General features: G+C 37.2%; 476 protein-coding genes, 4 tRNA genes, 13 pseudogenes, 2 riboswitches and 2 other annotated features (1 of these 497 cut by a window edge). Of the genes and pseudogenes, 261 read left to right on the top strand and 232 right to left on the bottom strand.

The genetic code is table 11. The features are described 5' to 3' along the window. Positions 1–186: 186 nt before the first annotated feature. Positions 187–1,206, top strand: a complete 1,020-nt coding sequence (pheS, locus tag ACYQ0N_RS09305) for a phenylalanine--tRNA ligase subunit alpha (protein WP_177533437.1) — start codon at positions 187–189, stop codon at positions 1,204–1,206. Positions 1,207–1,226: 20 nt separating this feature from the next. Beyond that, a complete protein-coding gene (gene pheT / locus ACYQ0N_RS09300) occupies positions 1,227–3,623 on the top strand; it encodes a phenylalanine--tRNA ligase subunit beta (protein WP_460162505.1) in 2,397 nt (798 codons plus the stop codon). Positions 3,624–3,664: 41 nt separating this feature from the next. Here the strand turns inward: pheT and ACYQ0N_RS09295 are convergent, their stop codons facing one another. Beyond that, complete coding sequence (locus tag ACYQ0N_RS09295) at positions 3,665–4,273, bottom strand: TetR/AcrR family transcriptional regulator (RefSeq protein WP_460162504.1); 609 nt, start codon at positions 4,271–4,273, stop codon at positions 3,665–3,667. Between the two features lie 232 nt (positions 4,274–4,505). Between ACYQ0N_RS09295 and ACYQ0N_RS09290 the strand changes: the two genes are divergently transcribed. Both ACYQ0N_RS09290 and ACYQ0N_RS09285 read left to right on the top strand, forming a co-directional pair. Beyond that, entirely contained in the window at positions 4,506–6,578 is a 2,073-nt protein-coding gene (locus ACYQ0N_RS09290; protein ID WP_460162503.1) for an efflux RND transporter permease subunit, read from the top strand. Positions 6,579–6,594: 16 nt separating this feature from the next. After that, positions 6,595–8,955 (top strand): methyl-accepting chemotaxis protein, encoded by a 2,361-nt coding sequence (locus ACYQ0N_RS09285; protein ID WP_460162502.1) that lies wholly within the window; start codon positions 6,595–6,597, stop codon positions 8,953–8,955. A gap of 171 nt (positions 8,956–9,126) precedes the next feature. On the opposite strand, the gene ACYQ0N_RS09280 is transcribed toward ACYQ0N_RS09285, so the two are convergent. From ACYQ0N_RS09280 to mgtE, 4 genes are all read right to left on the bottom strand, one after another. Continuing rightward, the gene (locus tag ACYQ0N_RS09280) at positions 9,127–10,860 is read right to left on the bottom strand and encodes an ABC transporter ATP-binding protein (protein WP_177533442.1); all 1,734 of its coding nucleotides are present in this window, start codon (positions 10,858–10,860) and stop codon (positions 9,127–9,129) included. A gap of 1 nt (position 10,861) precedes the next feature. Then, positions 10,862–12,634 carry an ABC transporter ATP-binding protein gene (locus ACYQ0N_RS09275; protein ID WP_177533443.1) on the bottom strand — a complete coding sequence of 591 codons (1,773 nt, stop codon included), beginning with the start codon at positions 12,632–12,634 and terminating at the stop codon, positions 10,862–10,864. A gap of 108 nt (positions 12,635–12,742) precedes the next feature. After that, positions 12,743–13,366, bottom strand: coding sequence for a TetR family transcriptional regulator (locus ACYQ0N_RS09270; protein ID WP_177533444.1), 624 nt, complete (start codon positions 13,364–13,366; stop codon positions 12,743–12,745). 291 nt (positions 13,367–13,657) lie between these two features. Beyond that, positions 13,658–14,992, bottom strand: coding sequence for a magnesium transporter (gene mgtE / locus ACYQ0N_RS09265; protein WP_177533445.1), 1,335 nt, complete (start codon positions 14,990–14,992; stop codon positions 13,658–13,660). A gap of 79 nt (positions 14,993–15,071) precedes the next feature. Beyond that, positions 15,072–15,230, bottom strand: a riboswitch (M-box (ykoK) riboswitch). A 221-nt stretch (positions 15,231–15,451) separates the two neighbouring features. Here mgtE and ACYQ0N_RS09260 point away from each other — a divergent pair. The 7 genes from ACYQ0N_RS09260 (at position 15,452) to folD (ending at position 28,058) form a co-directional block, all read left to right on the top strand. Then, on the top strand, positions 15,452–16,546 hold the full coding sequence (locus ACYQ0N_RS09260; RefSeq protein ID WP_177533446.1) for a glycoside hydrolase family 25 protein: 1,095 nt from the start codon (positions 15,452–15,454) through the stop codon (positions 16,544–16,546). 54 nt (positions 16,547–16,600) lie between these two features. Then, positions 16,601–19,921 (top strand): PD-(D/E)XK nuclease family protein, encoded by a 3,321-nt coding sequence (locus tag ACYQ0N_RS09255; RefSeq protein WP_460162501.1) that lies wholly within the window; start codon positions 16,601–16,603, stop codon positions 19,919–19,921. After that, positions 19,905–23,441, top strand: coding sequence for a helicase-exonuclease AddAB subunit AddA (gene addA, locus ACYQ0N_RS09250; protein ID WP_460162500.1), 3,537 nt, complete (start codon positions 19,905–19,907; stop codon positions 23,439–23,441). The genes ACYQ0N_RS09255 and addA overlap by 17 nt, the downstream gene beginning before the upstream one ends. Before the next feature lie 79 nt (positions 23,442–23,520). Further along, on the top strand, positions 23,521–24,792 hold the full coding sequence (yfmF, locus tag ACYQ0N_RS09245) for an EF-P 5-aminopentanol modification-associated protein YfmF (RefSeq protein ID WP_460162499.1): 1,272 nt from the start codon (positions 23,521–23,523) through the stop codon (positions 24,790–24,792). Position 24,793: 1 nt separating this feature from the next. Next, positions 24,794–26,062, top strand: a complete 1,269-nt coding sequence (gene yfmH, locus ACYQ0N_RS09240) for an EF-P 5-aminopentanol modification-associated protein YfmH (RefSeq protein WP_460162498.1) — start codon at positions 24,794–24,796, stop codon at positions 26,060–26,062. Positions 26,063–26,075: 13 nt separating this feature from the next. Continuing rightward, positions 26,076–27,203, top strand: coding sequence for a prolipoprotein diacylglyceryl transferase (gene lgt / locus ACYQ0N_RS09235; RefSeq protein WP_177533451.1), 1,128 nt, complete (start codon positions 26,076–26,078; stop codon positions 27,201–27,203). Beyond that, entirely contained in the window at positions 27,204–28,058 is an 855-nt protein-coding gene (gene folD / locus ACYQ0N_RS09230) for a bifunctional methylenetetrahydrofolate dehydrogenase/methenyltetrahydrofolate cyclohydrolase FolD (protein ID WP_460162497.1), read from the top strand. Between the two features lie 258 nt (positions 28,059–28,316). Here the strand turns inward: folD and ACYQ0N_RS09225 are convergent, their stop codons facing one another. The 31 genes and pseudogenes from ACYQ0N_RS09225 to ACYQ0N_RS09075 form a co-directional block, all read right to left on the bottom strand. Beyond that, positions 28,317–29,786, bottom strand: a complete 1,470-nt coding sequence (locus tag ACYQ0N_RS09225) for an amino acid adenylation domain-containing protein (RefSeq protein ID WP_177533453.1) — start codon at positions 29,784–29,786, stop codon at positions 28,317–28,319. Between the two features lie 85 nt (positions 29,787–29,871). Continuing rightward, entirely contained in the window at positions 29,872–30,108 is a 237-nt protein-coding gene (locus tag ACYQ0N_RS09220) for a phosphopantetheine-binding protein (protein WP_177533454.1), read from the bottom strand. Positions 30,109–30,144: 36 nt separating this feature from the next. Next, positions 30,145–31,362: a winged helix-turn-helix domain-containing protein gene (locus ACYQ0N_RS09215; RefSeq protein ID WP_460162496.1), complete on the bottom strand. Its 1,218-nt coding sequence runs from the start codon at positions 31,360–31,362 to the stop codon at positions 30,145–30,147. 60 nt (positions 31,363–31,422) lie between these two features. Then, the gene (locus tag ACYQ0N_RS09210) at positions 31,423–33,201 is read right to left on the bottom strand and encodes an ABC transporter ATP-binding protein (RefSeq protein WP_460162495.1); all 1,779 of its coding nucleotides are present in this window, start codon (positions 33,199–33,201) and stop codon (positions 31,423–31,425) included. After that, on the bottom strand, positions 33,188–34,984 hold the full coding sequence (locus ACYQ0N_RS09205) for an ABC transporter ATP-binding protein (protein ID WP_177533457.1): 1,797 nt from the start codon (positions 34,982–34,984) through the stop codon (positions 33,188–33,190). Before ACYQ0N_RS09205 ends, ACYQ0N_RS09210 begins: the two co-directional genes overlap by 14 nt. A 211-nt stretch (positions 34,985–35,195) precedes the next feature. After that, a complete protein-coding gene (locus ACYQ0N_RS09200) occupies positions 35,196–36,215 on the bottom strand; it encodes an HAD-IIIC family phosphatase (RefSeq protein WP_460162494.1) in 1,020 nt (339 codons plus the stop codon). 34 nt (positions 36,216–36,249) lie between these two features. After that, positions 36,250–37,362, bottom strand: coding sequence for an acyl-CoA dehydrogenase family protein (locus ACYQ0N_RS09195; protein ID WP_177533459.1), 1,113 nt, complete (start codon positions 37,360–37,362; stop codon positions 36,250–36,252). A 170-nt stretch (positions 37,363–37,532) separates the two neighbouring features. Then, positions 37,533–37,790, bottom strand: a complete 258-nt coding sequence (locus ACYQ0N_RS09190) for an acyl carrier protein (RefSeq protein ID WP_460162493.1) — start codon at positions 37,788–37,790, stop codon at positions 37,533–37,535. Between the two features lie 21 nt (positions 37,791–37,811). Beyond that, positions 37,812–38,651, bottom strand: coding sequence for a 3-hydroxyacyl-CoA dehydrogenase family protein (locus ACYQ0N_RS09185; protein WP_460162492.1), 840 nt, complete (start codon positions 38,649–38,651; stop codon positions 37,812–37,814). Positions 38,652–38,664: 13 nt separating this feature from the next. Then, a complete protein-coding gene (locus ACYQ0N_RS09180; RefSeq protein ID WP_177533461.1) occupies positions 38,665–39,741 on the bottom strand; it encodes a BtrH N-terminal domain-containing protein in 1,077 nt (358 codons plus the stop codon). A gap of 2 nt (positions 39,742–39,743) precedes the next feature. Continuing rightward, complete coding sequence (locus ACYQ0N_RS09175) at positions 39,744–40,001, bottom strand: hypothetical protein (protein WP_177533462.1); 258 nt, start codon at positions 39,999–40,001, stop codon at positions 39,744–39,746. Continuing rightward, the gene (gene folE2 / locus ACYQ0N_RS09170; protein ID WP_177533463.1) at positions 40,001–40,822 is read right to left on the bottom strand and encodes a GTP cyclohydrolase FolE2; all 822 of its coding nucleotides are present in this window, start codon (positions 40,820–40,822) and stop codon (positions 40,001–40,003) included. Before folE2 ends, ACYQ0N_RS09175 begins: the two co-directional genes overlap by 1 nt. Before the next feature lie 119 nt (positions 40,823–40,941). After that, positions 40,942–42,120: a class I adenylate-forming enzyme family protein gene (locus ACYQ0N_RS09165; RefSeq protein ID WP_460162491.1), complete on the bottom strand. Its 1,179-nt coding sequence runs from the start codon at positions 42,118–42,120 to the stop codon at positions 40,942–40,944. A gap of 3 nt (positions 42,121–42,123) precedes the next feature. Then, on the bottom strand, positions 42,124–43,500 hold the full coding sequence (locus tag ACYQ0N_RS09160; protein ID WP_460162490.1) for a coproporphyrinogen-III oxidase family protein: 1,377 nt from the start codon (positions 43,498–43,500) through the stop codon (positions 42,124–42,126). A gap of 26 nt (positions 43,501–43,526) precedes the next feature. Further along, positions 43,527–44,222: a 7-carboxy-7-deazaguanine synthase QueE gene (locus ACYQ0N_RS09155; protein WP_460162489.1), complete on the bottom strand. Its 696-nt coding sequence runs from the start codon at positions 44,220–44,222 to the stop codon at positions 43,527–43,529. Next, positions 44,212–44,706, bottom strand: coding sequence for a nucleoside deaminase (locus tag ACYQ0N_RS09150; protein WP_177533467.1), 495 nt, complete (start codon positions 44,704–44,706; stop codon positions 44,212–44,214). Before ACYQ0N_RS09150 ends, ACYQ0N_RS09155 begins: the two co-directional genes overlap by 11 nt. Then, positions 44,707–48,357: an SDR family NAD(P)-dependent oxidoreductase gene (locus ACYQ0N_RS09145; RefSeq protein ID WP_460162488.1), complete on the bottom strand. Its 3,651-nt coding sequence runs from the start codon at positions 48,355–48,357 to the stop codon at positions 44,707–44,709. It lies immediately after the preceding gene. Next, positions 48,358–49,632 carry an ACP S-malonyltransferase gene (gene fabD / locus ACYQ0N_RS09140; RefSeq protein WP_460162487.1) on the bottom strand — a complete coding sequence of 425 codons (1,275 nt, stop codon included), beginning with the start codon at positions 49,630–49,632 and terminating at the stop codon, positions 48,358–48,360. Between the two features lie 88 nt (positions 49,633–49,720). Next, positions 49,721–50,674 carry an electron transfer flavoprotein subunit alpha/FixB family protein gene (locus ACYQ0N_RS09135; protein WP_177533470.1) on the bottom strand — a complete coding sequence of 318 codons (954 nt, stop codon included), beginning with the start codon at positions 50,672–50,674 and terminating at the stop codon, positions 49,721–49,723. Continuing rightward, on the bottom strand, positions 50,671–51,489 hold the full coding sequence (locus ACYQ0N_RS09130) for an electron transfer flavoprotein subunit beta/FixA family protein (RefSeq protein WP_177533471.1): 819 nt from the start codon (positions 51,487–51,489) through the stop codon (positions 50,671–50,673). The genes ACYQ0N_RS09135 and ACYQ0N_RS09130 overlap by 4 nt, the downstream gene beginning before the upstream one ends. Before the next feature lie 6 nt (positions 51,490–51,495). Further along, the gene (locus tag ACYQ0N_RS09125) at positions 51,496–52,638 is read right to left on the bottom strand and encodes an acyl-CoA dehydrogenase family protein (protein WP_460162486.1); all 1,143 of its coding nucleotides are present in this window, start codon (positions 52,636–52,638) and stop codon (positions 51,496–51,498) included. A gap of 119 nt (positions 52,639–52,757) precedes the next feature. Beyond that, positions 52,758–53,459, bottom strand: coding sequence for a 4'-phosphopantetheinyl transferase family protein (locus tag ACYQ0N_RS09120; protein WP_460162485.1), 702 nt, complete (start codon positions 53,457–53,459; stop codon positions 52,758–52,760). Positions 53,460–53,813: 354 nt separating this feature from the next. Continuing rightward, positions 53,814–54,386, bottom strand: a complete 573-nt coding sequence (locus ACYQ0N_RS09115; protein WP_460162484.1) for a hypothetical protein — start codon at positions 54,384–54,386, stop codon at positions 53,814–53,816. Positions 54,387–54,545: 159 nt separating this feature from the next. Beyond that, positions 54,546–54,827 (bottom strand): hypothetical protein, encoded by a 282-nt coding sequence (locus ACYQ0N_RS09110; RefSeq protein ID WP_460162483.1) that lies wholly within the window; start codon positions 54,825–54,827, stop codon positions 54,546–54,548. A 13-nt stretch (positions 54,828–54,840) separates the two neighbouring features. Continuing rightward, positions 54,841–55,071, bottom strand: a complete 231-nt coding sequence (locus ACYQ0N_RS09105) for a hypothetical protein (RefSeq protein WP_460162482.1) — start codon at positions 55,069–55,071, stop codon at positions 54,841–54,843. A 59-nt stretch (positions 55,072–55,130) separates the two neighbouring features. Next, a complete protein-coding gene (locus tag ACYQ0N_RS09100) occupies positions 55,131–55,349 on the bottom strand; it encodes a hypothetical protein (RefSeq protein ID WP_460162481.1) in 219 nt (72 codons plus the stop codon). A 140-nt stretch (positions 55,350–55,489) separates the two neighbouring features. After that, on the bottom strand, positions 55,490–56,008 hold the full coding sequence (locus tag ACYQ0N_RS09095; RefSeq protein WP_460162480.1) for a hypothetical protein: 519 nt from the start codon (positions 56,006–56,008) through the stop codon (positions 55,490–55,492). A gap of 677 nt (positions 56,009–56,685) precedes the next feature. Further along, positions 56,686–57,714 (bottom strand): hypothetical protein, encoded by a 1,029-nt coding sequence (locus tag ACYQ0N_RS09090; RefSeq protein ID WP_460162479.1) that lies wholly within the window; start codon positions 57,712–57,714, stop codon positions 56,686–56,688. A gap of 21 nt (positions 57,715–57,735) precedes the next feature. Beyond that, a pseudogene (locus ACYQ0N_RS09085) lies at positions 57,736–58,008 on the bottom strand (RHS repeat-associated core domain-containing protein); the annotation flags it as partial. Positions 58,009–58,066: 58 nt separating this feature from the next. Continuing rightward, a complete protein-coding gene (locus ACYQ0N_RS09080) occupies positions 58,067–58,870 on the bottom strand; it encodes a hypothetical protein (RefSeq protein ID WP_460162478.1) in 804 nt (267 codons plus the stop codon). Continuing rightward, entirely contained in the window at positions 58,871–64,822 is a 5,952-nt protein-coding gene (locus tag ACYQ0N_RS09075; protein ID WP_460162477.1) for an RHS repeat-associated core domain-containing protein, read from the bottom strand. A 227-nt stretch (positions 64,823–65,049) separates the two neighbouring features. Here ACYQ0N_RS09075 and ACYQ0N_RS09070 point away from each other — a divergent pair. The 34 genes and pseudogenes from ACYQ0N_RS09070 to ACYQ0N_RS08905 all read left to right on the top strand — a co-directional run. Continuing rightward, positions 65,050–65,289 (top strand): annotated as a pseudogene (locus ACYQ0N_RS09070) (siphovirus Gp157 family protein); the annotation flags it as partial. A 9-nt stretch (positions 65,290–65,298) separates the two neighbouring features. After that, positions 65,299–65,952 carry an AAA family ATPase gene (locus ACYQ0N_RS09065; protein ID WP_460162476.1) on the top strand — a complete coding sequence of 218 codons (654 nt, stop codon included), beginning with the start codon at positions 65,299–65,301 and terminating at the stop codon, positions 65,950–65,952. Positions 65,953–65,963: 11 nt separating this feature from the next. Beyond that, the gene (locus ACYQ0N_RS09060) at positions 65,964–66,584 is read left to right on the top strand and encodes a hypothetical protein (protein WP_460162475.1); all 621 of its coding nucleotides are present in this window, start codon (positions 65,964–65,966) and stop codon (positions 66,582–66,584) included. Between the two features lie 44 nt (positions 66,585–66,628). Then, on the top strand, positions 66,629–68,821 hold the full coding sequence (locus ACYQ0N_RS09055; protein WP_460162474.1) for a DUF927 domain-containing protein: 2,193 nt from the start codon (positions 66,629–66,631) through the stop codon (positions 68,819–68,821). Between the two features lie 5 nt (positions 68,822–68,826). Continuing rightward, positions 68,827–70,335 (top strand): DEAD/DEAH box helicase, encoded by a 1,509-nt coding sequence (locus ACYQ0N_RS09050; protein WP_460162473.1) that lies wholly within the window; start codon positions 68,827–68,829, stop codon positions 70,333–70,335. Positions 70,336–70,337: 2 nt separating this feature from the next. After that, positions 70,338–70,703: a VRR-NUC domain-containing protein gene (locus tag ACYQ0N_RS09045; RefSeq protein ID WP_177533494.1), complete on the top strand. Its 366-nt coding sequence runs from the start codon at positions 70,338–70,340 to the stop codon at positions 70,701–70,703. 55 nt (positions 70,704–70,758) lie between these two features. Next, positions 70,759–71,076, top strand: a complete 318-nt coding sequence (locus ACYQ0N_RS09040) for a hypothetical protein (protein ID WP_177533495.1) — start codon at positions 70,759–70,761, stop codon at positions 71,074–71,076. A gap of 62 nt (positions 71,077–71,138) precedes the next feature. Next, the gene (locus ACYQ0N_RS09035; protein WP_177533496.1) at positions 71,139–71,366 is read left to right on the top strand and encodes a hypothetical protein; all 228 of its coding nucleotides are present in this window, start codon (positions 71,139–71,141) and stop codon (positions 71,364–71,366) included. Continuing rightward, positions 71,341–71,715, top strand: coding sequence for a YopX family protein (locus ACYQ0N_RS09030; protein ID WP_177533497.1), 375 nt, complete (start codon positions 71,341–71,343; stop codon positions 71,713–71,715). Before ACYQ0N_RS09035 ends, ACYQ0N_RS09030 begins: the two co-directional genes overlap by 26 nt. Beyond that, entirely contained in the window at positions 71,708–71,980 is a 273-nt protein-coding gene (locus ACYQ0N_RS09025) for a hypothetical protein (RefSeq protein WP_177533498.1), read from the top strand. Before ACYQ0N_RS09030 ends, ACYQ0N_RS09025 begins: the two co-directional genes overlap by 8 nt. Further along, positions 71,970–72,236, top strand: coding sequence for a hypothetical protein (locus tag ACYQ0N_RS09020; protein ID WP_460162472.1), 267 nt, complete (start codon positions 71,970–71,972; stop codon positions 72,234–72,236). Before ACYQ0N_RS09025 ends, ACYQ0N_RS09020 begins: the two co-directional genes overlap by 11 nt. Next, entirely contained in the window at positions 72,223–72,438 is a 216-nt protein-coding gene (locus ACYQ0N_RS09015) for a hypothetical protein (protein WP_460161747.1), read from the top strand. The genes ACYQ0N_RS09020 and ACYQ0N_RS09015 overlap by 14 nt, the downstream gene beginning before the upstream one ends. Further along, entirely contained in the window at positions 72,435–72,596 is a 162-nt protein-coding gene (locus ACYQ0N_RS09010) for a hypothetical protein (protein WP_419069869.1), read from the top strand. The genes ACYQ0N_RS09015 and ACYQ0N_RS09010 overlap by 4 nt, the downstream gene beginning before the upstream one ends. Continuing rightward, entirely contained in the window at positions 72,593–73,057 is a 465-nt protein-coding gene (locus ACYQ0N_RS09005; protein ID WP_419069870.1) for a hypothetical protein, read from the top strand. Before ACYQ0N_RS09010 ends, ACYQ0N_RS09005 begins: the two co-directional genes overlap by 4 nt. A 269-nt stretch (positions 73,058–73,326) precedes the next feature. Then, positions 73,327–74,424: a hypothetical protein gene (locus ACYQ0N_RS09000; protein WP_460162471.1), complete on the top strand. Its 1,098-nt coding sequence runs from the start codon at positions 73,327–73,329 to the stop codon at positions 74,422–74,424. After that, a complete protein-coding gene (locus ACYQ0N_RS08995) occupies positions 74,396–74,941 on the top strand; it encodes a hypothetical protein (protein ID WP_460162470.1) in 546 nt (181 codons plus the stop codon). The genes ACYQ0N_RS09000 and ACYQ0N_RS08995 overlap by 29 nt, the downstream gene beginning before the upstream one ends. 169 nt (positions 74,942–75,110) lie before the next feature. Next, complete coding sequence (locus ACYQ0N_RS08990; protein ID WP_460162469.1) at positions 75,111–75,494, top strand: terminase small subunit; 384 nt, start codon at positions 75,111–75,113, stop codon at positions 75,492–75,494. After that, on the top strand, positions 75,487–76,905 hold the full coding sequence (locus ACYQ0N_RS08985; RefSeq protein ID WP_460162468.1) for a DEAD/DEAH box helicase family protein: 1,419 nt from the start codon (positions 75,487–75,489) through the stop codon (positions 76,903–76,905). The genes ACYQ0N_RS08990 and ACYQ0N_RS08985 overlap by 8 nt, the downstream gene beginning before the upstream one ends. Beyond that, positions 76,902–78,398: a phage portal protein gene (locus ACYQ0N_RS08980; RefSeq protein WP_460162467.1), complete on the top strand. Its 1,497-nt coding sequence runs from the start codon at positions 76,902–76,904 to the stop codon at positions 78,396–78,398. Before ACYQ0N_RS08985 ends, ACYQ0N_RS08980 begins: the two co-directional genes overlap by 4 nt. Positions 78,399–78,415: 17 nt before the next feature. Beyond that, positions 78,416–79,765, top strand: a complete 1,350-nt coding sequence (locus ACYQ0N_RS08975; RefSeq protein ID WP_460162466.1) for a phage minor head protein — start codon at positions 78,416–78,418, stop codon at positions 79,763–79,765. Then, positions 79,762–79,920, top strand: a complete 159-nt coding sequence (locus tag ACYQ0N_RS08970; protein ID WP_177533172.1) for a hypothetical protein — start codon at positions 79,762–79,764, stop codon at positions 79,918–79,920. The genes ACYQ0N_RS08975 and ACYQ0N_RS08970 overlap by 4 nt, the downstream gene beginning before the upstream one ends. 117 nt (positions 79,921–80,037) lie before the next feature. Beyond that, positions 80,038–80,298: a Rha family transcriptional regulator gene (locus ACYQ0N_RS08965; protein ID WP_460162465.1), complete on the top strand. Its 261-nt coding sequence runs from the start codon at positions 80,038–80,040 to the stop codon at positions 80,296–80,298. A gap of 92 nt (positions 80,299–80,390) precedes the next feature. Then, positions 80,391–80,798 (top strand): beta-sandwich lipoprotein, encoded by a 408-nt coding sequence (locus tag ACYQ0N_RS08960; protein ID WP_460162443.1) that lies wholly within the window; start codon positions 80,391–80,393, stop codon positions 80,796–80,798. A 75-nt stretch (positions 80,799–80,873) separates the two neighbouring features. Further along, on the top strand, positions 80,874–82,049 hold the full coding sequence (locus ACYQ0N_RS08955; protein WP_460162464.1) for an XkdF-like putative serine protease domain-containing protein: 1,176 nt from the start codon (positions 80,874–80,876) through the stop codon (positions 82,047–82,049). A gap of 12 nt (positions 82,050–82,061) precedes the next feature. Continuing rightward, positions 82,062–83,033 carry a hypothetical protein gene (locus ACYQ0N_RS08950; protein ID WP_460162463.1) on the top strand — a complete coding sequence of 324 codons (972 nt, stop codon included), beginning with the start codon at positions 82,062–82,064 and terminating at the stop codon, positions 83,031–83,033. A 14-nt stretch (positions 83,034–83,047) separates the two neighbouring features. Further along, complete coding sequence (locus ACYQ0N_RS08945; RefSeq protein ID WP_460162462.1) at positions 83,048–83,308, top strand: hypothetical protein; 261 nt, start codon at positions 83,048–83,050, stop codon at positions 83,306–83,308. A gap of 4 nt (positions 83,309–83,312) precedes the next feature. Next, a complete protein-coding gene (locus tag ACYQ0N_RS08940; RefSeq protein WP_177531794.1) occupies positions 83,313–83,696 on the top strand; it encodes a DUF3199 family protein in 384 nt (127 codons plus the stop codon). A 1-nt stretch (position 83,697) separates the two neighbouring features. Then, complete coding sequence (locus tag ACYQ0N_RS08935) at positions 83,698–84,063, top strand: DUF3599 family protein (RefSeq protein ID WP_460162461.1); 366 nt, start codon at positions 83,698–83,700, stop codon at positions 84,061–84,063. Further along, positions 84,063–84,563, top strand: a complete 501-nt coding sequence (locus ACYQ0N_RS08930) for an HK97 gp10 family phage protein (RefSeq protein ID WP_460162460.1) — start codon at positions 84,063–84,065, stop codon at positions 84,561–84,563. Before ACYQ0N_RS08935 ends, ACYQ0N_RS08930 begins: the two co-directional genes overlap by 1 nt. A gap of 10 nt (positions 84,564–84,573) precedes the next feature. Beyond that, positions 84,574–85,020 (top strand): hypothetical protein, encoded by a 447-nt coding sequence (locus ACYQ0N_RS08925; protein ID WP_460162459.1) that lies wholly within the window; start codon positions 84,574–84,576, stop codon positions 85,018–85,020. Then, positions 85,017–85,229: a hypothetical protein gene (locus tag ACYQ0N_RS08920; protein ID WP_177531791.1), complete on the top strand. Its 213-nt coding sequence runs from the start codon at positions 85,017–85,019 to the stop codon at positions 85,227–85,229. Before ACYQ0N_RS08925 ends, ACYQ0N_RS08920 begins: the two co-directional genes overlap by 4 nt. Then, positions 85,229–85,771 carry a LytTR family transcriptional regulator DNA-binding domain-containing protein gene (locus ACYQ0N_RS08915; protein ID WP_177531790.1) on the top strand — a complete coding sequence of 181 codons (543 nt, stop codon included), beginning with the start codon at positions 85,229–85,231 and terminating at the stop codon, positions 85,769–85,771. Before ACYQ0N_RS08920 ends, ACYQ0N_RS08915 begins: the two co-directional genes overlap by 1 nt. Then, positions 85,772–87,109, top strand: coding sequence for a GHKL domain-containing protein (locus ACYQ0N_RS08910; RefSeq protein ID WP_460162458.1), 1,338 nt, complete (start codon positions 85,772–85,774; stop codon positions 87,107–87,109). Positions 87,110–87,241: 132 nt separating this feature from the next. Beyond that, positions 87,242–87,565, top strand: a complete 324-nt coding sequence (locus tag ACYQ0N_RS08905) for a DeoR family transcriptional regulator (RefSeq protein ID WP_177531788.1) — start codon at positions 87,242–87,244, stop codon at positions 87,563–87,565. 43 nt (positions 87,566–87,608) lie between these two features. Here the strand turns inward: ACYQ0N_RS08905 and ACYQ0N_RS08900 are convergent, their stop codons facing one another. The 12 genes from ACYQ0N_RS08900 to ACYQ0N_RS08845 all read right to left on the bottom strand — a co-directional run bounded on the left by ACYQ0N_RS08900 (position 87,609) and on the right by ACYQ0N_RS08845 (position 101,801). Then, positions 87,609–88,517 (bottom strand): hypothetical protein, encoded by a 909-nt coding sequence (locus ACYQ0N_RS08900; protein WP_177531787.1) that lies wholly within the window; start codon positions 88,515–88,517, stop codon positions 87,609–87,611. 914 nt (positions 88,518–89,431) lie between these two features. Further along, on the bottom strand, positions 89,432–90,121 hold the full coding sequence (locus tag ACYQ0N_RS08895) for a hypothetical protein (RefSeq protein WP_460162457.1): 690 nt from the start codon (positions 90,119–90,121) through the stop codon (positions 89,432–89,434). A gap of 8 nt (positions 90,122–90,129) precedes the next feature. Next, complete coding sequence (locus tag ACYQ0N_RS08890; RefSeq protein WP_177531785.1) at positions 90,130–90,567, bottom strand: MarR family winged helix-turn-helix transcriptional regulator; 438 nt, start codon at positions 90,565–90,567, stop codon at positions 90,130–90,132. A gap of 748 nt (positions 90,568–91,315) precedes the next feature. Next, positions 91,316–92,221 carry an XkdQ/YqbQ family protein gene (locus ACYQ0N_RS08885; RefSeq protein ID WP_460162456.1) on the bottom strand — a complete coding sequence of 302 codons (906 nt, stop codon included), beginning with the start codon at positions 92,219–92,221 and terminating at the stop codon, positions 91,316–91,318. 12 nt (positions 92,222–92,233) lie between these two features. Then, positions 92,234–92,899, bottom strand: a complete 666-nt coding sequence (locus ACYQ0N_RS08880) for a LysM peptidoglycan-binding domain-containing protein (RefSeq protein WP_177531783.1) — start codon at positions 92,897–92,899, stop codon at positions 92,234–92,236. After that, positions 92,889–96,815, bottom strand: coding sequence for a phage tail tape measure protein (locus tag ACYQ0N_RS08875; protein ID WP_460162455.1), 3,927 nt, complete (start codon positions 96,813–96,815; stop codon positions 92,889–92,891). The genes ACYQ0N_RS08880 and ACYQ0N_RS08875 overlap by 11 nt, the downstream gene beginning before the upstream one ends. Positions 96,816–97,008: 193 nt before the next feature. Next, positions 97,009–97,476 carry a phage tail assembly chaperone gene (locus ACYQ0N_RS08870; protein ID WP_177531781.1) on the bottom strand — a complete coding sequence of 156 codons (468 nt, stop codon included), beginning with the start codon at positions 97,474–97,476 and terminating at the stop codon, positions 97,009–97,011. A gap of 420 nt (positions 97,477–97,896) precedes the next feature. Continuing rightward, complete coding sequence (locus ACYQ0N_RS08865) at positions 97,897–98,331, bottom strand: phage tail tube protein (RefSeq protein ID WP_177531780.1); 435 nt, start codon at positions 98,329–98,331, stop codon at positions 97,897–97,899. Between the two features lie 13 nt (positions 98,332–98,344). Then, complete coding sequence (locus ACYQ0N_RS08860; RefSeq protein WP_460162454.1) at positions 98,345–99,562, bottom strand: phage tail sheath family protein; 1,218 nt, start codon at positions 99,560–99,562, stop codon at positions 98,345–98,347. After that, positions 99,546–99,827: a response regulator gene (locus ACYQ0N_RS08855; RefSeq protein WP_177531778.1), complete on the bottom strand. Its 282-nt coding sequence runs from the start codon at positions 99,825–99,827 to the stop codon at positions 99,546–99,548. Before ACYQ0N_RS08855 ends, ACYQ0N_RS08860 begins: the two co-directional genes overlap by 17 nt. A 331-nt stretch (positions 99,828–100,158) precedes the next feature. Then, on the bottom strand, positions 100,159–101,022 hold the full coding sequence (locus tag ACYQ0N_RS08850; protein WP_460162320.1) for a tyrosine-type recombinase/integrase: 864 nt from the start codon (positions 101,020–101,022) through the stop codon (positions 100,159–100,161). A gap of 449 nt (positions 101,023–101,471) precedes the next feature. Next, a complete protein-coding gene (locus ACYQ0N_RS08845) occupies positions 101,472–101,801 on the bottom strand; it encodes a helix-turn-helix domain-containing protein (protein WP_460162321.1) in 330 nt (109 codons plus the stop codon). A 188-nt stretch (positions 101,802–101,989) separates the two neighbouring features. Here ACYQ0N_RS08845 and ACYQ0N_RS08840 point away from each other — a divergent pair, with 188 nt between their 5' ends. Further along, positions 101,990–102,193, top strand: coding sequence for a helix-turn-helix domain-containing protein (locus tag ACYQ0N_RS08840; RefSeq protein ID WP_460162322.1), 204 nt, complete (start codon positions 101,990–101,992; stop codon positions 102,191–102,193). A 21-nt stretch (positions 102,194–102,214) separates the two neighbouring features. Then, positions 102,215–102,943 carry a BRO-N domain-containing protein gene (locus ACYQ0N_RS08835; protein WP_460162323.1) on the top strand — a complete coding sequence of 243 codons (729 nt, stop codon included), beginning with the start codon at positions 102,215–102,217 and terminating at the stop codon, positions 102,941–102,943. A 29-nt stretch (positions 102,944–102,972) separates the two neighbouring features. Here ACYQ0N_RS08835 and ACYQ0N_RS08830 read toward each other — a convergent pair whose 3' ends face one another. Together ACYQ0N_RS08830 and ACYQ0N_RS08825 are read right to left on the bottom strand one after the other, a co-directional pair. Beyond that, on the bottom strand, positions 102,973–103,869 hold the full coding sequence (locus ACYQ0N_RS08830; RefSeq protein ID WP_460162453.1) for an Ltp family lipoprotein: 897 nt from the start codon (positions 103,867–103,869) through the stop codon (positions 102,973–102,975). A gap of 315 nt (positions 103,870–104,184) precedes the next feature. Then, positions 104,185–104,526 carry a helix-turn-helix domain-containing protein gene (locus ACYQ0N_RS08825; RefSeq protein WP_460162452.1) on the bottom strand — a complete coding sequence of 114 codons (342 nt, stop codon included), beginning with the start codon at positions 104,524–104,526 and terminating at the stop codon, positions 104,185–104,187. Between the two features lie 243 nt (positions 104,527–104,769). Here ACYQ0N_RS08825 and ACYQ0N_RS08820 point away from each other — a divergent pair, with 243 nt between their 5' ends. After that, positions 104,770–104,979, top strand: coding sequence for a hypothetical protein (locus ACYQ0N_RS08820; RefSeq protein ID WP_460162451.1), 210 nt, complete (start codon positions 104,770–104,772; stop codon positions 104,977–104,979). Positions 104,980–104,990: 11 nt separating this feature from the next. After that, positions 104,991–105,161, top strand: a complete 171-nt coding sequence (locus ACYQ0N_RS08815; protein WP_460162450.1) for a hypothetical protein — start codon at positions 104,991–104,993, stop codon at positions 105,159–105,161. Here ACYQ0N_RS08815 and ACYQ0N_RS08810 read toward each other — a convergent pair. Together ACYQ0N_RS08810 and ACYQ0N_RS08805 are read right to left on the bottom strand one after the other, a co-directional pair. Next, on the bottom strand, positions 105,158–105,337 hold the full coding sequence (locus tag ACYQ0N_RS08810) for a hypothetical protein (RefSeq protein WP_460162449.1): 180 nt from the start codon (positions 105,335–105,337) through the stop codon (positions 105,158–105,160). The two genes, ACYQ0N_RS08815 and ACYQ0N_RS08810, sit on opposite strands and share 4 nt — an antisense overlap. A gap of 245 nt (positions 105,338–105,582) precedes the next feature. Next, positions 105,583–106,251, bottom strand: a complete 669-nt coding sequence (locus tag ACYQ0N_RS08805; protein WP_460162328.1) for a DUF4145 domain-containing protein — start codon at positions 106,249–106,251, stop codon at positions 105,583–105,585. Between the two features lie 108 nt (positions 106,252–106,359). On the opposite strand from ACYQ0N_RS08805, the gene ACYQ0N_RS08800 reads away from it, so the two are divergent. The 48 genes from ACYQ0N_RS08800 to ACYQ0N_RS08565 all read left to right on the top strand — a co-directional run bounded on the left by ACYQ0N_RS08800 (position 106,360) and on the right by ACYQ0N_RS08565 (position 136,696). Next, positions 106,360–106,572 (top strand): hypothetical protein, encoded by a 213-nt coding sequence (locus ACYQ0N_RS08800; RefSeq protein WP_460162329.1) that lies wholly within the window; start codon positions 106,360–106,362, stop codon positions 106,570–106,572. 17 nt (positions 106,573–106,589) lie between these two features. Beyond that, entirely contained in the window at positions 106,590–106,802 is a 213-nt protein-coding gene (locus ACYQ0N_RS08795) for a hypothetical protein (RefSeq protein ID WP_460162330.1), read from the top strand. A 4-nt stretch (positions 106,803–106,806) separates the two neighbouring features. Continuing rightward, positions 106,807–107,058 carry a helix-turn-helix domain-containing protein gene (locus ACYQ0N_RS08790; protein ID WP_460162331.1) on the top strand — a complete coding sequence of 84 codons (252 nt, stop codon included), beginning with the start codon at positions 106,807–106,809 and terminating at the stop codon, positions 107,056–107,058. Then, positions 107,055–107,300, top strand: coding sequence for a hypothetical protein (locus ACYQ0N_RS08785; protein ID WP_460162332.1), 246 nt, complete (start codon positions 107,055–107,057; stop codon positions 107,298–107,300). Before ACYQ0N_RS08790 ends, ACYQ0N_RS08785 begins: the two co-directional genes overlap by 4 nt. 109 nt (positions 107,301–107,409) lie before the next feature. Beyond that, positions 107,410–108,093, top strand: a complete 684-nt coding sequence (locus tag ACYQ0N_RS08780; RefSeq protein WP_460162333.1) for an LbetaH domain-containing protein — start codon at positions 107,410–107,412, stop codon at positions 108,091–108,093. 38 nt (positions 108,094–108,131) lie between these two features. Next, positions 108,132–108,299 carry a hypothetical protein gene (locus tag ACYQ0N_RS08775; protein WP_460162334.1) on the top strand — a complete coding sequence of 56 codons (168 nt, stop codon included), beginning with the start codon at positions 108,132–108,134 and terminating at the stop codon, positions 108,297–108,299. 15 nt (positions 108,300–108,314) lie between these two features. After that, a complete protein-coding gene (locus tag ACYQ0N_RS08770) occupies positions 108,315–108,968 on the top strand; it encodes a lambda-exonuclease family protein (RefSeq protein ID WP_460162335.1) in 654 nt (217 codons plus the stop codon). Between the two features lie 9 nt (positions 108,969–108,977). Further along, the gene (locus tag ACYQ0N_RS08765; RefSeq protein ID WP_460162336.1) at positions 108,978–109,844 is read left to right on the top strand and encodes a DUF1351 domain-containing protein; all 867 of its coding nucleotides are present in this window, start codon (positions 108,978–108,980) and stop codon (positions 109,842–109,844) included. Next, the gene (bet, locus tag ACYQ0N_RS08760; protein WP_418830969.1) at positions 109,831–110,562 is read left to right on the top strand and encodes a phage recombination protein Bet; all 732 of its coding nucleotides are present in this window, start codon (positions 109,831–109,833) and stop codon (positions 110,560–110,562) included. Before ACYQ0N_RS08765 ends, bet (ACYQ0N_RS08760) begins: the two co-directional genes overlap by 14 nt. Next, on the top strand, positions 110,555–111,028 hold the full coding sequence (locus ACYQ0N_RS08755; protein WP_460162337.1) for a single-stranded DNA-binding protein: 474 nt from the start codon (positions 110,555–110,557) through the stop codon (positions 111,026–111,028). The genes bet (ACYQ0N_RS08760) and ACYQ0N_RS08755 overlap by 8 nt, the downstream gene beginning before the upstream one ends. A gap of 39 nt (positions 111,029–111,067) precedes the next feature. Continuing rightward, the gene (locus tag ACYQ0N_RS08750; RefSeq protein ID WP_460162338.1) at positions 111,068–111,997 is read left to right on the top strand and encodes a DUF4373 domain-containing protein; all 930 of its coding nucleotides are present in this window, start codon (positions 111,068–111,070) and stop codon (positions 111,995–111,997) included. Then, positions 111,990–112,193, top strand: a complete 204-nt coding sequence (locus ACYQ0N_RS08745) for a hypothetical protein (protein ID WP_460161739.1) — start codon at positions 111,990–111,992, stop codon at positions 112,191–112,193. The genes ACYQ0N_RS08750 and ACYQ0N_RS08745 overlap by 8 nt, the downstream gene beginning before the upstream one ends. After that, the gene (locus ACYQ0N_RS08740) at positions 112,156–112,533 is read left to right on the top strand and encodes a RusA family crossover junction endodeoxyribonuclease (RefSeq protein ID WP_460161740.1); all 378 of its coding nucleotides are present in this window, start codon (positions 112,156–112,158) and stop codon (positions 112,531–112,533) included. Before ACYQ0N_RS08745 ends, ACYQ0N_RS08740 begins: the two co-directional genes overlap by 38 nt. Before the next feature lie 18 nt (positions 112,534–112,551). Further along, positions 112,552–112,779 carry a hypothetical protein gene (locus ACYQ0N_RS08735; protein WP_460161741.1) on the top strand — a complete coding sequence of 76 codons (228 nt, stop codon included), beginning with the start codon at positions 112,552–112,554 and terminating at the stop codon, positions 112,777–112,779. Continuing rightward, on the top strand, positions 112,754–113,224 hold the full coding sequence (locus ACYQ0N_RS08730) for a YopX family protein (protein WP_460161742.1): 471 nt from the start codon (positions 112,754–112,756) through the stop codon (positions 113,222–113,224). Before ACYQ0N_RS08735 ends, ACYQ0N_RS08730 begins: the two co-directional genes overlap by 26 nt. Beyond that, entirely contained in the window at positions 113,217–113,441 is a 225-nt protein-coding gene (locus ACYQ0N_RS08725; protein ID WP_460161743.1) for a hypothetical protein, read from the top strand. Before ACYQ0N_RS08730 ends, ACYQ0N_RS08725 begins: the two co-directional genes overlap by 8 nt. Further along, on the top strand, positions 113,434–113,646 hold the full coding sequence (locus ACYQ0N_RS08720) for a hypothetical protein (protein WP_460161744.1): 213 nt from the start codon (positions 113,434–113,436) through the stop codon (positions 113,644–113,646). Before ACYQ0N_RS08725 ends, ACYQ0N_RS08720 begins: the two co-directional genes overlap by 8 nt. 1 nt (position 113,647) lies before the next feature. Then, on the top strand, positions 113,648–113,824 hold the full coding sequence (locus tag ACYQ0N_RS08715; protein ID WP_460161745.1) for a hypothetical protein: 177 nt from the start codon (positions 113,648–113,650) through the stop codon (positions 113,822–113,824). Continuing rightward, positions 113,814–114,080, top strand: a complete 267-nt coding sequence (locus ACYQ0N_RS08710) for a hypothetical protein (protein WP_460161746.1) — start codon at positions 113,814–113,816, stop codon at positions 114,078–114,080. The genes ACYQ0N_RS08715 and ACYQ0N_RS08710 overlap by 11 nt, the downstream gene beginning before the upstream one ends. Next, a complete protein-coding gene (locus ACYQ0N_RS08705; RefSeq protein WP_460161747.1) occupies positions 114,067–114,282 on the top strand; it encodes a hypothetical protein in 216 nt (71 codons plus the stop codon). Before ACYQ0N_RS08710 ends, ACYQ0N_RS08705 begins: the two co-directional genes overlap by 14 nt. After that, positions 114,279–114,440 carry a hypothetical protein gene (locus tag ACYQ0N_RS08700; RefSeq protein WP_419069869.1) on the top strand — a complete coding sequence of 54 codons (162 nt, stop codon included), beginning with the start codon at positions 114,279–114,281 and terminating at the stop codon, positions 114,438–114,440. The genes ACYQ0N_RS08705 and ACYQ0N_RS08700 overlap by 4 nt, the downstream gene beginning before the upstream one ends. Beyond that, positions 114,437–114,901 (top strand): hypothetical protein, encoded by a 465-nt coding sequence (locus tag ACYQ0N_RS08695; RefSeq protein WP_460162448.1) that lies wholly within the window; start codon positions 114,437–114,439, stop codon positions 114,899–114,901. Before ACYQ0N_RS08700 ends, ACYQ0N_RS08695 begins: the two co-directional genes overlap by 4 nt. Positions 114,902–115,173: 272 nt before the next feature. Then, positions 115,174–116,001, top strand: a complete 828-nt coding sequence (locus tag ACYQ0N_RS08690) for a hypothetical protein (RefSeq protein WP_460162347.1) — start codon at positions 115,174–115,176, stop codon at positions 115,999–116,001. Further along, entirely contained in the window at positions 115,994–116,446 is a 453-nt protein-coding gene (locus ACYQ0N_RS08685; protein ID WP_460162348.1) for a hypothetical protein, read from the top strand. Before ACYQ0N_RS08690 ends, ACYQ0N_RS08685 begins: the two co-directional genes overlap by 8 nt. 122 nt (positions 116,447–116,568) lie before the next feature. Continuing rightward, entirely contained in the window at positions 116,569–116,970 is a 402-nt protein-coding gene (locus ACYQ0N_RS08680) for a terminase small subunit (protein WP_460162447.1), read from the top strand. Beyond that, the gene (locus ACYQ0N_RS08675) at positions 116,936–118,192 is read left to right on the top strand and encodes a PBSX family phage terminase large subunit (RefSeq protein WP_460162446.1); all 1,257 of its coding nucleotides are present in this window, start codon (positions 116,936–116,938) and stop codon (positions 118,190–118,192) included. Before ACYQ0N_RS08680 ends, ACYQ0N_RS08675 begins: the two co-directional genes overlap by 35 nt. Positions 118,193–118,204: 12 nt before the next feature. After that, positions 118,205–119,641 (top strand): phage portal protein, encoded by a 1,437-nt coding sequence (locus ACYQ0N_RS08670; RefSeq protein WP_177533597.1) that lies wholly within the window; start codon positions 118,205–118,207, stop codon positions 119,639–119,641. Beyond that, positions 119,634–120,908 carry a polymorphic toxin type 50 domain-containing protein gene (locus ACYQ0N_RS08665; protein ID WP_460162445.1) on the top strand — a complete coding sequence of 425 codons (1,275 nt, stop codon included), beginning with the start codon at positions 119,634–119,636 and terminating at the stop codon, positions 120,906–120,908. The genes ACYQ0N_RS08670 and ACYQ0N_RS08665 overlap by 8 nt, the downstream gene beginning before the upstream one ends. Then, a complete protein-coding gene (locus ACYQ0N_RS08660) occupies positions 120,901–121,116 on the top strand; it encodes a hypothetical protein (protein ID WP_460162444.1) in 216 nt (71 codons plus the stop codon). The genes ACYQ0N_RS08665 and ACYQ0N_RS08660 overlap by 8 nt, the downstream gene beginning before the upstream one ends. 105 nt (positions 121,117–121,221) lie before the next feature. Next, positions 121,222–121,869 carry a Rha family transcriptional regulator gene (locus ACYQ0N_RS08655; RefSeq protein ID WP_460162349.1) on the top strand — a complete coding sequence of 216 codons (648 nt, stop codon included), beginning with the start codon at positions 121,222–121,224 and terminating at the stop codon, positions 121,867–121,869. Between the two features lie 60 nt (positions 121,870–121,929). Then, entirely contained in the window at positions 121,930–122,337 is a 408-nt protein-coding gene (locus ACYQ0N_RS08650) for a beta-sandwich lipoprotein (protein ID WP_460162443.1), read from the top strand. A 74-nt stretch (positions 122,338–122,411) separates the two neighbouring features. After that, positions 122,412–123,068, top strand: coding sequence for a phage scaffolding protein (locus ACYQ0N_RS08645; protein WP_460162442.1), 657 nt, complete (start codon positions 122,412–122,414; stop codon positions 123,066–123,068). Between the two features lie 21 nt (positions 123,069–123,089). Further along, the gene (locus tag ACYQ0N_RS08640) at positions 123,090–124,106 is read left to right on the top strand and encodes a N4-gp56 family major capsid protein (protein WP_460162441.1); all 1,017 of its coding nucleotides are present in this window, start codon (positions 123,090–123,092) and stop codon (positions 124,104–124,106) included. 14 nt (positions 124,107–124,120) lie between these two features. Continuing rightward, the gene (locus ACYQ0N_RS08635) at positions 124,121–124,645 is read left to right on the top strand and encodes a head-tail connector protein (protein WP_460162440.1); all 525 of its coding nucleotides are present in this window, start codon (positions 124,121–124,123) and stop codon (positions 124,643–124,645) included. A 1-nt stretch (position 124,646) separates the two neighbouring features. Further along, positions 124,647–124,985 (top strand): hypothetical protein, encoded by a 339-nt coding sequence (locus ACYQ0N_RS08630; RefSeq protein WP_460162439.1) that lies wholly within the window; start codon positions 124,647–124,649, stop codon positions 124,983–124,985. Beyond that, the gene (locus ACYQ0N_RS08625; RefSeq protein WP_460162438.1) at positions 124,986–125,399 is read left to right on the top strand and encodes an HK97 gp10 family phage protein; all 414 of its coding nucleotides are present in this window, start codon (positions 124,986–124,988) and stop codon (positions 125,397–125,399) included. Beyond that, the gene (locus tag ACYQ0N_RS08620) at positions 125,396–125,773 is read left to right on the top strand and encodes a hypothetical protein (protein WP_177532715.1); all 378 of its coding nucleotides are present in this window, start codon (positions 125,396–125,398) and stop codon (positions 125,771–125,773) included. Before ACYQ0N_RS08625 ends, ACYQ0N_RS08620 begins: the two co-directional genes overlap by 4 nt. A gap of 1 nt (position 125,774) precedes the next feature. Beyond that, complete coding sequence (locus ACYQ0N_RS08615; RefSeq protein WP_460162437.1) at positions 125,775–126,503, top strand: hypothetical protein; 729 nt, start codon at positions 125,775–125,777, stop codon at positions 126,501–126,503. Between the two features lie 35 nt (positions 126,504–126,538). Then, positions 126,539–126,922: a hypothetical protein gene (locus tag ACYQ0N_RS08610; RefSeq protein WP_177532713.1), complete on the top strand. Its 384-nt coding sequence runs from the start codon at positions 126,539–126,541 to the stop codon at positions 126,920–126,922. A gap of 80 nt (positions 126,923–127,002) precedes the next feature. Further along, positions 127,003–127,227, top strand: a complete 225-nt coding sequence (locus tag ACYQ0N_RS08605) for a hypothetical protein (protein WP_177532712.1) — start codon at positions 127,003–127,005, stop codon at positions 127,225–127,227. After that, the gene (locus ACYQ0N_RS08600; RefSeq protein WP_460162436.1) at positions 127,227–130,439 is read left to right on the top strand and encodes a hypothetical protein; all 3,213 of its coding nucleotides are present in this window, start codon (positions 127,227–127,229) and stop codon (positions 130,437–130,439) included. Before ACYQ0N_RS08605 ends, ACYQ0N_RS08600 begins: the two co-directional genes overlap by 1 nt. Before the next feature lie 2 nt (positions 130,440–130,441). Then, positions 130,442–131,284 carry a distal tail protein Dit gene (locus ACYQ0N_RS08595; protein WP_460162435.1) on the top strand — a complete coding sequence of 281 codons (843 nt, stop codon included), beginning with the start codon at positions 130,442–130,444 and terminating at the stop codon, positions 131,282–131,284. Continuing rightward, the gene (locus ACYQ0N_RS08590) at positions 131,284–132,759 is read left to right on the top strand and encodes a phage tail spike protein (protein WP_460162434.1); all 1,476 of its coding nucleotides are present in this window, start codon (positions 131,284–131,286) and stop codon (positions 132,757–132,759) included. Before ACYQ0N_RS08595 ends, ACYQ0N_RS08590 begins: the two co-directional genes overlap by 1 nt. After that, the gene (locus ACYQ0N_RS08585) at positions 132,759–133,046 is read left to right on the top strand and encodes a hypothetical protein (protein ID WP_460162433.1); all 288 of its coding nucleotides are present in this window, start codon (positions 132,759–132,761) and stop codon (positions 133,044–133,046) included. Before ACYQ0N_RS08590 ends, ACYQ0N_RS08585 begins: the two co-directional genes overlap by 1 nt. A gap of 370 nt (positions 133,047–133,416) precedes the next feature. Beyond that, positions 133,417–134,136 carry a hypothetical protein gene (locus ACYQ0N_RS08580; protein WP_460162355.1) on the top strand — a complete coding sequence of 240 codons (720 nt, stop codon included), beginning with the start codon at positions 133,417–133,419 and terminating at the stop codon, positions 134,134–134,136. 10 nt (positions 134,137–134,146) lie between these two features. Beyond that, the gene (locus ACYQ0N_RS08575; RefSeq protein ID WP_460161764.1) at positions 134,147–135,043 is read left to right on the top strand and encodes a hypothetical protein; all 897 of its coding nucleotides are present in this window, start codon (positions 134,147–134,149) and stop codon (positions 135,041–135,043) included. A 14-nt stretch (positions 135,044–135,057) separates the two neighbouring features. Further along, entirely contained in the window at positions 135,058–135,513 is a 456-nt protein-coding gene (locus tag ACYQ0N_RS08570) for a phage holin family protein (protein WP_460161765.1), read from the top strand. Positions 135,514–135,880: 367 nt separating this feature from the next. Then, positions 135,881–136,696: an N-acetylmuramoyl-L-alanine amidase gene (locus tag ACYQ0N_RS08565; RefSeq protein ID WP_460162432.1), complete on the top strand. Its 816-nt coding sequence runs from the start codon at positions 135,881–135,883 to the stop codon at positions 136,694–136,696. 42 nt (positions 136,697–136,738) lie between these two features. Here ACYQ0N_RS08565 and ACYQ0N_RS08560 read toward each other — a convergent pair whose 3' ends face one another. The 6 genes from ACYQ0N_RS08560 to ACYQ0N_RS08535 all read right to left on the bottom strand — a co-directional run bounded on the left by ACYQ0N_RS08560 (position 136,739) and on the right by ACYQ0N_RS08535 (position 142,414). After that, a complete protein-coding gene (locus tag ACYQ0N_RS08560; protein WP_460162356.1) occupies positions 136,739–136,936 on the bottom strand; it encodes a hypothetical protein in 198 nt (65 codons plus the stop codon). 72 nt (positions 136,937–137,008) lie between these two features. Then, the gene (locus ACYQ0N_RS08555) at positions 137,009–137,797 is read right to left on the bottom strand and encodes a DUF3037 domain-containing protein (protein ID WP_460162357.1); all 789 of its coding nucleotides are present in this window, start codon (positions 137,795–137,797) and stop codon (positions 137,009–137,011) included. Next, complete coding sequence (locus ACYQ0N_RS08550; protein ID WP_460162358.1) at positions 137,794–138,582, bottom strand: HipA family kinase; 789 nt, start codon at positions 138,580–138,582, stop codon at positions 137,794–137,796. Before ACYQ0N_RS08550 ends, ACYQ0N_RS08555 begins: the two co-directional genes overlap by 4 nt. Before the next feature lie 315 nt (positions 138,583–138,897). Next, complete coding sequence (locus ACYQ0N_RS08545; protein WP_460162359.1) at positions 138,898–140,232, bottom strand: GHKL domain-containing protein; 1,335 nt, start codon at positions 140,230–140,232, stop codon at positions 138,898–138,900. Next, on the bottom strand, positions 140,232–140,936 hold the full coding sequence (locus ACYQ0N_RS08540; RefSeq protein ID WP_460162360.1) for a LytR/AlgR family response regulator transcription factor: 705 nt from the start codon (positions 140,934–140,936) through the stop codon (positions 140,232–140,234). Before ACYQ0N_RS08540 ends, ACYQ0N_RS08545 begins: the two co-directional genes overlap by 1 nt. A gap of 362 nt (positions 140,937–141,298) precedes the next feature. Beyond that, positions 141,299–142,414 (bottom strand): tyrosine-type recombinase/integrase, encoded by a 1,116-nt coding sequence (locus ACYQ0N_RS08535; RefSeq protein WP_460162431.1) that lies wholly within the window; start codon positions 142,412–142,414, stop codon positions 141,299–141,301. Positions 142,415–142,702: 288 nt separating this feature from the next. Here ACYQ0N_RS08535 and ACYQ0N_RS08530 point away from each other — a divergent pair, with 288 nt between their 5' ends. Next, positions 142,703–143,416, top strand: a complete 714-nt coding sequence (locus ACYQ0N_RS08530) for a LytR/AlgR family response regulator transcription factor (RefSeq protein ID WP_177532906.1) — start codon at positions 142,703–142,705, stop codon at positions 143,414–143,416. Continuing rightward, the gene (locus tag ACYQ0N_RS08525; RefSeq protein WP_177532907.1) at positions 143,409–144,737 is read left to right on the top strand and encodes a GHKL domain-containing protein; all 1,329 of its coding nucleotides are present in this window, start codon (positions 143,409–143,411) and stop codon (positions 144,735–144,737) included. The genes ACYQ0N_RS08530 and ACYQ0N_RS08525 overlap by 8 nt, the downstream gene beginning before the upstream one ends. Positions 144,738–145,708: 971 nt before the next feature. Here the strand turns inward: ACYQ0N_RS08525 and ACYQ0N_RS08520 are convergent. From ACYQ0N_RS08520 to ACYQ0N_RS08435, 18 genes are all read right to left on the bottom strand, one after another. Continuing rightward, entirely contained in the window at positions 145,709–146,281 is a 573-nt protein-coding gene (locus ACYQ0N_RS08520; protein ID WP_177532908.1) for a hypothetical protein, read from the bottom strand. Continuing rightward, entirely contained in the window at positions 146,259–146,603 is a 345-nt protein-coding gene (locus ACYQ0N_RS08515; protein WP_177532909.1) for a hypothetical protein, read from the bottom strand. Before ACYQ0N_RS08515 ends, ACYQ0N_RS08520 begins: the two co-directional genes overlap by 23 nt. A 15-nt stretch (positions 146,604–146,618) precedes the next feature. Further along, positions 146,619–147,020, bottom strand: a complete 402-nt coding sequence (locus ACYQ0N_RS08510; protein WP_177532910.1) for a hypothetical protein — start codon at positions 147,018–147,020, stop codon at positions 146,619–146,621. A 14-nt stretch (positions 147,021–147,034) separates the two neighbouring features. Further along, positions 147,035–147,192 (bottom strand) — a sequence feature (ribosomal protein L10 leader region). Positions 147,193–148,150: 958 nt separating this feature from the next. Continuing rightward, positions 148,151–148,546, bottom strand: coding sequence for a Panacea domain-containing protein (locus ACYQ0N_RS08505; RefSeq protein ID WP_177532911.1), 396 nt, complete (start codon positions 148,544–148,546; stop codon positions 148,151–148,153). Positions 148,547–148,828: 282 nt separating this feature from the next. Next, entirely contained in the window at positions 148,829–149,644 is an 816-nt protein-coding gene (locus tag ACYQ0N_RS08500) for an N-acetylmuramoyl-L-alanine amidase (protein ID WP_460162430.1), read from the bottom strand. A 454-nt stretch (positions 149,645–150,098) separates the two neighbouring features. Next, complete coding sequence (locus ACYQ0N_RS08495; RefSeq protein ID WP_460162429.1) at positions 150,099–150,491, bottom strand: phage holin family protein; 393 nt, start codon at positions 150,489–150,491, stop codon at positions 150,099–150,101. Next, positions 150,491–150,802 (bottom strand): hypothetical protein, encoded by a 312-nt coding sequence (locus tag ACYQ0N_RS08490; protein WP_460162428.1) that lies wholly within the window; start codon positions 150,800–150,802, stop codon positions 150,491–150,493. Before ACYQ0N_RS08490 ends, ACYQ0N_RS08495 begins: the two co-directional genes overlap by 1 nt. Positions 150,803–150,815: 13 nt before the next feature. After that, entirely contained in the window at positions 150,816–151,742 is a 927-nt protein-coding gene (locus ACYQ0N_RS08485; protein WP_460162427.1) for a hypothetical protein, read from the bottom strand. Between the two features lie 12 nt (positions 151,743–151,754). Continuing rightward, positions 151,755–152,441, bottom strand: a complete 687-nt coding sequence (locus ACYQ0N_RS08480; protein WP_460162426.1) for a hypothetical protein — start codon at positions 152,439–152,441, stop codon at positions 151,755–151,757. A gap of 14 nt (positions 152,442–152,455) precedes the next feature. Next, a complete protein-coding gene (locus tag ACYQ0N_RS08475; RefSeq protein ID WP_460162425.1) occupies positions 152,456–152,743 on the bottom strand; it encodes a hypothetical protein in 288 nt (95 codons plus the stop codon). Next, complete coding sequence (locus ACYQ0N_RS08470) at positions 152,721–153,137, bottom strand: hypothetical protein (protein ID WP_460162424.1); 417 nt, start codon at positions 153,135–153,137, stop codon at positions 152,721–152,723. The genes ACYQ0N_RS08475 and ACYQ0N_RS08470 overlap by 23 nt, the downstream gene beginning before the upstream one ends. A gap of 16 nt (positions 153,138–153,153) precedes the next feature. Next, on the bottom strand, positions 153,154–153,399 hold the full coding sequence (locus tag ACYQ0N_RS08465) for a hypothetical protein (RefSeq protein WP_177531767.1): 246 nt from the start codon (positions 153,397–153,399) through the stop codon (positions 153,154–153,156). Between the two features lie 190 nt (positions 153,400–153,589). Continuing rightward, on the bottom strand, positions 153,590–154,063 hold the full coding sequence (locus ACYQ0N_RS08460) for a hypothetical protein (RefSeq protein WP_460162423.1): 474 nt from the start codon (positions 154,061–154,063) through the stop codon (positions 153,590–153,592). 12 nt (positions 154,064–154,075) lie between these two features. Continuing rightward, positions 154,076–154,963 (bottom strand): hypothetical protein, encoded by an 888-nt coding sequence (locus ACYQ0N_RS08455; protein ID WP_177531765.1) that lies wholly within the window; start codon positions 154,961–154,963, stop codon positions 154,076–154,078. 18 nt (positions 154,964–154,981) lie between these two features. Next, positions 154,982–156,184 (bottom strand): hypothetical protein, encoded by a 1,203-nt coding sequence (locus ACYQ0N_RS08450; protein WP_460162422.1) that lies wholly within the window; start codon positions 156,182–156,184, stop codon positions 154,982–154,984. Positions 156,185–156,202: 18 nt separating this feature from the next. After that, entirely contained in the window at positions 156,203–158,137 is a 1,935-nt protein-coding gene (locus ACYQ0N_RS08445) for a hypothetical protein (protein WP_460162421.1), read from the bottom strand. Positions 158,138–158,362: 225 nt separating this feature from the next. Further along, entirely contained in the window at positions 158,363–158,749 is a 387-nt protein-coding gene (locus ACYQ0N_RS08440) for a hypothetical protein (protein WP_460162420.1), read from the bottom strand. After that, positions 158,749–160,587, bottom strand: a complete 1,839-nt coding sequence (locus tag ACYQ0N_RS08435; RefSeq protein WP_460162419.1) for an RHS repeat domain-containing protein — start codon at positions 160,585–160,587, stop codon at positions 158,749–158,751. Before ACYQ0N_RS08435 ends, ACYQ0N_RS08440 begins: the two co-directional genes overlap by 1 nt. Before the next feature lie 114 nt (positions 160,588–160,701). On the opposite strand from ACYQ0N_RS08435, the gene ACYQ0N_RS08430 reads away from it, so the two are divergent. Continuing rightward, on the top strand, positions 160,702–160,959 hold the full coding sequence (locus ACYQ0N_RS08430) for a transposase (RefSeq protein WP_460162612.1): 258 nt from the start codon (positions 160,702–160,704) through the stop codon (positions 160,957–160,959). Positions 160,960–161,521: 562 nt separating this feature from the next. On the opposite strand, the gene ACYQ0N_RS08425 is transcribed toward ACYQ0N_RS08430, so the two are convergent. From ACYQ0N_RS08425 to ACYQ0N_RS08410, 4 genes are all read right to left on the bottom strand, one after another. After that, positions 161,522–161,659 (bottom strand): hypothetical protein, encoded by a 138-nt coding sequence (locus tag ACYQ0N_RS08425; protein WP_177532435.1) that lies wholly within the window; start codon positions 161,657–161,659, stop codon positions 161,522–161,524. Positions 161,660–162,528: 869 nt separating this feature from the next. Next, complete coding sequence (locus ACYQ0N_RS08420; protein ID WP_177533164.1) at positions 162,529–162,825, bottom strand: DUF2442 domain-containing protein; 297 nt, start codon at positions 162,823–162,825, stop codon at positions 162,529–162,531. Positions 162,826–162,844: 19 nt separating this feature from the next. After that, complete coding sequence (locus ACYQ0N_RS08415; RefSeq protein ID WP_177533163.1) at positions 162,845–163,105, bottom strand: DUF4160 domain-containing protein; 261 nt, start codon at positions 163,103–163,105, stop codon at positions 162,845–162,847. Beyond that, positions 163,098–163,310 (bottom strand): Arc family DNA-binding protein, encoded by a 213-nt coding sequence (locus ACYQ0N_RS08410; RefSeq protein WP_177533162.1) that lies wholly within the window; start codon positions 163,308–163,310, stop codon positions 163,098–163,100. Before ACYQ0N_RS08410 ends, ACYQ0N_RS08415 begins: the two co-directional genes overlap by 8 nt. Positions 163,311–163,459: 149 nt before the next feature. Between ACYQ0N_RS08410 and ACYQ0N_RS08405 the strand changes: the two genes are divergently transcribed. After that, positions 163,460–163,891 carry an HIRAN domain-containing protein gene (locus ACYQ0N_RS08405; protein ID WP_177533161.1) on the top strand — a complete coding sequence of 144 codons (432 nt, stop codon included), beginning with the start codon at positions 163,460–163,462 and terminating at the stop codon, positions 163,889–163,891. Between the two features lie 176 nt (positions 163,892–164,067). On the opposite strand, the gene ACYQ0N_RS08400 is transcribed toward ACYQ0N_RS08405, so the two are convergent. The 6 genes from ACYQ0N_RS08400 to ACYQ0N_RS08375 form a co-directional block, all read right to left on the bottom strand. Further along, positions 164,068–164,631 carry a hypothetical protein gene (locus ACYQ0N_RS08400; RefSeq protein ID WP_460162418.1) on the bottom strand — a complete coding sequence of 188 codons (564 nt, stop codon included), beginning with the start codon at positions 164,629–164,631 and terminating at the stop codon, positions 164,068–164,070. After that, the gene (locus ACYQ0N_RS08395; protein ID WP_177533159.1) at positions 164,628–164,837 is read right to left on the bottom strand and encodes a helix-turn-helix domain-containing protein; all 210 of its coding nucleotides are present in this window, start codon (positions 164,835–164,837) and stop codon (positions 164,628–164,630) included. The genes ACYQ0N_RS08400 and ACYQ0N_RS08395 overlap by 4 nt, the downstream gene beginning before the upstream one ends. A gap of 399 nt (positions 164,838–165,236) precedes the next feature. Continuing rightward, complete coding sequence (locus ACYQ0N_RS08390; protein WP_460162417.1) at positions 165,237–165,578, bottom strand: ATP-binding protein; 342 nt, start codon at positions 165,576–165,578, stop codon at positions 165,237–165,239. A 1,094-nt stretch (positions 165,579–166,672) separates the two neighbouring features. Next, positions 166,673–166,813, bottom strand: coding sequence for a hypothetical protein (locus ACYQ0N_RS08385; RefSeq protein WP_460162416.1), 141 nt, complete (start codon positions 166,811–166,813; stop codon positions 166,673–166,675). A 269-nt stretch (positions 166,814–167,082) separates the two neighbouring features. Further along, on the bottom strand, positions 167,083–167,427 hold the full coding sequence (locus ACYQ0N_RS08380) for a TIGR04076 family protein (protein ID WP_460162415.1): 345 nt from the start codon (positions 167,425–167,427) through the stop codon (positions 167,083–167,085). Between the two features lie 189 nt (positions 167,428–167,616). Next, positions 167,617–168,837, bottom strand: a complete 1,221-nt coding sequence (locus ACYQ0N_RS08375; protein WP_460162414.1) for a class I SAM-dependent methyltransferase — start codon at positions 168,835–168,837, stop codon at positions 167,617–167,619. A 440-nt stretch (positions 168,838–169,277) separates the two neighbouring features. On the opposite strand from ACYQ0N_RS08375, the gene ACYQ0N_RS08370 reads away from it, so the two are divergent. Further along, positions 169,278–170,084, top strand: a complete 807-nt coding sequence (locus ACYQ0N_RS08370) for a hypothetical protein (protein WP_460162413.1) — start codon at positions 169,278–169,280, stop codon at positions 170,082–170,084. Between the two features lie 194 nt (positions 170,085–170,278). Here the strand turns inward: ACYQ0N_RS08370 and ACYQ0N_RS08365 are convergent, their stop codons facing one another. After that, positions 170,279–170,809 (bottom strand): hypothetical protein, encoded by a 531-nt coding sequence (locus ACYQ0N_RS08365; RefSeq protein WP_177533154.1) that lies wholly within the window; start codon positions 170,807–170,809, stop codon positions 170,279–170,281. 281 nt (positions 170,810–171,090) lie between these two features. Between ACYQ0N_RS08365 and ACYQ0N_RS08360 the strand changes: the two genes are divergently transcribed. Together ACYQ0N_RS08360 and ACYQ0N_RS08355 are read left to right on the top strand one after the other, a co-directional pair. Further along, positions 171,091–173,238, top strand: coding sequence for a Tex family protein (locus tag ACYQ0N_RS08360; RefSeq protein WP_460162412.1), 2,148 nt, complete (start codon positions 171,091–171,093; stop codon positions 173,236–173,238). 11 nt (positions 173,239–173,249) lie between these two features. Continuing rightward, entirely contained in the window at positions 173,250–173,456 is a 207-nt protein-coding gene (locus ACYQ0N_RS08355; RefSeq protein ID WP_460162411.1) for a class I SAM-dependent methyltransferase, read from the top strand. A 100-nt stretch (positions 173,457–173,556) separates the two neighbouring features. On the opposite strand, the gene ACYQ0N_RS08350 is transcribed toward ACYQ0N_RS08355, so the two are convergent. Further along, a complete protein-coding gene (locus ACYQ0N_RS08350; RefSeq protein WP_460162410.1) occupies positions 173,557–177,336 on the bottom strand; it encodes an endo-1,4-beta-xylanase in 3,780 nt (1,259 codons plus the stop codon). A gap of 210 nt (positions 177,337–177,546) precedes the next feature. On the opposite strand from ACYQ0N_RS08350, the gene ACYQ0N_RS08345 reads away from it, so the two are divergent. From ACYQ0N_RS08345 to ACYQ0N_RS08335, 3 genes are all read left to right on the top strand, one after another. Then, the gene (locus tag ACYQ0N_RS08345) at positions 177,547–178,350 is read left to right on the top strand and encodes an AraC family transcriptional regulator (RefSeq protein ID WP_177533151.1); all 804 of its coding nucleotides are present in this window, start codon (positions 177,547–177,549) and stop codon (positions 178,348–178,350) included. A 183-nt stretch (positions 178,351–178,533) separates the two neighbouring features. Next, positions 178,534–178,609 (top strand) — tRNA-Thr (locus tag ACYQ0N_RS08340). A 73-nt stretch (positions 178,610–178,682) separates the two neighbouring features. Continuing rightward, positions 178,683–179,177 (top strand): hypothetical protein, encoded by a 495-nt coding sequence (locus tag ACYQ0N_RS08335; protein WP_177533150.1) that lies wholly within the window; start codon positions 178,683–178,685, stop codon positions 179,175–179,177. A gap of 26 nt (positions 179,178–179,203) precedes the next feature. Here ACYQ0N_RS08335 and ACYQ0N_RS08330 read toward each other — a convergent pair whose 3' ends face one another. From ACYQ0N_RS08330 to secG, 3 genes are all read right to left on the bottom strand, one after another. Continuing rightward, positions 179,204–179,926: a hypothetical protein gene (locus ACYQ0N_RS08330; RefSeq protein WP_177533149.1), complete on the bottom strand. Its 723-nt coding sequence runs from the start codon at positions 179,924–179,926 to the stop codon at positions 179,204–179,206. 4 nt (positions 179,927–179,930) lie between these two features. Next, positions 179,931–182,081 (bottom strand): ribonuclease R, encoded by a 2,151-nt coding sequence (gene rnr, locus ACYQ0N_RS08325; RefSeq protein WP_177533148.1) that lies wholly within the window; start codon positions 182,079–182,081, stop codon positions 179,931–179,933. 76 nt (positions 182,082–182,157) lie between these two features. Next, positions 182,158–182,415 carry a preprotein translocase subunit SecG gene (gene secG / locus ACYQ0N_RS08320; protein ID WP_177533147.1) on the bottom strand — a complete coding sequence of 86 codons (258 nt, stop codon included), beginning with the start codon at positions 182,413–182,415 and terminating at the stop codon, positions 182,158–182,160. A 323-nt stretch (positions 182,416–182,738) separates the two neighbouring features. Between secG and ACYQ0N_RS08315 the strand changes: the two genes are divergently transcribed. Both ACYQ0N_RS08315 and ACYQ0N_RS08310 read left to right on the top strand, forming a co-directional pair. Then, entirely contained in the window at positions 182,739–184,007 is a 1,269-nt protein-coding gene (locus ACYQ0N_RS08315) for a cation:proton antiporter (protein WP_177533146.1), read from the top strand. 124 nt (positions 184,008–184,131) lie between these two features. Then, entirely contained in the window at positions 184,132–185,169 is a 1,038-nt protein-coding gene (locus tag ACYQ0N_RS08310; protein WP_460162409.1) for a leucine-rich repeat domain-containing protein, read from the top strand. Between the two features lie 165 nt (positions 185,170–185,334). Here ACYQ0N_RS08310 and tyrS read toward each other — a convergent pair whose 3' ends face one another. From tyrS to lnt, 5 genes are all read right to left on the bottom strand, one after another. After that, positions 185,335–186,555: a tyrosine--tRNA ligase gene (gene tyrS, locus ACYQ0N_RS08305; protein WP_177533144.1), complete on the bottom strand. Its 1,221-nt coding sequence runs from the start codon at positions 186,553–186,555 to the stop codon at positions 185,335–185,337. Positions 186,556–186,652: 97 nt separating this feature from the next. Further along, positions 186,653–187,126 carry a GNAT family N-acetyltransferase gene (locus ACYQ0N_RS08300; RefSeq protein WP_177533143.1) on the bottom strand — a complete coding sequence of 158 codons (474 nt, stop codon included), beginning with the start codon at positions 187,124–187,126 and terminating at the stop codon, positions 186,653–186,655. 130 nt (positions 187,127–187,256) lie between these two features. Then, positions 187,257–187,466: a binding site (T-box leader), on the bottom strand. A 36-nt stretch (positions 187,467–187,502) separates the two neighbouring features. Then, positions 187,503–188,153 (bottom strand): orotate phosphoribosyltransferase, encoded by a 651-nt coding sequence (gene pyrE, locus ACYQ0N_RS08295; RefSeq protein ID WP_177533142.1) that lies wholly within the window; start codon positions 188,151–188,153, stop codon positions 187,503–187,505. Positions 188,154–188,156: 3 nt separating this feature from the next. Then, positions 188,157–190,067: an NAD(+) synthase gene (locus tag ACYQ0N_RS08290; protein ID WP_177533141.1), complete on the bottom strand. Its 1,911-nt coding sequence runs from the start codon at positions 190,065–190,067 to the stop codon at positions 188,157–188,159. Positions 190,068–190,142: 75 nt separating this feature from the next. Beyond that, complete coding sequence (gene lnt, locus ACYQ0N_RS08285) at positions 190,143–191,552, bottom strand: apolipoprotein N-acyltransferase (RefSeq protein WP_460162611.1); 1,410 nt, start codon at positions 191,550–191,552, stop codon at positions 190,143–190,145. Between the two features lie 316 nt (positions 191,553–191,868). Here lnt and ACYQ0N_RS08280 point away from each other — a divergent pair, with 316 nt between their 5' ends. From ACYQ0N_RS08280 to abc-f, 19 genes are all read left to right on the top strand, one after another. Next, entirely contained in the window at positions 191,869–192,846 is a 978-nt protein-coding gene (locus tag ACYQ0N_RS08280) for a glycosyltransferase family 2 protein (RefSeq protein WP_177533139.1), read from the top strand. Next, complete coding sequence (locus ACYQ0N_RS08275; RefSeq protein WP_177533138.1) at positions 192,833–193,855, top strand: hypothetical protein; 1,023 nt, start codon at positions 192,833–192,835, stop codon at positions 193,853–193,855. Before ACYQ0N_RS08280 ends, ACYQ0N_RS08275 begins: the two co-directional genes overlap by 14 nt. A gap of 51 nt (positions 193,856–193,906) precedes the next feature. Continuing rightward, positions 193,907–194,410 carry a 5-(carboxyamino)imidazole ribonucleotide mutase gene (gene purE, locus ACYQ0N_RS08270; RefSeq protein ID WP_177533137.1) on the top strand — a complete coding sequence of 168 codons (504 nt, stop codon included), beginning with the start codon at positions 193,907–193,909 and terminating at the stop codon, positions 194,408–194,410. Between the two features lie 82 nt (positions 194,411–194,492). Next, the gene (gene purC, locus ACYQ0N_RS08265) at positions 194,493–195,209 is read left to right on the top strand and encodes a phosphoribosylaminoimidazolesuccinocarboxamide synthase (RefSeq protein WP_460162610.1); all 717 of its coding nucleotides are present in this window, start codon (positions 194,493–194,495) and stop codon (positions 195,207–195,209) included. A gap of 3 nt (positions 195,210–195,212) precedes the next feature. Beyond that, entirely contained in the window at positions 195,213–196,634 is a 1,422-nt protein-coding gene (locus tag ACYQ0N_RS08260; protein WP_177533136.1) for an amidophosphoribosyltransferase, read from the top strand. Beyond that, entirely contained in the window at positions 196,595–198,061 is a 1,467-nt protein-coding gene (gene purF / locus ACYQ0N_RS08255; protein ID WP_460162408.1) for an amidophosphoribosyltransferase, read from the top strand. The genes ACYQ0N_RS08260 and purF overlap by 40 nt, the downstream gene beginning before the upstream one ends. 16 nt (positions 198,062–198,077) lie before the next feature. After that, positions 198,078–199,112 carry a phosphoribosylformylglycinamidine cyclo-ligase gene (gene purM, locus ACYQ0N_RS08250; RefSeq protein ID WP_177533135.1) on the top strand — a complete coding sequence of 345 codons (1,035 nt, stop codon included), beginning with the start codon at positions 198,078–198,080 and terminating at the stop codon, positions 199,110–199,112. A gap of 38 nt (positions 199,113–199,150) precedes the next feature. Then, entirely contained in the window at positions 199,151–199,798 is a 648-nt protein-coding gene (gene purN, locus ACYQ0N_RS08245) for a phosphoribosylglycinamide formyltransferase (RefSeq protein WP_177533134.1), read from the top strand. Between the two features lie 22 nt (positions 199,799–199,820). Then, positions 199,821–200,369 (top strand): putative ABC transporter permease, encoded by a 549-nt coding sequence (locus ACYQ0N_RS08240; RefSeq protein WP_460162407.1) that lies wholly within the window; start codon positions 199,821–199,823, stop codon positions 200,367–200,369. A 42-nt stretch (positions 200,370–200,411) separates the two neighbouring features. After that, the gene (locus ACYQ0N_RS08235; protein ID WP_177533132.1) at positions 200,412–201,128 is read left to right on the top strand and encodes an IMP cyclohydrolase; all 717 of its coding nucleotides are present in this window, start codon (positions 200,412–200,414) and stop codon (positions 201,126–201,128) included. Positions 201,129–201,142: 14 nt separating this feature from the next. Further along, entirely contained in the window at positions 201,143–202,321 is a 1,179-nt protein-coding gene (locus ACYQ0N_RS08230) for a phosphoribosylaminoimidazolecarboxamide formyltransferase (protein ID WP_460162406.1), read from the top strand. A 51-nt stretch (positions 202,322–202,372) separates the two neighbouring features. After that, positions 202,373–203,653, top strand: coding sequence for a phosphoribosylamine--glycine ligase (gene purD, locus ACYQ0N_RS08225; RefSeq protein WP_460162405.1), 1,281 nt, complete (start codon positions 202,373–202,375; stop codon positions 203,651–203,653). A 100-nt stretch (positions 203,654–203,753) separates the two neighbouring features. Further along, on the top strand, positions 203,754–205,421 hold the full coding sequence (locus ACYQ0N_RS08220) for an AMP-binding protein (RefSeq protein WP_177533129.1): 1,668 nt from the start codon (positions 203,754–203,756) through the stop codon (positions 205,419–205,421). Between the two features lie 23 nt (positions 205,422–205,444). After that, positions 205,445–207,268 (top strand): excinuclease ABC subunit UvrC, encoded by a 1,824-nt coding sequence (uvrC, locus tag ACYQ0N_RS08215; RefSeq protein WP_460162404.1) that lies wholly within the window; start codon positions 205,445–205,447, stop codon positions 207,266–207,268. A 42-nt stretch (positions 207,269–207,310) separates the two neighbouring features. Continuing rightward, a complete protein-coding gene (gene rsmD / locus ACYQ0N_RS08210; RefSeq protein WP_460162403.1) occupies positions 207,311–207,859 on the top strand; it encodes a 16S rRNA (guanine(966)-N(2))-methyltransferase RsmD in 549 nt (182 codons plus the stop codon). A gap of 1 nt (position 207,860) precedes the next feature. Continuing rightward, positions 207,861–208,346 carry a pantetheine-phosphate adenylyltransferase gene (coaD, locus tag ACYQ0N_RS08205; protein WP_177533126.1) on the top strand — a complete coding sequence of 162 codons (486 nt, stop codon included), beginning with the start codon at positions 207,861–207,863 and terminating at the stop codon, positions 208,344–208,346. A gap of 3 nt (positions 208,347–208,349) precedes the next feature. Next, positions 208,350–208,802 carry an ATP synthase subunit B family protein gene (locus ACYQ0N_RS08200; protein WP_177533125.1) on the top strand — a complete coding sequence of 151 codons (453 nt, stop codon included), beginning with the start codon at positions 208,350–208,352 and terminating at the stop codon, positions 208,800–208,802. 280 nt (positions 208,803–209,082) lie between these two features. Then, the gene (locus tag ACYQ0N_RS08195; RefSeq protein ID WP_177533124.1) at positions 209,083–210,405 is read left to right on the top strand and encodes a hemolysin family protein; all 1,323 of its coding nucleotides are present in this window, start codon (positions 209,083–209,085) and stop codon (positions 210,403–210,405) included. A gap of 255 nt (positions 210,406–210,660) precedes the next feature. Beyond that, positions 210,661–212,139: a ribosomal protection-like ABC-F family protein gene (gene abc-f / locus ACYQ0N_RS08190; RefSeq protein WP_177533123.1), complete on the top strand. Its 1,479-nt coding sequence runs from the start codon at positions 210,661–210,663 to the stop codon at positions 212,137–212,139. Positions 212,140–212,184: 45 nt separating this feature from the next. Here the strand turns inward: abc-f and ACYQ0N_RS08185 are convergent, their stop codons facing one another. Then, complete coding sequence (locus ACYQ0N_RS08185) at positions 212,185–213,105, bottom strand: S1 RNA-binding domain-containing protein (RefSeq protein WP_177533122.1); 921 nt, start codon at positions 213,103–213,105, stop codon at positions 212,185–212,187. A 184-nt stretch (positions 213,106–213,289) separates the two neighbouring features. Beyond that, positions 213,290–213,628, bottom strand: coding sequence for a hypothetical protein (locus ACYQ0N_RS08180; RefSeq protein WP_460162402.1), 339 nt, complete (start codon positions 213,626–213,628; stop codon positions 213,290–213,292). Between the two features lie 191 nt (positions 213,629–213,819). Here ACYQ0N_RS08180 and ACYQ0N_RS08175 point away from each other — a divergent pair, with 191 nt between their 5' ends. The 5 genes from ACYQ0N_RS08175 to ACYQ0N_RS08155 are packed head-to-tail and all read left to right on the top strand — an operon-like array spanning position 213,820 to position 218,187. After that, entirely contained in the window at positions 213,820–214,008 is a 189-nt protein-coding gene (locus ACYQ0N_RS08175) for a DUF951 domain-containing protein (RefSeq protein ID WP_177533120.1), read from the top strand. A gap of 33 nt (positions 214,009–214,041) precedes the next feature. Further along, positions 214,042–215,118, top strand: a complete 1,077-nt coding sequence (gene prfA / locus ACYQ0N_RS08170) for a peptide chain release factor 1 (protein WP_460162401.1) — start codon at positions 214,042–214,044, stop codon at positions 215,116–215,118. Positions 215,119–215,121: 3 nt separating this feature from the next. Further along, a complete protein-coding gene (locus tag ACYQ0N_RS08165; RefSeq protein ID WP_460162400.1) occupies positions 215,122–216,141 on the top strand; it encodes an L-threonylcarbamoyladenylate synthase in 1,020 nt (339 codons plus the stop codon). After that, positions 216,138–216,773 carry a dephospho-CoA kinase gene (gene coaE, locus ACYQ0N_RS08160; protein WP_460162399.1) on the top strand — a complete coding sequence of 212 codons (636 nt, stop codon included), beginning with the start codon at positions 216,138–216,140 and terminating at the stop codon, positions 216,771–216,773. The genes ACYQ0N_RS08165 and coaE overlap by 4 nt, the downstream gene beginning before the upstream one ends. A 13-nt stretch (positions 216,774–216,786) precedes the next feature. After that, complete coding sequence (locus ACYQ0N_RS08155; RefSeq protein ID WP_177533116.1) at positions 216,787–218,187, top strand: aminopeptidase; 1,401 nt, start codon at positions 216,787–216,789, stop codon at positions 218,185–218,187. Between the two features lie 110 nt (positions 218,188–218,297). Here ACYQ0N_RS08155 and ACYQ0N_RS08150 read toward each other — a convergent pair whose 3' ends face one another. From ACYQ0N_RS08150 to ACYQ0N_RS08130, 5 genes are all read right to left on the bottom strand, one after another. Beyond that, positions 218,298–218,801, bottom strand: a complete 504-nt coding sequence (locus ACYQ0N_RS08150; protein WP_177533115.1) for an HD domain-containing protein — start codon at positions 218,799–218,801, stop codon at positions 218,298–218,300. Between the two features lie 107 nt (positions 218,802–218,908). Next, positions 218,909–219,487: a guanylate kinase gene (locus tag ACYQ0N_RS08145; RefSeq protein ID WP_460162398.1), complete on the bottom strand. Its 579-nt coding sequence runs from the start codon at positions 219,485–219,487 to the stop codon at positions 218,909–218,911. 294 nt (positions 219,488–219,781) lie between these two features. Further along, the gene (locus tag ACYQ0N_RS08140) at positions 219,782–220,996 is read right to left on the bottom strand and encodes an ROK family protein (RefSeq protein WP_460162397.1); all 1,215 of its coding nucleotides are present in this window, start codon (positions 220,994–220,996) and stop codon (positions 219,782–219,784) included. Positions 220,997–221,034: 38 nt separating this feature from the next. Next, positions 221,035–221,931 (bottom strand): AEC family transporter, encoded by an 897-nt coding sequence (locus ACYQ0N_RS08135; RefSeq protein WP_460162609.1) that lies wholly within the window; start codon positions 221,929–221,931, stop codon positions 221,035–221,037. 22 nt (positions 221,932–221,953) lie between these two features. Then, the gene (locus ACYQ0N_RS08130) at positions 221,954–224,617 is read right to left on the bottom strand and encodes a YfhO family protein (protein WP_460162396.1); all 2,664 of its coding nucleotides are present in this window, start codon (positions 224,615–224,617) and stop codon (positions 221,954–221,956) included. 418 nt (positions 224,618–225,035) lie between these two features. On the opposite strand from ACYQ0N_RS08130, the gene ACYQ0N_RS08125 reads away from it, so the two are divergent. From ACYQ0N_RS08125 to ACYQ0N_RS08040, 18 genes and pseudogenes are all read left to right on the top strand, one after another. Beyond that, entirely contained in the window at positions 225,036–226,946 is a 1,911-nt protein-coding gene (locus ACYQ0N_RS08125) for a GGDEF domain-containing protein (protein ID WP_460162395.1), read from the top strand. Positions 226,947–227,009: 63 nt separating this feature from the next. Continuing rightward, the gene (locus ACYQ0N_RS08120) at positions 227,010–228,149 is read left to right on the top strand and encodes a D-alanyl-D-alanine carboxypeptidase family protein (RefSeq protein WP_177533109.1); all 1,140 of its coding nucleotides are present in this window, start codon (positions 227,010–227,012) and stop codon (positions 228,147–228,149) included. A 147-nt stretch (positions 228,150–228,296) separates the two neighbouring features. Beyond that, positions 228,297–229,631, top strand: a complete 1,335-nt coding sequence (locus ACYQ0N_RS08115; RefSeq protein WP_177533108.1) for a glucose-6-phosphate isomerase — start codon at positions 228,297–228,299, stop codon at positions 229,629–229,631. A gap of 68 nt (positions 229,632–229,699) precedes the next feature. Continuing rightward, positions 229,700–230,107 carry a hypothetical protein gene (locus ACYQ0N_RS08110; protein WP_177533107.1) on the top strand — a complete coding sequence of 136 codons (408 nt, stop codon included), beginning with the start codon at positions 229,700–229,702 and terminating at the stop codon, positions 230,105–230,107. Positions 230,108–230,176: 69 nt separating this feature from the next. Further along, the gene (locus tag ACYQ0N_RS08105; RefSeq protein WP_460162394.1) at positions 230,177–230,626 is read left to right on the top strand and encodes a YceD family protein; all 450 of its coding nucleotides are present in this window, start codon (positions 230,177–230,179) and stop codon (positions 230,624–230,626) included. A gap of 27 nt (positions 230,627–230,653) precedes the next feature. Further along, positions 230,654–230,839 (top strand): 50S ribosomal protein L32, encoded by a 186-nt coding sequence (gene rpmF / locus ACYQ0N_RS08100; RefSeq protein WP_177533105.1) that lies wholly within the window; start codon positions 230,654–230,656, stop codon positions 230,837–230,839. Between the two features lie 160 nt (positions 230,840–230,999). Then, a complete protein-coding gene (gene der, locus ACYQ0N_RS08095; protein ID WP_460162393.1) occupies positions 231,000–232,328 on the top strand; it encodes a ribosome biogenesis GTPase Der in 1,329 nt (442 codons plus the stop codon). Between the two features lie 9 nt (positions 232,329–232,337). After that, on the top strand, positions 232,338–233,012 hold the full coding sequence (gene plsY, locus ACYQ0N_RS08090) for a glycerol-3-phosphate 1-O-acyltransferase PlsY (protein ID WP_177533103.1): 675 nt from the start codon (positions 232,338–232,340) through the stop codon (positions 233,010–233,012). A 4-nt stretch (positions 233,013–233,016) separates the two neighbouring features. Beyond that, positions 233,017–234,015, top strand: a complete 999-nt coding sequence (locus ACYQ0N_RS08085; RefSeq protein ID WP_177533102.1) for an NAD(P)H-dependent glycerol-3-phosphate dehydrogenase — start codon at positions 233,017–233,019, stop codon at positions 234,013–234,015. A 211-nt stretch (positions 234,016–234,226) separates the two neighbouring features. Further along, positions 234,227–235,117 carry a LysR family transcriptional regulator gene (locus ACYQ0N_RS08080; RefSeq protein WP_460162392.1) on the top strand — a complete coding sequence of 297 codons (891 nt, stop codon included), beginning with the start codon at positions 234,227–234,229 and terminating at the stop codon, positions 235,115–235,117. A gap of 81 nt (positions 235,118–235,198) precedes the next feature. Continuing rightward, positions 235,199–235,546: a MerR family transcriptional regulator gene (locus ACYQ0N_RS08075; protein WP_460162391.1), complete on the top strand. Its 348-nt coding sequence runs from the start codon at positions 235,199–235,201 to the stop codon at positions 235,544–235,546. Between the two features lie 41 nt (positions 235,547–235,587). After that, positions 235,588–235,985: pseudogene (locus tag ACYQ0N_RS08070) on the top strand (cupin domain-containing protein). 10 nt (positions 235,986–235,995) lie between these two features. After that, positions 235,996–236,472: a flavodoxin gene (locus tag ACYQ0N_RS08065; protein ID WP_177533098.1), complete on the top strand. Its 477-nt coding sequence runs from the start codon at positions 235,996–235,998 to the stop codon at positions 236,470–236,472. Positions 236,473–236,490: 18 nt separating this feature from the next. Then, positions 236,491–237,654, top strand: coding sequence for an iron-containing alcohol dehydrogenase (locus tag ACYQ0N_RS08060; protein ID WP_177533097.1), 1,164 nt, complete (start codon positions 236,491–236,493; stop codon positions 237,652–237,654). A gap of 110 nt (positions 237,655–237,764) precedes the next feature. Then, the gene (locus ACYQ0N_RS08055) at positions 237,765–238,772 is read left to right on the top strand and encodes an aldo/keto reductase (RefSeq protein ID WP_177533096.1); all 1,008 of its coding nucleotides are present in this window, start codon (positions 237,765–237,767) and stop codon (positions 238,770–238,772) included. Between the two features lie 243 nt (positions 238,773–239,015). Further along, positions 239,016–239,384, top strand: a complete 369-nt coding sequence (locus tag ACYQ0N_RS08050; RefSeq protein WP_177533095.1) for a YccF domain-containing protein — start codon at positions 239,016–239,018, stop codon at positions 239,382–239,384. A 32-nt stretch (positions 239,385–239,416) separates the two neighbouring features. Continuing rightward, the gene (locus ACYQ0N_RS08045) at positions 239,417–240,286 is read left to right on the top strand and encodes a YitT family protein (protein ID WP_460162390.1); all 870 of its coding nucleotides are present in this window, start codon (positions 239,417–239,419) and stop codon (positions 240,284–240,286) included. A 267-nt stretch (positions 240,287–240,553) separates the two neighbouring features. Continuing rightward, positions 240,554–243,217: a glycoside hydrolase family 9 protein gene (locus ACYQ0N_RS08040; RefSeq protein WP_460162389.1), complete on the top strand. Its 2,664-nt coding sequence runs from the start codon at positions 240,554–240,556 to the stop codon at positions 243,215–243,217. Positions 243,218–243,269: 52 nt separating this feature from the next. Here ACYQ0N_RS08040 and prmA read toward each other — a convergent pair whose 3' ends face one another. The 4 genes from prmA to ACYQ0N_RS08020 all read right to left on the bottom strand — a co-directional run bounded on the left by prmA (position 243,270) and on the right by ACYQ0N_RS08020 (position 247,038). Further along, on the bottom strand, positions 243,270–244,238 hold the full coding sequence (gene prmA, locus ACYQ0N_RS08035; RefSeq protein WP_460162388.1) for a 50S ribosomal protein L11 methyltransferase: 969 nt from the start codon (positions 244,236–244,238) through the stop codon (positions 243,270–243,272). Positions 244,239–244,257: 19 nt separating this feature from the next. After that, a complete protein-coding gene (locus ACYQ0N_RS08030; RefSeq protein WP_460162387.1) occupies positions 244,258–245,580 on the bottom strand; it encodes an SH3 domain-containing protein in 1,323 nt (440 codons plus the stop codon). Positions 245,581–245,838: 258 nt separating this feature from the next. Next, positions 245,839–246,309: a peptidylprolyl isomerase gene (locus ACYQ0N_RS08025; protein WP_177533091.1), complete on the bottom strand. Its 471-nt coding sequence runs from the start codon at positions 246,307–246,309 to the stop codon at positions 245,839–245,841. 54 nt (positions 246,310–246,363) lie between these two features. Continuing rightward, positions 246,364–247,038, bottom strand: coding sequence for a metallophosphoesterase family protein (locus tag ACYQ0N_RS08020; RefSeq protein WP_177533090.1), 675 nt, complete (start codon positions 247,036–247,038; stop codon positions 246,364–246,366). A gap of 148 nt (positions 247,039–247,186) precedes the next feature. Between ACYQ0N_RS08020 and ACYQ0N_RS08015 the strand changes: the two genes are divergently transcribed. Beyond that, positions 247,187–248,572, top strand: a complete 1,386-nt coding sequence (locus ACYQ0N_RS08015; RefSeq protein ID WP_460162386.1) for a D-alanyl-D-alanine carboxypeptidase family protein — start codon at positions 247,187–247,189, stop codon at positions 248,570–248,572. A gap of 35 nt (positions 248,573–248,607) precedes the next feature. Here ACYQ0N_RS08015 and ACYQ0N_RS08010 read toward each other — a convergent pair whose 3' ends face one another. Further along, a complete protein-coding gene (locus ACYQ0N_RS08010; protein WP_177533088.1) occupies positions 248,608–249,879 on the bottom strand; it encodes an aspartate aminotransferase type Ic in 1,272 nt (423 codons plus the stop codon). 413 nt (positions 249,880–250,292) lie between these two features. On the opposite strand from ACYQ0N_RS08010, the gene ACYQ0N_RS08005 reads away from it, so the two are divergent. Further along, on the top strand, positions 250,293–252,440 hold the full coding sequence (locus ACYQ0N_RS08005) for a DUF5620 domain-containing protein (RefSeq protein ID WP_177533087.1): 2,148 nt from the start codon (positions 250,293–250,295) through the stop codon (positions 252,438–252,440). Positions 252,441–252,467: 27 nt separating this feature from the next. On the opposite strand, the gene ACYQ0N_RS08000 is transcribed toward ACYQ0N_RS08005, so the two are convergent. Continuing rightward, positions 252,468–252,758: a DUF1294 domain-containing protein gene (locus tag ACYQ0N_RS08000; protein ID WP_177533086.1), complete on the bottom strand. Its 291-nt coding sequence runs from the start codon at positions 252,756–252,758 to the stop codon at positions 252,468–252,470. A 287-nt stretch (positions 252,759–253,045) separates the two neighbouring features. On the opposite strand from ACYQ0N_RS08000, the gene ACYQ0N_RS07995 reads away from it, so the two are divergent. The 22 genes from ACYQ0N_RS07995 to ACYQ0N_RS07890 all read left to right on the top strand — a co-directional run bounded on the left by ACYQ0N_RS07995 (position 253,046) and on the right by ACYQ0N_RS07890 (position 277,622). Next, positions 253,046–255,622, top strand: coding sequence for a cation-translocating P-type ATPase (locus tag ACYQ0N_RS07995; RefSeq protein ID WP_460162608.1), 2,577 nt, complete (start codon positions 253,046–253,048; stop codon positions 255,620–255,622). 89 nt (positions 255,623–255,711) lie between these two features. Further along, positions 255,712–256,419 (top strand): hypothetical protein, encoded by a 708-nt coding sequence (locus ACYQ0N_RS07990; RefSeq protein WP_460162385.1) that lies wholly within the window; start codon positions 255,712–255,714, stop codon positions 256,417–256,419. Then, complete coding sequence (locus ACYQ0N_RS07985; RefSeq protein ID WP_460162384.1) at positions 256,409–256,678, top strand: PqqD family protein; 270 nt, start codon at positions 256,409–256,411, stop codon at positions 256,676–256,678. Before ACYQ0N_RS07990 ends, ACYQ0N_RS07985 begins: the two co-directional genes overlap by 11 nt. Before the next feature lie 408 nt (positions 256,679–257,086). Further along, positions 257,087–257,590 carry a DUF4430 domain-containing protein gene (locus tag ACYQ0N_RS07980; protein ID WP_177533082.1) on the top strand — a complete coding sequence of 168 codons (504 nt, stop codon included), beginning with the start codon at positions 257,087–257,089 and terminating at the stop codon, positions 257,588–257,590. Between the two features lies 1 nt (position 257,591). Beyond that, the gene (locus tag ACYQ0N_RS07975) at positions 257,592–258,467 is read left to right on the top strand and encodes an energy-coupling factor transporter transmembrane component T family protein (RefSeq protein WP_460162383.1); all 876 of its coding nucleotides are present in this window, start codon (positions 257,592–257,594) and stop codon (positions 258,465–258,467) included. Then, the gene (locus tag ACYQ0N_RS07970) at positions 258,440–260,086 is read left to right on the top strand and encodes an ABC transporter ATP-binding protein (RefSeq protein WP_460162382.1); all 1,647 of its coding nucleotides are present in this window, start codon (positions 258,440–258,442) and stop codon (positions 260,084–260,086) included. Before ACYQ0N_RS07975 ends, ACYQ0N_RS07970 begins: the two co-directional genes overlap by 28 nt. Beyond that, on the top strand, positions 260,083–260,769 hold the full coding sequence (locus tag ACYQ0N_RS07965; protein WP_177533079.1) for an ECF transporter S component: 687 nt from the start codon (positions 260,083–260,085) through the stop codon (positions 260,767–260,769). Before ACYQ0N_RS07970 ends, ACYQ0N_RS07965 begins: the two co-directional genes overlap by 4 nt. A gap of 133 nt (positions 260,770–260,902) precedes the next feature. Then, positions 260,903–261,214, top strand: coding sequence for a 50S ribosomal protein L21 (gene rplU / locus ACYQ0N_RS07960; RefSeq protein ID WP_177533078.1), 312 nt, complete (start codon positions 260,903–260,905; stop codon positions 261,212–261,214). 2 nt (positions 261,215–261,216) lie between these two features. Next, positions 261,217–261,531 carry a ribosomal-processing cysteine protease Prp gene (locus ACYQ0N_RS07955; protein ID WP_177533077.1) on the top strand — a complete coding sequence of 105 codons (315 nt, stop codon included), beginning with the start codon at positions 261,217–261,219 and terminating at the stop codon, positions 261,529–261,531. Between the two features lie 3 nt (positions 261,532–261,534). Continuing rightward, positions 261,535–261,816: a 50S ribosomal protein L27 gene (gene rpmA / locus ACYQ0N_RS07950; protein WP_177533076.1), complete on the top strand. Its 282-nt coding sequence runs from the start codon at positions 261,535–261,537 to the stop codon at positions 261,814–261,816. 115 nt (positions 261,817–261,931) lie between these two features. Next, a complete protein-coding gene (gene obgE / locus ACYQ0N_RS07945; RefSeq protein WP_460162381.1) occupies positions 261,932–263,209 on the top strand; it encodes a GTPase ObgE in 1,278 nt (425 codons plus the stop codon). Positions 263,210–263,240: 31 nt separating this feature from the next. Next, positions 263,241–263,630, top strand: coding sequence for a Mini-ribonuclease 3 (locus ACYQ0N_RS07940; protein ID WP_177533074.1), 390 nt, complete (start codon positions 263,241–263,243; stop codon positions 263,628–263,630). Positions 263,631–263,650: 20 nt separating this feature from the next. Beyond that, positions 263,651–264,379: a YebC/PmpR family DNA-binding transcriptional regulator gene (locus ACYQ0N_RS07935; RefSeq protein WP_177533073.1), complete on the top strand. Its 729-nt coding sequence runs from the start codon at positions 263,651–263,653 to the stop codon at positions 264,377–264,379. Positions 264,380–264,451: 72 nt separating this feature from the next. Beyond that, entirely contained in the window at positions 264,452–264,757 is a 306-nt protein-coding gene (locus tag ACYQ0N_RS07930; protein WP_460162380.1) for a YlmC/YmxH family sporulation protein, read from the top strand. A gap of 150 nt (positions 264,758–264,907) precedes the next feature. Then, positions 264,908–265,654, top strand: coding sequence for a 30S ribosomal protein S2 (gene rpsB / locus ACYQ0N_RS07925; protein WP_177533071.1), 747 nt, complete (start codon positions 264,908–264,910; stop codon positions 265,652–265,654). A 71-nt stretch (positions 265,655–265,725) separates the two neighbouring features. Continuing rightward, entirely contained in the window at positions 265,726–266,652 is a 927-nt protein-coding gene (tsf, locus tag ACYQ0N_RS07920; RefSeq protein ID WP_177533070.1) for a translation elongation factor Ts, read from the top strand. Between the two features lie 117 nt (positions 266,653–266,769). After that, positions 266,770–267,660: a diacylglycerol/lipid kinase family protein gene (locus tag ACYQ0N_RS07915; protein WP_177533069.1), complete on the top strand. Its 891-nt coding sequence runs from the start codon at positions 266,770–266,772 to the stop codon at positions 267,658–267,660. A gap of 57 nt (positions 267,661–267,717) precedes the next feature. After that, positions 267,718–268,929, top strand: coding sequence for a cofactor-independent phosphoglycerate mutase (locus tag ACYQ0N_RS07910; RefSeq protein ID WP_177533068.1), 1,212 nt, complete (start codon positions 267,718–267,720; stop codon positions 268,927–268,929). A gap of 183 nt (positions 268,930–269,112) precedes the next feature. After that, positions 269,113–271,044, top strand: coding sequence for a glycoside hydrolase family 9 protein (locus ACYQ0N_RS07905; RefSeq protein ID WP_177533067.1), 1,932 nt, complete (start codon positions 269,113–269,115; stop codon positions 271,042–271,044). 64 nt (positions 271,045–271,108) lie between these two features. Next, positions 271,109–273,283, top strand: a complete 2,175-nt coding sequence (locus tag ACYQ0N_RS07900) for a glycoside hydrolase family 9 protein (RefSeq protein WP_177533066.1) — start codon at positions 271,109–271,111, stop codon at positions 273,281–273,283. A 349-nt stretch (positions 273,284–273,632) separates the two neighbouring features. Next, positions 273,633–276,785 carry a glycoside hydrolase family 9 protein gene (locus ACYQ0N_RS07895; protein ID WP_460162379.1) on the top strand — a complete coding sequence of 1,051 codons (3,153 nt, stop codon included), beginning with the start codon at positions 273,633–273,635 and terminating at the stop codon, positions 276,783–276,785. Between the two features lie 123 nt (positions 276,786–276,908). Continuing rightward, a complete protein-coding gene (locus ACYQ0N_RS07890; protein ID WP_177533064.1) occupies positions 276,909–277,622 on the top strand; it encodes a metal ABC transporter ATP-binding protein in 714 nt (237 codons plus the stop codon). A gap of 143 nt (positions 277,623–277,765) precedes the next feature. Here ACYQ0N_RS07890 and ACYQ0N_RS07885 read toward each other — a convergent pair whose 3' ends face one another. Beyond that, positions 277,766–277,960 (bottom strand): hypothetical protein, encoded by a 195-nt coding sequence (locus ACYQ0N_RS07885; RefSeq protein WP_177532998.1) that lies wholly within the window; start codon positions 277,958–277,960, stop codon positions 277,766–277,768. A gap of 102 nt (positions 277,961–278,062) precedes the next feature. Between ACYQ0N_RS07885 and ACYQ0N_RS07880 the strand changes: the two genes are divergently transcribed. The 6 genes from ACYQ0N_RS07880 to ACYQ0N_RS07855 are packed head-to-tail and all read left to right on the top strand — an operon-like array spanning position 278,063 to position 285,723. Next, positions 278,063–279,256 (top strand): type II secretion system F family protein, encoded by a 1,194-nt coding sequence (locus tag ACYQ0N_RS07880; RefSeq protein WP_460162378.1) that lies wholly within the window; start codon positions 278,063–278,065, stop codon positions 279,254–279,256. A gap of 19 nt (positions 279,257–279,275) precedes the next feature. Next, on the top strand, positions 279,276–280,826 hold the full coding sequence (gene pilM / locus ACYQ0N_RS07875; protein WP_460162377.1) for a type IV pilus biogenesis protein PilM: 1,551 nt from the start codon (positions 279,276–279,278) through the stop codon (positions 280,824–280,826). A gap of 12 nt (positions 280,827–280,838) precedes the next feature. Beyond that, a complete protein-coding gene (gene gspM, locus ACYQ0N_RS07870; protein ID WP_177533061.1) occupies positions 280,839–281,558 on the top strand; it encodes a type II secretion system protein GspM in 720 nt (239 codons plus the stop codon). Positions 281,559–281,593: 35 nt separating this feature from the next. Further along, a complete protein-coding gene (locus ACYQ0N_RS07865; protein WP_460162376.1) occupies positions 281,594–284,437 on the top strand; it encodes a hypothetical protein in 2,844 nt (947 codons plus the stop codon). 22 nt (positions 284,438–284,459) lie between these two features. Next, complete coding sequence (locus ACYQ0N_RS07860; protein ID WP_177533059.1) at positions 284,460–284,873, top strand: prepilin-type N-terminal cleavage/methylation domain-containing protein; 414 nt, start codon at positions 284,460–284,462, stop codon at positions 284,871–284,873. 1 nt (position 284,874) lies between these two features. Next, on the top strand, positions 284,875–285,723 hold the full coding sequence (locus tag ACYQ0N_RS07855) for a prepilin-type N-terminal cleavage/methylation domain-containing protein (RefSeq protein WP_177533058.1): 849 nt from the start codon (positions 284,875–284,877) through the stop codon (positions 285,721–285,723). 32 nt (positions 285,724–285,755) lie between these two features. Here ACYQ0N_RS07855 and ACYQ0N_RS07850 read toward each other — a convergent pair whose 3' ends face one another. After that, positions 285,756–286,577 carry a prepilin peptidase gene (locus tag ACYQ0N_RS07850; RefSeq protein ID WP_177533057.1) on the bottom strand — a complete coding sequence of 274 codons (822 nt, stop codon included), beginning with the start codon at positions 286,575–286,577 and terminating at the stop codon, positions 285,756–285,758. Between the two features lie 87 nt (positions 286,578–286,664). Between ACYQ0N_RS07850 and ACYQ0N_RS07845 the strand changes: the two genes are divergently transcribed. The 7 genes from ACYQ0N_RS07845 (at position 286,665) to ACYQ0N_RS07815 (ending at position 292,856) form a co-directional block, all read left to right on the top strand. Then, positions 286,665–288,335: a GspE/PulE family protein gene (locus ACYQ0N_RS07845; protein WP_460162375.1), complete on the top strand. Its 1,671-nt coding sequence runs from the start codon at positions 286,665–286,667 to the stop codon at positions 288,333–288,335. 16 nt (positions 288,336–288,351) lie between these two features. Further along, a complete protein-coding gene (locus tag ACYQ0N_RS07840) occupies positions 288,352–289,416 on the top strand; it encodes a type IV pilus twitching motility protein PilT (RefSeq protein WP_177533055.1) in 1,065 nt (354 codons plus the stop codon). A gap of 219 nt (positions 289,417–289,635) precedes the next feature. Continuing rightward, positions 289,636–290,172, top strand: coding sequence for a type IV pilin protein (locus tag ACYQ0N_RS07835; RefSeq protein WP_177533054.1), 537 nt, complete (start codon positions 289,636–289,638; stop codon positions 290,170–290,172). 93 nt (positions 290,173–290,265) lie between these two features. After that, on the top strand, positions 290,266–290,787 hold the full coding sequence (locus ACYQ0N_RS07830; RefSeq protein ID WP_177533053.1) for a type IV pilin protein: 522 nt from the start codon (positions 290,266–290,268) through the stop codon (positions 290,785–290,787). Positions 290,788–290,884: 97 nt separating this feature from the next. Next, positions 290,885–292,003 (top strand): zinc ribbon domain-containing protein, encoded by a 1,119-nt coding sequence (locus tag ACYQ0N_RS07825; RefSeq protein WP_177533052.1) that lies wholly within the window; start codon positions 290,885–290,887, stop codon positions 292,001–292,003. 11 nt (positions 292,004–292,014) lie between these two features. Beyond that, a complete protein-coding gene (locus ACYQ0N_RS07820) occupies positions 292,015–292,515 on the top strand; it encodes a GNAT family N-acetyltransferase (RefSeq protein ID WP_177533051.1) in 501 nt (166 codons plus the stop codon). A gap of 8 nt (positions 292,516–292,523) precedes the next feature. Beyond that, positions 292,524–292,856 carry a hypothetical protein gene (locus tag ACYQ0N_RS07815; protein ID WP_177533050.1) on the top strand — a complete coding sequence of 111 codons (333 nt, stop codon included), beginning with the start codon at positions 292,524–292,526 and terminating at the stop codon, positions 292,854–292,856. A 25-nt stretch (positions 292,857–292,881) separates the two neighbouring features. Here ACYQ0N_RS07815 and ACYQ0N_RS07810 read toward each other — a convergent pair whose 3' ends face one another. Beyond that, the gene (locus tag ACYQ0N_RS07810) at positions 292,882–295,500 is read right to left on the bottom strand and encodes a valine--tRNA ligase (RefSeq protein ID WP_460162374.1); all 2,619 of its coding nucleotides are present in this window, start codon (positions 295,498–295,500) and stop codon (positions 292,882–292,884) included. A gap of 378 nt (positions 295,501–295,878) precedes the next feature. Here ACYQ0N_RS07810 and ACYQ0N_RS07805 point away from each other — a divergent pair, with 378 nt between their 5' ends. The 3 genes from ACYQ0N_RS07805 (at position 295,879) to ACYQ0N_RS07795 (ending at position 302,110) form a co-directional block, all read left to right on the top strand. Further along, positions 295,879–297,861 carry a toprim domain-containing protein gene (locus tag ACYQ0N_RS07805; RefSeq protein ID WP_460162373.1) on the top strand — a complete coding sequence of 661 codons (1,983 nt, stop codon included), beginning with the start codon at positions 295,879–295,881 and terminating at the stop codon, positions 297,859–297,861. A 24-nt stretch (positions 297,862–297,885) separates the two neighbouring features. Beyond that, on the top strand, positions 297,886–300,123 hold the full coding sequence (locus tag ACYQ0N_RS07800; RefSeq protein ID WP_177533047.1) for a DNA gyrase subunit A: 2,238 nt from the start codon (positions 297,886–297,888) through the stop codon (positions 300,121–300,123). A 187-nt stretch (positions 300,124–300,310) separates the two neighbouring features. Then, the gene (locus ACYQ0N_RS07795; RefSeq protein WP_177533046.1) at positions 300,311–302,110 is read left to right on the top strand and encodes a Na/Pi cotransporter family protein; all 1,800 of its coding nucleotides are present in this window, start codon (positions 300,311–300,313) and stop codon (positions 302,108–302,110) included. A 128-nt stretch (positions 302,111–302,238) separates the two neighbouring features. On the opposite strand, the gene clpB is transcribed toward ACYQ0N_RS07795, so the two are convergent. The 4 genes from clpB to ACYQ0N_RS07775 form a co-directional block, all read right to left on the bottom strand. Continuing rightward, entirely contained in the window at positions 302,239–304,836 is a 2,598-nt protein-coding gene (gene clpB / locus ACYQ0N_RS07790) for an ATP-dependent chaperone ClpB (protein WP_177533045.1), read from the bottom strand. 12 nt (positions 304,837–304,848) lie between these two features. Beyond that, positions 304,849–305,511 (bottom strand): hypothetical protein, encoded by a 663-nt coding sequence (locus ACYQ0N_RS07785; RefSeq protein WP_177533044.1) that lies wholly within the window; start codon positions 305,509–305,511, stop codon positions 304,849–304,851. A 127-nt stretch (positions 305,512–305,638) separates the two neighbouring features. After that, a complete protein-coding gene (locus tag ACYQ0N_RS07780; RefSeq protein WP_177533043.1) occupies positions 305,639–306,781 on the bottom strand; it encodes a ribose-phosphate pyrophosphokinase in 1,143 nt (380 codons plus the stop codon). 25 nt (positions 306,782–306,806) lie between these two features. Next, complete coding sequence (locus tag ACYQ0N_RS07775; RefSeq protein WP_460162372.1) at positions 306,807–307,337, bottom strand: inorganic diphosphatase; 531 nt, start codon at positions 307,335–307,337, stop codon at positions 306,807–306,809. A gap of 268 nt (positions 307,338–307,605) precedes the next feature. Here ACYQ0N_RS07775 and ACYQ0N_RS07770 point away from each other — a divergent pair, with 268 nt between their 5' ends. From ACYQ0N_RS07770 to ACYQ0N_RS07760, 3 genes are all read left to right on the top strand, one after another. Beyond that, positions 307,606–308,571, top strand: a complete 966-nt coding sequence (locus tag ACYQ0N_RS07770; protein ID WP_177533041.1) for an AAA family ATPase — start codon at positions 307,606–307,608, stop codon at positions 308,569–308,571. 8 nt (positions 308,572–308,579) lie between these two features. Next, positions 308,580–309,746, top strand: coding sequence for a DUF58 domain-containing protein (locus ACYQ0N_RS07765; RefSeq protein ID WP_460162371.1), 1,167 nt, complete (start codon positions 308,580–308,582; stop codon positions 309,744–309,746). A gap of 168 nt (positions 309,747–309,914) precedes the next feature. Then, entirely contained in the window at positions 309,915–312,230 is a 2,316-nt protein-coding gene (locus ACYQ0N_RS07760; protein ID WP_460162370.1) for a transglutaminase-like domain-containing protein, read from the top strand. 37 nt (positions 312,231–312,267) lie between these two features. On the opposite strand, the gene ACYQ0N_RS07755 is transcribed toward ACYQ0N_RS07760, so the two are convergent. Further along, positions 312,268–313,329: a hypothetical protein gene (locus ACYQ0N_RS07755; RefSeq protein WP_177533038.1), complete on the bottom strand. Its 1,062-nt coding sequence runs from the start codon at positions 313,327–313,329 to the stop codon at positions 312,268–312,270. Positions 313,330–313,394: 65 nt separating this feature from the next. Then, positions 313,395–313,784 carry a GNAT family N-acetyltransferase gene (locus ACYQ0N_RS07750; RefSeq protein ID WP_177533037.1) on the bottom strand — a complete coding sequence of 130 codons (390 nt, stop codon included), beginning with the start codon at positions 313,782–313,784 and terminating at the stop codon, positions 313,395–313,397. Positions 313,785–313,959: 175 nt separating this feature from the next. On the opposite strand from ACYQ0N_RS07750, the gene pduL reads away from it, so the two are divergent. From pduL to ACYQ0N_RS07735, 3 genes are all read left to right on the top strand, one after another. Further along, a complete protein-coding gene (pduL, locus tag ACYQ0N_RS07745) occupies positions 313,960–314,538 on the top strand; it encodes a phosphate propanoyltransferase (protein WP_177533036.1) in 579 nt (192 codons plus the stop codon). Positions 314,539–314,637: 99 nt separating this feature from the next. Continuing rightward, entirely contained in the window at positions 314,638–314,787 is a 150-nt protein-coding gene (locus ACYQ0N_RS07740) for a hypothetical protein (RefSeq protein ID WP_460162369.1), read from the top strand. Positions 314,788–315,087: 300 nt separating this feature from the next. After that, positions 315,088–316,089 (top strand): tyrosine recombinase XerC, encoded by a 1,002-nt coding sequence (locus ACYQ0N_RS07735; protein WP_177533034.1) that lies wholly within the window; start codon positions 315,088–315,090, stop codon positions 316,087–316,089. Positions 316,090–316,094: 5 nt separating this feature from the next. Here the strand turns inward: ACYQ0N_RS07735 and ACYQ0N_RS07730 are convergent, their stop codons facing one another. The 21 genes from ACYQ0N_RS07730 to ACYQ0N_RS07630 all read right to left on the bottom strand — a co-directional run bounded on the left by ACYQ0N_RS07730 (position 316,095) and on the right by ACYQ0N_RS07630 (position 339,065). After that, positions 316,095–317,009, bottom strand: a complete 915-nt coding sequence (locus ACYQ0N_RS07730) for an FAD-dependent oxidoreductase (protein ID WP_177533033.1) — start codon at positions 317,007–317,009, stop codon at positions 316,095–316,097. Between the two features lie 110 nt (positions 317,010–317,119). Next, positions 317,120–319,234 (bottom strand): polyribonucleotide nucleotidyltransferase, encoded by a 2,115-nt coding sequence (locus ACYQ0N_RS07725; RefSeq protein ID WP_460162368.1) that lies wholly within the window; start codon positions 319,232–319,234, stop codon positions 317,120–317,122. A 164-nt stretch (positions 319,235–319,398) separates the two neighbouring features. Then, positions 319,399–319,665: a 30S ribosomal protein S15 gene (rpsO, locus tag ACYQ0N_RS07720; RefSeq protein ID WP_177533031.1), complete on the bottom strand. Its 267-nt coding sequence runs from the start codon at positions 319,663–319,665 to the stop codon at positions 319,399–319,401. A gap of 142 nt (positions 319,666–319,807) precedes the next feature. Next, complete coding sequence (locus ACYQ0N_RS07715; protein WP_177533030.1) at positions 319,808–320,725, bottom strand: DUF624 domain-containing protein; 918 nt, start codon at positions 320,723–320,725, stop codon at positions 319,808–319,810. Positions 320,726–320,745: 20 nt separating this feature from the next. Further along, positions 320,746–321,366 carry a stage II sporulation protein M gene (locus ACYQ0N_RS07710; protein ID WP_177533029.1) on the bottom strand — a complete coding sequence of 207 codons (621 nt, stop codon included), beginning with the start codon at positions 321,364–321,366 and terminating at the stop codon, positions 320,746–320,748. 74 nt (positions 321,367–321,440) lie between these two features. Then, entirely contained in the window at positions 321,441–322,247 is an 807-nt protein-coding gene (gene proC / locus ACYQ0N_RS07705) for a pyrroline-5-carboxylate reductase (RefSeq protein ID WP_177533028.1), read from the bottom strand. Positions 322,248–322,339: 92 nt separating this feature from the next. Then, the gene (locus ACYQ0N_RS07700) at positions 322,340–322,924 is read right to left on the bottom strand and encodes a folate family ECF transporter S component (RefSeq protein ID WP_177533027.1); all 585 of its coding nucleotides are present in this window, start codon (positions 322,922–322,924) and stop codon (positions 322,340–322,342) included. A gap of 66 nt (positions 322,925–322,990) precedes the next feature. Continuing rightward, positions 322,991–323,092: riboswitch (THF riboswitch) on the bottom strand. 19 nt (positions 323,093–323,111) lie between these two features. Continuing rightward, positions 323,112–324,074: a 6-phosphofructokinase gene (gene pfkA / locus ACYQ0N_RS07695; RefSeq protein WP_177533026.1), complete on the bottom strand. Its 963-nt coding sequence runs from the start codon at positions 324,072–324,074 to the stop codon at positions 323,112–323,114. 122 nt (positions 324,075–324,196) lie between these two features. Next, complete coding sequence (locus ACYQ0N_RS07690; protein WP_460162367.1) at positions 324,197–327,655, bottom strand: DNA polymerase III subunit alpha; 3,459 nt, start codon at positions 327,653–327,655, stop codon at positions 324,197–324,199. Further along, entirely contained in the window at positions 327,645–328,580 is a 936-nt protein-coding gene (whiA, locus tag ACYQ0N_RS07685) for a DNA-binding protein WhiA (RefSeq protein ID WP_177533025.1), read from the bottom strand. Before whiA ends, ACYQ0N_RS07690 begins: the two co-directional genes overlap by 11 nt. A gap of 23 nt (positions 328,581–328,603) precedes the next feature. Further along, positions 328,604–329,485, bottom strand: a complete 882-nt coding sequence (rapZ, locus tag ACYQ0N_RS07680; RefSeq protein WP_177533024.1) for an RNase adapter RapZ — start codon at positions 329,483–329,485, stop codon at positions 328,604–328,606. Between the two features lie 23 nt (positions 329,486–329,508). Beyond that, complete coding sequence (murB, locus tag ACYQ0N_RS07675; protein ID WP_177533023.1) at positions 329,509–330,420, bottom strand: UDP-N-acetylmuramate dehydrogenase; 912 nt, start codon at positions 330,418–330,420, stop codon at positions 329,509–329,511. Positions 330,421–330,434: 14 nt separating this feature from the next. Then, a complete protein-coding gene (locus tag ACYQ0N_RS07670; protein ID WP_460162366.1) occupies positions 330,435–331,157 on the bottom strand; it encodes a phosphatase in 723 nt (240 codons plus the stop codon). Positions 331,158–331,169: 12 nt separating this feature from the next. Further along, complete coding sequence (gene hprK, locus ACYQ0N_RS07665) at positions 331,170–332,129, bottom strand: HPr(Ser) kinase/phosphatase (RefSeq protein ID WP_177533021.1); 960 nt, start codon at positions 332,127–332,129, stop codon at positions 331,170–331,172. Between the two features lie 154 nt (positions 332,130–332,283). Next, complete coding sequence (gene hemW / locus ACYQ0N_RS07660; protein ID WP_177533020.1) at positions 332,284–333,375, bottom strand: radical SAM family heme chaperone HemW; 1,092 nt, start codon at positions 333,373–333,375, stop codon at positions 332,284–332,286. Continuing rightward, complete coding sequence (locus ACYQ0N_RS07655; protein ID WP_177533019.1) at positions 333,372–333,683, bottom strand: hypothetical protein; 312 nt, start codon at positions 333,681–333,683, stop codon at positions 333,372–333,374. The genes hemW and ACYQ0N_RS07655 overlap by 4 nt, the downstream gene beginning before the upstream one ends. 12 nt (positions 333,684–333,695) lie before the next feature. Next, complete coding sequence (lepA, locus tag ACYQ0N_RS07650) at positions 333,696–335,498, bottom strand: translation elongation factor 4 (protein ID WP_177533018.1); 1,803 nt, start codon at positions 335,496–335,498, stop codon at positions 333,696–333,698. A 73-nt stretch (positions 335,499–335,571) separates the two neighbouring features. Further along, entirely contained in the window at positions 335,572–335,709 is a 138-nt protein-coding gene (locus ACYQ0N_RS07645) for a hypothetical protein (RefSeq protein ID WP_177533017.1), read from the bottom strand. A gap of 60 nt (positions 335,710–335,769) precedes the next feature. Next, on the bottom strand, positions 335,770–336,147 hold the full coding sequence (fliS, locus tag ACYQ0N_RS07640; RefSeq protein WP_177533016.1) for a flagellar export chaperone FliS: 378 nt from the start codon (positions 336,145–336,147) through the stop codon (positions 335,770–335,772). A gap of 29 nt (positions 336,148–336,176) precedes the next feature. After that, entirely contained in the window at positions 336,177–338,528 is a 2,352-nt protein-coding gene (gene fliD / locus ACYQ0N_RS07635; protein WP_460162365.1) for a flagellar filament capping protein FliD, read from the bottom strand. Positions 338,529–338,594: 66 nt separating this feature from the next. Continuing rightward, positions 338,595–339,065: a hypothetical protein gene (locus ACYQ0N_RS07630; protein WP_460162364.1), complete on the bottom strand. Its 471-nt coding sequence runs from the start codon at positions 339,063–339,065 to the stop codon at positions 338,595–338,597. Between the two features lie 88 nt (positions 339,066–339,153). On the opposite strand from ACYQ0N_RS07630, the gene ACYQ0N_RS07625 reads away from it, so the two are divergent. Further along, on the top strand, positions 339,154–339,789 hold the full coding sequence (locus ACYQ0N_RS07625; RefSeq protein WP_177533013.1) for a hypothetical protein: 636 nt from the start codon (positions 339,154–339,156) through the stop codon (positions 339,787–339,789). On the opposite strand, the gene csrA is transcribed toward ACYQ0N_RS07625, so the two are convergent. The 7 genes from csrA to ACYQ0N_RS07590 all read right to left on the bottom strand — a co-directional run bounded on the left by csrA (position 339,786) and on the right by ACYQ0N_RS07590 (position 344,547). Then, on the bottom strand, positions 339,786–340,019 hold the full coding sequence (gene csrA / locus ACYQ0N_RS07620; RefSeq protein WP_177533012.1) for a carbon storage regulator CsrA: 234 nt from the start codon (positions 340,017–340,019) through the stop codon (positions 339,786–339,788). The two genes, ACYQ0N_RS07625 and csrA, sit on opposite strands and share 4 nt — an antisense overlap. After that, the gene (fliW, locus tag ACYQ0N_RS07615; protein ID WP_460162363.1) at positions 340,019–340,450 is read right to left on the bottom strand and encodes a flagellar assembly protein FliW; all 432 of its coding nucleotides are present in this window, start codon (positions 340,448–340,450) and stop codon (positions 340,019–340,021) included. The genes csrA and fliW overlap by 1 nt, the downstream gene beginning before the upstream one ends. Before the next feature lie 74 nt (positions 340,451–340,524). Continuing rightward, entirely contained in the window at positions 340,525–341,115 is a 591-nt protein-coding gene (locus ACYQ0N_RS07610; protein ID WP_460162362.1) for a DUF6470 family protein, read from the bottom strand. Positions 341,116–341,159: 44 nt separating this feature from the next. After that, positions 341,160–342,197, bottom strand: a complete 1,038-nt coding sequence (locus ACYQ0N_RS07605; RefSeq protein WP_177533009.1) for a flagellin N-terminal helical domain-containing protein — start codon at positions 342,195–342,197, stop codon at positions 341,160–341,162. Positions 342,198–342,214: 17 nt separating this feature from the next. Then, on the bottom strand, positions 342,215–343,744 hold the full coding sequence (flgK, locus tag ACYQ0N_RS07600; RefSeq protein ID WP_177533008.1) for a flagellar hook-associated protein FlgK: 1,530 nt from the start codon (positions 343,742–343,744) through the stop codon (positions 342,215–342,217). Between the two features lie 18 nt (positions 343,745–343,762). Beyond that, on the bottom strand, positions 343,763–344,230 hold the full coding sequence (gene flgN, locus ACYQ0N_RS07595) for a flagellar export chaperone FlgN (protein WP_177533007.1): 468 nt from the start codon (positions 344,228–344,230) through the stop codon (positions 343,763–343,765). Positions 344,231–344,244: 14 nt separating this feature from the next. Beyond that, positions 344,245–344,547 (bottom strand): flagellar biosynthesis anti-sigma factor FlgM, encoded by a 303-nt coding sequence (locus ACYQ0N_RS07590; RefSeq protein ID WP_177533006.1) that lies wholly within the window; start codon positions 344,545–344,547, stop codon positions 344,245–344,247. 190 nt (positions 344,548–344,737) lie between these two features. On the opposite strand from ACYQ0N_RS07590, the gene ACYQ0N_RS07585 reads away from it, so the two are divergent. Together ACYQ0N_RS07585 and ACYQ0N_RS07580 are read left to right on the top strand one after the other, a co-directional pair. Then, entirely contained in the window at positions 344,738–345,493 is a 756-nt protein-coding gene (locus ACYQ0N_RS07585) for a ParA family protein (protein ID WP_177533005.1), read from the top strand. An 11-nt stretch (positions 345,494–345,504) separates the two neighbouring features. Further along, complete coding sequence (locus ACYQ0N_RS07580) at positions 345,505–346,176, top strand: late competence development ComFB family protein (protein ID WP_177533004.1); 672 nt, start codon at positions 345,505–345,507, stop codon at positions 346,174–346,176. Position 346,177: 1 nt separating this feature from the next. On the opposite strand, the gene ACYQ0N_RS07575 is transcribed toward ACYQ0N_RS07580, so the two are convergent. Then, on the bottom strand, positions 346,178–347,707 hold the full coding sequence (locus tag ACYQ0N_RS07575) for an oligosaccharide flippase family protein (RefSeq protein ID WP_460162361.1): 1,530 nt from the start codon (positions 347,705–347,707) through the stop codon (positions 346,178–346,180). Between the two features lie 142 nt (positions 347,708–347,849). On the opposite strand from ACYQ0N_RS07575, the gene ACYQ0N_RS07570 reads away from it, so the two are divergent. From ACYQ0N_RS07570 to ACYQ0N_RS07535, 8 genes are all read left to right on the top strand, one after another. Further along, entirely contained in the window at positions 347,850–349,112 is a 1,263-nt protein-coding gene (locus tag ACYQ0N_RS07570; RefSeq protein ID WP_177533002.1) for a DUF1015 domain-containing protein, read from the top strand. 68 nt (positions 349,113–349,180) lie between these two features. Continuing rightward, a tRNA-Gln gene (locus ACYQ0N_RS07565) sits at positions 349,181–349,256 on the top strand. A gap of 118 nt (positions 349,257–349,374) precedes the next feature. After that, a tRNA-Thr gene (locus ACYQ0N_RS07560) sits at positions 349,375–349,450 on the top strand. A gap of 185 nt (positions 349,451–349,635) precedes the next feature. Beyond that, positions 349,636–350,340, top strand: coding sequence for a LytR/AlgR family response regulator transcription factor (locus ACYQ0N_RS07555; protein ID WP_460162360.1), 705 nt, complete (start codon positions 349,636–349,638; stop codon positions 350,338–350,340). After that, a complete protein-coding gene (locus ACYQ0N_RS07550) occupies positions 350,340–351,674 on the top strand; it encodes a GHKL domain-containing protein (RefSeq protein WP_460162359.1) in 1,335 nt (444 codons plus the stop codon). Before ACYQ0N_RS07555 ends, ACYQ0N_RS07550 begins: the two co-directional genes overlap by 1 nt. A 315-nt stretch (positions 351,675–351,989) precedes the next feature. Continuing rightward, positions 351,990–352,778 (top strand): HipA family kinase, encoded by a 789-nt coding sequence (locus ACYQ0N_RS07545; protein WP_460162358.1) that lies wholly within the window; start codon positions 351,990–351,992, stop codon positions 352,776–352,778. Beyond that, positions 352,775–353,563, top strand: a complete 789-nt coding sequence (locus tag ACYQ0N_RS07540; RefSeq protein WP_460162357.1) for a DUF3037 domain-containing protein — start codon at positions 352,775–352,777, stop codon at positions 353,561–353,563. The genes ACYQ0N_RS07545 and ACYQ0N_RS07540 overlap by 4 nt, the downstream gene beginning before the upstream one ends. A gap of 72 nt (positions 353,564–353,635) precedes the next feature. After that, positions 353,636–353,833, top strand: coding sequence for a hypothetical protein (locus tag ACYQ0N_RS07535; RefSeq protein WP_460162356.1), 198 nt, complete (start codon positions 353,636–353,638; stop codon positions 353,831–353,833). A 42-nt stretch (positions 353,834–353,875) separates the two neighbouring features. On the opposite strand, the pseudogene ACYQ0N_RS07530 reads toward ACYQ0N_RS07535, so the two are convergent. The 50 genes and pseudogenes from ACYQ0N_RS07530 to ACYQ0N_RS07285 all read right to left on the bottom strand — a co-directional run. Next, positions 353,876–354,628 (bottom strand): annotated as a pseudogene (locus ACYQ0N_RS07530) (N-acetylmuramoyl-L-alanine amidase); the annotation flags it as partial. Positions 354,629–355,054: 426 nt separating this feature from the next. Continuing rightward, complete coding sequence (locus tag ACYQ0N_RS07525) at positions 355,055–355,510, bottom strand: phage holin family protein (protein WP_460161765.1); 456 nt, start codon at positions 355,508–355,510, stop codon at positions 355,055–355,057. A gap of 14 nt (positions 355,511–355,524) precedes the next feature. Beyond that, complete coding sequence (locus ACYQ0N_RS07520) at positions 355,525–356,421, bottom strand: hypothetical protein (protein ID WP_460161764.1); 897 nt, start codon at positions 356,419–356,421, stop codon at positions 355,525–355,527. 10 nt (positions 356,422–356,431) lie between these two features. After that, a complete protein-coding gene (locus tag ACYQ0N_RS07515; RefSeq protein WP_460162355.1) occupies positions 356,432–357,151 on the bottom strand; it encodes a hypothetical protein in 720 nt (239 codons plus the stop codon). Between the two features lie 370 nt (positions 357,152–357,521). Beyond that, positions 357,522–359,750 carry a leucine-rich repeat protein gene (locus ACYQ0N_RS07510; protein ID WP_460162354.1) on the bottom strand — a complete coding sequence of 743 codons (2,229 nt, stop codon included), beginning with the start codon at positions 359,748–359,750 and terminating at the stop codon, positions 357,522–357,524. 9 nt (positions 359,751–359,759) lie between these two features. Further along, on the bottom strand, positions 359,760–360,122 hold the full coding sequence (locus tag ACYQ0N_RS07505) for a DUF6711 family protein (protein ID WP_460161761.1): 363 nt from the start codon (positions 360,120–360,122) through the stop codon (positions 359,760–359,762). Between the two features lie 4 nt (positions 360,123–360,126). Continuing rightward, positions 360,127–360,951: a phage tail protein gene (locus ACYQ0N_RS07500; RefSeq protein WP_460161760.1), complete on the bottom strand. Its 825-nt coding sequence runs from the start codon at positions 360,949–360,951 to the stop codon at positions 360,127–360,129. Continuing rightward, a complete protein-coding gene (locus ACYQ0N_RS07495; RefSeq protein WP_460162353.1) occupies positions 360,933–362,765 on the bottom strand; it encodes a phage tail family protein in 1,833 nt (610 codons plus the stop codon). The genes ACYQ0N_RS07500 and ACYQ0N_RS07495 overlap by 19 nt, the downstream gene beginning before the upstream one ends. A gap of 15 nt (positions 362,766–362,780) precedes the next feature. Then, on the bottom strand, positions 362,781–363,149 hold the full coding sequence (locus ACYQ0N_RS07490; RefSeq protein ID WP_460162352.1) for a Gp15 family bacteriophage protein: 369 nt from the start codon (positions 363,147–363,149) through the stop codon (positions 362,781–362,783). After that, the gene (locus tag ACYQ0N_RS07485; protein WP_177531884.1) at positions 363,121–363,456 is read right to left on the bottom strand and encodes a hypothetical protein; all 336 of its coding nucleotides are present in this window, start codon (positions 363,454–363,456) and stop codon (positions 363,121–363,123) included. The genes ACYQ0N_RS07490 and ACYQ0N_RS07485 overlap by 29 nt, the downstream gene beginning before the upstream one ends. 350 nt (positions 363,457–363,806) lie before the next feature. Further along, positions 363,807–364,289: a phage tail tube protein gene (locus ACYQ0N_RS07480; protein ID WP_460161758.1), complete on the bottom strand. Its 483-nt coding sequence runs from the start codon at positions 364,287–364,289 to the stop codon at positions 363,807–363,809. A 5-nt stretch (positions 364,290–364,294) separates the two neighbouring features. Further along, positions 364,295–364,702: a minor capsid protein gene (locus ACYQ0N_RS07475; protein ID WP_460161757.1), complete on the bottom strand. Its 408-nt coding sequence runs from the start codon at positions 364,700–364,702 to the stop codon at positions 364,295–364,297. 1 nt (position 364,703) lies between these two features. Next, positions 364,704–365,129 carry a hypothetical protein gene (locus ACYQ0N_RS07470; RefSeq protein WP_460161756.1) on the bottom strand — a complete coding sequence of 142 codons (426 nt, stop codon included), beginning with the start codon at positions 365,127–365,129 and terminating at the stop codon, positions 364,704–364,706. Next, positions 365,129–365,467: a hypothetical protein gene (locus tag ACYQ0N_RS07465; RefSeq protein ID WP_460161755.1), complete on the bottom strand. Its 339-nt coding sequence runs from the start codon at positions 365,465–365,467 to the stop codon at positions 365,129–365,131. The genes ACYQ0N_RS07470 and ACYQ0N_RS07465 overlap by 1 nt, the downstream gene beginning before the upstream one ends. Before the next feature lie 5 nt (positions 365,468–365,472). Continuing rightward, entirely contained in the window at positions 365,473–365,850 is a 378-nt protein-coding gene (locus ACYQ0N_RS07460) for a head-tail connector protein (protein ID WP_177531772.1), read from the bottom strand. Beyond that, a complete protein-coding gene (locus ACYQ0N_RS07455; RefSeq protein ID WP_177531773.1) occupies positions 365,847–366,065 on the bottom strand; it encodes a hypothetical protein in 219 nt (72 codons plus the stop codon). The genes ACYQ0N_RS07460 and ACYQ0N_RS07455 overlap by 4 nt, the downstream gene beginning before the upstream one ends. 12 nt (positions 366,066–366,077) lie before the next feature. Then, entirely contained in the window at positions 366,078–367,001 is a 924-nt protein-coding gene (locus tag ACYQ0N_RS07450) for a capsid protein (RefSeq protein WP_177531774.1), read from the bottom strand. A 21-nt stretch (positions 367,002–367,022) separates the two neighbouring features. Beyond that, a complete protein-coding gene (locus tag ACYQ0N_RS07445; RefSeq protein WP_460162351.1) occupies positions 367,023–367,604 on the bottom strand; it encodes a hypothetical protein in 582 nt (193 codons plus the stop codon). 74 nt (positions 367,605–367,678) lie between these two features. Beyond that, positions 367,679–368,086, bottom strand: coding sequence for a beta-sandwich lipoprotein (locus tag ACYQ0N_RS07440; protein WP_460162350.1), 408 nt, complete (start codon positions 368,084–368,086; stop codon positions 367,679–367,681). A 62-nt stretch (positions 368,087–368,148) separates the two neighbouring features. Next, positions 368,149–368,796, bottom strand: a complete 648-nt coding sequence (locus tag ACYQ0N_RS07435; protein WP_460162349.1) for a Rha family transcriptional regulator — start codon at positions 368,794–368,796, stop codon at positions 368,149–368,151. A gap of 306 nt (positions 368,797–369,102) precedes the next feature. Continuing rightward, positions 369,103–370,506 carry a phage minor capsid protein gene (locus ACYQ0N_RS07430; RefSeq protein ID WP_460161751.1) on the bottom strand — a complete coding sequence of 468 codons (1,404 nt, stop codon included), beginning with the start codon at positions 370,504–370,506 and terminating at the stop codon, positions 369,103–369,105. A 5-nt stretch (positions 370,507–370,511) separates the two neighbouring features. Then, complete coding sequence (locus tag ACYQ0N_RS07425; protein WP_460161750.1) at positions 370,512–372,020, bottom strand: capsid protein; 1,509 nt, start codon at positions 372,018–372,020, stop codon at positions 370,512–370,514. Between the two features lie 4 nt (positions 372,021–372,024). Then, positions 372,025–373,416: a phage terminase large subunit gene (gene terL / locus ACYQ0N_RS07420; protein ID WP_460161749.1), complete on the bottom strand. Its 1,392-nt coding sequence runs from the start codon at positions 373,414–373,416 to the stop codon at positions 372,025–372,027. Next, positions 373,409–373,828: a terminase small subunit gene (locus tag ACYQ0N_RS07415; protein ID WP_177533591.1), complete on the bottom strand. Its 420-nt coding sequence runs from the start codon at positions 373,826–373,828 to the stop codon at positions 373,409–373,411. Before ACYQ0N_RS07415 ends, terL begins: the two co-directional genes overlap by 8 nt. 124 nt (positions 373,829–373,952) lie before the next feature. After that, positions 373,953–374,405 carry a hypothetical protein gene (locus ACYQ0N_RS07410; RefSeq protein WP_460162348.1) on the bottom strand — a complete coding sequence of 151 codons (453 nt, stop codon included), beginning with the start codon at positions 374,403–374,405 and terminating at the stop codon, positions 373,953–373,955. Continuing rightward, positions 374,398–375,225, bottom strand: a complete 828-nt coding sequence (locus ACYQ0N_RS07405) for a hypothetical protein (RefSeq protein WP_460162347.1) — start codon at positions 375,223–375,225, stop codon at positions 374,398–374,400. Before ACYQ0N_RS07405 ends, ACYQ0N_RS07410 begins: the two co-directional genes overlap by 8 nt. 293 nt (positions 375,226–375,518) lie before the next feature. Further along, a complete protein-coding gene (locus ACYQ0N_RS07400) occupies positions 375,519–375,950 on the bottom strand; it encodes a hypothetical protein (protein WP_460162346.1) in 432 nt (143 codons plus the stop codon). Continuing rightward, complete coding sequence (locus ACYQ0N_RS07395; RefSeq protein WP_460162345.1) at positions 375,910–376,110, bottom strand: hypothetical protein; 201 nt, start codon at positions 376,108–376,110, stop codon at positions 375,910–375,912. The genes ACYQ0N_RS07400 and ACYQ0N_RS07395 overlap by 41 nt, the downstream gene beginning before the upstream one ends. Then, positions 376,107–376,322, bottom strand: coding sequence for a hypothetical protein (locus tag ACYQ0N_RS07390; protein WP_460162344.1), 216 nt, complete (start codon positions 376,320–376,322; stop codon positions 376,107–376,109). The genes ACYQ0N_RS07395 and ACYQ0N_RS07390 overlap by 4 nt, the downstream gene beginning before the upstream one ends. Then, on the bottom strand, positions 376,309–376,575 hold the full coding sequence (locus ACYQ0N_RS07385; protein ID WP_460161746.1) for a hypothetical protein: 267 nt from the start codon (positions 376,573–376,575) through the stop codon (positions 376,309–376,311). The genes ACYQ0N_RS07390 and ACYQ0N_RS07385 overlap by 14 nt, the downstream gene beginning before the upstream one ends. Continuing rightward, positions 376,565–376,741, bottom strand: a complete 177-nt coding sequence (locus ACYQ0N_RS07380; RefSeq protein ID WP_460161745.1) for a hypothetical protein — start codon at positions 376,739–376,741, stop codon at positions 376,565–376,567. The genes ACYQ0N_RS07385 and ACYQ0N_RS07380 overlap by 11 nt, the downstream gene beginning before the upstream one ends. 1 nt (position 376,742) lies before the next feature. Beyond that, positions 376,743–376,955, bottom strand: a complete 213-nt coding sequence (locus tag ACYQ0N_RS07375; protein WP_460161744.1) for a hypothetical protein — start codon at positions 376,953–376,955, stop codon at positions 376,743–376,745. Next, positions 376,948–377,172: a hypothetical protein gene (locus ACYQ0N_RS07370; RefSeq protein ID WP_460162343.1), complete on the bottom strand. Its 225-nt coding sequence runs from the start codon at positions 377,170–377,172 to the stop codon at positions 376,948–376,950. Before ACYQ0N_RS07370 ends, ACYQ0N_RS07375 begins: the two co-directional genes overlap by 8 nt. Further along, entirely contained in the window at positions 377,169–377,420 is a 252-nt protein-coding gene (locus ACYQ0N_RS07365) for a hypothetical protein (protein WP_460162342.1), read from the bottom strand. Before ACYQ0N_RS07365 ends, ACYQ0N_RS07370 begins: the two co-directional genes overlap by 4 nt. Then, complete coding sequence (locus tag ACYQ0N_RS07360) at positions 377,413–377,871, bottom strand: YopX family protein (RefSeq protein WP_460162341.1); 459 nt, start codon at positions 377,869–377,871, stop codon at positions 377,413–377,415. Before ACYQ0N_RS07360 ends, ACYQ0N_RS07365 begins: the two co-directional genes overlap by 8 nt. Further along, positions 377,868–378,161 carry a hypothetical protein gene (locus ACYQ0N_RS07355; protein ID WP_460162340.1) on the bottom strand — a complete coding sequence of 98 codons (294 nt, stop codon included), beginning with the start codon at positions 378,159–378,161 and terminating at the stop codon, positions 377,868–377,870. Before ACYQ0N_RS07355 ends, ACYQ0N_RS07360 begins: the two co-directional genes overlap by 4 nt. Further along, positions 378,158–378,358 (bottom strand): hypothetical protein, encoded by a 201-nt coding sequence (locus ACYQ0N_RS07350; protein ID WP_460162339.1) that lies wholly within the window; start codon positions 378,356–378,358, stop codon positions 378,158–378,160. Before ACYQ0N_RS07350 ends, ACYQ0N_RS07355 begins: the two co-directional genes overlap by 4 nt. 17 nt (positions 378,359–378,375) lie before the next feature. Next, the gene (locus ACYQ0N_RS07345; protein WP_460161740.1) at positions 378,376–378,753 is read right to left on the bottom strand and encodes a RusA family crossover junction endodeoxyribonuclease; all 378 of its coding nucleotides are present in this window, start codon (positions 378,751–378,753) and stop codon (positions 378,376–378,378) included. Further along, positions 378,716–378,919: a hypothetical protein gene (locus tag ACYQ0N_RS07340; RefSeq protein ID WP_460161739.1), complete on the bottom strand. Its 204-nt coding sequence runs from the start codon at positions 378,917–378,919 to the stop codon at positions 378,716–378,718. Before ACYQ0N_RS07340 ends, ACYQ0N_RS07345 begins: the two co-directional genes overlap by 38 nt. After that, a complete protein-coding gene (locus tag ACYQ0N_RS07335) occupies positions 378,912–379,841 on the bottom strand; it encodes a DUF4373 domain-containing protein (RefSeq protein WP_460162338.1) in 930 nt (309 codons plus the stop codon). Before ACYQ0N_RS07335 ends, ACYQ0N_RS07340 begins: the two co-directional genes overlap by 8 nt. A 39-nt stretch (positions 379,842–379,880) precedes the next feature. After that, the gene (locus tag ACYQ0N_RS07330; protein WP_460162337.1) at positions 379,881–380,354 is read right to left on the bottom strand and encodes a single-stranded DNA-binding protein; all 474 of its coding nucleotides are present in this window, start codon (positions 380,352–380,354) and stop codon (positions 379,881–379,883) included. Next, a complete protein-coding gene (gene bet, locus ACYQ0N_RS07325; protein ID WP_418830969.1) occupies positions 380,347–381,078 on the bottom strand; it encodes a phage recombination protein Bet in 732 nt (243 codons plus the stop codon). The genes ACYQ0N_RS07330 and bet (ACYQ0N_RS07325) overlap by 8 nt, the downstream gene beginning before the upstream one ends. Then, positions 381,065–381,931, bottom strand: coding sequence for a DUF1351 domain-containing protein (locus ACYQ0N_RS07320; protein WP_460162336.1), 867 nt, complete (start codon positions 381,929–381,931; stop codon positions 381,065–381,067). The genes bet (ACYQ0N_RS07325) and ACYQ0N_RS07320 overlap by 14 nt, the downstream gene beginning before the upstream one ends. A 9-nt stretch (positions 381,932–381,940) precedes the next feature. Next, entirely contained in the window at positions 381,941–382,594 is a 654-nt protein-coding gene (locus tag ACYQ0N_RS07315; RefSeq protein WP_460162335.1) for a lambda-exonuclease family protein, read from the bottom strand. Between the two features lie 15 nt (positions 382,595–382,609). After that, a complete protein-coding gene (locus ACYQ0N_RS07310; RefSeq protein ID WP_460162334.1) occupies positions 382,610–382,777 on the bottom strand; it encodes a hypothetical protein in 168 nt (55 codons plus the stop codon). A gap of 38 nt (positions 382,778–382,815) precedes the next feature. Further along, the gene (locus ACYQ0N_RS07305) at positions 382,816–383,499 is read right to left on the bottom strand and encodes an LbetaH domain-containing protein (protein ID WP_460162333.1); all 684 of its coding nucleotides are present in this window, start codon (positions 383,497–383,499) and stop codon (positions 382,816–382,818) included. 109 nt (positions 383,500–383,608) lie between these two features. Further along, complete coding sequence (locus ACYQ0N_RS07300) at positions 383,609–383,854, bottom strand: hypothetical protein (protein WP_460162332.1); 246 nt, start codon at positions 383,852–383,854, stop codon at positions 383,609–383,611. Further along, complete coding sequence (locus ACYQ0N_RS07295; protein ID WP_460162331.1) at positions 383,851–384,102, bottom strand: helix-turn-helix domain-containing protein; 252 nt, start codon at positions 384,100–384,102, stop codon at positions 383,851–383,853. The genes ACYQ0N_RS07300 and ACYQ0N_RS07295 overlap by 4 nt, the downstream gene beginning before the upstream one ends. A gap of 4 nt (positions 384,103–384,106) precedes the next feature. Beyond that, positions 384,107–384,319, bottom strand: a complete 213-nt coding sequence (locus ACYQ0N_RS07290) for a hypothetical protein (protein ID WP_460162330.1) — start codon at positions 384,317–384,319, stop codon at positions 384,107–384,109. 17 nt (positions 384,320–384,336) lie between these two features. Continuing rightward, the gene (locus tag ACYQ0N_RS07285) at positions 384,337–384,549 is read right to left on the bottom strand and encodes a hypothetical protein (RefSeq protein WP_460162329.1); all 213 of its coding nucleotides are present in this window, start codon (positions 384,547–384,549) and stop codon (positions 384,337–384,339) included. Positions 384,550–384,657: 108 nt separating this feature from the next. On the opposite strand from ACYQ0N_RS07285, the gene ACYQ0N_RS07280 reads away from it, so the two are divergent. After that, positions 384,658–385,326: a DUF4145 domain-containing protein gene (locus tag ACYQ0N_RS07280; RefSeq protein ID WP_460162328.1), complete on the top strand. Its 669-nt coding sequence runs from the start codon at positions 384,658–384,660 to the stop codon at positions 385,324–385,326. Between the two features lie 165 nt (positions 385,327–385,491). Here ACYQ0N_RS07280 and ACYQ0N_RS07275 read toward each other — a convergent pair whose 3' ends face one another. Next, positions 385,492–385,731, bottom strand: coding sequence for a helix-turn-helix domain-containing protein (locus tag ACYQ0N_RS07275; protein ID WP_460162327.1), 240 nt, complete (start codon positions 385,729–385,731; stop codon positions 385,492–385,494). 147 nt (positions 385,732–385,878) lie between these two features. On the opposite strand from ACYQ0N_RS07275, the gene ACYQ0N_RS07270 reads away from it, so the two are divergent. From ACYQ0N_RS07270 to ACYQ0N_RS07260, 3 genes are all read left to right on the top strand, one after another. After that, complete coding sequence (locus tag ACYQ0N_RS07270; RefSeq protein ID WP_460162326.1) at positions 385,879–386,523, top strand: XRE family transcriptional regulator; 645 nt, start codon at positions 385,879–385,881, stop codon at positions 386,521–386,523. Between the two features lie 140 nt (positions 386,524–386,663). Then, complete coding sequence (locus ACYQ0N_RS07265; RefSeq protein ID WP_460162325.1) at positions 386,664–387,026, top strand: hypothetical protein; 363 nt, start codon at positions 386,664–386,666, stop codon at positions 387,024–387,026. Next, entirely contained in the window at positions 387,023–387,256 is a 234-nt protein-coding gene (locus ACYQ0N_RS07260) for a hypothetical protein (protein ID WP_460162324.1), read from the top strand. Before ACYQ0N_RS07265 ends, ACYQ0N_RS07260 begins: the two co-directional genes overlap by 4 nt. Positions 387,257–387,290: 34 nt before the next feature. On the opposite strand, the gene ACYQ0N_RS07255 is transcribed toward ACYQ0N_RS07260, so the two are convergent. Next, complete coding sequence (locus ACYQ0N_RS07255; protein ID WP_460162323.1) at positions 387,291–388,019, bottom strand: BRO-N domain-containing protein; 729 nt, start codon at positions 388,017–388,019, stop codon at positions 387,291–387,293. 21 nt (positions 388,020–388,040) lie between these two features. Continuing rightward, positions 388,041–388,244 carry a helix-turn-helix domain-containing protein gene (locus ACYQ0N_RS07250; RefSeq protein WP_460162322.1) on the bottom strand — a complete coding sequence of 68 codons (204 nt, stop codon included), beginning with the start codon at positions 388,242–388,244 and terminating at the stop codon, positions 388,041–388,043. Between the two features lie 188 nt (positions 388,245–388,432). On the opposite strand from ACYQ0N_RS07250, the gene ACYQ0N_RS07245 reads away from it, so the two are divergent. After that, entirely contained in the window at positions 388,433–388,762 is a 330-nt protein-coding gene (locus tag ACYQ0N_RS07245; protein WP_460162321.1) for a helix-turn-helix domain-containing protein, read from the top strand. 449 nt (positions 388,763–389,211) lie between these two features. Further along, complete coding sequence (locus tag ACYQ0N_RS07240) at positions 389,212–390,075, top strand: tyrosine-type recombinase/integrase (RefSeq protein ID WP_460162320.1); 864 nt, start codon at positions 389,212–389,214, stop codon at positions 390,073–390,075. 293 nt (positions 390,076–390,368) lie between these two features. Here the strand turns inward: ACYQ0N_RS07240 and ACYQ0N_RS07235 are convergent, their stop codons facing one another. Then, the gene (locus ACYQ0N_RS07235; protein WP_460162319.1) at positions 390,369–390,800 is read right to left on the bottom strand and encodes a dUTP diphosphatase; all 432 of its coding nucleotides are present in this window, start codon (positions 390,798–390,800) and stop codon (positions 390,369–390,371) included. A 444-nt stretch (positions 390,801–391,244) separates the two neighbouring features. On the opposite strand from ACYQ0N_RS07235, the gene ACYQ0N_RS07230 reads away from it, so the two are divergent. From ACYQ0N_RS07230 to ACYQ0N_RS07210, 5 genes are all read left to right on the top strand, one after another. After that, positions 391,245–391,553 (top strand): hypothetical protein, encoded by a 309-nt coding sequence (locus ACYQ0N_RS07230; protein WP_177533001.1) that lies wholly within the window; start codon positions 391,245–391,247, stop codon positions 391,551–391,553. 207 nt (positions 391,554–391,760) lie between these two features. Next, the gene (locus ACYQ0N_RS07225) at positions 391,761–391,949 is read left to right on the top strand and encodes a hypothetical protein (RefSeq protein WP_177533000.1); all 189 of its coding nucleotides are present in this window, start codon (positions 391,761–391,763) and stop codon (positions 391,947–391,949) included. 588 nt (positions 391,950–392,537) lie between these two features. Further along, a complete protein-coding gene (locus ACYQ0N_RS07220) occupies positions 392,538–396,320 on the top strand; it encodes a hypothetical protein (protein ID WP_460162318.1) in 3,783 nt (1,260 codons plus the stop codon). Positions 396,321–396,795: 475 nt separating this feature from the next. Beyond that, the gene (locus ACYQ0N_RS07215) at positions 396,796–397,077 is read left to right on the top strand and encodes a hypothetical protein (protein ID WP_460162317.1); all 282 of its coding nucleotides are present in this window, start codon (positions 396,796–396,798) and stop codon (positions 397,075–397,077) included. Between the two features lie 158 nt (positions 397,078–397,235). Beyond that, positions 397,236–398,441, top strand: coding sequence for a hypothetical protein (locus ACYQ0N_RS07210; protein WP_460162316.1), 1,206 nt, complete (start codon positions 397,236–397,238; stop codon positions 398,439–398,441). A gap of 82 nt (positions 398,442–398,523) precedes the next feature. Here ACYQ0N_RS07210 and ACYQ0N_RS07205 read toward each other — a convergent pair whose 3' ends face one another. After that, positions 398,524–398,871, bottom strand: a complete 348-nt coding sequence (locus ACYQ0N_RS07205) for a hypothetical protein (RefSeq protein WP_460162315.1) — start codon at positions 398,869–398,871, stop codon at positions 398,524–398,526. On the opposite strand from ACYQ0N_RS07205, the pseudogene ACYQ0N_RS07200 reads away from it, so the two are divergent. From ACYQ0N_RS07200 to ACYQ0N_RS07150, 11 genes and pseudogenes are all read left to right on the top strand, one after another. Then, positions 398,845–399,710: pseudogene (locus ACYQ0N_RS07200) on the top strand (ParB/RepB/Spo0J family partition protein); the annotation flags it as partial. The gene ACYQ0N_RS07205 and the pseudogene ACYQ0N_RS07200 overlap by 27 nt on opposite strands. A gap of 137 nt (positions 399,711–399,847) precedes the next feature. Then, positions 399,848–400,545 (top strand): annotated as a pseudogene (locus ACYQ0N_RS07195) (antirestriction protein ArdA). Positions 400,546–400,614: 69 nt separating this feature from the next. Further along, the gene (locus ACYQ0N_RS07190) at positions 400,615–401,094 is read left to right on the top strand and encodes a PcfB family protein (RefSeq protein ID WP_460162607.1); all 480 of its coding nucleotides are present in this window, start codon (positions 400,615–400,617) and stop codon (positions 401,092–401,094) included. After that, positions 401,081–404,002: pseudogene (locus tag ACYQ0N_RS07185) on the top strand (recombinase family protein). The gene ACYQ0N_RS07190 and the pseudogene ACYQ0N_RS07185 overlap by 14 nt, the downstream one beginning before the upstream one ends. A gap of 188 nt (positions 404,003–404,190) precedes the next feature. Next, on the top strand, positions 404,191–404,802 hold the full coding sequence (locus ACYQ0N_RS07180; RefSeq protein WP_460162314.1) for a hypothetical protein: 612 nt from the start codon (positions 404,191–404,193) through the stop codon (positions 404,800–404,802). Continuing rightward, positions 404,771–405,022 carry a DUF3847 domain-containing protein gene (locus ACYQ0N_RS07175; RefSeq protein ID WP_460162313.1) on the top strand — a complete coding sequence of 84 codons (252 nt, stop codon included), beginning with the start codon at positions 404,771–404,773 and terminating at the stop codon, positions 405,020–405,022. Before ACYQ0N_RS07180 ends, ACYQ0N_RS07175 begins: the two co-directional genes overlap by 32 nt. A gap of 201 nt (positions 405,023–405,223) precedes the next feature. After that, entirely contained in the window at positions 405,224–406,798 is a 1,575-nt protein-coding gene (gene mobQ / locus ACYQ0N_RS07170) for a MobQ family relaxase (protein WP_460162312.1), read from the top strand. 5 nt (positions 406,799–406,803) lie between these two features. Further along, on the top strand, positions 406,804–407,424 hold the full coding sequence (locus ACYQ0N_RS07165) for a CHC2 zinc finger domain-containing protein (RefSeq protein ID WP_460162311.1): 621 nt from the start codon (positions 406,804–406,806) through the stop codon (positions 407,422–407,424). After that, on the top strand, positions 407,336–408,706 hold the full coding sequence (locus ACYQ0N_RS07160; RefSeq protein ID WP_460162310.1) for a virulence-associated E family protein: 1,371 nt from the start codon (positions 407,336–407,338) through the stop codon (positions 408,704–408,706). The genes ACYQ0N_RS07165 and ACYQ0N_RS07160 overlap by 89 nt, the downstream gene beginning before the upstream one ends. A 42-nt stretch (positions 408,707–408,748) precedes the next feature. Continuing rightward, positions 408,749–408,913 (top strand): transposon-encoded TnpW family protein, encoded by a 165-nt coding sequence (locus tag ACYQ0N_RS07155; protein ID WP_460162309.1) that lies wholly within the window; start codon positions 408,749–408,751, stop codon positions 408,911–408,913. A 45-nt stretch (positions 408,914–408,958) separates the two neighbouring features. Continuing rightward, positions 408,959–410,326, top strand: coding sequence for a restriction endonuclease subunit S (locus ACYQ0N_RS07150; protein WP_460162308.1), 1,368 nt, complete (start codon positions 408,959–408,961; stop codon positions 410,324–410,326). 60 nt (positions 410,327–410,386) lie between these two features. On the opposite strand, the gene ACYQ0N_RS07145 is transcribed toward ACYQ0N_RS07150, so the two are convergent. After that, a complete protein-coding gene (locus tag ACYQ0N_RS07145) occupies positions 410,387–411,199 on the bottom strand; it encodes a tyrosine-type recombinase/integrase (RefSeq protein ID WP_460162307.1) in 813 nt (270 codons plus the stop codon). Between the two features lie 144 nt (positions 411,200–411,343). Between ACYQ0N_RS07145 and ACYQ0N_RS07140 the strand changes: the two genes are divergently transcribed. Next, positions 411,344–411,883 (top strand): restriction endonuclease subunit S, encoded by a 540-nt coding sequence (locus ACYQ0N_RS07140; protein ID WP_460162306.1) that lies wholly within the window; start codon positions 411,344–411,346, stop codon positions 411,881–411,883. On the opposite strand, the gene ACYQ0N_RS07135 is transcribed toward ACYQ0N_RS07140, so the two are convergent. The 3 genes from ACYQ0N_RS07135 to hsdR are packed head-to-tail and all read right to left on the bottom strand — an operon-like array spanning position 411,872 to position 418,175. Further along, a complete protein-coding gene (locus ACYQ0N_RS07135) occupies positions 411,872–413,467 on the bottom strand; it encodes a restriction endonuclease subunit S (RefSeq protein ID WP_460162305.1) in 1,596 nt (531 codons plus the stop codon). The two genes, ACYQ0N_RS07140 and ACYQ0N_RS07135, sit on opposite strands and share 12 nt — an antisense overlap. Next, complete coding sequence (locus ACYQ0N_RS07130; RefSeq protein WP_460162304.1) at positions 413,467–414,897, bottom strand: class I SAM-dependent DNA methyltransferase; 1,431 nt, start codon at positions 414,895–414,897, stop codon at positions 413,467–413,469. The genes ACYQ0N_RS07135 and ACYQ0N_RS07130 overlap by 1 nt, the downstream gene beginning before the upstream one ends. After that, the gene (gene hsdR, locus ACYQ0N_RS07125) at positions 414,894–418,175 is read right to left on the bottom strand and encodes a type I restriction-modification system endonuclease (protein ID WP_460162303.1); all 3,282 of its coding nucleotides are present in this window, start codon (positions 418,173–418,175) and stop codon (positions 414,894–414,896) included. Before hsdR ends, ACYQ0N_RS07130 begins: the two co-directional genes overlap by 4 nt. A 229-nt stretch (positions 418,176–418,404) precedes the next feature. On the opposite strand from hsdR, the gene ACYQ0N_RS07120 reads away from it, so the two are divergent. The 14 genes and pseudogenes from ACYQ0N_RS07120 to ACYQ0N_RS07055 all read left to right on the top strand — a co-directional run bounded on the left by ACYQ0N_RS07120 (position 418,405) and on the right by ACYQ0N_RS07055 (position 428,835). Further along, positions 418,405–419,517 (top strand): ISAs1 family transposase, encoded by a 1,113-nt coding sequence (locus tag ACYQ0N_RS07120; protein ID WP_460162302.1) that lies wholly within the window; start codon positions 418,405–418,407, stop codon positions 419,515–419,517. Between the two features lie 57 nt (positions 419,518–419,574). Then, complete coding sequence (locus ACYQ0N_RS07115) at positions 419,575–419,661, top strand: hypothetical protein (RefSeq protein ID WP_460162606.1); 87 nt, start codon at positions 419,575–419,577, stop codon at positions 419,659–419,661. A 61-nt stretch (positions 419,662–419,722) separates the two neighbouring features. Beyond that, a pseudogene (locus ACYQ0N_RS07110) lies at positions 419,723–420,606 on the top strand (VirD4-like conjugal transfer protein, CD1115 family); the annotation flags it as partial. A gap of 97 nt (positions 420,607–420,703) precedes the next feature. Beyond that, positions 420,704–420,916, top strand: a complete 213-nt coding sequence (locus ACYQ0N_RS07105) for a Maff2 family mobile element protein (RefSeq protein WP_016316823.1) — start codon at positions 420,704–420,706, stop codon at positions 420,914–420,916. 11 nt (positions 420,917–420,927) lie between these two features. Then, positions 420,928–421,721 (top strand): annotated as a pseudogene (locus tag ACYQ0N_RS07100) (VirB6/TrbL-like conjugal transfer protein, CD1112 family); the annotation flags it as partial. 364 nt (positions 421,722–422,085) lie between these two features. Further along, positions 422,086–423,045, top strand: a pseudogene (locus ACYQ0N_RS07095) (C40 family peptidase); the annotation flags it as partial. Beyond that, entirely contained in the window at positions 423,017–423,424 is a 408-nt protein-coding gene (locus ACYQ0N_RS07090) for a defense against restriction DarA-related protein (RefSeq protein ID WP_460162301.1), read from the top strand. The pseudogene ACYQ0N_RS07095 and the gene ACYQ0N_RS07090, both read left to right, overlap by 29 nt. Before the next feature lie 12 nt (positions 423,425–423,436). Further along, positions 423,437–423,601 (top strand): hypothetical protein, encoded by a 165-nt coding sequence (locus tag ACYQ0N_RS07085; protein ID WP_460162300.1) that lies wholly within the window; start codon positions 423,437–423,439, stop codon positions 423,599–423,601. Beyond that, positions 423,598–423,944, top strand: a pseudogene (locus ACYQ0N_RS07080) (plasmid mobilization protein). Before ACYQ0N_RS07085 ends, ACYQ0N_RS07080 begins: the two are co-directional and overlap by 4 nt. 363 nt (positions 423,945–424,307) lie before the next feature. Continuing rightward, positions 424,308–424,883: a hypothetical protein gene (locus tag ACYQ0N_RS07075; protein ID WP_460162299.1), complete on the top strand. Its 576-nt coding sequence runs from the start codon at positions 424,308–424,310 to the stop codon at positions 424,881–424,883. A gap of 310 nt (positions 424,884–425,193) precedes the next feature. Continuing rightward, positions 425,194–426,384, top strand: a complete 1,191-nt coding sequence (locus ACYQ0N_RS07070) for an IS256 family transposase (protein ID WP_460162298.1) — start codon at positions 425,194–425,196, stop codon at positions 426,382–426,384. A 43-nt stretch (positions 426,385–426,427) separates the two neighbouring features. After that, the gene (tnpA, locus tag ACYQ0N_RS07065; protein ID WP_460162605.1) at positions 426,428–426,892 is read left to right on the top strand and encodes an IS200/IS605 family transposase; all 465 of its coding nucleotides are present in this window, start codon (positions 426,428–426,430) and stop codon (positions 426,890–426,892) included. Positions 426,893–427,123: 231 nt separating this feature from the next. Further along, positions 427,124–427,417: a CD1845 family protein gene (locus tag ACYQ0N_RS07060; RefSeq protein WP_460162297.1), complete on the top strand. Its 294-nt coding sequence runs from the start codon at positions 427,124–427,126 to the stop codon at positions 427,415–427,417. A gap of 140 nt (positions 427,418–427,557) precedes the next feature. After that, positions 427,558–428,835, top strand: a complete 1,278-nt coding sequence (locus ACYQ0N_RS07055) for a relaxase/mobilization nuclease domain-containing protein (protein ID WP_460162296.1) — start codon at positions 427,558–427,560, stop codon at positions 428,833–428,835. 200 nt (positions 428,836–429,035) lie between these two features. On the opposite strand, the pseudogene ACYQ0N_RS07050 reads toward ACYQ0N_RS07055, so the two are convergent. Then, positions 429,036–429,398, bottom strand: a pseudogene (locus ACYQ0N_RS07050) (helix-turn-helix domain-containing protein). Positions 429,399–429,591: 193 nt separating this feature from the next. On the opposite strand from ACYQ0N_RS07050, the gene ACYQ0N_RS07045 reads away from it, so the two are divergent. The 6 genes from ACYQ0N_RS07045 (at position 429,592) to ACYQ0N_RS07020 (ending at position 434,678) form a co-directional block, all read left to right on the top strand. Next, positions 429,592–430,221 carry a TetR/AcrR family transcriptional regulator gene (locus ACYQ0N_RS07045; protein WP_177531799.1) on the top strand — a complete coding sequence of 210 codons (630 nt, stop codon included), beginning with the start codon at positions 429,592–429,594 and terminating at the stop codon, positions 430,219–430,221. Then, the gene (locus tag ACYQ0N_RS07040) at positions 430,208–431,035 is read left to right on the top strand and encodes a M23 family metallopeptidase (RefSeq protein WP_460162295.1); all 828 of its coding nucleotides are present in this window, start codon (positions 430,208–430,210) and stop codon (positions 431,033–431,035) included. Before ACYQ0N_RS07045 ends, ACYQ0N_RS07040 begins: the two co-directional genes overlap by 14 nt. Positions 431,036–431,533: 498 nt before the next feature. Further along, positions 431,534–431,944 carry a sigma-70 family RNA polymerase sigma factor gene (locus tag ACYQ0N_RS07035; RefSeq protein WP_177531800.1) on the top strand — a complete coding sequence of 137 codons (411 nt, stop codon included), beginning with the start codon at positions 431,534–431,536 and terminating at the stop codon, positions 431,942–431,944. Between the two features lie 97 nt (positions 431,945–432,041). After that, the gene (locus tag ACYQ0N_RS07030; RefSeq protein ID WP_460162294.1) at positions 432,042–432,491 is read left to right on the top strand and encodes a hypothetical protein; all 450 of its coding nucleotides are present in this window, start codon (positions 432,042–432,044) and stop codon (positions 432,489–432,491) included. Positions 432,492–432,595: 104 nt separating this feature from the next. Next, complete coding sequence (locus tag ACYQ0N_RS07025; RefSeq protein ID WP_460162293.1) at positions 432,596–432,883, top strand: DUF6870 family protein; 288 nt, start codon at positions 432,596–432,598, stop codon at positions 432,881–432,883. A 115-nt stretch (positions 432,884–432,998) separates the two neighbouring features. Next, positions 432,999–434,678: a recombinase family protein gene (locus tag ACYQ0N_RS07020; protein ID WP_460162292.1), complete on the top strand. Its 1,680-nt coding sequence runs from the start codon at positions 432,999–433,001 to the stop codon at positions 434,676–434,678. Positions 434,679–434,745: 67 nt separating this feature from the next. Here the strand turns inward: ACYQ0N_RS07020 and ACYQ0N_RS07015 are convergent, their stop codons facing one another. From ACYQ0N_RS07015 to ACYQ0N_RS07005, 3 genes are all read right to left on the bottom strand, one after another. Continuing rightward, positions 434,746–435,108 carry a hypothetical protein gene (locus ACYQ0N_RS07015; protein ID WP_460162291.1) on the bottom strand — a complete coding sequence of 121 codons (363 nt, stop codon included), beginning with the start codon at positions 435,106–435,108 and terminating at the stop codon, positions 434,746–434,748. A 69-nt stretch (positions 435,109–435,177) separates the two neighbouring features. Further along, the gene (locus tag ACYQ0N_RS07010) at positions 435,178–435,675 is read right to left on the bottom strand and encodes a DNA topoisomerase (protein ID WP_460162290.1); all 498 of its coding nucleotides are present in this window, start codon (positions 435,673–435,675) and stop codon (positions 435,178–435,180) included. Then, positions 435,668–435,889, bottom strand: coding sequence for a hypothetical protein (locus tag ACYQ0N_RS07005; RefSeq protein WP_460162289.1), 222 nt, complete (start codon positions 435,887–435,889; stop codon positions 435,668–435,670). The genes ACYQ0N_RS07010 and ACYQ0N_RS07005 overlap by 8 nt, the downstream gene beginning before the upstream one ends. Positions 435,890–435,973: 84 nt before the next feature. Between ACYQ0N_RS07005 and ACYQ0N_RS07000 the strand changes: the two genes are divergently transcribed. Further along, complete coding sequence (locus ACYQ0N_RS07000) at positions 435,974–436,189, top strand: integrase core domain-containing protein (RefSeq protein ID WP_177531802.1); 216 nt, start codon at positions 435,974–435,976, stop codon at positions 436,187–436,189. A gap of 156 nt (positions 436,190–436,345) precedes the next feature. Here the strand turns inward: ACYQ0N_RS07000 and rpsI are convergent, their stop codons facing one another. The 6 genes from rpsI to ACYQ0N_RS06970 form a co-directional block, all read right to left on the bottom strand. Beyond that, positions 436,346–436,747, bottom strand: a complete 402-nt coding sequence (gene rpsI, locus ACYQ0N_RS06995) for a 30S ribosomal protein S9 (RefSeq protein ID WP_177531803.1) — start codon at positions 436,745–436,747, stop codon at positions 436,346–436,348. Between the two features lie 19 nt (positions 436,748–436,766). After that, on the bottom strand, positions 436,767–437,195 hold the full coding sequence (gene rplM, locus ACYQ0N_RS06990; protein ID WP_460162288.1) for a 50S ribosomal protein L13: 429 nt from the start codon (positions 437,193–437,195) through the stop codon (positions 436,767–436,769). A 283-nt stretch (positions 437,196–437,478) separates the two neighbouring features. Further along, on the bottom strand, positions 437,479–438,051 hold the full coding sequence (locus ACYQ0N_RS06985; RefSeq protein ID WP_460162287.1) for a flavin reductase family protein: 573 nt from the start codon (positions 438,049–438,051) through the stop codon (positions 437,479–437,481). A 232-nt stretch (positions 438,052–438,283) separates the two neighbouring features. After that, on the bottom strand, positions 438,284–438,451 hold the full coding sequence (locus ACYQ0N_RS06980) for a P-loop NTPase family protein (RefSeq protein ID WP_177531805.1): 168 nt from the start codon (positions 438,449–438,451) through the stop codon (positions 438,284–438,286). A gap of 193 nt (positions 438,452–438,644) precedes the next feature. Continuing rightward, positions 438,645–439,505, bottom strand: coding sequence for a YitT family protein (locus ACYQ0N_RS06975; RefSeq protein WP_460162286.1), 861 nt, complete (start codon positions 439,503–439,505; stop codon positions 438,645–438,647). 145 nt (positions 439,506–439,650) lie between these two features. Beyond that, positions 439,651–440,520 (bottom strand): polysaccharide deacetylase family protein, encoded by an 870-nt coding sequence (locus ACYQ0N_RS06970; RefSeq protein WP_460162285.1) that lies wholly within the window; start codon positions 440,518–440,520, stop codon positions 439,651–439,653. Positions 440,521–440,646: 126 nt separating this feature from the next. On the opposite strand from ACYQ0N_RS06970, the gene spoIIP reads away from it, so the two are divergent. Beyond that, complete coding sequence (gene spoIIP / locus ACYQ0N_RS06965; RefSeq protein WP_460162284.1) at positions 440,647–441,783, top strand: stage II sporulation protein P; 1,137 nt, start codon at positions 440,647–440,649, stop codon at positions 441,781–441,783. A 17-nt stretch (positions 441,784–441,800) separates the two neighbouring features. Further along, positions 441,801–442,130, top strand: a complete 330-nt coding sequence (locus tag ACYQ0N_RS06960) for a hypothetical protein (RefSeq protein ID WP_460162283.1) — start codon at positions 441,801–441,803, stop codon at positions 442,128–442,130. On the opposite strand, the gene ACYQ0N_RS06955 is transcribed toward ACYQ0N_RS06960, so the two are convergent. Next, a complete protein-coding gene (locus ACYQ0N_RS06955) occupies positions 442,087–442,674 on the bottom strand; it encodes a hypothetical protein (protein ID WP_460162282.1) in 588 nt (195 codons plus the stop codon). The two genes, ACYQ0N_RS06960 and ACYQ0N_RS06955, sit on opposite strands and share 44 nt — an antisense overlap. Before the next feature lie 212 nt (positions 442,675–442,886). Here ACYQ0N_RS06955 and ACYQ0N_RS06950 point away from each other — a divergent pair. Together ACYQ0N_RS06950 and ACYQ0N_RS06945 are read left to right on the top strand one after the other, a co-directional pair. Continuing rightward, positions 442,887–442,961 (top strand) — tRNA-Arg (locus ACYQ0N_RS06950). A 159-nt stretch (positions 442,962–443,120) separates the two neighbouring features. Further along, positions 443,121–443,612, top strand: coding sequence for a recombinase family protein (locus ACYQ0N_RS06945; RefSeq protein ID WP_460162281.1), 492 nt, complete (start codon positions 443,121–443,123; stop codon positions 443,610–443,612). Positions 443,613–443,621: 9 nt separating this feature from the next. Here ACYQ0N_RS06945 and ACYQ0N_RS06940 read toward each other — a convergent pair whose 3' ends face one another. Beyond that, a complete protein-coding gene (locus tag ACYQ0N_RS06940; protein WP_460162604.1) occupies positions 443,622–443,849 on the bottom strand; it encodes a transposase in 228 nt (75 codons plus the stop codon). Positions 443,850–443,973: 124 nt separating this feature from the next. On the opposite strand from ACYQ0N_RS06940, the pseudogene ACYQ0N_RS06935 reads away from it, so the two are divergent. The 5 genes and pseudogenes from ACYQ0N_RS06935 to ACYQ0N_RS06915 form a co-directional block, all read left to right on the top strand. Further along, positions 443,974–444,048, top strand: a pseudogene (locus tag ACYQ0N_RS06935) (IS200/IS605 family transposase); the annotation flags it as partial. 129 nt (positions 444,049–444,177) lie between these two features. Next, complete coding sequence (locus ACYQ0N_RS06930) at positions 444,178–444,561, top strand: RHS repeat-associated core domain-containing protein (RefSeq protein ID WP_460162603.1); 384 nt, start codon at positions 444,178–444,180, stop codon at positions 444,559–444,561. A 496-nt stretch (positions 444,562–445,057) separates the two neighbouring features. After that, positions 445,058–445,546 (top strand): hypothetical protein, encoded by a 489-nt coding sequence (locus ACYQ0N_RS06925; protein WP_460162280.1) that lies wholly within the window; start codon positions 445,058–445,060, stop codon positions 445,544–445,546. Between the two features lie 527 nt (positions 445,547–446,073). Beyond that, the gene (locus tag ACYQ0N_RS06920; RefSeq protein WP_460162279.1) at positions 446,074–446,355 is read left to right on the top strand and encodes a hypothetical protein; all 282 of its coding nucleotides are present in this window, start codon (positions 446,074–446,076) and stop codon (positions 446,353–446,355) included. Positions 446,356–446,514: 159 nt separating this feature from the next. Continuing rightward, positions 446,515–446,673 carry a hypothetical protein gene (locus tag ACYQ0N_RS06915; RefSeq protein ID WP_460162278.1) on the top strand — a complete coding sequence of 53 codons (159 nt, stop codon included), beginning with the start codon at positions 446,515–446,517 and terminating at the stop codon, positions 446,671–446,673. On the opposite strand, the gene ACYQ0N_RS06910 is transcribed toward ACYQ0N_RS06915, so the two are convergent. The 14 genes from ACYQ0N_RS06910 to ACYQ0N_RS06845 form a co-directional block, all read right to left on the bottom strand. Beyond that, positions 446,649–447,830, bottom strand: a complete 1,182-nt coding sequence (locus tag ACYQ0N_RS06910) for a CapA family protein (RefSeq protein WP_460162277.1) — start codon at positions 447,828–447,830, stop codon at positions 446,649–446,651. The two genes, ACYQ0N_RS06915 and ACYQ0N_RS06910, sit on opposite strands and share 25 nt — an antisense overlap. A gap of 11 nt (positions 447,831–447,841) precedes the next feature. Continuing rightward, a complete protein-coding gene (locus tag ACYQ0N_RS06905) occupies positions 447,842–449,386 on the bottom strand; it encodes a lipopolysaccharide biosynthesis protein (protein WP_460162276.1) in 1,545 nt (514 codons plus the stop codon). Positions 449,387–449,393: 7 nt separating this feature from the next. Beyond that, positions 449,394–450,632 carry a hypothetical protein gene (locus tag ACYQ0N_RS06900; protein WP_460162275.1) on the bottom strand — a complete coding sequence of 413 codons (1,239 nt, stop codon included), beginning with the start codon at positions 450,630–450,632 and terminating at the stop codon, positions 449,394–449,396. A gap of 28 nt (positions 450,633–450,660) precedes the next feature. Then, positions 450,661–452,655, bottom strand: coding sequence for a glycosyltransferase (locus ACYQ0N_RS06895; protein ID WP_460162274.1), 1,995 nt, complete (start codon positions 452,653–452,655; stop codon positions 450,661–450,663). Beyond that, a complete protein-coding gene (locus tag ACYQ0N_RS06890) occupies positions 452,656–453,681 on the bottom strand; it encodes a PfkB family carbohydrate kinase (protein WP_460162273.1) in 1,026 nt (341 codons plus the stop codon). It abuts the gene before it with no gap. A gap of 13 nt (positions 453,682–453,694) precedes the next feature. Next, positions 453,695–455,272 carry an aldolase catalytic domain-containing protein gene (locus ACYQ0N_RS06885; RefSeq protein WP_460162272.1) on the bottom strand — a complete coding sequence of 526 codons (1,578 nt, stop codon included), beginning with the start codon at positions 455,270–455,272 and terminating at the stop codon, positions 453,695–453,697. A 16-nt stretch (positions 455,273–455,288) separates the two neighbouring features. Then, complete coding sequence (locus ACYQ0N_RS06880; protein ID WP_460162271.1) at positions 455,289–455,942, bottom strand: acylneuraminate cytidylyltransferase family protein; 654 nt, start codon at positions 455,940–455,942, stop codon at positions 455,289–455,291. 24 nt (positions 455,943–455,966) lie between these two features. Next, on the bottom strand, positions 455,967–456,857 hold the full coding sequence (locus ACYQ0N_RS06875; protein WP_460162270.1) for a hypothetical protein: 891 nt from the start codon (positions 456,855–456,857) through the stop codon (positions 455,967–455,969). Positions 456,858–456,868: 11 nt separating this feature from the next. Continuing rightward, the gene (locus ACYQ0N_RS06870; RefSeq protein WP_460162269.1) at positions 456,869–457,354 is read right to left on the bottom strand and encodes a GNAT family N-acetyltransferase; all 486 of its coding nucleotides are present in this window, start codon (positions 457,352–457,354) and stop codon (positions 456,869–456,871) included. Between the two features lie 32 nt (positions 457,355–457,386). After that, entirely contained in the window at positions 457,387–458,484 is a 1,098-nt protein-coding gene (locus ACYQ0N_RS06865) for a DegT/DnrJ/EryC1/StrS family aminotransferase (protein ID WP_460162268.1), read from the bottom strand. Further along, the gene (locus ACYQ0N_RS06860) at positions 458,484–458,894 is read right to left on the bottom strand and encodes a sugar 3,4-ketoisomerase (RefSeq protein ID WP_177531317.1); all 411 of its coding nucleotides are present in this window, start codon (positions 458,892–458,894) and stop codon (positions 458,484–458,486) included. Before ACYQ0N_RS06860 ends, ACYQ0N_RS06865 begins: the two co-directional genes overlap by 1 nt. 3 nt (positions 458,895–458,897) lie before the next feature. Next, positions 458,898–460,103 (bottom strand): glycosyltransferase, encoded by a 1,206-nt coding sequence (locus ACYQ0N_RS06855; protein ID WP_177531316.1) that lies wholly within the window; start codon positions 460,101–460,103, stop codon positions 458,898–458,900. 74 nt (positions 460,104–460,177) lie between these two features. Continuing rightward, positions 460,178–461,332, bottom strand: a complete 1,155-nt coding sequence (locus tag ACYQ0N_RS06850; protein ID WP_177531315.1) for a hypothetical protein — start codon at positions 461,330–461,332, stop codon at positions 460,178–460,180. Beyond that, positions 461,307–461,373 carry the 3' portion of a glycosyltransferase family 2 protein gene (locus ACYQ0N_RS06845; RefSeq protein WP_177531314.1) on the bottom strand. Its footprint extends 878 nt past the window's final position, so the window shows 67 of its 945 coding nt (coding positions 879–945); its start codon lies beyond the right edge, outside the window; it ends in the stop codon at positions 461,307–461,309. Before ACYQ0N_RS06845 ends, ACYQ0N_RS06850 begins: the two co-directional genes overlap by 26 nt.

Below are 461,373 nucleotides of genomic sequence, written 5' to 3'. Positions count from 1 at the left end.
GGTTCTGAAGTAATGATTATTGTAAGTTCCGACGTAATGTCTGCGTTAAGGACAGGGGAGTGTCGGCTCTTTGTTAATGGGTGGTTTATAAGCAAGCTATGTCTTGTCCTATTATAGGGCAGGGCTTTTTTATACCCTTAAATATCCATACATCCGGCAGAAATAAAAATTATATGAGGTGATTCAATGAAACAGCAGCTTGAGAATATCGAATCAGCAGCTTTTAAAGAGGTTTTGGAATGCGGTTCGATAAAAGGTCTTGAAGATCTTAGAGTAAAATTTCTTGGAAAAAAAGGAGAGCTTACTGCTATTTTAAAGCTGATGGGTAAGCTGTCAGCCGAGGAAAGGCCGATTATTGGTCAGCTTGCAAATAAAATCCGTCAGGATATTGAAAACGCTGTTACAGCTAAAATGTCAGAGCTTAAAGCTAAAGAACAGGCGGAAAAAATCGCGGAAGAAACGATAGATATAACGCTTCCCGGAAAACCGCAGGCTTTCGGTAAGCTCCATCCGCTTTCTATTGTTGAAAATGAAATAAAAGATATTTTTATGGGCATGGGTTTCAGCGTTGCCGACGGGCCGGAAGTAGAATATGATTATTATAATTTTGAAGCGCTTAATCTTCCGCCGGATCATCCTGCAAGGGATACTCAGGATACGTTTTACATTACGGATAACATACTCCTCAGAACTCAGACGTCCTCAGTACAGGTTCATGTCATGGAAAATCAGAAGCCTCCGATCAGAATTATTTCACCCGGACGTGTTTACCGTTCCGATGCCGTTGACGCTACTCATTCTCCTATATTTCATCAGATAGAAGGACTTGTTGTAGATAAGGGCATTACTATGGCGGATCTCAAGGGAACGCTGGAAACGCTTATGAAAAAGCTTTACGGAAACGACTGTAAAATAAGACTCAGACCGCATCATTTTCCTTTTACCGAGCCAAGCTGCGAGGTCGATATAAGCTGTTACATGTGCGGAGGAAAAGGATGTTCCGTTTGTAAGGGGGAGGGCTTTATAGAGCTTCTCGGCGCAGGAATGGTTCACCCTAAGGTTCTTGAAGGCTGCGGTATAGATTCGGATATTTATTCCGGCTTTGCTTTCGGAATGGGCCTTGAAAGAATGGTTACGGCAAGATATGATATAAGCGATATGCGGCTTCTTTATGAAAATGACCTGAGATTTTTAGAGCAGTTTTAATATAATATGGAGGAAAACAAATGGATTTATCGATGAAATGGCTTTCAGATTATGTTGATCTGAATGGAATAGATATAAAGAAATTCTGTCATGAAATGACAATGAGCGGTTCAAAGGTAGAAGGTTATACTGAAGAAGGCTGTGAAATATCAAATGTTGTTGTGGGAAAACTGCTTTCAGTAGTACCTCATGAAAATTCAGATCATTTAGTAGTATGTCAGGTTGATGTCGGAAAGGATCAGCCTGTTCAGATTGTAACAGGAGCTTCAAATGTAAAAGAGGGAGATATTGTTCCGGTTGCCCTTGACGGATCTTTGCTCCCAGGTGGAATTAAAATCAAAAAAGGTAAGCTCAGGGGTGTCGAGAGCTGCGGCATGCTTTGCTCTCTCGGAGAATTAGGTCTTAATCTTCATGATTTTCCATATGCAATTGAGGATGGAATTTTCATAATTAAAGAGGATTGTGAAATCGGTCAGGACATACGCTCTGCATTGGGGCTTAACGATATATCAGTAGAATTTGAAATTACATCAAACCGTCCTGATTGCCTTTCTGTTACCGGACTGGCGAGAGAAGCTTCGGCAACGTTTAATGTTCCTTTTAATGTTCCTGTTCCTTCTTTTAGGGGAATTGACGGAAATATTGAAGAGCTGCTTAACGTCAATATAGTCAATACGGAAAAATGCAGACGCTACTGTGCAGGCGTCGTTAAAAATGTCAAAATCGAACCCTCCCCGAGATGGATGAGAGAAAGACTCAGAGCAAGCGGAGTAAGACCTATAAATAATTTTGTGGATATTACTAATTACGTTATGCTTGAATACGGTCAGCCGATGCATGCATTTGATCTCAGATATGTTGACGGCGGCGAAATCAATGTCAGAAATGCGAAGAACGGCGAGAAAATAACTACATTGGACGGCGTTGAACGGACGCTGACAGATGAGATGCTGGTTATAGCTGATAAGTCAAAGCCTGTTGCAGTTGCGGGAGTAATGGGTGGAGAATACATCGGTATAATGGAAGATACGTCGACTGTTGTTTTTGAATCCGCTTATTTTGAGCCGGTTCAGGTGCGTCGTACTGCTAAAAAGCTCGGTATGAGATCGGACGCTTCAGCCAGATATGAAAAAGGCGTCGATCCGCTTATTAGCATGGTATGTCTTAACAGGGCGTTTCAGTTAGTTGAAACGCTGGGCGCCGGAGAGGTTGTGAAAACCGTTATAGATAAGGATTATACGGATAAAACGTTGAAAACAGTTGACTTTAATCCGGAATGGATAAACAGTTTTCTTGGAACGGAAATTCCGGAATCTGAAATGATAAAATATCTTAATATGCTTGGCTTTTCAGTTGAAAACGGAAAGGTCGTTTCTCCCAGCTATAGAATTGATATAGAGTTTAAAGCGGATATAGCCGAAGAGGTTGCAAGAATTTACGGTTATAATAATATACCTTCTACAGCCTTCAGAGGAGTTGCGGAAGCTGAATATACGGCCGAGCAGAAATTTATCAAGGCGGTTAAATCCGGTATGGCGGCTCTTGGCTGCTATGAAATAGCAACATTCTCATTTGTTTCACCAAAACATTTTGATAGAATTAAACTTCCGAATGACAGCATTCTCAGAAATGTTGAAAAAATAACCAATCCTCTCGGTGAAGATACAAGCGTTATGAGAACAACAACTATTCCATCTATGCTTGAAATTCTCTCTAGGAATTACAATAACAGAAATGAAAAGGCAAGGCTTTTTGAAATAAGCAAGGAATATATTCCGACAAGTCCTGATAAGCTTCCTCTTGAACCCGACAGGCTGACCGTCGGCATGTACGGCGGCGGTGCAGATTATTATGAATTGAAGGGAATTGTTGATACCTTGCTTGATTCTCTCGGCATAAAGGATTTTGAATATATAAGAGCCTGCGATTCTGACGCATTCGGAGAAGCATGCGCATTCCATCCGGGTAGAAGCGCAGTAATAATGAAAAATGGAAGAGCAATCGGAATACTTGGAGAAATTCATCCGGAAGTTTCCTCTAATTATGAAATAGGCGGAAGAACGTATATAGCCAAGCTGAATATATCTGATATGCTGGAGCTGGCTGAAACTAAGATATCTTATAAGCCTTTGCCTAAATATCCGGCTACTACAAGGGATCTAAGCCTTCTCTGCGATGATTCACTGCCTTCGGGAGATATAGAAAAGGCTATAAAGAACGCTGCCGGAAAGCTACTTGAAAAGGTTACGCTTTTTGACGTATACAAAGGAAAGCAGATTGCCGAAGGAAAGAAAAGTATTTCTTATTCTATAAGCATGCGTTCTCATGAAGGTACTCTTACCGATGAACAAGCCGATTCAGTTATGAAAAAAATATTAAAAGCTTTAAATGATATAGGCGCTGAGCTCAGAATGTAAAAAATGTTCCCCTGCGTATTAAATGCGCAGGGGAACATTTTTTAATCTGAGCTTTCAGTTTCATGGTTAGTAATAATCATTTTTACTGTGCTGTATAAATATGGCTTTAAAGAATTAAGCTCTACAGGTTCGTTATAGAGTATTGAAGAATAAATAGTTGAGCTCACAAGTTCAACTATCATAAACAGCATTATTTCAGGATCGTGCAGCTTTTTGGGAGCGTCTTCAAGCATTTTGTCATAAATATTAATGAAACTGATGTCCTCCGAATTACCGGAAATAAGAGCGTTTTTAAATATGCCCCAGCTAAGGTTTTTGGATATGAATTTTAAAAGAGATTTATCCTCGTTTAGCTGGTTGACTATATTATTAATAATAAAAATTATTCTGTCCTGAAAATCAAGCTCAGGGTATTTTTCAAGTTCTTCAAGAGCCGTTTTAAAAATCTGAGTAGATTTATGCGTTATTAGTTTATTTTTTATATCGTATTTATCTTTGAAGTAAAGATAAAAAGTACCTTTCGCTACTCCGGCTTTTTCAACTATTTCAGATATTGATGTTTTGCTGAATCCTTTAGTGGTAAACATGTTAAAAGCGGTATTTAAAAGAGATTCTCGTTTTCTTTTTTTGTTTATATCGAGCTTACCCATTTTATCAGCTCCTTTCTTAATTTTTATAAGTTACATTTATTATAGTATGTTTTTCAGAACATGTCAATACAAAAAAGTGACTAGTAGTCAATAATCTGGACTTGTTAATTTTATGCATGTATACGAAATTATGACTATCAGTCATTTATATGCCGTTTTTCTATTGACATTGTACTGTTATGGAAGTATAATATAGCCATTAAATGACTACCGGTCAGAAAGGAGAGGCAATGTGGTTAAATTCGGAAAGTGGATTGCTAAGCACAGAATTATAATACTTGTCATATCGGTACTTTTATTAATACCATCAGGGATTTTCATGGCAACGACCAGAATAAACTATGATATTCTGTCTTACCTTCCGAAAGATATTGAAACAATGAAAGGTCAGGATATTTTAATGGAGGACTTTGGAAAAGGCGGCTTTTCCATGGTCATGGTTGAAGGAATGACCGATAAAGAGGTAGTTGAAACAAAAAAGAAAATAGAAGCTATTGATCATGTCGCAGATGTTGTGTGGTATGATACGATTGCCGATATATCTCTTCCCAAGGAGGTTCTTCCTGAAAATTTATATGATTTTTTTAATTCGGAGAATTCTACTTTAATGGTAGTATTTTTTGACGACGCCACTTCCGGCGACGGAACTATGGCGGCCATCGAGGAAATGAGGGCTGTAACAGGAAAACAATGCTTTATCAGCGGCATGTCGGCAGTTCTTACGGATATGAAAAATCTTTCTGATAAAGAGTCGGTTATGTATATTGTAATAGCGGTCATTTTAGTCAGTCTTGTTTTAGCCGTAACTATGGATTCGTTTCTTATACCGCTTTTCTTTATGCTCAGTATAGGAATGGCGATTATTTATAATCTTGGAACGAATATGTTTTTCGGGGAAATATCGTTTATTACCAAAGCCCTGACAGCAGTTTTGCAGTTAGGAGTCACAATGGATTTTTCCATTTTCCTGTGGCATAGCTATCAGGAGAATCAGCTCAGATTCCCGGGTGATAAGGAAAGGGCTATGGGCCATGCTATTTCCAATACCATTTCGTCTGTTGTAGGAAGCTCTGTAACAACAATAGCGGGATTTCTTGCAATGTGCTTTATGAGCTTTACTCTCGGAATAGACCTTGGAGTCGTAATGGCAAAGGGAGTTGTATTGGGTGTTATAAGCTGTGTTACCATTCTTCCGTCTTTCATACTGACCTTTGACAGAGCGATTGAAAAAACGCGTCATAAGGAAATAATTCCGTCAATGAAGAAGCTTTCTTCGTTTATTGTCAGAAAGTCATGGATATTTATTACCGCATTTGTTGTATTGCTTATACCTGCAATTTACGGATATACTCATTATGATGTATACTACAATTTAGATTCTACACTTCCTAAAGATTTAGACAGCATTGTCGCTAATTCAAAGCTTACGGACGAATTTAATATGAGCTCGACGCACATGCTGTTAGCGGATTCGAAGATGAAATCCAAGGACGTAAATATGATGCTGAAAGATATGGAGAACGTTGAGGGCGTAAGCTTTGCGCTTGGTCTTGATACATTAATAGGTCCCGCAATACCGGAAGAAATAATACCCGAATCTGTAAAGTCAATACTAAAAAGCGATAAATGGCAGCTTATAATGATAGGCTCTGAATATATGACGGCTTCCGATGAAGTAAACGCACAGGTGGAGGTTTTGAATGATATAGCAAAAAGCTATGATAAAAATGCAATGCTTATCGGAGAAGCGCCGGCTACCAAGGATCTGATAGAAGTAACAGATAACGATTTTAAAACCGTAAGCGCTGTTTCTATAGTTCTTATATTTTTGATAATCACTGTCGTTTTAAGGTCAGTTTCGCTTCCTGTTATACTTGTTACAGTTATTGAGTCAGCTATTTTTATAAATATGGGAATACCGGCCTATACAGGGACGAAGCTTCCGTTTATAGCTTCAATTGTTATCGGTACTATTCAGCTTGGAGCGACTGTAGACTATGCAATTCTTATGACGACCAGGTATAAAAAGGAACGTTTTAGGGGCAGAGAAAAAAGAGAAGCGGTTGAAATTGCACTTTCAACATCAATAAAATCTATTATAGTAAGCGCGCTTGGATTTTTTGCGGCGACTTTCGGCGTGGGAATTTATTCAAGTATTGATATGATTTCGTCGCTATGCACTCTTATGTCAAGAGGCGCGATAATAAGTATGTTTACTGTAATCTTCGTTCTGCCTTCAATGTTTATGATTCTTGATAAATTTATTTGCAGAACTACGCTCGGCTTTAAAAAGAAAAAGGTTTAATGGAGGAACATCAATTATGAAAAAGCTTACAAGAATTCTTGCGGTTTTAATGTCTGTTCTCATATCGGCATATAGTACCGGCGCTTTTGTATTGGGAGCAGAAAAAAAGACAGCCGGATCATCGTCCTTATCTGATGAAAAAAAAGATACAAACATAAATTCTGATATTGTAAAGGAAGAAACTGTTTATATAGTAGCAGGCTCTGACGGATCTGAGAAAAATATTATTGTCAGCGATTGGCTTAATAACAACGGAGGTCTGGATATTATAAACGATAAATCGGATTTGTCGGACATAGAGAATGTCAAAGGCGATGAAACCTTTAGTGAAAGCAATGGTAATGTAAAATGGTCTGCAAACGGATCTGATATTTATTATAAGGGTACTACCGAAAAAAAACCTCCGGTAACTGTTAAGGTATCTTATAAGCTTGACGGTAAAGATATTTCACCAGAAGAGCTGGAGGGCAAAAGCGGTAAGGTTACAATCAGATACGATTATACGAACACACAAAAGGTAAGTATAAAAAACGGAAAAGATGAAAGGGAGATATTTGTTCCTTTTATGATGCTTTCTGCCGCCGTACTTGACAGTGAAAAATTTGATAATGTGGAGGTAACTAACGGCAAGCTGATTTCAGACGGTGAAAGGCTAATAGTAACAGGCGCGGCTCTTCCCGGACTGAAGGAAAGTCTGGGACTGGATAAAAAGGAAAACGATATAAATATACCGGAGTATTTTGAATTTACTGCGGACGTAAAAAGCTTTTCAATAGGAACATCAATAACAATTGCTACAAACGAGCTTTTTTCCGAGATTAATATGAATGATGTGGATAATTTAGATAAGCTCGACGATAAGATTGATGAAATTACCAAAGCGGCCGATAAGCTTGCAGACGGTACTTCTGAGCTTTACGATGGAATAAAAAAATTATCTGACGGCTCATCATCGCTGATAGATGGTATTGATCAGCTTGCAGACGGTTCGTCAGAATTAAACGGCGGAGCCGCAGAGCTTGCCGACGGAAGTAGCCGTCTTGCCGACGGAGCTTCAGAATTAATTGGCGGAGCCGGAACTTTGACGGAAGGTATACATTCCGCCTCAAGCGGTTCGAAGGATTTAGCAGAAGGAGCTTCTGCGTTGTCAGACGGTTTTTCACCTATAATGGAAGGAGCGTCGGCGCTGACAGACGGCGTATCCTCTGTACTTGACGGATCAAAGCAGGTTGAATCGGGCGCAAAGGCTCTTACAGACGGAGCGTCTGAGCTGGAATCGGGGTCAGAATCTCTATATAAATCGTCTCAGCAGCTATATGATGGAATTTCTGCTGCTAAAGACGGATCGTCACAGTTAAAAGAAGGGGTTGAAAATACGATAGCCGGCGCTGAACAGCTTAACGACGGAGCAGTTTCTCTTGCGGAGGGTGCGGAAGGTCTTTCGGCCGGAATAAGCGAGGCAGGTCAAAGCCTTGATGAAACAATCGAGTATAACAGACAGGTGCTTGCAGGTTTGGAGGCAATATACCAGCAGAATCCTGATGAGAGTATAGCTCAGATGATTGCAACATTGCAGCAGACTATAGTCGGTCAGGAACAGATTTCGGCTTCTATGAAGGCTGGCGGAGCAATAAAGGACGGTGCGTCCGCATTGAGCGGGGGAGCGGAGGAGCTTAGGGACGGAGCGTCGGCGATCTCCGACGGAGCAGCCGCCTTGTATGATGGAGCTGAAAGCCTTGACAGCGGATTAAAGGAACTAAAGGACGGCGGGCAAAGACTTGCGGCCGGATCTAAAACGTTGCATGAATCTATCTCCTCTCTTTCTGATGGAGCGGAGGAGCTGTTTGACGGAACAAGCGCGCTGTCAGCCGCTAATCAGTCGCTTAAGGACGGTGCAAAGCGGCTTAAGGACGGAGTCGGCTCTGCCGCCGGAGGCGCCGATTCATTGGCTTCCGGAGCAAATTCTTTATACGGAGGACTGTCAAAGCTGGAAGACGGCAGCGGTTCTTTATCAGAAGGCGCTTCCACAATTTATACGTCTATTACCGCATTGAGGGATGGGCTGTATTCTTTGTTATCGGGAAGCTCTTCGCTCGAAGACGGAGTTTCAGCTTTGAAAAGCGGAAGTTCGGAGCTTGTCGACGGTATTTCGAAGTTTGAAGACGGTTCAAAGGAATTAGACGAAGGTATGAAAAAGTTTAAAAAGGAAGGTACGGATAAAATAAAGGAATTCTATAAAGACGACTTTAAAGAATTCATAGACAGACTTAAAGATTTATCTGACGTATCGAAATCATATTCAAGTTTTTCCGATATCGGTAATAATATGGAAGGTAATGTTAAATTTATATATACAATAGAGGGAATCGGCGAATAATTTGCATAAGAAAAAGCGTCCGTATCATTAGCTGAGGAGGATAAGAAGGGAAGTGTATGTAAGGTGGCGCTGCAGCCGAAAGGTTGCAGCGCCATTCGCTATTACAACTCATACCTATTCCATTTGCTAATCTGCGCATAGTAGGATGAATAGTTTTTGTCATAAGCCGTTTTATGCCAACTTCCAGTTTTGGCTATCTGTCTGTAACTTCACCATGCGGGCATAGAGGCCGTTTTGCTCCAGCAATGTTTCCGGCGCGCCTGCTTCTGTCACTGTCCCATCCGAAAGCGCCACGATCTTGTCTGCTCCGGCCACGGTGCGCATCCGATGAGCAATCACCAGCACGGTCTTATCTGCAATCAGGCGGGAAAGAGCCGTTTGAATCAGGGTTTCATTCTCTACATCAAGAGAAGCCGTGGCTTCGTCCAAAAGAATAATAGGGGAATTTTTCAAAAAAGCACGAGCGATGGAAATCCGCTGCCGCTCACCGCCGGAAAGCTCGCAGCCGTTTTCGCCGATATGGGTGTTCCAGCAATCCGGCAGCTTTACGGCAAATTCGTCCACATTGGCAAGCCTTGCCGCAGCCAACACCTGTTCGTCGGTAGCGTCCTTATTTCCGATTCGTATATTTTCCATAATGGTGTTGTCGAACAGAGTGACATCCTGAAACACAATGGAGAACAGGGAAAGCAACGTCTCAGGTTCGATTTTGGAAATGTCCATGCCTCCCACAGAAATCCTGCCTCGGCTCACATCCCAGAACCTCGCCGCCAGTCGTGATACCGTAGTTTTGCCGCCGCCTGACGGTCCCACCAAAGCTGTGACTTCGCCCTGTTTTGCAGTAAAGGAAACATCCTTCAATACGGTTTCCCCTGTGTTGTAGGCAAATCCTACATGGTCGAATGTAATATCATAGCCTTTGTTGGAAAGCCTGTTCTCTCCCTGTTGAATGGGATGATCGAGGATTTCATTCATTCGGGCGATATTGGTGCGGGTGCTGATAACCGCCGCCAGATTTTGCAGCGCCCCTTGCAGCGGATCGTAAAGCCGTGAGACAACCAGCAGAAACATAAAGAAAGTCAGCACGTCGAGACTGCCCCCTATCAGTAGGATAGAGCCTGCCAGCGCAACCGTGGCAATCCCCAGCTTCAACACCAAGGATGCGGACACCACAAAGGCAGCCAGCCCAAACTCATTGAGAATGGAGCGGTGTTCCACAGCGCGAATTTTCTTTTCCAATCCCCTTAAGTATTCCTGTTCGGCATTGTTGACCTTCAGGTCGCGTACCGTCTCAATGCATTCCTGAATCCCGTCTGCGCAGGCCATCTTCACATTCATGGACTTTTGATTGAGCCGTTCCTGCACTTTTGAGGAGAAACCTACAATAGCAAAGGCAATCGGCAGTACCCACAGCGCCGCCAGCGCCATACGCCAGTCAAACACCAAAAGGCTGATAGAAATTAACACCGTGGAGATGATGGAGCCGGCCAGTTCGGGAATAAAGTGGGAAAAGCTCTGCTCCAAAAAGGTGCAGTCGGCCATGATGGTACTGGTGAGGTCAGCCAAATCTTTTTTTCCGAAGAAAGACAGCGGGATTTTTCGCAGCCGTTCAGCCAGCGTAATCCGCCGCACGCCGCTTTCTGTATAAGTGGCAAAGTAGGTGGCGTTGTACTGAATGTAAGTAGTAAGCAAGATCAAACTAATGCACACTGCGCAGCCCACGATGTAAAAGATAAGTTTTTCACCTGGAACACCGCCGTTCATCAAATCGCCTACTAAAAAATACAGCAGGCTCACCGGGAACATAAATGAAAGGTTTTGCAGCACGCAGGCCAGACAGCCTTTCACCAAATCTTTGGCTCCTTGCTCGGAAAGAGCGTATCGTTTTTGCAGCTTCTTAATCACTTTATTGTACCTCCTTTGAAACTTTCCACTGAACGGAAGTTTGATAATCCTGCCACATGCGGCTGAAAATACCGTCTTTTTCCAGCAGTTTCCGGCTTTTACCGCTCTCTGCGATCTGTCCGTCCTTGATAACATAGATTTTGTCTGCGCCGGTCACAGTGGAGAGACGATGTGCGATCATAATAACCGTTTTTCCCTCAGACAGTTTAGAGAAGGCGGCTTGTACGCGGGTTTCATTGTCCGGATCGGCAAAAGCTGTAGCTTCGTCCAGAATAATAATGGGTGCGTTTTTCAGCATAACACGGGCGATGGCGATTCGCTGCTGTTCGCCCCCGGAAAGATAAATGCCCTTTGAGCCGATCACGGTGTCCGCGCCCTGGGGCAGCTTTTCTAAGATATCATCGCACTGGGCGTTGTGGAGCGCGGCCATGATTTCTTTCCGGGTGGCTGTCGGCTTACCCATGCGCACATTTTCCAAAATTGAGGCTTTGATCAGTCGGCTGTTTTGGAACACAAAGGAAACGGTATTCATAAGCTCTTCTTTAGAGATGTTCCTCACATCGACGCCGCCTATTTTTACAATACCGCTCTGAGCGTCAAAGAACCGGCAGATCAAATTGGCAAGAGTGGTCTTGCCACCGCCGGACGGCCCCACAAACGCTACGGTCTGTCCCTTAGTAATAGTGAGGGAAATATCCTTTATGACTTCGTTTTCTCCATCATAGCTGAAATGAACATGACTGAGCTGAACCGAAGCGTCTTTAGGGTGTTCCGGCTGTTCCGGATCTATCATCGGCTGCAGACTTAATACACTGTCGATTCTCTGCAAAGCGTCGTCTACAATCATAGCGTTTTCGCTTTGGAACATAATGCGGGTAAGGGTGACAGAGATAATGGGGGTAATGATGATGTAAAAAATCATATCCAGCAGAAATTCTGTGTTTACAACGCTTTGTGTAAACATCAGTCCACCGGCTATCAGCGCGGCAAAGACTCCGTTGATGGCCGCTGTGTAAAACATCATAGGCGTTCGAAGCTGTTTTGTATAGGCAATCACCCATATTTTATACCTGTCAATAGAATCCTTGAATTTTTTGAAAGAGAATATTGTCTGTCCGAATGTCTTAATAACCGGAATCCCCCGGACATACTCCACCGCTTCGTTGGACATATCGTCCAAAGCGTTTTGATATTCTTTCATCTTTTCCTGCATCCGCTGTCCGGTCATCGTCATCATAATCAGAAATCCCAGCGCTACCGGAACGAGGCTCAAAAGCCCGAGCCGCCAATCAAAAATCAGTAGTAGCGCCAAAAGACCGCAGGGTGTTGCAATGGCATTGGCGCGGTCGGGAAGCTGATGAGCCAGATAGGTTTCGGTGGCGGCGCTGGATTCGTTGACAATTTTGCGAAGCTTGCCGCTGCCGAACTTTTCTACAAAACCCAACGGCAGTTTGACGATATGTTCCATAGTTTGCAGGCGCAGATTAGTAGCGATACGAAACGCTCCTTTGTGGGAACACATAAGCCCTCCTATGTAGATCAGCGCCGAAAAAACAGCAAACAGTACCGCCATCCAGCCGTTATGCGTCAGATTTTGCGCCTGGCTAAAGTCCGGCGCAACTTCCAATACTTCCTGAATGACTTTCCAGATATAGTAGAAAGGCGCTAATGCGATGAGGGCGCTGATTGCCGAAAGCGCCCATGAAGTATAGATTAGATATTTGTGGCTGCCTGCAATCTGTAGCAGTCGTGACAGATTGGATTGTTTTTTCAAAGAAGATTCCTCCTTTTATTTTATATATGATAAAGAGAACGTAAGCGCGTTCTTCTTATATCCGTATGAGTTAGCCACAGCTAACTGGCAGGTAAAAATTACAGGGCGCTACTGCCCCATAATTTTCATCCACCCGGCTGTATAAAAGGCTCGCATTTCATTTACATAATTTTCTGCATCTTGGAGCGGCATTTCGTGGATTACCAGTTCAAAAAAGGTGTGGAACATGCCTGTAATCAAAATATGCTCCAGCGTGGGATCAATCTGCGGGGAAGGTCGCCCCAGTTCCTTTAGAACTTTTAGATAAGCGTGGGTACCCTCAACCTCTATCTCCACCATTTCATCAATAAGCCCTGAAAACTTTGTCCCCTCTGAACAGCAAAGGATGAGTTTACATTCATCCAGATGTTCATAGGCATAGTGGAGCATCTCGAACATACAAGCGCCGGAAATATCGCTCATTACTTCAGGCTGCCGCTCATATGGAAGCTGGGCAAATTCTTTTTGCGCTTTGTGAAAGTAATTCAGCAGATAAGCATAATGCTCTCCAATCAATGCTTCAAACAGCTCTTCCTTGCTTTTGTAGTAGCCATAAAAGGCTCCGGTAGTCATGCCTACAGATTTAACGATATTCCGCAGGGAAGCGTCTTTAAAGCCTTTTTCTAAAAACTCCGCTTTTGCGGCCTGATGGATAAGCTCCAAGGTTGTCAGATTTCCATCTATTTTGCACACCCCCACCAACTATAACGCTGTTATATATCACTGTTATTATTATATCCTGCAAAGACGATTTTGTCAAGAGAAAATTTGATACTATTTACCCAACCGTTTTTTTACCGGACTTTTCTTACTGGGCGTCTAAAATACTAAACGAGCGGAGCTCTTGCGCTCCGCTCGTTTAGTATTTTAGATAAATAATTTCGCGATTCACAACTTCTCCTGCTCGATCCTACCTGCGCCATTTGGTTTTCAGTTGTTCAGGTTCCTCTTGTCAACATATTGGCAAAAAACATCCGCTTTTTTCTATAGCTGAGGAAAGATTAAAGTAGCGATCTGGAAATATATAAGCATCGAGCACGTATCGACAATAGTGCTGATTAATGGCGTTGCCATTAAAGCCGGATCAAGCTTTACGCGTTTAGCAAGAAGCGGAAGCACACATCCGATAAATTTAGAAATTATAACTGTTCCAATAATAGAAAACGATACCGTTAGTGAAAGTCTTATATCCTGATTATAGAATATAAATATTCTAAGACCGTTTGCAAAAGCAAGTATTACGCTTACGATTAACGATATTCTAAATTCCTTATAAACAACCTTGAAAAAATCCTTGAATTTGATCTCTTCAGTAGCAAGACCTCTTATGACTGTGGTAGAGCTTTGAGAGCCGCAGTTTCCGCCTGTCGACATTAGCATTGGTATAAATGAAACGAGGAGGGGCAGAGCCTTGAAAGCGTTTTCATAATGCGTCAAAAGCGAGCCAGTTATAGTTGCGGAAAACATTAATATAAGCAGCCAGCCTATTCTGTTCTTTGCATGTGTAAATACCGAAGTTTTAAAATATGCGTCAACCGTCGGCTGTATTGCAGCCATTTTTGAGAAGTCCTCTTCGTTTTCTTCCAGTATAACGTCGAGAACGTCGTCGAAGGTAATGATTCCTACCATTCTGCGGTCATTATCGACAACGGGCATTGCAAGGAAGTCATATTTTGAAAACTTTTTTGCAACGTCCTCTCTGTCCTCATGGGTTTTAACATAAATGACGTGGGTATCCATTATGCTTTCGATAGTAAGGTTCTCATCTGCTGTGACCAGATCGAGAATCGTCACGAAACCGATTAATTTTCTTGATTCTGTAACATAGCAGGTATATATAGTTTCCTTTACAACTCCGACTTTTCTTATCCAATCCAGAGCCTCATGGCAGGTCATTTCCTTATGAAGATAAACGTATTCTGTGGTCATAACGCTTCCCGCGCTGTCAGCCGGATAGTTCAATATATCGTTTATTTGCTTCCGGGTTTCACTGTCGGTGTTCTGAAGTATTCTGGAGACGACGTTTGCCGGCATTTCTTCTATAATGTCTACTGTATCGTCAACGAATATTTCGTCCAGCATTTCCCTCAGCTCTTTATCGCTGAATCCGCTGATAAGGTGCATTTGGGTATCGCTGTCCATATAGGTAAATGTTTCCGCGGCAAGCTCTTTAGGAAGCAATCTGAATATCAGCGTGATGTCGCGGGGTTCGAGAGTTTCAAGAAGCGCCGCAAGATCCGCAGGATATAAATCCCTGACTGCCGATTTAATTTTTACATAGTTTTTTTCTTTTAATAGTTCAAGAAGCTTTTCAGTCATGATTATTACCTCCGGGAAACATTTTTTAGGAAATAAAAAATCCGCGCAGAAACCTGACACGGATAAATAATCGTAAAAATTATAAATACCGTTCAAGCTTTAGCTTCGCAGGGCATGAAATTACATTAAAATATGCCTTAATTCTTTCGACATATCCTGTTAACCATCTCATAGTGTCTCCACTATTTTGCGGCAGCAACCCGTATCCCTGTGGTAGCCTTACCTACCGGACTATTTTCTTTGAATATATTTTACTATATTTCGCTCTTTTTGTCAATATTTCATTTATGTTTATAGTCCGAATTAACACAAAAATATTGTAGAATTTACATAAATATTATATATCATTTTGTTATAAATCATAGAAATTTATTTGAATTATTAAAAAGCGGTTACAATTTATGAAGAGATGTGTTATAATGATATTGTTTTGTAAACAATTTATAAGGAGTGGAATTGATGAAGTCTAAAAATCCAAAGATAGCGACAGTCCTGACTGCTTTGGTTATGACGTTTTCAATAGGTTTTAGTGCAAATGCTGAATCCTTGCTTGATTTGACTAATACTTATTCAAAGGAGGGAAGCAGCGCAATCCTTAATTATGATCCCGAGAATAATACATATGAGCTTGTTGACGGGGACGGAAACGTTATTGAAACAGAGACGATACAGAATGATAATTTACCGGAATCAGAAGAAACCGTTACTACCGTAAAGACTGATACGGCGCCTGTTACTGAACCGCCTGCTGAACATTCCGTTACTGTCGCAACTACCACTACAATACCACGAAATTGGTACATAGCGAGATACAGGGAAGAGGTTTTATCGGAGATTGCCGCCAGTACAACCGCTAAGCCTGTTACCACCACTATTAAAACCACCACAACTGTAAAGACTACTACGACAAAAACAACTACAACTACGAAATCTGTTAGGGACGGTATCGACGTTTCAAGACATCAGGGAACGATTGACTGGACAAAGGTTAAAAAAGCGGGCATAGAATTTGTTATGATTAGGGCAGGCTATGGAATGTATTCCGATCAGGTAGACGCCAATTTTAAAACGAATATAGCCGGAGCGCAAAAGGCCGGGATTGAATGCGGAGTATATTGGTACAGCTATGCGGTAAATACGTCCGAGGCTTTAAAAGAAGCTAAGGTTTGCTATGACGCCATAAAGGGATATAAGCTGAGCTACCCTGTTGCATTTGATATTGAGGATGATAGTCAGACTCATTTAACAATGACTCAAATATCCAATATTACCAAGGTATTCTGCGATTATTTGGAAAATAAACAATATTATGTTTCTGTTTACAGTTATGCAAGTCTGCTTAATACGAAGATGAACAGCAGCGTTTTATCAAGCTATGACGTTTGGGTTGCTCATACCGGGGTTTCTAAGCCCAATTTCAGCGGTAATTATGGAATGTGGCAATACAGCCATACAGGAAAGGTAAACGGAATCAGCGGAAATGTGGATCTCAATTACGGATATAAGGATTATCCCGGAATAATGAAAAAGAATAAGCTCAACGGATATACATAGTTTTTAGGGGTACTGTTTTATCAGTACCCTTTATTTAGTAAAGGGGGAAACGTATTGCTTAAATTTATACTTGGAGGCGCCGGATTCGGCAAATCAACGGTAATTATAAATGAAATATATAAATTGGCTGATAGCGGAAAAAAAATAATAGTTATTGTACCGGAACAGTTTTCATTTGATTCCGATAAAAAGCTATATAAAAAATTAGGCTGCCGGCTATTCAATAGAATTCTTTCATTAAGCTTTACAACCATGGCAAGAGAGATTTTTGAAAAATACGGAAGCAGGTCGGGAGAGTATGCCGATGATATGCATAAATATATAATTATGCATAAAACAGTTAAAAAACTGTTATCAGACAAACAGCTTAAATATTTTGCAAGGCAGGCGGGAAGACCTGATTTTATAAACGACGCCTTAAAAATTGTTGTTGAATTCAGACAAAGCGGCATTTCTGCCGATGATTTCATAGCTAAAATGTGCGGTGATAATGCTTCATTATCCGAGAAAATATCGGATTTGTCTATGATATATTATACATATGACAGTATGCTTGCAGAGAATGAGTTAAAGGATAGCCTAACAGATATTTCAGAAGCGGCGGCTATAGCAGAAATAAACGATTATTTTAAAAATACAGTTGTTTTTTTTGATGAATTCGAGAGCTTTACGGGTGATGAATACAAGCTTATTGAAACGATTATAGGACAATCAAACGACGTATATGTTTCTCTAAGGCTTGAACAGCTTGAAAATAACGGAGTTAATTTATTTGATTCGGTTAAAAACACATGGAAGCGATTTTATCAGATTGCGCAGAAATATGGCAAACCTATTGATACTGTTAATTTAATTAAGCCAGTAAAATACAAAAACGAAGACCTTGCACATTTGAATTTAAATATACTTCGTCCTGTAAGAAAACGCTTATCTAAGTCTGAAAATATAAAAATATGCGAATGCCGCGACCTATATGAGGAGGCGGACTGGATTTGCTCGGAAATAAAACGGCTTGTGCGGAACGACGGGTATAAATACAGCGAAATTGCGGTTATGTCAAGGCAGCTTTCGGAATATACATATATTTTTGAGGCCGCGTGTGAAAAATATGAAATACCGTTTAGTTTAGATATTAAAAAAAGCGTAATGCATACCTCTATTATGCAGTATATTTCAAGTATTATTGAAATAATTTCAGAAAAAAAATTTTCCTCTGAAATGATATTTAAATACGCTAAGACCAGTCTGAGCGGAGTTGCGTCTGAAAGAATATCAGAGCTTGAAAATTATTGCTATGAATGGGATATTGACGGCGAAAAATGGATGAAACCATTTTCAGCGGGATTGGATGAATATCCATTTGCAGAAAAGACAAGAAAAGAGCTTGTCGAGTCTCTTTATAAGCTTCGTTTAAAGTGTGTTGATACTGACAGCAGGGGAATTTGCCGCGCTTTGTTTGAATTTATAACAGAAATGAACGTTCAGGAAAAGGTAAACGGAATAATAAGCAGCTTCAAAGAAAAAGGTTTTATTTATCTTGCTAAGGAATTCAAGAGAATTTGGGGACTGCTTATGGATATTCTTGAGGCTGTTTCCGAAACCGGAGGAGATATTTCAATCACAGGCTTTCGCGACATTTTTATTATGATGCTAAGACAGATAAGCTATTCGGTCCCTCCTCAGACTCTTGACGGCGTGAGGATAGTTTGTGCAGAAACAGCAAGACTTGACAGCCCAAGAGCCGTATTTATCGCAGGCGTAAACGACGGATTTTTTCCGGCAAATATTAGTCAGAATGGAATTTTAAATGAAACGGATAGGCTTCTGTTCGAGCAGTCTGGAATCAGTCTTTCAAGATCAAATGAGGAATTAATAGCCGATGAGAAACTGATTGTATATAAAACGATTACCTATGCGTCTGATAAGCTTTACATAACATATCCTTTGTCCGACAGTATGAATCGGAATAGGTACGCGGCTCCGGTTTTAAAGCAAATAAGAGAAATGTACGACAATGAGATTCTGGAATATGCTTCGGATAAAAATATTATTGATTACAGTTTAACTCCTAAGGCAGCTTATATTAATCTTGTACAGCATTTTGGAGAAACCGGTCAGGAAATTGAGAGTATCAGAAAGGCTCTTGAAAATAACGAAATTTATAGAGGAAGAATACGTTATCTTGAAAATGTAAGCAGCGACAGAAATTTTATTATAAATGACAAGTCCCTCATGAAACGGATTTATTCTGACAGACTGACTATTTCCGCAACGGCGGTTGAGGAATATAATACCTGTCACTTTAAATATTTTTGCCATACAGGTCTTAAGCTGAGAATAAAGAAAAAAAAAGCTTTTGATTATATTAGCCAGGGCAATTTAACTCATAGGTGCCTTGAAAAGATACTTGGATCATGCAAAAACAAAGAAGAATTTGATAATTTAAACCATGAACAAATATCTGAAATAATACATAAATGCATAAATGAATTTATTGAAGAGGGTTTGGGCGGAGAGGCTATGCTTACGTCTTCTGCTAAAGCCTCGCTTGAAAATATTTCCGGCAATATAGAGGTATTAATACGACAGCTTCAATGCGAGCTTCGTCAGTCTGAATTTCGTCCTGTGGCGTTTGAGCTTGACGTTAGCGAGGGCGGCAACAGCCCTGTAATAAAGACCGCGGACGGCATAGAAATTTATCTGCGGGGAGTAGTTGACAGAATTGATATTTATGAAAAGGATAATGAAAAATATCTGAGGGTTATAGATTATAAAACGGGAACAAAGACGTTTTCAATTTCGTCGTTGCTTTACGGCATAAATATGCAGATGCTTATTTACATGTTTTCGGTTACAGGAAAAAACGGAAGATTTTCTGATTATACGCCCGCCGGAGTTCTTTATATGCCGTCCGGAGGAGCGGCTTGCGGCCGCGATAGAAATGATGAGCTGTCGGTTGACGATTATCTTTCAAAGCATTTTAAAATGAACGGAATCGTACTGAGCGACAGAACGGTTCTAAACGCCATGGAAAAGGATATTAAGGGAGTATATATTCCTGCAAAGCTTTTGAAGGCGGATGGAGGAACAGGGACTCTCATGCTTAATAAAAAGGCTTCCTCTTGCCTTAACGCTAAAAACTTTAAACGTCTCAGAAGCTATACGGACAGCGTGCTTTTAAAAATGTGCAGCGAGCTTTACGGAGGTCAGATACAAGCCGATCCCATAATTTTTGGAAAAGCGCCTTGCGATTACTGCGATTATTGGTCCGTGTGCGGCAATGTTCCTGTTGAGAATTATCGTGAGCCTGAAAAAAATGCAGAAGAAATTATGATGGAAAAACTCGGAGGTGAAAACGATGAGCAGATGGACTAAAGAGCAGCGTCAGGCTATAAACGCTTCAGGACGCTCAGTAATTGTATCGGCAGCGGCAGGCAGCGGCAAAACCTCCGTACTTGTTGAGAGACTTATAAGAATAATTTCCGACCGCGAAAATCCGGTTCCCGTTGAAAGAATGATCGTTGTAACGTTTACAAACGACGCGGCGGCGGAAATGAAACAGCGTTTAGCGTCGGCGCTTTCTTCTATGATAGAAATAAATCCGGACGATAGCTGGCTTTCCAGGCAGAATTCTATGCTTTGCTGCGCTTCTATTTCAACAATACACTCGTTTTGTTTTGATTTGCTAAGAAATAACATAAATCAGCTTTCATTATCTTCAGGATTTAGAATAATAGATGAAACCGAGGAAAACGTTTTAAGGATTCAGGCGTATAAGAATATTTCAGAAAGATTTTATAACGAAAGATACGAGGATATGATTACGCTCAGAAATAACTTTTGCGTAAACGACGATAAGCCGCTTGAAGAGCTTGTTTATTCCCTATATAACTGCGTATCCTCCGTGCCCTTTTTTGAAAAATGGCTTGACGAAGCTTATGAAAAATATAATGGGGATCAGTATAAAGACTATTATATAAAATATGTTGAATCTAAAATTGATTTATGCAGCAGTTTGTTAAACAACGCTTCATGTCAATCTATTACCCTAAACAATGAAAAAATAATGTCGTTGATAAACGAAGATAAGCTTTATCTTGATAATATTTTTACTTTCTTTAAAAACGGAGTATTTGATGAATTTCATCGTAGCTTGTCTGCTGTAAAATTCAGGAACTTTCCTTCAGGAGTGAAAAATTCTGAAAATCCTGAGCTAAGGCAAAAAATAAAGTCATGTCGTGATAATTATAAAGAAATAATTACCGAATTGAAAAAAAGTTCAGAAATATTAGTAAATGCAGAGTCTGATCTTGAAAGGCACAAAATAATACAAAAAATCCTTTCAGACTTTTTAAAGGAATTTGCATCCGAGCTTTATTCCCTTAAAGAAAAAAAGAATGCAGTGGGATTTGACGATGCTGAAAGACTTGCTTTAGAGCTGCTTGCCGATATTAATAATTCCGGCATTATAGAGAAAACTCCTCTTGCAAGGGAGCTTTCCGAATATTATAAGCTTATTATGATTGATGAATTTCAGGATTCAAATAACCGTCAGGATATGATTTTTAAACTTCTGTCTAAAAATGGCCGCGCCGATAAATACGGAGATAATCTTTTTTTTGTGGGAGATGTAAAGCAATCAATCTATCGTTTCAGACTTGCGAATCCTGATAATTTTATAAATGCCGTCGGCAGCGCGGAGCCATATACTGAAAATGGAAATCAGAATGCCTATATCAGACTAAACCGTAATTTCCGAAGCTCAGGTGAAGTAGTGAATTTTGTCAATTATATATTCAAGCATATTATGTCGGAAAAGTGTGGAGATATAAATTATAACGATGATGAATATCTGATTCAGGGAGCGTCGTTCTGCGAGGCTGAAAGGAATCCTCTGATTATGCTTTTTGACGAGACGGAAGACGCGGAAAATACGGAAGCCGAGTGCATTGCCGATAAAATAGAGGAAATGCTCGGAAATCAAACGCCTGTGAGCATTGATATGGGAAAAGGTTCAAGACCGTGTCAGATGAAGGATTTCTGCATACTTCTCAGAAACAGGAAAAATATAGCCGTTTATACAAGGGAGCTTGAAAAAAAAGGAATATCAGTAGATTCTGAGGACGAGTCCGGATATCTGAAAGCAAGGGAAATATCTATTTTAATGAATCTTCTCAGAGTTATAGATAATCCGCTGACTGATACTGCATTGGTTTCTGTAATGCTTTCCCCTATGTTTATGTTTACGGTTCAGGATACTGCTGAAATAAGACTGATAAATAAAAATGCGCATATATACAGTAATTTGTGCGAAGGTCTCGGATTAAACGGAAAAAAAATAATATTCCAGAACGAGCTGTATACAAAGGCGTTATTTCTTTATGAGGTTATCATGGAATTAAGGCTGTATATAAGTGCGTGCACGCTGCAGGAGCTTATCAGAAAAATATATGACAGTACTGATTTTCTTTCAGTTATGCAGATTTACGGAGACGCTAAAAGGAAAAAAGCAAATCTGCGTATGATGCTTGAATATGCGGAAGATTATGAAAAGAATTCTGACGGAGGACTTTCGGGTTTTTTAAGGTATATTGACAGAATAATGGAATCTAAAGGAGACTTTAAAGCTGTAAGCGGATCTTCAGGATCGCAAAACGCCGTTTCTGTTAAAACCATGCATAAATCCAAGGGACTTGAATATCCGTTTGTATTTATAGCGGAAACGTCGACGAAATTCAGCCGTTTGGATAAAATGAAACCGTTTCAGTTTTCGTATGAATCAGGGCTTGGATTCAAGCTGCAGAATAAAGAAAAATATGAACGTTTTAACACATTGCCTTATGAAGCGATAAGTTTGGAAAATCGGCGCAATGCAGTTAGCGAGGAAATGCGCCTGCTTTATGTGGCGCTGACAAGAGCTAAAGAACGTTTATTTATTACGTTAAACGCCGGTGAAGCCAATTTAAAAAAGGCTCAGGCAATGGCGACCGACATATTACTAAACGGAGGTATATCCGATCGTATATCCGCTTCGGCAAATTCAATGGAAGATTGGCTGTTGATGACCTTGATTTCTCATGGAGGTTCAGGTACGATCAGAGAGCGGTTTCAGATATTTGAAAGTTTTAGGTATAATGAGGATTTTAAAATAGACTATGAATTTTATAATCCAAATAAAACGGATGAAATAATTCAGCTTCCGAAAGAAAGGAGCTTGCCATGTGAGGAAATGGTAAGGCAAATTGAGGACATGTTCAGCTTTAACTATGACCTTTCGCTGTCTGCTCTTACGTCAAAGCTTTCAGTGTCTGATATTTCAAAAAATGAAGGAAGCTTTGAAGCTCCTCTTAAGCGTCCGGAGTTTGCAAGGGAAGCGGGGGGACTTACTCCTGCTGAAAAGGGTACTGCGTTACATAGATTTTTGCAGTTTACTGATTTTAGCGCTCTGAAAAAGGACTACCAAATGGAGCTTGAAAGGCTTTATAATACCGGTTATTTAACTGAAAAGCAGAAAAGTGCAATTAAAGAGGACGATATTAACGCATTTTTGGATTCTAAGCTTTTTGAAAGAATAAATTGCTGCAAGAATATACTAAGAGAAAAGAAATTTCTAATAGCAATCGACGATCTTGAGCTTGAAGACGAGTTTGGTATGGAATACAAAAATACGTCGGGTATGCTTAACGGAATAATAGATATGGTTTTGGAATTTGAAGATTATCTTGTATTAGTAGATTATAAGACGGACAGGGTTTCCGATATAAATGAGCTTGCGGAAAAATATAAGCGTCAGATTGAGCTGTATAAACTTACTCTTGAAAAAACTGAGATCAAACCTGTTAAAGAAGCCCTCATATATTCTTTTTCTAAAAAATCTGAAATACGAGTTTTATAATTTTTAAAAATATATGGAATTTATCGGATAAATGTGCTATAATAAAAAGGTCGGAAAAAATTAAAAGGAGAAAATAAATATGGCGGTGTATCAAAGAAAAGATATTGCTGAGGGTATCGGCTATACATCAATTATCGATCCTAAATTTAAAACTCAGAGAGTGCAGATAATGTTTATTACCGAGCTTAAAAAGGAAACTGCTTCGGAAAATGCCATTGCTGTCGGCGTTTTAGGCTCATCTAACTGCAAATATAAAAATATCAGTGAAATTACAGCTAAGCTTAATTCGCTTTATGGTGCAAACATTAATATAGATATTCTTAAAATTGCCGATTATCAGAGACTTTGTATAGGCGTAAGCTCTATAAACAGTAAATACGCTCTTGAAGGCGAGGATATAAACGCGGAAGTGCTTTCTATATTACTTGATTGCATTTTCTCTCCTAACGTTATAAAAAATGGCGAAGGAAAGCTTGAATTTGCTCATGAACCGTTTGATTTCAGAAAAAGAGATATTCTGGATTCAATTGAAGCTGAAATAAATAATAAAAGAGCCTATGCAGTTATGCAGGCTCAAAAATCAATATATAACGGCGAAAACAGCGCCAATTCTTCATACGGCGCCAAGGAAACCGCTGAATCAGTTACCGCTGAATCTGCATATAAGGCATATAAAAAACTCCTGAAAACTGCCAAAATTGAGATTTATTATGTCGGTTCGGAGGAAAATACCAATGCTGAGAATGCTATTTTTGAAGCTTTTTCCAGGATTGAAAGAATTCCGTCCGCTGTTAAGTATTACAGCCACAGTCCTCTTAAGCAGAGCATTTGCAGGACGGAAGAAAGGCTTGATGTAAACCAGTGTAAAATGGTTCTTGCATTTAAAGGAAAAAGCGATGATTATGATGCTGTAAGACTTATGAATACAATTTTCGGAGCTACCCCTTTTTCAAAGCTTTTTATAAATGTCAGAGAAAAGCAGAGTCTTTGCTATTATTGTACGTCGCAGTATAACAGATTTAAAAAAACACTTATGGTAGACTGCGGAATAGAAGAAGAAAATATTGAAAAAACAGAAAAGGAAATCATAAAACAGCTTGAGGATATTAAAAACGGGGAATTTTCAGATGAGGATATAAGCAATTCAGTTTTAAGCATTATCAATTCGCTTAAAGGTGTCGGAGATACTTCCACGTCATATATTAATTGGTATTTCGGATGTCTCGCTAACGGAGAATTACTTGAACCTTCCGAATCTGTTGAGAAAATAAAGGCCGTTACAAGAGAGCGAATTATTGAAGCCGCTAAATCTTTTGAGCTTGATACGGTTTATGTGATGAGAGGTGAATAAAATGGATATCAACAGAATTATATGCGAACAGACAGGCGATAGTTGTAATTATATAAAGCATTCGTCGGGGCTTGAGATATTTGTATGTGAAATGGAGGGCTTCAGTACAACTGAAGCGTTATTCGGAACTAAATATGGTTCTATTAATACATGCTTTAAAACGAATGCTGACAAGGAATTTACGACAGTACCGGAGGGTATCGCCCATTTTTTAGAGCATAAGCTTTTCGAAAACGAGGACTGTGACGCCTTTGAGCTTTATGCTAAGACCGGCGCTAATGCCAATGCGTATACTTCTTTTGACAGAACCTGTTATCTTTTCAGTTGTTCAGATAATTACAAGGAATCTCTTGAGATATTACTCAGCTTTGTTCAAAACCCTTATTTTACACAGGAAACCGTAGATAAGGAACAGGGAATTATTAGTCAGGAAATTAAAATGTGCGACGATAACCCTACCTGGAAGGTATTGTTCAATATGCTTCAGGGAATGTATCATAAGCATCCCGTCAGAATAGATATAGCCGGTACAATTGAAAGCATAGCTGAAATTGACGCCGATCTTCTCTATAAATGCTATAATACCTTTTATAATCTTCATAATATGGTTTTAGTAGTAGCCGGAAATGTTAAAACGGAAGAGGTAATAAATATTGCCGATAAGCTTCTAAAACCATGCGAAAATCAGGCGCTGGAAACTGTGTTTCCGGAAGAACCGTATGAAATAGTCCAAAAGGAGGTTTATGGAAATCTTCCGGTAGGCACGCCGATTTTTAATGTTGGTATAAAATGCAGACCGGAAAGCGGATTTAACAGGCTTAAATCAGATATGGAGTGCTCCATAGCCGGTAATATAATTTCAGATCCTTCAGCTCCGCTTTACAAAAAGCTTCTTGACGAGGAACTTATAAATTCTACATTTGGGTTTGAAGTCTTTTGCGGAGACGGCTTTTTCTGTCTTATTTTCAGCGGAGAATCCGCCTATCCTAAAAAGGTGATGCAGTATATCGTCGATGAGATAGAACGCGTTAAGGTTGAGGGACTGGATAAATCTCTTTATGACAGTATAAAAAAATCCACCTACGGTATGATTGTAAGAGAAAGCAATAATGCTGAAGCTGTTGCCGGAAATCTTATATCGGCCTATATGTCTGGAGTAGGACCTTATGATTCTATAAGGATATTGTCTGAAATGACTTATAACGATGTGCAGAAGGCTTTATTAAATCGTTTTGACACCGGAAACATGACAATTTCGGTTATTGAATAAGGAGAATGTTACAATGACTGCTATCAGCGAACTTAAACAAAATCAGGTGATATTCCCTAAGCTTGGAATTGATATAACTATTAATGATACCGCGTTTACTCTTTTTGGACTTGAAATCAAATGGTACGGTCTTTTAATTACGCTTGGAATGCTTCTTGCGATGATTTACTGCTTTTCTCAGATGAAAAAGTACGGTATAGATCCGGACAGAGCAATAGACGCTGTTATCGGTGGAATAATAGGCGGACTTATAGGTGCGAGAGCCTATTATGTGATTATGCAATGGGAGGATTATGCAGGAAACTGGAAATCAATATTTAATATAAGAAACGGCGGCTTGGCTATATACGGCGGTATTATAGGCGCGGTTATTGTAGGCGGTCTTGTTGCAAAGCTGCGCAAGGTAAAGCTTTTGCCTCTTCTGGACGTTGCTTCAATGGGATTTCTGCTGGGGCAGGGAATAGGTAGATGGGGGAATTTTACTAATCAGGAGGCTTTTGGTTATAATACTGACAATATTTTTGGAATGTCCAGCGGCAAAATAAGAGACTGGATTATATCTGTAAACAGCGATATGAGCTCTCCGGCCGATTTGATCGCTATGAATGCGGATAAGCCGGTACACCCATGTTTCTTATATGAATCCGTATGGTGTCTGCTTGGCTTTGTATTACTTGCAATTTTTGCTAAAAAAATACGAAAATTCGACGGACAAATCTTTTTAATGTATTTAGGCTGGTACGGCTTGGAACGCTTCTTTATCGAAGGCCTGCGGACAGACAGTCTTATGATCGGCACAATGAGGGTTTCACAGGTATTAGCGGCAATATGCTTTATTTCTTCAGTTATACTGCTTGTTGTTATTCTGAATAAGGTAAAGCGTATGGGAGACGAATACGTTTTGTATGTAGATACTGATGAATCAAAGGAGCTTATCAGGCAGTCGGAATTACGCGGAATAAAAAAACAAAATGATATTGAAAATAACGCCGACGACGAGGAACCTGACGGAGAAGAACAGGGAATAATAAGCAGCGACGGCAATAATGAAGATAATACAGATAATTCAGATTATGAAAATTATGAATCTGAAAATATAGATGAAATAGACGAGATAAAAATTGAATCGGAGGAAGAATAAATGGCTAAATTAATTAACGGTAAAGAAGTTTCATCAAAAGTTAAGGAAGAAGTACGCATTGAAACCGAAAAGCTCTTAGAAAAGGGGATTAAGCCTGGTCTTGCAGTTGTGATTGTAGGAAATGATCCTGCTTCAAGAGTGTATGTAAATTCAAAAAAAAGAGCGTGTGAAGAGGTTGGATTCAATTCCTTTGAATATGCTCTTCCGGAGGAAACCTCTCAGGAAGAACTTCTGCAGCTTGTGGAAAAATTAAATAATGACGAAAAGGTGGACGGTATTCTTTGTCAGCTTCCACTTCCAAAGCATATCAATGAAAATGCTGTTATAAATTTAATTATACCTGATAAAGATGTGGACGCTTTCCATCCTTATAATGTTGGTAAGATTATGATCGGAGACTTTGCCTTTCTTCCTTGTACCCCGGCAGGCGTTATGGAATTGATAGACAGCACAGGAATAGATATTTCCGGAAAGTCGTGCGTTGTAGTAGGACGAAGTAATATTGTAGGCAAACCGATGTCTATGCTTCTTCTTCACAGAAGTGGTACTGTTACTATATGTCATTCTAAGACGCAAAACCTCAAAGAAATATGCGCAGGTGCAGATATACTGGTTGCCGCAGTAGGTAAGGCTAATTTCATTACTCCGGATATGGTAAAGGATGGCGCCGTTATAATTGACGTAGGCATGAACAGGCTTGAAAACGGCAAGCTTTGCGGTGACGTTGATTTTAACGGCGCAGAAAAAAAAGCTTCCTACATAACTCCTGTACCTGGAGGAGTCGGACCTATGACAATTGCTATGCTTATGAAAAATACGCTGACCGCCGCTAAAATGCATAACGGATTGTTATAAAACTCCATACTGATGCATTTCAGAACTGTCTAAATAGTAAAAATATTCTTAGTCCGACCGAATATTGTGGCTAATAATATATGCCCTCGGAATTTATGTACAAAATCCGAGGGCATTTCTTTCTTATAATTCTAATGTAACGGCAAAAATATGAACATTACTCTTGGCCGAAAGCTTTATTGACGACACGTTTCCCTAAATAAACTCTCTTTATGGCTGTATTCAAAGGTTTGAATTTCAAGCCGAAAAATCATCGTCTTATATATTCATCAAAGAATTCCGGTCTATTTTTCCGTTTAACTTCAACGGGAACTTATCTAACCTTACATATTTTTGTGGAATCATGTACTGCGGAATCATTTTACTCAGGAACAAATTTATATCCTTGATGTCTATCTCTGTATTTGACATATAAAAACATATCAATGTTTTCAAATTTGTTTTTTTATCCGTTTTCATTATAACAACAGCATCTTCAACAAGTCTGTAATTCTTTACCGCGGTTTCTATTTCACCAAGTTCTATTCTGTATCCTCTGAATTTTACCTGCGTATCCTTTCTTCCGATATAGGATATTTCTCCGTTATCATGCTGTATGCCAAGGTCTCCGGTTCTGTACATTTTCGGCGAGTAACCTGAAATATCTTTGCAAAAATGGGATTCTGTCATTTCCTTATCATTTAGATAACCTATCGCCACTGATTTTCCGGATATGCATATTTCACCTATTTCATTCTTTACTATAACATTTTCATCGTTTACAACAAAAACATTATATCCGGGCAAAGCTTTTCCGATATTTATCTCTCCGTCGTCAAGCTTCTTGAACGTTGCCCATACAGTTGCTTCTGTTGGTCCGTACATGTTATAAATTGATAAATCGCTGATTTTTTTTAGATTTTCATACATATTCTCAGGAAATTTTTCACCGCCGACGAGAAGCCGTTTTACTTTATTAAAGATAGCGCAGTTTCCTCTGAAATATATATATATATTTGTAAGCAGGGAAGGTGTCATCTGAACAATATCAATAGAATATTCGTCAATGAACGAGGCTATTTTCTTCGGATTATTCTGTAAGTGCATATCCATGAACACTACTGTCAGACCATAATAAAACGACGCTATGGATTCAAGAAATGATATATCAAAATTAAAAGCCGTATTAAGCATTATTTTTCCGTTATCCTCAGATATCATTATCTCTTTAATTGAAAAAATAAAATTATATGCCGCCTCTTTTCCGATAACAACACCCTTTGGAACTCCGGTTGTTCCCGATGTGTATAAAACATATGAAACATCTTCGTCAAATAAAGGTGATTCTTCTTTGCAGCAATAGATATTAAGAGCGTCGTATCTGCCGCATACGAAATAATTTTCAAGGTCAAATTCTTTTGCTTTTTCAGCAGTCGTAATTATATACTGAGGTCTTGAATTACTGATGATATGACCTATTCTCGTTTTTTTCTCATTAAAATCTATATTGCAGTATGCAATGTTCAAAGAAAAAAATGTAAGCATCAATTCAATCTGTTCAACGCACCGTGGAGTAACAAGCAATACAAGTGATCTTTCCTTTATGCCTGTTTCTTCTTTCATATATAAACAGGCTCTGTCAATTTTGTCTTTAAGTTCTTTATATGATATAATATTTCCGTTGTTTATCATAGCTGTTTTTCCATTTTTCGCACTTTCTGCAATTGAGTTTATCAAATTGTATTCCATATTAAAAACCTCAAAAATCTTTTTAATGCAGTATCTATAAAATCATCAGTTGAGACTTGTATAATACCGCGTCGGTTATATCTCATTAATTTTTATGACTCAAAATATAATTTATTATTTTAGAAACTGTATTTACAGACTCAACCGATAAATCACTGTAACCGAATTCTATATTATATTTATCCTCTAACAAAACTATAAGCTGAATACAATTTAAGGAATTAAGCCCGATTTCAATCAAATCATCGTCAGCCTGTATTGCCTTTCCGTTACTGTCTACAAAAGAATTATCAACGATCAGATCTATTATTTCTTTTTCCATAATTATATATCGCATACCCTCCTGACTATTTAAAAATCATCGGTTTAATACCATATTATTCCAATCATCTTTATTAACTTGCTGAGCGCCCAGATAATTACAGAATCTATTCATTCCTTCTTCTAATTTTTCAATTAATCTGTCATTTATTTTTATTCCGTCTTCCCACCACCAGTTTTCAAGTCTCAGTTCTTCTTCTCCGCGATACTGTTTAGGCTCAAATCTTCCGATAAACTGATTGCCGTATAACACAGGCAGAACATAATATCCGAATTTTCGCTTAGCTACGGGAGTATATACTTCCCAGCTATAATCAAAATCAAAGATATCTCTTATCATTTTTCTGTCCCACAAAAGATTGTCCAATGGCGCTAAAAATTTGACTTCTTTTTTTGTCGACTTCTTATTCAGATATTCTGTATCTTCGCTTCTGATATAAAACGGATTTTTAACGGATTCCACATAGAACTCTTCTATTTCACCTTTTTCTAAAAGTCTCTTTATTTTAGAATTTCTAATATCGGAATCGGATATAAAATGTCCTAGCCATCCGCCTCCGTTGCAAGCCCAAAGCATTCCGACAGAACCTATCCTTCTTTTTACATACCATTCGTAAAATTCATCATCGGATTGAAAAGGATCGCTTTCCTCAAGAATTTCTTTTTTGAGCAGTTTTTCTGTAAATTCGTATGTTCTTTGAACATTATTTTTTGAATATATTCCCAGTTCTCCGATATTGAATAAATAATCCATTGCTGCACTGGCTAATTTTTTACTTCCCCATTTGCCAGGATTACATACTCCGATATCAATTGAACTCGACTGTGAAGGACCGTGTTTCTTGATATGTTCTCTCACTTCATCCAGATGTTCCAACGCCTGAAGAGAATTTCTTCTTGCTAAAACCGCCTCTATTTCTTTTCCTTTAGAAGCCCTTAAACGCTTGAAGTAAGGCCAGTCTTTTTGCAAATACAAAGCCATCATTTTATCCCATGCGTCAATAACAGTTCTTTTTTGGTAAAGCAGTTTATAAAGCATATCGGCATGATAACCTTTTACTCTTGACTGTAATGTAAGATCAGCGTTTCTTCCTACCACATTCAATGGATCATACTGTATGCATCCTACCTTTTCAAAATAGGATATTACGCCTTTTTCTTGGGTGTACCTACAGGCAGTATTCAGTCCCTGATAATTTATCAGAAAATTACGGGCTTCCTTTACAGATAAAACCTGATTCCTTTGAGTACTCATATTTTTTTACCTCTTCTCTTATGAAGTCTGACTTAACTGCTTCAGCACGATATGCGCTGATTATCTCTGATACCATTTTGCCTGTTCAAAGTACATCTTAGCATAAAATCCGTTCTTTTCTATAAGTTCATTGTGTGAACCGTCCTCAATTATCTTTCCTTCATTAAGTACGATAATTCTGTCAGCAGATTTGACTGAACCCAATCTGTGAGTTACTACAAGGACTGTCTTACCTTCTGAGATACGGGCAAATTGCTTATACACGAATGCTTCTTCGATAGGATCGATTGCCGCCGTCGGTTCGTCCAGCACAATAAGGTCATGTTCACGGTAAATACCTCTTGCTATAGCCAGTCTCTGCCATTCGCCTCCCGATATATCGATTCCATGAAATTCTTTGCTCAGAACTGTATCCAGATGATTATCTATTCCGTTCTTTTTATAATCGAATCCGGCATCGTCAAGTTTTCCTCTGAGATAATTTTCATCTTCTTTACGGTCGAAATCACTCAGCATAACATTTTCGTCCAATCGAAGCTTATACTTTCCGAAATTCTGGAAAACAGATGATATTCTTTTTGCAAAACTCTTTGTACTCCAATTGGTCGTATCTCTTCCGTTGATATAAACTTTTCCGTCAGTGGGCTTGAATAATCCCATAATTATTTTTACAAGAGTAGTTTTTCCTGAACCGTTAACGCCTACAATTGCTACATGGCTTCCCTTTGAGATTGTTAGTGAAACATTGTCTATTGCTTTTCGGTCTGTATACGGATAACCGAATGAAACATTCTCAAGTTTCAGATCGCCAATTGATTCGATAGAAGCGTCTTCTCCCTTAAATTCAGGAAGCTCAAGAAAATCATATAGTTTTCCTGCAAGGTTGGCGTGTTCATAAATAGTTCCGAACAGTTCAATCATTTCTTTCATTATGTCCATAAGTTTGTTCAGCGAATAATAAATTGCAGCAAAGAAGCCAAGGGTAATACTCCCTTCTATAAGATAATAAGTCAGGAGGGCAAACGAACCGATATGTCCTACATATGTAAGCAAAGTAAGAAAGCATTCGATTTTTGAGGTCTTTACCTGAACTTTCCACTGTTTGCCGTTAAACTCTTCTACTTTATTTCGATAACATTTAATAAAGTAAGGAATTGCTCCAAGTGTTTTCGTCTCTTTATAATACATTTTATCTATTAGACATTGCTGATAATATCCGCTCTGTCTGCTGCATTCTACGGTACTCTCCTGTAAACGGTACAACTGAGTTCCTTTTATGTATTGTGATATTACTTTAGGAATAAAGATAAGTATACAAAGCACAAACAGCATCGGTTTGACTGAGACAAGATATATTCCGACGCTTATAAAAAAGATCGCATAATAGATAACGCCATTCAAAAGATTTATCGTGGATTCCACTGCATGTCGTACACCGCCTATTGCCAGATTTATCTTATCATAAAGCTTGACAGATTCAAAATCAATCAAACTGAGTCTGCCGGCCTTTGCGTTCATGTCTTTCAGGATTTTGCTCATAAATGTGTAAAAATAAGATTTATTAATGTAATTCTGGAGTCCTTTGAAAACACTGAGCAAAAAGAAAAGCAATCCTGTAATAAGGATAATATTATCTATATCGGACCAGTTTCCGTTCTTGCTTATATCTGAAACAGAATCGAACAATAACTGTAATATATTAATTGATAAAAAATTGAAAACTGCCAGTAATATACAGACAATAAGATAAACGATAAAAAATCCCGGCAGCCTCTTAAAACCGTATTTCATCGTTCTGTGTATTACTTTATAAAAAGGTAATGTTTTATTTTTCATCATACCACTCCCTCTGAGTATTAAACATTGTTCTGTATAATAAGCAATCGTTCATTAATTCGTCGTGTTTTCCAAGTCCGACAACTTTTCCGCCGTCCAATACCAATATTTTGTCTGATAATTTGGTTGATCCCAATCTGTGCGAGATAAATAATGTAGTGCTGTTCTTTGATATTTCAGAGTATTTTTTATAAAGTCTGCTCTCCTCGAGCGGATCCAATGCAGACGTAGGTTCATCGAGAATTCTGACAGCCTGTTCTTTCATTAATGAACGTGCAAGCGCAATACGCTGCCACTGTCCGCCTGAAAAATCTATTCCGCCCTCTAATACTTTTCCTAAAGGAGTTTCATAACCTTCTTCGAGATCGTCAATAATTTCTTTTATTCCGGCATATTCAGCAGCGCTTTCAATTTTTTCCATATTATCCGCATTTTCTTTATCGCCTAACCCGATATTGTCTTTTATTGAAATGGAATAACGTGCAAAATCCTGATATACAATAGAAAAAAAAGAATAAAGCTGTTCTTTTGAATATAATTTGATATTCTTTCCGTTTATAAGTATTTCACCGTCGTCTATGTCATATAATCCAAGCATAAGTTTTGTAAGCGTACTTTTACCTGAGCCGTTTTTTCCGACAATAGCATAGTGAAGTCCTTTCTCTATATTAAAACTTACTCCATTCAAAATCATATTGTCAGTACCCGGATATTTAAAATATACATTTCTGAACTCTATTGTCTGAATATCCTCATTTTCTGCCTGAATACCGCCGTTTGTCTCGCTGTCCTCGTCAAGCTCCATGAACGATGTCATATCTTTCAGATATTCGTTATCTTCTGTTAAAGAACATATAAGATCAGGTATCTGAGAGGTAAATGCGTCTTCAAGCTGAAACAGAACTGTTATAAGTGATATGAAAAGACCTATTGTTATCTGTCCTGTTTTAAGATAATTCAATGATACAAATGCAATAACAATACAAACGGCAACAACAATGCTTGTAAGCAGTTTATTTACAACGAACCATTTTTTACGCACACCAAGCTCCATATTCGCTGATTTCATAAATAATCCTTCAAATTGTTCGTTATAATGCTCACTGTAATCAAACAGATTTCTTTCAGCCGCCATGTCACGGCCTCTCAGCATATTAAACTCAATATAATCCGACTTTCTCGAAACTTCACTGTTCCAGCGTACTTTTTCATAAACTTCCTTACTCAGGAAAAAGGAACATATGAAAATAGGCAATGCACTTACAAATGATACAGGAATAAACCACCATGAAATACTCCATATTGTTCCCGTCAGACCTGCTGTGAAAATTATTTTCGAAATAACATCAGTCAGATGATCGAAAGCCGTTTCGATAGTCGATAATCCCGGCCAGTTAATAATTCGATTTATCAGATCACATGTGTCCTCTTTTTCAATATATTCATACTTTAAATGTACGGTTCTCTCTATAATTTCCGGATAGAATTTAGAACGAAGTCCGATATTTATCTTTTCTTTAAACAACCTGACGCCGATAGTATAAAAATGCATGACCAGAAGTACAATCGTCAGGCCTGCTATATTCAAAAGTACTTTATTAAAATCAGTTTTTTCAGAGACATAAGTCATCAAACTGTCTATAAAATTAGCATTGAGAATAACGAGCGCAGAAGGAAGCAATGCTGCAATTGTTACTAAGATCAGTATTCCACAGCAAGCTGTAGGATTACATTGAAAACAAATCTTTAATGTGTCAATTAAAGTATATTTCTTTTTTTTAAGCATGATCCACCTCATTAACATTTTCTTTTGTAAATATTTATTTAGGGCGACGTCGCACAAAGAACGTATGGTGATTTTGTACGGTATAAATCTGCATATTTCTTTAATATATGGCAATTTACTTCTTGTACTTTACCGAGCGATATTTAACTCAAAATTTTTCAGCGCCGAAAATAAAACTGCTTGAAATACGTCTTATAAATGCGGTCGGCATTTATAAATTATTATTTATTGTTATATGATCCATGTCTTCTTTCACACTTAAATTTTTGCAAACCAAAAGATTTTCTTGCTCCGATTCCTCAAAGCCGTTGAACATGAGCATAATTTTCATCATTCGATTCTTTTCATTTGAAATAAACTCTGCAAAAAGCTTCTTGTTATGTTTTTGTACCTCTTTTTTTATCACATTCATAAGGATACTTCCGATTCCTCTTGACATAACTCTGCATGACAATAAAAACAGCTTTATTATTACATTATCTTCTTTCATTTCCAATAATATAATACCGATTTTTCCGTATGAACCAAAACGGTCTTTCAAACTCACAATAAGTAATTTATAATTATCCGAATCGATAAGTTTGCACAGTTCCTCATATGTATATGTATATCCTGTCGAATTCAACTGATGTGTACGTACTGTAAGTTCCTCAACTCGTTTTATATCTTCAACAGTTGCATAAGATACATCAACATACATGTTCAGACTATTCAAAAATTCAACCGAAGAACCTTTATATGATTCCTCTTCTTCTTTTCGCTTGATGTCGTTCATATACATAATTCTGCGGTTTCTGGAATCAGATGTTATAAAACGAGGTTGAAATTCGTCTCTGTTTAATATTCCCGAAACTTCATTTGCATTTATACAAAGCGCCTCAGGATTACTGAATGAAACTTCTTCAAGTTCAAACTGCTGATCGTCAATAAATGTTATCGAATCCATTCCGATATTTATCTGTTCCCTGATTTTCCGAACAGATTCTGATTTTGCATCCCATGTTATCTGAGGATATAGAAAATACTCATCCAAACCGAATTCACGGAGTTTAGCCATAGCATCGTCATAATTATTTTTACTGGCGACAGATTGCAGGATTCCTCTTTTATCCAATTCCTCTATAATTTCTTTTATATTGTCGTTGAGTTTTACTTCCTTATCTTCCGACAATACTCCATCCCATATCGTATTGTCCAAGTCCCATATAACACATTTTATTTTTTGTACCATATCGTATAACGCCACCTTTTTTCAGACTTCGGGATCAATAGTTTCCGCCTATTATTATTTCATGCATCTGTGAAGAGCCTTCAATAATTTCATTGATTCGAGCATCCCTGAAATATCTCTCTATCGGATATTTATCGCAGCATCCATTTGCTCCGAATAACTGAACCGCTAAATTTGTAACTTTGCTGGCAACTTTAGTTGAAAAATACTTTAAAGACATTGTTTCCAATATTGAATTCGGCTCACATTTTTCACGTATCTCAGCAACTTCCTTACAATATGTCTCAGATGCTCTAGTCAGTACTATCATTTTAGTAAGCATCTCCTGTACCAGCTGATATTCTTTAATGCTTTTGCCAAACTGTTTTCTTTCGGAAGCATATTCTCTGCATAATGAAACACAAGCCTCCGAAATTCCAAGACTTGTCCATGCGATTGTATATCTTCCGTAATCAAGACATGACGGGATAATAAATTTAAGACCGGCTTCTGCTGAACCGATCATATTTTCCAGTGGTACTTTAGTATTGTTAAATGTGACATTTCCAACCATTGAGGCTCTTACGCCAAGCAATCCCTCTATAGGCTGTCTTTTTATTGTTTTATCATTTTCAACAAGTACTCCGACAATATTTCCCTCATATTTTGCAAATACCAAGTAAACATCCGCTGTCATACCTAACGTTACCCATGTTTTTCTTCCGTTTAATACAAAGCAGTCATTTTCTTTTTTGATTTCTGCCTCTAAATTTCCGGCATCGCACCCTGCTTGTTCCTCTGCAAGCGCAAATGCGCCTATAAGTCTGCCGCCTGAAAATTCAGGAAGCCATTTTTTTTTCTGTTTTTCACTGCCCCATCTCAATACCGCAAGCTGTACCATTCCCTGAACAGTAAAAATACTGCGGATTGAAGAACTTGCTTTTGCAAACTCTTCACTAAGTATTCCTATTTGCAGCATTGAAAGCTCTGAGCCTCCGTATTTTTTGGGAACATTAGCGCCCAAAAAGCCTTCTCCTGCAATTTTTTCAAACAGGCTTCGATCAACGAATTTCTGTTTTTCACATTTTTCAGCATAGGGAAGTATATATGAAGCTAAAAATTCTGATATCTGCTCTTTATATTCCTCATATTCCGGCACAAATCCCATATTAATATCTATGGTAATTTAAAAATTCAAATTACCGGTACGCTCCTTTCTTTAAAACTGAAAATTAAGAAAACACTGCGCAAAGAGCATTGTGCTGTACTGACATTGCTTATTAAATGAAACATAGTAAAATTACAAAAAATTCTGCTATTCCGTGTAGCCATCGGACATCATATTCTTAATGCTTTTTGTTTATTTTCAATATATGAAACAATAGATCTGATATTTTTAAAGTTGTCAGCCTTTAAATCTTTGCCGTCTATATGTATGTCGAATTGTTTTTCAAGGAAAATAACAAGCTGCATTGCAAATAATGAATTGACGATTCCTCCCTCGAATATATCATCATCATCGCCTATTGTTTTCCTTCTTGATACTTTCAATATAAATTCTTTTAATTTCTGATAGATCTCATTTTCCGTATTCATTTTATTTACTCCTTTTTACACTTAATAACGGTAAAATCCCTTACCGCTTTTACGGCCTAACTCATTGACTCTTACCATATCTTTCAACAGTGGACAGCAACGGAATTTTTTATCTTTATAGTTATCATATAATACCTGCAATGAATTTGTAACCGTGTCCAATCCGATCAGGTCGGCAGTTTCCAGCGGTCCCATTTTATGTCCGTAACAGCTTCTGAATATATCATCTATCTGTTCAGGCGTCGCTACTCCTTCATATACAAGATATGCAGCTTCATTCATCATAAGATGTGATATTCTGTTTGACACAAAGCCTACCGAATCATTTATAACAATGCTTCGTTTTCCTATTTTCCGAATCAGATCATTGGTCTTTTCAATAGTTTCATCAGTTGTTTTCTTTCCTCTGATTGCTTCAACTGTAGGTATCAGCGGAACAGGATTCATAAAATGTACGCCTATAACCTGTTCCATACGATCAGAAAACGAAGCTACTTCCGTGATAGAAATACATGATGTGTTAACGCAGAATATACATTCCTTTTTGCAGATCAAAGATATTTTTTCATATACCTTTTTCTTTTCTTCCAGTATCTCTGGAATGTTTTCTACAACAAAGTCCACGTCTTTTAATAGGCTGTAGTCTGTTGTAAATGTAATATTGTCCATAAAATTTTCATTATCGAAATTTTCATTTATAAAACTGTATCCGTAGAATTGTTCGTTCATATTCTGCTTTGCTTTATCAAGTATCGATTCGTTCAGGTCGATAAGAATAACGCGAAAACCATACTGTCCAAGCGTAAGCGCCACGCCTTGCCCCATTACGCCCGCACCAATAACGCCAACCGATTCTGTCATATATATGCTCCTTTTAAGTGATTAGATTTACTCTCCGGTTCAAATCATATAAAGAGTAATAAAACCGTTTTTCTTCTGCCATAATCTGTTCCATTATTATGAGTATCTTTTCATAATCATCATTTGTATTTTTTATAGTACATTTTATTATCAATGACAGAATAATTTTCCATGATTTCATGGTTTTTTCAAGCGCATCCTGAGTATTTCTGACTGATATTATCGGATATTCATCCTCTACACGTTCAAGGAACCAATAAAACAATTCCTTTCTTGAATAAATGAAATATAGCTTTTCATACATATACTCCAGAAATTTAACTCGTTTCTGACCTTTTAATGACATATTATCTTCAAGGAATACCGAGATTTCATTTATTGCACGATAGCCGTTCAATTCGCCTTTTACAGTGTTTTTATCAGAGTTAACCTGATAAAACTTGTTCAGAGTTTTTTCAAGCTGATTTTTTATCAGTTTAATTTCATCTTCGCTGAAATCACTGCGGCAGATAACTGAACTCTGATAATTAATAGGTATTCCGCTTAAAATGCCGTCATGGTCATTCAGAGAATTTCTTGCCATATCCAGCTCATTTTTAGTTATCTCACCCTTGAAATACCATGAAGGATACCAGTCTATCACATAAATTTTATCGTTTTCTTCTTCATATCCTGCTATTATTATCGAGTGAATAGAATGTTTTTTATAATAATAGGGTGTATATTTCAGATAATAAACATCTACGGCTACCACAACCGGTATATCCTGCTTCAAATATTCTATGTCGGACTTCCATATTTCATCGCACGATTTAATTGTTTTATCGACTTTGAGTATTTTTTTATCAAACGGAGACAGCAAATTATCATTTATGTTTCCGATTTTAAAATCAAATCCCCATTTCAGATCATCATTTTTTAAAAATATCCAGTCCAATGAATAATTTATATAAAATTCAGGATTTTTCACCTTATAATAACGCAATATATTTAAATAACAATTTTTGTAACAAAAATATTGAAATGAATCATGAAAAACCTGTTCCTCTTTATAAATATCAAATATTAAATTTTCACTTTTATCAGACATTTTTATCCCTTCATTACTTTTTCAACATGCTTCAGTATATTGTTTACAGTAGAAAAATCTTCGATCTCGACGTCATCGGTAATAAGCGGTTTTTCAATTATATCCTCAATTCCTGTAATTATCTGGATAAGCACAAGAGAAGTAACGACTCTATTTTCAACTAATTCGACATCGTCATCAATACTGATTCCGGGAACATTCTCTCCCTGTATTTTATTATAAATAAATTTCCTTATAACGTCCATATTTTTATTTTCCATTATACGTTCACCTCAGCTAAATCTCTGGAAACCATAACTGCATATGCATTATGATTATGAATTGATTCGTAATTTTCAACATTTACTGTGAAATCCGAATATCTATTGTTTTTCTGTAAGTTGATAGTTACATCTCTTACGATATCCTCGACAAATTTTGCGTTTTCATATGCATGCTCTGTCACATATTTTTCGTCTACTCGCTTTAAAAGCGAGTACAACTGGAAAGATGCGGATTCTTCTACACGTCTGATAACGTCAGGTATTGCTTCTACATCGGTATTTTTTAATGCAACGCTTACAAGACCGCGCTGATTGTGCGCGCCGTATTTACTGATGGATTTTGAGCACGGACATACAGATGTGATCGGAACTTTTACATCTATCTCAAACTGTGCGGGTCTTGATTTTGTTAGGCTTGCTTTTATCCTGCACTGATAATTCATTCTTCCCATATTCTTACTGACAGGAGCTTTTTTCATGATAAAATATGTAAAATCCATTTCTGTATATGCGTTGAATCCTTCTAATCTATCCAATATCTCATCCAAAAGGGCATAGATGGATTTATCATCAATAACTCTGTTCCATTCATTCATACTTTCAACAAGACGGCTCATATGAATTGCTCTTTTATCAGCTGACAAGTCAACAGCAAGCATCATATTTGCCACGCTTGAATTGACTTCACCGTTAAAAATATATGTTACCGGAACAACCACGTCTTTAATTCCGACGTGTCGTAAATATATTTTTCTTGTTTCCTGAGTTTTCTGAACGTCCGGCAGTTTATTATTTTCATTTACAAACTGAGCGCTCAATATATCTCCTCCTTTAAACTTTTATCTTGCAATTTCTGCATAGCGCTTGCTTGTTTCGTAAAGTCGTACTCTGCAAATTTTGCAACTCTTGACTTCTAATGCATTCTTTCATTCCCATTTTATTTTTCTTTTCGTCCGACCAGATACAGGTTTTCATCCTTGATAAAGCCGATATCTTTTGTGTAATACCAGCCTTCATTGTCAACTGCCGGAACTTTCTCGCCATTTATGACATAATACTGTGATACGGTCTCTCCTCGTATCAATATCTCATAATAGCCGCTTCGTTCTGTAGGTTTATATCTGATCTCAATATCAGAAATTTGTTTTCCAACGCTTGTTAATGTTTCCTGATCCGGTTTCTTATTTACGCATATGGTACTGACTTCCATCATTCCATAAAGCTGACACGGGAATATATCAGATACAGCGTAAAAATTTTCTCCCGTTTCCCTGCTTAAAGGTGAACCCGAGCAAAGAAAATACTTATTGTATATGAACGAAAACTTTTTTCCTTTAAGTTCAGAATACATACAGTCATAAATCTCAGGTACTCCAAGAAATACATTGGGTTTTAAGTCGTAATAGTTCTTTATAAATTCACTGAATTCAAACCACCTCTGTATATATATCGTTGCACCGCATCTGATAGGAGCGATCACTCCCATAGTAAGACCATATCCATGACATAACGGTATAGGAGCAAATATTACATCTGACGATTCATAGTTCATTGTCTCAATGATATTAACAGAATCTCTGTCGAGATTTCTGTGAGTACGATATGCCATTTTAGATAAATTAGTAGTTCCGGACGAGCTTTGCATCAATGCGGGAAGTGATTCATCACTGCAAAGCTTTTCTTCCCCATCACTTATTAAAGCGGCATTCTTTTCCTTTACCACACAGTCTGTTTTCAGAAGTATCCTATATTTATCCGATAGTCTCGGATATTCCTTTTCTATATGTTTAAATACATAGCTTTCAACAATAATAGTATCCAGCGCGCCGTCAATAAATTTTCTCTCTAGCTCCAAAACTGTCCACTGAGGATTTAATAAACAGGTAATATTCTGATTTTCAGATAATGCATAGAGACATATTACATATTCTATAGAATTGTGAAGTACAAGACCGACTCTTTCACCGGGTTTCACATCCAGCTGTTTCAGATTATTCTGTGTATTCCTTACGAAATTAAACAGTTCACGGTAGGAAATGGATTCATTTTTACATATAAGAGCAATTTTCTGAGGATTTTTATCTGCGCTTTGCTTCAGCATTTCATATAAGTTCATAGCTTAATCCTCTAATTTTACTCTTACTTTTCCCATAAAGTCTTCATTATACGGATTGGATTTTTCCTTTGCTGAGTTAATGAAGGATTTGATATATGTTCTCCATTCCTCATCGCTGATGAATATTTCTGATATATTGCCTGACCAGAAAATACCTTCTTTAGTAAGTTTTAAAACGTCACCTTCCCATTTTGCCAGTCCGAGTTCAATAATATAATCGATTCTTTCACGGTATCTTTCATAATTAAGAATATTCTCTCGCTTTATCTCCATAAGTATCGGGAAGAATACCATTGTTCTGTCCTGATTCTGCTCTTCGCTGCAAACACAGCATAATTCCTTAGGATATTTCTCCTGTCTGATACGCTCTAAATATTCACGTATATCGCAGACATTCTTATATGCATAACCGTCAATATATCCTCTGGCAGATACTCCGACGCCTATAACGTTCCCGTTGCTGAGATATATCTTATCACCGATATGTATCTTTTCCTGGAATCTCGAATATGTATTGGTGATTATCTGCCTGTAACCGTGATCAAGCAGCCACTTGTCTCCGAGTTTGAACATCTTCATATTGTTTTCATTTGAAGGCTTGATTGTATATCTGCCTTCTTTATGAACAAGATTGTCAAGGTATGTATTCGGGAATAAAGCCATATTATAAATGTCGATATGATACGGATCAAGTTCTGTTACAAGCTCTAAATCACGGATAAAGTCCTCTTCTGACTGCTCAGGTAAATTATACATCATATCAATGCAATACTCAGTAAGACCAGCCTTTTTCAGTATCTTTACTCCGTTATAAATATCGTCAAGAGTTGCGCGGATATTCATATCTTTTCTGATAGATTCCTTAAATGTCTGTACACCAAAACTGATTCTGTTAATGCCTAATTCAAGCAGACCCTTAACATATTCTTCTGTCTTTATACAGTTGATAGAACCTTCCATTGTCCAGTTATCATTTACTTCAACTTCAAAACATTCCTTGATAACATTTACAATTTTTCTTAGATCTTCAATAGGAATCAGGAACGGATTGCCGCCGCCGAAATGAACGGATTCTATCTTTATCTTATTTAAATACGGTGCGCTTGCATATTTCTTTATTTCATAGATAATACCATCTACATAATCCTTTAAATAGCTATTGTAGCTGCTTACTCCGTGTAATTTATAATACGGGCAAAAAACGCATCCCGAATCACAGAACGGAATGTGGACGTATAAATTTGTCGGAGTATTGGAATCTCTGTTCTCATTTAAAAAGTCGAAAAATCTGTTGTCAGGATCGCCTGAATGTTTAACTTTTGTAAGTTTAGGAAACACCCAGAAATCGTCAAGTCTCTCTTTAAAATTAATCTTTCTCATATTAGAAAATACCTTTTTAAACCTTTCTATGCTTCTTCTGAATTGTCCCAGATCTGCAATTGTAATCTATTGGCATATCTGAATCCGTATTTCACGCATTTTCTTACCATATTGCGCTGTATTCTTTCAAGTTCTTCTTTACAATCAGCCAGCGGCATTATCATTACATTTTCAAGCTGATATGTGCCTATTTTCTCCAGTATATCTTTTACCTCTTCAAAATCACTATCCAAATCACGACACACAAATTTGAGCTGATAATCATAATTTTTTATAAATTTTTTTATTACTTGTATATTGATACGTTTTTTATTATGTTGTTCTATTATATGATAATTACCGGACTTAAACGGTATCGAATTAGATAATTTTGGACTCATACTTACCAAGTCGCATTTAATATCAGAATATTTCGTACCATTTGTTTCCACAGTAATATGATAACCATTACTTTTAAGTAATTCTGTAAACTTCACAAGTTCAGGACAAATAAACGGTTCACCGCCCGTGATTATTATATGCGAACAATGATAAGATTTCAATTTTGAAAGAAGCGTAATTTCATTATATACAACTGTTTCATTTTTCTTCAAAACTTCTTCCGTATCACACCACTCACAGTTCAGATTGCATCCGATCAATCGGAGCATAACGGATGGTACGCCTTGCAGTTTTCCTTCTCCTTGTATTGTTTTAAACATTTCGCATACTTTAATTTTCATTTCTTATTTTAAACAACCTTTTTATCATTTCATTTCGTTTATGCCATTCAGCTAGTAAATTCATACACTCCTCATGTAAAACGCCGCCTTTCACTTCCAAAGAATAATGCATTTTCGGCAGTACATCATCAATGGAGATATCTATCTCATCAAATCCCAGCCTTGAAGATTCCGCTATTGATGTGCCATAAACCACTCTTGGGACATGCGCCCAGTTTATTGCACCCAGACACATGAGACACGGTTCTGTAGTTGCATAAAGTACTGATTTTTTCAGCGCGGCTTCCCCGTATAAATTTATAAGTTGATTCATTGCATTCATTTCAGCATGATTTAACGGATTTCTGCTTGTGAAACATGAATTTGATTCCAGTATCACCGTATCCTGATAAACTATACAGCAGCCAAACGGATATTCATTACCGCGTATTTTTCCCTTAGCAATTTCAATTGCTTTCATCATATAGAATTCATCTTGTTCCAATCATTCAACCTCTTCCTTCTTCTTTTCAATATAAGACGCTATTGATTCAATAGTCTGATATTTTAATAGTTCTACAGGAGTAAGTTCGATGTTGAACTTTTCAAGTTCAACACATATTTTTACAGCTGAAATGGAATCACCGCCTATTTCAAAGAAATTCGATGAGATATCTACTTCATCATAACCCATTATACTGAAATAAGACTGTGCTAATTTTTTTTCGATATCCGAATATATAGACGTTTTTCTTCCCTTTATCTTAACATTTTCTGTAATGTGATTGTTTTCAACAGCTTTCTGTTTATTGTTTACAAACAGTTCATTTCTGATATCTTCTGAAAAATTAAACGGAAGGTAATCAAGAAGATTATATATCTTACTTTCTGTGTTTATTTCTCCGACGATAACTCTGTTGATATCTGTACTGAGTATCTGCTGAATTGCCTGATAACCGACTTCAAACGGCATTTTTCTGAATATGGAAGTTTCTTCACTGTACATAAGGCTTTCTTCAAGAACAATTCCCATCCATTCAGGCCAACTTATTACTGTTGCGGGACGATTCTGTTTTCGCATGTATTCAGCGTAAGATTCAAGATATGTATTTGATGTTACATAACTGCTTACGCCGTTTCCCGATACTAAAGTCATCACTGAAGAAAACATTACGAAAAAGTCCATATCATCTTTCTGTGTAAGCTGATTCAGGAAATTTGTGCCATATATCTTTGGTCTCATGGATTTCTTAAATTCGTCCTCGCTTAAATCCACAATTTTTTCACTTAAATCATCTACGGCGAATTGAATAATTCCGTTTATCGGTCCGACCTGTGTCCTTATATTTTCCAGTAAAGATACTGTGCTTTCATAATCTGAAACATCGCAGCTATAGTAATGCACCTTGCAGCCAAGCTTTTCAAGCTTCAGGCACGCGTCTACCTTAGCGCTTAATTCGGTCGATTTCTCATTTGCACAAAATTCTTTCCATTTATCATGAGACGGCAGTTCTGTTCTTCCCACAAATACAACATTTGCTCCGGATTCAGAAAAAATGTTACTGAGCCTGCTTCCTATTCTTCCAAGACCGCCGACAAGAACATATACGCCATTCGGTCTGATTGATTTTTCAGGCTTTTCTCTGCTTATAAGGTCTGCCTTTCTGATACGCTCAACAAAACGTTCATGGTTACGATAACAAACCAGATATTCTTTGCTTTTTGTAAACATTTCATTTAATACCGATTCGACAGAAGTATTTTCATCAATATCTACACATCTTGTATTCATTAACGGTACTTCCCATTGAAGAGTCTTTGCCAAGCCGATAATACCTGCATTATCAGGTCTTATCTGACTTTCATTTCCGGAAACAGCATATGCATAATTGGTCAGCAATGTAATTCTTGTGCTTCTGTTTACTATATTAGCCAGTGATTTTATAAGCCTTAAAAATCTGTAAATTCCGCATTGAAGCCTTGTATCGATTTCCTTGTCTGGCTCCAGATTATCATCTGAATAAAGAGAACTGAATATGATATGTACATTTTTCATTTTCTCAAATTCATGGAATAATGAATCAAAACACTCTTCGGTATCTCTGATAACGTAATTGTATCTATCGGTCTGTTTTGTAGTCTCACCAAACGTTATACGAAATACATTTATATTTTTTTCCATTAAAAGTGCAATAAGGTTTTCGGTAAAAATATCGCCGCATGAGAAACATATAACGTTTTCAACTAAATTTTCCTGTGTTTCATTCTTAGATAGAATATTTTTCACCCATGACGGTTCGTAATATCCGATCGGATTCTTAGCTGAAACAGGTGCGTGATCTGGAATGTCAAACCAGCATCTGTTCTTCTTGAAGGAGTATACGGGAATACTTATTTTATGTCCTTCTCCGCCGTGATAGATATTATCCCAATCTATTTTTTCACCGTTTACATATTTTACTGCAAGTAATTTTAAGCTTTCAGTATCAATTCCGATTTCTTTTTCATTTATCTTTTCTTCTCCATTTTCCAACATATTGACCGACATCCATACGCCTATGTCCGCCAAAGTTTCACTATTTAACACTGTGTTTTCCAACTTCTCAAGTTTTCTGCGAAGTGTTTCTTTACTATCAGCGGTGACTGCCAGACGATAATTGAAATCTGTTCTTCCTGTATTTGCCGTATAACAAATATCATTAATATCCGCATTTCTATTCCGCTTAATAAACCGGATATAATTCTTAATAAGCTGTCTCATCGAGTCTTTAGACTTTGCAGATAAAGTAAATAGCTGTTCGGAACGGCTGTCCGATTTCTTTTTTTCATCAGTTACATATGAATTTTTCGGAGCTTCTTCCAACAAAATATGGCAGTTGGTTCCGCTGATTCCAAACGAACTTACTCCGCAGCATCTGGGATAAGGACTTTCCCATTTCTTTAATTTGCCGTTTACATATACAGCAGAATTAATGAAATTGATTTTTCGGTTCGGCTGTTCAAAATGGATACTCGGAGGAAGTTCTTTGTTTTCGAGTGCAAGAGCAACTTTAATTACACTTGCAACTCCTGCCGCACCGATTGTATGGCCGATATTGGATTTTATCGAACCTACTCCGCAAAAGCCCTTCTTTGTTGTAAAATTCTTGAATGCACGATTTATTCCTGATATTTCAGTCGGATCACCTAACTTTGTTGCAGTTCCGTGCGCTTCAATATAACCGATAGTCTCAGGATCAATTTCTGCTTTTTTCCATACATCGACCAATACTTTTTCCTGTGCGGCCGCGCTTGGAGCCGTTATTCCGATTGATTTTCCGTCCTGATTGCTGGCGCTCGACTTGATAACCGCATATATATGGTCGTTATCTTTTAACGCCTGTTTTAAAGGTTTCAGTAAAACAGCGCCCGCGCCTTCACCCTGACCTACACCGTCACAGGAATCGTCAAACGTCCTTGCTTTACCGTCAGACGCAACGATTCCGATTGCATTGACAATAGTATTTGAAACAGGAAACGTAAAAAGGTTGATACCGCTTGCAAGCGCCATCTCACATTCACCTGACTGTATACTTTTACATGCAAGATGAATTGCGACCAGTGAAGAAGAACAGGCAGTATCAATAAGAATAGCGGGTCCGTGAAGATTTAAAAAATAAGATAAACGCGCGGGCAGCATTGCTGCCAAATTTCCTGCAAATGAATTATCTGCCAGTTCAGGACTTATATCTATAAGCAGATTCTGATATGATTTACTTGTATACTCTGCCGGACATCCCGTATAACATCCGACTTTCTTATTATTAAAATATTCTGTGGAATATCCAGAATCTTCAATTGCATTATAGGAAGTTTCCAATAATATTCTCTGGTTAGGATCCATTATTTTGGCTTCATTTGGAGGAATTCTGAAAAATTCAAAATCAAATTTATCAATTTCCTTTAAGTATGCCGCTTTTCTGTAAACAATATCTTTCTTATCCAGATTAAGATATTTCAGGTAATCTTCTATATCCTTTTTTCTTCCTTCAGGACAGTCTGTTACGCAGTCTTTTCCGACTCGTAAATTATCCCATAGTTCGTCAATATTGTCTGCATGTGAAAATCGTGCAGCCATACCAATGATTGCAATCTCTTCATAATTCATTTTTTCCATTTATTTAACCTTCCAGCCCAGATAATCAGGAAATAATTCATATAATCCGGTATCATATAAAATATCTTCCATAATTTGACTTTTTTCATTCGTACTAATTTTTTTACCGTTCAAAATTTGTATCAGACTGTCTAAAGAAAATTTCATATCTTCATAGGTCGGTTCAGCGTCACCTGATACAATACTGTTCTGTAATTCAATCAGCTGTTCATACGGCTTTTCTACATCTGTTCTGTAAGATTCATCGTTAAAGTTTTTGTTTTCTGAACTTACAGCGTTTACGGCACATCGTCTTATCAGTTTATGCTTTTCTTCAGCAGGTAAACGAAGCGGGTTAGACAGCCTCATGGTGATTTCTTTTATGTATTCCTGATCTTTACGGTCATCATCGGAATAAACTTCTATTCCCATATTATTGGTCATCATTAAATTACGAAGAATCGTCTGAGGTTTCATTTCAATGATATTATTTATTCCATTATCGGCAATATATTGAATTGATTTCAGCCACTGTACAGGTTTTACAAGCTGTTCGGATAACATTATGGGTATATCCTTTGAATCAGAATAACATTCACCAGTCAGATTCGATATAACAGGGTATTTGAATTCATGATACTGATAACTTTCAAGATTTTTTTCAAGGTCATTTCTTACTATATTCATCAAAGAACTATGAAATGGATTGCCTGTATTTACCTTCATAATTCTTCCGCCAAGTGTTTCTGCCTTTTTTGTAAAGTCATCCACTGCTTTACGATGCCCTGATATAACAATCTGTTCTTCAGAATTTATATTTGATATTTCGACAATATGATTTTCATACGAAAGTTCACGGCATATTTCGCTGACACGTTCAAGGTCGAGTCCCATGACCGCAGCCATATAACCATCTTCAATTAATGAGGAACCCGTCAATTTTCCGCGGAAATCTACAATTTTTATTCCATCCGAAAAATCAATTGCTCCCGAACATACCAGAGCGGAAATTTCTCCTAAGCTATGCCCGAGCAAATAGGAAGGCTGCTGATCCGTATTTTTCATAAAAACATGAAATCCTGATACACTTGTCGCAAGTATCGCAGGTTGAACCAGATCTGTTTTTGAAAGTTCTTCAATATCTCCCTCAAAACATAATTTTGCCAGATCATATCCTAAAATCGTACTTGCTTCATCAAACAGATCTCTGACTATTTTGTTATGCATATACATATTTTTTCCCATAGAAATGTACTGCGAACCTTGTCCCGGGAATGCAACTGCATATTTTTTCATAAGACGCTCCTTTTTTAAAAAAGCTAATTTTCCACTTATCCCTAATCGTATGTAAAATCTGAAAGATATTGAAATATTTCAGTATCTTTTAATAATGTTCAATTTTTTCCAAAAGACAATTTAAAAATTCCTTACAATCCTCAATTATAACATAATCAGAATAATCAAAAATCGGAGCGTTTGCGTCATTATTTACTGCGATAATAACTTTTGAGTTCTTGATTCCGATTACATGCTGACTTGCGCCCGATACGCCAAATCCGACATACAATTTAGGCGATACGCAAATTCCCGACTGCCCTATCTGATATTCCTTTTCAATCAATTCATTTTCAACAACTGCTCTTGTTCCTGAAATTTCAGCATTGCACAGTTTAGCCAGTGTTCTGAGTTTATCGGATTCCTCTTTTGAACCGATACCTCTGCCAAAACAGAATAATCTTTCTGCATTGACTAACGATACATTTTTTTTCTCGATTTTCTTACTGCTAATTACTTGTGCCAAAGCTTCCTTTACTTCTTTTTCAGGTTTCAAATATTCAATATTTCCTGTTTCATATGATAATTCCTTCTTTATCTGGAAGGAATTCTGCTTTATTGTACACAATTGATAATCGGTATTGATACATTTTATTTTTGCAACAATAGAGTCGCTGAGTGCAGCTCTGAAAAATTGAAAACCATCTTTCTTATCATATTCAATATTGATACAATCAGCAGTAAGTCCGCCGTCCAGCATCATTGCAAGAACAGATGCCATTTTTCTGCCTTCTTCGGTATCCTGAAAAGCCATCATATGTATATCATTTCTGATTATCCATAAACGGCACATTTCGATAAATGAATTAAGACCTGTATCGCATACAAAAACTTTGTGCGCTCCGTTTTTTGCGATTTCTCTGTATTTGTCATTTCCTTCGCTGCCTCTTATAAATACAAATACTTCACTTTCATTATCGTCAGCAAGAAGCCTTAGTTTTCTTGTTATTATTAGTGAATCGCTTCTTCCATAACCGCTTCCACAGATAAATGCAAGTTTCATTTCTTTATCTCCTCAATTTTCAAAATTCTTAAAAACTGCTCGGCTTTTTCATCAATTGTTCCTTCTAATACAACATTTTCTTTCTTATCCATCATACTTTTAACATTAAGGACTTTAGTCTTTGAACCTTTTAAACCGCATAACGATACTTCAGAATTCAATGTATCATGATCCCAGACAGTAACCGGTTTTTTTATGGATCTTTTAAGGCATAGCAGACTGATATTTTTCTGTGTCATAAAGGGGCCGAAAATAAGCATTACCGGCGTCGGAGTTTTTATTGTCTCTTCATTTTCTTCGTTTATGTGCGAAAAAGTTATCGTACCGCTGTATTTGTTATCCGGTATTTCATTGCCGAATGTACTTATATCATTTTTACCGTTGACTTCAAGTATTTCATTTACCTGTGTAAAACAATCAACTCCCAGACGATATGCAAGACCATATCCGACTTGTCCGGTTTCACCGTCTACTGCTTTCTTACCGCATACGATAATATCAAAACATCCGATTTTCTTTATAGCCTGTTCCAATATATAGATGGTAGCATATGTATCTGAACCCGCAAACGCCTCGTCGGATAATAAGATAACGTCGTCAGCTCCGATAGCTCTGCATCTTATCAGTACGTTCTTTGCTTTTAATGAACCCATGCTTATACAGGTGATATGTATATCTTTATTTTTGTTTTTTAATTCAACAATATTTGAAAGAGCATATAAGTCATATGGATTTATCACTAAGTTTTCTTCATTGGCAGAATTATTATTTACATATTTTTCAGAGACAGGTTTTATCAATACTATTATATTCATTATTATTTACCTCAAACTGCATTCCAGATTCATCATACGATAAATGGTATTTCGCTGTATTTCATTTGTTCCCGAATAAATAGAGCAAGCGAGCGCGTCTCTCAATTCTCTTTCAATATCATATTCTTTAGTATATCCGTATGCTCCGAATATCTGCAAAGCATCTCTGCATGCCTGTATATAGCTTTCGCTGACAAATACCTTAAATATTGACGCATCTGTAAAAGCATTTTTTCCCTGATCTTTCATCCATGCGATTTTGTAAAGCATATTACGGGATAATTCAAAATGAATCTTCATATTCGCTATCTTGTGTGATACAGCCTGAAATTCACCTATATTCTGTCCGAACTGTTTTCTTTCGTTTACATATTTCATGCATGAATCTATAACTCGGTGCATGGCTCCTATATGCGGCGCAAATTCATATATTCTTTCCCATTCAAGTGCCGATATAAAAATCATTTTTCCGCTGTCAGGTGTTCCGAGAACATTTTCTTCCGGTATAAAACAGTCAGTCAGCGTTACTTCACTTAACGGACATGAATTCAATCCCAAAGTTTCAATCTTTTTACCTATTTTCAATCCGGCAAATTCTTTCTCAACAACAAACGAAATAACTTTCTCGGGATTTGCTTCATCCAAAGCAAATAAAACAAAAATATCAGCTATAGTTCCATTGGATATGAACATCTTGCTTCCGTTCAATACATATCCGCCCTGAACTTTTTTGGCGGTCATTTTCATGCTGCATGCATCAGAACCTGAATCGCACTCAGTCAATGCAAATGCACCGATTTTTTCACCTGTAACCAATTCAGGCAGATATTTCTCTTTCAAAAAATCAGAACCGTATAGATATATCAGATTCTGCGAAACCCATATATGATTATTTATTACAAACACAAAGCCGTTATTATTGCAGGAATAACCTAATTCCTCTATCATAAGCGCAGCCGTCAGATAAGATTCATCCATACCGCCGTACTCTTCGCCTATAGTTATTCCAAGGATACCGAAATCAGACGTAAGTTTCCACATTGATTCTGAAAAAAAATCCTTTTCATCGTTTCCGTTCAGGTTTTCTACGGCAAATTTTCTTACCTCGCTGATATATTCCTTTTGCTCTTTGGTCAAGCTGAAATCCATTAATACTATCTCCTTTTCAATAGTTTGTACATATCTTTAATTTGATATATTTTAATACTAATTCAACTAAAACAATATCGCACAAAAACAAACGCGGTCCCTTATACTTTGTTTTACTGTTAGCGAAACATATTTTCTTTCCATAGAAGTAAATTTTCAACGGAAACCATCGTAATATCTAAATTTTCAATATCAGGTTTATCGGCATTTACACAAACCGATAAATAATGATCGTTGTCGATTTTTTTATTCATAAAAAAGAAATCACTTATTCTGACATTGTCTTTATACAGCAATATCTCATCCTTATGAAATTCAAAACTAAATGAGTTTAAAGGTATCGTCAGACCTTTTCCGATACATTTGAGGTAACTTTCTTTTAACGTCCATATTTTGCAAAACATTTCATCCTGATTGTTTAATCCTCCGCTTCTGATGTATTCATTTTCATATTCAGAAAAAAATTTTTGGGCAATCGGGATAACATCCGAAGTTTCGCCCTCAACATCAATACCAACAGGCGATTCACTAACCGTACATACGATCCAGTTACCGGAATGAGAAATATTAAAAAAAATGTCTTTACAATCTTTCAGGAACGGTTTTCCAAATTCATTGTATTCAAAAATAATAAAATGCGGAGAAAATCGATATTCTTTGTAAAGCGTATACTTTACCAGTATTTCGCTTAATATACTTATCTTTCGAGCATTTTCATAAATATATTTATTTATCTTTTTGATTCTCTCTTCTGATAATAAAGGAATAAACGAATTTATATCGTTCAACGAAGTATCTATTTTTATTGCATAAACATTCATAAATATTAGTGATCCTAAAACAATATTACAAAATCGAATCTATATTAAGGGCGGCGCCTGACAACTTAACTTCAGCGCCTTTTCCGTATTATATTCAGAAATTACGGCTTGCAATGATTGAATCATTTTTATTATACTATGTCAAGCTAAAATTTCCAGCTCAATTTATTAATTACTTCACCTTACGCATTCCGATAATTGCTAACCTCAGGTTTTTTCTTCAACATACTGATTTATCATCTTTAATATTTCTCCTGTTTATTTTATAATCATGATTATTATTAATAATATACTAAAATTATACAAATTTCAATCCTTAACAATAAAAGTTCACAAATTATTTACAATTATTATCTAATATTGATTTTTATGAATTAGGATAAAAAAATAAAGCCGGATAATATTATCCGGATCGTAAAAACCGTCGTCTGTACCGTATTTCAAAGTCGGATCATAATTAGTAATCATTTTTCGTTCTTTTACAGTCCCGTTATCAATTTCCATGCAGCAAGCCCCGTAAAGAGTGCGAATGCCGTTTACTTCATAATAAATGGGATTCTGAATTTCAGTTATGCCGTATGTAATAGGAATCTGAACAGAAGGGTGAGAAACATTAATAGATCTGACTGTTCCCTGCACAGCGAATATATCATATTTTTCCTGATATATATTCATTTTATATTTATAGCTTTTACCGTTTTCAAAAGTACCTGAAGACATTCTTGTTCTGGATTCATAATCATTGTATACAGCCGAAGCAGACAGAGGAACGTACATCTTTTTAATAAGTCCGTTATTGCCTGCGTCATAGAACACAAAATCATAACCCTTTAAATGATCCCCGTTAAATATAAATGAGAAGCTGTTATCTTCAGAGGCGTCTATAGCCGTATTATGAGGGTAGACATTTTGAGGTTTATATATCATATTATCACTTCCTTTAAAATATTTTTTTGTAATAAAGAAAAAGAGCAAAACAAACTTAATTGTTTGTTTTGCTCTTTTGAATTTTTGCAGCAGATTTGTAATCTCTGCTGATTGAAATTAATCATGGATATAGCATTATACTATACCCATGATTTTTATTCAATAAGATGCAAACTCTTTAATAAGCTCAATAATATTAGGTAAATTGCCATTTAACCTATTGTAAATAAATATTATTCCAGCGGTAATTATAAGATAACATAAAGAATATGAAAGACTATCAGACCTAAATCTTGCATATGAAATCTTATATCTGCCATTCTTTAACATTTGTTGATTGCGCTTTTTTTTATATTTTTCAAACTTAATCCATTTAAAAATCCCAAAGCCTATAGCGATTAAACCTAAAGAAACATCCCAATAAGACAGAATCTCTTTCAATTATTTCTCCTTATTATGTGTACTTTTCTAATATATCATTGAGTTTATTTATATTGCCTTGAGCGTGCTCTTGATTATCTTTATCCAGCCACTCAGAATACCAAGGAAACGCTTTGCTATATGCTATGTATTGTTCTTCGGCATTGATTCGTAATACAATTAAATCAACATATTTCCTTGCAGCAGCTTTGTAATCCCTGCTGATTGAAATACCATTTTGAAGCTGTTCTCCAGATTTAGCCATTTGCCATAATCATCACTTTTACGTCCCATAAACAATGCATTTCATATAGTTTTAGCGCATTACTTGTTTTTCTTTTTAAAATCATTATAACAATTATATTTTCCTAAAATGCAAATTAAATAGTCTTTAATTAAAAAATCTTCAAAATGCTTCCAGACCATTGAAAAATATCTATAATAATCTTCAATATCTCCACCATCATCTTTAGGTATATTTAATTCGTAATTTCCTAAATATGTTATCTTTTTGGGTATTGACCTGCTTGACGTTGTTGTCATTCCATAAGCATAATTAAAAGTTCCATTTTTATTAATTCTATTTGAGCTTCTTATAAAATTGGTTTTCCCTTTCAACTCGTTACTATATTTAGGCTCGTCAGAAATCCAGCATCTGATAATGGGACAAATATGTCCTTCTTCTAAATAATCACTAACTCTTCTAAAACTTCACTGGCTTTTTGAAATATTATATATTTCCCATATAAATCGTGTTCTTTAGAGAGATCGCTTTCTATTTTATATGCAAAAACATCGCCGATTTTCCATGGACATCTGTAATACCTGCGTTTATATATTTTCTTTTCAGGCGGCTGTGGGGAATTAAGCTTTAAGCTTAATTCCTCCAACACCTTTTTTCTTTGATTTCCAAGCTTTTCCGATTCATCGTACCATACCTGTAAATCAGCGCCTTTTTCTATCCATTTCAACGCTTGTTTTTTTACATTAGGAAGTAATCTTCCTAATCTCCACTGCTGGTCTGCCAATGCCATCCAAAACAACGGAGCATCGTCAACATCTTCTAACATATATTCATAATCTGAGATTATTTCATTGGTAACCTCTTCATTGGATTTGCCCTCCTGCAATTTTTCTTTATATGTGTTCTTTATGTCTTCCGCTACATCATTGTCATATAGCTTTACTCCCCATGCGCCCATTTAATCGCTCCTCCTTTTTAATCCATATTTTTCCATTACCTCCGGCAATTTTGAAGCATATGGGACAGCGTCCGCAAAGAAAATTGCTCTTAATGGATTAATGGGATTTATACCAGTTTTGATATTATAGCAGAGGTGTCAATTACATTATACCATTATTTCAAAAATGTGTAAAGAAAAAGAGCAAAACAAGGTTTTAAGCTTGTTTTGCTCTGTAAAAACTAATTATATAACAATTGTTAATATAAGAATAGTATGTATAACACAAGATAAAATAAATAAAACAGAAAAATAGATAAAATAGCCTTTATTTTTGCTTTTTATTTTTTTACATATAAAAGCACCCAAAATAGATACTAAACTTAATACTGTATAAATAATTAAAATTATTATACATTCTTTTACATTTTTTAGAATAAAGGATGTTATTATAGCTATCAATAAAATTCCGAATGAAAACATGAATGACAAATAATAAAATATAAATCTCCATGCAGAATTTTTGTCCTTATATATTTTAGAATTAACAATACATCCTATACTCAAGGGTATAAGTAATATTATAAATGAAATACCAGACCATAATGTATTATTTGTGTCTAAATCAAATACATCTGATATATACCCACTTAATATATAAATTATTATAGAAATAATAAAAAATATTTTATTCATTATTATCTTCCCATTCTATCTAAAAATTCATCTAAGTCAAATGAAAGTGTTATATCTCCTCCTATTAAAAAATATGCACTTCCTCCTATATTAACTGTTAGATGTGGATCCTTCTCTTGATTTCCAGCATAATTGCCATTCCTTGAAATTAACCCCCATTGATAATCCCATTCATGACCTGGCATCATCCAAGAATATCCGTCACCATCACCATTATAAGCAGAACATTTTGCTTCTGCGCCTAAACCAAGTACTTCTCCGAAATCAACACTAGTGGCAAATTTAGTAGTTGAATTTGTTTTGCAATCATCAGCGAAAATAAGTTCATTCCTTACAGGAACTGCCATTAATGAACCATTGATAAATGCCGCTTTTCCTTCCAAACCAAATCCAAAGCCATATCCAATTTCAAGACTTGTTGAATGATAAACAGCTTTTCCAAACTTTTTAACTGGTTTTATAACATTATTTCCAAACCAGTTTCCGATAGTTGGGAAAAATCCTTGATCTTTTTTTTGCAACGCTGCTAACTCTTCCTGAGTGTAAGCGGAAGTATACGTAGTTTTGATAGTAGTCTGCGTTGTAAGACCACCGGTAATAGGAGAAGCTGACGAGACAGGAGCAGTAGTGGTTTTTACCTGAGATGAATCAGCTTTTCCGGAAGAACATAATTGATTAAACATCTTAGCGTCTGAAGCGCTGTTGATGGACATCCTATCTCCATTAGGTAATGTTCCGTAACTATGTCCGCTCGGATCAACAGTTGTACTGAATTCTGACATCAAACCTGTTGGAGCTGACAACACAGGCGCTGACGATATTCCTGTTAACTCTGCTATTCCGCATCCTATCGTTGTAAGAGCAGATGCAAGTAAAGAAGTAGTATTCTCAACAGCATCTTCTACAAAATAAGATGCTTTATTTATCGTTGTAGACAAACCTTCTTGAACTGCTGGTTGACTCAATGTTGTTGCTGCCAAACTTACAATACTAGCTGCTATAAATGCACCTGCTATAATTGCGTCATCCACACCTGCTATATGCCCCGTCGGATCGCTATAGTAAATCGGATTATTAGCACAATAAGTATAAAGGTTAAGACTCAGCGGATCATTCAGCTTACCTGCATATGAATCCCTGCTGATAAATCTACCTGTTGCCGGGTTATAATACCTCGCCCTGAGATAAACCGTACCCGTTTCAGCGTCGTAATACTCACCGCAGTAACGGAAAGCATTAGTATCAGAATCATCAATATTCTTTTCAACGCCAAAAGCGTCATATGTATACTTCTTTGTAACCTCGCCGTCAGCATTTGTGAGATTTACAACGTCCCCATGCGCCCATTACTTTATATTCCTCTTTATAAATTGCTATACTTTTTCAACAATTTAATTTGATATACTTTCTTATTACAGTTTCCTTTATATTATTAAATTGCAATAAAGAACAATGATCAGTATCATAACCACCATCATCTTCTGGGACAAAAATCTGATAATTGCCTACATATATTAAATCATTTGGAATTATTCTTTTAGAGGTAATATTTAGCTCATAAATATATAAATTATATCCTCCAGGCATTTTTTTTCTCCATCTGATACATTTAGTACAACCTTTTCTATCTAATGTATATTCAGAATTATCGGAAATCCAACATCTTACTAAAGGAATAGTATTTTTACAAAATTTTATTTGAGAAATTTGTTGAAACATTATATATTTATTATTTAACCCATATTCTTGTCCACAATCGTTTAGTGGTAATGCAAAAACATCGCCATTTTTCCATGGACATCTGTAATACCTGCGTTTATATATTTTCTTTTCAGGCGGCTGTGGGGAATTAAGCTTAAAGCTTAATTCCTCCAACACCTTTTTTCTTTGATTTCCAAGCTTTTCCGATTCATCGTACCATACTTGTAAGTCAGCGCCTTTTTCTATCCATTTCAACGCTTGTTCTTTTACGTTGGGAAGTAATCTTCCTACTTTCCACTGTTGGTCTGCCAATGCCATCCAAAACAACGGAGCGTCGTCAACATCTTCTAACATATATTCATAATCTGAGATTATTTCATCTGTAGCTTCCTCGTTAGACTTGCCCTCCTGCAATTTTTCTTTATATGTGTTCTTTATGTCTTCCGCTACATCATTGTCATATAGCTTTACTCCCCATGCGCCCATTTAATCGCTCCTCCTTTTTAATCCATTTTTTTTCATTACCTCCGGCAATTTTGAAGCATATGGGACAGCGTCCGCAAAGAAAATTGCTCTTAATGGATTAATGGGACTTATACCGTTTATTTGGTTGTTATATGCATTCCCGCCAAACCTGACCGGATTATATGTATTATAATATTCAATTGCCCACTGCTCCAGTCCTCGCGCTGCTCCGTAAGAAATGTTTTTGGCTATCGGTATCATTTCCAAGTCTTTTCTTGATGAATACTTAGATTTATGTGCATCTTTTCTTGCTGCTAAATTATTGGTTCTTCCAACATACTCTATTTGATCAGTTTCTTCATCATAAAGAAGATAAACATTTTGATTATTTGCTTTTTTCTGAGAAATTGTTTTTGATACTATCTGAGAAATAGAGGATGTGATGGCTTTAGTAATTAATTTAGTATAATTCCTTAATTTAAATGAAGTTGGGTTATATCCCCATCGTGACCATGTTTGTTCAGCTGCACTTGTAGTATAGAAATTAGACGCTAAACCATCTGGAAGGGTATTCTCAGGGGCTTTTGCACCATATGTCAAAATAGGTTTAATTGGCGATATAATTGTAATTGCCGCTATTGAAAATGCATTTACTATTTTGTTTGATGTGGAACTTTGTGTTTTTGACCTTGAGGATTCGATAGCTGATGCCGCCAACCATGTCATAGCCGCTGCCGCTGTTGTAGCTAAAGCTGCTTCGACTACGAAATGACCGCTTGGATCGCAGAAAAAAACAGGATTATTAGCACAATACGTATATAGGTTAAGGCTTAACGGATCAGTAATATTTCCGGCTAAACTATCCCTCTGCGTAAACCTACCAGTACTCGGATCATAATACCTCGCCCTAAGATAAACAGTTGCAGTTTCCTTGTCAAAGTACTCACCACAATATCTGAACGCATTAGTATCAGAATCATCAATATTCTTCTCAACACCGAATGCATCGTACTTATAAGTCTTAGTTACCGCACCAGTCGAATCCGTAAGATTTACAACGTCGCCATGCGCATTCTGCGTATAGTAGGTATACTCAGACTTATTGCCGTTTCTGTAGTTGTACTTGGCAACAAGATTTGTACCTCTGATGTAACAATCTGCCTCGTAAAACTGTCCGTCGATAATGTCTGCAACTATCTGCTTGCTTCCGTCCCAGACATGATTTATCGTCTGACCGTTAACTGTCTTTTCATATCTCAGACCATCGACATTGTAAGCATAGCTTGCAGTTGTTTCGCCGTCGGTAAATCCAATCAGCTGATTCAGACCGTCATAAGTGTTGGTTTCGGTTGTTCCGTCGGTAGTTTTTGTTATCTGATTACCGTTAGCGTCGTAAGCGTAAACCGTCTGCTTTACATTTGAATTCGGATTTAAGTTAATCAGATTTTCATCAGCTTCATTTTCAACAGTCTTTACTTCCTTCTGAAGCAGCGCAGTGTATTTGCCGTTGGAATCAACATAGCTGTACTCGGTTACATAATCCTCGGTACCTTCTGCCGTCATCTTGGAACGGTTGCCATAATCGTCATATTCGTATGAATAGGTATCTGTCAAGTTGTTTCCAACCTTAACAGCTTCCTCCGTCAGTCTTTTCAGACCGTCATACTCATATGATGTCGTTTCTATTATACCACTTTCGCTGCGTACTTTGCAAGCGTCAGATCCGTCTAAATAATAGGAATATTCGTAGCTTGATATGTCAGTATTGCCGGATTTGTTTTCAATCTTTGTAATTCTGTTCGCATTGTTGTAGGTATAAGTGGAAACTACGCCGTTTGCAAGGGTTTCCGACTTCTTGTTGCCGTTTGCGTCATAGGTATATGAAACAGTTTCATTTCCAGATTCCTTGACCTTGACTACACGCATTTCTCCATCATATTCGTATGTCTTTTCAGAATAGTTGAGAAGATTAGGCTTGCCTGTAAGCTCTCTGCTTACATACTGCGAAACGCCCTCATAGAAAAATCCTCTGAATACTGCATAACCATTACCGTCATACTCTGTTTCGGTATATTTCCTGCCCAGATCATCGTAAACGGTATTTGTTGTAAGTCCATTGCTTACGGTTTTCGTAATTCTTCCCATGCTGTCATAGGTATACGATTTGCTGATATTCTTTGAAAAATCGCCTGAATTTACCGTATTTGAAGTAAGCACACGATTGAGAGCGTCATAGGTGTTAGTTGTCACATTTCCGTTAGCGTCCGTGTTTGTGAGTACGTTTCCGTTCAGATCATATGTGATCGTACCGGAATTGTAGCCTGTGCTGTCGGTTGTTCTTACCGCTCTAAGCCAGCTGTCATACTCATAATTTGTTGTGAGATATGATGTATCTGATTCAGACGACATGCCTGTGTACATCTTAACTTGAACGCCTGCGTTGTTGTAGAAATATTTTGAAATATTCTTTTCGCCGTTTGCAGTACCGTCGCTGAGAGTTACTTTTTCAAGCAGTCCCATTGCGTTGTACTGATTCTGCGTTACGCTGTACTTCGGAGTATTCGAATTTTCCTTCTGAACAGTCTGAATTGTTTTGATAACATTTCCGTTTTTGTCATACTGATTTTCTGTTATGGAATTTTTATCAGTATTAAAAGGAGTATATGTCTTTGTCAGCTTGTTAAGCTTGTTATACTCATATTTTGTGGTATTGTTAAGAGCGTCAGTCTGACGGGCAAGCTGTCCGTTGGCGTAATACGCGCTTGTACGCTTGGTTTCGCCGTTGGTCTTTTCCGTTACCGCATTGCCTCTGAAATCTGCAAGAGTTTCCGTTACAACCTGCTTATTGGCTGTGATATATGCGGTCTTGATTGTCTTAAGTCCGCTGCATGATTTCGATGACGAACTATCAAGAGCAGCGTAAACGTCAAAGCTGTGATTCTTTGCAAATTCATAATCCGTTGAAGTAAGAATCTGTTTTTCGGCGGCTGCTTTCCACTTGAAATACGTTGCTTTTTCACGCTGTAAACCGTCGTATTCAACAATATTTATCGTGCCGTCGGGATTAGTTTTCTCTGTAATATTTCCGTATGCGTCATATTTAAATGAAGTTACATTACCCAGTGCGTCGGTCTGTGTTTTAACACTGCCGCTTGGATAGTATGAGGTAAGAGTTCCATGACTCTTATCGGCAGAATAATTAGGGGTGTACTCGGCAGTCTTTCTGCTGAGTTTATCATATTCCGAAATCGTAATTGCAGCCGTATTTCCCGTACCGAAATCGCTTACCTTTGTTACATTGTTAAATTTATCGTATTCATATTCCTTTACAGCGTAAATATTCTTGGAAATATCAACGCTTGTTTTTTCTTTTGATACCTGAAGCTGATTGTTGTATTCATACTCAACCGAGTTTACAACAGTATTTCCATCCTTAATAACTTTCTTTATCGGCAGTCCCTTTGCATTGCCGGAAGTTCCGTAAGTGTACTCGGTCACGTTCCCTTCGGGATCGGTAATTGTGCGTACCAGACCTGCAATCGAAGCCGTTTCGCTTGCAGGATAGTAAGTGTAAACTGTCATTGCATAATCAGCATAGCTTACCTGCGACAGATCATAACCGCTTGCTGCAATTGCAGCCGCATTTGAAACAGGGGAGAGACTCTGATATGATTTCAGCACGTTCACGCCTGAATTATCGTACTCGTTAATTACAACATTGTTGCTCTCGTCAACCTGAACCAGCGGCATGTTTTTATCGTTGTAACGAGCTAAAGTGAATGTGCCGTCGGGATTTGTGGTCTTGATTACATTTCCGTTATCATCACGCTCATACTTGGTAGTATTGCCCATGATGTCGACGCTTTCCTTAATTTCATCATACTTGTTTTCGTCGTCGACCATGTTGTAGGTGATTTTATCAACCTCGTATGTCTGACCGTCGGTTTCCACCTTATTTGTTTTTACAGAAAGCTTTTCATCATAATCATAAGTGAAAGTTTTTACAAGCTTATCGCCATCATACTCTTTCAGACCTGTCTGCTTGAAAGCCTTGTCATAGGTATATTCCTGCTTGAGTCCTGCGGAATTTATGAGATAATTTACTGATCCGTTATCGTTGTAAACAATTGTATCAGTAACCTCGTCATAGCAATTAGTGATCTTGCAGAGTCTGCCGTTTCCGTCGTATTCATACTTTTCCGTACCGCCCGAAACGCTTGCAGCGGATACAAGTTGGAAATCGCTGTTGTAGGCATACATCACAATTCTATTGGCAGCTGTATCTTCAATTTTGGTAATACGTGAATGTTCGCTGTTTCCGTTGTAAGTAATTTTGTAGTTTCTGCCCGTAGAATCGGTCACGATTCTCTGATTGTTATTCATTGCGGAAATTGTAAGCTTATTGCCGTTAGCGTCCTTGACCCAGTCAAGCTCTCCGTCTGAATTGAAGTGATACTTGGACTGAGCCGCGTTTGTAATTGTGTATTCATCGCCGGATTTTGTCATTGTGCTGTGTGCGTTAAGGCACTCGAATCCGCCGTTGCCGTCATCCTTGAACGTTGTATTGGAGCCGTCGGGGAGTACCACCTGATAGTAACCGGGGGCAGGAATTACGATTTTGCTCACATCGATATTGAAATCCCAACCGATACCGAAACTGCCTTCCTCATCGCTCATGGAGTTGTATGTTCTGACAAAATCAGATTTGACTCCGGGAGAGGCAATGCTTAAATCGGTAAAGGATTTTGTGTAGTTGCCTGTTGCAATATGTACGCCGTCGCCGATTTCCCAACCCTTGCGGTAGAGGGTATAGTCTGGCAGGTCATAAGGACGCCACCACGGTCTGAACCAGAAGTTTTCTTCCGTAAATTCCTTTGTTACAAGGATTCCGAATTCGTAGTCAAAATTTAAACTGCGTTCCGTATTGTAACTGCCGTCCTCGTTGTTTATATATGTTTCGGGGTTGTCCCAGAGAATTGTCTGCTTACCGCCTTCATATCCGAAGATTATGGACTGTGTACCTGAAGAGTAGATCGCCTTATCTCCCGAAAGCTCGTTGACTTCCCAGACTGGTCCTGCAAACCAAATCTGTCCTGCCGTCCACTTTCCTTCCATATCCTGAAGCGTGATATATGTCCAGTTTCCGCCTACATATAGATTATCAGCAGAATTTGTCATAAGGATAGTATCATAGCAGTTAGCCTGACCGAAATCAAAATGCTGTCCGATTACAACCTGACCGCCGTTGAGATTCATTAGCTGTCCTGTATTTCCTCCCCAGCCGTCTGGAGACGCCGTTCTGAACACAAGGTTGTTTTCTATTAAAAGCTTACCGCCGTTGATATCGAGAGTTGCTCCGTTACCAGACCAGAACTGCGGCATATCCGTTGTAAAGGACATACAGTCCGCCACGTAAACAGTCTGACCGTTTAAATCAAGATTGGTATCGTGAAGATTAAAGCTGTAGGGGAATTCACCGCCCGCAAGTACCTTCAGATTTCTTTTGAAAGCGTGATCCCAGTCCAAATCTCCTGAAGCCGAATAAGCTGCGGAAAACCATGAAACGTCGGAGTTTTCAATTGTTCCGTTGTTATCCTTGTCCATGTATTCAAAGTAATTGTCAGAACGTCCGCGTTTCTGAGCGTATGTATTTATTTTTGCAAGACCTTGTTCGTAATCTTCCTTATTAACTATTACATCGCCCGTCATTTCATGGTTGTAAATATATACCCATGAATTTACGGTTCTTGCCGTATCCAGTTCGCTTTTAAAATCCGCCAGTTCCGATTCGGACGCGCCCGATTCCTCTAAAAGCTTGTAGTCGGTATCGTTGATTACTCCGTCAAGATTTATGTCAAGACTCTGAACATACTGAGAAAGCGTGTAATATTCATCGTCGGCAAGGTTTTCATAGAAAGCGCAGAAAGCGTCCAGATCAGCCTGACTGATTACGTTATCGCAGTCTGCGTCCATACTGGGATTGAAATTGCTGTCGCCCCTCGTTGCTCCAAGACAGCTTTGGACGTATGCGGAATCAGATGAATTTATAACGTCGTCGCTCCACTGATTATCGTTGTCCGCGTTGTATGTAGTATCGCCGGGAACGAGGGTTACGGTATCCCATGAATCGCCTGAACCTACGGTATATGAGCCTGTTCCGAAATCCTTAAGGTAAAACGGCCCTTTTAAAGAGCTTACAGAATTATCTGTCTGACGCTCTTCATGGAGAAAAATTTAATACGGCCAAAGCTGCGGTATCATTCAGAAAATCAAAATCAGTTGAGGTTTTTGACGTATATAAAGTAGCTGAATTCAATGACGGACTTGTTAAATACGGAGAACCCAAACCGGATAAAGTCGCTATTAAGAAGCTTATTGACAGCGGGCTTTCCGTTCCGGGGTGCGCACTGGCAGAAAAGCTTAATATACAAATAAAATAGGAGGATATAATGGCAAACGTTATATGTATAGCCGGAGAAAGCGGATCCGGCAAGACAACCTCGCTAAGAAATCTTAATCCAGCCGAAACATACATTATTGACGCCGATAAAAAAGGCTTGTCATGGCGAGGCTGGAAGAAGTATTACAGTATAGAAAATAAAAATTACTATGCCGCAGATCTACCGCCTAAAGTACGTGTAATAATGAATGCTGTGAATGAGCGCCGACCGGAAATAAAAGTGCTTGTGATCGACACCATAGGCTCGATTATGGTCGCTGACGAAATGAGAAGAATGAAAGAAAAAGGTTACGACAAATGGCAGGATTTAGCGCAGTGCATTTGGGATATAGTTGATTCCGCTTTGATGTACAGACCTGATCTCACCGTCATATTTATAGCTCATACTCAGACAGAACGTGATGACAGCGGGTTTCTTTTTACTCGCATTAAAACAAGCGGTAAAAAATTAGATAAAATTTGCCTTGAAAGCAAATTTACAACAGTTTTAATTGCAAAATGCGTGGGAGGCAAATACATTTTTGAAACTCATGCTAAAAACAGTACTGCTAAATCGCCTATGGGATTGTTTGAATCAGATGAAATTCCCAACGACATAACAGAAGTTATAAAAGCCTTAAACAATTACGAAAATGAAGAATAACGGAGGATAAAATGATACAAAAATTCAGTGGTTATGATGATTTACAAGTTTATGAAGGCGGCCTCTCGCTTGAGGTCGGCGGATATGAGCTAACTATTAAGGGAGCAAGAGCAGAAGACTATAACGATTTTTCGATATTGAAAATAGCTTTTGATATCATAAATCATGATAAATATGCAAACTTTTTTGAAAACAAGTTTAAACAGTTACGCTTAAAAAATCCTGAAGCCAAATGGCCGAACGCAGGAGTATTCGACGTTTTTATTCCTAAGGATGACGGCTCGGAAAATGACAATATAACAAAACAGTATTTTAAAAGATTTACTACAAGTGTTGAAAAGTCGAATCCGGGATATATATGGAATTGGGATGAAAAATCACTTATTGGTAAAATATTTGGCGGCGTGTTTGGACGTGAAGAATTTAAGGCGGATAACGGCGAATATCACTTTGTCACAAAATGCAGATTTGCAAATTCTATCGACAGGATTAAAAGCGGCGACTTTACTATTCCTAATGATAAACTTACAAAAGAACACAGAAATAATACTCAAAACAATTCCGTCCCTTCTGCGCTTGGCAATCTTTCGGATTATGAAGAAATCTTCGGCGACGACGCTGTACCGTTTTAAAAGGGGGAGTTAATATAACACAGGAACAAATAGACGCCGTTGATTTGAAAAGCGCGGAAGCCGAAGGAATAACCGGGGTAATAGAACATATAGCTCTTTTCAGCGAAAGCAGCGAAGAAAGACTGAGGTCCTTAACAGCGCTTAGAAAAAAAGCGGCAGAATGTAACAGACTTAAAGAATTCGACGGCTTATTATTTGATTATAAGGTAGATAATTACGAATATCTTACACAGAATCAGATAGATTTGTCATACGATTACTGTCTTGAGGATTATTCAACTACGGCGCCTTATGAGGAAATAAGCAAATATACAGACCCTTTTGAAAAGACGGTGCAGCTTGAATGTGCGGCGGTGAAAGCTAAAAAAGCCGGATTTACTAATTTTAAGAAAGCGTTTAACAATTATGAAAAATCATTGCGTCTTATAAAGGCTAAATCCGCTGAAAACATAAACATAACTCACCCTACCGATTTTCCCGAGCAGCCTTTAGAGCTTGAGGCGGGGCAATGGAACTGCGACGCCTACGGAGTTTCCCGAACCAGACTGGACGCTCAGGAGATTGCCTGTCTGCATCCGATTATACCGGTAGAACGGCTTGTAAACATTGATACAAACGAAGAAAAGCTTAAAATAGCGTACTTCAAAGGAAAACAGTGGAAAAAAATAATAGTGGGAAAAAACGACCTTTTCGACGCGTCGAAGGTTATCAAGCTTGCGGCGGTGGGAATATCGGTTACAACTAAAAGCGCAAAGCTGCTGTCCGAGTATTTGTGCGATATAGAAGCCTTGAATTATGATTCCCTGCCTGAGCACAAAAGCGTTTCAAGACTGGGCTACATAGGGGACGGGCAGGACTTCTCCCCTTATGTGGAAGGATTGATTTTTGACGGCGACGCGAATTACAGTACAATTTACAAGGCGATATCACAGAAGGGGAGCTTTGAAAAATGGTTAAATACCGCGGTTAAATGCCGGAGCGACAGTATAACGGCGCAGATAATGCTTGCAGCTTCATTTGCAAGCGTGCTTATCAGTAAGATCGGGGGATTGTGCTTTTTTGTTCATCTCTGGGGAGTGGAATCGGGAACGGGCAAGACGGTCGCTCTTATGCTGGCGGCGTCAGTATGGGGGAATCCGGCCATAGGACAGTATGTGCAGACATTTAACGCTACTCAGGTAGGTCATGAAAAAACCGCGGCTTTTCTTAATAATATCCCTATGTGTATTGACGAGCTTCAGCTTTCAAAGGACAGCCACGGAAGAAGTAAATTTGATGTGTATCAGCTTTCGCAGGGAGTAGGAAGGACCAGAGGAACAAAGACCGGAGGTATCGACAAGCCGCCTACATGGCTGCTCTGTATACTTACGACCGGAGAATCGCCTCTGACAGCCGATAATTCCGGCGCGGGAGCCATTAACCGAGTAATCGACATAGAGTGCAAAGCAAAGGACGCGGTCGTAAAGGACGGAATAGGAGTTACGCAGGTTATAAAGCTAAATTACGGTCATGCCGGTAAAATATTTATTGAAAGCCTGACGGACGAACGTATAAAAAAGGCGAAGGCGGAATATGAAAAGCTTTTTAAGGAATTATCCTCAGGAAGTACGACAGAGAAGCAGGCTATGGCGGCGGCGGCAATTCTGCTTGCCGACAGGCTTGCGGATGAAATCATATTCAAGACGGGGAATCGTCTAACGGTAAGCCAGATATCAGATTTTCTGAAATCCAAAACCTCTGTATCGGCAGGAGAACGCGGTTACAGCTATATGTGCGACTGGGTAGCAATGAATTCTAACAGATTTAAAGCCGACAACGAAAATTCAGACGTATACGGCGTTATTCAGGACGATTGGGCATACATAAACGGAGCGGTATTCCGAAAGGCTGCAAAGGACGCGGGATTTGACGACAGAGCGCTGCTTTCATGGCTCAAAACCAACGGTCTTATTCTGACGAGAGGGCGAAGATTTACCCGCGGAAAGCGAATTAACGGCGTTAATGTGGAGTGCGTGGTAATGAGACTGCCTATGGGCGAAGAGGAAATAAATGAAGAAAAAGGGTATAAATTCATACCTCCCTACAAGCTGAATGAAATGATGAAGCTTTCGGGAAAAATAGTAAAGATTTTGACAGATTATAATATCCCCGTTACTCTTTGCTATGACGATATGAAGATCGTATTGAAAATGGCAAACTGCGCTCTTGAACAGGGAATACAGCAAAAGGAGCGATAAAAACATTGAATATTAAATTAAGAGATTATCAGCAGGAATGTATTGATATTCTGTCAGATAAAGGTCCCGGACGCTATCTTGTACAGATGGCTACCGGATTAGGAAAAACGGTTACGTTTGCAAACATAAGACGTTCGGGGAGAATGCTTATTCTTTCCCACAGAGAAGAGCTTGTAAGACAGCCGCTTAAATACTTTGATTGCTCAAAGGGAATAGAAATGGCGTCGGAAAGGTCGTTGGGCGAAGAAATAGTATCGGCAAGCATACAGAGTATAGCCCGAAGGCTTGACAGATTTTCTCCCTGTGATTTCAGTACCGTTATAGTCGACGAGGCTCATCATTCAGCCGCCGAAACCTACAGAAAGGTACTTGATTATTTTAAGCCGAAGCAAGTGATCGGATTCACGGCAACCCCTAACAGAGCGGACGGCGCAAGACTTGACGATTTATATGAGGAAATAGTATTTAAGCGGGATTTGAAATGGGGTATAAAAAACGGTTATCTTTGTGATATTGACTGTAAACGTGTAGATATAGGCTATGATCTTTCTCAAGTACATACAAGCCGAGGCGACTATGCCCCCGGAGAGCTTTCCGAAGCAATGAGCGGTACCGAGGACGCAATTGCAGAAACATACCGCAAGCTTGGAAAAGGAGCCGTTTTGATATTCGCCGCCAGCGTAAGCCACGCCGAAGCTATTTCGGAAAGAATACCGGGCTCGGCCGTTATTACAGGTAAAACGAAAAACCGCGGGGAGATTATCAAAAGGTTTACCGAACGAAAAATACCATGTTTAATAAACTGTATGGTATTTACGGAGGGGACCGATATACCGTTGGTAGAAACGGTTATAATTGCAAGACCTACCCAATCGGAAAGTTTGTATGCTCAGATGGTCGGCAGAGGACTGAGGCTTCACCCCGAAAAGGATAAACTGACGCTTATAGACTGCGTAGGAATAACCGGCAGGCGTTCGCTGTGTACGGCGCCGTCGCTGCTTGGAATAGATATAAGCGGAGTTCCGAAATCACAGCAGGATAAACTTGAAGGCGATCTGTTTGAACTGCCTGAAAAAATAGAAAGGGCTTCCGACGTTCCTTCAAGCTGGATCAGGAATATTGAAACGGTAAATCTTTGGGCGCAACGACAGCAATACGAGCTTCATAATATCAATTTTTTTCAGATGCCCGACGGAAGACTTGTGTGTAACCTCCCTGAGGGAAATAAGTCGATACCTTGTCCGGACGAGCTTGGAAACGTAAATATCAACGGTATTGAAATGGATATGCAGTCGGCAATAGATATGATTTTTACCGACTTAAAGGAAAATCATCCGGCGAGCGAATATATCTGGAATCTTGAAAGAGCAAAACGCTGGGGACGCAAGCCAGCCTCAGAGAAACAGAAAAGTCTGATAAAGCGTAAATGCAAGAGGTACGACGGCGATATAGATTTTGACTGTCTCACTAAATTACAGGCTTCACAGATATTAAACAGAGTTATGGGAGGTTAGCAATGAATGAATCACAGCATCAGCGGATGTTAATTAAATGGACCCAGCAAGCGCACATAAGGAGAAAATATCCCGTTTTAAAGCTTCTGTATCATATTCCCAATGAAAGACAGTGCTCTCCGGTACAAGGCAGACTTCTTAAGCTTCTGGGCGTTAAATCGGGAGTTCCCGATCTTCATCTTCCGGCGTCAAGAGGCGGGTATCACGGACTGTATATCGAAATGAAAGCGGATAAAGGGAAAGTATCAGAAAATCAAAGCTGGTGGATAGAAGAGCTTGAAGCCCAAGGATATAAATGCGCAGTCTGCCGCGGATATGAGGAGGCAATTAAGGTTTTGGAGGATTACTTATGCGGACGGGTGAAATAGAAGCGTCCGCCGCTAAAAACAAACCTATTCCTAAATACATGACAATTCCTGAAATGTGTCTGTATACGTCGCTAAGAGCATTATACTACAGTTTCAGGAAAGGGCAGATAGAACGGGAAGACGCAAAATCGAAAAGAGCATTCTGATTTCAAAATGCGGCGAGTTCGAAAAGGAGTATTTAAACTGGTGTTCAGTTTATAAGGCGTATCAGGATAATATACGTAAAGCCGGATCGTTACTTAACGAAATTGAAAAGTCTGATAATTTATACGACATCGCCGTAAACGCATGCGAAACTATATCCATAATGACCGGAGACGAAAGTTTTGCTGAAAGACAGAAAAGAAAAATCCAAGAACGGAGATTGAAATAACGAACGACAGTTATTCGGCTGTTAATGAAAGTCAGGGAGGATAAAAAATTAGGAGGTAATCTATGTATAAGGCAAAAAATATTGATACTGATAAAGCGTTAGAAGCGATTGAAGCTTATCGTCGTCGAAAGGAGTATGATTACGATCGTGATTCATATGGGCGCCAAAAATATTACGAAGGTTTTCAAGCGGGTTTGGATTTTGCTGAAAGCTTGTTTAAATGCGCTAATTATGAAAAGGAAAAGGTTAGAACGGAGGCAACCGATGAGGGAGATATTATTCAGAGGTAAGCGAGTGTATAACGGCGAGTGGATTTATGACAGCGAAACATACATACGTGACGGAGACGGCATTTGGCTGTCGGACGATGACTTGAATGTAGTTCAGGTGCAGGAAGATACAGTTGGACAGTATACGGGCATGAAGGATAAAAACGGCGAGAAGATTTTTGAGGGGGATATAGTAAGTCATTTTTCAAATTACAGCGGTCATAGAGTCTACGCAGTTGTGACATATACAGACGGTCAATTTTTGGCTATGACTAATGACAATGCAGGTCTTTATTTGTCTGATAAGTTAGAAGTAATCGGTAACATATTTGACAACCCTGAACTGTTGAAAGGAGAAGAAAATGAGTAAAAGTAAAGAAGAAGAAATTTTAGAGTATGTTATCAAGTTAATCGACAAGCGGATACCGAAAAAGCCGAATGTTTCAGCTTATAACGAGGATGGTAGTTTGCTTATATATGAGTGCCCCAGCTGCGCTTCATCCTATGACATAGATTATGATGGACAATTTGATTATTGTCCGAAATGCGGTCAGGCAATAGCGTTGGTTGAAAGCGCGGATATCACGAATTTAAGCATTGAGGAAATTTCAGGAGGAAAGAGTAATGAATTTTAACGTCGAAAAGGAAAGATGCGTATTTGCAAAAACTGGTTTTGGCGACAGCGAATATAAATGCGATCTACTTAGTGAGGAATGTAATGGTTTAAAACAAACAAAAATTTGTAAGTTTTATAAAACTAAAGAAGAGTTTGACGCCGCTAATGACAGAGCGATTGAACTATGCCGCGATAAGCATTTATGCGGCGATTGTAAATACCGCAAAAAGGCTTGTTTAAAAAGTACAGAGGGTAAAAGCAGTGCCGTATTGTAAACCGAAATGCAATCCGCCTTACGATTGCTTAAACGGCAGATGCCCTTATGAGGACGATTGTCATTTTAACGGATCAGCGACAAAGGAAGAGACAAAAGCTTTGCATGCGGCGAAGCTGCCGCAGGGCAGACCGGGACAGTCCAGTAACTTTGACAGAATAGACGATATAAAATATAACTTTAGGTCAAGGAGACTGATATGATTAAAAAATACCGTGTATTTAATAAGCTGACCAGCCGTTACCTCGGAACGCTCGATAACGGGTACTTGGAGTTCGATTCTGCAAGAGCCGCCAGAAGGTACATAATCAGAGCGGGTAAAAGGCTTGATATTTTCAGGATCGAGGAGGTAAGGGCGTGAATCTTGATGAAACTAAAGAGTATTTATTGCAGATACGAGACATCGATAAAAAAATAGCATCATTAAAGCGGTCTATAGAACAATGTGAAGAGAGGGCTACAAGTATAACGACTGCATACAACGAATTGCCGCCTCAGCATAATGGAGCTATTTCCCAAAAGGTAGCAAGCAATGCTGAGCGGGCTGTGGATTATGAAACTGATGTTAAAACATTGAAGGAAAAGGCGGAGCAACTGAAAATCAAAATAAGCCGCGAAATTTATAGTATGCCGAATAACACATATTCCGCGCTATTACGTGATTACTATATCAACGGGTTGCCTTGGGAGGATGTTGCTGAAAATATTGGTAAGGATTCTGATTATACAAGAAAAGTATTGCATCCAAATGCACTTAAAGAATTTGAAATTATATTTTTAAATAAACCCGAAAACACCCGGAAATACCCTTTTATTCCGTAATAAAAAATGTTATTATTATGATGGCAAAAACCAAAATAAAAGCCAACGGAAAAAACAGTAGGCTTTCCGGGCGTGAAAGCGTCCGGTTCGCTTTTCCGTGTTTGACATTAATTCCTTTTAATAGCCGTTCACATAGAACGGATTTACCTTTTATTGTTAATTTGCACAAATTATATCTTAATTTATTTATATCAAATTATTTTTTATATATTGTAAAAGGTGATAATTTGTGGTAAAATTTAGAAAAAGGTAAATTAGAGGAGTTAAATGTGAAAAAAACAAAAATTGGATTATCTTTTTATATGCTTAAAGTAGCAGTGCCGGATGAAAGAAAGAAAAAATTAAATTATTTTAAAATGAATAATATTAATTCTTTAGATATATCAAATATAATATATGATTTTTTACATAATAAATCAGTTGATTTTGAAAATGATATATCAAATCATAAATTATATAGAACTAAAAATATAGAAATAATAAAACACTATATTAAAGATAAATATCTGTTTTCTTCAATTAATTCTATTGTTGAATCAGGTGATTATGGCATGGAACATACTATAGTTGATTCAAAAACAAACACAGTTGTATATAATCAAAAAAGGTATCAAGCAGCTATACTTCCTTTTGGATTTTCTGTTTATTATAGTGAAGGAATAGAAACCGCATTGCTTGTTACTCAAACATTCGGAGGGAAAAGTTTATCTAATAGGATAAAAGATATCTTAACAGAAGCTATAAAAAAAGTTGATTCTAATTATTGTGTTGATATAAAAAGTGTAGCGCCTAAAGAGTATTTTATTCGTTTAATGAATAATGAACAAATAAAAAATATGTATATTGAAACATATAAACAGCCAAAATCAACAGATATTTCTGATTTAATGAATAATAATACTTTTATAGATTATTCTGTAAGGGAAATAAAATATAAAGCCCCGATATTAAAAAATAAGAACATATTCAATAAAATTTTTTTAGATCGGTCATTAAAAGAAACAAAAGAAATAAAAGGATTAACCAGTGATGAAGAAGAAATAACAAATTTAAGATTAGAATTTAATATTAACGGCAGACCAAAAGTGGTTAACTATAATACGTTTATTAATCTTAAGACTACTGAAGATGTAACGAAATACATTGATATTAATAAAGAAACAGGTCATCCGAATAGAGGATCGTTATTTAAAGGAATGCGTAATTATTCTTTGCAATATCTTCAAATTTTAGGAATTATTATTAATCTAGAAGGTGACGAAGAAATTCAAGATATATGGATTAAATCATATTATATTAAGAATAAAAATGGCAAAGAAGAGGTGATTGAAAGAATAAATGATAAGTATTTTTCATACAGTTGCTAGTATTATTAAATCTCCTTTGACTTATTTTATAATAGCGATTATAATCTTGTTTTTTGGTAGTGGGAGAAAATATATAAATATTAGTGGTATATTTTCTAATTATCTAAATAAGTTTATCAAAGACCAGATTTTTTTAGCTGTTAATATATTTATATCCCCTTTAATGTTTGCTATTTCAATAAACTTAAGCCATCAAATTGATAAAGACATGATCGAATTAATTCTTGTTATAATATCAATTTTAATGTCTTTATTTTTCACTTTTCTATCTCATTTTGATGATAAGAAAGATAAGGAATCTAGTATAAATTGTAACTATAATAATATGATGCAAAAAAAGCATTATTTTGAAGAAACTAAGGCTGTTGCTTCATATGAAATATTGATAAGTGTTTTTATTATGATGTGTTGTTTTATTAATTCATTTATAGAGATTGGGGTATTAATCTATTATTTGCTTTTTCACTTACTTATAAATCTATTAGTTCTATTGAAACGCTATAACAGCAGCATATAAAAAAGATATTTTTCGCATTATTTTATAACGAAAGTCAAAAAAGTTAAAAAGAAAATTATCAATGTAATTAAAACCATTTCGGTGAAGCTGCCGATATGGTTTTTATATTTCAAGCCTTAATCTATTGATTAGGGCTTTTCTTATGCCCAACGAAAGGAAGGTGGGGTAAATGCCAAAATTAACAGAAAAACAAAAAAGGTTTGGTGAGGAGTACCTCATTGACCTGAACGCAACGCAGGCGGCTGCCAGAGCGGGGTATAAGAATCCTGAAATAGGCCGTCAACTTATTACGAAAAATAACGTTTTGAATTATATAAACGAACTAAGAAAAGAACAGTCTCAGCGGACCGGAATCAATGCCGACACAGTTTTAAAAGAACTGGAAAAGATTGCTCTTGCGAATACCGATATTTCAGGCAAAGAAAAAATCAAGGCTCTTGAGCTTTTAGGAAAGCATTTGGGGATGTTCAGCGAGCGTAAGGAAGATTCCGTAGGCGAAAGCATGGCGGAAGCGTGGATTGGCGCAATTCTCGGAGATGAAAAAAATGGATAGTAGGCTTTTAAAGATTTTCAGGGAAAAAATCCCGCAATATCGAAAAGATCCCGAATTGTTTGCATACGAGGTCTGCAAATTCGAATGCGACAAGTGGCAGAAAGATGTGTTTGCGGATATAGCTGAAAGTCCGAGGGTAACGGTGCGCTCAGGTCAGGGCGTTGGTAAAACCGGTTGCGAGGCTGTTCTGTGCTTGTGGTTTCTTTCCTGCTTTCCGTATTCGAGAGTAGTTGCAACCGCTCCAACGAAACAGCAGCTTAACGATGTCCTTTGGGCGGAGGTGTCTAAGTGGCAGTCCAACAGCCCGCTTTTGAAGGCTGTTTTAAAATGGACGAAAACTAAGGTATCAATGGTCGGTTATGAAGAAAGATGGTTTGCAACTGCAAGAACGGCGACAAAGCCTGAAAATATGCAGGGGTTTCATGAAGACAATATGCTGTTTATAGTTGATGAGGCGTCAGGCGTTGCCGATTTAATAATGGAAGCGATTTTAGGAACGCTTTCCGGCTCCAACAATAAGCTTCTTATGTGTGGGAATCCTACGAGGACATCCGGTACGTTTTACGACTCTCATACTTGTGATAGAGCTCTTTATAAATGTCACAGAGTAAGTTCTCGGGACAGCTTGCGGACGAATAAAGATAACATAAAATCTCTTGAGAATAAATACGGTAAGGATTCAAATTTTGTTCGAGTACGTGTGGACGGAGAATTTCCAAAGCAAGAAGACGATGTGTTTATTCCAATGGAGCTTATATTAGCTTCTGTTATGACGGAATGGGAAAATCCGGAGGTAGTCGATCTTATCCATATCGGCGTTGATGTAGCAAGATTCGGAGATGATAAAACGGTTATAGGAACTAAGGTAAATGAAAAAGCTGAAATTTATTGCAAACGTCACGGGCAAGATACCATGAAAACCGCTGACGATATCGTAGAATGCTATGAAGGACTGCTGAAAAAATATCCTAAATACAGCCGCCCGATTGCCGTTAAGATTGACGACGGCGGAGTAGGCGGCGGGGTAGTAGACAGATTAAGGCAGCTTAAGCGAAACTATCCTCAAAGATTTGAACGGCTTGAAATATTTCCGATTAAATTCGGAGAGAGAATAAGGCATGCGTATTATTATGATTCTACTACATATATGATGGGCGTGGTCAGAAGCCTTCTTTCTCCCCACGATGAGAACGGAAAGCCTAAGCCGGTGGAATTGATTTTACCGGACGACGACGATCTAATCGCACAGCTTTCAGGAAGAAAATATTCGATGACTGATGATTCCAGGCAGAGAGTGGAGAGCAAGGACGCTATCAAAAAAAGAGGAGGCCATTCACCGGATGAAGCGGATTGTATTTTATTATGCTGCCTTCCTGTTAGATTTAAGAAAGAAAGGAGACGCAAGACTTGAGCAAGAAAAATAGTAAGGTATCTGCTAAAATCATTAAAGCGGCTCGGGGAAATATATATAAATCCGACCGTCCTTGTAATCTTGGCAACGAGGAAAAATCATACACCGATTGGCTTGCGCCTTCCATACCTCTTATAGGCTTGGAAAGTATGGTTGAACATTCTTCGATTTTACCGCAGTGTATAAGCGCATATAAGTCCAATATAGCGGGATTCGGTATTTCTGTCAGATATAAAGAAGATAAAACCGATACTAAAAAACTTGAGGGAGAGCTGAAAAAGCTTTCCGACGTTGTGGAGCTGCTGAATCTTGATTGCGATACAAAGGAGATTTTTGAAAACATCATCGTCGCGCGTGAAACTTACGGTATAGCATATCTTGAAGTTTTGAGAAACGCGGCGGGAGAGGTCAATCAGATAGAATTCATAGAGGACGTTGCAAGTGTTGAAAAAACAAAGCCTTTAGGCGATTACGTAGAAACTGAATATAAATTTCAAGGAAAAACGATAAGCCGAAGAAAACAATTTCGCAAATATAAGCAATCTAAAAACGGTAAGCTTGTATATTTCAAGGAGTTCGGCGATAAGCGCATAATGGATAAGAATACCGGAGAATATGTAAAAAATATTCCTGTGGAAAAGCAGGCAAATGAAATACTTGAATTCAAGCTTGGTTCGAAACCTTACGGTCAAGTTCGTTGGATGGGGCTGAGCTTCGGCATAGACGGAAGCCGCAAGGCGGAGAATCTTAACAATAATTATTTTGAAAACGGTAGGCATACGCCTATGGCGGTAATTATCAAGGGCGGTACTCTTACTGACGAAAGTTTCGACAAGCTTCAGACATATATGAATGACATAAAAGGGGAATCAGGGCAGCATAGTTTTCTGTTGCTTGAATCTGAAAGCAATGAAAACAGTTCGGCCATAAGCGACGCAAAGCAGCCGGAGATCGAACTGAAAAGTCTTGCGGATATTCTCCAGCACGATGAATTATTTCAAGACTATCTCGATAATAATCGTAGAAAAGTGCAATCGTCATTTCGGCTCCCTGATCTGTATGTAGGATACACAACGAACTTTAATCGTGCAACTGCACAGACAGCCATGGAAGTTACTGAAAAACAGGTGTTTCAAACGGAACGGCAGTCGCTGGCGTGGATAATAAATAATAAACTGCTTAACGACTACGGCTTTGAAAACGTTGAAGTATATTTTAAGGAGCCGGATATAACCAATCCCGACGATTTGTATAAAATTCTTAATGTTTGCAGTAATGCAGGCGGTCTACCGCCAAATAAGGCTAAGGAAATAGCGTTTAAATCGTTAGGCGAAGTAAGCGATGATTATGAAGGCGAATGGGGAAATATTCCGCTTGCTTATCAGAAACATATTTCAGGCTTAAACGCTCAGATTGCAAAAGCCGAGAATAATAAAGAAGATGAGATAATCGCAATTATGAAATCGGTGCGATCTCTGCTCCTAAAATTATAGTAAAGGAGGCTGATTTTATGTTTTGCGAGTGTCAGGCGCTCATAAAATCAATTGACGCCTACATAAAGAAAGAAGATGATACGTTAGCCGATTCTTTAAAAAAAGCGGGTTTTGCACTACCCGAAAAAACCGTGAAGAACATAGAGGAACTGGAAGAAAAGCTCGCTGAGATATTTCAGGAGCAGTCTTTTAACGTTGAAGAACTGTTAAAGGAAGCGGAGAGAAACGGAGTAGGTCTTGAAGATTTAATTGAGGGCAAGTGGCAAGGCTTTAAAAGTACGGATAATATCGGCAAAAAACTTCATCCGTTATTTTTCGGAAAATTGTCGGAGTGTATACCGGAGCTGGCCAATGTCTATATGTCTGCTATGGATTCAGAACTTGTAGTTGAGCAGATATCCGATAAAACTGCCGGTTGGATAGCGCAGTGGAGCGGCGAGCTTTCTGACATTATGAAGCTTTCTTCCCACGAAGAAATAGAAAGGGTATTATCAAACGCTTTAAAAAACGGTAAAAGCGTCGCCGATTTGACCGAGGATATAATGACAAACGGCGTCAGGGACGAATATTATAAGGCAAGGCGCGCGGCTATTACAGAAATGCTGCGCGCTCATAGTGTGGCAAAGGAAGAATCTATCCAGCAGTGTCCTGCGGCAGAATTTAAAGAATGGGTGCATACCGGAAGTTACAGAAACGAACCGAGGGCAAATCATGAAGCAATAAGCGGTCAGATAGTACGTAAAGATAAAAATTTTATACTTAAAGGTTATAACGGGGTAACGTATCTCGCAGATTTTCCGCGCGATCCCGTTCTTCCGCCTGAGGAATCAATAAGCTGCCACTGCATTCACAGAGGCGTTGTTTCACAAGAAATTCTGGGGCTTTCTCTTGACGAGAGAAAAAGATTACAACAGCAGGCTATAGACGAAATGAATGATAATTGGAAAACGGAGCTGGACGAAAAAAATAAAGAAAAGGTGGGTATCACAGTTGACAATTCAAGCGGAAATGGTATAATAAATTATGGAATAACATATCGTACAACTTCAAGCGGCAAAGTTATTGCAATGCGTTCAATAGAGGGTACATATGAAATTATGTTACCGGACGGTTCAAAATCAATTATTAAGAATCCTACTTTTGATAAATATGAAGTATTTGCAGGAAAGGGCTCTGATAAGGAATTAAGGGTTAAAGAACACCTTGTAAATAATTATGGCGGTAAAGCGGAAAATTGGTTTCATGCAAAAGGGTATACTAATGTTGCTAATGAAAGCGGAGAAACAAGAAAAGCAAATGTACATTGGTTTGAAGAAGAAACGATTGGCATAAAGGAAATATATATTAAGGGGTGGTCTAAAAAATGAAAGTAAAATATATCGGAGATAAATATAAAGTAGTCTTACTCAAAGATAAAGTTTATGATGTAATATCTGTAGAAGGCGATGCCTATCGAATTATGACAGAAGCAGAAAACGACGGTATTTTTTATAAAGGTGAATTTGAAATCGTCGAAGAATAACCGTCTCAATGAATCGAGGCGGTTTAGTTATATCACAATTTAATACAAATCAGCGTATGCCTAAAGGTATGCGCTATTTTTATACCCAAAAATAAAATAACTGAAAGGATTATTACTATGTTAGTAGAAGTATCGAAAATCAACAAGCAGGAAGTAACTGTTGTAAGCAGTCTTGATGTGGCGGAGACGTTTGAGAAACGTCATGATGATGTGCTGAAATCTATTCGTAATCTTGGCTGTTCAGACAAATTCCGACTCCGCAATTTTGCGGAGTCGACATACATTAATGAGCAAGGCCGTAAACAGCCATGCTATTACATGACAAAAAATGGATTCTCATTTTTGGTAATGGGCTACACAGGCAAAAAAGCTTCATAGAAGTAACGAATGTTAAGAAAATAGCTTGTTAAGCGTTTCGGCAATAGTCGGAGCGTTATTTTTATATCACTAAAAAAGAAAGAGGTAGAATTATGAAAAGAAAATCAAAGAAAATACTTGCAGCCGTAATGGGGCTGACGTTGATGTCGGCATTGTCTGTCGGATGTCAAAGACAGTCTGAAAGAGTATCGTACAATATTTCAAAGCAAGCTGATAACTTTAACACAATTAGGCAAATAACCGTTATTAACTGCATTCAGGGCGATGTACTTTTTCAAATGACCGGAAAAATGTCCTTAAATGCGGATACCGCCGAAAATCAGCTAGAAATAATAGTTGAAGATGAAAACGGCACGTATAAAAAGCATTTTATAGGTCTTTCTGACAATGTAACTTATACGGTCGAAGATGTTACGGATAATTACGTTGATAATTACCACTATACGCTTAACTTCAATCCGAATATGTGGATTCCGGTAAACTTTGAAACTATTGATTAAGCGCTTTTATGAGCGCTCTTTTCATTCCCTGAGCACGGCATAAAACTGCTTAAATATTTTTTTGGAGGTGTTAAAATGCATGTAATCAAGAAGGCAAGGAGCATAACAGACGCGGAAATACAGTTTATTTCGCTTGTTGATAAAGCGGCTAATAAAAAGTCGTTCCTTATAACAAAGGAAAACGACGGACGCGCGTCCTTTTCAGCGTATGGAAAAATCATCAAAACGGATGAGGAAAACCATTATGTAACGGGAATCGTATACGAGCCTATGGTAGAGGATTCCCAGGGGGATTTTATGACCGAGGAGGAAATTCAGAAAGCGGCTGTGTGGTTTGCAAAAAACGGAAACGGTATTGATCTGCAACATAATTTTGAAAAATTTGAAAACGCCGTTGTAGTCGAAAGCATGGTCGCTAAATCCGATTCAGCTATCGGTAATGAAAAGATAAAAAAAGGAACATGGCTTATGACAGTCGAAATATCCGATTCTGATGTTTGGTCATCCATAGAAAAGGGAGAAATCACAGGCTTTTCAATGGGCGGAAAGGGAGTGTATAGAGAGGAGGAAACGGAGCCGGAGCGCATAAGTAAATCAGAAGGTAGCAGTCTTATAAAAAAGCTAGCGAAGATGTTCGGCTTTGAGGTAGTAGAGAAGGGCGAAGTTGCAGAAAAATTCAAGCAAAGAGACGTATCAGAAGCATTCTGGGCTGCTTTTTATAGTTTGCAGGAAACGTTGTTTAAGCGCGATGTAGCGACTGGAGAAATCAGAATTGAAACGGATTCTGATAAAATCAAGGAAAGCCTTGCAGATTTTGCCGAGATTGTAAAAGATATTCTTGAAAGCAATTCTGAAATAACAAAATCTGATATATTAAACGGCAATAATATTGAAAAACTCAAAAATATATACAAGAACACTTGCGGCCTGCTTATAAAAGCGGGGGAAATGGAGGAAAGTATGACAAAAGCAGAGGTAGAGGCTCTTATAAAGGAAGCTGTTAATAAGGCTAACAGCGGAAATAACAGCGATGGCGTTGACGATGAGACAAAGAAGTTTATTATTGAAACGGTAAAAAAATTGATTTCAGAACAAAAGAAAGAGGAACCCGTAACAAAAGAAGAAGTAACGGAAATGCTGGCAAAGGCTGTGGAGCCTATATATAAAGCGAGGGGCATTGCTACAAATCTAAATAACGAGCCGGCTCCAGTTGAAAAGGAAGACGATGTATTTTCAGGAATGTTTGTATAAGGAGGATTTTTTATGAATAACAGAAGTATCATAGCTAAAGCGGCAGCCGATACGACCTCATTGGGAACCGGCGGTAAGATGAACGCGGAGCAGTCAAAACAATTTATTACATTTATGAGGGACTATTCGTCTTTTCTTAAAAAGGTTGATTTCATAACCATGGCAAAAACCACAAGAGATCTTGATAGTTTAGAGGTAAATAAGCGAGCCCTCAGACGTCAGGCGGAAAATTCAGACAATCCGGCTACGGGTGCGGTTACACACAAAAGGCGGACTCTTAAAGCGGTCGGAGTTATAATGCCTTATGATGTTTCATTTCAGTATATGAAAGAAAACATCGAGGGAAAGGGCGTAAACACAACGCTTGCAAGAATGTTTGCACAGCAGTTTGCAAACGATACGGTAGAGCTTGCGTTCTTAGGAGACGAATCGGAATCGGATGACGACTTTATAAGCATTAACGACGGCTGGATAAAAATTGCTAAGAATGACGCGAACGTACATAAATTTGATACGGAAGACAGCGTTGATTATCTTAATACGGTTTTCCCGGGACTTTTAGCCGCTATGCCGAATAAGTATTATTCTCTTTATACCGAAGAGGATAAATCCAAGATAAAGATATTCTGTTCACCGACCGTAAACAGAAAATACAAGCAGCAGCTTCAGGCGAGAAATACCGCGCTTGGCGACGCACTTATTACGGGCGGTAAGAACGTAAGCTACGATGGCTTTGAGATTGTACCCGTCGCGTTTATCCCCGATAATATTCAGATAGTTACGCCTTATGAAAATTTTGTTTACGGTATCTACGGTCAAAGCCTTGAGGTTTATCATAATGTTGTACCGCGTAAGACAAGACATGAATATACGCTTCTTGCTGACTTCGATATGGAAATTAACAATCCGGACGCGCTTGTAATCGGAGATAATTTTACAAATTCAAGCGAGCCGGGTTCAGGAGAATCTGAAAAAACCGAGTAAAGAGGGGGATAAAAATGGCTAAAAAAACAGTTGAAAAAAACCATAGTACTACTGATCAGGACGTTGATGATCCGATTAAAAACGGCGGGGATTCTTATACGGCGGAAGATGTTGAAAGGGAAAACAGTTCGAAGCGAGAAAATTTAAGAATAAAGCTTGTCAAGGGGGCGTCCTTTACGCGCGGAGGAAAGATATATACAAAAGGTAATCCGGTATATGCGGCGGCAGAAGAGGCTGAAAGGCTTTTAAATACCGGATTTTTTGATAGGGCGTGACGTAATGGCGGTAAGACCGTGGGCAACGCCGGAGGAGGTCAGGGAGTATTCTGATATAAAAGCGGTTCAGGAAAGAACAGACGAACGTATTGCCGTTGATATTTCAAGAGCCGAGCAATACGTTATTTCTTATACAAACAACGATTTTTCAGGATATGAGAGAATACCTCAGAATGTTAAAACAGCCGTAATTCTTTTAGCAGAGGCTTACGGCTATAATACGGTTGTTTCATCTAAGGAATTTAAATCGGAAACCTTTGACGATTATAGTTATACTGCCGAAAGCAAAGAAATACGAGCTGAAAATCTTGACGTAGAACCGCTTCTAAAGGAATACATAAGGGTTAAGCCTAAAAATGGAGTAATCATGCGGTTAAGGAGGCTTTGACATGGCTTTAGCTGATTTCTTAGACCATAAATGCGATATATATCATTTGATACAGTCTAAAGACTCTCCCGGTTATGGTCTGCCGGATTCTCCGGTTTTTAATTATAATAATAAGCCGGATGAAAAAGAAATACCCTGTCATTTCGGAATCGAATCGCTTGACGCCGAAACCGAGCAGAAACAGCCGCAGAACATTCTAAGGGAAAAAATAAAACTGACGTTGCCGGCCGGGACAAACATTCGTATAAATGACAGGATTGTCGATTGTAATTCAGGACTTGAATATACCGCAGAAAGGCCCAGAAATATTCGTGGGCATCACATTTTCGTATATATAAAGCGAATAAAGGAGCAGGAGGCGCTTTAATGCTTGAAGCGGATGAAATGAAAGAGTTCTTTGAAAAGTGCAGAAGAGCTGGAAACGGTGTGTTTAAACGGGAACTTTCACTGTTTCTTGAAGGTATCGGTCTTGAGTTTCTCCGTATTATCGAGGACGAGATAATACGGCTCAAGGTTATGGATACAAGGCTTTTACTCAATAGTTTTCATAAAGGGGAAGATGAGAATGTCTGGAGATTGTCTGACAGCGGTCTAACTCTTGAGGTTGGAACTAATGTCGAATATGCTTCTTATGTAAACGACGGTCACTGGACCTGTAAAAAGGGCGAGAAAATGAGGTTTGTTCCAGGGTATTGGAGCGGAAACCGTTTTATTTATGACTCTTCCGCTAAGTCAGGCATGATGTTGAAACAAAACTGGGTCAAGGGGGCGCATTACTGGGAAAGCGGGCTTAGAATTTTGGATAAAATGCTGCCCGGATTGACTGAAGCTAAGCTTCAGCAATGGATTAACAGCTATTTTGGTTAAGGGGGGACATATGCTTGAAAAAGAATTTGCAGCGGTGATAAGGGTTATACTTGATTCTGCGGGTAGCCCTGCTCCGTATTATCATAATATTCCGGAAAGCTTTATTGTTCCGTCAGTATTTTTTCCGTCGCCGGAAATAGAGTTTAAACCGGATACACTGAGCTCTTACGGTTCTGAATATATATTGTATGTAAATTTCTTTCACAGTACAACAGAGCTTGCTTATGAGCTTGCAATGCTTGCTTATCATGATATTGTCCGTAGACGTCGACTTATCCCTTTAATTGATTCAAACGGGAAAAAGACCGGCGAATTAATGCGGATAAATAATATAAATATAAAAAAAGTTGACGAATGCGCATATCAGCTTCAGCTTGACTGGATAAGTCGAACACCGTATACGTGTGAAGAGGCGGAGCTGGTGGAGTTGTTCTATATTAACGGAGGTAAATTATGACAAAAAAAGAAGAAGTAAAATCCCAATCTGCGACGGCAGACCCGCCGCAGACTAAGTATTCTATTGAAAAGCTGAGGGAAAATTGCTTGAAGCTTTTCGGAATATCCCAAAGTACTTTTGACGGGGCGTCGTACGGTCTGACTGGAAAATATACCGTCGCAGAAATGAAATCTGTTATAACAAAATGGCAGAACAAGGAGGTAAAATAATGGCGGGAGGAACATTTGATAAATCGGTCGGAAAAATAAGACCGGGAACATACATAAATTTTGAATCTGCAAATCAGCAGTTATTAGGAACATCCGATAGAGGAACAATAACACCCACGGTGATCTTGCTTGTGACTTCAAAATATAAATCAGCGGGAAAAGAGAAAATATATAGCGCATTTGACGCATTGATTAAAATTAAAGAAAGCGAAAAGTTATTTTATACGGCCCAAACCTTCAACGGCTCTAAAAGGCTACAATTAAAAGATATAATGTACGTTCAAGTACACGATCATTATGCGGACTTTTATTTATGCAATGACAAAATTATTTGCGAACGAAAAAAAATTAAAGCTTTAATTGAAGACTCTTTATTTGACACTTTTATTTTGATAAATCGAAATACTATGATAAACTACAAGTTTATTGACGAATTGAGCGAAAATATAAAACTATCAAACGGTGAAGAATTCGTTTACAGTAAGCGAAGACGCAATGAGATATATAATAAATTTCTTTACCTTAGGAGGAATCAATTTTAAATGTGGAGCTTGATAGAACACTCAGCCAGTCTGGCTGAAGCAGTTGTCATCACAGGCTTTACAACAATGGTATTGGGCTATAAAAGCCCCGGACATAAATGTTTAAAATATATAGTTTATACGCTTGTTTCTTTCATAAATATTGCTTTTTTAGCAAATTATTTGCCGGCAAAAGTTTCGGAAACGCTTCCGGGAATATCACAACTTATCATAAGTATGATATTTGCAGTACTTTTTTTGAAAGGAAATCTATTTTTCAAATTTTATATAATATTTATAAATAATTATATGATATTTCTTATAAACATTCCCGTTATGATGGCGTTTAATAGTTTTCTTGACGGTAACGGATTGCACGCTGCCGTTTACATACAAGGCGCGGTAAGTATAGCTATTTTAGTTATAACAAAGCTGCTGTTTGCGCTTGCCTCATACGGCTTTTACAGATGGTATCGTAAAAATCTCCGTAACGCCGACTTTAGTTTCGGCTCTGCGGAGTGGATAGCTCTGCTTTTTATTTGCGCCGCCTCGTTTGCAATGGGGTTATATGTTTTTCAGCAAAACGTAAGCCGTTATAAGCCTTTAATCATGACGTTTGCTTCTCTTATCGCGTTAGTGATTAATGCACTTTCTCTGTACGGGATATTTCGTTCTGCCCAAAATAAGCAAAAAGAAGAAGTGTTGAGGTTTTACCAAAACGAAAACAAGGTAATGAAGTCAAATTTGGAAAGTTATAGTAAAGCCGATTCCGAAGTCAGAAGAATGCGCCATGATTACGAAAATACGGTTTTAGCTACTATAAATTTGCTTGAGCACAATAAAAGCAGTACAGTTATAGAGCATTACTCTAAACTTATAAACGACATAAAAAAGACTGACATTTTAGAAATTGGAGTAAAAAATATTTTTATTAAGGCAATTATACAACAAAAATATAGTCTCTGTAGCAATAAGGAAATAGAATTCGAGTGTAATTCTTCCGGTATCTTTAAAAACAGTGAGGATATAAAGGGTGTCGATATAATTGACATTTGTACCATAATTGCTAATCTTCTTGACAATGCTGTAGAAGCATATAACGATAAACTGGACAATTATGATATCGAAATAAATCTAGACAGCATAAATAACTCTTACAGAATTGAAATATCAAACCCCATAGAAAAATCAGTATTAGCATATAATAGTCGCCTTAAAACAAGCAAGACCGACGTCAAAAATCATGGGCTTGGTATCAAAAGCGTTAAAAGACGAGCTGAAAAGTATAACGGCAACGCTGAATTTACAGAGGAAAATAACCGTTTCGTAGCGCGAGTATGGCTTAGACCGGAAGAGTGATATCTGTCAAAAAGCCGACTCGAAAAGCTGAGGTATAAGATGCAAACTTCGCTCAGTTTTGGGTGGTATTTTTTGGCATAATATAAAATGGCGCGGCATATAATGTGTCATTATTAAAAAGGAGGAGATTATATGCCAAGTTTTAAATATGAAGGCTTTACTGAAGTGGTAATGAAATCTCAAAAATCCCCTTTGAATGGTCAAAAGAATCGCTCAAGCGGTAATTATCTTTTTACAAATGAAGCGTTTGCACCTTGTAATAAGGTAAAATGGAGTTGTCCAGAGGGAATATCTTTCAACATAATGAAAGATCACACGGCAGCCAAAGACGATGTTATTTTAAAAGGGGTATGCAATGGCGCAATTACAAAAGCACCGTCAGGAGAGGGGTTATACATATCAAATCCTACCGGAGCTACGGAGGAATTTGAAATAAAAGTTTCTAAATACGAATAACAAAAAGCGGCAAGGATCACTCCCTGCCGCTTGTTTTATTAAACTATACTTCTATATATTTCTCGTAACCAAGATAATACATTCCGTTTGTAGCACCATCAAGAACTCTTCTTAAACTTTCTGCATCATTTTGATCAATGACACCGTCACAATTAATATCTGCGGAAGCACATCTGAACAATCCGTTCATTCCAGTTTTATAATAAGGTTCAGTGCCGTCAATAAGAGCTTGGAGAATAGTATAATCATTCTCATCAATTATAGAATTATTATTAAGATCGCCACACATCATGGGCCTGTAAACATACATTGTTGAACTTTCCTGCAGAGAATCAACGGTTTTTCTTTGATCCCATTTGATGATACAGGTTTTACCGTCAGAATTACAATCGGCATATGTAACATATCCGTTTTTCAAATCTACAGAAGTTATAAATATACTGTGTGTTTGGTTATTAATTCGAACAACATCACCAACTCTTGGCTCGTACGTTCCGCTTTCTGATATAGCAGAAAGACTGCTATAATACATAATATTGAAAGAAGCAGTTTTAAATAAATCAGATGCCATTTGTAAAGCAAAACCATAGCACTGATAATATTCATTACCAGGTGTATTTACATACTGATTAGGAGGATCAGCCAAAATATGATAATTAGCTTTTAATATATTTTGTACAGTAAACTTATTACATGTTTCACTCAAATAACCTGTATGATTACAAGGGGTATCAGTAACTCCGCCGTTGTTCCAGTAACTGCCATCAGGATAAAAATGCTTTTGATCATTTATAAAGTTCCTTATATAATAATCTCTGCTTGTCTGAAACTGAGTAACAGAAGAAGGTTGAACATAACTCTTCCAACCAGCATTAACAGATACCGCCGATACACCTGCTGTTATGATTGAGCAGGCCATTAAAGCTGATAAAAATTTTTTAATAAATTTCATATTTTTATACCTTTCTTATTAATTATACAGTTTAGCTAAACTATAATTATTATAACGAATTTTATTTATATTGTCAATATATCTGCAAATATTTTTTATTGATTTTATAGACGGAAACCGTCTTATAGCTTCTTGCAAGTGTTTATGAAAGTATGGAAAAACCCTGTATTTTCAATGGTTTTCCCGTTCTTGCTTGTATCTTCTCATATCTCAGCATAAGTTGGTTTTGTAAAGTTGGGCACCATTTTAGCACCACAAACAAGGCAATAAATACAAGCACAAGGCGGCGCACCATGCGCATAAAGACTATTTAGAACTGCTCTGGTTTTACACCGCTATGTTACGCAATAGAGGGTAAATAAGCCTTGCAATCAAAGGCTTTTCAGATACCAAAATCAATAGGGCAAGGTATTTATACCTTTTCCCACGAAAACACCCTTTAACTGCGTAACATTTCAAAGGCTATCATCATAATCCGTTGTTGAGTTATCCGATGTTGGATTTTCCGACATCGGAAAATCCAATGCAATTAAATAAAGATATATATAATACTGATTTAATCAAGTAAAGATATATCAATTATCCATTCCTTTCCGTTCCTTTCCCTAAATCCCTTTCAATAGAAAATATGGGCGTTTGAGAAAACAAAGGAAATACAACCCCGAGTGAAAAACACATTTCAACAAGGTAACGAGCAAAAAAGAGCATTAAAAGTTCCGTAGCAAACATAGGAAAGGGGTACCATTTCCGTAAAATGCAAGCATTTTTTGTCGTTGATAAGTCAACCTCCTTTGCCTTATTTTCTACCTTTATAACAAATCAGTATGAGGTCTTTGACAATTTTAAGGGGAAAACCGCACCAACTTTTCTCTGTTTCATATCACGGATAGGACATTGAAAACACCAAAAATTAATTAAAACAGGTATCTGCCGTCAAATAAATAAAATCCTGTATCAATCAGCAATACGATAGCAATGATTACTAATACGGCATAGATGGTATAGGTGATAGGCTTTATATTTTTCGCTTTCAGTTTATCAACCAATGCAACCAACTTGTCCAATAGATTTAGGCTGTTGGCGACATAGACAATTAGTGCCATAAACTGACTGACTACAAACCAAATCGTCAGGAGCAGAGTTGCGGTTAGAAAGTTTTCTACTTCGCAACCCATAAGAATAACGGCATAATAAGTGGGGTCAGTAAAACAAGAGAGTGCAAACACAAAGCCGGTACTTAGGTACTTAATCCAAGCCCCATTAACAGTTTTCTTCTCCTTTTTCTCTTTTTTCTTGCTAATATCCAAAAATCTTCGTAGCACCCATATCAGAATAAAAACGGATACCGTAAACTCCAAAATTGCCCAAAATGGGCTATTGTCCCCAGGCACTATACTTTTAAGAATATCTACTGCCGTAGCACCGAAAATAGCGGAAAGTATAGCGCCGATAAAAACGCTAAATCCCGCATAGGAGAGGAAGAACAGCGTAATATTTGACTTCTTTTCCTGCCGCAGTCCCATAGACAAAAGGTAAACTGCTGTAAATGGGTCAACACCTAAAATGCCCAACCCGATTGTACTGATTATTTTGTGTATCATCATTATTCCTCTTATAGATTTTCAATTTTACTGCGGAAAGATGTTAGATATTTTTCCACCAAACGCAATATCTCTTGATGTTCCTTTTCTGTCATTTCCTCAAAGACTTTGTTTTCTGCTTGTTCAATAGGCAATATTTTTTCCCTTACAAGTGCCTCGCCTTTTGCTGTCAAATAGATTTTTAATTCTCGCCCAACACCTGCATGAAATTCAATCACTCCGTCTTGATTTAGTTTTTTTGCCGATGAATTTACGGTTTGCTTATTCAAGAGTGTGTACTTGTAAATTTCTGTCTGAGTACAGCCGTTTCCTAACACAAGAATTGCCTGCAAAATCGCATAAGCACTATCGGAAAGTCCTTGCATTAAGCAAATTTCATGATAAAGCTCATCAATCGCATTATTCAAACGGTCAAATTCTTGTAGAACGGGATGTTTTTCAAACTTCATATTTGCTCTCCTTTAAGCATGAAATCATACTTAATATTATAGTATGATTTCATACTCCTGTCAATGCCTTTCAGAAAATAAATAGCAGAGCCCAGCCGTCCTCGTCAACGGTCAAGATGAACGTCGCATAAATGCGCCTCCGTTGACAAGTGCGCCTGCCCCTGCTTGCGTGGCAACCAAGAGAGCAAAAGCAACGAGTGCTTTCGCTCTCAAACAGTATGGTTTTTCTTATATCTGCCCGTATCGCTTTATATTGCCATAGGAAATTCGGGCACCATTTGGGCACCAAGGCGGTAAAAATTCTTATTATTTCGAGTGCCACAATCTTTGGAAAAGCCTGTATTTGCAAGGCTTTTCACAGTTTAAGCCATTTTTAGAGAACAAAATCAAATACTATTTTTTATTATTTTTTTCTTAAATCAATATTCTAATATGACGAAAATAACTGTGAGGATGCTAACAATCCATTTTGCCCTAGTATTTCAATGGGATAGTTCAGCAGGGAACACCGATGTCCGCCGATAACTTCAATCATTTAGAGCAGGGCGTTTATGACGCCGATAAAAACGCCGCAGACGCGCTTAGCAAAATAGGCTCTGGAAATGACGCTTGAAGCGGAGGCGGAGGAATTAAGAGAGGAATTAAGGGGCTAATCTAATGAACGATACTTTTTTACTCATAATAAATTCCCTTACAGCAGATACTGCGGTAAAATGCGCGCCAATCCCTGCCGAGCCCGTCGCCGACATTATACGTCGTCCCGCCCTTTGATTCCCAGCTCGTTTATGATTACATATACTCCTGTTCCCGATATGACGTCCGGAATGCCGAAAGCCTCAACGTCAAGGCTTATTTCCGGAGCGCTGATTTCTTTGAGAGTTTCGTCTATGTGCTGATTCAGCTTTGCCTCCGACATATCGTCGTCTTTTTTTTCAATCTCCTGAAAAATACCTATAAGATTTTCCATATCCTTATTTTTTCTTACAGCAAAAACCGTATCCTCATCCGAGTATATTTTCAGCCTTGTTTTGATGTCCTCGATACTTTTCTTATAGCTGTATGAAGTCATATTAGAGCCTGTTTCAAGTACCCATTGAAGCATATTTTCACGTCTCTTTACAAGACTCAGTATGCCTTTGGATGAATGCACATAGTATTTTGTTCCGGTTGCTTTATAATCCTGACTTATTGCGTCCATAACAGCGTCCCATGCTGTTGTTTTTGACTTGGTAAGCTCCGGTATCTTATATTTCGTTTCAGCAACCTCGGAATATTTTATACCGAAGCGTTTGCATACGTCTATAAAAATATCGTGCACGGTTTTATTTTCGTACACGAAGGTATCCTTATTATTAGAAAGATATATACCGTTGTCATAAGCGGTTATCGGCATTTTTCGGCTGTCGGACTGCTGCTGCGACATTATTATACCGCGAAACAATTCCTTGCCCTTATAGCTGAAAATAAGGTGGTTTCCTCTTGTCACGTCGATTTCGCTTACCGCTTTATTCATTCCGCTGTTATCGTCTAAAAGAGATATACTTACAGAACGCGCCGCCGAGCCTTTCCGCCCTTTCCACTTTATACTTTCCGCAAGTCCAGAAATGTCATAGGCTCGACCGTCTTTATATAAAATCAGTGAAATATCCGGCATACCGTCCTCCTTCTAAGGTATTGTAAGCACCTGACCGGCTTTTATCAAATTCGGATTAGAGCCTATAAGCTTTTTATTCGCATTATAAATCTTTGTATACAGAGAACCGTCTCCGTAAAACTTTTTAGCGATATTATATAAGCAATCTCCGGATTTAACCGTATAGGTCTTAGGTATATTTTTATTATTAACTCTCGTACTTTTGCTTTTTTCAACGGACGCTTTTTTCTTATTTTTATCCAAGTTAATCTGTCTGACTCGTGCGCTGCGGTACTCCTTAAGCGTTAAAGAATACTCATAGGTCCCGACGTCTCCGCCGCTTTCGGAATACTGAAAGCTTTCGACAGTTACATACATAACTATTCCGCATTTCGCCACGGTAAATCTAACCGGCTTTTTATTAGACATCCAACTTGAAAAAAACATCGCGTATGCGGCCGGAAACAAGGGCTTTTTAACGCTGCACCCGGGAAAGTAATGCGCGGGAAAGACGCTTGAAAAAGAAATCTGTATAGCTGAACGCTCGTTTAAAACAATAACCTCTCCAAGCCCCGCAACCGTAACGCTGCTGTTATTAGCAGTTCGTTTAACGGTCAATGTTTCGGGATTTACCGGAAGCTGCAGCTTAGTCTTGCCGCCGTCGGCTTCAAACCAAAACTGATATCCGTTAGATTTCATAGAAGGATTCCCCCTCTTCAAATATTTCCTGCTCAACAATACCCATTAGCACCGGCTTTATGTAATCGCTGAGAATTGAAACCACCTGCTCCTTGCTCATGTTACTTTGTATATTTACAGATCCTTTTCCCGTTATATCAAGGGATATTTCCTTTTTTGATACCGTTTCAGAGTTAGCGTCAAATTTCTCGGCTGAAAATGATTTTGCAGGCGGAACATATAGCGGTTTCTCAGTGATAGCAGAAATTATCCTGTTTGTTTCATCTGCTGGGAAAACTTTACTGCCTTTTTGTCCTATTATAAGCTCAGGACCTTCGTCTCCGGCTATAAAAACATCGTCTGAATAGGTTGTGCCGGTCGCATTTGCCTGTATTTTATAAGTGTTTCCGGTGTTCGAAGCTGACTCAGGCACTGAAACATTCGGAACTGTCAGAGGGCAAGAACTAAACGCACTTGATACTTGTTTTGCAATAATATTAGCTTGTTCAACGGCTTTAGCTCCTCCAATTTTAAGCTGATGAATATACCCATCCATGGTAACTTTAGCAGCATTTGCAGCAGAGCCCTCAAGTCCCATTCCATCAACAGCCTCTCTAACATCTTTTTGCATATCTTCAAGCTTTTTTGAAAACTCTGTTTCGACATCAGCCATATTTCTGGCAACTTTATCTTTCATTTCGGATAATTTGTCAAACGAGCCATTAAGTTCGCCAACTTTTGCCGAAGCTGTCTCAGAATCCATTTTGCCGAGCTCTTCTGCAAAAGCTACGGCTTGTTCCGGATTCAACTGTTCAATAATATTATTGTCGATTCCTATTTCAGAAAGGCTCTTTAACGCCTCCTCGTACTGACTGAAATATTCGAACTGACTTTCAAAACTTTGGACCGCCCCGTCAAAAGAAACAGTATTTTCAAGATTCATCTCAGCTTCTTCGAATAATCCGAACATTCCGTCTAAATCTGTTCTTACAGATAAAAAAGCTTCGTCATAGGCTTTCGCAAGGTTTAATATCTCCTCCTCACGAGCACTCCATATATTTGATATGGCTTCTTCACGGGTTAGAGCGGTTTCGGTTTCTTCGGCTGATTTTGTGACTTCCTCTCCCGCCATCGCAACTTCTTGTAACGAATCACGTAGTGAGTAGTATGTTTCTCCTGTTCCGTCAACAGTATCGGCATGCGTTTTTAATAGCGCATCATATTTTTCATATTGGGTTTGCAAATCTTCAAGATTTTCAAATACCTCATCAACCTCATTGGGTTTTACCTTCATCTGTTCTGCGAGATCATCTAAATCCGCTTTTGTACCAACAACCCCATCTGGATCAGGATTCATGATACGATCATATTCAGTTTTGAAAGGGGCAAGTTCTATAGATTTATCGCGAAAGCTTTTATACGCGTCCACGTATTCAGATTGCATGTCGGGGTCAGAAAGATAGTCCATGGAGACTTTTAACTTTCTGTTATCGCTTGTTTCCATTAAATTATCAACAAGTCGTTCTGGATCAAAGCCTGTTAATTCACCCGTATCATAATTAACCTCGATATTACAATTAAAAGTATCATTAAGATAATCAGCGTAATTAGCCATCAAATCAAGATCAGTATTCGTAATCTGTGCTTTATCTGATAACGCAGTCAATTGGGCAATTGCAACCAAACCGCTTTGTTCTGATTGATCAATTGATTTATATGAATTGTCAATTTCGCTTGTTAAAGAATTATAAGAATCAGAAAGTTCTGTTATCTTCTGTTCCATCTCTTCAGCAACTCCGCCGCCTTTTTCATACTGGGCGTTCAGCGTATCAAGTTCTTTGGAAAGACTTTTCGCGGCTTCTGAATTTTCTCCGTATAACTTGCAGACGTTTGCGTAAGCAGTCTCGGTACTGTCAATTTCTATCCTGCATTGCTCAAGCGTGCCGTTATAATCTTCAACAGCGTCCTCTGCCGAATTAAAATGATGTATAAGCCCGCCGATAGCCGCTCCGGCTGTTGCAACTCCTCCGATTATTAATCCTACCTTGGTTTTAGACAAAGTTAAATTAAAAGTATTAGTTACAACGTTCAAAGCTTTCACCGCAGCGGCGGCGACTGTAACCGTTCCGATAAACCCTGCTCCCGCGACAGTTATGCCGGTTATTCCCTCTACGACGACGGGGTGTTTTTCAGCAAAATCCGTCATCCATGTAAGCGCGCTTGTTCCCATATCGGCAAACGCTCCTATTGTGGGAGTCAGCGTATCGCCGATGGCTATTTTAAGATTATTGGCCGCGTTCTGCGTCATTGTAAGACGCGATTCAAGCGTGCCGTAACGCGTATTCGCTTCATTTGCAAGAGCTGTATTTTCTTCCCAGGCTTCCCCCGCAAGACTTACCGCGCCCGCAAGCCCGCTGCTGTTATTCGCAAGGGATTTTACCGCATTAGAAAGCCTGACCTCGCTTATGCCCATATTTTCAAGAATTACGGTAGCGGTTTCCCCGTTTCTTTCAACGTCGTTTAAGCCGTCTATAAAGGAATAAAGAGCGTCGACAGCACGGTGTTCAAACATGTCGGAGAACTGCTCACAGCTCACACCGGCTACGGAAGCAAAATCTTCTAAGCTGCTGTTTCCTGTTTCAACGGCAACCTGAATATCCGTCATTAGCTTAGACATAGCGGAGCCGCCCGCTTCAGCCTCGATTCCCACAGAAGACATTGCCGCGGAAAGTCCGAGAATATCAGATTCCGACATGCCCGCAAGAGTTCCGGCGGACGCCATTCTTGTTGACATTTCAACTATATCCGCTTCTGTTGTGGCGAAATTGTTGCCGAGCGCAACTATGGCGGAGCCGAGATTTTCATAATTGTCAGCCGACATATTAGTTATATTGGAAAATTTCGCAAGGGACGAAGCCGCCTGCTCCGATGACAGATTAGTAGACTCTCCGAGATTTATCATTACTTCAGTAAAGTCCGTTATATTTTCGGTGGCGATTCCAAGCTGCCCCGCTGATTCGGCAACGCCTGCAATCTCGGTAGTAGAGGACGGAATCACAAGAGACATTTCCTTTATATCGCTGCTTATTTCAGCGAGCTGTTCTTCGGTCCCGTCAACCGTCTTGTACACTCCGGTTACGGCGCTTTCAAACTCTATCGCCGCGCTTGCGGCGGAAACAAAACCGTCCTTTATTTTGTTCAGCGCGGCCACTACCCCGATAGTTGCAAAAGCGTCCTGGATAAGCTCTCCCGCATTAGCGGCTTTGTTTCCTAAAGTTTCACTCTCGCCGGAGGCCTTTTGCAACGCTTCGCCGTATTCTTTAGCCTCGCGCTCAGACTTGTTAAGCGCGTCCGCAACCTTTTGCTCCGCATTAGCGGCTTTGTTGGAAGCTGCATACATTTTTTCTTCCGCTTGCGCGGACGCTTCTGTGGCAGAAGCATTTTTCCTCGCCGCCGCCGCGGCTTCCTCCGCTTTTTTCGCCTTTTTTTCCGACTTCTGGGCAACTTTTTCAAGACTTTCAGAAGTCTTTTGCGCCTGAACTACCTCGTCGTTCATGGAATCGGTCACTTTGTCAACCGTCATTAGCTGACTTTTTAAGCTTTCATGAAATCTTTTAGCCTCTGCCGCTGCCTGTGCGTCTATATTTGCCTTATTTCTGGCTTTTTCCGCGGCCTGTTCAAGTTTGCGCGCCTGATCGGACATTGCGTCTGCTAATAATCTTGACGGCGTAACGGCCCCCGTTGAATTGCCGGAAAGCTTAGAAAGAGAAGCCGCCGCTTCGGCGGAGCTTTTGGATGTGTTTAGCAACGCAGAATCGAGCCTAACGCTTGACTTTTCCACATCAACTATCGCGTTAACTCCGGTATCGCCTAACCTGACCATAGCTGCGCTCATTTCATCTACCATTCTAAATTTAGCGGTATACTCACTCTTCAAAATCTCACTCCTCTCTTAAGCATAGCAAGAAAAATTTCAATATCAGTCCTGCAAGGGTTTTCTGATTCGCATACCTCAGACGCGATATAGAAGAGCCTGGTCCTCTTAGACATTTTTTCAAACTCCTCCATACGTAGTCCGTGACGCTGCCATAAAACATGCGCCCAATAAGAATCGCTTCCCTTGCAGGATATTAGTTTTTTGCTTCTTCAACCAGATTATTTTCGGTTTCCTTTTTAGACTGCATTAGCCCGAGAGCCGTCATAACAGTGTTGAATACCTGGTCGTACTCGCCGCGCTTTGAAAAAACCTTAAGCGGCATTTCTGTCTTATCATAGCAGCGATAAAAATCCATAAGCTCCTTATCGCAAAGATTCGGAAATACAAGAGCTTCAGCAATTATATGACGGAATGCCCTCGGCGTATCGTTTTCAGTCTGGAAAACAACCTCTCCGTTTTCTATATACGGTTTACCGTTGTTATCGAATGCGACGCTTCTCTTTCGGTAACTGTCGGTAATTTTTCTTATTCTTTCGCCTGATAATACTTTAATTTCCATTTGAATCGGCTTACCGCTTTCATCCTTAAAGCTTTCCGGAGCAGGCGCCGTAATAATCTCTTCCTTTTCCTCTCTCATAAAATAGCTTAAATTCTTTGTCATAATAAAAACCTCCATAATATTATTTTTTCGGGACAGTTTTAAGCCTTAACCGTTTCGGGCAGGAATAAAATGCGCCCCGTTAGGAGCGCTTGACATTTTATAAAATTGTGATATAATAATAGATGAAAAGGGTGTCTGCGATAAGCGGTTCATCCCAAAATGTTAGTATTAAAGAAATACCGTTACTTTGGAAGAGTGGGCGGTATTTCTTTTTTATGTAAAGAAATTATTTCTTGTTAAAAATGTCTTTTGTGACCTTATAAACAAGAGTGATAACACAAGTTAGCATTGTTACGAACTGGATAAGTTCCGATAATGTCATTGTTATCACCTCCCTTGTCAGGGAGAAACCGCCTACCGTTTTATGCAGACACCCATACGGTTATTATACCACGGGTGTCTTTTTTTGTCAATTTATGTTTAAACTATAATGTCCTTAGCATTGAATGAAATCGAATCGTCAACAACGTCCCCGCTACTGTCAAGGGATGTAAGTATAATGTCCCCCGTAAATATGCAGCCTACCGCCGTTATTGTATCCGAGCCATAATCTCTGTAATAGTCCGAGCCTTTATCGTCCATTACGCCTTGAATAGTAAACTCCGGCTCCACTCCGTCCTTTTGGTATCTCTGTACTATTTCCTTTAAAAATGGAGTAGACCGTCTCCGCGTTATCGTTCCGGTTATAGTAAAGCCTTTCCATCTTGTACTAGGGGAACGCTCCCCTAATACCTTTCCTGTATATGTCTCCGGTGTAAATTTAATCTCGCACTTTACACAGTCAAAAATTTCCTCGCCGTCTATAAATACTTTTCCTTCTGTAAGAACAATAGGTTTTTTGTTATAATCAGACACGATTTATACCTCCTTATCTTGTTTTAATAGTAAAATAAAGCTTTTCCGCGCTGTCAACAGGCTCTATAGCAACGTTAAAATAAGTACTGTCTCCCTTGCTTATTCCTCTGTCAACCGCAAAGTCAGAGCTGTAGTCAACGTTCTGTATTGCGCCGGCTTCATAAAATTGCTTCAGAATGGCTCTACCCATACCATCCATAATATCCCAGCCTGTTTCATTATTGTTATACTTATTCGGAGGGAAATTCGCTCTAATATTTTCTGCGAATGTATCTAATACCCTCAGCACTCGGTTTTTACTGTAAGATTTATCTTTCTTTTCTGTAAAAGTAATGAGACTGTTAATATCATATTCCACAACAACATCTCCGCTTTCAGAATACGAAAAGAAAAACTCGCCGTTTTGAATAGCTGCAACAGCCTGCTCATGGGTTTTCGGAGCGGCAACCTTTTCAGCTCCGACATAAATTTTCTGGGTATTACTTTGAGTATTGCCGGCAGAAGCGTCCGCTCCGGCAACCCATGCGGTAGCCTGAGCATTAGTAAGCGTTACCCCGTTAATGACAACTGAATTTGTTACGTTAATAATACCCTCATAATCGGCTTTATAATCTGCTACAACAGCTTTTACTCCACGCCCTACATTTTCACGCAGGTACCGTATTTTAGTTTTACAAGCCGCAAGCAGCGATTCTTCTGTTACAGGAAACGCCAGAGTATTGAAATTAACGCTTTCCATATCATCAAGAAAGTCAGATATGTCGGAATTTGCCGCAACAGAATCTGTTCCTCCGGTTAAGGTTACTCCTGCAACCGATTCGAGTTCCGCCGATTCGGTTGCTGAAAAAACAATATAATTGCTTTCTGAAAGAGCCGTCGCCTCAGAAATCCCCTCAAACTGTTCTTTAGGCGAGCCGCTGAGGTAAACCGTGACGTCAAATCCCGATACGGGATTAGCTGCTACCGAATAACTGATGTCATTTCCTCTTGAGCCCCCGTATTTTGCCTCCGCAGTAAGTCCTCCTCCCGAACCGGACGCTTTGGCTCCGCCCTTTACGATATACACAATAACTGTCTGCGCGCACTTAAACGCTTCCCTAATCAAGAGCATAGACGGGTTATCATCGTAAACGCTGTAGCCGAGTTTTTCATAAGCAGAATCAGCTGAATCATCGGATATTGTGATAAACTCCTTTTCGGGACCGTACGAATGATTAACAAGAGGTATCAATACTGCTTGACAGAAACATTATAGGTATTTCCTTATTAACATTTCTGATTTGTTCAGCGGCATATAATCCGTCATATTCCGGCATTTCAATATCTAAAACTATAACGTCGATATTATTTGATTCAAAATATTCTTTTAACAGGTCCTGTACAAAGTAAAATTTTTTTATGCTGCAATGCATGCCATGGTCTTTAAAATAACAATTTATGATTTCTGAAAAGTAGTCTACAAAAACCTGTTCGTCGTCACAGACTGCGATATTCATTAATTACCTCCTTTTATACAAATTATATCAAGAGATTAATTAATTGTCTATATGTAATATTTAGTATTTAGTAAATCGCAGTATTTTCTTGTTATTTTGATTATCCTTAGTGCCCTAATAGTGCCCTGAAACCTATTTAGGCATAAAAATACACCGCCTGCAATTGCTTGCAAACGGCGTAAAATGGGGGATTATCCTGGAGCTGCTAACCAGATTCGAACTGGTGACCTCGTCCTTACCAAATAAAATATTAATGGCTCAACAGCGTAAATACACTGTTTTGTTTGTGATTATATGCCCGTATTTAAAAACGGTTGCTATCAAACTGCTATCATTTTTCCACTTTTAATAATTCTATCATTTCCGATAGCTTATCTATGTTTTGATGTATATAATTTTCTGTAGTGGTTTCATAATCTGCATGTCCTATGACTTTTATCAAATCTTCCGGTTTAGCTCCTTTAGCTTGCAGTAGGGTGGCAAAAGTGTGGCGGGTGCTGTGGGGCGATTTACGAGTTATTCCCAACCTTTCAAGCAAAGGGTAGTATTCCCTTTCTCTAAAATTCTTTTCATTTAATCGGTTTCCAACTTTATTTGATATTAAATAATTTCCGGATTCATTGTAAAAGTATTTTATATAATTAATTATTGCCGAGTGAATAGGTATTATTCTGTTAGTTCCGGCTTCGCTTTTTTTGCCGCCAATTAAACGAGGAGGGGAATCGTCTAAATATGCGTTTTCTTTCTTCATGTCAAAAAGTTCTCCTATCCTCAATCCGCTAAAAATGAGTATCAGAACAATTTTAGCGGTCCTATCTGTATCATTGGACAGTAAAATTTTTATATCCGATTCGCTAAAAGTTTCTTTTTCTTTTTTATCTGCTTTAGGTAATTTTAAAAATTGCGCATAGTTTTGAGATATTATGTCCTGTGACATTGCATATTTGCATAACTGGCTATATAGAGAGCGTATTTTTTCACATGTAGCTCTTGATCTTCCAGAAGCCACCGCGTCATCAAGACACTTTTGTATGTCGGGAGCTCTTAAATCCTTAATTTTTTTGAATCCATAAACTTCAATATATTTCCATGCAGAATTATAATTACTGATTGCGTCTTTAGACAGATCTCTATAGTGAATTTTTTTCCAGCTTTCAAAAACATCTCCTAAGGACATTCTTATTTTATCGGACATGTTCGCAGCTACCGCTTCGTTTAAAGCGTTTAAAGCTTCCGTTTTTGTTTCAAAATATCCGAGAACAGTACGCTTAGAATTTCCCTCTTTATCATACTTACACGGCAAAATAGCGGCGTATGGTTTTCTACGATTTCCGGAAACTTTGTATACAGAGCCTTGTGAATTTGCTCTACGGCGTGATTTCCTTTTTTCGACTGTTTGTTTTTTTCCGCACCAATTGCAAAAAAGGGAATCATCCGGTATTTCTTTCTTACACTTTATACAAAGCATGTTTAACGCTCCTTTACATGTTAATATTGCACAAAAAAGCACTGTTGAAACCCACTTCCAAATTTTACTGCGACAGTATACGCGTATTTCACGACAACGCTATTGCAATCCTGAAATTCATGAGTATAATAAAAAATGTAATCATGATTCGACAATAAATCGAAAGGAGGCAACGATTAATCTTCAGTATCTATCCCCAGCAGTTTATCTACTGCCGATTGCATTTCCGGGTGGCTTCGGTAAGAATCAACGAGTTTCTTTTCTTTTATATTAAAATTGGATTCTAATTCATTGCTAAGTAAATTGTTTTTTCTTGAATCACTTCTACCGATAAGATAATCAATAGAGACCTCAAAATAGTTTGCTAGTGATATAAGCATTTCAGAATTAGGCTCCCTCAATTCCTTTTCATAGTTAACATAAGTTGTATAAGGGATTTTTAAAGCGTCAGCAACTTCCCTCATATTCATTTGCTTTTCTTCCCTGAGCATTTTAATCCTATTCATATATTCGTACCACCCTTCTTAATTTGATTATACACAAATTGAGTAAGTGTGTCAATAGGATGTTTTCTAATTGGGTAAATAATACAAATTAATAGTATTCATTTTGGGTATTATGCATATTGACAACTGCCCGAAATGAGTATAAACTATAAATATACCCGAAACGAGTAGACCAAGGAGGTGATTTTATGTATCCTAACATTGAGGCTGAAAGAGCAAGAAATGGCTTGACAATAACTCAGCTTGCAAGTCTTCTGGGGGTAAGCAGAAAATCATATTACAACTGGAGGATAAAAGGCAAAATCCCCCAGAATAAGCTTTTAAAAATGGCGGATATTTTTGGAGTGCCCGTTGACTATTTGTTAGTTCAAAAAGAATCAAAGTCCGCATAGCGGCAGAAAGGAAAAATTGAAATGAATGAAATTAAAATTTTTGAGAACACCGAGTTCGGCTCTGTTCGCGCAATTGCTATTGAAGGTGAGCCATACTTTGTAGGCAAGGATGTTGCTGAAATTCTTGCCTATGCAAATCCACGTAAAGCTATCATCGACCATGTGGATGAAGAGGACAAGACGGATGGGGTAACGATTCGTGACTCCATAGGAAGAGAACAAAATCCTGTGTGTATCAACGAGTCCGGTCTTTACAGTCTTATTCTTTCGAGCAAAATGCCAAATGCGAAAAAGTTCAAACATTGGGTAACAAGTGAAGTATTACCGTCAATTCGCAAAACAGGAAGCTATCAAGTCCCGCAGTCCAATACTGATAAATCCAAGAGTTTGGAAGTCAAAGAAATGAATGCTCGCGTTAGGATGTCCAATCAATATTTAAAGCTTGCTTCGGTCAATACTCTTTCGGAGCAGTATAAAAATATTCTGGTGGCTAAGTCGGCGGAAGTTCTTGCCGGAAAACCGTTGTTACCTTTACCGAAGTCGGAACAGAAAATGTATTCGGCCACTGAAATCGGTGAAATGTTTAATGTATCGGCTCAAAAGGTTGGGCGGATTGCAAATGCTTACGAATTAAAAACCGACGAATACGGAGAGTTCTATCGCGATAAGTCTCCGTACTCCAGTAAGGAAGTTGACGCGTTTAGATATAACGATAAAGCTGTGGAGCGATTCAGAAAGCTTTTGTTATAAAAACTCCCCGATGTTAGTCGGGGAGGGGATTATTCTAAATGATCAATGGCGTATTGTGCTTCTTCTTCGGTAAACTGCTCGCCATATTCTGAAATTAACTGGTCATAAATAGCGTTTTTAGACATAGCCATGCTATCTTGATATGTTTTTGCTTTTTCTAATGCGTTATTTTTGTAGTCTGCTTTCAAATTTTCAACTGCATAATTTGCGGCATCTTCTGAAAAGCCCTCGCCATATTCAGATGTTAGCTGTTCATATATAGCAGCTTTTGACATATGTAAACTATCACTATATGTTTTTGCTTTGACCAGAGCGTTAGAATATTCTTTAGGAACAGAATTTTCGGTTTCTTTTTCTAAATCAATTTCCTTAATTTCAATTGATTCTATTATCTGGTCTTTTAATTGAGTTTCTATATCACTTGAGATCATAATGGTGTAAATGCTTCCGTTGGTAATAAAAGTGTATTCAATTGTATCCTTGCCATTTGATACAAAAGCATTAACATCGTCTATCTTGAGGAGACTATAATCATTGATATTACCCTCGGACTTTAGACTTTCCGCGAATGTGACTAAATCTGAGGCTGTATATGTGAAATTCGTATCTGATATGTTTGAGATTACCATTACCCATGAATTAGGCAAGTAAAAACGATTTATTGAGCCATCGTCATCCCTTACCCAATTGCTGTTAACTTTATATGATACATTATCGTCCAAGTTTATTGTTAAATCAAGAGCATATTGATTTTCAGTTGTTTCTTCTGTGAGAAATTCCGTAGTTAATTCTTCTGTTACGGCTTCCGTTGTTTCTGCGATAGTTTCTTCTATAGAGCTATCCTTATCATCAGAATTACACCCCAAAAGACAAAAGCTCAGCGACAGCGACGTTAAAATGCAAGCAAATTGTTTTATTTTTTTCATCGTGTAATATCCCCCTTATCATATTATTTAAATGCAATTTAATGATAACATAAATTGACAAATAAATCAATTTGCAATTAGCAATAAATAACAATTAGATTTTTGTCAAAATTATACAAAAATCTACAATTTAAGAAAATTCGTTCGATTTTCTATTGACATATTAGAACGGCTGTTCTATAATATAGATATTAAAACATATGTTCCGTTAAGGAGGATTTATAATGACAGAACAAGAGTATAAAAAAATGCTTATAGAAAATATTTTGAATAAATTTGATAAGCTAAATAAAATAAAAAAAGAGAAAGAGCGTCTTACTCCTGTTTCTCTTTCCAAATAAGATAATCCATAAACTTATCAATTTCTTCAAGGTCTTTTATGCTTAAGCTTTCTAATTTTAATCTTAAAGCGTCTCGTTCATCTATGATGGGCGAGGCGTTTTTTTCTTTGGTTGATTTAAATTCCGAATAGAATTCTTCTGGATCACATTCTAAATATTCACATATTTTTAGAAATTTTTCAATTTCTACCTTGCTGTTATCTCTAAGTATAATACTACTTAAAGTTGTTTTCGGTATATCTATGGCTTTCGCCAATTCTGATTGCTTCACATTTTTTTCTTTCATTTTTTGTTCAAGTAATTTACCGAATCCCATTTACTCACCTCCAAAGTATTGTCTTAATTATACTATTGACTTGAAAAAAATGCAATACTATTGTACGAATATTCGGATAAAATTGTAAATATTCGTACAATATGTGCAAAATTGCATACAAAATTTGTGCATAAAGTAGAAGTACGCAAATTCGGATAATTGTGCTTGACAACGTACTCATATTCGTATATAATATAGATACAGAACGAAAATGCGTTCAAAAAAATACGGAGGTGAATAAATATGTACTCAAATTTACTTGATGAATTAAACAAAAAGGGAATATCAATTAATGCGGCCGCAAAAATAATCGATATGCCGGAAGCTACTTTAAGAACTAAGATTCAAAGTCGCAGTTTTGACGTTGACGAAGCTTTTGCACTGAGGGATAATCTTTTCCCCGAATTTGATATGAGGTATTTGTTTAAAAAAGACAACACAAAATCAGCGTAGGAGAAAGAATTATGAAAGAGTTAAAAAAATGCGAGCCTACAGTTGAACAAACTCTTATTGCTCAAATCAAGCACCTTAGAGAATGTCAACTTAAGTTAGGCTCACATCGTTCAAGAAAATATGCAAAGCTAACTAAGCAGATTCTTGAAATTGCGAAAGTATTGTCCTCGTGCGAGTATTAAAGTATAGTTTTTGACTTGGGCTTATTTTCCTTTAAAACTTTGTTTATTTCTTCTGAAATGTCTATGTATTTCTTTGTAAATTCTTCAACGGAAAGAGAAGAAATATCACAAGTCTTTTCCATGTATGCAAGTGTCAGCTTGTCTACACGGTCACGGAGCTGATTAAATTCAGACATAGTCGCACCCCCTCTCAAATTAATGTATTAATTATACCATAATTTGACATTGGGGACAAGAAATCAAGTCAACGTAATAAGAAAGGAAAATGTTATGGTAACGCCAAGAGGATGTGATAGCGCAAAAGTTATTTCTGTTATTGTGACAAGGGCTTTAAAAGGCTCAGGAACAGAAAATGACCCCGTGCGAGAGGTCATTCAGTATTGGGATTTTGACGGCAATCTTTTAGCCGAACACGATAGTGTTAATGAGAAGTCTTGATGATTTTTTTATCTTCGTCAATTTTAATGATATCTTCATACAGTTGTTCGGTTTCATAACGTCTGATATACCAATCATTAATCAGAAGCTCAATAAGTTTTACGAGTTTATGCGCTTCATCGGTGTCGATATCAACAATTAAGTTTATATCTTTCTCCATATGAGCGCCGATATTTCCAATTCTTCTGACACCGTCAATTACTTTCCATTGAGAGGGATGTATCTTATCTTTTAACGCATCGATTTCATCAACAAGTCTTGATTTAGATATTCCCCAGAAATCTCTTATTATTCCTTGCAAACAACGCCTTGACAGAGTGGCGGAAGCCTTAGGGCTTAAATTCAAGATGGCATACGCCTCTTCATAGTCTTGACGAATTGCTAAAGGAACATAATCGGGGAATTTAATTGCAGTTGTTTGTGGAAGTATATCAACGTGCAAATCTGATAAATCAGAAGACAATCCGTCACATTTAATTGATATTTTTTCACAAGACGGACATTTGTAAAAAGTGATTTTAATGCTATTAGGCAAAACGGGGGTATCTTTAACTTGCGTTGGATGAGTAATAAAATTTAAATTAAACCAATTGGACGTATCATTACTGACAGACATATTTTCCATGCAATACGGGCATTTAAAGCAAGCCAAAATAATTCACCAAACTTTCAAAATATTAGATCTTAATTATAATATGTACGGTGAAAAATGTCAATTAACACAATTCGCACTAGCGGTGTATACGAAAGGAGTAAAATTATGACACTTAAAGAATTTATTGAAACATACGAGGGATTTGATTGGGAGAACGGCGAAGTTGTTCTTATCGATCAGAGAAGAGGAAAAAATTATATTTGTACTTGCGAAAACCGCCGGCTAAAACATCCGTCCCATCCGGACTTTGAAAGAGAATATAACTTAAATGTGTATTCGCAAACACACACTTGTAAAACAATGATGATTGTTATTTAATCGGAAAGGAGAAAATCATGGAAACACGCCCAACAATGACATTAAATGAATTGACTTGTGATTTAAGGAAGTGCGGCGTAAAAACATCGCCCACAAAAGTAAAGGCCATGATTCAGCAAGGCAAATATTCCGAATTTGCAAATTCTTGCGAAATGGCTGACACAGAATTTGAGATTTACCGTAAGCCGTTTGAAGAATGGAAAAAACGAATGGGATTAAGAAAGGAGTAAAATCATGCTTTATAGCGAAGTGCCGGATATGGCAACGATAAAAGAAACGGCAAAAATATTTAAATTACCGGAGTATTTTGTAAGACAGCTCGCAAAGAGCGGAAAGGTGGTAGCCGTACAATCCGGTAGAAAAATTTTAATTAGCACGGGCAAATTTGCAGAATATTTAAACAGCTGCCATGTTGATCCGGAGGAATCTTATGAAGAGCGGGTAATCGGCATTCGTCCGATACCGGAAAGGATAATAATGAAATGAACACATACCAAAAAATCGGGACGATATGCTTAATAGGAGCGACGGCGGGCTTAGCGTTGGGACTGCTGGTGAATCCGTGGTTTTTAGCGTTGGGAGCCGCGCTTGCGGGAGCTTCCGCCGCACTGGAAATGGTCAGCGACAGTGTGAGCAGTCACAAAGTAAAAGTGATAGTGGTAGACGCGGGAGAAGCCCAGGAAGAACAATGGTATAAGGATCAGCAGTATGACTTTATGCTTAGGTAAAGGAGGTTTAATTTATGAGTACGCAAAAGAATACCGCCCGCACTGATGGCACAGTAGCGGACGGAAATAAAAAATATTAACAATGCTATTATAACATAGCGGAGAGGAAATGTCAAGTATGAAAAAGTATGAATTAACGAAAGAGACAAAAGTAATAGGCGGTAAAACGCTTTTCAGAATAAGAGCGTTAAGATCATTCGGGGATATTAAAGCCGGAGATTTAGGAGGATTTATTGAAAACGAACGTAATTTAAGCCATGAAGGAAACGCTTGGGTTGGCGGTGATGCTCAGGTTGGCGGTAACGCTCGGGTTGGCGGTAACGCTCGGGTTGGCGGTGATGCTCAGGTTGGCGGTAACGCTCAGGTTGGCGGTAACGCTCAGGTTGGCGGTAACGCTCAGGTTGGCGGTAACGCTCAGGTTGGCGGTAACGCTCGGGTTAACGGTAACGCTTGGGTCGACGGTGACGCTTGGGTTGGCGGTTACGCTTGGGTTGGCGGTTACGCTCGGGTTAACGGTTACGCTCGGGTTGGAGGATACGCTCGGGTTAGCGGTGATGGGCTGATTAACAGTAATAATGATTATCTTTGTGAAAAGGGACTCGGATCTCATAATAGATCCGCCAGTTTCTTTAAATGCAAAGACGGACATATACACGTTTTATGCGGGTGTTTTAGTGGGAATCTCGACGAGTTCGAAAATAAGGTAAAGGAAGAACACGGTAACAGTAAATACGCCAAAGAATATTTAGGCTTTATTGAAGTTGTAAAGACGCATTTTGAAGTGCGGCAATGACTGAACGACCGTGAGTAACTAAGGAGGAAATGTCAAGCATGAAAGAAAAAAATATATATAAAAGTATAATCAAAGACGTTATCATAGCGTCAGGCGGGGAAATAACAGACGAATGCTTTAATAAACTTAAACTTCTTTTTTCTAAATACAATCTGGCTCTTTCTATGGAGGAAATGACGGAGGAAGATTACAATGAATCTGTATAAAATAAAGGAGTTATCATGATTATTGCTGATCCAAAAAACCGAGAGGAGTGGCTGAACGCAAGAAAAAAAGGTATCGGCGGGAGCGACGCCGCATGTATCATAGGCTTAAACAAATACAAAAGTAATGTGCGCCTGTGGGACGAAAAAGCCGGTTTGCAGAAACCGGAGGACGTATCAGAAAAGCCGGCCGTCATATACGGCAAGGAAGCGGAAGCCGCGGTAAGACGCCTTTTCATTCTTGACCACCCTGAATATGACGTAAAATATCATGAATATCGGATGTATGCCGATAAGGACCATCCGTATATATTTGCTACTCTGGACGGAGAACTTACCGATACGCGAACTGGCAGACAAGGCGTTCTTGAAATCAAAACCGCTACTATTCAAAATCCGATACAGTGGAAGGATTGGAGCGATGAATCAATGCCTGAAAGCTACTACATACAGGCGCTTCACCAACTTATAGCAACCGGCTGGAGCTTTTCCATTCTTCGCGCATATATAAGATATTTCAAAAATGATTCGCTGCGCGCAGTCGTAAAGGAATACAGCGTCGACCGGAAGGACGTTATGGACGATATCGAATATCTGATTGAAAAAGAATCACAGTTTTGGGAATCTCTTCAGTCGGGAAAAAGGCCGGCGCAAATTCTGCCGGATATTTAAGGAGGATATATGGATTTTTTAGTTAAAACTGATCTTGGCGCATTTCCTCAGAGCATAGATTTCAATTTTGAGGAAATAAAATCAGAGCTTGAAGAAAAACTTATAAAATACAAAAATCTCGTTGTGACTGAAGACGGAATAAAAGCCGCAAAGGCCGATAAGGCAAAGCTTAATAAGCTGGCGGCGGCAATTGAGGACAAACGCAAGGAAATCAAGTCGGTATGCCTTGCTCCATACAATAACTTTGAAGCGCAATGCAAGGAATTAGTATCTCTTATCAAGGCTCCCGTTATTGCAATTGACACTCAGATCAAGGAGTTCGAGGAGATAAAAAAGCAGGAAAAATACAACGAACTGAAAACGTATTTTAATGAGAATGTAAAAGAACTTGCAGAGATCGTTTTATTTGATAAAATATTAAACCCCAAATGGGCAAACGTTACAATAAAAACGGATACGTTGAAAAATGAGATCGGAGATACCATCGACCGGATCCGCGAGGAATTGGCAACTATAAACGACCAATATTCAGACGTGTCTTATAAATCGGCTATTTTGTCAGAGTATTGCAAAAATTACGATTTAAGTAAAACGCTTGTATATGCTGCACAATTAAAAAAAGAAACGGAAATCCAAGCGAAGGCGTTAAATACAGAAAAATCTAAACCGGTACAGCCGACAGTGATATCAGATACGCAGCAAGTTATTCCGGGAATGGAAAAAGATATAGCGGCCGATTCGGTCGGAACAGCTTCGTTTCGGGTTGTTTGTACTCGCAGTCAGATAATAAGTTTAATGAACTTTATGAGAAATAACGGTATAAAATTTGAAACAATCAAGAAAGAGAAAGAGGTTAAAGAAAATGGCAGTAAATAATTCATTGGTTAAATCTAAATCAGATTCAAATCCGCTTGAAATTACTTTTAAAGCAGGAAACGCTGATGTCAAGCTAAGTCCGAACACCGTAAAAAAATATCTTGTTTCAGGCGACGCGGATAAAGTTACAACACAAGAGATTGTAATGTTTATCAACCTTTGCAAATATCAGGGCTTGAATCCATTTTTACGAGAAGCTTACCTGATTAAGTACGGCAATCAACCGGCTACAATAGTAACCGGAAAAGCAGCCTTTGAAAAGCGCGCGGCAAGATGCGATAAGTACAAAGGCTTTGACGCGGGAGTTGTGGTATATAGCCCTGATATCGGTATTGAAAACAGAACTGGAACAATTGTGCTGCCTGATGAACAATTATTAGGAGGTTGGGCTGAGGTTTATGTTGACGGATATGATAAGCCTGTAAAAGCTTCCGTATCACTTGACGAATACATAGGCAAAAAAAAGGACGGTACTATCAACGCGCAGTGGGCGTCAAAACCGGCTACTATGATACGCAAGGTTGCAAAAATGCAGGCGTTAAGAGAGGCTTTCCCGGACAATTTTGAAGGAATGTACGGAGCGGAAGAAATGAATATTGAAGAACCGATCGGCAACGCGCCAATTGATGCGGAATTATATGAATCGCCTGTTCAGGAGCCTGCTTTGGAAAATGAAATAGACGACTTTACAAGCTTAATGGAGGATCAAAATGCTTAACAAAGTAATAATAATGGGTCGGCTTACAGCCGATCCTGAATTAAAGCAAACCCCGTCGGGAATAGCGACGTGCAGGTTTTCGGTGGCGGTAAACAGGAATTATACTTCTAAGGAAACCGGTGAAAGGCAGACTGATTTTATAAATGTCGTGGCATGGCGCAATACGGCTGAATTTATCAACAGATATTTTTCTAAGGGTAAAATGATAATTGTTGAAGGAAGTTTGAGAAACAACAATTATACCGATAAGAACGGCGTTAAGCATTACTCTATGGACGTTCAGGCGGATAATGTTAACTTTGGCGAAAGTAAATCCTCCGGTGACGGCGGGAATGCTTCCGCAGCGGGTTATGCCTTCGCCGATCCGCCTAAATCGGCAGTAAGTACGGCTAATCAGGAATCGGCGGCAATAGGCGGTTTAGAGGACTTCGAGGAAATTTTAAGCGACGGAGAAGTTCCGTTTTAACGGGGTGTTTATATATGCTCCTTGAAATGAGGTGATAAGTTGGCAAGACCGCGAAAAAAAGGGCTTGACTACTTTCCTTTAGATGTAGATTTCTTTTCGGACAAAAAAATAAAACGCCTGCGAGCCAGGTACGGTACAGACGGCGTAACGGTATATATGTATCTGCTGTGCGAAATTTACCGCAGCGGATACTATATAAATTATGATGAGGACTTGATTCTCGACATTTCAGACGAACTGAATATATCGGAAAATTCTATTCAGCAGATTATAAACTACTTGCTTAGTCGGTCACTGTTTGACGATACACTTGCTAAGTCGGTGAAGGTTTTAACTGCCGCATCAATCCAGCGAAGATATCAGGAAGCAAAAAACACACGTAAAAGTACTCAGCCTGATATTGATGTTGAAGCAAAGTTCTGGGTTTTAAAAAAAGATGAAACCCATAGCTTTATTAAAGTGCGCCCTTGTGAAAATAATTCGCAGATTAATATAGGTTTATCTGCGAATAACTCCAGTTTATCCGAGATTAACGGCACAAAGGAAAGTAAAGTAAAGAAGAGTAAAGTAAAGGAAAGTAAAGAAGACGGCGTACCGCCTACACCTGACGCTCCCCAGGATAACTGTATGTTAATATTTGAATTATATAATCGGATATGCAGGTCGTATCCCAGAATAACCCAATATTCAGAAGCCAGAAAGAAAGCTGTTAAAGCAAGCCTGAAAAAATATAATCTAAAAGATTTTGAAAGACTGTTTAAAAAAGCAGAATCCAGTGATTTCTTAAAAGGAAAAATTAAATGCGATTGGCGGGCTACATTCGACTGGCTTATAAATGATACCAATATGGCAAAGGTTCTGGACGGCAATTATGATAATCGCTCTAAAAATCTGCCTGAACAAGAGCACAGCTATAATCTGGAGGATTTAAAAGCCTTTGTAAATGATTTCGGCGGCGAATATGAATAGTTATATTTACGGAAGATTTCAATGGGTGGCATGTCATGAATGCGAGCTTGGCGGAAATTCACTGGCCTTATGTGAAATAGGCCAAAAAGTGACTACTGAAAAAAGCAATTATTTCAAGCGCGGCTGTTGGAACGGCGTGCTTATGGAGAAATACAGGAATGAAATACACGATAAACGAGATACCTCCGAGCAATAACAAATTTATCGGGAGGACAAATAAATGGGAGTATCAGGAAAAGAAAAAGTACTGGGCGAAGCTTATATCGCTTAAATGCAGGCCTAAACCGGAAAAACCGCTTGAAAAGGCCGTTGTTACCCTTACATATTTTTTTGGAAATAAAATACGGCGGGATCCCGACAACTACAGCGGGAAGTTTATACTGGACGGACTTGTAAAGGCGGGTATTATTGCCGACGACAGCTTCAGCAACATTGACCTGAGACTGTGCGGCAAGGTGGATAAGAAAAATCCAAGAACGGAGATTGAAATAACGAACGACAGCTATTCGGCTGTTAATGAAAGTCAGGGAGGATAAAAAATTAGGAGGTAATCTATGTATAAGGCAAAAAATATTGATACTGACAAAGCGTTAGAAGCGATTGAAGCTTATCGTCGTCGAAAGGAGTATGATTACGACCGTGATTTATATGGACTCAAAAAATATTACGACGGTATTCAAGCGGGTTTGAATTTTGCTGAAAGCTTGTTTAAATGCGCTAATTATGAAAAGGAAAAGGTTAGAACGGAGGCAGCCGATGAGGGCGATATTATTCAGAGGTAAGCGGTATAACGGCGCGTGGCTTGCTGGAGATTTGCTTGCAAACAAATACGAAAGACCAAATATTTGCCCTATAGGCGATGTTAACTGTTATCCGGTCATTCCCGAAACAGTCGGACAGTATACGGGCATGAAGGATGAATACGGCAGGAAGATTTTTGAGGGGGATATTGTTGAGTTTTATTTTTATAATAAAACAAAACATAATCATAATGGCGCATTGATTAAAACAATGCTCATAGAGTGGTTTGCTGGTTCATTTTACATGACAGAATTGTTTCGAAATTATAGATTAGAAGAAGGTCCCGAGATAATTACTGAAAAAATATATACTTATAGAAGCAGTCAAACACACGGTGTGTACAAATCCCACTGTTGTTATTACGCTAAATTAGTAGGCAATAAATTTGACAACCCCGAACTGTTGGAAGGAGAAGAAAATGATTAACGAAGATAAGGCATTGAGGATGTTTTACGAAAAGTACGTGGAAAAACACAAAGGGCAGAGTATGGAAGTGGGAGATACAGAAGTTGCAGTTTTAAATAACTGCACAATGATTATTTCTATACCTGAGAAAAATCATTTAAGTATTAAATTTACGTCCAAGCCATTTTACATAAATGAAAACCTTGATATGTATGAGGAGGACGAAGAAAATGAGTAAAGAAGAAATCTTAAAGTATGCTGCCGAGGCGATCGAAAAGCAGATACCGAAAAAGCCGAATATTTACGGTGACGGTTATGACGATGACGACAATCTGATATACGACATGTACGATTGCCCTAACTGCGACAGCAGCTATGAAATAGATTATGAAAAATATGATTATTGTCCGAAATGCGGTCAGGCAATAGATTGGAGCGAATGAAATGAAAACCTACATAGTCAGAGCAACGGCGCAGATTCAGCTTACGGCTGAAACGGACAAACCGGAGGATATGAAGTCGTTGGTTAAAAGCGTTTTAATGGATGTTTGTGATGTAAGCGCGGATATCACGGATTTAAGCATTGAGGAAATTTCAGGAGGAAAGAGTAATGAATTTTAACGTCGAAAAGGAAAGATGCGTATTTGCAAAAACGGGTTTTGGCGACAGCGAATATAAATGCGATCTACTTAGTGAGGAATGTGACGGTTTAAAACAAACAAAAATTTGTAAGTTTTATAAAACTAAAGAAGAGTTTGACGCCGCTAATGACAGAGCGATTGAACTATGCCGCGATAAGCATTTATGCGGCGATTGTAAATACCGCAAAAAGGCTTGTTTAAAAAGTACAGAGGGTAAAAGCAGTGCCGTATTGTAAACCGAAATGCAATCCGCCTTACGATTGCTTAAACGGCAGATGCCCTTATGAGGACGATTGTCATTTTAACGGATCAGCGACAAAGGAAGAGACAAAAGCTTTGCATGCGGCGAAGCTGCCGCAGGGCAGACCGGGACAGTCCAGTAACTTTGACAGAATAGACGATATAAAATATAACTTTAGGTCAAGGAGACTGATATGATTAAAAAATACCGTGTATTTAATAAGCTGACCAGCCGTTACCTCGGAACGCTCGATAACGGGTACTTGGAGTTCGATTCTGCAAGAGCCGCCAGAAGGTACATAATCAGAGCGGGTAAAAGGCTTGATATTTTTAGGATCGAGGAGGTAAGGGCGTGAATCTTGATGAAACTAAAGAGTATTTATTGCAGATACGAGACATCGATAAAAAAATAGCATCATTAAAGCGGTCTATAGAACAATGTGAAGAGAGGGCTACAAGTATAACGACTGCATACAACGAATTGCCGCCTCAGCATAATGGAGCTATTTCCCAAAAGGTAGCAAGCAATGCTGAGCGGGCTGTGGATTATGAAACTGATGTTAAAACATTGAAGGAAAAGGCGGAGCAACTGAAAATCAAGATAAGCCGCGAAATTTATAATATGCCGAATAACACATATTCCGCGCTATTACGTGATTACTACATCAACGGGTTGCCTTGGGAGGATGTTGCTGAAAATATTGGTAAGGATTCTGATTATACAAAAAAAGAATTACATAATAAAGCTCTTTTGATGTTCGAAAAAAGTTTTTTAAAAAACCCACGAATACCCACGAATACCCCTTTTATTCCGTAATAAAAAATGTTATTATTATGATGGCAAAAACCAAAATAAAAGCCAACGGGAAAAACAGTAGGCTTTCCGGGCGTGAAAGCGTCCGGTTCGCTTTTCCGTGTTTGACATTAATTCCTTTTAATAGCCGTTTACATAGAACAGCTTTACCTTTTATTGTTAATTTGCACAAATTATATCTTAATTTATTTATATCAAATTATTTTTTATATATTGTAAAAGGTGATAATTTGTGGTAAAATTTAGAAAAAGGTAAATTAGAGGAGTTACTGTTTATGAGATTATCTTTCAAAAATATGCAGCTTATTATAAATGGCAAAATACCGGATAGAGATATGCTATTAAAAATAGAAAATAACCAAAGGGAGAAATTTATTGATGAAAAAAATGATAAGATATATAAATTTAGAATAGAATATAACAAAATACAAGATTACTTATGGATTTATGCTAATTATGATAATTTTCATAAGAGAAGCAAAACTGTATATAACGAACCTAAAAACGAAGAAGAACCCAATCCAAGAAAACCATTTCAAATTGAATTAAAAAATCAATTATTTGGTTTGTATTATATTAATACCGGAACTTTTTATATATCTAATTCAAATAAGAAAGGCGTTTTTATTGATTATTTAAAAAATATTCTTAATTTGGATGTCTATATTAAAAATCAATATAAAAGTGTGGAAGAATTTAGTAAATCAATAAGTTCATTAAAAAATATTAAATTTACTGTAATGCCAAGTATTTTTCAGAGTGATAATGGTGTATATGAATATACTAAGAATATTTTTGGGTTTGATTATGCTCAATATATTACTATAGATGTTAATTATGATCGCTTAAGCTTTAAGCATAATAAAGATAGTTTTATAAAAAGAATATTTAACAGTCAAAAAAATAATGAGATAGAGAATGTTTTAGTGTGCGGTTATAACGATAATGATATAGAAAGTACATTAAATATACAAAATTATATGGTTTCATTAGATATAAATGTAGGGCTTGATCCAGAAACTGGCTTGTACGACAATAATACGGTTAAAAGTGAATTGATTAATAAAATAATACATTTTTCGAAGGAGGAAACATTTGTATAAAAGGGATAAAAAACAAATTATTATACTAATAATTTTAAGTTTCTCATTTAATCTTTTTTTCGATCTTAAATCTATAAAAATTTCTAATGATATTCTTACAATTATGTCGATTCTATTGGGATTTTATATCACAGCCATATCTACACTTTTTGGGTCAAAAATAATAAAAGAATATGGCCAGCTAAGAGATTCTAACATTTCATATCAAACTAAACTTGGAACCTTGCTAAAGTATTTCAAAAGTAGTGTATATACAGCTTTTTTTACTATTTTTTTTTCATTGATTTGTTCGCTATTTAAAGGGAAAAACTACTTAAAAGAATTTCATTTAAATGAATTGGCATCAGCTATTTTAACTTCATCAACAATTGTTTCACTATTTTTATTTTATTTATTAATAAAGATATTTTTCGCATTATTTTATAACGAAAGTCAAAAAAGTTAAAAAGAAAGTTATCAATATAATTAAAACCATTTCGGTGAAGCCACCGATATGGTTTTTATATTTCAAGCCTTAATCTATTGATTAGGGCTTTTCTTATACCCAATGAAAGGAAGGTGAGGTAAATGCCAAAATTAACAGAAAAACAAAAAAGGTTTGGTGAGGAGTACCTCATTGACCTGAACGCAACGCGGGCAGCTGCCAGAGCGGGGTATAAAAATCCTGAAATAGGCCGTCAACTTATTACGAAAAATAACGTTTTGAATTATATAAACGAACTAAGAAAAGAACAGTCTCAGCGGACTGGAATCAATGCCGACACAGTTTTAAAAGAACTGGAAAAGATTGCTCTTGCAGATACCGATATTTCAGGTAAAGAAAAAATCAAGGCTCTTGAGCTTTTAGGAAAGCATTTGGGGATGTTCAAGGATAAACTTGAATTAGAAACAGACACAGATTTAAAAATATCAATTGATTACGAGGGCGATGAGAATGAATCTGATGATACAAGCAAATCCGGTATTTAAAGAGGTTGATTCATCAAGAAAACGTTATATAGTTATGAAAGGTAGCGCGGGATCGGGAAAATCTGTTGATACAGCACAAAATTACATACTTCGATTAATGAGGGACAAGGGGCGTAATCTCGTGTGTATACGTAAATCGGATATTACAAACAGAGACAGTACTTACGCAGAGCTTACCGGAGCGATATATCGTATGTTCGGCGACAGGACGGATAAATACTGGTCTATTAAACAAAGTCCGTTACAGCTTACGTTTCGTAACGGAAATCAGATAATATTCCGAGGGGTTAATGATGAAAAGCAGCGTGAAAAGCTGAAATCTATTACATTTCAAAAGGGCAAACTTACCGATGTGTGGATTGAAGAGGCTACAGAAATAACTCAGGCGGATTTTGAGATTATTGACGATCGTTTGAGAGGTGAGCTGCCGCAGGGGCAATTTTATCAGATAAGAATGACCTTTAATCCTGTAAATAAAAATCATTGGATAAAGAAAGTTTTTTTTGATATTCCGGATCAGAATGTCTTAACCCACCACAGTACATATTTAGATAATAGATTTATTGATAACGCGTATCGTCAACGAATGGAGCGGCGTAAGCTTGTTGATCCTGAAGGGTATCAAATTTACGGTTTAGGAGAATGGGGCGAAATCGGAGGTCTTATACTGCGTAATTGGGAAGTAAAAGAAATCAGTTTGAATTTGAATGATTACGACGACGTCGCAATCGGCCAGGACTTCGGATTCAATCATGCAAACGCGATCCTGCTCCTCGGTATCAAGGACGATAACATTTACATTCTTAAAGAAGTTTATTGCTTTGAAAAAGAAACGTCGGAAATTATTCCTCTCGCAAAGAAAGCTCAAATACCTGCAAATAAAGAAATGTGGTGTGACAGTGCGGAACCTGACAGGATAAAAATGTGGAAGAATGCGGGATATAGGGCGAAGGGCGTTGATAAGGGCGGGTCGAACGGTTCGGTTAAGGCGCAAATCGACTGGCTTAAGGGCATTGTCAAGAAAGATAAGGCGGTTAAGCGTATGATTTATGTCCACCCATCTTGCGTTAATACGATTAAGGAATTACAGCAGTGGAAATGGAAAAGGGACGAAAAGACCGGAGAATACACAGACGAGCCGGTTGCTTATCAGGACGACGCAATGGCGGCGCTGAGATACGGCGTTGAGAGATGGAGAAAAAGAAAAAAGATACTCGTATAAGGCGGTGAATAAATGCTTAATCTTGAAGAAATACAACAGCTTATGGAAGAGGACAGAATTTCTGATAAGAAAAAATTTGCCCGTAAAGGGCAGGACTATTATGAAGGCGATCATGATATCAAGGGCTACAGATTATTTTATTATAATGCCGACGGTAACTTAGTTGAAGACAAGACAAGAAGCAATGTTAAAATACCCCATGCCTTTTTTGCCGAATTGGTTGATCAAGCTGTTCAATATATGCTGTCCGGCTCGGACGGATTTATAAAGTCGGATTTCCCGGAACTGCAAAGCGAATTGGATTTATATTTTAACTGCAATGAAGATTTTACTTCGGAGCTGTCGGAAACATTGACAGGCTGCATGTCAAAGGGCTTTGAATATATGTACGCTTATAAGAATCAGGACGATAGAATTTCTTTTCAATGCGCCGATTCTTTAGGCGTTGTAGAGGTAAGGACAAAGGAATCGGACAGCGAAACGGAGTATATAATATATTCTTATTTGGATCGAGTAGAAAGAAACCGTAAGAAAATAACGCGTATTCAGGTATGGGACCGCGAGCGGGTATATTTCTTTTTAATGACCGACAAGGGAAAAATAATAAAAGACGAATCCGAGAAGCTTAATCCAAAGCCCCATGCAGTGTATGAGCACGGTAAGAAAATTTATTACAAAGGCTTCGGATTTATACCTTTTTTTCGTTTGGATAACAATAAAAAGCAATTTTCTTGTTTAAGGCCCATCAAAGATCTTATTGACGACTATGATCTTATGGCGTCAAGCCTGTCAAATAATCTCATCGATTTTGATACTCCGATTCACGTCGTTAAAGGTTTGGAAGGCGACAGTATGGATGAGCTTATACAGAACCTGAAAACTAAAAAGGTTTTAGGGCTGGAGGCCGAAGCAAATTCGGGGGTGGATATAAAAACCGTTGATATTCCTTATCAGGCAAGACTTACAAAGCTTGAGCTTGACGAAAAAAATATTTATCGATTTGGAATGGGGCTTAATACTTCCGGTCTCAAGGACACTAACGCAACTACAAATATAGCCATTAAGGCGGCGTACTCGCTCCTTGACTTAAAATGCTCGAAGCTGGAAATACGATTAATGCAATTTTTAAGAAAGCTTATTAAACCCGTTTTAAGTGAAATAAACGAACGAAATAAGACTGATTATCAGATGAAGGATATTTATTTTGATTTCAAGCACGAGGTCATGAGCAACGCGCAGGAAAACGCTCAAATTGCCTTGACAGAAGCGCAGGCTAAGCAAACGGAAATTAATACTCTGCTGAATCTGGCCTCTAATCTTGATAACGAAACGCTAATGCAGAACATCTGCGGTGTTCTCGATATTGATTATGAGGAAATAAAAAATAGATTGCCTGAACAGGAGGACTTTACTATAAAGACCGCTTTAGAGGACTTAAATAATGAATAAGTATGAAAAAGAAGTTATGAAATACTCTCTCGAACGGGAGAAAGAGGTTATATCGGAGCTTAAGGAAATCTATCGCAGGGCTCTTGATGAAATCGGCGATAAAATAAGAGCTATGATGTCAGATGAGCTTACCCAATCAAAAATTTACCGTATCGAATATCAAAGAGCTCTTAAGGGGCAGATTTCAGCAATTCTTGACGTACTTAATTCCAACCAATATGACAGCATACAAGAATACCTTAAGTCATGCTATGAGGACGGCTTTATAGGTACGCTGTACAGCTTAAATGGGTATGGATTACCGCTTATATTTCCGATAGAACAGGAACAGGTTGTTAATGCTTTAACGACGGACAGTAAAATTTCAGAGGGCATGTATAAAAAGTTAGGTCATAATGTATCGGAATTAAAAAAATCCATATCCCAGGAAATTTCAAGAGGTTTATCGACTTCTATGTCTTATTTTGATATTGCCCGTAATCTTCAAAGCAGGTCAAATGCCACAATAAATCAGTCTATGAACATTGTACAGACTGAGGGGCACAGGATTCAAAGCGTTGCCGCTCTTGCCTCAGGAAAAAAGGCCGCGGCAAAGGGAGCGAGCCTCATAAAAACGTGGGACAGTACTCTTGATAAAAAGACAAGACCGAGCCACAGAAAGCTTGACGGCCAGGTCAGAGAGCTTGACGAGGATTTTGAAGTAGACGGTATGAAAGCGGATTCTCCCGGACATTTCGGTAAGCCGTCAGAGGATTGCAGGTGCAGATGCATTGTGCTGATAAAGCCGAGGCGGAATGTTGACGGCGGATTCACTAAACGGGATAACGAAACGAAAGAACTGCTTGAATTTAAGAATGTCAAAAATTACGATGAGTTTAAGAAAAAGTATTGGGACTTGGTTGACAAATCCGGCGGAAGTGGTATAATAAAATCAGAAATAGAAAAAGGAAACATTAAGCTTGAAATAAATCATGAAAAGCAGGCGAAGCATATTAAGGGCGAGCCCGAATATAAGGAAGGTAAAAGCTATTTAACCATTTCTGAAAAAGAAGCGCAGGAAATTATAAATCAGAAAAGTGGTACAGGCATTGTAGTACTTGATAAAAATGGCAAATGGAAGAATAAAGAGCTAATTAATTGCGATTCACAAATAGGCATTGATGTAGACAGTAACACTGGCGAAGAAACGTCAACAGATAAAGGAACAATTCATTATTCAAAAACTGGAACACATTTAGTTCCAAGAAAGGAAGAGAAACATGATTAATCTACGTGATTTTTTATTTTGCGATGTAATATTAATTGATACAGACGATAAAAAATGGAAAGGGCGCATTTTTTCATTCCACGACGCGGATGATAATAGCGAAAACGAAAATTCCATAACGTTGAAACGCCCGGAAAGCGATACGAATGTAATTGAATTTTTAGAATCGGAAATAAAATCTATTGAAATCGCTAAACCGTCTCAATGAATCGAGGCGGTTTAGTTATATCACAATTTAATACAAATCAGCGTATGCCTAAAGGTATGCGCTATTTTTATACCCAAAAATAAAATAACTGAAAGGATTATTACTATGTTAGTAGAAGTATCGAAAATCAACAAGCAGGAAGTAACTGTTGTAAGCAGTCTTGATGTAGCGGAGACGTTTGAGAAACGTCATGATGATGTGCTGAAATCTATTCGTAATCTTGGCTGTTCAGACAAATTCCGACTCCGCAATTTTGCGGAGTCGACATACATTAATGAGCAAGGCCGTAAACAGCCGTGCTATTACATGACAAAAAATGGATTCTCATTTTTGGTAATGGGCTACACAGGCAAAAAAGCTGACGCTTTTAAAGAGGCTTATATAAATCAGTTTGAAGTCATGGAAAATATTCTTAAGGGCAAGCTTATAGAACGAGAAAAGGGGATCGCAGTCAGGCAGTCGCTCACGAAAGCCTTGCAGCAGTCTACTGAAAACGAAAGAATGCACGGTCATGCGTATTCGACATATACAAACTGCATTTACAAGGTTTTGTTCGGCATGAACGCCAATAAGCTGAGAGAGCATTACGGTATACCCAAAAAAGATAATCTCCGCGATTGTTTTACAGCGGAACAGCTCAGAGATATAGAAAGCATGGAAATGCTCGTGTCGTCTTTGATTAATTGCGGCTGGGGTTACGACCGGATAAAAAGCTTCATAGAAGTAACGAATGTTAAGAAAATAGCTTGTTAAGCGTTTCGGCAATAGTCGGAGCGTTATTTTTATATCACTAAAAAAGAAAGAGGTAGAATTATGAAAAGAAAATCAAAGAAAATACTTGCAGCCGTAATGGGGCTGACGTTGATGTCGGCATTGTCTGTCGGATGTCAAAGACAGTCTGAAAGAGTATCGTACAATATTTCAAAGCAAGCTGATAACTTTAACACAATTAGGCAAATAACCGTTATTAACTGCATTCAGGGCGATGTACTTTTTCAAATGACCGGAAAAATGTCCTTAAATGCGGATACCGCCGAAAATCAGCTTGAAATAATAGTTGAAGATGAAAACGGCACGTATAAAAAGCATTTTATAGGGCTATCAGATAACGTTACTTATACGGTCGAAGATGTTACGGATAATTACGTTGATAATTACCACTATACGCTTAACTTCAATCCGAATATGTGGATTCCGGTAAACTTTGAAACTATTGATTAAGCGCTTTTATGAGCGCTCTTTTCATGCCCTGAGCACGGCATAAAACTGCTTAAATATTTTTTGGAGGTAATGTTATGGAATTTTTAAAAAAGCTTTTAGGCGACGATCTGTATTCGCAGCTTGAAACTAAAATTAACGAGTATAACAGTACTAAAACAGATAAGGAAAAGCAAATAAAACTGGCGGATATAGGCAGCGGTAATTACGTGGAAAAAAATGAATATGAAGCCCTTAACGGTCAGCTTAACGGTAAACAGACTGAACTTGAAACCGCAAACGCTCTTATAGAAGACCTTAAAAAAGGTAATAAGAGTAACGATGACTTACAGAGTAAAATCAGCGAATACGAGGAGCAGGTAGCGGACCTGCGGACGCAGCTTGAAGAAACCAAGCTTAAATCAGCCGTCAAGGTCGCTCTTATGTCTGAAAACGCGGTTGACATTGATTATCTTACGTTTAAGCTGAACGAAAGCGGCGAAGCTATTGAGCTTGACGAAAACGGGAATATAAAGGGTTGGCAGGATAAAATTTCAAATCTGAAAACTAAGTTTCCGAAAATGTTTGAATCCGGCGATAGCGGAGGGTACAAGATTCTGGGGGATAACAGACTTCCGAACGGAGGCGGAGAAACAGTACTTACCAGAAACGACATACTGAAGAAGCCGTATGCAGAAAGAGCGGCTCTATATTCTGAAAATCCGGACGCATACAACGAAGCTATGAGTAAATAAGAAAGGTAAAGGTGAATCATAATGGCAGCAACAAAATTAGGAGATATTATTAATCCTCAGGTAATGGGGGATATGATTGAGGCGAAAATAACCGCGCTTTGTAAGCTTACTCCTTATGCGAGGGTTGATACTACGCTGCAAGGAACTGCGGGAGATACTAAAACCGTTCCGTCGTGGAATTATGTGGGAGACGCGGAAAACTTCGATCCGGAATTAGGCGAGGAAATGCAGACCTCTAAACTAACCGCTTCAAGCACAACGTTTACAATTAAATGCGCCGGAAAGTCTATTTCAATATATCAGACTGCGATTAACAGCGGTCTTGGAAATCCAATAGGCCAGGCTGAAACTCAGTTGTCTAAATCAATAGTCGGTAAGGTCGATAACGACGTTCTTGACGCGGCGTATACCGGCACTAATATATACGCGGCGTCAACGCTTGCGGCGGTATCCTATGACGGTATAGTGGACGCCAATGCAAAATTCGAGGACGAAGAGGATGGAATAGAAAAGGTAATGTTTATAAATCCCGCGCAGGAAGCTACTCTTCTTAAAGATGACGATTTCCTTTCTGCCGATAAATTTACCGGAGGCGTTGCCGTTAACGGAGCGATAGGCAAGATTGCGGGCTGCTGGATTAAGAAGTCTAAAAAGGTTAAACTTATACAGTTTGAAAAAGCTTCCGACGGAACGATAACCATTATAGCAGAAGACGGTACGGAATCTTCGACGGCTAAAAAGCTTTCGTCTGTTCAGCCGTATTGCTCTTCCGTACTTTCAGTAGGAGATAAGGTAAATACGGTTGCGGCGGCTTCACAGTATTATCTTTGCCCTATTATTAAGCTTCAGCCTGATGACGCTGAAACAGAATATACAGAAGAGGAACTTCCGGCGCTTACTATTTTCTTGAAAAAGGATACTCAGGTAGATCATGAATGGTTCCCGAAAAAGCAGTGTCACGATATTACCGCCGCTAAATATTATGGAGTTGCGCTCACAAACGATTCGAAGATAGTCCTTGCTAAGTTTAAAAAATAAAGGAGAGTAGTCTGATGATCATTTCTGCTGAAGAAGTCCGCAATTATGTCGATTCAGACGAAACCGATTCCATGCTCGAGGCTAAGCTTCGAGCTTTGGAATCGTTAATAAGAAGATTTACAAACAACAATTTTCAGGTAAGAGCAATTAGATCGCGGTCGGCAATAATGGACGGGAAAATACTAAAACCTCCGCCGTATTTAAAACAGGGCGATACTGTGCAGATTTCTGAAAGCCTGCTTAATAACGGGGTATATGCGGTTACGGGACTGGACGAGGACGGAATGACAGTTGACGGAGAACTTAAGAGCTGCGTTAAAAATCTTATAACAAAAGTGGAATATCCCGAAGATATAGTTATGGGCGTAATCAATATGCTTAAATGGGATTTAAATAATCGGGATAAGGTAGGAGTGCAGTCTGAAACTCTCAGCCGTCACTCTGTTACGTATTTCAATATGGATCGTGACAATTCATTAATCGGATATCCGAAAAGCCTTACAGATTTTTTGATTCCTTACATGAAAGCGAGGTTTTAGGGTGAAAAGTATTGGAGGAAACATTACAGCCGAACTACAGCTATATACGTCCGCAAGTAATGCAATCGGTGAGGCTGTAAAAACGTGGAGAACAGTTCGGTCACTAAATGGGTGGCTGGACCTTTCCGACGGTAATGCAAAATACAATGTTTACAATACGAAGATACAAGAGTCAACCCACGTTTTTATATCCGATTACACTGCTATCGGCAGTCATATCAGCGCGGAGAACTGCCGTTTATTGATAAATAGCAAGGTGTATGACGTTGTGTTTATTGATAACCCTATGGAATTAAACCGGCAGTTAGAATTTTATCTGAAATATACGGGAGGTCAGTAAATGAGCGTGGAATTTACCGATAACGCCGTTAAGGTTAAAGCGGCGATGAACGACGCGCTCAACAGGTGGTTATATGAATCGGCGGCTGAGCTTGAATCGCAGGTTAAACAAAATACCGCGGTTGACACGGGGCAGTTAAAGGGGTCGTGGGATTTTTCAGTCGATGAATCAAGAGGGGAGGCTGTTATAGGAAGTCCTCTTGAGAATTCTATTTGGGAAGAATTCGGTACCGGCGAATACGCAATGAACGGAGACGGCAGAAAAGGCGGGTGGTATTATGTTGATTCGAAAGGAAAGGGACATTTTACAAAAGGTAAGAAACCAAGACGCGCGCTTCATAAGGCGTTTCACGCAAAAAAAGCGTTAATAATCCGAAAAGCCGAAGAGATATTAAAATCAGAGGTGGGAAAATGACAATAAACGGATTGAAATATATAGCCGCACAGCTTGACTCAGCTAAAATACCTTATTGCTTTGAGGAATGGTCTAAGGAACTGCAATACCCTTATTTTGTAGGCGAATATACTGAAACCGAGCCGCTTAATGAAGACGGCGAGTGCGAAAGCGTATTTATTCTGACCGGCACAACAAGAGACGCCTGGTTAAGTCTTGAGGTCGAGAAAGAAAAAATAAGAAATCTTTTCCCGGAGGTCGGCGTAACGGCAATACTCGAAAATAAAGCGGGTATTGCCGTTTGCTATTGTTCTTCCATGCCGATTCCCACCGGGGTTGACGAACTTAAACGAATACAGATAAATCTTAAAGTAAAAGAATGGAGAGTAAAGTAATATGGCAAAAGAATTTTTATCGTCAGGTATAACAGAAAAAACACCCGGCAATACATTATTCGGGGCTGGAACAATTCACAAAGGGCTTGCTTACGGCACATATTATGTGCGTACGCAAGATACGGAAAAGCAGTCGGGCAAAACGTATTATGAACAAAAGGGCGGAAGTCAGGGGAGCGTTTCATATGAAGAAACTACAGATGAATCGCTTATTCCCGGTAAGCCTTATTATGAAAAGTATACCGGCTGGAACGGGATTCAAACAATTATAGGCGCGACCAGCGGAGGAACTAAGCTTACAATAAAACCGGAATTCAGCGACATTGAGGTTGACGGGGCGACAGTAAAGGTTAAGGGGCTGGCCGTAAAGACGGGAGAAACGGCGACTATTGAAACAAATATAATAGAGGCAACCCCTGATATTTTAAAGTCAATGGTTGTCGGAAAAATAAATACGTCTAATGAAATTCTCTCGTACACAGAAATCATATCTAACTCTAAAATAAGCGAGGGAGATTATATCAAAAATTTGGGTTATGTGGGACGGACGCTTGATGGAAGGGCGGTAATAGTTATTTTTGAAAACGCTCTTTGCACAAGCGGACTGGAAACAGAGGGCAAAAACAAAGAAAGCAGCGTTCTAAAGGCTACGTTTGAATGCTATGCAAATCTTTCGGAAGATCCGACGGCTCTTCCTTACCATATATATTATCCCGGCGGATCTATATAATAAATCGTAAGTTAAAATAAGAAAGAGGTAATAAAATGTCAGAAAAAAATTTTGAATTAAGAAAACTACGAACAAAAGACCTTTTTCCGATGATGAAGATTCTATCTAAAATCGGTATCGGAGAATTTAAAAAATGCTTTGAACTCGACGACATTAAAAACGTGGTAGGCAGAGAAGCGGATTTAGGGGCGATCGGTATCGGCGTTCTACTCGACGCGGCCGATGTACTTCTGAAAAATATAGGCTCATGCGAAAAAGAAATATATAGCTTTCTTGCAGACTTAAGCGGCTTGAGCGTTAAAGATATTCAGGAGCTTGATATGGCCGTATTTGCAGAAATGATTGTCGAGCTAATTATGAGAGACGAATTCAAAGATTTTTTTTCGGTTGTATCGAAATTGATAACCAAGGCGAAATAAAATTAATTGATTCGATGTTTTCAAGGTACGGAAATGCGGAAACGCTTCTTGACGGTTACATATCGACAGGGCGTTTCTGTATGTTCCTTAAAGAATTTGAAAATTTATGCACAGAAGAGCGTGCTTGGGATGTGTGGAAGCATAAAATAAACGGTAAATCGTTCGCTGAGTTTTACAGTCAGATTAAAAAGGATGAAAAGCCGGAAGCGAACGCCGAAGAAATCAACAGGGAAGATGTGAAAAGTACTGTTTGTCAGAGCTTAGACATCTTATCGGGGTTTAATCCGTATGAGGAGGTGAGTTAATGGAGCTTTTTAGACTGTTTGGAAAAATAGCGGTGGATAATTCAGAAGCTAATAGAGCGATTGAGGATACAACTAAAAAGTCAAAAGGAATCGGTGACGGCTTCAAAGAAAGCAAAATTTCGATTGGGAAAAGTCTTAATGAAATTGCTGCTGAAAGCGGGAAAAATATAAACGAACTAAAATCTGATATCATGAAACTTGCGAGTGAATACAAAAAGCAAGGAATGGATGCCAGTACGGCAACAAAAAAAGCGTATGCCGATTTTGGCTATACGGCAAAGCAAACACATAAAAATGTTGAAGCCGAGGTTAAAGATACTGTTGAGAAAATAGACGAAGCATTAGGCGAATCATCAAAAACCTTTAACGACACTTCACAAAAAGTAGCGGATACTCTTAGTGATACAGCAGGAAAAGCTGAACATTCCGAAAGCCGCATGACTTCCGCATTTAAAAAAATCGGCGCGGCGGTTGCCACTTATCTTGCCGCTGACAAAATAAAAGAGTTCGGTCAAGCGTGCGTGGATATGTCTGCGGAGGTATCGGCAGAACAGTCGGCATTCGAGCAAATAATGGGTGATTATTCCGATACGGCGCAGGAAAAGGTAAACGAAATCGCCGACGCTACAGGGATGGTGAATACCCGTCTCACGCCGTACATGACTTCAATGACGGCTAAATTTAAAGGTTTGGGCTATGACATAGGGGACGCTACGGACTATGCGAAGCAGGGGCTTAATATTGCAGCCGACGCGGCCGCATTTTGGGATAAATCCTTAGACGATTCCATGTCCGCGCTTAACAGCTTTGTTAACGGCTCATATGAAGGCGGCGAGGCTATAGGGCTGTTTGCCAATGATACGCAGATGGCCGCGTATGCTGTTAAAGAAGGGCTGGTAAGCGAAGCGAAGGAATGGTCTAAGCTTGAAGAGAAAATAAAGCAGGCCACAAGGCTTGAATATGCCGAGAAAATGCAGAAGGCTTCCGGAGCGGTAGGACAGGCAGCTAAGGAATCAAAGCAATACGCAAACGTACAGGCCAATTTAAATGAAAAATGGAGGCAGTTCAAAGCGCAGATAGGGGAGCCCATTCTACAGAATATTGTACTGCCTGCTATGGATAAGCTAAGCGGTTTCATTACAAATAAGCTTTCACCCGGATTTGATAATCTGAAAAAGAAAGTCGCTGAAAATAAAGACCGGCTTATAGCTTTGAAAGATAGGTTTGTTGATTGCGGAAAGTACCTTATAAATACCTTTTCGCCCGCATTTTCCAGTTTGAAAAAGTTATTTATTACGGTTAAGGACGCGATAAAGCCACTTATCGACAGGGTTATAGGGTACTCCGAGTCAGGAGAAGAGGCAACGTCCTCTACAAGTTTGTTGAAAGAGGCTATACAGCTTGCGGCGGATGTGATAGAAAAAACAGCCGATATTGTGTCAGGATTTGTTGAGTGGATTACAAGCGGAAGCACCAGCGCAGAAGTATTTAAGAGTATAATTTTAACGCTTGCGGCGGGATTTACTACTTATAAGGGTATTCTACTCGTCGTTAATGCGGCGGAAAAGGCACAGATAGCCGTTACAAAAGGTCTCGCGGCGGCTCATGCTTTGCTTAACTCAATGACGCCGTTCGGGTGGGCTGCGGTAGCTGCTACTACATTAGGCGCGCTTGTCGCGGCAGCTGTTAAAATGTCCGAACCTAATGACAAACTCGCCGAGGAATTTGCGAAGCTTTCGGAAGAAGAGCAAGCCTTACACGATAGAACTATCGAGCTGATAAAAAGTTATGATTCCTGGAGTGACGCCAGAGATGAAGCGATGTCAAGCATAGAAACTGAATTCGGCGCTTATGAAACACTCGCCGAAGAATTAGATAACATAGTTGACAAAAACGGGAAAATCAAGAAAGGGTATGAAGACAGAGCGACCATAATTACAGGTGAACTTTCCGAGGCTTTGGGGATAGAAATTGAAATTGTTGACGGCGTTATTCAAAAATACGGGGAATTGCAAACTTCGATTTCTGATACTATAGAATTGCAAAAAGCGCAGGCTATTCAGGAAAGTCTGAAAGACGATTATGTAGAAGCTTTGGAAAAGGTTAAAGAAGCCGAGGAGAATTATTATAGTTCACTTGTGGAGTACAATTCAGCATTCGCAGAAGTTGAAGATACACAGAGCAAGCTTAACTACATAACTGGGCTGACAACCGAGCAATTTGAAGCGCAGGCGCTTATGCTGCTCGGAAGCGAAAACGCATATATGACACAATCCGAAGCTATTGATTATCTTCAAAGTAAATATGATGGTCTAAGCGAAAAGTTTGTAGGCATTAGAGATGACTATATAAAAACCGAAGGAGCATTCGTAGATTATAATACTACGATAAAAAATTATGAAGGGCATTCGTCTGCTATAATAAGCGGCGATTCAGAAAAGATAAAATCAGCCAATGATAATCTTTTAGGAAGCTTTCAAACTGCTGAAACAGGTACTGAACGCAGCTTAAAAAATCAGGTTAAAACAATAGAAACAGAACTTGAAGAAATGCAAAAGGCATTTAAAAAAGGAAACGCAAATATTACAAAAGAGGATTTGGAAGCCAAAGAAGAACTTTATAATCAAGCAAAAGCCGAGTTAACCAAATATGAGAATTTGCACGGCGAAAAAGGGAGCAAGTCCGGTTGGAAATTTGCGACCAGTTTAAAGAAAATGGCGGCCGAAACAGAAAAAAGCGGTAAGGAATTAGCTCAATCCGGGTTAAACGGAGTAAAATCAGTTGACTTTGGTCCGGCGGGAACAGAAGCGGGCAATCAATTCGGACTTAGTCTGAAAAATGTTTTTAATGATACCGTAGGCTCAATAATGGAAAAAATAAACAGTATTAACATTTCGAATATACCGGGGGCTGTAAAATTAAATGTTAATATACCTAAATTTACTACGCTTGCTACGGGCGGAATAGTAGACCGAGCGACTATTGCACAAATAGGAGAGGACGGTCCCGAAGCGGTTGTTCCACTGAAAAACAACACAGAATGGATTGATCGTGTTGCGCATAAAGTAGCTGAAGCTATGGGTAACGGCGGTACGACAGTAAATTATATCTTTGAAAACGTAATCATAAACAGCGATGCAGATATAGAAGAGCATGCATATAAGCTTGAGGCAATGCGGCAGAAAGCCGCTTTAGCTATAGGAGGCGTTTAATATTGAGTTATTTTATATTTAATGGCGTTGACAGCCGTACTTTAGGCGTAACTTCAAAATCTGCAATCCCTCCGATTGCAGAGCGCGCTTTTAAAACCACGGAAATACCGGGCAGAGCGGAGCCTCTGAACAGGCTTGACGTTATGCGTAAAAACATAAAGCTGCCTATTACGTTGAGCATTGTTGATATGAGTAAGCTTTCAGAAATAAACGCGTGGCTTCAAGGCAAAGGCGATTTAATTTTAAGCGACGATTTATCCAAAAAATATCGCGCGTATATTAATCAGGCAATATCGCCCGCCCGTTTATTAAAGCTTTATGGCAGCATACCGATTATATTTACAGTTGAGCCTTTCCGATATTCCGTCACAAACCCGTTTGTATCAACGCCTATGGGAATGGACGACGATACGCTCACAGGCTCGATGACGATAATAAACAACGGTACCGCTGAAAGCGAGCCTAAATGGTATTTCAGCTTTGCGGGAAAGCTCAGGGTTACGGTCAACGGCAGTGAAAACCCTCTTGTTATTACAACGCCCGGAGAATATACCGGTGAATATGAGGCCGACGTTTCAGGCGGTACGGCTAAGTATTACTACGATTACAAGCAGCAGAATATCTATGTTGACGTTTCGTCAAGGCTTGCGTATATGTTTTCAGGCAGTAAAAAGCTTGTGGTAGTAAACCAGACTGCGGGAATATTCCCCGCGCTGAAACCCGGAGAGAACAGCATAGTCGTTGAGCTGGTCCAGGAGGAGTGGGAGCACGACGGGAGAATATACAAGTCTCATAACCAAAAGCTCCAGTATTTGGGTTACAACAAAAATGAGAGGTGGTATTGATGTATGACTACATAAGCGTGTTTGCGCCCGATGAAACCGACTTCTCTCACAACGGCTTGCGTATACTGTGTCCCGTTTCCTGTGAGATAACAGAGGTTTTAAACGGCGAATATTCATTGACTTTAAATCACCCCCGCGACGAATGGGGTAACTGGAAATATATCCGAGAAAACTACATCATAAAGGCGCAGGGACAGCTTTTCAGAATATACCGGAAATCGCTTTCAATGTCGACGGACGGAAATTACGAGGTCAAAGCGGACGCTATGCACATCTTCTACGACCTTAATTATTACTTTATCCGTGACACCCGCCCTATGATGCAGACAGGCAGCGACGCACTCAACTGGATTGTTACTCACACATACACCGACAGAGGAAGCAGTACGGCGGAACAGCCTGCCGAACGCTTTCTGTTTTCAACGGACATAAAGCCCTCCGGAGAGTTTCCGTCCGCCGACGATTTAAAAACGGCTTATTATGAAAAAATGTCGGTTACCAAAGCGTTGATCGGAGCGGATAACTGCTTTATAACCGTTTGGGGCGGAGAGCTTTTAAGGGATAACTTCAATGTTGTAATTAACAGGCGGAGGGGCGAGGATAACGCCTTTTCCATACGATACGGCTTTGACATGACGGAAATTCAACAGGAGGTAGATTATTCGAATTACTGTTCCACAATCTACTACGAAGCGACTATTTATAACGAAAGCATTGTGAACAATGAAAAACAGAGAAATGAAACGGTACTGACTGGTACGGCTTCGCTTAATACTCTTGATATGGCGGTCCTTCCAGTTCCGCCTATGCAGTTTTACAGCTTTGAAATCAATATTAAAGATATAAAGCGCATTGTTAAAGGTACTGTAAAAAAAATAACCGATCTTCCGGTTGAAGGCAACAGCATGGGCGATATTTATTATGTTGAAAAACTCGCGGACGGCACAAGCGCATATTATGTGTGGGCAAACACATCGCTTTCAGAATCGCCCCAGTGGACATTAAGCGAAATTCCCACGATAGCGGAAATGAAAACCGCCTGTGAGGAACGCGCAAAGGAATATATGCTCATCAATTGCCAGCCGAGTATAAATTACCGAGTAAGCTTTGCCGACCTTAAAAACTATGATTTATATAAAAGCTTTATAGGCTTGCAGGAATGTAATTTAGGAGATATAGGGACGGTTTATCATGAGCTGTTAGGAATAAACACAACGCAGCAGATCGTCAAGAAAACAATCGACGGCATAACGGGCGAAGCTATCGGTATAGAGCTTGGCTCTCTGCGTAAGTCTTTTACCAGCGACGGCAGAATAAACGGCGGTATAAATTCAGTACAGTCCGAGCTGATAAAAAATGAAATAGCCGCTGAGAACACATGGGAGAATCTCGGTAATTTAGGCTATGAAATGCAGGACTTAAACCTTTCATGGACTGAGCTGACGGGAAATCCAATTGTAGGAGGCGTTGACTAATGCCGCTTGTTAATATACCGGCTAATCGAAACGTAGGAGCGTGTGTCGGAGACATAAACGCCAACTTTAAATACCTTGACCGAGAAAGCAAGGATAAAAGCGGAGAATATACGCAAGATACTCAAGCAAAGGTCTGGGTGATACTTCACAGCTTAAACAAAAAGCCGTCGGTTACAGTCATAGACGATACCGGGGCGGTTGTTCTCTGCGATATAGAGTATACGAATGAAAACACCGTCACCCTTAGGTTTTCCGAGCCTACGGCGGGAACGGTTTATTTAAATTAACGCTTGACATATTTTATGAAAAATTGTATAATAATAAAAAAGGGCATACCGATAGACGGTCGCTCCCATAATGCTGAGTTATAAAAATAACCGCCTATGTGAGAGTATGGCGGTTATTTCCTTTTATTATGAAACACAGTATAAATTAACGCTGTATATGTAGTCAGAAAGGCCGCAAACTGAAGCAGTTCGCTCCATGACACATAATTCATAATTATCACTCCCTTCCGGGAGCAGGATTGACCGCCTACCGTTTTAGGTATGCCTTGATACAAATTATACAATATTATGCCATAAAAGTCAATATTTTACAAAGCGTTCCGTAAGGGGCGCATTTTTTATGCCCAAATTTAAGAAAAGAGGTTTTATTATGAGTGTAAAAGCGAAAACTGGAATTGATTTATGTAACAATCAGCTGCTGAACGCGGTACTGGAAAACAAAGCAATGTCGTCCGCTCCGGATTCTCCCGTTGCGGGAAGCTTTTTCTGGGACACAACGAACAACTGCCTTAAAATTTACAACGGCTCCGACTGGATAAATTACAACCCGCTTGACGCATTTGAATTTTCAAGTACTTCAAGCGGAGTTTTAACCGTATTGAAAAAGAAAAACAGCAGCCTTTCGCCATCTGTTCAGAGTATTAAAGTAATTGACCCGAATGCGTTTGAAGAGGCGGGAGCGGCCGCCCAGGCTTACGCAAGCGCAAGATCGTATACGGACGAAAAGGTTTCCGCACTGCTTGGCGGCGCGCCATCGGAGGCTCTCGACACCATATTCGAGCTTGCGCAGGCGGTGGAGGATAACAAGGACCTTATAGAAAGCCTGCAGTCTCTTGTTACAAACGGAGTACACAAGGCTAAAATACTATGCCCTGCTCTTACGCCTGCAAGCGGCGTATGTACTTGGGCGTGCAATCACGGTTTATCGCTTGCTGGAAACGATACCGCCGTACTATGCGACGTGTATACGTCAAGCGGTGAAAAGGTGATGTGCGATATCACGATAAACAGCAGATCAAACGTAATAATCAAAATATCAAGCGACACTACGATAACGGCAGGCTCTTATTACGCTGTCGTCGTAGGATAAGGAGGAGCTTATGAAAAATCTTTCCCCGATAAATGAAAGCAAAGACGCTGTAACCAAGGAGTATGTTGATAACAAGAACTTTGCCGGCAGTACAACGCCGGGCGGGGCGGCTGCAAGCGCAGAAAAACTTACAAAAAGCGTAGGCTCACCGACAGTTCCGATTTATCTTGATAATGGCGTGCCTATGGTAAGCAAGTATACTTTAGGCAGTATGGCGGCTAAGAATGCAGATGATTATTCCAAGGCAAATCATACCCATGATTATCTGCCTCTAAGCGGCGGAACTATGAATCCTGATTCGGAGATAGTCATACCCTACGGAGCGACGGGAAGAGCCGCGGGACTCGGAAGAAACGGAATGAGGGTATATACCACAAGCAACGGGTCTCCTTGGGCTTCGGGAGTGAGCTTTTATAAGACCGATAAGGAAACCTCGCTTGGAGCAATAGGAGCATACGGACGCACCGACACCCTGGAGTATTACTATATAGGCAGTTATCAGAATCCGGTAGTAAAGATAACGCCCGATGGAAAAATAACTACGGCGGCAGGCGGAAATCTTTTGTATGACGGCTCTATTCTGAGTACGAGCGGAGAAGCTTCAATCTCAGGATTAGCCGACTACTCTGTAGTCTTGATAAATTTAAACGGATCCGCAAGTACCGGCTTTAAATATGGAGTATCGTCGATGATACCGATATCGTATTTATCGAAATCCGCCGATAACATATATCGCATATACGGCGGAATCCCGTCCTCTTCGTATATCACATCAAGCGGTCCGCAGGCCGCTAAGGATATGGGAGGCTATATAACGGCTTCTATGCCGGACAAGAACACGCTGGAGCTTGCTATGGATTCAAGCGGTTCCGCAATAGGAAGCGTACAGATATATTCAATAATTTAAAGGGGGCTAATGTAATGAACGATAAGATAAAATACATACTTTCCGTTATCGGAGGGTTTATAGCGACGGCCACAAAGCAATACGGGCTTATACTTCTTTTTGTGGTGATAGGAATAGTATTCGATTTCGTTACGGGACTGGTCAAAAGCAAAATAACGGGCGTTCCCTGGTCAAGTAAAAGAGGCTTTATCGGCTTCTGGAAAAAGATATCGCTTCTCGCGGCGTTGTTTTTCGGGGTATTTCTGGACTACTTCATACCCATGTCTCTTGAAAAAATAGTATCTGTCGAAGTACCCTTTGCTTTGCCCTTCGGTTTAATCATCGGAAGCTACATAGTGCTTAACGAATGCATATCTATATGCGAGAATCTCTACGAATGCAACCCGGATATTATTCCGAAATGGATAGCTAATTTATTAAAGAACGCTAAAGGGAAAATAAATGAGGATAAAAACGGCCAAGACGGTTGACACATACGGTTAATTGTTGTATAATAATAAAAAAGGGGCATACCGATAGACGGTCGCTCCCAATAAGTAAGTTAAGTAAATAACCGTCTTAGTTTGGTAGCTGAGGGCGGTTATTTCCTTTTATTATGAAACACAGTATAAATTAACGCTGTGTATGTAGTCAGAAAGGCCGCAAACTGAAGCAGTTCGCTCCATGACACATAATTCATAATTATCACTCCCTTCCGGGAGCAGGATTGACCGCCTACCGTTTCAGGTATGCCTTGATACAAATTATACAATATTATATAATAAAAGTCAATATTTTACAAAGCGTTCCGTAAGGAGCGCATTTTTTATATCCAAATTTAAGAAAAGAGGTTTTATTATGAGTAAAAAAGTATTTATAGGAGTAGGACATGGTGGTAAGGATCCAGGAGCAAACTCCGATTATATGACAGAAAAAGAATATAACTTAAAGACCGCTAAGCTTGTAGCGCAGTATCTCAAAGAGGCGGGAGTGGAATACAAGCTGTCGAGAACTGCGGATGTAGATACCGATATGGACAGCAAGGTCGCAATGTGCAACGCGTACAATCCCGATCTTGTAATAGACGTTCATTACAACGCGGGAGGCGGAACGGGCTTTGAGGTATATTACAGCCATGTAGGCGGTACTTCAAAAACGCTTGCCGAAAACATCAATACTGAAATGAAAAAGCTTATGAAAAGCAGAGGAGTAAAGACAAAGCTTAATTCTATCGGAAGAGACTACTTCGCAATAATCAGGCTGACCGACGCTCCGGCCGTTTTGCTGGAGGGCGGATTTGTAGACACCAAATCGGACGCAGACTATATCAAGGCAAATTACAGTAAGATAGCAAGAGCTTATGCGGACGGTATTCTGAAAACTCTGGGAATAACGGTTAAGACTGACAGTGTTTCGGCTGATAAGCCTGTACTGGACAAAACGGGCTATAAGAAGGGCGACAGCACTATCGGCGTGCTTTCCCTTAAAGAGCTGCTGCTCCTTGCGAAAAAGGCCGGAATAAATAAGTATGGAATGGATAAAAACATATGGTTTGGAGACGGAACTCTGAACGCAGTGAATTATCTATTAGGGCAATGGGGTTATAAACAAAACGGGATTGCCGGACAGAATTTTATAAAAAGACTGCATACGGAGCTTGAAAAGAAGATGTAATAAGTTAAATCCCCTCGGACTTAATTGTCTGAGGGGATTTTTTTATACTTTGGAAATATCTATATTTTTCTTTGAAGAACTAGGGGTTTTATACTTTGTAATACTAGTTTTTCTTTGCGAAAAATATAGTATTCTTTCTTGAAAATACGTGTCATCTTCCCATCCGCATTCATCACAAATATAAGCTCCGAAATAAGAATTAAATCCTATTACTTTTCCACATTTAGGACATACTTTCATTGTAATACCTCCATTAACCTAAAACATCCATTATAAGTAACGCCGTCAAAAGGTATTTGAGTTACCTTATGTTTAGCTAAAATATTCTTTGCTAAATTCCTGCGTACTTACAAATTTTTCAATTAATGATAATCCTGCTTCAAAATCGAATATATTATCGGAAGACTTTTTTAATATATCTATACAAGTTTTTACATTTGCATTATATTCCTCATTGCCATTAAAATCCTGAGAATATATAATTATAGTTTTTAAGTTTTTAGGTGTATTTTCGCAATTCCATGCCCAGGCTTTTATATCATTCATCATATGATTGATGGATTTATTTTTAAAGTTAAAAAACTTGATTCCATAATTATTAAAAATTATATCATACGTAATTTGATCTCCAAAGTTTCCCTTTATTTTTTTATTTTGTTTATATGATTTGTGACTAGATTCTAAGATTTTCTTTATCAACTGTTTTTGTTCCAGTTCAGATAATCTATTATTTTTTTCATAGTCATATTTTAAATATAATTTAGTAATATCATCTATGGTTTTAGCTAAATCAGTAAAAGCTATTTTAATGGGTTTACTAAAATGAAACTCATTCATATAATATTTTGTAAAATCATTAATGTTGAATTTTTTATCCTCGTTATATAGTGAAAGCTGTATATCATTTTTAATGGATGATATAAGAAATTTTAATGCGTTTATATCTAATTCATCATCAAAACTTTTAATTCTACTAAATTTTTTTATACTGTGAAATTCTTGAAAATTATCAGATGAGAATAAGACTCCTATGTTTACATGTTCTCCAGCCACTAAAATAGGGGTATATCTTAGTACGGAGTATTCCAGACATTTACTCATCTCAATCTCTTCCTTTCTTCTATAATCATGCTCACAGTTTCATCTATATGTTCAACTCTATATATTAAATATTTAATATCCAACTCATCCACATATTTAATCCAAGATGATGGCAATGAACTTATTATATCATTTATTATTGATTCAGTCAACTTTAATTTGATTAAACGAGTAAATCTATGTGTATTTTCATTGTTAAAGTTTATAATTTCAAAAAGAGATTTATACGTATAATCGTTATATTCTAATATATCTGTATCTAAGTAATCAGAATTTTTCATTCCTTGTATAAATGTATTCTTATCCCAAATAGATTGATTTTTGAAAACATGGCTATGATCAATTGCTAACATTTTTATATCTTTTGATATAGTGATTAGAATATTACCTTCATGTCTATCTTTATTATATATTAAATGATCAAAAATTATTAATTTATTAAATTGTTCTTTATTTACCACTGATGATATTTTTGAAGGAGAAAAAGGCACAGCCTTATTTATAAATTTAGAATAAAAACATAAGCCATAATTACTGTCAGATACATTAATATTACTTGGTATTGAACATTCAGGTGTAAACTCACAAATTCCATAGCCAGGTGTATCAAGCCCTAATATTTCAGCTAATTTATACGAAATAAATTCATTTATTAATATTAAATTACCTTCTGGGTTATTTGGATATTTGAGAATAGCATAATCACCGTTACTAAGTACACAAAAAAATGGGGATGTTGCAGTGTTTTCAGAATAACATTTTATAACTTGTTTTACGATTAACATATTTGAAAATCCTCATATGGTAAAATGTGACATAATCTATTATAATATTACTATAAATTTATAAAAAAATCAATAGTTAATGAAAAAATAATAACACTCGTACTGATAAAATTTAGATAAATACGGAATTCAAGCTGCATCAATAGCATATAAAAAAAGCCGAGTCCAATAACGAACTCAGCAATCACCACTTTGTACAATCAAAAAAATTGTATCAGCAGTATATAAAACTAACAATTTAATTATACCACATTTTTTTTGATTTTACAAGAGGTTTTATAAGGTGGTATTATATGTGGATTTATTCACCGTATATCACTCTTCCGGTCTAAGCCATACTCGCGCTACGAAACGGTTATTTTCCTCTGTAAATTCAGCGTTGCCGTTATACTTTTCAGCTCGTCTTTTAACGCTTTTGATACCAAGCCCATGATTTTTGACGTCGGTCTTGCTTGTTTTAAGGCGACTATTATGTGCTAATACTGATTTTTCTATGGGGTTTGATATTTCAACCGAGTATGCTCCGCCAAACACATCAAGTTTTATTATAATCTCGTAGTCTTTAAAGCTGTCGGTATACGCTTCTGTGGCATTGTCGAGGAGATTACCGATAATAGTACAAATATCTATGATGTCAACATTTTGAAAGCCTTCTGTTTTGCTAAAATCGCTGCTTGCGTGGCATTTTATATTTATCTTATCATAACATTCAGCATATTTTTGCTGAATGATTGCGTTAATATAAGCATTTTTCACACCTGTATATACCACACGGCCGCTATGTATTCTATTAACCAACTGTGAATAATGCTCACGTATCTTATCATACTCTTTATGGTCTAAAAGACTGGTTGTTGTTACAGCAACATTTTCAATGTCATGCTTAATACTCCGTATCTCTTCTTCTCTTTTTATATACTCGTCAAGATTCTTTTTCATCGCCTTATTTTCAAACTGGTAAAATTTTATTTCCTCAGATTTCTGCTTATTTTGGGCAGAACGAAATATCCCGTACAGAGAAAGCCCATTAATCACTAACGCGATAAGAGAAGCAAACGTCATGATTAAAGGCTTATAATGGCTTACGTTTTGCTGAAAAACATATAACCCCATTGCAAACGAGGCTGTGCATATAAAAAGCAGAGCTATCCACTCCGCAGAGCCGAAACTAAAGTCGGCGTTACGTAGATTTTTACGATACCATCTGTAAAAGCCGTATGAGGCAAGCGCAAACAGCAGCTTTGTTATAACTAAAATAGCTATACGTACCGCGCCTTGTATGTAAACGGCAGCGTGCAATCCGTTACCGTCAAGAAAACTATTAAACGCCATCATAACGGGGATGTTTATAAGAAATATCATATAATTATTTATAAATATTATATAAAATTTGAAAAATAGATTTCCTTTCAAAAAAAGTACTGCAAATATCATACTTATAATAAGTTGTGATATACCCGGAAGCGTTTCCGAAACTTTTGCCGGCAAATAATTTGCTAAAAAAGCAATATTTATGAAAGAAACAAGCGTATAAACTATATATTTTAAGTACTTATGTCCGGGGCTTTTATAGCCCAATACCATTGTTGTAAAGCCTGTGATGATAACTGCTTCAGCCAGACTGGCTGAGTGTTCTATCAAGCTCCACATTATCTAAACCTTTGCCCCCTTAAGTAAATACATTTTTTTAATATGTTTTCCTTTTTTGATTGGCTGTACTTAAGCGTTTCTCCTGTTGTCAGGTACACAACATCTTTTAAATCCGCAATAAACCTATAATTTACCATTAAGCTACGGCTTAAAGTAACAAACTTATCAAAACGCGAATCTATCTGTAGATTACTTAAAGTATTTCGGTCGTTGTAAATCCCAGATTCTGTGTGAAATAAAGCCTCGTGGTTTTTCATTTCGATGTATACGATGTCAGAAATTCGTACACTTATATTTTTCGTGTCATAGGTCTGTTTTGCTATTTTTTCTTCCTCTAATAAAAAATCAAAGGCGTTGTATAGTTTTGTTTCTCCGGCGCTTTTATATATGTAGGCGCACAGGTCATACTCGACGGCTACATCGCCGCAAGTCTCATTACTGCTTAAAAACATCACGGGTAAATCCGGACAAATTTTTCGGATGTCCTTAACTAATTCTATCCCCGAATATCCGGGCATCTCAATGTCTAATACGGCTACGTCTATTTTATATTTTTGTGTTTCTATGTCTGCCATTAGATCGTGTCCGTTAAGATACTTTATTATTTGACAGGTCATCCCACGGTCATAATAGTAATAATCCTTGATCGTCTTTTCAAAATAGTCGAGAAAAAATTGCTCATCGTCGCAGATTGCTATTAACATATATCCTCCTTTCTTGTTTTAAAATTATAGCAAAAAAGTCGAATCATGTCCAGAGGTAAGTTGTGCTAAGAATTTTTGCGCTATACGTATAAATAGGTTTTGCATACTGCAATCAAATTGCAATCAAGGCATAAAAATACACCGCCTGCAATTGCTTGCAAACGGCGTAAAATGGGGGATTATCCTGGAGCTGCTAACCAGATTCGAACTGGTGACCTCGTCCTTACCAAGGAAAGAGAAAAGCAACTTATGAGTAGGAAAAACCTTAGTAAATTGCGTAGATTCGGCATTTACGCGTAAGACCATATTTAAATAATATGATAAAAACGATATAAAATGTCGTAGTAGTGTCGTAGTAAACATTATAAATCAAGAAGATTTCGTAAAGATTCCGTGTCTTTATGGGCGTACCTTTGTTGTAACATTTTTAAATCGGAATGACCTAAAACGGAAGCGATTGCAAATAAATTTTTACCGCTATTTACCCACAGTGTCGCCCTTGTGTGACGCAATTCATGAGGACTTAATATTGGAATATCAATATTGTATTTAAGATAGTGCTTGTGCATATCATTCATAAATTTTTTATAATTTCTCATAGACCAATTGTGTGGGGAATATACACTACCTTTTGTGTTGGAAATAATAAATTCGGTGGACAACTGACTAAGCCTGTTTATAGACGTATTTTTTAATGGAATTTCTCTGTTACTTTGTTTATTCTTCGGCGGTTTAATTTTAACTTCAACTTTCCCTGTATTTTTATTCTTAACGTCAACGACAGATCTTTGAATATGCAGTGTTTTGTTTTTAAAATTTATATCGCTGAGCTTTAAACCCAACAGTTCACCTTTTCGTAATCCGTAATCAAGCATAAGAATTATCCCTAGTCCATCTTTATGTTCTCTTGCAAATCTCGATACTAAATAAGCTTGTCTTTTAGTATAAGTTCTTTTTATTTTATCTTCTATTTCCGATACTAACTTTATATTTAAACATGGATTTTTAGTACAATAGTCGTTGTCGACTGCCATTTTAAATATGCCGTTAAGACAATTTTTATATTTTTTCATTGATTCCAATGAAGATTTTTTTGAGATAGAATTAAAAAAATTCTGAATATCAATAGCTTTTATATTTGATAATATAGCATTTTTGAAATACGGATTTAAATGTAATCTTATAGCCACTTCGTAATTGCTGTATGCATTATCGGATAACGTAGGTTTAATTGAAGCAAGCCATTTTTTAGCACAGATATCAAAGCTTATTTCTTTTGAAATAATTGCTTCTCCCGTTTGCTTAGAAACAGCTTGATTAATTTTATAGTCTTCCGCCTTGGCTTTCGCGGCGGCCTTACTGGTCGAACTGTAAAAGCTTTTTCTTATTGGCTTACCATCAAAAGTATGCCCTATTGTTACTTTTACCTCATACATTCCAGTGGCGTGATTCGGTTTTTCTTTTTTAGGACGTCCCATAATATTACCCTCCTTTTAGTTCAACGAAATGTAAATCTAATATTTTAAATGAATTATATCATTCTTTATTTATATTGTCAATTTCATCTGATTAATAAAAAGCATTAAATGATGAGTTACAGTGTATTGTATAAGTGAAATGTGATTAGAAATGCTAGTGAAGTCGTAAAAAATAGGGACTAACTTATATAGTTAGTCCCTATAATTTTTTAATTAAAATACTGTAAACATTTACATATAGACATAAATCGACACTCTTGTTATAATTTTATGCAGGAGGTTGATATTATGAGAATCGCTGTTTGTGACGATCAAGAATTATTTGTTAATGAAATTTCTGAAAAAATCAAAGAACATTTAGATTCCCAAAATTATAATTATCAGATTGATGTATTCGATTCCGGGCTTAAACTAATATCAAGTAACAAATATATAAATCAATATGATTTGATTTTTCTTGACGTAGAAATGCCTTGCGCCTCAGGTGAGTATGTGGCGGGGGAATTATTAAAAGATAATAAGAAAAATACTTTAATTGTTTTCACAACCAGTCATACTGAATTTGCAAAGTATGGATATATGTATCGTGCTTTCAGGTTTATAGACAAAGCGGAATTAGATGAAGAACTAAAGGGAGTGTTAGATGATTCTGTAAAAGAATTAATGGGCATGCCTGAAAATGAGATTATTAATATAGATAGCAACGATATTTGTATTAAGGATATTGTTAGTATAATTGCGGACGGAAAAAGTACAAATATTATTTTAAATAACGACAAAAGAATAACAGCAAAACAAAGTTTAAAGAGTTTTGTATCTTCAGTAAAATTCACAGATTTTATAAGAGTCAGGAGAGGGCTTTATATAAATTTCGATTATATTGCAAGCATAGAAGATAACTTTGTCAAATTGGATGATGGAAGTATTATTGAATTCTCCAGATCTGAAAGAGAAAAATTCAAACAACGTGCCTACGAGATAATAAGGAGAAAAGATGATTAATTTTATTGAATTACCGGCTTCCGTAATTGAAAGCATTATCATAACAGAATTTACTACCAGAATTATGGGGTTTAAGAGTACAAGACATAAAATAATTAAATACATATCATACTTGCTTTTTTCACTGTTAGACATAATTATCCTTCCGCTGTTTGTAGAATCAGATATTGTTCCGGGTATATCCCATTTAGTTCTTACATTCGGGTTTGCCTTCTTGTTTTTGAAAGGCTCTATTTTATTTAAGTTGTTTATTTCAGTATTGAGCAATGTATCTATACTTGTAATTAATATCGCGGTTATGAGTATATTCAGTTTGTTTACCCAAATGGATTTTAATTCGCTTATCGCTAATCAAACATCTACAAGGATTTTGTTACTCTTCATAACAAAATTTATTTATTTTCTGTTTACAAGGTTAATGCTGAAAATATTTAAAAAGGAAAAGTACCCTTTAACTCCTCATAATTGGTATATTATAATAAGTCTTTTACTGTTAAGTCTTGCAATCGGTCTTATTGTATTCGGAATAAATTTGTATACAACATTCAACGCAGTATACATAGTAATCACTACCGTTTTAATTATTGTTGTGAATACCACAGCTTATATAATAATGATAGTACTATCTAAATACAATGAAACAAAAAATAGAATTGCAGTATTAGAACAATATCAAAACGAGATAGATAAGAAGGTTAGCGAAATAAACAGTAAGAATAAGGAAGTCTATAATATAAAGCATGAATTTAATAAAAATAGCTTGTTAATGCAAAAATTAATAGATCAAAATAAATTATCTGAAGCCAAAAACATACTTTCCGACTGGTCCGACGTGGACTTTGGCGAGGACAAACAATATGTTAGTTTAAAACATAGCATGCTCGAAACAATTATTAATAATGAATTAACAATGTGTTCTAAAGAAAGTATATTGATAGACAAAATTGACCTTTTAGATATAGAACAAAATTTATATGGTATCAGCGAGTACGATATGTGTACTATCATTAGCAATCTTCTTAACAACGCTATAGAAGCGTGTAAGAAATGTAAAGGGGAAAAAAGTATCAGCTTAATTATAACCAAAGAAATTGACTACATAAAGATTAAGACGATAAACAGTGCGGAGACAACAAATTTGGCGTACAATGGCAAAGCGTTGAAAACATCTAAAAAAGATAAAGTAAGACATGGCATCGGAACTCAAATTATTAACGATCTGGCAATCATGTATGATGGTGAAACGGATTATAAATTAAAAGATAATAAGTTTACCGCTACAGTTTTTTTAAGCTGCGCTAATGATGTTTGCAAGAGATAATTGTAAACTTTTGTAGACAATTAAATAAACTGTTGAAATCAGTCGAAACAAGTGCTAAAATAAAAATGTAAATTAAATTTATGACAGCAAAGGAGAACGACATCATGATTAATAGTATAACTTTAGCGGTCTGCGAAATTTAGGTAGGCTCACCTTACTTTTTCATAACCCCGCTCAGTTTTAGACGTGGTTGTTACAGAAATGTTTAACGTCCAAGTGGATAAGGTATATAATTTCCCGTTAAAGAAACGTTGAACATACATTTTAAGAATGCAACCGAAAAGTATACAAAGAATAGATTTTAATAGTAAATGCGGAAGTGTTAGTAATAGGTTAAAAGGCATTAGGGTTTACTCTTATGTTCGTAATAGGGTTAAAGAAAGTCGTTATTTATAACGACTTTCATTTTTTATATCTTAATACAAACAAAAATCGGCAAGGAGTGATCCTTGCCGATTGACGCTAAGACAAAATAAAAAAAATAAGTCAACCCCCAGGGGCAAAGGAATTCTAAACGTAGTCGTCTACTCCCATTCGGGAACCCAGCCTTAATCCTTCACGAGTTAACTTATTTATAATGCATCAATAGTATATCATATGTAAGTTTTTTGTCAATGCATTATTTATTAAAAAATTATCAGAAATGTCCTGACGAGTTTTGCTTTGTATTAAAAATTGTTTCATCAGTAAATATAACTCATAATTTAATTATACCATACTTTTAATTTTTCTTGGTAAAGAAGATAGCACCAACAGTAAACTGAACTGTTGGTGCTTTTCTTAATCTGATTTTCAGTCGTCATCAAGACAACATTTATGAATTGCAGACTACAAATAGGATAAGAATTATTTAGCCGAATAAGAAGCTTTAGATTGAACCACAACGATCCGCTTCCTATCGAACTTTAAATTAAAAGAGAACATAGAAAATCATAATAGAAAAAGTCCAGATTACGGACTCTATTCATTAATTACGGTCCAAATGCCAATATAACTTTTTGCCTAATTTCAATAAGATTGTCTAAAATTGAAATATACTCTTTTACTTCTTGGATAGTTTGAGATTGTCCATCGGCTCTTTCTATCTTGGCAACATCTTTCGATTCTCTCAATGATGCAACCAAAATAGGAATTTCGTTAAGCATTATTTTTATATCCTGATAGTCAGGAAGCTTTTGATTACATAAAGCGTCTCCAGCATTTTGTAATTTTTCACGAATCCACTTGCGTAACATATACGTCAACCAATCGGCTGTATCAAAGAATGCTCTGTATATATGACCACAAGCTTTATCTAAGTTTATTAATACATACTTCTCCAGATTTTCTCCGCCAACAGTCTCTTGGTGACTAAAATATACACCATAGCATCGCATTAAATGATCAAAAGCATCACGCTGTTCCTTTAACGGTTGAATAAAAATTTCACCCTTTTCTGCAATTTCCTCTGCAATCAACAAATATTTCTTTGTATATATATGCAAAGAAACCATTAGCTGGAAGCACTGCTCTTCATAAGAATTAAAGCTTTTTATTAAACTCATCGTCAATATCCTCTTTTAGCATTGAGATCGAATAAAAAAGACCTATTGTTGCTCTCCACGATCCACGCCTTTTAATAAATTCTCGACCAGTTACAATTGATAGTGTCATTACTTCATCCATCGGAGTTTCAACATTCAAATCTAAATCTCCGTTTTCCTGAGTTAGATAATCTTTAACATCACTTTCACTTATATTAAGCAAAAGCTGGCGATTTCGTTTCACTTGCTTCGCTCTTTGCAAATTTCTCCAATAATATGATAAAAAAACAACCAAAGAATCAATCACAACGGCAATTAACAATACTAAAATAATATCTTTCATAATTCACCTCAAAAATCATTTCATATAATAAGCGATTTCCACACACCAATGAACGCATGGAGTTGAAATTAAAATGAACAAAAAAATTCGCAAGCTAAACGTTGAACTCCAATCCTTACTTATACATACGAAACTTATGATAAGTGCCGCTACCTGCAAGAGTGTGATAACGGCAAGTGAATTGCGAAGAAATTTTGTTAGTCTTCCGTCATATTCATGCAAAGCCGACAAATACTCAGCTATTGTGTCAATCGATTGCAAAATAATTGCTATGTGGAATGCTTTTGCAGAAGACTCACCTTGATCTAATCCACACAATACACCAATTACCACTGCTATTGACGCAACTGCTAATTTTATAATACAGCCAACAAGACTGTTAGATATTGTTTTTACGGTTCCACTTGTTGTACTCATATGATTTCCTGCTTTTAACAAATAATAAAGGTGCACAAGAATTTGTGAAGAACCGTCAAACGAATCCAACTGCAAATTCATATGCACCATTTTGTAGATGAATAATCTGACTTCCCTCGACAGGATATTATGATTCCCCACCTGTTGTCTTCGGTACTGTAATATCAGTAAAATTATAACACAAAACTTCTGATTTGTCAATGTGATTTTTATTCTGTATAGTGTTTCGCAGAAAAATTTTGTATGAACAATAAGTTAAGCAAAATTTCGGTTTTAATCAGAAATACAGGATGAGAAATCATGATTTCTATATTTCAATTATCATCAAGGTACTATTTTTGTATCATTAAAAGCACGGATTGTTCGTAATTTGTTCACTTGATGGAATATCATCGCTCATTCTATAATATATGTTTCTCCAATAGAAATATGTAGAAAAAACAACAAGCAACATTAATTTCGAGGTTTCATATATCCGTTTCTATCATTGACTGAAGCATTTAGTGAAATTTAGAAACCCAATATATAACTACACAGTTTATTAACAACAAAAGCCGTATCTATCAATTAAAAGCATTTAGAATATTCTATAATAAAAGAAACATAACGAATTTAAATTATATGCTGAATTATTTGTAGATATGTGGTAAAATATAGTAAAGGAAGTGCAAAAATATGAAAATTTTTTATCGAAGCATTTTAGGAATTTAATATCTTTTCTGTTTATTATATCGACTCTTTTAATCGCATTATACATTAAGTTTCTAAATCAAGAAACAGAAACTTTAAGCAATATAGAGAGATTTGAAATAAGCACACAAATAGTTTCATTCATCTTCGTAATTACTGCTACTGTAATAGCGGTTTGGCAATTTTGTTTATCATGTAAAAGTGAAATATCAAAAAATGAGATTGAAAAAGTGCAAAAGGCAATTGATCTTGCGGAATATTATAAGGATAATATTTTATCTAATTATCTAATTATAAAAACTGTTTATGAAAATTCTGATATTACCAAATGATTTCTATCATAAAATCACGTCGAATTTGTTTCAAAATTATACCTCCATATATTTCAATTAAATTTAGTTTTTTAAATAAAGCCTATTTATATTTCTTTTTATTATCTCTTAGTCAGTTACTTGATTTGCCGAATACAATATTCTCGTTAATTTTGAAAGTTCTATTCCATTGAGTCGTTTATATTTGTTCCAATTTTTTAAGATACTTTCATTAATTTGACTATCGTAATTCAAATCGATTACGATAACGTTACCATTTGCGTCACGAGCAAACTTATCAATTGGTTTCGACTTAAATCCACCAAATTCATAATATATAGATAGCAAAACAGGACCGTATTTCCATGTTTCAAATTTTTCATTGAAAAGTTTTGTCTCCGTTGTTTTCAGAAAATCTTTATAAATAAAGTAAATTAATCTCTGTAATTTCATAGGGGTAACACTGATTTTTTCTTCAAAAGCTAACATTAAAATAGTATTAGCAATAATTTGTGTGCTTAACATATATATTACCTTCTCTCAATTGCATCTCTATATTATATAAATTTGTATTGTTTTTTATCTTAGCATTATGTACAAAACCCACCGACAAAATTAAACGGCAAGGATCACTCCAAATTTTCCATAATATTTTATTAATTGACAAAATCTAAAATAAGTATATAATATAGTTGTGGATAGCAGCGTATGTTTGCGGACTGCGCTTGGAGGAGTTTGACAAGTCGGGCTCCTCTTTTCTATTTTTTTAATCCCCTCAGACAATTAAGTCCGAGGGGATTTAACTTATTACATCTTCTTTTCAATCTCTGTTATTAGACGTTTGCGAAAATTAACTCCGGCAATCCCATTCTGTTTATAACCCCATTGCCCCAGTAGATAATTTACAGCGTTCAGAGTTCCGTCTCCAAACCATATGTTTTTATCCATTCCGTATTTATTGATTCCCAGTTTCTTAGCGATAATGAGCTGCATTTTCATACAAAATATATCGTCCGATTTATCGCCCTTCTTGTAGCCCGTTTTGTCCAGTACAGGCTTAGCAGACGAAACACTGTCAGTCTTAACCGTTATTCCCAGAGTTTTCAGAATACCGTCCGCATAAGCTCTCGCTATCTTACTGTAATTTGCCTTGATATAGTCTGCGTCCGATATCGTATCTACAAATCCGCCCTCCAGCAAAATTGCCGGCGCGTCGGTCAGCCTGATTATTGCAAAGTAATCCCTTCCGATAGAATTAAGCTTTGTCTTTACTCCTCTGCTTTTCATAAGCTTTTTCATTTCCGTATTGATGTTTTCGGCAAGCGTTTTTGAAGTACCGCCTACATGGCTGTAATATACCTCAAAGCCCGTTCCGCCTCCCGCGTTGTAATGAACGTCTATTACAAGATCGGGATTGTACGCGTTGCACATTGCAACCTTGCTGTCCATATCGGTATCTACATCCGCAGTTCTCGACAGCTTATATTCCACTCCCGCCTCTTTGAGATACTGGGCTACAAGCTTAGCAGTCTTTAAGTTATATTCTTTTTCTGTCATATAATCGGAGTTTGCTCCTGGATCCTTACCACCGTGTCCTACTCCTATAAATACTTTTTTACTCATAATAAAACCTCTTTTCTTAAATTTGGACATAAAAAATGTGCCCCTTTCGGAACGCTTGGTAAAATATTGACTTTTATTACATAATATTGTATAATTTGTATCAAGGCATACCTGAAACGGTAGGCGGTTGCTACCTCCTTACGCCATAAGATACTTTAATCGTCCCCTTTAAGGGCAGGCGAAATAAGCAGGCAAGGAGGTGATAGACATGGAATTATGTTACATAGTTCTGGCTATCGTGCTTCTTGTTGCATTAGATAATGTAATTAAGAACATAAAGAAATAAACCGCCCAGTCTACCAAACTTGCGGTTTATTCATTAAACTTATAGTGAGGGAGCGACCGTCTATCGGTATGCCCCTTTTTTATTATTATACAACAATTAACCGTATGTGTCAACCGTCTTGGCCGTTTTTATCCTCAATTTTCCCTTTAGCGTTCTTTAATAAATTAGCTACCCAATCGGAATAATATCCGGGTTGCATTCGTAGAGATTCTCGCATATAGATATGCATTCGTTAAGCACTATGTAGCTTCCGATGATTAAACCGAAGGGCAAAGCAAAGGGTACTTCGACAGATACTATTTTTTCAAGAGACATGGGTATGAAGTAGTCCAGAAATACCCCGAAAAACAACGCCGCGAGAAGCGATATCTTTTTCCAGAAGCCGATAAAGCCTCTTTTACTTGACCAGGGAACGCCCGTTATTTTGCTTTTGACCAGTCCCGTAACAAAATCGAATACTATTCCTATCACCACAAAAAGAAGTATAAGCCCGTATTGCTTTGTGGCCGTCGCTATAAACCCTCCGATAACGGAAAGTATGTATTTTATCTTATCGTTCATTAGATTAGCCCCCTTAATTCCTCCGCCTCCGCTTCAAGCTCTTTAAGCTTTTTAACATCGTAATCGTCGGCTGTTCCGGTAACGGCGGCTCTCAGCGGTCTGACTGATTCGCCGTCAATCTCTTCAAGCCTTATCTTAATTTCCTCTGCTCTCGCGGCGTTCTGCTTTGCCTGAATCTTTTCGGTATCAAGTAAAAGATTGCCGTTTTCGTCCATCCGGTAATCAGATAAATCAAGCTCCGTACCGTCCGGTATGCCTCCCATGCTTGCTACCTGTATTATGTTTCCGTTTTCATCTTTTCTGATCTGCATAAAAAATCCTCCTTTAAATAATTGAATATATCTGTATATTTCCTATAATTCCAACCGACTGCTCAAGCGTAAGGATTGATGGGGAATCGGAAGTCATAGAAGCCGTTATATAGCCTCCCATATCCTTAGCGGCCTGCGGACCGCTTGATGTAATATACGAAGAGGAAGGGATTCCGCCGTAAAGCCGAATACTGTTCCCTTTACTTATGTAGGCTATCGGGATAAGAGTTGTTATACCGCAGCTCAGTCCATTGGCTCCGACGCCGTATGTCTGTAGAAGCACTATCGAATAGTCGGCAAGCCCCTGTATTGTTACGGACTCTCCCGCCGTAGATATAGAGCCGGAATACAGAAGATTGCCGCCTGCCGCCGTAGTTATTTTTCCGTCGGGCGTTATCTTTACCACCGGATTCTGATAACTGCCTATATAGTAATACTCCAGGGTGTCGGTGCGTCCGTATGCTCCTATTGCTCCGAGCGAGGTTTCCTTATCGGTTTTATAAAAGCTCACTCCCGAAGCCCATGCCGAACCGTTGCTTGTGGTATAGACCCTCACTCCGTTTTTTCCGAGTCCCGCGGCTCTTCCCGTCGTTCCGTAGGGTATGACTATCTCTGAATCAGGATTCATAGTTCCGCCGCTTAGAGACAGATAATCATGGGTATGATCCGTATTTGATTTGTCGTCCAAAGCTGCTTTAACCGCTTTATTTTGCACAGGATTTGTACTTGTACTGCTTAGCGAACTGTCAACAGAAGGAATAGACGGCTTATCAATTAAGTCCTTATAGCTTCCGCTGAATGCTACGGCTTTCAAATCAGATAACCATTTTTTCAGCTTTCCAAACAGAGATTTGATTTCATCGCCGCTGTTAAGACTTTGACGGCTTGGAGCTTCTGAAAACTCAATATTGATTTCCGTTTTTATATTTCTGTCTGCCATTATTATCACATCTCAAGACAAACAACAGTTAAGTATAAGCTTATCAGTTGCTTTTATACTATTTGTTTCTAATTCGGAAATTCTTGCTTTTAGTTCGCTGTCATCATAGTTTTCTAAGGAATTTAATTTATTTTTTTCAACGGTTGAAAAATCATTGGTTGATAATCCTTTACCTTCTATAGCGTCTACTTTATTATTAAGAAGATTATTTACTTCTGTCTTATTATAATAATTACTTAAATCTATCTCAGATGTAATACCCATATAGTCCCATGTGTCAGACGTCCAATAATATTCATAAAACTCATCGGAATTTTCTTTTCCCACTAAATATACATCGCCTGATTTATTGTTCGTTGAAGGCAGATCGCTTACCGAATCTACGCGTCCCCTTAAATTAAATACCGTTCCAAGCGATGAAATTGCTTCGCTGATAGCCAAATCTGTTTGTTCAGACGTATAGTAATCAGATAGATATTTCTCTATTACCGTATCGATTTGAGTTGAATCTATAAAACCAATTATAGGAAGCGATTCAAAAGTACTTGTACCGTCTCCGATTTTTAAAAATGTCTTATTAGACGAAAGAACTACACAAGGGAAACCCTTTGGAATTACTTTGTCTGACATACTGTTCCATTGCGACTCCGTCCTTGCGTCAAGATATATTTCTACATTATTTAAAATAACATTCGGCATATTTTGCTCCTTTATTAAAATTCTTTAAGTTTGCATTGTATTCCTTCAATTTGATTATAGTCTCTGCTTATACAAATATAAGTGTTTGTATCCTTATTGAAAATAAATATTGCATTTTCATTTTCAGCTATATATAGAATTTGCTCATTTCCGATTGCAGGAAATTCAAATCTGTCAGCAAATACTAATTCTTTTTTATATACAGTTTCAGCTTTATCTATTGTTCCGTCAACAATTTTTTTATTTGTTGTCTTGCCGCAAAATAAGATATTTGATTTTTTAATCTCTCCGCTGATTATCATAAATATCCTCTCTTTCATGCAAATCCTCAACAGTTGCAATAGAAGGAAGTAATTCAAATATGCCGGTACTATATGTATAAACATCGGAACCGTTCTCCGGCATGTACTGTAAAGAAAATATATATTTGAACGGTTGTAAATTTACTGTATCATTAGGACGAAATTTTATAGTCAGTATATTATCCTGATTATAATCATTTTTGGTTATGATTTTTTTATAATAAATTTTACCGGACGGACCGGCAATACAAAACAGTATATAATCGTTTTCATTCAGAATTAAGGGCGTTTTATTGCCGTCCGAACAGATATACGGTTCCGTTTGAAGCTCTGCGCTATCTCCGCGATTTAATTGGATAATAGGCTGATTATTTTTTTCTGATATATTAAACATACTTCACTTCCTTGAATTAATAAAAAATAAATTGTCTGTTTATATTACCATTGTATTTTATCCATTTATTATTTCCTGTTAAAATGTAATTTTCTCCATTAGAGCCTATTGCTAAGCTTCCCTGTGAAATATTTTTAATTACCGACATTTCCGACTTACCCGTATTCTTTAAATCAGGCAGATTATTTAAATCTGAATTATCGTCTATTGAAAACACGGCATGTCCGGTATTATAATTTAATTTCATTAATTTGCAAGCCATATTAACCTCCTATTTAGAAATTGCTGTAACCAATCCCTTGAATTTATATATTTCTTCAGAAGATTGCCCGCTGAAACTCGGTAACGCGGGAGGAGATATAAATTCTATTCCTATATATGATTCTGACGGAGAAAGCGTTTCTTTGTTATAATAAATTGAGGATATTGTAATATTATTAAAAGGGAATACATTACTGTTGTTTCTTATCCATATAATTGTTCCGGTTGTGTTTGTAATTAAATTGCTTTGTAATTATTTCACTTATCGGGGCGACGTTTTGAACAGACAGAATATCTGCAATTTTCCAAATATAATCATAGGCTGATATACCTTTAAATTTAGCGGTTCCAAATGAATAATATTCATTTACAGGATTTAATTGTATATCGCCGATGTCAAATGTATGTTCAAACATTCCTATTGTCTTATTATTTGATGAAGAATTATTCTGCATATACAATATCCATTGGTTGCTGCCGCTGAGAACGTAATCCTTTCCGTCAGTGCCGACAGCTAAGCTTCCTTGGGAAACACAATTTATTGTATTTAAATTGTATTTTCCGTTTCTGTTTAATGTCGGCAATGACGATAAGTCGTCCGAGCTATCTATCGAAAATATAGTTATTCCTGTCTGATAGTTTCGGCTTATTAAACTGCATGCCATTCTTATACCTCCTCAAGCTTTGCCTTCAAGTATTTCCAAACGACTAATTAAATCAATCAGATTAATTGAAACATCGCTGTTTCCAATATATAAGTTTCCATTCCAATCTATAGCAAAAGCGTTTGAACGATTATTTTCATTTGTGCCGTTTCCTAAGATAAAGGCAAATTTATTACTATAGTCTTCAACATTATATTTACCCATAGCAAACTGATTTTCCCTCACGGCTTTTGTATAATATCCTCCCGCATGACTGCCGGTTCCGTGGGCATATGTGTGATCTCCCTCCGCATGACCGCCGTATTCCGCTACAGTATATTGTCCCTCCGAATGACTTCCTTTGCCTTCCGCATGGGTATAATACCCCTCTGCATGAGACCCTCCGCCATCTCCGGCAAAAGTTCCGATTCCCTCTGCATGAGAGCCGCCGCCTATTGCCATACTCTCGGTCCCTTCAGTATGAGCGGCTACGCCAATTGCAGTTGTACGATCTCCTTCAGCATGCGCATATCCTCCGGCGGCTGTATTATTAATATAATCGTTAAATATTTCCGAGGTCTTATCGCCTTCATATATGCTTTCGTTATACTCAAACGTTTTCCCTTCGGTATTTTCTCCTACGCCCTTGACGTTTGATCCCGTAACAACCGGCTCGCCGTTTCTAACTTCAATATAAGCTGTTTTACTTGTTAACAATTTCCTGTACAATACCTGAACTGTGTCGCCCACAGAAAGTAATTCGCCTGTTTTATTAAGCAGCTTAACTGATAATCCATCTGTAGTTCTGACAACAGCTCTTGAATTATCGGGCTGTACATATTCAACAACAGCGGTAATTTTTTTAATATTTTCGTTGGAGTTATCGCTATTAATCCATTTACTGAAATCTATTTTGCTCAATTTGCGTCGTCCTTTCTTTTAAAAATATGAGTGCAGCGGAAGTTCTTGAATATTGCATATATTAAGGCTGTAATTAGCAGGAGATAAAGGTATGCTTATTTCCTCAATGAGATAATCGGTATGATAATTCGCAGTTGATTTCTCAGGAAGCCTTATAATTTTATTGACGTCGATATGTGGCAGGGGAGAGCATAGTAATGTGCCGGATATAGACGGAAGCAGTTTTTTCTTTAACAAATACTCGGCATAATCCTTACATCTTTTCTCGTTATAGCCCATAGCGGTTTCTTCTATTTCTGCCGCTTTGATACCTATATTTGTTACTCTTAAAGAAGACATAGGATAATCGTTAACAGCCGTATAGGAATAGGTTATTTCATCGGAATTGTTGCCGGTAACGGTTATTTGATTAATCACGTTTCCATAATTGTAATTAAAATTTGCTTCGACATACTCAGGGGCATTTCTTTTAAATTCATATACCGGAGATTGTCTTAAATAATCGTCGGTAATATTAGGTTCAAAAACCAGACGGCCGTTTACGTCGTAGTAAATATCTGAATTAAAAGCGGTCGCTATTTCAATAAGAATGTCGCCTATAGTTTCATTTGCCGTTTTTTCTATATCATGGGGAATCTCTTCGCCGAAAAGCTGCGAATTAATAATAGGAATCATCGAATCGGCAGGATATCCGTTTCCCATATCAATGGTTATAATATCCCCAATAAGTTTACCAAGTTTTGATCCGGCGGGAACATGATATGTAGTTTGCAAAGTATGCTGATTTAAATCCTTTGTAAAGAATCCGAATTTATCAACTCCCGAAATATGAAGAATGTTGTTTTTTAAATCATAATTTGAATCCGTAGTAACAAATACCCCTTGAGAAAACCAAAATATAACGTCGTCCTGATAATAAGAATGATTCTTTTTATATAAACCAATATATATTTTAAATTTTCTGTTAATAAAAAAGGAGCTGTATTCGTTATCGGGAATACAGCTCTCATTATAGTCATTTATAGTTAAATCGCAGGTTCTTCTTACTCCTTGATTATATTTTATATTAATACTGCCATTAACAGACGATATGCTTGAAGTTATTTCACCGATCGTATTTTCATAATGATCCAGCAATTCCGCTTTAACTCTGAGATTTATTTCCGTGTCTGCACACATGCTTAAATAATAAGAATTGATTACATTGTAAAACTCCTTCATTTCAATCACCCTTCCGGATTAGTTTATTATAGCTATTTCATTAATATCTCTGCATTCAGTGTAGGAAAAGCTTAGGGTTGTAGGTATGCCTGAATAAGAATAATCATAGGATATTGTCGGGTTATCTGAAATACTGACGATCCATGTTTCTCCTTTGGGATTTTTAAGCAAAAATATACTGTTGTCAGATATAAATTCTCGCCATGCTTCGACCATATAAATCGTATCCTGAAATTTCATTTCGGGACATTCAATCTGCGACAGCTTACAGGTAAGCGAACCGGATATATAATTATTGTCATTGATTGTTATTTTAGGCTTGGCGCAGCAGCCCTCATGAAGATAATGATTTAAATTCTGCGTTATTTCACTTTCCTCCGGATCAATATATAAGTTCCAGTATTCGTTCATCTGAAATCTTTCCCTGTTTGGTTCAAAGGAATTAAGATCAGTTCTGCGTATAAGAGAATAAATAGTCCAGCAACGCCAATTCGGAGATAGGATTTCAGACAGATATTCGCTTCCGTATACCCATCTATCAGACTGCTTGACGATTGGAATTATTCTGTATCTGTATAGTTTTTTAGACGCGGCAAGATAATCATGGCAGGGTAGATAGTTAAAAACGATTCTTCTTTTCTCTCCAGTTACCGTATCCTCTCTTTCTATTAAAGCCTTGTTGTTACCCATATTATAGTCTATAACAATATCGTTTCTTTCATTTTCAACGCCGCAATTAAAACTGTAATTTTTATCTGCGGTACTGACTGATGTAAAGCGACCTGAAACAGAATTTTCAGTTTTCATATTGTTTTGCGCGGTAACTTCTAATTTTACCGTATAGGATGAATCGCTTAATATATCGTTAAATTCATATTTTAAGGTTTGATTGTAAATTAATTCCGATTCCCTCACAAGGGTAAGCTTTCCTCTGAATACGGAAACCTGTGAAGCAATGGGAGGAATAATACTAAAGCCTTCTTTAACAGTTATTATATTGTTAATATAGTCATAGCTTTTTACTATTCTCGTTTCAGATACAGTATATGAATTCTCTGTAGAATAAGTAACGGTAACATAATCGTCTTCAAATATGGAGAAAATCAATCCTTCCGGTACAGATACAGGTATGGTATCTTCGGAAACAGAATCGGAATCCCTTACAACAGCGTCGATTATACCGTCCGACTTTTCATCTTTAAACAAGGAATATTTATAATTTTTAATACCTATATCTTGTTCCTGGGAATAAGACGAGGCACATTCAATATTCCCGAATTCGTTTAAAGAAACATCAGGTATAATTACAGGCCGTTTTGCACATTCAAAAAAATATTCGGGGGAAGTAATATAATTTTTATATATTTTATATGTTGTTCCGGCAGGGGGAATCGCGGAAAAGGGGGCTTCCAAGGTAACGAGAGTTCTGTAATCGTAATTGCCGTAACCGTCGTCTGTACCGTATTTCAAAGTCGGATCATAATTAGTAATCATTCTTCGTTCTTTTACAGTTCCGTTATCAATTTCCATGCAGCAAGCCCCGTAAAGAGTGCGAATGCCGTTTACTTCATAATAAATGGGATTCTGAATTTCAGTTATGCCGTATGTAATAGGAATCTGAACAGAAGGGTGAGAAACATTAATAGATCTGACTGTTCCCTGCACAGCGAATATATCATATTTTTCCTGATATATATTCATTTTATATTTATAGCTTTTACCGTTTTCAAAAGTACCTGAAGACATTCTTGTTCTGGATTCATAATCATTGTATATAGCCGAAGCATACAGAGGAACGTACATCTTTTTAATAAGTCCGTTATTGCCTGCGTCATAGAACACAAAATCATAACCCTTTAAATGATCCCCGTTAAATATAAATGAGAAGCTGTTATCTTCAGAGGCGTCTATAGCCGTATTATGAGGGTATACATTTTGAGGTTTATATATCATATTATCACTTCCTTTAAAATATTTTTTGTAATAAAGAAAAAGAGCAAAACAAACAATTAAGTTTGTTTTACTCTCTGGTTGTAGATATGGCTGTAATAATCTGCTTGCTTTTATACCAGACATGATTAATAGTCTGATTGTCAACAGTTTTCTCGTATCTCAAACCGCTTGCATTTTACTTGTAGTTTGCAGTCGTTTAGCCGTTAGTAAGTCCTATAAGCTGATTTATATTCTATTAAATTCAATTTCAGTTGCTACAACATATAATTTAGCCTGACAAAAAAACTCAAACATAACCGCAAATGGTTTCTGCTTATTAAAAATATTCATTTTATAAAATTCTTTAATATCTTCAAGCTCAATTAATTCCCAACCATTTATACCATGTTCACAACCATTTATATCAATACCTTGATTATCTTGCATAAAATATTGTATATTGTTAAATATTATCTCTGCATTTGAACTATTAGTTTCTTTATCAAATAAAGTTTCTAATTTTATCTTTAATTTTCTATTTAAAGGTTTATATTCTAAGGAAATTACAGAACTGTCATGTAAATAGCAAACCTCAGTATCAATTATTTCCTTATTTTCAAATAGTATTTTCATTAATTATATCCTTTCCAAAAATATACTGAAGCATATGGCTCTGGAACAGTTTCATAAGCATAAAAGTGTTTATGAAATTTTGATGGGATTCCCTTATCAATATCATTAATATGATAATGTGCTCCATTTTCATGATTTGAATTTTCGTGCCATGTAAAAACAGGTCTATTTGTTAAAGGAGAAATCCATTGTATCATTGAACCATTCTTTGTACCTTCTCTATAAACTGGCACCAATCCAATCGGCTGAAAATCATTTGGATCTTCAGGAAAATACACTGGTTTTTTAATGGGCCAATATGGTATATCTATATCCTTTTCAGCGGCATCCGCATCATCTTTAGCAATCGACTGCGAACCCATAGAAGCGTACAACCACGGGGCAAGATAAGGATTGGCCTCCGAATCAATAGTTGTACTGAATTCTGACATCAAACCTGTTGGAGCTGACAACACAGGCGCTGACGATATTCCTGTTAACTCTGCTATTCCACATCCTATCGTTGTAAGAGCAGATGCAAGTAAAGAAGTAGTATTCTCAACAGCATCTTCTACAAAATAAGATGCTTTATTTATCGTTGTAGACAAACCTTCTTGAACTGCTGGTTGACTCAATGTTGTTGCTGCCAAACTTACAATACTAGCTGCTATAAATGCACCTGCTATAATTGCGTCATCCACACCTGCTATATGTCCCGTCGGATCGCTATAGTAAATCGGATTATTAGCACAATAAGTATAAAGGTTAAGGCTAAGCGGATCTTCTAATTTACCTGCATATGAATCCCTGCTGATAAACCTACCTGTTGCCGGGTTATAATACCTCGCCCTGAGATAAACCGTACCCGTTTCAGCGTCGTAATACTCACCGCAGTAACGGAAAGCATTAGTATCAGAATCATCAATATTCTTTTCAACGCCGAAAGCGTCATATGTATACTTCTTTGTAACCTCGCCGTCAGCATTTGTAAGATTTACAACGTCCCCATGCGCATTCTGCGTATAGTAGGTATACTCGGACTTATTACCGTTTCTGTAGTTGTACTTGGCAACAAGATTTGTACCTCTGATGTAACAATCAGCCTCATAGAACTGGTTATCAACCACATCAGCAACGATCTGCTTATTACCGTCCCAAACGTGATTTATCGTCTGACCGTCAACAGTCTTTTCATAACGTAAACCGCTTGCATTGTACTTGTAGCTTGCAGTCGTTTCACCGTCGGTAAATCCAATCAGCTGATTCAGACCGTCATAAGTGTTGGTTTCGCTTGTTCCATCGGCGGTCTTTGTAATCTGATTTCCGTTAGCGTCATATGTATAAACCGTCTGCTTTACATTTGAATTCGGATTTAAGTTAATCAGATTTTCGTTAGCTTCTGCGGTCTTTACTTCCTTCTGAAGCAGCGCAGTGTACTTGCCGTTGGAATCAACATAGCTGTACTCGGTTACATAATCCTCAGTACCTTCTGCCGTCATCTTGGATCGGTTGCCGTAATCATCATACTCGTATGAATAAGTATCCGTATTATTGCCCTTAGCAACGGATTCCTCAGTAAGTCTCTTTAGACCGTCATACTCATATGATGTCGTTTCTATTATACCACTTTCACTGCGTATTTTGCAAGCGTCAGAACCGTCTAAATAATAAGAATATTCGTAGCTTGATATGTCAGTATTACCGGATTTGTTTTCAATCTTTGTAATTCTGTTCGCTTTGTTGTAGGTATAAGTGGAAACTACGCCGTTTGCAAGGGTTTCCGACTTCTTGTTGCCGTTTGCGTCATAGGTATAGGAAACAGTTTCATTTCCAGATTCCTTAACCTTGACTATGCGCATTTCTCCATCATATTCGTATGTCTTTTCAGAATAGTTGAGAAGATTAGGCTTGCCTGTAAGCTCTCTGCTTACATACTGCGAAACGCCCTCATAGAAAAATCCTCTGAAAATTGAATAAGCACACCAAAATATACAGGGAAATTCAAGAAAACAATCGTAAATCTATATCAATCAGTGAAAACGTATTCACAGATAAGTCAGGAATACGGAATATCACATAGCGCCTTAGACAACTGGATAAAGAAATATTCAGAAGTTAAAATGGACGATAATACCATTTTTACCTCCAAGCAGATAAAGGAACTTCAAAACCGTAATGCACAGCTTGAAGAGGAGAATGTGATATTAAAAAAGCTACATTGGTTCACATAATCGATAAAAAGCTATGTAGTATGTCCTCGTTTTCCGATTTGGAAAACATCGTCTTGAATATTATATCCAGCTTTGCTTTCACTGTGTTTCTGCCCATTGGTATCAGCCTCCGTTACGTCTGTCATCCGTCCTTTTTTTAACTTTATTATGCCAATCATTGCAAGCTTTATAAAAGTAAATTTTAATTCAGTCCCAGTGGAGCCGAATAGTTGACATCTATTACGAAAAATAATGCATCGTATGATTTTGAGTACTATCGACATAAAATACATGAAGAGGAATAACTAATAATATAGTTTTGGCAGATTTATGCATGATTTTGTCCTGGTATTTTAGATGACAAATACGAAGCATACGTCTTGACTTTATCACAATTTACCGCCTTTTTCAAGCCATTCAACCTTTCTGAAACCCTGCGAAAAAGCCCGAATAAGCCATGCTTGTCCTTAAGGGTTTCCTATGCCATGAAACCTTATTCAACGGCACACGGTACGAACAGGGGAGGGTTACCGTTCCGCAGGCTTTTCGGGAAGATTTCCTAACCGCCGTCAGTTCAATAAATTCACGGACATTTGACGGTACATAACTGATCGGCGTACTTATCAAGCTTCGCCGTAAGCGTAGTAATCTTCTGCTCCAAGTACATTTCTATTGCTGACAATTTTTCCTCATTGACCGAAATTGAAATTGTTTTTTTCATAAACTCATGCCTTCCATTTTAAAGTTATCGTCAAACTTTTCTGATTTTTGTTCAGGGTGTTAGATTAGAACAGAATACAAATCCATTAACTTCATATTATTTTAAATGTATTATTATTTATTTTTTCATATCAGACAAAACGGTCCTTGAAATTTTGTATACTATTCTTTATATTTACAAAGAGCATATCTGAGATTATTTTTCTCAAATATGCCTGCATTTTCTGAAATATTTAAATGTCGGGAGTTCTAATCCTTTCAGACGGTGTTTTTCGGCTTTTTTCATCTATGGTTTTTAACTTCTTTTTTTCGCCGTTTGGGTATCAAAAAAGCCCGTAGCTACGGGCTTTTTGCACTTTCATCTATTTTGTCAGTGCTATATGGTGCGCCAGGAGGATTCGAACCCCCGACCTACTGGTTCGTAGCTATATGAAATGTTTAATAAAAGCCGTATCTATGCGGTTTAATTATAAATCGCTTTTAATTACTTTCAAAAGTTTATAGCGCACTTTTAGAGTAATGGCGCACTAATGGCGCACTGAAAGGACGTCGATATTTTGATAACGCAAAACTGCGTTTTCTGAATTGGCTTTCTTAAAATTTAGATATCTCCAAAATTCGTATGCACAAAATTGAAATTTCAAAACGTAATAAAACGTAATATTAGTAGTAGAAATTCGGACATACCAAAAATGAGACTTTCAGAACAAAGCTAAAAAACGCCCTTTTAAGCCCTGATAATTTTTACTATAGAAGTATTACAAAAGCATTATCGTTGATTCTGATAGCACTATAGAGCGTTTAAACATTAATACCAAATCTTTATATACAAAAATAGGAGCAGGATAATAGTCCCGCTCCTTAATTTTGTTATGCTACTTGAAGAGGGTCTGAAACGGTTTCACATTCAGCAATTGTAAAAGGGTCAATATCAATACAATTAGATGGATCGAAGCAACCGGATAAATCCCATGCAACTGTATCATTCATAACAGTCAAAGCTTTTTTAAAGAAATCAGGGTCTTTCAGTTTTTCCCAGACACCGCCTTTATTAACAAGATGTTTTACTGAAACTTTTCTGACAGTTCCGTCCAGCATATAAGCGAATACTGTAAAATCTTCTCCGGCTACTGCCTGAACAACAACTGGAAACATATCTTCTTGCATTAATGATTGCTCCTTTCTGTTATATTAACGGATTGATTCTGTTTAATGGCTGATTCTGTTTAGACAATTCCCAATCCTGCATAAGTTCGTCTCTGTGAATTTCACACCATGCAAGTATTAATTTTATCTGCTTGTTTGGTAAACTTCCACGTATAACAGAACCATTTAAAATATCAATCATAGCTTTTTTTCTAGCATATTCAACGTGAAAATACGGCGGGTTATGGTCTGCATAGTACATTGTAACTCTTATTCCATAAAATAAACTTATTTCAGGCATTATTTATATCCTCCTGTTTTTCGTTTCTATTAATCTTCTCGTCAATAGCTTCATTGATAAAGCCATTAATCGATTTGCCCTGATTTTCGGCAGCAGTCTTTATTATATCTTTTTTGCCTTTAGGCATTCTGACTTTCAATTCATCATAATTATTTTTCATATATTTAGCTACTGCTTTTTGCTGTGCCTTACTTGCGGGAGCCATGCATACACCCTCTTTCTATACCTATATTATATCATATTTTTGTATCGGGTACAATATACAAATTACACAATATATCGGGTACGATATGATATAATATAATATAATCACAGTCAAGGGAACGGCTGAATTAAAAAAGGAGGTAAACCGTTATGTTAAAGGACATCAGGAGCAAGGTTATGAGAATAGCTAACAGATTGGTCGTCCAAGGTTATGTAAGAGCCAATGCAATGATAACCGCCTGGAAGCTGATTCGTTACAGAGCATTGAAAACTAAGGTAAACGGCACATCATTCGATAACCGTCAGAATGTTCTCCAGCTCCTTTGCAAATACAATCCTACTGATATTGCTGTTAAGCTTATCCGTGACCGTCTGAATGCCTTTGACAGAAACGCTATAGCGGTTACAGCCGCCGTTAAAGGCAAGGTCAGTGCAGTAATAGGGTATCTCCCGAAAGCCGTAGCAAGCGTTATAGCCGCCTTAATGGACAAGGGTATAAATGTTAATGCCGATACTCTTTCAATCGTTGGAGGACATGGGGAGCTGGAAAACTACGGGGCAAGAATAAATATAAAATTGTGATTAAATAAAGTGATTTTTGTCACGTTTCAAGTGAATTTTGTCACGCATTGTCACATTTTTATATCAAGCTGTAAAACACGTAAATAAGCCGCTTATGACAGTTTTGTCCTTTCTGTCCTTTTTGTCACGTACCCTTTAAAATAAAAATCGGAGCAGGTTATTCCTGCTCCTTAATTTTATTTATTATCTAAATATTGCTTTAAACATTTTATCCATTCTGGAACATCTTTATTTTTGGTTAATAATTCACCATTTCTATACTCAGCTTTTTCAACAAATCCGTTTTCATTATCATAAAGCTTAACTTCATTACAGTAAGGCAGAATATTTGCTAAATCTTCAAAGCGTTTGTTATATCTTCGTTTAACGTCTTGTTCCGGAATATCATGCCCTCCCTTTTCGACACGATTCTTTATACGTTTAATGCTTTCATCAGCAGAATTAACCCCGATATAATAAAGACGTATAAAATAATCAAGTTCTCTTGCTTTTTTTATAGTTTTCAACGTGCGAGAGCCGGAAAGTGTTGTTTCTTGTGTAAGATTAATTCCCATTTTAAGACTGTTATTAATACGTTTAATTGCTTCTTTACCGCCCCTTATTCTATCTCCGCCTAATGCAGCGGTTATTTTATCAGTATCAATAATAACGCCTAAATCATTACTTTCCGCAGCTAAAACCCCAGTAAGGCTGCTTTTGCCTACGCCGTTAACTCCGCCGATTATTGTATATATCTTCATTCTTTGTCCTCCACATACTCCATAATGTCACCAGGCTGGCAGTCTAACGCTTTACAGAGTTTGGATATTGTTTCAGTAGTAACGCTCTTACCATTTTTTATAGCCGTTAATGCACTTTGAGAAATAATATTTTCTTGTCTGATTTTATATGTGGTCAATCCTTTTTCTTTCATTAAAGCTAATAATTTATTATATTTTATCGGCATTATAATTCTCCTTTTATGTTGCGATATTATTTTAACCTTATTTTATCCCATTATCATTATATCACAATTATTCACGGATTTCAATGTACAACATATACATTATTTTCCGTGAATGTTTGTGTACATTGGCAATTGACTAATCACGGGAAATAGTGTATAATATAGATACAGTCAATGGAGAAACCCAAATAATATAAAAAGGAGTTACCAAATATAGATATTACTTCCAGCCGTTTTCAATAGCTTTTTATATAAACGGCGCACTATTTTGATTTTTAAATAAAAAATAACGCCCTCTGAATTACTTCAAAGGGCGTATTTACGTTGTCAAGCGCTGACAAAATAGATGAATGATAAAAGTGGACTAAAGGGTTCAAACTGCGTTAAGGTTATCAACCCCTATTTTCCTTGTTTTCTCATTGCTTCAACAGCGTTATCAATGCTATCCGAAACATTAGATTTAGACCATTCAGACCAAAACTTAATTGTCGCACTATTGGGTTCGATTTTAGGTTTATCAATAAGAATTCTGCTTGGCAATAAACTTGCGTCTCCTACAGCAATTGCTTCACCGATATCAAGAATAGGTAATAAGTCTGCAAAGTTTCCTATACTGTCAGGAAGTAATTTTTTTATTACATTCTGATCATCTGAGTTTGTCAATCTCATAGCAATAAAATTACTGCTTTGACTCAAATCAGTATGATTTACTTCGGAAGGTCGTTGACTGATAACTACCAATCCTACACCGTATTTTCTTCCCTCTTTTGCTATCCTTTCGAAACTAAAATACAGAACGCGTAAAAGGTGATGGCGGCCGTGAAAAAAATGGTGACTTTAACGGAAAACTGTCGAGATTTATTCAACGTCTTAGTTCCAAAGTTTCTGATAAACGGCTGAACTTTATGTTTTCAAGTGATAAATCATTGTTAGAATATGATTATATGAATAAGCTTTGCAAACAATTAATGTCACCTGTCAGCCAATTTTTTCTGTGCAACAATGGATGGATAAAGATAAACTTAATCCCATTGCAATTTCCTGTGACGAGGCTCATTTGTATATTCCGGCAAATGCACAGAAGAGCGTTGAAGTTTCAAGCTTACATAAATTTTCCAAATAAGAAAGTTTATCCTTGTTGATTTCCATTTCATAGCCCCCTATAAAATCTATACTTAACCATAATTGGATAGGTGATCAATTATTTTTGATTTAATATCGATAACTGTCACTTCTGTTTCTCCGATATTAATATCATTAAAAAAAGTATAATTAAATAAATACAACTTTTTGTTTTTTAAATATATTTCAGCTGAAATAATATCTCCAATATTATTAATATCTATTTTGAAATCATACATCCTTATTACCTGATTATTTTCATTTGTGAGGTATTTTATCTCTAAAAAATATATAGTTTTTTGAGATGATGAAACCGAAACAGAGAAATATGTGTCATTATCATTTATTTTGATGTTTGGAATAGATATTGCATCCTGATATTAATGTAGTTAATTTCTTTGACTACAGTTAAGCTAATACTTTTAAATGTAAACACTTATTTGTGATAACCTTAGAACTTTTACAAATCTGAATTATCGTCAAGTGAAATATTAAGTTTGTTTTACTCTTTTGAATTTTTGCAGCAGTTTTGTAATCTCTATTGATTGAAATTAATCATGGATATAGCATTCTACTATACCAATAATTTTTTTATTCAATAAGATGCAAACTCTTTATAAGCGCAATAATTAGGTAAATTACCATTTAACCTGTTGTAGATAAATACTACACCAACAAATATAAGGAATGAACACCAAAAAAATGCGTGGCGATCATCCATATACCATTTGTTTTTTTAACATATCTTTATCACGCTTTTTTTGGTACTTTTTAAACTTAATAAAACGATAAATACCAAAGCCTATAGCAATTAAACCTAAAGAAACATCCCAGTAAGAAAATATTGTTTTCATTCTTATCAACTCACCTTAACCGTATATTTTTCGAGTATGTTACTCAGATTTCTAATATTATTTTGAGCATGCTCTTGATTGTCTTTATCCAGCCATTCCGAATACCAAGGAAACGATAGCATAGAAGATAAAGACAGTAAAACAATATACATCAGGGTATATGCTGCTGTTTGATGAAAAAATTTTATTTAGTCCACTTTTATAATTCATCTATTTTGTCAGCGATTGACAGGGCATTTTGATCATTATATGTATTACTTAATTGAAACTTAATCTACAGGTTCATAATCAATAACTGATGTTTCATCTGTTGCTTCAAGTTTAAATATAACAGGGCGAAGTCCGTCATTGCAGCTGCAAATTGCCACACCTTTTGTTTTTATCCAATCTCCATAGTAGAATAATTCATTTTCCGCACCATGAGCTAATGCAAAAACATACTGATAGATAGCTTTCCATGCTTCATCACAAAGTCCTGCCGGTTTAGCATAATCCGCATAGAATACTTGTCCCTCTTTAAGCATAGGACAAGCGGTTAATCCATCTGCACCGTATTCTTTTGCCAATTCTTCATTGAACATTTTTCGAATGACTGTTATCTTAACTTTTTTCATTTCAATACCTCCATTGAATATCTGAAAATTCATTATATCATAAATCGTAACATATTTCAAACACTATCTCGTCAATATCAATCTCGTCAGCGTCTCAATACCTCTTGCAATGAGCATTTTATTGTGTTTGGGCGTTTGGAAACCGTAATGAAATTCTCATCGAGCGCATATAAAGAAATATCCCCATTATTAATTATTTTTCTTAAGCCATATGCTGGCGCCATATGGCAAACTGCTGTATACAGGAATATTTGTAGGCCAATTTTTCATAAATATATCTGAATATTTATATAATAACATATCCTGAAAGAATTGTATTGAGTAATTTGGGTTATTTTGTAAAAATGCCCTTAGAATATACAATTCATTCCAAATAAAGCCTTTATTAATTATCCAGTCTTTAGGATATTCAAACGGATAAAAAATATCATGAAAGTGAATATATACGCCTTTATTTAATTGCGGTAATATCTCAAATAAAAGATAATTAACATCAGATCCGACCTTTGAAACATGAGAAGAATCTATAAACAGTATATCTCCTTCAGATAATTGCTTAAAGAAATCTAATGAAATATCCTGAAGTTCTTTTACATGTAATTCTATATTGTCTTCGGATTTCAATAGCATTTTTAGGCGTTCTGGATGAGGCTCTATAAAAGAAATATGTAATTTATTTTCTAAATAATACTCATTAGTATCAAGAGTGACTGCACTGCTATAACCGGAACCGATTTCGATAAGTCTTTTAGGATTTAAAATACGTAACATACAGTGTAAAGCAATTGCATCAGCCGCACCGAACCATTGGTTTTCATAATAATATCTGAGACCTTTTTTAGAATCGGATAATGTTAATTGCCAGTCCGGCAGCGTAGGATACAGTTCTATCATTTTATATAAAATTTCAAGCTGTTTTTTCTCATTAAAATCAATATCTTTAACAGTTGTATTTTTATTAAATATACGATCGGATTTCTTTAATATTTTTTCATTATCAGGATATAAAGAAAAATAGTGTCCAATAGGATATAAATTACTTTCTGATTCCGGTAATAATCTAATTATTTTCATTAATTCATTTGGACATATATATTTCATACCGTTTGTTTTTAATTTTTTATATACTTTTTGAAATATTTCCGGATCTCTATCCGAAATTAATACTAATGTATTGTCGGAAATTTTCTTTAAATCTTCTAAAGAAATAAAATTTAGTTCCTGTAAATTTTGATTATTTATATAGTTATAATCGTCAAAAATATAATCAATTTTAATATTTGCATTGCATAAATTTTTATACAATAATATACCAAATTCTTCTATTCCTGCAATAACCTTGTATTTAATATTTACATCTAAGGATTTAATATATAAATCAATAATGCTGTACTTATTAAATGTCTTCATATTTTCCTCCTTATGCTTTCAATCTGATATTCTATATACCTGACTATGACAACAATAATTATTTTTAATTTATCATAATGAATAAAATAATTCAAGCTATAAAGGAAAAATTATTGAAGATTCTGTATAATTATACAAACTATTGTATTAATATTTAGAGAATATAACCAAAAATATCCATTCCTTTTTTACTGATTCAATCTATTATTTCTAAAAAAGTTTTTGAAATTGACTCATATTATTTTATGTTGACAATAAATGCCATTATTTAATAATATAGTTTAATTCATAATTGATTACTATCTTATAAACGGTGATTTCTTGACTTTTTAAATACTGTATGATATAATAACAAAAGATATGTTAATATACGTATAATTATTATATCTATTTTGCTACATTATGAATAACATTTATTAATTATGGAGGTCAATATTTTAATGAAAAGATTGGCAATGATTTTATCAATGGCTGTGGCGCTGTTAATGACGACAGCCTGCACAAGCGACGATAAAAGCGACGAGAAGGAAACTGAACAGTCAATTACAGCAGAGTCTTCGGCAGCCGAAATAGAAGTTACCGAAGAGGCGCCGGAAGAGACAACTTTTTTTGAAGAAGAAACAACTGCGGCTGTGGAAGAAACAACTGTAAAGGCAGAGGCGGATGATTTTGTACCTGTTGAAGGATTGAGCGAAAAATACGGCGATCTTGAAAACAGAAGCTTTTCCTATAAGGGTAAGATTTTCAAGCTTGGAGAAAGCACTTTGCAGGATCTGATTGACGGCGGAATTCCGTTTAAGGAAAGCGAATTGAATAATATCGGCAATAACGTAAATAAAAACTACGAAACCGGTACGTACAATGTGAAAATTAATGATAATGTATCTATGCAGTTCCAGTTTATAAATATTACAGATTCCAATATAACTGAGTCAGAGGCTCTTCTTTCATATGTAAGATGGTATGTTCTTCATGTTCCTCAGTCTGATTATGATGAAAGCAGGAATGCGGAATTCTCTGAAAATATCAGCAGCGCTGCAAAAGACGTGTGTTTCTCTTTTCCTCTTACGCTTACTAAGGAGCAGCTCTTAGAAAACAATAATAACGCTACTGAATTTAATGATAATTTCAATAGTGTCGAATACAAGATTGACTCCGAAGTATACATGGGTGACAGCGGCTACTCTTTTGAATTTAATAAAGATACTGATCAGTTGAAAGAAATAAGTATTTCGTGGCTACCTTAATCGCGGATTAATAAAATAACATTGTTCAATGTAAATGTATAATTTTAAAAGGATACTTATTAAAAACAATACCGCATGTCATGTGCGGTATTGTTTTAGCTTGCGGTTATTCTAAATATTATGTGCTATATGCTTTTAAATAATAAAAATGATTGCGGAAAAAGATTTCTGCAATCATTTAATTTTTTATAGCTTTATATAGCTTTTTTATTTCTGCCGACATCATAACGGTAATTTTTATTTTCTGCATAACGCCAAGCATCTGCAGAGTTCACAAGGAGAAATTCATTTGAATCAGCAGATATAAATTTTAAATAATCCTCTTTTATACGAAGAATACTAATATATTTGTAGGGGAGGGTAATTACAGTTGAATAGCTGTTTATCATAAATAAATAAGAATTAGTTAAAATTCCTCTTAGCCGGCTTAATTCATCGCATTCCTGCTCTGACATATATTGCTTAAGATTTTTTTGCTTTACTGATTTTTCATGATCGCTGTTATTTCTTTTTTCTGAAAGCTTATAAAACTTTTCTTCAAGCTCTTTGAATCTATACATTGGTATACAAATCAGCTCCCGATTTGTCATACCGGGATAAATAACATACGGACCTGGATTCAAACCAAATTGTTTAGCTGACAGTCTGAAGCTGAAAAATTCTTTTTTATTTTTTAATCCGTCCTTAGAAGCAATAGTGTCAAAATCTATATTAAAATAGTTCATATTAATCCTCCAGTCTGATAGTATGCATCTTACTAATTATATAATAGCAGTTAATTCGATGTTTTTCAAGTAGAAATCACAAAAAATATAAAATTTTGTGATTTTTCCTTCACAGTATGTGCGGACAATATAAAATCTTTTCTTAATATAATATTATAGCATTAAATTACTGTAATGTCAAATTTTCGACAATCGGCAGATAAAATATTTTTATTTTATTGAAATTTCAGAAAAAAAGTGGTAAAATGAATATAATTAATAAATAGGATAGGGAATTAATAATGGAAATCAATAAAATTTTAGCTGAAGAATTTAAACTTAGACAGGAACAGGTGGTTAATACAGTTGCTTTGATTGAAGACGGAAAGACAATTCCGTTTATCGCCAGATACCGTAAAGAGCTAACCGGTTCGCTTGACGATCAGATTTTAAGAGAGCTGTCGGACAGACTGACATATCTGCGGAATCTTGAAATCAGAAAAAGTGAAGTCAGCTCTTCAATTGCCGAACAGGGAAAATTGACTGAGGAAATCAGTTCGGCTCTTGATAAAGCTGAAACCCTTGTCGAGGTAGAAGATATATACCGTCCGTTTAAGCCGAAAAGAAAAACAAGAGCAAGTATTGCGAGAGAAAAGGGACTGGAAGTTCTTGCAGATTTAATCGGTAGACAAGATGATAAATTAGATTTACATAATGAATCTCAGAAATTTATAAATGTTGAAAACGGTTTGGAAACAGAAGAAGAAGTAATTCAAGGAGCTTCTGATATAATAGCAGAAAACGTATCGGACGACGCAGAGCTGCGAAAGAGTATAAGAAAGCTTTATGAAAAGGCTGCTAAGATCGAGTCAAGGGCTTCGGATGAAAATGCCGAAACTGTATATCAGAATTATTATGAATTCTGTGAGCCGGTTTCAAAAATAGCAGATCATAGAATACTTGCCTTGGACCGCGGTGAAAAGGAAGGAGCTCTCAAGGTTTCTGTATCTATAGATGAGGAGTTTTGCTTTTCGATTGCTGAAAGGAAGTATGTAATAAACAATACTGATAGCGGAAATATCGTTAAGGCAGCGGTACAGGATAGCTGTAAGCGTCTTATAATGCCGTCGGTAGAGCGCGAAATAAGAGCTGAGCTTACAGCAAGAGCCGCTGAAGGAGCTATCAAAGTATTTTCATCAAATCTAAGACAGCTTCTTTTACAGCCGCCGATAAAAAACAGCGTAACATTAGGACTTGATCCGGCCTACAGAACAGGGTGTAAAATTGCGGTGGTAGATAGTATTGGAAAGGTTCTTGACACGACTGTGATTTATCCTACGCCTCCTCAGAAAAAAATTGAAGAGGCTAAAACTAAGCTAAAGAAACTTATAACAAAGTACGGAGTAACCACAATTGCTATAGGTAACGGAACAGCTTCAAGAGAAAGCGAAGAATTTGTTGCCGAGCTTATAAAGGAAATACCTCAGAATGTAAGCTATATGGTAGTAAGCGAGGCGGGAGCGTCGGTTTATTCCGCTTCAAAGCTTGCGGCCGAGGAATTTCCCGAGTATGACGTTTCACTAAGAAGCGCGGTTTCAATTGCAAGACGTCTGCAGGATCCATTGGCGGAGCTTGTTAAAATTGATCCTAAAGCGATTGGAGTCGGTCAATATCAGCATGATATGCCGAAAGCAAGAATGAACGAAGCGTTGTCCGGGGTTGTTGAGGATTGCGTAAATTCTGTCGGCGTTGATCTTAATACGGCGTCGTATTCTTTGCTAGCATATATTTCCGGAATAAATTCTTCCGTTGCAAAAAATATAGTAAAATACCGTGAAGAAAACGGTGCGTTCACAGACAGAAAGCAGCTGTTAAAGGTACCTAAACTTGGGAAAAAGGCTTTTGAGCAGTGCGCGGGATTTCTTCGTGTAAGGGACGGTAAAAATCCTCTTGATAATACGGCTGTACATCCTGAAAGCTATGAAGCGGCAAAAGAGCTTATGAATGAATGCGGATTCAAGCTGTCGGATATTGGAACGCCTGAAATTCGTATGATTAATGAAAATGTAAAGGCTTTAGATAAAAAATTAATCTGCGAGAAGCTGGGGATAGGTATGCCTACGCTTGCAGATATTGTAGAGGAATTGCAAAAGCCGGGCAGAGATCCCCGCGACGAACTGCCTCCGCCGTTAATGAGAAGCGGAGATATTATGGAAATCAAGGATTTGAAGCCCGGAATGGAACTGTCGGGAACTGTTCGTAATGTTATAGACTTCGGAGTCTTTGTTGATATAGGCGTTCATGAGGACGGACTTGTACATATTTCGCAGATTTGCGATAGATTTATAAAGCATCCTCTTGAAGCGGTAAAAGTCGGCCAGGTTGTTAAGGTAAAGGTAATTGACGTTGACGTTAAGCGAAAAAGAATTTCATTAACTATGAAAATATAGGTAATAATGCCATGATAACAAATAAAAAAATAGATAATGGAAGCTCCTTTGATTTTGGAATGATTTCTCAAGATTATGCCAGATACCGTGATATTTACCACAAGTCGTTTTATAATAGAATTTATGAATTGGGTTTTTATCATAAATCTCAGAAGCTATTGGATATTGGAACAGGCTCCGGCGTTTTTCCCAGAAAAATGTATAAATACGGCTACTGATTTTAATAGTAAAAAATATTCCGTATAAATAAGAAATAACCTCTGCTAACAATGCAGAGGTTACTTTATTAATATTTGAATTTCATGTATTTAAAATTAGTTATGTAAACTGCCACCAGTCTAATTCAATAGTGTCGCTGAAAATAAAATAAATATCCTGATTACCGCTTATATTGTTTACAGGAACGGTTATTTCAGTAAATTTACCGTCTGAATTAGGAATTACAGCATAGCCGATAGCTTTTCCGGTTTCGTTTCCGACGCAGATTTTAACGATTGCCTCTTTTTGAGATGAAGCGCAGATAGTCAGACTTTTTGAGCCCTTTGAAAAGTCTGCGCCGAAAACGCTGATCCAGTCGCCGGATTGTATATCCGTTATAATTGTATCTCCTGTTCCTCTGACGTTTACCCCCGCTTGCCTGCTTATGGTTTCAGCCTGAACCTTTTCATAAGGATTAAGCGACTTTAATTGCGGTATTCCTTTCATGTCGCCGATTACGGAATTGAAAGAAATTCCGTTCATGGTTATTTTATTAACCTGAGGGCTTCTGTAATTTCCTGTGATACCCATTGCGGCTTCAACCGCTCTTGCATGATAAAATAAGTAAAGCTCACTGTTGAGTTCAACAATAGAATGATGGTTGTTGCCGTAGAGACCAAAAAAGTTTCCCTGATTTTTAAACAGTTCTCCTCCGTAAGTAAACGGTCCCATAGGGCTGCCGCTTATCATATACTGAATAGCTCCGCTTGACATTCCATAGGAATTTCCAGTTGTATTCCAATTTGAACAGTAAGTATAATAATACTTGTTTCCTATTTTGTTTATTCCTGAATCTTCAAATAAATATGGAACATCGATAGTCTGCGGATCGCCTGCGAGGCTTATCATATCGTTTCCCAGCTTTACTACCCGCGCCGTGCCGGGATTTTCTGTTTTTCCGTCAGGTACTCCTCCTCCGAAATAAAGATATCCGGTTCCATCGTCATCTACAAGTACGGCCGGATCAAACAACCATGTAACGTTGGAGCAGTTAGGCGTAGAACGCGTAATCAATCCTTTGCCTAAAGGGTCTGTCCAGGGGCCTGTAGGACTGTCCGCTGTCAGTACGCTTACTCCGTTTCCTCCGTTACAGAAATATAGAAAGAATTTTTCTTTACCGTTAATTGTCTTGTGCGCGGCACACGGCGCCCAAGAATTTATCGCCCAGGAAGCCGCGCCGCTTGAGCCTGCAACCTGTATAGCTCCGTGGTCTGTCCAATTTACCATGTCGTCGGAGGAAATGCAGTTTATCTGATTTATCTGACCGTATGTATTTTCTATAACTGAACCTCCGTTGTCATACTCAATAATGTCGTTTGTTGAGTAAACATAAACCCGTCCGTTATACTCCATGACGCCGGGATCTGCACCGAAACGCTGAGTATACAGAGGATTATTTTCACCGCTTTTTTTATAGGAAGATGTCAAATTAATATTTGAAAAAAGCTGTTCCATTGCCGCGGTATCAGTAACTTTTTCTTCAACGGGGAATTCAGTAATTTTGCACAGCAGAAAATCCTCAATCAAAGATATATCGTTTTCATCGAATATGCCGTTCTGATTTACATCTGCACATATCTGCGACGATTTACTTGAAAAACCGTTAGTATATCCCCGCTTTGCAATTATAAGATCAAACGCATTGATAATCCCGTCTGAATTTATATCTCCGAGTATGATTTCCTTAGAACCTGCCCCCATAATAGACGTGCCTTCTACAGCTCCTATCGCTTCATCTATATAGAAATTATTAGCGCTGTCGGCGGTTTCAACATAAATATACATATTTGAAGCGTCTGCCGGAATTTGATAATTCTTATTGGCAAGCTGTACCCATTCGCTCTGTATCGCAGTAGCTTCTGAAATAGTGGAATAGCATGTATTGCCGCTGCTGTCAGTATATTGCAGCTTCATATAAAACTTTTCCGTGGAATCTCCGTCAAAATATATTGCGTTTACGCTGAAGCTGTATATGCTGCCGGGAACAAAGGCGGCGGTATTAAGTTTTTTCTGGGCGCCGTTCCAGGCTTCTGTACGATTTTGTATAAGCAGAGCTTCGCTGCCAACGTAGGCTGTGCGGCCGCTTGTCATAATATCGGCGCTGCCTCTGCCGCTCCAATTAAATGTATTACCTTCAAATGTGTCATAAAAATACCAGCCATATTCATTTGGCTCAATTTTTTTATTAAAATTGCTGCCATCACCCCATTCGGATTCCGGAATCATATTGGTTAGAGTTGTATATGCGAGCTTCGGCTGGTTATTTACATCGTAAAGAAGAGGAGCATTTTCTGATTTTATCCATGTGTTCGCGTCATTCGGTCCCCAAATGCAGACAGCGGTTACTCTGCCTGATGAAGCGGGATTTTTGTTCCAGTCCATAGCTGCCTGAAAAATGGACTTGTACTTATCTGCTTGTTCCTGCAAGGTATATTTGCCGTTTTCCGTGCTTATATCAAGCTCGGTAATCTGCACATCGCATCCAATGGAGAGATACTTCTTCATAGCTGTGATGTAGGAATCTGTTCCTGCAAAGCCTGTTGCGTTTGCCGGAACATGAGACTGCATTCCCACGCCGTCGAGGAGTCCTTTTTCATAGAGATCCTTGCACATATTGTAAATACAGTCGCGCTTGTGATCCCAATATTCATTGTAATCATTATAATAAAGATCGCAACCCTCCGGAGCATATTTTCTTGCGTAAGTAAACGCTTTTTCCACAAAGCTGTTGTCTCCGTAAACTGAAACCCAGGCGGATGTGCCGCCTGTAACATTATTGTCGCCGGCTTCTCTCGCGCCTCCGTAATTAGCGGTTCTGTTGCTGTCGTCGCTGACGGCTTCGTTTACAACGTCATATGCATAGAGATTCAGAGAAGGATACTGCGTTTCAATGGCATTGAACATATTTTTGATGTAGCTTTCCAGTCTTTGATCCATTACAGAGGATGAAACCCATGCACCGTTTGCATTATAATTTTCCTTAAAGAACCAGGAAGGCGTCTGACTGTGCCATACAAAGGCGTGACCACGCATTGCAATATTATTATTAACGCAGAAATCAATGATGGCGGCAGCGTTATTTAATGATACGCCGACGTTTGTTCCGTTGCATTGACTTTGTACGAGCGTTGCGTCCGGTTTCATTTCATTTTCACACTCAATGCTGTTATAATCCTTTAAAATATTTGCTGTAATTGCAGAATTGGCAACAGTTGATCCGTTTAAAATATTTCCTACTCTGAAATAGTCGGCAAACTCGTCCTTGAGACCTTTTTCTGCCGACGCCGCATAAACTGTATTCAAGTTTTCCTTTGAGGTAACGTATACTTCGTCAAAAGTAAAATCATTTGTTGAATCGGTTGATATTGTAAGCCTGAATTCATAGCTGTTTTCAGGAGCCATATAGTCGGCGGAAAGCTCTGACCATTTTCCGGAATCACATTCCTCAGATGAAAGTAAAACAGTTTCTTCTTTATCAATTTTCGAATCAATATATGTAAGAGTAAATCTAAATGTTTCACTGGTCTCGCTGATAACCTGTATACTGTAGTGATAATTAACTCCGCCCTCCAGGTAAAACCCCTTTGAAGAGCTTGCGCCGTCAGTCGGGTTAGTTCTGTCCGATACCGTCATACCTCTTGAGCCGTTATATCCGGCAAAACTGTCTGCCGAAAGCTTTACCGTATCCGTACTGCCGTGCCATCCGTCATAATTTGTTTCAAAATCGTCGCTTACAAGCGTTACCGCGGTTACGTATTCTTGATATGCAGGAAAATATGATATAATTCCTGAACAGCACAAGGCAGCGGTTATCGCAGAAAATAGCTTTTTAATTTTCATAATTCTCCTCCTCTGTTTTGGATAATTTTCATAAAATTATAGTAAAATTGTAAATTATTTACATGATAATGTCAATACATAAACATGCTGTTTTAATTGTACTTTTGTGCTGATATAAAATGAAATTTACAAAATATATATAAAATGTGATTGACAGGTAATTACATTTTATGCTATATTTAAAATAAATGAATTGAGGGGCGCGTTATTATGAGAATGGACGAAATAGGCTATCATCACAGACACGACAGATCATTTTATATTGATCGGCCCAATGGAGCCGGCGATTGGCTTTTGCTGATCGTAAAATCTCCCGCTTATTTTCGAATAAACGGCGTAGATATCCGTACTCCTGCAAAGTCCTTTATCATATATACTCCTGAATATCCGGAGTATTATTATCCGGATTGCGACGAATACTATGACGACTGGATTCATTTCGGTCCCGACGACGATGAACTGTCTCTGATAGAGAGCCTTGACATTCCGCTGAACAAGCCGGTCGCTGTTTCTGATATAACAGATATTTCAGCAATTGTAAGAAATATGTGCTATGAACAGTATTCAGCTAATATAAACCGCAAATTTTCAGTAGATTTATATTTTAAACTGCTTCTTTACAAGCTGAATGAAAAGATAATTTATAAAACAGACAGCGTAAAAGTTAATGACAGTGTACATTTTGAAAAACTACTGTGGATTCGCGAGTCAATTTATCGCTGGCCGGGCAGGGAATGGACTTTAGATGAAATGGCAAAGGAACTCTCTCTTAGCCGTTCACGTTTTCAGCATCTGTATTCAGATACCTTTGGAAAAAGCGTTAGTCAGGATTTGATCCAAAGCCGTATTGAAAAGGCTTCGGATATGCTCAGAAAATCCGATCTTACATTAAAGGATATATCGTCTATTTGCGGATATAACAGTGTATCTTACTTTATTAGACAATTTAAAAATGAAACTGGTAAAACTCCGTCAGAATATCGTGGGTTGCCGGAAAATTGCGACTGCGACTGAAAAATATAAGATAAAATATTGATGTGGGGGAGGAAAATATTGGAATGATTATTGATCGATCTAAACGTTTGAGGTTTATAAATTAAAATTTATGATTATATTGATGACCTATTGACTTATTATAATTTTTGTGGTAAAATTATAATGTTATTTGAGAAGATTAATGCTTGAATAATTTTATTTGCTAGTATGGCTCAGATGGTAGAGCAGCGCATTCGTAATGCGCAGGTCGTCGGTTCGAGTCCGACTACTAGCTCCATGCGTTATGCGTAACGTTTGTGTGTATTTTATACATACGGCGTTACTTTTCTTTAATCGGAGGATTTAAAAATATGATCTCATTATTTAAAAAGTCTTTTGCTTGTATTCTTAGCTGTGTTATGCTGACGGCAGTAGCTTGCGGTAATAAGGAAGCGGAAGAAAAAGGGGATTATTTAACTGGGAATAAATGGGAAACAACAAGCGGTATGCTTTTGGAGCTTAGCGATGACAGTAGCTTTAAATGGTTTAAAAGTAAGTCTGAACGTGATGATAATTATTATTCCGGAGAGTATACATTAAAAAGCGGTCAGGACGCTATTGATTTCCTTGAGGAAAGTCATGGACTTCCAGAGGAAAGTCAGCGTTCAGCGCTTGTCCAGTTTGCTATTGAAGAGGACGGCTATTATGCGCTTGTGATGAATAATAAAGAGTGCATTGAAGGCGGAAGCAATACTTTGGAAGAAGAAAACGAAGTGGTTTATTACGGCTATTATTTGCCGGATTATGAAACCTTAAAGCTTTATAATTTGGAAAACCTTAATACTTATGAATTTACAAAAATGTAAAAAACCGGTCTTGTGACCGGCTTTTTTTATTTTGGAAATGTGAATTCTGTGATTTTATAGCTTCCGTCTATAAGTTTTATAGTAAAAACGGAAATTTTATCGTCCATTTCTTTTCCGGTTTCGGGGTCGCTATAATGTGAAACCGCATTATAGCTAAGCTCTGTTTCGTCACCGGAAATAAACTCTAAATCAGTATCTGAATAATATATATTAGTACCTCTTGAAGCGTCGCTGCAATATACGGAACCATTATCCTCGCTGTAACGCTCGTAAATGTATAAATCAGGTTCAGCAAAAACAGTGCAGTATAAGGAGACTATATCGTCGATACTGTTTATTGATGAATCGCTTATCTTGGCAAAGCCGCTTTCGTTTGTTGTGTCATAATCAAGCTTGTAAGGGCAGCTAAGAAGAACCTGACTGTACATGTCCATTCCTTTTTGATAAACGGCGTTAGCAAATTCTACCCTGTCGTTAAAATCTGACGAATCGGTTTTTTCTGTATTATTGCTTTCGGAAGTAAATTCTGTTTGAACATTTTTATCGTTTTCAGACGTTGAAGTATTTTTTTCAGTTTGAATTAACGGCTTTTCTGATTCATTAAATAAATTCGTTTCGTCATTATTTACATTGCTTTCATATGTTTTTGAAGAATCGGTGTTTTCTCTCATTTTATCAGAGCTTTTTTTACATCCGGAAACATTAACGGCGATAATAGCTGATAATAAAACGATTAATGACTTTTTCATATGTTTACTCCTTGTTGTCGGTGATATTAAAGTCAATTTTTCCGCTGTTTACATCTGCTCCTGCACATAATACGCTTACCTTGGTTCCGACGGAGTAAACGGTGTTGCTGAATTCTTCAGTAAGACTGAAAAATCCGTCATAAATATAATTTCCCTCAGGAAGACTGTTTACATGAACCAGACCTTCTACAGTGTTTTCAAGCTCAACGTAAAAGCCGTATTCTGTTACGCTGGAAATAAGTCCTTTAAATATTTCACCTATATGCTGCTGCATATATTCCGCTTTATAGCAGTCCTCGCAATTGCGCTCGATATTCATAGCCCTAATTTCTGTTTCAGTTGAACGCTGAGACGCTTTTTGTACAAAGCCTGAATATCTTTTTATGAGCTTTTCTTTATCATATCCATTTATTATATCGGTGAGAATGCGGTGTATAGCCAGGTCGGGGTATCGTCTGATAGGGGAGGTAAAATGTGCATAATCATCAAGAGCTAATCCGAAATGCCCCTTGGGTTCCGGTTCATATTTTGCCTTGGCCATTGATCTTAAGGTCATCATATTAATAACTGGGTAAAACGGTTTATCCTTTGAGTTTCGTAGAATTTCCGATAAATGCACCGGTTTTGCTTCAGTAAATACAGGTACCTCAACGTTCAGGCGTCTTAATCCTTCCTTTAAATCGTTTATTTTTTCGGGAGACGGAGCTTCGTGAACACGGTAGACAAAGGGAATATCATTTTCATGGGCAGTACGCGCCGCGGCTTCATTGGCTGTCAGCATAAATTCTTCTATAATCATTTCGCTTTTTCCTCTGGTTCTTGGGACGATTTCTCTGCACATTCCGTTATCAATAATAAGCTTGCTTTCAGAAGTCTCTATTTCCGGAGCGCCTCTTTTTCGACGATTTAAAATAAGAATATCTGCAAGCTCGTCCATTAAAAATATCGTATCCTTTAATTCGAAATATTTTTCTTCAATTGCTTTTTCTGCGCTGCCATCGAGAATGCTGTTTATTTCAGAATAAATTCCTTTAACTTTAGAGCAAATAACAGATTTGACGAATTTATAATTGAGAAGTATTCCATCTTTGGAAAGCTCCATTATTGCAGAAAATGTCAATCTGCTTTCATTTGGGTTAAGCGAGCATATTCCGTTGGAGAGTTCCTTTGGAAGCATAGGTATTACCTTATCAGCATAATATATGCTGGTTCCACGTTCAAGAGCTTCTTTATCAAGCTGGCTGTTACCTTTTACATAATGTGAAACGTCTGCTATGTGAACTCCAAGTCTATAACCTGCGGGGATTTTTTCCAGTGAAACCGCGTCGTCAAGATCCTTTGATTCCGCACTGTCAACAGTAAATATTAACTTATCACGCAAATCAAGCCTGTTTTTGAAATCATCCTCCCAGACTCCTGACGCTGCTATTTTTTTTGCTTCAAAAAGAACATTTTCCGGAAATTCCGGTATTACTCCGCTTTCTGAAATAACGGCTTCCGCACAGCTTGAAGCCTTAAGAGCGCTTCCGAAGCTGAAGATTATTTTGGCTTTATGCTCCGCATGACGTTTTCCGCGGAAAATAATCTGTGCCAGTACCTTATCTCCGACTTTATAAACGGCGTCTCCAGGTACAATTCTAACGGGCGTTTTAGACATGGAATCTGCAAGAAAATATTTATTACCGGATTCCTCAATAATTATTCCGGAAAGATTTGACAAAGCTTGCTCCAATACGTCCACAACTTCACCCTCGGGACTTCCCGACCGCGATTGTATATAAGCTGCAAGAACCTTATCTCCAGGCATAGCGCCGCAGAGATATTTACCCGGAATAAATATTTCTTCTTGATTATCGCATCTTTTTATAAAACCGAAAGTACGGTTAAGACGTAAAACTTCTGCCTTAAAATAGCCTAATATGTCTGTTAATACAAAGCCTCTTTTTCTTTCATATATTTCACCCGATACAACAAGAGCGTTTAATGCGTCGTTGAAGTTTCTGCTGTTACCACGATTGCTTCTGCATTTGGCCGCCAGCTCTTTATATGAAATCGGCTTTTTTCCGGATTTAGTAAGAAAAGTAATAATTTTATTCCGGTAATTTTCCGTCGAATATTTATCTCCGTTATTTTTAATTTTTGTTGGTCTGCTCATAATATTTTTTCCTCACATAAAATAAGAAGTCCTGCAAACTCCGGTTATTAAACGGAATCACAGGACGAATTTAAAATTAATCGATAAATTTAGTAATAGCGTTTACTGCAATCGTCAGTATAAAAAACATAATAAGCAAAACCTTTGTAATTTTTCTGAGAATGGCTTCCTTTGTTCTGCCCTCATTCTTTTCATAAAAAGAATCGTTTGCTCCGCCTGTAATAGCCGCCGTCATATTCTGCTGCTGTTTGGAGTCCTGAAGCAGACATAATATAACTGCTAAAAGACATGTTACGATCAGTAAAACTCCGCCGATAATTTCAAAAACGTTCATATTAAGTAATTCCTCCATTATTATAACCTTAATTTATTTCAATTACATTAAGTATAGCATATAATTTTATAAAAATCAATAAATTTTCAAAAAAAAAACAGAATATATTATTTAACTTCAGATAAACTTTATCATGATAAGTTTGTGAATTTTTTATCTTGACTTTTTTATACAAAGTGATATAATGTGTTAGGGAAATTTTGAAAAATGTTATTTTATTCATTAAGTTAGTGAAAGAAGTAATTTTTTCGACTTTTCTTAATCACAAAAAGTGCGACCTGCAATTAATTCGGGTGAACGCTTTAAAGGGAGAGATGATCTTTATGGATTATAGTTATTTATTATCGCTTGCATTGATACTGCTTAGTACCAAGGTTTTTGGACTCGTAACAAAGCGGTTTAAGCTGCCGCAGGTTGTAGGCGCTCTGTTAGCAGGACTTATTCTTGGACCGGCATGCTTAAAAATACTTACGGCAACCGATTTTATAGATGCTGTTTCAGAGCTGGGAGTAATAGTACTAATGTTTTGCGCAGGTCTTGAGGCTGATATCAAAGAGCTTGCCAAAGCCGGAAAAACTTCCTTTGTTATTGCATTGATGGGCGTTTTGGTACCCCTTGGAGGAGGCTTTGTAATAGCTTATTTTTTCAATACTGAAAATGATCTCAGCACAAGTCTGTTTCTGCAGAATATGTTTATAGGAGTAATAATGACGGCAACTTCCGTAAGTATTACCGTTGAAACTTTAAAAGAGCTTGGAAAGCTTTCTACTAAATCGGGCAACGCTATTTTGGGCGCCGCTATAATAGACGATATTCTGGGAATTATTGCTCTTACAATTATTACGTCGTGTGCGGACTCATCAGTAAATATTTGGACAGTTCTTTTAAAAATTGTCGCATTTTTTGTGTTTGCAATTATTATAGGAGTAGGCTTCCATTATGTGTTTAACAAATGGTCCGGAAGTTCGAAAAAGGATCTTCGAAGATTTGTTATTATAGGATTCGTCTTCTGTCTGCTGATGTCTTATTCAGCCGAGAAGTTTTTCGGAGTTGCGGATATAACCGGCGCTTTTGTTGCTGGATTGGCTATGTCAAACGGTCCCAGAGCCACATACCTTACAAACCGTTTTGAAACGCTTTCGTACATGCTGCTTTCGCCTGTATTCTTTGCAAGCATAGGCTTAAAGGTCGTACTTCCCGGCATGGATACTTCAATCATAATTTTCGCAGTTTTACTGTTAATTGTTGCGGTTTTAACAAAAATTATTGGCTGCGGACTGGGAGCTAAGGTATGCGGAATGAAAAACAAGGACGCATTAAGAGTTGGAGTAGGCATGATTTCCCGTGGAGAAGTAGCATTAATCGTTGCCAGCAAAGGAGCAGCCGTAGGACTTATGAACGATAAATATTTTGCGCCTATTGTTATCATGGTTGTGTTTACAACAATAATTACTCCGATTTTATTGAAACTTGTTTATAAAAAGAAAAACTCATCGGATATAGATTCTAAGGGAGATCTTGAAGTAGACAAGTTTACTAAGGGTACTGATTTTGAAAAAGAAGAGCAGCTCAAAGCTCAGATCGCAGAATAAAAATAAAAGTAATGCTATTCATAGTAATACTATCTTATGATTGTAATATTATAATTTATTGACAAATAATAAATATAATGGTATAATATTAATGAAAAATATTATATATAAGGTTGTGTTAAAAATGAATAGGAAAAAAATAATAATAACTACAGCAATTTTAATAAATATGTTAATGTGTTCATGCGGCAGTGAATCAAACAATATTGGAGATTCAGAATTAAAAGCTGAAACGATTGCTGATAATGAGGTTGCTGAAAGCGAAATTATTACTAAGGAAATTGCAGAAGAAAGCATTAAGTCAATTATAAGTGAAGAATCAGATAAAAGTGATTTTGTAATAAGTAAAAATATTTTGATAAGTTATAAGGGCTGCGACAGTCATGTCATTATACCGGACGGTGTAAAGAAAATAGCGGACGGAGCTTTTTGGAGTGTAGATTATATTGAAGCTGTAGAAATACCGGGATCAGTTGAGGAAATTGGAAACGGCGCTTTCTGGAGCTGTGCTGGTCTAAAATACATAAATGTAGCCGAAGGACTTAAAACAATAGGTGATACTGCATTTTGGAGCTGTCCGTCTTTAAAAGATGTCAATCTTCCAAATTCTGTTTCAAAAATTTATGATGCTTCTTTCGCAAACTGCAGTGAGGTTACAATACATGCGCCGGAAGGCTCCTATGCAGAAGAATATGCTTATAACAGACGACTGTCTTCCGATAATATATTTGCAGAGTATAATGACAGCAGTAATGAAAATGTTATTAGAGCTGCACAATATCAATATGAAGAATTTACAAAGTTTGAGATTGCAGATGATATTACTGCAATTGAAGCAAATGCTTTTCAATACTGTAAATCTCTTAAATTTATAGATATACCGTCAAGCGTTAAAAGAATAGGCGGGGATGCTTTTGAATACTGCGAATCTTTAAAATTTGTAAATATTAGTGAAGGTTGCGTTGAAATAGGGGATGGCACATTTGAATACTGTCGTTCTCTTAAAGACGTAAATATTCCGGCAAGCGTTGAGAAAATCAGGGATTCGTCGTTTGATTATTGTGATGAAGATCTGGTTATACATACCCCTAAAGGAAGCTATGCAGAAAAATACGCAAAAGCTAATAATATTAAATTTGATAATAATTTAATTGAAAATTAAATTTTAGATTATAAAAAATACCCGTTCAGATTTATCTGAACGGGATTTTGATGAAAAAAAGTAGAGGGGAAATCTTTTAAAAGATTACTTATAAAGTATATACCATAAATTTACAAAAATCAATAGATTTCCGGATTGTTTACAAAATGTTTACATTTAACCGTTTTATTTTATAACTACCTTATGAAATACCTTTTTCCCCTTTTTTATAATAGCTTTATTTTCTTCAAAGCTGATTTGCTCTGAAGGATCCATAATCTTTACATCATTTATTGAAATTCCGCCCTGTTGAACAAGTCTTCGCCCTTCGCCGTTAGATGAAGCAAGTCCGGTTTTTACAAGCAATGTTAGTATTCCGATCTTCCCTTCGGAAAGATCATTACATTCAAGTTCGGTCGTCGGCATATCGTCGCTAATTCCTCGTCCTGAAAAGATAGCTTTAGCAGCCGTATCGGCTTTTATTGCTTCATCTTCTCCATGAACCAGTTTTGTCAGCTCAAAGGCAAGTATCTCTTTAGCCTTATTCAGAGCCGCACCCTGTAATGTTCTTTCCATTTCCTCTATTTCTTCAATTGAAATAAAAGTAAGCATTTTAAGGCATTTTATTACATCAGCGTCAGAAACATTCCGCCAGTATTGATAGAAGTCATACGGAGATGTTTTTTCGGGATCAAGCCATACGGCGCCCTTTTCTGTTTTTCCCATTTTCTTTCCTTCAGAGTTAAGAAGCAGGGTTATTGTCATAGCGTAAGCGTCTTTGCCGAGCTTCTTTCTGATAAGCTCTGTACCGCCCAGCATATTTGCCCATTGATCGTCTCCTCCGAACTGCATATTGCAGCCGTAGTCCTTGTATAGCTTATAAAAATCATAGCTCTGCATTATCATGTAATTAAATTCAAGGAAAGTAAGACCTCTTTCCATTCTCTGCTTGTAACATTCAAATGTCAGCATTTTATTAACGCTGAAGTGAGCTCCTACCTCTCGTAGTACGTCTATATAATTTAAATTCATCAGCCAGTCGGCATTATTTACTACAAGAGCTTTATTGTCGGAAAAGTCAATGAATCTGCTCATTTGTTTTTTAAAGCATTCAACGTTATGATTGATGGTTTCAGTTGTCATCATTTTCCTCATATCAGTTTTTCCTGATGGATCTCCTATCATGCCCGTTCCGCCTCCAAGAAGAGCTATAGGTTTATTTCCAGCCATCTGTAGTCTTTTCATAAGGCATAAAGCCATGAAATGACCAACGTGCAGTGAATCGGCAGTAGGATCAAAACCTATATAGAACGTAGCCTTTCCGTTATTTATAAGCTCTTTGATTTCTTCCTCGTCAGTAAGCTGAGCTATTAGACCTCTTCTTTTCAGTTCTTCAAATAAAGTCATTATAAATCTCCATTCTGCTGCTTAGTGTTAATAAAATCGAGCTTGAAAACCATGTAAGCAGCAAATCATGGTTTTATAAATGCGGTTAATAACATCCTTACGCTGATTCTTCTGCTTTAATCGGATTGTTTAATTTGAGCTCCAATTCATAAGCTGTCGGTATAAATCCGAATGAGGAATATAAGTTGACGGCGTCATAATTTTCATAGCAAACTCTAAGATCTATTGAATTACAATTGCATTTTTCTGCATATTTTTTTATCCATTCAAGCAACTGTGTTCTTATTTTGCATGATTCATATTCTTCATCAGCGGCTAACCGCTCAATTACGCACTTTTTATTTCGTTCCATATCGTTTCTGCCGACAAAAATGAAAAATTTACTAAATCCTTTAATTACGTTATTATCCTCATAAACGATTATCTTATATTCCTTGGCTGTATAACCCTTTGAGGTTCTTGTATAAAATCTTTTTTTCGGGAGTTTTGGATAAACGGACCGCATTTTAGCACGCTGTCCGCATAGTCTTATTATTTTGGATACATCCGATTTTTTCGCTTTTCTTATCATTTTATTTACCTCACATTCTTATTTTATCTTGAATGTAAAGCATATATGATGAAATCTGTTCCAGATTTCACGGATAACACCCCCTTTTATAGTTTGATAATCAAAAAGTCCTCTGAAAGCAACGTTGCTTCCAGAGGACGATAATTTACCGTGGTACCACCTCAATTTACCGAAATAAATCGGCCTTTGAACGCTGTAACGGGCGTTCCCGTAACTCCCTACTTTAGTTTCGGAAATTAAGCTCAGGGGCGTATTCACTTTTAATCGGTTACCTTTTTACACCGCGCAAAGGCTCTCTGAAAACCTGATTACAAGTTACTATTCCCATCATTGCTTTTTTTGTATCATATCATAAAATTATGTAAATGTCAAGTATTCAGACACCATAATTTTTTCTGTATTCAAGCATTTTATCCAAATATTCCATACCTGGAATAACGCCGTTTTTTATCGCGTCTATAATATCCTCGATAGTAACTATGGAATATACATCAATACCGAAATCATTTTTTACCTCCTGAACGGCCGAAAGCTCGCCCTTTCCTTTTTCCATACGGTCAACAGAAATAATCAGAGCAGTTATATCTACGTCTGCCTGAGATTTTAATAACGGCAGGACGGCTCTTATAGCGGTGCCGGCAGTAATAACGTCTTCAATAATTGCAATTTTTTCTCTGTCCTGGAATTTTTTTCCTACTATTACTCCGCCTTCGCCGTGATCCTTAGCTTCCTTTCTGTCAAATGCATAATTTACATCGATGCCGTATTTATTTGACAGGGCAATACTGCACGCGGCGGCCAGCGGTATCCCTTTATATGCGGGGCCGAAAAGCGTGTCTGCCTGTACGTTGTTTTCCTTTATGCACTGTGCGTAATATTCTCCCAGTCTGGCAAGCTGAGATCCGGTATTATAATTGCCGGTATTTACGAAATAAGGAGCCTTCCTTCCGCTTTTCAAGGTGAATTCGCCAAATGTAAGCACTCCGCTTTCTACCATAAATTTTATAAAGCTTTCTTTGTAATTCATATTTTACCTCCCTATATTTTCAAGCTCATTGAGCCATATATCAGCATTTGCGTCACTGGGCATTCTGAAATCTCCCCTTGGCGATAGCGTAACGCTTCCTACCTTCGGACCGTCCGGCAGACATGAACGTTTAAACTGCTGAGAGAAAAATCTTTTATAGAATATTTTTTCCCATTTTAATATAACGGCGTCCTCATAAACGTCTTTAAAAGCATGTCTCGCTATTCTGAAAATTTTCTTAGGTGAAAATCCGAATCTTACCATGTAATATAAAAAGAAATCGTGAAGCTCATAGGGTCCGATAAGATCCTCAGTTTTCTGAGATATATTTCCGTTTTCTGGCGGAAGCAGTTCAGGGCTTACCGGAGTGTCCAAAATGTCGAGCAGTACGTTTTTTAAGCTTTTATCCGACGAGCATGCCTCATAATTAATAATATATTTAATAAGAGTCTTGGGGATAGACGCGTTTACCGCATACATTGACATATGATCTCCGTTGTAAGTCGCCCAGCCAAGTGCCAGCTCGGACAAATCTCCTGTTCCGATAACAATTCCGTTGGATTGGTTTGCAATGTCCATCAATACTTGAGTACGTTCACGCGCCTGGGAGTTTTCGTAGGTAACGTCATGATTGCTTTCATCGTGACCTATATCTTTGAAATGCTGTAATACGCTTGTTCTGATGTTTACCTCACGAAGCGTAACATTATAAGCGTCGGCCAGTCGGCATGCGTTTTGATAAGTTCTGTCGGTTGTCCCGAAACACGGCATAGTTACCGCCGTTATATTCTTAGTATCTAAATTAAGCATTTTGAAAGCTTTAACGGTTACTATGAGAGCCAGCGTTGAATCGAGGCCGCCTGAAAGTCCGAGAACAGCGTTTTTAGCTTTAATGTGCTTTAAACGGCTCATTAGACCGACAGACTGTATGTTAAGTATTTCCGTACATCTGTTGTTAAGGGACGATTTTGACGAGGGTACAAAGGGAAATCTTGAAAATTTACGAGTCAGCTTTGTTTCAACAGGCTGCATAGAAAATTTATTAATTGTATATCCGTTGTTAGTATAGCTGCAGGTATTGCTTTTCCAGCGTTCTCCGGCGGTTTTCAATACGTCTGTATCCGCTGTAATCATGCCGTTTTCAAATAAAGAGGACTCAGATAAAATCTTTCCGTTTTCTGCGATTATATTATGACCGCTGAAAACCATGTCGGTAGTTGATTCGCCGATTCCTGCGTCCGTATATGCATATATACAAAGAAGACTTCCGGATTTGGCTTTTACAATAGTACGCCGATAATCAGCTTTGCCGATTATTTCATCGCTTGCTGAAAGGTTGAAAATCATTGTAGCTCCGCTTTCTGTCAGCTTTACAGAAGGTGTTGTTCCAACCCAGAGGTCTTCGCATATCTCAACGCCAAAAGTGAATTCAGGCATTTCCTCACACTGGAATATCTGATTTATACCGAATGGTACGATTTTGCCTTTTAAATTCATATTTTCAATTTTTTCTATTCCCTGTGCAAAATGGCGCGCTTCATAAAATTCGCTGTAATTTGGTATATTAGATTTAGGAACAATACCCAGAATATCGCCCTTGTAAATAACGGCAGCACAGTTATATAGGCTGTTCATGAAAGCGCATGGAAAACCTACTATTGATATAATATCCAGTGATTTAGTGTCCTCTGCTATTTTGATTACGCTGCTTTCAGCTTCGTTTAAAAGAGATGACTGTAAAAACAAATCACCGCAGGTATAGCCTGTGATTGATAATTCCGGAAAAGAGCATATTTTTACACTGCTGTTGTAAGCGTTAGTAATTGCCTCTGTTATTTTATCGCTGTTATAACGGCAGTCCGCAACTTTAAGCTTCGGCGATATGCAGGCAATTTTAATAAAACCGTCTTTCATAAAATTTCAGGCTCATTAGAGCCTCTCCTTTCAGTGAATAACTATATATTATTATACATTAACTTAAGTTTTAGTTCAAGACTTTTTGGAAAATATTTGTTTCCGCAAATATAATATAACGGTTAAAATAATTATAATGCAGGAGGGAAAAATTATAATATCCCCCAAGTGGGTATATATAGAATTTTCGCTTATCATATAAAACGTATCCTCAATAATCGCTTCGTTGTTATAATCAGTTTCTGATTTGATTTCTCCGCAGTTGCTTATAACCGAAGATATACCGGTATTGGTAGAAGTAAGAATATATCTGTTGGTTTCAACAGCTCTTATAATTGAGTGAGTATGATGCTGGTAAAGCGGTAACCGCTCTCCAAGCCATGAATCATTAGTAAGAACAGTTATTACTTCTGCTCCGGCCTTAACGCAGTCGACCGACGCTTCTGGAAACACTGACTCAAAGCAAATAGCGCAGCCTATATTTCCGTTTTCTGTATTTATGATACTGCATTCCTCTCCTGGAGAAAAATTTGTGGAGGTAAATTGAAATTTAAATAATTTAAATGGATTATATTCTCCGAACGGTACAAGTATCCGCTTGAGGTATATAGCGGAATCCTTATTGTCAGGATAAAACGCCATACATGAATTATAATACTTGCCATCGTCGTTGTATTGCGTGCCAAATAGAATAATTACTCCGTAATCATTGCATATATCCGATAATCTTGTTTTCAATTCGGGTTTTACATAAATATCAGAATGCATTGCTGTTTCAGGAAATAAAATATAATCTGTGTCCTTATCAATACTGCCGTATATCATTGAAATATATTTATTCAGTATATCCTCGGAAGAGCTGCTGAATTTGGTTTCTTTTGGATAATTGCCTTGAATTATCATAACGTTTAAAGCTTCAGCGTTATGAAATTTATTTTTATTCAGATAATTTGCCCCGTATATTAAATTTGTTATTGTTATTGCCAATACGGCCGATGTATAAATAAACTTCCTGTTAAGCTTAATTTTAATAAAAATTAAAGCCGCTGCGGAATTGATAAATAAAATGATAAGGGAAATAAATAAGCCTCCGAAAACTGACGCTGACTGTATAAATACGGTAAACGGCGAAGCTATATTTACAATTCTTACCCATGGAAAAGCTATGGGGATAAATTGTCCTTGAAGCCATTCTCCGAAAATGTATAAAAATGGTAATGTTACGCATTTATAAAAAACGGAAAATTTATAACATTTAAAAATGTATAGCGGCAGGTTGAGTAAGAAGGATAATAAAAGAGAAAGAGCTGAAATTATAATAATTGAAATAATCAGCCTTAAAATTATTATATCCGTTATAGCAGAAGTAATATTTGAAATCCAGCATAACGATGTAAAATAAAGTGATATTGAGTAAATAAATGATTTATATAATTTATAATCAATTAAAATTGAATAAATATAAGGCGATATTGATAAAAATATGAGAAATGAAAGCTTTTCTCCGCTGTATGCAAGACCTGTAGCAATACCTGAGATCAAGGGCATTATTATATTGACTGTAATTATTTTATTAGATTTCATAGTTTAAAATATAAATTTTTCAATATTTTTGCTCCTTACAGCAATTTATATATTATATAATAAACAGATTGTGCAGAATTATGCATTTTATACTAAAACGGTAAACTCGGTTTTCCCGCTTTTAACGGCTTTTTAATAAAAACAAATTAATACTTGCTTTTTTGTGGATTTTGTTGTATTATATTATTGTATCGTAGGATGGAGGAGCAGTTGTTATATGAAACTGATTTCTGTTGTAGTTCCTTGTTATAATGAACAGGAAGTATTGCCGCTGTTTTATAATGAGATTAATAAAGTTATAGCTCAGATGCAGTCTGAATATGATGATCTGGAATTTGAACTTTTGTTTATAAATGACGGTTCTAAGGATAATACGTTAAAAATGCTGAGAGAGCTGTCTGCCAGTGATAATCGCGTCAGATATATATCGTTTTCCAGAAATTTCGGCAAAGAGGCGGGAATGTTTGCCGGAATGGAGAATTCAAAGGGCGATTACGTTGTGGTTATGGACGCCGATCTTCAGCATCCGCCTAAATTTATTCCTCAGATGTATAAATATGTAAGCGAGGAAGGATTTGACTGCGCGACGACAAGAAGAGTCAGCAGAAAAGGCGAGTCAAAAATACGTTCATGGTTTGCAATGAAATTTTACAAAATAATGAATAAGATATCGCAGACTGAAATCGTCGACGGCGCTCAGGATTTTCGCTTTATGACTCGTAAAATGGTTGACGCAGTTCTTTCAATGAAGGAATATAACCGTTTTTCAAAGGGTATTTTCAGTTGGGTAGGATTTAATGTAAAATATATTGAATATGAAAATGTGGAACGCGCTGCGGGAACAACCGCATGGTCCTTCTGGAAGTTGTTTTTATATTCCCTTGAGGGAATATTCGCATTTTCAACGGCTCCGCTTGCTCTTGCGTCGTTACTTGGTGTTTTAAGCTGTCTTATCGCATTTATCTGGATAATTGCAATAATAATAAAAACAATTGTATTCGGAGAAAGCGTGCAAGGATTTCCGACTATAATGTGCGCCATATTTTTTGTCGGAGGGTTACAGCTTTTTTGTACAGGTATTCTTGGACAGTATTTGTCTAAGACATATTTGGAAACAAAGCGCAGACCGATTTATATTATAAGTGAAACAGAGGAAAGCTTCAACGGAAGCATTAAAGAAAATGAAGAAGATTAGAAGCGTTTCAATTTCCTCAAAAAAATTTCCGTCAGGAAAATATATAAAGCTTATTATAGTGTTTTTAATGTCGGCGCTTGTTATTATGGCTCTGATTCTTATTAAGGTGTATTTTGACGTTAATAAGAAAAACATGGAGAAGGAATCGTCTAATAATAATATTACTATGCAGAATTATGGAAGCTATCAGGGCTTTGAGGTTTTTGAGGATGAAAACGGTTTGCTTGGCGTGGTTAATAACGACAGGGTTATAATAGACGCGGCATGGGAAAATGTTTTTATATTATCTGAGAATCGGTTTATCGTCGGTAAGAGAATTGCCGATACCAAAAAAATGGGAATTATTGATTTATATGGAAATATAGTTAGTCCGTTTATTTTTTCAGAATTTAGATCTCTCGGCAATGATTTTATCGGCGGCTTTACCGGAAATGGAAATGAATTCTTTTTATTTGATAGGTACGGCAATGTCCAGTATAACAAGCTTTGGGACAGCTATGAATATGACGGCAGTATAATAACTCTCGGCAGCGGCGGCGATTTATTCAGCGGAGAAATTACTGACAAGGGCTTCCGGTTTAATAATATTGATCTGGTTAGAAAAGTTAATAATGTAGGTATTACAATAAATTTTTCAGGATCTGAAAAGATAAATAAGGTAGGGGTTGAAAATATTTTACGAACGGCAGATATTATCTGTGGATATCTTCAAGCTCTTGTTAACGGAAATATGGAGAATATATCCGACCTTACGTCTGAGCAGTATTTTCAGTCCTTATCGTCAAATAATTTTTTTGAGGGCTGCAATTTAAATAGTATTTCAGATTTCAGTTTTGAGATAAAGCAGGAAAAATCTAAAATATCGTATGATGTCAGTATTCTGGCGAATTATAATTATAAAAATAAGAATATAGAAATAAACGGTATATCTTCTGAAATAATTTTTAATATGGTTTTTGATGAAAATAATAGGCTTATTTTAAAAAGTATAAATAAAACTGAATTATAAATAACGGCAGCGGCCGCTAATTATAAAAATTTTATATTATAAGGTGGAATTATGAAAAAGGTTGCTATTATTATGGGAAGCGACAGCGATTTCCCGATTGTAAAAAACGCTGCAATGAAGTTGAAGGAATTTAATATTCCATATGAGATTCATGTAATGTCAGCACACAGAACGCCGATTCAGGCGGCAGAATTTTCTTCCGATGCTCAGAAGAATGGATTTGGAGTTATAATTGCGGCTGCCGGCAAAGCGGCTCATTTGGCGGGAGTGATTGCGGCTCATACTGTTTTGCCCGTAATTGGATTGCCTATAAAATCTTCTACATTAGACGGACTTGACGCGCTTCTTTCAACCGTTCAGATGCCAAGCGGAATTCCCGTCGCTACCGTAGCTATTGACGGCGCGGCTAATGCGGCTATTCTTGCTGCGCAGATTCTGGCATTGTCGGATCAGGATCTTTCAAAAGCTTTGAGCGATATGAAAACAAAGATGTCTGACGAGGTAGTGCAAAAGGATAAAAAGCTTACTGAGGAAATTGAAAATTTGCTTAGTTAAAGCGTCTATATTGATTGACGTTCGCCGTTTAAAGGCGACAGCTTATAAATCAGCCGTGTATATCGGCGGAATGGAGAAAGAAATGGAAAACATAGTAAAAACTGAACAGCTTTATGAGGGTAAGGCAAAAAAGGTTTATGCAACAAATGATCCTGACTGCGTTATTGTAGATTACAAGGACGACGCAACCGCTTTCAACGGCGAAAAAAAGGGTACTATCGTCGGCAAGGGCGTTATTAATAATAAAATGACTAATTATATGTTTGGTCTTTTGGAAAAGCAGGGCATTCCTACCCACTTGGTTAAAGAAATAAGCGACCGCGAAACAATTGTAAAAAAGGTTGAAATTGTTCCTCTTGAGGTTATTGTCAGGAACGTTGCTGCGGGAAGCTTTTCCAAGAAACTTGGTATACCGGAGGGTACTGCTCTGAAACGGCCTACTCTTGAATTCAGCTATAAAAATGACGATCTGGGAGATCCGTTTATTAATAAATATTATGCGTTAGGTCTTGATTTAGCAACCGAAGAAGAAATAAACGTTATTACTGAATATGCTTTTAAAATAAATGACTTTATGATAAAGTTTTTTAAGGATGTTAATATTGATCTTATAGATTTTAAGATTGAATTCGGAAGATTCCACGGAAAAATAATTCTTGCTGATGAAATATCTCCGGATACATGCCGTTTCTGGGACAGCACAACTCATGAGAAGCTTGATAAGGACAGATTCAGACGAGACATGGGCGGTGTTGAGGAAGCTTATCAGGAATTAATGAAGAGAATTATGGGAGCATAATATATGGGCGGTTTTTTTGGCGTAGCGTCATCAAACGATTGTATACAGGATGTTTTTTTCGGAACCGATTATCACTCGCATCTGGGAACAAGACGCGGTGGTATGACATCATATTCTCCGGAATTGGGTTTTCAGAGAAATATTCATAGTATAGAGAATTCTCCTTTCAGAACAAAATTTGAAAAGGACGTTGAAAAAATGCGGGGTAACATATGTATCGGCTGTATAAGCGATACAGACCCGCAGCCTATTATGGTTCGCTCAAAGCTTGGTCTTTATGCGGTCTGTTCTATAGGAATAATTACGAATGCCGAAGAGCTATCAAAAGAACTACTTGAAAAGGGTTGCGCTAACTTTGAAACCATGAGCAGCGGAAATATTAATTCCGGCGGACTTATCGGCGCTCTTATTGCTCAGAAGGATTCTTTTGTTGAAGGTATAAAATATGCGCAGGAAAAAATAAAGGGTACTATGTCCTTGGTTATAATGACTGAGGATTCGATAATTTGCGCCAGGGATATGATGGGCAGGCTTCCGATAATTATCGGAAAAAGATCTGATGGATATTGTTTTTCTTTTGAATCGTTTGCGTTTCAGAAGCTCGGCTATAGTGCATGTCATGAGCTTAAGGCCGGCGAGATCGTGAAGCTTACTAAGGATAGCCTTGAAATACTCAGCGAAGGCTCGGACGAAATGAAAATGTGTACTTTCCTATGGACATATTACGGTTATCCTAACGCCTGCTACGAGGGTGTGAATGTTGAAGTTATGAGGACCAGAAACGGTGAAATCATGGCGGAAACGGATATAAAAAACGGAAAGCTGCCTGACGTCGATTATGTTTGCGGAGTACCAGATTCGGGTGTTCCTCATGCAATCGGATATGCAAATAAAAGCGGTATCTCATTTGCAAGACCTTTTATTAAATATACTCCTACATGGCCGAGGAGCTTTATGCCGGCAAGTCAGTCAATGAGAAATAAGGTGGCAAAGATGAAGCTTATTCCGGTTCATGAGCTGATAGACGGTAAAAGGCTGCTGTTTGTTGACGATAGTATTGTCAGAGGTACGCAGCTTAGAGAAACTGTTGAGTTTCTGTATGAAAACGGAGCTAAAGAGGTTCACATGCGATCTGCGTGTCCTCCTATTATGTATGGGTGTAAATATCTTAATTTTTCACGTAGTACCTCTGAGCTTGAACTCATTGCAAGACAGATTATTGATGAGAACGAAGGAGCTGAGGGAATAAAATATATTGAAGAATACAGCGATTCCACAACCTCCAGAGGCCGTTATCTTAGAGATGAAATCTGCCGCAGGCTAAAGCTTACTTCTTTGGAATACCAGTCGTTAGAGGGAACGGTCAGAGCTGTAGGAAAGCCTGAATGCAGACTTTGCACATATTGCTGGAATGGAAGGGAATGATTCATTTGTATAAAGGGCTGCATGAGGAATGCGGAGTTTTCGGAATATATGCCAACAATACAAGTAATGTAGCTTCTTTGACATATTTTGCTCTGTATGCTCTTCAGCATAGAGGCCAGGAAAGCTGCGGTATTGTAGTTAACGATAAGGGCGTTTTGTCATATCATAAGGATCTTGGACTGGTTCCAGAGGTTTTTAATGAAGAAAATTTAAATAAGCTGGGGTTAGGCAATATTGCTATAGGTCATGTTAGATATTCTACTACTGGAAAACCAAACAGATCAAATGCGCAGCCTCTTGTTGTCCGTCATATAAAGGGACCGATGTCAATCGCTCATAACGGCAACCTTATCAACGCCAGAGAATTAAGAGAAAAATATGAGCTTAAAGGCGCGATTTTTCATAATACAAACGATACCGAAGTAATCTCGTATGCAATAACTGAGCAGCGTCTGATTCAGCCTTCAATTGAAAAGGCTGTTGAACAGGCTATGTTTAAGTTCAAGGGAGCTTATTCTCTTGTTATAATGTCTCCGACAAAGCTGATTGCAGCCAGAGATCCACAAGGCTTCAGACCTCTTTGTATGGGCAGTACTCCAGACGGCAAAGTGGTTTTTGCATCGGAAACCTGTGCTCTTGATAGCGTCGGAGCTGAATTTGTTCGTAACGTTGAGCCCGGAGAAATAGTTGTTGCCGACAAGGAAGGCGTTAAATCAATAAAAACGCATTGCGGACAAAAAACCTCGATGTGCGTATTTGAATATGTATATTTTTCGAGACCGGATTCCGTTATTCAGGGCGTAAGCGTACATAGCGCACGCCTGAAGGCGGGAGAATTTCTCTGGAAAGAGCATCCGGTTGACGCCGACGTGGTTGTCGGAGTTCCTGACAGCGGTCTGGACGCAGCTTTGGGCTTTTCAAGAGCGTCCGGAATACCTTATGGAGTAGGCTTTGTAAAAAACAGATATATAGGACGCACATTTATTCAGCCCGATCAGTCTCAGCGCTCAAATTCCGTAAGAATAAAGCTCAATGTTATAAAGGACGTTGTATGCGGAAAGAGAGTAGTTTTGATAGACGACAGCATTGTAAGGGGAACAACCAGTGCAAGAATTGTCGGTCTTATAAGAGAAGCGGGCGCTAAGGAAGTGCATATGAGAATATCGAGTCCGCCGTTTACTAATCCGTGTTATTTTGGAACTGATATTGACAGCAAAAAAAATCTAATAGCCTGTAAAATGTCCGTTGATGAAATTGCAAAGGAAATAGGAGCCGATTCACTGGGATATTTGAGCGTTGAAGGGGTTAAGAAAATAGCGGAAGGAGCCGACTGCGGCTTTTGTGTTGGATGTTTTACCGGAAATTATCCTGTAAAGGTTCCGAAGGAAATGCCTAAGGACAAGTTTGAAAGTAAAATCGGAGAATAATTGGAGGAGCGGTTTAATGAAGAGTTATTCTGAGAGTTATAAAAAGGCCGGAGTTGACGTAACAGCAGGCTATAAAGCGGTTGAATTAATGAAATCGCATGTTGCAAGAACGGCTACAAGCGGAGTTATGACTGGTATCGGCGGATTCGGAGGATTGTTTGAGCCCGATCTGACCGGAATCAATAAGCCGGTATTTGTTTCCGGTACAGACGGTGTAGGAACAAAGCTTAAAATCGCGTTTTTGATGGATAAGCACAATACGATTGGTATAGATTGCGTTGCTATGTGTGTTAATGATATTATATGCTGCGGCGCTGCTCCGCAATTTTTTCTTGACTATATTGCTGTCGGAAAGAATTATCCTGAAAAAATCGCGGATATAGTTTCAGGTATTGCTGACGGTTGCGTTGAAGCCGGCTGCGCTTTAGTCGGCGGTGAAACTGCTGAAATGCCCGGATTTTATCCTGCCGACGAATATGACGTAGCAGGCTTTTCAGTGGGCGTGGTTGATAAAGATAAGATTTTAAGACCGGAGGATCAGAAAGCCGGCGATGTATTAATAGGCATTAAATCCAGCGGGGTTCATTCCAATGGCTTTTCATTGGTAAGAAAGATTTTTACTGTAAATGAACAAACTTTAGCAAGGCATTTTTCAGATTTAGGAACTACTCTCGGAGAATGTCTGCTGACTCCTACCAAGATATATGTAAAGCCTATTCTTAAGCTTATTGAACAGGTTAAGGTCAACGCCGTATCTCATATAACCGGAGGCGGTTTTTATGAGAATATTCCGCGATCTCTTCCGAATGGTCTTTCCGCTAAGATTGAAAGAAATTCTATTGATATTCTCCCTATATTTGATCTTATTGCGAGAACAGGTCATATTCCGGAAAGAGATATGTTCAATACGTTTAATATGGGCGTCGGTATGACTGTTTCTGTTGATAAGGCGGACGCCGACAAGGCACTGGATGTGTTAAATTCATCTGGCGCTGAAGCTTATATATTAGGTGAGCTTGTGCAAAGTGATGAAGGCGTTATTATCAGCTAATTAAATCGCTGTTATTTTGCGGCAGATTGGAGAAATCTATGGAAAACTATGATAAGCCTCTAAAAAATATTATTGTTTTGGTTTCCGGCGGCGGAACCAATCTTCAGGCGCTTATCGACGCACAGAACAACGGCGGTATAAAAGGTGGAAGAATTACCTGCGTCATATCTTCAAGAGCTGACGCATATGCGTTGGTTCGTGCAATGAATAACGGTATATCAACGAGGGTTATTCCCAGAAAATCGTTTGAAAGCAGCGAAAAATACAGTGAAGCAATAATGGAAGCGTTATATGAGGAGTATGCTGATTTAGTTGTGCTGGCGGGATTTATGACAATTCTTGACGAGAAAATTATCAAGGCTTATCCGTATAAAATAATCAACGTTCATCCGGCGCTTATACCATCGTTTTGCGGAAAGGGCTATTATGGATTAAGGGTGCATGAGGCCGCATTGGATTACGGCGTTAAAATCAGCGGGGCAACCGTTCATTTTGTCAACGAGGAGGCAGATGCCGGTGCAATAATTCTGCAAAAGCCCGTCGAGGTTAAGAATAATGATACTCCTGAAATTCTACAAAAAAGAATAATGGAACAGGCTGAATGGAAGATACTTCCCGAGGCTGTTTCATTGTTTTGCCAGGATAGGATTGAGATAATTAACGGCAAGGCTTATATAAAAGAATAATAGCCGGTGGATGTGATAATAAATGGACTATTTCAATAAGCTTCAGAAATATTTTATTTGCTTTGTTTTATATGCTGTTTTAGGCTGGAGCTATGAGGTTATTTTGGAAACTTTTATTTATCAATGGGGTTTCACTAATAGGGGAGTGTTATTCGGTCCGTATTGTCCGGTATATGGAGTAGGAGCAATGTCCTTTTTGCTTTGTCTTGGGAAATTGATGAGAAAAAAAGATATTAGATGGCTTAATATTATTAAACCAATAATCATTTTTATCGGATGTGCGGCTATTGCAACTTTAATAGAGTTGACGGCGAGTTATATTTTGGAATTTGCATCAGGATCATGGCCTTGGCAGACGTATGAGGATTATAAATATAATTTTCAGGGACGTATTGCATTATCGACTTCTTTAAGATTCGGTCTGGGAGGAACAATTTTTCTTTACATAGTTCAGCCTTTTTTTGACTGGATATTGTTAAAGCCGGGTAAAAATCAATTAAATATTATCTCGGCAGTTATGTTGGCAATTTTATCGGCAGACTGTATTTATACGTTTATTATTAAAAACTGATTTTACGTTCATATTATTGACATTTCGGAAAGGATTCTTATTATGAATAAATTAGACATATCAAAAGAACTCAAAAGCAATTCTTATCCGGGCAGAGGAATTATAATAGGAAAATCATCTGACGGAAAATATGCTGTTACCGCTTATTTTATTATGGGAAGAAGCGAAAACAGCAGAAACAGAATATTTGTTGAAGATGGCTGCGGTATCAGAACTCAGGCTTACGATCCGTCCAAGCTTACTGATCCGAGTCTTATTATTTATTCTCCGGTAAGAGTTCTGGGTAATAAGACTATTGTTACAAACGGTGACCAGACTGACACTATTTATGATTTGATGAATAATCAGATGACGTTCGAGCAGTCGCTGAGAACAAGAGAGTTTGAACCGGACGCTCCTAATTATACTCCCAGAATTTCCGGTATAATAAAGGTTGATCCGCAGAAAACCTTTAATTATGCTATGTCTATTTTGAAAAGCGAAAATGGAAATCCCGATTCCTGTAATCGTTTCACTTTTTCATATAATAATCCTATAAACGGAGAGGGTCGTTTTATCCATACATATATGGGCGACGGAAATCCGCTTCCAAGCTTTGAAGGAGAGCCCAAGCTTATAGCTGTAGAGGGCAGTATTAGTGAATTCGGAAGCAATATTTGGAATAGTTTGAACAGCGAAAATAAGGTATCGTTATTTGTCAGATACATTGATCTGTCAGACGGTACATATAAGACTGAAATTTACAATAAAAATTGCTGAGAGAGGTTTGATTTATGTCATCAGAAATGTTTTTAAAGTACGGCTGCAATCCTAATCAGAAGCCGTCGAGAGTATTTATAGATAACGCTGAGCTGCCGTTCGAGGTACTTAACGGTAATCCCGGATATATTAATCTGCTGGACGCATTCAACGGCTGGCAGCTTGTAAAAGAATTAAAAGCTGCAACAGGACTTTGCGCCGCTACTTCCTTTAAGCATGTTTCTCCTGCGGGAGCTGCGGTTGGTCTTCCATTATCAGATACTTTAAAGAAAATATATTTTGTAGACGACCTCGAGGAACTTTCTCCAATTGCATGTGCTTATGCAAGAGCAAGAGGAGCTGACAGAATGTCATCTTACGGTGACTTTGTCGCACTTTCGGATACCTGCGACAAGGCGACAGCTCTTATGCTCAAAAGGGAAGTTTCAGACGGAATAATAGCTCCGGATTATACTCCTGAGGCGCTGGAGATTTTAAAATCTAAGCGTAAAGGGACATACAATGTAATAAAAATGAATCCGGATTATATACCAGAAGAAATAGAGAAAAAACAGGTGTTCGGTATAACCTTTGAACAGGGCAGAAACAATCTATTGATTAATAATTTACTTCTTGATAATGTTGTAACTGAAAATAAGATTATTCCTGAGGATAAAAAGCGCGATCTTCTTATCTCACTTATAACTTTGAAGTATACTCAGTCTAATTCGGTATGCTATGTAAAGGAAGGACAGGCTATCGGTATCGGCGCAGGTCAGCAGTCCAGAATACACTGTACCAGACTTGCAGGAAATAAAGCCGATATTTGGTGGCTTCGTCAAGCGCCACAGGTTTTAAGCCTTAAATTCGTAGATGATATACGCCGTCCCGACAGGGATAATGCGATTGATATTTATATTTCTGAAGACTATATGGACGTTCTTGCAGAAGGCGCATGGCAGAATATATTTAAGGAGAAGCCTCCTGTTTTTACAAAGGAAGAACAAAGAAAATGGCTTTCTGAAAATACCGGAGTTTGCCTTGGATCCGACGCATTCTTCCCGTTTGGCGATAATATTGAAAGGGCAAGAAAAAGCGGTGTTTCCTTTATTGCTGAGCCGGGCGGTTCCATCAGAGATGATAATGTTATTGATACCTGCAATAAATATAATATTGCAATGGCGTTTACAGGTATTAGATTATTTCATCATTGATTATGTTAATAATTCAATGAAGTTAAAATACGGTTATTAAGGGGAATTTTAATGAACATACTTGTTGTAGGCGGAGGCGGCAGAGAACACGCAATAGTTATGAAGCTTGCCGAGAGTAACAGAGTTGAAAAGCTATACTGTGCTCCGGGTAACGGAGGTATCTCTAAATTTGCTGAGTGCTTTCCTGTAAAGGCTACCGATATTGACGGTATTGTTGATCTCGCTAAGAAGCTTTCCGTAGATATGGTTGTGGTAGCGCCTGACGATCCTCTGGTAATGGGAATGGTCGACGCGCTTACAGCTGAAGGAATTAGAGCGTTCGGTCCGGATAAATCGGCCGCCGTTATCGAGGGTAGTAAGGTATTTTCCAAAAATCTTATGAAAAAATATGAAATACCTACGGCCGGATATGAAGTTTTTGATAATTCTGCCGACGCCATAAGCTATATTGAAAAGAATAATAAATATCCTATAGTTATTAAGGCAGATGGACTGGCTCTTGGAAAGGGCGTTATTATTGCTGAAGATTTTGACGAGGCGAAAGCTGCTGTTAATACTATTATGGAGGATAAGATATTTGGCAGCAGCGGCTTGAATGTCGTGATTGAAGAATATCTTACCGGTCCTGAGGTATCTGTTTTATGCTTCACCGACAGCAAAACCATAAGCCCTATGGTAACTTCTATGGATCATAAAAGAGCCAATGATAATGATGAGGGTCTGAATACGGGAGGTATGGGAACTGTTGCCCCAAATCCGTATTATACTCAGGAAATTTCAGATATATGTATGGAAAAGATATTTATTCCTACTATTGAGGCGATGAATAGTGAAAACCGTAAATTTAAAGGCTGTCTGTATTTTGGACTTATGCTGACTGAGGAAGGACCTAAGGTTATTGAATATAATTGCCGTTTCGGCGATCCTGAAACTCAGGTAGTTCTTCCGCTGCTCGATACGGATCTGCTCACTGTTTTCGAAGCTGTTATTGATGAAAAATTAGAGGATATTGATATTAAATGGAAGGACGAATGCGCTGCCTGCGTTATTTTGGCCAGCGGAGGCTATCCGGTTAAATATGCGTCTGGATATTCGATAAGCGGTCTTGATGAAAACGGACAATTAAACGGTCATTTAGTGTTTCATGCAGGTACTCGGCTAAATAATGATCAATTTATAACGTCGGGCGGGCGTGTGTTAGGAATTACCTCAACTGCAAAAACGCTGGAATTAGCGATAAATAAAGCTTATAATGGCGTTGAATCAATTAATTTTAAGGATATGCATTTCAGAAAGGATATTGGTTTGAAAGCTCTTAATTGCATTAATTGATTGCGTGCTGTAAATATATAATATTATTTATGGTATAATTTCATCATAGCGAAAAATTATAACTGTAATGATATATTTAATTGATTGGAAGTAATATATAATGCTGTTAGACAGATATTTACCAAGGATTGAATTCAATAGTTATGAAGATTTCAAGGAAAATTACAAGGTAAACATTCCTGAAAATTTTAATTTTGGATTTGATATTGTCGATGAATGGGCAAAGAAAGAGCCGGAAAAAAATGCTTTAGTTTGGTGCAACGATCATGGAGAAGAAAAGAAATTTACTTTTAACGATATCTCCAAGCTATCAAACCGGACGGCTAATTATTTTAAAAGTATCGGTATAAAAAAAGGAACGGTAGTAATGCTGATACTAAGAAGAAGATGGGAATATTGGATTTGTGCAACGGCATTGCACAAAATCGGAGCAATTTTAATTCCCGGAACATTGCAGCTTACTAAAAAGGATATAGTTTACAGGGGTAATGCAGCGAAAGTATCCGTTATAGTATGTCTGCCTGATGAATTTGTGATAAATCAGGTTAATGCTGCTCAGTCTGAGATACCGAGCCTGAAAACCAAGGTTATTGTTGAAAGAAAAATTGAAGGCTGGGAGTATTTTGAAGAAAGGATAGCTCAGTTTTCCGATGCTTTTGAACGTCCTGTCGGCAGTGAGGCAAACAAATGGAATGATATAATGCTCGTTTACTTTACCTCCGGTACTACCGGAATGCCTAAAATGGTACAGCATAATTTTGCTCATCCTCTTGGGCATATTGTTACGGCTAAATACTGGCAGCAGGTACAGGAAAATAAGCTTCATATGAGTGTTTCTGATTCCGGCTGGGCTAAGTTCGGGTGGGGAAAGATTTACGGTCAATGGATATGTGGAGCAGTTATTTTCGCATATGATATGGATAAATTTATACCGCTTAATCTTCTAAAAAAAATAACGGAATATAAAGTTACAACTTTTTGCGCTCCTCCTACTATGTTTAGATTTATGCTTCAGGAGGACGTTAAATCGTTTGATTTATCAAGTATAAAAACCTGCTGTATTGCCGGAGAGCCGCTTAATCCGCAGGTATTCAACGATTGGTACGCCCTTACAGGCTTAAAGCTTCGCGAGGGATTCGGTCAGACAGAGGGAACGGTTCTTATCGCTAATTTCAAGTGGCTCGAGCCTTCGGCCGGTTCAACCGGAAAGCCTTCTCCTCTTTATGATATACGGCTTATAAATGAAAATGGTGAGGAATGCAGACCGAACGAGGAAGGAACTATCGTTGTAAACGATGTAAAAAGCAATCCTCCGGTAGGTCTGTTTACAGGATATTACCAGAATGAACAAATGACTGATGAAGCTCTGTATGGCGATTACTACGATACCGGAGATGTGGCAGTGCGTGACGAAAACGGTTATTATTGGTTTATGGGCAGAAATGACGACGTTATAAAATGCTCAGGCTACAGAATAGGACCGTTTGAAGTTGAAAGTGCGATTTTAGAGCATCCCGCTGCCGTGGAATGCGCCGTTACATCAGCTCCCGATCCTATCAGGGGACAGGTTGTGAAGGCGACTATAGTACTTGCAAAGGGATTTGAACCAAGCGAGGAACTTACTAAAGAAATACAGAATCATGTTAAAAAAGTAACTGCTCCTTATAAATATCCGAGAATTGTTGAATATGTAAGCGAGCTTCCAAAAACAATAGGCGGAAAAATAAAAAGGAAAGAAATTCGTCAGAAAGACAATAAAATGAACTGAATAATAGACTCCCGGAGGAAATAATGAATAATCGTTTAAAGTATCTTCAGCAAAAAACATTAAGATTGACAGTTTCTCCGGGCGTTTATATTATGAAAGATGAAAACGGCGGTATTATATATATTGGCAAGGCTAAGAATCTGAAAAATCGTGTTTCCAGTTATTTCAGGAGTAATCCCGATCATACTCCAAAAGTTGCCAAGATGGTTGAAAACGTTTTTGATTACGATTTTATTGTGACTGACAGTGAATATGAGGCGCTGTTGCTTGAATGCAGTCTAATAAAGCAGCATAAACCTAAGTATAATATTTTACTTAAAGACGATAAGGGTTATCATTATATAAAAATTTCAGATGAAGCCTACCCTCGTATTACTGCTGAAAAGAAATGCGATAACTGCGGAACATTTTTAGGACCTTATATGAGCTCATATATTGCTACCCAGACTGTAAGAGAGGTTAATAAAGCCTTTAAGCTGCCTACATGTAAATTAAAATTTACCGGAAATCAGAAAAAATTACGTCCATGTCTTAATTATCATATTAATCAATGTGTCGGTGTATGCACTGGTGATATCAGTCGGGAAGAATACATGAATATTGTCGGTCAGGCTTTGGATTATATAAAGAACGGAAGCGAATCGTCTGTTAAGAGCCTGCAGCTTGAGATGGAAAGAGCTGCTGAAAATCTTGATTTTGAACGCGCCGCAAAAATAAGGGACAGAATTAAAGCTATTTCAAAATCAAATCAGACGCAGAAAATTCTTGATTTAAATATGGGAAACTGTGATATTATAGCCTCAGTCAAAAGTCCTTATGGCTCGTGTATTTCAATTCTGATGTACAGAGAAAACAGACTTTATGATAAGTCCTCTTATTATTTTTCTATAAATGAATATGAGGAAAATTTAATGGAAACATTTGTGTTACAATACTATATTGATAAAACAATTATGCCGAAAAATATTTATTTTGACAGTGAATTTCAAAATTATCAGCTTATAAATGAAGCGCTTAATAAAAAATTCAATAAGAATATAAAATTTATATTTCCTAAAAAGGGAAGCATGCTTAAATATGTTATGATGGCTAAAAATAATGCTGAAGAGTATTTGTCTATAAAAAATAACAGAACTGGCAAAGAAATAGAGGCTCTTGATCAGCTTGGGGAAATTTTAGGACTTAAAAAGCCGCCTATGTATATAGAGGCTTATGATATATCCAATTATTCTTCGTCTTCAATGGTTGCAGGAATGATAGTATTTGAAAATGGACGTCCTCTGAAAAAAGCATATAAGCGCTTTTCAATCAAGGATAACGTTATTCAAAATGACTACGCATGTATGCAGGAGGTTTTGAAAAGACGTTTTAACGAGTACACAAAAGGCGGCGACGAGGGTTTTTCAAAGCTTCCTGATCTTATTTTTCTTGACGGCGGTCAGGGACATGTCAATGCAGTTAAAAACGCTCTTAGGGATTATAATATAGAAGTTCCCATTTTTGGATTGGTTAAGGATAATAAACATAGAACAAGAGCAATTTCAACTGACGGCGGGGAAATAGAGGTTTCAAGGAATAAACAGGCGTTTATATTAATGACCAAAATTCAAGACGAAGTTCATAGATTTTCGATTTCATACATGAAATCAAAGCATACTAAAAGCAGTATTAATTTTGAGCTTACTAAGGTCAAGGGAATAGGCGTAAAAAAATCTCAGAAGCTGATGCTGAAATATAAAACTATTGCTAATCTGAAAAACGCCGGTCCAGAAGACTTATCGGAAACAGCAGGAGTAAATATCAATATAGCTAACGAGCTATATAATTTTATTCAGAATGAATTATAACGATTTACGGCTGAATTTAAATGTTGATATTGGAGAGTGAATATGAGAGTAATTACCGGTTTTGCAAGAGGAAAGAAATTAGTAACGCTTGACGGGAATGATATTAGACCGACTACCGACAGAGTAAAGGAAGGAATATTTTCATCAATACAATTTGATTTGGAAGGAGCTTCAGTTCTCGATTTATTTGCAGGCAGCGGTCAGCTTGGTATTGAGGCATTGAGCAGGGGAGCGGATAGAGCTTATTTTGTTGATAATTCTAAAAAATCTCTTGAAACAGTAAAGAAAAACTTGGCTATTACTGGTTTAGAAAATAAATCAAAATTGTTTAACATGAATGGACATGATTTTCTGAAAATAACGGATCAGAAGTTTGATTTTATTTTCTTAGATCCGCCGTATGATATGGGAATTTTGACAGAAATTTTGCCGGATTTATGCGATAAGCTGAAGTCCGGCGGAAAAATATTTTGTGAGCATGAAAAAAATCTTGTTCTTCCTGACGAAATTAATAATTTAAGGTTGAAAAAGATTTATAAGTATGGTAAAATAAAAGTATCGTTATATTGTCTGTCCGGGGAGGATTCTTAAATTGAGGAAGATTGCTGTATGTCCCGGAAGCTTTGATCCAATAACTTTCGGACATCTTGACATAATAAAAAGGGCCTCGACGCTGTTTGATAAAGTAATCGTTTTAATATCTGTAAATTCTGCAAAGAAACCCAGCTTTTCATTGTATGAACGAATGATGATGATAGAACGAAATACCGGACAGTTTGATAATGTGGTTATAGATATATTGGACGGTCTGCTTGCGGACTATGTTAAGGATGTCGGTGCAATCGCTATTGTCAAGGGATTGAGAGCTGTCAGTGATTTTGAATATGAATTCCAAATGGCGCTGGCAAACAAAAAGCTTTATTCAGGGGCGGAAACTGTTTTTTTAACGACGTCCGCTGAAAATATGTATTTAAGCTCAAGCGTTGTAAAACAGATTGCTGAATACGGCGGTAACATAAGTCCGTTTGTTCCTGAAAATGTACTGGAGTTTATTCAAAGCAGACTTGTAAAGGAGTAAAAAATGAATAAGATTGATGATATTTTGGATGAAATGGATGATGTTATTGATAAGGCAAAACCGTTTCCGTTCGCCGGCAATAAATATATTGCAAATACTGATCGTTTAAGAGAACTTATTGATGATGCGAGACTGCATTTGCCCTCTGAAATAAAAGAGGCAAGAAACGTTGTTTTTGATAAAAACAGGATTTTGAATGAAGCCAAGGAAAAAGCTGAGGCTATAATAAACCAGGCAGAAAAAAGGGCTGCTTCTATTGTTTCTCAGGACGCTATAGTTAAGGAAGCGACTAAAAAGGCCTATGATATTCTAACAAAAGCAAAAACTGCGGCTAATCAAATGAAAAAGGAAGCCAGCGAATATACAGATAGTCTTATGAACAAAACTGAAAGGTTTATGACTGCGGTTTTACAGGATGTCCGTAAAACTAAAAGTGAATTAAGAGATAAAAGATAATGTTTAAAACGCATAAATTAAAGTTTATGCGTTTTGATTTTTTATTATTCAATAAATAATTTCTGTGAAATGTCTTGACAAATATTCCGTAGGATGTTATAATCTTGTCAATATATGAATTTGAGGTGATAATGCAGTATGGACAGCAGTGACGACGATAATAATAACTGCTATTTTTTAATCAATGTAATAATATACGGGCATGGTCTGCACTTTTTGTGTTAGATTATGCCTTTTTGTGTCTTTATGTAAATATCGATTAAATTTTTGGAGGATATAAATGTTTTGGCAGTTATTATTACAGGTTATATTAATTTTTCTTAATGCAGTATTTGCATGCGCTGAAATTGCGGTAATATCAATAAATGACGCAAAGCTTGATAAACTGGCTTCAAGCGGCGACAAACGAGCTAAGCGTCTTAAAAATCTCACTAACCAGCCGTCAAGATTTCTTGCGACAATACAGGTTGCTATTACGCTTTCCGGATTTATCGGTTCAGCGTTTGCAGCGGATAATTTCGCGGAGCCTCTGGCAAGGGCTGCAGTTAATTTAGGAATTCCGCTGTCTGAAAGCGTATTAAAAAGTATTTCAGTAGTTTTGATTACATTGGTTCTTTCCTATTTTACTTTGATATTCGGAGAGCTTGTACCTAAAAGATTAGCGATGAAAAAATCCGAATCGCTCGCTTTAGGAATGTCCGGATTGATATCGTTTATTTCAAAGCTGTTTGCACCTATTGTATGGCTGCTCAATATTTCAACCAACGCAGTGCTTCATTTGCTTGGTATAGATCCTGAAAGCGATGACGACAATGTTACTGAGGAAGAAATATTGATGATGTCCGACGCGGGGGCTGAAAAGGGAACTATAGATGAAGAGGATAACAGAATTATAAAGAATATTTTTGCTTTCGATGATCTTACCGTGGATCAGGTTTGTACGCATCGTACAGAAGTCAAATATTTATCTATTGATGAAAGCGACGAGGAATGGTGCGAGACGATATATAAAAGCAGGCATAGTAAGTTTCCGGTTTGCGGAAGTAAAATTGACAATGTTCTGGGTATTTTAGATGTAAGAGATTATTTTTGCCTTGATGATAAAAGCAAGGAAAGCGTAATGAAAAATGCGGTGAAGGAACCGTATTTTGTACATGAATACATGAAGGCGGATGTATTATTTGATAATATGAAGAAACATGACGCAGATCATTTTGCCGTTGTTATTGACGAATACGGCGGCGTCAACGGTATTGTAACTGTTACTGATCTGGTAGAGAAGCTTGTCGGAGATTTTTCTGAAATTCTTCCGGATGAAATGTCTGAAAAAATAGAAAAGACCGGTGAAAATGAATGGTGCGCTTCAGGAATTGTTCCTCTTACTGAAGCTGCTCAAGCGCTTAAGATTGATCTTCCAACGGATAAATTTGATACTGTAGGAGGATATCTGATGTCCTTTTCAGGATCGTTTCCAAAGGATAATACGATGACATTTGTTGAGACTGATGTTTTAAAGGCGGAAATAATTCAGGTTAGGAATCATAGAATAGAAAAATGCCTTTTGAAAGTAAAAATAGATGAAAAATTAGATAACATAGATTGACAATAAATTCTTATTATGATATAATAATATCATTAAATGAGATTTGAGGTGAAAAAATGCGCAATATTTTCTGCTGATTGATTTAAGGCGCTTCAAAGTGTTAGTGATGAATGATTTCATTCATTTTATTTGCTGTGCCTATCCGCAGAAAATATGCCTTTTTGCCTGAATTATAGGGTGGATTATGCCTTTTCCTTCTTGATTTATACAGGTGCAGGATTTTCTGCGGCTTGTATTAATTAAGGAGGTATTTTTATGTCATTGATAAATGTCAGCAATCTTACTTTTTCATATTCTGACGATTATGATAATGTTTTTGAAAATGTAAGCTTTCAAATTGATACGAATTGGCGATTGGGATTCATAGGAAGAAATGGAAGAGGTAAAACGACCTTTTTCCGTATATTGTCAGGAGAGCTTGAATACAAGGGAAAAATTACGTCGACTGTATCCTTTGAATACTTTCCGTATAATTTATCCGATGTAAATCAATATACGATTGATATAATACGGAATATAAGTTATGCTGAGGATTGGGAGATATATCGTGAGCTGTCATATTTGGAACTGTCGGACGATATCTTATACAGAGAATTTTTTACGCTTTCAAATGGAGAACAGACAAAAGCGTTACTAGCCGCAATGTTTCTAAAACGTAATTCTTTTCTTCTTATAGACGAACCGACTAATCACCTTGACGCCTACGGAAGAGAACTGCTTTCTCAATATCTTAATAGAAAAAAAGGATTTATACTTATATCTCATGACAGAAGCTTTCTGGACGGATGTATAGATCATGTTTTGTCAATAAACCGTAGAAATATTGAAATACAGAAGGGAAATTATTCTTCATGGCAGTATAATAAGGACCTGAAAGATAATTTCGAGCTGTCTCAAAATGAAAAGCTTAAAAAGGATATAAAAAGGCTCAGTGAGGCGGCGGATAAGGTATCAAAATGGTCCGAAAGCTCCGAAAAATCTAAGTTTGGGACAAGAAATTCCGGCCTTAGACCTGATAGGGGATATATTGGGCATAAATCTGCGAAGATGATGTCAAGATCATTGAATATTAAAGAAAGAGTTGAGAAATCCTTAAATGAAAAATCAGAATTATTAAAGAATTATGAAGAAACAGAGGATTTAAAAATATCTGTATCAGATTTCTACGCTAATAGAATTTTGGCTCTTGATAACATTTCTGTTAAGTATAACGGAAAAACAATTTGCAGTGGTATAAGCTTTGATATAAACAGAGGCGAGAAAGTTGTTTTGCAAGGCCGCAACGGCTGCGGAAAATCAAGTATACTCAAGCTTATATGCGGAGATAACATTGATTATGACGGTAATTTATATAAATCAGCTCAGTTGAAAATATCATATATACCTCAGGACGTATCTGATCTTCATGGAACAATTGAGGATTTTGCATTGAAAAGAAATATTGATTTAAGTCAGCTTTTAACAATATTAAAAAAGCTTGGATTTGACCGTAAGCACTTTTTGAAGGACATCGGAAGCTTCAGCGAGGGACAAAAGAAGAAAACAGCTGTTGCCGCAAGCTTCTGCACTCCTGCACATATTTATATATGGGACGAGCCGCTTAACTATATAGATATAATCTCAAGAATTCAAATAGAAAATGCGGTAATGAAATATAGCCCCACGTTGCTTTTGGTTGAGCATGATGAAGCATTTTGCGAAAAAATTGCCGATAAAATAATTATAATTAAATAAATTATAAACCCCGCCATGTATAAAAATACTTCGCGGGGTTATAAATTAAAATATTGTCTCAATTACCTTTGATGAATTCTCCGGCGTATATATCCAGTGTGAAATATGTTTGTCGTTTATAAAATACTGTAATTTATCCGATTTATATTCCGCGTCAAAAACATCAACGGCAATAAGCTTAACCTTCATCTTATCCGGTATAATTGCTTTTATATAAACGCTGGCCTGCTGCCCAACGCTTACATCATGACGAGGCTCGGCAAGTCCGGCAAGATTTGGAGTAAGCTCTATAAAAATACCGTAATCTTCAACCGAACGTACTATTCCGGAAACGGTTTCGCCGGTTTTGAACATTGCGGCATTTTCAATCCAGGTACCCAATAGCTCCTTATGAGACAACCAGATTCTTCCGTTATCAAGAGATTTTATTATTACTTTAATGTCCTGACCAACTTTAAATCTGTCCGAAGGATGTGATATTCTTGAGACTGAGATAGCGTCTATTGGTATAAGTGAAGGTATACCGCAGCCGACGTCTACAAAGCAGCCGAACTGTTCAAGGTGGGTAACCCTGGCAGGTATTATATCTCCGGGAGTTAAATTGTCTATGTATTCTGATTTGCATTGCTCCTGAACAATCCTTCTTGACAAAACAGCAGTTTCATTTCCGTTTTTATCGCAGTTAATAGCAATAATTTTGAAGCAAACTGGTTTGTTAACCTTTGATATAAGAGCTATATCCCGTGTAGTTCCATCGTCTATTCCTATTGCGCCTTCAATTCTGGGAATTATTCCTTTCATACAGGGAAAATCAATAATCATATTATGCTCGCCGTCGCAAACGCTCACCCGTCCTTCCAGTATTTTTCCTCCCGCCATGGCTTCATGTAAACCGGCGGATGAGGCAATCAGACGCTTATTTTCTGCCGTATTTATAAGACAGCCCTCAGGTTGATATGCTTTCATTTATTCCTTGCCTTTCCGATTCTTATGAATCTTTGATTTTTATTTTTTGACCGTAACATTGATACCCTGTCTTTACAGCTATTCCATAAAGACAAGGTTCATTAATTACCAGGTCTTTTCCGTCACTGCATGTACGGCTGATTAATTTATATGCTGAAAATTCAAACGTTATTCTTTGTATTTGTCAGCTGTGAATTTCATAGCCTCCGCAGGAAATCATATATTGTATTACTTTTTCTTTGTTTTTGTGCTCACAGGTAACTTCCATTCTTACGGACTTAGTCAGCAGTGGTTCCTTGACGGCTGCTGAAGTATCTATCGGTCTTGTAATCAGGCTTGTCGCATAATTATTTGAGTCCGCCGAATAGGGAAGCAGCATCATAATTTTTTCATGAGAAGTTATAAATGCTTCTTCACTGTCTGCGCAGCCCTTAAATTTATTTTTATTGGGGTAAATAATTATTTGCTTTTCACCATTTACTCTTTCTCTTATATATCTTGCGGCAGTTTCCGCAAATTCCACTGATTCGAATTCTCCGGTTATTTTAGTATACATTTTATTATTTGAATGTGAGATTTCACATTTCCTCCTTGTCTTTTTTATTATTTTTCTATAAAAAAATAAAAATATTTGTAGAAAATGTTGCCTGAATGAAAAAAATAGGGTATAATATATATTATATCTTTTTTAATCGAATTCGGAGAGAAAGCTTTATGGATGTAAGACCAAGAGATATATTGATTATGAAAAAAAAACATCCCTGCGGAAGCAGCGAAATGTTTGTTATAAGAGCAGGTATGGATTTTAAACTTAGATGCGTTGGCTGCTCGAGGGAATTTATGATCCCACGGAATAAAATTGAAAAGAATATAAAAAGAATCGTTAGAAATGATAATGAATAAAATATATAGGACGGCAAGGGTGAATTTTAAGAAGTGATAGAAAAGATAAAGCTGATGGAGCAGCGATATAATGAATTGAGCAATAAGCTTTCAGAGCCTGATATTGCAAATGATCAGAAGCAGTTTGCAGAGCTTATGAAAGAATTTAAAAATCTTTCTCCGATTATAGAAAAATACAAAGAGTATCAATCTGCTGAAAATAGCTTTACAGAAGCAAAGGAATTATTAGACTCCGGAAATCTGGATAAAGAATTTAAAGATATGGTGCAGATTGAATACAAGGAATCTAAAGAAAAAATGGAGTTTATTTCCGAAGAACTTAAAATACTTCTTCTTCCTAAGGATCCTAATGATGAAAAAAATGTTATAATTGAAATAAGAGGCGGAGCAGGCGGAGAAGAAGCCGCGCTGTTTGCAAATTCTCTTTATAGAATGTATACTATGTATGCGGAATCCAAGGGCTGGAAGCAGGATATATTGAATACTAATCCTACTGAGCTGGGCGGCTTTAAGGAAATAAGCTTTTCAATTGAGGGCGACGGAGCATATTCACGCCTTAAATATGAAAGCGGAGTGCATCGTGTTCAAAGAGTTCCCGAAACGGAATCACAGGGGCGTATTCATACTTCTACCGTAACAGTAGCTGTTTTGGCAGAGGCTGACGAGGTAGAGCTTGAAATAAATCCGTCAGATTTGAAAACAGACGTGTTCAGAGCAAGCGGCGCAGGAGGTCAGCATATTAATAAGACAGAATCTGCCGTCAGAATAACTCATATCCCGACAGGTCTTGTAGTTGAATGTCAGGATGAAAGAAGTCAGTTTAAAAATAAAGATAAGGCCATGAAGATTCTTCGATCTCGTTTATTCGAGGAAATGCAGAAGGAACAGCATGATAAAATAGCTTCTGAAAGAAGATTGCAGGTGGGGACGGGAGATCGTTCTGAAAGAATCAGAACATATAATTTTCCTCAGGGCCGTTTGACTGATCATAGAATCGGACTTACGCTTTACCGCTTGGAGGATATATTAAACGGAAATTTGGAGGAAGTGCTGGACGCTTTGGCGACTGCCGATCAGGCGGCAAAGCTTGCAATGCAGCAGAATCATTAAGAAATGGAAAATACCAGATTATTATCAGATTCAAAAGAGGATCTGATTATTGCGGCGAATTTAATAAAAAGCGGTAAGGTTGTCGGAATTCCTACTGAAACGGTTTACGGTCTTGGCGCCGACGCGATTAATCCTCAGGCTGTTAAAGCTGTCTTTGCAGCTAAAGGACGTCCGGCTGATAACCCTCTTATTGTGCACATATGCAGTATGAGAACTGTAAGGATACTTGCTCATGATGTTCCGAAACTATTTTATAGTCTTGCCGAGCGTTTCTGGCCAGGACCACTTACAATGATTGTAGCCAAGAATAATATGGTTCCTTATGAAACATCGGGAGGACTTGATACCGTCGCTATAAGAATGCCGGCGCATCCGGTCATGAGAAGTCTGATAGCGCTTACAGGACCTATCGCTGCTCCTTCGGCAAATATTTCAGGTTATCCAAGTCCTACAACTGCGGAGCATGTGTTAAAGGATATGAACGGAAAAATTCCAGCTATAATAGACGGAGGAAGCTGTTCTTTTGGGGTTGAATCAACTGTTATTTCTTTTGATGATAATAATACATTAAGAATACTCCGTCCGGGAAGTATAACAAAAAATATGCTCGAAACTGTCGCTCCAAATGTTATAGTAGATAAGGCGATAATAAATGATATCAGCGAAGGTCAAAGGGCTTTATCTCCCGGAATGAAATATAAGCATTATTCCCCAAAAGCTAATATAGTTATAGTTGAAGGAGATATAGAAAATTTCTGCCGTTTTGTATCGGAAAATAATAAAAATGGAAATTATTGTCTTATATCAGATGAAGATGTTAAATACGATATACCTTGTAGGTGTCTGACATATGGAAAAAACAGTCAGCAGCAGGCGCATAATTTATTTGCAAAATTGCGTGAGCTTGATGATCTTGGTGCGGCTACAGTTTTTGTAAGGCCGCCGTCTTCAAAAGAGGACGAAGGCTTAGCGGTTTATAATCGCTTGCTAAGAGCGGCAGGATTTGAGGTGATAAGCCTATGAACTGCTTTGAAAATGTAATGATAGTCGGACTAACCGGTCAGTCGGGTGCCGGTAAAACAACCGTGTGCAGAGTGTTTGAGCAAAATGGGTTTACAATCATAAATGCAGACTTAGTAGCAAGAAAGGTGACTGTTAAAGGATCTCCATGTTTAAAGGAACTTTGCGAATTCTTTGGACAGCATATACTTTTTGAAGACGGCAGTCTAAACAGGCGTTTGCTGGGAGATATTGTATTTGCAGATAAAAAAAAGCTTGAATTGCTAAATTCTGTTACATATCCTTATATAACCTCGGAGATTTTAGAGACTATACGCAGATGTTCTAATAAGGGGCATAAGCTGATACTTCTTGACGCTCCAACTTTATTTGAAAGCCGCACAGATGATTTCTGTGAGCTTATAATATCTGTTGTTTCCCGCGAGGATTTAAGGATTAAAAGAATAATGGAAAGAGATTCAATAAGTCGTGAATCTGCTCAGAATAGGATAGATTCTCAGCTTAAAGAAGAATTTTTCAGGAATAATTCTGACTTTATTATTAAAAATAATGGTAATATGGAAAATTTATTCGATGTTGCCAAAGAAGTTTCGGATAAAATAAGGGACTATTATAATAATAAATATAATTGCTGAATCGGAGGTTATTATGAGTAAGGAAAAATCAGAAGGCAAAGAATTACAGAAGACTCTTCTTTCAAATAAGGAAAATGCTTATTTGAAAATGAAAAGCGACGAGATTAAAAAGTGCGATAAATTCTGCGAAGGCTATAAGGCGTTTCTTGACGCAGCTAAAACTGAAAGGGAAGCTGTGGAATTTGCGGTAAAGCTTATTGAAGATAACGGTTTTGTAGAATTTAAACCGGGGATGAAGCTTAAAGCTGGAGATAAAATTTACAGGAATAATCGAGGCAAGGCTATAATCACAGCGGTAATCGGAAGTGAAGACATAAAAAAGGGAGTAAGACTCTGCGCTGCGCATATAGATTCTCCGAGGCTTGATTTAAAGCAGCGTCCTCTTTATGAAGATACTGAAATGGCTCTTTTTAAGACGCATTATTACGGCGGAATAAAGAAATATCAGTGGACGGTTATTCCGTTGGCTCTTCACGGTGTTATCATAAAGGCGGACGGCAGCAGGGTAAAGGTTACGATCGGAGAAGATGAGGACGATCCGGTATTTTGTGTAAACGATCTTTTACCTCATCTTGCCGCAGACCAGATGAAAAGAAATCTTGCTCAGGGAATAAAGGGCGAGGAGCTTAATATTGTTATAGGATCAAGACCTTTTAAGGAGGACGGCATAAGCGATGCTGTAAAGCTTAATATAATGCAGATTCTTAACGAAAAGTACGGTATTGTTGAAGATGATTTTCTCTCGGCAGAGCTTGAAGCAGTACCCGCTTTCAAGGCAAAGGATATTGGTTTTGACAGAAGCATGATTGGAGCTTACGGTCACGATGACAGAGTTTGCGCTTATACGGCTTTAATGGCTTCTGTAAAATGCAAAAATCCAAAATATACGGCTGTTACTATCCTAACAGATAAAGAGGAAACCGGCAGCGACGGAAATACGGGACTTCAGTCCGCATATCTGAAGTATTTTATTGCGGATCTTGCCTCAGCATTCGGAGCAGAGGGAAGAGACGTACTATCAAATTCTGAATGTATGTCTGCTGATGTAAATGCTGCGTTTGATCCTACTTTTCCTGATGTTATGGATAAAAGAAACTGCGCGTTTATTAATTACGGAGTTGTTGTAACAAAGTTTACCGGTTCGAGAGGAAAATCCGGTACATCAGACGCGTCCGCAGAGTTTGTAGGTAAAATAAGAAAGTTATTGGATGATAACAAGGTTATCTGGCAGACAGGAGAGCTTGGAAAGGTAGATATGGGCGGCGGCGGAACTGTTGCCGCATATATTGCTAATCTGAATGTTGATACTATAGACGTGGGAGTGCCTGTATTGTCTATGCATGCTCCATTTGAAACCGTTGCAAAAATTGATGTATATATGACTTACAGAGCTTTTCAATCATTTATTTCTTAAATAAAAAATGCATGAACAGTTTGTTCATGCTTTTTTTTAACTCTTTTATGCAAAATCATGTTATTATTAAAATAAACCCGGAATTAAGTTTAAATCCGGGTTTATATTTATTATGATTTTCTGAATCTATTTCTTATTTTTTGATATTTCGGCGAAAGCAATTCAAGTATAGCGCAGTATTTATCAACAACAACTATAACATAGCTTTCCTTGTATTTTGGCAGTTTTATGGTTGCCGGCCACATATGCTTTTCAATAATGTCACTTTCAAGAGAGTCAATATAAAAATGTTCCCTTGCATTTTCAACCGCAATTTTTGGATGCCTTGAATTATGCGATTTTTCACCGTTTTCTTTTATATATTCTTTACGATTATAATAAAACATATCGTGCATCAGACCTGCTCTGGCCGCAGCAACGGCGTTTAATCTAAAGAATTTACATATCAAATAATTATAATAAGAAACATTCAGACTATGCTGCAACCTTGTTGTATATATATGATGAGTAAACTTACCAAGCTTCTGAATTTCTTCATTTTCAAATATATCGGAAATATAGCTGTAAAAAGGCAGTTCAAGTAAATTTTTTTTTGAACCGACAGCTTTAACCATTTTATCACCTCTATTTAATTTTATGCTTATATTATATGTCTTTTGATTCTAAATGTCAAGTGTAAAAATATGAAAATTTTTAAAAATACCAGAAGAATATTAAAAAATTATTTATCATAAATTTTATTCCATTGATCAAGACAATCATTTAATTTATTATATGTATTTATATAGTGTATGTTTTTAAATCTTCTAAGGTTTTCATCAGAGAAATCATGCTGATCCGCTATAAATCTTCTGCATATTTCAGTATAGTCAGGATTTTCCTGGACTGCTTCTCGGTTAATACATCGTATTAATCTTTCCTTGTCGTCAAGGTATAAGTAAATTATATGTACTGTTTCTGAACCATATTCTTTTATTATGCCGTGGGCTCCTTCTAAGGTTGTAATAAGTATATAATCGTTATTATCAGTTACATCGAATTTTAATGTAAAATAATCCCATACCCCCTGTATAGTATTATATTGACGCTTTTCAATAATTTTATTGTTTTTTGCATAATCATTCATTTGCGCCTTGCTTACAAAAAAATAATTAACACCGTTTTTTTCATCTGCTCTTTTAGGACGCGTAGTAAATGGTATGACCGGAATCAATTTTGTTTTATATTGATTGATAATTTTATTATAAATTGTATCCTTGCCGGAACCGCTTTTTCCTACAATGCAAAATATTCTGTTCAAATTAGTTCTCCTTAGAATATAATTTAGTACTGTTTTTATTATACTATAAATTGTAGAAAATTGCAATAAAACCTTAGTTTGACATTTGGATTTTGTTATAGTATACTTGAATGAATTGAAATAAAGTGTGGTTTTAATATGAAGAATAAGCTGATTTTAAATTAAGCAGTATTGTTTTTGATTGCATTCATGAAAATATTTTTGTAGTTTTTTTTAACACTAAAACGGCTGATAATTTAATTCGCAGTTTTTTTATTTATGAAAAAATCCGGTGAGTTTATCACCGGATTTTTATCAGATACCGCCTTTTTTATAAAAGTATTCATAAATTGAAATAGCGCAGCCGCTGGTAAATTCGAACTTGTTTTCAGCGCGGCTGATTTTAATTTTCTTTGCAATATCTTCGCCGCAGAAATCTGAAATATAATTTTTAAAATAATCAAATAACCATTCGTTCATAAAAAATCCATGCAGAACTACAAATTTGGCGAATAAAACTGTTGAAATATTATTTATCAAAATAGCTATACATTCAATAATACTATTTAAAACTTCAAGTACCTTGGCTTCTCCCTTAGAGGCAGCGGCAGTAATTGTTTTATAATTGATATTATTAATGTCTCCTTCAGTAGCTTCCCATAATATAGGCGTTTCTTCCTTAGATAATATTGCAGCATATTTTGCAATAACAGCGTCTCTTGTAAGCTCAGCTTTAACCGAGCCGTCTGGATATCCATCGAGCTTTTTGCCGTTAGGCTTGCAAATTGCTCGTTCAATTTGGTTAGTATGATTTAAATATTCGTGCATAACTTCGTTTTCCAAAAGAATAGATGCATTTATATTTTTTCCAAATTTAATAAACAAGTAATTACCTGATCTGTCTTCTATATTTGTTTCCTGATTTGCTAAAGCCAAAGCGCTGATTGAATTCATGCATACAACCGGCATATTTAGTTCCTTGGTAAAGGTTTCCGTAAGATTAGTAAAATCAAGTTTTCCGTCTTTAAAGTAAACTTTCATTTTACTGCATAATTCAGGCTGTACGCTTATTCCCAGTCCGAGAATTTTTGAAAGATCGAGACAACTGTTCTGTAGCATTCTTTTTGTTTCGTTTACAATAAAATCAACTATTTCCTCGTAAGTTGTTTCCTCGGAAATATCCAAGAAATTTTTATCCAATACTTCAGGCTTCAGATTAGAAAGTCCGACACTGACACCGTTTTCGCTGATTGACGCGCCGACGGCGAATTTGAAATTTGAATCAATATCAATAAGTATTTTCCTTCTGCCCTTTTGCAGATTTTCAAGAGAAACCGGCGCTTCTCCGACTTCGTACAAAACACCCTCCTCGATCATTTCGTTAGTTATTATAGTAACGGCGGCTCTTGTTATTTCCAACGCGCTGGCAATATCTACTCTGGAAATTGGACCGCATTCTTTAATTACTTTCAGAATCTGCATTCTGTTTCTTCTTTTTAAATCGAGTTTACTGATACCCTGATATTCCATAATTTTTACCATCCTTTTTATAAAATAGAATTGAAGACCTATAGTTTATAAATATAAACTATCATAGGCATGGTCAATGTTGAAAGCAATGTGGTAACAGCAAATATTTCTGAAGCATAGATAGAATTTTTACTATAATTCAGACATTGCATCGTACACATTGCAGCCGCCGGAGCGGACATGGCAATTAATACAGCTAATTCAGACGGCTCGTTCATAGGAATAAGCCGGAAGAACCCCCCGATAATTAGAGGTATTATGACAAGGGTTAAAGCTGTTACATAATAAATTCTTGGATTTTTAAGAGCATTTATTATGTTAGTTCTTGCGATTGTTGCACCTGCAACAATCATAGCCAGCGGTGTATTCATTGCGCTGATGAATTCAAGGGAATCAATTAACAGCGCCGGCAGCCTGAGCCTCGCTATGAAAAGAATAAGTCCTAAAGCGACGGCTATAATGGCTGGAGAGGTAAAGGCTTCAATAATGAATTTGAAGCTTTTAATTCCGGATATCTGTATCACTCCATGAGTCCAAACAAGAATATTGAATACAGTCAGAAAAGCGGTAAGATAAAACACCCCCTCGTAACCCATAATTGACTGTATTAAAGGTATTCCCATAAACGCGCAATTTGAATAAATACATGAAAAGCGCTCTATATCGGTTTCGCTTTCTTTTTTTCTCCTAATAAGGAAATACGAAACCGCTATGGCTATTATATATGCAATTACAGAAAGAATCAAAGCGCTGACAAAACCTTTTATCAGCTCAGCCTTGAAATCTGTCTGATAAGCCAAAAAGATAACTACAGGATTTACTATATTAAGAACAAACTTTGAAAGTTCTCTTGAACCCTTTTCTGAAATTATACCGATCCTGTGACATAATACACCTACTATAATCAAAAACAGCATTATAACTGCCTGATGCAATATTGTTGATGACAAAAGTTAATCACACTCCAAGCCTTATAATTAAACCTGAACAATAAACTATAACCGGTATTATATAAATCAGCAATATAACGGAAAAGAGACCTATTTTGCATAACATGAATGATACCTTACCCGCTCTTTTGTTTTCAGCAATTTTAGTATGTGAAAATATAAGAAATGCAAGCAATATACCGATAGTCATAAAAATTATTGATATTGTCAATCCTTCAGGACGGAATTTTATCCTTATGCTGTTTTTTCCGTCCTGTAGCTTAATTGCACAGAAGCTGTCATTAACCTTATAAAGTCTGGTTTTACTGCCGTTCAGATAAGCTGTCAAACCGCTGTCCCATGGAACGGCAAGATATAAATATTCATTTTTGGAACCTGAACACATAACTGTAATTTCATTTCCATTTAAGTTTGGCTCCGCTGTTTTTATATCGTTAGATACGTTTTTCAGTTTGTCTATATCTATTCCGAAAACCCCGAATGATTTTGCGGATATATCCTTTAAAAGCGTAACTGTAATATCTACATTTTCATTTTCATATTCGCCAATATCAAGTAAACCGTTATTTTTTTTATCCGGATAACTGGGTGAAATGCATACTCCGTTGACAGTTATTTTAACAGAGTCATAAATCGGCTCATATAAATTATTCCCGAGATTATCAAATAAATCAAAATAAAGTGTCTGATGTCCCCGAACTTTAAAATTATAATTTAATCTACAGCGTCCCGTTTCAGGATTACTTGCCTTTATATTATATTTTCCGTCGGAATACTTCATCTCACCGTCAGAAATACTTGATATATAATATTTTATAAGCATTTCATCGTTTCCGAGAAGCGTTTCAGCTATTTGTTTTTGAACACTGAATCTGTCGGTAAAATTAAATTTTGCCGAATAATTAGGATTAGTCTGAGAAATAATGCCGGCAGGAAAGCATATTTCATTTTCTGCTGCTCCGAGAATATCGTTAATATTCAGATTATTCTGATATGATTTAAAATCATATCCTGCGCCTATGGAGTATTTTATCCCCAATAAAGCGTCCGTTAAAACTGTACCGCCGTTAGCGCCTACCTCCATCCAATAGGAAGAATATCCAAGCTTTTTCATAGCGAACATATAATCCTCAGGAGTTAGAGAAGTATAGTGAGCATATGAATTAAGTCCTAATGCACCTATCATGTTTACATGAACGTATTTCTTTTCTGATTTTACACGGTAATATTGTTCGTTTTCAATCTTATTTTCAAGGTTGACTGTACGTTCGAACAATTTGTCGTTATTAGAAGCGTTTCCCACATAAACTGATAAATTGACGAAAGATTCTGTCAAAAGCATTCCTGAAATCAGAATAAAAAATATTTTAGCGCTTATCATATTTTTTCTAAGCAGTAAAATGAAAATAAAATAAATAAAGAAAGCTAATAAAAATAATCCGGCAAGAGTCTTGAATAAATCGTCAGATACCCAAAGCGAATCTGCATAGGCAGAAAGGATATCCTTTTTGTTTTTTGCAATATAAATTGCTATCGAAATAAAAGTCAGCAATACAGCAATAGCAAATAAGCTGTAAAAAACAGAATATCTTTTATTTTCAGAAAGATTTTCAAGCGCTTGCGAAGCAAGAACAATCATTGTAAAAACAGTTATATAACCAAACCTCATAGGAAAGCTCTGATATCCGCCTGCATGCCACATTTTGTTAACAGGATCTATAATAACAGGTATTAATAAAAATCCAAGAAGTAAAATATTATATTTGACTTTATTTTTTTTGAGAAGCGGGCTTTTTATCAAATAAATCAGTATGGCAAATAAAAATGCTCCTGCTCCGATAACGCATAATTTATCTTTTATGGATTCAAAAAAGGATTGATACATAAACGACGACAAGTTGCTTAATCCTCTTGCGGATTTTTGTATTTGAAGCAGAGAACACAACCAAACCGGCGATGTTATCAAAGCGCATATCAGCATGGAAACTATAAACAGCAGGGAAACCTTTTTTCTTTCATCGGATCGGCACTGAATAATTATATACAAAGGAACAGAAATCATTAGATAAATAATTATCATAAATGACAAATAATAATTTACGGTAATAGAAGCAGTTAATAGGAAAATAAACAAATAAGGCTTTTTGTTGATGCAGAGCTTATCTACAGATAAAACAAGCAATGGAAATAAATACATTATATCAAGCCAAACCAGTGTTTGATAATACATTAGCCCGTATCCGCAGAAAGCATAAACAAGCCCTAATAAGACAATGTATTTTCTGTTAAGATTTCTGCACGTTAAAGAAAGGTAAAGCGAAGCTGTTAACGATGACGCGGCAAGCTTAAAAATCAATAATATATTTACCAGATATATTATATCATGCTTTTCTATAAATTTAACAACAAGATAGAAAGGACTTGCAAGAAAAAAGAAAAACACGCCCCAGAAGTTCATACCGCCGCCGGAAGCGGCAGAGTATAACATGCTTGTTTTACCGTCCAGAATATCCTTTAGGTTCATAAGAAGCGGTATTGTTTGCTGTTTTAAATCGCACCACGCGACTGTTTTACTGCCGAAAGGAAAGATTCCGTACAGGGCGTAAAAAATACACATAACGATTATCACAAGAATAGGAGAGATAGCTATATAGTATTTTTTATTGTTCATCTGAATGAATTCCCCTGAATTGAAAATTGAGTTGTGTTATTTAACTTATTCACATTATAACCCATATTATATAAAAAATCAAGATATTTATGAAATTTTTTCGTATTTTTTATAATTTTTATAAAATTCCTGTTTTTATAGTAATGATATGCTGATATGATATACAAAAATAAAAATTTTCCGGTGAAATTCATGGATAAAATTATGTGTTATATTTTTTTATTTATTAAAACTATTGAAATAATTTCAGTATTATTGTATAATATGGTTTAATATAATTTTATCTTATTATAAATGATAGCGTTTGAATTATTACCTGCAATGAAAAATATCCGAAGAATGTTAATTTAATAAAACTTTTTTTGGGGTTATGAAATTCAGTATAATATTATAAATAACAACAGAGGGTGCAATCGTTATGGAAAAACGAAAACATATAGCAGTTATCATTTTTGATATTCATGAGCAATATCAGGCTAATATGCTTAAAGGTATACTTGAGCAGTCTTTTTTTCTTGACACGGACGTTTCTGTTTTCAGTATGATACAGAATACTGATAATGATACCGCATTTCAGCGTGGAGAGGAAAATATATTTGAAATTATTAATTATAATCTGATTGACGGCGTTATATACGTTCCGGGAATAATCTGTAATCCGGCGCTGAAGTCAAGACTTGATAAGATTTTAATTGACTGCGGAAAGCCGGTTGTATGTATGGATCATGAAAGCGATATTTTTCCGAGTGTTTTGGCTTCGGACGCAGAAGCGTTCGAAAGACTTGTGGATCATTTTATAGAGGTTCATGATTATAAAAGAATATTTTGTCTTACTGGTCCTGAAGGTCTGATACAATCGGAAGAAAGACTTAATGGATATATTAATTCAATGAAAAAGCATGGTCTTAAGATTGATAAAAAATATATAAGATATGGCGATTTCTGGGAAAATGCGGCTGTTGGGCTTGCACACGAAATAATTGAAGGAAGGATCGAAAAACCTGAAGCGGTTGTATGCGCAAATGACTGGATGGCTATTAATTTGTGCAATACCCTGACAGATAACGGGATAAACGTACCTGAGGACGTCGCCGTATCAGGTTACGATTTTATGCAGGAGGCCCTTGACAACGTTCCGTCAATAGCTAGCTATGCGGCGCCTAATCATAATCTTGGCGCAAGAACTGTTCAGAAACTGTGGAGATTAATGACGGGAACCGACTGCGAGTTATCTACTTCCGATTTGGGGTACGTCATAACCGGTCAAAGCTGCGGCTGCGGAAAAAACAGCAAAGAGCTAATGGTAAAACGCAAAAGAGAAATAAAAACTAAACAGCAGTATGAGGCTATGTACGAGGGCAGCAACATGGCGGAAGCTCTGACCAATACTTCTGATTTAGACGAATGTATAGACAAGCTTGATAATTTTACTTATCTTATCAGCGGTATGGAAAACTATTATCTTTGTTTGTGTTACAACTGGGATGAAATGACTGATTATGATTTCAGGGAAAATAATTATCTACGAACCGGTTATACAAATGCGATGAATATCAGGCTCTGGAAATCCGGAACCGAGCGTAAGGACGCAAATATACAGTTTGATAAAGCTGTTATGCTGCCGGCTTTGTGGCAGGAAAGAGAAACCCCCGCTGCTTTTTATTTTATTCCAATTCATTTTAACGACCGTTGTTTCGGCTATGAAGCGCTTTCATACGGCAGTAAATTGATGTCCTATGATAAACTTTATAGGTCGTGGACAAAAAATGTTAATAATGCGTTGGAATTTATCAGGGTTCAGAATTGCCTGAAAACTATTAATCAGCGATTATTTATGACTTCTATCCGCGACGCGCTGACAGGTATTTTTAACAGAAAGGGATTTGATCAATATTCGGAAGAAATTATAGACAAAGCCCGAAAGAATAATAAAAAGATGTTTATTCTTGCGGCAGATTTGGACAGGCTTAAAATGATAAATGATACTTACGGTCACAGCGAGGGAGATAATGCTATTGCCGTAACGGCCAACGCACTTAATACAAGCTGTATAAATAATGAAATCTGCGCCAGAACCGGCGGTGACGAGTTTGTTGTTATCGGCTGCGGAAATTATAATGAAAATATAGTAAACGGCTACATTGAAGCGATTAATGGATTTTTCAGGAGATATAATGAATCGTCGAATAAGCCATACAAAGTCGAGGCAAGTATAGGTGTTTATTGCGGCTTTATAGATGAATGTACTACGCTTAAGGAACTTGTCGATATAGCAGATAAGGAAATGTATGACAATAAAATCAGGAAAAGGGCTAACAGATCTGATTGAGAATCAATTTTTATTCAGCAGCATATATTTAAATAACTGAAATTATAATATATGGAGCTGTTTATGAAAAAAAGAATATTATCCGCCGTAATTGCCATTTTTGTTATTGTTTGTTTATCGGTTTCTGCGTTAGCTGAGGAAGAAACGCCGACAGAATATAATAATATGGTTTCTCTGCTAATGGAAGGGGAAACCGGTACTGTTTTACAGCATAACGGAGGATATGAAAAAGTAGCTCAGGGGACCTTGAATAAACTGATGACAGTGCTTCTTACTGCTGAGGAAATTGAATCGGGCGGTTTATCGATAAATGATGTTGTTACAGTAAGCTCTAATGCAAACGCTCAGACGGGAGCGGTAGTCTGGCTGATGCCGGGCGAAGAAATAACTATTGAGGAGCTGCTTAAATCGGTAATTATAGGAAACGCAAACGACGCTTCCGTTGCTCTTGCGGAAATCGTCGGAGGCAATGAAGAGGAATTTACCGGGATGATGAATGCCAGAGCTTTTGAGCTTGGTATGAGAAATACTGTTTTTAAAAATCCGGCGGGATATGACTGCGCAGGACAATATTCTACACCATATGATATGGCCCTGCTTTGCCGGGAACTTTTAAAGCATGAATTTCTTTATAAAATTATGAATACATGGATAGATAGGGTACGGGGAGGTCAGACGGAGATTGTAAACGAAAATCGGCTTGTCAGAACCTATGAAGGCGTGATCGGACTGAAGGCTTCTCATACTGAAGCTTCAGGGTATTGTCTTGCATTGGCGGCGGAGAGGAACGGGAAATTATATATTGCAATTGTTATGGGAGGATCAGATGAGGACGGGCGTTTTGCCGTTGGTAAGGAACTGTTATCTAATGGTTTTTCAATGTATAAAGTAACTATACCGTCATTTTCGGGAGAATTTATTAAGCCTATCAGCGTCAGAGGAGGTCTCGACAGAGCCGTTGGGATAACTGCGGAACGGCTTGAAGGTATTGTGGTTCCGGAAAACGGGGGAGAAATCAGCTCGGTAGTATTCATGCCGGAATATCTCGAAGCGCCTGTAAAAAAAGGACAGAAGATCGGAATAGTAGGATTTTATAACGGCGATACTCTTCTTTATGAAACAGCGCTTATAGCGGAATCGGATGTAAAAAAAATAACATTTGTGTCTGCGATTGACATATTTTTGCACAATTTATACAAATAGTTTTTATAAAAATTGTTCCTAATCAACAAGAATACAGTTTTGTCTTGAAAAGCGTACCGAAATATAGTAAAATGTTAACTGTAAGAATATGAAATGAGAAATATGCCTTGTCGGCTTTTTTCATTATTGTCTGGAGGAAAACTTATAATGTCATTAAAGTTGAACAGTAAGTATGTCGGAAAATTTGTTAATGATGATGAAATGACCGGTATAAAATCACAGGTGGAATCTGCTGCAAAGGTTCTTCATGACAAAACAGGTCTTGGAAATGACTTTTTAGGCTGGCTTGATCTGCCGGTAGATTATGATAAAGAGGAATTTACAAGGATTAAGGCCGCTGCGGAAAGAATCCAATCGAATTCTGATGTGTTGATTGTTATAGGCATCGGAGGCTCATATTTAGGAGCAAGGGCTGCAATAGAGTTTCTTAAATCCCCTTTTTATAATAACATGAAAAAAGATACGCCCGATATCTATTATGTAGGAAATAATATTAATCCTACATATCTTAATGAAGTGCTTTCAATCTGCGAAGGTAAAGATATTACGGTTAATGTGATATCTAAATCCGGTACTACAACCGAGCCGGCTCTCGCTTTTCGGATTTTTAAAAAGCTTATTGAGGATAAATACGGTCGTGACGGAGCAAAAGAGCGTATTTTCTGTACAACTGATAAGTCAAAGGGCACGCTTAAAAATCTTGCGGACGCTGAGGGCTATGAAACTTTTGTGATTCCGGACGATGTGGGCGGACGTTTTTCTGTTTTAACTGCCGTTGGTCTTCTTCCGATTGCGGTAGCCGGCTGTGACATTGACAATCTTATGAAAGGCGCCGCTAAGGCTAGAGAGGATTTCAAGGCGGATTTTGACAATAATGATTGCTATAAATATGCGGCTCTGAGAAATATTCTTTACCGCAAAGGTAAATCAGTTGAACTGATGGTTTCCTATGATCCTGCATTTTGCATGATGTCCGAATGGTACAAGCAGCTTTTTGGTGAAAGCGAAGGTAAGGATAATAAGGGAATATTTCCTTCATCCGTTGTATTTTCTACAGATCTGCATTCGATGGGCCAGTTTATTCAGGACGGTTCAAGGATTATGTTTGAAACTGTAGTAGATATAAAGAATCCAAAACAGGATATTTTTCTTGAAAATGATTCTGAAAACCTTGACGGACTCAATTTCCTGACTAATCAGAATATGTCCGTAGTAAATAGAAAAGCGCTTGAAGGAACGGTATTGGCACATACAGAAGGCGGAGTTCCAAATATTATTCTTGAGCTTGATAAAGTTGATGAGGAAAATCTCGGATATATGATTTATTTCTTTGAAAAAGCGTGTGCAGTTTCCGGCTACATCTTAGGCGTTAATCCGTTTAACCAGCCTGGAGTTGAAAGCTATAAATCAAATATGTTTGCTCTTCTCGGCAAACCGGGATACGAGGATCGTAAGGAAGCTCTTGAAGCTAAATTGAAATAAGCTATAAATAAAGCGTTATTAAATACCAGGAATTTTTAAGTCATTCATTTGACAGAAGGAGTTTATAAATGATTAAATTGATAACAGGTAAAAAAGGTACGGGAAAAACCAAGGTTCTTATTGATATGATCAATGAAGCGGTTAAATCAACAAACGGCGATCTTATATGTATAGAAAAAGGCGCTAAGCTTACATACGATATTAGCTATAAGGTAAGATTAGTTGATGCTGAACGTTTCAGTATATCTGGATATGATACATTTTACGGCTTTGTTGCCGGAATGCTTGCCGGAAATTATGATATAAAGGAAATCTTTGTGGATTCTATTTTGAAAATCGGCGGTTCTGATCTTGATGAATTCGGCATTATGCTTGAAAAGCTGGACAAGCTTACAGGTGATGATACACAGGTAGTATTTACAGTATCTGCCGATAATGCCGATATGCCTGCAAGTGTTACAAAATTTGCCGATTAATAAAAAAACTATTGACAATTTGAATTATATTATATATAATATAATTTGTGATGCTTAAAGGGGTTTATTATGGTAGCAGATCTTAGGCAGGTTTTTAGTACTACGGCTTGCAGCAAAGAATTTAATTATTATATTCCTTGCTCAGCGTTTCCCGACAATAATAGTTATATGCTTGATGGAGACGTACTTGTGTCAGGCAGCTTTTATAACCGTGCCGATGTTGTCCATATGGATTATTCCGTAAAGTTTACATTAAATATCGTCTGCGACAGATGTCTTAAGGAAATGAAGAGAGATTATTCATTTGAATTTAAGCGTATAGTCGTAAAAACTGTCAATTCTGATAATGATGAATATATTATTTCAGAAAATGATAAGGTTGACGTAGATGAAATTGCTCTTTCAGATTTGATTTTATCGGTGCCTACTAAACTACTTTGCCGTGACGACTGTGCGGGGCTATGTCCTGTATGCGGCTGCGACCGTAACGAATCTGAGTGTAATTGCCAAAATAAATGAGCTTAATAGCTTTAAGGAGGTGCCGGAATGGCTGTACCAAAGAGAAAAACTTCCAAAGCGAGACGCGATAAAAGGCGTTCAGCGGTATGGAAGCTTAATGCGCCTGCATTAAGCAGATGCGATAATTGCGGTGAATTAAAAGCTTCACATAAGGTTTGCAAAAATTGTGGATTCTACAAGGGCGTTGAGGTTATCAAGATGGATGCTGAATAACGCTTTGTAAGGAGGAGAGGAGGAGCGATAATTCCTTCTCTTTTTTTTATCTGCAAATTTATCAGAGACGATTGTGATATTATAATTTTGAATTTGCACATAATAATCTATAGATTCAAAATAAATATATTTTATATTAAAAAGAGGGGAGATGAATAAAATGTCTTTGCCGGTTGTCGCTGTTGTTGGTCGTCCAAACGTGGGAAAATCAACGCTTTTTAATAAACTAATAGGTAAGCGTCTTTCAATAGTTGAGGACACTCCCGGGGTTACAAGAGACAGAATTTATTCGAAATGCGAATGGCGTTCAAGAGAATTTATGGTCGTGGATACAGGTGGTATTGAATCTTATACCGACGACGTAATTCTGTCTCAAATGAGAAGGCAGGCGGAAATTGCAATTGAAAGAGCTGATGTAATAGTACTTGTCACTGATATCAGGTGCGGTGTGACAGCAAGCGATCATGACGTTGCTAATATGCTTTTGAAAAGCGGCAAGCCTGTTGTGCTGGCAGTTAATAAATGTGACACAATAGGCGAACCTCCTGCCGAGCTTTATGAATTTTATAACCTTGGTCTCGGAGATCCATTTCCAATTTCATCTCAGCATGGAAATGGAACCGGCGATTTGCTTGATGAGATTTTTAGGTTTTTTCCAGAGGATAAAACGGAAGATTATGACGATGAATATGTGAAAGTAGCAGTTATCGGTAAGCCTAACGTTGGAAAATCTTCACTTGTCAACAAAATCTCCGGTGAGGAAAGAGCAATTGTTTCAAATATTGCCGGCACTACAAGAGACGCAACCGATACTGTTATAGAAAACGAATACGGAAAATTCGTTTTTATAGATACCGCAGGAATAAGAAAAAAATCAAAGGTAAACGAAAAAATTGAGCATTACAGTGTTTTGCGAGCTTATATAGCGGTAGACAGAGCTGATGTATGCGTTATCTTAATAGACGCGGAATCCGGATTTACTGAGCAGGATTCAAAAATTGCCGGTTATGCCCATGAACAGGGCAAGGCGTCCGTAATAGCAGTAAATAAGTGGGATATTGTTGATAAAACAGGCAGTACTATGAAAGAATATCAGACAAAGCTTGAAAATGATTTTAGCTTTATGTCATATGTTCCTTTTTTATTTATATCCGCCAAAACCGGACAGCGTCTGAACAAATTGTTTGAAATGATAAAATATGTCAAGGAACAGAATTCAATGCGTATCTCAACAGGAATGTTAAATGACGTACTTTCATATGCTACAACAAGGGTTCAGCCTCCGTCCGATAAGGGAAGGCGTCTTAAAATATATTATATGACTCAGGCGTCAACGAATCCGCCGACCTTCGTAACGTTTGTTAATCGTTCTGATTTATTTCATTTTTCTTATCAAAGGTATCTTGAAAATCAGATAAGATCGACATTCGGTCTGATCGGAACACCTGTTAGATTTATAGTCAGAGAACGTAATGATAAGGACAAGTAAGAGGTTGATATGATTAAATATATTATCGCAATATTTATATCCGCCGTTATATCATATCTTTTAGGAAGCTGTAATTCATCAATCATAACTGTGAAGCTTCTTAAAGGCGAAGATATCAGAAAATTCGGAAGCGGTAATGCAGGTCTTACTAATACGCTGAGATGCTTTGGTAAGCTGCCTGCGTTGTTTACGCTTATCGGCGATCTCCTGAAAGGCGTTATAGCCGTTTTTATCTGTAAATTTATTTGTACTCTTTTAGACGCAGGAATTGGTCTTGACGGAGATATCAGATATATCGGATATATAGCCGGCTTATTTGCTGTAATTGGACATATTTTCCCAGTTTATTATGGATTTAAGGGCGGAAAGGGAGTATTAGTAGGAGTTTCAGTTTTTCTGGTAATTGATCCTGCCGTATTTGGCATATTGATATTTATTTTTGCAGTTACTTTAATTTTAACTCATTATGTTTCGGTATCTTCCATAACCGCCTCAGTATGCTGTCCGATTGTAACTTTTTTAATGAGATATTTCATAGAAGGCATTTCAATTGAAATATCAATTATTCATACATTGCTTACGCTGCCTATTTGTATTTTGATAATTTGTATGCATAAATCAAATATTTCTAGACTTAAGAACGGTACTGAAAACAGATTTTCAATAAAGAAAAGGGAGGAATGACATCTTGGCAAATTTCACTATTTTAGGCTCCGGAGGATTTGGAATGAGTCTTGCGGTTATGCTAAATCGGCTTGGTCATACAGTAACGGTATGGTCAGCTTTCTCAAAGGAATTAGAAGATATAAAAAAAGACGGTGAACATAGGTCAAAGCTTCCCGGTGTGAAAATACCGGACAGCATAAATTTAAATCCGGATATTTCATGCATAAACGGAAGCGATATAGTCTTGCTTGGAATACCTTCGCCGTATGTCAGGGATGTAGCAAAAAAAGCTTCTCCGTATATTACTCCTGAAATGATCGTTGTAAATACAAGCAAGGGACTTGAAAACGGTACGCTAAAGCTCATAAGCGACGTTATAAAAGAGGAAGTTCCTCAGGCTCCGGCTGTGATTTTATCGGGTCCTTCGCATGCAGAGGAGGTTGCAAGAGGTATTCCGACAACTGTGGTTGCCGCTTCGGAAAACAATGATGCAGCAGTGTATGTTCAGGATATAATGAGCAGCAATGTATTTAGAATATATATAAATAACGACGTTATCGGCTGTGAAATAGGAGGAGCATTAAAGAATATAATTGCATTATGCGCGGGTATATGCGACGGTTTGAATTATGGAGATAATACTAAGGCTGCTCTAATGACACGCGGTATTACAGAAATAGGCAGACTAGGCGTTGCTCTCGGCGCTCTTCCTTCAACATTCGGAGGGCTTACCGGTATAGGTGATCTTATTGTTACATGTACCAGTATGCATAGCAGAAACAGACGGGCAGGAATACTGATCGGTCAGGGTGTAAGTCCTCAGGAGGCTGTAAAAATTGTTGGTACTGTGGAAGGATATAATTGCTGTAAGGTAGCTTTGGAACTTGCTCGTAAAACAGGAGTTTCAATGCCTATAACGGAACAGTTAAACGAAATATTGTTTAATAATGGAAGTGTTAAGGATGCGTTGGATAACCTTATGTCAAGACCAAAGAAATTTGAAACAGAACAATTTATATAAAAGTATCGCAAATCAAAATGTGCGGGATGATTATTCATAATATTTTTTTGTATTAGATACAGAAATTTTTATTATAACTAATATATTTATTTAAATATTTTTAGGATTACTGACGTTTTAGTAAATCCCAAGAAATACTATGATTTTCTTGGGATTTTTTTGTGACCGAAATTAATTCTCTGTTTGATATAATCAAGGAAGGGAAATACTCATGGAATTGCGTGTATTAAGATATTTTTTAATAGTTGCCAGAGAGGAAAATATCACCAAAGCAGCACAAGTTCTGCATATAACTCAGCCGACGCTTTCCAGACAGTTAGCTCAGCTTGAGGAAGAATTAGGAGTCAGGCTGTTTATAAGAAAAAACCATAATATAGTACTGACAGAAGACGGCATGATGCTCAGAAGACGTGCACAAGAACTGATAAGTCTTGCTGAAAAAACTAAACGAGATTTTTTATGCCGTGAAACAGAAATCAGCGGCGAAATAACAATTGGGAGTGGAGAATTTTTATCCACAAAATATTTATCAGAAATTATTGCCTCTTTTCACAAAGCATATCCGCTGGTTACTTTTGAAATTTACAGCGGAAATGAAAGCAACGTAAAGGATTATATAGAGAGAGGCCTATTGGATATAGGACTTATGCTTGACGCAGTAGACATATGTAAATATGAATTTGTATCGATGCCTGTTAAGGAAAGATGGGGAGTGTTGGTATGTAAAGATTCTGAGCTTGCACATAAGGAACAGATATGTCCTGAGAATCTTAAAAATATTCCATTAATTATGTCGGCAGGCGAATTTCCGCAGAGCAAGCTTACAAAGTGGCTGGGAAGTTATGCGCAAAGCGTTGAAATTGCAGCAAGGGGTAATCTCTTATACAATGAAGCAATGCTTGCAGCCAGCAATATCGGAGTTGTAATTTGTATACAGCTTAACTGTACCTATGACGGACTGAGGTTTATTCCCTTATTTCCAGCTATGGAAACTGAAACGGTATTGGCATGGAAAAAGGATCAGACATATTCTGCTGCGACTGCTGCATTTATTGATCATGCAAAGAAATACCTTAAAGGCATATCTAATAATACAATATAAGTATTTTACATTTTTATACATAAGTGGTATACTATAGGTGTTCCTGGCGGAACACCTGTTTTTCATTTGAGGGGGATTTTTATGACTAAAAAAGAAACCACAGAAAAATATCATATTCCCATTGAAATTCTGGACGAATATGAAAGCTGGAATCTGTGCGGCGCTTTAAGGGAAGTAATGGATATATGGGAATATGATGACCGAGATCTGGAACGACTTAGTTTAATTATGACGTTGCATGATATTGGATTCACAAGTGAAGATGTTCAAGTCTATATGAAGCTGGTTTTGGCAGGAAGCACCGCCGACAGCGAACGTATGCGGATTCTCAATGAAAAAAGAAACGGTATGCTGGATGAAATTCATTTTAAGGAAAAGCAGTTAGAAATACTGGATTATCTCAGATACAAAATAAAAAGGGAGGTATAATAATGAAACTAATGAATAAGAGATAATTTGATCATGCTAATATATTCGGAATCGGATTGCCCAACGAAAGCTTCGCAAAATATTTTATCGGCAGTTCTTTTCTTAAGCCTCTGACCGATTCTGAGAAATGCCCATTATTTTTGGCAAATGTGACTTTTGAACTCGGATGCCGTAATAACTGGCATATTCATCATGCATATAAGGGGGGAGGGCAGCTTTTGATTTGTACTGCCGGAGAAGCTGGTACCAGGAAGCAGGAAAGTCCGCTGTAAGTTTAAAAGCGGGAATGGTAATTACCATTCCGCCTGAAGTAAAACACTGGCATGGAGCAAAAGCAGATTCGTGGTTTTCGCATATAGCTATTGAAATTCCGGGTGAGAATGTCAGTAATGAATGGTGTGAGCCGGTTTCCAACGACGAATATAACCGATTAAAGTGAGGATAATATTATGAATAAAAGTATTGTAATTTACTATACGTGGGCCGGTCATACAAAAGCAATGGCAGAAATAATATCGAATTTGACCGGGGCAGCGCTGCTTGAAATAAATCCGACAACGCCTTATTCTGATAATTATAATACCGTTGTAGTACAGGCCAAGAAGGAAATACAAGATGGGTATTTACCTTCTATAAAAACATCGGACTATGATTTGACAAGGTTTGATACCATTTATATCGGAACTCCGATTTGGTGGGGAACAATGGCGCCGCCGCTTGCTTCATTCCTAAATGAACAGGATTTCAAAGGAAAGACGATTATGCCGTTTTCCACACACGGTGGTGGAGGTAAGGGACATTGCGACAGTGATATAGAAAAGCTTTGCAGCGGAGCGCAAATAATGCCTATGCATACAGCCTATGAGGGCGGAGGAAAAACCGCTGAAAAAGATATGGCTGCATGGATAGAAAATAATCTTAAATAAGTAAAGGAGCGTAATTATATGAAATTTGATTTTAGTTATTATAATCCCACGAAAATTTATTTTGGAAGGAATTCTCTTGATAACCTTTATGAAGAGCTTGCAAGCTATGGAGATACTGTTCTGCTGATTTATGGAAAAGGTTCGGTAAAGAAATCCGGCTTATATGACAAGGTATTGAAAATCTTACAATCTGCCGGAAAAAGAATTGTGGAACTTCCGGGCATTAAATCAAATCCGACCTATGCTCAGCTAACGGAGGGTTCCAGACTTGTAAAGGAAAACAATGTAAACTTAATTTTGGCAGTTGGAGGCGGCTCTGTTATTGACTGTGCAAAGGGAATTTCAGTTTCAGCATACTGTAAAGGCGATCCATGGCAAAGGTACTGGATAAATTTTGATGAAGTTAATAATGAAATCGTGCCTGTAGGAAGTATTCTTACTATGGCGGGAACAGGTTCTGAAATGAACGGCGGATCGGTTATTACAAACGAAGACGAAATGCTGAAAAATGGTAGAGTGTTCCCGTCGAATGTAAATCCTAAATTTTCTATTCTAAATCCCGAATTTACTTTTACAGTTCCAAAATATCAAATGGTCAGCGGTATTTTTGACACGATGTCGCATTTGATGGAGCAGTATTTTTCCGGTAATGATGATAATACAACAGATTACGTTCTTGAGGGAATTATGAGATCTCTAATTAACAGTACGGCGGTAGCGCTTGAAAATCCTCAGGACTATGAAGCCAGAAGCAATATAATGTGGTGCGCGGCAATAGGACTGAACACTATTACCGGCGTTTCAAAAGAACAGGATTGGGAGGTTCATATGATAGAGCATCAGCTTGGCGCTTATACCGACTGCGCGCATGGAGCTGGTCTTGCTGCAATTTCTGTTCCTTATTATAAATATATCTGTTCATATGGAATAGATAAATTTGTTCGTTTTGCAAAAAACGTTTGGGGAATAAATACTGTCGGCATGACTAAAGAGCAGGCGGCTTTAGCGGGAATTGAAAGTTTATCTGATTTTATTGAAACTCTTGGACTTCCGAGAACTTTGCGGGAACTTGGGGCGACAAAAGAGATGCTGCCGAAAATTGCTGATTCAACTGTTTTGGGTGGAGGCTATAAGATTCTGACCTCTGAAGATGTTTTAAATATTTTAAAAGAAGCTTTTTAAATTGTTAAATAGTATTATAAATTTGCTTTAATGTTATACCTCAGTAAGCAATAAAATAATATTTTCGGTTATTTACTGAAAAGTGAAATCTCTTAGAATGGAGTAATAAAATGAAATATATAAAGCTTGGATCATCTGATTTGAATGTGTCACGTATTTGTATGGGGTGCATGGGATTTGGAGAAGCGGGAAACGGTCAGCATTCATGGACAATTGATGAGGAGCATTCCCGTGAAATTATTAAGCAAGGACTTGACTTAGGCGTAAATTTCTTTGATACAGCTATCGCATATCAGAATGGTACGAGCGAGCAATATTTAGGGCGTGCTTTGCGTGATTTTGCAAAACGCGACGAGGTAGTTGTTGCAACTAAATTTCTTCCGAGAACAAATGAGGAAATTGATTCCGGCGTCAGCGGCATTCGGCATATTAAAAATATGCTTGAAAAAAGTCTTAAAAATTTACGTATGGATTATGTAGATTTGTATATCTGTCATATGTGGGATTATCAGACGCCGCTTTATGATATTATGGAGGGACTTAACAATTTAATCAATTCAGGAAAGGTACGCTATATTGGTATTTCAAATTGCTTCGCTTATCAGCTTGCTAAGGCAAATTCATTAGCTGAAAAAGAAGGCTTTGCAAAATTTATTTCGGTTCAGGGGCACTATAATCTTATTTTCCGTGAAGAAGAGAGAGAAATGGTTAAGCTATGTAAAGAGGATAATATAGCTTTGACGCCGTATAGTGCACTTGCGGGAGGAAGGTTGGCAAAGCGTTCCGGTGAAACATCAAAAAGACTTGCCGAGGACGACTACGCACGTCTTAAATATGAAGGGACTGCTCAGCAAGATAAGCAAATTATTGACCGGATAGCAGAGCTTGCTGAAAGGAGAAATGTATCTATGACGGAAATTTCTTTGGCATGGCTGCTTACAAAGTCGACAGCTCCGGTGGTTGGGGCAACTAAGCTGCAACATATTGAAAGCGCTGTAAAAGCTATAGATCTTGTTTTAAAGGATAGTGAAATAGAATATTTGGAGCAGCCCTATGTTCCGCATAAATTGGTAGGAGTAATGGCACAGAACACACATGCCGATTCGGTTTATAGATAATCGGTAAAACTGTTCCAAGGGCGATGATTGCAATTGCATGTATTGATAACTTATATTAGGATATATTTAAATAATCCTTTAACAATTAAAGCTTCTCTTTTAGAAAGGTGATATAAAAGATATTCTAAATAAAAATTAATTTGCTGATGAAATTTTTTATTCGGGAGTTGACACAACGATAATTATAGTATATACTATGCTAAAGAAATCAGTATACATTTGTTTTAATTTAGGGAGATAAACATGAGATTTATAGGAAATATTTTATGGTTTATTTTCGGAGGAATAATCAGTGGGTGCAGTTGGATTATTGCCGGCTGTCTTTGGTGTATTACTATTATAGGAATTCCAATAGGGTTGCAGTGCTTTAAATTTGCATCTCTTGCATTTTTTCCTTTTGGAAAGGAAGTTATCTACGGAGGAGGAGCCGTTTCTTTGATTGTAAATATATTATGGCTGATACTCAGTGGCATTCCAATGGCGGTCGGGTATATATGCTTGGGTCTTATACTGTGTATAACAATTATAGGTATTCCATTCGGAAAGCAAATGTTTAAATTAGCTAAGCTTGCTTTAATGCCGTTCGGAGCGGAAATAAAACATGTATATTAAATCTCAATTAGTAAATTATTATAGGTGTCAATATGAATAAGATGCGGAAATCCATAAAAAAGCAATTTATAATATTAATAACGGTTATAATTTCAGCTTTTTTAATGGCGCTTAATACTAAAACGTTTGTTAATACAGGTGGATTGTATCCTGGCGGCGTAACAGGACTTACAATATTGATACAGAGAATATTTAAATTGTTATTGGATATTACATTACCGTTCAGCGTAGTTAATATTTTTCTGAATTCAATTCCGGTTTACATAGGTTTCCGATTTATTGGAAAAAGATTTACGCTCTATTCATGTCTTATGATTATTCTTAACAGCATTTTTACTGATTTGATACCAAGCTATATTCTTACTGAAGATATTCTGCTTATCAGTATTTTTGGGGGAATAATAAACGGTCTTGCTATTGGTATATGTTTAAATGCAGGCGCTACTTCAGGCGGAACCGACTTTATATCTATTTTTTTATCAGAGAAACGCGGAATAGATTCTTTTAATATTATTCTTGGGTTCAATGCCGTAATTATTTGTGTAGCAGGCTTTATATTTGGCTGGGAGAAGGCCTTATATTCAATTATATTCCAATATGCCTCAACTACTGTTCTGCATTTGCTTTATAAGAAATTTCAGCAAAGTACATTTTTTATTGTTACAACTAAGCCGAGAGAAATCTGTATAGCAATTTACGAAGTTAGTAAGCATGGGGCTACAATATTGGAGGGAGAAGGCTCGTATGAGCATTGTGAAAGAAATGTAGTTTATTCGATTGTGTCTTCAGCTCAGGCTAAGAAAGTGATTCATGCTATAAAAGATATTGATCCGGACGCTTTTATTAACGAAATAAAAACCCAAAAGCTTTTAGGCAGGTTTTATCAGCCTAAAGAGCAATAAGACTATCGAAAATATTATTAGTTAATTAAAACATATATGCTTTTTATATTATCTGAAAAGTGTATATGTTTAATTTTTTGATTGATATCAGTTTGTCGTATTCATGGAGTTATATAGTAATATTATTTATGTTTATAAAATATATTTTTTTCTATTGAAATTATAAACAGAGATTTTTATTATTAATAGAAAAATAAACAGAATATCCTATTTTTCCCCTTTACATAATTAAGGAAATAGGTTAAAATAGAAACAGGAGGGAATAGGATGAAAAAATACAGAATTAGAAAATCGGTCGCTATAATAGCGGCTTCAGCGCTGACTATTTTTAATTTAATCGGAAATTCAATATTATCGGTGAATTATGTTTCAGCCGGACAGCAATTGGGACAAACGGATTTTGAAGATGGTGTGGGACTTCCTTGGCATGTCTGCGAGTCACAGCCTGGGGAAATGGAATTTGAGATTTCAAACGGCGTATATAATATTACTATAGTTAATCCGGGAGGCGCGTCAAGGGGAGGCGAAGACAGGTGGGACTGTCAGTTCCGTCACAGAGGTCTTAAAATTGTAAGCGGAAATTCCTACAAGGTATCTTTTGATATAACGGCAAGCAATGATTGTACTTATTATACTAAAATCGGAGATATGGGAGAACCGTTTACTGAAGACTGGCATGGCGAGCCTGATCCATCGCAGCACGAGGCATATTGGAATGTTCAGCAGCTTCAGGCTAATCAGACGAAAAAGGTAGAAGGTACATTTACTGCAAACCGCACCGCAGATGTTGAATGGGCATTTCATATCGGCGGCGACACAGTTCCGGAGGGTACAGTTTTTACATTTGATAACATGTCGCTTGAATGTACGACAAGCGATGAAAATGATTACCAGCCGCCTGAAGAATGGATCCGGTCTGATATTTTAACAAATCAGCTTGGTTATTTTACAGGAATGAACAAGAAAGCAACCTTGCTTTCTGACTCTGCGTCATCAGTTAAATTTGATTTGAAGGATAAAAGCGGTAACGTTGTTTTCAGTGATAAATCAGAACCAAAGGGACTTGATATGGATTCAGGAGATAATGTGCATGAATTGGATTTCTCGGACTATGAAAAAGACGGGGTATATTACCTTGAAGCTGAGAATGGCTCTAAAAGCCGTGAATTTGAAATAGGAAACGGAAAAACGTATTCGTGTATGCTTTATGATTCGCTTAATTATTTTTATCAGAACAGAAGCGGTATTGAAATTGAAAGCCAGTATATTATTTCCGGCGACAGTTCTTCTTTGGCCAGAGCCGCAGGTCATCCGTCTGACGTTGCTTCAATAGAGCAGACGTGGGGTTATACCGGAAGCAGCGGAACTCAGGATGTAACGGGAGGATGGTATGACGCAGGAGATCACGGAAAATATGTTGTCAATGGCGGAATATCATTGTGGACGATGCAGAATCAATATGAAATAGCTGTTAAAAATGGATATGAGGACGTATATGCGGACGGTACAATGAGTATTCCGGAAAATACAAACGGCTACCCTGATCTGCTTGACGAAGCCAGATATGAAATGGAATGGATGTTCAAGATGATGGTCACGGACGGGGATTATTCAAATATGGTATATCATAAGGTTCATGATAATAAGTGGACTGCTCTTGCACTTGCTCCTGCAGATGATCCAGAAGAACGTATCATAAAGCCTCCGACAACTGCCGCTACCCTTAATATGGCGGCATGTGCCGCTCAGGCATACAGGCTGTGGAAAGACACTGATCCGGAATTTGCAGACATATGTTTAAATAATGCTAAGCTTGCATATGAGGCAGCTAAAAAACATCCCGATATGTATGCTCCTTTGGATGAATCAATCGGAGGAGGGCCCTATGGCGATGATGACGCAACAGATGAATTTTACTGGGCAGCCTGTGAATTGTTTATATCAACAGATGATCTTTCATATATGAAAGATGCCGAAAAGTCTACACATTATATGAAGACTGAAGTAAAGCTTTCCGGCGGAGAAGATGTTGACAGCTCCGGAAGCTTCAACTGGGGAAATGTTGCCGCGTTGGGCAATCTTTCTTTGGCATTAAATATTGATAAGCTCGATTCTACAGCCCAAAATAAGCTTAAAGACTCTATTTGTTCGGCGGCAGAGCATTATGAGGAATTAACTGAAAATCAAGGTTACGGTCAACCTTACGAATCAGGTACTGTAAACTATGCTATTGACAGAAAGGGGTATATCTGGGGCTCTAATTCATTTATTATGAATAATAATATAATAATGGCATATGCCTATGAATTAAGCGGCGACGAAGATTATCTGGACGGCGTTATAAGCGGCATGGATTATATTCTCGGCAGAAACCCCATGGATTATTCTTACGTTACAGGCTATGGAAGTCATGCAGTTAAATATCCGCATCACAGATGGTGGTCAAATCAGGCGGACGCGAATTTTCCGGAAGCTCCTAACGGAGTACTTGTCGGCGGACCAAATTCTGGAATGCAGGATCCCTGGGTAAAGGGTTCAGGCTGGAAGCCGGGAGAAATTGCTCCGGCAAAATGCTATATGGATAATATAGAAGCCTGGTCGGTAAACGAATGTACTATAAACTGGAATACTCCGCTTGCATGGGTAACCGCTTACCTTGCGGAAAAAAATGGAGGTATAGTAGTAACTAATGGAAGCAGCGGAATCAATTCTAATAATACTGTATCTAATAATAAGAATCCGGCTGCCGGAAATGGAATTCAGAATGATTATAAACAGGATAAGAGTGATGAAAAAAATGTTATGATTGATGTTGATGAGAGTAAAAATGGCGGATGGGGACTTGTTCCATATTTTATAGTAATAGTAGCCGTAGCTATATTTATTGAAATCTTGGTTTATATTATTAAAAGAACTGCGAAGAATAAATAATAAGGGTAAAAAAGAAAATTCCATACACTTATTAAGAGTGTATGGAATTATATTATACCGCTTTAAGCAAGACCGCTGCCCAGCCGTCGCTTTCAGCTTCTTTTATCACTTCAAATCCACATGAAGTAACGATTTTTATTACTTCTGTTTTTCGTTCAGTTATAATTCCGGAAATAATAATAAGACCTTCCGGTTTAAGAAACTTTTTAAATAATTCACTCATGGCAATTAAAATATCTGCTACTATATTAGCAGTAATTATATCGTAATTGCTGCCTAGTGTATTTCTGAGTGCGATGTCGGATATAATATTTCCGCAGTAAGCATGATATTTTTCCATGGAAATATTATTTTTAAGAGCGTTCCGGATTGAGGTGGAAACGGCATTTTCTTCTATATCTACCGCAGCAGCCTCATGAGCTCCTAAAAGCATACCGCCTATTGAAAGTATTCCACTGCCGCATCCAAGATCCAATAATCTATCTCCAGGTTTTATTGAATCTTCCAGCAGCTCAAGACACAGCTTAGTAGTATTATGTTGTCCGGTACCAAAGCTTGACGCAGGATCTATTTCAAGAACAATCCTATTATCTGATTCGTCATAATCTTCCCATGATGGTTTTATGAGAAGTTTATTACCAATCCTTAACGGTTTAAAATATTGTTTCCAATTATGAGCCCAATCTTCTTCCTTTACAGATTTAAGTTTTACTTCCAGTCTGCCCCATTTATTTTGAGTATCGCGGCTTTTTAATAGTCTGAGTATATTTTTCAGTGAAATAAGCATTTCGCCGCCTTGTGTATTGTCTGGCAGATAAACTGTTACGCTTGTTTCACAGTTTTTCATACTCATTAAATCGTCATCAATGTAGTCCCATTTACCGTCTTTATTTTTTAAAAACTCATTAAAATCTTCAGAATCCTTGATAGAAAATCCTTTTATTCCTATATCAAGTAAGGATGCGCATATTATATCGGCGCCTTCTGTTGAGGTATAAATTTCAGCTTCTGTCCAATTCATATTGTTTCTCCGTTTCGTTTTATTGTCTAATAATTTTCATTAGATAAACCACGTCTAAATTATTAATTTCATTATCATTATTTACATCAAATATATACTTCTCGATGAATTCTAATTCATATGGCTTGTTAAAATAGATATTAAGAACGAGTACGTCTTCATTGTCTATTTTTCCGTCCCGGTTAATATCGCCTTTAGTAATCGGCGGCAAGGTAGTTACAGTTGTAATGCAGGAGGTTGTAGTTGTAGTTTTGACTGATGTAGTCGTGATTTTGGTTGTGGTTGTAGCGGTTGTAGTTTTAGGAGCGGCAGTGGTTACGGGAGATACATATTTCATGTATTCCATACATACATAACCTGATTTGCTTCCATATTTAGCTTTTCCCCAGTTAGCTGTAACGGAACTAATAGTGACCGACGCTCCGTTTGGTATAAGGCATACTATAGTTTTATCTGTTCCAATACCGTTTCTCATGTTTACACCGGTAGTAGCATTACATTTATAGTATCCGGTTTTATATGTATAAGAGCTTTCGGTATATTTTGTGTATTCAAGAAATATCCAGCCGGTTTTCCCGTTATATTCTGTTTCACCCCATTGATTATTGTACACTCTGGTTACAACGACAGTTTTACCTGACGGTATGGTTAAAAGCACATCTGATGAAGTGCTGTAGGATTTTCTCAGATTAAGAGCGTCTGTAGTTTGATAGTGACCTGTAAGATATTTAGTTTCATTAATTTCCACCTTTTCGGGAGTATTTTTACCCTTATACAGTCTTACCTGCAGCATACCGTTTACGTCGTAATAATCGAACAGATTGTTGGATTTATTTTGTGCCGGATCCATCATATAAACGACTCCGTTTTTTATTGTATCTATTGCTATCCAATGACCATCATATTTAACTGACATTACTATATAATATCCCTGATTTATGTAAGAGGCAAGTTCCTGCGTTATGCCGGACTTTGTTTGCGACGAGAAATAAGCTCGTTTTTCAAATGTGAAATTACTAACCATTCCGGTTACGGCTCCCCAATATAAATTTCCGTAAGAATCAAATCCGCCGTTTTTGCTTAGATAATCAACAAGAGTACCGGGATTGAATTCGCTTTCGCTTTTACACCCTGAATGAACTACCTGCATTGCTATGGAGGTAACTGCACAGCCTATTTCAGCCATTGTATCGCCGCAGCTTCCAAGAGTCTTATTTCCCCAGCGTGAATCGCTTTGAAGCCAGCTTTTATAGTTATCTGCTCCAGAGACTGCAAGAGATGACAGGAAGATAAAAACTGTAACGGTCATCGCAGTAAAAATTCTGCTGATTTTTTTAACCATGGTTTTAACACATCCTCTCTTTTTGTAATAAAAAAGTAAAAAGATTCATGATTCATTAACTAAAATGTAACTTTTTGAAACTACTTTTTTATTATATCATGTATTTATAACATTTGCAATCAGTATTTTACATATAATATTCAAGATATTTTAGTTATAATTAACAAATGAAAAGTCTAAAGAGCTCTTTTAATTGATAAATGGTTACAATATTCGATAAAAAATCGCCTAAGATCGTTATCTTAGGCGATAAAAATGTTATTCTATATACATTTTTTTAATTACCTGCGGCTCTAACGGCTTATCAGAAAAGTCTGTGCTGACTCCTGCAATTTCGTCCACTACATCCATGCCTTCCACTACTTTTCCGAACGCTGCATATTCTCCGTCCAAATGAGGAGCGTCTTTATGCATTATAAAGAATTGTGAACCGGCAGAATCAGGATTCATTGCTCTCGCCATTGATAATACTCCTCTTGTATGCTTTAAATCGTTTTTAACTCCGTTTGCTGAGAATTCGCCTTTAATAGTCCAGCCCGGACCTCCTGTTCCGTTGCCGGCAGGACATCCGCCCTGTATCATAAATCCAGGAATTACCCTGTGAAAGGTGAGTCCGTTATAGAATCCACTTTTGACAAGCTTTTCAAAGTTTTCACATGAAACAGGCGCTTTGTCAGGATATAATTCAAGTCTTATTTTTTTCCCGTTTTCCATTTCGATTGTTATCATATTGTGACCTCCGTTTTTATTTTATTATATCATAATTTTATGATTTAATCAACATTAATCTATTTCATAAGCAGGTATTACATCTTCAAATACCGCATAAAATTTCATCGGTATATATTTATCCAAATGGCATTTTCCAAAAAACCATTTTTCAAAATGACAAGCTTTTATTATATCTTCAAAAAACGCGTGTATTTCAAGTCTTTGAAATACGTCTACTTCGAGACAATCTTTAAGAGATGCCGGAGGCTCGTGTGTAATGATATAATCAATGCAGTTATCATATTTTCCAAGATTATTTATTGATTCTATGATTTCTTCATGAGTCGGATGCTCCTGCGGCCACCAGTTAATGTTTTTACGGTACTCATAATCTTGACTGTGACCGCCTCCAAAAGCAAAAATTTTTTTGTCTTCTATTGTATAAACCTGTCCCCTCATAAGGTGAACGAGATTACCGCTTATATGGTGAGCCTTTCCTCCGTTCCATTCAATAACCTCGAATTGCTGTAATAAATCAAAGTTTTCATGGCAGCCGTCAACAAAAGCCACATTATAATTTAATTCTCCGATTTTTTCGATTATAGATCTTTCATGTCTGGAGTCTTCCCATATAAACCCGAAGTCGCCACATATAATAAGCGTATCGTTTTCCTCCAGTTGCTTTTTAATATTTTTGTTTTTAAAGCGTGAAAATTCACCGTGCATATCACCGGTTACATAAATCAATTTTATTCCTCCTTCGTGAGAATACCTTATAATTCTAACATAAAAACTGCGATTCGTAAATATCTTTTTATTTTTTTTCAAAAAGTATTTGATTTTCACTTAAAATTTGCTATAATAATTAGTAGAACAATTTGAGGAGCTGTTAAATTTGAAAAAAATCGTTTCCGTTTTATCGGCGATGTTAACGTTAGCGTACTTATGCTTTACTGCATCGGCGGGAGCTGTAGAATTCACACCGCCATTCGATGTCAATGCAAAGTCTGTCTATTTCATTAATTTAGATACTAAATCAGTTATATATGAAAAAAATGCCGATCTGGAGCAGATGCCAGCGTCTCTTGTCAATATTATGACGGCGGTAATCGTTCTTGAAAACTGCAAGGATCCAGATAATATTACCATAACCGCCGACAAAAAACTTTATGAGGAATTTGAGGAATACGAATATCAGGATGATCTCAGATACGGAGAAATATGGGACGGTGACGAACTAACCGTTACTGATTATTTATATGCAATGATGTTGACTTCATCATGTGAAGCTTCAAATATACTTGCGTATTATTTTGGTAATCAGAATATTTCGGCTTTTGTTGAAATGATGAACGCCAAGGCTAAGGAAATTGGAGCCGAACATACTGTTTTTGCAAATCCTCATGGACTTTATGATTCAAAACAGGTTACGACGGCTAAGGATATGTCTTTAATAACTCAATATGCTCTCACTGTTCCGGGATTTGAAGAAATTGCAACTGCTGAAGAATACGAGGTTCATCCCAAAAGCTACGTTACCGCTCATGAAGACCCTTGGACTTGGACGCATTCAAATATAATTATGAGCGCCGCGAGCGATTTTTATGTTTACGGAGTAAAAGGTATAAAAACCGGAAATTTACAGCTTAGCGGACGCAATATAGTAACAATGGGAACATATGATGGGATTAAATATCTTCTGGTATTGCTTAACGCACCTTTTTATGATGAAAATGGAAATTCTAAGTATTATCATATTATAGACGCATGTAATTTTATGGAATGGGTATTTGATAACTTTGAGTATAAGGAGCTTTTGTCGGAAGGAGAAGAAATAGCTGAAGTTAAGGTTGAAAATTCTGACGGAAACGGGTACGTGCTTGTTAAGCCCGAAGAAGATGTGTCAACTCTTTGGTATAACGAGGTAGACGTCACATCAATACAAAAAAATATAAAGCTTTATGACTCCGTACAGGCGCCTGTGAAAAAAAATCAGAAGCTTGGAGAAATTGAGCTTAAGCTTTCTGATGAAATAATAGCTAACGTTGATCTTGTCGCGTCTTCTGATATTGATCGGTCGTTTGTAAAATTTAATCTTTCAACTGCAAAGGACTTTTTCGGTTCAAAATGGATGAAACGTGCTGTATGGATATCGCTTTCATTATTGTTATTTTATCTTGCAATATGTATATGGGCATTTGTTTATGCAAAACGAAATCCAAAAGGCGGACTATCCAATAAAAAAGTAGTTAAAAAGCTTTACGGAAATAAAAGAAAATAAAAAAATCGCTGCAAATACAATTGCAGCGATTTTTTTCATATCAAAGATTCTGCACTGGCAATTTTTACGCTTAAGCAGAAAATTTTCATTGCAGATATAAGTTCCTCGACAGACGGATATGTAGGCGCAATTCTTATATTTTTATTGTCAGGATCTTTTCCGTAAGGAAAAGCGGCGCCTGCGCCTGTTAAAGTAACGCCAGCGTCTTTGCAAAGAGAAACTATTCTTTTGGCACAGCCGGGAATGGAATCAAACGAAACAAAGTAACCGCCTTTAGGATTAGTCCAGTTTCCTACTTCAAGAGGCGCCAGCTCCTTTTCCAGAATATCGGCGACAGCTTTGAATTTCGGCGCAACTATAGCCATGTGCTTTTTCATATGTTCAAGTAGTCCTTCATAGCTTTTAAAGAATAATGCGTGTCTTAGCTGATTTATTTTATCGTAGCCTATCGTTCTTATACTTAAATTCTTTTTTAATTCTGATATGTTTTTCTTTCCAGAGGCTACTGCGGCAATTCCTGCTCCGGAAAATGTGATTTTTGAAGTCGATCCAAATATATATACCTGATTTTCATTACTATTTTTTCTACATTCTTCCATAATATTCAGAAGTATTTTAGGATTTTCTTCAAGATGATGTATGCAATATGCATTATCCCAAAAAATTCTGAAATCTTCAGCTTTAGGCTTGAGAGCCGCAAAGCGTTTTACGGTATCATCACTGAAAACATATCCGGTTGGATTTGAATATTGAGGAACACACCAAATACCTTTAATAGAGGTGTCTTCCGATAAAAGTTTTTCTATCATATCCATATCAGGACCGTTTTCATCTGTGGGGATATTTATCATTTCAATTCCAAATTTTTCACATATGGCAAAATGTCTGTCATATCCCGGTACAGGGCATAAAAACTTTACTTTTTCCAGCTTATTCCATGGAGTACTGCCGTTAACGCCTAATATCATAGAATCGGAGATAATATCGTACATTAAATTAAGACTGGCATTTCCGCCGATTATTATTTCATCTTCTTTTACTCCCAGCATCTTGGAAAAAATTTTCTTGGCTTCTGGAATGCCGTCCATAACGCCGTAGTTTCGGTAATCGTCACCGTTAACTCCGATAATATCTGTTTTACTATTTAAAACGTCTAATATTCCCATGCTTAGGTCAAGCTGTTCCGGAGAAGGCTTACCTCTTGCCATATTAAGTTTGAGATTCTGAGCTTTAAAATTGTCATATTCTTTACACCACTGATTTTTCAAAGAAATAATCTCGCTTTTTTCCATAGCGGCTAATCTCATATTCAGCACTCCTTAAACCGCAATTTAATATTATTTAAATTGCTGTGAAATTTTACGGTATTTTTATAACCGTTTTTTTGATTTATATACTATTATATCATACTTTGAGGAATTTTGCAAGTAAATTCACTTTAATGGTTTAAATCAATATAATAATAACTTAAAAATATATAAAATAAAGGCGAAATTTATTCTTTTTTGTTATTAAGTTATAATTATTTGTGTAATATGCACAAAATATAGGTGAAAAATTTTCTTGTAATTTTTAATAAAATAAGGCTTTGTTCACAATTTGTTCACAATTAGCCAGGAATAATATGTTATAATATGCTTAGCGAGCAAAAAAATATACAATTTGACTGAGCAGATTGTATGCACGTGATTCATGTAATTGATATGAAAGGATGATTGTTATGATAGGTAAGAAATTAAGCAGCAGAATAAAAGCTACTGTTCTCAGCGCTGTTATGACTGCTACGGTATTTATCTCACCGGCTGCTTTTCAGATTACCAATGTATCTGCGGCTGGTTCAGTATCGATCAACAAAACGCTTACTGCAACAACGGATGATTCTTCGAGTTCAACAAGAGCTACTCGTTTTAATATGAGCGGTCTTGGTACCAGTCCTTCTAAGGTTACGCTTAACTTTGAAACTGCGTATACCGGAGATGTTACAGTAGGCATAGGCTATAATCTTAAAGCTGATCCCTATTGGGAACAGGCTGACGGAATTCAGGCTACTCCCAGAAACGGTAAGTTTTCCGTTACATATACGTTTCCGTCTTCAAGCTTGAGCAGCATTAATTTTGCAAGCGGACAAATGGAAGTAGCGATTTGGTATCCTCAGTCAGGCGAAACATTCAAGCTTGTGTCAGCTACAACTGAAGGTGGAACGGATCCCGGTCCTGTGAATCCGGATAAGCCAGTTACACAGAATAAGAAAAGCGGCGAATGGACGTTCACGGATAATAAAGACGGCACCGCTACTATTTCTTCAACACTGACGGCGGAGATTGACGATCAGGAAATGGATTATCTGCTTACAAAAGGATATGACGAAGAGGGTTATCTTGACGAGGACGGAAATAGCACTTGGCAAGAAGGAGATCCGATTAACTCTCATAAATTCCAGTTTTCTGAATTCGGAATTGACGACCTGAACAATCTGAAGTTTGAATCTTTCAATTATACTATTCAGTCTGATAAGGATATGAGTAAGTTTATGTACGGCGGCGGAATCAATGTAGAACCGATGTCGCCTGCCGATACCGAATATGTCAAAGGTAAAAACGGTTATTGGTATAACGATCAGGGCGAAGAAGATATGGCTGAATACGGAGATCAGTTCCAGATTGAGGTAAACAACGGCTATACCGTTACAGACGCAGGCTCATACATAGAGGTAGTCTGGGATGTTCCGAAGGATGTTCAGGAATATGTTTCTAAAAATGTCAGCGATTCAGTAGGCTTCCAGTTTTGGTACGCGCAGGACGCTAATCCTCCTGAAGGAGAAGATTATGCAGAAATAGATGAAGTTCATCTGAAAACCGCTTCATGTACTTATACCAGAGAAATTACGGTTCCTTACAATAAAACCGTATCAAAAACGGTTAATCAGAAACTTACACCAGGTTCTGACGAAACAACAAACCAGTATAAATTTATGCTTTCAGATCTTGGACTGGAGAACAGAGATCTTGTTTCGGCAGTAAAGTTTAATGTTACTTCTTCCGTTGATCTTGAAAAATATGTTGGCGGCGTCGGCATATCTGTAGCAAATGCAAATCCTAATGCCGATGAAGGCTGGTATATGCCCGCTAATATAACTGTCCTTGAGCCGGGCAAGGAATTTGAAATAATGTGGATAGTTCCTGAATCTATCAGAAAAGACGTTGATATATTGTCAGGCGACGGCAATGTAATGTTCGGATGCTGGTATGCAGGGGAAGAATCTCCTACTATCACATTAAAATCAATTGATTTTTACGAATTTGTTTCAAATGAAGAGGATTTAGTTGTAGAGCCAGAAAAAATAGAGATTAAAGTGGGTGAAACCCAAGCTCTTGATATCAATGTTCCTGGGTGTACTTTTATTTCAAGCAATCAATCAGTAGCAATCGCTGAAAATGACGTAGTATCCGGTATAGGGGTAGGTCAGGCAAACATTGTAGTAACTTCTCCGGAAGGTCAGGAAAAAATGATTACTGTAAAAGTAACGGAGGCTGATCCTCCTGAAACCACTGAAACTACCGCTCCCGTAACTACTACAATTACTACTACGACTACATCTGTAGTTACTACTACGGTTGATCCCGACGATATTATAGATTGGGATAAGGTGTTATATGGCGACGTTAATATCGACGGAAATATTAACATTGCAGACGTAGTTACTCTGAATATGTATCTTCTTTATCCTGAAGTAAATAAGCTTAATGCAACGGCAAAAGAGAATGCACAGGTTGTATATGACGGAATAATTGATACTCAGGATAGCTTGTTGCTTATGAATTATGTAGCAATGATTGTTACTGTAGACCAATTAGGTCCGCAAAATTAATTTGAGTATAATAAAACCGCAGCTCAGTTACTGCGGTTTTATTATTTTATTTATTATAACAATAAATAATAATATGTGTAATATTATAGCAAGCGGAATGGAGATTTTGAATTTCAGACGCTTAGTTTTATGCCTGAATAATTTCATTGCTGTAAAAGCTCCGATACTGCCGCCGGCAAATGAAAATGCAATGAGAATAGTTTCAGATATTCGCCAGCGATGTTTAATTGCTTTGCGTTTATCACTGAAGTATAGAATAAAAGTGATAATATTCATAATAATAAAGTAAACGGCAATAAATATAAGCGGATAATTCATAAGTTTTTCCTCGTTTTTAAGTATTATAGCATTTATATAGTAGATTTGTCAAATGTATATTTTATAATAAGCTATTGACATAACCGGAAAAATAATGTAATATATAAATACGATAAAGGGGAGTAGCCGGCAGTATTTACTGTTTATGCTTCGTCAGTACACGATTGACTATTTCAATCCGTAGCATATCTAAACGGCAAGACTTTTGTTGAAATCAATTGCTTTATTTATATTCAGTTGGTTTCGGCAAAGGTCTTTTTTATTGCCCTAAAATAAAAGGAGAGTAAATAATGAATGATTATTTGAAAAGCAAGGAACAGGTTATAAAAGAAACCGAATCTTCCCTTAACGGTCTGAATGACGCAGAGGTTAGGAAACATACTGAGAAATACGGAAAAAATGAAATTGCAGAAGAAAAGCAAAAGAGTATTTTTTTTATTTTTATTGAGCAATTCAAGGACTTCTTAGTAATAATATTGATTGCCGCTGCTTTGGTTTCGGCAATCCTGGGAGATATTGAAAGCACTATAGTTATTTTAGCGGTTATTACTTTAAACGCTATATTAGGGACAGTTCAAACTGTTAATGCAACAAAATCTCTGGATAGCTTAAAAAAGCTTTCAGCTCCTAATGCCAAGGTTTTAAGAAACGGTCAGACGGTTGTAATACCTTCCGCTGACGTAACTGTCGGAGATGTGGTTTTACTTGAAGCAGGCGATTATATATGTGCCGACGGAAGAATAATAGAAAATGCAAGTTTAAAGGTCAACGAAAGCGCTTTGACTGGTGAAAGCCTCAGTGTTGACAAGGAAGACGCTGTTTTTAAAGAGGAATTACCGTTAGGCGATAGACTGAATATGGTGTATTCAGGAAGCTTTGTTACTTATGGACGCGCTAAATTTATCGTAACCGATATTGGAATGAATACGGAAGTAGGTAAAATTGCCGGTCTTATAAAAAGCGCTAAGGAAAGAAAAACTCCGTTACAGGCAAATCTTGATAATTTCGGCAAAAAGCTTTCTATAGGAATTTTGCTTATCTGTGCCCTTGTATTTGGATTAAGCGTTTACAGAGGAGAAGCATTAATGAACGCTTTCCTGTTTGCCGTTGCCCTTGCAGTCGCTGCTATACCAGAAGCTTTAAGCTCTATAGTTACGATTGTTCTTTCATTCGGTACACAGAAAATGTCAAAAGAAAACGCAATAATCAGAAAGCTTCAAGCTGTAGAAGGGTTAGGAAGCGTGTCTGTTATTTGCTCAGATAAAACCGGCACGTTGACACAGAATAAAATGACTGTTAAAAAGATCTTTGTAGACGGTAAAATAATCGATGCCGGAAACGGTGATTTTGAAATCGGTCATCAGAAGCGTCTTTTACTCAGCAGTCTTTTATGCAATGACGCAGTATGTAAAAACGGAGAAGAAATCGGCGACCCTACTGAAACGGCGTTAGTTAATTTCGGAAGCAAGTATAATTTCGATTTTGAATATATACGTGAGAAATATCCTCGTTTATCAGAAATACCGTTTGATTCAGACAGAAAACTGATGACTACTGTTCATAATGTAAATGGTGTGCTTACCATGCTCACAAAGGGCGCTACCGACGTATTAATAGACAGAATGATTTTAAGCGATAGTGAAAAGTCTGCAATAATAGAAGCTACAGAAAAACTTTCAGAACAAGGTCTTAGACTTTTGGCATTTGCATATAAAGAAATCAAATCAGAAAAAGTCTGTCTTGAGGATGAAAACGAGCTGTCGTTTATGGGGCTTATTGCAATGATGGATCCGCCGCGTGAGGAATCTAAGGCTGCGGTAGCAGAGTGTATAAGCGCGGGAATAAAACCGGTTATGATAACCGGAGATCATAAGGTAACCGCTGCTGCTATCGCCGGGGAAATCGGAATATTGAAAGATTATTCAGAAGCTGCCGAAGGATCAGAAATAGATGATCTTTCTGACGAACAGCTAAAGGAATATGTTCCTACGAAATCCGTATATGCCCGTGTTTCACCTGAGCATAAAATAAGGATTGTAAGAGCTTGGCAGGAAAGAGGAAATATTGTAGCCATGACCGGAGACGGCGTAAACGACGCCCCAGCGCTGAAACAGGCCGATATCGGCGTTGCAATGGGCATAACCGGTACGGAAGTTTCCAAGGACGCCGCGTCTATGGTTCTTGCAGATGATAATTTTGCAACCATTGTCAAGGCTGTAAATAATGGAAGAAACATTTATGCTAATATAAAACGTTCTATTCAATTTTTATTGTCAGGTAATACAGCCGGTATTATTGTCGTGCTGTTTGCCTCGTTGGCTGCTTTGCCGGTTCCGTTTGCTGCGGTGCATTTGCTGTTTATTAATTTGTTGACAGATTCTCTCCCTGCTATTGCACTGGGTCTTGAACCTCATTCAAACGACGTTATGAAAGAAAAACCACGTCCAATTAATGAATCTATTCTAACAAAATCATTTTTATTGAGCGTGATTTCAGAAGGCCTGATAATTGCGGCAGCAGCGGTAATCTGTTTCTTATACGGCCTTAATACCTCGAACGAAACAGGCAGTACAATGGCGTTTGCAAGCATTTGTCTGTCAAGATTAATTCATGGTTTTAACTGTAAATCAGAAAAACCGGTTTTGTTTACAAATAAATTTTTCAATAATAAATTTATTTTCGGAGCATTTGGAATAGGCGTAATTCTGTTATCTTTGGTTTTGTTTGTTCCTGGGATTTCAGGTATTTTCAAAGCGGTTAGTTTGAATGTGTCTCAGATAATTTTGATTGCGGCTACATCGATAGGTACTTTTATCATAATTCAATTCTTAAAGCTTATTAAAAAACTGTTGAAGAAAAAATAAAAGCTATTGTAAAAATAGAATTATTATGTTATAATATAAACATTATGGCAGAGCAGAGTTTTTCTGCCCTGCCTTTTTTAGGAAAAGATATGTTTAATATAAAAATTGCAGATATAATAATCGGTATCCGAAATAAATATGATTTTGTGCGGATACTGTGTGAAGATTATATTGTTTGTGAAGAACCTGAAATTATAATTACAGCTTCTGATAATGAAATTGAGGAAGAGTCAAGGAATAACCATAGTCCGAAGGATTACTGTGAAAGTATATGTATTTATCGGAAAATCTGCCGTGAAATTATAAAGTTCAATTGCTTTATGCTCCATGCTTCCTTAATAAGCTTCGACGGTAAGGGCTATGCCTTTTCGGCTCCAAGCGGTTATGGCAAGTCGACGCATGCACGTCTGTGGCGTGGATATTTTGGAAGCAGAGTTTTAATTTTAAACGGCGATAAGCCTATAATAAAATATGACGGCAAAGATTTTTATGCTTTTGGAACGCCTTGGTGCGGAAAAGAAAATGATAATATTAATACTTCAGTTATATTAAAGTCAGTATTTTTTATTGAAAAAAGTAATATTAATTTAGTATGTAAATCAAAGCCTAAGGAAATTACTTCAAAATTATTAGAACAGATTATATTTCCATTACATAAAAACGACATGATAAATTTTATGTCTGTAGTGGATAGTCTTATCAAGACATTGGATTTTTATAGTTTAAAATGCAATATATCCTTTGAGGCGGTTAAAACGGCATATAATATATTGGGAAGTGATAAAAATGATGATTAATAAAGATTTTGTTATGAAAAAAATAGGTAATGAATATATTGCCGCGGCAGTCGGAAATACCGCAAAGAATTTTAATGGGATAATAAAGCTTAACGATACTTCTGCTTATATATGGCATTGCATTGAACCCGGAATTGAAAAGAAAACACTAATAGAAAATTACGCCAATCATTATTCTGTTGATATTGAAACAGCATCAGCTGATGTTGAATATATAGTCGGTATATTAGAAGAAAATAATGTAATCGTAAATGAATAAATTTGCATCGTATGAACAGATTTTGAAAAAAGACGGATATTTCATAGCTCATTTTTTCGGAAACAGTATGAAACCTTTTTTCAATGATAAAAGAGATTTAGTTTTAATAAAAAATGCCGAAAATAAACTGAAAAAATTTAATATAGCGTTTTATAAAAAAGGAAATCAATTTATTTTGCATAGAGTTATTTCAGTTAGAGAAAAAGAATATATAATATGCGGCGATAACTGCAAGTATCTTGAAATAATTCCGCAAGAAAATGTTTTGGGTTATGCCGCTGGCTGCTTTAAAGGTAAAAAATATATTGATTTTAACAAAAATTTTCGGTATAAAATTTATACGCATTTATGGTATATAATAAAATATATTTATTTTTTTATAAAAAAGGAGAATATTTATAAAAGCTTATGAATAAAAAAATAACAATTTCAATGTTATTATGCTGTTCTGTATTTTTATCGTCTTGTGATTTAATAAAAACAAAGGATGAGTATTATAGTGTTAATTCAAACGAATCTGATAAGTATATTACAATGTCGATTAATTGTTCACAGATTTTAGAAAATATGGAAAAACTTGAAGATGGCCTTGAAAAATATATTCCTGAAAATGGAATCATACTGGAGGAAACTAAATATCCAATAAGCGCAAATGAAACTGTATACGACGTTTTAACTCGGGCTGTAAAAGAAAACGAAATCCAGCTTGAGGTTCAGGGGATAAACGATAATTCATTCGGCAGCGTATATGTGGAAGGCATAAATTACATTTATGAATTTTCATGCGGACCTGAAAGCGGGTGGATATATAAAGTAAACGATGAGTTTGCTCAATATGGATGTAATTCGTTTATTTTGAATGACGGTGATAAGGTTCAATGGATTTATACATGCAGTCTGGAGGATTACTGATATGTGGTTTTCACGCAGACATCCGTTTATCCTGATTATTTATTTTTTCACTGCAATCGGATTTTCAATGTTTAATATAAATCCGCTTTTTTCATCTATTAGTATGCTTGGAGCTATACTTTACCGTATAATGATAATTAAACCTAAAAAGGCTGTTAAAGAGCTTATATATTATTTTTTATTTTTACTGATCATAACTGTTATAAATCCATTATTTTCACATAACGGGAAAACAGTATTATTTTTTATAAATGATAATGCTGTTACGACAGAGTCGTTTATATATGGATTTTCTGCCGGTATGGGCCTTATATCTGTTATATGCTGGTTTAGCTGTTTCAGCTCAGTTATGTCATCTGATAAAATAATATATCTTTTATCCGGCGTTTCATCTAAGTTAGCTCTTCTTCTTTCTTCATCACTAAAATTCGTGCCTGAAATGAACAGAAAATTTCACAGTATTTATAATATACAAAAATGCATAAGCAATAATAAAAAAGGTATAAGGGAAAAGCTGCATATTACTATTAAAAGCATATCTTCTCTTGTAACATGGATGATAGAATCCACAGCGGAAACCTCTGATTCAATGGATTCAAGAGGATATGGTCTTAAAGGAAGGACATCTTTTAATTTTTATACATTTAAAAAAAAGGATATTTTATGTTTATTTCTTATTACATATATTTTTTCATTTATGTCAGTTATTTTTAAGTATAAGATAATAAAATGCATTTATTATCCTGAAATTATTTATCCAAGAATCACTGTTTCAGTAATTATTGTTTATTTGCTTTGGTTATTATTCGTTATGATACCTTTTATAACTGAAATGTATGAGGAGTGTAAATGGAAATTATTAAAATCGAAAATCTGAGCTTTGCTTATAATAACTCCGATTATAATATATTAGAAGATATAAATTTATCGGTAAATGAAGGAGAATTTCTAATTCTTTATGGTCCGTCAGGCTGCGGAAAAACAACGCTACTTAAGCTTATGAAAAAGGAAATAATACCTAAGGGTAAAATTAAAGGTAATATATATTATAAAGGGGAAAAAATATCAGAGCTTAATCCAAGGCAGTCGGCAGCAGAAATAGGATATGTAATGCAAAACCCCGAAAGCCAGATAGTAACTGATAAAGTATGGCATGAGCTGGCTTTCGGGCTTGAAAATTTAGGAGAATCAAGTAATGTTATAAGAAGAAAAACCGCAGAAATATCAAGTTTATTCGGCATAAATAAATGGTTCAGAGATGAAACTAATAAGCTTTCCGGCGGGCAGAAACAACTGCTGAACCTGGCTTCTGTAATGATAATGTCTCCGGAGCTTATTTTACTTGACGAACCGGTTTCACAGCTTGATCCATTCAGCGCATCATCTTTTACAGATATGATTTTAAGATTAAATCGCGAATTTGGAATAACCGTCATTATTGCTGAACATAATCTGGAAAGCATTTACTCTCTTGCAGATAAAATTGCGGTAATTGATAAAAATAAAATAAGATATCTAGGTATTCCCAGAACTTGCTGCGGCTTTTTTTCTAAGAATACTCAGATTATTGAAGGTCTGCCGATTCCTGCTCGTATTTATCATGAATTCGGAATTAAAGCTTCGTGTCCTGTTGACGTAAAGGAAGCAAAAGATTTTATACAAAATTATTGTTCTAATAACATCAGGAAAATTGAAAATGAGTCAGCAGAAAATAATAATTCATGTAGCATTGAATTAAGTAATATATTTTTTAGGTATGAAAAGAAGTCTGATGATATAATCAATGATTTATCATTAAACGTTAGAAAAGGTGAAATTTATGCAATAGTAGGAGGAAACGGAAGTGGAAAAACTACTCTTTTATCAATTATTTCCGGACAAAATATACCATATTCCGGTAAGGTTCTTATTAACGGAAAGAAAAACTCAAATTTTTCCTATATAGCGATGTTACCACAAAATCCTGTGATTCTTTTTACAGAGGAAACGGTCATAGACGATTTAATGAGCTATGCGATAAGGTGCGGCGTAAAAAAGGCAATAGTATCAAATGTAGTCAACGACATTTGCAGAAGGCTTAATATTGTTGATGTAATTAAAAATCATCCTTATGATTTAAGCGGCGGGGAAATTCAAAAGGCGGCCTTAGCTAAAATAATGATTAAAAATTCAGATATACTTCTGCTTGATGAGCCGACTAAGGGTATAGACGCCTGGTCAAAAAAAGAATTTATAAGTATATTGAGAAAATTATCAAATGACGGAAAAACAGTAATATTGGTAACTCATGACAATGAGTTTGCAGCAGAGGTATCCGATAAATGCGGACTGCTGTTTGACGGTACGATAATTTCAGAGGAAAGCACGAGAGAATTTTACAGCCGTAATAATTTTTATACCACTTCAGTGTCGCGTATTACTAAAGGATATTTTGATAATGCAATAACTCTTGAGGATATAAAATATTTAAGAAGAAAAAACGGTGGAATTGAATGAACGGAAAATTAACGACGGCGGCAATGATTTCGATTATTATTTTTCTGACCGTTGCGGATATAATTTTATTCAGCGGAAAATATTACGACGTGGCGTCTTTGATTGCGGCGTTCCTTTCATGTATTCCGTTTTACATAACCTTTGAAAAAAGCAAGGCGACGTCTAAGGAAATAATGCTTGTAGCTTTGATGACGGCTTTTTCAGTATGCGGAAGAATAATGTTTTCATTTATACCGTTTTTTAAACCTATAACTGCGTTTACAATTATTTCCGGTATGTATTTAAGCGCCCCTGCAGGTTTTATATGCGGCTCGTTTTCAGCGCTTATTTCAAATATTTATTTCGGACAAGGCCCATGGACGTTATTTCAGATGATAAGCTGGGGATTAATTGGATTTATTTCAGGAGTTATTGGTGAGAAATTGCTGGAAAAGCGTATTATCCTGGTAATATACGCTTTTATTTCCGGAGTATTATTTTCATTAATCATGGATTTGTGGACAGTATTGAATATAGATAAAGAATTTAATTTTTCAAGATATATAATTCAGTTGATTTCCTCTTTTCCTATTATGATAATTTATTCTTTATCAAATATAGTTTTTTTGATTTTACTCCAAAAGCCTATTGGTAAAAAAATAAAACGTGCCAAAAAAAGGTATGGTATTTTTGAATACCGGTGAATAAAACTAAAAAAACTATTGACTTACAGGTAAAAATATGATAAAATAATTAAGCCGCATGTTTACGGTTAATAAAGTTGATAAATTTCACACCTAAAACAGCGAGTTTTTAAAAAAAGGCAGGTGCCGCAGAATGTACGCAGTTATTGAAACCGGCGGAAAGCAGTATCAGGTTAAAGAGGGAGATATTCTCTTTATTGAAAAGCTAAACGCTGAGGCAGAACAAACAGTAAGCTTTGATAAGGTTGTTGCAGTAGGAACAGATAATGGTCTGACAGTTGGAGCTCCTTATGTTGAAAATGCAGCTGTTGAAGCTAAGGTTTTAAAGAATGGAAAGGCTAAGAAAATTACTGTTTTCACTTATAAGCCAAAGAAGGGTGAAAAGAAAAAGCAGGGTCACAGACAGCCTTACACACAGGTAAAAATCGAAGCAATTAAGGCTTAATTATGATTGTCGCTGAGTTTTTTGAAAATGGCGGCGAAATTAAAGGTTTTAAAATAAACGGACATGCCGGATATGATGATTACGGAAAAGATATAGCGTGTGCTTCAGTTTCTTCCGCAGTTCAGATGACGGTCAATGCGATAACAGATGTTTTTGGATTTGAAGCGGATGTTTCGGCTCAGAACAATACCGTTTTTTTTAAAACTGCTTCCGGTGACATAGTATTGCAGAAATTATATAAAGCATTTATAATGCAGCTTGAATTATTGTCACAGGAATTTAACGAAACGATTAAGATAAAATTTACGGAGGTGTAAGTTATGCTGAAGATCAGTATGCAGTTTTTTGCTCATAAAAAAGGTTCAGGTTCAACTAAGAACGGACGTGATTCAGAATCCAAGAGGCTTGGAGTAAAAAGAGCTGACGGTCAGTTTGTCCTTGCGGGTAATATTCTTGTACGTCAGAGAGGAACTCATATACATCCGGGTGAAGGCGTTGGTATAGGTTCTGATGATACGCTTTTTGCACTTGTAGACGGCAAGGTTAAATTTGAACGAGTTGGGCGCGATCGTAAAAAGGTTTGCGTTTATGCGGAACAATAAGCATTTATTTTAAATAAAAATCCCGGGCTGATAGCTTGGGATTTTTTTAAAATTTTTAAGGCGTTTAATCTGGCTGTTTATTGATAAAAGATTATTCGGTAGGAACGGAGAAAATATGTTTGTAGATAAAGCCAAAATAAAAATAAAAGCCGGAAACGGCGGAGACGGAGCAGTTTCATTTCACAGAGAAAAATATGTTGCTTCCGGGGGTCCTGACGGTGGGAACGGCGGTAAAGGCGGAGATGTAGTATTTATAGCAGACGATAATTTTTCATCTCTCATTGATTTTAGATATAAAAGAAAATATACTGCTGAAAACGGACAAAACGGAGGATCAAACAGATGTACGGGGAAAAGTGCGCCTGATTTGGTCATAAGAGTGCCGAGAGGCACAATAATACGTGACGCTCATTCTGGCAGAATAATGGCTGATATTTCAACTGACGAACCTAAAATACTTGCAAGGGGCGGTATTGGAGGAAAAGGAAACTGTAATTTTGCCACGTCTACCAGGCAGATTCCGAGATTTGCTAAACCGGGTTTTCCAGGTGAAGAATTTGAAATCACTTTAGAACTTAAGCTTATTGCCGATGTAGGACTTGTCGGTTTTCCTAATGTTGGCAAATCTACACTTATTTCTGTAGTAAGCGCAGCTAAGCCGAAAATTGCTAATTATCATTTTACAACCTTAACACCGGTACTTGGCGTTGTAAGCATAAGCGAAGAAAGGTCGTTTGTAATGGCTGATATTCCCGGGTTAATTGAAGGAGCAAGCGGAGGAATCGGATTAGGGCATGAGTTTCTGCGACATGTTGAACGATGCAGACTTATTGTACATGTTGTTGACGTTTCCGGAATAGAAGGCAGGGACGCTATAGAAGATTTTGAAATTATAAATGACGAATTAAGAGATTTCAGTGAAGAGCTCGCGGAATGTCCGCAGATAGTTGCGGCAAATAAATGTGATTTGGCGTCGGAAGAGCAAATTACCAGACTTGAAAATTATGTAACAGATAAGGGCTTTCAATTTTTTAGAATTTCTGCTGCTACGACTGAAGGAACTAAAGAATTGATTAATGCCGCTGCTTTGGAACTGGAAAATCTTCCTCCCGTCAGAGAATTTCAGTCGGAACCTGTTACAAAAGAAGAACTTGAAGAAAAGGCGCTTGCTAATACAAAATTTGAGATTGAAATTGAAGATGGCATATATTATGTGTATGCTCCATGGCTTGAACCAATTATGCGTACAGTAAATATGGACGACTATTCTTCACTTCAATATTTTCAGCAGGTTCTGAGAAGAAGCGGTATTATTGATAAGCTTGAAGAAATGGGAATCAATGAAGGGGATACCGTAAATATATTAGGCTTTGAATTTGATTTTATAGAATAATCTTTAATTAACGGAAACGGAGAGTATAATTATGAGCAGGATTTTGACAGAGCGCGAAGTGAATCAGTACAGTCCGCTTGCATTAGCTTTTCTTGGCGATAGTGTTTATGAAAAGCTCGTTAGAGAATGTATTGTTTTAAGCGCAAATATGCCTGCCTCAAAACTTCATGATCTTAAAGTAAAAAAGGTTTGCGCTTCTTTTCAGTCAGAAGCTTTAGACAAAATAATGCCACTGCTTGATACGAAGGAAATAGCAATTGTAAAAAGGGGAAGGAACGCAACGGGTAATACCGTTCCTAAAAGCTCAAATGCAATAGAATATCGCAGGGCAACAGGTTTGGAGTGCTTATTCGGTTATTTGGATTTGCTTGGTAAAGCAGAAAGAATTGAACAGCTATTTAATATTATAATAGACAAATAATTTTCGGGGAGTGTATATATATGTCAGGACATTCAAAATGGAATAATATTAAAAGGAAAAAAGAAGCTACAGACGCGGCAAAAGGTAAAATTTTCACAAAAATAGGTCGTGAAATTACAGTTTGCGTAAAAGAAGGGGGACCGGATCCTAACAATAATGCCAAGCTTCGCGATCTTATTGCTAAGGCTAAGTCAAATAATGTTCCGAATGATAATATTGAAAGAGTTATAAAAAAGGCTGCCGGAGGCGGAGATAAAAATAATTACGAGACAATGGTTTACGAAGGATATGGTCCAAACGGCGTCGCATTAATTGTAGAATGTCTAACGGACAATAAAAACCGTACAGCAGGGGACGTGCGTCATTATTTTGATAAATTCGGAGGAAATCTCGGTACCAGCGGATGCGTTTCATTTATGTTCGCAAGCAAGGGTATAGTTATTGTTGAAAATAACGGTATTGATGAGGATACACTCATGGAGGACGCATTTGAATTTGGAGCGGACGATCTTTCCGTTGAAGAGGAGGCGGCAGAAATATCCTGTGCGCCTGCCGATTTAAGCGCTTTGAGAGAAGGGCTTTCTTCAAAAGGATACAATATCCTGTCAGCAGAAGTTGACCGCATTCCTTCAACCTATATAACGCTTACTGATGAAGAACATATAAAAAAGATGAATTTACTGCTTGAACATCTTGAAGATAACGACGATGTTCAAAACGTATATCATAACTGGGAAATTACAGAATAATAGTAATATTATTTAAGAATCTGTTATATATGCGATATTTAATTCATATAATGTTTTATGCTTAAAAAGGGGATGATAAGTTTGATATATAGCTTGTCGGAACTGCGTGAAAAAGAAGTTATAAACATTATAAACGGAGAAAAGCTTGGATTCATAGATGATGTGGAATTTGAAACCGTTAAGGGTGAAATAATAGCGTTTGTTATATATGGAAGAAAGCGTTTATATGGCTTGCTTGGAAAAGACAATGATTTAATTATTACATGTTCTCAGATTAAGTTAATAGGCAGCGATACAATTTTAGTTAGTTTCAATAAAGGAAACTGTGAAAAAAAGACAAAAATATCAAAATTTAGAATAGAAAATTTGGCGAAATGAATATTAGAAAAAAGTTGAAATATCTTAGAAATTATGGTATAATATTACGGTAATTCGCACGCTTATACTTTTAGCGGCAGGTCCCTTAAAAAGGGTGCCGTTAAGCTAAGTTTGGCGGAGGAAATAAAAAACCAAACAGGAGGAACTACAATGGGAGTAGTATCAATGAAACAGCTTCTTGAAGCAGGCGTTCATTTTGGACATCAGACAAGAAGATGGAATCCAAAAATGGCACCGTACATTTTCACAGAAAGAAACGGAATTTATATCATCGATCTTCAGAAAACTGTTAAGAAGCTTGAAGAGGCTTATATGTTTGTCCGTGATCTTTCAGCGGAAGGCTCGTCTGTGCTTTTTGTAGGTACAAAGAAGCAGGCCGGAGATTCGGTAAAAGAAGAGGCTCTGAGAGCCGGAGCTCATTATGTAAATGCACGATGGCTCGGCGGCATGCTTACAAACTTCAACACAATCCAGACAAGGATCAAAAGACTTGAACAGCTTCATACAATGGCTGAGGACGGAACTTTCGACCTTCTTCCTAAGAAAGAAGTAGTTAAGCTTAACCTTGAAATAGAAAAGCTTGAAAAATTCATGGGCGGAATCAAGAACATGGATAAGCTTCCTGGCGCGCTTTTCATAGTAGACCCAAGAAAAGAAAAGATCGCCGTAGCAGAAGCAAAGAAACTAAATATTCCTATTGTCGCTATTGTTGATACAAACTGTGATCCGGATGAAGTTGACTATGTAATTCCGGGTAATGACGATGCGATCAGAGCAGTTAAGCTAATTGCCGGAGCAATTGCCAATGCAATTATTGAAGGCAGACAGGGTGAAGATACAACTGAAGCCGAGGCTGCTGTTGAAGAAGCTATGGCTGAGGAAGCTGCTGCTGAATAAATCAAATGATAAAAAGCCCGAATATTATTACATTCGGGCTTTACTGGAAATTAATTAACGGAGGAATGATTATGGCTAATATTACGGCTAAAGACGTTGCTGAGCTGCGTAAGCAGACGGGCGTTGGTATGATGGATTGCAAGAAGGCTCTTGTTGAAGCGGACGGCGATTTTGAAAAGGCAACTGTTATCCTCAGAGAAAAGGGACTTGCAACACAGGCTAAGAAATCAGGCAGAGTTGCCGCAGAAGGTATTGTAATGGCTGCTACTAATGATGCTCATACAGTAGGAGCAGTCGTAGAGGTAAATATTGAAACTGATTTTGCTGCAAATAATGATGATTTTAAGAAGTTTGTAACTGATGTTGCACAGACAATTATAGAAAAGAACCCTGCCGATATCGACGCTTTGAATGCAGAGCAGATTTCAGGAGGAAATGTTACTGTTGCGGAAGCGCTTCAGGAGTTATTCCTAAAGATACGTGAAAATATGCATATCAGAAGATTTAAGAGAATGGAAGGTATTCTTGTTCCTTATGTTCACGGCGGCGGTAAAATCGGCGTTCTTGTAAATATGGAAACACCTGCGGGAGCTTCTGACGCAGTTATGGCATGCGGTAAGGATTGTGCTCTTCAGGTAGCTGCTCTTAAGGCTCCTTATCTTAAGAAGGAAGATGTTCCGGCTGAAGTTATTGAGTCTGAAAAGAGTATTATGCTTGTACAGATGAACGATGATCCTAAAATGGCAAACAAACCTGAAAATGTAAAGGCTAAGATAGTCGAAGGAAAAATAGGTAAGTATTATTCTGAAAACTGTCTCCTTGATCAGGAATTTGTCAAGGATGGGGATTTGACAGTTCAGAAATATATTGATAAATGCGCTAAGGAAGCAAATACAACAATTAAGCTTGTTGATTATGTTTGCTTTGAAAGAGGCGAAGGCGTTGAAAAGAAAGAAGATAATTTTGCTGACGAAGTTGCCAGCATGATGAATAAATAATTTTATTTACCCAAAGTAATATTTTTAATTACTTTGGGTATTTTATTGTTGATATATTGAATTTTTTTAGTAAATGTAGTATAATGATATCAATTGTAAGAAAGGCTGATTGATATTATGAAAAAATTATACTTTATTTTTAATTTACAGTCCGGAAAAGCAACAATCGCATCAAAGCTTGCAACTGTTATTGATATGTTTACAAAAGCCGGTTACGAGGTGACTGCCAGACCTACTCAGGAAAGAATGGACGCTTGTGCAGCCGCTAAATATGCGTGCCGTCAGGGCTTTGACATTATAATTTGTTCGGGCGGGGACGGAACGCTTAATGAGGTTATTCAGGGAGTTATGAAAACGGATGAGAAACTGCCGATAGGTTATTTGCCGACAGGCTCGACTAATGACTTTGCCAGAGGCGTAGGTATTCCCAAATCAATAATTGACGCTGTGCAATGGATAATTGACGGTAAACCGTTTCCATGTGATATAGGAAGCTTTAATGATAAATTTTTCACTTATATAGCCGCTTTTGGAGCGTTTACGGAAGTAACATATGAAACGCCGCAGCAGGTAAAGAATTATCTGGGACATGCCGCTTATATATTGAATGGATTAACGCGTCTGACGAGTATACGTTCATATCATATGAAAATAACTACTGAAACTGAAGTAATTGAAGACGATTTCATTTTCGGCATGGTTACAAATTCTTCATCAATTGCCGGATTGCTTTCACTTAACGATTTTTTGCTTGACGACGGATTATATGAGGTAACGTTAATAAAAACACCTAATAATCCCCTTGATCTGCAGCGGATTATACACTCGTTATTAAATATTAACATTGATATTGATACAGCGTATATAAAATCATTCAGAACTTCCAATATCTGCTTTGAATGTGATAATGAAATTCAGTGGACTATTGACGGCGAATATGGAGGAACCTTGAAAAAGGTTATTGTTAAAAATAATAAACAGGCCATAAGACTTATGGCAAATAAATAAATTTTAAGTATAATATAAATTGCTGCTTATGATGGCAGCATCAGAATGGAGATTCTTATGAAATATTTAGTTGTACTTTATGACGGTATGGCAGATTATCCGATTGCAGAGCTTGGGAATAAAACGCCTTTAGAAGCTGCGTATTGCCCTAATATGGATAAATTAGCTAAGAATTCTTTGGTGGGTACTATTAAAACCGTAGCAGACGGATTAAAGCCGGGAAGCGATGTAGCTAATTTATCAGTGCTTGGATATGATCCCGCATTGTGCTATACGGGACGTTCTCCGTTAGAAGCCGGAAGTATAGGTATAGATATGAAGGAAACCGATGTTTCCCTTAGATGTAATCTTGTTACTCTTACAGATGAAAAAAATTATGAGGATAAAACGATACTTGATTATTGTGCAGATGATATTTCAACTGAGGAGGCAGAACAGCTTATTGATTTTCTGGCTGATAAACTTAATAATGATGAATTTAAGTTTTACAGCGGTGTAAGTTATCGTCATTGCCTTATTTGGAATAATGGTACTCTTGATATCGGTGTACTTACGCCACCGCATGATATTACTGGTAAGGCTATAAAAAGCTATATTCCTTTACATCCTAATGCTAAAAAGCTTTATGATCTTATGAAACAATCATATGAGCTGTTAAAGGATCATCCAGTTAATATTGCAAGAGCTGAAAAAGGGCTTCGTCCAGCTAACGGTATGTGGCTATGGGGTGAAGGCGTAAAGGCTAATCTTGAAAATTTCAGGGATAAATACGGACTAAAGGCTTCAATGATTTCAGCAGTTGATCTACTTAAAGGAATTGGAAAGTTCTCGGGAATGAACGTAGTTAACGTTAAAGGCGCTACCGGTTACATTGATACTAATTTCCAGGGAAAGGCTGAAGCGGCAATTAATGAATTTAAAAGCGGTCAGGATTTTGTATATATACATGTTGAAGCTCCGGACGAATGTGGTCACAGGCATGAAATAGAAAATAAAGTTAAATCTATCGAGCTTATTGACAAGCATATTCTTGGACCTGTTACAGATTACCTTGCTTCAGAAAATGAATCATTTAAGGTTCTGATAACACCCGATCATGCAACTCCTCTGTCGTTGAGAACACATACTAATGATCCTGTGCCGTTTATGATTTATAACAGCGTAGTGTCAAGTGAAGGGGTAGATACATTTAACGAGAAAACTGCAGGTGAAACAGGGCTGTTTATTGAAACAGGTCATACTATAATGGATAAATTTATAAATAATTAAAAAATAAGAGGGCTTTGAAGCCCTCTTATTTTTACGTTATGTACTAAATATATATTGCCTATTTGTGCAGTATGTGGATTTTTTATAAAAATATATTAAAACAATTGAAATTAATGGTGAAAATATGATAAAATATACATGTCAAAGTAAGTACGGAATGTTTTTTCGAAAGGAAAGATTGTAATGAAAAAAAATAATGCTGCAAGAAAAATGTTAGCCGCTTTTATTAGTGCCGCAACATTGTTTTCCTGCACCGCTGCTAGTACTCTTATATCATCAACTGTAACTGCGGAAGACGGTTATGATTATGCAAAGGCTCTTGAATTGTCGCTTTATTTTTATGACGCAAATCAATGCGGCAGTGAAGTAAGTGATAATCCTCTTACATGGAGAGATGATTGTCATGTATACGATTCGGAAGCGTCATTAAACAGCGCCGTTGGATTATCGTCATCGTCAAAAAGCTTTATTATGAATCAAAACGGAGGATCTGATAAAGTCGATGTGTCAGGCGGATATCATGATGCCGGAGATCATATTAAATTCTCAATGACTATGGGATTTTCATGCGCAAGCTTAGCATGGTCGTATTATACATACCCGGAGTCTTATATTGACACCGGCAGTGAAGCTCATTTAATGGATATTCTTAAAACCTTTTGTGATTATTTCATGAAAGTGACGTATCTTGACGACAGTAATAACGTAGTGGCGTTTTGTTATCAGGTAGCTTCAGAAGGAGAGGATCACAGTGTATGGACATCTCCTGAATCTCAGACAATGAGCCGTACTACATACTGGGCAGACGCTTCACATCCTTCTGCGGACGCCTCAGGTCAGATGGCAGCGGCGCTTGCGTCATGTTCATTAGCTTTTAAAGACAAAGCCCCGGAATATTCGGCAGAATGCCTTAAATATGCAAATGCGTTATCTGAATTTACAAAAAAATATCCTCAGGCTACATATGATGGAGTTAGTCCTATGTATTCTTCGGGAAGTCAGAAGGACGATATTGCATGGGCAGAGCTATGGTGCGCTCTCGCAAATAACGGAGGAAGCCTTCCGTCGTCATATACGCCTACTTATCAGATAACTCAAAACGGTTGCTATAACGGAAGCGAATATGATTACCATTTATATTGCTGGGATAAGGTTTGGGTAGGATATGCCGCATTATTGGCTGAAGTAGGATATAAGCAGGATACTTATCTTAATGAATTAAAATTCGAATTAAATAATAAAGGGGGACTTTCAACAAGCAAATACAATGCAGACGGCTGGGGCGCGTCAAGATATAATTGTGCTTTGCAAATGGTTGCACTGCATATTGCAGATATAACCAATGATTCATCTTATGCCGATGCCGCTAAGTATCAGATGGATTTTATACTCGGAAATAATCCGTCAGGAAAAAGCTTTTTGCTGGGATATGGAACTCAGTGGCCAACAAAGATACACCATAGGGCGGCTAATCCGGGCAGTAACAGCGCTACAGACAATTCAGATGCGAAGTATACTCCTTATGGCTGCTTGGTAGGAGGTCCTAATTCAAACGGCGAGTATGAAGATAATAAGAATTCCTATTCGTGTACAGAACCGGCTCTTGATTATAACGGATGCTTTGCTTTGTCAATCGCAGGGCTTTATAGCAGATACGGGGGAGATGTAAATGCGGCTGATGAATTGATTAAAACTGTTTCAGAAATTGATGAAAATCATGAATTCGGAAAATGGTATAAGTCAGAGCCTATTCATCCTGTAACAACAGTAACCACAGAACCTATTGTTACAACTACAGTAACTGAGATTACATCTACGTCGATAATAACGACTTCTGATGATACTTATACAACTACGATAGTTACAGATATTCCTCAGCCGGATACTATACCAGACGGTTCTAAATACGGAGATGCAAATTTAGACGATACAATAAATATTTCTGACGTAGTTGCTCTTAATATGTATTTACTTAACAGTTCGGACAATAGTTTATCAATCGAGTCAATAGCAAATTCTGATGTTGTAAGAGATAATATTATCAATACGGAGGACAGTCTTTTACTTATGAATTATGTGGCAATGATAGTTGGTGAAGATGTCTTAGGAAAATAAATTAAATAATGCAAAACGTCATTGTAAACACAATGATGTTTTGTTGCGTAAAGGGGAAATAATAATGAAAAAAATTTTGGCTATAGCAGTATCTGCGTTAATGTCAATATCTGCTTTTATTCATCCGGTATATTTCGGATCGGATGTGGCAGAGGCTGCGGACGGTTCCTATAACTATGGTGAAGCTATGCAGAAATCACTTTTCTTTTATCAGGTTCAGCAAGCCGGAGAACTTCCAGATTGGAATCAGGTATCATGGCGTGATGATTCCATGCAAAACGATTATATTCCCGGAGGATGGTTCGACGCTGGCGATCATATCAAATTCGCATTAACCAATGCCTATTCTTCTGTTATGCTTGCATGGGGAGTTATAGAATATCGGGACGGATTGGAAAAATCGGGTTTGCTTGATTTATACAAAAAGAATCTCCAATGGTCTTTGGATTTCCTTGTAGACTGTGATTTAGGTGACGAAGTAGTATATCAGATAGGGGAAATCGGTTTTGATCATAAATGGTGGGGTTCAGCGGAAGTATATCTTAATAAGCTTGAATTAATGGAAGGCAAAACAGAAAGACCATATTTTACTACTAAAGATTCAAACGTCACCGGAGAAATGGCGGCGGCTCTTGCAGCCGGTTATCTTGTGTTCAAGGATAGTGATCCTGAACTTGCGCAAACTTATCTTGAACATTCCAAAAACTGTTTCCGTATTGCTGATGAAACAAGGAGTGACGATGATACTCCGGCATCTGCTGATATGTATAAGTCGAGTCATTTTTATGATGAACTTTTTTGGGCGGCAAACTGGCTTTATATGGCAACAGGGGAACAATCATACCTTGATTTGTGTGAAACGGATTATATACCGAATCTCGGAAAAGAAGATCAGTCTACAGAGCTTAAATATACATGGGGAATGTGCTGGGACGATGTACAACAGGGCGCAACCTTGCTTTATGCAATAAATACCGGTGACGAAACATGGAAAAAGCAAGTATCAAAGCATCTCGACTATTGGACCGTAGGCTATGGCGGAAAGAAAGTAAGCTATACCCCGGACGGCCTCGCATGGCTGACAAACTGGGGAGTATTAAGACATGCGACTACCACAGCTTTTTTAGCATATGTATCCTGTGATGAACTTTTTTCAGATGATAGCACACTTTATAAAAGATATATAGATTTTGCAGATTCTCAAATGAACTATTGCTTTGGCGATAACAATAATAATTACAGCTATGTTGTAGGCATGGGCGATGATTATCCGAAGGCATGGCATCATAGAACATCAAGCGGCGTATGGGACGATCAATGGACAATGTTAGGCAAGACAGAAGGAGACGGCGCTAAACAGCATGCGCATATCTTATATGGAGCTTTAGTTGGCGGACCTAATCAGAACGGTGAATATACTGATGAAATAAACCAATATCAATACAGTGAGGTTGCTATTGATTATAATGCTGCTTATACCGCCTCGCTTTGCGCAATGCTTTCAAAATACGGCGGCACAGCGGATCCGAGTTTTCCTCCGGTAGAAACGCCTAAGTGGGACGAATTTTATATTGAAGCATGTATAAATCAATCGAGCCAGAATTTTACTGAGTTAAAGGTTCAGGCAACAAATCACAGTGCATGGCCAGCCAGACTTATAAAAAATCTTTCATATCGTTATTTTATGGATTTGACCGAGCTTTTCGACGCTGGTTATACTCTTGATGATATAACGGTAAAAATAGGATATGATGAATTTCAAAATTGTACCGCATCAGGACCTATACAATATGATGGAAATATTTATTATGTTGAAATAACCTATGACGATGGAACTGTCATATGCCCGTCCGGTCAGTCAGAAAATCAGGGAGAACTTCAATTCAGAATATCTGTTCCTGACGCAACCAATTTTTGGGATCCGACAAACGATTATTCCTGCCAAGGTTTGGTATCTCAGGAATTAACTGTTACGGATAAAATAACAATGTATGACAATGGAGTATTGATTTGGGGAACAGAGCCGAACGGCAAGACGCCTGATGATAAGTCTGAATTAAAGGGAGATATAAATATTGACGGAAAATTTAATGTTGCAGATATTGTAATGCTTAATAATTATATTATTAATTTAAGTGATATTAAAATATCAGAGCAAGGCTTTATAAATGGAGATATGGATGAAAACGACTTATTGAATGTATTTGATTCCGTATTGATGCGTAAAAATTTACTTTAAAATTAATCCCCTTATCCTTTAATTATTTAAGGATAGGGGGAAATTTGTCGAATGCGATTTATTTATTGGTAATTATCCACAATTTTTAATGCGTATATTCATACAATCAAACGAAATTTACAAAAAGACTTTACAATAAAGTGTAATTATATTATAATTAATACGAAAAATGGTTGTGTGAAATGTGACAAACAGGTCATATTGAACAAAGTTTTTGGAAAAATAACAGCATGTAACTAAATTTTGCTGTTTTTTATATGTTTAGTTTGATTTGTACAAAAATCGAACCGAACAAAGCAAAGCACGCTGTGCTAAACGATTTTTTTATTTTTTTGGGAGGGTAATAACAATGCACAAGAGAATTGCTAAAGTGGTTACAGCAAGTCTTATGGCTGCTGCAATGCTTACTACAACAGTTGCGACTGTTGTTCCAATGAGCGTTTCTGCTGGTTTGTGTGTCGGTGAGACTGAGTTTAATAAGAAAGGTCTGCCATGGCATACTTGCGAAACTCAACCGGCAAAACAAACTTTTAAAATTGAAAACGGCGGTTATACTGTAACTATTGAAAATCCAGGCGGTTCAAGCAGAGGCGGCGAATCAAGATGGGATCTTCAGTTCCGTCATAGAAAATTAAGGATTCAAAAAGGACATACATACAAAATTCACTGGGAAGTAACCGCTTCAACAGCAGGTGAAATGGCAACACATATTGCTACTCTTGACGGCGAGTCAACTGTTGTATGGCATAACAACTGCGGAATGGGTACAGGCGGAAATGAGTGGAATAATGTACAGATAAACGCAGGTAAAAATGTATTTGATTCAGAGTTTACAGCTAATGAAAGTATAGATGTTGCAGAATGGGCTTTCCATTACGGCGGGTCAGGCGAATATCAGCCGCAGGATTGTTTTCCGGAAGGAACAACGCTGACATTTGATAATATGACTCTTGAATGTACGACTTGTCCGGACGGATATGCAGAAGGAACTTGTAACTGGGATCCGTCAGATAACTTTGGAGTTATTTCGCGTGACAACAGCAATTTAGAAAATAACTTTATATCCGTAAATCAGGTTGGTTATTTTACAAATCTTGATAAAAAAGCAACGCTTGGTGATAATGCCGGCGCTGACGAAGACGATACAAAAATAACATTGCCTGATACGGCGCTTGATTTTGAACTGGTTAATGAAAACGGCGAAACTGTTTATACCGGTAAAACAACTCCTAAGGGTAAGGACGAGGATTCAGGAGATAATGTTCATATTCTTGATTTTTCAGATTATAATACTCCTGGAACATATTCCCTTAAATGCGGTGATTATGTAAGTTTTCCATTTGAAATAGGCGATAATATTTATAGTGTTGAAGGTCATGATATGCTTACAAACGCTATGAACTATTATTATCAGAATCGTTCAGGCATTAATATTGAAACAGCATATATTACTTCACGCGATGATGAAAAGTCTTCATTAGCTCATGTAATGGGACATAACCCTGACAGTGCTTGGGTTCAGTCAAAATGGGAAAAATCCTATAACGGTGATTTTACTACAGATCCTAAGGGTGATATGACATATAAGATTGACGGCACAGGCGGTTGGTATGACGCTGGCGACCATGGTAAATATGTTGTTAACGGCGGTATTTCAGTTTGGACTTTACAAAATATATATGAAAGAGCTGTTGCTGAAGGAAATTCTGAAAAATTTGCTAACGGTTCGGGTACAGTAGTAGTACCGGAAACAAATAACGACGTTCCCGATATTCTTGATGAAACAAAGGTTGAACTTGACTGGATGATGAAGATGGTTGTTAGCTCTTCTGATCCTTATTGGGGCAAATATGAAGGTCTTGTTTATCATAAGCTTCACGATCATAAGTGGACAGGACTTGCTGTTCGTCCAAATGATTATGAGTCAACATGGGGAACAACTCGTATTGTTAAACCGCCGTCATTTGCAGCTACCCTGAACTTTGTTGCATGTGCGGCTCAGGCAGCTCGTTTGTGGGAAGACATAGATCCTGCATATGCTAAGACATGTCTGGATGCAGCTAAGAAGAGTTATGAGGCTTATAAAAAGAATTTCTATGAATATACTCCTGCTGAAGCAACAAATAAAACATCGCTCTATGCTCCTCTTGATCAGGCTATCGGCGGTGGCGCTTACGGTGATACAAATGTTAAGGATGACGCTTATTGGGCAGCTTGCGAGCTTTATGCTACAACAGGCGATTCTACATATTACGATGATATTAAGGGCTATTCAGAAGCTTTCCAGGTTGTTAAGTCACTTGAAGGCGGTGAGAATAACGGTTCATATGGTTCGTTTAACTGGGGAAATACTGCAAGCTTAGGCTCACTTACACTTCTTTTGAACAATAATGGCATAAGCGCAGATGAACTTGGCGAAATCAAGTCTTCGCTTACTGCAGCAGCAGATGATTATATTAAAACTGAAGATGAGCAGGGATATGGTATACCATATAAGAGCGCTACCTTTGAAGATCCGGTAAACATTGGTCCTGATATTAAGATAACAGGTTATGAATGGGGTTCAAATTCATTTGTAATCAACAATGCTATCATAATGGCATATGCTTATGATGCTACTGAAGATACAAAATATCTTAATGGTGTAGTAACTGCTATGGACTATATTCTCGGACGTAATCCGCTTTCATTCTCATATGTTACCGGTTATGGTTCATATCACCTTATCAGACCACATCACAGATATTGGTCAAATGAGCTTGATCCTACTTTCCCGGAAGCGCCGGATGGTATTATGTCAGGTGGTCCTGGTTCAGGTATGCAGGATCCGTATATAGGCGGTCTTGGATATGAGAGAGGAACATTAGCTCCACAGCGTTGTTATGTTGATTCAATTGAGGCTTGGTCAGTAAATGAGGTAACAATTAACTGGAATGCTCCTTTCGCATGGGTTGTTTCATTCCTTCAGGATGAAGCAAATGTTACTTCGGATGGACTTGTAGTAAATCCTAAGAATGTTACAGTTGAAGTCGGTGCGGAAGATACTATTGAAGCAACGGTTAACGGCGAACATGTTGATGCTGATTTTAAATCAAATGATGAATCAATAGCAACTGTAAATAATGACGGTACTGTTACAGGCGTTTCTGAAGGAACTACAACAATAACGGTTACTTATGGCGATAAGACTGCTACAGTTAATGTTACAGTAAAGCCTGTATCAACAGACGATCCGACAAGTGGTACTGATGAAACTATTTCAACAGATGAAATTCCTGCAGATACTCACTGGGGCGATGTTAACGTTGATAGTTATGTAAATATTGCAGACGTTGTTGCTTTGAATATGTACTTAATTGGAAAAGAAGCAAATCCTGTTACAAAACAAGGCTTAATTAATGCTAACGTTGTATATGATGATTATATAAATACAAACGATAGTTTAACTCTTATGAATTACATTGCAATGGTAATTACATATGAAAAATTGGGACCTCAATAATTCTTAAAAAGGGCGGTTTTAACCGCCCTTTTTTTTTCAAAATACTTGATTTTTTAAAATCCTTGTATTATACTAAAACGATAGAGTATTAAAAATGTTGTGATTTTAAATGGAGTAAATAAAATGAATAAACCGCTAATAATTTGCAAGAATGTATGCTTTTCTTATGATAACACAGTTGTTGTCGAAAATATTAATTTTTCTTTATATACTGGAGATTATTTATGCATAGTGGGAGAAAACGGCGCAGGAAAAAGTACATTAATGAAAGGATTATTAGGCTTAAAAGCTCCTTCAATAGGAGAAATTAATTTATCTGATGAATTAGGAAAAAATGAAATTGGATATTTACCTCAGCAAACCCAGATGCAGCGTGATTTCCCTGCCAGTGTATTTGAAGTAGTGATTTCCGGAACCTTAAATAAGAAAAGAGGATTTCCGTTTTATAATAAATTAGATAAAATGCATGCTTTAGATAATATGAAAAAACTTGGCGTTGAACATTTGAAAAATAATTGTTACAGAGAACTATCTGGTGGTCAGCAGCAGAGAGTATTACTTGCAAGAGCATTGTGTTCTGCCAAAAAGGTTTTGCTGCTTGACGAACCGGTTACGGGACTCGATCCGTCTGCTTCAAATGATATGTATAATATAATATTTGACATAAATAAAAATTTCAAAATAACTATAATTATGATTTCACATGATATTAATAGCGCCTGTAAATATGCTAACAAAATTTTGCATATAAATAAAAATCAAGTTTTTTTTGGCAGCTCAAATGATTATTTAAAAAGTGATGCTGTAAAAACATTTTATCATAATAAAAATGATTAATTATTTGTGAAAACTTGATAAAAATTTACGTAATAATTATAATAAGTGGCAGCTATATTGACAAATGAACAAAAGTGTAGTATTATTTATATAAGGTAATTTTATTGAAATAAGTTTTAGGATGGAATTAATTCCATCCGGTTTTACATAGATGATATTAGGGAATTTACATAATCTTGCATTTCTTCTTTTGAATTAACACCTTTACATCCCTTTATAAAATTTTCTTTGTCATTCGACGGCATTAATGAAAATTTTTCCATTGCAGGTAGATTTTTTGCCAATGCCATTCCGAGTCCAAGCGGCATTTCACCGCAGTTTATATAATCTTTTTCCAATTCTATCACCTCTTTAAATATTATTGCATATAATTAATGATTATATTCAACAATTTTGATTTTGAATTAGAATATTGTAAAACAACTTTAGGAGGCGTTTAAATGCCTAATTATAGTTATACTGCTAAGGATTCCTACGGTAAATCTGTTAAAGGAAATCTTGATGCGGAAAATGAAAAGGATTTTTTGGATAAAATCCATCAAAAAGGCTTATATTGTACTAATTATAGTCAATCTTACGTTAAACGTAAAAAATCAGTAAAAAAGTTTAAAACTAAAGATTTAGCATTCAATTGCCGTCAGCTCAGCGCTATGCTTTCTTCAGGTCTTACTCTTGTAAAAGCGCTTGACATTTTGGCTCGTGAACAGCCTTCAGAATCCGCCAAAATCGTTTGGCAGGATATTTATGAAAATGTTCAAAAGGGAGAATCTTTTTCATCAGCATTAGAGCTTCATTCTGGTACATTTCCTCAGTTTCTGATATCAATGATTAATGCAGGCGAATCCAGCGGATCGCTCGATATTATTATGCAGCGAATGTCTGATCATTATGCAAAAGAGAATAAGATGAACAACACTATTAAAAGCGCAATGATGTATCCGATGATACTGCTTGTTTTATCTATTGTAATTGTATTAGGAATGTTTACCTTTATAATGCCGACTTTTATTGATATGTTTGAAGATCCCTCAACAATGCCCACGCTTACTAAAGGAATGCTTGCTATAAGTGATTTTCTTACACAACGCTGGTATATAATGCTGGGAATAGTCATTATTTTAATATTTTTAATTAGATATATTTTAAAAGTACCTTCATTTAGGTTAAAATTTGATAAGTTATTGCTAACAGGTCCCGGATTCGGGAAGCTTATAGTAACTATTTATACAGCAAGATTTGCCAGAACTCTATCTTCTCTTTATTCAAGTGGGATCCCAATGGTTGAATGTCTTGAAAGAGCCTCTGCTATACTTGGAAACAGCTACATAGATCTGAAATTTGAAACGGTGATTGACGAGGTTAAACAAGGTGCGTCATTGTCTTCCGCTATTCAGAGAACTGGAATTTTTGACTCAATGTTTTGCTCAATTATATATGTTGGAGAAGAATCAGGAGCATTGGATGATATCTTAACAAAGACGTCTGATTACTATGAAGAAGAATCTGACACGGCTGTTCAGCGATTAGTAGCAATGCTTGAACCTATGATGATCATTATATTAGGTATAATGGTAGGGTTGATAGTTGCTTCTGTTTTACCGGCGTTATATTCATCATTTGATAATATTACATAATTGAAAAGGAGGAATGCATATGCTTTCCTTTGATATAACTGATAAAATTATAAGAATTGTAAGAGGCTTTGAAAGCAGCGGAAAAATAAAAATATATGACGCATTTTCGATAGATATTCCAGAAAAGTCTATTGAGAATGGCAATATTGTTGACGTAACAGGTTTGGCGTCTATTATAGGAGATATACTAAAAAGCAAAAAAATAAAAGAAAAGAGCGCCATAGTTAGTATATCATCAAATCTTACTATATTTAAAGAGCTTGATATTCCTAAAGCCAAAGGACAGCATTTTCTTAAAATGGTCAAGGCAGAAATGCAGGCTCAGCTTGGAATCGATGATACTTATAGCGTTTCTTATTTGATCGTTGGAGAAGTTGAGGATAAAAATGAAAAGGGAAAGATAATTGAAAAAGTTCTGGCTACCGCATGCCCATATGATATGGTAGAAAACTATAAAAGATTATTTGCGATTTTATCCATTTCTCTGAAATCTGTAATAATTGGATGTAATTGTATTTCAAAAGTAATTTTATCTGATGTTAAATCATGTTTAAAAATGCCTCTATTAACAGTTCAGCTTGATAATAATTTTCTAAGTATTAATCTTTATGATGATTCTAAACTTGCATTTTCAAGGTTTACTAATATTGATCCATCCGATTATGGCTTTGCTTCTGATTATATGACTCAGGCAGTTAATGAAAATATATTCAGAATGCTGCAATTCCAGAAAACACGCAGCTCGGATTTACAAATTGAAAATGTAATATTTTACGGCGATTTAAAAAATATTGATGATATTAAGTCAGCTACAGAACAAATGGATCTCAATGTAAGTTTCATACCAACTCCTTCTCAGGTAAGCGGTTGTGAAAATATAGATTTTGCTTTATATGCAAACGCCGTAGGCGCATTATATAAAAGAAATAAACTTACTGAAAGAATAAATTTGCTTGAAACTGATACAGATCATAAGAAAAAGATAAAATCCGATGCTTCTTATTCAGTAATGCTAACTTCTATACTTGGTATTACTATTGCTGTTATAGGCGGGATATATTTTGGATTAAACATTAAATATAATTCAGTTAAAGACGATTTAAATAGTGTTGAATCAAAAATTAATAGTCAAGAAACTATTAAAAAAATGCAGTTATTTGATACTCTTGAAAAACAGGAAGAAAAAATTAACGAATATAGAAAAAATATCAGTATTGCTGCTGACGCATTTAAAACTCATCCGGCTATTTCACAGGAATATATGGATATTATAGAAAATGAAATGATCAACGCGGCTCATGAGCTTAATTTATGGGCGCAGATTACCGAATTTAGATATGAAAATTATACTGTTATATTAAGTATCAGAACTGCGGCTGACAGTGATCCTTCACAAAGTCTTCCGGCGCTTATTGTAGAAAAGCTTCTGACTCACAGTGAATTTGCAGACGTAATATACAATGGTTATAATATTTCATATAATGAAACAAGCGGAAAGGTTGTAAATTATGAAATACAAATTCCTCTTGAACCTATAGAAGTTCCTACTGAAACCAATACAGAAGGTTAGAGGTGAAAACATATGCAAAAGCTTAGCTATCGCGATAGAATAATTATACTTATCGTCCTTATAATTATGATTTTGGTTATAGGATTTATGCTCCTCATAAAACCTAAATTTAAAGATATTTCTGCCGCAGAGGATTCCTTAAATAATGCTCAGTCTCAATGGAATGAAATTGAAAATAAAATAAATCAAGTGGATACCATAAAAGAAAGAGTTCAGAAGAAATATAACGAATCTGTTGAGCTTGGAAATTTATTTGTGGATTTAAAAAGAGCTTATACTCTTGAAAAATTTATTCAGGAATATTTTAATAAAAATGGGGTTTATATAAATACTAATGCTTCATATAGCGATCCTTCAGTAATAACCCTTACGCCGTATTCCATAAATTATGAATCTCTTGACTATTCAATTGGTCAATCTGCAAATCTTAATTCCACCGATATTGAAGATCAAACTGAGGATGTAAATACCGATGAAAGTCAAGAGCAAAGTCTTCCATGCGGAACGGTTACTATTGATTACTATGCCACAAGGTCAGGACTTTTACAATTTATGCAGGATATTAAGGAATCCGGTAAAACAATCGAAATAAAATCATTAACTATTGGCAACAATTCCTATAATACCGATCCTTCATCAGTATTAACAGGGGATATGACCATAGACGTTTATTATGCAGAAATGATTTCTGATCTTGAAATAGGAGAAGAAATAAACAGCAGTATTGATTAAGATTAAAAAGTTCTGTAATTGAAGGCGGTGATATTATGTTAAAAGATGCTGGCAAGCATAAAGCTAAGGGTTCGGTTTTATATACTGTTGTTGCCGTTATGATGATTATGACTGTATTTATTTTTGCTGCTTTGGCTCTTGCTTCATCGGCAAACAGGCGCGCCTTTAATTCGTATGCGAATAATCAAACTCAGTATACTGCCCGATCGGTTATTGACAGTATATGGGAAGCAATGAATCAGAACGAAAGCTTTGCAAATCAATTTGCCTCCTTAACTAATAAGGGCGATAGCAAGGAAATAGATGTTACACTGCCTAATTCTGACTCCTCAATGGGTAAAATAGTTGGTAAACCTACTGTAACACTTCTTGGAAAGGGTATGGAATACGGCTATAATACAGATAAAAATATGTATAAAATTTCTGCCACAGTAAAAATGATAGGACAGGAAAATACATTAGCCGGATATTTTATTGCAGATAAAATCGAAAGCGGATCTCCTTTTGATTATGCGTTAGTTTCTCTTGGAGATAACAGTGTAAACACGCTTGATAATTTATCCGTTTTAGGAGGAACTAGTACCGGTTCAAGCTATCCTCATGATATTAATATTAGAAATACAAATGCTTTACTTCAAAGTCCTGCAAATATTAACGGCAATTTAACTATAAACGCTTTTAATGCTCATATTCTACTATCCAAGCAGGAGGAAGGAGCGTTTGTAAACGGCAGCTTACAGTTTGTGAATTCAGGAAATATAGTTCGCTCGGATTTAACGGATAAAGTAAATTATATACAGTTGCCTTATCTTTATGTAAGAGATAAAATAGAATTCAACGCAAATTTACAGGAGATAGGATCAATTACTAATCCGGTTATTGTAATGGCTGATACTATTGATGGTTTTGGTTCAAGTAATGTGTCAGATAGAATATATGGAGATTTATATCTTTATTCACAATCATCTGCGTCAAATCTTAATTTAAGCGGTTTATCGGCCGGTGTTCAAAAATGGTCAGGAGACGCTGTTAATAAACAGGATAACAGATCTGGTACTTCATATACAGGCGGTAATATTTATTCATTAGGAACACTCAATATAACAGGTGAAAACGGTCAATCCGGAAATAATGTAATTGCAGATACTTTAAATTTAAATCATAAGGGAGTTTTTCAGGTTTACGGAGCTTCTGTGGCTAACACGGTTAATCTTCAAAAGGACTACAACGGCGGAAGTTATATGTTTTATAACGGTCTGTTTACAGATCCGGATAATTTTACATGTGAAGAAAATATATCTGTAAACAATATTCAGTTTAATAAAGCTAAATCAATTATTAATAGTTTACCGATTTCAGTTGAAGTCAATCAATTATGGCAGCCAAGCGATAGCGATCATTTTATTAATTATGATTTGACTGCCGCAATACCTTCATATAATTCTGATATGGATATTATACCAAGATCTTTAGAAATTGAATGGGAGGCTCCGTCGGGAACTTCTATTAATAAGCTTGAGGTTGACGGATGGTTTATTGACAGCCCATATTTTAATCAATCTAAGGAGATTTCAGGATCCCAAGGAAAAGTAACCTTTAATTTTGATTGGGCTTATAGAATGAGAAACAATGATAGATTTACTATACGAATCAAATATGTCGGAAACGAAACTACTCCTTATAATAACAGCATATATATAAAATCCATTAACTTAAATACAGATATATATGACATAGATAATTCCGGTAACCTTGAATTTTTGAAAAATGTAAATGATTATGCGTTCAGTAATAATGAAGATATAATTTATATTGATGATATTGATAAGTCAGTTAAATTAGAAAAATATGCTGATACAAATGGCGTTTTAAAGCTTAAAATATCTAAAGCTGAATTTAAAACGCCGTTTGACGAGGGAAACGAATTGGACAGAACTAAAGCGCCTTATATTGAAATAGGTACATATGATTATGTTTCCCAGTATGCTGATTTTCTCAAATCAGTTGTAAATACTGCCGTGTTTCCGGATACAATGAAAAGGGATCAAATAAACGGTTCTCCTCCTGATTTTGTTGACGACAGTTTTTTGGAACAAACGGAATATGAGGATATTCCCGGAAATAAGGTTCCAATTTCTAAGGTTGAACTTGAAGCTAAGCTTGAGGTTGATAAAGCTTTTGACCATATCGGTGAAACGTCCTCACTTATTTATACTTTCAATGGCAGTACAATTGAGTGCAGCGACGGGACTGTTTATAATTCAGAAGATTCTGTTGAAATAACCTCGTCATGTACTTTTACCGGATATTTGCAATGGAAACAAATTTCTATAAAACCTGCTTCTTCTAACATATATATTAAACTTGATAATTTCAATATATATAATATGCAAAACCAAACAGCTATTGTCGTAGATGATTCAGGAGGTACAAAAAAGGTTAATTTTTTAATTCCTAAGAACTGCGGATTTTATACTAATGGCAGTATTTTGACTAAAACATACAACGAAATGGATTATTTTGATATAATTCAGAATCCTGACGTTCAGGATAAAATACCGGGAATTACTTTTTATATGGAATATGATAAATCAAATACAGCAGTTTTTAATCTTGACAATAAGTCCGTACTATCCGGTTATATAATGGCGCCTACATCAAAGTTTTCTGCTGAAGGCGGCTCTAAGACATTTGATTATACATCTGAATTAAAAAATTCCTATTCCAATCTGGCCCTTATCGGCGGTATTGTTTTTAAGGACGTCAGCTTTGGCACAGCATGTGCTTTTGCTTATGTTAATCCTAATGCGCTGAATGAGGAAGACGGCGGCGGTTCATATTTAGGCAATCCTGATTGTCTGTATTATCAGTGCTATTAAAATTAAGGAGGGGAGCCAAGGAATGAAGAAAATAAAAAGAAGCTATAATGGTATGACGCTTGTTGAAGTCCTTGTAGCTCTTGCAGTTTTTACAATAATCTCCGCTCTTCTTGCGTCTGCTTGTGCCGGTATTTGTACAATAATGCGTAAGACAAATCGCTTAAATAAAAAGATTTCAAATGAAACTCCAGACGCGGAGCTTAAAAATGGCATTCCAATTACTATGGCAGACGGTACTAATGAGGAAACTTCTATGATTTTAAGTATAGGCGGTAAAAAATATAAGGTCATAGGCAAGCAATATTTAACAAATGACAGCAGCAGTTATTATGAAGACGGCGGTGATTTTAAATATTTTGATATCGCAGATCCTAATACAGATAAAGACGGCAATCCTCTTCCCGTTACAAGACCGATTGTTGAGGAGGTACCGTAAAATGAAAAAGCTTAAAGGTTTTACACTTATTGAGCTTATTATAGTTATGGCGATTTTTACAGGTATAGCTGTCGGCGCAATGGCTATGATAAAACCGGCTATGAAACTTTTCAATAATACTGCGGAACTTGAAAAATCCAGCGCTGACGCTGATAATATCCGGAGATATATCGAAGATAATCTGCGTTACGCAAACAGATTATTTAATTGTGTAGGATATAATGATTTCAGCAGTATTAAAAAGGACAGCTATGATCTTGTGCTCTATGATTCAGTTACTGATTCAAATCTTCCGACTCATAAAACTGATCAGCCTATTTTAAATTATTTTAATGATTTGTACTTCCCATATTCCTCGCCTGAAAATGTTTATGTTATGGAAATTGATAACGGTGATATTTTTACCCCGGGTGTTATGGGCAAAATCATTATTTATAAGGCAGATTTAGCCACGGGTTTATTAAGTAAAGAATCGGAGGCAAGTTCTGATTATTACAATAAATATTCATTTAATATTAATTTCGGAGACAGTGTATCGGGTGTTTATTCAGGTTTAAACACACCCTCAAGAGAAATACTAATTGATATATTTAAAATAAGAAATAAAACAGATAATGACGGAAAATATTTTGACGACATTTTGCTTAATTCATCATCTTCCCATGATATAACATCAGCATTGTATATGGTTAATCTTGAACGTAATCTTGATGTGAAGACCGGTGAAAGATCAGATGGTACTACTGTTTTTAACGAACATGTTTCAAGACTTGTAACAATTGAAAATCCGTTTCCTGATGAAGATTATAAATACTATTTTATTTATACCGTTCCGGAAATAATAAGATAAAAATCAGGCAGTCTAATTAAACTGCCTGATAATTATATAAACATATTCAGCCAAATATCTACTAACTTTTCACCCCATAGCGTCCCAATAAAAAGTCCGATTGCCAAATAAGGTCCAAAAGCAAATTTAGATTCTCCGCTTTTTCGTTTTTGATATAGACCTCCTGCCGCCGCAAATAATATACCGCAAAACGCTGAAATTACTATACTTTTGTTTCCTATCAGCAGACCCGATGAAGCCATTAGAATTGTATCTCCAAGCTCAATTCCTCTTATTTTTTCTCCGGTATTTTTTAAAATTATTTCCGCGGAAATTTCACCGATAAGAAAAAACGGCACACTAATTAATAAACCGCCTGTAACACGCTGTAATATTGTAAGGCTGTCAGTAAAAAATGCAGAAATTACAGCAAGAATGCAAATTGCTATTAGTAATCTTGTATCTATTTCAAGGAAATCATGATCAATAAATCCAATTACAATTAAAATCGAAAAGAAAATGCATATAATTATTGATTGGACATTGAAATCCATTACAAGAAAGGTTATAATATATAAAAATGCGTTTAGTATTTCAACAAAAGGATATCTTAATGAAATTCTGTTCCCGCATTTTCTGCATTTTCCTTTTAAGAAGATCCAGCTAATAACTGGAATTAAATCGCATTTTTTTATTTTTGAGCCGCATTTGACGCAGTGAGACGAGTTTTTCATAAGGGATTCACCTTTCGGCAGACGGCATATTACTACATTTAAAAAACTGCCTATGCAGATACCTAATACAAAAATAATGGAATAAAATATAATGTAAAAAGTGGGATCTAAGTTTTCAAGACCTAAAATAGTGTCGGACATTATTTAATCCTCCTCTTTATAATGGTGCATTTATATTTTAACATAGATTTACAGTAAATACAAGTTTAAATTAATCCGGAGGTCATAATGAGGAATATAAGAATCGGCGATTACCTTGTTTCAAAGGGATTGATAACAGAAGAACAACTTATAAAGGTTTTGCAGGTTCAGAAGGAATCACAGGGAACTAAGCGTTTTGGAGAAATTATTATAGAACTCGGTATGCTGTCGGAGGTCAAATTCGCTCAGGCTTTAGCAAGTAAGCTTAAGGTGCCCTTTGTTGATTTATCGAATATGGAGATTGATGAGGAAGCGGCTAAAAAAATACCTGAAGCTCTTGCAAAAAAACATACTGTTATAGGAATTAATGTGCAAGGAAAAAGGCTTACCGTTGCCACAGACGATCCTATAAATTTCAATATACTTGAAGATATTAAGGTATCGACAGGTATGGATACTATTCCCGTTTTAGCTACAAAAACTGCTATAAACAAGGCTATAGGAAAAACATATCAAAAGCAAAAGGTTGACAGCGTTATTGAGGACGTTGCTCAGCATAGCGTAGAGGAAAAGGTAGACGAGGGAGCAAAGGAACGAATTGAAAGCGCTCCTATAGTAAAGCTTGCCACTACCATTGTAGAAAACGGTTTCCGTGCCGACGCAACAGATATACATATTGAACCCTTTAAAAAATATACAAGAATAAGAGTACGTGTAAACGGAGACCTGATAGAGCTCATGAATGTTTCCAACGTTGTTCATAATTCACTGGCAACCAGACTTAAGCTTATCAGCGGAATGAATATTGCTGAAAAGCGTCTACCGCAGGACGGTCGTTTTACGCAGGTTGTCGACGGAGTGACTCTTGATGTCCGTGTTTCTTCTCTGCCTACCGTAAACGGCGAAAAGATAGTTATACGTATTCTCTCAAACGGATCTATTTCGCTTCGTAAAATTACGGATCTTGGTATGACTGATTATAATTACGGAATGTTTGAAAAAATGCTTAAATGTCCACATGGAGTTATACTTGTTACCGGTCCCACCGGATCAGGTAAAACTACTACTCTTTACGCTGCTTTAGGTGAAATTGCCAGACCAAATGTTAATGTAATAACAGTTGAAGACCCTGTTGAAAAGAATATCGACGGAATTAATCAGGTTCAGGTAAATACAAAGGCCGGTATGACCTTTGCGGCGGCTTTACGATCCATTTTACGTCAGGATCCGGATATTGTCATGATAGGTGAAATGCGCGATACCGAAACGGCTGAAATCGGTATCAGAGCCGCTATTACGGGACATCTGGTGCTATCAACACTTCACACGAACGATGCAGCGTCTACAATTACAAGACTTGTTGATATGGGAGTACCGTCGTATATGGTTGCATCGTCCTTGATCGGCGTAGTAGCTCAGCGTCTGGTTAAGGTTTTATGTCCTAAATGCAAAAAGCCTCGTTTGTCTACGGACGAAGAAAATGGGCTTATGGGAATATGCAGTTCTGTTACAATTTTTGACGCATGCGGATGTTCTGAATGCAATAATACCGGATATAAGGGAAGAACAGCTATACATGAAATTATTCATTGTACAAACGATATATCAGAACTTATAGTAGACGGGGCAAATAAGGATCAGCTTGAAAATGCCGCAAAGGCTCATGGAACTAAGCTGTTGAGAGAAAATGTTTCAATGCTTGTTAGAAGTGGTAGTACTACTATTGACGAACTTGTCAGAGTTACATACACTATTTAAAATTGGAGGTATATAAATGATTGATATTAACAAAATTCTTGATGAGGCAAGAGCTTTAGGGTGTTCGGATCTGCATTTCACTACCGATATTCCGCCTATTGTACGTCTTCATGGATCATTAAAACAAATGTCGGAATATCCGTCTTTAACTAATGATATTATTATGGATGTAATGAAGCAAATGACGAACGACGCTCAAAAGGCGAGTATCGCTCAAAGTATTGATACTGATTTTTCTTATGTAACAGAAAGCGGTTTTCGTCACAGAGTCAATATTTATTTTCAAAGAGGCAATACGGCAATTGCTATACGTCTTTTAAGAAACGATATTCCAACACTTGAAGAATTGAAGCTGCCTGATATTCTTTCTGATTTTTGCATGCGTCCAAGAGGTCTTGTACTTGTAACCGGTCCGACCGGCTCTGGTAAGTCAACTACTCTTGCTGCAATGATAGATTATGTAAACATTCATAAAAGTGCGCATATAATTACCGTAGAGGATCCTATAGAATATATGCATGAGCATAAACGCTGTATGGTAAATCAGAGAGAGGTCGGAATGGATGTACCGGACTTTGCGTCCGCACTAAGGGCCGCGCTTCGTGAGGATCCCGATGTAATACTTGTAGGAGAAATGCGTGATTTTGAGACCATTTCAGCGGCTGTAACCGCTGCTGAAACAGGTCATCTTGTTTTTTCAACGCTTCACACAACAAGCGCGTCTGACACAATAAACCGTATAATTGACGTTTATCCGGAACACCAGCAGCAGCAAATAAGAGCTCAGCTTGCGAATGTTCTTGTTGCGGTTATTTCACAGACTCTTGTACCTACTGCTGACGGAAAAGGAAGAATTGCCGCTCAAGAAATATTAAATGTGACGGACGCGTGCTCGGCTATGATAAGAGATAATAAGGTACATCTTATACAATCCGCAATACAGACGGGAAGGCAAAACGGTATGCAATGTCTTGATCAGGAACTCGCAAGACTTACTAAAAAAGGAATTATCAATGAAGAGCATGCTCTCGAAAAATGTCATGATAAACAAGAATTTTATCGGTTTCTTAATGCAAGATAGCGATACATTCAACAAAGAGTTGAAAATATTTGTGTAAAACGACGAAATTAATATATTTGAAAACGTTTAAAACTCTTAAAATGTAGAAGATTTTAAAATCTATTGACAATAAAAATCGCATATGATATTATATATACATACCAAAGAGATACTGGAAAATGACGTCAAATTATTTCTCTAATTTATACAGAATTGTTTCACTGATTTAGGAGGTTAGTTATGAAAACAAATAAGAAAATCAAAAATTATTCACTAAAAACAAATGGCAAAAAGAAAAGATTAAAAGGATTTACACTTGTTGAACTTATAGTTGTTATAGCTATTATTGGTATTCTTGCGGCAGTACTTATTCCTAATATGATGAATTATGTCAAAAAATCTCGGCTTTCAACTGCAAATGATGCTGCTGCAAAAATTGGTGAACAAGCAAATCTAATTGCTGCCGAGTTGGAAATGGATGATAAAACATTAAGTGGTACATATGCAACGGCAACGGCAAGTATTGAATTAAAAGGTGGAGAAAATGTAGGCGATTTTACATCGGCCTTAAATAAAGCTATTCCAGATTTAAGTGGAGATCTAAATATTACATTTGGATCAGATGGTCAAGTTGATTATGTTGTTTATCAAGAAAAAGATTCTGATTATATAGGTTCTTATCCTGATGCTGTAACAATGGATGAATATGAAGATGAAAAAACATTCGAGGAGATTGTAAGTAGATATAATAATACTTCTCCAACTGAAGCTAGTTAATTTTCAAGTTTTCCCTTCCTGAAATAAATTTTAAATAAGGTTCCTGTGTATTCGGGGACCTTATTTATATGAGAAGCGATAAGGGGGTATTAAATGAAAAAATATAATTTTAATGGGTATACACTTATTGAACTGGTTGTTGTAATAGCCATTATAGGGATACTTGCAACGGTAGCAGTTCCGAATATGGTTAGGCAGGTTGGTAAATCTAAATTTGAATCGGCTAACAAGCAGGCAGAATCAATATTTAATGCGGCGCAGACTGTAGTTCAGAGATATGAAATAATTGATAGAGCTATAAGCCCCGGAAACTCTAAGCTTTTCAGCGGAAATCATACGTTCGGAAATCTGTCCGGTAAAACCTTTAATGATACGGCAACTCCTGACGCCAGCGATATTCCGGAATTTTATAACAAGCTTAAGACTCTTAATACTCATTTAGACAACGGCTCCTGGGCATTGATTATCGAGGATTATAAGGTTAAATATGTATTATATTCAGATTCGGAAAACGATAAATATGTAGGAATATATCCACTGACAGATGATTATGACAGCTATGATAAAAGTAAAAATATTAAAATAAAATGGGACGAAATAGCTTCAGCTCCATAAATATTTTACTTATCGCTGCAATTACGCATGATTTTATATTGACATAAATTAGCGGTAATGATATAATTAAAATAATATAAATTTGGAGGACTTATCAATGCTATGTAAAAATTGCGGTGAAAAGGTTTTTGCAAACGAGGTTTGCGTATGCGGTGAAAAAGCGCCTAAAAAAAATTCAGGCGGGGTAGCGGTCAATTCTGTCATTTGCTTTATTGTGCTTATTATCTCCGCTATATGTCTTATTATTACTCTGTCGCTGAGAACTATTGTTAATAGGGACATGCTGATAAAGGCGGTAAATAAAGCTGATCTTTCAAAAATTGAAGTTGATGACGGTATGCTGCTTAATGAATATATTTATAATACATATGTAAATGATGAAAGAATAACCATTGAAAATATTGATAATATCTTATCTGATACATTTATTAAGGAATTCCTTATAGACAAAATATATGCTTATCAAGATTTTGTTATGGATAACGGAGAGCTTCCATATATTACTTCGGACGAAATAATAAAATTAATAGATGATAATGCAAATCTTCTTTTTGATGAAGCGGGACTACGTTTTCTTGATCCCGATAAGGAACAGCTCAGGGATGATTTATCCGAACTTAAAGATTTTGAAAACTTTTCACAAAAATATATTGATACGTCTTTCGGAACAAAGCTTGTACAAACATTTTTTTCCTATGCAAATATTATATTTTTATCTGCATTGATAATAATTATATTAATTCAATGGATAGTAGTATATAAAGCAAATTCAAGGCGGGCTGCAAAGGTTTTTAATAAATACGGTGCAGCAGTAGCGACTCCTGCGTCTATTATGTTTTTAGGTTTATTAGTTTTTTATCTGCTTATCAAATTTGTGCCAGAATATAATGCCGTTAATGTACTTTTATCTTCATCAATAATACCTTTTATCTTATATTCGGCAGCAGTTATGTTGTACGGGGATATATTCATTATAATTTCAGCGGTTTTAAATAAAAAGTATAAAGAAGGCAGAAATGCAAAGGAAACTTCTGTAAATTTAAGTGATGAATCCATTAAAGAAATTAGTGCGGCTGAATCATTTAACAGCGGGGAAGAAGCGTCGACGATAACTTCTGGTACAGAAAAAAATACATTAGGGATATGCAGTCAATGCGGACATCAAAATAAAAGTACGTCTGTTTTTTGCAGCAGATGCGGTAATAAACTTAAATAAAGGAAGAGCTTATGATATATAAAATAGATACCGTAGATTCAGATGATAAAATTTGTCAGCTTGAAAAATTAGCAAAGGAAATCTGGAATCAGCATTTTGTTCCGATAATCGGTCAGGATCAGGTCGATTATATGCTTAATAAATTTCAAAGCTTTGAATCAATAAAGACTCAGATTTCAGAAGGCATGAATTATTTTATTTTAAAATATGATAATGAAAACATTGGTTATTGCGGTTTTAAAAAGGATAAAAATAAAGTTTTTTTAAGTAAACTTTATATTAAAAAGAATTTTCGAGGTAATGGATATTCTAAAATTCTACTTAATAGGGTAATTAATTTTGCTAAAGAAAACGATTTAGGATCTATATATTTGACTGTGAATAAACATAATTCTAATACTATTTCCATTTATAAACATTTAAGATTTAAAATAATTGATTCTGTAGAAACCGATATTGGAAATAGTTTTATTATGGATGATTATATAATGGAACTTAAGCTCATAGGTTAGGTGAATTAATGTTAAGATTATTTATTTGTAAAAATTGTAAATTCTATTTTCCGGCAATGGGCGATAATGAAATCAATTGTCCTAAGTGTAAAAATCTGTCTATACCTACAGAATATTTTATGGTTGATTTATTGAATAATACTGCTAAAACAACAAGAGAAATATATGAAAAATATGGTGTTGAATATGAAGAATTTAAAGATATGATGAAACGAATAGACGAAGAAGAACGCTTAAGGAGAAGTTTAAAATATAAGATTCTTAAATTATTCCGTTCAATCAGAAAGTTTTTTATCGCGGTATCAAAAAAGTTTAAAAAATTATTTGCACATAAAAAATAAAGGACGCTTTAGCGCCCTTTATTTTTTATTTAAATGCTTTCATAGATTGTTTTAGCTTTTCCATCTTTTCTTCTGCTCTTAAAAGTTTTTCTCTTTCAGCCTCTATTAATTTTTCCGGAGCTTTGGAAATAAAGCCTTGGTTATTAAGCTTTCCGCTTAAAAAGTCTATGTCCTTTTGTACCTTTGCAATCTCCTTGTTTAAACGTGCCGTCTCCTTTTCCTTATCAATTAGATCCGTAAGCGGAATAAAAAGTCTTGCACTGTCTGTAACTGCTGTTACAGATTCAGCGATGTCATATTTTTCTGATACTTCAATTTCAGTAGCTGAAGCAAGTCTTTCAAAAAATATGCTGCATTTATTAAATAATTCGATGTCTTTCGTTTCAATATATATTTTTGCTTTAACTGAAGGCGGTACATTCATTTCTGTTCTTCTGTTTCTAACCGCTTTAATTGCATCTATTATTTTTGAGAAATCATCTTCTTCCTGTTTATAAGAATATTTTTCATTATAAACGGGATAGTCAGAAATCATAATCGGACTACTCTGATCAGTTAGTACCTGCCATATTTCTTCTGTGATATAAGGCATAAATGGATGCAGAAGCTTGAGCATTCCCTTCATAACCCAAACTAAAACAGATTGAGCCGTAGCTTTTGTTTCTCCTCCTTCTTGTATTCTTGGTTTTGTCAGTTCAATATACCAATCGCAATATATATCCCATATAAAGTCATAAAGCTTTGAAACTGCAACTCCGAGCTCAAATTTTTCAAGATTATAATTAACCTCTTTTGCAAGTGTATTAAATTTACTTACAATCCATTTATCTTCTATATTTAAATATTCCGGGAGATCGCCGCGCTTAAAATCGTCGTCAAGATTCATTATAATAAATCTTGAAGCATTCCATAGCTTATTAGCAAAGTTTCTTGCCGACTTTACTTTTTCTTCAATATATCTCATATCATTTCCGGGGGAGTTACCTGTAGCGAGCATGAATCTTAATGCGTCGGCGCCGTATTTATCTATTACTTCAAGAGGATCAATACCATTGCCAAGAGATTTTGACATTTTTCTTCCCTGTGAATCACGTACAAGTCCGTGAATGAGCACGGTTTTAAACGGAACCTGTCCGGTATACTCAATACCTGAAAACATCATTCTCATTACCCAGAATGGAATTATGTCATAACCCGTCACAAGAGTATTGGTAGGATAAAAATAATTGAAATCGTCAGATTTATCAGGCCATCCTAATGTGGAAAACGGCCATAGTGCAGACGAAAACCATGTGTCAAGAGTATCGGGATCCTGTCTCATTTCTAATCCACATTTAGGACAAATTGCTTTATTTTCTTTTGTAACTGTCATTTTATCACACTTGTCACAATAAAAAGCAGGTATCTGATGTCCCCACCAGATTTGTCTTGATATACACCAATCTCTAATATTTTCAAGCCAGTGAAAATATATTTTATCAAATCTCTCAGGTACGAATTTTGTTTCGCCCTTTTTAACAGCATCAATAGCTGGCTTGGCAAGCGGCTTCATTTTTACAAACCATTGAGTAGATACTTTTGGTTCAACTGTTGTACCGCATCTATAACATGTTCCAACATTGTGGCTGTAATCTTCTATTTTAACGAGAGCGCCTTCGGCTTCCAGATCTGAAACAATTGCTTTTCTTGCCTCATATCTGTCCATGCCGGCATATTTGGGGTAATCATCGGTAATTTTAGCGTCATCTGTCATAACATTTATAACCGGAAGATTATGACGAAGACCTACTTCAAAATCATTGGGATCGTGTGCCGGCGTAATTTTAACTACTCCCGTACCGAAATCCATTTCTACATAGCTGTCTGCAATAATAGGTATTTCTCTATGAACAATTGGAAGTATAACAGTTTTCCCAATAAGATTTTTATAACGTTCGTCATCAGGATTTACAGCAACCGCCGTATCCCCCAGAAGAGTTTCAGGACGTGTAGTAGCTAATTCTAGATAATCGTTGCTGTCCTTAATTTTATATCTGAGATGCCAGAAATATCCTGATTGATCTTCATATTCAACTTCAGCGTCAGACAGCGAGGTTTTACAGTTTGGACACCAGTTAATAATTCTTTCTCCCCTGTAAATAAGGCCTTTATTATAGTAATTTACAAAAGCTTCTTTAACAGCTTTTGAACAGCCTTCATCCATTGTAAAACGTTCCCTTGACCAATCGCATGAGGAGCCAAGTTTTTTTAGTTGTTCTACTATACGTCCGCCGTATTTTTCTTTCCATTCCCATGCGCGCTTCATAAAGCCTTCTCGTCCAAGGTCTTCTTTGGTTATACCTTCTTTTTTCATGGATTCAACGATTTTAGCTTCAGTTGCAATTGCAGCATGATCGGTTCCCGGAAGCCATAATGCAGCGTAACCGGACATTCTCTTCCATCTTATGAGTATATCCTGAAGAGTTTCGTCGAGCGCATGTCCCATATGAAGCTGACCTGTAATATTCGGGGGAGGTATAACAATGGTATAAGGCTTTTTGTTTTTATCAATTTCAGCCTTAAAGCAGTTGTTTTCATTCCAGTACTTATAAATTCTGTCCTCAAAATCTTTGGGACTATAAGATTTTGCAAGTTCCTTTCTCATTTTAAACATCTCCAATTCATAATACAAAATAAACAGCCTATGCAGAGTACTTGTATTTACTGCTTCAAGGCTGTCATAATACATATTAAAAATAATCATGAATAGCAGTAAAACATCTAAAAATAGACGTTTCTGACTACATATTCGCTTGTATAAAAGTGAATTTTCATAATTATCTCCGATTCATTGGTAAACTTTCTTTTTAATTATACTTTATTGGATTAATTTTGTCAAGAATATTGAATTATAAATATCGTTATAATATGAGAAAACAGTAACTGAAAATTGATTAACTAAAATTACAGTACCTTAAACTTGCAAAAATGTATAATTTGTGGTATTATTAAATAGTTTGAGATTTAAGAAGGGGCATAAATTATGGCAAAAAAAAATCAGGATTATGGTAATGAGAGTATTACCATGCTGAAAGGTCCGGATAAAGTCAGAAAACGTCCGGGAGTTATTTTTGGTTCTGACGGGCTTGACGGATGCGAACATTCAATATTTGAAGTAATATCCAATTCCATTGATGAGGCTCGCTCAGGATTTGGCAATAAAATAATTGTAACTAAATATATTGATAATGTGATAGAAGTAGAGGATTTTGGCAGAGGATGTCCTGTTGATTTCAATAAAACGGAACAGCGTTATAATTGGGAGCTTGTATACTGCGAGCTTTATGCCGGAGGCAAGTACGATGACAATTCTGAAATGTATGAATATTCTCTCGGACTTAACGGTCTTGGACTTTGTTCAACTCAGTTTGCTTCTGAATTTATGGACGTCGAAGTAGTCAGAGACGGATACAAATATAACCTTCATTTTGAAAAGGGAGAAAATATAGGGGGATTGACTAAAAAAAAGACCGCTCAAAAGCAAACAGGTACAAAAACCAAATGGAAACCGGATTTAGAAGTATTTACAGATATTAACGCCGAAGATGATTTTTTTAGAGACGTTTTAAAACGGCAGGCCGTTATAAATCCTAATCTTCTTTTTATTTATCGTAGTCAAAATGAGGACGGTTCATTTAGTGAAACTGAATATATTTATGAGAATGGTATAACCGATTATGTAAATGAAATTGCAAACGGGCAGAATTTTACATCGGTTCAGTTTTGGCAGACAGAAAAAAGAGGCCGCGACAGAGACGATAAATCGGAATATAAGGTTAAGATGTCCTTTGCGCTTACATTTTCTAATCAAATTAAAAAAATAGAATATTATCATAATTCAAGCTTTCTCGAGCATGGCGGCTCTCCGGAAAGGGCGGTAAAGCAGGCTTTTGTTTCACAAATAGATTCGTACTTGAAACAAAATGATAAATATAAACAGAATGAGGGAAAAATAACCTTTGCTGATGTTGAAGATTGTCTGATACTTGTTTCATCGTCTTTTTCGACTCAGACTTCATATGAAAATCAAACTAAAAAATCTATTACTAATAAATTTATATATGAGTCGATGACAGAATTCCTAAAGCATCAGCTTGAAGTTTATTTTATAGAAAATCCTGATGAAGCTCTGAAAATATCTGAGCAAATTATGGTAAACAAACGCAGCCGTGAAAATGCTGAAAAAACGCGTTTGAATTTAAAGAAAAAGCTTGCGGGAACAATAGATTTATCTAATATGGTAAAAAAGTTTGTTGATTGCCGCACGAAGGACGTAAACAGACGAGAGCTTTATATAGTAGAAGGAGATTCGGCTCTCGGATCCGTAAAACTTGCAAGGGAATCTGAATTTCAGGCGGTTATACCCATAAGAGGGAAAATACTTAATTGTCTTAAAGCAGATTTTAATAAAATATTTAAGAATGATATTATTGTTGATATAATAAAGGTATTGGGATGCGGCGTTGAAGTAAGAACCAAAGCAAACAAGGATTTTTCTTATTTTAATCTTGACGGACTGAAATGGAATAAAATAGTAATATGTACAGACGCTGACGTAGACGGTTTTCAGATACGTACCTTGATACTGACAATGCTTTACAGATTAACGCCTACATTGATTGAACAGGGCTATGTATATATCGCTGAATCGCCTTTGTTTGAGATTACTACTAAAGATAAAACTTTTTTCGCTTATAATGAAAAGGAAAAAAGCGATATATTAAAAATTATCGGAAATAAAAAATATACCCTCCAACGTTCTAAAGGACTCGGCGAAAATGAGCCTGACATGATGTCGTTGACTACTATGAATCCAGAAACGCGTCGTCTGATAAAAGTCACTCCGGATAGTTTTGAAGAAACAGTTCATATGTTTGATATGCTTTTAGGAGATGATTTACAGGGACGAAAAGATTATATTTCAAAATATGGAAGCGACTATTTGGATATGGCGGATATTTCATAAATACGGTTTAAAGGAGTGAACAAAATGCCTAAAAAAAGCAAAGACGGCTCTGGCAAAATAAAAAGAAATTATCCCGATGCGTTTATTGAAAACGCGGGTATAGTTGTTCAGGAAAAAATAACGGATACTCTTGAAAAAAATTATATGCCTTATGCTATGAGCGTCATTGTTTCAAGAGCCCTTCCTGAGATTGACGGCTTTAAGCCTTCACACCGAAAATTGCTTTATACTATGTATAAGCAAGGTCTGCTGACAGGGAAAAGAACCAAGTCGGCAAATGTAGTTGGTGAAACTATGAAGCTTAATCCTCACGGAGACGGTGCAATTTATGAAACTATGGTTAGGCTTTCAAGAGGAAATGAAACGCTGCTTCATCCGTATGTTGATTCAAAGGGTAATTTCGGAAAATCATATTCAAGGGATATGGCATATGCCGCGTCAAGATATACCGAAGTAAAGCTTGATCCAATATGCAACGAACTTTTCAGAGATATAGATAAAGATACAGTTGATTTTGTACCTAATTATGATAATTCTACTACCGAGCCTACATTATTTCCGACTACTTTTCCGACAATACTGGTAAATGCGAACATGGGAATAGCAGTATCAATGGCAAGCAGTGTGTGTCCATTTAATCTGGCTGAGGTATGTGAAACATGTATAGCGTATATAAAAAATCCTGATCACGATATTATAAGCACTTTAAAAGGCCCGGATTTTCCGGGAGGCGGATTTATGCTTTATGATGAAGAGGAAATAAAAGAAATTTTCCGAACGGGGAGAGGCTCTATAAAGCTGCGATCCAAGTATAATTACGATAAATCTGCAAATTGCATTGAAATAACCCAGATTCCTTATAGCACTACTATTGAGGCGATAATAGAAAAAATAATTGATTTGATAAAACAGGGGAAAATCAAGGAAATTTCGTATATACGCGATGAAACAGATTTGAACGGTCTTAAAATAGCGATAGATTTAAAAAGGGGAGTGGATCCGGAGAAGTTAATGAACAAGCTTTTTAAGCTTACTCCTCTTCAGGATAATTATTCATGTAATTTCAATATTCTTATCGGCGGAGTTCCGCGGGTTATGGGAATTAGAGAAATATTAGGAGAATGGGTGGCATTCAGAGAAGAATGCGTTAAAAGACGGGTTTATTTTGATCTAAATAAAAATAAACAAAAGCTTCATCTTCTTAAAGGTCTTGAAAAAATTTTATTAGATATAGACAAGGCAATAAAAATTGTAAGAGAAACCGAGGAAGAAAACGAAGTTATTCCAAATTTGATGACGGGATTTGGGATAGATGAAACACAGGCTGAATATGTAGCGGAAATAAAGCTCCGGCATCTTAATCGCGAGTATATATTAAATCGATTAAAGGAAATAGAGAATCTTGAAAAAGATATAAGTGAAATGGAAGGTATACTTTCTGATAAGAAAAAGGTCAGAAATATAATTATATCAGAACTTCGAAATGTCGCAAAAAAATACAGCAAACCAAGAAATACTATGTTTTATTATAAAAATGATATAGTCGAACCAGATTTTGAAGAGGAAACGCCGGATTATCCGGTTAATATATTTTTATCTGAAAGCGGATATCTTAAAAAGATTACTCCTCAATCACTTCGGATGAGCAATGAACAGAAGCTTAAAGACGGAGATAGAATTATAGCTCATTACGAAGTTACAAACAAAACTGACTTATTATTCTTTACCAATCAATGTCAGGTTTATAAAACAAAAGCGTCGGCTTTCGATGATACTAAGGCAAGCGTGTTAGGAGATTATATACCTGTTAAACTTGGTTTTGATGAAAACGAAAGTCTTGTATATATGGCAGTGACCGACAATTATGAAGGGTACATGCTGTTTTTCTTTAAAAACGGAAAAGCGGCGAAAGTATATCTTTCATCTTATGCAACTAAAACAAACCGAAAAAAACTTGCCAATGCGTATTCAGGAAAGCATGAACTTATTTATATCTGTCAGATCAATGAAGATATTGACGTTATCGCAAAATCATCTTCCGGAAAAGCTTTGATTTTTAATACATCGCTGTTGAATTCTAAATCTTCTCGTGATACTATCGGAGTACAGGTTATGAATCTGAAGGAAAATGAAATAATGGAAAATGCAATAAGTATTAAGGAAGATGATTTGAAGAAATATAAAAAATATATTTCTTTAAAAATACCGGCTTCAGGAATAAGCTCAAAGGATTTAATGAATATAGACCAGTTAAAATTATAGTAAATTTGATAATAATGTATAAAATATCAGATTATATTTATCCTAAATTTGCAGATTTTGTCGTTTTTTCAGTTTGGTATGTACTTTTTTCATTGTCTATGTTATAATGAATGTGCTTGTGTTAAATAATAGTAAAATACAAGTAAAAAAATATAAAAGTATAGAGGGCGCTTCTTGGGAGGAAGTTATGTCAACAACTGAAATAATTCAAATTTGTATTACTACCTTCGGCGGTATTGCCTTGCTTCTTTACGGTATGCATATTCTGGGAGCAGGGTTGGAGAAAATTTCCGGCGGAAAAATGGAAAAAATATTAGAAAAGCTCACAAATAACATATTTAAGGCTGTTATTTTGGGCGCCTTGGTTACTGCGGTAATTCAAAGCTCAAGCGCAACGACAGTTATAGTCGTAGGTCTTGTTAATTCCGGTATTTTAAAGCTATCGTCTGCCGTAGGCATCATAATGGGAGCAAATATAGGAACTACTATAACCGGACAGATTTTAAGATTAGGAGATCTTGAAAACAACGAATCTCTTGGAACCGCCATGGAATTCCTTACACCGACATACCTTGCTCCATTCTTAGCTATAATTGGAATATTGATTATTATGATTACTAAGAAGGATAACATAAAATCAATAGGCGATATTTGTCTTGGACTTGGTATTTTATTTACAGGAATGCTTTCTCTTACCGATTCCGTTAAACCTCTTTCTGAGCTTGAGGCATTTAGAAGCGTATTTGCAAGCTTGGAAAATCCTGTTCTTGGAATATTGGCAGGTACAATTATAACGGCTGTAATACAAAGCTCTTCAGCTTCAATCGGTATTTTACAGGCAGTTTCAACTACAGGTTTGCTTAAATTTTCAGCAGCTTTCCCTATTATTATGGGACAAAATATCGGTACGTGCTCTACGTCCATAATTTCAAGTATAGGCGCAAGCAAAAACGCAAAACGCGCCGCTATGGTTCATTTTTATTTCAATCTTATAGGAACCTTGATTTTTCTTGTGTTTATTTATATCTTAAAAGCTGCCGGAATGATTGATGGCTGGAATAATGTTATGGATATGGGTTCGATAGCCAACTTTCACACATTTTTTAATGTAGTAGTTACTTTGATCTTTATTCCATTTCATAAGCTGCTTGAAAAGCTCGCTGTTCTGACAATAAGAAATTCACCTGAAGAAGATGATGACGATTCTGCAATGGATACGGGTGAAAGTATGCTTGATTCACGTTTTCTCAAGTCTCCGTCGCTCGCTATACAGCATGCAAAAAATGCCGTTGCTTATATGGGAAATTTATCAAAAAAGAATTTTCAATTAAGCTGCGAGCTATATGAAAATTTTGATATTAAAGGTATTGAAAAAATTAAAGAACGCGAAAGTATTATCGATCGTATAGAAGATAAACTTAATTCTTATCTTGTTTCTATTACAGATTGTGAGCTTAATGCAACTGAAAGTAGGAGCGTTACTTCCTTAATTCATACAATCACTGACTTTGAAAGAATAGGCGATTATGCATATAATATAATGGAGCGTGCTGAAAATATGCATGATAAAGAACAGGCGCTATCAGAAGAAGCTATCAGAGATATGAAGCTTATATCATCTGCGGTAACAGAAATTATAGAAATGGCAGTTATGACTGTCGAATATGACGATTCTGAAACCGCTATTAAAATCGAACCTTTAGAAGAAACTATTGATCAGTTGGAATATAAACTTAAAAACAGACATATAGACAGATTAAAAGAAGGAAGCTGTGCTATTGACCGTGGAGTTCATTTCCTTGATATTTTATCCGATATGGAAAGAGTAGCAGATCATTGTTCAAATATAGGAGTTCATATATTGACTAAGAATAATCCTAAAGACGAACTCAATCACCACGAATATATTCAAAGAATTCATAAGGGAGAATCTAAAGAATATATGGACGCTTTTAATGAATATTCTATAAAATATAATATAAATTAAAATATAGTAAAAAGGAGTAAAACAAGTTGCTTAACTTGACTTACTCCTTTTTATAATAAATAAAGAAATTCCCCTTTTGTTAAACGAGGCTTATTAAACCGCATTATGGCAAAAGGGGATATATGATTTTATTTAATAATAAGATTATTTCCGTCAAAATCAAGTATTATGGTTGATTCTGGAGAAACATCGTCGGCAATAATTTTTTTGGCAATCAAAGTTTCAGCTTTTCTTTGTAAAAATCTTCTGAGAGGTCGCGCACCGTAATTCGGATCATAGCCTTGTTCGATAATATAATTCTTAGCCTTATCTGTTACTTCAATATTAAGCTGTTTGTCCTTTAAGCGTTCTCTTAAATCATTAATCATGAGGTCAACAATACTATAAATCTCATGCTTTGTAAGAGGCTTGTAAAATACAATTTCGTCAAGACGGTTTAAAAATTCCGGTCTGAATTGTTGTTTTAATAATGAATCAACCTTTGATCTTGCGTCTTGACTAATTTCTCCACTTTCATTAATACCGTCAAGAATATACGGCGATCCTAAGTTTGAAGTCAAAATAATTATAGTATTCTTAAAATCAACAGTTCTTCCCTGAGAGTCGGTAATACGTCCGTCATCTAAAACCTGAAGCAAAATATTGAAAACATCAGGATGCGCTTTCTCTACCTCGTCAAGTAGAATGACTGAATAAGGTTTTCTTCTTACAGCTTCTGTCAACTGACCTCCCTCTTCATAACCGACATATCCCGGAGGAGCTCCTATAAGGCGACTTACACTGAATTTTTCCATGTATTCGCTCATATCAATACGAACGATATTATGTTCATCGTCAAATAACGATTCAGCAAGAGCTTTAGCAAGTTCAGTTTTACCAACTCCGGTAGGACCAAGAAAGAGAAAAGAACCAATAGGTCTGTTTGGATCCTGTATACCTGCTCTTGAACGAATAATTGCTTCGCTTACTTTTTTAACGGCTTCATCCTGACCGATAACACGTTTATGAAGTACATCTTCTAAATGCAAAAGCTTATCGCGTTCACCCTCCATTAGCTTTGATACCGGTATACCTGTCCATCTGCAAATAATTCTCGCTATTTCTTCATCAGTAACCTTATCCCTTAAAAGAGAATCTCCAGTTTTGGCCTTTTCTGCGATTTTTTCTTCTTCCTCCAGCTCCCTTTGTAATTGCGGGAGTTTTCCGTATTTTAATTCCGCTGCTTTATTAAGGTCATATTCGCGCTCTGCTTTTGAAATATCTGCATTTATTTTTTCAATGTCTTCTCTGAGCTTTTGTACCTTTGTAATAGCAGATTTTTCATTCTCCCACTTTGCTTTCATCTCGTTAAATTTACCGCGCATTTCTGCAAGTTCCTTTTGCACTTCTTTTAAATGTTCGGCTGAAATTTTATCGTTTTCTTTTTTAAGAGCCGCTTCTTCTATTTCATGCTGTATAATTTTTCTTGAAATTTCATCAAGCTCTGTCGGCATCGAGTCTATTTCTGTCCTAATCATTGCACATGCCTCGTCTACGAGATCAATCGCCTTGTCCGGAAGAAATCTATCGCTGATATATCTGTCGGAAAGAGCAGCTGCAGCAATTAACGCCTGATCGTGAATCTTAACTCCATGGAAAACCTCATAACGTTCCTTTAAGCCTCTTAATATAGATATAGTATCTTCTACGGTAGGTTCGTTTACCATAACCGGTTGAAAACGTCTTTCAAGAGCAGCGTCCTTTTCGATATATTGTCTATATTCGTTAAGAGTCGTTGCGCCTATACAATGCAATTCTCCTCTTGCCAGCATAGGCTTCAGAAGATTACCGGCATCCATTGCGCCATCTGTTTTCCCCGCTCCTACTATTGTATGAAGTTCATCAATAAAAAGAATTATTCTGCCTTCACTTTTTTTAATCTCTGATAAAACGGCTTTTAATCTTTCCTCAAACTCTCCTCTGTATTTAGCGCCTGCAACAAGCGCTCCTAAATCCAGCGAAAAAATTTTTCTGTCCTTAAGACTATCGGGAACATCGCCCGCTACAATTCTCAGAGCGAGCCCTTCTGCTATTGCAGTTTTACCAACCCCCGGTTCACCGATTAAAACAGGATTATTTTTAGTTTTTCTGGATAAAATCCTTATTACATTTCTGATCTCACTATCACGTCCAATTACAGGATCAAGCTTATTATTTCTTGCAAGCTCCACCAGCTCCTGACCGTATTTAGCAAGTACATCATATGTTTCCTCAGGATTTTGATTTGTAACCTTTGCATTTCCTCTAACTTCCATCAAAGCCTTTAAAAATTTATCTTTATTAATAGAAAATGCTCTGAATGTTTCTTTAAGCTTAGATGTAGGATTTTCAAGCAGCGATAAAAATATGTGTTCCACTGAAACATATTCATCTTTCATACTTTTAGCTTGCTTTTCAGAATCGACAAGTATTCTGTCTGCTTCATTGGATATATACACAGCGCCGTTTTGACGTCCTGATCCCGTAACCTTAGGCAAAGATGATATAATCTGAATAACAGCTCCTATGAGCGCTTGAACATCAGTATTCATCTTCTGTATAAGCTGACCGATTAGACCATTTTCCTGACTAAGCAGAGCATATGTTAGATGTTCCGGTTCAATGGCATTATTCTGATATTCTGTTGCAGTATCCTGAGCATATTGAAGGGCTTCAAGAGACTTTTGAGTAAATTTTTGAACATTCATAAAAATACCTCCTTAAATAATAATTAAACCTATTTTAATATTATCTAAAAACATTTTTTCCATTTTTTCAATTGTTGATTCAGGATCTTCTATATTTGCAAAATAAAGTTTTATTTCTGAATCAAGCAATCTTATATAATCGCCTATGGCTTTTCCAAGGACTTCCGGATTTTTATGTTTAACAGGTTCCGATATTTTAAGACTACGTATAAACTTTCCTTCTTTATAAGCATATTCCACACCCTCCGGAAAATATTTATTTATATGTTTTTTCTCGAGACTATACCACAAATTAAAGAAATGGCCAAGAAAATTGATCAGATCAGAATTCTGAGTTCGGAACGAAACGCAAAGATAACCGAATACATCGTTTTTAATTTCTTTTAGAAGTTCGATACGGTATCTTATGGTTGGCTTATACTTGTAACGCAGTGGGCTTTTTATAAAAAGCATAGCATTTGACGATTGTCCTTGAATCTGAAAATGATTATCCATAATTGTTCTCATACAGTCGAAAACATCTTTAATAAGACTTTCAGGAGTCTTAAACGATACATGTTCTGCGAGTATTTGATTAATCAGATTTGAACGGCTTGTATTTAATTTATATGCCATATCATCAATAGCTTTGACTACGTCGTCCATAAGTACAAGACTATAAACGCTTTTTTTCATTTTCTCCCTCCTTTTATTACAATTATAGCATTAGTTTCATAACTTGTCAAGCATTTTATATAATTTATCGTTCAAATTATTATTTTGTGCAGATGAAAAAAACCGCACTAAAAAGTGCGGTAAAAATTTATACTTGAGACGCAAGCAGAGTTTTAATTTTTTCATGAGGATCAATAACAGTACTTATGGAAACATCATGATTTATTGACGCAATAAAATATGCAATATATTTAGAAACATCAACCTCATGAAACCACGGACGTTTTAAAAGCTCAGGTGATCTATATGTTAAATTGGTTCCGAAAACTCCTGAAATATAACCGTCTTCATAAGCCTTGTCAAATTTTTCAAAACCGTTAGTGAAAAGTCCGTAAGTACCATAAGCAAAAAATCTCCTTGCTTTTTTTGCTTTTAAAGCATAAGCAATATCCAAAACGGATTCTCCGGAAGAAATTATATCGTCTGCTACGAAAACATCTTTTCCTTCCATAGAATTACCCAAGTATTCATGAGCGACTATAGGATTCCTGCCGTCAACAATTTTAGAATAATCACGTCTCTTATAAAACATACCCATATCTACGCCTAAAACAGAAGCATAATACATATTTCTATTGAGCGCTCCTTCATCAGGACTTACAACCATAAATTCGTCTTTATTAATTACAAGATCTTTGACATTTTTTAATAACGCTTTCAAAACCTGATATGATGGGATTACATTATCGAATCCCATTAATGGAATCGCATTATGTACTCTTGGATCATGAGCGTCGAATGTTACTATATTTGATACTCCCATAGACTGAAGCTCCTGAAGAGCGCAAGCACAGTCAAGAGACTCGCGGTAACTTCTCTTATGCTGACGTCCGCCGTATAGGATAGGCATAATAACGTTGATTCTGTGCGCTTTGCCGGAAATAGCCTGAATTATTCTTTTAAGATCCTGATAATGGTCGTCAGGAGACATATAATTTTCTCTGCCGAACATTTGATAAGTGCAACTGTAATTGCCTACGTCTACTACAATAAAAATATCCTTACCTCTAACGGTAGATTCGATTAGTCCCTTTCCGTCTCCTGAGGCAAATCTCGGGCATTGGTTTTTAATGAGAAGAGTATCAATATCATATCCTCCTTTTTGAGCCCATGAAACAAGATATCTGTCAATCATCTTTCCAAGCTCAGCAGCGCCCTCAAGAGCAATTATTCCAAGAGGAGCTACACTTGTCTGTGAATTAAATAAAACTTCGCTTGCTTTTGCAGTCATTAGCTTTTACCTTTTCCTTCCATTTTTATTTACAGAACTTATTAATATAATGTTCAATATCATTAGCAATAATATCCCTTGCACTTCCTGCATTTTCGATTTCGTCAACAGCAGTCGTTTTATTTTCAAGCTCTTTATAAACCTTGAAAAAATGAATCATTTCATCAAAGATATGCTTAGGTAGCTCGTCTATATCCCTATAGGTATTATAATTGGGGTCATCGAAAGGGATAGCTATAATTTTATCGTCGTGACGTCCGCTGTCTATCATTCTGATAACGCCAATAGGATAACATCTTACAAGCGTCATTGGATAAAGAGTTTCTGAACATAATACAAGAACATCTAAAGGGTCTCCATCGTCAGCGTATGTTCTTGGAATAAGTCCGTAATTCGCAGGGTAGTGGGTAGAAGTATAAAGTATTCTGTCAAGCTTGATAAGACCTGTTTCCTTATCAAGTTCATATTTAATTTTGCTTCCTTTTGGAATTTCAATTACAGCAACAAAATCTTCCCGGCTGATTCGCTTAGGACTGATATTATGCCATATATTCAATTTTTTAACTCCTTTCAATATAAAAAATCCAATAAAACCTTTAAACTACATTAATAAGTATATAATCTTTTTGATAGTTTGTCAATGTGCTTTGTGATTTTTAGCACAAACATATAAATAAACAAAATCTGAAAGGAATTTTTTCATTTTATTGTAAATATTTTCTCTTTTAGTATTATCTAAATTCGTTTAAAATTATTTTTTAGAATTGAAATTTACAGAAAAAGATGATATAATAAATATATTATATAAAGAGGGGAACAAAAAAATGGAAAGAATTAATGATAGTATTTCGTCAAAAAAAATAAATATGATTGTAAGCGAAATAAAAAAAGCGGTAATAGGGAAAGATGAAACAATTATTAAAGTATTGCTCGCTATTTTGGCTAAAGGACATATACTTATAGAGGACATACCGGGAGTAGGCAAAACTACAATGGCGCTCGCATTTTCAAAAGCTATGTCGTTAGATTATAACAGAATGCAGTTTACACCGGATGTTCTTCCGACTGATATAACTGGTTTTTCAATATATAATAAATCAACCGGAAATTTTGAATATAAACCTGGTGTCGCAGTCTGCAACTTGTTTTTAGCTGATGAAATAAACCGCACCTCAAGTAAAACTCAGTCGGCTCTTCTTGAAATAATGGAAGAGGGGAATATAACTGTTGACGGAAAAAGCTATCGTTTACCTCAGCCATATACGGTGATCGCAACTCAGAATCCAATAGGTTCAATAGGTACGCAAATGCTTCCGGAATCTCAGCTTGACCGATTTATGATAAAATTAAACATGGGTTATCCGGATGTAAAAAGTGAGATTAAAATACTAAAATCTAAATTAGGGGACTATGGAAAAGGCGTTTTTGAAGTTAAAACTGTGGTAACTTTGAATGAATTGAGGACTCTTCAGAAATTGGTCGAAAACGTATATATAAACGACAGTATATTTGCTTATATAGCTTATCTTGCAGACGCAACCAGAAAGCATCCGATGATAAGTCTTGGTCTTAGTCCCAGGGGAGCTATTAGTCTTGCATCAATGTCAAAGGCATCTGCACTTTTATGCGGACGAGACTATGTTATACCTGATGATGTTGCGTTTGTATTTAATGAAGTTGCTCAGCATCGTATAATATTGGAAAGAAAAGCTTCATTAAGCGGATTGAATGAATCAGCAGTTTTAAATGAGATTTTGAGGAATGTATCTGTTCCTAAAATAACAGTCTGAGGTTTATTATGTTGTCTGTAAAAATTTTATATATGTTATTACTGATAATATCAGTAATTTTTTATTTACTTTATACAGAAATGCTTTCATTATATATTCTGATATTTTTAGTTGCGCTGCCGTTATTATTAGGAGCAATAATTATTTATTCAAGATTTTTTATCAAGGGAAGTATTGAAGCAAAATCAAATACGGTTGTTAAAAAAGGAAAAATAGATATTTTACTTTCGATAAATAATAAAACCATTATTCCGTTTTCAAACAGTATAATTACTATAGAATACTTTAATAATCTGTTGAAGTCTTATGATACAATGATATTAACAGTCCCTATTCATCCTTTATGTAATGAAAGAATAAATTTTTCTCTTACTTCTGATTATTGCGGAATTTTAAATATTAAAATTAAATCTATTCAGATATATGATTTTATTAAACTTTTTTCCTGCCGTATCAAATCAGATGTTGTGAATAAAATTACTGTTTTACCTGAAATTTATAATCTAAACTCTCTTTATAAATTAAATATTATCAATACAAATGAAAGTAGTATTTTTTCAAAATATAAAAGGGGAGATGATCCATCAGAGATTTTTGATCTTAAGAATTATTTACCGGGAGATAAGCCAAACAGGATTCATTGGAATTTAAGCTTAAAACAAGATAATCTAATAGTCAGGCATTACAGTCAACCGGTTAATTCTTCAATTTTAGTAGCTTTGGACTTTAACGGAATCGCATCGGAAAAAAATATAAGAAGTCTTGATACAGTTTCGGAAGTGTTTGCATCAATATCATTTTTATTAATAGATAATGAAATACCGTTTAAGCTTACATTTTATAATTCACATAAAAATAGTAATGAATCTGTTAGAGTTATTAACAAATCTGATGTTAGTGAAAATATAAGAAGTATATTTGAAAATGGACCTTCTGACGATTCTGTCCTTACCAAGGAAATATCAGAAAAAGCATACGACTTTTCTAAAATAGTTTATATATCGTCATCTGCTGAAAATATATCGGAATTATATAATCAAAGCAATCAGAATATGACTTTAATATATATAAAGAACGAATTTTCAAATGATTTCGCAGAATTTGAAAATTCTGATCATATAATCATAATACCAGCGGGAAAGCTGGAAGAAAATATATCAAAATTAGTTATATAGGAAATTAATATGAGTGATAAAAAAATAAAACGAAATATTTACAGCGGAGTCAAAGTAACTGACAGTATATCTTTTACAATACCCAAAAAAAGATTTTTACCTGATTTCCTACCCTTAATACTGATTGCCCTTTGCGGAGTTATCGGAATATTTTATTCATTTATAACAATGTTTCATATTAAAATAAACAACGATATTATTGCAGTTTATATTACTTTATTTTTTGCACTGTTTTCTATAATATTTATATTGCCTAAGAAATTTATATTTACTATTATACCTATTTTGATTATTTATGAAATATTATTATATAGAAATTGGAATAATTATATTAAGGGATTTATGTTGATATATAATCAGGTATATAATATTATCTGGCCTAAAAGAAGTGAATATTTTAATATAGAATTATCAGGAATTTCAAAAGAAAATACAATATCTATTTTCATGAGTTTTACAATTTTTCTTATTATCATGCTTATATGCTATTTTACAATAGTAAAACCAAATTTTTTCTTTGGATTTCTTATTACGTTTCCATTTATTGAAATTGGTCTTTATTACGGCAAAACTCCTGCTCTTTTACCGGCCTTTATGGTAATAATATACTGGACTGTATTGCTTTCCGTTCATCAGTCAGGCTACTACAGGAATCTTGGAAGAAGTAAGACGGGTTTCATAAGAAAAGGTAACCACTTTATAGTTAAACCTCTAATTAAATATCGAACTGCCGGACAATCCGGTATTATATTGATGACAGGCTGTGCTTTAATTATTGGATTGATCTTTATTATTATTAATTTAACCGGATATTCTCGTTCTGATAGATTGAATATTGTAAGAGACAACCTGAAAACTGCTCTTAGTGAATTTACTTTTAATGATGTTAAAGGAAGTATCGAACGAATATCTGATTCTTTTGAATTAGGAAATATTAAAATATACAGCCATCGTCTTGGAAATCTGCATTCAATTTCATATAATAATACCACTGATCTTATTGTAACTTGCGACGAAGCTTTTAATCCTAATGGTAATATATACCTTAAAGGATATGTAGGATCTATATACGACGGAAAGAGCTGGAATGAGCTTAACAGTCAAATATATGATAACAGCAGCGGGCTTTTTGATAATTCAAATTTACATCCACAGGATTTTTTATATAACAGTCTTAATGAAAATTCATCTTTAAATTATACTTTAAATATAGAAATTTGTTTTAGAAATGCAAAATATAATTATACTCCATATAATTCTGTTCCAAAAGGGGAGATTAATTATATAAATGATACTGTCATTGAGCTTGAGAATAAGAAAAATTATAGCTTTAATATATCAGAGAAGCAAAATTTTAACAGTCTTATGAAGCAGGAGCAATATGGTAATAATAGTGAATATGAAGAATTTGTTTATAGTAATTACCTTAAAGTACCTGATAATGATGAAATCAAGAAACTTTATAATAATTTTATAAAGGATAACATATCTGATAACGTATATACCCAGCTTAGCTATATCCGTACATTGCTGTCAGATAATGCAGAATATACATTAGAGCCGGGCAAAACGCCGGCAGACCGTGATTTTGTAAATTATTTTCTAACAGAAAATCATAAAGGCTACTGCGTTCACTTTGCAACTTCCGGTATAATTCTTGCAAGAATGTCGGGAATCCCTGCACGATATGCCGAAGGATATGTTATGACAGAAGATGATTTAAAAGATGAAAACCTAACTCAAAACGGTTATAAAGTAGAAATAAAGGATAACAGAGCTCATGCATGGGCTGAAGTATATTTAAAGGAATATGGATGGGTACCGTTTGAATTTACTCCTCCAAGTGCTGCAGCTTTCACAAATATTCAAACTTCGGAAACAAAGGAAACAACTTCAACACATCAAAATATAACAAAAAATTCAGAAAATATAAGCTTAAGCAGTAATACTAAAAATGCCGATGAAATCACTGATACAATTATTAAAACAAAAACAGAGAAATCTGTAAATTCTAATACGGATTTTTCCCATCCTTCAGATAATAATCAATATCCAATAGGATTAAAGCTTATTATTGCAGCAACATTTTTAGTTATTTTAATTATATCAATAATTGCAGCAATACATTTAATTATTTTAAAAAAACGTAGTAATAGTTTTAAAACTGATAATTATTCTGAAAACGCAATTAATGCATATGAATATATTTTAAAGTTAATTGATTTCTGCGGTATAAAAAATGATAATATGCAGCATTTAGAATTTGCTGAATATGTAGAAAAAGAATTAAAAGGGACTTTTAAAAGCAACGAATTTATTGACGTTACAAAAATAGCTCTTGAAGCAAAATTAAGTAATAAGATTATTAGTAGGGAAAAATCTGAAGCAATAATCAGACTGGCTTTAAAAATATCGGATATAATTTACAAAAGGCAAAATCTTATAGTCAGGATTTTTATGAAATATTTTAAGAATCTTTGCTGAAAAATGAGCGCTTTTATAAGCGCTCATTTTTGTAAAATTATAATGATTTGATTTCAGATATAAATTCTTCAGTTTTTTTATTAAGCCTTTTGAAATCAATTGCTTTAATATAATTTTTTTCAAGCTCATCATGTATATCCAAAGCTGTGTTAAGCGCTTTCTGTGCTTCCTCAGCAAGCTCAACAGATCCTTTTTTGTTGAATGAAAGCCGCTGTTTTTTTGACGATATTATTTCTTTACTATAAAAACGACCGAAATTTATAGCAGCAGCCGTTTCGTTTTCTATTCTGTTAAAGAAGTTAGAAGTCATAAATGCCAATCCTGTTTCTTCTGAAATAATATGTTCATATGTGGGAATATGATGCATAGTACATTCGCTGACTGTTATATTATAACCACAATTTGCAAAATGATCAGCAATCGCTCTTAAAAAGAAATCACTTCCTGCAAACAAATCATCTTTAATCAAATAGACGCTATAATCTCCGATTAAAGACTGTGTAGAATAATTATCAGTCGTAAATGCTGAAATCTGTTTATAGCTTATTTTTCCTTTTTCATCTTTTTTATTTTTTATCATGAGTTTTTTGCAAAATCTTGAAACATATGATATCAGCTTTTCTTTATTCAGTGCGTCTTCACCGATTGTATAAATATCTGAATTTAAAGATGCAAGCGCTTCAATGTAACAACGCACTCTTGCATGATATTTTTGATTTTCATCAAATAAATAGTGTATAGCATCAGAATGCTTTTTAAGCTTATTTCCATCCCAAAATTCTCCTAAATTTATGATTTCCTGTGAAGCTCCGGGATAAAGCGCCTCGAAAACATGCGGCGCCGTACCGTCAACTATAATTAATTTTTTATCTTCAATTACAACTGCATCGAGAGATCTGATATCCGATGAGCAATAGTATAAAGATATCGGATGTTCTTTAAATTCGTCTGCAATTTTTTTCATAAGCGTTGATTTTCCGGTACCCGGACCGCCCTTTAATATGTAGGTATAAAATCCGGGAGCCTTTATTTGTTCTAAAAATTTTGACTGAAATCCTGACGGAGATGTTCCGCCTAAAAAGTATATTTGCTTTGTCATATTGTTCCCTCCGTAGGTTTTGTTTACTTTATTATTTTATGATACAGATGGGAATTTGACACTGTTCAGTTAATTTTCATAATCGGAATCTGATCATTGCATATATTCATTCCACACTTTTTATAAAATTCGGCCTTTTCATTACTGCATATCAATATTCTTCTATAGTAATCTCGATATATTTCAAGCATTTCTGAGACAAGCGCTTTACCTATACCTTTATTTTGATAATCAGGACTTATAAGAAGATAAGGAAAAAAAACATTCATACCTCCATCAGATATAGCGGTCATCAATCCTATAAGCTTTTCGTTTTCGCGGCATGACAATACAGTTTCACTTGTTAAAACAGAATATAAAAGCTTTTCAGGGTATCCGGCAGATTCCCAGTTAACTGATAAGAATAGCTTAGTGATTTCATCTTGTGAAAAATTCTTTGATCGATTTATTTCCATTGTAATCTCCTGACAATGAGTTTTTATATAACACTTATATTATATCTTTTTTTTTAGCTATATATTCTTATTATAAATTAAAATATCTTGACCTATGATGAAAAAAGTAGTAAAATATATAAAGATAATTAAAAAGTCCGTGAATAATGTCACGGCAGAAAGGCTGTTTATTATTATGTCAAACAAATTTATAGTTGAAACATCTGCAAGGCATGTACATCTTACTCAAGAACATCTTGAAATCTTATTTGGTAAAAATGCGAAACTTACAAACAAAAAAGATCTTTCCCAACCCGGACAATTTGCTTGTGAAGAGAGAGTTACAATAGTAGGACCTAAAAAATCAATGCCCAATGTTTCAATTTTAGGTCCGGTACGTCCGGAAACGCAAGTAGAGCTTTCTGCTACCGATGCACGTTCAATCGGTATATCTGCACCAATAAGGGAATCTGGCGATATAGAGGGATCAGGCGCCTGTAAAATAATAGGACCGGAAGGAGAAGTTGAAATCAGTCAAGGCGTTATAATAGCTAAGCGTCATATTCATCTTACGCCTGAAGACGCCCTTCAAATGAATGTTAAAGATAAGGATATTGTATGGGTTAAATTAGATACAAAAGAAAGAAAAGCAATATTAGGTGATGTTGTTGTAAGAGTTTCTCCTAAATATGCTGCAGCTATGCATATTGATACAGATGAATCAAATGCTGTTTCAGCTTATAATGGTCTTGAAGGAGAAATAATAAATATTTAAAAAAAGCGGCTAAGATTTTTCTTAGCCGCTTTTATATTATAGAAGTAAAAATCATAAAAAACTGTTAGTTTTTTTAATAAAAATTCGAGGGGGATTTAAATGACAAGAAAAGAAATGATATTACAAATGTTTTTAACTCAATATGAAACAATGACCGCCGACATTGACGAGTTACAAAGGCGGTTAAGATATCGGAGAGTAACAACAATAGACTGTCTTGAACTTATCATAGCGATAGAACGTTATTAAATGCTTCACGAAATGGAGCGTTGGATATTCCAGATAATGAAGATAGACGAAAAATGCGAATTTGAAAAGCTTTTTGAAAAGTTTGATAACGAACAGAAAAACAAAGTTAAGTTTTAGCGTTTTAACCGCGCAATAAAAAATATTTTTTTCTGTTGAAAACTTAAGTTAAGGAAGTGTAAGAAAGTTGCATAAAAGCCGTAAACATGGTATAATGGAGATAAATTAAACAGAAAAGGGAGAGAATAAAAAACACGTTATTGCGCTAAATATAAGTTTAGCGCAATAAGTAGTGGTGAAATTATGAATAAATCAAAATTAAATGATTATCCAGAATTTTTAAATGATTACTGGTTTAATTTAGTGGTCGCCAAAGGCAAATCTGAAAGAACTGTTGAGGGTTATCTGATAGATATACGAACTTTTTTACGATATTTAATTTATATTGATTCAACTGACGATATTGAATTTAATATGATATCCATAAAAAAATTTGATGTAAATAATTTAGAACAAGTTAATTTAAAAAAAATTTATGAATATATATACTTTTTACGAGATGACCGTAAAAATAATTCAAAAACTATATCAAGAAAAATATCATCATTAAAAAGTCTTTATAAATATCTCACTAAAAATGTAATGTTAATTAATAATGATCCTACAGTTAATTTGGAACTACCTATAATAAAAAAATCCCTGCCAAAATATCTTACCCTTGAACAAAGCGAAAAACTTTTGGATTCAGCCTCAAATTCTGGTAAAGAATCATTGCGTGATTATTGTATAATAACACTGTTTTTAAATTGCGGAATGCGCTTAAGCGAACTTGTCGGACTTAACATTAACGATATAAATTTTAATGAAAGCAAAATGAAGTTATTAGGTAAAGGAAATAAAGAACGTTATATCTATTTTAATAACGCCTGTAAAATTGCTTTAGCGGATTATCTAAATTCGCGTGAAAATTCAATAAACGATCCTGACGCAGTATTCTTAAGTAGGAAAAATAAGCGAATCAGTAAAAGGCGTGTTGAGCAAATAGTTAATGAATCAATCAAAAAAATAGGATTATCCGGTCAGGGATACTCTGTTCATAAACTCAGACATACTGCCGCAACACTCATGTATCAACATGGAAATGTTGATACTTTAACACTCAAAGAAATACTTGGCCATAAAAGTATTGCCACAACAGAAATATACACTCATTTATCAAATGAAATTCTGAAAAATGCCGCAGATAATTCACCATTAGCAAATATTCATCATAAAATTAAGGATAAAAATAACGAAAATGAATGAATACATCATATATTATTTTTATTTAAATAATCTTCTGCTGAAACTGCGCAGCAGGCGCCGTCTGATACTGCCGTCACAATTTGTCTGAGTCTTTTTTTACGAACATCACCCGCTGCAAATAGTCCCGGTACAGATGTGATTCCGTTTTCATCTGCTATTATATATCCGTTATCATCTAATGTTACCTTATTTTTTAATAATGCAGTATTCGGCTTTATACCTATAGCTATAAATATGCCGTCTGTCAAAATATTTTTTTCAGTTTTATTCTGAATTAAGTTTATTGATTTTATTTTTTGACTTCCCATGATTTCTATTATCTCGGAATTTAATAAAAATTCTACGTTAACAGCGGCTTTTAGTTTTTTCTGCAATGATTTATTGGCTCTGAATACACTTCTTCTATGAACAAGATAAACCTTTTCTGCAATTTTAGAAAGAAGCAATGCATAACTAAAGGCAGTATCACCGCCTCCTACTACAGTTACAGTTTTTCCTTTATAAAATGCTCCGTCGCATGTAGCGCAATATGAAACTCCTTTTCCATAAAATTCATCTTCTCCTTTAACTCCAAGCTTTAAATGATTAGCTCCAGCCGCATATATTAAAGACCTGGATTTAAGATAATATCCATTTTTAAAATTTACAATATAAGAACCGTTACTGAAATTAATTTTAGTTGCTTCTCCTTCATAGAATTCTACGCCTAATTTTAATGCATGTTCTCGAAATTTCATACCAAGTTCATATCCATTTTCACCATATAATCCCAAATAATTTTCTATACGGTCGCTTTCAGAAATTTGACCTGTACCAAAATGAATTTTCTCAACGACTATTGTTTTAAGCTGATCACGCACTGCGTAAACAGAAGCCGAAAGTCCGGCGGGGCCGCTTCCTATAATTATAACATCATACATAATTGTCATTCCTTTTATAAATACTTTTATAATGTTATATGCAATATTATAACCACTATTCAAGAATACGTTTATAAAAAATACGGACGCTGTTAAACGTCCGTATTTTTTTATTGATTATTCTTAGCTTCCAAATCAGCTAAAGCATCTTTTCTTGAAAGGTTAATTCTTCCTTGTTTGTCTATTTCAACTACTTTTACAAGTATTTCATCTCCGATAGAAACAACATCTTCAACCTTTTCAACTCTGTTCTTTTCAAGCTTAGATATATGAACAAGTCCGTCTTTTCCAGGCGCAATTTCAACAAATGCTCCGAAGGTCATAAGTCTTACAACCTTGCCTTTATATATTTCTCCAACCTTAGGGCCGTTAGCAATTGTTTGTACTATGGCAAGAGCCTTATTGCAATTTTCAAGGTCAACTCCGGAAATGAACACATTTCCGTCTTCATTTATATCAATTTTCACATCGCATTCAGAAGTTATCTTCTGAATAATTTTGCCGCCCTGACCAATAACTTCTCTTATTTTTTCAACATCGATTTTGGTTTGAATCATTTTAGGCGCATATTTATTAACAGTAGCTCTTGATTCTGGAATTGCCTTAAGCATAATTTCATCGAGAATATAAAGTCTTGCTTTTCTTGTCTTTTCAAATGCTTCTTTAATTATTTCAGGCGTTAAACCATCAACTTTGATATCAACCTGAATAGCAGTTATTCCTTTATGAGTGCCTCCCACCTTAAAGTCCATATCTCCGAAAAAGTCTTCCAGCCCCTGAATATCAACCATTGTCATGAAATCATCACTGTCCGGCTTGGTAATAAGTCCGCAGGAAATACCTGCAACAGGAGCTTTAATCGGAACACCTGCGTCCATAAGAGCAAGCGTAGAGCCGCAGATTGAACCTTGTGACGTAGAACCGTTAGAGGAGAGCACCTCCGAAACAAGCCTTATTGCATATGGAAACTCTTCTACAGAAGGCAGTACCGGTTCCAGGGCTCTCTCAGCGAGCGCACCATGACCTATTTCACGTCTTCCAGGACCTCTGCTTGGTTTAGTTTCACCTACAGAATATGATGGGAAATTATAATGATGCATATACCTTTTAGACTCTTCTTCATCAATTCCATCTATGCGCTGTGCATCGCTAACAGGGCCGAGCGTAGCGATTGTTAAAACCTGAGTTTGTCCTCTTGTAAATAATCCAGAACCATGAACTCTCGGTAATACATTTACTTCTGCAGCTAAAGGTCTTATTTCATCTATTCCTCTTCCGTCAACGCGCTTACCGTCATAAAGCCAGTTTCTAACTATTTTTTTCTGAAGCTTGTAAATGCATTCGTCAATCATAGCTTCTTTTTCAGGATATATTTCATCAAATTTTATATGAATATCATCCTTGATCGGCTGAAGTCTTTCTTCGCGTACATTTTTATCGTTTGTGTCAAGAGCTATCTTTACTCTGTCTGAAGCGAACTCCTCAATTGCGTCGAACATATCATGATCAACTTCCTGAGATTCAAATTCAAACTTCTTTTTACCTATTTGTGATTTAATATCATTTATAAATGCTACTATTTTTTTTATTTCTTCATGACCTTTTATAATAGCGTCAAGCATAATATCGTCCTGTACCTGATTAGCTCCGGCTTCAATCATAACTATTTTTTCAGCAGAACCGGCAACAGTAAGATTTAAATCAGTTTTTTCTCTTTGTTCAAGCGTAGGATTAAGGACTATTTCACCGTTTACAAGTCCAACGCTTATACCGGCAATCGGACCGTTCCATGGTATATCAGAAATAGAGAGAGCTATAGAGGTTGCAATCATACCTGTAATTTCCGGAGAACAATCAGGATCAACTGCAAGAACTGTCATTACAACTGAAACATCATTTCTCATATCCTTTGGAAAAAGCGGTCTTATCGGTCGGTCAACCATTCTTGAAGTAAGAATTGCCTTTTCAGACGGTTTCCCTTCTCTTTTAGTAAACGAGCCGGGTATTTTACCAACTGAGTATAAGCGTTCCTCATAATCAACTGAAAGCGGGAAAAAGTCAATACCTTCCCTTGGCTTAACGCTTGCCGTAACATTTGCCATTACAACTGTCTCGCCATAATGCACCCAGCAAGAACCATTCGAAAGTTCGCAGGTCTTACCTGTTTCAACCATAAGTTCCCTGCCGGCAAACTGCGTTTTAAAAGTTTTATAATTTTCGAACATAAACTGCCTCCTGTTTCAGTAGCAGCTTTAGCAATAAACCCTGAACCTTATAAAAAAATAAGGTTTACGATTTAATGCTAAAATAACCACTACTGTATTAATTTTAAATTCATTTAGATAAAAAGGCAGAAAGGATTTCTCCCGACTGCCTTTCAAATAAAGGATTACTTACGGATTCCAAGCTTTTCGATAATTGCTCGGTATCTGTTAATATCCTTTTTCTTAAGATAATTAAGAAGATTACGTCTGTGACCTACCATCTTAAGAAGACCTCTTCTGGAATGATGATCCTTCTTGTGAATCTTCAGGTGTTCAGTTAAGTCGTTTATTCTTTTTGTAAGAATAGCGATCTGAACTTCCGGAGAACCGGTATCATTCTCGTGAGTCTTGTTTGCTTCAATAACAGCTGTTTTTTCTTCTTTCAGTAACATGTTTTCACCTCTTTAATTATTTATCCTATGTCATAGTAAAAGGCAGGTAAACTCCGTATTAGGCTTAACCCTTAAACCATGCGCATGGACGATTAATATTATAACATATTTTTATTATATTGTAAAGGGATTTTATAAAAATCTAAGATATTATTTTTCCTTTTTTAGATTTTTTCTTCTTTTCAATAGGCTTTTCTTTACCGCCTTTATCCTCAAATAATACCTCGTTATCATTTTCAGAAATAATTAGTTCAGGGTTTATCTCACCTCTTTGTTCATAAAATGGGTTAATAACATATTTCTGAATTATAGGGTAAGAATTGAAGCAAATAATAAATGCAAGAATAGACGCAGGAACAAAAGGAAGAAATAGAATAAAATTCAAATTAATTAATATTAAAATTATAAATATTGCTATAATAACAGATGTAGAAAGTAAAGTTATCAGGTTTTTTTTCAATGCAACACATGCTAATGCTAACGAATTTTTTATTATATTTTTAAATGATATATCTGTTGCTACAATCATAAGAAAAGCATAATAATTCATCATTATCACAACTAACGCTATGCTTATGCTAATAATAAAAGGTATCATTAAAAGTTGGTTTCCATAAGCTTCAGAAAGCTTAGGGTAAACATAAACGGCCGATCCGATAGATACGGCAATGATTAAATCCAATAAACCAAGGACAAAAGACTTTTTGTAATTTTTAGAAAACGCTTCTTTAAAATCCGTTAATATAAATGAATGCCTTTCAAGTGTATAATTACGAAGAATTTTCATCATACCTGCAGTTGCCGGTCCGAATACTGCCGCAAAAGCACATAAACATATTATAATTATAATAGCTGCAATTTTAGAGTTTGAAACCCTTAAAAAAGCATAACCGGCAAGCAAAATTGGAATAAAAAAAACTGAATATAGCATATTGACCTGAATAAGTTTCCAAAACTTTCTGAATAAAAGTTCAAAAAATCTGAAAACACCTTTCTTTTTTGGAGCGTTTTTTGGTATGCCCACTCCCGCGCTTTCATAATCCGAACCGAAAATTCCCATTAATATTTACACTCCTTGTTTTAAGGCTTCAAAAGCAAGCCTGTAAAAATATATGTAATTGTACAATCTAAAACCGAGCTGAGTAATGCAAATGCCGCAAGAACCACAAACTTAATTATGTAAAGCTTTATTTCAACTCTTTGTTCATTATCTTTATCTTTTCCGAAAGCAAAATTTAATATGGTATTCGACGATTTTATTGATTCACGCGCACCTAAAACAAGTATAAACATGCTAAACAGCAAAACCGGAAGCAGCATTATAAGTATAATAAAAAAACCTTTTATACCATAATTAATATATATTAATGCTGCCGAAATTCCGCCGGCAATTCCTCTATGAAAAAGAGTAAGTATACAAAGAGGCTGTCCAAAGGCAAATAAACCGCAGATGGCCTGAATCGAAAGAGTGAACAAAAGCGGTAGAAATGAATCGGAAAAAACTTTAATCATAGATCTTTCGGTAGTGCTTTTTATTAAATGCTGATTTATGAATTCGGACGCTATAAAACGGCTTTCATTATCCTTTATAACAAATATCGTACCTGCAATAATTCCTGAAAACATAAAAAGCATTAAAACTCCAATAAACAATCTTCTTTTTTCAGAAACGGTCATATCAGCAGCGGCTGTAATTTTCATAATACATCATTCCTTTTCTTTGGCAAAGCCTTTTTTAAAAAGGATATGCTGTATGACCGAAAATTATACTTAACTCAGTCAGCAAGCTCGTATGCACGCTTTGTACACGCATCACAAGCCTCGTCAACTGCTTTAAGCAGATTATTATCATATAGCTTTTGAAGACCGGCCAATGTTGTGCCTCCTGGTGAAGATACCATTTTTATGAGCTCGTCAATATCATATTCAGATTCCATTATCATTTTTGAAGAGCCTATTAAACTCTGGCAGAATAATGCTTTTGCCGCTCCTTCGTCTATACCGTTTTTTACAGCATTATCAATGAAACCTTTAGCAAAAAGGTAAATGAAAGCCGGACTGCTTCCGTTTACGGCAATTATTTCTTTCATTTTATTTTCAGGGATAACTTTAATCTTTCCGCAAGCTTCAAAAACTCTGCATACAAAGTCAAACTGTTTTTCAGAGGCAGAATTGCTTTCTGCGATTGCTGTCGCTCCCTCTCCAAGAAGCAAAGGTGTGTTAGGCATTGCCAAAATTACTCTTACGCTGTAGTCTTCAAGAGAATTTCTAATATAATCGGAAGAAATTCCTGCTGCAATTGAAACAAATACCATTCTTTCCTTAACATAGTCTTTAACCGATTTTAAAGTGTTTTCCAAAGACTGAGGTTTAACCGCCAAAAATACAATATCACATTCTTTAACAACTTCAGCGGCGTCATTGCATTTTATTACGTCAAAGCCTGACAAGGCATCAACCTTCGACTCGTCAGGATCAAAAGCATAAATTTCAATATCCCACCTTAATTCGCTGAAGGCGACGCCTTTCATTATTGCGCTCCCCATATTACCCGCACCTAAAAAGCCGATTTTTCTTTTCATTTTTTCCTCCATTCATAATTATTATCATTTTATTTTTGCAAAAAATCACTTGTCAGTTAAAAATATTACTAACAAGTGATTTAAACAATTACTTATTTAACTAATATATCTTTTTTTCCGAAAACTCGTTTGTAAACATACATAACAGTAGGTAGAACAGCAGACATCAATATTACGTCAACCGGAAGCTGAATAGCATTTTTTAATAATCTTGCAGGCATAAGTCCCCAAAACGACTGCCCCCATAGAACGCTTAAAAAATATGAGTTCATAAGAAGATTGCATATTACTGCTATCATGGCCTTTGCTATAATACACTTAAATACAAAATATTTGTTTAAATCAGCCTTGTATAGAATTAATCCATAAATAATACCGCCCGTAATCTGCACTAATGTAAATCCGGGATGATATGCCCCTCCGGTTTTATTGGCAAGAAGAAAACCAAGAATGTCAGTTATTGCGCCTGCCATTGCGGCCGGTACCGGTCCAAAAAGCATACCTATTGCGGCAAGAGCCAGAAAACTGAATGATATTTTTATGTATTCACCCACTGGAATCATTATAAATACACCAAGAAGAACATGTATAGCTATAAGCATGCCCGTCATGACAATACATTTGATATCTGTCAGTTCCTTTGCTGAATCGCGTACCATTGAAATAAACCTTTTCATAAAAAACCTCCTAAAAATTGTGCTGATTTGCACAAAGAAGCCGTTTATGAAAAGGCGCTTTATGCATACAGCGGGATGCGAAAACTATACCGCAAGTTTTTTGTGCTTTTCGTTCCAACAGCAACTCCCCGTCTGTCGGCCACTTTACGCATAGTTTTCTACTCTGATGCCTATATTCGTATAATTATTAAAATGCAATTTCATCTGCTATATGATATAAATCTTCCTCAAAAGGTTTTTTCATGGAAAGAGCTTCCTGAATGTCATAATCCACGATTTTATTATTTTGCATTCCGACAACTCTGTTTCCAATACCCTGTGAGAGCAGATTAACTGCATAATAACCCATTTGACTTGCAACAACTCTGTCTCTTACAGTAGGAGAACCGCCCCTCTGAACATGACCGAGAATAGTAGTTCTGGCTTCAATTCCAGTCTTTTCCTGAAGAGTTCTTGCAATTTCATCCGAATGACCAACGCCCTCGGAAACTATTATAATAAAATGCTGCTTACCTGTTTTTCTGGATTCAAGCATTTTCTTTGCGATTACGTCAAGATCATAAGGAACCTCGCTTGTAATAACATACGTAGCTCCGCAAGCCACGCCGGTATTAACGGCAATAAAGCCTGCTCCCCTGCCCATAACCTCAACTACGCTGCATCTGTCGTGAGACTGAGCGGTATCTCTGAGCTTGTCAACCATTTCCATTGCTGTATTCATGGCCGTATCGTAGCCTATTGTATATTCTGTACATGAAATATCATTATCTATAGTACCCGGAAGACCGACACAGAGTATACCCTTTGCTGAAAGATCAGCAGCTCCTCTGAACGAACCGTCTCCGCCAATTACTACAATACCTTCCAACCCCAGTTCTTTGCACTTATCCTTAGCTTTATTAACGCCCTCTTCAGTTCTGAATTCAGGACATCTGGCGGTATAAAGCATTGTTCCGCCTCTTTGAATTATATCAGAAACGCTTCTTTCATTCATTTCTATAACGTCTCCGTTAATAAGTCCATTATATCCTCTGCGGATGCCGTAAACCTGCATACCCATTCTTATAGCGGCTCTTGTTACTGCCCGAACAGCAGCATTCATTCCGGGAGCGTCTCCCCCGCTCGTCAAAACACCAATCTTTTTAAGCATTAAATATAACTCCTATCCGCCTCTTGGCATGTTTAATTTACCATATACTATTTTACTACATTTAAGATTTTTGTCAAGTGATTTCGAGTAAAATAAAGAAAAAAATATATATAAATTAATTTTTAATCAATTAATCCTATATTATCACCTGAAACTACTTCTTCAAGTATGCTTATAAGCTCGCTGCAAATTTTAACTCCTTTAACATTTTTCGGTTTAATATATTTTTTTGAATCATTTAAATAAAAACATAGCGATATATTTCCCGGGTAATCTTCAGCGGCTTTAATAATTTTTAAAGCTACTTCTTTCTGCGTCCCATTCAGCTTTATACAGAGACGCTTTGATTCCGCAATATTCTTAAATTCCGACTTAGAATAAAGATTATTACATATTATGGATGTTTCAAAGGCTTCCTTATTAGATATTTTTCCGTATATATAAAGAATATCTCCGATTTGTAGTTTATTTTTATATAAATTGTATGCTTCTGGAAACAGTGTGCATGAAATCTGACCGGTTATATCCTGAATATTTAGAAAAGCCATTTTTTTCCCGGTAGATGTATAATGTATAGTTATATCGTCTAAAACTCCTATTATTTTTTCTTCAATAGTTTTGTTCAGGTATTTATTATTTTTTATTTTTGAAATAGAATTTAATTTCATAAGCTTAGTGTAGATTCTGAATTCATCCAGAGGATGACCTGATATATACATGCCGGTTGACAGTTTTTCAAATTCAAGCAGATCGTTATATTTATACTCTTCTTGACTTTTAAATTTAAATTTTTGATGAATCCGATTATTTCCATCAGGAAATAAATTCATTTGTCCTTCAATATTTTTTCTTGTAAAATGTGAATAACTGTCCATAATGTATTCATAATTGGATATCATTTCACGTCTATTTGCACCTAAATTATCAAAGCTTCCTGATTTTATTAAATTTTCGACTATTATTTTGCTTATATTCAATTCTGATGTTCTTTCACAAAAATTATCAAGAGATTGAAAAACACCATTCTTTTCTCGCTCTTCTATAATACTTAGTATTATCCCCTTACCTATATTTTTAATTGCGAGAAGTCCATACCTTATACCATTTTCTTCTGCTGTAAATTCAGCATAGCTTTTATTTATATCCGGCCTTAATATTTTTATTTCATTCTGACGGCATTCTTCTACATATTCGGATAATTTATCAGTATTACCCAGTACACTTGACATAAGCGCAGCCATATATTCTTTCATATAATGACATTTTAAATATGCCGTCTGATAAGATAAATAAGCATAAGCTGCTGCATGAGACTTATTAAATGCATAAGAGGCAAATCCGCTCATTTCATCAAAAATCTCATTTGCAGTTTTTTCATTAATACCGTTTGCTATAGCTCCGCAGCATTCTGTAGTACCGTCGTCATTTTTATTGCCGTATAAAAATATATTACGTTCCTTTTCCATTACATCATGCTTTTTTTTGGCCATTGCGCGTCTTACCAAATCCGCTCTTCCGTAGGAATATCCCGCGGCAACTCTGCATATTTCCATAACCTGTTCCTGATATACCATACAGCCATAGGTTACATTAAGAATATTTTTTAGAACTGGGTGCTTATAAGTTATTTTATCAGGATTATGTTTGTTGAATATATACTTTGGTATGGATTCAGAAGGGCCCGGACGGTAAAGCGAAATAATAGCTATAAGATCCTCAAGATTTTCCGGCTTTAGCTGAATAAGAACCCTTCTCATTCCATCGCTTTCAAACTGGAAAACTCCTGTGGTTTTACCTAAAGACATCATTTTATATACATCTTTATCATTTACAGAAATTTTATTAATATTAAAATTATTTTCATATCTTTGTATCTGCTCTACACAATGTTTTATAACAGTAAGATTTCTAAGTCCCAGAAAATCCATTTTAAGAAGTCCGAGATTTTCAAGAGCTGACATTGTATATTGCGTTACTACGGCGTTTCCGCTTGTTTTTACAGGTACAATATCAGTTATGGGAACGGAAGATATAACTACGCCCGCTGCGTGAATAGAATCATTTCTCGGCATTCCTTCAAGCTTAATGGATTCATCAATCAGCTTGTGAGCTGTAGGATTAGTATCATAAAGCTGTTTTAAATCATCATTTTTTTCAATTGCTTTTTCAATAGTAATATTTAAATCCTTTGGTATAAGTGAAGATATGTCATTTCTGAATTTAACTGAAAGGCCTAAAGCTCTTCCGGTATCTTTTACTGCTGCTCTTGCTTTAAGCGTATCAAACGCTATTATCTGAGAAACACGTTCTGATCCGTATTTATTCACAACATAATCTATAACCTGCTGTCTGCCCTCAATGCAAAAGTCTATATCGAAATCAGGCATACTTACTCTTTCAGGATTTAAAAAACGTTCGAACAGGAGGTTATATTTTATTGGATCTATACCTGTAATTCCAATGCAGTAAGCGCATAGACTTCCAGCTCCAGAGCCTCTTCCCGGGCCCACCGGGATGTTATTTTCTTTTGCGTATCTTATAAAGTCCCAAACAATAAGAAAATAATCTGTATAGCCCATTTCAACTATTATCTTTATTTCATAGTTAAGACGCTCCCTGATACTTTTATTAATTGGCTCGTTGTATTTTTCGATTAAACCTGAAAAACACAAATTTTTAAAAAATGATATATTATCCCTTTCTCCATCGGTTTTAAATTCAGGAAGCCTGATTACCCCGAATTCAAAGCTTACATTACATTGTTTTGCTATATCGAATGTATTTATGACTGCTTCCGGCATATCTCCGAAAAGCTCGTACATCTGTTTCGTAGATTTTATATAAAATTCATCAGTGGGGAATTTAAGCTTATTAGGCTCATATATGGTTTTCTTTAACTGAATACACATCAATATATTTTGAGTTTCTGCGTCGCTTTTTTCTATATAATGTGAATCATTAGTTGCAGCAAGTGGTATTCCGGTTTCTATTGATAGCTTTTTGAGCATAGGAATTATTTCAATTTCATCTTTTATTCCATGATTTTGAACTTCTAAATAATAATTTCCTTTTCCGTAGATTCGTTCATAATTCAAAGCAGCCTTTTTGGCTGACTCATATTCTCGGTTTATAAGCTTTTTTGCAATTTCTCCTGCTATACAGCCGGAAAGACATATAAGACCGTCGGAATATTTTTCAAGAATTTCTAAATCAACTCTGGGCTTACTGTAAAACCCTTCAGTATAGCTCAATGAAACAAGTTTAATAAGATTTTGATAGCCCTTGTTGTTTTTACATAGTAAAATCAAATGAAACGGACGTGAATCAAGCTTTGCCTCTTTATCAAAACGTGTTCTTGGCGCTACATATACCTCGCAGCCAATAATCGGCTTAATACCTGCCGCCAAAGCTTCACGATAAAAATCAACTGCTCCGTACATTACGCCATGATCGGTTACTGCGATTGCAGTCTGACCAAGCTCTTTTACTTTTTTTACAAGCTTCTTAATGCGGCAAGCGCCGTCGAGCAGACTGTATTCACTATGAACATGAAGATGTACGAAGCCGTTTTCAGTTTCCAATATTTTCACCGTCTTTATCTTTTTTTATAATTTCATCCGCTATAACAGCAAGCTTTAAAAATCTTCTATTTACGCCGGAACGTCCGATAGGCTTTGAAAGATTATCACCTAATTCCTGCAAGCTGTATTCAGGATATAAAAGGCGCAGATTTGCGGTTTCTTTCAATTCAGCGGAAAGATCCTCAAATTTACCGGCATTTTTAATAATCTTTATATCGTTAATCTGCTTTGCTGAAGCAGCTATAACCTTATCAATATTAGCCGCGTCGCAGTTTGCAATTCTGTTTACTTTATTTCTTACGTCCTTGAAAATCTTGATATTCATAAGATTGAGAGTACACTGTCTTGCGCCTATAAAGGTCAATATATCTTCTATATTTTCACTGTCTTTGATGTAAAGTACAGTATTCTTTTTTCTTTCTGTTCTTCCTGAAGAAATACCTAAGCTAAGTAATAATTTATCAAGATCAAAGTATAATTGTTCACATGGCAGAGTAAATTCCAAGTGATATTCTTTTTCAGGATCGGTAACACTTCCACATATAAGAAATACTCCTGCTAAAAAAGCGTTTAAGCTATTTATGACTATATTTTTAAGATTTATTTCGCGTTTTTCAATATTGATGTTATAAGCTTCATATATTAAACGAACTGAATCCGCATCATTAATATTAATATAATAGCCCGTATTCCCTTTTTTCTTTTGTATAATCTCTGTTTCAAAAATTATGTTACGGTTAAATACTGATTTTATCAACTCGCAAGACAATTTGAAAAATTTCTCAGATTCTGTATTTATTGTTACGCTTTTTTCACTTATATGACGGCAAAATAATATAATACCGTATAAACAGGCATATTTTTTGTCTTTATCTGTTACAGTACAGCAAATTTCTCCTCTGACATCATTGGAAAAGGACGCCATTTCGGCATTCCTCCTTAAATTGGTTATGTTCTGTAATAGCTGATATCTTTTCCGATATCCCTATGGCTTTTCTGAACTCTCAATCCTCTTTTAATAAGATAATCTGAAACAAGCTCGGTAAAAGTAATTGACCTATGCTTGCCACCCGTACAACCGAAGCATATAACAAGCTGGCTTTTACCCTCATGTACATATAATGGTATAAGAAAGTCTAAAAGATCTTTTATTTTATCCAATAAAATTCTTGACTGCTCGAAACTCATTACATAATCCCTTACGCTGGAATCGCAGCCGGTCTGAGATCTAAGTTCTTTAATATAATATGGATTCGGCAGACATCTGACGTCAAATACCAGATCAGCTTCTGTTGAAACACCGTATTTATATCCAAAAGACATAATTTTTATTATCATTGAATCACTGTTCTTTTCGAGAAATAAGCCTTTGATTTCTTCCTTGAGCTGTGATGTTGAAAGATAAGATGATTCTATATAATAATCTGCAACTTCTCTAAGAGGACTAAGCTGTTCTCTTTCAAAAGCGATTGCCTTATGAAGGCAGCTTGAAAATTTATCGTCCAGCGGATGCTTGCGTCTTGTTTCCTTATATCTTTTTATCAAAACTTCGTCATTGGCCTCAAGATAAAGAATTTTGACTTCCAAATCAATATTATCCTTCAGCATTTTCCATCTGTCAAAAATTTCGCTGAACATTTCTCCGGAACGTATATCAACCGCCACTGCGACTCTTTCAATCTGTCCCTTAGAGTGCATGCATATATCTGCAAATTTATTTAATAGCTGCGGAGGCATATTATCAATGCAGTAAAATCCTATATCTTCTAACACGTTCATTGCACATGATTTTCCGGAACCCGACATACCCGTTACTATTACAAACTGCATATAACCATCCTCCGATATATATTTTATCTTAAAACGACCGGTTCTAACTCCAGATTATATCCGGTTTTATCTTTAACAATTTTTGAAACCTTTTCTGCAAGCTCCAATACATCGCGACATGAAGCGTTTCCTTTATTAATAATAAAGCCGCTGTGCTTTAAGCTGACCTGAGCGTCGCCTACAGATAGTCCCTTTAATCCGCATTGATCTATCAAAAGTGAAGCATAACTTCCCTCAGGACGCTTGAATGTACTTCCTGCACTTGGATATTCAAGGGGCTGTTTATCTCTTCGGCGACCCATAAGTTCATACATTTTGGCATTTATATTTTCTTTATTTCCTTTTTTCAAACTAAAAATCATATCTGTTATAATACTATTTTGATATTCAGAAAATATGCTGTGCCTGTATGATAAGCACATTTCATTAGTAGCAATATCCCTGATAGTATTTTTTTCATCAATATAACGTGCGCTTTTAACAACGTCCTTGATCTCACCGCAGTATGCACCCGCATTCATATAAAGTGCTCCTCCGCATGTTCCGGGTATACCATATGCAAACTCAAGCCCTGTTAGGGAATTTTCCATTGCAAAGAGGCATATATCCTTCAAAGCAACTCCTGCCGTACATCTGATATCGGTGTCGTTGATAATTTCTATATTTGAAAATAATTTTCCTATATGAAGTATTACTCCGTCATAGCCTTCATCGGACGCTAATATATTGCTGCCTCGTCCCATTACAAAATATGAAACGTTTTCTTGTTTAAGAAAATATAATATTTTCTGTAGTGATTCAGCATTATTAACATCTATAAAGCATTTACAAATTCCTCCGATTTTAAATGTAGTGTGACTCTTAAGCAGTTCGTTGGTCTTGAATCCACAGCCGATGTTGCTGCATATCGCTGCTAACCTTTCAATATACGGCATTCCTTCCTCACTCTCTATATAATTATATTTTTCTTTTTTGAAAGATAATCGATTATATTTTGGGCTTTTCGATTAAACACCAATTCTTTGGGGAAGTCTATATCCTCAATTATTTTATAAACTGTCGGCGTCTGACCTATAATATCACTGTAATGACAATCCGTATTAACTATAATCGGCATTGAATATTTTTTGCAAACATTAAGCATTTCTATACAGTTTTCAACCGGACTTCTTCCGAATTTAACTGAACTTTCATTTAATTCCAGAAATACACCGTATTCTTTACATGCCTTAACAAGTATATTAAAATCTACCGGATATTTCCATGTGGTTGGATGACCGATTAAATCTACCTCTGAATATCTTTTTATAAGATTTAAATAAGCTTTTGTATTTTCTTCGGTCGAACCTGGTTTTATAACAGGTTCATGACATGATACAACAACCCATTCCGTGCATTTAAGGTCATATGAAGATAAATCGATTTCGCCATCAATGTTTTTTAAATTTGCTTCTACGCCTTTTAATACAATAACATTTTTAATTATTCTGGGAAGAACCGCCAAATTATTAAAATGCCAAATATGCGGTGCGTCCTCCATTTCAGGCGCATGGTCTGTTAATGCAAATAGTTTTAATCCATTTTCAAAGGCAGACTCAGCAAGCTCTTTTACTGTTGAATATGCGTGAGTTGACGCTATCGAATGACAGTGAAGATCAGCTTCAATAAACATTTTAACCTCCTATTAAAATTGCTCATAATTTTTAACTGTGTCGTTACTGTCCATGTCAAGTCCAAGCTTTTCCAAAAGTTCCTGAGCCGCATTATATCCCATTTTTTTCTGACGGTTATTCATAGCTGCAACCTCAAGAATGACAGCAAGATTACGTCCCGGTTTAACAGGAATAGTAAGCGACGGAACCTTAACGCCTAATATTGACGTATACTGATTATCCACTCCCATTCTATCATATATCTTCTCGGGATTCCATAGTTCCATTTCAACTATGAGATCAATCTTTTCAGTAAGCTTAACTGCTCCCATACCAAAAAGACGTCTTGCATTAATAATACCTATTCCGCGAAGCTCAAGAAAATGACGGATATTATCGGGTGAACTTCCTACTAAACTGATATTTGAAACCTTTCTTATTTCAACCGCGTCGTCGGCTACAAGTCTATGTCCCCTTTTTACTAATTCAATTGCAGTTTCGCTTTTTCCTACACCGCTTTCTCCTGTTATAAAAACTCCTTCACCATAAATTTCTATTAAAACGCCGTGACGAGTTATTCTTGGAGCAAGATTAAGGTTTAAAAATGCTATAAGTCCCGACATAAAATTAGACGTACTTTCCTTACTACGTAAAAGAGGCATTTCATATTGCTTGGAAAGCTCAAGCATTTCAGCAAAGTAAGGAAGCTCTCGGGTTATGATTAGTGCAGGCAGTCTCTGAGAGAATAATTTTTCAAGACGTTCCCTTCTGGTTTGCTCGTCTATTGTTGAAAGATAAGCAAATTCCATCTTTCCTATAATTTGTATTCGTTCGGGATTAAAATATTCATAAAATCCCATAAGCTGAAGACCGGGACGATTAACGTCGTTTTCATCAATAAATATTTCTTCAGGCGGTTTTGGAGTATAAATTGATTCAAGCTTAAATTCATTTATTATTTTCTGTAATGAAACAGTAAATTTTTCAGCCATTTAAGACCTCCTATTTTATTAGATATATTATTTAGTTGGCAAGGAAAGAATTATCGATTATAAAACCCTTTTTTTAATTATACTCTATATTCTCGGAATTTTCAATAGTGCATTAAGATTTAACACCGATTTTAAAAAACAAGGCAATGACATTTTACATACCATTGCCGTATAACAAATCTGTTATTATTGAATTAGACACCAAAAATCCTTTTGGCGTAAGTTTTAAATAATTATCATTTAATTCTGCAAAACCGTTTTTACAGTATTTCATAGAACGCTTATATAAATCTAAATTATTGTCAAAATCTTCAAGATTAATACCTTCTGTAAGACGCAGTCCCAGCATAATACGCTCATTACCGCTTCCCAGATCTGTTTTCTCATTTATTATTATCTGATGATCATTCTCGCAAAAGCTGTCTAAATCGTCCGGAACATAATACCTTTTTCCATTAAAATACGAATGAGCTGAAGGACCTATACCTAAATATTCTTCGCATTTCCAGTACTTCATATTATGACGACTTTTATAACCGATTTTAGAAAAATTTGAAATTTCATACTGTTTAAAACCGGATTCTTCTAATAATTTCACGGTATATAAATATAAATCAGCAATTTGATCGTCATCAGGCAACAACTTCCAAGTTTTATTTTTATAAAACGGAGTTTCTTTTTCTACTTTTAAAATATAAGATGATACATGCTGAATAGGGAGATTAATTATATTCGTAACAGAGCATTCAAGCTTTTCAAAAGTTTGATCTTTCAATGCTATCATTAGATCACAGGATATATTATAAAATCCTGTTTCAGCTGCAAGCATTATAGTATCCGCCGCCTTTTCAAAAGAATGAGAACGGCCTAAAAATTCCAATTCATCATTGTTACCAGATTGAACGCCAACTGAAAGCCGATTAATTCCGGCAATTTTATAGCTATTTAATTTTGCTTCTGTAACCGTACACGGATTTATTTCTATGGTTATTTCCGGAGAAATCAAATTAAATCTGCATTCTAAAGCTTCTATTATTTCCGCTATATATTCTGATGGAATAATTGACGGTGTACCGCCTCCAAAGTAAACGGTATCAACATCTGCATGCGGCAAATTCCGTATATTACGAATTACCGCATTTTTATATTTTTCTGCCGATTTTATGCTATAATTACATGAATAAAAATCACAATAGGGACACTTTTTAGAGCAGAACGGTACATGTATATACACTCCTGTCATCATACGTCAATTCTGAGACTCGGTACAAGCGGGAAAAAAAGAGCGTCAAATATTTTATTTATTATAAACGTTACAATAATAACTATAATAATGGGAAAAAAACTTAAATCAGTTTTTATATACATAATAACAACTGCTATTAGCATTAACAAATCGGTTATAGTATGAAATATTGCCGATTGCATACCGTTTGTACAATGCTTTCCGCAGCTTGGGCACATAACTCCTTTGGATTTTTGATTGCCTGCAAATGCCTTTTTTAAAGGCGTTATTGATCTTTCACCGCAATGAGGACATTTATATTTTTTCATATTTTCACCATCTTATTCATCAAGCTTGAGGACACTCATAAAAGCTTCCTGCGGAACTTCTACAGTTCCGAGCTGTCTCATTCGTTTTTTACCTTCCTTTTGCTTTTCAAGCAATTTCTTTTTTCTTGTTATATCGCCGCCGTAGCATTTTGCCAAAACGTCTTTTCTCATAGCCTTGACCGTTTCTCTGGCAATTATTTTACCTCCTATGGCAGCTTGGATAGGTACTTCAAAAAGCTGCCTTGGAATATTTTCCTTTAGCTTTTCAACCATTTTTCTGCCACGGGAATAAGCGCGGTCGGCATGGACAATAAACGATAAGGCATCAACAATATCCCCGTTTAACAATATATCCAGTTTTACAAGTTTTGAAGGCGCATATCCGAGTATTTCATAATCAAAAGACGCATATCCCTTAGTTCTTGATTTAAGCGCGTCAAAAAAGTCATACACTATTTCATTTAACGGTAACTCATAATGAAGGGAAACACGGGTTTCATCGAGATATTTCATATCTCTAAATATACCGCGCCTTTCCTGACATAATTCCATAATATTGCCTACATAATCAGAAGGAGCCAGAATTTCCGCTTTTACCATTGGTTCCTCAGCGCTGGAAATCAAACCCGGATCCGGATAATTAGTTGGATTATCTATAAACCTGGTTTCACCATTGGTAAGAGTTACTTTATAAATAACTGACGGCGCGGTAGTTATGAGATCAAGATTATATTCTCTTTCCAGTCTTTCCTGTATGATTTCCATATGCAAAAGTCCCAGAAAACCGCATCTAAAGCCAAAGCCAAGCGCTATGGAAGTTTCAGGCTCGTATGAAAGCGAAGCGTCGTTAAGCTGGAGCTTTTCCAGAGCTTCCCTTAAATCCTCATATTTTGCTCCGTCAGCTGGGTAAATGCCGGAATAAACCATAGGATTTACTTTTCTATACCCCGGAAGAGGTTCGCTGCAAGGATTTAACGCATTTGTTACCGTATCTCCAACTTGAGTTTCACCTATACTTTTAATAGAGGCAGATATATAGCCAACCTCGCCCGCCGAAAGCATACCGCTGTTAATATGATCAACAGCGTCCATATAACCGACTTCAACTACTGTAAATTCAGAACCTGCGGCCATTAGTCTTATAGTATCTCCTACTTTTACACTGCCCTCTTTGATACGTACATATATTATAACGCCTTTATATGCATCATAGTAGCTGTCAAAAATAAGCGCCTTTAACGGTTTATTTGCTTCTCCCGAAGGAGCAGGAATTTCTTTTACTATTTTTTCTAAAACGTCTTCAATATTTAAACCGGCTTTTGCCGATATTCTCGGAGCGTCCTCTGCCGGTATGCCTATTACATTTTCTATTTCCTCGCAGACTCTTTCGGGATCGGCTGAAGGAAGATCTATCTTATTAATTACCGGAACTACTTCAAGGTCATGCTCTATTGCAAGATAAGTGTTTGCAAGCGTCTGCGCCTCAATTCCTTGCGATGCGTCAACAACAAGTATTGCTCCTTCGCAGGCCGCAAGCGAACGTGAAACCTCATAATTAAAATCAACATGTCCGGGAGTATCAATAAGATTAAAGATATATTCTTTTCCGTCAAGCGCATGATATTTCAATCTCACAGCACGAGCTTTTATTGTTATACCGCGTTCCCTTTCAATTTCCATATTATCCAGCAGCTGTTCCTCCATATCTCTCTTTGCTACTGTATATGTTTTCTCAAGGATTCGGTCTGCCAATGTTGATTTTCCATGGTCAATATGAGCAATAATACAAAAATTACGGATATTTTCTGTTGACAATTCGTGTTCCTCCGATTCAAATAATATCAACAAAAATTATAACACAAATATCAAAATTTGTAAACAAAAATCTTCATTCTATTTCAACCGGCGGAAGATTAATATTTCCGTCTTCATCAATTCTGTCATACGACTCTGCCGAGCCGGTAATAATATCTTTTTCATTAAATTTTATAATAGTTATTTCCGGTTTAATATAATTGTTATTCATTTTTATATCTCCCTTATAAATTAATAATCCGATTTACTTAAAAGCAAATCGGATTTTAGATTATTTTTTATGAACAATTCTTTCGGCTTCCTGAAAAGAATCCCCTAAACCGTCTATCATAGGAATAATTTCCTTGATTATCTCCAAATCCATTTTTATCTTTGCTTTAACAATCATCCTGACAAAATAATCGTACAATGAGTGTAAATTTGAAGAAATATCTATACTTCTATCTAATGAAGCATTTAAATAATTTATTATTCTCTGCGCCTTATAAAGAGATTCCTCCGCTTTTTCCGTATTATTTTCTTCTATGTAATAAACTGCTAAATTAAGTTTCTTGGAACATCCTCTGAATAACTGAACAACAAGCTCACCCTGAGTCATTGTCATAATAGATTGCTTTTGATATTCTTCATAAGGATTAACTGCCGCCATTTAATACTCCTCCCCGTTCTGTGAAGTAATTATCCCATCATTTGAGAAAGCCATGAACTTTGTGAGCTCATATTTGATAAAGCGGTTTCCATCGCATTAAACTGATTCCAATATCTTTGTTTCCTCTTCTCGTAAACCATATTAAGAGATTCAAGCTTTTTAGAAATGGCATCTAATTTATCTTTTATAGTATTATCCTTTTCAGTTCCTTTGCCAATTACTCCGGCAAGAGAAACCAATGCACCCGGACTTCCTGAACTTGTGTTTGCAGCCTTGTCACATATTTTATTAAGTCTGGTTGCAAGTCCGTTTTCTCCGGTAAAAAGTTCTTTTACTCCGTTGGGATCAGTTAGCAATGCATTTTTCAGTTTATCTTCATCAATGCTTAGTTTTCCATAATCAGACCACTGAGAGCTTGAATCTATACCTATGTTAGATAAAACATATTTCGCTCCTACTCGTGTATACATTGCAGATCTCATGCCGCTCAGAAAATCTGATATGTCTCTGTCATTTCTTAACAGACCTTCCTTAGCTTTTTCTTCCCATAGCTCTATTTCTTTTTCGGTCATCTCTTTTTTCTGTGCGTCAGTTAAAGGAGCATAAGATTTATAGGAAGCTTCCTCGTGTGTAAAGCCATTTAATTTATCAATAAGACTATTATAATCTTCGACAAACGACTTTAAATTATCTATTATTTTATCAACATCTCGAGAAGTTGAAATTTGAGCCTTATCTTCTGTAGTGCCTGAAACAGTTTTTATTGTACCGTCGCTGTTTTCTGCAAAGCTTCCGTCTGCATTAGTAACATATGAACCGGTAGTTGACTTTAATGATATTGTAAGACCATTATAAGTAAAATCATTATTTGCTCTTTCAACTGTTACACCGTTTATATTTACAACTGCATTTTGTCCGGCGGTTACGGTAGATCTATCAAGATTTCCGGAAGAATCAACGGTAAAACCGAGCTTAGAAAACAATCCCTCGTTATCACCGCTTAGATTTATATCAAAACCGGCTCCTGTCGAGTTTGATGAAATTTTAAATTTATCGCTTAATTCGTCATAGGTAATACTAACGCCGGTATCGCTTGAATTAATTTTATTCATTATTGTCGATACTGTATCTGCGGCCGTATATTCTATTTCCTTGCCGTTTAATGTGAATGAATATTTTGTATCTGTATTCGTTTCATCACCGATACCTAATTTACCTATAGTATCTGTTCTTACAATCTGGTTTGAAGCTGTCGTAGTCCCGCTTGAAAAGCCTATTGCCTCCATAGTTTCAGAATTAGCAGACAAAGTCAGATTTCTTCCTGTCCCCGCTACTGAAATTTTCCAAATACCGCCATCGTTTGTAAACTGTACTGAACTACCAAACGCCGATTGTACTTTATCTCTGAAATCGCTCATCGATTCGTTTTCGTTTACAGCTATTGATTTTTTTACTCCGTCTAGAGTAATGTCAACATATCCGTTAATATTTCCCACTTCAGCAAACTTGGTATTTACAGAGGCTGATTCAAGTTCATATTTCCCGGAAATTTCATTACCATCGTCGTCCTTGGCAGCGGCAGATTTAATTGTTCCGCTGAATCCTAATATTGATAATCCTGCTGATGAACCTGAAATTTCAAATTCCGAATCTGATTCAAAAGTTATATTTTTAATTCTTTCTTCAGTGGACGTATTAACGTTTCCGGTATATTCATTGTTGTCTTTGTCATAATATTTGCCGTCCGTATATGTCAGCTCATTGCCGTCGTCATCTTTATATATCGTAACGTTTTCCTTTTCGGCTTTTGCAAAATCTGCTAAACCAATAGCAGAATTAATGCGGCCGCAAATATCATCGGCTGTAACGGCGCCCTTCAAATCTACTGAAACAGATCTGTCGCCTATTTTTATATCAATATTTCTGTTGTATTCAAAACTGTCAGATTTTGAAGTTGAGGTGGAAATTTCACCTGTTCCAACTTTAGCTGATGTTACACTGGAGGCAGTAGCCAGTCTGGCAATCTGCATGCTGAAATCACCGTCTAAAGCGTTATTTCCGACAGTAACCTCCGCAGCGGAAGACGAACTTGAAGTTTTCATGGAATTATAAAAGGATTCAAGTCTTAAGCACGAATCAGAGGCAAGGTTAAAATATTTCGCCTGAAAATTATTTATATCTGAAATAATGTCCCTGTATATTTCCTGCTTCCACAGAAGCTGCTGTTTGGTTTGATTCTGCTTATCTATTTTGGCTTGTATTCCTGAAAGCATACTCTGAACAAGACTTTCAGTATCCATCTGAGATATCAAGCCGGACATGCCTTTATTGCTGTAAGCGGCATTAGTATATGTACTTGAATCGCTTGAGCTTACATTCATAAAAATATCCTCCTCAAAAATTTATTCCTTAATTAATATATCGTAAGAAAGCTGAAAAAATAAAGCCTAAATACTTTTTTTATTTTCAGGAAAGAAAAACTTTTTTCCTCCTGACAAACCTGCCCCTGCATATTTGGCCGCCTTTGCGTTTTGTCCTGAATTATTCTTCTTGATTTTATTCATAAGATCATTTTTTAAAATTATGATACGTTCAGTTATTTGAGGTTCCATTCCTGAAACTCTAAAAGCAATACTGTTAAATTTCTGCCTTAGATCAAAAACTCTCATTCCAGATTCATCAAGCTCATTTCTGGCACATTTGTTTTTATAAGCCGCTGAAATAATTGGCGAATCTATACATTCATCCGATATCTGTTTATCAAGTTCGGTTATAATTTCAGATAAGGTTTGTCTTTTCTCAGTATAACCGAGAATATCGTCTACAGGACAATCAAGCATTTGCTTTGTTATATTTTCATATTTAACCATTAGCTTGTTTATTTGCTCTTGCTTTTCAATTATAAGATTTATATCCATTAATAATTTCTCCTTAAAAATTGCTTTTTTCCTGCCGATATGCTATAATATTTTAGATACTTAAAATGTTATTAAGGGGTAATACCGCATGTTTCCGTCAAATTGCAAAGCAATTTTAAAAACATTAGATGATAATATAATTGAATATGGCCAGGCAACAGTTTCTTTAAAAGACAAATTTGCCGAATTTTCCGCTCAATTTGTCCCGCTTCTGAAAATAGCAACAGAAGCAAAAATAATTTGTATGGAAGGAGCCGTATCTACACATATAATTACGGGAAAGGTATATCTATCTTCTAAAAATCTGCTTAGACTGGTTTCAATCAAATGCACTCTGATACCCGGCGCTGAAAACGTACTTGAAACTCCAACATTTATAAGAGCTAAAATTTACAAACCTATTTTAAAAAGCGGTATATTCAATAAGAATAAAATTGTATATAAATGGGACGAATGTACCGTAACTTCCGTTTCAATGAAAAGCGTTTCTTTCAGAAGCTCAAGGATTATGTGTGAATATGAAGATCAGATAAAGCTAAAAATCGGAAATCCTATTTTTTCAAAAGAAACAGAATTAAATCTGCAAATATTATCCAACGGACTAATGTTTGGTAAGAATTCTAAATACTGTTATAAAATTCTTAAAATTAAGGAACGTGAGCAAACCGAGCTCGCTGAATATATAAAGCTCGGGTGTCTTGAAATGTTAAAATATATTTGTTAATGCTTATCATCAAGATCGGACAGTAAATTAAACAGTTTTTTAGGATTAACTCCTGATACGGCGTCTTTATTGCTTTCGACCGTCTGACGAAGCTCGCTTCTGAGTATTTTAACATTCTGCGGCGCGTTTATTCCAATTTTTACCTTGTCTCCGTTCACTTCAATAATTTTAATTTCAATTTCTTCATTAATTATAAGCGCTTCGCCGGATTTTCTTGATAAAATAAGCATTATTTCAGCTCCTTTCCGGCTTTGAAAAGCTGATATCGGATTGGATAATCATCTTCAAGAATAATTTGCATAGCCTTATTGTTCTTTAAATTAATAATAACAGGACTTTTAAGATTTACCGTACTTTCCCTGAAATCATCTTTAACAACCATTATAAGCCAATATTCATATTCTCCCCAACCTATAATCTTTTCCGCTTCATTCTTACAGTTGGGATTATAATTGTTCAACGTTAAAAGAGGATTAGCTATTATAAAGCACAAATTCGGTTCCTGTGTGGACTGAAGCCAAGCATATTTTCCATTAAAATCATTATCGTAAAGCATAATAAAATCAGTAAAATTTTCGAATCCGAATATTGGCTGTTCAAATTTTATTATATCGCATTCATTTATGTCAACTTCTCCAAAATCTCTTGTTAAGACTTTCATTTTATACCTCTCATAAATTTGTTATAAAACAGGACCGTTCAATTTTAAATATATTTTTGAACAGTCCCATAATTTTATTTTTCTTCATATTCCGGATCAGAGCTTGGCGGTACATAGTTAAATCCGCCTAAATATTCAATTTTCACATCAGCAAGCTGTTTTATCTCAAGAGTTATACTGCTTGGAATAAATTCCATTTCGCGGGCAGATTTTTTCCAGTCAAGATCAACTTTGCTTCTTATGACAGAAATTTTCGAAATTGCCGGTTCCCATGACATATCGATTTTTTCAGTAGGAATAGCTCCGATATTTGTATCAATTGTAATATTGCTTAATGATTTTTGTTTCATGAACTGCGCAATAGTCATACCGGGCTTAACCATGGAATTTCCCATATTGACATAATCTGAAGTAACTTTATTAGCCGTTTCCTGAGTTTTAACAGGAGCTTCCTTTGAAACATCGGCAATACTTTTCATTCCCATGCTTCTTCGCATAGCAGATGAATCCATCCTGACTTTTGCGTTTTCTGTCTGCAAATTTATTGCCGCAGGCGTAGTATGCTGACTGAGTTTCGCAGGCTCAATTTGCGGAGCAGTTAATTTAGCGTTCTGAATATTTAAGTCATACTCAAGAGGAATTGTTGTGATTTTTAATAATTGCATAATTAACACCTCCCTTAAAGTAAATATCATAAATAACTAAAATATTAGTTAATATAATCCATCAACGACTGAGGTATAACCTTTCCGCCGTACTGTAGTGTTAAAAGCCATGAATATTCAAGACTTTTCTGATTAATCAGTTCATCGGTATCCTTGATATACTCAAGATTGTTTTGTATTTCTGTTAAAACGTATTCTTCATCCTCAAGACGTCCGGTATGATTTTCAAGGTAATTGGTTCTCACCCCAACGTCGGCAATCTGTGTTACCAGATTATCAACAGTTTTTCTCAAATGATCGTTTAATGCGCCGAGCTTATCAAAATCCTTTTCTTCAAGACATTTTGACATTTCGTCTAACAGTTCATACGCATTGTTCGGAGCTTCAATTGTGTGTTCTTCATTTGTATTAATATCTTTATAGGTTATCTCAGTAGTTCCGTATCCAAGGCAATCAAGCCCGGAAACAGACATATTAAATGCGGAACGAGGATCAACGGCTCCGTTTTTTACAGTAAGTCCTATACCAATATCAATGTATATACTATCACTAAACGGAACTTTTTCTCCGTTTGAAGTAAATTTTCCGTCTGTTTTTTCTATACTATTTACGTTTACGCCGTTATAGAAAAGCTCTCCGTCTTTTACTTCAAAAGGAGCAGATTGGTTATTGGTTCCGCCTAATATGTATGTATCGTTATATTTGCAATTTGCAAATTCTACAATCTGGTTCTTTAATGAATCAAAGTTTATTGAAAAGATATTGGAAACAGAATCATTGGTTCCGTTTAAAGCTTTGATTGTCTGTTCATGCACAGAATTTAAAATATCTTCAAGCGACATCATATTGCTTTCTGCAACAGTCAAGCTTTCGCTTGCTTTCTTTACATTGCTTTGGATCTGTTCGTTTTTGTACATCTGCGTCCTGATACCAAGCGCCCGTGTTCCTGCGGAAACATTTTCAGACATTTTTGTAAATTCTCGTCCTGTCTGAAGACGTGTACCGGATTCATTCAGCAAGGATAAGTTATTATTAAGATTAATAAGATAATTTCTTGTCATTGCATTATTTGTAACTCTCATTTAAAGACCTCCGTACGCTATATCGCCATTTGATTTATAACTACGTCAAGCAGACCGTCCATAACCGTCATCATTCTGGCCGCCGCCTGAAATGCTCTGTTATATGTCATCATATTCACGGTTTCTTCACTCTCGCTAACACCCGATATTTCATCTCTGCTGTTCTGAATTTCATTTATCATTGACAATGACGATTTATAACGTCCTTCCGCATACGAATTGTCACTGCCGAGGGTTCCAGTATAATCAGCGACAAATTCCTGAAAAGTTCCAGTGAATTTATCACTTGCAGACTCAAACGAATGCTTGTCTTTGGTAAGCTTGTTTATTAGCTCAAGAAGACTTGTATTATCAGTACTGTTATTCTTATCGATCAGATAAGAAGAATCGTTCATAAGATCGCTTGTTATATTTATATTTTCCGCTGTTGTCAGCATATCAGGAAACACGTCGTATCCCGTTTCAGACTCGACAGTTTCGCCCACAAGCTTTTTATAGCTTAAAACATTTCCGTCCGCATCAACCTCATCCGGTATTGTATTATTAAGAACGACCGTAAGCTGAGAGGCAAAAGCGTCAAGTTTATCCTGATAATATAAAAATCCATTTACAGTGGATTCTGTTGACGAAGTAGCCCCTAATCCCCTACCGTTTATTATATCTGCGGCGGCTTTAAAGATACCCGTATCTTTGGCTGCGTTTTCACCGTTGCTTTTCCAGTTTACCTGAACAGTGCCGTTATTGTTCGACTGATAATTTATAGTATCATATTCTGTTCCCCAAACGCATTTATGACCGTTAAGCTCGACAGTTACGGTACCGTCTGTCTGTTCCTCCACCCGAAGACTACCATAAGAGGACAGCTTATCAAGAAGAAGATTTCGCTGGTCTTTAAGTTCGTTAGGACCGAATTGCTCGGTATAGCCATTAGTATTTATCGACTGCCTGATACTCTTATTAAGTTCGGCAAGATCCTTCATCATGGCATTAACGTCTTCAACAGTTATCTGTAATTCTTCCTTATACTGATTGGCGGACTTGGTTAGGTTCTGAGACAATCTGTTAAGCGTTTGCGTAACGTTAGCAACAGAATTAGCAAAAACATTTGCGTCGGCCTCAGAGCTCGCATTATAAGCAAAGTCCTCAAGAGCGGTATACATATCCTTTATTGCAAAGCTAAGACCGTATCCGTTTCCGTCCTTACCGACCTCAAGCTCGTTTATTATAGACTCTATATCCGAAAACATCTGAGATTGCTGATTATAGAATCCGGCGTTTGTGTTTTCCTGACGATAGGCTGTATCCAGTCTTTCGTTTCTTAGCTGCGCGACTCCTTCGATATATGTACCCATTCCTGCAAGTGAAACCATATCGGGCTTAAGTCTTGCTCCGCTTGCATTTACATACTGAGCAACCTGATCGACACGCTGACGCGTGTATCCTTCAGTGTTAATGTTAGAAAGGTTATGTCCGACTATATCAAGAGCCTTCTGACTTGCGAACACGCCTGTTTTGGCGGCTTCAAATCCCAAAAAAGTAGGTCTCAATTGAATTTACCTCCAAATTTAGATTTTTTTATTTAACAGTCCTATATTTTTCTGCTTTGAGGATACGCCGTTATTATCATAGCATTTCGGATCGGTAACTCCGGTTGGAGATATGTTTTCAAGAATTTTCATATTAGTTTCGGCAATCTGCAAAGCAGTTTTATTTGAATGAGAAACATTGTCCACTGCAATTTTAAAGCGTTCATATAATTTTTTCAGTTGTTCTCTCTCTTCCCCTTCAGCCATGGCAATTATCTGACGAAACGATTTTCCGCTGAATCCAATCTTATCCAATAGTTTCTGCCTGTCCTGTTCAAAGCGTTCTGCTTTCTTTATAGTTGACTGATGCTCGTTAAGGCATTTTTCAATACGCTTAAGATCATCGGACAATAACGCGCTCATTTTTTCTCTTTCCTTTACGGCAGTCTCCTCAAAAAACTCCGTATATTCAAGCATAAAATTATAAAATTCCTCGTAATTTTCCAAAATAAGCACTCCTATCAGATCCATCTGTTAAGAATCGAATCAGCAACCTGCTGCGCAGATATATTGTATTCGCCGTTTTTGACGCTTTTCTTTATTGCAGATATACGCTCCTCCGACGCCAGACCGACAATATCAGCGGCACAGCTTTTTATTGCTTTTATATTATCCTTAAGAAAAGCGGCTTCTGAGCTAAAATAAAGCGAATCCTGCTTTTTTTCGGACTTTTTTTCATGGACGCTGAAATTTTTCTGCGTATGATTGCTGTAAGAACCGCCGGAATTAATATATTGCTTGTAAATGTTTGTATTTATATTCATAAAATCAGCTCCTTTCATACCGGATAAAGCTTCTCTAATATATATTATCGTAAGTTTTTTCAGATATTAAACAGTAAAATCATTATTAAAAAAATAAATAAATTCGACTTATAGTTGAAAAAAATGTTTATTTCTGATATAATAAACAATGATTTATTCTTTAATATAAAAATTGAAGGGAGATTGGGTTTTGAGCAGAATTTATGCTATTATTACTCAAAAAGGCGGAGTCGGAAAAACTACTACTGTAAACGCTTTGGCATCTTCCTTTTCCAAACGAGGATTTAGAGTTCTTGCAGTAGATATGGATCCACAGGGTAATCTTTCATTCAGTACAGGAGCGGACAGCGGCTCGCCGACTATTTTTGACGCCATTACCGGAAGTGTACGTGTTCAACGATGCATTCAGAAAAAATCAATGACCGATATAATCCCCTCAAATATTCTTTTAACGGGCGCTGAGCTTGAATTTACCGGACAAAACAGAGAATTCATACTTAAAAACGTTTTGCAGGTTATAGAAAATGATTATGATTATATTTTTATAGATTCTCCACCCGGTCTCGGGTTTTTGACCGTCAATGCGCTTTCGGCAAGCCAATATGTAATTCTGCCCATGCTTCCCGATATATTCAGCCTTCAGGGGCTTGTTCAGGTTTATGAAACAATTGAATATGTCAAGAAAGCATGTAATCCGGATCTTGAGGTTGCCGGTATTCTTATAAATAAATACAATCGTCTGTCAAAGCTTCACCGAGAATCGGTTGGTACTGCTAAAATGGTTGCCGAAAACTTTAAAATCCCCATTTTTAAAACTTATATAAGAAACAGCGCTGCGCTGTCAGAAGCGCAGTCGCTGCAGTGCAGTATATTTGAATATGCTCCGAAAACCGCAGGAGTCAGAGACTACCTTAAGCTTTCCAATGAAATATTAAACTATAATTAAGAGGTGTATCAATGGCGACAAGAAAAACTAAACAGGATATCAGCAAAGAAGATATGTTTAATAAGATCATGCCTTCTTTAAATCAGAAAAATAATGACGATGATATTGAAGAGGAAGCACCTAAAAAATCAACGCGCACTAAATCAACAGCAGATAAAAAAACCGCGCAGTCCAAAACGTCAGCTTCAAAATCACGGGCATCAAAAGAAACTGAACTTAAAGAAGATAGTAAAGTTACTGCTTCAAAAGCAAAAAAGTCTTCGCGGGCAGCAGCAAAACCCAAATCGGCAGATGTAGCTGAAGAATCGGAAAATAAAGATGAATCTGTAGAAGAAAAACCTAAGAAAAGAGTAAGGAATTCCGCTAAGTCTTCGGAAGTTTCAGAAGAAAAAACTAAAAAAACAAGAACAACAAGAAAAAAAGAAGACGAATATGCTGTTATAAATATAAATGAAGAGCTTATGAATAAACGTTTTGACGAAATATTTCAAAAATTTAATTGCTGTCATTGTAATGGATGCAGGTTCACTGTTATGGCGGTAGCTCTTAATGAACTGCCCGCCAAATACATTGCCGTTAAAACTATTGAACGTGATAAAATAATAGAAGAATCTGACGATTCACATATCAGATCAGCCATCATTCAGTCAATTCTTAAGCTTATGATCAGCCCGCTTCACTGATTCATTGTTGCTTTACAGGTATTTCCGATGAATCAATTTCAAATCCGTTACCTGTAATTTTATGTATAACATTTTGTATAATAATATATAATAAACCTGCTGCTATTGTAAATACTACCGGTTCTATCGCTATATTTAGCCTTTCAAAATGAACTGGTTTTTCTAATAATGAAACCGTTTGCATAGAACAAACCGCCGATATTAAAGGAATTATTATATTATCTGAAAAGCTGAACTTTATTCCGGTTATACTTATTATTTTTAATATTCTCGAAGTGTTGCATATTATATTACTTGCAAGGTATGATATTACAATTCCATAAAATCCAAGAAGAGGTACGCATATTAAAAGAACAGATATTCTTATTGTGTATTCAACAAGATAATTAAGTGATGAAAAACTATGCCTCCCCATACCTTTTAAAATTCCTTCAAGAATTATTTCAAGATATATAAAAGGAACGGCAGGAGCCAGTATTCTTATAATTCTACCCGCAAATTCTTCACCGCTCATCAGCAAACCTATTTCTCTGCCATAATAAAGAAAGACTGCTGCTGCGAATATTGAAAAACTGAACGTCTGACGGAGTACTTTATTTGTCAGTCGAACGGTTTTTTGGGTATTAGACGCTCCCCTTTCCCTCGATAACTCGGGTATTAAAATAGCCGACAAACTGCATAATATACCTGACGGAAAAAACAACGCAGGTATAATTATTGCTTCAAATATACCGAACTGACTTAACGCCTGTTCGGTTGAATTGCCGTATTGCTTGAGCGTAAGCGGAACAAGAGCGTCATTTACACTGCTTAAAACCGATGTGACAATACTGTTTAGCATTATCGGAATTGAAGTAAGAACAAAGCATTTAAATCCTATGGAAGATTTTGAATTGTATTTCTTTCTGAATTTCATATGATATATTGTTAAATATAATAATCCGGCTACCTGTCCTGCCAGCATACTTACGGCAAAAGCCGTAAATACGCTTATTTTTCCGCTGTATACATAAAATTCAGCAAACATTGCAAACATTCCGGATTTTACAAGAAATTCAACGCCTGAACTTACGGCTCCCGCGCTTACGTTCCTGTATGCGCTGAAATATCCCCTTAGGCAGCAGCTAATTGTATTGATCGGAAGAATAAAAGTCATCATTCGTATCGGTAATTCAAGTTCCGGAGTCTTAAGTATTTCACCGGCAACTGAACCTGAAAATATAAACATTCCTCCTGAAACTATTATACAAAGCGGGAGAGAATATAAAAGCGCATATCTGTAAATTCTATTTGGATTTCCGTTTTGTTTTCCGATTTCCTCGGAAATTAAACGGCTGGAGCAAAGATAAACATTACCGCTTGAAATTATAGCTGTAAAGCAAAAAAAGGTACCCATCAGCGAGATTGCTCCTACGGCCGCTGATCCGAGCTTTCTGGTTATAAATACGTTAAGCATAAGCGCAAGTCCCTGCATTGCAAAATCTACCGCCGTCAGGAAAATAGTATCTTTTACAATTTTATTCCTGTTCATTTGGTTCCTCCTGTTTATATTTTATATTTGTCTTTTTACATTTTATTAATTCATAATAAAAAATATGTTATTTTGTCCGCCTTGACAATATAAACGTCAGATGCTATAATTATATTCAATATTTATATGGAGTGTTTTAATTATGCCTACAGCTTTTAAACCGGCAGATATCCTTATACCTAAAAATACAGATATGAAAAAATGGTCAGTTATAGCGTGTGATCAATATACAAGCGAACCGGAATATTGGAATAAGCTTTATGAACTAATTGGAGATTCAAAGTCCGCGCTTAATCTTGTACTTCCGGAAGTTTATCTTGAATCTCCTGACATTGATAAAAGAATAGAAGAAATTCATAAAACAATGAATGAATATTTAGAATCCGATGTATTTGAGGAATTAAAGGATTCCATGATTTATGTGGAGAGAACACAAAGCAACGGAAAAATCAGACGCGGAGTTATTGGAATGATTGATCTTGAGGAATATGACTATTCTAAAAACAGCCAATCTGAGATCAGAGCTACTGAGGCAACTGTGATTGAAAGGATTCCACCAAGGATCAGGGTTCGTGAAGGCGCTTCGTTGGAATTACCGCACATAATGATTCTTATAGACGACGAAAATAAATCCATTGTTGAAAATCTTTCTTATTTGAAAAAGAATATGCGTCTTATTTATGATTTTGATCTTTATGGCGGAAGCGGTCATATTAATGGATATTTAATGAATGGCAAAATGATAAATAATTTTCAGAACGGTCTTGAAAATCTGGGAAACAAAGAAAAATTTAAAGAAAAATACGGAAGCGGTAACGTACTTTTATATGCAATGGGCGATGGAAATCATTCATTGGCAACCGCTAAAACTTATTATGAAAATCTTAAAAAAAGTCATCCCGAAATTGATTTTAGCAATCATCCTTCCCGATACGCGCTTTGTGAAATCGTAAATCTTCATAGCAGCGCACTTGAATTTGAAGCCATTCATCGTTTAGTTTATAATACAGACGTATCAAATTTGATTTCTTCTATGAACAAAGCTTTAGGATTATCTAATAAAGAAAAATCAGATCAATGCTTTAGTTATTTTAATGGAATCTCAGAGCATACGGTTTATATTCATAAAAAAACATCTAACCTAACCGTAGGAAGTCTGCAAAATTTTTTAGATTCTTATTTGAAAAGTAATAATGGGAAATTAGATTATATTCATGGAAAAGATACAATAAAAAGCCTGACTTCTAAAAAGAAAGACGCTATAGGTTTTATACTTCCTGATATGAAAAAATCAGATTTATTTCCAACAGTTATAAAAGACGGCTCCCTTCCAAGAAAAACTTTTTCTATGGGACGCGCAGAAGATAAACGTTTTTATATTGAATGTAGGAAAATTATTTTTTAAAATTTTAATATATAAAAATGTATTGATTTTTATCTAAATATATGTTATAATTATGTGGTTGTGGATTATGGGATATAGCCAAGTGGTAAGGCAGCGGACTTTGACTCCGTCATTCCGGTGGTTCGAATCCACCTATCCCAACCAAAATGTAAATTGTATTTATATTTTTATCCTCCTCTTTCTATTTTTTTACATTTTCCGCAGTTTAGGTATTGACTTTTTCTGCGGAATAATGTATAATATATTAGGTTTTTATATTATTGCTGCTATGGCTCAGTAGGCAGAGCACGTCCTTGGTAAGGACGAGGTCACCAGTTCGAATCTGGTTAGCAGCTCCAGGATAATCCCCCATTTTACGCCGTTTGCAAGCAATTGCAGGCGGTGTATTTTTATGCCTTGATTGCAATTTGATTGCAGTATGCAAAACCTATTTATACGTATAGCGCAAAAATTCTTAGCACAACTTACCTCTGGACATGATTCGACTTTTTTGCTATAATTTTAAAACAAGAAAGGAGGATATATGTTAATAGCAATCTGCGACGATGAGCAATTTTTTCTCGACTATTTTGAAAAGACGATCAAGGATTATTACTATTATGACCGTGGGATGACCTGTCAAATAATAAAGTATCTTAACGGACACGATCTAATGGCAGACATAGAAACACAAAAATATAAAATAGACGTAGCCGTATTAGACATTGAGATGCCCGGATATTCGGGGATAGAATTAGTTAAGGACATCCGAAAAATTTGTCCGGATTTACCCGTGATGTTTTTAAGCAGTAATGAGACTTGCGGCGATGTAGCCGTCGAGTATGACCTGTGCGCCTACATATATAAAAGCGCCGGAGAAACAAAACTATACAACGCCTTTGATTTTTTATTAGAGGAAGAAAAAATAGCAAAACAGACCTATGACACGAAAAATATAAGTGTACGAATTTCTGACATCGTATACATCGAAATGAAAAACCACGAGGCTTTATTTCACACAGAATCTGGGATTTACAACGACCGAAATACTTTAAGTAATCTACAGATAGATTCGCGTTTTGATAAGTTTGTTACTTTAAGCCGTAGCTTAATGGTAAATTATAGGTTTATTGCGGATTTAAAAGATGTTGTGTACCTGACAACAGGAGAAACGCTTAAGTACAGCCAATCAAAAAAGGAAAACATATTAAAAAAATGTATTTACTTAAGGGGGCAAAGGTTTAGATAATGTGGAGCTTGATAGAACACTCAGCCAGTCTGGCTGAAGCAGTTATCATCACAGGCTTTACAACAATGGTATTGGGCTATAAAAGCCCCGGACATAAGTACTTAAAATATATAGTTTATACGCTTGTTTCTTTCATAAATATTGCTTTTTTAGCAAATTATTTGCCGGCAAAAGTTTCGGAAACGCTTCCGGGTATATCACAACTTATTATAAGTATGATATTTGCAGTACTTTTTTTGAAAGGAAATCTATTTTTCAAATTTTATATAATATTTATAAATAATTATATGATATTTCTTATAAACATCCCCGTTATGATGGCGTTTAATAGTTTTCTTGACGGTAACGGATTGCACGCTGCCGTTTACATACAAGGCGCGGTACGTATAGCTATTTTAGTTATAACAAAGCTGCTGTTTGCGCTTGCCTCATACGGCTTTTACAGATGGTATCGTAAAAATCTACGTAACGCCGACTTTAGTTTCGGCTCTGCGGAGTGGATAGCTCTGCTTTTTATATGCACAGCCTCGTTTGCAATGGGGTTATATGTTTTTCAGCAAAACGTAAGCCATTATAAGCCTTTAATCATGACGTTTGCTTCTCTTATCGCGTTAGTGATTAATGGGCTTTCTCTGTACGGGATATTTCGTTCTGCCCAAAATAAGCAGAAATCTGAGGAAATAAAATTTTACCAGTTTGAAAATAAGGCGATGAAAAAGAATCTTGACGAGTATATAAAAAGAGAAGAAGAGATACGGAGTATTAAGCATGACATTGAAAATGTTGCTGTAACAACAACCAGTCTTTTAGACCATAAAGAGTATGATAAGATACGTGAGCATTATTCACAGTTGGTTAATAGAATACATAGCGGCCGTGTGGTATATACAGGTGTGAAAAATGCTTATATTAACGCAATCATTCAGCAAAAATATGCTGAATGTTATGATAAGATAAATATAAAATGCCACGCAAGCAGCGATTTTAGCAAAACAGAAGGCTTTCAAAATGTTGACATCATAGATATTTGTACTATTATCGGTAATCTCCTCGACAATGCCACAGAAGCGTATACCGACAGCTTTAAAGACTACGAGATTATAATAAAACTTGATGTGTTTGGCGGAGCATACTCGGTTGAAATATCAAACCCCATAGAAAAATCAGTATTAGCACATAATAGTCGCCTTAAAACAAGCAAGACCGACGTCAAAAATCATGGGCTTGGTATCAAAAGCGTTAAAAGACGAGCTGAAAAGTATAACGGCAACGCTGAATTTACAGAGGAAAATAACCGTTTCGTAGCGCGAGTATGGCTTAGACCGGAAGAGTGATATACGGTGAATAAATCCACATATAATACCACCTTATAAAACCTCTTGTAAAATCAAAAAAAATGTGGTATAATTAAATTGTTAGTTTTATATACTGCTGATACAATTTTTTTGATTGTACAAAGTGGTGATTGCTGAGTTCGTTATTGGACTCGGCTTTTTTTATATGCTATTGATGCAGCTTGAATTCCGTATTTATCTAAATTTTATCAGTACGAGTGTTATTATTTTTTCATTAACTATTGATTTTTTTATAAATTTATAGTAATATTATAATAGATTATGTCACATTTTACCATATGAGGATTTTCAAATATGTTAATCGTAAAACAAGTTATAAAATGTTATTCTGAAAACACTGCAACATCCCCATTTTTTTGTGTACTTAGTAACGGTGATTATGCTATTCTCAAATATCCAAATAACCCAGAAGGTAATTTAATATTAATAAATGAATTTATTTCGTATAAATTAGCTGAAATATTAGGGCTTGATACACCTGGCTATGGAATTTGTGAGTTTACACCTGAATGTTCAATACCAAGTAATATTAATGTATCTGACAGTAATTATGGCTTATGTTTTTATTCTAAATTTATAAATAAGGCTGTGCCTTTTTCTCCTTCAAAAATATCATCAGTGGTAAATAAAGAACAATTTAATAAATTAATAATTTTTGATCATTTAATATATAATAAAGATAGACATGAAGGTAATATTCTAATCACTATATCAAAAGATATAAAAATGTTAGCAATTGATCATAGCCATGTTTTCAAAAATCAATCTATTTGGGATAAGAATACATTTATACAAGGAATGAAAAATTCTGATTACTTAGATACAGATATATTAGAATATAACGATTATACGTATAAATCTCTTTTTGAAATTATAAACTTTAACAATGAAAATACACATAGATTTACTCGTTTAATCAAATTAAAGTTGACTGAATCAATAATAAATGATATAATAAGTTCATTGCCATCATCTTGGATTAAATATGTGGATGAGTTGGATATTAAATATTTAATATATAGAGTTGAACATATAGATGAAACTGTGAGCATGATTATAGAAGAAAGGAAGAGATTGAGATGAGTAAATGTCTGGAATACTCCGTACTAAGATATACCCCTATTTTAGTGGCTGGAGAACATGTAAACATAGGAGTCTTATTCTCATCTGATAATTTTCAAGAATTTCACAGTATAAAAAAATTTAGTAGAATTAAAAGTTTTGATGATGAATTAGATATAAACGCATTAAAATTTCTTATATCATCCATTAAAAATGATATACAGCTTTCACTATATAACGAGGATAAAAAATTCAACATTAATGATTTTACAAAATATTATATGAATGAGTTTCATTTTAGTAAACCCATTAAAATAGCTTTTACTGATTTAGCTAAAACCATAGATGATATTACTAAATTATATTTAAAATATGACTATGAAAAAAATAATAGATTATCTGAACTGGAACAAAAACAGTTGATAAAGAAAATCTTAGAATCTAGTCACAAATCATATAAACAAAATAAAAAAATAAAGGGAAACTTTGGAGATCAAATTACGTATGATATAATTTTTAATAATTATGGAATCAAGTTTTTTAACTTTAAAAATAAATCCATCAATCATATGATGAATGATATAAAAGCCTGGGCATGGAATTGCGAAAATACACCTAAAAACTTAAAAACTATAATTATATATTCTCAGGATTTTAATGGCAATGAGGAATATAATGCAAATGTAAAAACTTGTATAGATATATTAAAAAAGTCTTCCGATAATATATTCGATTTTGAAGCAGGATTATCATTAATTGAAAAATTTGTAAGTACGCAGGAATTTAGCAAAGAATATTTTAGCTAAACATAAGGTAACTCAAATACCTTTTGACGGCGTTACTTATAATGGATGTTTTAGGTTAATGGAGGTATTACAATGAAAGTATGTCCTAAATGTGGAAAAGTAATAGGATTTAATTCTTATTTCGGAGCTTATATTTGTGATGAATGCGGATGGGAAGATGACACGTATTTTCAAGAAAGAATACTATATTTTTCGCAAAGAAAAACTAGTATTACAAAGTATAAAACCCCTAGTTCTTCAAAGAAAAATATAGATATTTCCAAAGTATAAAAAAATCCCCTCAGACAATTAAGTCCGAGGGGATTTAACTTATTACATCTTCTTTTCAAGCTCCGTATGCAGTCTTTTTATAAAATTCTGTCCGGCAATCCCGTTTTGTTTATAACCCCATTGCCCTAATAGATAATTCACTGCGTTCAGAGTTCCGTCTCCAAACCATATGTTTTTATCCATTCCATACTTATTTATTCCGGCCTTTTTCGCAAGGAGCAGCAGCTCTTTAAGGGAAAGCACGCCGATAGTGCTGTCGCCCTTCTTATAGCCCGTTTTGTCCAGTACAGGCTTATCAGCCGAAACACTGTCAGTCTTAACCGTTATTCCCAGAGTTTTCAGAATACCGTCCGCATAAGCTCTTGCTATCTTACTGTAATTTGCCTTGATATAGTCTGCGTCCGATTTGGTGTCTACAAATCCGCCCTCCAGCAAAACGGCCGGAGCGTCGGTCAGCCTGATTATTGCGAAGTAGTCTCTTCCGATAGAATTAAGCTTTGTCTTTACTCCTCTGCTTTTCATAAGCTTTTTCATTTCAGTATTGATGTTTTCGGCAAGCGTTTTTGAAGTACCGCCTACATGGCTGTAATATACCTCAAAGCCCGTTCCGCCTCCCGCGTTGTAATGAACGTCTATTACAAGATCGGGATTGTACGCGTTGCACATTGCGACCTTGCTGTCCATATCGGTATCTACATCCGCAGTTCTCGACAGCTTGTATTCCACTCCCGCCTCTTTGAGATACTGCGCTACAAGCTTAGCGGTCTTTAAGTTATATTCTTTTTCTGTCATATAATCGGAGCTCCTGGATCCTTACCACCATGTCCTACTCCTATAAATACTTTTTTACTCATAATAAAACCTCTTTTCTTAAATTTGGATATAAAAAATGCGCTCCTTACGGAACGCTTTGTAAAATATTGACTTTTATTATATAATATTGTATAATTTGTATCAAGGCATACCTGAAACGGTAGGCGGTCAATCCTGCTCCCGGAAGGGAGTGATAATTATGAATTATGTGTCATGGAGCGAACTGCTTCAGTTTGCGGCCTTTCTGACTACATACACAGCGTTAATTTATACTGTGTTTCATAATAAAAGGAAATAACCGCCCTCAGCTACCAAACTAAGACGGTTATTTACTTAACTTACTTATTGGGAGCGACCGTCTATCGGTATGCCCCTTTTTTATTATTATACAACAATTAACCGTATGTGTCAACCGTCTTGGCCGTTTTTATCCTCATTTATTTTCCCTTTAGCGTTCTTTAATAAATTAGCTATCCATTTCGGAATAATATCCGGGTTGCATTCGTAGAGATTCTCGCATATAGATATGCATTCGTTAAGCACTATGTAGCTTCCGATGATTAAACCGAAGGGCAAAGCAAAGGGTACTTCGACAGATACTATTTTTTCAAGAGACATGGGTATGAAGTAGTCCAGAAATACCCCGAAAAACAACGCCGCGAGAAGCGATATCTTTTTCCAGAAGCCGATAAAGCCTCTTTTACTTGACCAGGGAACGCCCGTTATTTTGCTTTTGACCAGTCCCGTAACGAAATCGAATACTATTCCTATCACCACAAAAAGAAGTATAAGCCCGTATTGCTTTGTGGCCGTCGCTATAAACCCTCCGATAACGGAAAGTATGTATTTTATCTTATCGTTCATTACATTAGCCCCCTTTAAATTATTGAATATATCTGTACGCTTCCTATTGCGGAACCGCTTGAATCCATAGCAAGCTCCAGCGTGTTCTTGTCCGGCATAGAAGCCGTTATATAGCCTCCCATATCCTTAGCGGCCTGCGGACCGCTTGATGTGATATACGAAGAGGACGGGATTCCGCCGTATATGCGATATATGTTATCGGCGGATTTCGATAAATACGATATCGGTATCATCGACGATACTCCATATTTAAAGCCGGTACTTGCGGATCCGTTTAAATTTATCAAGACTACAGAGTAGTCGGCTAATCCTGAGATTGAAGCTTCTCCGCTCGTACTCAGAATAGAGCCGTCATACAAAAGATTTCCGCCTGCCGCCGTAGTTATTTTTCCATCGGGCGTTATCTTTACTACCGGATTCTGATAACTGCCTATATAGTAATACTCCAGGGTGTCGGTGCGTCCGTATGCTCCTATTGCTCCAAGCGAGGTTTCCTTATCGGTCTTATAAAAGCTCACTCCCGAAGCCCAAGGAGACCCGTTGCTTGTGGTATATACCCTCATTCCGTTTCTTCCGAGTCCCGCGGCTCTTCCCGTCGCTCCGTAGGGTATGACTATCTCCGAATCAGGATTCATAGTTCCGCCGCTTAGAGGCAGATAATCATGGGTATGATTTGCCTTGGAATAATCATCTGCATTCTTAGCCGCCATACTGCCTAAAGTATACTTGCTTACCATAGGCACGCCATTATCAAGATAAATCGGAACTGTCGGTGAGCCTACGCTTTTTGTAAGTTTTTCTGCGCTTGCAGCCGCCCCGCCCGGCGTTGTACTGCCGGCAAAGTTCTTGTTATCAACATACTCCTTGGTTACAGCGTCTTTGCTTTCATTTATCGGGGAAAGATTTTTCATAAGCTCCTCCTTATCCTACGACGACAGCGTAATAAGAGCCTGCCGTTATCGTAGTGTCGCTTGATATTTTGATTATTACGTTTGATCTGCTGTTTATCGTGATATCGCACATCACCTTTTCACCGCTTGACGTATACACGTCGCATAGTACGGCGGTATCGTTTCCAGCAAGCGATAAACCGTGATTGCACGCCCAAGTACATACGCCGCTTGCAGGCGTAAGAGCAGGGCATAGTATTTTAGCCTTGTGTACTCCGTTTGTAACAAGAGACTGCAGGCTTTCTATAAGGTCCTTGTTATCCTCCACCGCCTGCGCAAGCTCGAATATGGTGTCGAGAGCCTCCGATGGCGCGCCGCCAAGCAGTGCGGAAACCTTTTCGTCCGTATACGATCTTGCGCTTGCGTAAGCCTGGGCGGCCGCTCCCGCCTCTTCAAACGCATTCGGGTCAATTACTTTAATACTCTGAACAGATGGCGAAAGGCTGCTGTTTTTCTTTTTCAATACGGTTAAAACTCCGCTTGAAGTACTTGAAAATTCAAATGCGTCAAGCGGGTTGTAATTTATCCAGTCGGAGCCGTTGTAAATTTTAAGGCAGTTGTTCGTTGTGTCCCAGAAAAAGCTTCCCGCAACGGGAGAATCCGGAGCGGACGACATTGCTTTGTTTTCCAGTACCGCGTTCAGCAGCTGATTGTTACATAAATCAATTCCAGTTTTCGCTTTTACACTCATAATAAAACCTCTTTTCTTAAATTTGGGCATAAAAAATGCGCCCCTTACGGAACGCTTTGTAAAATATTGACTTTTATGGCATAATATTGTATAATTTGTATCAAGGCATACCTAAAACGGTAGGCGGTCAATCCTGCTCCCGGAAGGGAGTGATAATTATGAATTATGTGTCATGGAGCGAACTGCTTCAGTTTGCGGCCTTTATGACTACATATACAGCGTTAATTTATACTGTGTTTCATAATAAAAGGAAATAACCGCCATACTCTCACATAGGCGGTTATTTTTATAACTCAGCATTATGGGAGCGACCGTCTATCGGTATGCCCTTTTTTATTATTATACAATTTTTCATAAAATATGTCAAGCGTTAATTTAAATAAACCGTTCCCGCCGTAGGCTCGGAAAACCTAAGGGTGACGGTATTTTCATTCGTATACTCTATATCGCAGAGAACAACCGCCCCGGTATCGTCTATGACTGTAACCGACGGCTTTTTGTTTAAGCTGTGAAGTATCACCCAAACCTTTGCTTGAGTATCTTGCGTATATTCTCCGCTTTTATCCTTTCCTTCCCCGTCATTGTTAATATACGGATAAAACCTAACGGCGCAGTCCTCCGGAAACGAAGCCAGAAAATATTCGCAATCATTAGAAATATATACGCTTTTAAGTATGGTTCCGGAAAAAGCATAATTTCCTATGCTCTTTACACGAGGCGGTATATATACGAAATGAAGTTGATTTTGCTGTGCAAACGCCCCGTCGTCTACCGATCTGACAGAATCGGCAAGCAATATGGACGAAACGCTTCCCGTGCATACAAATTTCTCCATATAGCAGTCTACCGTCATAGTATAATCACCGATTTCATTGTAGGTATGGCTGTAAGACTTAGCCGGAGAATATTCCTCCGACGTACCGTCTCCCCACTCTACCACGCCTTTGCAAGTACTCTCCGAATCTATTACCGGTATTCCGGCGGCTGCCGTTCCAATATAGCTGACAGTAGTTATACAACTGCTGAAGCTTTCAAATTTCGGCTCGTCAAAGCGCCCACTTACCGCTATATAAGCGTTAGCTCTTGTATAGTCCTCGCTTATACTTTCTCCGTGTCCGTGGCTGCATTGTATGTAAAAATTAACAGTATAAGTTTTAATTTCCGAAGTATTGACAGGAAGGGATATATCAAGCGTATGCAGTCCCTTGCAAAGATACTGCTGAACCGCAATTTTAGTGTCGTATCCGTTAATAGAATTATTTACAGTCACCGTGCCGGGCTGAATCATATCAATACATATCTGCCCCGTAATTTCTACCGGAGAACCGTATTCCTTAGGTTGAAAGCTGATACGGCAGAGCCGTTTCTGATGAGTTCCGGCAAAAACCGGAGGAAGTCTGTAAATATACTGATTACGCAGATCGGTATAAATCGGAGTATCTCCTCCGCTTCCTGACGAGGTAGTATTTTTCCGGGATTTCGCCTGTATCATGCTGGCGTCGCTGGTTATTTTATGGGAGCCTCTGTAAGTCCAGTCGTTTTTTGTGACTAATATTCGTACACCCTGCCCCGCTACGCCTCCCGTCAAAAGAATATGGTCGCCTGCGTCTATTGTGGGATCACCGAATATTTCCGCTTCCGCTCCGTAATAAGTCAGCATAAAAAGACGGTCGGCTATTTCCTTTAAATATTCCTCCACAACGTTAATTTCACTAAGCCGCAATATGGGATTGTCGTCAATGGCAAGCGTATTTGCAGACGTGGATTCAGGCGGATATATATGCTTGTATTTGTCGCCTGTAAGTCCGGTTAGCGAAACGGAAACGGCGTCATAAAGTTTTTTATTCTTTATGGCTGCGGATTTTCTTTGACTGCCGTTTATTATTCTTGCATAATCCGGATACGCCTCGGAATATCTGCGGTCAAAGTTAATGATTTCAAGCTCGCCTTTTCTGTTTATGACCGCGCATGCGCATAAAAGCTGCGTTATCATTGTCAGAACGTCGCGAAAAGTTTTAATATCCTTGTTGCACGGGGCGGCTGTCGCAAAACCCATTGTCCTGCCGCCGTTGCTCATACCGGAAATATTGTATAAGCTTTCCTCCGATACGGCGACGCCGCAGTTATTGCCTATATGCCCGAGCCACAATGTAACCGGAATATCAAACACGGAACCGTCCCCGTACGGCGGAATAAAATCCTTGTCAAACTTGACCATGTCGTCATAGCATACCAGCTTTGTAGTGCGGCTATCCGGAACGCTTATTTCGGTAACGTTGAAAACTCCCATGGGAATCTCTTCAAAAGTACCGTCGGAAAGTCTTACGCAGCAAAAGGGGCGAATAACCGCCCCCTGATAATTCCCGCTGTCAATATTGTCGTCTAAAAGAGATACGCCGAATTCTCCTATGCATACGGCGCCCAGCTCGAAATCCGAGCCGCTTACGCACTTGCTTTTTACATAGGCAGTACCGCTTTTTATATTCTCGCTGCCTATTCTCCTTAAGCTTCCGCCGGGAAATGTAACCTGACAGTAAAAATCTGTAGTTCTGTCGGGACTGTTCAGAATCGCTCTGCATTCGTCGCTTACCTTATACATAAAACCTCCTTAATATTCGATAAAATTAACGCTGAATTCCCATTGAGCCGCATTTTCCCCGTCAATATTTGTTATCAGATTAAGCGATCTGTCCCCTGCATACATAGTTACGTTTTCAGCATAATAACCGTTTGCAGGAAAGAAAAAGGTAACGTTCAACGCCGGCGCTGAAATAGCGGAGGTAAGCGCCAGCAGCTCGTCTGTTGTAACCCTCCATGTCGCGTTTAGTTTTTTAACGCCGCCTCTTATACGCTCTCTTGACATATACCCCGATTCGCTTCTGCCGCTTTCAGAGCTGTCAAGATCGGAAGCCGTAACAGAATATGATACAGGCGGCGGCGTATTATAGCTCCCGATTTTAATTAAATTCATCCCATCACCTTCCGTTTGTTATAAATGAGTTTTTATTCATAAGCTGTATGATTACCTCCTCGAGCATACGCCCGTCAATATTGAACTGCGCGACAAGGTCAAGCTGTCTGAGCAGCTCGTATATTTTCATCAGCAGTTCGTATATACGGTCGTTGCCGTTTCCGCCGCTTTGGGATATGATTCCTTGCAGCTTTGACAGAGGCGAAATAACCTCCGGATCCGTCCGGGCGTTTTTGTTGTCTCCTACCATTGCAAGCGTCGGCTGATATGCAAGTCCGCCTTTGGCTAAGCGCGGAATCGATACGGATTCCATTTCACCGAGTAATCCTAGCTCCACGCCAGGTATGCCGTTTATTGCTCCTATTACACTGTTTATGCCTCTGATAAATCCGTTGATGATTCCAATGAATCCGTTCACTATTCCCTCTATTATTCCAACTACTCCGTTATACATCCCCTTGAATAAATTCACTATGGGGTCGATAACCTTTTCTTTCATAAATGTAGCTAAAGTACTTGCTCCGGTTTTTATTCCTGTCCAAAGCCCGCCAAAGAAATTTGCAATCGGATTTATTATGTGATCACTAAACCAGTTGGAAACGCTGTTCCACACTGATTTTATTCCGTCCCAGCAAGTTGAAGCCAGATTTTTTATACCGGACCATAGCCCGCTGAAAAAATCACCCGCTGCATTCCACGCATTTTTTATGTGTTCCCATGCTGCCGCACCGACTTCTTTTATATCCTCCCAATGCTTTACGCATAAGATTATAATAGCGATGAGCGCCGCGATTCCTGCGACAACCCATGTTATCGGATTTGCCAGCATTGAAGCGTTCCATGCATTCTGAACTGCTGTCGCGATACCTCCGGCGGCCGAAAAAGCTTTAACAGCGTTACTACGGCAATAATTTTAGAGGCTATTGCAAAGGCAATACCGAGAGCGCTTATCATAGTCACAAAAACCTCAAAAAGCGTTTGATGTTCTGATATCCAGTCGCTTAATTTAGTCAAGCCGTCAGATATTCCGGTTAAAACGTCTATTATTATACCGCCGGTCCACTCAGCAATAGGCCTAAGCAAATTGTCAAAAAGCCACTCCCCCATAGGCTTTAACGCTTCTATAGCGGTATTCAGCACATCAAAAACGCCAGCCAGTATACCAAGAAAAGCCGGAAGGAGTTCATTTGCTGTCCATGTACCTAACGGCGTGAGAACATTTTGGAAAAACCAAAGAAGTCCTTCGCCTACGTTTAATGCAAACGGGGTTAATGAATCCCACAAATCATCTAATGCTCCACTTATTTTATCGTAATCAATACTTTTCACAAGCTTAGTAAGACAATCTATAAAGCCTGGTATTCCTTTTCCAAGCGTCCATTTACCTGTTGGTTTAAGTACTTTTTGATAAAAGCTTTCTATAGCGCCAAAACTGAAATCTTTAAGAGGATTCAGCGCTTCCTTAAGGCGTGATAGAGAATTTAATACGGGGTCTAAGGCCGTTTTCATTTTGCTGAATATGTCTCTGAATTTTTTCCCCATATTTTCAGCCATACTGTCAACGGCGCTGTTCGCCTCGTTGATACCGCTTAAATCAATACTGCCGGAACCAGCTCCGACATCTGAAGCCGTACTGTCTTCGGAATCGCCGAAGCTTAACGTGTTTATCTCGTCAAAACCGGCTAAAGCTTTTTTGGCTTTCTTAGCCGCCGTTACCGCTTCGTCTCCGGCATCGGCTATTCCCGCGCCCAACGACGCCGCTTCTGTGGTACCGCCCGACAACGCCGATTCTATACCGTCCTTATTCATAAGTCCGTTAGTGAAGCTTTTAAACGCGTTAGCCACTGTTTGCAGTTTGCCGAGAAGCATATTTAATCCCTTTAAAATGGGAGTAAAAACGTTTATAAAGCCCTGCCCAAGCGTCGCCTTTAAGCTTTCAAACCGTAGGCTTAGTACCCTTGTTTGGTTTGCCCAACTGTCCTGAGTACGGGCGAAGTCGCCTTGAGCGTCAGACAGCGACGACATGACATATCGGTATCTCAGCATAAGCTTCTCCTGTTCCGTCATGTTCTTGGTGGTCTTGCCGAAGCCGTTGTTCAAGGCGTAATTATCAAGTGCGGTCTGCGTCATAACGACGCCTAAGTCTTTAAGCGTTTCCGTTTCGCCCGTCCATATTGATTTGAGCTTTGTATACGCTTCATCAGCCGAAAGATTGAAAAACGACGCAACGTCTCCGGTAAGCCCTGTAACGGCCGTAGACATTTCGTATGCGGCCGATTCTGAAAGTCCCATAGCCTTTGACATTGCGCCGAACGTTCCCGCATACTTCTTGGAGGCGGTTTCTGACAGTCCGAACTGGGTTATTGCGGTTTGAGCGAAGCTGTTAATCCCCGAGCTCATAGACTTAAAGGTTACGTCTACAACGTTTTGTACCTCTTCAAGGTCGGAGCCTAAGGAAAGACAGGATTTCGTAAATCCTGCGACGGCGGCAGTTCCAAGAGCAGTTCCTATCATCTTTCCGAGAGGCTTAAACGCTGACATAACGCTGCTTTTAGCGCTTCCCGCTATCCTGCTTAACTGCTTGTTAAACATTCGTTTATTAATGGATAATCCCAGGTCGATAATACCCACATTAGTTCCCAATCAGATACCTCCTTTCTATTTAGAAAAGGCCGCTTTTGCCATTTCCTGAAAACTGGCCCAGTACTTAGCATAAGTTCCTTTGTCCATTTTTCTTTGCTTTGATTTTCTCTTTTGCCAATCGGAGCGTATTTTCTTTTGCTCCTTATTAAATCCCTTTATAATTTTCGGGTCCTTTTCAGAACGTATTGAAACGATCTGCCCCAGCGGAGTGTCCGGCATGATACCGGACAGTAAAGCGCAGAATTCAGGCCAGGACATGTTTCCCTCATTTCTCAGTCGTATGTTATACTGAGCGGCAAACGACGCTTCTATAAGCCCCCAATCGTCAAATAAGTCGTACCAATATTCTGTTTTATTATTGAAATCGTTTCTGGCTTTCCTCAAACTCTTCAAGCGTCTGACCGGAGCACGCGGCCATTACGGCGTTGAATATCGTCTTATACTCCGGCAAAGGAAGATCAAGACTATTAATCTCGTCGACAGTTTTCGAATTTGTAAGCGTTCTCAGAACGGTATCCATGAATTTAAACTCATCGGCTTTTTTGCCGCTTTTTTCAGCGTTTTCCGATTCCGCTATCATTGCTTGAACTGTAAGCACATTGCTTTTTCTGTTGTTTACAGAAACAATAAGGTTTTCGCTTATCTTGATAACGGGAAGCTCGTTTGTAATTTTTTTTGAAATATCAATCATTTTTATTTACCTCTTTCTTAAATTTAAGCATGAAAAAAGCGTTCCTCTACGAAACGCTTGACTTTTTATTAAATTGTGGTATAATAATAAATGAAAAGGGGCGTCTGCGATAAGCGGTTCACCTCCGAATACAGCGTAAATAATAATCGCCCTATGTAGGAGTGGGGCGGTTATTTTCTTTTATTATTGTTACCAAGCTTAACTATTTCAATAATTACAAGTAATAAAGTAAGTATTTCCATTATGCCCATAGTAACTCACCTCCAATACTGGAGGAAGAATTGAACCGCCTACCGTTTTATGCAGACACCCGCACGGTTATTATACCACAGGTGTCTTTTTTTGTCAATTTATACCGAAGCCGATCCCTTTATATACTCCGGCTTTCCGTGACTTAAAATTTCAAACTCCATAGCGTCTATTGCCGTACTGTCGCCGCCGAGAGACGTTACATTAACAACGCACGGAATCCCCAGCTCGTCGCCGTTGGGGAAAATTATATCAAAAAACGAATAACAATCGTTGCCCGTTTTCATAAATAAGCCGGCTATATAATCGTTTCCCGGGTCGCCGCTGTTTCTTTTCGCGGTCATTGAAATGGTAATGGATTTAGCTGTTACAAGTCTTTTAGTCCAACCTTCGCCGTCCATCGGATTCCATTCCTCGACTCCTCCGTCAATGCTTATGGAAAGCCCTTCGGCGTCGCTTATGGTTTTAGGGCTTTTAGGCATTGCCTGACCGTCCGTGAAATTTAACCCCGCCGTATCTATTCTAAAGGCAATATCATAATTTGCGTGAACTCCGGAGGTATATTTAACTGATTCTCCAGCCATATTAATCATTCCTTCCTTTCATAATAAAAATCGCATTCAATTACATATTCATATATGCCGTTTTCATCCGTATCAACCGATACAGGCTCATCGAGCAACAGCATTACGAACAGTATTCTGTTTCCGTTTATTACCGAATTTCTCGTACTGTAAAGCTCATTCCACAGCCGCTGAGCGGCGCGCTCTGTTTCACGCTGGCTTTTATTCCAATGGCAAAGCAGAGAAACGGACCTTACGCCATAGCTGCTGTTTTTCAATCCTCCCGCCGGTATATTCGGCGGACGAGAACGTTTCAGATTATAAACTCCTATACTCTTGAAGTTCTTATCCGGCATTTTGCCGCTATAAACCTTTTCGTCGTCAGTTATTCCCATTGTTCCGATAAAATCGCGTATATCAGACAGATAAAGCATTTCATACCCCCGTTTCCCGTTTATAAAATTGCTTAAACGCCGCCCTGACCTTTAAATTCTTTTTCCCTCCGTCCTTGTAAGGCTCAAACCATTTTCCGCCGGCATAGGGATTTTCGCCCTTATCAAAATTATATTCAGGGTGAAAATACAGCCGTCGGGCGTAGGGTCCCTCAACGCAGACGAATACCTTACCTATTTTACTTTGTGTCGAATCGATAAAATGCTTTTCGTTCTGTAATGTTCCGGCGGTTGTCTTGCCCGCCGCTTTTTCTTTTTCCGTCGGCACGTCGAACGGTATCGTCTGCGATTGCACAACATCGGTGTGGATAAATTCGGCAGTTTTTTCAAGAGCCGTTATCTGCGCGCGTTCAAGCTGTTTAATAGCTGTTTCATTCAGCTTTATATTACAGCTTACATTTTTTTGCATTATATCAGATCCAATCTTGTATAATTTACGGAGCCGTCAGGATTTCTCGCCTTTTGTCCTTTAAAAATACGCCTTAAACTTCCGTTTACCGTTACCGTACCGCCTGTTATATTCGGTATTTCAGGCGCTATATCGCCGGTGAAAAGAACTGTACCGGAAAGTTGTATAAGCTTTTTTTCAGCGGTGAGAATTGTTTGGCCGCTATCCTGATAATTGCACATTTCTTTTATAACAACGCTTTTATTCGGCTCTCCGTATTTATTAAGCCCTTCCTGTTCTATTTCAACGATAACGGGAGTTCTGCACAGTCTTTTCGGCACAAGACACGGATATTTCAATTTAATCACCTCATTAATCTGCAGCACAGACCTGTCTGGGACAGCAGCGCGTAAACATCGCTCCTTATTGCTACCCCTTTATCCGTGTAAACGTTCCACGAGCTTCCAAACTGAGCCGATACCCCGTTGATACTATAGCCGGAAAGTATACTACCGATTTCGTCAGCGTTTTCATATTCAAAATCCGCTTGCAGACAAACCACTTCGCGGATAATGTTCTGCTGAAAAGGCGTAAGCTCAGAAAATCCCCGGCCCACTATCCTGTTGTAGGTCAGGGAATCAACGTGTCTTGATGCAAAACCGAGGTATTTATTACGAGATTCTTCCGGTATTGTCGTACCGCCGTAGACGTCGGCGTAATATGCACTGTCTGCGTACATCATTTGTTTTCCTTTTTAGGCGGCTTCGTTTCACGTTCGGTTTTCAGCTTTTCAAGCTCTGATCTTACCTTTTCATATTCGCTGAACGGTACGCTTTTGCCTTTGCCGTAGGAAACTATATTTCCGTCTTCGTCTTGTATATCAAAGCCGCGGCTTATGTACGACTGCTTTTCCTGTTCGGTTATATCGTATACCTTGTTTCCTTTTATCGCTTTCATTTTATCATCTCCTTATACGCTTTCCTGTTCCGTATTCTCTTCCTCAACAGTTGCCGGCTCTACGTTCATTGCACAACCGTCTTTTTTCATCTCAAGCAAAAACAGATCCCCGTAATTGCGGTTCTGATACAAATAACCGTCTGCGGTCCTGCTGTCTGTTCCAGGAGTAAAAAGCTTGATATAGCTGTACTTATCCCTACAAACAACGCAGGATGGATGAATAAGAATAAAGTTTATTTGTCTTGCCCCGTCTGCCGGAGTACAGCCGTCCGTAAAATTGTACTGCGTTTTCATTCTGGCGGATGGAACGCTTTTTATTTCAACGTTATCAAGACTATGCACCCGCCTGTCAATTCCCGACTGGCTGCTCACATCGATATTACGCTGAATACCTTCCGCGCGTTTAAGAAGTTTTTTGACAGTCGGAGTTGCGTACAGAATTCTACCCTCCTCCGGCACTGCCGCCTCGTCCATTGCGGTCATCATATCGTCAAATTTATCAAGTATATTAGCCGCTGTCAAAACGGTAGCGTCGATATTTCCGCCGTAAGTTGTAAGCTCCGCAAAAAGCTTAGAAAAACGATAGCTGTCCTTTTCGGGAATAGCACGCTCAGTCTCAAATGTGTTCTGAATATTTGCAACTGAAAGCGTGAGATTAGTTTCGTCGATATCCATCGGATCGATGAAAAACTCTATATCTCTGTCATGCTCAAGCTTTTTAGGCTCCCAATCGTTTGACATAGTACCGGAATTAAAGCCCGGCGTTCTCGAGTGATCCTTGTAACCGCTAAGCGTCATTCTTGGAAGCTTGATAGTCTGAGCATTGATAAACTGCACCTGCATATTGCTCTTAGTCAGTGCGTCTGAGCAAAGCTCCTTTGAATATTTCTCCTGAAGCAAGCCTGTAAAGGTCGTCGCGTAATCATATACTGCCATTTATATCATCCTTTCTTTGTATTAAAGCCCGAACGCCGCTTTAAGAGCGTCGTTGTTCGCGTTATTGTCTCCGGAATCTCCATCGGCCCCGAATTTAAAGCCTTTAGCTCCGCCGGCCTGCGGCTTTAACTGGGGTATGTCTTCTAATACCTTTGCTATAGCGTTTTTCAACGCCTCCTGATTGATCTTTCCGTCTTCTCCGGTAACTCCGCTCATATCCGCCATTTTAAGAATATACGGCGCCGTCTTTACGTCAATTCCCATTGTAATGGCTTCCAGAGCGCCGGCTCGCTGAATCTCTGCCGTCAAGGCGGCTTTCTGCGCCTGTGCAAGCTGCGACTGGATTTCATTCAAATCGGGAGTATTCTTTGCCTTTTCCTCCTTATAGGCGTTGATCGCGGCTGACATTTCCTCCTGAGACAATCCCTGACGTTTAAAATAATTTCTGAGTATTTCCGATTCCTTCTGTTCTGTGCCGTTTGCAACAATTTCGGCGATTTTGCCATAGTCAATTTCGCGGGCAGGAACGGACTGCGGATCGGAATTGCCGGCATTTTGATTCTGCCCTTGATTCTGATTGTTTACGTTAGCTTCTTCTGCCATAACATTACCTCCAAAAAATATTTAAGCAGTTTTATGCCGTGCTCAGGGCATGAAAAAAGCGCTCATAAAAGCGCTTAATCAATAGTTTCAAAGCTTACCGGAATCCACATATTCGGATTGAAGTTAAGCGTATAGTGGTAATTATCAACGTAATTATCCGTAACATCTTCGACCGTATAAGTTACATTGTCAGAAAGACCTATAAAATGCTTTTTATACGTGCCGTTTTCATCTTCAACTATTATTTCTAGCTGATTTTCGGCGGTATCCGCATTTAAGGACATTTTTCCGGTCATTTGAAAAAGTACATCGCCCTGAATGCAGTTAATAACGGTTATTTGCCTAATTGTGTTAAAGTTATCAGCTTGCTTTGAAATATTGTACGATACTCTTTCAGACTGTCTTTGACATCCGACAGACAATGCCGACATCAACGTCAGCCCCATTACGGCTGCAAGTATTTTCTTTGATTTTCTTTTCATAATTCTACCTCTTTCTTTTTTAGTGATATATAAAAATAACGCTCCGACTATTGCCGAAACGCTTAACAAGCTATTTTCTTAACATTCGTTACTTCTATGAAGCTTTTTATCCGGTCGTAACCCCAGCCGCAATTAATCAAAGACGACACGAGCATTTCCATGCTTTCTATATCTCTGAGCTGTTCCGCTGTAAAACAATCGCGGAGATTATCTTTTTTGGGTATACCGTAATGCTCTCTCAGCTTATTGGCGTTCATGCCGAACAAAACCTTGTAAATGCAGTTTGTATATGTCGAATACGCATGACCGTGCATTCTTTCGTTTTCAGTAGACTGCTGCAAGGCTTTCGTGAGCGACTGCCTGACTGCGATCCCCTTTTCTCGTTCTATAAGCTTGCCCTTAAGAATATTTTCCATGACTTCAAACTGATTTATATAAGCCTCTTTAAAAGCGTCAGCTTTTTTGCCTGTGTAGCCCATTACCAAAAATGAGAATCCATTTTTTGTCATGTAATAGCACGGCTGTTTACGGCCTTGCTCATTAATGTATGTCGACTCCGCAAAATTGCGGAGTCGGAATTTGTCTGAACAGCCAAGATTACGAATAGATTTCAGCACATCATCATGACGTTTCTCAAACGTCTCCGCTACATCAAGACTGCTTACAACAGTTACTTCCTGCTTGTTGATTTTCGATACTTCTACTAACATAGTAATAATCCTTTCAGTTATTTTATTTTTGGGTATAAAAATAGCGCATACCTTTAGGCATACGCTGATTTGTATTAAATTGTGATATAACTAAACCGCCTTATCAAGGCGGCTATAACAACTTTAAATCTTCTTCACTGCAATTAAAAAGTGGAAAATCTCCTCCATAACCGTCTTTGCGTTTTCCTTTGATGTCACTTTCAACAGTTATTACTGTTTTGCTTCCGGTTTTTACGATATCAACTATTGTACCGGGGAGATTCTTCGATTTTATTATAACTTTATCATATAAATTAAACAATAATATCAATCCTCTCTATGACCGGTTATCAACCGTGGTTTACTTTCTGGAGTATCTTTTCTCCAAACAATTCGGAATCTTTTCTTATTATTAACACCGAGATACATAAATGTGCTGAAATCCTCTGTTCCATCCTCATTCTTTTTTATATCTAAGACTTTTGAATTATCAAACTCCGAAGTGATATCATTGAAAAGGCGTTCATAATCATTCTCATTGTATCCTACATCAAAAAATTCCTTGGAATGTTTTGCGCCTGGTTTTAATAGAAATTTATTGATTTTATCGGGATGAATTTCAATTCTTTCACTTGCCTTTATTATACCACTTCTACTTGAATTGTCAATATAATTTTCCGCCGTTTTTTTCCACTCGTCAGCTTTTTTACCGTACATGCGCCTATTGTCTTCATCAAGAAAATTTTCGGACATTCTTCTGAACTTTTCCGACTGATTTTCGGCATACCTTCGTTTCTGTTCGGCGTTGTACTGTTCTATAAGCTCCCGCCGTTCTGATTCTGTATAAGGTTTACCCTCGTCAGAAATACCCTCAAAATACGTCGTATGACCGTCCTTACATCTCGGATGGTAAAGTCCCTTTGCTATAGCTGTACTCATAAGCATATGCTTTCCGTCCGGTCTGCCCCCGCTCCATACATCGTCGATAAGTACTTTGCCTACAAACGGAGCGCACATAGGGCACGGATTGCCGCGCTTATTCATAATAACAAGGCTCTCGCCCCATTCCCTGCGCATTTCCCCTTCTCCGGTCAAATACGCCCTTTTGCCTGCGGTTGACAACGACATAGATATATAATCACGAATGCCGTGTCTCGCTCCGTTCTTGTATTCAATACAGTTTATTCCGGCTCTTAGAAAATCCTTTGCCGCCATGTCAACAGCCTTTTCATATGTTCCCGCCCCGCTTGCCGCATAAACCTGAGCGTTAAATACGATCTTTCGATACTGATCGTTTGCCATACGAAGCACGGCATGCTCGGCGCGTTCAGCGTCGTTAACGGTCGCCCTTATCAAAGCGTCCATTTTACGGGTATTCATTTTTATGAATTCTGCTGACGTTTCAGCATGGCCGCTGAATATATGTTTCGGCTTATAACCCTTTTTAATAGCTTCCAGTATTTTTATTTCCTGATTTGCCGATCCGTCGGCTCTCTCCTGTCTGATAAATTCATCTATTCTCGCATTAAGAGAAGCAAATTCCTTGGAAAATTTCTTTTTATTCTTCCGGCGGTATTCTTCCATAACCTTCAGTTGAATGGTCTGCCACATTTCCCAGTTATAGCCCTCCTTTGTTTCTTCCGCGCGGTGACGTTTAAAGTTGCGGAACATAGACGAAATCAATTCATTCTCAATACGGGCAAAAGCTTCGCTGATATCGTAATCAGGCATATTTTTTATACCTCCGGTTCAATCGTTTCAGAATCAAACGTATCGTCATTAATCAGAGTTTCGTCAATCTGCGCTATGCCCTGCTCTTCCTTAAGTCTTTGTATCTCTTCCGCTTTCCATTGCTTGTCCTTACTGTCCCCGTACAGTTCCTCAACGCTTGCCTCGATACTCATAATACCTCCCTGCTTGGCCTTTGATACCGTTTCAACCTGAGATTCAAACGAAGGGTTAGCATATTCTCCGAACGGAATACTGACTTCGACTTCCTCCGGAGCTTTTCCCAGAGACATAATATACGCGTTTATACAGGCGGCCGCTAATTTAGGAAGCTGCTCCTGCATAGCTTCAACTATAGCGTTTCTTGTATAAAGAGTCGCCTTTTCTTTTTCTCTCTGCGCCTCTGCGTTATCAAGCTTTTTTACGTCGATTCCTAATGTCGAGGGGCTTATAATCCCCTGCAAGCACAAATCAAGCGCGGTTACATAGCTTGCAAGATAGCTGTCGTGGGGAATGTCGGGCTGCTTTACTTCAATACACGGTCTTCCGTCCTCGGCAAACGCGCTTGCGGTCTGAATAAATCTGTTGTCAAACGGGTTTGGTTTCAACAGCGTTCCGTTATTCTCATTTTTCGGGATCATATCCTCCGGTATATAAGTTTTCGACCTTCCGGCACGCAGCGCGTCCATCCACTGCGACCATACCTCGTCAAAGGCGTCGAAGCTGTCCAGCTTACCGTCGAAAATACTTCCGCCTCTGTTTTTATATTTTGCGCTTTCAAATATTTTAAAGGGTACTGCAAGTATCTGCGACCCATCAAACGCAATAACGGGTTTAAGATCGCTAAGAGCTGAGACTGCGCTCATATCAACGGGCTTACCATCACAGCAGAGCTCGCTTTTTATGTAACCGAAGCCGTAACGCTCACAAAGTATATATTCTCGTCTATGTTCCCTGAAAAGCGTTTTGAATACGACCTCATGAAGTCGGCCGCGTCTGTATACAAGCTCTATTCTTTCGCCCGGATACCATTCAAGCATAGGATATTTGCTTATATCAGAATCCATTGTAATCTTGAAAGCGCCGTCGCCGATAAAAAGGAGCTCTCTTAAATTTGCTTCAAGATTTTTTCGGAAGCTGTTTTCATTTTCGATATTGTTCCATATATCTCCATGCGCGGGTTTTTTAAACTCAAAGTCGTTCATATCTGAAAGAGTAACCGAAACAAGCGTTTTGACGATCAACGACGGAAGTCCTGTATGTATTTTACGCATTTCCATTCCACGCGAGCATTTAGACGCCCAAAATTTATATTTATCGGCATATTCTGAAACGCTGCCGTAAAGCTGTTCAAGCTCGTTTCCGTCTCCTCTGTACCATATCCGGTTACGGATAGCGTTTACTTCAAAGTCCATAACCTCGTTTATCTGTATGCTGTAGGGATTTGCGGGCATAACGTTTAGCCAGCTTCGCAGCCCCCGCTTTATATTCTCACTCAATTTCTGTATTACACCCACCTTTTCACGCTCCTAACAAATACATAGTTTCCGCAACCCCCGTTGTCGCGTCGGGCGCGTCGTCGTGACGGTTGTCTCCGTCGCGCTGATATTTTATCATTGCGCTGTAATAATCCGGCCATTTGTCTTTCCAGTTCTGCGGAAAATATACATGCTCCATTACCCATGTGGAATTCGAAATGATTCTCGCTTTCTTATTTTTCGATTGATGGAACCATTTTACAACGGTCTGATTGCTTGAAAATTGTTCCCGCAATATGCGTATAACGTTTCTTGCGAAGCCTGAACCGCCGTTATTACTTTCTATCCTCGCCTTGTTTACCTTAAATTCAAAAAATCTGCCCGCAGTTTCTTTTTCTGTTATTTCCATTCCTTGCTGAGTATAATAAACATCAAGTATATACGCCTCTTTCATATACGCGCCCCAGATTACACAACACAAATAATCGCTTCCTTCGTCCGCCGTATCAGTGTAGCTGTATATTCCCTCTAAAAGGCTTCTTCCGCCGCTGTCCTGCGGCAGCTTATTATAGGTTTTAAAGCTTGTATACAGTCGGCCCTTGATATCTATCGGTTCCTGTTGATAATTGGCCGACGCTATATCGGCGCCCATAGCCTTGATTTTAGACATATACGACTTGTATGACAAAACCTCAGGACAAAGCATAGAACCATCGTCCTGCAACGCTTTCATGTAGATATGACGGACTTTAGCTCCTGATTCATAAAAATGCTCCAAAGCGCGGCCCGCTAAATCATCCGAAGCCCAGCGCGTCATAATTATTATAATTTTTCCGCCCTCCTCCAATCGGGAAAGCATAGTATCTGTAAACCATGCCCAGTGCTTTTCCTTTGTCAGTTCGTTATTTGCCTCCTCGGCATTTTTTATAAGGTCGTCGATAATGAGCAGCGTTGCGCCGAATCCCGTCGCCGTACCGGTCGGAGAAGTTGCAAGATAATTATTATATCCGCCCTCCAAGCTCCATAAATTCATTGCTCCGTCGCCGCGCTTAATCGATACTCCGGGAAACACGTCGGAAAAAACGGGTTTATGTACATCGGCTTTAGCCTCCATTATGTCGTTACGAACGTTTTTAGAAAACATAGTTGAAAGCGTTTCGTTATATGAGCCCGTCATGATCTTTTGATTTTTATCGTTTCCCAGCACCCACTCAACCAGCAGTCCGGCAGTCCGAGACTTGCCATGTCGGGGCGGCTCGTTTACGATCATTACTTCGTCGTCAGACTGTATAAAATCCTGGAACTCATTACAAAGATCAACCAAATATCGTCTATCTGCTTTGTAGAAGTCAGGAGCCTTTAAATTACAGTAAGCAAAAAAGTCGCGCCTTGCAAGCTCGATTTTTGCTCCGAGCTTTATCAATTCTCTATCCACTGCCGATCAGCTTCTTTAATTCCTCTGTAGTCAGACCGGCATAAGGGTTTTTAGAATTAATCTCACCCGACAATTCAAGCTTACCGGTATATTCTCCGTCCATTTTATTCAGAGTATCTATCGCCTTGATTCTTGCCTCCGTTTTTTCATTACCGTCAGCCGCTATATCGCTTAATACAATCATGCGGTCCTTTCTTTTCATAATGGCGTTATCCTTAGCCTCTTCCTGAAGCTCGCTATACCTTACCAAAACCTTACCATCTGAAAACAAAGCGCTTGCTTTTACATCGACGGTTGTATCTTTCCATTTCTGTGAAGCAGGAAATGCCTCGCGGTAAGCCTTTCTCTGGCTCATTCCCCGGATGAGGCACTGCACAAATTTCTCATGTCTTGCATTTTCTAATACAGCCATTACAGGCTCACCTTCCTTTCGTTGGGCATAAGAAAAGCCCTAATCAATAGATTAAGGCTTGAAATATAAAAACCATATCGGCAGCTTCACCGAAATGGTTTTAATTATATTGATAACTTTCTTTTTAACTTTTTTGACTTTCGTTATAAAATAATGCGAAAAATATCTTTATTAATAAATAAAATAAAAATAGTGAAACAATTGTTGATGAAGTTAAAATAGCTGATGCCAATTCATTTAAATGAAATTCTTTTAAGTAGTTTTTCCCTTTAAATAGCGAACAAATCAATGAAAAAAAAATAGTAAAAAAAGCTGTATATACACTACTTTTGAAATACTTTAGCAAGGTTCCAAGTTTAGTTTGATATGAAATGTTAGAATCTCTTAGCTGGCCATATTCTTTTATTATTTTTGACCCAAAAAGTGTAGATATGGCTGTGATATAAAATCCCAATAGAATCGACATAATTGTAAGAATATCATTAGAAATTTTTATAGATTTAAGATCGAAAAAAAGATTAAATGAGAAACTTAAAATTATTAGTATAATAATTTGTTTTTTATCCCTTTTATACAAATGTTTCCTCCTTCGAAAAATGTATTATTTTATTAATCAATTCACTTTTAACCGTATTATTGTCGTACAAGCCAGTTTCTGGATCAAGCCCTACATTTATATCTAATGAAACCATATAATTTTGTATATTTAATGTACTTTCTATATCATTATCGTTATAACCGCACACTAAAACATTCTCTATCTCATTATTTTTTTGACTGTTAAATATTCTTTTTATAAAACTATCTTTATTATGCTTAAAGCTTAAGCGATCATAATTAACATCTATAGTAATATATTGAGCATAATCAAACCCAAAAATATTCTTAGTATATTCATATACACCATTATCACTCTGAAAAATACTTGGCATTACAGTAAATTTAATATTTTTTAATGAACTTATTGATTTACTAAATTCTTCCACACTTTTATATTGATTTTTAATATAGACATCCAAATTAAGAATATTTTTTAAATAATCAATAAAAACGCCTTTCTTATTTGAATTAGATATATAAAAAGTTCCGGTATTAATATAATACAAACCAAATAATTGATTTTTTAATTCAATTTGAAATGGTTTTCTTGGATTGGGTTCTTCTTCGTTTTTAGGTTCGTTATATACAGTTTTGCTTCTCTTATGAAAATTATCATAATTAGCATAAATCCATAAGTAATCTTGTATTTTGTTATATTCTATTCTAAATTTATATATCTTATCATTTTTTTCATCAATAAATTTCTCCCTTTGGTTATTTTCTATTTTTAATAGCATATCTCTATCCGGTATTTTGCCATTTATAATAAGCTGCATATTTTTGAAAGATAATCTCATAAACAGTAACTCCTCTAATTTACCTTTTTCTAAATTTTACCACAAATTATCACCTTTTACAATATATAAAAAATAATTTGATATAAATAAATTAAGATATAATTTGTGCAAATTAACAATAAAAGGTAAAGCTGTTCTATGTAAACGGCTATTAAAAGGAATTAATGTCAAACACGGAAAAGCGAACCGGACGCTTTCACGCCCGGAAAGCCTACTGTTTTTTCCGTTGGCTTTTATTTTGGATTCTGAATCCATTATTATGATAACATAGAAACATAGTGGCATTCAATGCCCTAAAAAATATTTCCATGTATTTGGATAAATTCCTTCATCGCCTTGTTATGTACCTTGTAAATACTTCTTAGATCCTCATATCCTAACTCCTCCTGTATCTGCTCCCATTTTTTAAAGCGTATATACCGTTTCATTAACACAAGCCTGTACTTTGGGTTTTTTATTTGGTATATCTTCAAGCGGATTTCTTTTTTCGTTTCAAAAAGCTTATCGGTTTCCTCGTTTATTTTTTGAGTTAATTCATCATGCTTGTCAATATAAGAGGCAAGTTTGATTTCAGCGCTGTTGTCGTTATGCACGCCGGGTGGCATGTCTGTAATTATCTGCGTACATCGGCAGATATCCGAATCGAGTTCCTCAAGCTGTAATATGTTTTCGTCTATCTCCTTGTTAATATAAAAGCTCTGTTTTAAATACTCTCTTGCAGTCACGCCCTTGCCTCCTCGATCCTAAAAATATATCAAGCCTTTTACCCGCTCTGATTATGTACCTTCTGGCGGCTCTTGCGGAATCGAACTCCAAGTACCCGTTATCGAGCGTTCCGAGGTAACGGCTGGTCAGCTTATTAAATACACGGTATTTTTTAATCATATCAGTCTCCTTGACCTAAAGTTATATTTTATATCGTCTATTCTGTCAAAGTTACTGGACTGTCCCGGTCTGCCCTGCGGCAGTTTCGCCGCATGCAAAGCTTTTGTCTCTTCCTTTGTCGCTGATCCGTCAAAATGACAATCGTCCTCATAAGGGCAGTTGCCGTTTAAGCAATCGTAAGGCGGATTGCATTTCGGTTTACAATACGGCACTGCTTTTACCCTCTGTACTTTTTAAACAAGCCTTTTTGCGGTATTTACAATCGCCGCATAAATGCTTATCGCGGCATAGTTCAATCGCTCTGTCATTAGCGGCGTCAAACTCTTCTTTAGTTTTATAAAACTTACAAATTTTTGTTTGTTTTAAACCGTCACATTCCTCACTAAGTAGATCGCATTTATATTCGCTGTCGCCAAAACCCGTTTTTGCAAATACGCATCTTTCCTTTTCGACGTTAAAATTCATTACTCTTTCCTCCTGAAATTTCCTCAATGCTTAAATCCGTGATATCCGCGCTTACATCACAAACATCCATTAAAACGCTTTTAACCAACGACTTCATATCCTCCGGTTTGTCCGTTTCAGCCGTAAGCTGAATCTGCGCCGTTGCTCTGACTATGTAGGTTTTCATTTCATTCGCTCCAATCTATTGCCTGACCGCATTTCGGACAATAATCATATTTTTCATAATCTATTTCATAGCTGCTGTCGCAGTTAGGGCAATCGTACATGTCGTATATCAGATTGTCGTCATCGTCATAACCGTCACCGTAAATATTCGGCTTTTTCGGTATCTGCTTTTCGATCGCCTCGGCAGCATACTTTAAGATTTCTTCTTTACTCATTTTCTTCGTCCTCCTCATACATATCAAGGTTTTCATTTATGTAAAATGGCTTGGACGTAAATTTAATACTTAAATGATTTTTCTCAGGTATAGAAATAATCATTGTGCAGTTATTTAAAACTGCAACTTCCGTACCCCCCACTTTCATACTCTGCCCTTTGTGTTTTTCCACGTACTTTTCGCAAAACATCCTAAATGCCTTATCTTCGTTAATCATTTTCTGTCCTCCTCATACGGAATAATATCTAAAATTTCAAATTCACTATAGTCATGCGAATCCTCTTCTCTAACCGATATAACTTTTATACTCTCATTCAATTTCGGCAGACCATATGCGTAATATGAAATATCGCTATCGTCCTCAAAATCCGGCAAACTCTCAAGACTTTCTATATCTTCACATTCAACAATTATCGAATGCCGTATGATAGCTTTTTCCTCAATGTCGATTAAATATTTATTCATTTTCTTCTCCTTCCAACAGTTCGGGGTTGTCGTATATGTTGCCTATGACTTCGCAGTAACGATTAACTAAATACATGTCCTTACTTCCTCGTGTTGCTTTGTTTGGCTTTTGGAGTTCGGAAATTACAAATTCCGCAAATGAGCCATGCCAGGCAACAGTGAATATTTCGCAAGTTGTTGAATATTTTACTATATCCCCCTCAAAAATCTTCTCGCCGTTTTTATCCTTCAGGCCCGTGTACTGTCCGACTGTTTCGGGGTCAACTCTGTATACAAATGGTTCTCGCTCGAGTCCTTGTTCGCTGGAGTAATAATTAAATCCGTTAATTTTATATGATTCAAGATCTGGATCGTGTTCTAAATTTCCCTCGACCCACTCACCAACACTCTGTTGAAGCCAGCTAATGTTATCAGGATTATTCACTTTACCTCTAAATAAAATTTCTCTCATGATCGTTTCCTTTCTCTTTTCCACGCTTCATAATCGTCTTTGTCCTCATTAGTCAGTATGCGGAATCCTTTCAATTCGTCATCTGTTTCTTTTTCGATGCAAGATATAAATGTTTCGACAAATTCAAAAACAGTACAGTCTCCATAATGCTTTTCCAGTAAACTTTCAGCCTCTTGCTTCTCTCTCAAAGCTTCTATGGCAAACGATAAACTGTAGCTATCTCCAATATTCTCTTTGCTTAAACGTCGTATAGTTTTAATCGATTTTTCTATTTTTTCTATATCGTTCATGAGTTACCTCCAACCTTTTCCTTTTCATAATTAGCGCATTTAAACAAGCTTTCAGCAAAATCCAAACCCGCTTGAATACCGGCGTAATATTTTTTGAGCCCATATAAATCACGGTCGTAATCATACTCCTTTCGAAGACGATAAGCTTCAATCGCTTGCAACGCTTTGTCAGTATCAATATTTTTTGCCTTATACATAGATTACCTCCTAATTTTTATCCTCCCTGACTTTCATTAACAGCCGAATAGCTGTCGTTCGTTATTTCAATCTCCGTTCTTGGATTTTTCTTATCCACCTTGCCGCACAGTCTCAGGTCAATGTTGCTGAAGCTGTCGTCGGCAATAATACCCGCCTTTACAAGTCCGTCCAGTATAAACTTCCCGCTGTAGTTGTCGGGATCCCGCCGTATTTTATTTCCAAAAAAATATGTAAGGGTAACAACGGCCTTTTCAAGCGGTTTTTCCGGTTTAGGCCTGCATTTAAGCGATATAAGCTTCGCCCAGTACTTTTTCTTTTCCTGATACTCCCATTTATTTGTCCTCCCGATAAATTTGTTATTGCTCGGAGGTATCTCGTTTATCGTGTATTTCATTCCTGTATTTCTCCATAAGCACGCCGTTCCAACAGCCGCGCTTGAAATAATTGCTTTTTTCAGTAGTCACTTTTTGGCCTATTTCACATAAGGCCAGTGAATTTCCGCCAAGCTCGCATTCATGACATGCCACCCATTGAAATCTTCCGTAAATATAACTATTCATATTCGCCGCCGAAATCATTTACAAAGGCTTTTAAATCCTCCAGATTATAGCTGTGCTCTTGTTCAGGCAGATTTTTAGAGCGATTATCATAATTGCCGTCCAGAACCTTTGCCATATTGGTATCATTTATAAGCCAGTCGAATGTAGCCCGCCAATCGCATTTAATTTTTCCTTTTAAGAAATCACTGGATTCTGCTTTTTTAAACAGTCTTTCAAAATCTTTTAGATTATATTTTTTCAGGCTTGCTTTAACAGCTTTCTTTCTGGCTTCTGAATATTGGGTTATTCTGGGATACGACCTGCATATCCGATTATATAATTCAAATATTAACATACAGTTATCCTGGGGAGCGTCAGGTGTAGGCGGTACGCCGTCTTCTTTACTTTCCTTTACTTTACTCTTCTTTACTTTACTTTCCTTTGTGCCGTTAATCTCGGATAAACTGGAGTTATTCGCAGATAAACCTATATTAATCTGCGAATTATTTTCACAAGGGCGCACTTTAATAAAGCTATGGGTTTCATCTTTTTTTAAAACCCAGAACTTTGCTTCAACATCAATATCAGGCTGAGTACTTTTACGTGTGTTTTTTGCTTCCTGATATCTTCGCTGGATTGATGCGGCAGTTAAAACCTTCACCGACTTAGCAAGTGTATCGTCAAACAGTGACCGACTAAGCAAGTAGTTTATAATCTGCTGAATAGAATTTTCCGATATATTCAGTTCGTCTGAAATGTCGAGAATCAAGTCCTCATCATAATTTATATAGTATCCGCTGCGGTAAATTTCGCACAGCAGATACATATATACCGTTACGCCGTCTGTACCGTACCTGGCTCGCAGGCGTTTTATTTTTTTGTCCGAAAAGAAATCTACATCTAAAGGAAAGTAGTCAAGCCCTTTTTTTCGCGGTCTTGCCAACTTATCACCTCATTTCAAGGAGCATATATAAACACCCCGTTAAAACGGAACTTCTCCGTCGCTTAAAATTTCCTCGAAGTCCTCTAAACCGCCTATTGCCGCCGATTCCTGATTAGCCGTACTTACTGCCGATTTAGGCGGATCGGCGAAGGCATAACCCGCTGCGGAAGCATTCCCGCCGTCACCGGAGGATTTACTTTCGCCAAAGTTAACATTATCCGCCTGAACGTCCATAGAGTAATGCTTAACGCCGTTCTTATCGGTATAATTGTTGTTTCTCAAACTTCCTTCAACAATTATCATTTTACCCTTAGAAAAATATCTGTTGATAAATTCAGCCGTATTGCGCCATGCCACGACATTTATAAAATCAGTCTGCCTTTCACCGGTTTCCTTAGAAGTATAATTCCTGTTTACCGCCACCGAAAACCTGCACGTCGCTATTCCCGACGGGGTTTGCTTTAATTCAGGATCGGCTGTAAGCCGACCCATTATTATTACTTTGTTAAGCATTTTGATCCTCCATTAAGCTTGTAAAGTCGTCTATTTCATTTTCCAAAGCAGGCTCCTGAACAGGCGATTCATATAATTCCGCATCAATTGGCGCGTTGCCGATCGGTTCTTCAATATTCATTTCTTCCGCTCCGTACATTCCTTCAAAATTGTCCGGGAAAGCCTCTCTTAACGCCTGCATTTTTGCAACCTTGCGTATCATAGTAGCCGGTTTTGACGCCCACTGCGCGTTGATAGTACCGTCCTTTTTTTTGCCTATGTATTCGTCAAGTGATACGGAAGCTTTTACAGGCTTATCATATCCGTCAACATAAACCTCAGCCCAACCTCCTAATAATTGTTCATCAGGCAGCACAATTGTTCCAGTTCTGTTTTCAATACCGATATCAGGGCTATATACCACAACTCCCGCGTCAAAGCCTTTGTACTTATCGCATCTTGCCGCGCGCTTTTCAAAGGCTGCTTTTCCGGTTACTATTGTAGCCGGTTGATTGCCGTACTTAATCAGGTAAGCTTCTCGTAAAAATGGATTCAAGCCCTGATATTTGCAAAGGTTGATAAACATTACAATCTCTTGTGTTGTAACTTTATCCGCGTCGCCTGAAACAAGATATTTTTTTACGGTGTTCGGACTTAGCTTGACATCAGCGTTTCCTGCTTTAAAAGTAATTTCAAGCGGATTTGAATCTGATTTAGATTTAACCAATGAATTATTTACTGCCATTTTCTTTAACCTCTTTCTCTTTCTTGATTGTTTCAAATTTTATACCGTTATTTCTCATAAAGTTCATTAAACTTATTATCTGACTGCGAGTACAAACAACCCGAAACGAAGCTGTTCCGACCGAATCGGCCGCTATATCTTTTTCCATTCCCGGAATAACTTGCTGCGTATCTGATATCACTGTCGGCTGTACCGGTTTAGATTTTTCTGTATTTAACGCCTTCGCTTGGATTTCCGTTTCTTTTTTTAATTGTGCAGCATATACAAGCGTTTTACTTAAATCGTAATTTTTGCAATACTCTGACAAAATAGCCGATTTATAAGACACGTCTGAATATTGGTCGTTTATAGTTGCCAATTCCTCGCGGATCCGGTCGATGGTATCTCCGATCTCATTTTTCAACGTATCCGTTTTTATTGTAACGTTTGCCCATTTGGGGTTTAATATTTTATCAAATAAAACGATCTCTGCAAGTTCTTTTACATTCTCATTAAAATACGTTTTCAGTTCGTTGTATTTTTCCTGCTTTTTTATCTCCTCGAACTCCTTGATCTGAGTGTCAATTGCAATAACGGGAGCCTTGATAAGAGATACTAATTCCTTGCATTGCGCTTCAAAGTTATTGTATGGAGCAAGGCATACCGACTTGATTTCCTTGCGTTTGTCCTCAATTGCCGCCGCCAGCTTATTAAGCTTTGCCTTATCGGCCTTTGCGGCTTTTATTCCGTCTTCAGTCACAACGAGATTTTTGTATTTTATAAGTTTTTCTTCAAGCTCTGATTTTATTTCCTCAAAATTGAAATCTATGCTCTGAGGAAATGCGCCAAGATCAGTTTTAACTAAAAAATCCATATATCCTCCTTAAATATCCGGCAGAATTTGCGCCGGCCTTTTTCCCGACTGAAGAGATTCCCAAAACTGTGATTCTTTTTCAATCAGATATTCGATATCGTCCATAACGTCCTTCCGGTCGACGCTGTATTCCTTTACGACTGCGCGCAGCGAATCATTTTTGAAATATCTTATATATGCGCGAAGAATGGAAAAGCTCCAGCCGGTTGCTATAAGTTGGTGAAGCGCCTGTATGTAGTAGCTTTCAGGCATTGATTCATCGCTCCAATCCTTCCACTGTATCGGATTTTGAATAGTAGCGGTTTTGATTTCAAGAACGCCTTGTCTGCCAGTTCGCGTATCGGTAAGTTCTCCGTCCAGAGTAGCAAATATATACGGATGGTCCTTATCGGCATACATCCGATATTCATGATATTTTACGTCATATTCAGGGTGGTCAAGAATGAAAAGGCGTCTTACCGCGGCTTCCGCTTCCTTGCCGTATATGACGGCCGGCTTTTCTGATACGTCCTCCGGTTTCTGCAAACCGGCTTTTTCGTCCCACAGGCGCACATTACTTTTGTATTTGTTTAAGCCTATGATACATGCGGCGTCGCTCCCGCCGATACCTTTTTTTCTTGCGTTCAGCCACTCCTCTCGGTTTTTTGGATCAGCAATAATCATGATAACTCCTTTATTTTATACAGATTCATTGTAATCTTCCTCCGTCATTTCCTCCATAGAAAGAGCCAGATTGTATTTAGAAAAAAGAAGTTTAAGTTTATTAAAGCATTCGTCTGTTATTTCCCCGCCTGACGCTATGATAACGTCTTTGATTATACTTTTATATATATTTTTTTCTTTCATGCTTGACATTTCCTCCTTAGTTACTCACGGTCGTTCAGTCATTGCCGCACTTCAAAATGCGTCTTTACAACTTCAATAAAGCCTAAATATTCTTTGGCGTATTTACTGTTACCGTGTTCTTCCTTTACCTTATTTTCGAACTCGTCGAGATTCCCACTAAAACACCCGCATAAAACGTGTATATGTCCGTCTTTGCATTTAAAGAAACTGGCGGATCTATTATGAGATCCGAGTCCCTTTTCACAAAGATAATCATTATTACTGTTAATCAGCCCATCACCGCTAACCCGAGCGTATCCTCCAACCCGAGCGTAACCGTTAACCCGAGCGTAACCGCCAACCCAAGCGTAACCGCCAACCCAAGCGTCACCGTCGACCCAAGCGTTACCGTTAACCCGAGCGTTACCGCCAACCTGAGCGTTACCGCCAACCTGAGCGTTACCGCCAACCTGAGCGTTACCGCCAACCTGAGCGTTACCGCCAACCTGAGCATCACCGCCAACCCGAGCGTTACCGCCAACCCGAGCGTTACCGCCAACCTGAGCATCACCGCCAACCCAAGCGTTTCCTTCATGGCTTAAATTACGTTCGTTTTCAATAAATCCTCCTAAATCTCCGGCTTTAATATCCCCGAATGATCTTAACGCTCTTATTCTGAAAAGCGTTTTACCGCCTATTACTTTTGTCTCTTTCGTTAATTCATACTTTTTCATACTTGACATTTCCTCTCCGCTATGTTATAATAGCATTGTTAATATTTTTTATTTCCGTCCGCTACTGTGCCATCAGTGCGGGCGGTATTCTTTTGCGTACTCATAAATTAAACCTCCTTTACCTAAGCATAAAGTCATACTGCTGATCCTTATACCATTGTTCTTCCTGGGCTTCTCCCGCGTCTACCACTATCACTTTTACTTTGTGACTGCTCACACTGTCGCTGACCATTTCCAGTGCGGCGGAAGCTCCCGCAAGCGCGGCTCCCAACGCTAAAAACCACGGATTCACCAGCAGTCCCAACGCTAAGCCCGCCGTCGCTCCTATTAAGCATATCGTCCCGATTTTTTGGTATGTGTTCATTTCATTATTATCCTTTCCGGTATCGGACGAATGCCGATTACCCGCTCTTCATAAGATTCCTCCGGATCAACATGGCAGCTGTTTAAATATTCTGCAAATTTGCCCGTGCTAATTAAAATTTTTCTACCGGATTGTACGGCTACCACCTTTCCGCTCTTTGCGAGCTGTCTTACAAAATACTCCGGTAATTTAAATATTTTTGCCGTTTCTTTTATCGTTGCCATATCCGGCACTTCGCTATAAAGCATGATTTTACTCCTTTCTTAATCCCATTCGTTTTTTCCATTCTTCAAACGGCTTACGGTAAATCTCAAATTCTGTGTCAGCCATTTCGCAAGAATTTGCAAATTCGGAATATTTGCCTTGCTGAATCATGGCCTTTACTTTTGTGGGCGATGTTTTTACGCCGCACTTCCTTAAATCACAAGTCAATTCATTTAATGTCATTGTTGGGCGTGTTTCCATGATTTTCTCCTTTCCGATTAAATAACAATCATCATTGTTTTACAAGTGTGTGTTTGCGAATACACATTTAAGTTATATTCTCTTTCAAAGTCCGGATGGGACGGATGTTTTAGCCGGCGGTTTTCGCAAGTACAAATATAATTTTTTCCTCTTCTCTGATCGATAAGAACAACTTCGCCGTTCTCCCAATCAAATCCCTCGTATGTTTCAATAAATTCTTTAAGTGTCATAATTTTACTCCTTTCGTATACACCGCTAGTGCGAATTGTGTTAATTGACATTTTTCACCGTACATATTATAATTAAGATCTAATATTTTGAAAGTTTGGTGAATTATTTTGGCTTGCTTTAAATGCCCGTATTGCATGGAAAATATGTCTGTCAGTAATGATACGTCCAATTGGTTTAATTTAAATTTTATTACTCATCCAACGCAAGTTAAAGATACCCCCGTTTTGCCTAATAGCATTAAAATCACTTTTTACAAATGTCCGTCTTGTGAAAAAATATCAATTAAATGTGACGGATTGTCTTCTGATTTATCAGATTTGCACGTTGATATACTTCCACAAACAACTGCAATTAAATTCCCCGATTATGTTCCTTTAGCAATTCGTCAAGACTATGAAGAGGCGTATGCCATCTTGAATTTAAGCCCTAAGGCTTCCGCCACTCTGTCAAGGCGTTGTTTGCAAGGAATAATAAGAGATTTCTGGGGAATATCTAAATCAAGACTTGTTGATGAAATCGATGCGTTAAAAGATAAGATACATCCCTCTCAATGGAAAGTAATTGACGGTGTCAGAAGAATTGGAAATATCGGCGCTCATATGGAGAAAGATATAAACTTAATTGTTGATATCGACACCGATGAAGCGCATAAACTCGTAAAACTTATTGAGCTTCTGATTAATGATTGGTATATCAGACGTTATGAAACCGAACAACTGTATGAAGATATCATTAAAATTGACGAAGATAAAAAAATCATCAAGACTTCTCATTAACACTATCGTGTTCGGCTAAAAGATTGCCGTCAAAATCCCAATACTGAATGACCTCTCGCACGGGGTCATTTTCTGTTCCTGAGCCTTTTAAAGCCCTTGTCACAATAACAGAAATAACTTTTGCGCTATCACATCCTCTTGGCGTTACCATAACATTTTCCTTTCTCACGCTGATTTTGTGTCGCTTTTACACTTTTTTACGCTTAAAGCGTTATTGCGCGGTAAAAAAATTATTTCGTCATAACTAACCCCATACACGTCAAGTATGGCAGGAATTCTTTTAATACTGGGATATGACTCGCCTTTTTCCCATTTTGACAGAGTGGAAACATTTACGCCTATTAAATTTGCAGCTTTCTTTTGTGTCAAATCCTTATTAATTCTTGCGGCTTTTAATGTCATCATAAATTTACACCTCTTTTCTTTTTACGCTTTAAGCGTAACTATAATATATCACACTTTAAGCGATATGTCAAGTACTTTTTTCAAAAATATCTTGACTTTTTTATGCTTTTGGTGTAATATGTAATTAAACTAAGGAGGAACGATTATATGCAGTTAGGAAACAAAGAAATATTCAGCAAAAATCTAAAACGACAAATGGATATTCATAAAGTAGATCGCTATAAATTATGTGATGATTTAAATTTTAAATACTCTACGGTTAGCGAATGGTTATCATCTAGAAAATACCCAAGAATCGATAAAATAGAAATGCTTGCCAACTATTTCGGAATTAATAAATCTGACCTTATAGAAGATAAGACTGTCAATAACTCCTATATTGAATTTTTGCCCCGAAATACTGTTCGTATGATCCCGGTATTTGAATCTGTTTCCGCCGGCTTTGGTGCTTATGCTTCAAGTGACATCGTTGATTATATGCCGCTATATATTGAAAGCGATTATGAGGCAGTGGAAACATTATGCATAAAGGTTAAAGGGGACAGCATGTACCCCAAAATAGAAGACGGTGATGTCGTACAGGTGCACAAGCAAGATATTGTAGACAACGGGCAAATCGCAGTTGTGCTTTTAGATGGGGACGAGGGACTTGTTAAAAAGGTCTATTTTGAAAAGGATTGTATTCAACTGATTAGTATTAATCCTGAATATCCTCCAAAAAGGTTTGAAAAGGACGATATGAATAGAATAAAAATAGTGGGGTTGGTCAGAAAAATAATAAAAGAATGTTAAAACATTTTTGTCATTTACAATTTAGTCACAATTTGTCACTTGTTGACAAAAAATTCAATTTTTATTGTCGATATTGCGAATTGAATTACCTCGCTATATATGTTATTATTTTTATATAATAAATAAGGAGGAGATCGTTTATGTATAGTAAAGGATCACATACGATGAGACTTATAATTGGTATAATTTCAATAGTATTGTGTCTCATTATTTTAATTCAATCTTGTGCTGCGGGAATAGGAAACGCAATCGCCGACAATGGGGAAGCGGGAGGAACCGGAGGATTAATTTTAAGTATTTTCATGCTCATTTCCGGTATAATTGCTATCGCCGCAAGAAAATCCAAAGGCGGAACAATAACATCAACTGTATTTTACGCAGTCGGTGCTGTTATAGCTTTTGCAAGTGCAGGAAGCTATAAAGATTTAATTGTGTGGGGCGTTGTTTCAGCTATCTTTGCAGTTTTGCTTATAATAAGCTTGTTTATGAAGGAAAAGGTATGAAGTGTTCTAAATGCGGAAGCGAAAATGTCACCCTTCAAATTGTCCAAACAGGGGGTAAAACACAAAATAAGGGCGGAGGCTGCTTGTGGTCAATCGGCAGATGGGCGCTTATTATTTGCACTTGCGGTTTATGGCTACTAATCGGCAAACATAAAGGTACAGGAAAAACCACATTTAAAAATGAAACTATGGCTTTGTGTCAGCAGTGCGGAAATAAATGGACTGTATAAAATATCACTCTCCCCGACTAACATCGGGGAGTTTTTATAACAAAAGCTTTCTGAATCGCTCCACAGCTTTATCGTTATATCTAAACGCGTCAACTTCCTTACTGGAGTACGGAGACTTATCGCGATAGAACTCTCCGTATTCGTCGGTTTTTAATTCGTAAGCATTTGCAATCCGCCCAACCTTTTGAGCCGATACATTAAACATTTCACCGATTTCAGTGGCCGAATACATTTTCTGTTCCGACTTCGGTAAAGGTAACAACGGTTTTCCGGCAAGAACTTCCGCCGACTTAGCCACCAGAATATTTTTATACTGCTCCGAAAGAGTATTGACCGAAGCAAGCTTTAAATATTGATTGGACATCCTAACGCGAGCATTCATTTCTTTGACTTCCAAACTCTTGGATTTATCAGTATTGGACTGCGGGACTTGATAGCTTCCTGTTTTGCGAATTGACGGTAATACTTCACTTGTTACCCAATGTTTGAACTTTTTCGCATTTGGCATTTTGCTCGAAAGAATAAGACTGTAAAGACCGGACTCGTTGATACACACAGGATTTTGTTCTCTTCCTATGGAGTCACGAATCGTTACCCCATCCGTCTTGTCCTCTTCATCCACATGGTCGATGATAGCTTTACGTGGATTTGCATAGGCAAGAATTTCAGCAACATCCTTGCCTACAAAGTATGGCTCACCTTCAATAGCAATTGCGCGAACAGAGCCGAACTCGGTGTTCTCAAAAATTTTAATTTCATTCATTTCAATTTTTCCTTTCTGCCGCTATGCGGACTTTGATTCTTTTTGAACTAACAAATAGTCAACGGGCACTCCAAAAATATCCGCCATTTTTAAAAGCTTATTCTGGGGGATTTTGCCTTTTATCCTCCAGTTGTAATATGATTTTCTGCTTACCCCCAGAAGACTTGCAAGCTGAGTTATTGTCAAGCCATTTCTTGCTCTTTCAGCCTCAATGTTAGGATACATAAAATCACCTCCTTGGTCTACTCGTTTCGGGTATATTTATAGTTTATACTCATTTCGGGCAGTTGTCAATATGCATAATACCCAAAATGAATACTATTAATTTGTATTATTTACCCAATTAGAAAACATCCTATTGACACACTTACTCAATTTGTGTATAATCAAATTAAGAAGGGTGGTACGAATATATGAATAGGATTAAAATGCTCAGGGAAGAAAAGCAAATGAATATGAGGGAAGTTGCTGACGCTTTAAAAATCCCTTATACAACTTATGTTAACTATGAAAAGGAATTGAGGGAGCCTAATTCTGAAATGCTTATATCACTAGCAAACTATTTTGAGGTCTCTATTGATTATCTTATCGGTAGAAGTGATTCAAGAAAAAACAATTTACTTAGCAATGAATTAGAATCCAATTTTAATATAAAAGAAAAGAAACTCGTTGATTCTTACCGAAGCCACCCGGAAATGCAATCGGCAGTAGATAAACTGCTGGGGATAGATACTGAAGATTAATCGTTGCCTCCTTTCGATTTATTGTCGAATCATGATTACATTTTTTATTATACTCATGAATTTCAGGATTGCAATAGCGTTGTCGTGAAATACGCGTATACTGTCGCAGTAAAATTTGGAAGTGGGTTTCAACAGTGCTTTTTTGTGCAATATTAACATGTAAAGGAGCGTTAAACATGCTTTGTATAAAGTGTAAGAAAGAAATACCGGATGATTCCCTTTTTTGCAATTGGTGCGGAAAAAAACAAACAGTCGAAAAAAGGAAATCACGCCGTAGAGCAAATTCACAAGGCTCTGTATACAAAGTTTCCGGAAATCGTAGAAAACCATACGCCGCTATTTTGCCGTGTAAGTATGATAAAGAGGGAAATTCTAAGCGTACTGTTCTCGGATATTTTGAAACAAAAACGGAAGCTTTAAACGCTTTAAACGAAGCGGTAGCTGCGAACATGTCCGATAAAATAAGAATGTCCTTAGGAGATGTTTTTGAAAGCTGGAAAAAAATTCACTATAGAGATCTGTCTAAAGACGCAATCAGTAATTATAATTCTGCATGGAAATATATTGAAGTTTATGGATTCAAAAAAATTAAGGATTTAAGAGCTCCCGACATACAAAAGTGTCTTGATGACGCGGTGGCTTCTGGAAGATCAAGAGCTACATGTGAAAAAATACGCTCTCTATATAGCCAGTTATGCAAATATGCAATGTCACAGGACATAATATCTCAAAACTATGCGCAATTTTTAAAATTACCTAAAGCAGATAAAAAAGAAAAAGAAACTTTTAGCGAATCGGATATAAAAATTTTACTGTCCAATGATACAGATAGGACCGCTAAAATTGTTCTGATACTCATTTTTAGCGGATTGAGGATAGGAGAACTTTTTGACATGAAGAAAGAAAACGCATATTTAGACGATTCCCCTCCTCGTTTAATTGGCGGCAAAAAAAGCGAAGCCGGAACTAACAGAATAATACCTATTCACTCGGCAATAATTAATTATATAAAATACTTTTACAATGAATCCGGAAATTATTTAATATCAAATAAAGTTGGAAACCGATTAAATGAAAAGAATTTTAGAGAAAGGGAATACTACCCTTTGCTTGAAAGGTTGGGAATAACTCGTAAATCGCCCCACAGCACCCGCCACACTTTTGCCACCCTACTGCAAGCTAAAGGAGCTAAACCGGAAGATTTGATAAAAGTCATAGGACATGCAGATTATGAAACCACTACAGAAAATTATATACATCAAAACATAGATAAGCTATCGGAAATGATAGAATTATTAAAAGTGGAAAAATGATAGCAGTTTGATAGCAACCGTTTTTAAATACGGGCATATAATCACAAACAAAACAGTGTATTTACGCTGTTGAGCCATTAATATTTTATTTGGTAAGGACGAGGTCACCAGTTCGAATCTGGTTAGCAGCTCCAGGATAATCCCCCATTTTACGCCGTTTGCAAGCAATTGCAGGCGGTGTATTTTTATGCCTAAAATACGGCTACGACACTTACTACGACACTTGTACCAAAAAACTTTTTAAAAATAAAAGCGCACACCGTCATTACAGTGTGCGCTATTATTTTTAAAAATCATTTTATCCCACTACTCCCAACCCCTCCCCTGTTCTCTCCGTAAAGATTTTCAACTTCTTCAAATTCTAAATCAGGCTGAATCTTTTGTATTTCAAACTGAGCTATTCTGTCCCCTTTGCGTATTACAGTTTCTCTTAAAGCTATTGCAGGGAATTGCCACTGATCATCATTCCCGGAATAACTATTATCAATTTGACCTACGCTATTAGCTGATATTATACCAAAACTTTTATAAGTACTGCTGCGAGGATAAATGCACGCCTTATACCCTTCCGGCAATATCATGCCTACCCCTAATGGAATTAATTTATATTCTCCCCTATTAAACTTTATTGTTTCTGCCGCCCTCAAGTCAATTAGATCTCCTTTGGAGAATTTTGAAATTCTTTTTATATCGTTTGCAAAATACTTTATTTTAATTTTCATCATTCTTTTACCTCTGTTTTTATTTTCTTAAATCGTCCGCAATGACAGAAACCTTCGGTTTGCTGTTCCTTAAAATTTTTGCATGGACATTTGGTGTCGGGATTTTTTATTAGCATACACGGGCAATATCCATCATTTTTTTTGACAACCTGTGAAATTTCATTATATTCTATTTCAAGGTTTGAAGTTGCTAAAATTACTCCATGTTCTATATGATTAAAGAATATAACTGTATACGATTCAGAGCGCGGTTGGATTCATGAAACTGATAGAAACGCAATTGACTCAGCTCAAAAAGAATATGACGATCTTGTTTTAAATGAAAAAATCCAGTCCTTAGAAAAATTAATCGATTCGATTGAAAATGGAACTAATACAAGCCATAAACTTGACGAAAGTATTAATGCAATTGAACAGGTAAAAGTTCTGCCGGGAACGATTGACATTATGCAATTAATAAAAGGATTTGATACTGAAACAGTTAATCAAATAAACGGTATTCAAAGCTCAATAGAATCTAATACTGCTATGCCTTCAAATATGGCACGTCAATTTGAAAGTAATTTAAACAATAATTATTCAACTGAATATAAAACAATGAACGTTAACATTGATAAGGTTGTTTCCGATAACCCTATGCAATTCGCAAAACAGATGGAAAGTATTGCAGATAAAAGTTTTGATAATAAATTTCCTGATGCCATGAACAAATTTGCTGATGATTTGAACAGATATAAAATGAATCACTCTAATTAAATGGTATTATTTTATAAGAAAAAATACAAATTACTAAAAAGTTTATATTTATTTCAAAAGGAAATTGGTTGAAAACCCAAAATCGAATAAATTATAAACTAATCTTTTATCTAAAAATGGGAATTGTAATATTGACAAAGTCATAAATTTGTGGTATAACAACTCTTAATTATTTTCACAGCAGTGAATGCTAACATGGAGGTACAAATGTTATCAATCAAAGATATTGATAGATTCTTAAATATAAATAGTAGTACGAAACTATATGGTGACTTTCAAAGTATTGATTATGCAAATATAGAAAAAATTAATACTGAATTGGAATTAAAATGCGAAAAACAAAAATCTATGGATAAAACGGCTTATATAGAAGCTTCTAAAACTTATGCCGGATGATTTTATTATAACAGCTCTACTGTTAAATATCGGTAGAGCTATTATAATTATTTAGATTTAAATTATATCTCGCACATTTAAATGTATTCTTTGATATAAAAGGATCTAATGGCTTTAGTCCCTTTAAGACAATCAAGTTATTGTATAATATTGTTGTATTGGAGGCAATATTATGGCATATATAATTGATATTAAAAAAAATTTTCTATAAATAACGGCTTTCTTTTTATAACTTTTTATTCACTGAATGTTTTATGTAATATATAACTAAGTTATGATCGGGACGTAGTTTATCCCTATTGATGTTTTTAGAAAAGGAATCAAATATAAGTAATTTATATACAAAATTCAAAAATATGATAATTTTTCTTAATCAAGTTCACAAAAAATTTACAAATTATTCATATTTATTCATTGATTAATAAATTAACACATGTTATTGTATAACTAATCGACAATTATCGTCAAATTTGTTGATAATAAAAATTGGGGGAGTTTATATGAATTTATATTATTATGCTTATAAATATGGTTAGCTTTATTAATCAATTGAAATTAAGCAATTTTTAAACCATTTAAGGAGGAATTATGACAAAATATTTTTATAAACGAGCAATTGCGTTAATAACAATGGTTATAGTTATTGTGCCAACCTTTGCACAGCTTGCCGTATCAGCAGAGGAATTTAAAAAATACCCATATATGCTTTTTGGACGCAATGGAATAACGATGACAGTTACATCAAATTTGTGTATAAACGGTAATATTCACACAAATAAAGAAGCCGACATATCCTACTTAAACGGAAATATCAACGGTAAAATCACAACGGGCGCTGATATTGAAAAAAGAATCAAGCACGTTTACGCCGACACTAAGATTCGTGAAACATATTTCACTGAAAACTGCGAGCTTTACGAGGACGGTTATGTTCGTGATGAAATGAATATACATATTAATAATTCGGTGTTCTCTTACGGAAACATCGAGCTTGACGGAAACGTAGCCCTTAATTCCAGCATGGGTACGCTGATGGATATAAACGTGACGGGAGAGGTTAAGAACGCTAATACTTCCGTTGTATATTCAAAGTACGGCGATATTACTATTGAAAACGACAGCACAGCCAACATTAACGGACTTATTTACTGCCCTCTGGGAACGCTTACGATTGATTCTCCGAATATTAACTTGAACGGTGTAATTATTGCCGATAAAATCGTAATTAACGGCGGAAGTGTAAATATCAACTATAAGGACGATATTGCAGGCTTTATAGGAACAGAGTCCGAATATTATGATTTCAGCGATTTAGAATACCTGCCTGAATCTTGGCTTGGCGATACTGATGAGGATATGCTTTTTGATATTTATGAAAAAGTAATAGATACTGATCCGTATGATATAGATACAGATGATGATGGATTGCCTGACGGATATGAAGTTTTAACACTGAACACTGATCCGTTAGAAGTAGATACAGATGAAAACGGAATTTCCGACGCTGACGAAGATTTTGATAATGATAATCTGAATAACTTAGGCGAATATTTGAACAAAACTGGACCGTTCAATCCCGACACAGACGAGGACGGACTTCTTGACGGAGACGAAATCAAAACATATGGAACTGACCCGCTCAATCCGGACACTGACAATGATAAGCTGCTCGACGGTGAGGAAGGCTATGACGGAACGATTTACAAAAAGTACGGCGTTTACTTTGACCCGCTGAATCCTGACACAAACGGCAACGGAATACTTGACGGAGATGAAGTTTACACTCAATCAAAAAATCAGTCTGTTGAGACTTATGACAAAGCGATTACGGAAATCAAGGTTGACATGGACACAAACGGCAGTCTTGAAAGAAATCTTACAATTGAAAGTATGTACGGAATTGACGCAATGTCAAGCGATGTATATGCCATGATAGGCGAGCCGTTTAACTTTACTTCGGAAACAAGCTTTGAATCTGCTACAATTACCTTTAAAATTGATAAATCAAAGCTGGGCGATACTAAGTTTGACAACTTAATTATTCTCTGGTATAATGAAGAAAAACAGATTTTTGAAGAAATGCCCACAACCCGAAACTGGGAGAACTCAACCGTAAGCGCCACAACTACTCATTTTTCACAATACATGATTGTTGACAGCGAGAAGTGGTATGACAATTGGGAAGAAAGTTTCATGGAACTGCGGAAGATGTGGAGTAGCCATACTACATATTATAAGGCAATGAACACTATTTTAGTGGTGGATTGCTCATGGAAAATGGACAGCGCAGACCCGATCAGCTATTCTATTGAGGTTGGATATAACGGAGTTACAGAAGAAAACCATACCGAAATTCTATCTCATATTCAAGGTACTCAATCAAATATCGACTATTATATGAAAAAATACGGACGGAGGAAATGCAACAGAGCATATATATGTGAAAATATAATCGGAAATATGGGCAGCGGAGACAGCGCCGCAGTCATTATGTATTCGGATCACATAGAATCCAATACAGGTTTGACAGGCTCAACGGGACCGCTTTATTCCGCAGTTCAAGGTGTAAACAGTGATGGAAATTCGTTATGGCTGAACAGCGCCGTTCAGACTGCGTTGTCATATGTAAGCGACAGCGATACCAATATGTACCGAATCATAGTATTAACAAACGGCGACGTGTCATACGGTTATGAATTATCATCATATGATTATACAAATGTATCTTTAAATATAGTAAGCCTTGGTAGAGGAAGTATAGGTTCTGATTTAGAAAATATTGTTTATGATACATACGGAGACGTTTACTACGGTTATCCATCGAGTGCTCTTACAAACGTAACCGGAAATACAATAGATATTCCGCCGCAGTTTATTGGTGAAGATTCGGACGGAGACACCATTCCTGATATTGTAGAGCTTTATGGACTAAAGCCAAACGGTCAGCCGATAAATAGTGATCCGAACAAAAAAGATACCGATGGAGACGGACTTGATGACAATGTGGAAATACATTATAACGGAAGTAATTGGACGTCAGAAGTGAACAAAAATGAGTATGACGGTACTGTATACTGTGGCTCCGATCCGACATTAATAGATACGGACTGGGACACATATGACGATAAAAAGGAATATGAGTTAGGCTCCAATCCGTCAGTAGCAAACTTCTATATTGAAAATGAAGATTATGAGTTTGTGATGAATAATGATTACTATAATTCAGACGCATATCGAACGATGTATAACAATAGTGTTCTTACACAGATGTATGTGGGCTTAGGAAACTATGTATTTAACTCTAATTATAGTAAGGTAGAGCTATACAAAACGGCGATTGTTGATTATTTAAATAGAACATTAGAATCCAAAAAGTCCATCTATGAAACACAAGAATGGATTGATTTGGCAAAATCAATTTGTGATGGTTATAATGATTCTGTCGGTCTTGCTTATAAAGTATTGGAGACATCAGGAAAACCGATTGATATAACCCAAAGAGATATGGAGTTGATAAAGGAATTTCAAGCAAAAATGAAGGAAAATTTAAAAATAATTAACTCATATAATCCTTTTAACCAATCAAGTGAAGAAGTTGTTGGCTTAGTTAAACAAGCTAATTTAGATTTTGAATATTTATCATCACAGGTTGATTCTGTTTCCAAAAAAATAAATTTAAAGAATATGAGTATTAAGTTTATTGATGGAAGTATAGGCAGAATAAACGGTATTATTAATATTGCTGACTGGTCTGCTTCTGCTATTGAAGTTTATCATAACTATGCAACATTTAAAAGTAATGTTCATGTTATGGAAGATGGAATAAAATTATTAGAAACCTTTACTCAGTCTGATGATGTATATGTAAAAAAAGCAGCTTTGGAGTTACTGGACTATGCTAATACAGAATATGAAGAGGCTCGTTATGCTTGGTTTCAAGCTGCACAGTCTGTTGGAGAAGATATATTAAGCGCTGAAGTTGATGCTCTATTATTGACGTTGCCTAAATATGGTTCATATGCAAGCTTATTTGTTATTGTAAGTGATTGGGCAACAAATATAGGTGAAACGGCTACACAAGCCGAGTATACCTTTGCAAATGCAACAGTAGCTGAATCTTTACGAAAAGAAATATGGCAAATGGCTAAATCTGGAGAACAGCTTCAAAATGGTATTTCAATCAGCAGAGATTACAAATCTGCTGCAAGGAAATATGTTGATTTAATTGTACTGAGAATAAACGCAGAAGAACAATACATAGCATATAGCAAAGCGTTTCCTTGGTATTCAGAATGGCTGGATAAAGATAACCAAGAGCACGCACAAAATAATATTGATAGATTAAACAATATATTGGTAAAATATATATAAAAGGAGTAATAATTGAAAGAGATTCTATCTTATTGGGATATTCTTTTAGGGTTTTTAGTTATATATATAGGAATACTTAAATTGCGCAAGTTTGAAATTTATAGAAAAAAACGTGATAATGATAAATTAAGAAGTGGTAAATGGACAGTATCCAAGAATGATAGTTTTGAGTATACTCTATTTTATGGACTAATTCTATTAGGTATCATATTTATTTACAATAGGCTCAAAGGTAATATGCCTAATATTATCATTCTTATTAAGTATATTTTTACTCATTAAAGTTTAACTTTGATAAAAATAAAACAACTTCGGTTTCACTTGAAACCCAAGTTGTTTTATTGTAAGCTTACTAATAGCAAAGCGTTTCCATGGTATTTTGAGTGGCTGGATAAAGATAATCAGGAGCACGCTCAAGGTAATATAAATAAACTCAATGATATATTAGAAAAGTTCACATAATAAGGAGAAATAATTGAAAGAGATTCTGTCTTATTGGGATGTTTCTTTAGGTTTAATCGCTATAGGCTTTGGGATTTTTAAATGGATTAAGTTTGAAAAATATAAAAAAAAGCGCAATCAACAAATATTAAAGAATGGCAGATATAAGATTTCATATGCAAGATTTAGGTCTGATAGTCTTTCATATTCTTTATGTTATCTTATAATTACCGCTGGAATAATATTTATCTACAACAGATTAAATGGCAATTTACCTAATATTATTGAGCTTATTAAAGAGTTTGCATCTTATTGAATAAAAATCATGGGTATAGTATAATGCTATATCCATGATTAATTTCAATCAGCAGAGATTACAAAGCTGCTGCAAAAATTCAAAAGAGCAAAACAAACTTAATTGTTTGTTTTGCTCTTTTTCTTTATTACAAAAAATATTTTAAAGGAAGTGATAATATGATATATAAACCTCAAAATGTATACCCTCATAATACGGCTATAGACGCCTCTGAAGATAACAGCTTCTCATTTATATTTAACGGGGATCATTTAAAGGGTTATGATTTTGTGTTCTATGACGCAGGCAATAACGGCCTTATTAAAAAGATGTACGTTCCTCTGTCTGCTTCGGCTATATACAATGATTATGAATCCAGAACAAGAATGTCTTCGGGTACTTTTGAAAACGGTAAAAGCTATAAATATAAAATGAATATATATCAGGAAAAATATGATATATTCGCTATGCAGGGAACAGTCAGATCTATTAATGTTTCTCACCCTTCTGTTCAGATTCCTATTACATACGGCATAACTGAAATTCAGAATCCCATTTATTATGAAGTAAACGGCATTCGCACTCTTTACGGGGCTTGCTGCATGGAAATTGATAACGGAACTGTAAAAGAACGAAGAATGATTACTAATTATGATCCGACTTTGAAATACGGTACAGACGACGGTTACGGCAATTACGATTACAGAACTCTCGTTACCTTGGAAGCCCCCTTTTCCGCGATTCCCCCTGCCGGAACAACATATAAAATATATAAAAATTATATTACTTCCCCCGAATATTTTTTTGAATGTGCAAAACGGCCTGTAATTATACCTGATGTTTCTTTAAACGAATTCGGGAATATTGAATGTGCCTCGTCTTATTCCCAGGAACAAGATATAGGTATTAAAAATTATAAATATTCCTTGTTTAAAGATGAAAAGTCGGACGGTATAATCGACGCTGTTGTAAGGGATTCCGATTCTGTTTCCGAAGATACCATACCTGTATCTGTACCGGAAGGATTGATTTTCTCCATATTTGAAGACGATTATGTTACCGTTACTTATTCTACAGAGAATTCATATACTGTATCTGAAACGAGAATAGTAAAAAGCTATGACTATATTAACAATATAATAACTGTTAAAGAAGGCTTTAGTATTATTCCTCCCATTGCTTCACAGGTTTCCGTATTCAGAGGAAAGCTTACTCTTGTGAGGGAATCGGAATTAATTTACAATCAAACCTTAAAATATGAATTTAACGATATATTAAGCTTCATCCTATACGGTAAAATTAGAAGTTACCGCGCAAAACAAGTCGTGGGGAATATTACCCATCCGCCCGCAGTACTTCCTAAGATTAGAGAGATACCCGCTTAAAATCGGGGCGTCCATTCGTTCACTCCTTTCTTTCTCAATCATGCGCTGCATAAGGTTGTAGTCCTCAATGCTCATGCTCCCGTCAAATACATAGGGGGTCAAAATCCTCCCCGTCCAGGAACGGTCTTTCGGAAAATGGAAGTCCGGCGGCATGGGCGGCTGCCCGCCCTTTCTCGATTTCCTCCGGGGATAAGCGGTCGTCGTGGGCTTCGATAAATTCCTTGATATTGCTATACCCGTTTTCATAGTGGTGCCGTACTCCGGCGGTCAGCTCGTCAAGGTTCATGTCCTCCCCCAGATAGCCGGAATAGTAGCCGTTTACCACAATCGCGCCGAGGTCTTTCTGCCGGATTTCTTCAAGGCGGCTTATGTCATGGGGATAGAGGTAGTCGTTCAGTTCCAGATTTATCTGAAACTTTCCGAGCTCCATCCGTTCCACACATTCCGGCCCCACCCGTTCAAGGTGCGGGACGATGCCAAAATGCAGGAAACGGTGGAGTCCATCAAGCTCAACGGCGTTATGGTTCCTGGCCTTGCCCGCCCCGAAAAAGACGGAAACGGCTATGAGATTGTGGCGGCCATCGGCGCTGTCGCGGCAGTGAGCTGGTGAGCCTGGAGGAAATGCCCTTTATTGTCCGGGATATGACCGACCATGAGGCGGTTGAGGCCATGAAGGACAGCAACAAGCAGAGGGATCAGACGCTCCCCAGCGAGCTGGCCGCCCTTTTGGATCTGGAAGTGGAGGACATTAAGCACCAGGGCTCCCGGCTGAAAGGCGTGGCCGAGGGGGATGTGGGCAAACGCTCCGTTGAGATCGTGGGCGAGGCGCATGATATGAACTATAAAAAGGTCATGCGCTATCTGCGGCTCAATTCCCTTGTGCCCGAACTTCTGAACAAGGTGGACGAAAAGAAGATGGGCTTTATGCCTGCGGTGGAGCTTTCCTACATCAAGCCCAAAAACCAAAGGCTGATTGCCGTTTCCATTGATGGGGAGCAGGCATCTCCCTCTCTGGCCCAGGCCAAACAGCTCCGGGAGCTGGACAAGGAGGGGAAACTCAACGGCGATGTGATTGACGGCATCTTATCAGAAAAGAAAAAGGAGGATCGCGGCGTGATTATTTCTATGGCTGAACTGGAGAAGTATTTTGGCAAGGAGGTCACTCCCGACAAAATGAAGGAGCAGATCATGACTTTGCTGGACGAGTGGAAGGAGAAACAGCCGCCCGAGCTGGCAAAGTCCTCGAAAAAGCTGGAACAGGACAAGTAACCTATCCACTTCGAGACAAATTGTCCTGAAGGCCCGTCCTTTCTGAAAAAATGGTCTGGTGGTATATATCCTCCGTCGCCGCCTGTTTTCCTGCACAGCCGGGAGTGGGCCGTCAAGGGTGCAACGCACCGCCGCTGATGGCGGCCCTTTTTGAAGCCTACATTACCAACCTGGGAAAATACAACGAGGGTGAGCTGGTTGGAGAAACGCTGAAATTCCCAACCACCACGGAGGAGGTGCAAAGGCTGCTGAAACGCATCGGCGTGGATGGGGTGCGTTATGAGGAGTTTTTTATTACCAGCTTTGACGGTGATGTGCTGGGGCTTTATGACTACCTGACGGAATATGAAAATCTGGACGAGCTCAACCATCTGGCCTGCCTGCTTTCCGAGCTGATCAAAGTGATTTGGAGAAATTCGAGGCGGTGATCGACAGCGGCGAGCATACTTCCAGCGTGGCCGACCTTATCAACCTGACACAAAATTTGGATTGCTTTGAATTTTATCCGGGCGTTGAGGACGATGAAACGCTGGGGCGCATCTATGTGGAAGATATGGAGGCTATCGATGTGCCGGAGCACCTGCTCAACTATTTCGATTACGAGGCATACGGGCGGGACATTCGGCTCAACGAGGACGGCCACTTTGCTCCCGGCGGCTATGTGCTGAACAACGGCGGCAAATTCATCGAGCACTATCACGGACTCGATGACATTCCTGCCGAACACAGGGTTTTCGCCTATCCGAAACTTTCGATCCGGGAACAGATGGCGGCCTACAAGGAGATTATTGACGGTTCCTCTCTGGAGGGCTACCGAAAACTTTCCCAAAAGTAGCATGAGGAACGATAGGCGGCACTTCGAGACAATTTGTCCCGAGGCGCTGCTGGAAAGGAGGCGGTGTAACTGATTGATGAAGATGTTTCCCGGCGCACGATTGCCATATCGGTAAAAGCGTCAAAACTGACAGCTCGGGGGCTTGCTTATGTGCTGGGGGCGGTTGCCCGGAAAATCCGAAAGCACCACCGGGCTAAACAAACGCCCCACGGTAGGCAGAGCGTGAAAAAGCTCATGGGGCATGGTACGGCCACAAACAGCATCGAGCTCTCCGGGGATACGAAGTCTTTTGACCGGGTAGCCCGGAAATGGAATGTGGACTATGCCTTTTACAAAACCGGGTCGGACAATTATCTGTTGTTCTTCAAGGCGGGCCAGGCAGATGCGATGACCGCCTGCTTTTCAGAGTATTCACGGAAGGTGCTGAACAAATCCAAATCCAGCCGCATCCCCATCCGGGAACAGCTCAAACAGGCGGCGGATCAGCTTGCAAAGGAAAAGCCCCGCAAGCGGGAACGGGTAAAGGAGGCGGTACATGAGGACAGATAGCGTAAAAAAGTATGTGATACCCAATATCCCATATCTGTTTATCCTGTGGACCTGCCTGAAGCTGGGAACGGCATACCGGCTGGCCGCTGGCGCAAACTTCGCTCACAAGCTCCTGGGGCTGGGCCAGACCATCGGCCCGGCTTTTACCGACTTTGCGCCGGGGCTTGATCCCTTTGATTGGCTGGTGGGTATTGTAGGCGCGGCGGTCTTTCGCCTGCTGATTTATGTAAAAAGCAAGAACGCAAAGAAATTCCGGCGGGATGAAGAGTATGGTTCATCCCGTTGGGGCGGCCCCAAAGACATCCCCCCGTTCGTCGATCCAAAGTTTGAAAATAATATCATTCTCACCGGGACGGAGTTTCTCACCATGAATACCCGCCCCAAAAATCCGGCCAACGCCCGCAATCTCAACGCCTGTGTGATCGGTTCGTCCGGCTCCGGCAAAACCCGATTCTGGCTTACCCCGCAGATCTTGCAGGCCAGCGCGGATAAAAAGGCTGGTTGCAGCTATGTGGTGGTCGATCCCAAAGGCGGGGTGCTCTCCCAGGTGGGAGCTTTTCTGCAACGGCGCGGGTATCGGATCAAGGTGTTCAATTCCATTGATTTTTCCAAATCCATGCACTATAACCCGTTGGCGTATATCCGAAACGAGGCCGACATTCTGAAATTTGTGGACGCTTTAATCAGCAACACGAAGGGCGAAGGCAAAGAGGGTGATCCATTCTGGACGAAGGCCGAGACGCTTTTGTACTGCGCTTTGATTGCCTATATCATTTTCGAGGGGCCCGCCGAGGATCGGAACATGAACACGCTTGTGGATATGATTTCCGGTATGGAGGTCAAGGAGGAGGATGAAAATTTCCAAAATGCCGTGGACTATATGTTTAGGGGGCTGGAAAAGCGAAAGCCGGATTGCTTTGCGGTCAAGCAGTATAAGAAATACAAACTTGCCAGCGGTATGCTAAACTCATAGAGAGGTTTTAATCACTCGATTTTTACATAGTTTTGAAGAAAAGGAGGAGTGACGAAAACTATGGAAAACCGCAAGATTACGGCACTTTATGAGCGTTTGAGCCGAGATGATGAGCTTCAAGGCGAGTCAAACTCTATCACCAATCAGAAGTATATGCTCGAAGAATATGCACGCAACAACAACCTGCCTATCCCTGTTCATTTTACGGACGATGGTATATCGGGAACACGTTTCGACAGACCCGGTTTTATGAAAATGATAGCGGAAGTTGAAAAAGGAAATGTGTATGCTGTCGTTATAAAGGATATGAGCCGACTCGGACGTGATCATATTGTTGTGGGACAGTATCAGGAGATGTTCCGTCAGAAAGGTGTTCGCCTCATCGCCCTTAACGATAATGTAGACACTTTTCGTGGAGAAGATGACCTCGTACCGTTCCGCAACATTATGAACGAGTGGTATGCTAAGGATATTTCCAAGAAGATAAAATCCACATTCAAGGCAAAGGGCAAATCGGGCAAGCACGTTGCAAGTATTCCGCCGTATGGATATGTTAAATCCGAGAAGGATAAAAACCAATGGGTTATTGACGAGGAGGCTGCCGATATTGTCAGGAGGATTTTCAAAATGACAATGGACGGAAAGGGACCGTATCAGATTGCAAAAATATTAGAGGAAGAAAAAGTGTTAATTCCCGGTGCGTACTTAGCACAGAAAGGAATAGGATTGCACCAGAACAAGATTTTTGATAATCCATATCACTGGCAGTCCTCAACCATTGCAAGCATACTGAAAAAGCGTGAGTATCTCGGACACACAGTAAATTTCAAAACCGATAAGCACTTCAAAGACAAGAAAAGCCATTATGTGTCTCAGGATAACTGGGTTGTCTTTGAAAATACTCAAGAGCCGATTATCGACCAAGAACTCTTTGATAATGTTCAGCGTGTAAGAGGAAATGCAAGGCGTTATCCTGACGGCTGGGGCGAAGCAAATACGCTTACAGGACTTATGTATTGCGCTGATTGCGGCAGTAAGATGTATGTTCACAGAGTGAATAACGGTAAAAGAATACCGCAGTTTACTTGTGCAAATTACAGCAAAATTCCCGTAGGAAAGCTATGTCCAACACAGCACAGAGTAAATGCCGATGATGTCATTTCCCTTATAAAAGAAGTGCTGAAAGCAATAGTCGATTATGCCAAACTCGACAAGGAGGCATTTGTAAAAGCGGTTATGGATATTGATAACCAAAAGGAAAATGACGAGATAATCAAGGCAAGAGCCAAAGTTGAAACCCTTACGCAGAGAGAACAGGGAATAGAAAAGCTGATTTGCAGAATTTACGAGGATAACGTCCTTGGCAAGCTTCCCGATGACAGATATTTTACGCTTGATAAGCAATACTCCAAAGAGAAAAATGAAATATCAAATGAAATACAGGTGTTACGGCAGTTTTTAAATTCCACTTGCAGTGAAAAGCGTTCACCCAAAAAGTTCATTGACCTTGTAGAAAAATATCTTGAATTTGACGAGCTTACCACTTGTATGATAAATGAATTTGTCAGCCGAATTGACGTTCACGAGCGTGAGCTGAAAGGAGTAGCAAATTCACCGCAGAGAATAGATATTTATTTCAATTTCATAGGCTTGTACTTACCGCCGATGTTCAATGAAGTCAAAGAGCTAACCGAAGAAGAAATAGCGGAACAGAAGAAAGCACAGGAACGCAAGGAACGGCTTCACAGAAACTATCTCAAAAGAAAAGCCAACGGCAAGCAGGCGAAGTATTATGAGAAATCCAAGGCGAAGAAGAAAGCCACGATTGACTCAATGAAACTTGCTGCAAGAATTGAAGATATGCAAAACGGAGTGTTCTGCTATGTTTCGGATATAGAAAAAACTCCGAGAGTTGCAAGCCCCGAAGCTATATGATACAAAAAAGCAGCGATTTTAATGTCGCTGTTTTTTATTTTCCCAACACCGAAAAAGGTTTTCTTTTCTCGGTTGTCGCCGTCCCGTTGTCAGGAAAGGAGGTGGTGCTTATGTGCTGATATAGTTTAATTCCGAAGAATCAAACCGAAACAATAACAACAATTCTATTTATGAAAGGACAATGCCAAATGAAAAATACTGAAAGAAACCTTCTCGATATCCTCTATGCGAACATCATTGATTATCTGAACGGAGTGCCTTGTGCCAATATGGAACCTCTTGAAGAAGAAATCAGAGAGAGGCTTTACAATTTTATCTGCAAGAGATTTTCCGTAAGCACTCTTGAGGAAATTCCTAATGAGCGTTCGGGAGAGGTTGCCAAGTATCTTGAGGAACTGCTCACCGAAGAAGAAATCAGAATGACAGCAGAACTTCTCGATGAAAAGCGTTCTTTCCTCAACAGAGTCGTGTTTACAACAGTCGTTGACAGATTTGAAGATGAATACTGCAAGGCATTCACTATCTTCTCAGGCTGTTGCAAAAAGGAACTGCTCGAAAGCATTTGCGGATACTTTGATGTAGATGAAATCTATGAAATTGACGATGGCGATATCAGTGAACTGCTTATCTTTTGTGCCAAGTGGGAAATGTCGGAGGAGTTAAAACAGGCAATCAATATTTTCAAGGTGACAGAGATTTTTGAAAAGGAGAAGCAAAATGACAGACGAGGAACTGAAAGAAAAAATACAAAGGGCAGAACAGGATTTAATGGTTGCAAATCAAAAGAGAGTTGCTGTTGAGCACGAAGAAAAAGCACTTCAAAAGAAAATGAAAATGCTGACTCGCAGCCAGAGAACGCACCGCTTATGCGAGCAAGGCGCTATCCTCGGAGCGAAACTGAAAGAGCCTGACTTGCTCACGGCAGAGCAAGTAAAGGCTGTTCTTGATGTGGCTTTTTCACATTCTGATGTGCAGGAGCTTTTGCAGAAATATCTTGAACAGGTTGCTCATATCCCTTAACCTGCGGATAAGGGCGCAATTATACACCGCTATGGGCGGTGAATTGCGTTCTGCCGAAAGCCTCTTGCAGAGAGCCGAGCATAAATGCTCACAAGGGCGCTGCCCCTGCGATTGCTTTTGCAATCTACCCCCTGAATACAAAAGGCTGTTTACACAAAAGTAAGCAGCCTTTATTTTATGCGGAAAGGAGGCAAAGAGAATATGCCTTGCCCTCATTTTAAGATAACGATATGCAAACGCAGTAACGGACAATCTGCTGTTGCAGGTGCGGCATATCAGAGTGGAGAGAGCCTTTTCTCGGAGTATGACCAAAAGAAAAAAGCCTATACGGAGAAAAGAGGTATCGCATATACCGAGATAATGCTGCCGCAGAACGCCCCACCGGAATACAGCAATCGTGAAAAGTTGTGGAACTCCGTTGAAATGAACGAGAAACAATGGAACGCACAGCTTGCCAGAAGAATTGTCCTTGCACTTCCAAAAGAAATTCCTCGTGATGAGCAAATAAAGCTATTGCAGGATTACTGTAAGGAGCAATTTGTCGATAATGGGATGTGCGTTGATTTTGCACTTCACGACAAAGGCGACGGAAACCCTCACGCTCACATTATGCTGACGATGAGAGCCATTGATGAGAATGGAAAATGGTTACCAAAGGCACGAAAGGTTTATGACCTTGATGAAAATGGAGAGCGTATCAGACTTCCTTCGGGAAACTGGAAATCTCACAAGGAAACTACCGTTGACTGGAACGAACAGACCAAAGCCGAGGAGTGGCGGCACTCGTGGGAAGTGAAAACAAATCAATTCCTTGAACGCAACAACTGTTCCGAAAGAGTAGACCTACGTTCATACCAACGGCAAGGAATAACAGATAAACTGCCAACTGTCCATATGGGAGCGGCTGTTTTTCAAATGGAAAAGAGAGGTGTGCAGACTATTGTCGGTGACCTTAACCGAGATATACAAAAGACAAATGTGATGATGAATTTTATCCGCAAGAGCATTTCATCCATTCACGACTGGATTAAAAGATTAACCGGAGAAAAAGAGAGCCTTAGCAAAAGGCGAACGGCTCAACTTACTGTCCCTGAGTTGTTATTGGAATATATCGAAATCAGAAAATCACGGCGTGAAGAATGGAACGATTACGGAAAGCAGAACGCACTTGTCAAGGACTTGCAAAAGGTATCTCAGGTTATAGCCTTCGTTGAGAAAAAAGGAATTGTCACTCTTGAAAGTCTGAATGCCGAGCTTGGTAAAATGAAAAATTCAGCTAACTCCTTGCGAACGGAAATGCGAAAAAAGGAAACTCGCATAAAAACCTTGTCTATGATAATAAAGTGCCACGAAACAATGGAAAGGCTTGAACCCGTTCACGATAAGTATATCAGGATTAACTGGAAGTCAAGAAAGGATAAATATGCCGCAGAGCACAGAGCCGAGCTTGATGAGTATAACAAGGCGGTACGTTATCTGAAAAAGCAAGGCATAGACAGCAATTTTAACTTTGACTCTTTCCGTGCCGAGATGAAAAATCTGAAATCAGGTCGTGATACCTTGCAGAAGGAACTTGAAGAAATAAAAGATGAAATGCAGCCTCTTAATGATGTGCGTTATTATATCGGACAGGTTATCCCTCTTGACAACGAGGTTATGACAACCGACAATAAAAAATCTATTTCGGAGAGCATCAAGGAACATTCCACGGAGCCAAAGCAAACTACACTCACACAAGATGAGCAACGAAAGAAAAACAAATATGAACTGGAGTGATTTTATTGAATGTTTTCCAAGCAGTAAAGGAAAGAATTACAACAAGGCAAGCCGCAGAGTATTACGGTCTTGATATAAAACGAAACGGAATGACCTGCTGTCCTTTTCACGATGACAGAAATCCGTCAATGAAAGTGGATAACCGCTTTCATTGTTTCGGTTGCGGTGAGGACGGAGATGTTATCAACTTTGCAGAAAAGCTGTTTTCTCTTTCGCCGAAAAAGGCTGCACAGAAATTAGCTTATGACTTTGGAATAAGTTATGATAATTCCGAAAGATATCAACTCGACAAGCAAAGCATAGCCAAAAGAATTGAAAAAGAAAAATACAAGAGTGCTGAAAACAGAGTTTTTGGCACTCTTTGTAATTATGCAAGACTGTTGAAAGAATGGAGGATACGATATGCTCCCAAGACAAAAGATGAAATCCCGAATCCCTTATTTGTGGAGGCATTGCTGAGATCGGATTATGTAGATTATCTGCTTGATATCCTTATCAGCGGAACTGCACAAGAAAAGTCGGAGATTGTTGCCGACTATGGAAAGAAGGTATCAGAGCTTGACGGACGAATATCAGAATACAAATGCACAGCGGACAGAGACAACTCAACCGAGCTTATCGGTTGATGAGCTGAAACGTACTCTAACCACTAACGATAAAGGAAAAGTAAGCAATACAATTCAGAATTGTCTTTCTGTATTTGAGCAAGACCCGCTATTCAAGGGTGCGATATGCCGGAATGTTCTGACAGGTAGAGTTGATATTGTAAAGCCGATAGGCTGGCACAGAGATAGTGCAGTGCTGACCGATACGGATATGAATTATATTCAGTTGTACCTTGAAAAGAACTATGGGCTTTTTGCAGAGAACAAAATCTTATCTGCCGTTCAGATTGTTGCCAATGAGAATAAGTATCACCCGATATGTGAATATCTCAATTCTTTGCAGTGGGACGGTACGGAACGAATCGGAAATACACTTCATCATTTTCTTGGTGCAGACGTCAACGCTTATACCTATGAGGTGATGAAACTGTTCCTTCTCGGTGCTGTAAATCGGGTGTTTAGTCCCGGCTGTAAATTTGAAACGATGCTTTGTCTTGTAGGTGGACAAGGTGCAGGAAAGTCAACATTCTTTCGTTTTCTTGCAATAAAGGATGAATGGTTTTCCGATGACCTCAGACGACTGGAGGATGATAATGTTTTCAGAAAGTTACAAGGACACTGGATAATCGAAATGTCGGAAATGCTTGCAACAGGCAATGCAAAGTGTATTGAGGAGATAAAGGCTTTCCTAAGCAAGCAGAAGGACAACTACAAAGTGCCTTACGAAGTTCACCCACAGGACAGAGCAAGGCAATGTGTTTTTGGTGGAACTTCAAACACTCTGGATTTTCTCCCTCTTGACAGAACAGGCAACAGAAGATTTTTGCCCGTTATGGTATATCCCGAAAGAGCCGAGTGTCATATTCTCGATGATGAGGAACAGTCAAGAGAGTATATCAATCAGCTATGGGCGGAGGCAATGACAATCTACCGCAGCAACAATTACAAGCTTACGCTTTCTCACGATATGCAAAAACAGCTTACAGTTTTACAGCAGAACTTTATGCCAGAAGATACAAAAGTTGGCGTTATTCAGAGTTATCTTGACAATTTCAACGGCAATATAGTTTGCTCAAAGCAGCTATACAGCGAGGCACTCAAACACAACTATGACGAGCCGAAACAGTGGGAAATACGAGAAATAAACGACATTATGAATAACAGTATTGTCGGTTGGGCGGCTTTCCATAATCCGAGATACTTCACGAACTATGGCAGACAGAAAGGCTGGGAGCGTATCACGGAAACATCGCAGCAGGAAGAACAGCTAAGCATTACCGATGAGCCTTTTCCTTTTGATTAAGGTTTTGAGTTTGTCGGTTGTCAGACAGAAAGGAAGATTTATATGGATAGAAATACAGCAGTACACACAAATTCCGAAACACCTATTTTTACAAAGAAGATAGGAAAAACCACCTATATTGTCGGTATTCACTTTGACGAAAAAGCAAAAGAACGCTTGGATAATAAGCTCAAGCGTATGCTTATTGCGAAGGTTACCGAGAATTAATCACTAACGAAACAGCCCTCTTGCCGATTGGCAAGAGGGCGTAGTTTGCATTATGAGAAGTTTGCTGACGGCAGCGTGAAATGTATCGAAGATGAGATTCCTTTTGAACTGCCACAGGGGTGGGAGTGGACGAGATTAGGCGTTATTTTTTCTCATAATACAGGAAAAGCACTTAATTCAAAAAGTCAAGTTGGCAACCCCTATACATACATCACAACATCGAATTTATACTGGAACAGATTTGAACTCACTGATTTAAAACAAATGTTATTTACAGATGCTGAGTTAGAAAAGTGTACGGTTAAAAAGGGGGATTTACTTGTTTGCGAAGGCGGTGATATAGGACGTTCAGCCATATGGGAAAATGATGATGAAATTAGAATTCAAAATCATATTCATAAAATGAGACCATATATAAAGTTGAATATAAAATTTTACTATTATGTTTTATATTTATATAAGCATACTGAACGTATCAACGGAAAAGGTATAGGTATTCAAGGATTATCTTCAAATCAATTACATTCCTTGTTATTTCCATTACCTCCAATTAACGAACAAAATATTATAGCAAACAAAATCAACGGATATTTTGAATATATTGATTTTCTTGAAAAAGAAAAATCAAATCTCTCAAGCGCAATCCAAGCCACCAAATCCAAAATCCTCGACTTTGCAATCAGAGGAAAACTTGTACCGCAAGACCCTAATGATGAACCGGCAAGCGTTCTCCTTGAACGTATCAGAGCAGAAAAAGAAGAACTCATAAAACAGGGCAAAATCAAGCGTGATAAGAGGGAATCTGTTATCTTTAAAGGTGAGGATAACTCTTATTATCTTACAACTTCTGATAATAAGAGTTATGAGGAACAGTTTTTGTTTGACCTACCTCTTGGATGGGCATGGTGTTCGCTTAATGATATTGCTAAAATTGATTTGGGAAAAACACTTGATAAAGCAAAGAATACTGGCGATTACTACCAATATCTTAGAAGTGTTAATGTTAGATGGGGAAATTCAGATTTGTCTGATTTGAATGAAATGCGTTTTGAAGAAAATGAACTTGAGCGATACCGTGTACAAAAATACGATTTATTGATATGCGAAGGCGGTGATGTTGGTCGTAGCTGTGTTTGGACTTCTAATAACACAATCTACTATCAAAATGCCTTACATCGTGTTAGGTTTTACAAAGAGTGCAACCCATTTTTCTTTATGTATTATATGATGTATTATGAGAGTAAAGGCATAATTAAATCACTATGTAAAGGAGTAACAATCAAGCACTTAACAGGTAATGTTTTGAATACTATCCCATTTGCACTTCCCCCCCTCCCCGAACAATACCGCATAGTCACCGCAATTGAAACCATATTCACACAACTCGATGAAATATCAGAATCCTTGTCATAATAAATACAAGCCGTTCTCCGAATGAAAGAGAACGGCTTGCGTGTTGTTAGAATGTTTTGATTACCAAGTCACGATTTTATCGACAAGCTCCTGTTGTTCGCTGGCGGTACGGCGCAGGTAAATTCGTGTTGTTTCGATGCTTTCGTGTCCCATAAGGTCGGCAAGCAGTGCAATGTCATTGTACTTTTCGAGGAAATTCTTGGCATAACGGTGACGGAATGAATGAGGATAAACCACCTTTTTATCAAGTCCGTATTTGTCGGCATAGTTCTTCAGTTGCTGAGAAATTCCCCTTGTGGTAATACGCTCACCAAAACGATTTAAAAACAAATAGCCAAAAGTGCGTTTTTCTTCTTTCAGCCATTCCATTGTTTCATTACGCAGCTTCTTCGGTATGTAAAGTCTGCGGAGCTTTCCACCCTTTGAATACAAATCAAAATAACCGAGTTCAACGTGCTCAATCTTAATCTGTATCAGTTCACTGACTCTGGCACCGGTTGCCGCAAGATACCACACAACGAAATACCATTCCATATTACCATCTTTTTTAAGCTGTTTCTTGAGAAAATTATAATCAGCGTTACTGATTACATTTTCAAGAAAGTTTTTCTGCTGAACCTTCACAGCCTTCAAGCGGAGCTTTTCCTTGCCAAGATAATCAAGGTACTTGTTCATTGCCTGAATACGCAGATTCACGGTTTTCGGCTTGAAAAACTCCATCAGATAGCCCTTGTAGGCAAGCAGATTTTCCTTACTGACGCTGTCGTAATGCGAATGGTAGAAATCGACCGTCCACAAATACGATTCAATCGTGTTTTCTGAGAGATTAGTTTTTCTCAGATATTCTTCAAATGTTCCTTTCAAAATAAACACCTCCGTTATAATTGGTGCGAAATTCCTTGCACTTTAATTATAACAGAGGTGTAATTATAAGTAGTTCTCTCTTATTATGAGAAGGTAGGTGGTAAAGTCACTTGTATTGACGAGGAAATACCATTTGAAATACCGGATTCGTGGATGTGGTGTAGGCTTGAAAATTGTTGCCGTAAAGAAATTAAACGAGGTAAATCTCCTAAATATGCAGAAACAGGCTCAACGCTTGTATTCGCTCAAAAATGCAACACCAAATGTAACGGCATTGATATTAGCCTGTCACTATTCCTTGATAACAATGCTTTAAGCAAATACTCTGATACGGAATATATGTTGGATGGTGATATAGTTATCAATTCCACTGGAACAGGAACTTTAGGGCGTGTGGGAATATACAGGAATTCTGATAATGCAAATCGTTTACCGATTGTGCCTGATTCTCATGTGACGATTATACGAGCGTATAAATCTTTACTCGCTGATTATGTATATGCATATATGAAAGCTTTACAATCGCAGCTTGAAAAAATGGGAGAAGGCTCAACAAATCAAAAAGAACTTAAGCCACTAACCTTAAAAAATCTCCTTATCCCTATTCCACCAATAGAAGAACAAAAAGCCATAGCAAGTAAGATAACATCATTATTTTCCTATTTGGATAGTATAGTTGAATTACTCGATTAAAGCGTTTTCAATGCCGTCAAGCATATCAAATAAAGCTTTGATTTTGGCGGTAATGCGTTGTTGCTCACTAAACGGACATATAGGAATTAAAGCAGTTCTTATTTGTTCAAGATGTAAATTTGGTACACCTATGCCCTTTAATGAACCTTTAAAATAGTCTTGTGTTACTGGACTTTGAATGATACGAAGTAAATAGTGTGGAGAAATATCGTGGGTTACTGTACGAATAAGAGCGAGTGTAACATAAATATCAAAAACGCAATCTCTGTCAACTATTGCCGCCACACCTGTTGTTCCGTTTTTGGCTAATAAAATATCATTTTTTTGCGGGGACAATCGAGAATATAACTCGTTGTGTAAATTTTCTGGAATATGCATTACATTTTCCCAGTCAATAACACCATTAACAACATTTTTTGAAGATAGAAAAGTATAACCTTCTTCGCTATAAGTCGGTGTTTTATGAGTACCGTCAGTGATAGGCATACAAACTGTTTGAAGTCTTGCCCATTCCCAATTATCAGGGATTTCAAACGGTAATTCCTCATCAATGCAACGCACCTCAGAGCCTACCTTCTCATAATAAGAGTTATCCTCACCTTTAAAGATAACAGATTCCCTCTTATCACGCTTGATTTTGCCCTGTTTTATAAGTTCTTCTTTTTCTGCTTTGATGCGTTCAAGGAGAACGCTTGCCGGCTCATCGTTCGGGTCTTGCGGTACAAGTTTTCCACGAATAGCGAGGTCGAGGATTTTGGACTTGGTTTGCTGGATTATTGTTTGCAAGTCTGTTTTATCAGATTCAATAGTATCAACAAACGATAATAACTCGTTGAGTTTTTCTACTATGCGGTGTTTTTCGTGGAGTGGACTAACAGGGATTAATGATGTGCGAATATGTTCCAAATGCAGATTAGGTACACCAATACCTTTTAATGAACTGCTGAAATAATCTTGTATTGTCGAACTTGCTATTACTGATAATAAATATTCTGGTGAAATAACATATTTAACGATTCGAAGTAGTGCGAGACTCACATAAATATCAAATACGCAATCCCTATCTACTATTGCCGCTACACCTGTGGTTCCATTTTTAGCAAGTAATATATCATTTTTTTGTGGCGATAATCTTGAATATAATTCGTTATGTAAATCTTCAGGGATGTACATTACATTATCCCAATCAATCTTTCCGCTCGTTACATTTTTTGAAGATAGAAAAACATAACCATTCTCACTATATTGGGGAGTTTTATGTGTGCCATCGGTAATAGGTTCACAAATTGATTGTAATCTCACCCACTCCCACCCCTCCGGCAGCTCAAACGGAATCGCATCTTCAATACATTTCACCGTACCATCGGGGAACTTCTCATAATGCAAACTATCTTCACCCTTGAAGATAACAGTATCATTCTTAATGTCCTTTGCTTTCAGCTTTCCGTCCTTAACCATCTGTTGTTTTTCGGCTCTGATTCTTTCAAGCAAAACGGACGCAGGCTCGTCATTGGGGTCTTGCGGTACAAGCTTGCCCCTGATTGCAAGGTCAAGAATTTTTTGTCTTAATGCTTTTGTATCCATTATTCATCTACCTCGCCAATCAATTCTTCCAAAGCCGAAACAGCCGCAGCAATATTTGTGGATTTTTCCTTGATTTCGTAAATCAGTTCAGACAATGTACGCTCATCTACTGTGTTATTGCTTTTTATCCAAGTAATATCAAGACTTGTCTTATCTCTTGCAAGAATATCCTCATAGCTGAATTTACGCCATCTGCCGTTTGGATTTTCTTCACTGTATGTTTCCACACGCTCGGCAAGATTTCCGTCTTTGTAGCACTCAACAAACTCATTAAAATGCTCGGCTTTAAGAGGATTTGTTTTGCCAAATGACGGCATATCGGAGCGAAGGTCATAAATCCATACTTCCTTTGTATTATTCTTATCGGAAGTTCCTCTTGTGAAGAAAAGTACGTTGGTTTTTACACCCTGAGCGTAGAAAATACCTGTCGGCAGTCTGAGAATGGTATGAAGATTACATTTTTCCATAAGGTCACGGCGTATTTTTTCACCGTCACCGTCAGCAAAAAGCACGTTATCGGGAAGAACAACCGCTGCTCTTGCATTTCCCGTAGTTTTCAGACTGCGGTAAATATGCTGTAAAAAGTTCAGCTGCTTGTTGCTTGTCATATAAGTCAGGTCATCACGGGTTGCACGTTCTCCGCCTTTCTTTGTTCCAAACGGCGGATTTGTCAATACAACATCATAGTTTTTCATACTCTTTCCGATATTAGAAAGCGTATCACCAAGTATAATTTCACCGTCAATATCGTGGAGCATAGCATTCATCAAAGCAAGTCTGTGAGTATCGTGGACAAGTTCACAGCCTGTAAATGCTTCATCACGTTCAAATTGCGCTGTATCTGCATCAAGCGTAAAAAAGTTATCTGTCTGCTCACGCACATATTGACTTGCTGAAATCATAAATCCGAAAGTTCCGCAAGCAGGGTCGTTGCATCTTTCGCCCGGCTGTGGCTTGATGAGCTTTGTCATTACATCAATAAGCACACGAGGAGTAAAGTATTGTCCTGCTCCTGATTTCTTTTCATTCGCATTCTTTTCAAGTAATCCCTCATAGAGGTTTCCAAGACCTTCTTCACGAGCTGAAAACCAATCTAATCCATCTATTGTGGTGATGATTTTTTCAAGGTTTTTAGGCTCATCAATATTTGTAGCCGCACCGGAGTATATTTCACGCACTCTGCCTGTGCATTTTTCTCCGAGGTGGTCTAAAAGCTCCTTATAGAACTTTTTCAGCTCAATGCCGCTTTTAGATGTGAGCTTGTCCCATCTGTATTCTTCGGGCACTTGTGTTTCAGAACCTGTTTCTTTAGCCATTTTTAAAAACAGAATATATGTAAGCTCGGTTACGTACTGATGATATGTTATGCCATCATCTCTGAGAACATTACAGAGATTCCAAAGTTTTGATACAATTTCCTGCGTTGTCATACCGCTTTTCCTCCATCATCGTAAAGATATGTGTTTAGTTCAAGGATAATATTTTCAAGATTATTTGAAAAAACCTTATTGATTCTGCTGAATCCGCCTTGTGACCTGAAACGGCTGTCTTCATCAAAAACCTGAATATTAAGAACAGATTCATTCATAAGATAATCTTCCATTCGTTTTATCCAGTTATCCTCCAATTTGCTGAATTTGTGTGCTTTCCTGAGCTTATCAACAGCTTTTTTAATTCTTGCTTCGTGGCTTACAAGAGCCGAACCGATAGCATATCTTCTGATAATGCTTATAATATCAGCGGCAATTTCTTCGTTTGTAACTTGTGAAATAGCTGTATTAAGCTGCTGCTGAGTGAAGCCTTCTCTATCAAGTGCAAGTCGCAGTGATTTAAGACTCTCACGAGTAAGGTCTTTCGGACGAGTGCAGACAATATTCAAAGCGGCTATTTCATTTACGTGAGTACGAATAAATGTTGTGAACTCATCAAGGTAATCTTCAGGCTTTGAATCTGACTTGCCATATCCTCTTGTAGTTCCAATGAGAGTATCTTCCGTGTGAGATATAACAACGCCTTTTGGTTTACCGTGACTGCAGTCTATGAATTTGAAAATCTCAATATCTTCGATGACTTTTGATATAGCAGCAATAGTATCAAGCTTCTGCAAGCTGTCAATATACTCGTTCGGCGTACAGCCACCCGTCATATCTTTGAAGTGAGCGAGTGTTTCATCTGTCATATTACGCTTTTTTCTTTGAAGTTTTGCAATAATCTGGTTAATCTGATTCTGCAATACATCAACATTGTCAGCCGTTTCTTTTATGCCCTCAATGAGCTGCTCAAATGTAGTGTTTGGTTGCGTTACAACTGGTTTCATTGTGTTTACATCTTCAAGAGAATCATAAACACCGACAGGGTCGAATATATCAAAATGTGTTTTGTGAATTTCGGGGCATAATCTTGTAGCACGTCCGAGCATTTGTTCAAAAAGTATTCTTGATTTTACTCTGCGCATAAACACAAGATTTGTAATTGACGGAACATCAATTCCGGTTGTCAAAAGGTCAACGGTAACTACAACCGATGGATAATCCTCGTTTTTAAAGCGATTTATAGCTTCTTGTATCTTCTTTCTATCGCCATTTGCCACACTTCCCGTTATTTTCATAATAGCGTCATTGTCAATACCATATTGAGAATAAATTTCTTTCAAGATAGAAACTATCATATCGGCGTGGTCGTCATTTACTGCATATATTAGAGTTTTTCCGTTCTCTCTTGGTGTTTCAGGGTCGATATACTGAGAAATCTCCGTAAGAACTGTTCTGTTAAAAGGCTCTGTAATAACTTTCTTATTGAATGCCTCAACATCAAAATCAAGCTCATCGTCAAGCAGTTCGCCGTTTAATATTTCGTGTGTAACAGGGTCAAACACGGTAACAGTATCTCCTGCTTTATAGTGAATACCTTCTGTATTAAGTTTTGTTTCAATGTGATGAGGAGCATCGTGGTCAATCAGATAACCTTCTATTACAGCTTCTCTGTATGTGTATTTGAAAACAGGTTGTCCGAAAATTTCAGTAGTATGTAAGGCAGGGGTTGCTGTCAAAGCTATTTTTACTGCGTTAAAATACTCAATTACAGTGCGATACTTGCTCTGATAATCTCTTTGGTCACGATAAAGAGATTCATCATCGGTCATTTCTTTGTCTAATATATATCCTCTGTGTGCTTCATCGACTATAATTAAATCATAGTCCGACACAGCGGGCATAGTTTCGCCTGTGTTATAAAGTACACGCTTTACCATTCCTTGTACCGTTGAAATATGAATACGAGTTTCTTTATCAATGGTTTTATCTTCAAGCCCCTTGATGTTGTAAATATCATCAATGGTAAGAAGTTCTTCCATTTTGACTTCCTTGAAAACATCATAAGTCTGTTCGCCCAAAGATGTTCTGTCAACAAGAAAAAGGATTCTGCGGAAACGTTCGGTTTTTAAAAAACGATAAATCATTCCTAAAATAGTTCTTGTTTTGCCTGTGCCTGTCGCCATAGCAATAAGAGCAGTATTCTTTCCTTCGATTATTGCTTTTTCAGCAGCTTTTATTGCATTAAGCTGGTATGGTCTGAGGTTAAGTCCACTTTTGTCTGTCAGTAAATCGTAAGGCATTTCTTCGAGCTTTTTATTTGTAGAATCGATATCGGCTTCAAGGAGTTCTTCAATACCATCAGGACTAAACCATCCCTTTAATGCAATGGGCGTATTATCAAGACTTCTGAGGTCAAGAAACCATATTCCCGATTTTTGCTTATACTGTTCAAGATAAGGTCTGCCGTTAGTTGCAAATGTAAATGGAACTTTATATTCTCCCCATTTACCGATAGTGTACTTTTCATCTTCTTTGCGAATATTGCGAGGATAATCTTTACCTTGATAATCAATAACAGATGGAATGTCTTTATGAATTGCCTTAGCTTCCACTATTGCAACAAGTTTTTCGCCGATAAACAAAGCATAATCGGCATAACCTTTGTGCGAGATTTTTGAATCTGTCGGGTATTCAGCAATAGCAAGATTACGTCCTTTTGTCGGTCTTATACCTTTTGAATATCTTATCTCATCAGTGTCAGCTTCCCATCCTACTTTTCTTAACTGTTCATCTATTAAGAGGCGTGTTTCTGCTTCGGTTTTAATTCTTTGTGTATTTGCTTGTACAACTTTTTTCTTTCTGTTTGCAACAGATTCCGCCGGAGATTCAGCCGCTTTCTTTTCTGCTTCTTTAATAAGTTTTTCTGATGTTGCATTTTCAATTTGTTTTTCAGCAATGGTAGATGTGACTGCTTCATTTTGTAAAGGCATAACAAAAGGTTTGCTCTGATAATTATATCCATCTACTCCATAAGTTTGCATAAACCATTCGCAAAGGCTGTATGTGATAGGGAGAAACTTCATCCCATCAGATACAGAAGAATAGTTATCGTGTGCAGCTTTATTGCGAATTTTTCTTAATTGATGAAGTAATGATGTTAAATCATCTGTTAAAAGACCTTCTCTATAAAGATAATCAATTTTTGAAACTTGTGAGCTGTCTGTCGGAACGGGAATATTGTCATAGTAATACATCAAGTTTACAATTGTTTCTCCAATCATACCAAGTTTCATAAGGCAAGAATTGGAGTCGCTATACAGGTATTTCTCGGCAAGCTTTCCAAATTCACTGAGAACAGGGAATTGGTTGTCCAAAAAAGCGTAATTTGAAACCATTTTATTCCTCCTATTGTATGTCAAACTTCCGATAATATAAAATTATCGGAATATGGTAGGTTAAAATAAAACTTCATCACACTATGTATGAGAAGTTGAAATATGATGCTTCATTTGGGTATACTCTTTTATATTATATCATATTGTCGTGAAGAATGCAATGGTTTCAAGTCGATTTTTCACGGCAACAGCATTTACTTTTTTGAAGAAAAGAAGTATAATAGGAGATATGAAAATAGAAGAAATAAAAAAGGGGATAAAAAATATCAAAGAGCCAAGGAGGACAGGATACGGAAATTTCCGACATAAGCTTGAAGATATAATAATCATTGGATTTTGTACCGTAATATGCGGAGGGGAAGATTTTGCCGATATGGAGGCGTTCGGCAAAAGTCGTCAGGAATATCTGGGGAAATTTCTTGAACTTCCGAACGGTATACCGGACAGTGATACATTCAGACGGGTGTTTGAAAAACTTGACCCGTCTGAACTATCGTCATGCCTGATAGATTGGGTGGCAGCCGAAAGAGCGGAGCGTGGCGTGGTTGCAATAGACGGCAAAACAATATGCGGAAGCGGAAACGCAAAGCACAGGGCGTATCACGTAATAAGTGCATTTGCTGCAGAAAATCAGCTTACGCTGGGTGAACTGACGGTTGAAGAAAAAACGAATGAAATTACAGCAGTTCCCGAACTGCTCAACCTAATTGATGTTAAAGGTTCAATTGTCACAGCAGATGCAATGAGCTGCCAGAAGAAAATCGTTGAAACAATAACCGAGAAAAAAGCTGATTATGTTATAGGGTTAAAACAGAATCAACCTGCACTGTATAAGGACACGGAAGATTATTTCAACGAATTTTATAAAGTGATTCCCTCCGCAACTACTCTCGACAAAGGTCATGGGAGAATTGAAAAGAGAGAGTATCGCCTTTTAACCGACTTATCTTGGCTTGAACAAAGGAGCGAGTGGATTGGGCTGAAAACTCTTGGTTCAGTTAAATCAACGATTACCGAAAAAGGTGAAACCCACGAGTTTACAAGGTATTTTATCTCATCATTGACTGATCTTAATGAATTTTCTTACTCCGTTCGAAAGCATTGGTCTATTGAAAATCAGCTTCATTGGTGTCTTGACGTTATCTTTCGCGAGGACGCTTCAAGAGCCAGAAAGGACAATTCTCCGTTAAATCTCAATGTACTAAGAAAGACCGCATTAAACCTCGTTTCTCAGGCTCAATATAATCGCATTAGCAAGAAACGTCTTATGTTCAGAGCCGCCCTTGAACCTGCTCTCTTTCTTGATATCCTCCTCGACCCGTCATCTGTTTCGCCTCAATAATAAATGCTGTTGCCGTGGTCGATTTTTTAAATTTTGAATAATTTATAAAACAGAAAACTGAGATATGAAAAGTGTAGGCAGCGAACTGTATACTTTTTAATCAGGGCAATTTGTACAAATTGTGGCGCAATTCGGCGTATGTGATTTGTTTAATTGTGCAGAATTACATATAAAATGATTAAAAAGTCCTTGACAAGTGACTTTAGGCAAGACGGCCAAAAGTATTTTGATTTCCTGCGGTTCCCGTCTGGCCCCATTTGACATCCCCCAGCTCCGGGAGGTCATGTCCTATGACGAGCTGGAGCTTGACCGCATCGGGGATCGGAAAACGGCGGTATTCTTCACGATTTCTGACACCACGCCCACCTATAACTTCATTGTTGCCCTGGCCTTTTCACAGATGTTCAATCTGCTGTGTGAACGGGCCGACAATGTTCACGGGGGCCCCTGCCCCACCATGTACGGGTGCTGTGGGACGAGGCGGCCAACACGGGACAGGTGCCCCAGCTCGAAAAAATCTGCGCCGTGATCCGCTCCCGCGAGGTGTCGCTGACGCTCTTTTACCAGCAGTTGGTGCAGTGCAAGGCCATTTACGATAAACACGCGGAGACAATTCTCGGAAATATGGACAGCGTGGTATTCCTGGGAGGCCGCGAGGCCAGCACCATCAAGGAAATATCGGAAAACTGGCTGGGGAAAGCAACCATCTATATGCAGACCGATGGCTGCTCGAAGGGGCAGTCGGAAAGCTACAATCTGAACACCCAGCGGCTGGGCCGGGAGCTGATGACGCCCAGCGAGCTGGCAACCATGCCCGGGGACAAGTGCATTTTACAGCTTAGGGGTCTGCCCCCGTTCTACTCCCCGAAGTATGACCTAAAAAAGCACCCGAATTATAAATACACGGCTGAGGCCGACAAAATCAAAAACGCTTTTGACCTTGATAAGCTCATCAACCGCCGCAGGCGGCCCGGGCTTAACGAGGCGTGTGAGATGTATGAGGTGGCTGTGCCGGACGATGCGCTCACGGAAGAGGACGAGGACATCCTCAACTATGACGACATCGACGATCCAGACGCCTTTGCATAAATGGACTTTGGGACAAAGTGTCCCGAAGTTGTAACCTGCCGCCAGTGATGGCGGCTTTTTTCATGGCCGGGGAACACCCGGAGAAATGGAGGCTTATATGGCTTTTTTCGCATCTGCTATTACTACCTTACAGACACTTGTGATTGCGCTGGGCGCTGGCCTGGGCGTGTGGGGCGTAGTCAATCTTCTGGAGGGCTACGGCTCGGACAACCCTGGATCTAAGTCGCAGGGCATGAAACAGCTCATGGCCGGCGGCGGCATCATCGTTATCGGCACCACGCTGATCCCTCTGCTGTCCGGCCTGTTTTAAGGTAGCGGCTTATGGGATTTCTCACCGACTGGCTGACCGACTGGCTCAAAAGCCTGCTCATTGAAGGCATTTTAGGCAATCTGAGCGGCCTTTTTGATACGGTAAATGCCCGAGTCGGGGAGATTGCGGGGGAGGTGGGAACAACTCCGGCGGCGTGGAACGCCGGAGTTTTCTCCCTCATCCGCCAGATTTCCGAGACGGTAATTTTACCGATTGCCGGGTTAGTCCTAACCTATGTGGCAGTCTATGAGCTCATTCAAATGCTGATAGACCGCAACAACTTACATGACATCGACACTTGGATGTTTTTCAAGTGGATTTTCAAAACGGCGGCGGCCATCCTCATCCTCTCCAACACATTTAATATCGTCAACGCGATTTTTGATGTGTCGCAGAGCGTGATTGCAAGCTCGGCGGGGGTGATCCAGGGCTCCACGGACATATCGCCGGATATGCTGGCGGATTTGGAGGCCACGCTGGAGACAATGGGGATTGGCTCCCTTTTGGGCCTGTGGCTCCAGTCTATCTTTATCGGCTTTACCATGACCGCGCTGAACATCGTGATTTTTGTTCTGATTTATGGCCGTATGCTGGAAATCTATATGCTGACCAGTTTAGCGCCCATCCCGGTGGCTACCCTGTCCAACCGGGAAATGGGGAGCATGGGGCAGAATTATCTGAAGTCCTTGTTCGCTATTTCCAGGGGCTTTTGATCCTGCTGTGCGTGGGCATCTATGCGGTGCTTATTCAAGGGATAGCCACAAGCGGCGATCCCATCGGCGCGATATGGGGAGCCGTTGGCTATAATCCTTTTGTCCCAGGCCCAGAGTGACCGGACGATTTTGGCAAAACAGAAACCGCCGAAAAAGCCGGGCCCGGTTAAGCGTGTGGGCCGGGTGGCCAGCGGCTCCGTCCACGGCTTTGTGCATGGCAAGATTTATGAAAACGAGCACGAAAATGTGGGCATCGAAGGAGCCCACCGCTCCGAGCTTGTGGGCGAGTCCGTTCTGCGGCATGGCTCCCAGTATGTGAAACGGAAAATCCGGGAGCCCCCGGCAAAGGCTGTCCGGCGGGCCGAGTCCAAATATATCAAGGCCACGGCGGACTATCACTTCCGCACCGCCGCCCAGGATCACCCGGAGCTGTCTAAAAATGCCCTGCCCCGCTACTGGCAGAAACGGCGGCTCCGCAGGCGGTATCAAAAGCAGGCGAAGGAGGCCGCCAAACACGGGGCCCAGGCCGCCGGGAAAACGGCTGTAACTACGGAAAAACTGGCGGCCCAGGCGGTGGGTTTTGTCAAACGCCATCCCGTGGGCTGTCTGCTGGTCCTGGCCTGCGTCCTGCTTGTGCTGGTGATGCAGTCCTGCTCGTCCTCCCTTGTCACGCTGGGGAACAGTACCATCGGCGCGGTGGGGGCAAGCACCTACCCTTGCGAGGATGGGGATCTGCTTGGGGCTGAGGACGCCTACTGCGGTTTAGAGACGGAGCTTTCCGACTATCTGGACAGCTACGAAAGCACTCACGATTATGACGAGTATCATTTTGACCTGGATGAGATCAAACATGATCCCTATGTGCTGTTGTCCCTTTTGTGTTCGCTCCATGAGGGGCAGTGGACGCTTGACCAGGTGGAGGGCTCCCTGCAAATGCTCTTTGACCGCCAGTACATTCTGACTGAGGATGTAGTGGTGGAGGTGCGCTACCGGACGGAAACCCGCACCGACAGCGAGGGCAACGATTACGATGTGGAAGTCCCTTACAATTACTACATCTGCTTTGTGACGCTGGAAAACAAAAATCTGTCCCATCTGCCTGTCTATCTGTTGAGTGAGGATCAGATGTCCCGGTACGCCATCTACATGGCAACATTGGGAAACCGCCCCGACCTGTTCCCCGGCTCCGAGTATGTGGGAAAGTACACGGAAACGCCGGAGGGCTACGAAGTGCCCGGGGAATATCTGGACGATGAAACCTTTGCCGCCATGCTCTCCGAGGCACAGAAGTACATCGGCTATCCCTATGTGTGGGGAGGCTCCAGCCCGTCCACTTCCTTTGACTGCTCCGGCTATGTGTCCTGGGTAATCAATCACTCCGGCTGGAATGTGGGCCGCCTGGGGGCCCAGGGGCTCCCGGCTGGAAACCTCCGGCCCGGATTTTTTCAAGTATTACTCTACCCAGCGGCCCGTGGATATAGCCACCTATCCCCGCCCGAAGGACAACCTGCCTGTGGCCCATCTCAACTACAACGCCCGCCAGCCAGTGGAGGGCGAGTCATTCCGGGCATGGGGCGAGCTGTGGTATCTCCACCCGCTGACGGAAGAGCAGATGGCCGATTATGAGCTGAGGCCCGCCCATGACAATCCCGTGGGCCGTGAGCCTGTGCCGGAGCGGGGTGCGGCAAAGAAACCGCCGATTGCTCGGCAGATGAAAGAGGCCGGACGCAAGGCCTGGGAACACCGGGCCCCGGATGCACCGGAAAAGAAAAGCCCCAGCCGGGGCGACAGATAGGAGGACTGCGCTATGGAGAAAAAACGGGAACAGGAACTTGCCGACCAGGAGGCCCTGCGGCTGTACCGGGAATTTCACGCCCCGATACCGAAAGAGCCCCCGGAACGGGAAAAGCCGTTGGACAAGGTAAAGGAGCCGCCCCGGGCCAGCCGGAGCCTGGAACGGGAGGAACGATGACAAAGAAACGCCGCCGTCCATCCATCTTCATGTGATGGTGTCGGAGGGGGAGCAGGCGCTCATACGGGAGCGCATGGCCGAGGCGGGCATCCGCAACATGGGAGCCTATATGCGGAAAATGGCCCTAAACGGCTATGTGCTCCATGTTGACCTGTCCCCCGTCCGGGAACTGGTATCGCTCCAGCGGCGGTGCTCCAACAACCTTAATCAAGTGGCAATCCAGGCCAACACCTACGGCGGCATTTATCCCGAGGAGATCAAAGGGCTGCAACGGGACTATGAAACGCTGTGGGGGCCCTTATCTGATCTTTTGAAAAAGCTGTCTGCGATTGTGGGGTGTTAGCCCTGCCGGGGAGCGGTTTAGCCGTTCCCTGGCTTTCACTACTTCGGTACAATTTGTCCCGAAGTCAATAACATAGACAAACCATTTTCTTTATGTTATGCTTTCTTAAAATAACAATGTAGCTAACTGAAATATTTTCCAAATAATACTTCCTTAAATCCATAGTACCCCGCTCCTCAAGACAGAATACTACTACAATTTTTATGACTTAATCAGTGATGTAAATACCACTTATAATGTATTTTATGGTGTGCAGGAAACGCAGAATTATAAATTCATTATTAGTGACACCGATGATGCAATAGAAAAATTCAAATATTTATGTCTGCCAGAAAACGAAAATCATGATAAAGAGAATAAGTGTTGGTTTTATTTGATTTGATTTTATTTTATCTTAATAAAAATGGGTATTATATTGAAGAATTTCCCAGAATTATTGAACATCCACCTTTGGATAGTTTTGAGTTCGTTAATAAAGAAATAAGGAATAAGCTAATAAACAATAACAAAGATGTTAATGGTACGGTTCCGTATAGAGAGCGGAGAAAGTTTGTTGCAAATCTTACATTTAGCCAAAAGGATAGATACATAGAATTGGGTAATGTGATAGAGGCGAAATTTAAGGAAATATCTACTCGGCAAGCATCATTTCAAAAAATGAGCACAGATGAAAAACTGGCTGAAATAGCAAACTTGATAGAAAACCTTTTGAAGAAAGACGGAAATTATATTACGCTTGATTATTCAAAAATATGTTTTGATTATATTAGCGAAGACACAATTAAAAATTACAGGAAAAGGATACAATGCTTTAGACACTCGGCAACAAAATCAATTAACGAAAGAAATGCGTTTTCAGAGGTTCAAAAGACCTTTATGATTGATTTGGGATTGGCCATTATTAAGGTAATTCATGCTTTGTTAAATGAACAAGAGTAAATTATTTTGTACTCTACAACAACTAAAATGAGCTGCTCACAAGAAAAGCTGTTTGCTATTGTGAAGTGTTAGCCCTGCCGGGGAGCGGTTTAGCCGTTCCCCGGCTTTCACTCGCTTTAGCGAGTTCCGCGCCAAGCGGAACCAATAACCACCCGCTTTGCGGGTGAGGTTGAGAATTTAAATAGAGCCGCACCGATGGGATAAGGTAGAATAAGTTTCGCAAATTGAAAAGAGGATAAAAAGAGACATGGTTTGCAGATCTCTGGTAGAATGAAGTCGCAACACACCATTCGAAAGGAGACAGCAAACCATGTCCGAGAAGATTGTACAGCTAAATGAGGAAGTAATCAAGGGCCAGCTCAAGGAGTTGGTACGAGGCAGCGTAGAGGAAACCCTCAACGAACTGCTGGAGGCCGAGGCGGAGAAGCTGACCCAGGCAGCCCGGTACGAGCGCAATGAGCAGCGCCAGGGCTACCGCAGCGGCCACTACAGCCGCAACCTCACCACCACTTCTGGAGATGTCACGCTCAAGGTGCCCAAGCTCAAGGGTATCTCTTTTGAGACTGCCATCATTGAACGGTACCGCCGTCGGGAGAGCAGTGTGGAAGAGGCTCTCATTGAGATGTACCTGGCAGGCGTATCCGTCCGGCGTGTGGAGGACATTACTGAGGCCCTGTGGGGCAGCAAGGTTTCGCCCTCCACCATCAGTGAGCTGAACAAGAAAGCATATGTCCACATTGAGGATTGGCGAAATCGCCATTTACAAGGCGAGCGGTATCCATACGTCTATGTGGACGGGATCTATCTGCGCCGTAACTGGGGCGGAGAGTTTGAAAATGTGGCCATTCTGGTGGCGATTGCAGTCAACGAGGACGGATACCGTGAGGTCTTAGGTGCTGCCGAGGGCATGAAAGAGGACAAGGCCAGTTGGATCAGCTTTTTCCAGTGGCTCCGTAGCCGTGGCCTGAACGGGGTAAAACTCATCGTTGGAGACAAGTGCCTTGGTATGCTGGAGGCTGTGGGAGAAGTGTTTCCTGAGGCCAAATACCAACGCTGCACTGTCCATTTTTACCGCAATGTGTTCTCTGTGATACCTCATTCCAAGGTGAAGCTGGTGGCCAAGATGCTTAAGGCGATCCACGCCCAGGAGAGCAAGAAAGCTGCCCAGGAGAAGGCCAAAGCCGTGGTGGAGCAGCTGCGCGCTATGAAGCTGAAAGAGGCTGCCAAGAAGGTGGAGGATGGCATTGAGGAAACGCTGACCTACTGCGACTTTCCCAGCGAACACTGGACTTGCATCCACACCAACAATGTCATTGAGAGGCTGAACCGGGAGATCCGCCGCCGCACCCGTGTGGTGGGTAGTTTCCCGGACGGTAACTCTGCTCTCATGCTAGTCTGTGCCCGGCTGCGCCATGTGGCCGGCACCCAGTGGGGCAACAAAAAGTACATGAACATGAAGCACTTGGAGGCTGCCGTTGAGGACGCCTCCATTGCTGGTTGACTTCATTCATCCCGGAGTCTGCAAACCAATTTGCGCAAAATCCTTGACACTACCGGCGGACAGTTTAGCACATAGTAAATGGGTGTGCAAGTATCACATCGTGTTCACGCCGAAGTATAGAAGGAAGATAGATTATTGGGGGATGCGGGAGGATATCCGAGATATCATCCGGAATTTATGCAAGTGGAAAGGGGTAGCGATCCTGGAGGGAAAAGTAATGCCGGATCACATCCATCTATTGTTGTCGATACCGCCCAAGTATTCGGTGTCAAGCTTCATGGGATATCTGAAGGGAAAAAGTGCGATGATGATATTCGAGCGTCACGCAAATCTCAAGTACAAGTACGGCAACCGACACTTCTGGGCCACCGAGTATTACGTCAGCACGGTAGGCTTACAGGAGAAGGCCCTGAGGAAGTATATTCAAAAGCAAGAGAAACAGGATCAGATAGAGGACAAAGTTAGCACGAAAGAGTACGAAAACCCTTTTAAGGGTAACGCGAGGTAATCAGTCCACAATGGCTTGAACGTAGTGAAAGCCAGCGTCTTTTAGGCGCTGGCCTCACTATGCCCCTACGGGGCTATTTCAAGCCACCCCTTTCAGGGGTGGTCTTGACTACTTCGGGACAATTTGTCCCGAGGTGTTGAAAGCCGGAGCCATCCTTGTTGTCCCTCCCGGACAGAGGTATAATTATCGTATAGGGATAACCTGTCAATCAAAACAAGGAGGTAGCAAGTTATGCGGATCATTCTGAAAATCATCGTGGCCCCTTTTGTGCTGGCCCTTACGCTCATGGTAGCGGTATTAAACTTTAGTGTGTCTCTTGCGTCCTGGGTGTTTGGCATCCTGTCCTCTTTTCTCGCATTGTGCGGCCTGTTTGAACTGTTCATCCAGGGCAATCCACAATGGGGGATCACGGGGCTGGTGCTTGCTTTTCTGCTTTCCCCTTTCAGCCTGCCCGCCGCAGCCGAGTGGCTGGTCTGCCTGCTGGACGATCTCAACTACTCGTTAAAGAGCTTTATCACGGGATGACGCTTTGGGACAATTTGTCCCGAAGTCCTATGCGGCGGCTGGAACACAGCCGCCCTTTTTCTTGAAAAGGAGGTGCGGCCACGGCTACAACTTACATCCGGCCCTACAAAGTAGCGGCGGGAAAAACGGCTGTTCAGACGATGGAGGAGCGGTTTGCCTATGGGCTCAATCCGAAAAAGCTGGGGGCCGTGTCTGCCTATCTCTGCGATCCAGCATCGGCCCCCGCCGAGTTTCTTCTGACAAAAAGCCAGTACCAGGCGGAGACGGGCCGGGCCGTGGAGCGCGGGGCCCTGTTCTTTCAGATCCGGCAGGCGTTTCCACCCGGTGAGGTCACGCCGGAGGAGGCAAACAAAATCGGCTATGAAACGGCTATGCGCTGGACGAAAGGCAAGTATCAGTTTTTCGTCTGTACCCATATTGACAAGGGCCATCTGCATAACCACATTTATTTCAATTCCACGGCCTTTGACTGCTCCCGGAAGTTTCATAACTTCATCGGCTCGTCCTTTGCTCTGCGGCGGCTCTCTGACCGGGTGTGCATTGAGCATGAGCTGTCGGTTATTCAAAATCCGAAACAGCACAGCAAGGGCCGTTTCCTCCACTATGGCCAGTGGATCGGGGAAAAACCGCCGTCCGCGCAACAGCGGGTGCGGCTGGCCGTTGTGGAGGCTCTGGAAAAAAAGCCCGCCGACTTTGCGGCCTTTCTGCGGCTCATGGAGGAGGCTGGCTTTGCGGTAAAGCATGGGCGCGGCGGTGTGCTCTCGTTCCTAGCTCCGGGGCAGGATAAGTACACCCGCCTGCGGGCATCCACCCTGGGAGACGGCTTTGATCCCGAGGGCATCCGGGCGGTAATCGCCGGGGAGCAGCCCATCCCGGAGCTCCCGGAGGACAGTCCAGCCCCGCCCCGGCGCGTCAATCTGATGATTGATATTCAACAGCGCATGGCCCAGGGCAAAAGCCCGGCCTATGAGCGGTGGGCGAAGGTTTACAATTTGAAACAAATGGCCGCCGCGCTCCAGTATCTCCAGGAGCATAACCTTATGGACTATGACGAGTTGTCCGCAAGTACCGAGGCGGCGGTGGATCGCTTTCATACTTTGGACGGGGAGCTGCGGGACACGGAGGCGGCGCTCTCGCATACTGTCCGGCTCATGGGGGCCACGGTGGACTATGCAAAGACGCGGCCTGTATTTAACGGCTACAAGGCGGCGATGAATGAGATATTAGTTGGGGCAAAACTCCCGAAAATGAACGCGCTGAAAAAGGAGCGCCGGGAGCTCTCCGAAAAGAAAAAGGCCCTTTATGCTGAGTACCGCAAGGCCCAAGCGGATATGCGGCAGGCTGTGGCGGTCAAGGCGAACATTGATTATCTGCTCGGCCACACGGACGGGCGGGAAAATAAGGCCCAGGAGCGTTAGCCCGGGCCGCAGGTAACAGGCGCATCGCGCCGGGACTTTGGGACAATTTGTCCCGAAGTCCAGCGGGTTTGGGGAGCTCCCCAACAAGCATTTTTGCGGGCCTTGTGCCTGCAAAAATTTCGGAGTGTGGCCACACCCGAATTGCTTGCCGAAACCGCGCAACCCGCAACATGGCGCAAAAAACGGAGGCCGCGCTTTTCTTACGCTCCCTCCGTTTCCCGGGCTTGCTTGAGTCCCTCTGCTGTGGCTTTGATAACGGTTAGTTCTTTTTCATCCATTGAATTAAGCATGACATCAATCTGTTTCCGGCAGTTGCTCTCTCCTTTGAGTTCATCCGGGAAAAAGAATTGATCCACGGAAATTTCCAGCAGGGTGACGAGCTTGTAAAAAACATTGAGGCTGGGGTGCTGGCCCCGGTTTTCCATATACATGATCGAGCGCGGGGTACGATCCACAAGCTGAGCCAGGTATTCCTGTGTTCAGCCTTTTGCCTCCCGTTTGCGTTTGATCTCACGGCCAAGGGCGTGAAAATCAAGGTTTTTGTCATATTGGTACATTCTCATATCACCCTATATTATTCTACATTTCGGGTGAGACTATGAGAACGAAATAAGTTTTTACTTATAGTAGTATTTTGTTTCGTGTTTTTTAAAAAGTGTGCCAAAATCACAGTATATCGTTGACCTAATAGGTAAATTGGTGTATAATGGTATTGACCTAATAGGTCAATATTTTGCTGTGTGTAAGGAGATACCTATGCCGATAAAATTATTAGATTTAGAACCGCAAAGGCGAGATGCTATTCTCAATGCTGCATTAAAAGAATTTGCAGTACAAGGATATGACAATGCATCTACGAATGTAATTGCTAAAAACGCTGGAATTTCCAAAGCTCTTATGTTTCACTATGTAAGCAATAAGCAGGAGTTATTTTTTATCGTATATGACTACTTTTCCAATTTGATAAAACGAGAATATTTCGAGCAGATGAACTACGAAGAAAAAGATGTATTTGAAAGACTACGGCAGTCTTATCTGCTACAAATTAAGATGTCTGAAAAATATCCTTGGATATTAGAATTTGGAAAACTCAAACGCATTACGAACTCCGGTGAAGTTAATCACGAATTGGAACTTAGAGCGCATAAAGATCAATCCAACTGTTACCCAAAACTTTTTGATAATATAGATGAAGCTAAGTTTAGAAAAGAGCTGGATTTAGAGAAATGTAAACAATTTATTTTTTGGTCAAATATTGGATTTGCTGAGCAAGTATTGGAAGAAATACGAAATAGCGAAAGTTCTTCCTTAGATACCGAGTCTATTGTAAAAAAACTTGATGAATACTTTAATGAACTCCGGAAAATCTTTTATGAGTCAAAATAAATTTTCCGAAACATTAACCTCTACCAGACGAAATAGGCGTTTTTTGACTTGCTTGCTATCCGTAGTGATACTTGTTGTTATAGATATGGCTTTTCAAAAATCAAATGAGAGGGAGCAAGAAGTGCAGACAATAAATAATCCGATTGTTGTTCAATTCCCTTTAAGAGGAGAATGGCTTTCCCCTAATACTCCGGGGACAAAAATTCCAAGTCATGGTACAAATCAATTAGGGACAACATACGCTTATGATTTTATACAAGTAGACTGGAATAGGACTGGCTTACCAGCCTACCGTGTAAGTCCGCTACAGTATCTTTTTTTCGGTGTTCCTCTGAATGAATACTATTGCTGGGGGCAAGAAATATATGCTCCCTGCGATGGTACTGTTGTTGTGGCCGAGGACGGTTATGAAGAACGGACTCGAACAAATCTATTCTCCGATTTTTCAAATGCGTATAAAAATACTCACTATTTTGATCCAGAAAAAGATGATACTCGATCTGTTGCCGGGAATTACATAATCATAGAATGTGGTGAAAATGTTTACGCAGCACTTTGCCATCTCCAAAGTGGATCAATTCAAGTTTCTGTTGGTCAAAAAGTGAAAAAAGGCGATTTTATCGGGCGTATAGGTCATTCCGGGAACTCTTTTGCCCCACATTTACATTTTCAGCTTATGGACAGCTGTGACATAACCGTTGCCAATGGATTACCTTGTGCTTTTGAAGAATACGAAGTATATCAAAATGGAGAATGGCGTACCATCAAAAATGGAATACCCACAAGTCGAGATAGAATAAGGTTTTCAAAATAGAGTAAAAACGAAGTGAGAATTACAATTACTGGCCGCCCAACGGGATAATAAAAAAACCGTTGTTTCGGCGGCTGAATATTCACGCGCCAAAACAAAATACAGTAGCCTTACGGCGGTTTTGAAATAACAAATTTCAAGCCGCCGTTTTCTTTTCAAAAAATGAGAATACGGAGGGTGTGTTAAAGTCGCCCTTTTTTAAGGATACGGCGGTGTCCAGGAGGTATCGCTGTGTCCTTTATCTTTTTTCATCCCCCTAACCTGTCAAAAAAGCCCACCCGCCCAGCAGGATCAGTCCGGCGGTGGATGCGAAATTTGGCAGTACATAAATGAATTTGTAATTTCATGCGCTTGCGTGGCTTTGCGTCGCGCAGGCGCTTTTTGTTATCCCCACTTCGAGACAAAGTGTCCCGAGGTGCGGGGCGGCTCCCCAGGGTGCCGTTCCCCGCCGGGCCCCGTTTCGGTCACTCGTCCACCAAACACCGAAACGGAGGTTTACTTATGACTATAATCAATCTGAAAGATTTTTATTATTGGTACACCCAGGATCAGCTCATCGAGGTTTCTGACAAAGTGGCGGAGGTCTTTCTTGCGGATGCCCGTTATGAAATGGCCTATCAGCGGCGGCTCTCCCGGCACAAGGCGCAGTATTCCCTGGACTGCGAGGACGGGATCGAATACTCGGCCTGCCTGCATGAGCCCACGCCCCAGGAACTTTTGGAGCGGATGGAGCTCTTTATCCGTCTGTGGAACGCGCTCAACTCTCTGCCGGAAATCCAGGGCCGGAGGATTGACGCGCACATCATTCTTGGCAAAAGCATAAAAGCGATTGCCGAGGCTGAAGGCGTACATGAGGAGTCTGTCCGCCAGTCCATCAAAAGAGGGCTGGAACGCATGAAAAAAATCTTTTGATTTTTCTGTTTCCCCCACTTGGAAATGATGAAAAAATGTCTCGGTTTATGAGAGGAGATTTTCTTTTCTCCGCAGATGAACAAGGGTGGCCCCGAGCATGATCCGGGGAGCCGGGCGGCGGGTGCGCGGTGACTTCCCAAAAACGGGAATGAGCGAACAACACCAGCGCCGCAAGTGGGACGGGCCATCTCACGGCCACGATCCGGCGGTGGACAAGCTGGCCGCTTGTCCCTCCGGGCCGCCCTCTCGCCTGCGTGGGGACGCCGCGCCGAGTATAGTTGTCTTTGGACAGGTCAAGAAAATGGGCGCGGCGTTCCCTAAATTTTATCAAAGGGGGAATAAAAAAATGAAGTACGATCCTGCATTGGCCGCTATGTTGGCCGAGCCGTGGAGCAATAACGCCTGCCGGGGATATGTGATGTATGCGATGGAAAACTGCGGTTTTTCCCCTGAGGACATCCGGCGCGTTGTTCGGGAGCTCCATTATGTGTTTGACTTCAAGTCTTTAGACGAGGCCCAGCGCCATTATGAAAACGGGCCGTATTAACATCGAGACAATGTGTCCCGATGTGAGGACAGGCCAAAGGGCGGCACTTTTGCGGTGCCGCTTTTTTGCGTTTCCCCACAGGACAGCGGGAGGCGTTTAGCAATTTGAAAGAAGGAGGTTTTACCGTGAGATTATCCGCACAGGAACTGGAACAAATGAAAAGCGTTGACATTGGCGCAGTTGCCCCCGAGTCTCTGCCCGATGTGAGCGGTATGACCTTTGACAACGCCCTTTCCCGCAAAGAGCGCATAACAAGGTTTTTACAGATTGTCAAAAATCCGTACTGCTTTTGCATCGGTGGCATCGGCGTTCAAATCGAATTTTCAGAGAACGGGCCGTCCCTGCAGGACACTTTAACGGACTATTTGATCCGGCAGAAAAGCGGGCTGTAACTTCGGCTGCGGCCCGCCCTACTTCGAGACAAAGTGTCCCGAGGAGGAGCCATCCTTGTTGTCCCTATGGGACAGAGTTATAATATAAGTGTAATGTGATAGGGAAGGAGGAACAATGTCACGAACAAAAAACAGAGGGTTTCAGCAGAGTTTCTCTCCCTCTTATACAATCCGGCGCTGGCGGCTGGGGAAATATATCCGGCTATCCAAAGAGGACTTGAAAAAGGGAAAGGATGACAGCAACAGCGTAAAAAACCAGCGCGATCTGTTGAATGATTTTTACCAAAGACACATTGAGGAATTTGAAAGCATTACCTTTTATGTGGACGATGGGCACACAGGGACAGACGCAAACCGCGAGGACTTCCAGCGGATATTAAGCGATGTTATGAGCGGAAAAGTCAACTGTGTGGCAGTAAAAGACCTTTCCCGTTTTGCCCGGAATTATAGCGATGCGGGAAGTCTGATTGATAATCTGTTTGTGCAGATGGGTGTCCGCTTTATCAGCCTTGCGGAAAATGTGGACAGCTTTACAAACCCGGACAGCGTTTCCAGCATCATCGTCCCCATTACGAATGTAATGAACGATCAATACTGCTATCAAACTTCAAAGAAAATCCGCCAGGTATTTGATTACAAGCGGCGCAACGGGCAGTACATCGGCTCCTTTGCCCCCTACGGCTATATAAAAGATCCGAAAGATAAGCACCAGTTGATTGTCGATTCCGAGGCCGCCGAGATTGTAAAGCTCATTTATAACATGACTTTGCAAGGGGAAACAAGACGGGCCATCGTCTACCACTTGAATGACCACGGCATCCCCAGCCCGACAACCTACCGGAAAAACAAAGGTCTGCCGTATTCCTGCTCTGTATCTGACAATCCCATGTGGGGAGATCGGGTGCTGAAAAACATTCTCACAAATCCCATTTATACCGGGGATTTAGTCCAGGGCCGCCGCCGTGTAAAAAGCTACAAGGTACATGAGATTGAGGCGGTGCCGGAGGAAGAATGGGTGCGGGTGACTGATACCCACGAGGCAATCATAGACCGGGAAACCTTTGATAAGGTGCAGGCCCTTTTGAAACGGGACACCCGGACGGCTCCACGGAAAACGGAGCTCCATCTGTTCAGCGGCTTTCTCCGCTGTGCAGATTGCGGAAAATCCATAACACGGAGCCAGAGCGGGAAAAATGTATATTATGCCTGCTCTAATTACAAATACCGCTCCCGGGCCGCCTGCTCCATGCACTCAATCAAGCATGAGCGGCTGGAAACCGCCGTCCTGTTTGGTATTCAGTACCAGGTACATTTGGCTGTTTCCTATTCCGAGGCGATTGCCCGTATCAATTCGGCCCCTATCAAAAAAAGCCAGTCTTTCCGACTGGACGATCTGATTACCGCAAAGGAGCGGGAACTGGCGAAAATTACCCGTTACAAACAGTCCCTTTATCAAGACTGGAAAGACGGGGAAATTACCCAGCAGGACTACCGGAACATGAAAGCCGACTATGAGCGGCAGGCCGCCGCCCTTTCCGATGTGCTGGAACGGCTGAAAACGGAACGGGCAGAACTGGCAAACGGTGTTGACAATGAACATCCCGCGCTGGTGGCATTTATGAAATATCAGAACATCAAAACGCTCAACCGGGAAATCCTCATTGAGCTTGTGGATCACATAAAGGTCTACGAAAACGGTAATATCAAGATTAAATTCAAGTTTGCTGACGAGCTCCGCAAGATTGCCGAGTACATTGAAATTAACACTTCTGAAATTCCCGCCGTGGCGGGCTAAGGCCCGCTACATCCTATCTGGCAGTGTGTTTTCCTAATATGAAACATTCATATGCTTGCTGCGTTACTTATATCTTCAGAAGCTCCACCCGACAATTGACGTATTTCACGCCCGTATCGGCTAAAACAATGCTCCCGGCGTAGGTTTTGCCCGTTTTCGGGGAATAGAGCTTTTTTATATCTGCTTTGCCGTTCTTTAAGAGCGCGGCGGCGATTTTCGGGGAAAATATTACTTTCCGTTCCTCAAAGAAACGGTCATTTTTCCACATGGTAAAGCTGCACTCTTTGTTAGAACAGTAATATTTTTTCTTTCCCTCATAGACGGGACAGCCGCAGCGGGGGAATTTCCCGGTTTCCTCACGCTCCGGCACGAAAAGCTGCGATTTGTCGTCGGAAAGGAAAGGATAGGTCTTTACAAGCTCCCGAGCCATTTCCTCAATCTCCTGCATGAAGTGTTCCGGGTCTGCCTGCCCCTTTGCTATCTAGGTCAGACGGTTTTCTCATTCTGCGGTCAGCTTCGGGGAAGTGAGGGTTTCCGGCAGGACGCATACAAGGTTGATACCGCCCTTTATAGGAAGTAGCTGTTTTCCTTTACGGGTAACAAAGCCACCGTTTATCAGTTTTTCAATGACAGCGACGAGGGTGGCGGGCGTTCCAAGCCCTCGGCGTTCCGCGTCCGGGTCGGTTTCCTCGTTCCCGGCGCGTTCCATAGCAGAGAGCAGCAACGCTTCATTGTGTGGCTTTGGCGGCGTAGTGTCATACGCCGTTATCCTTGCCGCCGGGTGTTCAAAGGTCTGCTCCTTAAAAAGCTCCGGCAGCGCGGACGGTTCCCCGGCTTCTTCCTCCGGCTTTCCTTTGAGGGTTTCCGCAAAACGGCGTTCTATCTCTTTCCACCCGGCAGAAAGGACGGTCTTTCCTTTGGTGGTAAATTCTTCTCCCGCGCAGGAAAAAACCGTCGTAATCGCTTCAAAGGTGTGCGTCGCGGCGGCTTCATACATAGGCGCGTCCCAGCAAGGGTAAGGATATTCGCTCACTTTCCGGCAGCGCGGAAAGGTCAGTCTTAGAAAGCTCCCTTGTTGGTATGATTGCATGGTGGTATGATACCTTTTTGATGTTTAGGAGCTTTCCAACCTCCAGCGAAAAATCCATGCCGGACAGAAAGGGGAGCTTTTCGCTAAGAAGCGTTACCATGCCCTCCGCCGTTTCTCCCATGTATTCCTCCTGCTTGTCTTTTATTTTGATGTTTTTATTATATAATACTTGTCCACTTTTTTAGTATATATCCAACATAGGTCTATGTCAAAAGTAGGAACAACAACGGATAACCCGATTATTGAATCAATTAACGGTTGGGTTAAAGAAGAATTATATAAAGATTTCAATCTTTATCGATGTGATGACATTGAATCCTTGATAACTGAATATGTTAAATACTACAATACTGAACGTCCTTCAACCAAATGCGGTAGAAAAAGCCCTGTTCAGTTCAAAACTGAACAAGGCTTTGCTTAACTTATTTATTTTAAGTCTTTTTTATTGTCTACTTTTGCTTGACACCTTCAGTTTAACAGTAAGGTAAACTTGATCTTTATAAGTTGTCCAAAAGCTGACCAAACAAGATTTGAAATCTCGTAAGCAACATAATATAGCCGTTTTTGAGAAGATTTCTTATCTCTTCGAGAACTGAGGCGCGCGACGGGCTGCCTTGAGACCGTACTTCTTTCTTTCCTTCATTCTTGGATCACGAGTTAAGAATCCAGCCTTCTTAAGAGTCGGACGAAGCTCAGGATCGTAAACAAGAAGCGCTCTTGAAAGGCCGTGTCTGATTGCACCAGCCTGACCTGTTACACCGCCGCCTGTAACTGTGCATATTATATCAAATTTATCGCTTGTATCAGTTAAATTAAGAGGCTGACGAACTATCAGCTTAAGAGTTTCAAGACCGAAATATTCATCAATGTTTCTTCCGTTAATTGTGATATTTCCTGATCCTGGATAAACTCTGACTCTGGCAACAGAATGCTTCCTTCTGCCCGTACCGTAGTAATATTTAGTTTTTGATTCGTACATTTAAGCTTTCCTCCTTATATTATAATTCGTAGGCAACAGGCTTCTGAGCCTCATGCTTGTGTGCGGCGTTTCTGTAGGTTCTCAAACGCTTAATCTGATTTCTTCCCTGAGAATTATTCGGAAGCATACCGTTCACAGCCAACGTCATAGCTCTCTGAGGATTCTTTTCCATCATTTCCTTATAACTGATAGATTTCAGTCCGCCGATCCAGCCCGTATGCCAATAATAATTTTTATTTTCAAGCTTTTTGCCTGTGAGAACAGCTTTTTCACAATTAATAATAATCACATGATCACCGCAATCTACATGAGGAGCATAGGTAGGCTTATGCTTACCTCTGAGAATATGAGCGGCTTTTGCAGCAACGCGTCCGAGCGGTTTGCCGGTTGCATCTAATACATACCATTTACGGCTTACTTCATTAGCCTTTGGCATAAATGTTGACATAATTTGTTTTCCTCCGTTATTAATTTTTTGTAAGGCTTATAAACTCGGCGGGTTAATCCGGTTCGGTGTGCATTCCGCAAGTAAACTGCACCATAGCCTTGACATTACGAGGATAATTATAACAAATCAAAATAATAAAGTCAATACTGATTTTACGGTTTTTTTAATTTATATTCAGTTCTCGCTTGTTTTCTCTTCATTTTTCTCGTTTTCTCTCTTATTCTTAAAGTTCATTCTAAAATAAAAAAACTATATATCGCTTGAGAATTCTATATGTGTTTTATTACTTTTTTCTTTTCTTTTTTCTAACAGAAAAACCAAAATCGCCAAGTTTTCTTCCTAAAGCAAAATACTCTCCGTGAGAATAAGCCGCAAGTCCGCATTGCTGAAGATTAAGCTTGCCCTTGCTGTCTATATATCTTTCGTCAATATCTGTCCCGACAATTTCAGCGATAAACATATCATGACTCCCAAGAGGAATAATCTGCTTAACAACGCATTCCAAGCTAAGAGGAGATTCGTCAATAATCGGAGCATTGATTTTTTCTGCTGCTGAAGGATGCAATCCGCAGCTTTTAAATTTATCTGTTTTTGCACCGCTTTTTACACCGCAAAAATCAGCAGTTTTAACAAGCGCCGACGTAGTCAGATTAATAACGAACTCGCCAGACGACTTAATAATATTATATGAATATCTTTCAGGCCTTACTGAAATATAAGTCATAGGCGGCTTGGTATTCGCAATACCGGTCCAGGCTATTGTTATTATATTAGGCTTTTCTATCGTACCGCATGAAACAAGCACCGGAGGTACCGGAGACAATAGCGTCCCGCCGTTCCAGAATATTTTTCCCATTTAAAATCCTTTCAATATATGTAATTTTATTTTTTATATTATGCCGCTATATCCTTACGTTTAAATTTAATAATTCCGGTTATAACCGTAACGACGTCATTTGACAAACCAGAAAAAAACCAAAGTCTAATCCATATTTCCCAAACCGGAGGAAAACTTTATAAGCTCCCCTACTCTCATACCTGGATAAAAAATACGCCCTGACGGTATATAACCGACTTTTGAAAGTATTTCAGTAGTTTTTTCCAAAGGATTTACGAACCTCGGCATAATCTATAGTAGAACGAATAAGTCCTAAAAGAATTCTGACAGTCGTTGATTTTTCTGCGCAGTACGGATCGATGAAGCCAAAGAACTCACCTTCTCCGACAATCAGATTTAAATCGGTTATACCCTTCAAATTAAATCTATAGGCTGAGTCATTATATCATATACTCAAAGAGGTCATGATATAATTATCCGATACGCAGGGAGCCAATCTCATATTTGCGCATCCGCGAGGACATTTTAGATAAATATATAATAATCGCTTGCGAATATTATATCACATAATGAAATTTTTCTCAAGTTATTAACTAATTCTTAATTGTCATTTAATTTATAAATCCCTCCCCAAATATTTTACTTGCGTCAGTTAAAATTATAAATATTTTTTCATCTATTTTCTGCGCTTCCTTTTTAATAGCGTAGGCTTGAGAATTTGAACATGCACATATCAAAACGTTCTTTTCATCCTTGGTAAATGTTCCGACAGCCCGTATTGACGTAGAACCCCTTCCGCTCACCTCAGAAATTTTCTGCGCTACAATATCAGCATGCTTGGTAATAATAACAAGCATCTTTGCGGCTCCTACCCTATACATAATCTTGTCAATAACCACAGACGCTATAAAAGTAGATATAACTCCGTATAAAACTGCATCTATATTTCCAAAAACAGGCCATCCAAGGGAAATAATAATCAAATCAATACTCATCGTAACAAATCCGATAGAAAAATAAGGCTTAATGGTTTTTATAGTCATTGTAAGAAAATCTGTACCGCCCGACGAGGATCCGCGCATATAAAAAATAGCTAAGCCGGTTCCAAGAAAAATACCGTAATATAATGCGGCAAGAACCGGTGAACCGGAATATGAAGGAAAATAAGGAAAAATTATATCTATAAAAATATTGCAGATTATCATTGAACGAACGCTTTTTATAAGAAAACTTTTCCCAAGAAATTTAAATGAAAAAATTATAAGAGGAATATTTAAAATTAATGTGGTCAGACCAATCGGCAGACGCCATAAGTGATTTATAATAAGAGCCAAACCGGAAAGTCCGCCGGGAGCAAAGCCGGAATTTTTAGCAAATATATATATGCCTGTCGAATAAAAAAATCCTCCTATTATATCAAATAAAATATTTGCCGCTAATTTTTTTAATCTTGACCGCTTATTTACTTTCATAATAATACCTTCAATTTCCTAATGAATTTTTGCTTTATTATTATTGGTTAATAAATTGAAAATATCATATATGAATATAAAAAAGACCGGCATTGATATCAGCATTGCCAGTCTTAAAATATAAGTACAAACTTGAATTAACCTGTTATTCCCTTAAAAGCTTCGCCATATATTCCTCTGTGGTAAATCTTCCCGATCTGTTGTAACGATCAAGAGTAAAAAGACATTGTGGATCTCTGGTTATATAATTTGGACGTTCATAGCAACTATATGCCGCTGAAAAACCCATAGATCTAAGAACCGGTATACTTTCCTTAGATATACTTCCGTAAGGGTATGTAAACACTGCCGGAGTAATGCTGCAATTCATTGAAAGAAGAGTTTGGCAAAGTCCTATATCCTCTATTATGGTATCAGCATATTCATCCTCCGTCTCATACGAAAGCTTTGAACAACCCTTCCTTCCCTTATCAGAATGAAGATTGTATGTATGATTTGCAATTTCAATATAGCCTGACTGCACAAGCTCAGATATATCTTCCCAGGTAAGATATGAATATTCAGGAATATGAGGATCTGCCTGGGCAGTAACTTCGCTGTAATATCCCACAATTGAAATAGTAGCTTTCATGTCGTATTTTTTAAGGAGTGGAACCAAATAAGTATAATTATTGTAAAATCCATCATCGGCAGTTATAATAACGGGCTTTGGGGGAAGATCGCCTCCTTTTGTATAATTAATAATATCTTCTGTAAAAACTGCATTATATCCGTGTTCCTTTAAATATTTTAAATCATTTTCAACCATTTCCGGAGTTACTACATAATCGTTTACCCGTGAGCTGTCATTAAGAATACTATGATACATAATTACAGGCAGAAATATCTTTTCATCTTCGTTATAAGCATTCCAACTGCTTTGTCCCGCAAAAGTAATAACCAAAGCGAAAAAAATTATAAATAGATCGCATAGAAGCAACTTTAAAAATTTTTTGAATTTAATACAATGATACAATTTAATTCACGCCTTTCATTACACATAGTACATTATATTAAATAATGTATAAATTATGACGTCATAACGGAGAGTTTTTATGAATATAATGAAAGTAAATTACCAATAGTAAAGGCGGGAGGTTAAATGAGGAAACGCATAAAGCGCAGAAGACTAAAAAAGGTCGGAATAGCTATTGCGGCTGTAATGCTGCCGTTTGCAGCGGGACTTGGAGCAAAGGCTGCACCGGTTTTTACTGAAATGGCGCAAAAATTGAGCAACATTAAAGTTGGATTTGAAAACGATCCGGACAGATATACAGGCGAGCCGGAATTTAATATTCAAAGCCTGCTCGGCGAAGAAGAAATAATATCCGAGGGGTTTGGATGGCAGGAAGAAAGCGACAGCAATAAAGCTGAAAGCGCCGATGCAGAAATCTCAGGAGAAAAAGGACCTAAGCCCTATCCCGAAAAATGGGATATTTCTGAAGAAAATACAGTATATGAAAGCTCGTTCGGAAATTACAGCGGTTCTAAATATATTTCTCTTGACGACGGCGGTCAGGTTAGAAACGAAACGGATATTTCTAATGGAGTTCTGCTTGAAGAAAGCCGTCTTGAACCAGATTTTAAAATAGAACTGAATTCTGAGCCGCAGGTGTTAATAATGCATACTCATACAACTGAAAGCTTTGAACCTTACGTGAGAGAATTTTTTGATCCTTCATTCAATTATCGAACGACGGAAGAAAGCTATAATACCGTTGCCGTCGGAGAAAAAATCACTGAAGAATTAAAAGCGGCCGGCATAGGAGTAATTCATGACACTACAATTCATGATTACCCGTCTTACAACGGTTCTTATGAAAGAAGTGCGGAAACAGTAAAAAAAATACTTGCCGAAAACCCTTCAATCAAGGTTGTTCTTGACATACATCGCGACGCTATTGGCACTAACGAAAGCATAATGCAGCCGACTGTTGAAATTGAAGGCAAGGAATCAGCGCAGGTAATGATTATATCCGGCTGTGATGACGGAACAATGGATATGCCCGATTATATGAAAAACTTCAGGTTCGCTTCATTGTTACAGCAGCAGATGTCCTCTGATTACGAGGGGCTAACAAGACCTATACTATTTGATTACAGAAAATACAATCAAGACCTGACTACCGGGAGTCTTCTTATAGAAGTCGGAACACACGGCAATACTATTGAACAGGTAAAGTATGCCGGAGAGCTTGTCGGAAAATCGCTTGCTAAGGCTTTGAAAAAAATAAGTTAAAATCATGGAGTATAAAAATGAATAATAAAAGAAAAATAAAAAGAGCCTCTATACTTGCTGTTATCATTTATATTATGATAAACGGCTTTGTATGGGGGCTGATGAAAGCGTATATTAATTCCTATAATTCAATAAACCGCGATAAGCTTGTAATGGCTCAGATAACGGACAAGCCAGACGGTAAGGAGATAAAAATTCTGGGAGGAAGCTTTATTATACCGGAAAACAATTCAGATACGCAAGCGGTATACACCGCTGCGTGGTCCCTTATGCCAGATAAAATAAAGGCTACCGCAAAGCTCTTCATGCGGATCGGACAGGATACTGTTCAAGAAGCTTTGAAATAAAATCCGTAAAATCCGGATAATTATTTAGATTACCCCTGTAAATAAGCTCAGCTCCCTGAATATGTCTAAAATCTTCCGGCGTCTGCAAACAGACGGGTTTTCTTATATGCGATTCTATTCCTGACTTTTCAAGCATATAACCTACAAACTGAGAACAGACAAATTTATTTTTACGGCTAAAAGCGATATTAAAAAACATAAAACCCAGTCCTATACAATTATATGAATAAATTTCCCTGTTTCTTTTAAAATGCTCAAGGTTTTTCATAAATAATATTTTCTGATCCGCTGTAACAGGAAGTCTATATAATTCACATGGAATAAAGCTATATTTTCCCAGTGTACCCTCCCCTATTATTTCCTTATTAAATGTAGCAGGAAGAGGTCTTTCAGGCTTATTTCTGCAAAAGCTATACATTTCGCTAAGATCCTCTTTGCATGCTACTGAAACATGATTATAAGGCTTTCTGGTAAATATTTTTAAAATCTTAGAAATTGTAGTTCCCGTCTGACTGACAAGAATATAAATATAGTTATCTTTCAAGATTTTCATCTCCGTGTAAATAATATAATCGGGTATAATAATTAAAAAATATTTTGCATTTTAAAATATAGAAATTTATTTGCGGATTATTAATAAAATATGCAGTTAATTTCATTAAAATTAATAAAAGAAAAAATTTTCTTTAATATTATATCACAACTACTTGAAAATTTCAAGATAATCTGGTATAATTTTAAAGTAAGATATTTTATGCGCCTGTAGCTCAGCGGATAGAGCATCGGCCTCCGACGCCGTGTGCGATGGTTCGATTCCATTCAGGCGTACCAAGTTGAAAGCTACATTTTTAGTGCAAATCGCACAAAAATGTAGCTTTTTTGTTATGTAAAACCACAATATAATAGAAATAAAAACGAGAGTTCAAATCCTGTAAGTTGAACTCTTGTTTATTTTTATTCTATCTTTTATATAAAAAGGAGGAAATTGTAATGTCAAAACTAAAAGTAGCAGCTTATTGCCGAGTAAGCTCAGATCACGAAGAGCAGGAATCAAGTCTTATTGTGCAGAAAGCTTATTATGAAAAATATATACAAAATAATAAGGATTGGATTTTAGTAGACATATACGCTGAACGAATGTCAGGTTTGAGGTTGGAAGACAGAACGGAGTTTCAACGTATGCTGGAGGATTGTGAAAAAAGGAAAATTGATTTGATACTGACAAAATCAATCAGTCGTTTTGGAAGAAATACACTTGATACATTGAAAATCTTGTATAAGCTTTTTAATATGGGAATAATAGTGGAATTTGAAAAGGAACATTTAAATAATTTTGATAAGGAGCTGAGAATATATATGTCAATATATGCAGCGTTTGCACAAGAAGAAAGTAAAAATATGAGCGAGAATATAAAATGGGGAATTCGTGAAAGAATGAAATCGGGTAAAGTTTGTTTAAACTGTACCCGATTTTTAGGTTAAGTTTTGTTTCTACGATTTATGTGTATTTAAGTGAGTATATAACAATATCAGATTTTCCTCTTCAAGCTGTGCATTTCGTTTCTGAAGCTCCTTGATTTGCCTGGAGGTAAGAATGGTGTTATCATCCATTTTTACTTCTGAATACTTCTTTATCCAGTTGGCTAAGGCGCTTTGCGATATTCCGTATTCCTGACTTATCTGTGAATACGTTTTCCCTGCTTTATATAAATTTACGATTGTTTTTTGAATTCCTCTGTGTACTTTGGTGGGCTTTTTCCTGACATTTTTTATTCCTCCTGCTTGTCTTTTATTTTGATGTTTTTATTATATCTTACTTGTACACTTTTTTAGTATATATCCAGATATTGTAAGCGATCAGTTAAGCCTGTTTGAAACAACCGATCCATTTACAAGAGAAAAGTATAAAAAGAAATAATAAAACCCCTTAAGTGGTAGCTGAGAATGAAATGCAGTTGGTAGGGCTTTCTCAAACCACCCGTTTAACGGGGGGGTTTGATTCTTTACAAAAGCATTGGAATTATGATATAATAAATTTGTTGCATACATTATCGACAACCAGTTCTATGAAGCTGATTGTTACATCAGAGGCACAAATCTTGTTGCGAAGTACAACTACAGAAATGGCAACAAGTCCGAGTATACCTACTATACGCAGAATGAGCATGGGGACGTTGTAAATCTTACAAATGCTGACGGCGAGGTTACAAAGAAGTATACATATGACGCTTTTGGCGTTGAGAAGAATATCGATAAAAACGATACGAATGCGTTCTGTTACTGCGGTGAGTACTTTGACAAGGAAACTGCGACTGTTTATCTCAGGGCGAGGTATTATAACCCGGCAACAGGTAGATTTATCAGCAGGGATTCATATGCAGGTAAATTAGAAGATCCGCTTTCGCTGAATAGAAAATGCACATGGCAATAATAATGATAAGGGACAACATGTACATTTATCATATAAGAATGGAAAAAAGACTTATTCACAGAATGATGATGGTTCTCCTCATGATAAAAATAATAATTCTCCTGGCTCTCCACCTTCTAAAGTTCTTAAAACATTAAAAGAAAAAACAGGTTGGGATTGGAAAAAGAATGAAGAAAAATTTTTGAGTAAAGCAGAGTATGACTACTGTGGCACAGTTAGTAAACCATATTATCAATTATATGATGTATATCAAGTAACATATGCGGATGAAACTATACGTTTTGCATATGAAAGTCCTTTTAATGAATTTTCACCATCTACAAATAAATTAAAGGATATTTATGAAGATGGTATGACGAGTAATCCAATACAAGGCAACCAGAATGAAAACACGTCATTATAATAGGGCCAATGCCGTATAGTGGACTAGTATACATACCATCATTTAATTTTTTTCCTGTTCCCGCACTATTATTTTAGTTAGAGAGTTTAAATCATGAAGTATTTTAAGCAAGAATATTTAGATTATGATTACAAAGATGAGAAAAAGAGAACAGAAATGAATAAAGTTTGGAAGGAAATTTGTAAAACATATTCTGATTATTTTAAGACGATAGAAAGTTCTTTTTCAAAACTTTTTCTTCAATTATATTATAATAATGATGGCTTCCATGATGTACCAATAAAAAGTATTGTCGTAGAAAAAGTATATAACAACAAATGTAATATAAAAATTAAATTGGAAATTAATAATAGTATCTATTTTTTAGTCTATAAAAATGTGGTATCTTATTTATTTAATGTACCAAAAGATCATAAATGGTTTGCTGGTAAAATGTGTTGGGGATATGGAGAATTTGAATTATTATCAAATGGATATATAAATCATAAAATCTTATGTTTAGATAATTGTGAATTTGACATCACATGTAAAAAGGTCTATATAAAAAGAAATAATGTTTTATCAAGTGCACGCACAAAATAATATTGATAGATTAAACAATATATTGGTAAAATATATATAAAAGGAGAAATAATTGAAAGAGATTCTGTCTTATTGGGATATTCTTTTAGGGCTATTATCAATTTCACTTGGGATTTGTCGTTTGATTAAGTTTCAGAAATTAAAAAATATAGATGATAATAAAATGCTGAGAACTGGAAAATGGATAGTATCTTATTCAAGGTATATAGATAATAAATTTTACTATTCAATGTATATGTTCTTGATTTTAATAGGAATATTATTTATTTATAACAGGCTAAAAGGTAATATGCCTAATATTATCATTCTTATTAAGTATATTTTTACTCATTAAAGTTTAACTTTGATAAAAAATGAAACAACTTGGGTTTCAAGTGAAACCGAAGTTGTTTTATTGTAAGCTTAATAATAGCAAAGCGTTTCCTTGGTATTCTGAGTGGCTGGATAAAGATAATCAAGAGCACGCACAAAATAATATTGATAGATTAAACAATATATTGGTAAAATATATATAAAAGGAGTAATAATTGAAAGAGATTCTATCTTATTGGGATATTCTTTTAGGGTTATTGTCAATAGCTTATGGAATAAATCGTCGAATCAAATTTGAAAAAATTAAAAAAAAGCGTAGGAAAGAGATGCTCAGAAGTGGTAAATATACTGTATCTTATGCTAAATATATGAGTAATAAATTTGAATATTTAATGGATGCACTTTTTGTTACTATCGGTATTATATTCATCTACAACAGATTAAATGGTAATTTACCTAATATTATTGAGCTTATTAAAGAGTTTGCATCTTATTGAATAAAAATCATGGGTATAGTATAATGCTATATCCATGATTAATTTCAATCAGCAGAGATTACAAATCTGCTGCAAAAATTCAAAAGAGCAAAACAAACTTAATTGTTTGTTTTGCTCTTTTTCTTTATTACAAAAAAATATTTTAAAGGAAGTGATAATATGATGTATAAACCTCAAAATGTCTACCCTCATAATACGGCTATAGACGCCTCTGAAGATAACAGCTTCTCATTTATATTCAACGGGGATCATTTAAGGGGTTATGATTTTGTGTTCTATGATGCATTATTAATTCAAGCAATTATAAACTCCTTTTGAACCTCTTGATAGCTTTGACCGGAAAATACTTTAGCGATATATAACGCGTCAGCTATTAATTTTTCTTTTTCAACACCGTTATTCTTATATATTAAATCGTATACAGGAACTGTCTGAATTTTTTTTTCATATAACTCAATAGTTTTCATAACACTGAATGTTGTCTTTATTATTTTCTTTTTTATATCATCTAAATAAATATTCCAGGCAATAGAATATTCTGCCATTTTATCAAAAGGTTTTGAATAAACACCGGCAATTCCCACAAAATTGCCAAGCGAATATGTCACAAGCTTGCCTTCATTTTTTCTGGAAAAATCTCCACCATGTACGACATGTTCATGACTTCCTGCAATTATATCTATACCATTACTTATTAAATATGAAGAAAGCTTTTTAGTATATTCCGTCGGACCTGGGTTATATTGTCCCCCAGAATGCATATACATAATCGTAAAGTCTACATTTTGCGCTTTTATATCTTTAATATCCTCAAGTAAATTTTTCATTTGCTTTGATTTTTTTTCTATCCGTTCGTATATAGGTTTATTAAATTGAGCAATTTTAAACTTAACTAAAAATTTATAAAGAAATTTAAACGGACCGGCATTTCTGTTCTTATAAATATATCTCAGCGCTTTATTAGATAATTCTTGATTTTGAAACATATTAACCATATATTTTTCATCTTTATTTAAATACTCATTATTAGAAAAGGCGTTTGTTCCATAGGTATACGAAAGTATACCAAGCTTTACGCCATTTATAGTAACTACTTTCGGCTCTTTATTTTCTTTTGATAAATAAGTACCTGTATGTGCAAGTCCAACCTTGTCCAATGATTTAATAGTTGAAGTAATTCCATCAATACCTCTGTCAAGACAATGATTATTTGCGGTTGCAACAAAATCTATCCCGGAATTATAAACGCTTTCTGAGAACTCATAGGGCGAATTAAAACGCCATTCTTCAGAAGTCAGATCTCTATTATCAAACGAAACCGGAGTTTCTAAATTAGCAAATACATAGTCTGATTCACTAAAATATTCTTTCATATTTTCAAATATCAAATCAAAATTATAACCGCCTTCAGTTTTGCATGCTGTAATTATTTGCGATTTACACATTACATCGCCTAAAAAAGTTAATTTTATCAATTTGTTCTCCTTTATTTTTTTCTGAATTTTTTTATATGAATTTTATTACTTATTTTGCTAAGTAAAAAAGCCCTTTCTTTTTTATTCAGTAATATTAAAATACTGATAATCAATCCTATTATTCCAAGAATTATTGCGGAAATAATTAAATTAGTCCAGGAGGCCTTCGGCAAAATAATATTAACTAAATAGAACACTATTATCAAGCCTATTGACGAAATTATAGTCATTATTACTTGAGGGAAAAATTTATTCCACTTATATCCTAAATACTTGGCTGTTACAGGCAATGTAAAAATCATATTTCTAATTAAATTACATAAAGTACTTACACCGGCAACGGCATAGATTCCAAAATTTGTAAATTTAATAAAAAATATAGTTATACATGTTGAACATACTCCGCTTACAATCATAGCGATGGCATTAGGCTTCACTTTATTAACGGTTGTAAATACATTAAACAGCATCTGCGTACCGCTTGTAAACATATATCCAAGTATAGACAATATAGATAATATCTGCAATAGTTTGGCGTCCTGAGACGGAACCCATAATTTAAAAAATTCTTCTCCTAAAACAACAACAATAGCAATCGGAATCGTTAAAATTATTGAAGTTATTTTCATTGCCCTTCCAATATCGTTAAGAACCGCCTCCTTATTATCGCTTGCATAATTTATCGTCAGTTCGGGAGCAAATGCATTCCTAATCGACGATGAAAGCTGCTGCATATAATTAGGAATTATTTTAGAGAGTGATAGAATACCCATATTTGTAGCGCCTAAAAACAGGTTGCATATTACAAGGTCCAAACCGCTTAATAACATATTTCCGACGTTTGATATAGCATTCCAAATTCCTGAACCAACTAATTCTACAATCGCTTTCTTACTGCATTTTATTTTCCTTTTTAATTTCAGCTCTGGAGTCAGCTTATGAGTATTATAGCAATTTGCAGTTAAATTAATAACAATAAGAATAGTAGCCGCAATTCCTACATAATAAACCTTGGGGGAAAAAACCATAAAAATAAGTATTAAAAACGCACATCTTACAATTGACGCAATCATCTGAGGAATATATGAACGATCTAAACGATTGGTAACATATGTTCCGCAATCCCAGTTAGGCAGTCCGGTAGTTATAAAAAAATTAAAAAAGACAAAACTAAATAATAATTTTACATCAGTTATTATATTTTGAGGTACATTTATAATATTTTCCAGTCTTGCAATAAAATAAATTGCGGGAATAATTAAAACGGCTACAATAATTAAATTTCCCCAAAAAACGGAATTATAATATAAATTGGCCTTTTTGTAATCCTTTTTCACATATGATATTGCTATAAATCTTGCAGCCATGCTGTTTAAAGCGGTTACTATAAGTTGAGCATACGTCACAAAATTATTAGCGAGCGTAACAAAGCCGTTGGCTTCAACACCAATATTTTTTACTATAAACGGAGACAGCCAAAAATTAATAATAATATTAGTAGCCAAAACCATAAGGCTGCAAATCAAATTTATTATTGTTTTTTTATTTGAACTCATATGTTTCCTATCCTATTAATTTTTTTGCTTTGCTTTTGCATTTTCCGAAAAAATGACGATAAGGATGATACCCAAGCTTACGTATATCTGTTTTATAAAACCATTTCAATTCAGCAGGTAAATTATTATAATTTAAATTTTTCCTCATTGTCTTTTGTATTTCTGAATAAACGCTGCTTTTCCTATATTCAGGTATATTTTTTTTATCATAAAACAATTTATGAAAACTTTTTAGCTGCTTATAATTATAATTTAAATCATAATTTTCCGCAGATGCTCCTTCAGCAATTAACTCCAGTATTGTCCTCCAGCATTTTTCACACTGACAGCAGTTTTTTCCGCCGGTTGATTTCCAGCATACTCTCAGCGGAACCTTTATTCCATTTTTGTTAGAAAACTCTACTATATTATGAACTTTATCCTGACGGCTGAATTCATAGCCGTCATGTACTACACAAGAACCTGCGAACTTAACAAAATTATCAATTGTAGGATCAGACGCACATGTTATTTTACCTTTATCGGCAGCAGTAAAGGACGAAGCAAAATATACCGTTTTTTTCTTTTTTACATAGCAAACCGGCGCGGCATGTGCGATTATTCCGATTCCATGCTGAAAACCGTGCCACCACATATCACAGCTTGCTTCTACTTTTTTATTTAATATACCCGGATTAATAAAACGTCTGAAAGCTGATTTTATCGTCACAAACTCAACGTCAAACTGTGAAGCGGTCTGCCGGATATGATTATAAACATTTTTCCAGCCTTCTTCATCTTCAAACGTTATATCCGCTCCCCAAACGGTTAACAAGGTCGGTTTTTCATCTATATGATTAACCAATGTATTAAACGCGTCTACTCCTCCACTGAAAAATGAAACAGCGCCTTTATTATCTTTTTGACTGTTGTCTTCAATATTTTCTGCATGAATATTACCTTTAAATTCAAGCATGGGATACATATCTTCATATCCTTTTTTAAATTCAGGTATACTTTCTAAAAAGGTTTTATCGCAGACTTCAAGATACACATCGGCGTCATATACCCATACAATGGGAAGTATATTACATAAAAAAGGTATTACTGCAATTCCAAACGGTATATTTGAAATATTACAGCTATATTCAACAAAAAAATTCTCTGATAAATTAAAGGCTTCGCTCCATTCACCGGAAATTTCATAAACATATTTTATTGTGCGTTCTGATATAACAGGCTGAAAAATCTTTATAACGTTTTTCATTCTTAGACTCCTTTGACAAAGTATTTCATTATTCAAACCTTTTCAAAACCTCGGCAAGCTTTGAAAAATTTTGCCTAAATTCTTCTATGTTGAAATTTATTTTCTTGAATTTTTTATTTTTTATCATTTCAACAACGTTGTTTATGTCTCTTGAATCAGAAACAAATACCACGTTAGAATCCTTCAGCCATGTGTTATATAGGTTGCCTACCTTACCGGTGCTATTGTCGAGCGCTATGCATGGAGTTCCGGTAATAACGCTGAAAATCATACCGTGAAGTCTGTCCGTTATAACTAACTCTGATTTTTTAAATTCACTCCAAAGTTTATTTAATCCCTCAAGCTGAAATTCATATTTATTTGCATAATCCCTGCTGCATGTGTCGATATACTTTATATTCTTTTCATATTTCTCAGAAGCCTCTGTAATAGCTTTAATCAAATTGCCTGCTTCTGAATTTTTTTCCTTATCATGTCTGAGACAAAAAAGTATACCATTTCTTTCTGCGTCCAAAATATCAGGCTTATAGGATAATACGATATCAGGAACCAGGTAGCCCTCGCAATTGGGAAAAATTTTTTCCCTGATTAATTCACTGTATTTTTCACGGGTAAATATTACAAGATTTTTATGTGACTGATAAATATTTCTTGCCTTTTGTAAGGCTTTTGATTCTTCTGAATAATCAATGGACTGAGGAAAAATTATAATTTTAGCCTTTTTGAGTTGTTTAACAGCTAATAATCTTATACTCTCCTGAAATGGGTATAAAATACCCATATTCCCTCCTCCAGGAATAATACATAAATTATGACGCTTATTAGTTAATAATTTCAAACTAATCAAATTTCTGTGGCATTCATATTCTGGTATTAAAACAATTTTTCTATTTGGAAAAAGATCCGATATATAATTTACCTCTGCGGCAGCGATAGCCTGATCTCCTATGTTTCCATACTCCGGTACTCCATATATAAATATAGTGTTTTCATCATATTCGTCATACTTTGCCTTATTCATAAAATATCCGCTAATAAGCGTTTTGATATATTTAATTTTTCTCTTGATTTTTTTTAGAAAAATAACTATATTAGGACTAAAATAATTTAAAATTGCTTTTATCCTTAATTTTTTATTAATCAAACGCAACACATTAAGCTTAAAAAATTTTCTGTATTCTCTTATAAGCTTTTTCATCATAACTTTATCATGCGCAGAATAACACATTAGCCAATAAGGCGGCATATCCTGAATGTATCCTGCTTTTACAGAATTCATAATCTCATTATTATTAGAGCTCTTATAATATTCAAAGGTTTGAATATAATGTTCAAACCAGCATTCAATACGAAAACGATTATATTGACATCGTGTTATACTTCCGACTCTTTCGCTGACATAATAAAGCTTTGCATTTGTTACTGATAGCTTACCGGCAAGCTCATAAAGCTTATACATTATAGGCATATCCTCATGAAGCCTTCCCTTTGGAAATCTAATATCTTTAAATAAATCCCTTTTGTAAATTTTCGCCCATGCCATTATATGAAAGTTCTCTTTCGACGCATATAAATCCATTAATGCATCATGACTGCTACATAATTTGCTTTCATAGCTTAATATTTTATTGCAAAACGATTCATAGCTTTGTATTGTTTCCCTCACAAATCTGCATTCAGAGATACCCGCGTCATATTTTAACGCGTCTTTTATTAAAATTTCATAATGCTGTGGATGTAAAAAATCATCACTATCAACAAATCCCAAGTAATCGCCTTTAGCAATGTCTATACCTACATTTCTCGCGTCAGACAATCCGCCGTTTTTCTTATGAATAACCTTTATTCTGTTATCCTTGATAGCAATTTCATCGCATATTTTACCGCTGTTATCTGTTGAACCGTCATCAACAAGTATTATTTCAAGATTTTTATATGTCTGGTTAATAATTGAAAGAACACATTTTTCAACATATTCTTCTACATTATAAACCGGAACAATTACACTAATCAGCTTTTCCATTTATCTTATAACTCTCCCATTGCCGCCGTTATTTATTAAGCTCTCAACTTCGCTTAGCGTTACTCTGTTGAAATCTCCCTCTATCGTATGCTTAAGACAACTGGCCGCAGAAGCAAATTCAATTGCTTCCTGATTTTCTTTTCCTGTAATTAAGCTGTATATAATGCCGGCTGTAAAACTGTCTCCCCCGCCAACTCTGTCTACAATCTGAATATCATAGGCTCGTGAGAAAAATGATCGTTTCCGCTCGGCGTCATAAAGCATACCGCTCCATCCGTTTCTACTGGCAGAATAACTTTCACGTAAGGTAAATGCCGCATACTTACAGCCGTAACGACTGCAAATTGTTTCAGCAACTTCTATATAACCATTTTTATTAAGCTTTCCCGATTCAATATCAGTATCCCTTGATTTTATCCCCAAAACTTTATCAGCGTCTTCTTCATTGGCTATGCAAACGTCTACATAAGGCATTAAGCGATTCATTACGTTCTTAGCCTTTTCGCTTGACCAAAGGCTGCTTCGGAAATTAAGATCGCATGACACAGTAATACCATTTGATTTTGCAATTTTACATGCTTCAAGACAAATATCCGCGAGATTATCTGATAAGGCCGGATTAATGCCTGTCCAGTGAAACCAATTAATATTCTTGAATATATTTATCCAGTCATATTCATTCTTCTGAGATAACGAAACGGCAGAATATTTTCTGTCATATATAACCTTTGAAGGGCGCTGCGAGGCTCCTTTTTCCAGATAATATAATCCCATTCTTCCGTTTCCAAAAAACACCTTTGAAGTATCCACACCAAAATAACGAAGTGAATTAACCGCCGCTTTTCCTATATCATTATCAGGAAGCTTGGTTATAAACATCGAGTTTATTCCGAAATTAGACAGCGATACGGCCACATTAGCTTCGCCTCCGCAAAAGGTGGCCTCTAAAGAATCCTTTTGCAACAATCGCGTATACCCTGGCGCAGCCAAGCGTAAAAGTAATTCACCGAACAATAAAACTTTCATTATATAAATACTCCTATTGTATATGAATATATTTCTCTGACGTAATCAATTTGATTTTTACATTTTCATTAAACTTCTTAAGAACATCGCTGATCCCTCTGTTTAATGCGTCAAGCACAGCATTCTTTGAAATATATGCCATATCCTTTACAGCATAGTTTTCTTCGGTTTCGTGAGAATAACCATCAAATCCGGCTAATAGTATTTCTTTTACATCGTTATCCATAAGCAGCTTAACGCACATTAATCCTGCGTTGTCTTTAACCATATCAGTATCATTGAGCAAATCATGGTATTTAACCTGAAGATAAATCTGATCAGCTGAAATATTTGAAGTAATTATTAATTTTTGTTTTAAGTCTTTATCAATACTGTTAAATCTTCTTAAATTACTGATAAAAATATAATCCGTTTTAATTTGATTATAATTATGATTTATACTTATTACTATTGTATTGTTGTCAATACAACGCAGTATTTTATCGGTCTCTTCAACCGAGCTTCTTCCGGGAGCAATTAATATAATCCTTTTTCCTTTGATCTTATCTTTGAATTCTGATAGCCGCGCTTCCTGTATAACCTCGCGGTTCATATAACGCATATATAATTCTTCTATATATTCTTTATCAAATTCTACACTTTTCTCCGAGTCCATCATATCAAATATTTCATTAATATTTTCAACAGTAAGTGTTTTCTTATCATCAAGATAGCTTGCATAATTCGGATGTGCATTGTGTGACGCTGAAATATAATTAGGCAATGAATATCCCCAATAATTTTTCTGATAAAAGCCATTTATAATATCGTCAATTATTTTAAGAAGAGGCTTAATATTATATTCAGTTCCACAATTATCATTTAAATACTCTACAAAAAGCTCAGTATTTAAATTACCTGCTCCCCTTCCCATACCATAAACAGAAGAATCAATAATTAAATTTCTATTTGTCTGTATATTAACAAGCTCCTGGGCGTTTGAAAATGCAAGCTGCATATTATTATGTGAATGAAAACCAATCCAAATATTCTCATTTAAGTTGTGTTCTACCATATAAAATAATCTTGTCAGACTTTTCTTTTTCATCATTCCAAAGCTGTCAACAATGTAAAACGCATACGGTCCAATTTTGTTAGCATAATTTATCAGCCTTAAAAATTCTTCGTCCGTATAGCTTAACGATACCATTGCCTGAATAAATACCTTATAACCCTTAGATTTAATTTTTTCACATAAATCTAAAGCCTCCGACATATCCTTTTTATGAAACGCTACTCTTATACCGTCAATTGATAATCCATCATAATTCGGCAATAAATTTATATCATATTCTCCATAGTTTACCATTGCAACAAAAAGCTTACCGTCCCTTTTGTCGGGTATAACAGATGATAGTTCCTTAAGATCAGTAAATTTTGTGACGTTTTTATTATATTTTACCTTATCGGTTAAAAATCCGCATTCTATTATTTCAACATTTGATTTAATTAATCCGGAAATAATATCCTTCGTATTTTCAAATCCAAAGTCCCATAAATTACAATATCCGCCGTCTCTTAACGTACAGTCTAAAATATGAACTCTATTCATATCAATCCTCCAGAAATCATTCTAATATAATATGATTATAAATTGCGTCCGCTATTTTAAAATCTTCAGGTTCATCAATATCAATTGATTCTATTTCACCTACCTCAACAAGAAAAGGCTTTTGTCCTATTCTTCTGTTCAGATTTCTTATTATATTTGATTTGTATATATAAAACCCGCTTGTTTCTTCAAACAACGGAGGTAAATCTTGCGTTCGGGGAATATTATCCAACTCATAGTTAAAAGGCCTTCCGTCTTTCCATAAAAAATCCTGAAGCTTCTTTACCGCAAATGACGAATCGAAATCGCCTGACAAAACAGCCTCTAAGCCTTTTTTTATACTTGATGATTTTATAAAAGGAGCGGTTGTATGCGTCATAACATATATGTCCGAAGGAATTTCTCTCGCAAAAGCCTGTAAAACCTCATTCATTTTAGTAGAATCCTGATCTAAATCTTCTGAACGTTTCAGATAATTGACACCTTCAGGAATGTATTTTTTTATATCTGGATTACTGCAATAAACATATACTTCTTCTATTTCATTTATTTTTAAAAGAGTCGATAATATATACCAGCACAGCGGCTTGCCATTCTTAAAACATTTTGTATTCTTTTGAGGCAAACGTCTGTTATTTAATTTCATTGGAACTACAGCGGTTACTTTCATATAAATCTTCCTTATTATATCATTTTAATTTTCAAGCGCTTCATTAATTGAAGCTGTTTTAATTGAATTTATTAACGACTTTTCTGAACAGTTTTTCAGAATTATATTTTTATTATTGCAAATATCATTCAAATACTCATAGCCCTTAAACAATAAATACTGATCAAAAAAAACCTTAGACATATTCCAATGCTTAAGCAAACCGTTAATCTCATTTTCTGTATTATCGTTGCCGTACGCATGCATATCTTTATTTTTCTGATTTAAAGCGCAATTTATTGTCGCTACTATACCCGTAGAATCACAGCCTAACAAATATATCTCGTTGAAACCCATGTATATTGCTACAATTATACAATATTGTACAACAGTAGTAAATGAAGGAATAATAGAACATATATCAAATTCATCAAGTTTAAAAGCTTCAAATGGTATGCCGTTTATCAAATAATTAATATTAAGCTTTTCATCCAGCTTATTATCCTTTATAAATTTTAAAGCGGAAATAGGAACAAAGCATTCTGCATTTTCTTCAGACATTAATGAATAATTGTTCATTATATCATCCATATTATATTTCATGTCTTTTCTTAAATTAAAAAAAGCGTCATCTATCCAAAAATGATAGTTTGTTTTGGCATTTTTAAAATCCTTAACCTTGCAAAAATTATTAACGGAGAAAACAATTTCATTTGATAATAAAGCTAAATCTACATCCTTTAATGAGGGACCGTTTCCCAATATAAAACATCTTTGATTTTTGTGAATATCCTTAAATCTATTATTATTATTTATTTTATATTTTATATTATCATCAATTTTAGCAAAATCGCTTAATATTTTATTTTTACGTAAGCTATTATATCTTTTTTCTCCTAATATGCTTTTAATAATATGCTTTAAATAAATATACAATTAACATCATCCTAACCTTCAAACCAGATCAAATCCATTTGATCTGAATATTTTTTCAATAATTCCTCGGGTACGTCTGAAATCTGTATATAACCTAATTTCCTATAAAACTTTATTGCTCTATGATTATTAGTAGATACACACCATATTACTCTTTTTATATTTAAATCTTCATGTGCGATCCGAATTATTTCATTCATACCAAATGAAGCGAAATTTTTTCCCATTGCCGTTCTTCTGACTGTAATGGCAAACTCTGCAAAGCTATCAGTATAATTAATATTTTTTAACGAAACTGTACCCATATATTCATCATTATCATCTGTTATGGCCATATGGATATTTTTTTTATCTGATAAACTGGATGAAATAAAAGAAACACAATCATCCTCAGTTTTATTTCTGAAATCTGTTTTTAAATACATAGTAACGCTTTCGTCATGCATCCATTCCAACATTAGCAATGCGTCCTTTATTTTTAGTTTCCGTAATTTCATATTACCATCCATTTCATTATTCTCAAAAATAATCAGTTGAATTTATTTACCGTTTCAATAACATGACTTATTTGATCTTCAGTCATACCATAAAATATAGGTAAACTAAGCTCCGTAAGACTTAATTCTTCCGCAATCGGAAGTTCGCCCTTTTTAATATTCAAATCTTTATAACATTCCTGCAAATGGATTGCGGTAGGATAATGCATATTTGTAACAATGTTATTTTTTCCGAGAAATTCTGAAAGTTCATCTCTGCGGTCTGAACGGACTGCAAATATATGCCAAACCGGTTCTGCCCCTTCAATTACATGTGGAAGAACAATTGAAGGATTTTTTATTTCATTGATATACCTTGACGCAATTCTTTTTCTTTCCTGATTCATACGATTTAAATGTAACAGCTTAACTGACAAAAAAGCTGCCTGCATTTCATCCAATCTTGAATTATTTCCCTTATAAATATGATGATATTTATAATCTGAGCCGTAATTTCCCAATGCTTTAACCTTGTCCGCAATATCCTCAGAATTAGTTACAACTGCGCCGGCATCACCGAGAGCTCCGAGATTTTTTCCGGGATAAAAGCTAAATCCCGCCGCGTCTCCAAAACTTCCGATTATCTTATGTTTATATGTTGCTCCGTGAGCCTGTGCACAATCCTCTATAATATACAAATTATTTTTTTTGGCAATCTCTATTATCTTATCCATATCGGCCGGTTGGCCATATAAATGAACAGGCATAATTGCCTTGGTATTCTTTGTAATTTTCTCTTCTATTTTTAATGGATCAATATTATATGTTTTAATATCCGGTTCAACAAAAACCGGTGTAGCTCCCGCGTATGTTACAGCCAAAGCAGTAGCAATAAACGTATTTGAAGGTATAATTACTTCATCGCCTGTTTTAATATCAAGCGCTTTTAACGCTAACATCAAAGCGTCAAGTCCGTTGCCTGTTCCTATACAGTATTTAGAATCGCAATATTCAGCAAACTTCGATTCAAAATCCCTGTCCTCTTTTCCGTCTATATACCAGCTACTGCATAATACCCTGTCAAAGGCTGCTCTAAGTTCTTTATCCAGTTCCCGCTCCATTGGTTTAAAGCTGACAAACGGTACGTTCATTACGGCTTCTCCTTACTATTTACCATTTTTATAAATTCGTCATAATCTCGAATATAATCCGATTCATCGTATAAATCCGACGCTAATACAAGCAATACTGCGTCGGGAGAAAAATCATACATTTCTCTCCACATATCATTAGATATGTACAATCCTTCGTATGGTTTTTCCAGTGGAACAATTTTCTTTTCAAAACCGTTATCCAAAAGAATTTTACATGTCCCATGAATACAGATTAATATTTGCTCCAGCGATTTGTGTGCGTGAAAACCTCTTCTTACGCCTTCTCCTGTTTCATACATGTAATACACGCGCTTGATTTCAAATGGTATATCAATAAACTCTTCAAGCGCAACCAACTGTCCGCGGTCATCGCCGTGAGGCTGAAACACATATTTAACTACCTGCATATTTTAATTCCCCTTATTATTTTTTGACTTCATCCTATTATACAAACCATATATAAACACATTTTTATAATTAAATATACTTTTCATATCATTTGTTTTGTACGCTAATATTTCTGGAATAATTTTTTCAATATTATAAACTGCTTCTGTATTTGAAAAAGATAATAAACTCATTTTCTTATAATCTTCATATGAACTATTCATAACCTTTGAAATCAAAGAATACGCATCATCCTTACAACTTTCATCTACAGTATTATAATGAACATCTTCATAAAATAAACATTTTGCTTTATTTTCAAGAGTATTATATCCAACTGCTATCGATGGTTTATATTTTAAACTCGAATCAATAACAGTTGTTCCCATACCTATAAATAATTTACATTCTAATATTTTATTGTTTAATTCGTCATAAGGTATCCAACTTGTCAATAATATTCTCTTTTTTACACTTTCGTCCAAAGAGTCGATAAACGATTTTATTTTATCAATATCTGGTCCATCTGAAACTATTTCTAAATATATATCAGGAAATTCAGAACATAATTTATCAAAATCTTTTATTAATCCCATAAAATAACCTTTAAAAGGAAATATTGCTCTTCCAGCTGTAAGAATTTTATTACTTTTATAACTTTTTTCAATAATTTCTTCATAATTCTCGATTTTTTCACAATACATTGGTAACCACCATATTGGGAATACAACATCATCATTTAAATCATTATATTTTCTTGTACTTTTAGCGGTTATATGATCCATCATAACTAATGACTTATTATCAATTATATCTATTAAAATATTTTTATAATATTTTGTTATAAATGCATTTAAAATACCTTTATGACTTTTACTTCCTGATTCTAATGTATCAGGGTGAATACAATATAGTACATTATAAAAAAACATAGATCCTTTATATTTTACATATTCAATATCCAAATATGCATCTCTTGTAAAACATATAACTTTTAAATTATTATCATCTAATTTTTTTAATATTTCATAACAATCTAAATAATTTTTTGTCTTAAAAGAGAATATGGGTATATTAAGATCTTCAAACATTTTAATAGTGAAATTATCATTTTTATCATTTGTCATTAATGCGCATGATATATCATGTTCCTTAAACCATTTGCATATTCTAAATTTTAATGTTTGTGAGCCACCTGCTCCTCCTAATGAATCATAAAATATAATCATTATATTTTCACTTTCCTTTTATAATATATAATCAATAGCTAAAGTCATTTTCATTTATAATAATTCAGCTGATTTTATATATTTTGTTCTATAATATATAAAATGTCAGCATCTTTATAACTATTTCTATATTTAAAATAATATATAGCTTCAATAATAAATGGATAAAATATAAAAGAAAAAAATCCATTATCTATAAAGTTTACTGCTGAAAGTACGATTATTGCAGCTAAATAATATCCATTATTTCGTTTATATGCCCCTTTCGTAATAGATATAAATATCATAAATATAGGGACAAGAATAATAACACCATATCTTGCAATTGAATAATAATAACCATTATCAAGTGTAAGAATAATTTTTTGAAAATATTCAGTTGTCATAAAATTTATAACCTTGAATTCTTGATATTGATAGTATAACCAACACATATGAATTCTATTGTTAAAAAAATCATTAAATGTAATCGCTATCGACGAATTTATGCTATATAAATATAATAATAATAATGAAATAATTGCTATAATAATAGGAGAACTAATTGCAATAAGCTTTAAAAGTTTAATATATCTTCTATTACAACGATATTTTTTTACTATTATAAAAATAATTAATAAAACCTGTATTGCAAAAAAAGCATTTCTTGAATTGCATATAATATATGCTAATATAGATACTACTTCAAAAACTGTAAAGCTGACAAGTGTTATATTTTTTTTGAATATATGATAATAAATACAAAGATATAAAATTATCTGTGGTAAAACATTACTATGATAAAAGCCTAGAGAATATCTCTGCACACCATTTCTTGCGGTAACAACATTATTAATAACACCAATCATACAAAGTAATATTGTAACGATTGTAATAATTAAAAGAAGATAGAAACTTATTTTAAAAAGTGGCTTCAAATCCTTTATTCTAAGATAAATATTAACTCCAAAAAGGTAGATTACTATTACAAAAAAATCTTTAAGTAAAACAGCACCTATAGCAACACACATTACTACAAGGATTCTTTTCTTTTTAATATACTTAAACTTAATTCTAATCATAATTTTAGGAATTAAGTTAATTGCAAGACATAAGCATGTAAATAAAGCTAATAATATTTTTAATGTTCCTGCTTTTTCAAAAGGAATATAAGTTACAAAAATACTTATATAATATAAAATGAAAGCCACATAAAATATAATATTATCTTTTATTATCTTTAATTTCATTTTTTCCCCTTTTTATTAATAGTTTAAGTATATTTTTCTTA

Source organism: Ruminococcus sporogenes (assembly GCF_054655175.1).
The sequence above is the reverse complement of the archived record's forward strand: the minus strand, read 5'-3'. Positions and strand labels throughout refer to the sequence as shown.

Excerpts from the sequence above, each read along its gene's own strand:
- ACYQ0N_RS07535 (WP_460162356.1), top strand. The coding sequence starts at position 353,636 with ATGAAAGTATGTCCTAAATGTGGAAAAGTAATAGGATTTAATTCTTAT.
- ACYQ0N_RS09185 (WP_460162492.1), bottom strand. The coding sequence starts at position 38,651 with ATGACAGAATCGGTTGGCGTTATTGGTGCGGGCGTAATGGGGCAAGGC.
- ACYQ0N_RS07865 (WP_460162376.1), top strand. The coding sequence starts at position 281,594 with ATGTTAAAAGATGCTGGCAAGCATAAAGCTAAGGGTTCGGTTTTATAT.
- ACYQ0N_RS07415 (WP_177533591.1), bottom strand. The coding sequence starts at position 373,828 with ATGGCTGTATTAGAAAATGCAAGACATGAGAAATTTGTGCAGTGCCTC.
- ACYQ0N_RS08420 (WP_177533164.1), bottom strand. The coding sequence starts at position 162,825 with ATGCAAGAAGATATGTTTCCAGTTGTTGTTCAGGCAGTAGCCGGAGAA.
- ACYQ0N_RS09195 (WP_177533459.1), bottom strand. The coding sequence starts at position 37,362 with ATGGGATTTGTGCCGGAATATGAGGAATATAAAGAGCAGATATCAGAA.
- ACYQ0N_RS08175 (WP_177533120.1), top strand. The coding sequence starts at position 213,820 with ATGGATGTAAGACCAAGAGATATATTGATTATGAAAAAAAAACATCCC.
- ACYQ0N_RS08645 (WP_460162442.1), top strand. The coding sequence starts at position 122,412 with ATGGAATTTTTAAAAAAGCTTTTAGGCGACGATCTGTATTCGCAGCTT.
- ACYQ0N_RS06900 (WP_460162275.1), bottom strand. The coding sequence starts at position 450,632 with ATGAAAAACGTTATAAAGATTTTTCAGCCTGTTATATCAGAACGCACA.
- ACYQ0N_RS08560 (WP_460162356.1), bottom strand. The coding sequence starts at position 136,936 with ATGAAAGTATGTCCTAAATGTGGAAAAGTAATAGGATTTAATTCTTAT.
- ACYQ0N_RS08380 (WP_460162415.1), bottom strand. The coding sequence starts at position 167,427 with ATGAAAAAAGTTAAGATAACAGTCATTCGAAAAATGTTCAATGAAGAA.
- yfmF (WP_460162499.1), top strand. The coding sequence starts at position 23,521 with ATGGCGGTGTATCAAAGAAAAGATATTGCTGAGGGTATCGGCTATACA.
- ACYQ0N_RS08510 (WP_177532910.1), bottom strand. The coding sequence starts at position 147,020 with ATGAGTACAACAAGTGGAACCGTAAAAACAATATCTAACAGTCTTGTT.
- rplM (WP_460162288.1), bottom strand. The coding sequence starts at position 437,195 with ATGTCAACATTTATGCCAAAGGCTAATGAAGTAAGCCGTAAATGGTAT.
- ACYQ0N_RS07260 (WP_460162324.1), top strand. The coding sequence starts at position 387,023 with ATGAAGTGTTCTAAATGCGGAAGCGAAAATGTCACCCTTCAAATTGTC.
- ACYQ0N_RS07800 (WP_177533047.1), top strand. The coding sequence starts at position 297,886 with ATGCCTAAAAAAAGCAAAGACGGCTCTGGCAAAATAAAAAGAAATTAT.
- ACYQ0N_RS07010 (WP_460162290.1), bottom strand. The coding sequence starts at position 435,675 with ATGTATGAAGCCGCCGCGACGCACACCTTTGAAGCGATTACGACGGTT.
- ACYQ0N_RS08770 (WP_460162335.1), top strand. The coding sequence starts at position 108,315 with ATGATTATTGCTGATCCAAAAAACCGAGAGGAGTGGCTGAACGCAAGA.
- ACYQ0N_RS07540 (WP_460162357.1), top strand. The coding sequence starts at position 352,775 with ATGAGTAAATGTCTGGAATACTCCGTACTAAGATATACCCCTATTTTA.
- ACYQ0N_RS08585 (WP_460162433.1), top strand. The coding sequence starts at position 132,759 with ATGCCGCTTGTTAATATACCGGCTAATCGAAACGTAGGAGCGTGTGTC.
- ACYQ0N_RS08025 (WP_177533091.1), bottom strand. The coding sequence starts at position 246,309 with ATGATAACAATCGAAATGGAAAACGGGAAAAAAATAAGACTTGAATTA.
- ACYQ0N_RS09130 (WP_177533471.1), bottom strand. The coding sequence starts at position 51,489 with ATGAATATAATAGTATTGATAAAACCTGTCTCTGAAAAATATGTAAAT.
- ACYQ0N_RS08565 (WP_460162432.1), top strand. The coding sequence starts at position 135,881 with ATGAGTAAAAAAGTATTTATAGGAGTAGGACATGGTGGTAAGGATCCA.
- ACYQ0N_RS07855 (WP_177533058.1), top strand. The coding sequence starts at position 284,875 with ATGAAAAAGCTTAAAGGTTTTACACTTATTGAGCTTATTATAGTTATG.
- ACYQ0N_RS07525 (WP_460161765.1), bottom strand. The coding sequence starts at position 355,510 with ATGAACGATAAGATAAAATACATACTTTCCGTTATCGGAGGGTTTATA.
- ACYQ0N_RS07750 (WP_177533037.1), bottom strand. The coding sequence starts at position 313,784 with ATGGAAATAAATCGATCAAAGAATTTTTCACAAGATGAAATCACTAAG.
- hsdR (WP_460162303.1), bottom strand. The coding sequence starts at position 418,175 with ATGGTTTCAAATTACGCTTTTTTGGACAACCAATTCCCTGTTCTCAGT.
- ACYQ0N_RS07055 (WP_460162296.1), top strand. The coding sequence starts at position 427,558 with ATGGAGGAGCGGTTTGCCTATGGGCTCAATCCGAAAAAGCTGGGGGCC.
- ACYQ0N_RS07520 (WP_460161764.1), bottom strand. The coding sequence starts at position 356,421 with ATGAAAAATCTTTCCCCGATAAATGAAAGCAAAGACGCTGTAACCAAG.
- ACYQ0N_RS08275 (WP_177533138.1), top strand. The coding sequence starts at position 192,833 with ATGAAGAAGATTAGAAGCGTTTCAATTTCCTCAAAAAAATTTCCGTCA.
- ACYQ0N_RS07070 (WP_460162298.1), top strand. The coding sequence starts at position 425,194 with ATGTCCGAGAAGATTGTACAGCTAAATGAGGAAGTAATCAAGGGCCAG.
- ACYQ0N_RS08930 (WP_460162460.1), top strand. The coding sequence starts at position 84,063 with ATGCTTGAAGCGGATGAAATGAAAGAGTTCTTTGAAAAGTGCAGAAGA.
- ACYQ0N_RS07715 (WP_177533030.1), bottom strand. The coding sequence starts at position 320,725 with ATGGGAATTTTCGGTTCGGATTATGAAAGCGCGGGAGTGGGCATACCA.
- ACYQ0N_RS06870 (WP_460162269.1), bottom strand. The coding sequence starts at position 457,354 with ATGAAATTACGGAAACTAAAAATAAAGGACGCATTGCTAATGTTGGAA.
- ACYQ0N_RS08795 (WP_460162330.1), top strand. The coding sequence starts at position 106,590 with ATGGAAACACGCCCAACAATGACATTAAATGAATTGACTTGTGATTTA.
- ACYQ0N_RS08450 (WP_460162422.1), bottom strand. The coding sequence starts at position 156,184 with ATGAAGGAGTTTTACAATGTAATCAATTCTTATTATTTAAGCATGTGT.
- ACYQ0N_RS08800 (WP_460162329.1), top strand. The coding sequence starts at position 106,360 with ATGACACTTAAAGAATTTATTGAAACATACGAGGGATTTGATTGGGAG.
- ACYQ0N_RS07710 (WP_177533029.1), bottom strand. The coding sequence starts at position 321,366 with ATGAAAATTACAGCCGCTGCTGATATGACCGTTTCTGAAAAAAGAAGA.
- ACYQ0N_RS07220 (WP_460162318.1), top strand. The coding sequence starts at position 392,538 with ATGACAAAATATTTTTATAAACGAGCAATTGCGTTAATAACAATGGTT.
- ACYQ0N_RS07840 (WP_177533055.1), top strand. The coding sequence starts at position 288,352 with ATGATTGATATTAACAAAATTCTTGATGAGGCAAGAGCTTTAGGGTGT.
- ACYQ0N_RS07470 (WP_460161756.1), bottom strand. The coding sequence starts at position 365,129 with ATGCAAAAAAATGTAAGCTGTAATATAAAGCTGAATGAAACAGCTATT.
- ACYQ0N_RS07940 (WP_177533074.1), top strand. The coding sequence starts at position 263,241 with ATGAGCAGGATTTTGACAGAGCGCGAAGTGAATCAGTACAGTCCGCTT.
- ACYQ0N_RS08725 (WP_460161743.1), top strand. The coding sequence starts at position 113,217 with ATGATTAACGAAGATAAGGCATTGAGGATGTTTTACGAAAAGTACGTG.
- ACYQ0N_RS06960 (WP_460162283.1), top strand. The coding sequence starts at position 441,801 with ATGAATAATAAAAGAAAAATAAAAAGAGCCTCTATACTTGCTGTTATC.
- ACYQ0N_RS09030 (WP_177533497.1), top strand. The coding sequence starts at position 71,341 with ATGAGGGAGATATTATTCAGAGGTAAGCGAGTGTATAACGGCGAGTGG.
- ACYQ0N_RS08415 (WP_177533163.1), bottom strand. The coding sequence starts at position 163,105 with ATGCCTGAAATAAGTTTATTTTATGGAATAAGAGTTACAATGTACTAT.
- ACYQ0N_RS08575 (WP_460161764.1), top strand. The coding sequence starts at position 134,147 with ATGAAAAATCTTTCCCCGATAAATGAAAGCAAAGACGCTGTAACCAAG.
- ACYQ0N_RS08625 (WP_460162438.1), top strand. The coding sequence starts at position 124,986 with ATGAGCGTGGAATTTACCGATAACGCCGTTAAGGTTAAAGCGGCGATG.
- gspM (WP_177533061.1), top strand. The coding sequence starts at position 280,839 with ATGCAAAAGCTTAGCTATCGCGATAGAATAATTATACTTATCGTCCTT.
- ACYQ0N_RS07355 (WP_460162340.1), bottom strand. The coding sequence starts at position 378,161 with ATGAACGATATAGAAAAAATAGAAAAATCGATTAAAACTATACGACGT.
- ACYQ0N_RS08780 (WP_460162333.1), top strand. The coding sequence starts at position 107,410 with ATGTCAAGTATGAAAAAGTATGAATTAACGAAAGAGACAAAAGTAATA.
- rplU (WP_177533078.1), top strand. The coding sequence starts at position 260,903 with ATGTACGCAGTTATTGAAACCGGCGGAAAGCAGTATCAGGTTAAAGAG.
- rsmD (WP_460162403.1), top strand. The coding sequence starts at position 207,311 with ATGAGAGTAATTACCGGTTTTGCAAGAGGAAAGAAATTAGTAACGCTT.
- ACYQ0N_RS08830 (WP_460162453.1), bottom strand. The coding sequence starts at position 103,869 with ATGAAAAAAATAAAACAATTTGCTTGCATTTTAACGTCGCTGTCGCTG.
- ACYQ0N_RS08230 (WP_460162406.1), top strand. The coding sequence starts at position 201,143 with ATGTCATCAGAAATGTTTTTAAAGTACGGCTGCAATCCTAATCAGAAG.
- mgtE (WP_177533445.1), bottom strand. The coding sequence starts at position 14,992 with ATGACTGAAAAGCTTCTTGAACTATTAAAAGAAAAAAACTATGTAAAA.
- purD (WP_460162405.1), top strand. The coding sequence starts at position 202,373 with ATGAACATACTTGTTGTAGGCGGAGGCGGCAGAGAACACGCAATAGTT.
- uvrC (WP_460162404.1), top strand. The coding sequence starts at position 205,445 with ATGAATAATCGTTTAAAGTATCTTCAGCAAAAAACATTAAGATTGACA.
- ACYQ0N_RS08715 (WP_460161745.1), top strand. The coding sequence starts at position 113,648 with ATGAAAACCTACATAGTCAGAGCAACGGCGCAGATTCAGCTTACGGCT.
- ACYQ0N_RS07180 (WP_460162314.1), top strand. The coding sequence starts at position 404,191 with ATGAAAAATACTGAAAGAAACCTTCTCGATATCCTCTATGCGAACATC.
- ACYQ0N_RS07785 (WP_177533044.1), bottom strand. The coding sequence starts at position 305,511 with ATGAAAAAAAGCGTTTATAGTCTTGTACTTATGGACGACGTAGTCAAA.
- ACYQ0N_RS08995 (WP_460162470.1), top strand. The coding sequence starts at position 74,396 with ATGATAAGTATTTTTCATACAGTTGCTAGTATTATTAAATCTCCTTTG.
- ACYQ0N_RS07625 (WP_177533013.1), top strand. The coding sequence starts at position 339,154 with ATGTTTCCGTCAAATTGCAAAGCAATTTTAAAAACATTAGATGATAAT.
- ACYQ0N_RS08985 (WP_460162468.1), top strand. The coding sequence starts at position 75,487 with ATGGATAGTAGGCTTTTAAAGATTTTCAGGGAAAAAATCCCGCAATAT.
- ACYQ0N_RS07990 (WP_460162385.1), top strand. The coding sequence starts at position 255,712 with ATGTTTAATATAAAAATTGCAGATATAATAATCGGTATCCGAAATAAA.
- plsY (WP_177533103.1), top strand. The coding sequence starts at position 232,338 with ATGATTAAATATATTATCGCAATATTTATATCCGCCGTTATATCATAT.
- ACYQ0N_RS07510 (WP_460162354.1), bottom strand. The coding sequence starts at position 359,750 with ATGTATAAGGTAAGCGACGAATGCAGAGCGATTCTGAACAGTCCCGAC.
- ACYQ0N_RS08530 (WP_177532906.1), top strand. The coding sequence starts at position 142,703 with ATGAGAATCGCTGTTTGTGACGATCAAGAATTATTTGTTAATGAAATT.
- ACYQ0N_RS07030 (WP_460162294.1), top strand. The coding sequence starts at position 432,042 with ATGATCCGGGGAGCCGGGCGGCGGGTGCGCGGTGACTTCCCAAAAACG.
- ACYQ0N_RS09165 (WP_460162491.1), bottom strand. The coding sequence starts at position 42,120 with ATGAACTTATATGAAATGCTGAAGCAAAGCGCAGATAAAAATCCTCAG.
- ACYQ0N_RS08425 (WP_177532435.1), bottom strand. The coding sequence starts at position 161,659 with ATGAAAAAAACAATTTCAATTTCGGTCAATGAGGAAAAATTGTCAGCA.
- secG (WP_177533147.1), bottom strand. The coding sequence starts at position 182,415 with ATGAACGTTTTTGAAATTATCGGCGGAGTTTTACTGATCGTAACATGT.
- ACYQ0N_RS06895 (WP_460162274.1), bottom strand. The coding sequence starts at position 452,655 with ATGGAAAAGCTGATTAGTGTAATTGTTCCGGTTTATAATGTAGAAGAA.
- pduL (WP_177533036.1), top strand. The coding sequence starts at position 313,960 with ATGTCAAACAAATTTATAGTTGAAACATCTGCAAGGCATGTACATCTT.
- ACYQ0N_RS07230 (WP_177533001.1), top strand. The coding sequence starts at position 391,245 with ATGCAATTAATAAAAGGATTTGATACTGAAACAGTTAATCAAATAAAC.
- ACYQ0N_RS08615 (WP_460162437.1), top strand. The coding sequence starts at position 125,775 with ATGGCAAAAGAATTTTTATCGTCAGGTATAACAGAAAAAACACCCGGC.
- ACYQ0N_RS09295 (WP_460162504.1), bottom strand. The coding sequence starts at position 4,273 with ATGGGTAAGCTCGATATAAACAAAAAAAGAAAACGAGAATCTCTTTTA.
- ACYQ0N_RS07445 (WP_460162351.1), bottom strand. The coding sequence starts at position 367,604 with ATGGCAGAAGAAGCTAACGTAAACAATCAGAATCAAGGGCAGAATCAA.
- ACYQ0N_RS08350 (WP_460162410.1), bottom strand. The coding sequence starts at position 177,336 with ATGAAAATTAAAAAGCTATTTTCTGCGATAACCGCTGCCTTGTGCTGT.
- ACYQ0N_RS06880 (WP_460162271.1), bottom strand. The coding sequence starts at position 455,942 with ATGAAAGTAACCGCTGTAGTTCCAATGAAATTAAATAACAGACGTTTG.
- ACYQ0N_RS07105 (WP_016316823.1), top strand. The coding sequence starts at position 420,704 with ATGGCTTTTTTCGCATCTGCTATTACTACCTTACAGACACTTGTGATT.
- ACYQ0N_RS07085 (WP_460162300.1), top strand. The coding sequence starts at position 423,437 with ATGGAGAAAAAACGGGAACAGGAACTTGCCGACCAGGAGGCCCTGCGG.
- ACYQ0N_RS09125 (WP_460162486.1), bottom strand. The coding sequence starts at position 52,638 with ATGGATTTCAGCTTGACCAAAGAGCAAAAGGAATATATCAGCGAGGTA.
- ACYQ0N_RS07460 (WP_177531772.1), bottom strand. The coding sequence starts at position 365,850 with ATGATGTACGCAGACAGTGCATATTACGCCGACGTCTACGGCGGTACG.
- ACYQ0N_RS07860 (WP_177533059.1), top strand. The coding sequence starts at position 284,460 with ATGAAGAAAATAAAAAGAAGCTATAATGGTATGACGCTTGTTGAAGTC.
- ACYQ0N_RS07905 (WP_177533067.1), top strand. The coding sequence starts at position 269,113 with ATGAAAAAAAATAATGCTGCAAGAAAAATGTTAGCCGCTTTTATTAGT.
- ACYQ0N_RS07740 (WP_460162369.1), top strand. The coding sequence starts at position 314,638 with ATGACAAGAAAAGAAATGATATTACAAATGTTTTTAACTCAATATGAA.
- ACYQ0N_RS07160 (WP_460162310.1), top strand. The coding sequence starts at position 407,336 with ATGGAAAGAAGGTATCAGAGCTTGACGGACGAATATCAGAATACAAAT.
- ACYQ0N_RS07850 (WP_177533057.1), bottom strand. The coding sequence starts at position 286,577 with ATGTCCGACACTATTTTAGGTCTTGAAAACTTAGATCCCACTTTTTAC.
- rpmA (WP_177533076.1), top strand. The coding sequence starts at position 261,535 with ATGCTGAAGATCAGTATGCAGTTTTTTGCTCATAAAAAAGGTTCAGGT.
- ACYQ0N_RS08125 (WP_460162395.1), top strand. The coding sequence starts at position 225,036 with ATGGAAAAACGAAAACATATAGCAGTTATCATTTTTGATATTCATGAG.
- ACYQ0N_RS09220 (WP_177533454.1), bottom strand. The coding sequence starts at position 30,108 with ATGGAAAAAGAAATAATAGATCTGATCGTTGATAATTCTTTTGTAGAC.
- ACYQ0N_RS07605 (WP_177533009.1), bottom strand. The coding sequence starts at position 342,197 with ATGAGAGTTACAAATAATGCAATGACAAGAAATTATCTTATTAATCTT.
- spoIIP (WP_460162284.1), top strand. The coding sequence starts at position 440,647 with ATGAGGAAACGCATAAAGCGCAGAAGACTAAAAAAGGTCGGAATAGCT.
- ACYQ0N_RS06855 (WP_177531316.1), bottom strand. The coding sequence starts at position 460,103 with ATGATTATATTTTATGATTCATTAGGAGGAGCAGGTGGCTCACAAACA.
- ACYQ0N_RS07295 (WP_460162331.1), bottom strand. The coding sequence starts at position 384,102 with ATGCTTTATAGCGAAGTGCCGGATATGGCAACGATAAAAGAAACGGCA.
- ACYQ0N_RS08970 (WP_177533172.1), top strand. The coding sequence starts at position 79,762 with ATGAAAGTAAAATATATCGGAGATAAATATAAAGTAGTCTTACTCAAA.
- ACYQ0N_RS07255 (WP_460162323.1), bottom strand. The coding sequence starts at position 388,019 with ATGAATGAAATTAAAATTTTTGAGAACACCGAGTTCGGCTCTGTTCGC.
- ACYQ0N_RS07570 (WP_177533002.1), top strand. The coding sequence starts at position 347,850 with ATGCCTACAGCTTTTAAACCGGCAGATATCCTTATACCTAAAAATACA.
- ACYQ0N_RS07290 (WP_460162330.1), bottom strand. The coding sequence starts at position 384,319 with ATGGAAACACGCCCAACAATGACATTAAATGAATTGACTTGTGATTTA.
- coaE (WP_460162399.1), top strand. The coding sequence starts at position 216,138 with ATGAACTGCTTTGAAAATGTAATGATAGTCGGACTAACCGGTCAGTCG.
- ACYQ0N_RS08690 (WP_460162347.1), top strand. The coding sequence starts at position 115,174 with ATGAGATTATCTTTCAAAAATATGCAGCTTATTATAAATGGCAAAATA.
- ACYQ0N_RS07645 (WP_177533017.1), bottom strand. The coding sequence starts at position 335,709 with ATGAATAACAATTATATTAAACCGGAAATAACTATTATAAAATTTAAT.
- ACYQ0N_RS08735 (WP_460161741.1), top strand. The coding sequence starts at position 112,552 with ATGTATAAGGCAAAAAATATTGATACTGACAAAGCGTTAGAAGCGATT.
- ACYQ0N_RS06890 (WP_460162273.1), bottom strand. The coding sequence starts at position 453,681 with ATGAAAGTTTTATTGTTCGGTGAATTACTTTTACGCTTGGCTGCGCCA.
- ACYQ0N_RS08150 (WP_177533115.1), bottom strand. The coding sequence starts at position 218,801 with ATGGTTAAAGCTGTCGGTTCAAAAAAAAATTTACTTGAACTGCCTTTT.
- ACYQ0N_RS09205 (WP_177533457.1), bottom strand. The coding sequence starts at position 34,984 with ATGCTTAAAAAAAAGAAATATACTTTAATTGACACATTAAAGATTTGT.
- ACYQ0N_RS09215 (WP_460162496.1), bottom strand. The coding sequence starts at position 31,362 with ATGAGTACTCAAAGGAATCAGGTTTTATCTGTAAAGGAAGCCCGTAAT.
- ACYQ0N_RS08075 (WP_460162391.1), top strand. The coding sequence starts at position 235,199 with ATGACTAAAAAAGAAACCACAGAAAAATATCATATTCCCATTGAAATT.
- clpB (WP_177533045.1), bottom strand. The coding sequence starts at position 304,836 with ATGAATGTTCAAAAATTTACTCAAAAGTCTCTTGAAGCCCTTCAATAT.
- ACYQ0N_RS07225 (WP_177533000.1), top strand. The coding sequence starts at position 391,761 with ATGTTATCAATCAAAGATATTGATAGATTCTTAAATATAAATAGTAGT.
- ACYQ0N_RS08850 (WP_460162320.1), bottom strand. The coding sequence starts at position 101,022 with ATGTCCGATAAAATAAGAATGTCCTTAGGAGATGTTTTTGAAAGCTGG.
- obgE (WP_460162381.1), top strand. The coding sequence starts at position 261,932 with ATGTTTGTAGATAAAGCCAAAATAAAAATAAAAGCCGGAAACGGCGGA.
- ACYQ0N_RS07630 (WP_460162364.1), bottom strand. The coding sequence starts at position 339,065 with ATGGATATAAATCTTATAATTGAAAAGCAAGAGCAAATAAACAAGCTA.
- ACYQ0N_RS07890 (WP_177533064.1), top strand. The coding sequence starts at position 276,909 with ATGAATAAACCGCTAATAATTTGCAAGAATGTATGCTTTTCTTATGAT.
- ACYQ0N_RS08950 (WP_460162463.1), top strand. The coding sequence starts at position 82,062 with ATGAATAACAGAAGTATCATAGCTAAAGCGGCAGCCGATACGACCTCA.
- ACYQ0N_RS07330 (WP_460162337.1), bottom strand. The coding sequence starts at position 380,354 with ATGCTTAACAAAGTAATAATAATGGGTCGGCTTACAGCCGATCCTGAA.
- ACYQ0N_RS06865 (WP_460162268.1), bottom strand. The coding sequence starts at position 458,484 with ATGAACGTACCGTTTGTCAGCTTTAAACCAATGGAGCGGGAACTGGAT.
- ACYQ0N_RS07795 (WP_177533046.1), top strand. The coding sequence starts at position 300,311 with ATGTCAACAACTGAAATAATTCAAATTTGTATTACTACCTTCGGCGGT.
- ACYQ0N_RS08460 (WP_460162423.1), bottom strand. The coding sequence starts at position 154,063 with ATGGCATGCAGTTTAATAAGCCGAAACTATCAGACAGGAATAACTATA.
- ACYQ0N_RS08935 (WP_460162461.1), top strand. The coding sequence starts at position 83,698 with ATGGCTTTAGCTGATTTCTTAGACCATAAATGCGATATATATCATTTG.
- ACYQ0N_RS07765 (WP_460162371.1), top strand. The coding sequence starts at position 308,580 with ATGTTGTCTGTAAAAATTTTATATATGTTATTACTGATAATATCAGTA.
- ACYQ0N_RS08675 (WP_460162446.1), top strand. The coding sequence starts at position 116,936 with ATGAATCTGATGATACAAGCAAATCCGGTATTTAAAGAGGTTGATTCA.
- ACYQ0N_RS07060 (WP_460162297.1), top strand. The coding sequence starts at position 427,124 with ATGCGGATCATTCTGAAAATCATCGTGGCCCCTTTTGTGCTGGCCCTT.
- ACYQ0N_RS09155 (WP_460162489.1), bottom strand. The coding sequence starts at position 44,222 with ATGAAAATTAAAGTATGCGAAATGTTTAAAACAATACAAGGAGAAGGA.
- ACYQ0N_RS09190 (WP_460162493.1), bottom strand. The coding sequence starts at position 37,790 with ATGAATACGGAAAATGAGATCTATCAGAAATTAAAAGAATTTATATTG.
- ACYQ0N_RS07385 (WP_460161746.1), bottom strand. The coding sequence starts at position 376,575 with ATGAATTTTAACGTCGAAAAGGAAAGATGCGTATTTGCAAAAACGGGT.
- ACYQ0N_RS08220 (WP_177533129.1), top strand. The coding sequence starts at position 203,754 with ATGCTGTTAGACAGATATTTACCAAGGATTGAATTCAATAGTTATGAA.
- ACYQ0N_RS07755 (WP_177533038.1), bottom strand. The coding sequence starts at position 313,329 with ATGACAAAGCAAATATACTTTTTAGGCGGAACATCTCCGTCAGGATTT.
- ACYQ0N_RS07430 (WP_460161751.1), bottom strand. The coding sequence starts at position 370,506 with ATGCCTGATTACGATATCAGCGAAGCTTTTGCCCGTATTGAGAATGAA.
- ACYQ0N_RS07275 (WP_460162327.1), bottom strand. The coding sequence starts at position 385,731 with ATGATGACATTAAAAGCCGCAAGAATTAATAAGGATTTGACACAAAAG.
- ACYQ0N_RS06985 (WP_460162287.1), bottom strand. The coding sequence starts at position 438,051 with ATGGGAAAAATATTCTGGAACGGCGGGACGCTATTGTCTCCGGTACCT.
- ACYQ0N_RS07450 (WP_177531774.1), bottom strand. The coding sequence starts at position 367,001 with ATGGCAGTATATGATTACGCGACGACCTTTACAGGCTTGCTTCAGGAG.
- ACYQ0N_RS08470 (WP_460162424.1), bottom strand. The coding sequence starts at position 153,137 with ATGTTTAATATATCAGAAAAAAATAATCAGCCTATTATCCAATTAAAT.
- ACYQ0N_RS08955 (WP_460162464.1), top strand. The coding sequence starts at position 80,874 with ATGCATGTAATCAAGAAGGCAAGGAGCATAACAGACGCGGAAATACAG.
- fabD (WP_460162487.1), bottom strand. The coding sequence starts at position 49,632 with ATGAAAAAATATGCAGTTGCATTCCCGGGACAAGGTTCGCAGTACATT.
- ACYQ0N_RS08680 (WP_460162447.1), top strand. The coding sequence starts at position 116,569 with ATGCCAAAATTAACAGAAAAACAAAAAAGGTTTGGTGAGGAGTACCTC.
- ACYQ0N_RS08655 (WP_460162349.1), top strand. The coding sequence starts at position 121,222 with ATGTTAGTAGAAGTATCGAAAATCAACAAGCAGGAAGTAACTGTTGTA.
- yfmH (WP_460162498.1), top strand. The coding sequence starts at position 24,794 with ATGGATATCAACAGAATTATATGCGAACAGACAGGCGATAGTTGTAAT.
- ACYQ0N_RS08580 (WP_460162355.1), top strand. The coding sequence starts at position 133,417 with ATGAGTGTAAAAGCGAAAACTGGAATTGATTTATGTAACAATCAGCTG.
- ACYQ0N_RS08400 (WP_460162418.1), bottom strand. The coding sequence starts at position 164,631 with ATGAAGATATATACAATAATCGGCGGAGTTAACGGCGTAGGCAAAAGC.
- ACYQ0N_RS08485 (WP_460162427.1), bottom strand. The coding sequence starts at position 151,742 with ATGGCAGACAGAAATATAAAAACGGAAATCAATATTGAGTTTTCAGAA.
- ACYQ0N_RS08895 (WP_460162457.1), bottom strand. The coding sequence starts at position 90,121 with ATGATGATACACAAAATAATCAGTACAATCGGGTTGGGCATTTTAGGT.
- ACYQ0N_RS08835 (WP_460162323.1), top strand. The coding sequence starts at position 102,215 with ATGAATGAAATTAAAATTTTTGAGAACACCGAGTTCGGCTCTGTTCGC.
- ACYQ0N_RS08900 (WP_177531787.1), bottom strand. The coding sequence starts at position 88,517 with ATGAAATTTATTAAAAAATTTTTATCAGCTTTAATGGCCTGCTCAATC.
- ACYQ0N_RS09045 (WP_177533494.1), top strand. The coding sequence starts at position 70,338 with ATGAATGAATCACAGCATCAGCGGATGTTAATTAAATGGACCCAGCAA.
- ACYQ0N_RS08385 (WP_460162416.1), bottom strand. The coding sequence starts at position 166,813 with ATGAAAACAATATTTTCTTACTGGGATGTTTCTTTAGGTTTAATTGCT.
- ACYQ0N_RS08315 (WP_177533146.1), top strand. The coding sequence starts at position 182,739 with ATGGATTATAGTTATTTATTATCGCTTGCATTGATACTGCTTAGTACC.
- ACYQ0N_RS08120 (WP_177533109.1), top strand. The coding sequence starts at position 227,010 with ATGAAAAAAAGAATATTATCCGCCGTAATTGCCATTTTTGTTATTGTT.
- ACYQ0N_RS08410 (WP_177533162.1), bottom strand. The coding sequence starts at position 163,310 with ATGGCTCCCGCAAGTAAGGCACAGCAAAAAGCAGTAGCTAAATATATG.
- prmA (WP_460162388.1), bottom strand. The coding sequence starts at position 244,238 with ATGAATTGGACAGAAGCTGAAATTTATACCTCAACAGAAGGCGCCGAT.
- ACYQ0N_RS07210 (WP_460162316.1), top strand. The coding sequence starts at position 397,236 with ATGATATATAAACCTCAAAATGTATACCCTCATAATACGGCTATAGAC.
- ACYQ0N_RS09200 (WP_460162494.1), bottom strand. The coding sequence starts at position 36,215 with ATGGTACAAAAAATAAAATGTGTTATATGGGACTTGGACAATACGATA.
- ACYQ0N_RS09115 (WP_460162484.1), bottom strand. The coding sequence starts at position 54,386 with ATGATATATAAACCTCAAAATGTCTACCCTCATAATACGGCTATAGAC.
- ACYQ0N_RS09160 (WP_460162490.1), bottom strand. The coding sequence starts at position 43,500 with ATGAGAAAGATTAATTTTAAAGAGAGACTTGACGATTTCTGGGTGTTT.
- ACYQ0N_RS08260 (WP_177533136.1), top strand. The coding sequence starts at position 195,213 with ATGGGCGGTTTTTTTGGCGTAGCGTCATCAAACGATTGTATACAGGAT.
- ACYQ0N_RS07455 (WP_177531773.1), bottom strand. The coding sequence starts at position 366,065 with ATGAAAGCGATAAAAGGAAACAAGGTATACGATATAACCGAACAGGAA.
- ACYQ0N_RS07360 (WP_460162341.1), bottom strand. The coding sequence starts at position 377,871 with ATGAGAGAAATTTTATTTAGAGGTAAAGTGAATAATCCTGATAACATT.
- ACYQ0N_RS08005 (WP_177533087.1), top strand. The coding sequence starts at position 250,293 with ATGATAGGTAAGAAATTAAGCAGCAGAATAAAAGCTACTGTTCTCAGC.
- ACYQ0N_RS07970 (WP_460162382.1), top strand. The coding sequence starts at position 258,440 with ATGGAAATTATTAAAATCGAAAATCTGAGCTTTGCTTATAATAACTCC.
- ACYQ0N_RS07000 (WP_177531802.1), top strand. The coding sequence starts at position 435,974 with ATGTCAAAAGTAGGAACAACAACGGATAACCCGATTATTGAATCAATT.
- ACYQ0N_RS08490 (WP_460162428.1), bottom strand. The coding sequence starts at position 150,802 with ATGCAGATCAGAAAAGATGAAAACGGAAACATAATACAGGTAGCAAGC.
- abc-f (WP_177533123.1), top strand. The coding sequence starts at position 210,661 with ATGTCATTGATAAATGTCAGCAATCTTACTTTTTCATATTCTGACGAT.
- ACYQ0N_RS08050 (WP_177533095.1), top strand. The coding sequence starts at position 239,016 with ATGAGATTTATAGGAAATATTTTATGGTTTATTTTCGGAGGAATAATC.
- der (WP_460162393.1), top strand. The coding sequence starts at position 231,000 with ATGTCTTTGCCGGTTGTCGCTGTTGTTGGTCGTCCAAACGTGGGAAAA.
- ACYQ0N_RS08650 (WP_460162443.1), top strand. The coding sequence starts at position 121,930 with ATGAAAAGAAAATCAAAGAAAATACTTGCAGCCGTAATGGGGCTGACG.
- ACYQ0N_RS07045 (WP_177531799.1), top strand. The coding sequence starts at position 429,592 with ATGCCGATAAAATTATTAGATTTAGAACCGCAAAGGCGAGATGCTATT.
- purC (WP_460162610.1), top strand. The coding sequence starts at position 194,493 with ATGGAAAACATAGTAAAAACTGAACAGCTTTATGAGGGTAAGGCAAAA.
- ACYQ0N_RS07350 (WP_460162339.1), bottom strand. The coding sequence starts at position 378,358 with ATGTATAAGGCAAAAAATATTGATACTGACAAAGCGTTGCAAGCGATT.
- ACYQ0N_RS08755 (WP_460162337.1), top strand. The coding sequence starts at position 110,555 with ATGCTTAACAAAGTAATAATAATGGGTCGGCTTACAGCCGATCCTGAA.
- ACYQ0N_RS08775 (WP_460162334.1), top strand. The coding sequence starts at position 108,132 with ATGAAAGAAAAAAATATATATAAAAGTATAATCAAAGACGTTATCATA.
- ACYQ0N_RS07580 (WP_177533004.1), top strand. The coding sequence starts at position 345,505 with ATGGCGACAAGAAAAACTAAACAGGATATCAGCAAAGAAGATATGTTT.
- ACYQ0N_RS08905 (WP_177531788.1), top strand. The coding sequence starts at position 87,242 with ATGCCAAGTTTTAAATATGAAGGCTTTACTGAAGTGGTAATGAAATCT.
- ACYQ0N_RS07810 (WP_460162374.1), bottom strand. The coding sequence starts at position 295,500 with ATGAGAAAGGAACTTGCAAAATCTTATAGTCCCAAAGATTTTGAGGAC.
- ACYQ0N_RS07240 (WP_460162320.1), top strand. The coding sequence starts at position 389,212 with ATGTCCGATAAAATAAGAATGTCCTTAGGAGATGTTTTTGAAAGCTGG.
- hemW (WP_177533020.1), bottom strand. The coding sequence starts at position 333,375 with ATGATGACAGGAGTGTATATACATGTACCGTTCTGCTCTAAAAAGTGT.
- ACYQ0N_RS08525 (WP_177532907.1), top strand. The coding sequence starts at position 143,409 with ATGATTAATTTTATTGAATTACCGGCTTCCGTAATTGAAAGCATTATC.
- ACYQ0N_RS08990 (WP_460162469.1), top strand. The coding sequence starts at position 75,111 with ATGCCAAAATTAACAGAAAAACAAAAAAGGTTTGGTGAGGAGTACCTC.
- ACYQ0N_RS07250 (WP_460162322.1), bottom strand. The coding sequence starts at position 388,244 with ATGTATCCTAACATTGAGGCTGAAAGAGCAAGAAATGGCTTGACAATA.
- ACYQ0N_RS08515 (WP_177532909.1), bottom strand. The coding sequence starts at position 146,603 with ATGAAAGATATTATTTTAGTATTGTTAATTGCCGTTGTGATTGATTCT.
- ACYQ0N_RS08155 (WP_177533116.1), top strand. The coding sequence starts at position 216,787 with ATGAGTAAGGAAAAATCAGAAGGCAAAGAATTACAGAAGACTCTTCTT.
- ACYQ0N_RS07310 (WP_460162334.1), bottom strand. The coding sequence starts at position 382,777 with ATGAAAGAAAAAAATATATATAAAAGTATAATCAAAGACGTTATCATA.
- ACYQ0N_RS08815 (WP_460162450.1), top strand. The coding sequence starts at position 104,991 with ATGAAAGAGTTAAAAAAATGCGAGCCTACAGTTGAACAAACTCTTATT.
- ACYQ0N_RS08545 (WP_460162359.1), bottom strand. The coding sequence starts at position 140,232 with ATGTGGAGCTTGATAGAACACTCAGCCAGTCTGGCTGAAGCAGTTATC.
- ACYQ0N_RS07980 (WP_177533082.1), top strand. The coding sequence starts at position 257,087 with ATGAATAAAAAAATAACAATTTCAATGTTATTATGCTGTTCTGTATTT.
- mobQ (WP_460162312.1), top strand. The coding sequence starts at position 405,224 with ATGCCTTGCCCTCATTTTAAGATAACGATATGCAAACGCAGTAACGGA.
- ACYQ0N_RS08535 (WP_460162431.1), bottom strand. The coding sequence starts at position 142,414 with ATGGGACGTCCTAAAAAAGAAAAACCGAATCACGCCACTGGAATGTAT.
- ACYQ0N_RS08065 (WP_177533098.1), top strand. The coding sequence starts at position 235,996 with ATGAATAAAAGTATTGTAATTTACTATACGTGGGCCGGTCATACAAAA.
- ACYQ0N_RS08665 (WP_460162445.1), top strand. The coding sequence starts at position 119,634 with ATGAATAAGTATGAAAAAGAAGTTATGAAATACTCTCTCGAACGGGAG.
- ACYQ0N_RS07395 (WP_460162345.1), bottom strand. The coding sequence starts at position 376,110 with ATGATTAAAAAATACCGTGTATTTAATAAGCTGACCAGCCGTTACCTC.
- ACYQ0N_RS09080 (WP_460162478.1), bottom strand. The coding sequence starts at position 58,870 with ATGGGCGCATGGGGAGTAAAGCTATATGACAATGATGTAGCGGAAGAC.
- ACYQ0N_RS08945 (WP_460162462.1), top strand. The coding sequence starts at position 83,048 with ATGGCTAAAAAAACAGTTGAAAAAAACCATAGTACTACTGATCAGGAC.
- ACYQ0N_RS09180 (WP_177533461.1), bottom strand. The coding sequence starts at position 39,741 with ATGTCTGATAAAAGTGAAAATTTAATATTTGATATTTATAAAGAGGAA.
- folD (WP_460162497.1), top strand. The coding sequence starts at position 27,204 with ATGGCTAAATTAATTAACGGTAAAGAAGTTTCATCAAAAGTTAAGGAA.
- ACYQ0N_RS08745 (WP_460161739.1), top strand. The coding sequence starts at position 111,990 with ATGAATAGTTATATTTACGGAAGATTTCAATGGGTGGCATGTCATGAA.
- ACYQ0N_RS08375 (WP_460162414.1), bottom strand. The coding sequence starts at position 168,837 with ATGAAGACATTTAATAAGTACAGCATTATTGATTTATATATTAAATCC.
- ACYQ0N_RS08405 (WP_177533161.1), top strand. The coding sequence starts at position 163,460 with ATGTTAAAGGACATCAGGAGCAAGGTTATGAGAATAGCTAACAGATTG.
- ACYQ0N_RS07670 (WP_460162366.1), bottom strand. The coding sequence starts at position 331,157 with ATGTTTATTGAAGCTGATCTTCACTGTCATTCGATAGCGTCAACTCAC.
- ACYQ0N_RS08740 (WP_460161740.1), top strand. The coding sequence starts at position 112,156 with ATGAAATACACGATAAACGAGATACCTCCGAGCAATAACAAATTTATC.
- ACYQ0N_RS08200 (WP_177533125.1), top strand. The coding sequence starts at position 208,350 with ATGAATAAGATTGATGATATTTTGGATGAAATGGATGATGTTATTGAT.
- ACYQ0N_RS07485 (WP_177531884.1), bottom strand. The coding sequence starts at position 363,456 with ATGATTGATATTTCAAAAAAAATTACAAACGAGCTTCCCGTTATCAAG.
- ACYQ0N_RS07370 (WP_460162343.1), bottom strand. The coding sequence starts at position 377,172 with ATGATTAACGAAGATAAGGCATTTAGGATGTTTTGCGAAAAGTACGTG.
- ACYQ0N_RS07475 (WP_460161757.1), bottom strand. The coding sequence starts at position 364,702 with ATGCTTTATCTGTCTGATATACGCGATTTTATCGGAACAATGGGAATA.
- ACYQ0N_RS07505 (WP_460161761.1), bottom strand. The coding sequence starts at position 360,122 with ATGAATTTAATTAAAATCGGGAGCTATAATACGCCGCCGCCTGTATCA.
- ACYQ0N_RS08765 (WP_460162336.1), top strand. The coding sequence starts at position 108,978 with ATGGATTTTTTAGTTAAAACTGATCTTGGCGCATTTCCTCAGAGCATA.
- ACYQ0N_RS08845 (WP_460162321.1), bottom strand. The coding sequence starts at position 101,801 with ATGAATAGGATTAAAATGCTCAGGGAAGAAAAGCAAATGAATATGAGG.
- ACYQ0N_RS08660 (WP_460162444.1), top strand. The coding sequence starts at position 120,901 with ATGATTAATCTACGTGATTTTTTATTTTGCGATGTAATATTAATTGAT.
- ACYQ0N_RS09020 (WP_460162472.1), top strand. The coding sequence starts at position 71,970 with ATGAATTTTAACGTCGAAAAGGAAAGATGCGTATTTGCAAAAACTGGT.
- ACYQ0N_RS07975 (WP_460162383.1), top strand. The coding sequence starts at position 257,592 with ATGTGGTTTTCACGCAGACATCCGTTTATCCTGATTATTTATTTTTTC.
- ACYQ0N_RS08605 (WP_177532712.1), top strand. The coding sequence starts at position 127,003 with ATGTTCCTTAAAGAATTTGAAAATTTATGCACAGAAGAGCGTGCTTGG.
- ACYQ0N_RS08825 (WP_460162452.1), bottom strand. The coding sequence starts at position 104,526 with ATGGGATTCGGTAAATTACTTGAACAAAAAATGAAAGAAAAAAATGTG.
- ACYQ0N_RS08440 (WP_460162420.1), bottom strand. The coding sequence starts at position 158,749 with ATGAAAATACTATTTGAAAATAAGGAAATAATTGATACTGAGGTTTGC.
- ACYQ0N_RS07500 (WP_460161760.1), bottom strand. The coding sequence starts at position 360,951 with ATGCTGGCAAATCCGATAACATGGGTTGTCGCAGGAATCGCGGCGCTC.
- ACYQ0N_RS08280 (WP_177533139.1), top strand. The coding sequence starts at position 191,869 with ATGAAACTGATTTCTGTTGTAGTTCCTTGTTATAATGAACAGGAAGTA.
- murB (WP_177533023.1), bottom strand. The coding sequence starts at position 330,420 with ATGCCGTATATTGAAAGGTTAGCAGCGATATGCAGCAACATCGGCTGT.
- ACYQ0N_RS07340 (WP_460161739.1), bottom strand. The coding sequence starts at position 378,919 with ATGAATAGTTATATTTACGGAAGATTTCAATGGGTGGCATGTCATGAA.
- ACYQ0N_RS07435 (WP_460162349.1), bottom strand. The coding sequence starts at position 368,796 with ATGTTAGTAGAAGTATCGAAAATCAACAAGCAGGAAGTAACTGTTGTA.
- ACYQ0N_RS09060 (WP_460162475.1), top strand. The coding sequence starts at position 65,964 with ATGATACAAAAATTCAGTGGTTATGATGATTTACAAGTTTATGAAGGC.
- ACYQ0N_RS08940 (WP_177531794.1), top strand. The coding sequence starts at position 83,313 with ATGGCGGTAAGACCGTGGGCAACGCCGGAGGAGGTCAGGGAGTATTCT.
- ACYQ0N_RS08540 (WP_460162360.1), bottom strand. The coding sequence starts at position 140,936 with ATGTTAATAGCAATCTGCGACGATGAGCAATTTTTTCTCGACTATTTT.
- ACYQ0N_RS08130 (WP_460162396.1), bottom strand. The coding sequence starts at position 224,617 with ATGAACAATAAAAAATACTATATAGCTATCTCTCCTATTCTTGTGATA.
- ACYQ0N_RS07770 (WP_177533041.1), top strand. The coding sequence starts at position 307,606 with ATGGAAAGAATTAATGATAGTATTTCGTCAAAAAAAATAAATATGATT.
- ACYQ0N_RS08590 (WP_460162434.1), top strand. The coding sequence starts at position 131,284 with ATGTATGACTACATAAGCGTGTTTGCGCCCGATGAAACCGACTTCTCT.
- ACYQ0N_RS07440 (WP_460162350.1), bottom strand. The coding sequence starts at position 368,086 with ATGAAAAGAAAATCAAAGAAAATACTTGCAGCCGTAATGGGGCTGACG.
- ACYQ0N_RS08000 (WP_177533086.1), bottom strand. The coding sequence starts at position 252,758 with ATGAATTATCCGCTTATATTTATTGCCGTTTACTTTATTATTATGAAT.
- ACYQ0N_RS08110 (WP_177533107.1), top strand. The coding sequence starts at position 229,700 with ATGATTAAATTGATAACAGGTAAAAAAGGTACGGGAAAAACCAAGGTT.
- ACYQ0N_RS09260 (WP_177533446.1), top strand. The coding sequence starts at position 15,452 with ATGAAGTCTAAAAATCCAAAGATAGCGACAGTCCTGACTGCTTTGGTT.
- ACYQ0N_RS08915 (WP_177531790.1), top strand. The coding sequence starts at position 85,229 with ATGGCGGGAGGAACATTTGATAAATCGGTCGGAAAAATAAGACCGGGA.
- ACYQ0N_RS07235 (WP_460162319.1), bottom strand. The coding sequence starts at position 390,800 with ATGATGAAAATTAAAATAAAGTATTTTGCAAACGATATAAAAAGAATT.
- ACYQ0N_RS07090 (WP_460162301.1), top strand. The coding sequence starts at position 423,017 with ATGTGGGCCGCCTGGGGGCCCAGGGGCTCCCGGCTGGAAACCTCCGGC.
- ACYQ0N_RS07140 (WP_460162306.1), top strand. The coding sequence starts at position 411,344 with ATGTGGTGTAGGCTTGAAAATTGTTGCCGTAAAGAAATTAAACGAGGT.
- whiA (WP_177533025.1), bottom strand. The coding sequence starts at position 328,580 with ATGGCGTCCTTTTCCAATGATGTCAGAGGAGAAATTTGCTGTACTGTA.
- ACYQ0N_RS07930 (WP_460162380.1), top strand. The coding sequence starts at position 264,452 with ATGATAAGTTTGATATATAGCTTGTCGGAACTGCGTGAAAAAGAAGTT.
- ACYQ0N_RS07035 (WP_177531800.1), top strand. The coding sequence starts at position 431,534 with ATGACTATAATCAATCTGAAAGATTTTTATTATTGGTACACCCAGGAT.
- rpsO (WP_177533031.1), bottom strand. The coding sequence starts at position 319,665 with ATGTTACTGAAAGAAGAAAAAACAGCTGTTATTGAAGCAAACAAGACT.
- ACYQ0N_RS07365 (WP_460162342.1), bottom strand. The coding sequence starts at position 377,420 with ATGAATAAATATTTAATCGACATTGAGGAAAAAGCTATCATACGGCAT.
- ACYQ0N_RS08810 (WP_460162449.1), bottom strand. The coding sequence starts at position 105,337 with ATGTCTGAATTTAATCAGCTCCGTGACCGTGTAGACAAGCTGACACTT.
- ACYQ0N_RS06975 (WP_460162286.1), bottom strand. The coding sequence starts at position 439,505 with ATGAAAGTAAATAAGCGGTCAAGATTAAAAAAATTAGCGGCAAATATT.
- rpsI (WP_177531803.1), bottom strand. The coding sequence starts at position 436,747 with ATGTACGAATCAAAAACTAAATATTACTACGGTACGGGCAGAAGGAAG.
- ACYQ0N_RS08060 (WP_177533097.1), top strand. The coding sequence starts at position 236,491 with ATGAAATTTGATTTTAGTTATTATAATCCCACGAAAATTTATTTTGGA.
- ACYQ0N_RS06905 (WP_460162276.1), bottom strand. The coding sequence starts at position 449,386 with ATGAGTTCAAATAAAAAAACAATAATAAATTTGATTTGCAGCCTTATG.
- ACYQ0N_RS08345 (WP_177533151.1), top strand. The coding sequence starts at position 177,547 with ATGAGAATGGACGAAATAGGCTATCATCACAGACACGACAGATCATTT.
- ACYQ0N_RS07120 (WP_460162302.1), top strand. The coding sequence starts at position 418,405 with ATGAAAATAGAAGAAATAAAAAAGGGGATAAAAAATATCAAAGAGCCA.
- ACYQ0N_RS08920 (WP_177531791.1), top strand. The coding sequence starts at position 85,017 with ATGACAAAAAAAGAAGAAGTAAAATCCCAATCTGCGACGGCAGACCCG.
- ACYQ0N_RS08520 (WP_177532908.1), bottom strand. The coding sequence starts at position 146,281 with ATGAGTTTAATAAAAAGCTTTAATTCTTATGAAGAGCAGTGCTTCCAG.
- ACYQ0N_RS09035 (WP_177533496.1), top strand. The coding sequence starts at position 71,139 with ATGTATAAGGCAAAAAATATTGATACTGATAAAGCGTTAGAAGCGATT.
- ACYQ0N_RS09025 (WP_177533498.1), top strand. The coding sequence starts at position 71,708 with ATGAGTAAAAGTAAAGAAGAAGAAATTTTAGAGTATGTTATCAAGTTA.
- ACYQ0N_RS08855 (WP_177531778.1), bottom strand. The coding sequence starts at position 99,827 with ATGAATATCGCAGTCTGTGACGACGAACAGGTTTTTGTAGACTACTTT.
- ACYQ0N_RS07575 (WP_460162361.1), bottom strand. The coding sequence starts at position 347,707 with ATGAACAGGAATAAAATTGTAAAAGATACTATTTTCCTGACGGCGGTA.
- ACYQ0N_RS07590 (WP_177533006.1), bottom strand. The coding sequence starts at position 344,547 with ATGAATATAAATACAAACATTTACAAGCAATATATTAATTCCGGCGGT.
- ACYQ0N_RS07380 (WP_460161745.1), bottom strand. The coding sequence starts at position 376,741 with ATGAAAACCTACATAGTCAGAGCAACGGCGCAGATTCAGCTTACGGCT.
- fliW (WP_460162363.1), bottom strand. The coding sequence starts at position 340,450 with ATGAAAGTCTTAACAAGAGATTTTGGAGAAGTTGACATAAATGAATGC.
- ACYQ0N_RS07900 (WP_177533066.1), top strand. The coding sequence starts at position 271,109 with ATGAAAAAAATTTTGGCTATAGCAGTATCTGCGTTAATGTCAATATCT.
- ACYQ0N_RS07655 (WP_177533019.1), bottom strand. The coding sequence starts at position 333,683 with ATGAAAAAATATAAATGTCCTCATTGCGGTGAAAGATCAATAACGCCT.
- ACYQ0N_RS07480 (WP_460161758.1), bottom strand. The coding sequence starts at position 364,289 with ATGGCTGGAGAATCAGTTAAATATACCTCCGGAGTTCACGCAAATTAT.
- ACYQ0N_RS08570 (WP_460161765.1), top strand. The coding sequence starts at position 135,058 with ATGAACGATAAGATAAAATACATACTTTCCGTTATCGGAGGGTTTATA.
- ACYQ0N_RS08500 (WP_460162430.1), bottom strand. The coding sequence starts at position 149,644 with ATGAGTAAAAAAGTATTTATAGGAGTAGGACACGGTGGTAAGGATCCA.
- addA (WP_460162500.1), top strand. The coding sequence starts at position 19,905 with ATGAGCAGATGGACTAAAGAGCAGCGTCAGGCTATAAACGCTTCAGGA.
- ACYQ0N_RS08790 (WP_460162331.1), top strand. The coding sequence starts at position 106,807 with ATGCTTTATAGCGAAGTGCCGGATATGGCAACGATAAAAGAAACGGCA.
- ACYQ0N_RS08355 (WP_460162411.1), top strand. The coding sequence starts at position 173,250 with ATGATAACAAATAAAAAAATAGATAATGGAAGCTCCTTTGATTTTGGA.
- ACYQ0N_RS07315 (WP_460162335.1), bottom strand. The coding sequence starts at position 382,594 with ATGATTATTGCTGATCCAAAAAACCGAGAGGAGTGGCTGAACGCAAGA.
- ACYQ0N_RS08670 (WP_177533597.1), top strand. The coding sequence starts at position 118,205 with ATGCTTAATCTTGAAGAAATACAACAGCTTATGGAAGAGGACAGAATT.
- ACYQ0N_RS08635 (WP_460162440.1), top strand. The coding sequence starts at position 124,121 with ATGATCATTTCTGCTGAAGAAGTCCGCAATTATGTCGATTCAGACGAA.
- ACYQ0N_RS08395 (WP_177533159.1), bottom strand. The coding sequence starts at position 164,837 with ATGCCGATAAAATATAATAAATTATTAGCTTTAATGAAAGAAAAAGGA.
- ACYQ0N_RS07375 (WP_460161744.1), bottom strand. The coding sequence starts at position 376,955 with ATGAGTAAAGAAGAAATCTTAAAGTATGCTGCCGAGGCGATCGAAAAG.
- ACYQ0N_RS09210 (WP_460162495.1), bottom strand. The coding sequence starts at position 33,201 with ATGATGAAAAATAAAACATTACCTTTTTATAAAGTAATACACAGAACG.
- ACYQ0N_RS08720 (WP_460161744.1), top strand. The coding sequence starts at position 113,434 with ATGAGTAAAGAAGAAATCTTAAAGTATGCTGCCGAGGCGATCGAAAAG.
- ACYQ0N_RS07845 (WP_460162375.1), top strand. The coding sequence starts at position 286,665 with ATGAGGAATATAAGAATCGGCGATTACCTTGTTTCAAAGGGATTGATA.
- ACYQ0N_RS07005 (WP_460162289.1), bottom strand. The coding sequence starts at position 435,889 with ATGGGAGAAACGGCGGAGGGCATGGTAACGCTTCTTAGCGAAAAGCTC.
- bet (WP_418830969.1), top strand. The coding sequence starts at position 109,831 with ATGGCAGTAAATAATTCATTGGTTAAATCTAAATCAGATTCAAATCCG.
- lgt (WP_177533451.1), top strand. The coding sequence starts at position 26,076 with ATGACTGCTATCAGCGAACTTAAACAAAATCAGGTGATATTCCCTAAG.
- ACYQ0N_RS07270 (WP_460162326.1), top strand. The coding sequence starts at position 385,879 with ATGCAGTTAGGAAACAAAGAAATATTCAGCAAAAATCTAAAACGACAA.
- bet (WP_418830969.1), bottom strand. The coding sequence starts at position 381,078 with ATGGCAGTAAATAATTCATTGGTTAAATCTAAATCAGATTCAAATCCG.
- ACYQ0N_RS07830 (WP_177533053.1), top strand. The coding sequence starts at position 290,266 with ATGAAAAAATATAATTTTAATGGGTATACACTTATTGAACTGGTTGTT.
- ACYQ0N_RS08365 (WP_177533154.1), bottom strand. The coding sequence starts at position 170,809 with ATGAACTATTTTAATATAGATTTTGACACTATTGCTTCTAAGGACGGA.
- ACYQ0N_RS08495 (WP_460162429.1), bottom strand. The coding sequence starts at position 150,491 with ATGAACGATAAGATAAAATACATACTTTCCGTTATCGGAGGGTTTATA.
- ACYQ0N_RS08555 (WP_460162357.1), bottom strand. The coding sequence starts at position 137,797 with ATGAGTAAATGTCTGGAATACTCCGTACTAAGATATACCCCTATTTTA.
- ACYQ0N_RS07175 (WP_460162313.1), top strand. The coding sequence starts at position 404,771 with ATGGTTGCAAATCAAAAGAGAGTTGCTGTTGAGCACGAAGAAAAAGCA.
- ACYQ0N_RS09105 (WP_460162482.1), bottom strand. The coding sequence starts at position 55,071 with ATGGCTAAATCTGGAGAACAGCTTCAAAATGGTATTTCAATCAGCAGG.
- rapZ (WP_177533024.1), bottom strand. The coding sequence starts at position 329,485 with ATGCAGTTTGTAATAGTAACGGGTATGTCGGGTTCCGGAAAATCATGT.
- ACYQ0N_RS08235 (WP_177533132.1), top strand. The coding sequence starts at position 200,412 with ATGAATAAATTAGACATATCAAAAGAACTCAAAAGCAATTCTTATCCG.
- ACYQ0N_RS08240 (WP_460162407.1), top strand. The coding sequence starts at position 199,821 with ATGGACTATTTCAATAAGCTTCAGAAATATTTTATTTGCTTTGTTTTA.
- purF (WP_460162408.1), top strand. The coding sequence starts at position 196,595 with ATGCAGACTTTGCACATATTGCTGGAATGGAAGGGAATGATTCATTTG.
- ACYQ0N_RS08290 (WP_177533141.1), bottom strand. The coding sequence starts at position 190,067 with ATGAAAGACGGTTTTATTAAAATTGCCTGCATATCGCCGAAGCTTAAA.
- ACYQ0N_RS07265 (WP_460162325.1), top strand. The coding sequence starts at position 386,664 with ATGTATAGTAAAGGATCACATACGATGAGACTTATAATTGGTATAATT.
- ACYQ0N_RS07880 (WP_460162378.1), top strand. The coding sequence starts at position 278,063 with ATGCCTAATTATAGTTATACTGCTAAGGATTCCTACGGTAAATCTGTT.
- purN (WP_177533134.1), top strand. The coding sequence starts at position 199,151 with ATGGAAAACTATGATAAGCCTCTAAAAAATATTATTGTTTTGGTTTCC.
- ACYQ0N_RS08785 (WP_460162332.1), top strand. The coding sequence starts at position 107,055 with ATGAACACATACCAAAAAATCGGGACGATATGCTTAATAGGAGCGACG.
- tyrS (WP_177533144.1), bottom strand. The coding sequence starts at position 186,555 with ATGACTTTATTTGAAGAACTGAAAAGAAGAGGTCTAATAGCTCAGCTT.
- ACYQ0N_RS07405 (WP_460162347.1), bottom strand. The coding sequence starts at position 375,225 with ATGAGATTATCTTTCAAAAATATGCAGCTTATTATAAATGGCAAAATA.
- pheS (WP_177533437.1), top strand. The coding sequence starts at position 187 with ATGAAACAGCAGCTTGAGAATATCGAATCAGCAGCTTTTAAAGAGGTT.
- ACYQ0N_RS07205 (WP_460162315.1), bottom strand. The coding sequence starts at position 398,871 with ATGGAGCTCGGAAAGTTTCAGATAAATCTGGAACTGAACGACTACCTC.
- ACYQ0N_RS07040 (WP_460162295.1), top strand. The coding sequence starts at position 430,208 with ATGAGTCAAAATAAATTTTCCGAAACATTAACCTCTACCAGACGAAAT.
- ACYQ0N_RS08115 (WP_177533108.1), top strand. The coding sequence starts at position 228,297 with ATGTCATTAAAGTTGAACAGTAAGTATGTCGGAAAATTTGTTAATGAT.
- ACYQ0N_RS07815 (WP_177533050.1), top strand. The coding sequence starts at position 292,524 with ATGTTAAGATTATTTATTTGTAAAAATTGTAAATTCTATTTTCCGGCA.
- ACYQ0N_RS07300 (WP_460162332.1), bottom strand. The coding sequence starts at position 383,854 with ATGAACACATACCAAAAAATCGGGACGATATGCTTAATAGGAGCGACG.
- ACYQ0N_RS06925 (WP_460162280.1), top strand. The coding sequence starts at position 445,058 with ATGAAGTATTTTAAGCAAGAATATTTAGATTATGATTACAAAGATGAG.
- ACYQ0N_RS08600 (WP_460162436.1), top strand. The coding sequence starts at position 127,227 with ATGGAGCTTTTTAGACTGTTTGGAAAAATAGCGGTGGATAATTCAGAA.
- ACYQ0N_RS07320 (WP_460162336.1), bottom strand. The coding sequence starts at position 381,931 with ATGGATTTTTTAGTTAAAACTGATCTTGGCGCATTTCCTCAGAGCATA.
- ACYQ0N_RS08140 (WP_460162397.1), bottom strand. The coding sequence starts at position 220,996 with ATGGAATATCAGGGTATCAGTAAACTCGATTTAAAAAGAAGAAACAGA.
- ACYQ0N_RS08300 (WP_177533143.1), bottom strand. The coding sequence starts at position 187,126 with ATGATAAGAAAAGCGAAAAAATCGGATGTATCCAAAATAATAAGACTA.
- ACYQ0N_RS07725 (WP_460162368.1), bottom strand. The coding sequence starts at position 319,234 with ATGTTCGAAAATTATAAAACTTTTAAAACGCAGTTTGCCGGCAGGGAA.
- ACYQ0N_RS09075 (WP_460162477.1), bottom strand. The coding sequence starts at position 64,822 with ATGGACGCAGACTGCGATAACGTAATCAGTCAGGCTGATCTGGACGCT.
- ACYQ0N_RS08330 (WP_177533149.1), bottom strand. The coding sequence starts at position 179,926 with ATGAAAAAGTCATTAATCGTTTTATTATCAGCTATTATCGCCGTTAAT.
- ACYQ0N_RS08960 (WP_460162443.1), top strand. The coding sequence starts at position 80,391 with ATGAAAAGAAAATCAAAGAAAATACTTGCAGCCGTAATGGGGCTGACG.
- pyrE (WP_177533142.1), bottom strand. The coding sequence starts at position 188,153 with ATGAATTACAAAGAAAGCTTTATAAAATTTATGGTAGAAAGCGGAGTG.
- ACYQ0N_RS08045 (WP_460162390.1), top strand. The coding sequence starts at position 239,417 with ATGAATAAGATGCGGAAATCCATAAAAAAGCAATTTATAATATTAATA.
- ACYQ0N_RS08010 (WP_177533088.1), bottom strand. The coding sequence starts at position 249,879 with ATGAGATTAGCCGCTATGGAAAAAAGCGAGATTATTTCTTTGAAAAAT.
- ACYQ0N_RS08435 (WP_460162419.1), bottom strand. The coding sequence starts at position 160,587 with ATGCGCATAGTCAAGGTTAAGGAATCTGGAAATGAAACTGTTTCCTAT.
- ACYQ0N_RS08820 (WP_460162451.1), top strand. The coding sequence starts at position 104,770 with ATGTACTCAAATTTACTTGATGAATTAAACAAAAAGGGAATATCAATT.
- pheT (WP_460162505.1), top strand. The coding sequence starts at position 1,227 with ATGGATTTATCGATGAAATGGCTTTCAGATTATGTTGATCTGAATGGA.
- ACYQ0N_RS08165 (WP_460162400.1), top strand. The coding sequence starts at position 215,122 with ATGGAAAATACCAGATTATTATCAGATTCAAAAGAGGATCTGATTATT.
- proC (WP_177533028.1), bottom strand. The coding sequence starts at position 322,247 with ATGAAAAGAAAAATCGGCTTTTTAGGTGCGGGTAATATGGGGAGCGCA.
- ACYQ0N_RS07245 (WP_460162321.1), top strand. The coding sequence starts at position 388,433 with ATGAATAGGATTAAAATGCTCAGGGAAGAAAAGCAAATGAATATGAGG.
- ACYQ0N_RS07985 (WP_460162384.1), top strand. The coding sequence starts at position 256,409 with ATGATGATTAATAAAGATTTTGTTATGAAAAAAATAGGTAATGAATAT.
- ACYQ0N_RS08480 (WP_460162426.1), bottom strand. The coding sequence starts at position 152,441 with ATGCCGAATGTTATTTTAAATAATGTAGAAATATATCTTGACGCAAGG.
- ACYQ0N_RS07285 (WP_460162329.1), bottom strand. The coding sequence starts at position 384,549 with ATGACACTTAAAGAATTTATTGAAACATACGAGGGATTTGATTGGGAG.
- hprK (WP_177533021.1), bottom strand. The coding sequence starts at position 332,129 with ATGGCTGAAAAATTTACTGTTTCATTACAGAAAATAATAAATGAATTT.
- purE (WP_177533137.1), top strand. The coding sequence starts at position 193,907 with ATGAAAAAGGTTGCTATTATTATGGGAAGCGACAGCGATTTCCCGATT.
- ACYQ0N_RS08925 (WP_460162459.1), top strand. The coding sequence starts at position 84,574 with ATGCTTGAAAAAGAATTTGCAGCGGTGATAAGGGTTATACTTGATTCT.
- ACYQ0N_RS08370 (WP_460162413.1), top strand. The coding sequence starts at position 169,278 with ATGAAAAGATTGGCAATGATTTTATCAATGGCTGTGGCGCTGTTAATG.
- ACYQ0N_RS07730 (WP_177533033.1), bottom strand. The coding sequence starts at position 317,009 with ATGTATGATGTTATAATTATAGGAAGCGGCCCCGCCGGACTTTCGGCT.
- pfkA (WP_177533026.1), bottom strand. The coding sequence starts at position 324,074 with ATGCTTAAAAAGATTGGTGTTTTGACGAGCGGGGGAGACGCTCCCGGA.
- ACYQ0N_RS07305 (WP_460162333.1), bottom strand. The coding sequence starts at position 383,499 with ATGTCAAGTATGAAAAAGTATGAATTAACGAAAGAGACAAAAGTAATA.
- fliS (WP_177533016.1), bottom strand. The coding sequence starts at position 336,147 with ATGGCGGCAGTTAATCCTTATGAAGAATATCAAAAGCAATCTATTATG.
- ACYQ0N_RS07555 (WP_460162360.1), top strand. The coding sequence starts at position 349,636 with ATGTTAATAGCAATCTGCGACGATGAGCAATTTTTTCTCGACTATTTT.
- rpsB (WP_177533071.1), top strand. The coding sequence starts at position 264,908 with ATGGGAGTAGTATCAATGAAACAGCTTCTTGAAGCAGGCGTTCATTTT.
- ACYQ0N_RS09095 (WP_460162480.1), bottom strand. The coding sequence starts at position 56,008 with ATGGGCGCATGGGGAGTAAAGCTATATGACAATGATGTAGCGGAAGAC.
- ACYQ0N_RS09135 (WP_177533470.1), bottom strand. The coding sequence starts at position 50,674 with ATGAAACTTGCATTTATCTGTGGAAGCGGTTATGGAAGAAGCGATTCA.
- ACYQ0N_RS07020 (WP_460162292.1), top strand. The coding sequence starts at position 432,999 with ATGTCACGAACAAAAAACAGAGGGTTTCAGCAGAGTTTCTCTCCCTCT.
- ACYQ0N_RS08185 (WP_177533122.1), bottom strand. The coding sequence starts at position 213,105 with ATGAAAGCATATCAACCTGAGGGCTGTCTTATAAATACGGCAGAAAAT.
- ACYQ0N_RS08890 (WP_177531785.1), bottom strand. The coding sequence starts at position 90,567 with ATGAAGTTTGAAAAACATCCCGTTCTACAAGAATTTGACCGTTTGAAT.
- ACYQ0N_RS07345 (WP_460161740.1), bottom strand. The coding sequence starts at position 378,753 with ATGAAATACACGATAAACGAGATACCTCCGAGCAATAACAAATTTATC.
- ACYQ0N_RS07835 (WP_177533054.1), top strand. The coding sequence starts at position 289,636 with ATGAAAACAAATAAGAAAATCAAAAATTATTCACTAAAAACAAATGGC.
- ACYQ0N_RS07700 (WP_177533027.1), bottom strand. The coding sequence starts at position 322,924 with ATGAAAAGGTTTATTTCAATGGTACGCGATTCAGCAAAGGAACTGACA.
- ACYQ0N_RS08080 (WP_460162392.1), top strand. The coding sequence starts at position 234,227 with ATGGAATTGCGTGTATTAAGATATTTTTTAATAGTTGCCAGAGAGGAA.
- ACYQ0N_RS06915 (WP_460162278.1), top strand. The coding sequence starts at position 446,515 with ATGATGTATAAACCTCAAAATGTCTACCCTCATAATACGGCTATAGAC.
- ACYQ0N_RS07805 (WP_460162373.1), top strand. The coding sequence starts at position 295,879 with ATGGCAAAAAAAAATCAGGATTATGGTAATGAGAGTATTACCATGCTG.
- ACYQ0N_RS09145 (WP_460162488.1), bottom strand. The coding sequence starts at position 48,357 with ATGGAAAAAATGAATTATGAAGAGATTGCAATCATTGGTATGGCTGCA.
- ACYQ0N_RS07135 (WP_460162305.1), bottom strand. The coding sequence starts at position 413,467 with ATGGATACAAAAGCATTAAGACAAAAAATTCTTGACCTTGCAATCAGG.
- ACYQ0N_RS07735 (WP_177533034.1), top strand. The coding sequence starts at position 315,088 with ATGAATAAATCAAAATTAAATGATTATCCAGAATTTTTAAATGATTAC.
- ACYQ0N_RS07915 (WP_177533069.1), top strand. The coding sequence starts at position 266,770 with ATGAAAAAATTATACTTTATTTTTAATTTACAGTCCGGAAAAGCAACA.
- rnr (WP_177533148.1), bottom strand. The coding sequence starts at position 182,081 with ATGAGCAGACCAACAAAAATTAAAAATAACGGAGATAAATATTCGACG.
- ACYQ0N_RS07545 (WP_460162358.1), top strand. The coding sequence starts at position 351,990 with ATGTTAATCGTAAAACAAGTTATAAAATGTTATTCTGAAAACACTGCA.
- ACYQ0N_RS07965 (WP_177533079.1), top strand. The coding sequence starts at position 260,083 with ATGAACGGAAAATTAACGACGGCGGCAATGATTTCGATTATTATTTTT.
- ACYQ0N_RS07935 (WP_177533073.1), top strand. The coding sequence starts at position 263,651 with ATGTCAGGACATTCAAAATGGAATAATATTAAAAGGAAAAAAGAAGCT.
- ACYQ0N_RS08030 (WP_460162387.1), bottom strand. The coding sequence starts at position 245,580 with ATGGTTAAAAAAATCAGCAGAATTTTTACTGCGATGACCGTTACAGTT.
- csrA (WP_177533012.1), bottom strand. The coding sequence starts at position 340,019 with ATGCTTATTTTATCAAGAAAATCCGGCGAAGCGCTTATAATTAATGAA.
- ACYQ0N_RS06850 (WP_177531315.1), bottom strand. The coding sequence starts at position 461,332 with ATGAAATTAAAGATAATAAAAGATAATATTATATTTTATGTGGCTTTC.
- ACYQ0N_RS08700 (WP_419069869.1), top strand. The coding sequence starts at position 114,279 with ATGATTAAAAAATACCGTGTATTTAATAAGCTGACCAGCCGTTACCTC.
- ACYQ0N_RS07610 (WP_460162362.1), bottom strand. The coding sequence starts at position 341,115 with ATGCAATTATTAAAAATCACAACAATTCCTCTTGAGTATGACTTAAAT.
- ACYQ0N_RS07155 (WP_460162309.1), top strand. The coding sequence starts at position 408,749 with ATGGATAGAAATACAGCAGTACACACAAATTCCGAAACACCTATTTTT.
- pilM (WP_460162377.1), top strand. The coding sequence starts at position 279,276 with ATGCTTTCCTTTGATATAACTGATAAAATTATAAGAATTGTAAGAGGC.
- ACYQ0N_RS07895 (WP_460162379.1), top strand. The coding sequence starts at position 273,633 with ATGCACAAGAGAATTGCTAAAGTGGTTACAGCAAGTCTTATGGCTGCT.
- ACYQ0N_RS06860 (WP_177531317.1), bottom strand. The coding sequence starts at position 458,894 with ATGCAGGTAGTTAAATATGTGTTTCAGCCTCACGGCGATGACCGCGGA.
- tsf (WP_177533070.1), top strand. The coding sequence starts at position 265,726 with ATGGCTAATATTACGGCTAAAGACGTTGCTGAGCTGCGTAAGCAGACG.
- ACYQ0N_RS08465 (WP_177531767.1), bottom strand. The coding sequence starts at position 153,399 with ATGGCTTGCAAATTAATGAAATTAAATTATAATACCGGACATGCCGTG.
- ACYQ0N_RS08640 (WP_460162441.1), top strand. The coding sequence starts at position 123,090 with ATGGCAGCAACAAAATTAGGAGATATTATTAATCCTCAGGTAATGGGG.
- ACYQ0N_RS08840 (WP_460162322.1), top strand. The coding sequence starts at position 101,990 with ATGTATCCTAACATTGAGGCTGAAAGAGCAAGAAATGGCTTGACAATA.
- ACYQ0N_RS08965 (WP_460162465.1), top strand. The coding sequence starts at position 80,038 with ATGTTAGTAGAAGTATCGAAAATCAACAAGCAGGAAGTAACTGTTGTA.
- ACYQ0N_RS08620 (WP_177532715.1), top strand. The coding sequence starts at position 125,396 with ATGACAATAAACGGATTGAAATATATAGCCGCACAGCTTGACTCAGCT.
- purM (WP_177533135.1), top strand. The coding sequence starts at position 198,078 with ATGAAGAGTTATTCTGAGAGTTATAAAAAGGCCGGAGTTGACGTAACA.
- ACYQ0N_RS07130 (WP_460162304.1), bottom strand. The coding sequence starts at position 414,897 with ATGACAACGCAGGAAATTGTATCAAAACTTTGGAATCTCTGTAATGTT.
- ACYQ0N_RS08505 (WP_177532911.1), bottom strand. The coding sequence starts at position 148,546 with ATGTTAAGCACACAAATTATTGCTAATACTATTTTAATGTTAGCTTTT.
- ACYQ0N_RS09285 (WP_460162502.1), top strand. The coding sequence starts at position 6,595 with ATGAAAAAGCTTACAAGAATTCTTGCGGTTTTAATGTCTGTTCTCATA.
- rpmF (WP_177533105.1), top strand. The coding sequence starts at position 230,654 with ATGGCTGTACCAAAGAGAAAAACTTCCAAAGCGAGACGCGATAAAAGG.
- ACYQ0N_RS07015 (WP_460162291.1), bottom strand. The coding sequence starts at position 435,108 with ATGGCTCGGGAGCTTGTAAAGACCTATCCTTTCCTTTCCGACGACAAA.
- ACYQ0N_RS08335 (WP_177533150.1), top strand. The coding sequence starts at position 178,683 with ATGATCTCATTATTTAAAAAGTCTTTTGCTTGTATTCTTAGCTGTGTT.
- ACYQ0N_RS08475 (WP_460162425.1), bottom strand. The coding sequence starts at position 152,743 with ATGATAATCAGCGGAGAGATTAAAAAATCAAATATCTTATTTTGCGGC.
- ACYQ0N_RS08195 (WP_177533124.1), top strand. The coding sequence starts at position 209,083 with ATGTTTTGGCAGTTATTATTACAGGTTATATTAATTTTTCTTAATGCA.
- ACYQ0N_RS08710 (WP_460161746.1), top strand. The coding sequence starts at position 113,814 with ATGAATTTTAACGTCGAAAAGGAAAGATGCGTATTTGCAAAAACGGGT.
- ACYQ0N_RS08975 (WP_460162466.1), top strand. The coding sequence starts at position 78,416 with ATGTTTTGCGAGTGTCAGGCGCTCATAAAATCAATTGACGCCTACATA.
- ACYQ0N_RS08105 (WP_460162394.1), top strand. The coding sequence starts at position 230,177 with ATGGTAGCAGATCTTAGGCAGGTTTTTAGTACTACGGCTTGCAGCAAA.
- ACYQ0N_RS07515 (WP_460162355.1), bottom strand. The coding sequence starts at position 357,151 with ATGAGTGTAAAAGCGAAAACTGGAATTGATTTATGTAACAATCAGCTG.
- ACYQ0N_RS09120 (WP_460162485.1), bottom strand. The coding sequence starts at position 53,459 with ATGAATGTTTATGCAATAAAAATAGATACTTCGTTGAACGATATAAAT.
- ACYQ0N_RS07825 (WP_177533052.1), top strand. The coding sequence starts at position 290,885 with ATGCTATGTAAAAATTGCGGTGAAAAGGTTTTTGCAAACGAGGTTTGC.
- ACYQ0N_RS08360 (WP_460162412.1), top strand. The coding sequence starts at position 171,091 with ATGGAAATCAATAAAATTTTAGCTGAAGAATTTAAACTTAGACAGGAA.
- ACYQ0N_RS08055 (WP_177533096.1), top strand. The coding sequence starts at position 237,765 with ATGAAATATATAAAGCTTGGATCATCTGATTTGAATGTGTCACGTATT.
- ACYQ0N_RS09225 (WP_177533453.1), bottom strand. The coding sequence starts at position 29,786 with ATGGAATACAATTTGATAAACTCAATTGCAGAAAGTGCGAAAAATGGA.
- ACYQ0N_RS07760 (WP_460162370.1), top strand. The coding sequence starts at position 309,915 with ATGTTTCATATTAAAATAAACAACGATATTATTGCAGTTTATATTACT.
- ACYQ0N_RS08550 (WP_460162358.1), bottom strand. The coding sequence starts at position 138,582 with ATGTTAATCGTAAAACAAGTTATAAAATGTTATTCTGAAAACACTGCA.
- ACYQ0N_RS09175 (WP_177533462.1), bottom strand. The coding sequence starts at position 40,001 with ATGGAAAATAAAAATATGGACGTTATAAGGAAATTTATTTATAATAAA.
- ACYQ0N_RS08885 (WP_460162456.1), bottom strand. The coding sequence starts at position 92,221 with ATGCCGGATATTTCACTGATTTTATATAAAGACGGTCGAGCCTATGAC.
- ACYQ0N_RS06945 (WP_460162281.1), top strand. The coding sequence starts at position 443,121 with ATGTCAAAACTAAAAGTAGCAGCTTATTGCCGAGTAAGCTCAGATCAC.
- ACYQ0N_RS08310 (WP_460162409.1), top strand. The coding sequence starts at position 184,132 with ATGAATAGGAAAAAAATAATAATAACTACAGCAATTTTAATAAATATG.
- ACYQ0N_RS09010 (WP_419069869.1), top strand. The coding sequence starts at position 72,435 with ATGATTAAAAAATACCGTGTATTTAATAAGCTGACCAGCCGTTACCTC.
- ACYQ0N_RS07955 (WP_177533077.1), top strand. The coding sequence starts at position 261,217 with ATGATTGTCGCTGAGTTTTTTGAAAATGGCGGCGAAATTAAAGGTTTT.
- ACYQ0N_RS09100 (WP_460162481.1), bottom strand. The coding sequence starts at position 55,349 with ATGACAACAACGTCAAGCAGGTCAATACCCAAAAAGATAACATATTTA.
- ACYQ0N_RS09065 (WP_460162476.1), top strand. The coding sequence starts at position 65,299 with ATGGCAAACGTTATATGTATAGCCGGAGAAAGCGGATCCGGCAAGACA.
- ACYQ0N_RS07550 (WP_460162359.1), top strand. The coding sequence starts at position 350,340 with ATGTGGAGCTTGATAGAACACTCAGCCAGTCTGGCTGAAGCAGTTATC.
- ACYQ0N_RS07820 (WP_177533051.1), top strand. The coding sequence starts at position 292,015 with ATGATATATAAAATAGATACCGTAGATTCAGATGATAAAATTTGTCAG.
- ACYQ0N_RS08445 (WP_460162421.1), bottom strand. The coding sequence starts at position 158,137 with ATGATATATAAACCTCAAAATGTATACCCTCATAATACGGCTATAGAC.
- ACYQ0N_RS08730 (WP_460161742.1), top strand. The coding sequence starts at position 112,754 with ATGAGGGCGATATTATTCAGAGGTAAGCGGTATAACGGCGCGTGGCTT.
- fliD (WP_460162365.1), bottom strand. The coding sequence starts at position 338,528 with ATGAATGTAAGCTCAAGCGATTCAAGTACATATACTAATGCCGCTTAC.
- ACYQ0N_RS07910 (WP_177533068.1), top strand. The coding sequence starts at position 267,718 with ATGAAATATTTAGTTGTACTTTATGACGGTATGGCAGATTATCCGATT.
- ACYQ0N_RS06885 (WP_460162272.1), bottom strand. The coding sequence starts at position 455,272 with ATGAATAGAGTTCATATTTTAGACTGTACGTTAAGAGACGGCGGATAT.
- ACYQ0N_RS07780 (WP_177533043.1), bottom strand. The coding sequence starts at position 306,781 with ATGACTGCAAAAGCAAGCGAAGTTTTATTTAATTCACAGACAAGTGTA.
- ACYQ0N_RS08880 (WP_177531783.1), bottom strand. The coding sequence starts at position 92,899 with ATGAAATCTAACGGATATCAGTTTTGGTTTGAAGCCGACGGCGGCAAG.
- ACYQ0N_RS08910 (WP_460162458.1), top strand. The coding sequence starts at position 85,772 with ATGTGGAGCTTGATAGAACACTCAGCCAGTCTGGCTGAAGCAGTTGTC.
- ACYQ0N_RS08040 (WP_460162389.1), top strand. The coding sequence starts at position 240,554 with ATGAAAAAATACAGAATTAGAAAATCGGTCGCTATAATAGCGGCTTCA.
- ACYQ0N_RS08610 (WP_177532713.1), top strand. The coding sequence starts at position 126,539 with ATGTCAGAAAAAAATTTTGAATTAAGAAAACTACGAACAAAAGACCTT.
- ACYQ0N_RS08870 (WP_177531781.1), bottom strand. The coding sequence starts at position 97,476 with ATGACAAAGAATTTAAGCTATTTTATGAGAGAGGAAAAGGAAGAGATT.